Annotated in this window: 414 protein-coding genes, 4 tRNA genes, 3 rRNA genes, 6 pseudogenes and 1 riboswitch (2 of these 428 only partly in view); of the genes and pseudogenes, 197 read left to right on the top strand and 230 right to left on the bottom strand. The window is 63.0% G+C overall.

Annotated features, from left to right (window positions below):
• The 5 genes in view from BLR26_RS21020 to BLR26_RS21000 are tightly spaced (at most 18 nt apart) and all read left to right on the top strand, a layout consistent with a single transcriptional unit that may run on beyond the window.
• Positions 1 to 1139, top strand: partial view of an AMP-binding protein gene (locus BLR26_RS21020; protein WP_093385175.1) — the 3' portion only. The gene continues 514 nt to the left of window position 1, outside the view; only the last 1139 of its 1653 coding nucleotides appear in the window; its start codon lies beyond the left edge, outside the window; the stop codon is at positions 1137 to 1139.
• Between the two features lie 12 nt (positions 1140 to 1151).
• The gene (locus tag BLR26_RS21015; RefSeq protein ID WP_093385170.1) at positions 1152 to 1919 is read left to right on the top strand and encodes an SDR family NAD(P)-dependent oxidoreductase; all 768 of its coding nucleotides are present in this window, start codon (positions 1152 to 1154) and stop codon (positions 1917 to 1919) included.
• Between the two features lie 18 nt (positions 1920 to 1937).
• Complete coding sequence (locus tag BLR26_RS21010; protein WP_093385163.1) at positions 1938 to 3131, top strand: acetyl-CoA C-acyltransferase; 1194 nt, start codon at positions 1938 to 1940, stop codon at positions 3129 to 3131.
• A gap of 8 nt (positions 3132 to 3139) precedes the next feature.
• Complete coding sequence (locus BLR26_RS21005) at positions 3140 to 4267, top strand: acyl-CoA dehydrogenase (protein ID WP_093385159.1); 1128 nt, start codon at positions 3140 to 3142, stop codon at positions 4265 to 4267.
• 14 nt (positions 4268 to 4281) lie between these two features.
• Entirely contained in the window at positions 4282 to 5055 is a 774-nt protein-coding gene (locus BLR26_RS21000) for an enoyl-CoA hydratase (protein WP_010224326.1), read from the top strand.
• Positions 5056 to 5096: 41 nt separating this feature from the next.
• On the opposite strand, the gene BLR26_RS20995 is transcribed toward BLR26_RS21000, so the two are convergent.
• Positions 5097 to 5300, bottom strand: a complete 204-nt coding sequence (locus BLR26_RS20995) for a hypothetical protein (RefSeq protein WP_093385154.1) — start codon at positions 5298 to 5300, stop codon at positions 5097 to 5099.
• 3 nt (positions 5301 to 5303) lie between these two features.
• The gene (locus BLR26_RS20990) at positions 5304 to 9608 is read right to left on the bottom strand and encodes a hypothetical protein (protein ID WP_093385150.1); all 4305 of its coding nucleotides are present in this window, start codon (positions 9606 to 9608) and stop codon (positions 5304 to 5306) included.
• A gap of 201 nt (positions 9609 to 9809) precedes the next feature.
• On the opposite strand from BLR26_RS20990, the gene BLR26_RS20985 reads away from it, so the two are divergent.
• From BLR26_RS20985 to BLR26_RS20955, 7 genes are all read left to right on the top strand, one after another.
• Positions 9810 to 11330 (top strand): acetaldehyde dehydrogenase ExaC, encoded by a 1521-nt coding sequence (locus tag BLR26_RS20985; protein WP_093385145.1) that lies wholly within the window; start codon positions 9810 to 9812, stop codon positions 11328 to 11330.
• A gap of 110 nt (positions 11331 to 11440) precedes the next feature.
• Positions 11441 to 11512, top strand: coding sequence for a pyrroloquinoline quinone precursor peptide PqqA (pqqA, locus tag BLR26_RS20980; RefSeq protein ID WP_009394664.1), 72 nt, complete (start codon positions 11441 to 11443; stop codon positions 11510 to 11512).
• Positions 11513 to 11636: 124 nt separating this feature from the next.
• The gene (gene ercA / locus BLR26_RS20975; protein WP_045202081.1) at positions 11637 to 12800 is read left to right on the top strand and encodes an alcohol dehydrogenase-like regulatory protein ErcA; all 1164 of its coding nucleotides are present in this window, start codon (positions 11637 to 11639) and stop codon (positions 12798 to 12800) included.
• Positions 12784 to 14451 (top strand): PAS domain-containing hybrid sensor histidine kinase/response regulator, encoded by a 1668-nt coding sequence (locus tag BLR26_RS20970; protein WP_093385140.1) that lies wholly within the window; start codon positions 12784 to 12786, stop codon positions 14449 to 14451. The genes ercA and BLR26_RS20970 overlap by 17 nt, the downstream gene beginning before the upstream one ends.
• 283 nt (positions 14452 to 14734) lie before the next feature.
• Positions 14735 to 15139, top strand: coding sequence for a TraR/DksA family transcriptional regulator (locus BLR26_RS20965; protein WP_045202077.1), 405 nt, complete (start codon positions 14735 to 14737; stop codon positions 15137 to 15139).
• A gap of 126 nt (positions 15140 to 15265) precedes the next feature.
• The gene (locus BLR26_RS20960; protein ID WP_371128654.1) at positions 15266 to 16903 is read left to right on the top strand and encodes a methyl-accepting chemotaxis protein; all 1638 of its coding nucleotides are present in this window, start codon (positions 15266 to 15268) and stop codon (positions 16901 to 16903) included.
• Between the two features lie 114 nt (positions 16904 to 17017).
• Positions 17018 to 17233 (top strand): hypothetical protein, encoded by a 216-nt coding sequence (locus BLR26_RS20955; protein ID WP_093385131.1) that lies wholly within the window; start codon positions 17018 to 17020, stop codon positions 17231 to 17233.
• Between the two features lie 12 nt (positions 17234 to 17245).
• On the opposite strand, the gene BLR26_RS20950 is transcribed toward BLR26_RS20955, so the two are convergent.
• The gene (locus BLR26_RS20950) at positions 17246 to 17455 is read right to left on the bottom strand and encodes a hypothetical protein (RefSeq protein ID WP_045202071.1); all 210 of its coding nucleotides are present in this window, start codon (positions 17453 to 17455) and stop codon (positions 17246 to 17248) included.
• Positions 17456 to 17774: 319 nt separating this feature from the next.
• Here BLR26_RS20950 and BLR26_RS20945 point away from each other — a divergent pair, with 319 nt between their 5' ends.
• Entirely contained in the window at positions 17775 to 18245 is a 471-nt protein-coding gene (locus BLR26_RS20945) for a hypothetical protein (protein WP_045202070.1), read from the top strand.
• On the top strand, positions 18242 to 18448 hold the full coding sequence (locus tag BLR26_RS20940) for a hypothetical protein (protein WP_045202068.1): 207 nt from the start codon (positions 18242 to 18244) through the stop codon (positions 18446 to 18448). Before BLR26_RS20945 ends, BLR26_RS20940 begins: the two co-directional genes overlap by 4 nt.
• 2 nt (positions 18449 to 18450) lie before the next feature.
• Here BLR26_RS20940 and BLR26_RS20935 read toward each other — a convergent pair whose 3' ends face one another.
• The 7 genes from BLR26_RS20935 to BLR26_RS20905 form a co-directional block, all read right to left on the bottom strand.
• The gene (locus BLR26_RS20935; protein WP_045202065.1) at positions 18451 to 18816 is read right to left on the bottom strand and encodes a Na+/H+ antiporter subunit G; all 366 of its coding nucleotides are present in this window, start codon (positions 18814 to 18816) and stop codon (positions 18451 to 18453) included.
• Positions 18813 to 19091, bottom strand: coding sequence for a K+/H+ antiporter subunit F (locus BLR26_RS20930; RefSeq protein WP_038996132.1), 279 nt, complete (start codon positions 19089 to 19091; stop codon positions 18813 to 18815). Before BLR26_RS20930 ends, BLR26_RS20935 begins: the two co-directional genes overlap by 4 nt.
• A complete protein-coding gene (locus BLR26_RS20925; RefSeq protein ID WP_045202063.1) occupies positions 19088 to 19576 on the bottom strand; it encodes a Na+/H+ antiporter subunit E in 489 nt (162 codons plus the stop codon). The genes BLR26_RS20930 and BLR26_RS20925 overlap by 4 nt, the downstream gene beginning before the upstream one ends.
• Entirely contained in the window at positions 19573 to 21258 is a 1686-nt protein-coding gene (locus tag BLR26_RS20920) for a monovalent cation/H+ antiporter subunit D (RefSeq protein WP_045202061.1), read from the bottom strand. Before BLR26_RS20920 ends, BLR26_RS20925 begins: the two co-directional genes overlap by 4 nt.
• Positions 21255 to 21599 (bottom strand): Na+/H+ antiporter subunit C, encoded by a 345-nt coding sequence (locus tag BLR26_RS20915; RefSeq protein WP_010224297.1) that lies wholly within the window; start codon positions 21597 to 21599, stop codon positions 21255 to 21257. Before BLR26_RS20915 ends, BLR26_RS20920 begins: the two co-directional genes overlap by 4 nt.
• Positions 21599 to 24514, bottom strand: coding sequence for a monovalent cation/H+ antiporter subunit A (locus BLR26_RS20910; RefSeq protein WP_093385126.1), 2916 nt, complete (start codon positions 24512 to 24514; stop codon positions 21599 to 21601). Before BLR26_RS20910 ends, BLR26_RS20915 begins: the two co-directional genes overlap by 1 nt.
• A gap of 149 nt (positions 24515 to 24663) precedes the next feature.
• Entirely contained in the window at positions 24664 to 25611 is a 948-nt protein-coding gene (locus tag BLR26_RS20905) for a DMT family transporter (RefSeq protein ID WP_093385122.1), read from the bottom strand.
• A gap of 84 nt (positions 25612 to 25695) precedes the next feature.
• Here BLR26_RS20905 and BLR26_RS20900 point away from each other — a divergent pair, with 84 nt between their 5' ends.
• The gene (locus BLR26_RS20900; RefSeq protein ID WP_093385117.1) at positions 25696 to 26259 is read left to right on the top strand and encodes a helix-turn-helix domain-containing protein; all 564 of its coding nucleotides are present in this window, start codon (positions 25696 to 25698) and stop codon (positions 26257 to 26259) included.
• Between the two features lie 21 nt (positions 26260 to 26280).
• Here BLR26_RS20900 and BLR26_RS20895 read toward each other — a convergent pair whose 3' ends face one another.
• Complete coding sequence (locus BLR26_RS20895) at positions 26281 to 26838, bottom strand: cysteine hydrolase family protein (RefSeq protein WP_093385113.1); 558 nt, start codon at positions 26836 to 26838, stop codon at positions 26281 to 26283.
• Between the two features lie 107 nt (positions 26839 to 26945).
• Between BLR26_RS20895 and BLR26_RS20890 the strand changes: the two genes are divergently transcribed.
• Entirely contained in the window at positions 26946 to 27926 is a 981-nt protein-coding gene (locus BLR26_RS20890; protein ID WP_093385108.1) for a GlxA family transcriptional regulator, read from the top strand.
• Between the two features lie 78 nt (positions 27927 to 28004).
• Complete coding sequence (locus tag BLR26_RS20885) at positions 28005 to 29429, top strand: FAD/NAD(P)-binding protein (RefSeq protein WP_093385103.1); 1425 nt, start codon at positions 28005 to 28007, stop codon at positions 29427 to 29429.
• Here the strand turns inward: BLR26_RS20885 and soxR are convergent.
• The gene (soxR, locus tag BLR26_RS20880; RefSeq protein WP_093385099.1) at positions 29426 to 29890 is read right to left on the bottom strand and encodes a redox-sensitive transcriptional activator SoxR; all 465 of its coding nucleotides are present in this window, start codon (positions 29888 to 29890) and stop codon (positions 29426 to 29428) included. The two genes, BLR26_RS20885 and soxR, sit on opposite strands and share 4 nt — an antisense overlap.
• A gap of 88 nt (positions 29891 to 29978) precedes the next feature.
• Here soxR and BLR26_RS20875 point away from each other — a divergent pair, with 88 nt between their 5' ends.
• Positions 29979 to 30356, top strand: coding sequence for an antibiotic biosynthesis monooxygenase (locus BLR26_RS20875; RefSeq protein ID WP_093385094.1), 378 nt, complete (start codon positions 29979 to 29981; stop codon positions 30354 to 30356).
• Here BLR26_RS20875 and BLR26_RS20870 read toward each other — a convergent pair.
• Together BLR26_RS20870 and BLR26_RS20865 are read right to left on the bottom strand one after the other, a co-directional pair.
• Positions 30339 to 31109, bottom strand: coding sequence for an alpha/beta hydrolase family protein (locus BLR26_RS20870; RefSeq protein WP_045202044.1), 771 nt, complete (start codon positions 31107 to 31109; stop codon positions 30339 to 30341). The genes BLR26_RS20875 and BLR26_RS20870 overlap by 18 nt on opposite strands.
• Positions 31096 to 32205, bottom strand: coding sequence for a DUF3182 family protein (locus tag BLR26_RS20865; protein WP_093385089.1), 1110 nt, complete (start codon positions 32203 to 32205; stop codon positions 31096 to 31098). The genes BLR26_RS20870 and BLR26_RS20865 overlap by 14 nt, the downstream gene beginning before the upstream one ends.
• A gap of 219 nt (positions 32206 to 32424) precedes the next feature.
• Here BLR26_RS20865 and BLR26_RS20860 point away from each other — a divergent pair, with 219 nt between their 5' ends.
• Complete coding sequence (locus BLR26_RS20860; protein WP_093385084.1) at positions 32425 to 33585, top strand: cysteine desulfurase family protein; 1161 nt, start codon at positions 32425 to 32427, stop codon at positions 33583 to 33585.
• A gap of 56 nt (positions 33586 to 33641) precedes the next feature.
• Positions 33642 to 35453 (top strand): aminopeptidase P family protein, encoded by a 1812-nt coding sequence (locus BLR26_RS20855; protein WP_093385079.1) that lies wholly within the window; start codon positions 33642 to 33644, stop codon positions 35451 to 35453.
• A gap of 59 nt (positions 35454 to 35512) precedes the next feature.
• On the opposite strand, the gene BLR26_RS20850 is transcribed toward BLR26_RS20855, so the two are convergent.
• Complete coding sequence (locus BLR26_RS20850) at positions 35513 to 35794, bottom strand: hypothetical protein (RefSeq protein WP_045202036.1); 282 nt, start codon at positions 35792 to 35794, stop codon at positions 35513 to 35515.
• A gap of 185 nt (positions 35795 to 35979) precedes the next feature.
• Positions 35980 to 36867 carry a threonine/homoserine exporter RhtA gene (rhtA, locus tag BLR26_RS20845; protein ID WP_045202035.1) on the bottom strand — a complete coding sequence of 296 codons (888 nt, stop codon included), beginning with the start codon at positions 36865 to 36867 and terminating at the stop codon, positions 35980 to 35982.
• Positions 36868 to 37486: 619 nt separating this feature from the next.
• Between rhtA and BLR26_RS20835 the strand changes: the two genes are divergently transcribed.
• The 5 genes from BLR26_RS20835 to rrf all read left to right on the top strand — a co-directional run bounded on the left by BLR26_RS20835 (position 37487) and on the right by rrf (position 42626).
• Positions 37487 to 39023: ribosomal RNA gene (locus BLR26_RS20835) — 16S ribosomal RNA — on the top strand.
• Positions 39024 to 39089: 66 nt separating this feature from the next.
• Positions 39090 to 39166: transfer RNA gene (locus tag BLR26_RS20830), tRNA-Ile, on the top strand.
• Positions 39167 to 39195: 29 nt separating this feature from the next.
• Positions 39196 to 39271 (top strand) — tRNA-Ala (locus tag BLR26_RS20825).
• A 214-nt stretch (positions 39272 to 39485) separates the two neighbouring features.
• Positions 39486 to 42375: ribosomal RNA gene (locus BLR26_RS20820) — 23S ribosomal RNA — on the top strand.
• Between the two features lie 135 nt (positions 42376 to 42510).
• Positions 42511 to 42626: ribosomal RNA gene (rrf, locus tag BLR26_RS20815) — 5S ribosomal RNA — on the top strand.
• The 16S, 23S and 5S rRNA genes sit together here with 2 tRNA genes alongside, the layout of an rRNA operon.
• A 124-nt stretch (positions 42627 to 42750) precedes the next feature.
• Here rrf and queD read toward each other — a convergent pair.
• Both queD and BLR26_RS20805 read right to left on the bottom strand, forming a co-directional pair.
• Positions 42751 to 43107: a 6-carboxytetrahydropterin synthase QueD gene (queD, locus tag BLR26_RS20810; protein ID WP_010226613.1), complete on the bottom strand. Its 357-nt coding sequence runs from the start codon at positions 43105 to 43107 to the stop codon at positions 42751 to 42753.
• Between the two features lie 49 nt (positions 43108 to 43156).
• Positions 43157 to 44239, bottom strand: a complete 1083-nt coding sequence (locus BLR26_RS20805; protein ID WP_093385074.1) for a patatin-like phospholipase domain-containing protein — start codon at positions 44237 to 44239, stop codon at positions 43157 to 43159.
• Between the two features lie 159 nt (positions 44240 to 44398).
• Here BLR26_RS20805 and BLR26_RS20800 point away from each other — a divergent pair, with 159 nt between their 5' ends.
• The 4 genes from BLR26_RS20800 to BLR26_RS20785 are packed head-to-tail and all read left to right on the top strand — an operon-like array spanning position 44399 to position 47005.
• Positions 44399 to 44707 carry a PepSY domain-containing protein gene (locus tag BLR26_RS20800; RefSeq protein WP_093385069.1) on the top strand — a complete coding sequence of 103 codons (309 nt, stop codon included), beginning with the start codon at positions 44399 to 44401 and terminating at the stop codon, positions 44705 to 44707.
• Positions 44707 to 45021, top strand: a complete 315-nt coding sequence (locus BLR26_RS20795) for a PepSY domain-containing protein (RefSeq protein WP_093385064.1) — start codon at positions 44707 to 44709, stop codon at positions 45019 to 45021. Before BLR26_RS20800 ends, BLR26_RS20795 begins: the two co-directional genes overlap by 1 nt.
• A complete protein-coding gene (locus BLR26_RS20790; RefSeq protein WP_045201340.1) occupies positions 45021 to 45689 on the top strand; it encodes a response regulator transcription factor in 669 nt (222 codons plus the stop codon). Before BLR26_RS20795 ends, BLR26_RS20790 begins: the two co-directional genes overlap by 1 nt.
• Entirely contained in the window at positions 45686 to 47005 is a 1320-nt protein-coding gene (locus BLR26_RS20785) for a sensor histidine kinase (RefSeq protein ID WP_093385059.1), read from the top strand. The genes BLR26_RS20790 and BLR26_RS20785 overlap by 4 nt, the downstream gene beginning before the upstream one ends.
• Positions 47006 to 47010: 5 nt before the next feature.
• Here the strand turns inward: BLR26_RS20785 and BLR26_RS20780 are convergent, their stop codons facing one another.
• From BLR26_RS20780 to BLR26_RS27795, 4 genes and pseudogenes are all read right to left on the bottom strand, one after another.
• Entirely contained in the window at positions 47011 to 47862 is an 852-nt protein-coding gene (locus BLR26_RS20780) for an ABC transporter permease (protein ID WP_093385054.1), read from the bottom strand.
• A complete protein-coding gene (locus tag BLR26_RS20775; RefSeq protein WP_093385051.1) occupies positions 47859 to 48845 on the bottom strand; it encodes an ABC transporter substrate-binding protein in 987 nt (328 codons plus the stop codon). The genes BLR26_RS20780 and BLR26_RS20775 overlap by 4 nt, the downstream gene beginning before the upstream one ends.
• Positions 48846 to 48949: 104 nt before the next feature.
• Positions 48950 to 49705 (bottom strand): methyl-accepting chemotaxis protein, encoded by a 756-nt coding sequence (locus tag BLR26_RS27800; RefSeq protein ID WP_371128684.1) that lies wholly within the window; start codon positions 49703 to 49705, stop codon positions 48950 to 48952.
• Positions 49706 to 49807: 102 nt separating this feature from the next.
• Positions 49808 to 50776 (bottom strand): annotated as a pseudogene (locus BLR26_RS27795) (HAMP domain-containing protein); the annotation flags it as partial.
• A 590-nt stretch (positions 50777 to 51366) separates the two neighbouring features.
• Here BLR26_RS27795 and BLR26_RS20765 point away from each other — a divergent pair.
• Positions 51367 to 52686 (top strand): Na+/H+ antiporter family protein, encoded by a 1320-nt coding sequence (locus tag BLR26_RS20765; protein WP_093385043.1) that lies wholly within the window; start codon positions 51367 to 51369, stop codon positions 52684 to 52686.
• Positions 52687 to 52712: 26 nt separating this feature from the next.
• On the opposite strand, the gene BLR26_RS20760 is transcribed toward BLR26_RS20765, so the two are convergent.
• The 3 genes from BLR26_RS20760 to BLR26_RS20750 form a co-directional block, all read right to left on the bottom strand.
• Complete coding sequence (locus BLR26_RS20760; RefSeq protein WP_093385040.1) at positions 52713 to 53717, bottom strand: FecR family protein; 1005 nt, start codon at positions 53715 to 53717, stop codon at positions 52713 to 52715.
• A gap of 190 nt (positions 53718 to 53907) precedes the next feature.
• Positions 53908 to 55677, bottom strand: coding sequence for an acyl-CoA dehydrogenase C-terminal domain-containing protein (locus BLR26_RS20755; protein ID WP_093385036.1), 1770 nt, complete (start codon positions 55675 to 55677; stop codon positions 53908 to 53910).
• Between the two features lie 24 nt (positions 55678 to 55701).
• Complete coding sequence (locus BLR26_RS20750) at positions 55702 to 57324, bottom strand: acyl-CoA synthetase (protein WP_045201348.1); 1623 nt, start codon at positions 57322 to 57324, stop codon at positions 55702 to 55704.
• 193 nt (positions 57325 to 57517) lie between these two features.
• Between BLR26_RS20750 and BLR26_RS20745 the strand changes: the two genes are divergently transcribed.
• Positions 57518 to 59317 carry a PAS domain-containing sensor histidine kinase gene (locus BLR26_RS20745; RefSeq protein WP_283817137.1) on the top strand — a complete coding sequence of 600 codons (1800 nt, stop codon included), beginning with the start codon at positions 57518 to 57520 and terminating at the stop codon, positions 59315 to 59317.
• 1 nt (position 59318) lies between these two features.
• The gene (locus BLR26_RS20740) at positions 59319 to 59933 is read left to right on the top strand and encodes a response regulator transcription factor (RefSeq protein WP_093385032.1); all 615 of its coding nucleotides are present in this window, start codon (positions 59319 to 59321) and stop codon (positions 59931 to 59933) included.
• Positions 59934 to 59987: 54 nt separating this feature from the next.
• Here the strand turns inward: BLR26_RS20740 and BLR26_RS20735 are convergent, their stop codons facing one another.
• The gene (locus BLR26_RS20735) at positions 59988 to 60308 is read right to left on the bottom strand and encodes an ElaB/YgaM/YqjD family protein (protein WP_045201351.1); all 321 of its coding nucleotides are present in this window, start codon (positions 60306 to 60308) and stop codon (positions 59988 to 59990) included.
• 131 nt (positions 60309 to 60439) lie between these two features.
• Here BLR26_RS20735 and BLR26_RS20730 point away from each other — a divergent pair, with 131 nt between their 5' ends.
• Complete coding sequence (locus BLR26_RS20730; protein ID WP_045201352.1) at positions 60440 to 60694, top strand: hypothetical protein; 255 nt, start codon at positions 60440 to 60442, stop codon at positions 60692 to 60694.
• 21 nt (positions 60695 to 60715) lie between these two features.
• Here BLR26_RS20730 and BLR26_RS20725 read toward each other — a convergent pair whose 3' ends face one another.
• The 4 genes from BLR26_RS20725 to BLR26_RS20710 form a co-directional block, all read right to left on the bottom strand.
• Positions 60716 to 61192: an LEA/WHy family protein gene (locus BLR26_RS20725; RefSeq protein ID WP_093385027.1), complete on the bottom strand. Its 477-nt coding sequence runs from the start codon at positions 61190 to 61192 to the stop codon at positions 60716 to 60718.
• A gap of 74 nt (positions 61193 to 61266) precedes the next feature.
• On the bottom strand, positions 61267 to 62481 hold the full coding sequence (locus BLR26_RS20720) for a sensor histidine kinase (protein WP_143013299.1): 1215 nt from the start codon (positions 62479 to 62481) through the stop codon (positions 61267 to 61269).
• On the bottom strand, positions 62465 to 63142 hold the full coding sequence (locus BLR26_RS20715; RefSeq protein WP_256326751.1) for a response regulator transcription factor: 678 nt from the start codon (positions 63140 to 63142) through the stop codon (positions 62465 to 62467). Before BLR26_RS20715 ends, BLR26_RS20720 begins: the two co-directional genes overlap by 17 nt.
• Positions 63139 to 63669, bottom strand: coding sequence for a GlcG/HbpS family heme-binding protein (locus BLR26_RS20710; RefSeq protein WP_093385019.1), 531 nt, complete (start codon positions 63667 to 63669; stop codon positions 63139 to 63141). The genes BLR26_RS20715 and BLR26_RS20710 overlap by 4 nt, the downstream gene beginning before the upstream one ends.
• 106 nt (positions 63670 to 63775) lie before the next feature.
• Between BLR26_RS20710 and BLR26_RS20705 the strand changes: the two genes are divergently transcribed.
• The 7 genes and pseudogenes from BLR26_RS20705 to BLR26_RS20675 all read left to right on the top strand — a co-directional run bounded on the left by BLR26_RS20705 (position 63776) and on the right by BLR26_RS20675 (position 71552).
• Positions 63776 to 64201 (top strand): GtrA family protein, encoded by a 426-nt coding sequence (locus tag BLR26_RS20705; protein WP_176794280.1) that lies wholly within the window; start codon positions 63776 to 63778, stop codon positions 64199 to 64201.
• Complete coding sequence (locus BLR26_RS20700; protein ID WP_093385010.1) at positions 64167 to 65147, top strand: glycosyltransferase family 2 protein; 981 nt, start codon at positions 64167 to 64169, stop codon at positions 65145 to 65147. The genes BLR26_RS20705 and BLR26_RS20700 overlap by 35 nt, the downstream gene beginning before the upstream one ends.
• Positions 65144 to 66577, top strand: a complete 1434-nt coding sequence (locus BLR26_RS20695; RefSeq protein WP_093385006.1) for an ArnT family glycosyltransferase — start codon at positions 65144 to 65146, stop codon at positions 66575 to 66577. The genes BLR26_RS20700 and BLR26_RS20695 overlap by 4 nt, the downstream gene beginning before the upstream one ends.
• Positions 66574 to 67506, top strand: coding sequence for an SdiA-regulated domain-containing protein (locus BLR26_RS20690; protein ID WP_093385003.1), 933 nt, complete (start codon positions 66574 to 66576; stop codon positions 67504 to 67506). Before BLR26_RS20695 ends, BLR26_RS20690 begins: the two co-directional genes overlap by 4 nt.
• 101 nt (positions 67507 to 67607) lie before the next feature.
• Positions 67608 to 68114, top strand: a pseudogene (locus BLR26_RS20685) (RNA polymerase sigma factor); the annotation flags it as partial.
• A gap of 4 nt (positions 68115 to 68118) precedes the next feature.
• A complete protein-coding gene (locus tag BLR26_RS20680) occupies positions 68119 to 68997 on the top strand; it encodes a FecR family protein (RefSeq protein ID WP_230090831.1) in 879 nt (292 codons plus the stop codon).
• A 119-nt stretch (positions 68998 to 69116) separates the two neighbouring features.
• Positions 69117 to 71552: a TonB-dependent receptor gene (locus BLR26_RS20675; RefSeq protein WP_093384999.1), complete on the top strand. Its 2436-nt coding sequence runs from the start codon at positions 69117 to 69119 to the stop codon at positions 71550 to 71552.
• Position 71553: 1 nt separating this feature from the next.
• Here the strand turns inward: BLR26_RS20675 and BLR26_RS20670 are convergent, their stop codons facing one another.
• A complete protein-coding gene (locus BLR26_RS20670; RefSeq protein WP_045201356.1) occupies positions 71554 to 72444 on the bottom strand; it encodes a LysR family transcriptional regulator in 891 nt (296 codons plus the stop codon).
• Between the two features lie 100 nt (positions 72445 to 72544).
• Between BLR26_RS20670 and BLR26_RS20665 the strand changes: the two genes are divergently transcribed.
• The 6 genes from BLR26_RS20665 (at position 72545) to BLR26_RS20640 (ending at position 78121) form a co-directional block, all read left to right on the top strand.
• Positions 72545 to 73624 carry a polyamine ABC transporter substrate-binding protein gene (locus tag BLR26_RS20665; RefSeq protein WP_093384994.1) on the top strand — a complete coding sequence of 360 codons (1080 nt, stop codon included), beginning with the start codon at positions 72545 to 72547 and terminating at the stop codon, positions 73622 to 73624.
• Between the two features lie 21 nt (positions 73625 to 73645).
• Positions 73646 to 74605 (top strand): agmatinase, encoded by a 960-nt coding sequence (speB, locus tag BLR26_RS20660; RefSeq protein WP_045201358.1) that lies wholly within the window; start codon positions 73646 to 73648, stop codon positions 74603 to 74605.
• 152 nt (positions 74606 to 74757) lie between these two features.
• Positions 74758 to 75045, top strand: a complete 288-nt coding sequence (locus tag BLR26_RS20655; protein ID WP_371128683.1) for a hypothetical protein — start codon at positions 74758 to 74760, stop codon at positions 75043 to 75045.
• 30 nt (positions 75046 to 75075) lie between these two features.
• On the top strand, positions 75076 to 76224 hold the full coding sequence (locus BLR26_RS20650) for a PQQ-dependent sugar dehydrogenase (protein WP_093384986.1): 1149 nt from the start codon (positions 75076 to 75078) through the stop codon (positions 76222 to 76224).
• A 183-nt stretch (positions 76225 to 76407) separates the two neighbouring features.
• The gene (gene zapE, locus BLR26_RS20645; RefSeq protein WP_093384982.1) at positions 76408 to 77526 is read left to right on the top strand and encodes a cell division protein ZapE; all 1119 of its coding nucleotides are present in this window, start codon (positions 76408 to 76410) and stop codon (positions 77524 to 77526) included.
• A 10-nt stretch (positions 77527 to 77536) separates the two neighbouring features.
• The gene (locus BLR26_RS20640) at positions 77537 to 78121 is read left to right on the top strand and encodes a DinB family protein (protein WP_093384978.1); all 585 of its coding nucleotides are present in this window, start codon (positions 77537 to 77539) and stop codon (positions 78119 to 78121) included.
• Here the strand turns inward: BLR26_RS20640 and BLR26_RS20635 are convergent.
• The 4 genes from BLR26_RS20635 to BLR26_RS20620 are packed head-to-tail and all read right to left on the bottom strand — an operon-like array spanning position 78118 to position 81574.
• Positions 78118 to 78552 carry a YqaA family protein gene (locus BLR26_RS20635; RefSeq protein WP_093384974.1) on the bottom strand — a complete coding sequence of 145 codons (435 nt, stop codon included), beginning with the start codon at positions 78550 to 78552 and terminating at the stop codon, positions 78118 to 78120. The genes BLR26_RS20640 and BLR26_RS20635 overlap by 4 nt on opposite strands.
• Positions 78553 to 78562: 10 nt before the next feature.
• Positions 78563 to 78991: a DUF411 domain-containing protein gene (locus BLR26_RS20630; RefSeq protein ID WP_045201363.1), complete on the bottom strand. Its 429-nt coding sequence runs from the start codon at positions 78989 to 78991 to the stop codon at positions 78563 to 78565.
• A 14-nt stretch (positions 78992 to 79005) separates the two neighbouring features.
• Positions 79006 to 79872, bottom strand: a complete 867-nt coding sequence (locus BLR26_RS20625) for a copper resistance protein B (protein WP_093384969.1) — start codon at positions 79870 to 79872, stop codon at positions 79006 to 79008.
• Positions 79865 to 81574, bottom strand: coding sequence for a copper resistance system multicopper oxidase (locus BLR26_RS20620; RefSeq protein ID WP_093384965.1), 1710 nt, complete (start codon positions 81572 to 81574; stop codon positions 79865 to 79867). Before BLR26_RS20620 ends, BLR26_RS20625 begins: the two co-directional genes overlap by 8 nt.
• Before the next feature lie 156 nt (positions 81575 to 81730).
• Here BLR26_RS20620 and BLR26_RS20615 point away from each other — a divergent pair, with 156 nt between their 5' ends.
• Positions 81731 to 82906, top strand: a complete 1176-nt coding sequence (locus BLR26_RS20615; protein ID WP_256326750.1) for a sterol desaturase family protein — start codon at positions 81731 to 81733, stop codon at positions 82904 to 82906.
• Between the two features lie 71 nt (positions 82907 to 82977).
• The gene (locus tag BLR26_RS20610; protein WP_045201367.1) at positions 82978 to 83724 is read left to right on the top strand and encodes an SDR family oxidoreductase; all 747 of its coding nucleotides are present in this window, start codon (positions 82978 to 82980) and stop codon (positions 83722 to 83724) included.
• On the opposite strand, the gene BLR26_RS20605 is transcribed toward BLR26_RS20610, so the two are convergent.
• From BLR26_RS20605 to BLR26_RS20585, 5 genes are all read right to left on the bottom strand, one after another.
• Positions 83725 to 85818 carry an ATP-binding protein gene (locus tag BLR26_RS20605; protein ID WP_093384962.1) on the bottom strand — a complete coding sequence of 698 codons (2094 nt, stop codon included), beginning with the start codon at positions 85816 to 85818 and terminating at the stop codon, positions 83725 to 83727.
• Between the two features lie 82 nt (positions 85819 to 85900).
• Positions 85901 to 87841 (bottom strand): PoNe immunity protein domain-containing protein, encoded by a 1941-nt coding sequence (locus BLR26_RS27405; RefSeq protein WP_256326749.1) that lies wholly within the window; start codon positions 87839 to 87841, stop codon positions 85901 to 85903.
• A gap of 66 nt (positions 87842 to 87907) precedes the next feature.
• On the bottom strand, positions 87908 to 89317 hold the full coding sequence (gene mapR, locus BLR26_RS20595; protein ID WP_045201498.1) for a GntR family transcriptional regulator MpaR: 1410 nt from the start codon (positions 89315 to 89317) through the stop codon (positions 87908 to 87910).
• Between the two features lie 41 nt (positions 89318 to 89358).
• Positions 89359 to 90771: a cytochrome c oxidase accessory protein CcoG gene (gene ccoG / locus BLR26_RS20590; protein ID WP_045201369.1), complete on the bottom strand. Its 1413-nt coding sequence runs from the start codon at positions 90769 to 90771 to the stop codon at positions 89359 to 89361.
• Between the two features lie 121 nt (positions 90772 to 90892).
• The gene (locus BLR26_RS20585; protein ID WP_045201370.1) at positions 90893 to 91132 is read right to left on the bottom strand and encodes a DUF3203 family protein; all 240 of its coding nucleotides are present in this window, start codon (positions 91130 to 91132) and stop codon (positions 90893 to 90895) included.
• Positions 91133 to 91274: 142 nt separating this feature from the next.
• Between BLR26_RS20585 and BLR26_RS20580 the strand changes: the two genes are divergently transcribed.
• Positions 91275 to 91799, top strand: coding sequence for an MgtC/SapB family protein (locus tag BLR26_RS20580; RefSeq protein WP_093384956.1), 525 nt, complete (start codon positions 91275 to 91277; stop codon positions 91797 to 91799).
• 537 nt (positions 91800 to 92336) lie between these two features.
• Here BLR26_RS20580 and BLR26_RS20575 read toward each other — a convergent pair.
• The 3 genes from BLR26_RS20575 to BLR26_RS20565 form a co-directional block, all read right to left on the bottom strand.
• Entirely contained in the window at positions 92337 to 93236 is a 900-nt protein-coding gene (locus BLR26_RS20575) for a hydroxymethylglutaryl-CoA lyase (RefSeq protein WP_045201372.1), read from the bottom strand.
• 19 nt (positions 93237 to 93255) lie between these two features.
• The gene (locus BLR26_RS20570) at positions 93256 to 93657 is read right to left on the bottom strand and encodes a MerR family transcriptional regulator (protein ID WP_093384953.1); all 402 of its coding nucleotides are present in this window, start codon (positions 93655 to 93657) and stop codon (positions 93256 to 93258) included.
• A gap of 94 nt (positions 93658 to 93751) precedes the next feature.
• Positions 93752 to 94681 carry a LysR family transcriptional regulator gene (locus tag BLR26_RS20565; protein ID WP_045201373.1) on the bottom strand — a complete coding sequence of 310 codons (930 nt, stop codon included), beginning with the start codon at positions 94679 to 94681 and terminating at the stop codon, positions 93752 to 93754.
• 138 nt (positions 94682 to 94819) lie between these two features.
• Between BLR26_RS20565 and BLR26_RS20560 the strand changes: the two genes are divergently transcribed.
• On the top strand, positions 94820 to 96049 hold the full coding sequence (locus tag BLR26_RS20560; protein ID WP_093384950.1) for an acyl-CoA dehydrogenase: 1230 nt from the start codon (positions 94820 to 94822) through the stop codon (positions 96047 to 96049).
• Here the strand turns inward: BLR26_RS20560 and BLR26_RS20555 are convergent.
• The 3 genes from BLR26_RS20555 to xthA form a co-directional block, all read right to left on the bottom strand.
• The gene (locus BLR26_RS20555) at positions 96043 to 97065 is read right to left on the bottom strand and encodes a TerC family protein (protein WP_093384947.1); all 1023 of its coding nucleotides are present in this window, start codon (positions 97063 to 97065) and stop codon (positions 96043 to 96045) included. The genes BLR26_RS20560 and BLR26_RS20555 overlap by 7 nt on opposite strands.
• A gap of 165 nt (positions 97066 to 97230) precedes the next feature.
• The gene (locus tag BLR26_RS20550; RefSeq protein WP_093384943.1) at positions 97231 to 98547 is read right to left on the bottom strand and encodes a substrate-binding domain-containing protein; all 1317 of its coding nucleotides are present in this window, start codon (positions 98545 to 98547) and stop codon (positions 97231 to 97233) included.
• A gap of 165 nt (positions 98548 to 98712) precedes the next feature.
• A complete protein-coding gene (gene xthA, locus BLR26_RS20545; RefSeq protein ID WP_093384940.1) occupies positions 98713 to 99525 on the bottom strand; it encodes an exodeoxyribonuclease III in 813 nt (270 codons plus the stop codon).
• Positions 99526 to 99687: 162 nt separating this feature from the next.
• Between xthA and BLR26_RS20540 the strand changes: the two genes are divergently transcribed.
• The 3 genes from BLR26_RS20540 (at position 99688) to BLR26_RS20530 (ending at position 105818) form a co-directional block, all read left to right on the top strand.
• Positions 99688 to 100338 (top strand): GNAT family N-acetyltransferase, encoded by a 651-nt coding sequence (locus tag BLR26_RS20540; RefSeq protein WP_093384937.1) that lies wholly within the window; start codon positions 99688 to 99690, stop codon positions 100336 to 100338.
• 66 nt (positions 100339 to 100404) lie between these two features.
• Complete coding sequence (locus tag BLR26_RS20535) at positions 100405 to 102147, top strand: autotransporter assembly complex protein TamA (RefSeq protein ID WP_045201379.1); 1743 nt, start codon at positions 100405 to 100407, stop codon at positions 102145 to 102147.
• Positions 102144 to 105818, top strand: coding sequence for a translocation/assembly module TamB family protein (locus tag BLR26_RS20530; RefSeq protein WP_093384934.1), 3675 nt, complete (start codon positions 102144 to 102146; stop codon positions 105816 to 105818). The genes BLR26_RS20535 and BLR26_RS20530 overlap by 4 nt, the downstream gene beginning before the upstream one ends.
• Positions 105819 to 105830: 12 nt before the next feature.
• On the opposite strand, the gene BLR26_RS20525 is transcribed toward BLR26_RS20530, so the two are convergent.
• The 4 genes from BLR26_RS20525 to BLR26_RS20510 all read right to left on the bottom strand — a co-directional run bounded on the left by BLR26_RS20525 (position 105831) and on the right by BLR26_RS20510 (position 108345).
• On the bottom strand, positions 105831 to 106364 hold the full coding sequence (locus tag BLR26_RS20525; protein ID WP_093387610.1) for a DUF2589 domain-containing protein: 534 nt from the start codon (positions 106362 to 106364) through the stop codon (positions 105831 to 105833).
• Positions 106365 to 106468: 104 nt separating this feature from the next.
• The gene (locus tag BLR26_RS20520; protein WP_045201381.1) at positions 106469 to 107122 is read right to left on the bottom strand and encodes a DUF2589 domain-containing protein; all 654 of its coding nucleotides are present in this window, start codon (positions 107120 to 107122) and stop codon (positions 106469 to 106471) included.
• Between the two features lie 81 nt (positions 107123 to 107203).
• A complete protein-coding gene (locus tag BLR26_RS20515; protein WP_045201382.1) occupies positions 107204 to 107584 on the bottom strand; it encodes a Mor transcription activator family protein in 381 nt (126 codons plus the stop codon).
• Between the two features lie 299 nt (positions 107585 to 107883).
• The gene (locus BLR26_RS20510; protein WP_230090834.1) at positions 107884 to 108345 is read right to left on the bottom strand and encodes a hypothetical protein; all 462 of its coding nucleotides are present in this window, start codon (positions 108343 to 108345) and stop codon (positions 107884 to 107886) included.
• Positions 108346 to 108503: 158 nt separating this feature from the next.
• On the opposite strand from BLR26_RS20510, the gene BLR26_RS20505 reads away from it, so the two are divergent.
• A complete protein-coding gene (locus tag BLR26_RS20505; RefSeq protein WP_093384931.1) occupies positions 108504 to 108692 on the top strand; it encodes a hypothetical protein in 189 nt (62 codons plus the stop codon).
• 37 nt (positions 108693 to 108729) lie between these two features.
• Here the strand turns inward: BLR26_RS20505 and BLR26_RS20500 are convergent, their stop codons facing one another.
• Positions 108730 to 109116, bottom strand: a complete 387-nt coding sequence (locus BLR26_RS20500; RefSeq protein ID WP_045201383.1) for a fe2+ zn2+ uptake regulation protein — start codon at positions 109114 to 109116, stop codon at positions 108730 to 108732.
• Positions 109117 to 109359: 243 nt separating this feature from the next.
• Between BLR26_RS20500 and BLR26_RS20495 the strand changes: the two genes are divergently transcribed.
• Positions 109360 to 111651 (top strand): bifunctional acylase PvdQ, encoded by a 2292-nt coding sequence (locus BLR26_RS20495; RefSeq protein ID WP_093384928.1) that lies wholly within the window; start codon positions 109360 to 109362, stop codon positions 111649 to 111651.
• 1 nt (position 111652) lies between these two features.
• Here the strand turns inward: BLR26_RS20495 and yegQ are convergent, their stop codons facing one another.
• On the bottom strand, positions 111653 to 112972 hold the full coding sequence (gene yegQ, locus BLR26_RS20490; RefSeq protein ID WP_093384925.1) for a prephenate-dependent tRNA uridine(34) hydroxylase TrhP: 1320 nt from the start codon (positions 112970 to 112972) through the stop codon (positions 111653 to 111655).
• A gap of 122 nt (positions 112973 to 113094) precedes the next feature.
• On the opposite strand from yegQ, the gene BLR26_RS20485 reads away from it, so the two are divergent.
• Complete coding sequence (locus BLR26_RS20485; RefSeq protein WP_093384922.1) at positions 113095 to 114159, top strand: AI-2E family transporter; 1065 nt, start codon at positions 113095 to 113097, stop codon at positions 114157 to 114159.
• Here BLR26_RS20485 and BLR26_RS20480 read toward each other — a convergent pair.
• The 24 genes from BLR26_RS20480 to BLR26_RS20365 all read right to left on the bottom strand — a co-directional run bounded on the left by BLR26_RS20480 (position 114156) and on the right by BLR26_RS20365 (position 143118).
• Complete coding sequence (locus tag BLR26_RS20480; protein ID WP_093384919.1) at positions 114156 to 116210, bottom strand: TonB-dependent receptor family protein; 2055 nt, start codon at positions 116208 to 116210, stop codon at positions 114156 to 114158. The two genes, BLR26_RS20485 and BLR26_RS20480, sit on opposite strands and share 4 nt — an antisense overlap.
• 188 nt (positions 116211 to 116398) lie before the next feature.
• Entirely contained in the window at positions 116399 to 117868 is a 1470-nt protein-coding gene (gene nuoN, locus BLR26_RS20475) for an NADH-quinone oxidoreductase subunit NuoN (protein ID WP_045201388.1), read from the bottom strand.
• A gap of 7 nt (positions 117869 to 117875) precedes the next feature.
• On the bottom strand, positions 117876 to 119408 hold the full coding sequence (gene nuoM, locus BLR26_RS20470) for an NADH-quinone oxidoreductase subunit M (RefSeq protein ID WP_045201389.1): 1533 nt from the start codon (positions 119406 to 119408) through the stop codon (positions 117876 to 117878).
• Positions 119409 to 119447: 39 nt separating this feature from the next.
• Positions 119448 to 121301, bottom strand: a complete 1854-nt coding sequence (nuoL, locus tag BLR26_RS20465) for an NADH-quinone oxidoreductase subunit L (RefSeq protein ID WP_038996051.1) — start codon at positions 121299 to 121301, stop codon at positions 119448 to 119450.
• Entirely contained in the window at positions 121298 to 121606 is a 309-nt protein-coding gene (gene nuoK, locus BLR26_RS20460) for an NADH-quinone oxidoreductase subunit NuoK (RefSeq protein WP_028944232.1), read from the bottom strand. Before nuoK ends, nuoL begins: the two co-directional genes overlap by 4 nt.
• A 4-nt stretch (positions 121607 to 121610) precedes the next feature.
• On the bottom strand, positions 121611 to 122111 hold the full coding sequence (nuoJ, locus tag BLR26_RS20455; RefSeq protein ID WP_038996050.1) for an NADH-quinone oxidoreductase subunit J: 501 nt from the start codon (positions 122109 to 122111) through the stop codon (positions 121611 to 121613).
• 9 nt (positions 122112 to 122120) lie between these two features.
• Complete coding sequence (nuoI, locus tag BLR26_RS20450; RefSeq protein ID WP_009400993.1) at positions 122121 to 122669, bottom strand: NADH-quinone oxidoreductase subunit NuoI; 549 nt, start codon at positions 122667 to 122669, stop codon at positions 122121 to 122123.
• 11 nt (positions 122670 to 122680) lie between these two features.
• The gene (nuoH, locus tag BLR26_RS20445; RefSeq protein WP_038996049.1) at positions 122681 to 123688 is read right to left on the bottom strand and encodes an NADH-quinone oxidoreductase subunit NuoH; all 1008 of its coding nucleotides are present in this window, start codon (positions 123686 to 123688) and stop codon (positions 122681 to 122683) included.
• Positions 123685 to 126399 (bottom strand): NADH-quinone oxidoreductase subunit NuoG, encoded by a 2715-nt coding sequence (gene nuoG / locus BLR26_RS20440; protein WP_045201390.1) that lies wholly within the window; start codon positions 126397 to 126399, stop codon positions 123685 to 123687. The genes nuoH and nuoG overlap by 4 nt, the downstream gene beginning before the upstream one ends.
• Before the next feature lie 133 nt (positions 126400 to 126532).
• The gene (gene nuoF / locus BLR26_RS20435) at positions 126533 to 127906 is read right to left on the bottom strand and encodes an NADH-quinone oxidoreductase subunit NuoF (protein ID WP_045201391.1); all 1374 of its coding nucleotides are present in this window, start codon (positions 127904 to 127906) and stop codon (positions 126533 to 126535) included.
• Positions 127903 to 128400 (bottom strand): NADH-quinone oxidoreductase subunit NuoE, encoded by a 498-nt coding sequence (gene nuoE, locus BLR26_RS20430; RefSeq protein WP_012313767.1) that lies wholly within the window; start codon positions 128398 to 128400, stop codon positions 127903 to 127905. The genes nuoF and nuoE overlap by 4 nt, the downstream gene beginning before the upstream one ends.
• Positions 128401 to 128402: 2 nt before the next feature.
• Positions 128403 to 130184 (bottom strand): NADH-quinone oxidoreductase subunit C/D, encoded by a 1782-nt coding sequence (gene nuoC, locus BLR26_RS20425; protein WP_093384915.1) that lies wholly within the window; start codon positions 130182 to 130184, stop codon positions 128403 to 128405.
• Between the two features lie 78 nt (positions 130185 to 130262).
• A complete protein-coding gene (locus BLR26_RS20420) occupies positions 130263 to 130940 on the bottom strand; it encodes an NADH-quinone oxidoreductase subunit B (RefSeq protein ID WP_010220398.1) in 678 nt (225 codons plus the stop codon).
• Positions 130941 to 130950: 10 nt separating this feature from the next.
• Positions 130951 to 131364: an NADH-quinone oxidoreductase subunit A gene (locus tag BLR26_RS20415; RefSeq protein WP_010220397.1), complete on the bottom strand. Its 414-nt coding sequence runs from the start codon at positions 131362 to 131364 to the stop codon at positions 130951 to 130953.
• 358 nt (positions 131365 to 131722) lie between these two features.
• A complete protein-coding gene (locus BLR26_RS20410) occupies positions 131723 to 132385 on the bottom strand; it encodes a lysoplasmalogenase (protein ID WP_045201393.1) in 663 nt (220 codons plus the stop codon).
• A gap of 184 nt (positions 132386 to 132569) precedes the next feature.
• A complete protein-coding gene (aceA, locus tag BLR26_RS20405) occupies positions 132570 to 133895 on the bottom strand; it encodes an isocitrate lyase (protein ID WP_038996041.1) in 1326 nt (441 codons plus the stop codon).
• Between the two features lie 488 nt (positions 133896 to 134383).
• Positions 134384 to 135118, bottom strand: a complete 735-nt coding sequence (locus tag BLR26_RS20400) for a secretin N-terminal domain-containing protein (protein ID WP_256326748.1) — start codon at positions 135116 to 135118, stop codon at positions 134384 to 134386.
• A gap of 154 nt (positions 135119 to 135272) precedes the next feature.
• Positions 135273 to 135707 (bottom strand): GNAT family N-acetyltransferase, encoded by a 435-nt coding sequence (locus BLR26_RS20395; RefSeq protein ID WP_038996039.1) that lies wholly within the window; start codon positions 135705 to 135707, stop codon positions 135273 to 135275.
• Positions 135700 to 136866 carry a ribosomal protein uL16 3-hydroxylase gene (locus BLR26_RS20390; RefSeq protein ID WP_045201394.1) on the bottom strand — a complete coding sequence of 389 codons (1167 nt, stop codon included), beginning with the start codon at positions 136864 to 136866 and terminating at the stop codon, positions 135700 to 135702. Before BLR26_RS20390 ends, BLR26_RS20395 begins: the two co-directional genes overlap by 8 nt.
• Before the next feature lie 82 nt (positions 136867 to 136948).
• Entirely contained in the window at positions 136949 to 138319 is a 1371-nt protein-coding gene (gene purB, locus BLR26_RS20385; RefSeq protein WP_010226761.1) for an adenylosuccinate lyase, read from the bottom strand.
• 179 nt (positions 138320 to 138498) lie between these two features.
• The gene (hflD, locus tag BLR26_RS20380; RefSeq protein WP_038996036.1) at positions 138499 to 139119 is read right to left on the bottom strand and encodes a high frequency lysogenization protein HflD; all 621 of its coding nucleotides are present in this window, start codon (positions 139117 to 139119) and stop codon (positions 138499 to 138501) included.
• Entirely contained in the window at positions 139116 to 140240 is a 1125-nt protein-coding gene (gene mnmA / locus BLR26_RS20375; RefSeq protein ID WP_045201396.1) for a tRNA 2-thiouridine(34) synthase MnmA, read from the bottom strand. Before mnmA ends, hflD begins: the two co-directional genes overlap by 4 nt.
• Before the next feature lie 70 nt (positions 140241 to 140310).
• Positions 140311 to 140745, bottom strand: a complete 435-nt coding sequence (locus BLR26_RS20370; RefSeq protein ID WP_093384907.1) for an NUDIX hydrolase — start codon at positions 140743 to 140745, stop codon at positions 140311 to 140313.
• 147 nt (positions 140746 to 140892) lie between these two features.
• The gene (locus BLR26_RS20365) at positions 140893 to 143118 is read right to left on the bottom strand and encodes an NADP-dependent isocitrate dehydrogenase (protein WP_045201397.1); all 2226 of its coding nucleotides are present in this window, start codon (positions 143116 to 143118) and stop codon (positions 140893 to 140895) included.
• Positions 143119 to 143532: 414 nt separating this feature from the next.
• Here BLR26_RS20365 and icd point away from each other — a divergent pair, with 414 nt between their 5' ends.
• Positions 143533 to 144789, top strand: a complete 1257-nt coding sequence (gene icd, locus BLR26_RS20360; protein WP_045201398.1) for an NADP-dependent isocitrate dehydrogenase — start codon at positions 143533 to 143535, stop codon at positions 144787 to 144789.
• Positions 144790 to 144852: 63 nt separating this feature from the next.
• On the opposite strand, the gene cspD is transcribed toward icd, so the two are convergent.
• Positions 144853 to 145107: a cold shock domain-containing protein CspD gene (gene cspD, locus BLR26_RS20355; RefSeq protein ID WP_093384904.1), complete on the bottom strand. Its 255-nt coding sequence runs from the start codon at positions 145105 to 145107 to the stop codon at positions 144853 to 144855.
• A 225-nt stretch (positions 145108 to 145332) separates the two neighbouring features.
• Here cspD and clpS point away from each other — a divergent pair, with 225 nt between their 5' ends.
• Both clpS and clpA read left to right on the top strand, forming a co-directional pair.
• Positions 145333 to 145695, top strand: a complete 363-nt coding sequence (gene clpS, locus BLR26_RS20350) for an ATP-dependent Clp protease adapter ClpS (RefSeq protein WP_009400967.1) — start codon at positions 145333 to 145335, stop codon at positions 145693 to 145695.
• Between the two features lie 30 nt (positions 145696 to 145725).
• The gene (clpA, locus tag BLR26_RS20345) at positions 145726 to 147996 is read left to right on the top strand and encodes an ATP-dependent Clp protease ATP-binding subunit ClpA (RefSeq protein ID WP_093384901.1); all 2271 of its coding nucleotides are present in this window, start codon (positions 145726 to 145728) and stop codon (positions 147994 to 147996) included.
• Positions 147997 to 148141: 145 nt separating this feature from the next.
• Here clpA and infA read toward each other — a convergent pair whose 3' ends face one another.
• The 3 genes from infA to aat form a co-directional block, all read right to left on the bottom strand.
• Positions 148142 to 148360, bottom strand: a complete 219-nt coding sequence (gene infA / locus BLR26_RS20340; protein WP_002553999.1) for a translation initiation factor IF-1 — start codon at positions 148358 to 148360, stop codon at positions 148142 to 148144.
• A gap of 104 nt (positions 148361 to 148464) precedes the next feature.
• Positions 148465 to 149172 carry an arginyltransferase gene (locus BLR26_RS20335; RefSeq protein WP_045201401.1) on the bottom strand — a complete coding sequence of 236 codons (708 nt, stop codon included), beginning with the start codon at positions 149170 to 149172 and terminating at the stop codon, positions 148465 to 148467.
• A gap of 57 nt (positions 149173 to 149229) precedes the next feature.
• A complete protein-coding gene (aat, locus tag BLR26_RS20330) occupies positions 149230 to 149910 on the bottom strand; it encodes a leucyl/phenylalanyl-tRNA--protein transferase (RefSeq protein ID WP_093384897.1) in 681 nt (226 codons plus the stop codon).
• A 325-nt stretch (positions 149911 to 150235) separates the two neighbouring features.
• On the opposite strand from aat, the gene ftsK reads away from it, so the two are divergent.
• The 6 genes from ftsK to cysG all read left to right on the top strand — a co-directional run bounded on the left by ftsK (position 150236) and on the right by cysG (position 157736).
• Entirely contained in the window at positions 150236 to 152647 is a 2412-nt protein-coding gene (ftsK, locus tag BLR26_RS20325; RefSeq protein WP_045201403.1) for a DNA translocase FtsK, read from the top strand.
• Positions 152648 to 152710: 63 nt separating this feature from the next.
• Positions 152711 to 153334, top strand: coding sequence for an outer membrane lipoprotein periplasmic chaperone LolA (gene lolA / locus BLR26_RS20320; RefSeq protein WP_045201404.1), 624 nt, complete (start codon positions 152711 to 152713; stop codon positions 153332 to 153334).
• An 18-nt stretch (positions 153335 to 153352) separates the two neighbouring features.
• The gene (locus BLR26_RS20315) at positions 153353 to 154678 is read left to right on the top strand and encodes a replication-associated recombination protein A (RefSeq protein ID WP_045201405.1); all 1326 of its coding nucleotides are present in this window, start codon (positions 153353 to 153355) and stop codon (positions 154676 to 154678) included.
• The gene (gene crcB, locus BLR26_RS20310; RefSeq protein ID WP_093384894.1) at positions 154675 to 155049 is read left to right on the top strand and encodes a fluoride efflux transporter CrcB; all 375 of its coding nucleotides are present in this window, start codon (positions 154675 to 154677) and stop codon (positions 155047 to 155049) included. Before BLR26_RS20315 ends, crcB begins: the two co-directional genes overlap by 4 nt.
• Positions 155050 to 155066: 17 nt before the next feature.
• Positions 155067 to 156347, top strand: a complete 1281-nt coding sequence (gene serS / locus BLR26_RS20305) for a serine--tRNA ligase (protein ID WP_045201407.1) — start codon at positions 155067 to 155069, stop codon at positions 156345 to 156347.
• Positions 156348 to 157736: a siroheme synthase CysG gene (gene cysG, locus BLR26_RS20300; protein WP_093384891.1), complete on the top strand. Its 1389-nt coding sequence runs from the start codon at positions 156348 to 156350 to the stop codon at positions 157734 to 157736.
• Between the two features lie 99 nt (positions 157737 to 157835).
• Here the strand turns inward: cysG and BLR26_RS20295 are convergent, their stop codons facing one another.
• From BLR26_RS20295 to BLR26_RS20260, 8 genes are all read right to left on the bottom strand, one after another.
• A complete protein-coding gene (locus BLR26_RS20295) occupies positions 157836 to 158804 on the bottom strand; it encodes a glutathione S-transferase family protein (RefSeq protein WP_093384887.1) in 969 nt (322 codons plus the stop codon).
• Between the two features lie 101 nt (positions 158805 to 158905).
• Positions 158906 to 159880: a glycosyl transferase family protein gene (locus BLR26_RS20290; protein WP_176794334.1), complete on the bottom strand. Its 975-nt coding sequence runs from the start codon at positions 159878 to 159880 to the stop codon at positions 158906 to 158908.
• Positions 159881 to 159894: 14 nt separating this feature from the next.
• Positions 159895 to 160230 (bottom strand): TusE/DsrC/DsvC family sulfur relay protein, encoded by a 336-nt coding sequence (locus tag BLR26_RS20285; protein WP_093384880.1) that lies wholly within the window; start codon positions 160228 to 160230, stop codon positions 159895 to 159897.
• Positions 160227 to 160526 (bottom strand): sulfurtransferase complex subunit TusB, encoded by a 300-nt coding sequence (tusB, locus tag BLR26_RS20280; RefSeq protein ID WP_093384876.1) that lies wholly within the window; start codon positions 160524 to 160526, stop codon positions 160227 to 160229. The genes BLR26_RS20285 and tusB overlap by 4 nt, the downstream gene beginning before the upstream one ends.
• Positions 160526 to 160885, bottom strand: coding sequence for a sulfurtransferase complex subunit TusC (gene tusC / locus BLR26_RS20275; RefSeq protein WP_093384873.1), 360 nt, complete (start codon positions 160883 to 160885; stop codon positions 160526 to 160528). The genes tusB and tusC overlap by 1 nt, the downstream gene beginning before the upstream one ends.
• Position 160886: 1 nt before the next feature.
• Positions 160887 to 161279 (bottom strand): sulfurtransferase complex subunit TusD, encoded by a 393-nt coding sequence (gene tusD, locus BLR26_RS20270; protein WP_045201414.1) that lies wholly within the window; start codon positions 161277 to 161279, stop codon positions 160887 to 160889.
• A 93-nt stretch (positions 161280 to 161372) separates the two neighbouring features.
• The gene (locus BLR26_RS20265) at positions 161373 to 162752 is read right to left on the bottom strand and encodes a nucleobase:cation symporter-2 family protein (protein ID WP_045201415.1); all 1380 of its coding nucleotides are present in this window, start codon (positions 162750 to 162752) and stop codon (positions 161373 to 161375) included.
• A gap of 170 nt (positions 162753 to 162922) precedes the next feature.
• Complete coding sequence (locus BLR26_RS20260) at positions 162923 to 163594, bottom strand: Bax inhibitor-1/YccA family protein (RefSeq protein WP_045201416.1); 672 nt, start codon at positions 163592 to 163594, stop codon at positions 162923 to 162925.
• Positions 163595 to 163715: 121 nt separating this feature from the next.
• Between BLR26_RS20260 and BLR26_RS20255 the strand changes: the two genes are divergently transcribed.
• Positions 163716 to 163803 (top strand) — tRNA-Ser (locus tag BLR26_RS20255).
• Positions 163804 to 164299: 496 nt separating this feature from the next.
• On the opposite strand, the gene BLR26_RS20250 is transcribed toward BLR26_RS20255, so the two are convergent.
• Complete coding sequence (locus tag BLR26_RS20250) at positions 164300 to 164551, bottom strand: hypothetical protein (RefSeq protein WP_093384870.1); 252 nt, start codon at positions 164549 to 164551, stop codon at positions 164300 to 164302.
• A 194-nt stretch (positions 164552 to 164745) separates the two neighbouring features.
• Here BLR26_RS20250 and BLR26_RS20245 point away from each other — a divergent pair, with 194 nt between their 5' ends.
• A complete protein-coding gene (locus BLR26_RS20245) occupies positions 164746 to 165141 on the top strand; it encodes an SMI1/KNR4 family protein (protein WP_093384867.1) in 396 nt (131 codons plus the stop codon).
• 164 nt (positions 165142 to 165305) lie between these two features.
• On the opposite strand, the gene BLR26_RS20240 is transcribed toward BLR26_RS20245, so the two are convergent.
• The 4 genes from BLR26_RS20240 to BLR26_RS20225 form a co-directional block, all read right to left on the bottom strand.
• The gene (locus tag BLR26_RS20240; RefSeq protein WP_093384861.1) at positions 165306 to 165566 is read right to left on the bottom strand and encodes a DUF6429 family protein; all 261 of its coding nucleotides are present in this window, start codon (positions 165564 to 165566) and stop codon (positions 165306 to 165308) included.
• Positions 165567 to 165692: 126 nt separating this feature from the next.
• Positions 165693 to 166169, bottom strand: coding sequence for a GNAT family N-acetyltransferase (locus BLR26_RS20235; RefSeq protein ID WP_093384857.1), 477 nt, complete (start codon positions 166167 to 166169; stop codon positions 165693 to 165695).
• A gap of 58 nt (positions 166170 to 166227) precedes the next feature.
• Positions 166228 to 166482 (bottom strand): Pathogenicity locus, encoded by a 255-nt coding sequence (locus tag BLR26_RS20230; protein WP_093384853.1) that lies wholly within the window; start codon positions 166480 to 166482, stop codon positions 166228 to 166230.
• Between the two features lie 35 nt (positions 166483 to 166517).
• Entirely contained in the window at positions 166518 to 167174 is a 657-nt protein-coding gene (locus tag BLR26_RS20225; RefSeq protein WP_093384849.1) for a histidine phosphatase family protein, read from the bottom strand.
• 120 nt (positions 167175 to 167294) lie between these two features.
• Between BLR26_RS20225 and BLR26_RS20220 the strand changes: the two genes are divergently transcribed.
• On the top strand, positions 167295 to 167477 hold the full coding sequence (locus tag BLR26_RS20220) for a hypothetical protein (RefSeq protein WP_045201655.1): 183 nt from the start codon (positions 167295 to 167297) through the stop codon (positions 167475 to 167477).
• A 35-nt stretch (positions 167478 to 167512) separates the two neighbouring features.
• Entirely contained in the window at positions 167513 to 168193 is a 681-nt protein-coding gene (locus BLR26_RS20215; protein WP_143013298.1) for a hypothetical protein, read from the top strand.
• 95 nt (positions 168194 to 168288) lie between these two features.
• On the opposite strand, the gene BLR26_RS20210 is transcribed toward BLR26_RS20215, so the two are convergent.
• Positions 168289 to 170721: a membrane-bound PQQ-dependent dehydrogenase, glucose/quinate/shikimate family gene (locus BLR26_RS20210; RefSeq protein WP_093384841.1), complete on the bottom strand. Its 2433-nt coding sequence runs from the start codon at positions 170719 to 170721 to the stop codon at positions 168289 to 168291.
• Positions 170722 to 171028: 307 nt separating this feature from the next.
• Here BLR26_RS20210 and BLR26_RS20205 point away from each other — a divergent pair, with 307 nt between their 5' ends.
• The 3 genes from BLR26_RS20205 (at position 171029) to BLR26_RS20195 (ending at position 172960) form a co-directional block, all read left to right on the top strand.
• A complete protein-coding gene (locus BLR26_RS20205; protein WP_143013297.1) occupies positions 171029 to 172027 on the top strand; it encodes a hypothetical protein in 999 nt (332 codons plus the stop codon).
• Between the two features lie 55 nt (positions 172028 to 172082).
• The gene (locus BLR26_RS20200) at positions 172083 to 172547 is read left to right on the top strand and encodes a hypothetical protein (RefSeq protein WP_052676574.1); all 465 of its coding nucleotides are present in this window, start codon (positions 172083 to 172085) and stop codon (positions 172545 to 172547) included.
• An 80-nt stretch (positions 172548 to 172627) separates the two neighbouring features.
• Entirely contained in the window at positions 172628 to 172960 is a 333-nt protein-coding gene (locus BLR26_RS20195) for a hypothetical protein (RefSeq protein WP_045201648.1), read from the top strand.
• Here BLR26_RS20195 and BLR26_RS20190 read toward each other — a convergent pair.
• The 3 genes from BLR26_RS20190 to BLR26_RS20180 form a co-directional block, all read right to left on the bottom strand.
• Positions 172957 to 173292 (bottom strand): hypothetical protein, encoded by a 336-nt coding sequence (locus BLR26_RS20190; RefSeq protein ID WP_143013296.1) that lies wholly within the window; start codon positions 173290 to 173292, stop codon positions 172957 to 172959. The genes BLR26_RS20195 and BLR26_RS20190 overlap by 4 nt on opposite strands.
• Before the next feature lie 139 nt (positions 173293 to 173431).
• A complete protein-coding gene (locus BLR26_RS20185; protein WP_093384833.1) occupies positions 173432 to 174811 on the bottom strand; it encodes a DUF1329 domain-containing protein in 1380 nt (459 codons plus the stop codon).
• Between the two features lie 23 nt (positions 174812 to 174834).
• Positions 174835 to 176412: a DUF1302 domain-containing protein gene (locus BLR26_RS20180; RefSeq protein ID WP_093384830.1), complete on the bottom strand. Its 1578-nt coding sequence runs from the start codon at positions 176410 to 176412 to the stop codon at positions 174835 to 174837.
• Positions 176413 to 176669: 257 nt separating this feature from the next.
• On the opposite strand from BLR26_RS20180, the gene BLR26_RS20175 reads away from it, so the two are divergent.
• Positions 176670 to 178406, top strand: coding sequence for an FAD-dependent oxidoreductase (locus BLR26_RS20175; RefSeq protein ID WP_093384826.1), 1737 nt, complete (start codon positions 176670 to 176672; stop codon positions 178404 to 178406).
• Between the two features lie 11 nt (positions 178407 to 178417).
• Positions 178418 to 179296 carry an SDR family NAD(P)-dependent oxidoreductase gene (locus BLR26_RS20170; protein ID WP_093384823.1) on the top strand — a complete coding sequence of 293 codons (879 nt, stop codon included), beginning with the start codon at positions 178418 to 178420 and terminating at the stop codon, positions 179294 to 179296.
• Between the two features lie 66 nt (positions 179297 to 179362).
• Here the strand turns inward: BLR26_RS20170 and BLR26_RS20165 are convergent, their stop codons facing one another.
• The 6 genes from BLR26_RS20165 to BLR26_RS20140 form a co-directional block, all read right to left on the bottom strand.
• The gene (locus tag BLR26_RS20165; RefSeq protein WP_093384819.1) at positions 179363 to 180934 is read right to left on the bottom strand and encodes a FadD3 family acyl-CoA ligase; all 1572 of its coding nucleotides are present in this window, start codon (positions 180932 to 180934) and stop codon (positions 179363 to 179365) included.
• A 66-nt stretch (positions 180935 to 181000) separates the two neighbouring features.
• The gene (locus tag BLR26_RS20160; RefSeq protein WP_093384815.1) at positions 181001 to 181747 is read right to left on the bottom strand and encodes an SDR family NAD(P)-dependent oxidoreductase; all 747 of its coding nucleotides are present in this window, start codon (positions 181745 to 181747) and stop codon (positions 181001 to 181003) included.
• A gap of 99 nt (positions 181748 to 181846) precedes the next feature.
• Positions 181847 to 182932 carry a ferredoxin--NADP reductase gene (locus BLR26_RS20155; protein ID WP_218124491.1) on the bottom strand — a complete coding sequence of 362 codons (1086 nt, stop codon included), beginning with the start codon at positions 182930 to 182932 and terminating at the stop codon, positions 181847 to 181849.
• 19 nt (positions 182933 to 182951) lie between these two features.
• Positions 182952 to 183707 (bottom strand): glucose 1-dehydrogenase, encoded by a 756-nt coding sequence (locus tag BLR26_RS20150; protein WP_093384811.1) that lies wholly within the window; start codon positions 183705 to 183707, stop codon positions 182952 to 182954.
• Entirely contained in the window at positions 183695 to 185374 is a 1680-nt protein-coding gene (locus BLR26_RS20145) for an FAD-binding protein (protein ID WP_093384807.1), read from the bottom strand. The genes BLR26_RS20150 and BLR26_RS20145 overlap by 13 nt, the downstream gene beginning before the upstream one ends.
• A gap of 9 nt (positions 185375 to 185383) precedes the next feature.
• Positions 185384 to 185899 carry a flavin reductase family protein gene (locus BLR26_RS20140; RefSeq protein ID WP_093384802.1) on the bottom strand — a complete coding sequence of 172 codons (516 nt, stop codon included), beginning with the start codon at positions 185897 to 185899 and terminating at the stop codon, positions 185384 to 185386.
• A 362-nt stretch (positions 185900 to 186261) separates the two neighbouring features.
• Here BLR26_RS20140 and BLR26_RS20135 point away from each other — a divergent pair, with 362 nt between their 5' ends.
• The 17 genes from BLR26_RS20135 (at position 186262) to BLR26_RS20055 (ending at position 203593) form a co-directional block, all read left to right on the top strand.
• The gene (locus BLR26_RS20135; RefSeq protein ID WP_045201624.1) at positions 186262 to 187446 is read left to right on the top strand and encodes an acyl-CoA dehydrogenase family protein; all 1185 of its coding nucleotides are present in this window, start codon (positions 186262 to 186264) and stop codon (positions 187444 to 187446) included.
• 126 nt (positions 187447 to 187572) lie between these two features.
• Positions 187573 to 188694 carry an LLM class flavin-dependent oxidoreductase gene (locus BLR26_RS20130; protein ID WP_093384798.1) on the top strand — a complete coding sequence of 374 codons (1122 nt, stop codon included), beginning with the start codon at positions 187573 to 187575 and terminating at the stop codon, positions 188692 to 188694.
• 141 nt (positions 188695 to 188835) lie between these two features.
• Positions 188836 to 189735 carry a VOC family protein gene (locus BLR26_RS20125; protein ID WP_093384794.1) on the top strand — a complete coding sequence of 300 codons (900 nt, stop codon included), beginning with the start codon at positions 188836 to 188838 and terminating at the stop codon, positions 189733 to 189735.
• A gap of 11 nt (positions 189736 to 189746) precedes the next feature.
• Entirely contained in the window at positions 189747 to 190628 is an 882-nt protein-coding gene (locus BLR26_RS20120) for a CoA transferase subunit A (protein WP_093387603.1), read from the top strand.
• A gap of 11 nt (positions 190629 to 190639) precedes the next feature.
• On the top strand, positions 190640 to 191443 hold the full coding sequence (locus tag BLR26_RS20115) for a CoA-transferase subunit beta (protein WP_093384790.1): 804 nt from the start codon (positions 190640 to 190642) through the stop codon (positions 191441 to 191443).
• 39 nt (positions 191444 to 191482) lie between these two features.
• A complete protein-coding gene (locus tag BLR26_RS20110; RefSeq protein ID WP_045201616.1) occupies positions 191483 to 192355 on the top strand; it encodes an enoyl-CoA hydratase in 873 nt (290 codons plus the stop codon).
• A 2-nt stretch (positions 192356 to 192357) separates the two neighbouring features.
• Positions 192358 to 193425: an NAD(P)H-dependent flavin oxidoreductase gene (locus BLR26_RS20105; protein ID WP_093384785.1), complete on the top strand. Its 1068-nt coding sequence runs from the start codon at positions 192358 to 192360 to the stop codon at positions 193423 to 193425.
• A gap of 11 nt (positions 193426 to 193436) precedes the next feature.
• Positions 193437 to 194192, top strand: a complete 756-nt coding sequence (locus BLR26_RS20100; RefSeq protein WP_093384780.1) for an enoyl-CoA hydratase family protein — start codon at positions 193437 to 193439, stop codon at positions 194190 to 194192.
• 10 nt (positions 194193 to 194202) lie between these two features.
• The gene (locus BLR26_RS20095; protein WP_045201610.1) at positions 194203 to 195369 is read left to right on the top strand and encodes an acyl-CoA dehydrogenase family protein; all 1167 of its coding nucleotides are present in this window, start codon (positions 194203 to 194205) and stop codon (positions 195367 to 195369) included.
• A 10-nt stretch (positions 195370 to 195379) separates the two neighbouring features.
• On the top strand, positions 195380 to 196426 hold the full coding sequence (locus BLR26_RS20090) for an acyl-CoA dehydrogenase family protein (RefSeq protein ID WP_093384776.1): 1047 nt from the start codon (positions 195380 to 195382) through the stop codon (positions 196424 to 196426).
• Between the two features lie 24 nt (positions 196427 to 196450).
• On the top strand, positions 196451 to 197599 hold the full coding sequence (locus BLR26_RS20085; RefSeq protein WP_093384772.1) for an acetyl-CoA C-acetyltransferase: 1149 nt from the start codon (positions 196451 to 196453) through the stop codon (positions 197597 to 197599).
• Between the two features lie 30 nt (positions 197600 to 197629).
• Positions 197630 to 198505, top strand: coding sequence for an SDR family oxidoreductase (locus BLR26_RS20080; protein ID WP_093384768.1), 876 nt, complete (start codon positions 197630 to 197632; stop codon positions 198503 to 198505).
• 244 nt (positions 198506 to 198749) lie between these two features.
• Positions 198750 to 199922, top strand: coding sequence for an acyl-CoA dehydrogenase family protein (locus BLR26_RS20075; protein ID WP_093384764.1), 1173 nt, complete (start codon positions 198750 to 198752; stop codon positions 199920 to 199922).
• Positions 199919 to 201106 carry an acyl-CoA dehydrogenase family protein gene (locus BLR26_RS20070; protein WP_093384760.1) on the top strand — a complete coding sequence of 396 codons (1188 nt, stop codon included), beginning with the start codon at positions 199919 to 199921 and terminating at the stop codon, positions 201104 to 201106. Before BLR26_RS20075 ends, BLR26_RS20070 begins: the two co-directional genes overlap by 4 nt.
• 16 nt (positions 201107 to 201122) lie before the next feature.
• The gene (locus BLR26_RS20065; RefSeq protein WP_093384756.1) at positions 201123 to 201905 is read left to right on the top strand and encodes an SDR family oxidoreductase; all 783 of its coding nucleotides are present in this window, start codon (positions 201123 to 201125) and stop codon (positions 201903 to 201905) included.
• A 2-nt stretch (positions 201906 to 201907) separates the two neighbouring features.
• Entirely contained in the window at positions 201908 to 202366 is a 459-nt protein-coding gene (locus BLR26_RS20060; RefSeq protein ID WP_093384752.1) for a MaoC family dehydratase, read from the top strand.
• Positions 202367 to 202390: 24 nt separating this feature from the next.
• Positions 202391 to 203593, top strand: a complete 1203-nt coding sequence (locus BLR26_RS20055; protein WP_093384747.1) for an acetyl-CoA C-acyltransferase — start codon at positions 202391 to 202393, stop codon at positions 203591 to 203593.
• 142 nt (positions 203594 to 203735) lie between these two features.
• Here BLR26_RS20055 and BLR26_RS20050 read toward each other — a convergent pair whose 3' ends face one another.
• Positions 203736 to 204509, bottom strand: a complete 774-nt coding sequence (locus BLR26_RS20050; protein ID WP_045201592.1) for an SDR family oxidoreductase — start codon at positions 204507 to 204509, stop codon at positions 203736 to 203738.
• A 154-nt stretch (positions 204510 to 204663) separates the two neighbouring features.
• Between BLR26_RS20050 and BLR26_RS20045 the strand changes: the two genes are divergently transcribed.
• The 4 genes from BLR26_RS20045 to dmpG are packed head-to-tail and all read left to right on the top strand — an operon-like array spanning position 204664 to position 208254.
• On the top strand, positions 204664 to 205491 hold the full coding sequence (locus BLR26_RS20045) for an alpha/beta fold hydrolase (RefSeq protein ID WP_093384743.1): 828 nt from the start codon (positions 204664 to 204666) through the stop codon (positions 205489 to 205491).
• Complete coding sequence (locus BLR26_RS20040; RefSeq protein WP_045201588.1) at positions 205488 to 206279, top strand: fumarylacetoacetate hydrolase family protein; 792 nt, start codon at positions 205488 to 205490, stop codon at positions 206277 to 206279. The genes BLR26_RS20045 and BLR26_RS20040 overlap by 4 nt, the downstream gene beginning before the upstream one ends.
• Before the next feature lie 18 nt (positions 206280 to 206297).
• Positions 206298 to 207206: an acetaldehyde dehydrogenase (acetylating) gene (locus tag BLR26_RS20035; protein WP_093384739.1), complete on the top strand. Its 909-nt coding sequence runs from the start codon at positions 206298 to 206300 to the stop codon at positions 207204 to 207206.
• A 13-nt stretch (positions 207207 to 207219) separates the two neighbouring features.
• Entirely contained in the window at positions 207220 to 208254 is a 1035-nt protein-coding gene (dmpG, locus tag BLR26_RS20030) for a 4-hydroxy-2-oxovalerate aldolase (protein WP_093384735.1), read from the top strand.
• Between the two features lie 114 nt (positions 208255 to 208368).
• On the opposite strand, the gene nudE is transcribed toward dmpG, so the two are convergent.
• From nudE to BLR26_RS20015, 3 genes are all read right to left on the bottom strand, one after another.
• Positions 208369 to 208926 carry an ADP compounds hydrolase NudE gene (gene nudE / locus BLR26_RS20025; protein ID WP_093384731.1) on the bottom strand — a complete coding sequence of 186 codons (558 nt, stop codon included), beginning with the start codon at positions 208924 to 208926 and terminating at the stop codon, positions 208369 to 208371.
• A gap of 87 nt (positions 208927 to 209013) precedes the next feature.
• Positions 209014 to 210144 carry a helix-turn-helix transcriptional regulator gene (locus BLR26_RS20020; RefSeq protein ID WP_093384727.1) on the bottom strand — a complete coding sequence of 377 codons (1131 nt, stop codon included), beginning with the start codon at positions 210142 to 210144 and terminating at the stop codon, positions 209014 to 209016.
• A gap of 131 nt (positions 210145 to 210275) precedes the next feature.
• Positions 210276 to 211319 (bottom strand): 3-ketosteroid-9-alpha-monooxygenase, oxygenase component, encoded by a 1044-nt coding sequence (locus BLR26_RS20015; RefSeq protein WP_045201577.1) that lies wholly within the window; start codon positions 211317 to 211319, stop codon positions 210276 to 210278.
• 144 nt (positions 211320 to 211463) lie between these two features.
• Here BLR26_RS20015 and BLR26_RS20010 point away from each other — a divergent pair, with 144 nt between their 5' ends.
• From BLR26_RS20010 to BLR26_RS27355, 3 genes are all read left to right on the top strand, one after another.
• On the top strand, positions 211464 to 212300 hold the full coding sequence (locus BLR26_RS20010) for an SDR family NAD(P)-dependent oxidoreductase (RefSeq protein ID WP_093384723.1): 837 nt from the start codon (positions 211464 to 211466) through the stop codon (positions 212298 to 212300).
• Entirely contained in the window at positions 212287 to 213213 is a 927-nt protein-coding gene (locus BLR26_RS20005) for an alpha/beta hydrolase (RefSeq protein ID WP_093384719.1), read from the top strand. The genes BLR26_RS20010 and BLR26_RS20005 overlap by 14 nt, the downstream gene beginning before the upstream one ends.
• A gap of 97 nt (positions 213214 to 213310) precedes the next feature.
• A complete protein-coding gene (locus BLR26_RS27355) occupies positions 213311 to 213484 on the top strand; it encodes a hypothetical protein (protein WP_176794279.1) in 174 nt (57 codons plus the stop codon).
• Here BLR26_RS27355 and BLR26_RS20000 read toward each other — a convergent pair.
• The 11 genes from BLR26_RS20000 to BLR26_RS19950 all read right to left on the bottom strand — a co-directional run bounded on the left by BLR26_RS20000 (position 213481) and on the right by BLR26_RS19950 (position 225873).
• Positions 213481 to 213810 (bottom strand): hypothetical protein, encoded by a 330-nt coding sequence (locus tag BLR26_RS20000; protein ID WP_093384710.1) that lies wholly within the window; start codon positions 213808 to 213810, stop codon positions 213481 to 213483. The two genes, BLR26_RS27355 and BLR26_RS20000, sit on opposite strands and share 4 nt — an antisense overlap.
• Positions 213811 to 213890: 80 nt before the next feature.
• A complete protein-coding gene (locus tag BLR26_RS19995) occupies positions 213891 to 214463 on the bottom strand; it encodes a hypothetical protein (protein WP_093384705.1) in 573 nt (190 codons plus the stop codon).
• A 115-nt stretch (positions 214464 to 214578) separates the two neighbouring features.
• Positions 214579 to 215418, bottom strand: coding sequence for a glutathione-dependent disulfide-bond oxidoreductase (yghU, locus tag BLR26_RS19990; protein WP_093384701.1), 840 nt, complete (start codon positions 215416 to 215418; stop codon positions 214579 to 214581).
• 102 nt (positions 215419 to 215520) lie between these two features.
• Positions 215521 to 216306 carry a MipA/OmpV family protein gene (locus BLR26_RS19985; protein WP_176794278.1) on the bottom strand — a complete coding sequence of 262 codons (786 nt, stop codon included), beginning with the start codon at positions 216304 to 216306 and terminating at the stop codon, positions 215521 to 215523.
• Between the two features lie 339 nt (positions 216307 to 216645).
• A complete protein-coding gene (locus tag BLR26_RS19980; protein ID WP_093384696.1) occupies positions 216646 to 219774 on the bottom strand; it encodes an efflux RND transporter permease subunit in 3129 nt (1042 codons plus the stop codon).
• Complete coding sequence (locus tag BLR26_RS19975) at positions 219771 to 220919, bottom strand: efflux RND transporter periplasmic adaptor subunit (protein ID WP_176794277.1); 1149 nt, start codon at positions 220917 to 220919, stop codon at positions 219771 to 219773. The genes BLR26_RS19980 and BLR26_RS19975 overlap by 4 nt, the downstream gene beginning before the upstream one ends.
• Positions 220920 to 220997: 78 nt before the next feature.
• Complete coding sequence (locus BLR26_RS19970; protein WP_093384682.1) at positions 220998 to 221597, bottom strand: TetR/AcrR family transcriptional regulator; 600 nt, start codon at positions 221595 to 221597, stop codon at positions 220998 to 221000.
• An 84-nt stretch (positions 221598 to 221681) separates the two neighbouring features.
• The gene (locus BLR26_RS19965) at positions 221682 to 222797 is read right to left on the bottom strand and encodes an agmatine deiminase family protein (RefSeq protein WP_093384678.1); all 1116 of its coding nucleotides are present in this window, start codon (positions 222795 to 222797) and stop codon (positions 221682 to 221684) included.
• Between the two features lie 24 nt (positions 222798 to 222821).
• Complete coding sequence (locus BLR26_RS19960) at positions 222822 to 223913, bottom strand: extracellular solute-binding protein (protein ID WP_093384673.1); 1092 nt, start codon at positions 223911 to 223913, stop codon at positions 222822 to 222824.
• Entirely contained in the window at positions 223910 to 224815 is a 906-nt protein-coding gene (aguB, locus tag BLR26_RS19955; protein ID WP_093384669.1) for an N-carbamoylputrescine amidase, read from the bottom strand. The genes BLR26_RS19960 and aguB overlap by 4 nt, the downstream gene beginning before the upstream one ends.
• Positions 224812 to 225873 carry an agmatine deiminase family protein gene (locus BLR26_RS19950; protein ID WP_093384665.1) on the bottom strand — a complete coding sequence of 354 codons (1062 nt, stop codon included), beginning with the start codon at positions 225871 to 225873 and terminating at the stop codon, positions 224812 to 224814. Before BLR26_RS19950 ends, aguB begins: the two co-directional genes overlap by 4 nt.
• A gap of 125 nt (positions 225874 to 225998) precedes the next feature.
• On the opposite strand from BLR26_RS19950, the gene BLR26_RS19945 reads away from it, so the two are divergent.
• Positions 225999 to 226892 carry a LysR substrate-binding domain-containing protein gene (locus BLR26_RS19945; protein ID WP_093384661.1) on the top strand — a complete coding sequence of 298 codons (894 nt, stop codon included), beginning with the start codon at positions 225999 to 226001 and terminating at the stop codon, positions 226890 to 226892.
• Here the strand turns inward: BLR26_RS19945 and BLR26_RS19940 are convergent.
• The 7 genes from BLR26_RS19940 to BLR26_RS19910 all read right to left on the bottom strand — a co-directional run bounded on the left by BLR26_RS19940 (position 226864) and on the right by BLR26_RS19910 (position 232622).
• Positions 226864 to 227538: a polysaccharide lyase family 7 protein gene (locus tag BLR26_RS19940; RefSeq protein WP_093384657.1), complete on the bottom strand. Its 675-nt coding sequence runs from the start codon at positions 227536 to 227538 to the stop codon at positions 226864 to 226866. The genes BLR26_RS19945 and BLR26_RS19940 overlap by 29 nt on opposite strands.
• Before the next feature lie 159 nt (positions 227539 to 227697).
• On the bottom strand, positions 227698 to 229050 hold the full coding sequence (locus tag BLR26_RS19935) for a glutamine synthetase family protein (protein WP_093384653.1): 1353 nt from the start codon (positions 229048 to 229050) through the stop codon (positions 227698 to 227700).
• A gap of 23 nt (positions 229051 to 229073) precedes the next feature.
• Positions 229074 to 229631, bottom strand: a complete 558-nt coding sequence (locus BLR26_RS19930) for a helix-turn-helix domain-containing protein (RefSeq protein ID WP_093384648.1) — start codon at positions 229629 to 229631, stop codon at positions 229074 to 229076.
• A 12-nt stretch (positions 229632 to 229643) separates the two neighbouring features.
• Positions 229644 to 230933, bottom strand: coding sequence for an NAD(P)/FAD-dependent oxidoreductase (locus BLR26_RS19925; protein ID WP_093384644.1), 1290 nt, complete (start codon positions 230931 to 230933; stop codon positions 229644 to 229646).
• A 99-nt stretch (positions 230934 to 231032) separates the two neighbouring features.
• On the bottom strand, positions 231033 to 231326 hold the full coding sequence (locus tag BLR26_RS19920; RefSeq protein WP_045201548.1) for a helix-turn-helix domain-containing protein: 294 nt from the start codon (positions 231324 to 231326) through the stop codon (positions 231033 to 231035).
• 113 nt (positions 231327 to 231439) lie between these two features.
• Positions 231440 to 232105 (bottom strand): S24 family peptidase, encoded by a 666-nt coding sequence (locus tag BLR26_RS19915; RefSeq protein WP_045201546.1) that lies wholly within the window; start codon positions 232103 to 232105, stop codon positions 231440 to 231442.
• Positions 232106 to 232166: 61 nt separating this feature from the next.
• Entirely contained in the window at positions 232167 to 232622 is a 456-nt protein-coding gene (locus BLR26_RS19910; protein WP_218124490.1) for a multidrug/biocide efflux PACE transporter, read from the bottom strand.
• Between the two features lie 136 nt (positions 232623 to 232758).
• Here BLR26_RS19910 and BLR26_RS19905 point away from each other — a divergent pair, with 136 nt between their 5' ends.
• From BLR26_RS19905 to BLR26_RS19895, 3 genes are all read left to right on the top strand, one after another.
• On the top strand, positions 232759 to 234063 hold the full coding sequence (locus BLR26_RS19905) for an EAL domain-containing response regulator (RefSeq protein ID WP_143013295.1): 1305 nt from the start codon (positions 232759 to 232761) through the stop codon (positions 234061 to 234063).
• 146 nt (positions 234064 to 234209) lie between these two features.
• A complete protein-coding gene (locus BLR26_RS19900) occupies positions 234210 to 234836 on the top strand; it encodes a response regulator transcription factor (protein ID WP_093384634.1) in 627 nt (208 codons plus the stop codon).
• Positions 234836 to 238477 carry a transporter substrate-binding domain-containing protein gene (locus tag BLR26_RS19895; protein WP_093384630.1) on the top strand — a complete coding sequence of 1214 codons (3642 nt, stop codon included), beginning with the start codon at positions 234836 to 234838 and terminating at the stop codon, positions 238475 to 238477. The genes BLR26_RS19900 and BLR26_RS19895 overlap by 1 nt, the downstream gene beginning before the upstream one ends.
• Before the next feature lie 63 nt (positions 238478 to 238540).
• Here the strand turns inward: BLR26_RS19895 and BLR26_RS19890 are convergent, their stop codons facing one another.
• The 4 genes from BLR26_RS19890 to BLR26_RS19875 form a co-directional block, all read right to left on the bottom strand.
• Entirely contained in the window at positions 238541 to 239137 is a 597-nt protein-coding gene (locus BLR26_RS19890) for a DUF1120 domain-containing protein (RefSeq protein ID WP_093384626.1), read from the bottom strand.
• 11 nt (positions 239138 to 239148) lie between these two features.
• A complete protein-coding gene (locus BLR26_RS19885; protein WP_093384622.1) occupies positions 239149 to 241665 on the bottom strand; it encodes a fimbria/pilus outer membrane usher protein in 2517 nt (838 codons plus the stop codon).
• A 63-nt stretch (positions 241666 to 241728) separates the two neighbouring features.
• A complete protein-coding gene (locus BLR26_RS19880; RefSeq protein WP_093384618.1) occupies positions 241729 to 242451 on the bottom strand; it encodes a fimbria/pilus chaperone family protein in 723 nt (240 codons plus the stop codon).
• Positions 242452 to 242618: 167 nt separating this feature from the next.
• Complete coding sequence (locus tag BLR26_RS19875; protein WP_093384615.1) at positions 242619 to 243269, bottom strand: DUF1120 domain-containing protein; 651 nt, start codon at positions 243267 to 243269, stop codon at positions 242619 to 242621.
• Between the two features lie 429 nt (positions 243270 to 243698).
• Between BLR26_RS19875 and BLR26_RS19870 the strand changes: the two genes are divergently transcribed.
• From BLR26_RS19870 to BLR26_RS19830, 10 genes and pseudogenes are all read left to right on the top strand, one after another.
• The gene (locus tag BLR26_RS19870) at positions 243699 to 246437 is read left to right on the top strand and encodes an autotransporter outer membrane beta-barrel domain-containing protein (RefSeq protein WP_176794276.1); all 2739 of its coding nucleotides are present in this window, start codon (positions 243699 to 243701) and stop codon (positions 246435 to 246437) included.
• A gap of 182 nt (positions 246438 to 246619) precedes the next feature.
• Positions 246620 to 247825 carry an EAL domain-containing response regulator gene (locus BLR26_RS19865; RefSeq protein ID WP_093384607.1) on the top strand — a complete coding sequence of 402 codons (1206 nt, stop codon included), beginning with the start codon at positions 246620 to 246622 and terminating at the stop codon, positions 247823 to 247825.
• A complete protein-coding gene (locus BLR26_RS19860) occupies positions 247822 to 248256 on the top strand; it encodes an ANTAR domain-containing protein (protein ID WP_093384603.1) in 435 nt (144 codons plus the stop codon). Before BLR26_RS19865 ends, BLR26_RS19860 begins: the two co-directional genes overlap by 4 nt.
• 146 nt (positions 248257 to 248402) lie before the next feature.
• Positions 248403 to 248819: a DUF4398 domain-containing protein gene (locus tag BLR26_RS19855; RefSeq protein WP_093384600.1), complete on the top strand. Its 417-nt coding sequence runs from the start codon at positions 248403 to 248405 to the stop codon at positions 248817 to 248819.
• Between the two features lie 10 nt (positions 248820 to 248829).
• Positions 248830 to 249597: pseudogene (locus BLR26_RS19850) on the top strand (OmpA family protein).
• 28 nt (positions 249598 to 249625) lie between these two features.
• Positions 249626 to 251104, top strand: coding sequence for a catalase (locus BLR26_RS19845; RefSeq protein WP_093384597.1), 1479 nt, complete (start codon positions 249626 to 249628; stop codon positions 251102 to 251104).
• A gap of 5 nt (positions 251105 to 251109) precedes the next feature.
• Entirely contained in the window at positions 251110 to 251418 is a 309-nt protein-coding gene (locus BLR26_RS27205) for a hypothetical protein (protein ID WP_143013294.1), read from the top strand.
• A 161-nt stretch (positions 251419 to 251579) separates the two neighbouring features.
• The gene (locus BLR26_RS19840) at positions 251580 to 252503 is read left to right on the top strand and encodes a carbon-nitrogen hydrolase family protein (protein WP_045201544.1); all 924 of its coding nucleotides are present in this window, start codon (positions 251580 to 251582) and stop codon (positions 252501 to 252503) included.
• 191 nt (positions 252504 to 252694) lie between these two features.
• Positions 252695 to 254008 (top strand): MFS transporter, encoded by a 1314-nt coding sequence (locus BLR26_RS19835; protein ID WP_045201542.1) that lies wholly within the window; start codon positions 252695 to 252697, stop codon positions 254006 to 254008.
• 31 nt (positions 254009 to 254039) lie between these two features.
• On the top strand, positions 254040 to 255542 hold the full coding sequence (locus tag BLR26_RS19830) for a cysteate racemase (RefSeq protein ID WP_093384594.1): 1503 nt from the start codon (positions 254040 to 254042) through the stop codon (positions 255540 to 255542).
• On the opposite strand, the gene BLR26_RS19825 is transcribed toward BLR26_RS19830, so the two are convergent.
• On the bottom strand, positions 255509 to 256420 hold the full coding sequence (locus tag BLR26_RS19825; protein ID WP_045201538.1) for a LysR family transcriptional regulator: 912 nt from the start codon (positions 256418 to 256420) through the stop codon (positions 255509 to 255511). The two genes, BLR26_RS19830 and BLR26_RS19825, sit on opposite strands and share 34 nt — an antisense overlap.
• A 118-nt stretch (positions 256421 to 256538) precedes the next feature.
• Between BLR26_RS19825 and BLR26_RS19820 the strand changes: the two genes are divergently transcribed.
• On the top strand, positions 256539 to 257753 hold the full coding sequence (locus BLR26_RS19820) for a serine hydrolase (protein ID WP_093384591.1): 1215 nt from the start codon (positions 256539 to 256541) through the stop codon (positions 257751 to 257753).
• Between the two features lie 30 nt (positions 257754 to 257783).
• Positions 257784 to 258317, top strand: coding sequence for an OmpA family protein (locus BLR26_RS19815; RefSeq protein WP_052676571.1), 534 nt, complete (start codon positions 257784 to 257786; stop codon positions 258315 to 258317).
• A gap of 13 nt (positions 258318 to 258330) precedes the next feature.
• Here BLR26_RS19815 and BLR26_RS19810 read toward each other — a convergent pair whose 3' ends face one another.
• On the bottom strand, positions 258331 to 258894 hold the full coding sequence (locus BLR26_RS19810; RefSeq protein WP_093384588.1) for a hypothetical protein: 564 nt from the start codon (positions 258892 to 258894) through the stop codon (positions 258331 to 258333).
• A gap of 214 nt (positions 258895 to 259108) precedes the next feature.
• Here BLR26_RS19810 and BLR26_RS19805 point away from each other — a divergent pair, with 214 nt between their 5' ends.
• From BLR26_RS19805 to BLR26_RS19785, 5 genes are all read left to right on the top strand, one after another.
• Positions 259109 to 259627, top strand: coding sequence for a sigma-70 family RNA polymerase sigma factor (locus BLR26_RS19805; protein ID WP_045201532.1), 519 nt, complete (start codon positions 259109 to 259111; stop codon positions 259625 to 259627).
• A 71-nt stretch (positions 259628 to 259698) separates the two neighbouring features.
• Entirely contained in the window at positions 259699 to 260649 is a 951-nt protein-coding gene (locus BLR26_RS19800) for a FecR family protein (protein WP_093384585.1), read from the top strand.
• Between the two features lie 147 nt (positions 260650 to 260796).
• Positions 260797 to 263223: a TonB-dependent siderophore receptor gene (locus BLR26_RS19795; RefSeq protein WP_093384582.1), complete on the top strand. Its 2427-nt coding sequence runs from the start codon at positions 260797 to 260799 to the stop codon at positions 263221 to 263223.
• A 323-nt stretch (positions 263224 to 263546) separates the two neighbouring features.
• On the top strand, positions 263547 to 263879 hold the full coding sequence (gene imm45 / locus BLR26_RS19790) for an Imm45 family immunity protein (RefSeq protein WP_093384579.1): 333 nt from the start codon (positions 263547 to 263549) through the stop codon (positions 263877 to 263879).
• Between the two features lie 281 nt (positions 263880 to 264160).
• Positions 264161 to 264955, top strand: a complete 795-nt coding sequence (locus tag BLR26_RS19785) for an aminoglycoside phosphotransferase family protein (protein WP_093384575.1) — start codon at positions 264161 to 264163, stop codon at positions 264953 to 264955.
• A gap of 598 nt (positions 264956 to 265553) precedes the next feature.
• Here the strand turns inward: BLR26_RS19785 and BLR26_RS19780 are convergent.
• Complete coding sequence (locus BLR26_RS19780) at positions 265554 to 265931, bottom strand: nuclear transport factor 2 family protein (protein WP_093384565.1); 378 nt, start codon at positions 265929 to 265931, stop codon at positions 265554 to 265556.
• A 188-nt stretch (positions 265932 to 266119) separates the two neighbouring features.
• On the opposite strand from BLR26_RS19780, the gene BLR26_RS19775 reads away from it, so the two are divergent.
• A complete protein-coding gene (locus tag BLR26_RS19775; RefSeq protein ID WP_093384562.1) occupies positions 266120 to 266560 on the top strand; it encodes a hypothetical protein in 441 nt (146 codons plus the stop codon).
• A gap of 33 nt (positions 266561 to 266593) precedes the next feature.
• Entirely contained in the window at positions 266594 to 267727 is a 1134-nt protein-coding gene (locus BLR26_RS19770; RefSeq protein WP_093384559.1) for an aminotransferase class V-fold PLP-dependent enzyme, read from the top strand.
• Between the two features lie 33 nt (positions 267728 to 267760).
• Here BLR26_RS19770 and BLR26_RS19765 read toward each other — a convergent pair whose 3' ends face one another.
• Positions 267761 to 268939 (bottom strand): trans-sulfuration enzyme family protein, encoded by a 1179-nt coding sequence (locus tag BLR26_RS19765; protein WP_093384556.1) that lies wholly within the window; start codon positions 268937 to 268939, stop codon positions 267761 to 267763.
• Positions 268936 to 270318, bottom strand: a complete 1383-nt coding sequence (locus BLR26_RS19760) for a pyridoxal-phosphate dependent enzyme (protein WP_093384553.1) — start codon at positions 270316 to 270318, stop codon at positions 268936 to 268938. The genes BLR26_RS19765 and BLR26_RS19760 overlap by 4 nt, the downstream gene beginning before the upstream one ends.
• A gap of 278 nt (positions 270319 to 270596) precedes the next feature.
• Here BLR26_RS19760 and BLR26_RS19755 point away from each other — a divergent pair, with 278 nt between their 5' ends.
• On the top strand, positions 270597 to 271055 hold the full coding sequence (locus BLR26_RS19755) for a GNAT family N-acetyltransferase (protein ID WP_093384549.1): 459 nt from the start codon (positions 270597 to 270599) through the stop codon (positions 271053 to 271055).
• A gap of 11 nt (positions 271056 to 271066) precedes the next feature.
• Here the strand turns inward: BLR26_RS19755 and BLR26_RS19750 are convergent, their stop codons facing one another.
• The 4 genes from BLR26_RS19750 to BLR26_RS19735 form a co-directional block, all read right to left on the bottom strand.
• Entirely contained in the window at positions 271067 to 273514 is a 2448-nt protein-coding gene (locus tag BLR26_RS19750; RefSeq protein WP_093384545.1) for a TonB-dependent siderophore receptor, read from the bottom strand.
• Positions 273515 to 273624: 110 nt separating this feature from the next.
• A complete protein-coding gene (locus BLR26_RS19745) occupies positions 273625 to 274548 on the bottom strand; it encodes a FecR domain-containing protein (protein WP_093384541.1) in 924 nt (307 codons plus the stop codon).
• On the bottom strand, positions 274545 to 275060 hold the full coding sequence (locus BLR26_RS19740) for a sigma-70 family RNA polymerase sigma factor (protein WP_045201214.1): 516 nt from the start codon (positions 275058 to 275060) through the stop codon (positions 274545 to 274547). The genes BLR26_RS19745 and BLR26_RS19740 overlap by 4 nt, the downstream gene beginning before the upstream one ends.
• Before the next feature lie 85 nt (positions 275061 to 275145).
• Entirely contained in the window at positions 275146 to 275703 is a 558-nt protein-coding gene (locus BLR26_RS19735) for a GNAT family N-acetyltransferase (RefSeq protein ID WP_093384538.1), read from the bottom strand.
• Between the two features lie 156 nt (positions 275704 to 275859).
• On the opposite strand from BLR26_RS19735, the gene BLR26_RS19730 reads away from it, so the two are divergent.
• Positions 275860 to 276747, top strand: a complete 888-nt coding sequence (locus tag BLR26_RS19730) for a helix-turn-helix domain-containing protein (RefSeq protein WP_093384535.1) — start codon at positions 275860 to 275862, stop codon at positions 276745 to 276747.
• Between the two features lie 216 nt (positions 276748 to 276963).
• Here the strand turns inward: BLR26_RS19730 and BLR26_RS19725 are convergent, their stop codons facing one another.
• Together BLR26_RS19725 and BLR26_RS19720 are read right to left on the bottom strand one after the other, a co-directional pair.
• On the bottom strand, positions 276964 to 277836 hold the full coding sequence (locus BLR26_RS19725; RefSeq protein WP_093384530.1) for a universal stress protein: 873 nt from the start codon (positions 277834 to 277836) through the stop codon (positions 276964 to 276966).
• Positions 277837 to 278026: 190 nt separating this feature from the next.
• Positions 278027 to 278368 (bottom strand): DUF6124 family protein, encoded by a 342-nt coding sequence (locus tag BLR26_RS19720; RefSeq protein WP_093384526.1) that lies wholly within the window; start codon positions 278366 to 278368, stop codon positions 278027 to 278029.
• Positions 278369 to 279340: 972 nt separating this feature from the next.
• Here BLR26_RS19720 and BLR26_RS19715 point away from each other — a divergent pair.
• Together BLR26_RS19715 and BLR26_RS19710 are read left to right on the top strand one after the other, a co-directional pair.
• A complete protein-coding gene (locus BLR26_RS19715) occupies positions 279341 to 280432 on the top strand; it encodes a DUF3616 domain-containing protein (protein WP_093384521.1) in 1092 nt (363 codons plus the stop codon).
• A 75-nt stretch (positions 280433 to 280507) separates the two neighbouring features.
• Entirely contained in the window at positions 280508 to 281368 is an 861-nt protein-coding gene (locus BLR26_RS19710; RefSeq protein ID WP_093384517.1) for a LysR family transcriptional regulator, read from the top strand.
• A gap of 11 nt (positions 281369 to 281379) precedes the next feature.
• Here BLR26_RS19710 and BLR26_RS19705 read toward each other — a convergent pair whose 3' ends face one another.
• Both BLR26_RS19705 and BLR26_RS19700 read right to left on the bottom strand, forming a co-directional pair.
• Positions 281380 to 284364, bottom strand: a complete 2985-nt coding sequence (locus BLR26_RS19705; RefSeq protein WP_143013293.1) for a dermonecrotic toxin domain-containing protein — start codon at positions 284362 to 284364, stop codon at positions 281380 to 281382.
• 348 nt (positions 284365 to 284712) lie between these two features.
• Positions 284713 to 285345, bottom strand: a complete 633-nt coding sequence (locus BLR26_RS19700) for an ankyrin repeat domain-containing protein (RefSeq protein WP_371128682.1) — start codon at positions 285343 to 285345, stop codon at positions 284713 to 284715.
• 128 nt (positions 285346 to 285473) lie between these two features.
• On the opposite strand from BLR26_RS19700, the gene BLR26_RS19695 reads away from it, so the two are divergent.
• On the top strand, positions 285474 to 286349 hold the full coding sequence (locus BLR26_RS19695) for a LysR substrate-binding domain-containing protein (RefSeq protein WP_045201224.1): 876 nt from the start codon (positions 285474 to 285476) through the stop codon (positions 286347 to 286349).
• A 16-nt stretch (positions 286350 to 286365) separates the two neighbouring features.
• Here BLR26_RS19695 and BLR26_RS19690 read toward each other — a convergent pair whose 3' ends face one another.
• Positions 286366 to 287544, bottom strand: coding sequence for a GGDEF domain-containing protein (locus tag BLR26_RS19690; protein WP_045201225.1), 1179 nt, complete (start codon positions 287542 to 287544; stop codon positions 286366 to 286368).
• A gap of 162 nt (positions 287545 to 287706) precedes the next feature.
• On the opposite strand from BLR26_RS19690, the gene BLR26_RS19685 reads away from it, so the two are divergent.
• Positions 287707 to 288297, top strand: coding sequence for a phosphorylase family protein (locus BLR26_RS19685; RefSeq protein ID WP_093387594.1), 591 nt, complete (start codon positions 287707 to 287709; stop codon positions 288295 to 288297).
• Positions 288298 to 288448: 151 nt separating this feature from the next.
• The gene (locus tag BLR26_RS19680) at positions 288449 to 289282 is read left to right on the top strand and encodes a 5'-nucleotidase, lipoprotein e(P4) family (RefSeq protein ID WP_093384505.1); all 834 of its coding nucleotides are present in this window, start codon (positions 288449 to 288451) and stop codon (positions 289280 to 289282) included.
• 71 nt (positions 289283 to 289353) lie between these two features.
• Here the strand turns inward: BLR26_RS19680 and BLR26_RS19675 are convergent, their stop codons facing one another.
• From BLR26_RS19675 to BLR26_RS19665, 3 genes are all read right to left on the bottom strand, one after another.
• Positions 289354 to 290190: a bifunctional allantoicase/(S)-ureidoglycine aminohydrolase gene (locus BLR26_RS19675; protein ID WP_045201227.1), complete on the bottom strand. Its 837-nt coding sequence runs from the start codon at positions 290188 to 290190 to the stop codon at positions 289354 to 289356.
• A 96-nt stretch (positions 290191 to 290286) separates the two neighbouring features.
• Complete coding sequence (locus BLR26_RS19670) at positions 290287 to 291486, bottom strand: amidohydrolase family protein (protein ID WP_093384501.1); 1200 nt, start codon at positions 291484 to 291486, stop codon at positions 290287 to 290289.
• A 121-nt stretch (positions 291487 to 291607) separates the two neighbouring features.
• The gene (locus tag BLR26_RS19665) at positions 291608 to 292294 is read right to left on the bottom strand and encodes a GntR family transcriptional regulator (protein ID WP_045201229.1); all 687 of its coding nucleotides are present in this window, start codon (positions 292292 to 292294) and stop codon (positions 291608 to 291610) included.
• Positions 292295 to 292748: 454 nt separating this feature from the next.
• Here BLR26_RS19665 and BLR26_RS19660 point away from each other — a divergent pair, with 454 nt between their 5' ends.
• Entirely contained in the window at positions 292749 to 294266 is a 1518-nt protein-coding gene (locus BLR26_RS19660; RefSeq protein WP_045201230.1) for an NCS1 family nucleobase:cation symporter-1, read from the top strand.
• Between the two features lie 22 nt (positions 294267 to 294288).
• The gene (locus tag BLR26_RS19655) at positions 294289 to 295017 is read left to right on the top strand and encodes an aspartate/glutamate racemase family protein (RefSeq protein ID WP_093384498.1); all 729 of its coding nucleotides are present in this window, start codon (positions 294289 to 294291) and stop codon (positions 295015 to 295017) included.
• Positions 295018 to 295068: 51 nt separating this feature from the next.
• On the opposite strand, the gene BLR26_RS19650 is transcribed toward BLR26_RS19655, so the two are convergent.
• Positions 295069 to 295485 carry a glycine zipper domain-containing protein gene (locus BLR26_RS19650; protein ID WP_093384495.1) on the bottom strand — a complete coding sequence of 139 codons (417 nt, stop codon included), beginning with the start codon at positions 295483 to 295485 and terminating at the stop codon, positions 295069 to 295071.
• Between the two features lie 46 nt (positions 295486 to 295531).
• On the bottom strand, positions 295532 to 295774 hold the full coding sequence (locus tag BLR26_RS19645; protein ID WP_052676555.1) for a hypothetical protein: 243 nt from the start codon (positions 295772 to 295774) through the stop codon (positions 295532 to 295534).
• A 332-nt stretch (positions 295775 to 296106) separates the two neighbouring features.
• Here BLR26_RS19645 and BLR26_RS19640 point away from each other — a divergent pair, with 332 nt between their 5' ends.
• The 3 genes from BLR26_RS19640 to BLR26_RS19635 all read left to right on the top strand — a co-directional run bounded on the left by BLR26_RS19640 (position 296107) and on the right by BLR26_RS19635 (position 297910).
• Complete coding sequence (locus BLR26_RS19640) at positions 296107 to 296352, top strand: DUF6021 family protein (RefSeq protein ID WP_093384492.1); 246 nt, start codon at positions 296107 to 296109, stop codon at positions 296350 to 296352.
• 103 nt (positions 296353 to 296455) lie between these two features.
• Complete coding sequence (locus tag BLR26_RS27200; protein ID WP_143013292.1) at positions 296456 to 296641, top strand: hypothetical protein; 186 nt, start codon at positions 296456 to 296458, stop codon at positions 296639 to 296641.
• Positions 296642 to 296644: 3 nt separating this feature from the next.
• The gene (locus BLR26_RS19635; RefSeq protein WP_093384489.1) at positions 296645 to 297910 is read left to right on the top strand and encodes a DUF4303 domain-containing protein; all 1266 of its coding nucleotides are present in this window, start codon (positions 296645 to 296647) and stop codon (positions 297908 to 297910) included.
• A 164-nt stretch (positions 297911 to 298074) separates the two neighbouring features.
• On the opposite strand, the gene BLR26_RS19630 is transcribed toward BLR26_RS19635, so the two are convergent.
• From BLR26_RS19630 to BLR26_RS19620, 3 genes are read right to left on the bottom strand one after another with little or no spacing between them, the layout of a single operon-like run.
• Entirely contained in the window at positions 298075 to 298500 is a 426-nt protein-coding gene (locus BLR26_RS19630; protein WP_093384486.1) for a hypothetical protein, read from the bottom strand.
• Positions 298497 to 299828 carry a sensor histidine kinase gene (locus BLR26_RS19625; protein WP_093384483.1) on the bottom strand — a complete coding sequence of 444 codons (1332 nt, stop codon included), beginning with the start codon at positions 299826 to 299828 and terminating at the stop codon, positions 298497 to 298499. Before BLR26_RS19625 ends, BLR26_RS19630 begins: the two co-directional genes overlap by 4 nt.
• The gene (locus BLR26_RS19620) at positions 299825 to 300577 is read right to left on the bottom strand and encodes a response regulator (protein WP_093384480.1); all 753 of its coding nucleotides are present in this window, start codon (positions 300575 to 300577) and stop codon (positions 299825 to 299827) included. Before BLR26_RS19620 ends, BLR26_RS19625 begins: the two co-directional genes overlap by 4 nt.
• 120 nt (positions 300578 to 300697) lie before the next feature.
• On the opposite strand from BLR26_RS19620, the gene BLR26_RS19615 reads away from it, so the two are divergent.
• On the top strand, positions 300698 to 301009 hold the full coding sequence (locus BLR26_RS19615) for a hypothetical protein (protein ID WP_093384477.1): 312 nt from the start codon (positions 300698 to 300700) through the stop codon (positions 301007 to 301009).
• Positions 301010 to 301011: 2 nt separating this feature from the next.
• Positions 301012 to 301719, top strand: a complete 708-nt coding sequence (locus tag BLR26_RS19610; protein WP_093384474.1) for a DUF3313 domain-containing protein — start codon at positions 301012 to 301014, stop codon at positions 301717 to 301719.
• On the opposite strand, the gene BLR26_RS19605 is transcribed toward BLR26_RS19610, so the two are convergent.
• Positions 301691 to 303520 carry an SLC13 family permease gene (locus tag BLR26_RS19605; protein WP_093384471.1) on the bottom strand — a complete coding sequence of 610 codons (1830 nt, stop codon included), beginning with the start codon at positions 303518 to 303520 and terminating at the stop codon, positions 301691 to 301693. The two genes, BLR26_RS19610 and BLR26_RS19605, sit on opposite strands and share 29 nt — an antisense overlap.
• 139 nt (positions 303521 to 303659) lie before the next feature.
• Here BLR26_RS19605 and BLR26_RS19600 point away from each other — a divergent pair, with 139 nt between their 5' ends.
• Positions 303660 to 304058 (top strand): hypothetical protein, encoded by a 399-nt coding sequence (locus BLR26_RS19600; RefSeq protein WP_045201241.1) that lies wholly within the window; start codon positions 303660 to 303662, stop codon positions 304056 to 304058.
• A 1-nt stretch (position 304059) separates the two neighbouring features.
• Here BLR26_RS19600 and BLR26_RS19595 read toward each other — a convergent pair whose 3' ends face one another.
• The gene (locus BLR26_RS19595; RefSeq protein WP_093384467.1) at positions 304060 to 304479 is read right to left on the bottom strand and encodes an RDD family protein; all 420 of its coding nucleotides are present in this window, start codon (positions 304477 to 304479) and stop codon (positions 304060 to 304062) included.
• 199 nt (positions 304480 to 304678) lie between these two features.
• Between BLR26_RS19595 and BLR26_RS19590 the strand changes: the two genes are divergently transcribed.
• Genes BLR26_RS19590 through BLR26_RS19580 form a run of 3 tightly spaced genes read left to right on the top strand, consistent with a single transcriptional unit; the run spans position 304679 to position 307109 of the window.
• Positions 304679 to 305869 carry an NAD(P)/FAD-dependent oxidoreductase gene (locus BLR26_RS19590; RefSeq protein ID WP_093384463.1) on the top strand — a complete coding sequence of 397 codons (1191 nt, stop codon included), beginning with the start codon at positions 304679 to 304681 and terminating at the stop codon, positions 305867 to 305869.
• 26 nt (positions 305870 to 305895) lie between these two features.
• Positions 305896 to 306258, top strand: a complete 363-nt coding sequence (locus BLR26_RS19585; protein ID WP_093384460.1) for a DUF1641 domain-containing protein — start codon at positions 305896 to 305898, stop codon at positions 306256 to 306258.
• A gap of 26 nt (positions 306259 to 306284) precedes the next feature.
• A complete protein-coding gene (locus tag BLR26_RS19580; RefSeq protein ID WP_093384456.1) occupies positions 306285 to 307109 on the top strand; it encodes a methyltransferase domain-containing protein in 825 nt (274 codons plus the stop codon).
• Between the two features lie 12 nt (positions 307110 to 307121).
• Here the strand turns inward: BLR26_RS19580 and BLR26_RS19575 are convergent, their stop codons facing one another.
• A complete protein-coding gene (locus BLR26_RS19575; protein WP_176794274.1) occupies positions 307122 to 307277 on the bottom strand; it encodes a YceK/YidQ family lipoprotein in 156 nt (51 codons plus the stop codon).
• A 219-nt stretch (positions 307278 to 307496) separates the two neighbouring features.
• Between BLR26_RS19575 and BLR26_RS19570 the strand changes: the two genes are divergently transcribed.
• A complete protein-coding gene (locus tag BLR26_RS19570) occupies positions 307497 to 307847 on the top strand; it encodes a DUF2322 family protein (RefSeq protein WP_045201247.1) in 351 nt (116 codons plus the stop codon).
• Between the two features lie 6 nt (positions 307848 to 307853).
• On the opposite strand, the gene BLR26_RS19565 is transcribed toward BLR26_RS19570, so the two are convergent.
• From BLR26_RS19565 to BLR26_RS19535, 7 genes are all read right to left on the bottom strand, one after another.
• Positions 307854 to 308543 carry a YoaK family protein gene (locus BLR26_RS19565; protein WP_093384453.1) on the bottom strand — a complete coding sequence of 230 codons (690 nt, stop codon included), beginning with the start codon at positions 308541 to 308543 and terminating at the stop codon, positions 307854 to 307856.
• A 31-nt stretch (positions 308544 to 308574) separates the two neighbouring features.
• Positions 308575 to 309657: a helix-turn-helix domain-containing protein gene (locus BLR26_RS19560; protein WP_093384448.1), complete on the bottom strand. Its 1083-nt coding sequence runs from the start codon at positions 309655 to 309657 to the stop codon at positions 308575 to 308577.
• 397 nt (positions 309658 to 310054) lie between these two features.
• Complete coding sequence (locus tag BLR26_RS19555; protein ID WP_093384445.1) at positions 310055 to 311026, bottom strand: PDR/VanB family oxidoreductase; 972 nt, start codon at positions 311024 to 311026, stop codon at positions 310055 to 310057.
• Positions 311027 to 311083: 57 nt separating this feature from the next.
• On the bottom strand, positions 311084 to 312532 hold the full coding sequence (locus BLR26_RS19550; RefSeq protein WP_093384440.1) for an NAD-dependent succinate-semialdehyde dehydrogenase: 1449 nt from the start codon (positions 312530 to 312532) through the stop codon (positions 311084 to 311086).
• Between the two features lie 51 nt (positions 312533 to 312583).
• Positions 312584 to 313705, bottom strand: coding sequence for an aromatic ring-hydroxylating oxygenase subunit alpha (locus BLR26_RS19545; protein WP_045201252.1), 1122 nt, complete (start codon positions 313703 to 313705; stop codon positions 312584 to 312586).
• Positions 313706 to 313876: 171 nt separating this feature from the next.
• On the bottom strand, positions 313877 to 315475 hold the full coding sequence (locus BLR26_RS19540; protein ID WP_093384437.1) for a BCCT family transporter: 1599 nt from the start codon (positions 315473 to 315475) through the stop codon (positions 313877 to 313879).
• A gap of 196 nt (positions 315476 to 315671) precedes the next feature.
• On the bottom strand, positions 315672 to 316763 hold the full coding sequence (locus BLR26_RS19535) for a tartrate dehydrogenase (RefSeq protein ID WP_093384433.1): 1092 nt from the start codon (positions 316761 to 316763) through the stop codon (positions 315672 to 315674).
• 99 nt (positions 316764 to 316862) lie between these two features.
• Here BLR26_RS19535 and BLR26_RS19530 point away from each other — a divergent pair, with 99 nt between their 5' ends.
• Positions 316863 to 317774 (top strand): LysR substrate-binding domain-containing protein, encoded by a 912-nt coding sequence (locus BLR26_RS19530; RefSeq protein ID WP_045201255.1) that lies wholly within the window; start codon positions 316863 to 316865, stop codon positions 317772 to 317774.
• Positions 317775 to 317834: 60 nt separating this feature from the next.
• Here the strand turns inward: BLR26_RS19530 and BLR26_RS19525 are convergent, their stop codons facing one another.
• From BLR26_RS19525 to lpxO, 4 genes are all read right to left on the bottom strand, one after another.
• Positions 317835 to 319976 carry a TonB-dependent receptor gene (locus BLR26_RS19525; protein ID WP_093384430.1) on the bottom strand — a complete coding sequence of 714 codons (2142 nt, stop codon included), beginning with the start codon at positions 319974 to 319976 and terminating at the stop codon, positions 317835 to 317837.
• A gap of 108 nt (positions 319977 to 320084) precedes the next feature.
• Positions 320085 to 320291: riboswitch (cobalamin riboswitch) on the bottom strand.
• A 76-nt stretch (positions 320292 to 320367) separates the two neighbouring features.
• Complete coding sequence (locus tag BLR26_RS19520) at positions 320368 to 320925, bottom strand: GNAT family N-acetyltransferase (RefSeq protein WP_093384426.1); 558 nt, start codon at positions 320923 to 320925, stop codon at positions 320368 to 320370.
• A 92-nt stretch (positions 320926 to 321017) separates the two neighbouring features.
• Positions 321018 to 321362 (bottom strand): carboxymuconolactone decarboxylase family protein, encoded by a 345-nt coding sequence (locus tag BLR26_RS19515; RefSeq protein ID WP_045201258.1) that lies wholly within the window; start codon positions 321360 to 321362, stop codon positions 321018 to 321020.
• A 166-nt stretch (positions 321363 to 321528) separates the two neighbouring features.
• A complete protein-coding gene (gene lpxO, locus BLR26_RS19510) occupies positions 321529 to 322428 on the bottom strand; it encodes a lipid A hydroxylase LpxO (RefSeq protein WP_045201333.1) in 900 nt (299 codons plus the stop codon).
• A gap of 245 nt (positions 322429 to 322673) precedes the next feature.
• Between lpxO and thpR the strand changes: the two genes are divergently transcribed.
• Positions 322674 to 323213 carry an RNA 2',3'-cyclic phosphodiesterase gene (thpR, locus tag BLR26_RS19505; RefSeq protein ID WP_093384422.1) on the top strand — a complete coding sequence of 180 codons (540 nt, stop codon included), beginning with the start codon at positions 322674 to 322676 and terminating at the stop codon, positions 323211 to 323213.
• 90 nt (positions 323214 to 323303) lie between these two features.
• Here the strand turns inward: thpR and BLR26_RS19500 are convergent, their stop codons facing one another.
• The 3 genes from BLR26_RS19500 to BLR26_RS19490 form a co-directional block, all read right to left on the bottom strand.
• Complete coding sequence (locus BLR26_RS19500) at positions 323304 to 325754, bottom strand: TonB-dependent siderophore receptor (protein ID WP_093384417.1); 2451 nt, start codon at positions 325752 to 325754, stop codon at positions 323304 to 323306.
• Between the two features lie 86 nt (positions 325755 to 325840).
• Positions 325841 to 326824: a FecR domain-containing protein gene (locus tag BLR26_RS19495; protein WP_093384414.1), complete on the bottom strand. Its 984-nt coding sequence runs from the start codon at positions 326822 to 326824 to the stop codon at positions 325841 to 325843.
• Positions 326821 to 327327, bottom strand: coding sequence for a sigma-70 family RNA polymerase sigma factor (locus BLR26_RS19490; protein WP_045201262.1), 507 nt, complete (start codon positions 327325 to 327327; stop codon positions 326821 to 326823). The genes BLR26_RS19495 and BLR26_RS19490 overlap by 4 nt, the downstream gene beginning before the upstream one ends.
• A 164-nt stretch (positions 327328 to 327491) precedes the next feature.
• Here BLR26_RS19490 and BLR26_RS19485 point away from each other — a divergent pair, with 164 nt between their 5' ends.
• Complete coding sequence (locus BLR26_RS19485; protein WP_176794273.1) at positions 327492 to 328385, top strand: GNAT family N-acetyltransferase; 894 nt, start codon at positions 327492 to 327494, stop codon at positions 328383 to 328385.
• Positions 328386 to 328390: 5 nt separating this feature from the next.
• Here BLR26_RS19485 and BLR26_RS19480 read toward each other — a convergent pair whose 3' ends face one another.
• Positions 328391 to 329596 carry an NAD(P)/FAD-dependent oxidoreductase gene (locus BLR26_RS19480; RefSeq protein WP_093384407.1) on the bottom strand — a complete coding sequence of 402 codons (1206 nt, stop codon included), beginning with the start codon at positions 329594 to 329596 and terminating at the stop codon, positions 328391 to 328393.
• 192 nt (positions 329597 to 329788) lie between these two features.
• Between BLR26_RS19480 and BLR26_RS19475 the strand changes: the two genes are divergently transcribed.
• A complete protein-coding gene (locus BLR26_RS19475; protein ID WP_045201334.1) occupies positions 329789 to 330298 on the top strand; it encodes an RrF2 family transcriptional regulator in 510 nt (169 codons plus the stop codon).
• A gap of 6 nt (positions 330299 to 330304) precedes the next feature.
• Here BLR26_RS19475 and BLR26_RS19470 read toward each other — a convergent pair whose 3' ends face one another.
• Entirely contained in the window at positions 330305 to 330904 is a 600-nt protein-coding gene (locus tag BLR26_RS19470) for an NAD(P)H-dependent oxidoreductase (protein ID WP_093384403.1), read from the bottom strand.
• A gap of 89 nt (positions 330905 to 330993) precedes the next feature.
• Between BLR26_RS19470 and BLR26_RS19465 the strand changes: the two genes are divergently transcribed.
• Both BLR26_RS19465 and BLR26_RS19460 read left to right on the top strand, forming a co-directional pair.
• On the top strand, positions 330994 to 331584 hold the full coding sequence (locus tag BLR26_RS19465) for a TetR/AcrR family transcriptional regulator (protein WP_093384399.1): 591 nt from the start codon (positions 330994 to 330996) through the stop codon (positions 331582 to 331584).
• Between the two features lie 25 nt (positions 331585 to 331609).
• Positions 331610 to 332305 carry a DUF1963 domain-containing protein gene (locus BLR26_RS19460; RefSeq protein ID WP_093384395.1) on the top strand — a complete coding sequence of 232 codons (696 nt, stop codon included), beginning with the start codon at positions 331610 to 331612 and terminating at the stop codon, positions 332303 to 332305.
• Between the two features lies 1 nt (position 332306).
• Here the strand turns inward: BLR26_RS19460 and BLR26_RS19455 are convergent, their stop codons facing one another.
• Positions 332307 to 332921, bottom strand: coding sequence for a cell wall hydrolase (locus BLR26_RS19455; protein ID WP_093384391.1), 615 nt, complete (start codon positions 332919 to 332921; stop codon positions 332307 to 332309).
• Positions 332922 to 333055: 134 nt separating this feature from the next.
• On the opposite strand from BLR26_RS19455, the gene BLR26_RS19450 reads away from it, so the two are divergent.
• Positions 333056 to 333907, top strand: coding sequence for a CAP domain-containing protein (locus tag BLR26_RS19450; protein WP_093384386.1), 852 nt, complete (start codon positions 333056 to 333058; stop codon positions 333905 to 333907).
• Positions 333908 to 333913: 6 nt separating this feature from the next.
• Here the strand turns inward: BLR26_RS19450 and BLR26_RS19445 are convergent, their stop codons facing one another.
• The 3 genes from BLR26_RS19445 to argC form a co-directional block, all read right to left on the bottom strand.
• Positions 333914 to 335356 (bottom strand): SulP family inorganic anion transporter, encoded by a 1443-nt coding sequence (locus tag BLR26_RS19445; RefSeq protein WP_093384381.1) that lies wholly within the window; start codon positions 335354 to 335356, stop codon positions 333914 to 333916.
• Positions 335357 to 335414: 58 nt separating this feature from the next.
• Positions 335415 to 338066, bottom strand: a complete 2652-nt coding sequence (locus BLR26_RS19440) for an excinuclease ABC subunit UvrA (RefSeq protein ID WP_045201271.1) — start codon at positions 338064 to 338066, stop codon at positions 335415 to 335417.
• A 179-nt stretch (positions 338067 to 338245) separates the two neighbouring features.
• Complete coding sequence (gene argC, locus BLR26_RS19435; RefSeq protein WP_093384376.1) at positions 338246 to 339178, bottom strand: N-acetyl-gamma-glutamyl-phosphate reductase; 933 nt, start codon at positions 339176 to 339178, stop codon at positions 338246 to 338248.
• 111 nt (positions 339179 to 339289) lie between these two features.
• Here argC and BLR26_RS19430 point away from each other — a divergent pair, with 111 nt between their 5' ends.
• Positions 339290 to 340177: a LysR family transcriptional regulator gene (locus BLR26_RS19430; RefSeq protein WP_093384371.1), complete on the top strand. Its 888-nt coding sequence runs from the start codon at positions 339290 to 339292 to the stop codon at positions 340175 to 340177.
• Here the strand turns inward: BLR26_RS19430 and BLR26_RS19425 are convergent.
• Positions 340174 to 340896 carry a GNAT family N-acetyltransferase gene (locus BLR26_RS19425; protein WP_093384366.1) on the bottom strand — a complete coding sequence of 241 codons (723 nt, stop codon included), beginning with the start codon at positions 340894 to 340896 and terminating at the stop codon, positions 340174 to 340176. The genes BLR26_RS19430 and BLR26_RS19425 overlap by 4 nt on opposite strands.
• 158 nt (positions 340897 to 341054) lie before the next feature.
• On the opposite strand from BLR26_RS19425, the gene BLR26_RS19420 reads away from it, so the two are divergent.
• Genes BLR26_RS19420 through BLR26_RS19410 form a run of 3 tightly spaced genes read left to right on the top strand, consistent with a single transcriptional unit; the run spans position 341055 to position 344452 of the window.
• On the top strand, positions 341055 to 342398 hold the full coding sequence (locus BLR26_RS19420) for an iron-containing redox enzyme family protein (RefSeq protein WP_093384362.1): 1344 nt from the start codon (positions 341055 to 341057) through the stop codon (positions 342396 to 342398).
• Between the two features lie 12 nt (positions 342399 to 342410).
• On the top strand, positions 342411 to 343361 hold the full coding sequence (locus BLR26_RS19415; RefSeq protein ID WP_093384359.1) for a methyltransferase: 951 nt from the start codon (positions 342411 to 342413) through the stop codon (positions 343359 to 343361).
• Positions 343358 to 344452 carry a carboxylate-amine ligase gene (locus BLR26_RS19410; RefSeq protein ID WP_093384356.1) on the top strand — a complete coding sequence of 365 codons (1095 nt, stop codon included), beginning with the start codon at positions 343358 to 343360 and terminating at the stop codon, positions 344450 to 344452. The genes BLR26_RS19415 and BLR26_RS19410 overlap by 4 nt, the downstream gene beginning before the upstream one ends.
• A gap of 38 nt (positions 344453 to 344490) precedes the next feature.
• On the opposite strand, the gene BLR26_RS19405 is transcribed toward BLR26_RS19410, so the two are convergent.
• The gene (locus tag BLR26_RS19405) at positions 344491 to 344700 is read right to left on the bottom strand and encodes a tautomerase family protein (RefSeq protein ID WP_093384351.1); all 210 of its coding nucleotides are present in this window, start codon (positions 344698 to 344700) and stop codon (positions 344491 to 344493) included.
• Positions 344701 to 344719: 19 nt separating this feature from the next.
• Positions 344720 to 345460, bottom strand: coding sequence for an SDR family NAD(P)-dependent oxidoreductase (locus tag BLR26_RS19400; protein ID WP_093384348.1), 741 nt, complete (start codon positions 345458 to 345460; stop codon positions 344720 to 344722).
• A 126-nt stretch (positions 345461 to 345586) separates the two neighbouring features.
• On the opposite strand from BLR26_RS19400, the gene BLR26_RS19395 reads away from it, so the two are divergent.
• Positions 345587 to 346498 carry a LysR family transcriptional regulator gene (locus BLR26_RS19395; RefSeq protein WP_093384343.1) on the top strand — a complete coding sequence of 304 codons (912 nt, stop codon included), beginning with the start codon at positions 345587 to 345589 and terminating at the stop codon, positions 346496 to 346498.
• Between the two features lie 4 nt (positions 346499 to 346502).
• Here BLR26_RS19395 and BLR26_RS19390 read toward each other — a convergent pair whose 3' ends face one another.
• The 3 genes from BLR26_RS19390 to BLR26_RS19380 all read right to left on the bottom strand — a co-directional run bounded on the left by BLR26_RS19390 (position 346503) and on the right by BLR26_RS19380 (position 347511).
• A complete protein-coding gene (locus tag BLR26_RS19390; RefSeq protein ID WP_045201277.1) occupies positions 346503 to 346685 on the bottom strand; it encodes a DUF1289 domain-containing protein in 183 nt (60 codons plus the stop codon).
• Between the two features lie 3 nt (positions 346686 to 346688).
• Positions 346689 to 347000: a hypothetical protein gene (locus tag BLR26_RS19385; protein ID WP_093384338.1), complete on the bottom strand. Its 312-nt coding sequence runs from the start codon at positions 346998 to 347000 to the stop codon at positions 346689 to 346691.
• Positions 347001 to 347175: 175 nt separating this feature from the next.
• A complete protein-coding gene (locus tag BLR26_RS19380) occupies positions 347176 to 347511 on the bottom strand; it encodes a hypothetical protein (RefSeq protein ID WP_038994655.1) in 336 nt (111 codons plus the stop codon).
• A 151-nt stretch (positions 347512 to 347662) separates the two neighbouring features.
• Between BLR26_RS19380 and BLR26_RS19375 the strand changes: the two genes are divergently transcribed.
• Positions 347663 to 348412 (top strand): SDR family oxidoreductase, encoded by a 750-nt coding sequence (locus tag BLR26_RS19375; RefSeq protein WP_093384328.1) that lies wholly within the window; start codon positions 347663 to 347665, stop codon positions 348410 to 348412.
• A gap of 25 nt (positions 348413 to 348437) precedes the next feature.
• Here BLR26_RS19375 and BLR26_RS19370 read toward each other — a convergent pair whose 3' ends face one another.
• Both BLR26_RS19370 and BLR26_RS19365 read right to left on the bottom strand, forming a co-directional pair.
• Positions 348438 to 349673: a DUF1835 domain-containing protein gene (locus tag BLR26_RS19370; RefSeq protein ID WP_093384324.1), complete on the bottom strand. Its 1236-nt coding sequence runs from the start codon at positions 349671 to 349673 to the stop codon at positions 348438 to 348440.
• 153 nt (positions 349674 to 349826) lie between these two features.
• On the bottom strand, positions 349827 to 350723 hold the full coding sequence (locus BLR26_RS19365) for a LysR family transcriptional regulator (RefSeq protein ID WP_045201281.1): 897 nt from the start codon (positions 350721 to 350723) through the stop codon (positions 349827 to 349829).
• Positions 350724 to 350846: 123 nt separating this feature from the next.
• On the opposite strand from BLR26_RS19365, the gene BLR26_RS19360 reads away from it, so the two are divergent.
• From BLR26_RS19360 to gstA, 10 genes are all read left to right on the top strand, one after another.
• Positions 350847 to 352235: an MFS transporter gene (locus BLR26_RS19360; protein ID WP_093387591.1), complete on the top strand. Its 1389-nt coding sequence runs from the start codon at positions 350847 to 350849 to the stop codon at positions 352233 to 352235.
• A gap of 55 nt (positions 352236 to 352290) precedes the next feature.
• Positions 352291 to 352746, top strand: a complete 456-nt coding sequence (locus tag BLR26_RS19355) for a GNAT family N-acetyltransferase (protein WP_093384321.1) — start codon at positions 352291 to 352293, stop codon at positions 352744 to 352746.
• An 87-nt stretch (positions 352747 to 352833) separates the two neighbouring features.
• The gene (locus BLR26_RS19350) at positions 352834 to 353553 is read left to right on the top strand and encodes a GntR family transcriptional regulator (RefSeq protein WP_045201285.1); all 720 of its coding nucleotides are present in this window, start codon (positions 352834 to 352836) and stop codon (positions 353551 to 353553) included.
• Positions 353550 to 354338 carry an SDR family oxidoreductase gene (locus BLR26_RS19345; protein WP_093384317.1) on the top strand — a complete coding sequence of 263 codons (789 nt, stop codon included), beginning with the start codon at positions 353550 to 353552 and terminating at the stop codon, positions 354336 to 354338. Before BLR26_RS19350 ends, BLR26_RS19345 begins: the two co-directional genes overlap by 4 nt.
• A gap of 59 nt (positions 354339 to 354397) precedes the next feature.
• Positions 354398 to 355330: a 3,5-dioxohexanoate:acetyl-CoA acetone transferase gene (locus BLR26_RS19340; protein WP_093384313.1), complete on the top strand. Its 933-nt coding sequence runs from the start codon at positions 354398 to 354400 to the stop codon at positions 355328 to 355330.
• A 72-nt stretch (positions 355331 to 355402) separates the two neighbouring features.
• Positions 355403 to 356749, top strand: a complete 1347-nt coding sequence (locus tag BLR26_RS19335; protein WP_093384303.1) for an MFS transporter — start codon at positions 355403 to 355405, stop codon at positions 356747 to 356749.
• 401 nt (positions 356750 to 357150) lie between these two features.
• On the top strand, positions 357151 to 358020 hold the full coding sequence (locus tag BLR26_RS19330) for an RNA ligase family protein (RefSeq protein ID WP_093384299.1): 870 nt from the start codon (positions 357151 to 357153) through the stop codon (positions 358018 to 358020).
• A 1-nt stretch (position 358021) separates the two neighbouring features.
• Positions 358022 to 359158, top strand: a complete 1137-nt coding sequence (locus tag BLR26_RS19325; protein ID WP_093384295.1) for an AAA family ATPase — start codon at positions 358022 to 358024, stop codon at positions 359156 to 359158.
• A 99-nt stretch (positions 359159 to 359257) separates the two neighbouring features.
• On the top strand, positions 359258 to 360169 hold the full coding sequence (locus BLR26_RS19320; RefSeq protein ID WP_093384292.1) for a LysR family transcriptional regulator: 912 nt from the start codon (positions 359258 to 359260) through the stop codon (positions 360167 to 360169).
• A 97-nt stretch (positions 360170 to 360266) separates the two neighbouring features.
• Complete coding sequence (gstA, locus tag BLR26_RS19315; protein WP_093384287.1) at positions 360267 to 360878, top strand: glutathione transferase GstA; 612 nt, start codon at positions 360267 to 360269, stop codon at positions 360876 to 360878.
• A 4-nt stretch (positions 360879 to 360882) separates the two neighbouring features.
• Here gstA and BLR26_RS19310 read toward each other — a convergent pair whose 3' ends face one another.
• Complete coding sequence (locus BLR26_RS19310) at positions 360883 to 361275, bottom strand: lysozyme inhibitor LprI family protein (protein ID WP_093384283.1); 393 nt, start codon at positions 361273 to 361275, stop codon at positions 360883 to 360885.
• A 31-nt stretch (positions 361276 to 361306) separates the two neighbouring features.
• Positions 361307 to 361732, bottom strand: a complete 426-nt coding sequence (locus tag BLR26_RS19305; protein WP_093384280.1) for a GFA family protein — start codon at positions 361730 to 361732, stop codon at positions 361307 to 361309.
• Positions 361733 to 361789: 57 nt separating this feature from the next.
• Here BLR26_RS19305 and BLR26_RS19300 point away from each other — a divergent pair, with 57 nt between their 5' ends.
• Positions 361790 to 362260, top strand: a complete 471-nt coding sequence (locus BLR26_RS19300) for an NUDIX hydrolase (RefSeq protein ID WP_093384276.1) — start codon at positions 361790 to 361792, stop codon at positions 362258 to 362260.
• Here BLR26_RS19300 and BLR26_RS19295 read toward each other — a convergent pair.
• Positions 362235 to 362564: a hypothetical protein gene (locus BLR26_RS19295; protein ID WP_093384271.1), complete on the bottom strand. Its 330-nt coding sequence runs from the start codon at positions 362562 to 362564 to the stop codon at positions 362235 to 362237. The two genes, BLR26_RS19300 and BLR26_RS19295, sit on opposite strands and share 26 nt — an antisense overlap.
• A gap of 90 nt (positions 362565 to 362654) precedes the next feature.
• The gene (locus BLR26_RS19290; protein WP_045201295.1) at positions 362655 to 363080 is read right to left on the bottom strand and encodes an SUKH-3 domain-containing protein; all 426 of its coding nucleotides are present in this window, start codon (positions 363078 to 363080) and stop codon (positions 362655 to 362657) included.
• A gap of 145 nt (positions 363081 to 363225) precedes the next feature.
• On the opposite strand from BLR26_RS19290, the gene BLR26_RS19285 reads away from it, so the two are divergent.
• Both BLR26_RS19285 and BLR26_RS19280 read left to right on the top strand, forming a co-directional pair.
• Positions 363226 to 363639 carry a RidA family protein gene (locus tag BLR26_RS19285; RefSeq protein WP_093384267.1) on the top strand — a complete coding sequence of 138 codons (414 nt, stop codon included), beginning with the start codon at positions 363226 to 363228 and terminating at the stop codon, positions 363637 to 363639.
• A 120-nt stretch (positions 363640 to 363759) separates the two neighbouring features.
• Complete coding sequence (locus BLR26_RS19280; protein WP_093384263.1) at positions 363760 to 364263, top strand: GNAT family N-acetyltransferase; 504 nt, start codon at positions 363760 to 363762, stop codon at positions 364261 to 364263.
• Between the two features lie 25 nt (positions 364264 to 364288).
• Here BLR26_RS19280 and BLR26_RS19275 read toward each other — a convergent pair whose 3' ends face one another.
• Both BLR26_RS19275 and BLR26_RS19270 read right to left on the bottom strand, forming a co-directional pair.
• On the bottom strand, positions 364289 to 366271 hold the full coding sequence (locus tag BLR26_RS19275; RefSeq protein ID WP_093384259.1) for a GIY-YIG nuclease family protein: 1983 nt from the start codon (positions 366269 to 366271) through the stop codon (positions 364289 to 364291).
• 108 nt (positions 366272 to 366379) lie between these two features.
• Entirely contained in the window at positions 366380 to 366991 is a 612-nt protein-coding gene (locus BLR26_RS19270; RefSeq protein WP_093387588.1) for a M41 family metallopeptidase, read from the bottom strand.
• A 203-nt stretch (positions 366992 to 367194) separates the two neighbouring features.
• Between BLR26_RS19270 and katG the strand changes: the two genes are divergently transcribed.
• Positions 367195 to 369465 (top strand): catalase/peroxidase HPI, encoded by a 2271-nt coding sequence (katG, locus tag BLR26_RS19265; protein ID WP_093384254.1) that lies wholly within the window; start codon positions 367195 to 367197, stop codon positions 369463 to 369465.
• 93 nt (positions 369466 to 369558) lie between these two features.
• Here the strand turns inward: katG and BLR26_RS19260 are convergent, their stop codons facing one another.
• Both BLR26_RS19260 and BLR26_RS19255 read right to left on the bottom strand, forming a co-directional pair.
• The gene (locus BLR26_RS19260; RefSeq protein ID WP_093384250.1) at positions 369559 to 370113 is read right to left on the bottom strand and encodes a UPF0149 family protein; all 555 of its coding nucleotides are present in this window, start codon (positions 370111 to 370113) and stop codon (positions 369559 to 369561) included.
• A gap of 93 nt (positions 370114 to 370206) precedes the next feature.
• The gene (locus tag BLR26_RS19255; RefSeq protein WP_093384245.1) at positions 370207 to 371436 is read right to left on the bottom strand and encodes a DUF1444 domain-containing protein; all 1230 of its coding nucleotides are present in this window, start codon (positions 371434 to 371436) and stop codon (positions 370207 to 370209) included.
• 333 nt (positions 371437 to 371769) lie between these two features.
• Here BLR26_RS19255 and BLR26_RS19250 point away from each other — a divergent pair, with 333 nt between their 5' ends.
• The 4 genes from BLR26_RS19250 to BLR26_RS19235 all read left to right on the top strand — a co-directional run bounded on the left by BLR26_RS19250 (position 371770) and on the right by BLR26_RS19235 (position 376801).
• A complete protein-coding gene (locus tag BLR26_RS19250; protein WP_093384240.1) occupies positions 371770 to 373482 on the top strand; it encodes an amidase in 1713 nt (570 codons plus the stop codon).
• Positions 373483 to 373533: 51 nt separating this feature from the next.
• On the top strand, positions 373534 to 373914 hold the full coding sequence (locus BLR26_RS19245) for a RidA family protein (protein ID WP_045201304.1): 381 nt from the start codon (positions 373534 to 373536) through the stop codon (positions 373912 to 373914).
• A 172-nt stretch (positions 373915 to 374086) separates the two neighbouring features.
• The gene (locus BLR26_RS19240; RefSeq protein ID WP_093384235.1) at positions 374087 to 376084 is read left to right on the top strand and encodes a peptidase U32 family protein; all 1998 of its coding nucleotides are present in this window, start codon (positions 374087 to 374089) and stop codon (positions 376082 to 376084) included.
• A gap of 87 nt (positions 376085 to 376171) precedes the next feature.
• Positions 376172 to 376801: a DUF3885 domain-containing protein gene (locus tag BLR26_RS19235; protein ID WP_093384230.1), complete on the top strand. Its 630-nt coding sequence runs from the start codon at positions 376172 to 376174 to the stop codon at positions 376799 to 376801.
• A 1-nt stretch (position 376802) separates the two neighbouring features.
• Here BLR26_RS19235 and BLR26_RS19230 read toward each other — a convergent pair whose 3' ends face one another.
• The gene (locus tag BLR26_RS19230; protein ID WP_093384225.1) at positions 376803 to 377948 is read right to left on the bottom strand and encodes a hypothetical protein; all 1146 of its coding nucleotides are present in this window, start codon (positions 377946 to 377948) and stop codon (positions 376803 to 376805) included.
• A 66-nt stretch (positions 377949 to 378014) separates the two neighbouring features.
• Positions 378015 to 379040: a DUF1176 domain-containing protein gene (locus BLR26_RS19225; RefSeq protein WP_093384220.1), complete on the bottom strand. Its 1026-nt coding sequence runs from the start codon at positions 379038 to 379040 to the stop codon at positions 378015 to 378017.
• A gap of 141 nt (positions 379041 to 379181) precedes the next feature.
• Between BLR26_RS19225 and BLR26_RS27345 the strand changes: the two genes are divergently transcribed.
• On the top strand, positions 379182 to 379355 hold the full coding sequence (locus tag BLR26_RS27345; RefSeq protein ID WP_176794272.1) for a hypothetical protein: 174 nt from the start codon (positions 379182 to 379184) through the stop codon (positions 379353 to 379355).
• Between the two features lie 73 nt (positions 379356 to 379428).
• Here the strand turns inward: BLR26_RS27345 and BLR26_RS19220 are convergent, their stop codons facing one another.
• Positions 379429 to 379647, bottom strand: a complete 219-nt coding sequence (locus BLR26_RS19220; protein ID WP_093384216.1) for a hypothetical protein — start codon at positions 379645 to 379647, stop codon at positions 379429 to 379431.
• 282 nt (positions 379648 to 379929) lie between these two features.
• Here BLR26_RS19220 and BLR26_RS19215 point away from each other — a divergent pair, with 282 nt between their 5' ends.
• From BLR26_RS19215 to BLR26_RS19200, 4 genes are all read left to right on the top strand, one after another.
• Complete coding sequence (locus BLR26_RS19215; protein WP_176794271.1) at positions 379930 to 381183, top strand: HlyD family secretion protein; 1254 nt, start codon at positions 379930 to 379932, stop codon at positions 381181 to 381183.
• Positions 381184 to 381227: 44 nt separating this feature from the next.
• The gene (locus BLR26_RS19210; protein WP_371128681.1) at positions 381228 to 383363 is read left to right on the top strand and encodes a peptidase domain-containing ABC transporter; all 2136 of its coding nucleotides are present in this window, start codon (positions 381228 to 381230) and stop codon (positions 383361 to 383363) included.
• Positions 383360 to 384724 (top strand): TolC family protein, encoded by a 1365-nt coding sequence (locus BLR26_RS19205; RefSeq protein ID WP_093384208.1) that lies wholly within the window; start codon positions 383360 to 383362, stop codon positions 384722 to 384724. The genes BLR26_RS19210 and BLR26_RS19205 overlap by 4 nt, the downstream gene beginning before the upstream one ends.
• A 61-nt stretch (positions 384725 to 384785) precedes the next feature.
• Positions 384786 to 385265, top strand: coding sequence for a VOC family protein (locus tag BLR26_RS19200; RefSeq protein WP_093384203.1), 480 nt, complete (start codon positions 384786 to 384788; stop codon positions 385263 to 385265).
• Positions 385266 to 385324: 59 nt separating this feature from the next.
• On the opposite strand, the gene BLR26_RS19195 is transcribed toward BLR26_RS19200, so the two are convergent.
• Both BLR26_RS19195 and BLR26_RS19190 read right to left on the bottom strand, forming a co-directional pair.
• Entirely contained in the window at positions 385325 to 387742 is a 2418-nt protein-coding gene (locus BLR26_RS19195; protein ID WP_093384199.1) for a TonB-dependent receptor, read from the bottom strand.
• Positions 387743 to 387854: 112 nt separating this feature from the next.
• Entirely contained in the window at positions 387855 to 388982 is a 1128-nt protein-coding gene (locus BLR26_RS19190; protein ID WP_093384196.1) for an alkene reductase, read from the bottom strand.
• Positions 388983 to 389121: 139 nt separating this feature from the next.
• Here BLR26_RS19190 and BLR26_RS19185 point away from each other — a divergent pair, with 139 nt between their 5' ends.
• Positions 389122 to 390051, top strand: coding sequence for a LysR family transcriptional regulator (locus BLR26_RS19185; protein ID WP_093384192.1), 930 nt, complete (start codon positions 389122 to 389124; stop codon positions 390049 to 390051).
• Between the two features lies 1 nt (position 390052).
• On the opposite strand, the gene BLR26_RS19180 is transcribed toward BLR26_RS19185, so the two are convergent.
• Complete coding sequence (locus tag BLR26_RS19180; protein ID WP_176794270.1) at positions 390053 to 391081, bottom strand: DUF1176 domain-containing protein; 1029 nt, start codon at positions 391079 to 391081, stop codon at positions 390053 to 390055.
• Between the two features lie 94 nt (positions 391082 to 391175).
• Here BLR26_RS19180 and BLR26_RS19175 point away from each other — a divergent pair, with 94 nt between their 5' ends.
• On the top strand, positions 391176 to 391679 hold the full coding sequence (locus tag BLR26_RS19175; protein WP_093384183.1) for a GNAT family N-acetyltransferase: 504 nt from the start codon (positions 391176 to 391178) through the stop codon (positions 391677 to 391679).
• Here BLR26_RS19175 and BLR26_RS19170 read toward each other — a convergent pair.
• The 10 genes from BLR26_RS19170 to BLR26_RS19130 all read right to left on the bottom strand — a co-directional run bounded on the left by BLR26_RS19170 (position 391676) and on the right by BLR26_RS19130 (position 399576).
• A complete protein-coding gene (locus BLR26_RS19170) occupies positions 391676 to 392068 on the bottom strand; it encodes a GFA family protein (RefSeq protein ID WP_093384178.1) in 393 nt (130 codons plus the stop codon). The genes BLR26_RS19175 and BLR26_RS19170 overlap by 4 nt on opposite strands.
• A 37-nt stretch (positions 392069 to 392105) precedes the next feature.
• Positions 392106 to 392507: a hypothetical protein gene (locus BLR26_RS19165; RefSeq protein ID WP_093384173.1), complete on the bottom strand. Its 402-nt coding sequence runs from the start codon at positions 392505 to 392507 to the stop codon at positions 392106 to 392108.
• Positions 392504 to 393007: a hypothetical protein gene (locus BLR26_RS27790; protein ID WP_371128653.1), complete on the bottom strand. Its 504-nt coding sequence runs from the start codon at positions 393005 to 393007 to the stop codon at positions 392504 to 392506. The genes BLR26_RS19165 and BLR26_RS27790 overlap by 4 nt, the downstream gene beginning before the upstream one ends.
• A gap of 7 nt (positions 393008 to 393014) precedes the next feature.
• Entirely contained in the window at positions 393015 to 393512 is a 498-nt protein-coding gene (locus BLR26_RS27785; RefSeq protein WP_371128652.1) for a hypothetical protein, read from the bottom strand.
• 277 nt (positions 393513 to 393789) lie between these two features.
• Entirely contained in the window at positions 393790 to 394854 is a 1065-nt protein-coding gene (locus BLR26_RS19155; protein ID WP_093384169.1) for a lipocalin-like domain-containing protein, read from the bottom strand.
• Positions 394844 to 397297: an ABC transporter permease gene (locus BLR26_RS19150; RefSeq protein ID WP_093384166.1), complete on the bottom strand. Its 2454-nt coding sequence runs from the start codon at positions 397295 to 397297 to the stop codon at positions 394844 to 394846. The genes BLR26_RS19155 and BLR26_RS19150 overlap by 11 nt, the downstream gene beginning before the upstream one ends.
• Positions 397297 to 397962, bottom strand: coding sequence for an ABC transporter ATP-binding protein (locus BLR26_RS19145; protein ID WP_093384163.1), 666 nt, complete (start codon positions 397960 to 397962; stop codon positions 397297 to 397299). Before BLR26_RS19145 ends, BLR26_RS19150 begins: the two co-directional genes overlap by 1 nt.
• A gap of 16 nt (positions 397963 to 397978) precedes the next feature.
• Positions 397979 to 398197: a DUF4287 domain-containing protein gene (locus tag BLR26_RS19140; protein ID WP_093384159.1), complete on the bottom strand. Its 219-nt coding sequence runs from the start codon at positions 398195 to 398197 to the stop codon at positions 397979 to 397981.
• A 36-nt stretch (positions 398198 to 398233) separates the two neighbouring features.
• A complete protein-coding gene (locus BLR26_RS19135; RefSeq protein WP_093384155.1) occupies positions 398234 to 398905 on the bottom strand; it encodes a class I SAM-dependent methyltransferase in 672 nt (223 codons plus the stop codon).
• A 56-nt stretch (positions 398906 to 398961) separates the two neighbouring features.
• Positions 398962 to 399576 (bottom strand): dihydrofolate reductase family protein, encoded by a 615-nt coding sequence (locus tag BLR26_RS19130; RefSeq protein ID WP_093384152.1) that lies wholly within the window; start codon positions 399574 to 399576, stop codon positions 398962 to 398964.
• Between the two features lie 187 nt (positions 399577 to 399763).
• Here BLR26_RS19130 and BLR26_RS19125 point away from each other — a divergent pair.
• A pseudogene (locus tag BLR26_RS19125) lies at positions 399764 to 400123 on the top strand (glyoxalase superfamily protein); the annotation flags it as partial.
• A 21-nt stretch (positions 400124 to 400144) separates the two neighbouring features.
• Here BLR26_RS19125 and BLR26_RS19120 read toward each other — a convergent pair.
• From BLR26_RS19120 to BLR26_RS19110, 3 genes are all read right to left on the bottom strand, one after another.
• On the bottom strand, positions 400145 to 400975 hold the full coding sequence (locus tag BLR26_RS19120; RefSeq protein WP_045201325.1) for an alpha/beta fold hydrolase: 831 nt from the start codon (positions 400973 to 400975) through the stop codon (positions 400145 to 400147).
• Positions 400976 to 401020: 45 nt separating this feature from the next.
• Positions 401021 to 401545 carry a P-loop NTPase family protein gene (locus tag BLR26_RS19115; protein WP_093384146.1) on the bottom strand — a complete coding sequence of 175 codons (525 nt, stop codon included), beginning with the start codon at positions 401543 to 401545 and terminating at the stop codon, positions 401021 to 401023.
• A 99-nt stretch (positions 401546 to 401644) separates the two neighbouring features.
• Positions 401645 to 402265, bottom strand: a complete 621-nt coding sequence (locus tag BLR26_RS19110; RefSeq protein WP_093384143.1) for a hypothetical protein — start codon at positions 402263 to 402265, stop codon at positions 401645 to 401647.
• 227 nt (positions 402266 to 402492) lie between these two features.
• Here BLR26_RS19110 and BLR26_RS19105 point away from each other — a divergent pair, with 227 nt between their 5' ends.
• Both BLR26_RS19105 and BLR26_RS19100 read left to right on the top strand, forming a co-directional pair.
• Complete coding sequence (locus tag BLR26_RS19105; RefSeq protein WP_045201328.1) at positions 402493 to 403416, top strand: hypothetical protein; 924 nt, start codon at positions 402493 to 402495, stop codon at positions 403414 to 403416.
• A 285-nt stretch (positions 403417 to 403701) separates the two neighbouring features.
• Positions 403702 to 404905: pseudogene (locus tag BLR26_RS19100) on the top strand (HPP family protein).
• A 34-nt stretch (positions 404906 to 404939) separates the two neighbouring features.
• Here BLR26_RS19100 and BLR26_RS27780 read toward each other — a convergent pair.
• The 9 genes from BLR26_RS27780 to BLR26_RS19055 form a co-directional block, all read right to left on the bottom strand.
• Complete coding sequence (locus BLR26_RS27780; RefSeq protein WP_371128651.1) at positions 404940 to 405743, bottom strand: DUF6708 domain-containing protein; 804 nt, start codon at positions 405741 to 405743, stop codon at positions 404940 to 404942.
• Positions 405744 to 405844: 101 nt separating this feature from the next.
• Positions 405845 to 406648: a DUF6708 domain-containing protein gene (locus BLR26_RS27775; protein ID WP_371128650.1), complete on the bottom strand. Its 804-nt coding sequence runs from the start codon at positions 406646 to 406648 to the stop codon at positions 405845 to 405847.
• 52 nt (positions 406649 to 406700) lie between these two features.
• Positions 406701 to 409952, bottom strand: a complete 3252-nt coding sequence (locus BLR26_RS19085) for a T6SS effector BTH_I2691 family protein (protein ID WP_093384131.1) — start codon at positions 409950 to 409952, stop codon at positions 406701 to 406703.
• The gene (locus tag BLR26_RS19080) at positions 409949 to 410887 is read right to left on the bottom strand and encodes a hypothetical protein (protein WP_093384128.1); all 939 of its coding nucleotides are present in this window, start codon (positions 410885 to 410887) and stop codon (positions 409949 to 409951) included. The genes BLR26_RS19085 and BLR26_RS19080 overlap by 4 nt, the downstream gene beginning before the upstream one ends.
• Positions 410884 to 412914 (bottom strand): type VI secretion system Vgr family protein, encoded by a 2031-nt coding sequence (locus BLR26_RS19075; protein WP_093384114.1) that lies wholly within the window; start codon positions 412912 to 412914, stop codon positions 410884 to 410886. Before BLR26_RS19075 ends, BLR26_RS19080 begins: the two co-directional genes overlap by 4 nt.
• A 168-nt stretch (positions 412915 to 413082) precedes the next feature.
• The gene (locus BLR26_RS19070; protein WP_045196624.1) at positions 413083 to 413946 is read right to left on the bottom strand and encodes a LysR family transcriptional regulator; all 864 of its coding nucleotides are present in this window, start codon (positions 413944 to 413946) and stop codon (positions 413083 to 413085) included.
• 80 nt (positions 413947 to 414026) lie between these two features.
• Entirely contained in the window at positions 414027 to 414857 is an 831-nt protein-coding gene (locus BLR26_RS19065; protein ID WP_093384109.1) for a nitrilase family protein, read from the bottom strand.
• The gene (locus tag BLR26_RS19060; RefSeq protein ID WP_093384104.1) at positions 414854 to 416287 is read right to left on the bottom strand and encodes a purine-cytosine permease family protein; all 1434 of its coding nucleotides are present in this window, start codon (positions 416285 to 416287) and stop codon (positions 414854 to 414856) included. Before BLR26_RS19060 ends, BLR26_RS19065 begins: the two co-directional genes overlap by 4 nt.
• Before the next feature lie 139 nt (positions 416288 to 416426).
• Positions 416427 to 417914, bottom strand: a complete 1488-nt coding sequence (locus BLR26_RS19055) for an aldehyde dehydrogenase family protein (protein WP_093384100.1) — start codon at positions 417912 to 417914, stop codon at positions 416427 to 416429.
• A 159-nt stretch (positions 417915 to 418073) separates the two neighbouring features.
• Between BLR26_RS19055 and BLR26_RS19050 the strand changes: the two genes are divergently transcribed.
• From BLR26_RS19050 to BLR26_RS19030, 5 genes are all read left to right on the top strand, one after another.
• Positions 418074 to 419018 (top strand): LysR family transcriptional regulator, encoded by a 945-nt coding sequence (locus tag BLR26_RS19050; protein ID WP_045196636.1) that lies wholly within the window; start codon positions 418074 to 418076, stop codon positions 419016 to 419018.
• 84 nt (positions 419019 to 419102) lie between these two features.
• Complete coding sequence (locus BLR26_RS19045; protein WP_093384096.1) at positions 419103 to 420515, top strand: DOPA decarboxylase; 1413 nt, start codon at positions 419103 to 419105, stop codon at positions 420513 to 420515.
• A gap of 218 nt (positions 420516 to 420733) precedes the next feature.
• Positions 420734 to 421903, top strand: a complete 1170-nt coding sequence (locus BLR26_RS19040) for a p-hydroxyphenylacetate 3-hydroxylase oxygenase component (RefSeq protein ID WP_093384089.1) — start codon at positions 420734 to 420736, stop codon at positions 421901 to 421903.
• A 58-nt stretch (positions 421904 to 421961) separates the two neighbouring features.
• Positions 421962 to 422909, top strand: a complete 948-nt coding sequence (locus BLR26_RS19035; protein ID WP_093384084.1) for a p-hydroxyphenylacetate 3-hydroxylase reductase component — start codon at positions 421962 to 421964, stop codon at positions 422907 to 422909.
• Positions 422910 to 423012: 103 nt separating this feature from the next.
• Positions 423013 to 425106: a TonB-dependent siderophore receptor gene (locus BLR26_RS19030; RefSeq protein ID WP_093384077.1), complete on the top strand. Its 2094-nt coding sequence runs from the start codon at positions 423013 to 423015 to the stop codon at positions 425104 to 425106.
• Positions 425107 to 425115: 9 nt separating this feature from the next.
• Here the strand turns inward: BLR26_RS19030 and BLR26_RS19025 are convergent, their stop codons facing one another.
• Together BLR26_RS19025 and BLR26_RS19020 are read right to left on the bottom strand one after the other, a co-directional pair.
• Complete coding sequence (locus tag BLR26_RS19025; RefSeq protein ID WP_093384072.1) at positions 425116 to 425493, bottom strand: GFA family protein; 378 nt, start codon at positions 425491 to 425493, stop codon at positions 425116 to 425118.
• Between the two features lie 13 nt (positions 425494 to 425506).
• On the bottom strand, positions 425507 to 425899 hold the full coding sequence (locus BLR26_RS19020; RefSeq protein WP_093384067.1) for a VOC family protein: 393 nt from the start codon (positions 425897 to 425899) through the stop codon (positions 425507 to 425509).
• Positions 425900 to 425997: 98 nt separating this feature from the next.
• On the opposite strand from BLR26_RS19020, the gene BLR26_RS19015 reads away from it, so the two are divergent.
• Positions 425998 to 426822 carry a class I SAM-dependent methyltransferase gene (locus BLR26_RS19015; RefSeq protein WP_093384062.1) on the top strand — a complete coding sequence of 275 codons (825 nt, stop codon included), beginning with the start codon at positions 425998 to 426000 and terminating at the stop codon, positions 426820 to 426822.
• Positions 426823 to 426866: 44 nt separating this feature from the next.
• On the opposite strand, the gene BLR26_RS19010 is transcribed toward BLR26_RS19015, so the two are convergent.
• A complete protein-coding gene (locus tag BLR26_RS19010) occupies positions 426867 to 428807 on the bottom strand; it encodes a DNA topoisomerase III (RefSeq protein WP_093384057.1) in 1941 nt (646 codons plus the stop codon).
• Between the two features lie 252 nt (positions 428808 to 429059).
• Here BLR26_RS19010 and BLR26_RS19000 point away from each other — a divergent pair, with 252 nt between their 5' ends.
• On the top strand, positions 429060 to 430910 hold the full coding sequence (locus tag BLR26_RS19000; RefSeq protein ID WP_093384052.1) for a polyurethane esterase: 1851 nt from the start codon (positions 429060 to 429062) through the stop codon (positions 430908 to 430910).
• A 69-nt stretch (positions 430911 to 430979) separates the two neighbouring features.
• Here the strand turns inward: BLR26_RS19000 and BLR26_RS18995 are convergent, their stop codons facing one another.
• Both BLR26_RS18995 and alkB read right to left on the bottom strand, forming a co-directional pair.
• Entirely contained in the window at positions 430980 to 432257 is a 1278-nt protein-coding gene (locus BLR26_RS18995) for a bifunctional O-acetylhomoserine aminocarboxypropyltransferase/cysteine synthase (RefSeq protein ID WP_093384047.1), read from the bottom strand.
• A gap of 105 nt (positions 432258 to 432362) precedes the next feature.
• A complete protein-coding gene (gene alkB, locus BLR26_RS18990) occupies positions 432363 to 433019 on the bottom strand; it encodes a DNA oxidative demethylase AlkB (RefSeq protein WP_093384043.1) in 657 nt (218 codons plus the stop codon).
• Positions 433020 to 433328: 309 nt separating this feature from the next.
• Here alkB and BLR26_RS18985 point away from each other — a divergent pair.
• Positions 433329 to 433402: transfer RNA gene (locus BLR26_RS18985), tRNA-Cys, on the top strand.
• Positions 433403 to 433734: 332 nt separating this feature from the next.
• Here the strand turns inward: BLR26_RS18985 and BLR26_RS18975 are convergent.
• The 3 genes from BLR26_RS18975 to BLR26_RS18965 form a co-directional block, all read right to left on the bottom strand.
• Entirely contained in the window at positions 433735 to 434076 is a 342-nt protein-coding gene (locus BLR26_RS18975) for a hypothetical protein (RefSeq protein WP_093384039.1), read from the bottom strand.
• A gap of 50 nt (positions 434077 to 434126) precedes the next feature.
• Positions 434127 to 435272 (bottom strand): serine hydrolase domain-containing protein, encoded by a 1146-nt coding sequence (locus tag BLR26_RS18970; protein WP_093384033.1) that lies wholly within the window; start codon positions 435270 to 435272, stop codon positions 434127 to 434129.
• 73 nt (positions 435273 to 435345) lie between these two features.
• Positions 435346 to 436413, bottom strand: coding sequence for a fatty acid desaturase (locus BLR26_RS18965; protein ID WP_093384029.1), 1068 nt, complete (start codon positions 436411 to 436413; stop codon positions 435346 to 435348).
• A gap of 289 nt (positions 436414 to 436702) precedes the next feature.
• Between BLR26_RS18965 and BLR26_RS18960 the strand changes: the two genes are divergently transcribed.
• On the top strand, positions 436703 to 437266 hold the full coding sequence (locus BLR26_RS18960; RefSeq protein WP_093384026.1) for a recombinase family protein: 564 nt from the start codon (positions 436703 to 436705) through the stop codon (positions 437264 to 437266).
• Positions 437267 to 437316: 50 nt separating this feature from the next.
• Here BLR26_RS18960 and BLR26_RS18955 read toward each other — a convergent pair whose 3' ends face one another.
• The 3 genes from BLR26_RS18955 to BLR26_RS18945 all read right to left on the bottom strand — a co-directional run bounded on the left by BLR26_RS18955 (position 437317) and on the right by BLR26_RS18945 (position 442029).
• Complete coding sequence (locus BLR26_RS18955) at positions 437317 to 440166, bottom strand: HD domain-containing phosphohydrolase (RefSeq protein ID WP_093384022.1); 2850 nt, start codon at positions 440164 to 440166, stop codon at positions 437317 to 437319.
• A 133-nt stretch (positions 440167 to 440299) separates the two neighbouring features.
• Positions 440300 to 441322, bottom strand: coding sequence for a hypothetical protein (locus BLR26_RS18950; RefSeq protein WP_256326744.1), 1023 nt, complete (start codon positions 441320 to 441322; stop codon positions 440300 to 440302).
• Complete coding sequence (locus tag BLR26_RS18945; protein ID WP_093384017.1) at positions 441319 to 442029, bottom strand: fimbrial biogenesis chaperone; 711 nt, start codon at positions 442027 to 442029, stop codon at positions 441319 to 441321. Before BLR26_RS18945 ends, BLR26_RS18950 begins: the two co-directional genes overlap by 4 nt.
• Before the next feature lie 366 nt (positions 442030 to 442395).
• Here BLR26_RS18945 and BLR26_RS18940 point away from each other — a divergent pair, with 366 nt between their 5' ends.
• Positions 442396 to 443031, top strand: coding sequence for a TetR/AcrR family transcriptional regulator (locus tag BLR26_RS18940; protein WP_093384012.1), 636 nt, complete (start codon positions 442396 to 442398; stop codon positions 443029 to 443031).
• On the opposite strand, the gene BLR26_RS18935 is transcribed toward BLR26_RS18940, so the two are convergent.
• Positions 443028 to 444533, bottom strand: coding sequence for an MFS transporter (locus tag BLR26_RS18935; RefSeq protein ID WP_093384008.1), 1506 nt, complete (start codon positions 444531 to 444533; stop codon positions 443028 to 443030). The genes BLR26_RS18940 and BLR26_RS18935 overlap by 4 nt on opposite strands.
• 321 nt (positions 444534 to 444854) lie before the next feature.
• On the opposite strand from BLR26_RS18935, the gene BLR26_RS18930 reads away from it, so the two are divergent.
• The 6 genes and pseudogenes from BLR26_RS18930 to BLR26_RS18905 all read left to right on the top strand — a co-directional run.
• Entirely contained in the window at positions 444855 to 445706 is an 852-nt protein-coding gene (locus BLR26_RS18930; RefSeq protein WP_256326743.1) for a phage tail protein, read from the top strand.
• 106 nt (positions 445707 to 445812) lie between these two features.
• The gene (locus BLR26_RS18925) at positions 445813 to 446241 is read left to right on the top strand and encodes a hypothetical protein (protein ID WP_045196679.1); all 429 of its coding nucleotides are present in this window, start codon (positions 445813 to 445815) and stop codon (positions 446239 to 446241) included.
• A 193-nt stretch (positions 446242 to 446434) separates the two neighbouring features.
• Positions 446435 to 446629 carry a hypothetical protein gene (locus BLR26_RS18920; RefSeq protein ID WP_093387579.1) on the top strand — a complete coding sequence of 65 codons (195 nt, stop codon included), beginning with the start codon at positions 446435 to 446437 and terminating at the stop codon, positions 446627 to 446629.
• A gap of 28 nt (positions 446630 to 446657) precedes the next feature.
• Positions 446658 to 447090 (top strand): annotated as a pseudogene (locus BLR26_RS18915) (GNAT family N-acetyltransferase).
• A 62-nt stretch (positions 447091 to 447152) separates the two neighbouring features.
• Entirely contained in the window at positions 447153 to 447509 is a 357-nt protein-coding gene (locus tag BLR26_RS18910) for an I78 family peptidase inhibitor (protein ID WP_093383999.1), read from the top strand.
• Between the two features lie 182 nt (positions 447510 to 447691).
• Positions 447692 to 449047, top strand: partial view of a sensor domain-containing diguanylate cyclase gene (locus tag BLR26_RS18905; protein ID WP_093383994.1) — the 5' portion only. It continues 231 nt past the right edge of the window; only the first 1356 of its 1587 coding nucleotides appear in the window; the start codon lies at positions 447692 to 447694; the stop codon falls past the right edge of the window.

Here is a 449047-nt window from a genome sequence, read left to right as displayed (position 1 = left end):
TGGCCAGTGATCACTGCGAACCGGTGCTGCTGGGGGCCGAGGCACCGTTCCTGCTGATGTTCACCTCCGGCACCACCGGCCCGGCCAAGCCGCTGGAAGTGCCGCTACGGGCCATCGTCGCCTTCCAGGGCTACATGCGCGATGCCATCGACCTGCGCCCTGAAGACAGCTTCTGGAACCTCGCCGATCCGGGCTGGGCCTACGGGCTTTATTACGCCGTGACCGGTCCGCTTGCCCTGGGCCATGCCACCACGTTTTTCGATGGGCCGTTCAGCGTCGAGAGCACCTGCCGGGTCATCAACAAGTACGCCATCAGCAACCTGGCCGGCTCGCCGACGGCCTACCGCCTGCTGATCGCCGCTGGTAGCGAGTTCAGCGCGCCGATCAAGGGCCGCCTGCGGGTGCTCAGCAGCGCCGGCGAGCCGCTTAACCCGCAGGTGATCCGCTGGTTTGCCGATGAGCTGGGCGTGACCATTCACGACCACTACGGGCAGACCGAACTGGGCATGGTCCTGTGCAACCACCACGGCCTGCAGCACCCGGTGCACCTGGGCTCTGCCGGCTTCGCCGTCCCCGGTCACCGCATCGTCGTGCTCAATGAACAACACAACGAACTGCCGGCCGGGCAGCCGGGCATTCTCGCTGTCGACCGCGAGCAGTCGCCGCTGTGCTGGTTTGCCGGCTACCAGGGTTTGCCGACCAAGGCGTTCGTCGGCAAGTACTACTTGAGCGGCGACACAGTCGAGCTCAACGACGACGGCAGCATCAGCTTTGTCGGCCGCAGCGATGACGTGATCACCACCTCCGGCTACCGGGTCGGCCCGTTCGATGTCGAGAGCGCGCTGATCGAACACCCGGCGGTGATCGAAGCCGCGGTGGTGGGCAAACCGGACCCGGAGCGGACCGAGCTGATCAAGGCATTCGTGGTGCTGGCCAAAGGCCAAGAGCCGAGCGAAGCACTGGCCGAGGCCCTCAAGCAGCACGTGCGTCAGCGCCTGTATGCCCACGCCTACCCACGGGAAATCGAATTTGTCAGCGAGCTGCCCAAGACGCCGAGCGGCAAGCTGCAACGTTTCATCCTGCGCAATCAGGAAATAGCCAAACAACAGGCCGCGCTCGCGTCGACCGCCAGCGCCTGAGGAACCAACATCATGCAGATTGCCAATAACAACTTCATCGTCAGCGGCGCCGCTTCCGGGCTGGGCGCTGCCACCGCGCAGATGCTCATCGAGGCCGGTGCCCAGGTCATGCTGGTCGACCTCAATGCCGAAGCGGTCGCCGCCAAAGCCTGCGAGCTGGGCGCCAGGGCGCACTTCGCGGTGGCCGACATCAGCCAGGAAGCCGCCGCCCAGGCCGCGATCGATGCGGCGGTTGCCGCCTTCGGCAAAATCCACGGGCTGATCAACTGCGCCGGTATCGTCGGCGCCGAGAAGGTCCTGGGCAAGAACGGCCCGCATGGCCTGGAAAGCTTCAGCCGGGTGATCAACGTCAACCTGATCGGCAGCTTCAACCTGCTGCGCCTGGCCGCTGCGGCCATGGCCGAAGGCGAGGCGGGCGCTGACGGTGAACGCGGGGTGATCATCAACACCGCCTCGATTGCCGCCTATGACGGCCAGATCGGCCAGGCCGCCTATGCCGCCTCCAAGGGCGCGATTGCCAGCCTGACCTTGCCGGCGGCCCGTGAGCTGGCGCGCTTCGGCATCCGCGTGATGACCATCGCCCCGGGCATTTTCGAAACCCCGATGATGGCCGGCATGACCCAGGAAGTGCGCGACTCGCTGGCCGCCGGCGTGCCGTTCCCGCCACGCCTGGGGCGCCCGCAGGAGTACGCCGCGCTGGCCCGCCACATCATTGAAAACAGCATGCTCAACGGTGAGGTGATCCGTCTCGACGGCGCCTTGCGCATGGCCGCCAAGTAATTTCAGGAGCACTCAAACATGACCCTCGCCAATGATCCGATCGTAATTGTCAGCGCCGTGCGCACGCCCATGGGCGGCCTGCAGGGCGAGCTGAAAAGCCTTACCGCTCCGCAACTGGGTGCTGCCGCCATTCGCGCCGCCGTCGAGCGCGCAGGTGTTGCCCCCGACAGCGTCGAACAAGTGCTGTTCGGCTGCGTGCTGCCGGCAGGCCTGGGCCAGGCCCCGGCGCGCCAGGCGGCGTTGGGCGCCGGCCTGAACAAGGGCACCACCTGCACCACCCTCAACAAGATGTGCGGCTCGGGCATGCAGGCGGCAATCATGGCCCACGACCTGCTGCTGGCCGGCAGTGCCGAGGTGGTGGTGGCCGGCGGCATGGAGAGCATGTCCAACGCCCCTTACCTGCTGGACAAAGCCCGCAGCGGTTATCGCATGGGCCATGGCAAGATCATCGACCACATGTTCTTCGACGGTCTGGAAGACGCCTACGACAAGGGCCGGCTGATGGGCACCTTTGCCGAGGACTGCGCCGAAAGCAATGGCTTTACCCGCCAGCAGCAGGACGATTTCGCCATCGCCTCGCTGACCCGTGCCCAGCAAGCGATCAAGGACGGCAGCTTCGCCAGCGAGATCGTCCCGGTCGAAGTCACCGAGGGCAAGACTCAGCGCCTGATCAGCGACGACGAGCAGCCGCCCAAGGCCCGTCTGGACAAGATCCCGCAGCTCAAGCCGGCCTTTCGCGAAGGTGGCACGGTGACCGCGGCCAACTCAAGCTCCATCTCCGATGGCGCGGCGGCGCTGGTGCTGATGCGCCGCTCCCAGGCCGAGAAGCAAGGCTTGAAACCGCTGGCGGTGATCCATGGCCACGCGGCGTTCGCCGACACCCCGGCGCTGTTCCCCAGCGCCCCGATCGGCGCCATCGACAAGCTGATCAAACGCACCGGCTGGAACCTGGCAGAGGTCGATCTGTTCGAAATCAACGAAGCCTTTGCCGTGGTCACCCTGGCGGCGATGAAGCACCTGGACCTGCCCCACGACAAGGTCAACGTGCATGGCGGCGCCTGCGCCCTGGGCCACCCGATCGGCGCTTCCGGCGCGCGCATCCTGGTTACCTTGCTCGCAGCCCTGCGTCAGAAAGGCCTGCATCGCGGCATTGCCGCCATCTGCATTGGCGGCGGTGAAGCCACGGCCATGGCCGTCGAGTGTCTGTACTGAGGTGCACCATGCTAATCAATGACGAACAACAGCAAATCAGCGACGCGGTGCGTCAGTTCGCCCAGGAGCGCCTGCGCCCGTTTGCCGAGCAGTGGGACCGCGAGCACCGCTTCCCCAAAGAAGCCATCCAGGAGATGGCCGAACTGGGCCTGTTCGGCATGCTGGTGCCGGAGCAGTGGGGCGGTAGTGATACCGGCTATGTCGCCTACGCCATGGCCCTGGAAGAAATCGCCGCGGGCGACGGCGCCTGCTCGACGATCATGAGTGTGCACAACTCGGTGGGTTGCGTGCCGATTCTCAAGTTCGGCAGCGAGCAGCAGAAGCAGCAGTTCCTCACCCCGCTGGCCAGCGGCGCGATGCTCGGCGCCTTCGCCCTGACCGAGCCGCAAGCCGGCTCCGATGCCAGCAGCCTGAAGACCCGCGCCCGCCGAGATGGCGATCACTACGTGCTCAACGGCTGCAAGCAGTTCATCACCTCCGGGCAGAACGCCGGGGTGGTGATAGTGTTTGCGGTAACCGACCCCGGGGCCGGCAAGCGCGGCATCAGTGCCTTCATCGTGCCCACCGACTCGCCGGGTTACCAGGTGGCACGGGTCGAGGACAAACTCGGCCAGCACGCCTCCGACACCTGCCAGATCGTCTTTGAAAATCTGCGCGTGCCGGTGGCCAACCGCCTCGGCGAGGAGGGCGAAGGCTACAAGATCGCCCTGGCCAACCTTGAAGGCGGGCGTATCGGCATTGCCTCGCAGTCGGTGGGCATGGCCCGCGCCGCCTTCGAGGTAGCACGTGACTATGCGCGCGAGCGCGAAAGCTTCGGCAAGCCATTGATCGAACACCAGGCCGTGGCTTTTCGCCTGGCCGACATGGCCACCCGCGTTGCCGTGGCCCGGCAGATGGTGCTGCATGCCGCGGCGCTGCGCGATGCCGGGCGTCCGGCGCTGGTCGAAGCGTCGATGGCCAAGCTTTTCGCCTCGGAAATGGCCGAAAAGGTCTGTTCGGATGCCTTGCAGACCCTTGGCGGTTATGGCTATCTGAGCGACTTTCCGCTGGAGCGCATCTACCGCGATGTGCGGGTCTGCCAGATCTACGAAGGCACCAGCGATATTCAGCGCATGGTCATTGCGCGCAATCTTTGAAGGGAGCAGCTTGCATGTCATTTGAAACCATTCTGTTGGACATCCACGGCAAGGTCGGCCTGATCACCCTCAACCGACCGCAGGCGCTCAATGCCCTGAACGCGCAGATCGTCGGCGAAATCAACCAGGCCCTGGACCAGCTCGAAGCCGACCCGAACATCGGTTGCGTGGTGCTGACAGGCTCCGCCAAGGCCTTCGCCGCTGGCGCCGACATCAAGGAAATGGCCGACCTGCGCTACCCGCAGATCTACGTCGATGACCTGTTCAGCGACGCAGACCGCATTGCCAACCGGCGCAAGCCGATCATTGCCGCGGTGTCGGGTTTTGCCCTGGGCGGCGGCTGCGAGCTGGCGATGATGTGCGACTTCATCCTCGCCGCCGACAACGCCAAGTTCGGCCAGCCGGAAATCAATCTCGGTGTGCTGCCGGGCATGGGCGGTACCCAGCGCCTGACCCGCGCCGTGGGCAAGGCCAAGGCCATGGAACTGTGCCTGAGTGGGCGTCTGATGGGCGCCGAGGAAGCCGAGCGTGCCGGACTGGTGGCGCGTGTGGTGCCGCAAGCCGAGCTGCTGGAAGAAGCGCTGAAGGTGGCGGCGACCATCGCCAGCAAGTCGATCCCGATGACCATGATGGTCAAGGAAAGCGTTAACCGCGCGTTCGAGGTCAACCTGGCCGAGGGCGTGCGCTTCGAGCGCCGGGTATTCCATGCAGCCTTCGCCACCGAAGACCAGAAGGAAGGCATGGCGGCGTTCATCGCCAAGCGTGAGGCGCAGTTCAAGGATCGCTGAGATTGATCGGGCGCTGTTGCCAGCGCCCGTTTTTTACTGCATCACTCCTTGAAGAACCATTGCCGGGCCGCCGCCAGGCTTATCGGCCCGCGGTGCACCAGCTTGTTGCTTTCGACGAACTGCCCGCGGTCATAGCGCTGACTGGCAAGCTTCAGGTGTGCGGCCTTGAAGTCGTCGATTGCGGTGTTTTCGGCCGCGTAGTGAAAGTGCGCATACCACAAGGGTTTGTTGGCGTGCAGCACCACGTATTAATCCAGGTAATCCTGAGCCCAGTCCCGGGTGCTGGCCAGCGGCTTGCGCCTGACCAGGCGCTTGAGTTTCACCTGGCCCTTGCCCAGCAGGTACTCCAGTTCGCGCATGCTCGGCGCTTGCGCCAGGGCCGCCTCTGTCCTCAGTTGCGCGCCGGTCTGCAACAGTTCATTGGCGACGTCATCCAGCAACTTGATCTGCAAGGCAGCATCGGTGTTGTCGGCGGCCTGATCGGTCTGGTTGCTTTGGGTCAGGGCGCGTTCGATGGCTTGACGCTGAGCGAGCAGTGACCGTTGTCGGCGTTCGGCGATCTCCTCAATCTCGACCGGCAGGTAGGTGCTTTTACCCTGGCGCTTGAGGCGCTGGATGTCTTGCCTGGCGAGTGCCGCAAGGCGCATGCCTTCCCTCAGCAAAGCGCTCAGCTCGGCGTCTGCGACCTGTGGCAGTAGCGCTTGTTCGACAGCCAAGGGCTCCCAGCTACCTGTCTGCGGGTCTTCTCGGTAGGACGCGCGGACGCTGTCATCCTGCGGGTTGTGAATGTCGACGATACCTTCACTGTTGCGCCGCTGTTGCCCCAGCAGCACGCCTTCATCGCGGGTTTCGATCAGCCCCGGCACTTGCCGGTGCAATTGACGCAGGCTGCTGCGCTCAAGCAGTGGCTGCGGGTATTCGGCAAGGTCGGCGCGGGTTTCCTTGAGCATCAGTGCCATGTCGGTTTCGAGCCTGGACACCAGGCTATTGGCGGCTTGCTGCCCGGGCAGCAAACTCTTCAGGTTACCCAGCTGGCGCAGCGCGGTATCGAAGTGGCGCTGGATGTTGTCCAGCACCCGGGCATGAACTTCTATCTCCTCGCGGCTCAGTGCCAGCAAGTTCATGCGTTGCAGCATGCCCTGCTCGATATTGCGCCAACTGTGCTCGAGCCAGTAATCGCTTTCGCTGGAGTCTTCGTCTGTCTCCACCAGCCGCAAGCGATTACTCAGCACTTCGCTGCGCAGGGTGTACCAATACAGCCGCGATGCGGGGCGGATGGCTGGTTCGTCGAGGCTCAGTTCCATCACCTGGATTGTGGGTTGGCGAATGCTGGACAGCTTGTGCAGATGCTCGCGGGTGGCGGTAAGGGTTTGGTGATGGTCGATCAACTTGCCGATCAAGGGATCAACCTGGTCGAGCAGGCTGGTTTGCAATGAATGTTCGTGCGTACCTGCATCAGGCAAGGCGCCTTCGGCGTCTTTCACCGTCTGGACAAAGCGCTGGCGCAACGGTTTGTACAGTTTGCCCAGGGTCGCAATCACGGACAGTTCGCAACGCGCCCGTTCAAACAGGGCTTTTGCCCGCAGGGTTTTGTATTGATTGAGCGGGCGCTTTTCATTGCGCTCGTGCAGTGTCCGCAGGTGTTGTTCAAAGTCCTGTGACAGCGCTTCCATCTTGTCCAGGTAGCCTTGCAGGATGCGCGGGTCAGTGTCGTCGCTGATCTGCCGGGCAAAATTGTGCAGCCGCTGTTGGCTGGCCAGGGCGGCGCTTTGCTGGGTGCGTAATGTCTCATCCAGGTTGTCGATCGACTGCTGCAGGTCGGCAGACGTGAGGCGATTGCGCAGCGGCTGGCCACCGCGCAGGCGCAAACGCAGATCGAGCGTCCAGCGCCGGGCTTCGTCTCTTCTCAGCCATGGTCCGCTAACGATGCGAGGCTGCTTGACGCCGGCATCGTATTGCACGGGGTAGGCGTGAGTACCCTGGGCGAAGTACAGTTGCTCGTTGTGCAGGTAAAGGCCCTGCAGTGCGCCGTTGGCAATGGGGCTACCGAGCATGGAGGGTGCCAGCGGGCTGGCCAGGCGCTCAAGCTGGAGTTTTTGTTGCGTCGTCAGCTGGTGGTCGGGACGTGCCCAACTGAAGTTCAGTTCGGCCTGTGGCGCCGGCAGTACCTGGGTGCTGGGAACTCTGACCGGCTTTGGCCCATCGCCAGGGTGCGCCGGCGTCTCGGGTTTGATGCCCAGGCGGCGGGTGGCGTGCACGAAAAGGACCATGGCGATGTTGACCAGCAAGTCGGCGAACGCTTGGCGATGCTTGCCGGGGCTGGCCTTTTCATCGCTCTCGAGCAGGCGCTTGGCACTGTCGATGACCTGGATCATCCAGGCAACCTTGGCGACGCCACCCTCGAACAAGGGCAGTAAGGTGTTGAACATCAACCATCCCAGTTGCTTCCAGGCGTCCCAGCGCGACTGTGCGCTGCTGGTCGAGTGGCGCCTGGCCCGTTCGACCAGCTCCCGGGCGCTGGCCTGGTAGATCAGCTGGTGTACTGCGCCTTTGGCCAGGGCCATATCCAGACGGGCAGGTGCCGGTGTCTGCAGCCGTTCGAACTCGGCGCCGGGAACAAAGCGGTGGATATGCGGTTCGCGCAGGCCGCCATTGGCATAGATCGGGCGCGTATGTTCGGGCAGGCGCTCGAGCAGGTCATCCTGCAATGGGCCGCTGCTGGCGAAGGCATCGAACAGAGCAATCCGGTCGTGAAACTCCAGCAACGGTTCGCTATGCAATGGCCGATAGAGCACGCAGGGGCCCTGCCTGACGTCACTCGTTTCGATCAGCCAGGCATTGAGCAATGTATCGCCCGTAGCACCGGTTGAGCGCAACAGGGCCATGGGGCGCAGCACCCAAATGCCCGGCTCTGCCAGGCCAAACAGCGCATCCACCGCCTGGCACGCGGCCAGGCTCAGACGCTTGTCACGCAGATGCAGCTCCAGCGCCAGCAGCGGAAGCTGGGTTTTTAGCTGTGTGCAGAACAGCGTTTGCCTGGTTTGAAACTGCGCAGGTTCATCCAGAAGCTGCTGTTGCAAGGTCTGCGGATACATCGCACCCATATCCAGTTCACGTACCAGGGATCGAACATAGTGCTCGTTCATCCACTCCGGCAGTCGGGCACCGTTGACCAGGTGCACGCGCACGGTGCCTGCTGCCAGCACGCCGAGGTTGTCGATGGCCAGCTGTGCAAGGGAAAAGCTGACGACCTTGATGGCGCCATCGGTGATCAGGCTGCCCTGCCCGGGGATGGCGCTGGCGATGACCTGGCGATTGCTGATCAACACGTCCTCGGCGTTAAAGCCTGCGCCGGGGTGATCCTGCGCGATCCTCGCGTCCAGGACCTTGCAGGCGAATGCTTCGGCGGTATCGATATCATCGCGCCAGGTTTTGCCGCCAGCAGTTTTGTGTGATTGGGCCTGATCGATCAACAAGGTGCTGTAGCGAATGGCCAGTTCACTGTCGAGCAGCCAGGTCGGCAACAGGAGCGCGATCTTGTTCTGGCGTTCCAGTTCCTCGGCCGTACACAGGTCCAGCATCGAGGTGGAGCGATCAAGGGTGGCATTGAGTGCTTGCGCTTGCTCATGGGTTCTTGAAGCCAGGGCGATGATTTCGATCAAGCGCAATTGTTGCTTGAGAAATCCGCCTGCCTGAACTTCGAACGCCGAGGTGCTTGTCGGGGTGAATTGCGTGGGTGGCGCTGCGCTAAGCAACGATCGTGGCCAGCTTCTGGCGAGCATGTCGAGCAAGCCCTGGGGGGACTCGAAGGGCGCCAGCGCACCTACCAGGGTAAACAGGACCGTCACTTGAGGCTTTGGTGGGTCGGGGAAATCCTCGATCAGTAAAGCGCTGGACAGGTCGGCATCAATGACCTGGGCCGAGGTCAGGTCGACTGTCAGTTGCTGGACGCTGTAGCCCTGCAGGTTGGCGTAGCTGCTGCGTTGTTGCGCAGTTGGAAACGCGGTAACGACCCCGGCGCTCGCCGCTTGGTCGGCGCTCAGCGTGCCGGCGCTCAGGGCTATCTCGATAGCGTCTTTCATCAGCCTTTGCAGGTAGCCGGCATACCAGCCCCAGGGTGTTTCACCGCGCTCGTCACTCTGGCTCCAGAACTCGACCAGCGCCTGCAGGAAGGCTTCAAGGATCAACGGGCCACACTCGTTGATCAGCAGCTCTAGGGCGTGCAGGTCGACATCGAGCAGTGCGTCGTGGCCTTGTTGAGGATACCGGCTCAGACAATCTTCGTTGCTGTCCAGGTTCAAGGTACTGCCCAGGCAATAGCGCTCGATCAGCACTTGCGGCAACTGGCGGATATGCACCTGCGCGCCGTGCTGGCTGATCAGATAAAGCGTCAGCGGGTTGTGCTGCAGTGACAGCCCCCGCTGGTCCCAATGCTCAAGCAGAAGCTGCCCGGCGACTTCGAGCAGGGCGGGGCGCTTGACGAAACGCTTGGCTACCGCGCAGCTCAAGGTGGCCTGTTCGGCGATGGACTGATGGGGGGACGAGGCGGTCATCTGGCGAGGCTTCCAAAAAAGGGAGGCTCCATATGACCTGCGCACACGCATGAGCAGGCGGTATTCGGGTAGCACCCAGGCGTTACTACCAATTGACGAGACGGTACCTGCCAAGGGCCGATTCGCGCCTGCCGTGCGCCTGCTTACCATCGAGCCAGCTGCCTGTCATGCCGACAGGCCCGCACCGCACATGAGGTCCCGATGATCTACGCAGCCCCTGGCACCGCTGATGCCCTGATCAGCTTCAAGGCCGTTTACGGTAACTACATCGGCGGCGAATTCGTCGCGCCGCTGACCGGCCAGTACTTCAGCAACGGTTCGCCGGTCAATGGCCAGACGATTGCAGAGTTCCCGCGCTCGGGCGCGGCCGACATCGACCTGGCGCTGGACGCCGCCCATGGCGCCGCCGCTGCCTGGGGCCGCACCTCGGTGCAGGAACGTTCGCGCATCCTGTTGAAAATCGCCGATCGCATCGAGCAGCACCTCGAAGTGCTGGCCCTGAGTGAAACCTGGGACAACGGCAAGGCCATCCGCGAAACCCTGAATGCCGACGTGCCACTGGCCGCCGACCACTTCCGTTACTTCGCCGGCTGCATCCGCGCCCAGGAAGGCAGTGCCGCCGAGATCAACGAGCACACCGCGGCCTACCATTTTCATGAGCCGCTCGGGGTCGTCGGGCAGATCATTCCATGGAACTTCCCGCTGCTGATGGCCGCCTGGAAACTCGCCCCGGCCCTGGCCGCCGGCAACTGCGTGGTGCTCAAGCCGGCCGAGCAGACGCCGCTGTCGATTACCGTGTTCGCCGAACTGGTCGGTGACCTGCTGCCGGCAGGCGTGCTCAACATCGTTCATGGCTTGGGCCGCGAAGCCGGTGAAGCCCTGGCCACCAGCAAGCGTATCGCCAAGATTGCTTTCACCGGCTCCACCCCGGTCGGTTCGCACATCATGAAATGCGCCGCCGAGAACATCATTCCGTCGACCGTCGAGCTGGGCGGCAAGTCGCCGAACATCTTCTTCGAAGACATCATGCAGGCCGAGCCGGCCTTCATCGAGAAAGCCGCCGAAGGCCTGGTGCTGGCGTTTTTCAACCAGGGCGAAGTGTGCACCTGCCCATCGCGGGCGTTGATCCAGGAGTCGATCTACGAGCCGTTCATGGCCCAGGTCCTGAAAAAGATCAGCCAGATCAAGCGCGGCAACCCGCTGGACACCGAGACCATGGTCGGCGCCCAGGCATCCGAGCAGCAATACGACAAGATTCTCTCCTACCTGCAGATCGCCCGCGAAGAGGGCGCCCAGGTGCTGACCGGCGGTGACTGTGAGCGCCTGGGTGGCGACCTTGCCAGCGGCTATTACATCCAGCCGACCCTGCTCAAGGGCCACAACCAGATGCGTGTATTCCAGGAAGAAATCTTCGGCCCGGTGGTCGGCGTGACCACCTTCAAGGACGAAGCCGAGGCATTGGCAATTGCCAACGACACCGAGTTCGGCCTGGGCGCCGGGGTCTGGACCCGCGACATCAACCGCGCCTACCGCATGGGCCGGGGCATCAAGGCCGGGCGTGTGTGGACCAACTGCTACCACCTGTACCCGGCCCACGCCGCGTTCGGTGGCTACAAGAAATCCGGGGTCGGCCGCGAGACCCACAAGATGATGCTCGATCACTACCAGCAGACCAAAAACCTGCTGGTCAGTTACGACGTCAACCCGCTGGGGTTCTTCTGAGGGCCCGGATAGGCTGAAAGAAACGCTTCCAAAGTAGCATTCGACCCGCACCGGCAACGGTGTATTAATAGGTGCACCGCAATCCTGTGGTGCCAGAAGAGGATGGACCTATGTGGAAAAAGCCTGCGTTCACTGATCTGCGTATCGGTTTTGAAGTGACCATGTACTTCGCCAATCGCTGATCCCTCTTGCGCCGGTCGCTGCTTGCAGCGGTCGGCGCTCCTGTTTCTGCCCGCCGATGGTCTGATTGCAATCGATGCGGGATGCTTTAGGCTGGCGCTATTACAACAAGAACAGAGGCGTCCCATGAGCCCGAAGCTGAGCCAGTTGCGCAAGTTCGTCTCCCCGGAAATCATCTTCGGCGCCGGTTGCCGGCATCATGTCGCCAACTACGCCAAGACCTTCGGCGCGCGCAAGGTTCTGCTGGTCAGTGACCCCGGCGTGATCGCCGCCGGCTGGGTCGGCGATATCGAAGCCAGCCTGCAGGGCCTGGGCATCGATTACTGCCTGTACACCGAGGTATCCCCCAACCCGCGGGTTGAAGAGGTAATGGCCGGCGCCGAGCGCTACCGCAGCGAACAGTGCGACGTGATCGTCGCCGTCGGTGGCGGCAGCCCGATGGATTGCGCCAAGGGCATCGGCATCGTGGTTGCCCATGGCCGGCACATTCTCGAGTTCGAAGGGGTCGACACCATTCGTGTGCCAAGCCCGCCGCTGATCCTGATCCCGACCACCGCCGGTACCTCCGCCGACGTTTCCCAGTTCGTGATCATCTCCAACCAGCAGGAACGCATGAAGTTTTCCATCGTCAGCAAAGCGGTGGTGCCGGATGTGTCGTTGATCGATCCTGAGACCACCCTGAGCATGGACCCGTTCCTCTCCGCCTGTACCGGCATCGATGCCCTGGTGCATGCCATCGAGGCGTTCGTCTCGACCGGCCACGGGCCGCTGACCGACCCCCATGCGCTGGAGGCCATGCGCCTGATCGACGGCAACCTGGTACAGATGATCGCCAACCCCGACGACATCGCCCTGCGCGAGAAGATCATGCTCGGCAGCATGCAGGCGGGGCTGGCGTTCTCTAACGCGATTCTCGGTGCCGTGCATGCCATGTCCCACAGCCTGGGTGGCTTTCTCGACTTGCCCCATGGGCTGTGCAATGCGGTGCTGGTCGAGCATGTGGTGGCGTTCAACTACAGCGCCGCGCCAGAGCGGTTCAAGGTGATTGCGCAAACTCTGGGCATCGATTGCCGGGGCCTGAGCCACAAGCAGATCAGCCAGCGTCTGGTCGAGCACCTGATCGCCCTCAAGCGCGCCGTGGGCTTTCATGAAACCCTCGGCCTGCATGGCGTTGGCCTCAGTGATATTCCATTCCTGTCCCAGCACGCCATGGATGACCCGTGCATCCTCACCAACCCGCGCAGCTCCAGCCAGCGCGACGTCGAGGTGGTGTATGGCGAGGCCCTCTGAACCGGCGGGCGATGCCCTGGCCGGGCTGCTGGGGCTGAGCAACCACACCGTACGCAAAAGTCATTACCCGGAACTGGCGGTGCGCCTGGAAGAGCTGGAAGCCGAGCGCAATCGCTACAAGTGGCTGTTCGAGCACGCCGTGCACGGTATCTTCCAGGCCAGCCTCGAAGATGGCATGCGCGCCGCCAACCCGGCGCTGGCGCGCATGCTCGGGTATGTCGACGCCCAGGCCCTGGTGCTGTCGCGCAACGACCTGGCCAGCCATCTGTTCGCCGGCGGCCAGGATGAACTGCTGGCCATCGCCCAGGTACTGCAGCGCGAGCAGGCGCTGATCGGCTATGAGACCCAGCTACGCCGGCGAGATGGCAGCCATATCGACGTGCTGATGAACCTGCTGCTGCGGCCCGACGAAGAGGGCGTGGTCGAAGGCTTTGTCGCCGACATCACCGAACGCAAGCAGGCCCAGGCGCGCCTGCAGCAACTTAACGACCAGCTCGAGCAGCGGGTCGCCGAGCGCACCAATGAGCTGATCGAGGCGCGCGACGCCGCGCAGGCGGCCAATCGCAGCAAGGACAAGTACCTGGCGGCGGCCAGCCACGACCTGCTGCAACCGCTCAATGCCGCCCGGCTGCTGATCTCGACCTTGCGCGAGCGATCGCTAGCGAAGAGTGAACAGCAACTGGTCGAGCGTGCCCACCAGGCCCTTGAAGGCGCGGAGGACCTGCTCACCGACCTGCTGGATATCTCGCGGCTGGACCAGGCGGCGATCAAGCCCGACCTCGAGCTGTACCGCCTGGATGAAGTGCTGGCGCCGCTGGCCTCGGAGTTCCAGCCCGTGGCCGAAGCCGCCGGGCTCAGCCTGCGCCTGCGCAGCGCGCGCCTGGCGGTACGCACCGACCTGCGCCTGCTCACACGGATCCTGCGCAACTTCCTCAGCAATGCCTGCCGCTACACCGAGCACGGAAGCATTCTGCTCGGCGCGCGGCGCCGGGGCGAGTACCTGCGTCTGGAAGTCTGGGACAGCGGCCGTGGCATTGCCGCCGATCGATTGCAGTCGATCTTTCTTGAATTCAACCAGCTGGATGTTGGCCGCGCCGCTGATCGCAAAGGCGTCGGGCTGGGGCTGGCGATTGTCGAGCGGATCGCGCGCATTCTTGATTACCCGGTGCAGGTCCGCTCATGGCCGGGACGCGGCTCGGTGTTCAGCATCGATGTGCCATTGTCGAGTGAGCAGCCCAGTGAGTTGCCGCCATCGACGCTGGTGCTGCCCAGTGTTGGCGACCCATTGCCAGGGCGCCGGCTTTTGGTTCTGGACAATGAACTGAGCATCCAGCAAAGCATGGCCGCGCTGCTGCAGCAATGGGGCTGCGAGGTGCTTACCGCCAGCGACTATGCCAGCGCCCTGGTGGTGCTCGACGGCCGGGCGCCGGAGCTGATCCTGGCAGATTTCCATCTGGACCACGGCGTAACCGGTTGCGAGGTGGTGCGCGATTTGCGTCGCCATTTCGCCTGCAGCATCTTTGCCGTGATGATCACCGCTGACCGCAGCGACCAGAGCCGCCGGGCCATGCAGCGCCTGGGCGCACCCTTGCTGAACAAGCCGGTGAAGCCTGGCAAGTTGCGCGCGGTGTTGAGCCAGTTGCTCGGTTGAGGGGATCTTTGTTACAAGGTTTTTGTCGGAGAATGACCGTTTGTCCCCGGGAAAGCGCCTGCGCCGCGGTTTTTTTGTTATAAACCAGCGCCGGGGGAGGGCCTGCAGGGCCTTTTCGGTCATTTGCACCGTCATTTCTGTTGCCCAGTGTGGATCTCGGCCTTAGACTGCCGCCCCCTGTAAATTGAGTGCCGGATGGTGCTTGAAGAATTCCGCTGCTGGCGAGCTGTTCGCCAGGAGCACCCGATTCGCCTTAATGCACGTATTTTTTATAGAGAAATCAATGACAAAGGAAAAGTTGCTGGCCATGCCGGCCGATGACTACATGAACGCTGAGCAACTGGCTTTCTTCACCTCGCTGCTGCAGCAGATGAAGGTCGAAATCCATGAGCGCATCGAGCAAAGCCGTGTAACCATCGAAAGCCTGGACACGCCTGCCGATCCTGCCGATGCCGCCTCGGTCGAAGAAGAGCGCCATTGGTTGGTCAATACCATCGACCGTGACCAGCGCCTGCTGCCGCAGCTGGAAATGGCCCTGGGCCGCATTGCTGACGAGAGCTTCGGCTGGTGCGACGACAGCGGTGAGCCGATCGGCCTCAAGCGCCTGCTGATCAGCCCGACCACCAAGTACTGCATCGAAGCTCAAGAGCGTCACGAGCAGATCGACAAGCACCAGCGCCAGGCCTGACCCGCGCAGGTGTCACCGCAAACCCCCGCAGAGCGATCTTCGGGGGTTTTGCTTTTCTTGCCCTGTATCAAGGGCACCGGTCTTACACCCAAGGAAGCATGGCTAATGGCCTAATAGTGGCGTTTAATGGCCGCACAACAAGACGTGCTGCGATGGAGCCAAAACATGATGCGAGAAGGATCTCTGCCTGGCGCCGTGGTTGAAGGGCAAGCTGCGCCGTTCGCCGTTGCGCCGTGGTCAGATACGGTTTTGCAAAGCCTGGTGCTGGCAGGGTTGCTGGCAGCTATGGCGTTTGCCGGGCTTTCGTTCTATATCGGCCTGCCGCTGGCCTTGCTGGCGCTGTGGCTACCGCGCTTGCGCAAGGCGACGATTGTCGTGCAGCAAACCCGCGAGCCGCTGGCCGAGCTGACCCGCGACCTGGCCCGAACCACCAGCGACAATGCACTGTCGGCGGCCGGAGTGGCGTTCTCGGTGCAACAGTTGGCCGGCAAGCTGCAATCGCAACTGGATGCCGCTGCGCAGATTGTCAGCAGCGCCGAAGTGATGATCGGCACCGAGAAGGCCACCTCGCAGTTGAGCCAACAGGCCCTGGTCGCTGCCCGCAGTGCTCACGAAAGCAGCGCCGCCGGGCGCACGGTGCTGGCCGAGTCGATCCAGCGCATGCATCACCTGAGCGAGCGGGCTACCGCCAGCCGTGAACTGATCGAGGCGCTGCACCAGCGCAGCGAGGACATTGCCCGGGTTACCCTGTTCATCCAGACCATCGCCAGCCAGACCAATCTGCTGGCCCTCAACGCTGCCATCGAAGCCGCCCGGGCGGGTGACCATGGGCGTGGCTTTGCCGTGGTCGCCGACGAGGTCCGCGGCCTGGCCGGGCGCACCGCCAGCGCTACCGAAGAGGTCGGGCAGATGGTCGCCGATATCCAGCAGCGTACGGCGCAGGTGGTCGAGCAGATTCGCGAACTGTCCGATGACCTGCACAGCGGGGTCGACCAGGTCGAACACACCGGCGAGCAACTGGACAGCATTGCCGGGCTGGCTGCCGGGGTCGAGCAGCAGATCGGCGAGATCGCCGAGGGCACCGAGACCAACCGCCTGCAACTGGACAGCCTGTTCGAGGCCGTGGAGCGCATGCGCAGCGACCTGCAGGTCAGCGACCAGCAGACTCAGCGCCTGGCCCAGGCTGCAGTGCAACTGGAAGGGCAGGCTGAAAGCATCAGCGAGCGTCTTGCCGAAGTGGGCCTGGATGACTATCACCAGCGTGTTTACGACCTCGCCCGTCAAGGCGCGCAGCGAATTGGCGAACAGTTCGAGAACGATATTGCCCAAGGGCGCATCAGTATCGAGGACTTGTTCGACCGCCACTACCAGCAAATCCCCGGCACGTCGCCGGCCCGTTTTCGCACCCGCTTTGATCACTATACCGACCAGGTCCTGCCGGCAATCCAGGAGCCGTTGCTCAAGCTGCATGAGGGCCTGGTGTTTGCTATCGCCTGTACCCAGCAGGGCTATGTGCCCACCCACAACACTGCCTTCAATCAGCCGTTGACCGGCGACCCGGCCCTGGATACCGCGCACAATCGCAGCAAGCGCAAGTTCGACGACCGTACCGGCATTCGCTGCGGCAGCCATCAACAGCCGGTGTTGTTGCAAACCTATACCCGCGATACCGGTGAACTGATGCACGACCTGTCGGTACCGATCCTGGTGCAGGGCAGGCATTGGGGAGGCTTGCGTCTGGGCTACCGGCCGCAGCAGGGTTGAGCGGTTTTGTTACCTGCAATGTAAAACAGCTATGCCGGGGATAGCTTTTTCCCTGAGCGCCCAGGTCTTATCATACGCATATCGTTAGGTTGCTAATAAATTCCGGAGGGAATGATGAATAGCCAAGTCGATGTTGCAGTGATGATTGGCAGCGGCGTACCTGCGTCGCTACAGGCGCTGGGCAAGCGGGCGTGCTGGGTGGTGCTGGTCAACGGTGAACGACGAGGCACGGCTTTCGCCAGCCGCAATGAAGCCCAGGAATGCCAGGCGGCCTGGCTGCAGCAGTTGCACGGGGATGACCGGCCCGCCGTTGCGCGTCAGGCCGGTTGAGCCAGGCGCCGGTCAGTTTTCCAGGTGACGGGCCAGGGCACAGGCTTCGGTATGCTCGCGGCGAAAGCCCCTGACGCGTCCGGTGGCCTGTTCGGTGATGTGAAAGAAGCCGATGCCGGCCGGTACTACCACGAAGCGCGGGGTGCTGTTGTGTGAGTGAACAGCATATTCTCTGTAGGAAACGCCTTTAGGCTCTCGACGGAATTCGGTGTTTTCGTGCATATTCGCTTCCCTGTGTTCTGTGGATGATTTCCAGGAGCCCGTCCTGCTAAAGGGCTTGCTCTCATCTATCGCACTTTTGTTGCGGTAGTGCTGTCAGAAAAAGCGTCTCCGTTTAAGGAAATCTGCTGAAAATCTGCAAACTGACTAAAGCTTGCAGTAATGGGTAAACATTCCTGCGGGTTGCTTTGCCAGTCTGCACAGACTTTTCATGCACAAATCCACTAGTCTTTCAGACTTCGAATTGAAGTACCGTTGCCTTGCGGCTGCCTCACAGCCTGCGGGGGGAGCGGCGTGTAATCGGTTTTTGAGGAATTCTTCTTTGGCAGTCAGCAATCTTGATACACATGCCCTGTTCGTTTTGGGCGACCTCAGGGCGAAACTGGTCAAACAGTTTCAATCGCGTTTTGTTTACGTCACCGAACAAAACGCGGAAGGTCTGTACATGGCCGAGATCGATACTGAAACCGCATTGGTGGTGGATGACAAGCAGCGTCTGGAGCTCAAGGTTGGCGATCATTTTCGCGCCGCAGTGTTGCCCAGCCGCGAAGGTGGCAAGCTGGAAATCCGTTTTCGCGAAATCAAACTGACGGTGTATGGCCTGGGTGACTATGCCTTTGTCTCGGTGCCTGAAGGCGAAGGTATTGTCTTCAAGGAAGGCCAGGGCGTGGTGTTGGTATTCGCCGCCCACGAGCAGTTGCAGGAAGGCTTGAGCAAGACCCTCAAGGCCGTGACCCGCAAGGTTGCCAAATGGCAGAAGGGTGAGCTGACCACTTTCAAGGCCAGCGAGTGAGCGCATCCGCCGAGCGCACCAGCCGCGCCGACTTTCATGCCCGGCACCAGGCCCAGGCCCGTGCCCTGGCCGAACAGTGGCTGTCGCAGCGCCCGCAGTTGCAAGGCGCCTGGTTTGCCTGGGTCGCCACTCAGCTCTACCAGTTGAGCCCGCCCGAGTACGCCGCCATGGTCCGCCGCGAGCTGCAGCAGCTCAGCGGCTGAGTTCAGTTGCCGCGGTCGCGGCCACTGCTGACTTCTTCAGGTACATCATGCCCGGCCATGCGCTTGCGAAACAATGCAGCGCGCGCCAGCAGCAGGGTGGTGACCGGCACGGTGATCGACAGCAGGACCGGAATCAGCCAGGCATGCAGCACCGGTGACTCCTTGAGCATCGAGAAGTACAGGATCGAGGCCAGGGCCACGCACCAGGCGCCCAGGGTCGAGGCCAGTGCTGGTGGGTGCATGCGCTGGAAGAAGTCCTTCAGGCGAATCAGGCCGACCGCACCGCTCAGGGCGAACAGGCTGCTGAGTAGCAGTAACACGGCCACCAGCACCTCGACCCACAACGGCAGTTCATTGGCATTGATCATTCGATCACCTCGCCACGCAGAAGGAATTTGGCCAGGGCGAAGGAGCCGACAAAGCCGAACAGCGCGATCAGCAGTGCCCCTTCGAAATAGGTGTCGCTGGCGTAGCGGATACCCAGCACCAGCATCATCAGCATGGCCAGGATATACAGGTAGTCCAGTGCCAGGACCCGGTCCTGCGCCGAAGGGCCGCGAAACAGCCGCCACAGGGTCAGGGCCATGGCCAGGGCGAAGATGAACAGGCTGGCGAGAATGGCATTGGCAAGCAGGCCAGTCATTCGAAGATCTCCATCAGCGGGCGTTCATAGGTGTGCTTGAAGTGCTCGATGAACTGCGCCTCGTCATCCAGATCGAACACATGCAGCAAAAGCACGCTGCGATCCAGTGCCAGCTCCGACCAGATGGTCCCTGGGACCACCGTGGTGATCATCGACAAAGCGGCCAGGCCGTGGGCGTCACGCAGTTCCAGGGGAATGTGCACGAAGCGCGAGCGCGGCGGACGGCGCTTGGCCGACCACACGCCGCGGGCGACCTGCAGGTTGGACACCAGCACATCGACGCCGACCCGCAGGATCAGGCGCACGATGGTGCCCGGGCGGCGAATGCGTACCTGCAGCGGGCGCAGCGGCGCCATCAGTAGCGGCGCAACAACGCCGAGCAGGGCGCCCAGCAGCAGGTTGCCCGGGCTTACCGAGAGGTTCAGCAGCAGCCACAGCAGGCACAGCGACAGCGACAGCAGCGGGGCAGGGAACAGGCGCTTCATGGCTGCACCTCGGTGCTGGCGGCCAGGCTGGTCGGCCCCGGAATCGGTCGGGTGCCGAGCACGGCGCTGACGTATTGCTCGGGGTCCTGCAGGCTGGCGGCGGTGTCCTGGGTGTAGCGCAGCAGCGGCTCGGCGCGCAGGCTGAGCAGCACGCACAAGCCCAGCAGCACCACGATGGGGATGCACTCAAAGCGGCGCAGCAGCGGCGAAGGGCGCTCCTGCGGGGTCCAGAAACGCTGGATGCCAACGCGGGTCATAGCGATCAGCGAAGCCATGCCGGACAGTACCAGCAACGCCACCAACATCCAGCCGGCGACACTCAACGGCTGCTCCGGCGCCACACCCAGCCCTTGCGGGTTGAACAGTGCGCTGATCAGGCTGAGCTTGCCGATAAAGCCCGACAGCGGCGGCATGCCGATGATCAGCAGGGCGCAGGCGATAAAGCTCAAGCCGAGGAAGGCCATGGTCCAGGGGATCACCTGGCCGATCACCGCTTTCTGTTCGTCATCGAGGTTGATGCCTTTGGGTGGGTGCAGCGACTCGACGGGCGAGGGCAGGCCGTCGCCTTCATCATCCAGGGGAATCTCGTTGGCCGAGCGCGAGCGCTCGATCAGCTCAGCCAGCAAAAACAGCGCGCACAGCGCCAGGGTCGAGCTGACCAGGTAGAACAGCGCGGCGGCGGTCAGGGTTGCCTGGCCGAAGCCGATGGCCGCCAGCAAGGTGCCGGCCGAGACCAGGATGCTCAGGCTGGCCATGCGCTCCAGGCGCTGCGCGGCCAGTATCGACACCGCCGCGCAGCCCAGGGTGGCGAGGCCGCCGTAGATCAGCCAGTCGCCACCAAAGAACGCCGAAGCACCGGCCTGTCCGGAAAACAGCAAGGTCCACAGGCGCAGTACGGTATAGAAGCCGACCTTGGTCATGATCGCGAACAGCGCGGCCACCGGTGCGCTGGCCGACGAATATGCCGGCACCAGCCAGAAGTTCAGTGGCCAGATCCCGGCCTTGGCCAGGAACGCCGTGGCCAGAATCGCCGCGCCGGCGTGTAGCAGGCCGCGATCGGCCTCTGGTACCAGCGGGATTTTCAGGGCCAGGTCGGCCATGTTCAGGGTGCCGGTGACGCCGTAGAGCATCGCCGCACCAATCAAAAACAGTGACGAGGCCAGCAGGTTGATGGCGATGTAGTGTAGGCCGGCCTTGACCCGCGCGCGCCCCGAACCATGCAGCATCAGGCCGTAGGAGGCTGCCAGCAACACTTCAAAGAACACGAACAGGTTGAACAGGTCGGCGGTCAGGAAGGCGCCATACAGGCCCATCAGCTGGATCTGGAACAGCGCGTGGAAGCTGGCGCCGGCGCGGTCCCAGCGGGCCATGGCGAACACCAGGGCGCTGACCCCGACGATGCCGGTGAGTACCAGCATCAGGGCCGATAGACGGTCGACCACCAGCACGATGCCGAACGGCGCCGGCCAGTTACCGGGCAAGTAGACGCCAATCGAGCTGGCCTGGCCCTGACCTTGCACCCATAGCAACAGGGTAATGGCGATACCCAGGCCGAGCAGGCTGGAGATCAGGTTGATGCGCGCCTTGAGCGGTCGGCGTTTTTCCCCGAGCAGCAGCATCAGCGCTGCGGTCAGCAACGGCAGCAGGATGGGTGCGGCGATCAGTTGGTTCATCGCACTCATTCGTTAGGCTCCCGGCCATCGACATGGTCGGTCCCGGTCAGACCGCGCGATGCCAGCAGCACCACCAGGAACAGTGCGGTCATGGCGAAGCTGATGACGATCGCGGTGAGCACCAGGGCCTGGGGCAGCGGGTCGGTGTAGTTGAGCAGATCCTGGGGCACGCCGTCCTTGATGATCGGCTCCTTGCCGATGAACAGGCTGCCCATGCTGAAGATGAACAGGTTGACCCCGTACGACAGCAGGCACAGGCCCATGACCACCTGGAAGGTCCGTGGCCGCAGGATCAGCCAGACCCCGGAGGCGGCGAGCACGCCAATGGCGATTGCAATGACTTCTTCCATCAGGCGGCTCCTGCTTGAGTGGGTTTCTGTTGGCTGCCCGGGCGATGACCACGCACCGACTGGTGAGCCAGCGCGGTGAGGATCAGCAGGGTCGAACCGACCACCACGGTGAACACGCCGATATCGAAGAACAGCGCACTGGCCAGGTGGGTGTCACCCAGCAATGGCAAATGCAGGTGCGCGGTGTGGGTGGTCAGGAACGGGTAGCCGAGCAGCATCGCGCCAACCCCGGTGAGGGTCGCGCAGAGCAGCCCGGTGCCCATCCAGCGCAGCGGTCGCAGGCTCATCTGCGCCTCGACCCACTGGGTGCCGGCCACCATGTACTGGAGGATGAACGCCACCGACATTACCAGGCCGGCGACGAAACCGCCGCCTGGCTGGTTGTGGCCGCGCATGAACAGGTACATCGACACCACCAGGGCGATCGGCAGCAGCAGGCGCACCAGCGCCGCCGGCACCATCATGAAACCCAGCGCGGTGTCGGCCGCGTGGCGCGGGTTGACCAGGTCGGTGACCACGTCCGGGGCCAGCAGGCGCTGCTGCGCCGGCAACTGCATGCTCTCCTTGGGCGGGCGGAAGCGTCGCAGCAGGGCGAACACCGCCAGGGCCACGGCCACCAGCACGGTGATCTCGCCGAGGGTATCGAAGCCGCGGAAGTCCACCAGCATGACGTTGACCACGTTGCTGCCGCCACCTTCGGGCAAGGCCCGGCTCAGGTAGAACGAGGAGATGTCGTTGGGGGTCGGGCGGGTCAGCATGGCATAGGACAGCAGCGCCATGCCGCCACCGACGCCGACCGCCAGCAGCAGGTCGCGCAGGCGGCGCAGGCGTGCGCGCTCCTGGGTGCCCGGCAGCGGCGAGACGCCTTCTATCCGCCGTGGCAGCCAGCGCAGGCCGAGCAGGATCAGCACCGTGGTGACCACCTCGACCACCAGTTGGGTCAGGGCCAGGTCCGGGGCCGAGAACCAGACGAAGGTAATGCAGGTCATCAGGCCGCAGACACTGACCATGGTCAGCGCCGCCAGCCGGTGGTACTTGGCCTGCCAGGCAGCGCCCAGGGCGCAGGCAATGGCGATCAGCCAGAGCATGACGAACACACCCGAGCCCGGGATCTTCGGCCGGTCACCCCAGCTCAGGCCGCTGTGCAGCATCGGCAGCAGGCCGGCCAGCAGGGCGATCAGCACCAGCATGAACAGCTGCTTTTGCAGGCGCCGGGTGGTGAACACCCGTTCGAAACGCCGGGCGGTGCGCATGATCAGCACCTGGCCGTGTTCGAACAGGCGCTTGCCGTTGAAGCGCTCGATCAGCGGCGGCGACGGGAAACGCCCGAGCTTGAGCTGGTTGCGCAGCAGCAGGTAAAGGATGATGCCGCCGCTCATGGCGATCAGGCTCATGATCAGCGGCGCGTTCCAGCCGTGCCAGATCGCCAGGCTGTACTCGGGCAGGGTGCCGCCCACCACCGGCAAAGCGGCAGCGGCCAGCAGCGGGCCGACCGATTGCGCCGGGAAGATACCGACCACCAGGCAGGTCATCACCAGCAATTCGACCGGCGCGCGCATCCAGCGCGGCGGCTCGTGGGGCGTGTGCGGCAGGTCGGTGGCCGGCGGGCCGAAGAACACGTCGACGGTAAAGCGCAAGGCATAGGCAACGCTGAAGGTACCGGCGAGGGTGGCGATGACCGGCAAGGCCGCTTCGACCCAGGCGGTGGAGCTGATGAATACGGTTTCGGCGAAGAACATCTCTTTGGACAGGAAGCCGTTCATCAATGGCACCCCGGCCATCGCGGCGCTGGCGACCATGGCCAGGGTCGCGGTGAACGGAATGAGCCGGAACAGACCGCTGAGGCGGCGGATGTCGCGGGTGCCGCTTTCGTGGTCGATGATCCCTGCGGCCATGAACAGCAAGGCCTTGAAGGTGGCATGGTTGAGGATGTGAAACACCGCGGCGACCGCTGCCAGCGGGCTGTTCAGGCCCAGCAGCAGGGTGATCAGGCCCAGGTGGCTGATGGTCGAATAGGCCAGCAGGCCCTTGAGGTCGTTCTGGAACATCGCCGCAAAGGCGCCGAGCACCAGGGTGGCGGCGCCGGCGCCGCTGACGATCCAGAACCATTCCTCGGTGCCGGAGAGCGCCGGCCACAGCCGCGCCAGCAGGAATACCCCGGCCTTGACCATGGTCGCCGAGTGCAGGTAGGCCGAGACCGGGGTGGGCGCCGCCATGGCATGGGGCAGCCAGAAGTGGAAGGGGAATTGCGCGCTTTTGCTCAACGCGCCGAGCAGGATCAGGGGTAACAGGACGGGATACAGGGCATGGTTGCGAATCTGCTCACCGGCAGCGAGGACCTTGTCCAGGTCGTAGCTGCCGACCACATGGCCGAGCAGCAGTACCCCCGCCAGCAGGCATAGGCCACCCGCGCCGGTGACCATCAGGGCCATGTAGGCACCGCGGCGGGCGTCGGCGCGATGGTGCCAGTAGCCGATCAACAGGAACGAGAACAGGCTGGTCAGTTCCCAGAAGAATACAATCTGGATCAGGTTGCCGGAAATCACCAGGCCGAGCATGGCACCCATGAACGCCAGGAAAAAGGCAAAGAAGCGCGGTACCGGGTCTTGCGGCGACATGTAGTAGCGCGCGTACAGCGACACCAGGGTACCGATGCCCAGCACCAGCAAGGAGAACAGCCAGGCGAAGCCGTCCATGCGCAGGACCAGGTTCAGGCCCAGGCTCGGCAGCCACAGGAATTCTTCACGGATCACGCCGCCATGGGCGATCTGCGGGTACATCAAAGCGACCTGGACAGTGCCCACCAGGGCGACCAGTCCGGCCAGCAGCGATTCGCTGTTGCGTGCGTTGTGCGGCAAGACAGCCGCCAGGCAGCTGCCGACGAACGGCAGAAGCAGTAGCACTATCAAGGACATAGATTTCTAATCTGCAGGAGTTTGTAAGGGATCATACGTGGCGACTGGTCGATCACCAACCCGCAAGCTGTCGCAGAATCCTACAAGAGCGCTGTATCAATCCTTTTTTTTATAACAGTTTTTTTCAAAGGATAGCCTGCATTTGTCGATCACAGACCCGGTTCGCGTTCTTCGGCGTGGGCCTCGAGACTCGTCTGCTCTTGGTTACGGCGGCGAAACTTCAGCTCGCTGACCACCACGGCGACGACGATCAGCAAACCCCCAAGCAGGGCCACGCCTGGCAGGCGCTCGCCGGCAATGCGCCCGACGATGCCGGCCCACACCGGTTCACCGGCATAAATCAGCGTGGCACGGGTTGGCGAGACCGATTTTTGTGCCCAGTTCATCGCCACCTGGATCACCGCGCTCATCGCCCCCAGGCCCACGGCGCTGAGCAGCAACAGCCAGGAGAAGTCCGGCAGGCGCTCCTGGGTCGGTACCACCATCATGAACGACAGCGCCGAGGCGGTGGCCAGTTGCACGACGGTTACCCGGCGAACATCCACCTGGCCGGCGTAGCGGCTGATCAGGATGATTTCTGCGGCAATGGCTACGGCGCTGACCAGGGTGGCGATTTCCCCCGGACTGAACTGCAGCGAACCACCACCGGGGCCTGCCAGCAGCATCAGGCCGGCAAACGCCAGGCAGATACCCAGGCTTGGCATCAGACCCGGGCGGCGGCCCAGCACCAGCCATTGCAGCAAGGGCACGAAGGGTACGTACAGGGCGGTGATGAATGCCGACTGGCTGCTGCTGATGGTTTGCAGGCCAACGGTCTGCAGGCCGTAGCCAAGCATGATCGATACACCGATCAACACCCCGGCTTTGAGTTCGGTAGCGGTCAGGCCCGGCAGCGAGCGGGCCGTCACCAGACCGACGAACAAGGCCGCGGCGGCAAAGCGCAAACCGACGAAGAACATCGGCCCGCTGACCGTCATCACGTTATGCACCAGCAAAAAGGTGCCGCCCCAGAGCATAGTGATAAACACCAGCACCAGTTCGGCCTTGCTCAGCCGGAAGGAAACGGAAGGGCGTTCAGCGGAGTTCGTTGGGGTCATGGCCTTGCACACGGAAGAGGGTCGACGCACAATTGCGGCGAAAGTGGGCAGTATACTGCGCAACCCCTATTGATGAGCAATATAGTGCACAAAGATTCCCCCCAACGCGCCTCGGTGCTTCAGCATGTCAGCCAGAACATTCGTCGCCTGCGCCATGCTGCCCAGTTGAGCCAGAGTGCCCTGGCGCAAAAGTCCGGGGTCAGCCGGCGCATGCTGGTGGCCATAGAGGCCGGCGAAAAGAATGTCAGTCTGACTACTCTGGATCTGATCGCCGAAGCCCTGCAAGTTGCCTTCAGTGACTTGATCAAGGCGCCGGATAACCGCGACCCGAGCCGCATCAACGAACTGGCCTGGGCCGGTGTGCATCCCGGCAGCAAGGCCGTGCTGCTGGCAAGCTCCGCCGCCACCCGGGAGGTCGAACTCTGGGAGTGGCGCCTGGAACCCGGTGAGGTCTACCCCTGCGAGCCCGATGCCGATGGCTGGAGCGAGCAGTTGTTTGTGTTCGAAGGATGCCTGACCCTGGAGGTCGAAGGGCAGCAACAGCGGCTCAATGCTGGCGAGTTCTTCACCTTTGCCAGCAATCGCCGCTATGCCTATCGCAATGACGGCGAGGTGGCGACCCGCTTCGTGCGCAATGTGGTGATCTGAGCCCGCGGCGGGTCACGGCACTCAGCGCTTGGTGTCGGTCAGGTAGTGCTCGGTGGAAATCACCTGGGCGTAGGCGAAGGCCAGCGATGCCATAAAGGCTGCATGCACCTGCGCCGCCGGCACGGTGATACCGTTGAACTCCAGGGCGCGGGTCGCGCAGGCATCGTGAACCACGGTGACGCCATAGCCGTAATCGGCCGCCGCGCGGCAGACGGCATCGATGCACATGTGGCTCATGCTGCCGATCACCGTGAGTTCGCTGACGTTCTGCTCGTCCAGCAACTGCTTGAGCCCGGTACCCAGGAACGAATTGACCTTGTGCTTGAGCAGCACCGGCTCGCCTGCGCGGCTGGCGGCCTTGGGGTGAATCTGCGCACCTTGCGAGCCCGGGGTGAAGAACGGCGCGTCTTCGGACTCGAACTCGTGGCGTACATGCACCACCAGGTCGCCGCGGGCGCGGGCGGCCTCAAGGATGCTGGCGGCGTTGTCGGCTGCCGCATCGGCACCATCCAGGGTCCATTTGCCGCCGGGGAAGTAATCGTTCTGGATATCGATGACGATCAGTGCCTGCTTGCTCATGTCAAAAGCCTCGTGTTGGGGAGTGGTTGTGGCGTGGTGATAGTTATAGGCTTGGACGATGCGCTTGCGGATTGGCGCGAACGACAAATTGGCGGGAAAAACTGACAATGGCAGCGGCGCAGGACACTCTGGAAATTGGCGTGCTGGTTTATCCCGGCGCGCAACTGGCCGCCGTGCATGGCCTGACCGATCTGTTTGCCGTGGCCAACCGCCTGCGCCTGGAGTTGGGGGCGCTGGAGCGGCCTGCACTGCGCGTCAGCCATTGGAGCGAGGGGCCTGATCAGCAACTGCAGGTAACCTTCGACACGCACCCAGGCAGCCTGCACCCGCTGCGGGCCATGATCATCCCGCCGAGCCTGACCCAGGCGCCCTCGCCCGAACTGCTCGATCGCTACTGTGCCAGCCTGCGTCAATGGCATGCGGACGGCGCGTTGCTGGTGTCGGTTTGCGTCGGGGTGTTCTTCATCGCCGCCAGCGGCCTGCTTGACGGGCGCCCGGCGACCACCCACTGGAATTTCGCGCAATCACTGGCCGAGCGCTTTGCGCAGGTGCAGGTCGAAGCCAACCTGCCGCTGCTCGATGACGGCGACATCATCACCTCGGCCGGGTTGATGGCCTGGACCGATCTGGGCCTGAAACTGGTCGAGCGTTTCCTGGGCGAAACCCTGGCGGCGGAGACTGCGCGGTTCCTGGCGGTCGAACGGGTCAGCGGCGGGCAGCACCCCGGCAGCGTCTTCAGCCCTCGGCTGGACCACGGCGATGAGGCGGTGCTCAAGGTCCAGCACTGGTTGCAGGGCAGTGGCGCGCGTGAGGTGTCGCTGGCGGCCATGGCCGCGTGTGCCGGCCTTGAGCAGCGCACTTTCCTGCGCCGCTTTCGCAGCGCCACGGGCCTTAAACCCACCGAGTACTGCCAGCAGGTCAGGGTCGGGCGGGCTTGCCGCATGCTTGAGTTCACCAACCGCTCAATCGACCAGATCGCCTGGGGTGTCGGCTATCAGGACCCGGGCGCGTTTCGCAAAGTGTTCTTCAAGGTCACCGGCCTTGCCCCCAGCGACTACCGGCGCCGACTCACCGCTGTGGTGGCTTGATCCTACTTTGGTACAGGCCGGGCTGCGCACCTGGCGTTTTGTTGCCTATTATCCGTTGCAAACAAGACGGAGAACGCCATGAGCGCCCCTGAACACCCCAACAACCCTGCGGCTGATGTGCTGATCATCGGCGGTGGCTTGAGCGCAGCGCTGCTCGCGGCGCAGTTGCTGCGCCAAGCCGGCCAGCGCCGTGTACTGGTCGTCGAGCCACGCGATGAACTGGGGCGCGGCGAAGCCTACAGCGCCACGCACCTGGGGCACACCCTCAACGGCAATGCCGCGCGCATGAGTGTCGACCCGGACAACGCCGATGACCTGAGCCAGTGGCTGGGCCAGCACATTGCTGCCGGAGGCTGGCCAGAGTCGGCCGCGCAAGGGGTACCGGTGACAGAGCTGTTTGCGCCTCGCGGGCTGTTTGGCGTGTATGTCCGTCAGCGCCTGGCCGAGGCGCAGGCGGTGGGTGCGCAGCAGGGCTCGTGGCTTGAGCATGTTCAGGCCGAGGCGCTGGACCTGGCGGTGGATGAACTGGGGCTCAGCGTAAGCCTGGCCGACGGTCGGACCTTACGCGCCAGCCGGGCCGTCCTGGCCACCGGCATGTTTGCCGCCGCGCGTACTCCCCAACGCGGCGACAATGCTTTCAACAGCGCCTGTGTGGACCCCTGGGATATCCAGGCCATGCGGTCGATCAACCCGGACGGCCGGGTGGTCATTATCGGTTCCGGGTTGACCATGGTCGACGCCGTGGTGTCGCTGCAGGCAGCCGGCCATCGCGGCCCGATCGAGGTGTTTTCGCGCCACGGCCTGCTACCTCATGTACGTCGTCAACCGCCGGCATGGGAAGATTTTCTCGCTGCGGACCTGTCACTGCGCAGTCCATTGCAACTGCTGCGGGCCTTGCGCAATCAGTGCCGCTTGGCCCAGCAGCAGGGCATCGACTGGCAGGCGCCCCTGGACACCGTGCGCGTGCATATCGGCAGGCTCTGGAGCCAGGCCAGCGAGCGTCACAAGCGCCAGTTCGTGCGCCATGTGCGGCCCTGGTGGGAGAGCCATCATCATCGATCGCCACCGCCGGGAGCGGCATTGCTGGCGCAGTTGATCGAAGCAGGGCGATTGCGGATTCATGCGGCGTCGTTGCAAGGGGTCGAAACCGGCGCCGACCGCCTGCCGGTGGTCAAGCTGCGCTTTCGCGGGCAAACGCAGGTCGAGCGGATCAGCGCCGACGCCCTGATCAATTCCACCGGTATTGAGTACGACTGGCGCCGGGTAGCCCGGCCCTTGCCGCAGAATTTGCTGCAACGCCGGCTGATCCAGCCGGGGCCGCTGGCCCTGGGCATCGCCGCAAACGCCCAGGGCGCGGTGCAGGATGGCGAGGGCCGCTACAGTTCGCAGCTGTTTGCCATGGGCCCGCCGCTGCGCGGGTTGTGGTGGGAGAGCACATCGGTGACCGACGTGGCCTTGCAGGCCAAGGCGCTGGCGCAGCTTCTGGCCGGCACGGGCCGTTAGTCGTCGTGTTCGGCGCCAGGCTCCAGCAGTTGCGGCCCGGGGCCCTGTTCGCCGAGCTGGTCGTCACAGTTGCGCAGCGGGCAGCTTTGCAGCGACATGCAGCCGCAGCCGATGCAGCCGTCGAGCTGGTCGCGCAGCACCATCAGCTTGTCGATGCGCCGGGTCAGGTCCTGGCGCCATTGCTCCGATAGCCGTTGCCAGTCCTTCACGCTCGGTGCACGGCCCACCGGCAGCGTTTGCAACGCGGCATGAATGGTGGCCAAGGGAATACCCAGGCGTTGCGCCATCTTGATCACCGCCACCCGACGCAGGGTTTCGCGCGGGTAGCGGCGCTGGTTGCCGGCGCTGCGGGTGCTGTAGATCAGGCCTTTGCTTTCGTAGAAATGCAGGGCGGTCACGGCCACGCCGCTGCGCGCCGACAGTTGGCCGACGCTGAGGGCGCTCTGGGCGGTATCGGGCATGACAGGATTTCTCTTGACCTCTAGTTAACTCGAGGTTTTACCCTGCCTGCCATCGCACCGCAAGTGCAAAGGCAGAGGGAGTAGCTTCATGCTGGTTTCAGACAATAGCCTGTGTTTTACCCAGATGATCGAGTTCGAGGTGGCGCCGGATCGTCAACACGCGCTGGCCCAGGCGCTGGTGCTGCGCAGCGAGTACCTTGCCGTGCAGCACAACGGCCTGGTCGCTGCCAGTATCCAGGCCAGCGATGATGGCAGCCGGGTATTGCAATACCTGCAGTGGCGGTCGCGTACTGCCTGGGAGGCTGCTGTCAGCAGTTTCGAGCAGGAGCCGTTCCTGCAACTGATTCGCCAGCACCAGGCCAGAAGCGTGAACTTCAATGCCTTCCAGACCCTCAGCAGCCTGGCGCGTACAGCCGAGCACGGGCTGCACTGCCAACTGCCTATGGACTCAGGAGTACCAGGGTGAATGATGCGGGTAGCGGTCAAGTCGCGCGCCAATGACCATTTCGCTGATCCAGGCACTGAGAATAGAGCTGTAGGCCTTCTGGCTGCGGTCGCTGGACAGCGCGTGGTCCGCGCCGTCGACGATCCGGTGGGTCAGCGAATGGGCACTGACGAAGGCTGAGCGGTAACTCATCAAGGTGCTGTGTGGCACGAAGTCGTCCTGTTCCGACTCCACCAGCAGCACATCGCCGGCAAACTCGGCGCAGGCGCCCAGTGCACGGTTGTCTGCCGGCGCGAGCGGGCGCTGACGGTAGTCGCTCAGACGCTGGCGGTCGAGGGCTTGTTTGGGCAGCTTCCATTCCTCATCCCAGTACAGCGCCGGCACCCGTAATGCCAGCCATTTGACCGGGCGCAAGGCTGTAAGCAAGGTCGCCAGGTAGCCGCCGTAGCTGCTGCCGATCAGGGCGATGGCGCTGCTGTCGACTGCCGGATGACTGACCAGCCGATCGTAGGCGCCAACCAGGTCAGCGAGGTTCTGCTCGCGGGTAACGCTCAGGCGCTGGCTTTCGGTCTTCTCGTGGCCACGCAGGTCGAAAGTCATGCACACGCAGCCAAGGCCGGTGATCTGCTTGGCCCTGGCCAGGTCGCGTTGCTGGCTGCCACCCCAGCCGTGCACAAAGAGGATGGCGGGCACCTTGGCACTGGGGCTGACGATGGTTCCGGCGATGCTCTCGCCATCGACCGGAATCTCGATCGCTTCGCTATGGATGGTCATAGTCGCGGATCCGTGCGTATTTGCAGACTCGTCCGAGTTCACTGTCGTCCCCCTGATAGAAAATCGTCGCATCGGCGGGCAGCTCAGGCGCGTCGAAGGCTTCATGGGTGGAGGCGCGCACGCGCATCAGCGCCGGGTCAGCGGCAAACGCCTGCAGCGCCAGTACCTCGGCACTGCTGGCACCACCGATGCGCCAGGATTGTTCGAGCACGCCGCTGCGCAGCTTGCCCTGGCTGTTAAGGCCGCGTGCCACGTCATAGTTGCGCCGTGAGGCAATAAACCCAGGGAAGCTCTGCAGCGCGGCCTGTTCGTAGGTCCTGGCCTGGGTAATGGCCAGGCGCAGGTGATCTTCCAGTTGCAGTTGCAGCAGGTCGTCGTAGTCACCGCGCACCAGCACCAGGTCCGACCCGCCGTAGATCTCCTCGCCCTGATGGTCGCGGGTCAACTGTTGGGTGCCGTAGTAGCTGCAGAGGATGCCGGCGACCAGGGCCTGGCCGACGCTGAAGGTCTGCACCTGGCTGAGGTTCTCCTCCAGGGTCAGGCCCCAGAGGGCTATTTCCTGTTCATCCATGGCGCCCAGTGCCTGTTCCAGGCCTTTCATGTCGTCGATCACGGATTGCCCGCGGCCTGCGGTGGCGCGTACCGGCTTGAGGCGCAGGGGCCCCTCGCGCAACAGCAATTGTGCGGCGCGCAGGGCATCGTCGAGGCTAAAGACGCTGTAGCCACGAAGCAGCGCATCCTGGGCCAGACGGGCGAAATCATTGCTCCAGCCCAGCGGAAAACGCGCATCGGCCGCAATCGGGTGGGAAATCGCCTTGGTGGCCATAAACGGCTGGCTGACCAGGCCGCCAAACAGATCGGTCGGTGCGCCAATGCCCATTGCCCGATAGCGTTCGGCACCGATCAGGGTTTCAGTGGGCAGGTAGTAGAAGTTCTGTTTTGCCGTCGGCGGCTGGGCAGGGCTGACCACCTCGGTGTGGAACAACTGCGCGAGCCGTTCGGCGAGCTTGAGGTGCACACTGTGTTCGTGTTCGGGTGTACTTTGACGGGTATCCAGCAGCACCACGCCTTGCTTGCGGTCTGTCGATCGGAGCATGGGCAGATCCTCCGTTGCCGGGCTGTACTGAATGTGAAGTCCATGAGTGGTAGAAGTTCAGGGTGAGTGACTGAAGGATGGTTTTTAGGTTATATAAATATGAAAATTGATAATTTATAGTTCTATTGGTGGCTGGTGCACTATGGCGTTGCACTTTCCCTACACGGATTTAGGCAACGTCTGCTTTGCATGGCGACGACAACCAGAGAGCCTGCTGTCATGAACGATCTTCCGCTGTATTTCGACTACGCCGCCACGACACCGGTCGACGAGCGAGTCATCCAGGCCATGGTCAGCTGTCTGGGCGCCTCGGGCAATTTTGGCAATCCGGCCTCCAGCTCCCATTGCTACGGGCAGAACGCGCGCACGGCCGTGGAGAATGCCCGTGCCCAGGTTGCCGGGCTGGTGGGTGCGCAGGCCGGGCAGATCGTCTGGACCTCGGGGGCGACCGAATCGAACAACCTGGCGCTCAAGGGCCTCGCCCAGGGGCGCCAGGGTGGTCACATCATTACCAGCCAGATCGAACACAAGGCGGTGCTCGATACCGTTCGCCAGCTTGAGCAAAACGGATTCGAGCTGACCTTGCTCGCGCCCGACGCCCAGGGCCTGATCACAACCGAAGCGCTGCGCGCAGCCCTGCGCGAAGATACCTTCCTGGTTTCACTGATGCTGGTGAATAACGAGCTGGGGACCGTCAACGATATCCCGGCGCTGGCCGAGGTTGTACGCCAGCATGGCGCCTTGCTGCATGTGGACGCGGCGCAAGGGGCGGGCAAGCTGTCGATCGACCTGGCCCGCTGGCCGGTCGACTTGATGTCCTTTTCCGCGCACAAGGTCTATGGGCCCAAAGGCATTGGCGCCTTGTATGTAGGAGAGCACGCCAGGCCCTTGCTGCAAGCGCAGATCCACGGCGGCGGGCACGAAGGCGGGCTGCGCTCCGGGACGCTGGCAACGCACCAGATCGTCGGCATGGGCGAGGCGTTTGCCGTGGCCCAGGCGCTGCTTGAAGACGAAACCCGGCGCATCGCTCATCTGCAGCAGCGCTTGCTCGATCAGTTGCTGAGCGTGCCCGGAGTGAAGCTCAACGGCAGTGCCGGGCAACGCATCGCGCATACCCTGAGTCTTACCTTCGGCGGTGACGTTCCCGATTTTTCGACGTTGGCCCAGACCTTGGCATTTTCTTCGACCTCAGCCTGCAATTCGGCGAGCAATGCAGCGTCCCACGTGCTTCTTGCGCTGGGGCTCGAGCCGCAAGCCGCGCGCCAGACCCTTCGCCTGAGCCTGGGCCGCTACACCCGGGCAGAAGACATCGACCAGGCAATCCGCGCGATCAAGGCCTCGTTACAATCACAACCCTTCTGGGCGGTTGCCCAGGGCTGAAGCCTGTTCCATTATCAGCGCCTATAACAATGGATGCCGTGGTAGCAGGAGTCAGCATGAACACTCAGTCTTCAACGCAGGAAGCGGTGAATACGCGCCTGGAACGTATTCGTGAAGTGATGCAGCGCGAAGGCGTCGATGCCCTGTTGGTGCCTTCGGCCGACCCGCACCTTTCCGAATACCTGCCCGGTTATTGGCAGGCCAGGCAATGGTTGTCCGGGTTCCATGGCTCGGTCGGCACCTTGATCGTCAGCGCCGACTTCGCCGGCCTGTGGGCGGACAGCCGCTATTGGGAACAGGCAGAAAAGGAACTGGCGGGCACTACCATCGAACTGGTGAAGTTGCTGCCAGGCAAGCCCGGTCCGCTGGACTGGCTGGCCGAGCAGGCCCCTGAAGGCGGCGTGGTTGCGGTCGACGGCGCGGTCATGGCCCTGGCATCTGCACGCCAGCTGGGCGAGCGGCTCAAGGCGCGCAACGTGCGTTTGTTAAGTGATAGGGATCTGCTCGGGCAAATCTGGGCTGACCGCCCGGCGCTGCCGGAAAACCCGGTGTACCAGCACCTGCCGCCCGAAGCCACGGTCAGTCGTGCCGAAAAGCTGGCCAACCTGCGTCAGGCCATGGGCGAGCGTGGCGCCGACTGGCACTTCATCGCCACTCTGGACGACATCGCCTGGCTGTTCAACCTGCGCGGAAGTGACGTTTCCTACAATCCGGTGTTCGTCTCCTTTGCCCTGATCAGCCAAGGTCAGGCCACCCTGTTCGTCGCCCTGAACAAGGTCGACGAACATTTGCGTCATGTGCTGGAAGTCGACGGCATCAGTTTGCGCGACTATGCCGAGGTTGCCTCGGCACTGGCCGCGATTCCCGCTGGCGCCAGCCTGCTGATCGACCCGGCGCGAGTTACCAGTGGCCTGTTGGCCAATGCCGCCAATGGCGTTCGCCTGGTAGAAGGGTTGAACCCGACCACGCTGGCCAAGTCGCAGAAAAGCGCAGCCGACCTTGCACATATCCGCAAGGCCATGGAGCAAGATGGCGCGGCGCTGTGCGAATTCTTCGCCTGGTTCGAGGCGGCCCAGGGGCGCGGCGAGCCGATCACCGAGCTAAGCGTGGATGAACAGCTCAGTGCTTCGCGTGCACGTCGCCCGGGGTTCGTCTCGCTGAGCTTCTCGACCATCGCCGCCTTCAATGCCAATGGCGCCATGCCGCATTACCGGGCAACCGACGAATCCCACGCGCGCATTGAAGGCGATGGTCTGTTGCTGATCGATTCCGGCGGACAGTACCTGGGCGGGACTACCGACATCACCCGGATGGTGCCGATAGGCAACCCCTCTGTTGAACAAAAACAGGACTGCACCCGGGTACTCAAAGGTGTCATTGCATTGTCCCGCGCGCGTTTCCCTCGCGGCATCCTGTCGCCACTGCTCGATGCCATAGCCCGTGCGCCCATCTGGGCGGAGCAGGTCGACTACGGTCATGGCACAGGGCATGGTGTCGGCTACTTCATGAATGTGCATGAAGGGCCGCAGGTGATTGCCTATCAGGCCGCCGCCGCGCCACAGACCGCCATGCAGGCGGGAATGATCACCTCGATCGAGCCCGGTACCTATCGTCCCGGCGAGTGGGGCGTGCGTATCGAGAACCTGGTGTTCAACCGTGAGGCGGGCAAAAGCGTGTTTGGCGACTTTCTCGAGTTTGAAACCCTGACGCTGTGTCCGATCGATACCCGCTGCCTGCTGACGGAGCGATTGAGTAGTGAGGAGCGTGACTGGCTCAATGGCTATCACGCAGAGGTACGCAAGCGCCTTTCGCCATTGTTGGAGGGGCCTGCGTTGCGTTGGTTGCAGGTTCGTACGGAATCGATCTGATATCTAGACGGCAGTGACAGCAAGGGCAGCCTGTGGGCTGCCCTTGTTTTTTGATCAGCTTACTTGCAGATGACGATCATGCTGCGGCTGGTGTAGCCAGCAGGGTTGAGGCCAAAAGGATAGTCACCGGGCTCGGCATCGCCGTCACCTGAACGGGCAATGACTTTATAGCCTTTGCTGCCGCAGGAGGCTTCGGCCTTGGCGTAGCATTTGTCCCAAGATGAAGACAGGCCAGAGCAGTTGATGTGCAGGCCTTTCTTGCCTCGTTTGACTTCGGTGCTCGCCGTCGCCGCACACCCCGCGATGGCCAAAATGGCTAGGATGAGCAAAATTCGTTTCATTCCTGTCCTTAATGCGTACCGGGTCTACCGCCCGTGTCTAATTTCCCGTGCTTCGTCCCTGATGCCTCTTCGCGTCCCTGTCTTGTCAATTAGATATCTTTAAGGTTGACGTTATATGACAGCTTAAAGATGGTGGAAGTCCGGCACAATGACCAGCGTCTATTTAAATGCAAATATTTCTCAAATCAGTCAGCGGCAACCAGCGCCGGGCGTTCCTTGCGCAGTGACAGGGTGGCGCCAACTGAGGCGGTAATGATTGCGGCAATAGCCAGCCATTGCGCTACGGTCAGCACTTCGCCCAGGAACAGCAAGCCTGATAGTGCGCCGAACGCGGGTTCGATACTCATCAAGGTGCCGAAGGTCCGGGCGGGCATGCGTGTCAGGGCGACCATTTCCAGGCTGTAGGGCAGGGCCGTGGAGAGTATCGCAACGCCCAGGGCGATAGGCAGCAGTGATGGGGTGAGCAGCGCGCTACCGGCATGGGCTATGCCGATGGGGGCGACGAACAGCGCGGCAATCATCACGCCCAGGGCGGCGGTCTGGATGCCGTTCTCGGCACCGGCCTTTTGCCCATATAGAATGTACAGCGCCCAGCACACGCCGGCGCCCAGTGCGTAGCCTGCGCCAACCAGGTCGATGCCGGCGCTGGTCTGGCCGATCGGAATCAACAGCAGCAAACCAATTACCGCCAGGCCGATCCAGAGAAAATCCACGACCCGTCGCGACGCGTACAGGGCGACGGCTAGCGGGCCGGTAAACTCCAAGGCGACGGCAATGCCCAGTGGCACGGTGCGCAGCGACATATAGAAGAGGAAATTCATCCCGCCCAGGGCCATACCGTAGATGATCACGGTGCGCAGGGTGCTGGCACTGAGCCTGGCGCGCCAGGGGCGCAGCAGCAACAACATGATGATGCTGGCAAAGATCAGGCGCAGGGTGGTGGTGCCTTGTGCGCCCACTACCGGGAACATGCTCTTGGCCAGCGAGGCCCCGGACTGGATCGAGGCCATGGCGATCAGCAGCAAGCCAATAGGGAAGAGAGTGGCGGCCAGGCTGCGGGGTTGGCTATTCATTGCGGGAAGGCATTCCTTATATAGGTACTAGCGCGGGCAGACTATGATGCGCAAAGGCCCAAAAATGAGCAATATACTGCTCATTATTCTTTTGTTCGGGGTTTTCTGAATTAACCCTTGACGTCCGATTTAATCTCTCTATAATTCGCCCCACTTCCGGCGCAGTCGGAACTGAAAACTCCTTGAGTTTCAAAGAGTTAGCGGTTCCAGGGTCATCCGGAGGGGCTTCGATCGAAAGATCGGCAGCGGTGAAAAAGGCAGTTGACAGCGGTTTGAAACGCTGTAGAATTCGCCTCCCGCTGACGAGAGATCGCAGCGAGTCAAGTGGTTGAAGTTGAAAGGCTTTTTAATCGAAAGCAACTGAAAAACTTCAAAATAAACGCTTGACAGGCTCTGAGGAAAGCGTAGAATGCGCGCCTCGGTTGAGACGAAAAGCTCTTAACCAACCGCTCTTTAACAACTGAATCAAGCAATTCGTGTGGGTGCTTGTGAGTTCAGACTGATAGTCAAAAAGATTATCAGCATCACAAGTGGCTACACGAAAATCGAAAGATTTGAAAGTAAGTCATTTGAGATTGCTGAGCCAAGTTTAGGGTTTTCTCAAAACCCAAGCAGTATTGAACTGAAGAGTTTGATCATGGCTCAGATTGAACGCTGGCGGCAGGCCTAACACATGCAAGTCGAGCGGATGAGAAGAGCTTGCTCTTCGATTCAGCGGCGGACGGGTGAGTAATACCTAGGAATCTGCCTGGTAGTGGGGGACAACGTTTCGAAAGGAACGCTAATACCGCATACGTCCTACGGGAGAAAGCAGGGGACCTTCGGGCCTTGCGCTATCAGATGAGCCTAGGTCGGATTAGCTAGTTGGTGAGGTAATGGCTCACCAAGGCGACGATCCGTAACTGGTCTGAGAGGATGATCAGTCACACTGGAACTGAGACACGGTCCAGACTCCTACGGGAGGCAGCAGTGGGGAATATTGGACAATGGGCGAAAGCCTGATCCAGCCATGCCGCGTGTGTGAAGAAGGTCTTCGGATTGTAAAGCACTTTAAGTTGGGAGGAAGGGTACTTACCTAATACGTGAGTATTTTGACGTTACCGACAGAATAAGCACCGGCTAACTCTGTGCCAGCAGCCGCGGTAATACAGAGGGTGCAAGCGTTAATCGGAATTACTGGGCGTAAAGCGCGCGTAGGTGGTTTGTTAAGTTGGATGTGAAATCCCCGGGCTCAACCTGGGAACTGCATCCAAAACTGGCAAGCTAGAGTAGGGCAGAGGGTGGTGGAATTTCCTGTGTAGCGGTGAAATGCGTAGATATAGGAAGGAACACCAGTGGCGAAGGCGACCACCTGGGCTCATACTGACACTGAGGTGCGAAAGCGTGGGGAGCAAACAGGATTAGATACCCTGGTAGTCCACGCCGTAAACGATGTCAACTAGCCGTTGGAATCCTTGAGATTTTAGTGGCGCAGCTAACGCATTAAGTTGACCGCCTGGGGAGTACGGCCGCAAGGTTAAAACTCAAATGAATTGACGGGGGCCCGCACAAGCGGTGGAGCATGTGGTTTAATTCGAAGCAACGCGAAGAACCTTACCAGGCCTTGACATGCAGAGAACTTTCCAGAGATGGATTGGTGCCTTCGGGAACTCTGACACAGGTGCTGCATGGCTGTCGTCAGCTCGTGTCGTGAGATGTTGGGTTAAGTCCCGTAACGAGCGCAACCCTTGTCCTTAGTTACCAGCACGTTATGGTGGGCACTCTAAGGAGACTGCCGGTGACAAACCGGAGGAAGGTGGGGATGACGTCAAGTCATCATGGCCCTTACGGCCTGGGCTACACACGTGCTACAATGGTCGGTACAGAGGGTTGCCAAGCCGCGAGGTGGAGCTAATCTCACAAAACCGATCGTAGTCCGGATCGCAGTCTGCAACTCGACTGCGTGAAGTCGGAATCGCTAGTAATCGCGAATCAGAATGTCGCGGTGAATACGTTCCCGGGCCTTGTACACACCGCCCGTCACACCATGGGAGTGGGTTGCACCAGAAGTAGCTAGTCTAACCTTCGGGAGGACGGTTACCACGGTGTGATTCATGACTGGGGTGAAGTCGTAACAAGGTAGCCGTAGGGGAACCTGCGGCTGGATCACCTCCTTAATCGACAGACATCAGCTGTCTTATGAGCTCCCACACGAATTGCTTGATTCATTGAAGAAGACGATTGGGTCTGTAGCTCAGTTGGTTAGAGCGCACCCCTGATAAGGGTGAGGTCGGCAGTTCGAATCTGCCCAGACCCACCAATTACATGTGGTGCAGCCTGTAGCAATACGGGGCCATAGCTCAGCTGGGAGAGCGCCTGCCTTGCACGCAGGAGGTCAGCGGTTCGATCCCGCTTGGCTCCACCACCTTACGTCAAAGCTTAGAAATGAATATTCGTATCGAATATTGATTTCTGAACTTTTTCAGAATCGTTCTTTAAAAATTTGGGTATGTGATAGAAAGATAGACTGGACAGCACTTTCACTGGTGTGTGTTCAGGCTAAGGTAAAATTTGTGAGTAATTACAAGTTTTCGGCGAATGTTGTCTTCACAGTATAACCAGATTGCTTGGGGTTATATGGTCAAGTGAAGAAGCGCATACGGTGGATGCCTTGGCAGTCAGAGGCGATGAAAGACGTGGTAGCCTGCGATAAGCTTCGGGGAGTCGGCAAACAGACTTTGATCCGGAGATCTCTGAATGGGGGAACCCACTCAGCATAAGCTGAGTATCTTGTACTGAATACATAGGTGCAAGAGGCGAACCAGGGGAACTGAAACATCTAAGTACCCTGAGGAAAAGAAATCAACCGAGATTCCCTTAGTAGTGGCGAGCGAACGGGGACTAGCCCTTAAGTGGCTTTGAGATTAGCGGAACGCTCTGGAAAGTGCGGCCATAGTGGGTGATAGCCCTGTACGCGAAAATCTCTTAGTCATGAAATCGAGTAGGACGGAGCACGAGAAACTTTGTCTGAATATGGGGGGACCATCCTCCAAGGCTAAATACTACTGACTGACCGATAGTGAACCAGTACCGTGAGGGAAAGGCGAAAAGAACCCCGGAGAGGGGAGTGAAATAGATCCTGAAACCGTATGCGTACAAGCAGTGGGAGCCTACTTGTTAGGTGACTGCGTACCTTTTGTATAATGGGTCAGCGACTTATATTCAGTGGCGAGCTTAACCGAATAGGGGAGGCGTAGCGAAAGCGAGTCTTAATAGGGCGTTTAGTCGCTGGGTATAGACCCGAAACCGGGCGATCTATCCATGGGCAGGTTGAAGGTTAGGTAACACTGACTGGAGGACCGAACCGACTACCGTTGAAAAGTTAGCGGATGACCTGTGGATCGGAGTGAAAGGCTAATCAAGCTCGGAGATAGCTGGTTCTCCTCGAAAGCTATTTAGGTAGCGCCTCATGTATCACTGTAGGGGGTAGAGCACTGTTTCGGCTAGGGGGTCATCCCGACTTACCAAACCGATGCAAACTCCGAATACCTACAAGTGCCGAGCATGGGAGACACACGGCGGGTGCTAACGTCCGTCGTGAAAAGGGAAACAACCCAGACCGTCAGCTAAGGTCCCAAAGTTATGGTTAAGTGGGAAACGATGTGGGAAGGCTTAGACAGCTAGGAGGTTGGCTTAGAAGCAGCCACCCTTTAAAGAAAGCGTAATAGCTCACTAGTCGAGTCGGCCTGCGCGGAAGATGTAACGGGGCTCAAACCATACACCGAAGCTACGGGTATCACTTAGGTGATGCGGTAGAGGAGCGTTCTGTAAGCCTGTGAAGGTGAGTTGAGAAGCTTGCTGGAGGTATCAGAAGTGCGAATGCTGACATGAGTAACGACAATGGGAGTGAAAAACTCCCACGCCGAAAGACCAAGGTTTCCTGCGCAACGTTAATCGACGCAGGGTTAGTCGGTCCCTAAGGCGAGGCTGAAAAGCGTAGTCGATGGAAAACAGGTTAATATTCCTGTACTTCTGGTTATTGCGATGGAGGGACGGAGAAGGCTAGGCCAGCTTGGCGTTGGTTGTCCAAGTTTAAGGTGGTAGGCTGAGATCTTAGGTAAATCCGGGATCTTAAGGCCGAGAGCTGATGACGAGTTGCCATTAGGCGACGAAGTGGTTGATGCCATGCTTCCAAGAAAAGCTTCTAAGCTTCAGATAACCAGGAACCGTACCCCAAACCGACACAGGTGGTTGGGTAGAGAATACCAAGGCGCTTGAGAGAACTCGGGTGAAGGAACTAGGCAAAATGGCACCGTAACTTCGGGAGAAGGTGCGCCGGTGAGGGTGAAGGACTTGCTCCGTAAGCCCATGCCGGTCGAAGATACCAGGCCGCTGCGACTGTTTATTAAAAACACAGCACTCTGCAAACACGAAAGTGGACGTATAGGGTGTGACGCCTGCCCGGTGCCGGAAGGTTAATTGATGGGGTTAGCTAACGCGAAGCTCTTGATCGAAGCCCCGGTAAACGGCGGCCGTAACTATAACGGTCCTAAGGTAGCGAAATTCCTTGTCGGGTAAGTTCCGACCTGCACGAATGGCGTAACGATGGCGGCGCTGTCTCCACCCGAGACTCAGTGAAATTGAAATCGCTGTGAAGATGCAGTGTATCCGCGGCTAGACGGAAAGACCCCGTGAACCTTTACTATAGCTTTGCACTGGACTTTGAATTTGCTTGTGTAGGATAGGTGGGAGGCTTTGAAGCGTGGACGCCAGTTCGCGTGGAGCCATCCTTGAAATACCACCCTGGCAACTTTGAGGTTCTAACTCAGGTCCGTTATCCGGATCGAGGACAGTGTATGGTGGGTAGTTTGACTGGGGCGGTCTCCTCCTAAAGAGTAACGGAGGAGTACGAAGGTGCGCTCAGACCGGTCGGAAATCGGTCGTAGAGTATAAAGGCAAAAGCGCGCTTGACTGCGAGACAGACACGTCGAGCAGGTACGAAAGTAGGTCTTAGTGATCCGGTGGTTCTGTATGGAAGGGCCATCGCTCAACGGATAAAAGGTACTCCGGGGATAACAGGCTGATACCGCCCAAGAGTTCATATCGACGGCGGTGTTTGGCACCTCGATGTCGGCTCATCACATCCTGGGGCTGAAGCCGGTCCCAAGGGTATGGCTGTTCGCCATTTAAAGTGGTACGCGAGCTGGGTTTAGAACGTCGTGAGACAGTTCGGTCCCTATCTGCCGTGGACGTTTGAGATTTGAGAGGGGCTGCTCCTAGTACGAGAGGACCGGAGTGGACGAACCTCTGGTGTTCCGGTTGTCACGCCAGTGGCATTGCCGGGTAGCTATGTTCGGAAGAGATAACCGCTGAAAGCATCTAAGCGGGAAACTTGCCTCAAGATGAGATCTCACTGGAGCCTTGAGCTCCCTGAAGGGCCGTCGAAGACTACGACGTTGATAGGTTGGGTGTGTAAGCGCTGTGAGGCGTTGAGCTAACCAATACTAATTGCCCGTGAGGCTTGACCATATAACACCCAAGCAATTTGAGCGAAAGCCAGATTGCGGTGTTGTGAAGACTGCACAGCCGAAGATTTGTAACTCACAAACATCACATACCCGATTCGCTGGAGTGTCTGAACAAGACCTTCTGGCAACAGAATTTCTTGACGACCATAGAGCATTGGAACCACCTGATCCCATCCCGAACTCAGCAGTGAAACGATGCATCGCCGATGGTAGTGTGGGGTTTCCCCATGTGAGAGTAGGTCATCGTCAAGATTAAATTCCGAAACCCCTATCTGCATATGCAGGTAGGGGTTTTGTCTTTTCAGCGCCCAGCTGGATAAAATGCCAGCCAAAAAAAACCACCCCGCAGGGTGGTTTGTTCGCTTCCTTCGCCGACTCAGTCGCCGTAGTACTCGCAACCACTGGTGCAGGTCTCGTGAATGCGTACCTTGGACAGCTCTGGCAGCAGCGGCTTGACCTGGTCCCAGATCCACTTGGCGATCACTTCGCTGGTCGGATTCTCCAGGCCTGGAATGTCGTTCAGGTAGTTATGGTCCAGTTGTTCGTACAGCGGCTTGAAGATCGCCTTGATCTCGGAGAAGTCGCGGATCCAGCCGGTATGTGGATCGAGCGGGCCGGTCAGGTGCAGGGCAACCTTGAACGAATGGCCATGCAGGCGACCGCACTTGTGCCCTTCAGGCACGTGGGGCAGGCGGTGGGCCGATTCGAACGTAAACTCTTTGAAAATTTCCACGATATCTTGACTCTGTAAACCAATGCTGGCTGCCAGTTTACCAGCATGGTCACTTCAGTGGTTGCAGATGCGTGTGCAGCTTGCCGGTTTCTATCAGTTCGAGCAGCTCGTCGCCCAGGCGCTGGCTTTCAGCCATTGCCTTGTGCCAATAACGCTGACGGCTGCCCGCATCGCCCATGAAGCGCTTGAAATCGCTACGATCCGGCAGCTTGCCGTAGGGCAGGCTGGCCAGGTACTGCGGCGAAGGCGCAAGCAGCAGCACATTGCGCAAGCGCTGGGTACCCCCACGGCGCCACGGCAGGGCCTTGTCGAACCAGCCGGGGATGACCTTGTCGGTGAAGTGCGGATAGAGCACCAGGTCATCGCCGGCAAAAGGCAGGTCAAGGTGATAGTCCAGCAAGCCACCATCTCGATAGGTGCCCTGACCGACACCCGGAATATCGCGTACGCCTTGCATGACCATCGGGATCGACCCCGAGGCCAGCAGGCCATGGCGCAAATTGGCAACATCCAGTGGCAGGCAGCGCGAGGGGAAGTCCGTCAGTGGCTGCAATGGCGGAGCGCTGCGGGCGTCGTGCAAGATGATTCGCTCGAAGTGCCGCGACAGGCGTGCACGGCCAATCAGGTTGTCAGCGATGACCGATGACAGGCCCATGCCCAGGCGCCCGCGGTGATCGTCAGCAAGCAGGCCATGGCTTTTGACCACCATGATGTTCAGGCGGTAGCCCGGGCTTGCGAGTATCTGTGCGTCGCGGTTTTCGAGCAGTTCATCGAGCATGCGCTCGCAGCTGCGGCTGACTTCGGCCTGGGTCACGCCCTTGGCAAAGTCCTGTTCGGTGTACAGCTGGCCCAGGCGCTGCAGGGCCTGGGCGGGGTTGGGCAAGCAGGCGCTGGCAAAGCGCCAGGAGCCGATGGATGCGCCGATCAACGCCCGCTCACGAGGTGCGCTGGGCAACCAATGGCCGAACAACGCCAGGTCCAGGCCTTGTATGCCGAGGGCCTTGGGCCCCCCAGCTGCACCCGGCAGCACACCCACATCGGCAGCCTGTAATCCACGCTCGCGGATGCGCTGCAAGGCGCGATTGCCGGCCTTGAGCGTCAGCGCCGGGTACTTGATATGGATTGCACTCATACGGGCCTCGCTGTCTTGAGCCGGTAATTATAAAGAACAGCGCTCCGGAAGTGGAGCAGGGCTGCGCTATCATGTCGCCAGTTGTTTTCAGCTTCAATTAAGTTCGGTTGGGTACTCTAGGCCCCGTAGAAACATTTTTGATCTCAACGGAGAGACACCATGAAAACTTTGACTGCCCTGTTCGCCACTGCTGCCCTTGCCCTGAGCGCCAACGTTGCAATGGCTAAAGATGTACAGCCTGACGAGGTCGTAAAACTGGTCAACGCCAAGACCATCAAGTCTCTGGACGAACTCAAGGCCGCCGCAGTGGCCAAGCACCCAGGCGCAACCGTCACCGATTCCGAGCTGGAAGACGAGTACGGCCGCTACATCTACAAGGTCGAACTGCGTGACGCTCAGAATGTCGAGTGGGATGTCGACATGGATGCCAAGACCGGTGAAATCCTCAAGGATGCCCGGGATAACTAATGACCGTTCGATCGCGAACAGCACAGACACTTCTCATCGCGCTGTTGGCCCTCTGCTCGCTGGCTTCGGCCCGCGACCTCGATCAGGATGAAGCCCTGCAATTGCGTCAGCAGGGCGTGATCCTGCCGCTTGAGCAACTGCTGCAGTCCGCCCTGGGGCGTTACCCCGGGGCGAAACTGCTGGAAGCGGAGCTGGAAGAGAAACACGACAGGTATGAGTACGAGGTCGAATTGCTGACCCCTGAAGGCGTGGTACGCGAGATCAAGCTCGACGCTACCAATGGAGCGCTGCTCAAAGACGAGGAAGATGACTGATGCGCCTGTTACTGGTCGAGGACAACGTGCCGCTGGCGGATGAACTGACCCAGAGCCTGCAACGCCAGGGCTATGCGCTCGACTGGCTGGCCGACGGCAGGGATGCGGTCTACCAGGGCAGCAGCGAACCCTATGACCTGATTATTCTCGACCTCGGCTTGCCTGGCTTGCCGGGGCTTGAGGTGCTGGCCCAGTGGCGGGCATCGGGGCTGGTGACACCGGTGCTGATCCTCACCGCGCGCGGCTCGTGGGCCGAGCGTATCGAGGGGCTCAAGGCCGGTGCCGATGATTACCTGAGCAAGCCGTTTCATCCAGAAGAGCTGCAGCTGCGCATCCAGTCGCTGCTACGCCGTGCCCGCGGCCTGGCCAACCAGCCGACCCTTGAAGCCGCCGGCCTGCAGCTGGACGAAGGCCGCCAGTGCGTCACCCGCGCCGGCGTCGACATCCAGCTCACCGCTGCCGAGTTTCGCCTGTTGCGCTACTTCATGTTGCACCCGCAACAGATCCTGTCGAAAAGCCACCTCGCCGAACACCTCTACGACGGTGAGACCGAGCGCGATTCCAACGTTCTCGAAGTGCACGTCAATCACCTGCGCCGCAAGCTCGGCCGTAGCGTGATCGAAACCCGCCGTGGCCAGGGTTATCGCTATGCCGGGAGCTGCGAGTGAAGTCGATTCAGGCACGCCTGAGCCTTGGCCTGATTGCGGTATTGGTGCTGGTCGGGCTGGCCCTGGCGCAGATCAGCCTGTGGCTGTTCGAGGCTGGCCTGCAGCGCTACCTGGAGACCGGTCTGCGCAAGGAGAGCGAAAACCTGCTGGTGGCCCTGGTACGCGGCCAGACCGGCCTTGAACTGGATGAACGGCGGATTTCCTCGGCCTATAAGCGGCCGTTTTCCGGCTATTACTTTCGCATCGATTTTGACGGCGGCAACTGGCGCTCGCGTTCGTTGTGGGACATGGACATGCCGGCGCCGCAAACCCCGGGGCTGCACGCCGGCCTGGAGCTGGGGCCGGAAGGCCAGCAACTGCTGGTGCTGCGGGCCGATTACCGGCGCCTGGGCCAGGCGATTTCCATCAGCGTCGCCCAGGACTATACCCCGGTGCGCGATGGCTTCAGGCGCATGCAGCAGATCGGCCTGGGGCTGGGCCTGGTCGCACTGTTATTGATCCTGGTACTGCAACGCATCACCGTGACCCGCTCATTGCGGCCGCTGGAGCGCGCCCGCGAACAGATCGCCCAACTGCAGCAAGGCCAGCGTTCGCAGCTCGATACTCAGGTGCCTACCGAGCTTGAGCCCCTGGTCGCACAGATCAACCACTTGCTGGCCCACACCGAAGACAGCCTGCGTCGTTCACGCAATGCCTTGGGCAACCTCGGGCATGCGCTGAAGACACCGTTGGCGGTGCTGCTCAGCCTGGCCTCCAGCGAACGCCTCAAAGACCTGCCGCAAGTCCGTGCCCAGTTGCGCGACCAGCTCGAGCAGATCCAGCAGCGCCTGAGCCGTGAGCTCAATCGCGCGCGGCTGGCTGGCGATGCGTTGCCGGGCGCGCAGTTTGATTGCGATGCCGAGCTGCCCGGGCTGCTGTCGACCCTGGGCATGATCCATGGCGAAGGCCTGGAGTTGAGCAAGCAGGTGCCGCCCGGTTTGCTCCTGCCCTGGGACCGCGAAGACCTGCTCGAACTGCTGGGTAACCTGCTGGACAATGCCTGCAAATGGGCCGACAGCGAGGTGCAGTTGAGCATCGAAGAACAGCCGCAACGCTATTGCCTGTGGATCGATGATGACGGCCCCGGTATTCCGCAGGCGGCTCGTGAACAAGTGCTTGAGCGCGGTACCCGGCTTGACGAGCAGGTCGATGGCCACGGCCTGGGCCTGGGCATCGTGCGCGATATCGTCGAAGCCTGGGGCGGGCAGATGCGTCTGCTTGAGAGCCCGCTGGGTGGCTTGCGGGTCAGCATCGAGCTGCCGCGCAGGGTCAGATAGCATCGCTAGCCCCGCCGCGGTTGCCCATACGCCTGACTGATCCGGTCGATCACCATCGCCAGCGCCACAATCGCCAACCCGGCCTCCACACCCTTGCCGACATTGAGCGTCTGAATTCCTGCCAGCACATCCTCGCCCAAGCCGCGCGCACCAATCATCGAAGCGACCACCACCATCGACAGCGCCATCATCACCGACTGGTTGAGCCCGGCCATGATGCTCGGCAGCGCCAGCGGCAGTTGCACCCGCCGCAGCCGCTGCCAGCGACTGGCGCCCAGGCCGTGGGCCGCCTGGGTCAGGCTCGGGTCGATCTGGCTCAGGCCCAGTTCGGTCAGGCGGATCAACGGCGGCAGGGCGTAGATCAAGGTGGCGAAGATCGCCGGTACCTTGCCCAGGCCGAACAGCATCAGCACCGGGATCAGGTAGACGAAGCTGGGCAGCGTTTGCATGACATCGAGCACCGGCATCAGCAGCTTGCGCGCCAACGGTCGGCTGGCCAGGAGGATGCCGAGCGGGACGCCGATCAATACGCACAGGCCGGTGCTCACCAGCACCAGTGCGCAGGTCTGCAGGAGCTTGTCCCACAGGCCGACCACGCCGATCAGAAACAACAGGCCGCTGAGCACCAGGGCGCGGGTGATGCTGCGGCTGGCGTGCCAGGTCATCAGCGCGACAATCACCAGCAACAGCCACCAGGGCGCCAGGCGCAGCAGGTTCTCGAGGCCAACCAGCACCTGCAGCAAGCCATCGGAAACGTTGCGCAGCTGGTCGCCGTAAGCCAGCACCAACCAATCGACAAAACGGTTAACGGCATCGGCAAAGGAGTAGTGCAGCGCTTCGGGAAAACCTCCACTCACAGGCCTGCCTCGACCTTGCTCGCCACTTCGGCGGGTAGCCAGGCTTTCCAGATACCAGGGTAATCGCGCATGAACCTGAGCGCGGCATCCTTGGGTGACTCGCGCTTTTCGCTCATCTGCGCCAGGGTCTTGTTCAGGGTATCGATGGGCAGGTCGACCTTGGCGAAGAACTCGACCAGTTCGGGATAGTCCTTTTTGAATGGCGCCGAAACACCAATCGACAATTTCGCCGGCAGTGAGCGCGTGCCTTGTGGGTTGGGGTTGCTGGCATCGGTCAGGGTCTTCCAGGCCTGGGCATCGAAAGCGGGTTCTTCCAGGCGCACCAGTTCGTAGCGGCCCATCAGCGGGGTAGGGCTCCAGTAGTAGAACAACACAGGCTTGCCGCGGCGGATCGCCGAGGTGATTTCAGCATCGAGCGCCGCGCCCGAGCCACTGCGAAAGTTCACGTAGTCCTGGTCCAGCCCGTAGGCCTTGAGCTTCTGGCTGTTGACGGTCTCGGAGGTCCAGCCGCTGGGGCTGTTGAGGAAGCGGCCCTTGTCGGGGGACTCAGGGTCCTTGAACACGGCCTTGTACTGTTTGAGGTCGGCCACCGAGCGCAGCTTTGGCGCCAGATCCTTGATCACGTAGGCCGGCACATACCAGCCCTCATCGGCGTTCTTCACCGTATCGCCGATGCTGAACACCTGGCCGGCCTGCTCGGCCTTGATCCAGGCCGGGCTGCGGCCGGCCCATTCCTCACCGATGACCTGGATGTCGTTGCGCGCCAGCGCCACTTCCATGCTCACGGTGCTGCCGGGCAGGGTATCGGTGGGGTAGCCGTAGCCTTTTTCGACAATCAGCCGCAGGATTTCGGTGGTGAGGCTGCCGCTTTCCCAGGTGATGTCGCCAAAGCGAATGGGCGTGGATTTATCGGCGGCGTCGCTTGAGGTGACCAGGCCCAGCGCCAGGAAGGCGCTGGCCAGCAAGGTGGTGATCGGCTTCATTGTGCCTCGCTCGCAGGGTAGGGAGTCCGGCAAGTGTAGTAGACCGATCGCGGGGCAAGCCCGCTCCTACAGATGAATAGGAGCAGGCTTGCCCCGTGAAGTTTTCACACCCGGAACTGATCCATCAGCCCCTGCTGCTGGTTGGCCAGGCTGTTGAGCGACTGGCTGACCCGCGCCGATTCGTTGGCCTGTTCCGACAGCGATTCGGTGACATCACGAATGGTCGCCACGTTGCTGTTGATTTCTTCGGCCACCGCGCTCTGTTCTTCGGCGGCGCTGGCGATCTGCAGGTTCATGTCGCTGATCACCGTGACCGCATTGCCGATCTGCTGCAGGGCGGTGACTGCCTGGCCGACCTGTTCGACGCTGCCCTGGGCCTGGCGATGGCTGCTGTCCATGGCGCCGACCACGTCGCGGGTACCGGCTTGCAGCTGTTCGATGACCTGGCGGGTTTCTTCTACCGACTCCTGGGTCCGGCGCGCCAGGTTGCGCACCTCGTCGGCAACCACGGCAAAACCACGGCCGGCTTCACCGGCACGCGCGGCCTCGATGGCGGCGTTGAGGGCCAGCAGGTTGGTCTGCTCGGCAATCGAGCGGATTACTTCCAGCACCGAACCGATCTTCTCGCTGTTCTCGGCCAGGCCCTCGACCTGGCTCATGGCGGTGCTCATGTCGGCAGCCAGGGTGTCGATGCTGCTGGTGGTACGGTCGATCACCGCCAGGCCCTGGCGGGTCGCCTGGTCGGCGTCGCGGGCGGCCTGGGCGGCTTGCGCAGCGCTGCGGGCGACGTCCTGGGCGGTGGCGCTCATCTCATGGGAAGCGGTGGCCACCTGGTCGACCTGGCGATACTGCTGCTCCATGCCGGCGCTGGTCTGGGTGGCGATGGCCGAAGACTGGTCGGCGGTATCGCGGGCGGCCTGGACCGAGCGCTTGACCTCGGCAATGGTCGGTTGCAGCTTGTCGAGAAAACGGTTGAACCAGCCGGCCAGTTCGCCCAGTTCGTCGCGCTTGTCGTAGGTCAGGCGCCGGGTCAGGTCGCCTTCGCCGCTGGCGATGTCCTTGAGCATCGCCGCCACGCCAAGGATCGGCCGGGTCACGGTGCGCGCCATCAACCAGATCAGCAACAAGCCGACGATGGCCGCCAGCAGGCCCAGGCCCAATTCCATCAGGGTGCCGCTGGTGTTGCGCTGGTCGAGCTCTTGCTTGAGGGCTTCGGCCGGGCCGGTCAGGGCGCTTTCCGGCACGTCGAGCAGCACGCCCCAGGGCTTGCCGCCAGGTATTGGCGCAAACGAGGCCAGCACTTTCAGGCGCTGATTGTGGTGGATGCTGTGCAGCGGCGTGCTGTCGCCGAGCAGGCGGATCAGTTCGGCGCCTTTTTCGCTATCGACCTGGTCAAAGCGCTGGGCCAGCTTGCTGGCGTCCGGGCTGTAGCCGGCCAGCAGGCCCACGGGGCTGAGGATGCCGACCTGGGTCTGGCCCTGGTAGAGGTTGCGGCTGGCCTGTTGGCTCATGGCCTGCAGGCTGTTGAGATTGATGTCGATGGACAGGGTGGCGATGACTTTGTCGGCCGCCTTCAGCGGGAACACGATGCTGGTCATCAGCACCTGCTGGCCGTTGATCTCATAGAAGTAGGGCTCGATCACACAGACCTTGCCGGTGGTGCGCGGGCATACCGACCAGGTGTTGGCCGGCTCGCCGCTGGGGCCGATGCTGGTGTCATTCATGTCGCGTTCGGGCAGCGCCATCGAGGTCAGCTGGCCCGGGGTCGGTTGCGACCAGTACAGGGCGAAGCGGCCTTTCTCGTTGCTGCCCAGGTCTTTCTGGTCGACGAACAACGCGTCCTTGTTGTCCAGCGCGTTGGGCTCGAACACCAGCGACAGGCCGAGCAGCTCGGGGTTGGCCTGCAGGGCCGCGCGCACCTGGCGGGTCATGTCTTCGCGCAGGTCGAAGGCATCGAGGAAGCGTTTTTCGGCCTGCTCGCGCAAAAACAGCACCTGGCGCGAGAAGCCGGCGCCGTACTGGTAGGCGTCCATGAACTGGCGACGGATGTTCAGTGCCTGGACTTCACCCTGGGATTCAATGCGCCCCTGGGCCGCTTCGGTGAGCATCTGCATGCTGCTGGCCTTGACCAGTTGCGTGCTGTGCTCCATGCGATACAGCGAGAGTCCCACCAGCAGGGTGACGATGCCGGCCAGGCACAGGCCGGCCAGCAGGGTGATCTTCCACTGAATGGAAAGTTGTCTGAACGACATGGCGAAGTCCTTTGATCCTGAAAGATTGAGGCTGCCGACTATGTCGGCCGCGATGCCGTTTTCTTTATTCAAACGTTCAATTGAAATGCGTCGTTTTCGTCTATTCAAGCGACACGTTGTCGCAGGTCGCCAAGGCCTTTTTTTGACAAGTGCGGGGGGCTGCTTCAAAGTGTGCGCCCTCCCATAAAAATACCTGTCGTTCGGCCACTGCTCGCGGGCAGTCTGTCGCCGGATCGGTCGCTTTTTGTCTGGTTTCTAGAGGTTACAGAATGAATGCAGTAATTGCCGCGGTCGGCATCATGCTGATATTGAGCCTGTCCCGTGTGCATGTGGTGATTGCCCTGATCATCGGCGCCCTGGCCGGTGGCCTGGTGGGTGGCCTGGGCATCGAAGGCACGCTCAAGGCGTTCAATGGCGGGCTGGGTGGCGGTGCTACGGTGGCGTTGTCGTACGCCTTGCTCGGCGCCTTCGCCGTGGCCATCGCCAAGTCGGGCATGGCCCACGCCCTGGCCGACCGCGCCCTGGCCATGGTCGATCGCCAAGGCCATGGCGAAGGCGGCAAGGTCAAGTGGTTACTGATCGGCCTGCTGCTGGTGGTGGCGATTTCCTCGCAGAACATCCTGCCCATCCACATTGCCTTCATTCCGTTGCTGGTGCCGCCCCTGCTGTACGTGCTGACCAAGCTGCAGATCGACCGGCGCCTGGTGGCCTGTGTGATGACCTTCGGCCTGATCACCCCGTACATGTTCCTGCCAGTGGGTTTCGGCAATATCTTTCTCAATGAAATCCTTCTGGCCAACGTCAGCCGCAGCGGTGTGGATGTCAGCGGCGTCAACGTTACCCATGCCATGGCCATCCCGGCTGCGGGCATGCTCTTCGGCTTGCTGGTGGCGGTGTTCATCAGCTACCGCAAAAAGCGTGTGTACAACCTGGAGAAAATCGAACAGGTCGAGCAGGTGGCGGTCAGCTACAACCCGCTGACCCTGCTGGTGGCGGGCTTTGCCATTGCGGCGGCGTTCATCATCCAGCTGTGGCTGGACTCGATGATTATCGGTGCCATGGCCGGCTTTCTGATCTTCTCGGTGTCGGGCATCGTGCGCTGGAAAGACACCGACGACCTGTTTACCGAAGGCATGAAGATGATGGCCATGATCGGCTTCATCATGATCGCCGCTTCGGGCTTTGCCGAGGTGATGAAGGCCACCGGTGAGGTCAAGACCCTGGTCGAGACCTCGGCGTCCTGGATCAACCACAGCAAGGGCGTCGGCGCACTGCTGATGCTGCTGGTGGGCCTGCTGGTGACCATGGGCATCGGCTCGTCGTTCTCCACCGTGCCGATCCTGGCAGCGATCTTCGTGCCGCTGTGCGTACAGCTGGGCTTTGATCCTGTGGCCACGGTGTGCATCGTCGGTACCGCCGGTGCTCTGGGCGATGCCGGATCACCTGCCTCGGACTCGACCCTGGGGCCGACCTCGGGCCTGAACGTCGACGGCCAGCATCATCATATCTGGGACACGGTTGTACCGACTTTCATCCACTACAACCTGCCGTTGCTGGCATTCGGTTGGCTGGCGGCGATGATGCTCTAGGGCAGGGCGAGGGCTGAGCGCAAGGCTCAGCCTTTGGCGGGCGGCGGCGAGATGCGGTTGAGCACCATGTTGCCGTTCTTGTTCTGGGTCAGGTACACCGGCAGCACCTTGGGCAGGGTGCTGACCAGGCGCTTGATCTCGCTGGTGTTGTAGATGCCGCTGATGCGGATGCTGCCGGTACCGGTATCGGCCAGCAGCAGCGGTTTTTCCAGGTAGCGGTTGATCATCGGCAGGGCCTGGGCCAGGCTCTGGTTGTCGAGGATCAGCTTGCCCGTACGCCAGGCCAGGCTGTTGTCCTGGTTGGCGGTCTGGTCCAGACGTGGCTCATAGTCGCCGGCCTTGTAGCTGGCCTGCATGCCCGGGCCAAGACGATAGCTGCTGTCGCTGGCGTTGCCGTCACTGCTGACCAGCACCGAGCCTTCGACCAGGGTGACTTTGACCTGGTCATCGTACTTCCACACGTTGAACTGGGTGCCGGTGACCCGCGTCCAGCCATTGGCCGCGTGCACCACGAACGGGTGCTGGCTGTCGTGACGGACCTTGAAGAACGCCTCGCCCCTGACCAGGGTTACCCGGCGCTCATCCTTGTAGTTGGTGAAGCGCAGTTCGGTATTGAGGTTGAGTTCGACTTCACTGCCATCACTGAGCACTACGCGATTGACCCGCTCGCCGGTCTCCAGGGACTGGTATCTATTGGGCAGCCAGCCTTGTTCCCAACCGATCCAGGCGCCGGCTGGCAGGGCGACCAGGGCGATGGCTGCGGCGCTGGCCAACCGTTGCCATTGGCTGCGCTGCGGTCGAGGCAGCGCTACGACGTTGTCCGGGAAACTGCGTGGCAAGTGATCGGCGGTTTGCCAGATCTCGACCATCGCCTGATATTCCTGCAGGTGCAGCGGGTGGGCTTTCAGCCATTGCTCGAACGCGCGTCGCTCGGCGGCGGTACAGTCTTCAGCTTGCAGGCGCAGGCACCACTGTGCGGCGGCATCGGTGATGGCATCGTGTTCGGCGTCGCTGAGACTGGTGTGGTTCATTGAAACTCCCGGTTTTGTCCATTCTACCTTGCAGGGTAGGCGGGCGAGAACCGAGATAATGGCGAATGACTATCAGTTGTAAGATTTTTTACCGTCAAAACCCCGTAAAACCGCGGATCTGACAATGATTACCTACAAAATCACAGACGAAAGGTAGGCCTGCGCCACTGAGCAGCGGCGCAGGTTGTTTTCAGAACTGCGCGGCATCCAGCTCGAACAATGAAGCACTGCCGGCGCGAATGCTCGCGTGCAGCGACAGGGTGCGTGGCAGCAGGCGTTCGAAAAAGAACCCGGCGCTGGCCAACTTGGCACCGTAGAAGGCAGGGTCCTGAACCAGCGCATCGCGGGCGACCGCAGCCATGCGTGACCACATGTAGGCGTAGGCAACGTAGCCGAACAGCTGCAGGTACTCCACAGAGGCCGCGCCGATGGCATTCGGGTCGTGGCGCGCTTGCTCGCACAGCCACTGGCTGATGTTTTCAAGCCGGGCCAGGGCCTCGAGCAATGGTTGACGAAACGGCGGTTCGCTTTCGCTGAACTGGCGAATCTGCGCGGCAAAGGCCGCCAGCGCCTGGCCGCCATCGGCCACCACCTTGCGCCCGAGCAGGTCCAGGGCCTGGATACCGTTGGTGCCTTCGTAGATCTGCGCGATGCGCACATCCCGCACCAGTTGCTCCTGGCCCCATTCGCGAATGTAGCCGTGGCCGCCGAACACCTGCTGGCCGAGCACGCAGCTTTCCAGGCCGTTGTCGGTGAAAAAGGCCTTGGCCACCGGCGTAAGCAAGGCCACCTGGCGTTGCGCCGCGTTGCGTTCATCGGCGTCTTCGGCGTACTTGGCGATATCCAGTTGCTGGCCGACATAGGTGGCGAAGGCGCGCCCGCCTTCGGTGAGGGCGCGCATGGTCAGCAACATGCGCCGCACATCCGGGTGGACGATGATCGGGTCGGCAATCTGCTGCTTGTTCTGGGCGCCGCTGGCCGCGCGGCTTTGCAGGCGCTCACGGGCGTAGCGGGCGGCATTCTGGTACGAGGCCTCGGCGCAGCCAATGCCCTGGATGCCAATCGACAGGCGCTCGTAATTCATCATCGTGAACATCGCCGCCAGGCCGCGATTGGGTTCACCGATCAGGTAGCCGCTGGCGCCGTCGAAGTTCATCACGCAGGTGGCCGAGGCCTTGATGCCCATTTTGTGCTCGAGCGAACCGCAGCTCACCGCGTTGCTGGCGCCCAGGCTGCCGTCGGCATTGACCAGGCGCTTGGGCACCAGGAACAGCGAGATGCCCTTGGGCCCGGCCGGCGCATTCGGCAGCTTGGCCAGCACCAGGTGGATGATGTTCTCGGTCAGGTCCTGGTCGCCGCCGGTGATGAAAATTTTGGTGCCGCTGACCTTGTAGCTGCCATCGGCCTGGGGCTCGGCCTTGCTGCGAATGATCCCCAGGTCAGTGCCGGCATGGGGTTCGGTCAGGCACATGGTGCCGGCCCATTGGCCGCTGTACAGCGCCGGCAGGTAACTGGCCTTGAGTGCTTCGCTGGCGTGGGCGTCGATCGCCAGGCAGCAGCCGGCGCTCAGGGCCGAGTACAGGCTGAAGCTGCAGTTGGCGGCATAGAGCATTTCTTCGAACTGCACCGCGAGCATCTTCGGCATGCCCAGGCCGCCAAACTCAGGATTACCGGCCAGGCCCACCCAGCCACCGTCGCGGTAGGTTTGCCAGGCCTGGCGAAAGCCGTCCGGGGTGCGCACGCCACCGGCCTCGAAGGCCACGCCCTGTTCATCGCCGCTGCGGTTGAGCGGGGCAATCAGCTGGCTGGTGATTTTTGCCGCCTCTTCGAGGATGGCATCGGCGGTGTCGGCATCGACCCGCTCGGCCAGGGTCGGCAGGCGCGCCCACAGCGCCGGGCCATGGAACACTTCATGAAGGACAAAGCGCATGTCGCGCAGGGGAGCATTGAATTCAGGCATGGCAGTTCTCGCTGTCAAAGGGGGTCAGAGCGCCTTGGCCCAGTCGCGCAACAGGTACTTCTGGATCTTGCCGGTGGAGGTCTTCGGCAACTCGCTGAATACCACGGTCTTCGGTAGCTTGAAGCCGGCCAGGTGCTCGCGGCAAAAGGCGATGATCTCGGCTTCGCGGGTGGCCTCGCAGCCGGCCTTGAGGGTGATGTAGGCGCAAGGGGTTTCACCCCACTTTTCATCCGGGCGGGCGACCACGGCGGCTTCGAGGACTGCCGGGTGTTTGTACAGGGTGTCTTCGACTTCAATGGTAGAGATGTTCTCGCCACCGGAAATGATGATGTCCTTGAGCCGGTCCTTGATCTCGACGTAACCGTCGGCATGCCAAACGGCCAGGTCGCCGGTGTGGAACCAGCCACCCCGGAAGGCCTCGCTGGTGGCTTCGGGGTTTTTCAGGTAGCCCTTCATTACCGTGTTGCCGCGCATGAAGATCTCGCCCAGGGTGTTGCCGTCGCGTTGCACCGGCTCCAGGGTTTGCGGGTCGGCGACCATCAGGCCTTCGAGGGTCGGGTAACGCACGCCCTGGCGCGATTTGATCCGCGCCCGTTCAGCCAGCGGTTGCTCATCCCACTCGGCGTGCCAGGCGCAGACGGTCACCGGGCCATAGACTTCGGTCAGGCCATAGACGTGGGTGACTTTGATGCCCATTTCTTCCACCGCACCAATGACCTTGGCCGGTGGCGCCGCACCGGCAACCATGGCATTGACCGGGTGATCGATCGCTGCCTTGGCCGACTCGGGCATGTTGATCAGCGCATTGAGCACGATCGGCGCGCCGCACAGGTGGCTGACCTGGTGCTCGCGGATCAGGGTAAGAATCTTCTGCGGGTCGACCCGGCGCAGGAACACATGAGTGCCGGCCAGGGCGGTGACGGTCCAGGGGTAGCACCAGCCGTTGCAGTGGAACATCGGCAACGTCCACAGGTACACCGGATGGTTGCCCATGGCCCAGGTCATCTGGTTGCCCAGGGCATTGAGGTAGGCGCCGCGGTGGTGGTAGACCACGCCCTTGGGATTGCCGGTGGTACCGGAGGTGTAGTTCAGCGAGATCGCCTGCCATTCGTCCTCGGGCCAGTGCCAGGCGAACTCGGGGTCGCCTTCAGCCAGAAACGCCTCGTAGTCGAGGTCGCTGACCGCCTGGCCTTCGCCGTATTCCGGGTCATCGACATCGATCACCAGCGGCGGGTATTTCATCAGCGCCAGGGCCGCTTCGATGACCTTGTGAAATTCGCGGTCAGTGATCAGCACCTTGGCTTCGCCGTGCTCGAGCATGAAGGCAATCGCTTCGGCATCCAGGCGCACGTTGAGGGCGTTGAGCACGGCGCCGATCATCGGCACGCCAAAGTGCGCTTCAAGCATGGCCGGAATGTTCGGCAGCATCACCGCCACCGTATCGCCCTGGCCGATACCGCGCCCGGCCAGGGCGCTGGCCAGGCGGCGCGAACGTTCATAGGTCTGTTGCCAGTTACGGCGGATCGCGCCATGAATCACTGCCGGGTACTGGCCATAGACGGCGGCGGTACGCTCGATGAAACTCAAGGGGCTCAAGGCAACATGATTGACAGGGGCGGGCGCCAGGCCCTGGGAGAAAATCGACATGAGGTCGTCCTGTGCAGGAGGCAGCCGCCCATTGGCGAACTGAAACCCCCGATGGCTGATTGTTAGCTCTGTTCAGGTGTCGTGAAGGGCAGGCCCTTCCGCTGTCGCAAGTTTTACGCGAATGGCTATGGTAGCTGGAAGATAGACTATAGCAATATGGTATAAATACTATAAAAGCCCAGAGGCACCGTTTTTGGATACTTCGTTTTCCCTGCTGCTGGCCAAGGACCCGCAACCGAGCCTGTTGCTGGATGCCGAGGCTCGTCTGCTGACCAGCAATCCAGCCTTGCAGGCCTTGATGGGCCCCGAGCGTGACGTCGAGCGCTGGCTACCGAGCAACTACCGGGCCCTGGTACGCGCTTGCCTGGAGCAGGGGCGGGCGATCAGCGAGGTCGAGGCGCAGGTGGCCGGGCAGATTCTGCTCTGGACCTTCATCCCCGATGACGCCGGCCAGCAAGTGCTGGCGCGTTGCCGCGACGCCACCCCGGAGCGCCAGGGCGAGCGCGACGCCAGCCAGGCCCGGCGCCTGTACCGGTTGATCACCGAGAACACCACCGACCTGATTTCCCGGCACACGCCCGATGGCCGCTTTATCGATGCTTCGCCTGCCGCCTTGCGCCTGCTCGGTTACTGGCCAGAGGAGCTGCGCGGGGTGCCGGTGCAGTCGCTGTTTCACCCGCAGGATCGCCGGCAAGCGCTGTTGCAGGCGTCCCAGGCGCTGGAGCAGGACGGCTACCAGACCATGACCTGGCGGGTGCGCCACCGTGATGGCCGTTACCTTTGGTTCGAGATCGCCAGCCGCGCCATCCGCGAAACCTACACTGGCGCGGTGGTGGAAATTGTCAGCGTCTCGCGCGACATCAGCGTGCGCATCGAGGCCCAGGAAAACCGCCGGCGCCTGGCCGAGGTGGTCGAAGCCAACACTGACCTGGTGCTGTTCAGCGACCGCGACGGCCGCCTCAGCTACCTCAACCGTTCGGCGCGCCGGGCCCTGGGGCTGCAGGAGGTCGAGCCGCTGCCCGGCTTGCAGGCCTTGCTCGACCCAGCGCTGCAGCAACGCCTGCACAGCGAAGGCTGGCAGCGCGCCGAGCAGCAGGGCGTGTGGCAGGCCGAGGCGCGGCTGGTGCCGCATCAGGGCGGCGCGGCGTTCCCGGTATCGCTGGTGCTGCTGGCCCATCGCGCTGCCGGTGGCGAGCGCTACTACTCGCTGGTGGCCCGCGACATGACCGAGCGGGAACTGCGCGAAAACCAGCAGCGCCGCCATCAGGACGAACTGGCCCACAGCGCCCGGCTGATCACCCTCGGTGAACTGGCCTCGGGGATCGCCCATGAAATCAACCAGCCGCTGGCGGCGGTGGTCAATTACGCCAGCGCCAGCCTGCGCTACCTGCAAGCTGTTGAGCGCGACCCACAGGCGGCGCAACGGGTCGCCCAGGGCTTGCAGCGCATCAACGAACAGGCGACCCATGCCGCCGAGGTGATCAAGCGCTTGCGCGCCTTCCTGCGCAAGGAACCGCGGCGCTTGCAGGCCCTGGCGATTGCCGATGTCGTGGCCGAAGCGGTGCGCCTGTGCGACTGGGAAGCCAGCCGCGACCAGGTGAGCATCGAGCAGCGCGTGGTCGCCGGGCTGCCCGCGGTGTACGCCGACCGGGTGCTGCTCGAACAGGTACTGCTCAACCTGTTGCGCAACGCCATCGATGCCAATCGCGAACAGCACAACGGCCGGGCCTCGGGTATCCTGCTCAGCGCCAAGCTTGAGGCCGGTTGGCTGGCGATCCGCGTCAGCGACCAGGGCCCGGGGGTGGCGGCCGAGCGCCTGGACGGTATCTTCACGCCGTTCAACACCAGCAAGGCGGACGGCCTGGGGCTGGGCTTGAGCATGAGCCGCAGTATCATCGAAGGTTTTGGTGGCACCTTGCAGGCCCAGCCTGGTGAGGCGGGCGGATTGATCTTGTGCTGCCGGCTGGCGCCGGTGGCCAACAGTGGGGAGTGATATGCAGGAACCGCGGGTGTATGTGGTCGACGATGACCAGGGCATGCTCGATTCGACCCTGTGGTTGCTCGAGTCGGTGGGCTTGCAGGCGCTGCCGTTCACCAGTGGCCAGGCCTTTCTTGACGCTTGCGACAGCCATCGGCCGGCGTGCGTGCTGCTGGATGTGCGCATGCCGGGCATGGGCGGTTTGAGCGTGCAGGAAGCGCTGCGCGCCCGCGGCATCGATTTGCCGGTAATCTTCGTCAGCGGCCATGCCGATGTGCCGATCGTGGTGCGCGCCTTCAAGGCCGGGGCCTGCGATTTCATCGAGAAACCCTACAACGACCAACTACTGCTCGACAGCGTTCAGGCCGCCCTTGGCCAGGCGCGTCATGCCGGGCCGCTGGAAGCGGTGCAGGCGCGCATCGACAGCCTCACGCCCCGTGAGCGCGATGTGTTCCTGCCGTTGGTGCGGGGTTTTACCAATCGGGAAATTGCCGAGCAGTTGCAGGTCAGCGTGAAGACCGTCGACCTCTATCGCTCGCGGGTCATGAAGCGCATGCAGGCCGAGCATTTGCCGGCGCTGGTGGGCATGGCGATTGCCTGTGGGCTGGTGCAGCCGTTGAGTTTGCGTTGAGTTCATCGCAGGTCCTGCCTGCTCTTACAGGAGCGAGCAGGACCTGCGATGCGTTTATGGCCTGCGCCCCAGCAGCAAACCGACCACCAGGCCAAAGCCTGCCGAAATCGCCACCGTCTGCCACGGATGGCCGCCGATGTAGTCCTGGGTGGCCTCGACCACCGGCTGCGCCTTGCTGCGCACGCCAGTGACCGCGTCGCGGGCCTGTTTCAGTTTCAGTCCGACCTGGGCGCGCAGGGTTTCGGCTTCTTCGCCAACCAGCGCGGCGCTTTCGCTGAGCAGTTTTTCCGACTCCTCGATCAACGCCTGCAGCTCACTGAACGCCTGGTCCTTGATTTGCTCGGCATCGCTTTGCACGGTGGTTTTCCTGGCCATGGGTGCTTCCTCGTCAGTTGATGGGCATTGAACAGTGGATGCCGGCGGGCGCTGAAAGTTGCAGCGGTTTGCCGGGCATCGGCGGCTACAGTGTAAGATAGCGCCTATTTTCTAGCGGCAGGACACCCCTCATGAGTTTCAATCTGGCCAACAAGAGCTTCGCCGAACGGGCGCAGATCGAGGACGAGAAAGCACGCCTGTTCGAGCTCTGGCAGACCAACCTGGGCAAGGCCAAGGCCGATGCGGCGCGAATCATCGCCGAAAAGCCGCGGCGCAAGGGCAAGTGGGCCGAATGGGTGCGGGCAGAGCTGGACGGCATGTCGCCGCCCGAGTACGCCAACATGGTCCGCAGTGAAGTCAACAAGCTGATGGCCGCAGCCAAGTAAGCCCCCGGGCCCATCACGCCATCACCAGGTGGCTTTGGCTGGCTGTGGCAGGTTGAGCCGGCCGCTGTCACTGAAGCGCCGGGTCCCGAAGGCGCCACCGGCCAGTTTGCCGCGCACCGTGTACGGCAGGCCATCGAGGCTGCGCACCTGGCTCAGGCCCACGGCCTGGCGCAGCACCGAGAACGCGGTGATGCTCACCGGCACTACCAGTACCTGCTCGCTGAAACGCCCGATGCTGCCACTGCGATCGCTGACACCGGCCGCCAGCGGCTGGCCATTGACCTCAAGGTTGAGGGCGATGCCGTTGTAGTCGATTGCGGTTTCGTTGGGGTTCTGCACACGGATCTTCACCGCCATGCGCAGTTCCAGGTCCTGGCCGGGCAGGGGCTCGATGCCGATCACGCTGATGTTCACCGGGTCGCGGGGCTGCAACAGGGCGCAGGCGTTCAGGGTGAAGGTCAGCATTAAAGCTATACACAGGCGCAAGGTATGGCTCATTCGGGCAGTCCTTGAGGTGAACAGTTCGAGCCCATCATAGACAGGCTTTGGCCGGTCAGGGCACTCGCTGCTGATCAGGCGCGGTGAAAGTCCACCCTAGCAATAAAGCGATCGTCTTCGCGCCGGGTGCTCAGGCGCCAGCCGCAATAGGCGCAAAGGCGTTGCACAATATCCAGGCCATAGCCGAAACCCGACAACGCAGTGTGTTCGTCACCCAGGCCGTTGACCAACTGCAGGTGACTGGCCTCGGCTTCGATGTACAGGTAGCGCGCGCCATGCTGCAGGGCATTGCCAATCAGGTTGTTGACCAGCACTTGCAAGACACTGGGGGGCGCTTCGATGCACAGGCGCGGGTCGACGTGCATGACGACGGCTTGGTGCTTGCTGGCGATCAACCCGGCGTGTTTGTGCTCGCACGCTTCCAGCAACGCTCGCAAGGCCACGGCCTGCGCTGGCATGCGTTCATCTTCGCGGCCCAGATAGAGGAACAGCTGCACCATGGTTTCCATCTCGCCGCTGGCCTGCTCAAGGCGGGCCAGGTTGCGCGCGCGTTTTTCTTCGCTGCAGCCGGTCAGGCGCAAGACCGCCAGGCTGTTGCGCATCACTGCCAGTGGCGTGCGCAGTTCGTGACTGGTGTGGCGGGTAAAGGCGCGTTCACGCTCAAGCGCACAGTGCAGGCGTTCAACCAACTGCGACAGCGCGCGGCTGAGGGTGCCGACTTCATCGTGGCGTTCATGTCCGGGCAGTTGAGTGTCCGGCTGCCAACCCCGACTTACGGCATCGGCCAATTGCGTGACCGGTGCGGCGAGGTGGCGGGCACCGATGACCGCCAACAGCGCGCCGGCAATGATCACCAGCCCAGCCACTCCCCAAAGGATACTGAACAACATGTTGGCATGTCGATCCAGGGAGCTGAGCTGCGACTCGTCCAGTTCGATGTAGAGGTTCTGTCCGGCCGTTGGCAGGTAGATGACCTGTACGTGGGTACGTTCATCGTCCAGTTCATGGCGCCCCAACGGCAGTTCGCGATAGGCATCCGGCAGGCTTTTGTCGTTGCCCCAGTAACTGTGCAGGTAGCTGGTGGCGGGCAACTGGGCTTGGTCCGGGGCGCTTGCATGGTTTTGCTGAAAGCGCGCCACCTCACGATCCAGGTAACTGTTGACGATATGGTCTTCTGTGACTGTGATCGAAGTCCAGACCAGCAGGCTGTAAAGCACGGCGACGATCACCGTAAAGGGCAGCAGGGTATAGAGCGCGCGGGCGAAGAACGATCTAGTCGGGAATAGCAAGGCGATAACCTTTTCCGTGAACGGTTTTGACCAGCTCACGCTCGAATGGCCGGTCCAGGGCCTGGCGCAGGCGATAGATATGGCTGCGTAGCGGGTCACTCTCGGGCAACTCGTCAGGCCACAGGGCATTTTCCAGTTTCTTGCGACTGACGGCGTCAGGCGCTGCTTCGGCCAGCAGTGAAAGCAGGCGGATCGGCACTTCCTGTAGCTCGATGGCGATACCTTGGCGGTAAACCATCTGACGCTTGAGGTCGATCAGCAGCTCGCCGCACTGTAGCTGTTCGGCGTGGGAAGGCAGTTTGCCGCGACGCAGCAGCGCATGCAGGCGGCACACCAGCTCCTGGGGCTCGAACGGCTTGATCAGGTAGTCATCGGCGCCGGCCTCATAGCCGTCGAGCTTGTCGGCCAGGGCATCGCGTGCAGTAAGAAACAGGATTGGCGTCTGGTCCTGGCGCTTGCGCAATGCCTTGCAGGCGCGCAGACCATCGAGCCCGGGCATGGTCACGTCCATGACAATGGCGTCATAGCGCTGCTGCAGGGTGCGCTCCAGGCAGGTTTGGCCATTGAAGGCAAAATCGATGTCAAAGCCGACTTCGCTCAGGTAGTCGGCCAACGAACCGGCCAGGGTGCGGTCGTCTTCGACCAGAAGTATCTCAATCATTGTCCGGTTTCCGTGTTGACCGTCCATTGCGCCCCAATTGCCTTGATGCCGGCTTCGGCACAAAGGCTGTCGAAGTCCTGGCCCAGGGCATTCTGCCCCGGCGCCCCGGCTATGCCAACTGCGCCGATCACCTGGTTATCGAGCAACACTGGCACGCCGCCACTCAAGGTGGTCAGACCGATGGCGTGGAAGGCCAGGCTCAGGCTCTGTTCGTGGTCGTTGGCGTTAGCGATGGTGGACGTTGACGCTCGCCGCGAGGCGGCGGTGCGCGCCTTGCGTTCGCTGGTCTGACGGGAGTGGGCAAAGGCGTCGTCGGACACCAGCAACACCAGCGGCTGGGCCTGGCGGTCGACCACGCTGACAGCCACGGCAAAGCCTTGATGAGCACAGGCTTGCCGGGCGCTGATAGCCAGATTCAGGGCGTCCTCGAAACCCAGGGTCGCTGGCGTGTGGCTCATTGGGCGGGCCTGGCAGGCGCTGATCAACGAAAACATGCCAAGGCACAGGACAGTGCTGGATCGCTTCATCGCATTCTCCTCTGAAAGCGGAGCACGCAACCTAGCGAAGCGGGCGTGACACAGATGTGATCTGCGGTGACATGGAGTTCACCTTCGCCTCCCTAGCATGGCGGCCATGAACACTTGCATTCGCTACCAATCAGCCTTGCTTCGCAGCCTGACTCGCTACTTGGGCGTCGGCACTGTAGCGACCCTGGCTCACCAACTGCTGTTCCTCCTCGGCCTGAGCCTTGATCAGCCTTGGTGGGGCAGTGTCTGCGGCGCTTGCCTGGGCGCGTTGTTGAGTTTTTGGCTCAACCGCCGGTACTGCTTTACCCATCGCGACGGTAAAGCCCTGCAACCGCTGCGCTTTGTCTGCGTTGCCTTGCTGCACAACGGCCTCAATGCCCTGGCGATGTGGCTGATGCTCGATTGCCTAGCAACCCACCCACTGCTTGCCCAGGCGCTGACCACGGCCAGTCTGGCCGTACTTGGGTTTTTCATTCACCGTCATTGGACTTACCACCATGCTGACCTTGCCCCAGCCACCTTTGGGCGTTGAACCGCACCTGAGCATCATTGTTCCCTGTTATCAGGAAGAACAGGTTTTGCAGGCTTTTCATCAACGCATTGACGTTCTGATCAAGCGCCTGCCGGTGTCTTGCGAATTGCTGTACATCAACGATGGCAGCAGTGACGGCTCCCTCGTACTGTTGCGTACGTTTGAGCAACAGCCTGGTGTGCGCTGTCTGCACCTGAGCCGCAACTTCGGCAAGGAGGCCGCCTTGCGCGCGGGCCTCGACCATGCCCGCGGCCAGGCTGTGGTGTTCATCGACGCCGACCTGCAGGATCCGCCGGAGCTGATCGCGCTGATGGTCGAGCACTGGCTGCAGGGTTATGACGTAGTCAACATGCAGCGTTCGCGGCGTGACGGTGATTCGTGGGTGAAGAAGTTCACGGCGGGGATGTATTACCGGATCATGCGCCATCTGGTCGGGCGCGGCCAGCTACCGGCTGAAGTCAGCGATTTTCGTCTGATCGGCCCGGCGCCACTGGCCGCCTTGCGGGCGATGAACGAGCGTGTAGGGCTGTTCAAGGGCCTGGTCGGCTGGGTCGGATTTCGTACCATCGAACTGCCGTATGAGCGTGTGGCCCGAGCCGCCGGCACTAGCAAGTGGGACTATCCTGCGTTGTTGAACCTGGCGCTCGAAGGGGCGTTGGCGTTTTCGCGCAAGCCGCTGCGCTGGTACAGCGTCGCCAGCCTGGTGATTTTGCTGGTGTGCCTGGGCTGGATGCTGGCTGCACTGATCGCTGGCAGTTTCTCCCCGGTGCATCTGCTATTGGGGGTGGGCGGCTTTCTCTGTCTTGGTGTGGCCATGGTGGGCGAGTACCTCGGTGCGACCTTGTTCGAGGTCAAGCGGCGTCCGCACTACCTGCTGCAGGGCGATACTCAGGCAACGGCAAAACCGCCGGTGTCACGTCCCTTCGAGCACCGGAGGCAGGCATGAACGGGTCGCTGCGGGTCTCGGTACTGTGGACGGTGCTGGGCTTGATTCTCTCGTTGCGCCTGGCCGGTCTGGGCGTGTATCCATTGATGGATACGTCCGAAGCACGTTATGGCGAGATGGCGCGCAAGATGCTTGAGCTCAATGACTGGATCACGCCGATGTTCGACTACGGCGTACCCTTCTGGGGCAAGCCGCCGCTGTCGTTCTGGACCCAGGCATTGAGCATGCACTGGCTGGGCATCAATGAGTTTGCCTTGCGTTTGCCGGCCTGGTTGATGCACCTGGTCAGTTGCCTGCTGATCATCCATCTGGGCCGTCGCGAGCGCAGCCTGGCGGTGGGGCTGCTGGCGGCGATCATCTATTCCAGTTGTACCCTCGGGCTGATTGTCAGTGGCGTGGTGCTGACCGATCCAGCGTTGAGCCTGGGGCTGCTGTTGGCGTATCTGGGGTTCTGGTACGGCATCGTTCATGCCGAGCGTAGTGCCGCACGACTTGGCTTTATCGGGCTGGGGTTAGGCTTACTGGCCAAGGGGCCGCTGGTGCTGGTGCTATTCGCTTTGCCGGCGCTGGCCTGGGTCGCCTACCAGCAGCAGTGGCGGCAACTGTGGCGACTGCCGTGGTTCAGCGGTTTGCTGTTGATGTCGCTCGTGGCCATACCCTGGTATGTCCTGGCGGAGCTGAAAAGCCCGGGCTTTCTCGATTATTTTCTGCTGGGGGAGCACTGGAAGCGCTACGTCATCAGCGAGTGGAGCGGTGACCTGTACGGTAATGCCCACGCCAAACCGATGGGAACCATCTGGTTGTATCTGCTGGGTGCCTTGTTTCCCTGGAGCCTGCTGTTACCGCTGCTGTTTTGGCGGCGCAGCGCGGGCGAGGGCAGGGCGTTGCAAGGATTTCTGTGGTGTTGGGCATTGGCTACGCCTGTGTTTTTCAGCCTGGCCGGCAACATTCTCTGGACCTATGTATTACCAGCCCTGCCGGCCTGGGCCTTGCTGCTGGCTGAGGGCCTGACTCGCTGGCGCTTGTCGCGCCGAGCATTCGTCGGCGGCTTTGCCTTGATTTTGCCGGTGCTTGCCCTGCTGCTGCTGCTTGAGGGCAGCCTGGAACAGCGTCCACAGAACCAGCGTGATCTGGTGCTGACCTGGCAGCGTGCAAATGTCGGCCAGCCGGGCCCGCTGTTCTACCTGGGGCGCCGCTCGTATTCAGCTGAGTTCTATAGCGCCGGCAAGGCCCGCCGGATCGATGCGCTGGGCCAACTGCCGACCGGCAGGGTGTTTTACCTGGCCCGACGCTTGCGCGATCTGGATTCAGCGCTGCCCGCTGCGCTGGACTGCACCGAACTGGCCCAGGCCAACGCCAGCCTGCTGCTGCGCTGCCAACCTTTGCCTGAGTCGCTTTCATTCCTCGCTACCGGAAATCCCCATTCATGAGCCGTTTCACCGCTGTATTAGCATTTCACTGGCTGACATTTCGACGTTACCCATTGATCTGGGTGGCGAGCCTGATCGCTTTGGTCATGACGGTACTGGCGTTGTTCGAAGCTGATGACGCCCTGGGCCAGTTGTGGCAAGAACGTATTACCCCGGTTCAGGTTCGCCAGCGCAGTATCTGGCTGCCGGATTATCGGTTTGCCCAGCGGTTGCAGTTGCCCGGTATCGAAGCCAATGCCTCGGATATCGTCTACGTCGCTGAGCGGCGCAGCTATTTCGTAGTGGTCAACAGCCCGGCGCAACTCTACGAGTACACCGAGGACTTCGCGCTCAAAGCGCGCCATGAACTGCACGAGTTTGAAGATCCAGAGGCGCTGGCCTATGACGGCAAGGGGCATCTGTTGATCGGTGAAGAGCGGCGCCAGAGCGTAGTGACGGTCCCGATCGCGCAGTTGGACAGGCCGATTGTGCGCAGTGAACTGGCCACCCTGAGTATTGCCGATCGGGCCGACAACAACCGTGGCCTGGAAGGCATGGCGTTCGACCCGAGCAGCCAGGTGCTGTTCGCTTCACGCGAGCAACGCCCGGTGCGTCTGTTCGAGGTGGCTGGCGTGGTGCAGCCGGAAGCTTCAGTCAGCTACCAGGCTGCGGTTTCGGCGCTTGGCGTGCAGCGCCTGCGCATGGACGATATATCGGCCATGCACTATGACCTGCACACTCGGCACCTGCTGGTGCTCAGTGATCAATCGCGCTTGCTGGCTGAAGTCGATAGCGGCTATGCGCCGATAAGCTTCATGGACCTGGAAGGTGGCTTCAATGGCCTCGACCATAGTGTGCCGCAAGCCGAAGGGGTGACACTGGGGCCGCAGCGGCAGTTGCTGATCGTTAGCGAGCCGAATCTGCTCTATCGCTATCAGTTGGCGGACTAGCCAGGTGGAGCGGAGTTTGACGTTGAAAGTCCAGCAGGTTTTGAAAGATACTGTTTCTCATTAACGTCCGATAATTCCTCTTACTGGCACTCACATTTTCCATGTTGACGTCTCCCGTGTCCGGGCTGCTTGCAAGCTTCCAGGAACATTACGATGACCTGCTGCAGTTCCTGACCCGGCGCATGAGCGACCGCCAGCGGGCCGCCGACGTCGCCCAGGAAACCTACCTGAAACTGGTGAAGATCGAGCAGCAGGACCTGCCGGTGCTGCATGCACGCAGCTTCATCTTTCGCGTGGCCGGCAACCTGGCCATCGATACCTTGCGCCGCGAACAACGCATGAGCAGTAGCCTCGACGACAGCGAAGCGGCGCGTCAGGTGCCATGCCCGGCGCCGGCACCGGAAGCTGCGTTGCTCGCCAGTGAGCGCCTGGAGCTGCTCGATGAAGCCTTGCTGCAACTGTCGGCCAACGCCCGTCAGGCCTTGCTGCTCAACCGCGTCGAAGGCCTGACCCAGGCGCAGATTGCACAACGGCTGGGCGTTTCCGAGAGCATGGTGGCAAAATACATCGGCCAGGCCCTGCGCCATTGTCGCGACTGGCTCAAACACAACCATGACTGACGCCTACGCCATGCCTGCGCCGCAACCGATCAGCGATTTGTCCGATGATGCCCTCGACTGGCAGGTGCTGCTGCATTCGGGCAACGCCAGCGCCGCTGACCGCCAACGCTACCAGCGCTGGTGCGCGCTGAGCCCGGCGCATGCCGAGGCCGCGGGCGAAGCCGAGGCATTGTGGGCTGACCTGGGGCAGACCCGGGCGGCGGCAGAAGTAGCCGCGCCGGCGCCACGTTGGCGGCGCTGGGGCTCGGCCGTGGCCGCCTCGCTGGTGTTGGCGCTGGTCGGCTATGGCGGTGTGCAGCAGGCGCCGGCCCTGCTTGCCGACTACCACACCGGGGTGGGCCAGCAGCAGCGCATCACCCTTGCCGATGGCTCGCAGGTCACCCTCAACAGTGGCAGTGCGCTGTCGGTGGAATTCAGCAGTGGTGAGCGCCGCGTGCTGCTCAAGGCCGGCGAGGCCTTGTTCGAGCCTGCTGCCGACCCGCGGCCGTTCGTGGTCGATGCCGGCGCCGAGCCGGTGCAGGGCAGCGCTGCGGTGTTCAGTGTGCGCCGTGATGGCGTGCGCAATCGCGTGGTGGTAGCCCAGGGCCAGGCGCAGGTAGGCGGGCAGGTGCTGGAAACCTCACCCGACGCCCGCGCGCAAACCGCCTGGCAGCGCGGCAAGCTGATCTTCAACGGCAAGCCGCTGCGCGAAGTGCTGGCCGAACTTGAGCGTTATCAGCACGGGCGCATCGTGCTGTCGGATCAGCAACTGGCGGCGCTGCAGGTCAGCGGGGTGTTTGACCTGAACGACCCTGAAGGCTTGTTGCGCACCCTTGAACAGCGCTATGCGCTGAAGGTTACCTACTTGCCGTGGCTGGCTGTGGTGTACTGACCCGCAGTACTGAAAAAATATTTTCGAATTCCCACTGCAAGTTCTTCTTCGCCCAATCGTCGTAGTGAGACTGATCAGCAATCCATTCTCATTTACAACCATTTGCCTGGAAGAAAACAGTGAAGGGTCCGCTCAAGCCAATCGCCCGTTCCACCGGTTATTTCAAACACGTCCTGCTGGCCTCGACCGCCGTCGCCGCGTTGCTCGGCACCCTGCAGGTGCACGCCGCCGACCCGGTAAAAGCCGCCAGCACCCAGCAGGAGCGTGAAGTATCCCTGGACTTGCCTGCGCAGAACCTCGACCAGGCACTGACCGCCTTCGCCGACCAGGCCGGCCTGCACCTGTTGTTCACCAGCCAGGATGTGGCGGGCCGGCAAAGCCCGGCGCTCCAGGGCCGCTACAGCATTGCCCAGGCCTTGCAGAGCCTGCTGGCCGGCAGCGGCATGAGCTGGCAGTTCAGCGCGCAGAATACGGTGATCCTGCGCAAGAGCGCGGCGGCGCAAAGCGTCAGCCTCAAGCCCATCGAAGTCAGCGTCGCCTCGCGTACCAGCACTTCGATCAGCGAAATCCCCGGTACTGTCTGGGTGGTCGACCAGCAGCAACTGCGTGAGCAGATCGACAGCGGCGTCAGCCTCAAGGAAGCTATCGGCAAGCTGGTCCCGGGTCTGGACCTGGCGCCGGAAGGGCGTACCAACTACGGGCAGAACATGCGCGGGCGCAATGTCCTGGTGATGATCGACGGCGTCAGCCAGAACAGCTCGCGGGGTTTGTCGCGCCAGTTTGACAGCATCTCGCCGTTCAACGTCGAGCGCGTCGAAGTGCTCTCCGGGGCCAGTGCCATCTACGGCGGCGGCGCCACCGGCGGCATCATCAATATCGTCACCAAGAAGGGCGAAGCAGGCCCGGCGCGCTTTGAAACCCAGCTGGGTGCCAGCAGCGGCTTCAACAACAGCGACGACCTGTCGACCCGCATCGCCCAGTCGATCAGCGGCGGCAACGAGCGCATCAATGCGCGCCTGGGTGTGTCTGCCGAGCAGAACGAAGCCTTCTACGACGGCGCCGGCGAGCAGATCTTCATCGACAACACCCAGACCGACCTGCAGTACAACCGCACCATCGACGTGCTTGGCAGCCTGGGCCTGAAGTTCAACGACGAGCAGAGCCTCGACCTGCTGGCCCAGTACTACGACTCGGGCAACCACGGCAGCACCGGTATCTACTTTCCCAACCTGAACTACAACGGCCCGTCGGATCTGGAAGACGCCGAACTGCGCGGCGGCTACTCCACCGATCTTGAGCCGCGCACCAAGCGCCTGTTGCTCAACGCCAACTACCACCACAGCGATGTGCTCGGCCAGGACTTCTACCTGCAGGCCTCGTACCGCAAGGAAGACGACAACTTCTACCCGTTCCCGTACTACAACACCGGCAAACCGGCGGGCTCCAAAGGCGTGTACTTTGCCGCCTCGCAGCAGAACTTCGAAGTCAGCAGCCTTAAGGCGCTGTTCGCCAAGCAGTGGGACAGCCTCAAGCTGACCTACGGTGTGGACCTGGACCGCGAGCGTTTCAACGCCGACCAGACCACCTTCAATGCCCTGACGTCGTCCGAAAGCGGTGGCCTGGACCTGGATGAAGCCAGCAAGGCAGCACGCTACCCCAGCTACCGGGTCGACGGCATCTCGGCCTACGCCCAGCTGGACTGGAAGGCCACCGATAACCTGACCTTTTCCGGTGGCGCCCGGCGCCAGCAGATGGACGTCGATGTCGGCGACTTCAAGAACGTGCCCGGCGGCAACAACGACTACCAGGTCAACCTGTTCAACTTCGGCGCCATCTACGACTTCAAGAACGGTCACCAGGTCTGGAGCAACTACGGCGAAGGCTTCGACCTGCCGGACCCGGCCAAGTACTACGGCAAGCCGGGCCTGAGCGTCGAGGACAACCCGCTGGCCGGGATCAAGAGCCGTCAGGTGGAGCTGGGCTGGCGCTACGCCGACCTCGACTGGGACGCCCAGGCGGCGGTGTACTACATCTGGTCGGACAAGATCATCACCACCGACATGGCCACTTTGACCATCAATGTCGAAGAGCAGAAAAGCCGCGATTTCGGTTTTGAAGGCGCGTTGACCCGTCACTTCGAAAGCGGCTGGGAAGCCGGTAGCACTCTGCACCTGGTGCGCTCGCAAGAGCAAGACAAGGACGGCGAATGGATCAAGCGCGATGCCCGCTATGCGTCGCTGTCCAAGTCCACCGCTTTCGTCGGCTGGAAGGGCGATGGCCGCAGCGCCCGTTTGCAGGCCAACCACGCCTTCACCCTCAAGGACGATGCCGATCACACGATCAGCGGCTACACCACCTTCGACCTGCTGGGTAGCCAGGACACCGGTTTCGGCACCTTCAGCGCTGGTATCCAGAACCTGCTCGACAAGCAGTACAGCACCGTCTGGGGCCAGCGCGCGACGCTGTTCTACTCGCCGACCTATGGCCCGGCCTATCTCTATGACTACCAGGGCCGTGGCCGCACCTACACCCTGACCTGGTCGCTGGCCTACTGAGTCAGGCGAAGGCGGCCAGCAGGTCGGCTGCGAAGGCCTGCTCGGCATCACTGGCCACCTGGGCGCGGTGGCGCACCAGCACGAACGGCACGGCAAAATCCAGCGCCGGGTCCAGAGCCTGCAACAGGCCGCGCGCGACCCAGGGCTCGGCGTAGTGGCAGGGCAGATAACCGATGTGTCGGCCGGAGAGGATGAAGGCCAGCGCGCCTTCGACCTGCTCGGAACGGGCCGCGCCGCTGGTGCCGTCAAAGGGTTCCTGGCGGCTCTGGAAGCGGTAGGGGTGTTCGACCTGGTCGGCCTGTTGCAAGGCCGCCAGGCTGACCTCGGTTTGCCCGGCCAGCGGATGATGGCTGGCGCAGTACAGGCGCTGGTTTTCTTCGAACAACGGCGTGTAATCGAACGCTGCCTGCTTGCCGGAAAAATAGCCGATGGCCAGGTCCAGACGCTGCTGCAACAGCTGGCGCTCAAGGTCGGCTGGCATGGCGCTGACCAACTCCAGGCGCACCGCCTCGTCACGCTGGCGAAAACGCTCGATGGCCCGCGCCAGGCGCAAGGTCACGGTACTTTCCTGGGCCTCGGAAATGCCGATGCGCACCTCGCCGAGCAAGCGTCCGGCGACGCCGTTGGCCTGATGCCGAAACGCCTCGATCTGCACCAGCAGTTCGCGGGTGGCCTTGAGCAGCACTTCACCCTTTGCGGTCAGGCCAAAGCCGCCCTTGCCGCGGCGGCACAGGCGATAGCCCAGGCGGGTTTCCAGGCGCGCCATCTGCTGGCTGATGCTCGGCTGGCTCAAACCCAGCACGCCCTGGGCGGCGCTGAAGCCGCCGGCCTCGACTACAGTGACGAACAGCCGCAGCAGGTGCAGGTCGAGGTCGTGCAGTTGTCCCAGCATCAAACATTGCTCCTGATGAATGTCAGGTTAACTGACTTGCCATTTTAGTAATGTAACCCGGCAGGCATGCTGGCGGCATCCACTGACAAAGGTGCCCGACATGCGTACATCCCTGTGGTTGTTGTCCCTGGCCCTGGCCTTGCCGGTGCAGGCCGAGGAAAAAGTCCTCAACCTGTACAGCTGGGCCGACTACGTCGCGCCCGAGACCTTGCAGCGCTTCGAGCAAGAAACCGGCTACAAGGTGCGCTACGACACCTTCGACACCACCGAAGTGCTGGAAACCAAGTTGCTCACCGGTGGCAGTGGTTATGACGTGGTGGTGCCGTCCGCCAGCCTGTTGGCCCGCGCCCTGACCGCAGGTGCCTTGCAGCCGCTGCACGCCCAGGCCATGCCCGGCTACGCCAACCTCGATCCGGACCTGCTGGCCAAGCTGGCCGAGGTCGACCCTGGCAACCAGTACGCCGTGCCCTACACCTGGGGCACCCTCGGCCTGGGCATGAACCTTGAGGCGGTGCGCCAACGCCTGGGTGATGTGCCGCTGGACAGCCTCGACCTGTTGTTCAAGCCCGAGTACGCCAGCAAGCTCAAGGATTGCGGGATTGCCATGTCCGACTCGCCCCAGGAGGTGATCGGCGTCGCCCTGCATTACCTTGGCAAGGATCCCTACAGCCGTGACAAGGACGACCTGGCGGCCGCCCAGGCGCTGCTCAAGCAACTGCAGCCGTCGATCAGCTACGTCGCCAACGGCCGGCAGATCAACGACCTGGCCAACGGCAGTGTGTGCCTGGCGCTGACCTACAACGGTGATGCAGCCATGGCCGCCGACCAGGCGCACAAGGCCGGCAAGCCGTACCAGGTGATCTACCGCATCCCCCGCGAAGGCACGCTGATCTGGCAGGACAACCTGGTCATGCCCAAGGACGCGCCGCACCCAGAAGCGGCCCGCGCCTTCATCGCCTTCATGTTGCGCCCGGACTCGGTGGCGCCACTGACCAACACGCTGTTCTTCGCCAATGCCAACCAGGCCGCCACGCCTCTGGTGGATGAAGCGGTGCGCGGCGACCCGGACATCTACCCCTCGGCCGAAATACGCGCGCGGCTGTTTGCCGACCGCAGCATGAGCCTCGCCGACATGCGCCAGCGCACCCGCCTGTGGACCACCTTCCGTAGCCGCCAATAACAACAAACCAGGAGCCCGACCATGGACCTCGCCCCCGACAACGACCAGGCCATTACCCGCGACAGCCTCTACGGCACCATCGCCGAAAACACCTTTGCCGGTATCACCAGCTTCTCGCGCCGGCGCTACAGCCGCGATTTGCGCGGCGTCGATGTGGTGGTCAGCGGCGTGCCGTTCGACACCGCCACCAGTAACCGCCCGGGTGCGCGCTTCGGCCCGCGGGCGATTCGTGCCGCCTCGGTGCAGCAGGCCTGGGCCCGGCACTGGCCGTGGGAGTTCGACCCCTTCGAGCACCTGGCGGTAATCGACTACGGCGACTGCAACTTCGATTACGGCAGCCCGCACACCGTGCCCGAGAGCATCCAGGCCCATGCCGAGCAGATTCTCGAAGCCGGCTGCGCCATGCTCACCCTGGGCGGCGACCACTTCATCAGCTACCCGCTGCTCAAGGCCCATGCACGCAAACACGGTCCGCTGGCGCTGATTCATTTTGATGCCCACAGCGACACCTGGCCGGACGAGGAGGGCCAGCGTGTCGATCACGGCACCATGTTCTGGCACGCGGCCCGCGAAGGCCTGGTAGACCCGGCGCGCTCGGTGCAGATCGGCCTGCGCACCACCAATGACGATACCCAGGGCTTTGCCGTGCTCGATGCCCGCCAGGTGCATCAACGTGGTACCCAGGCAATCATCGAAGCGATTCGCCAGCGGGTTGGCGAGCAACCGGTGTACCTGACTTTCGACATCGACTGCCTGGACCCGGCCTACGCGCCCGGCACCGGCACCCCGGTGTGTGGCGGCCTGACCACGGTGCAGGCGCTGGAAATCCTCGGTGGGCTGCGCGGCATCAACCTGGTGGGCATGGACCTGGTGGAAGTCGCGCCGGCCTATGACCATGCCGATATCACCGCCCTGGCTGGGGCCACCCTGGCCATGGAGATGCTCTGCCTGTACGCCGCGAAGCATAAGGTCGATGGCTGATCCGGTAACAAAATGAATCACCTGCGGGGCAAATCGAGGTTTCCCGGCGAACCTGTCGCGCCTTAGGCTATCCAACGCTTGGGCGCGCTGGTTTTCGGCGCCGTGTGTTGCCGGAGGTGAATACCGTGAACCGATCACTGACGGGCCTGGCCATGGCCCTGCTCCTGAGCTCGCCGCTGCAGGCGGCGCCTGTTGCCGCGCCGTTGCAGCTGGCGGCCAGCAACAATAACCCCTACAACAGCCCGATCATGCGCGCCAACCCCAACAGCCGCCAGGGCAGCGTGCCGGCCACGCCGCCGGTGCGCGGCCCGTCGACCCAGCCCAACCCGCGCCCGCCGACCCTCGAGAACCGTGGTATCGGCAATGGCGAAAACATCCGCCGCGAACAGACCACCCCGCGCCTGGAACCCAGCCGGCCGCCGCGCGCGCCCGCACCCTGAATAACAGGCCCTCCCTGGAAGGAATCGCTGATGTCCCCACGCACCTGGCTACCCACCCTGATGACCGCGGCGCTGCTGCCGCTGCTGGCCCATGCCGCGCCCGAGCGCGACTTCAAGAGCGAGGAGGGCAGCGTCAAGGTCAGCACCCTCGCCGAAGGCCTGCGCAATCCCTGGGCCCTGGCGTTCTTGCCAGACGGCCAGGGCATCCTGGTGACCGAGCGCGCCGGCAACCTGCGCATTGTCAGCCCCGAAGGCAAGGTCGGGCCGCCGCTGGGCGGCGTCCCCGAAGTCTGGGCCAAGGGCCAGGGCGGTTTACTCGACGTGGTGTTGTCACCGACCTTCAAGCAGGACCGGATGGTCTACCTGTCGTATGCCGAAGGTGGTGGGGAGGGCGGCACGGCCGGTACCGCGGTGGGCCGCGGGCGCTTGTCGGCCGACAGCGCCAAGCTTGAAGACTTCAATGTGATCTTCCGCCAGCAGCCCAAGCTCTCCAGCGGCAACCATTTTGGCTCGCGCCTGGTGTTCGACCGCGACGGCTACCTGTTCATCGCCCTGGGCGAGAACAACCAGCGCCCGACCGCCCAGGACCTCGACAAGCTGCAGGGCAAGGTGGTGCGCATCCTCCCGGATGGCACGGTGCCCAAGGACAACCCGTTCGTCGGCCAGGCCAACGTGCGCCCGGAAATCTGGTCGTTTGGCCACCGCAACCAACAGGGCGCGGCGCTCAACCCCTGGACCGGCGAGTTGTGGACCAACGAGCATGGGCCCCGTGGTGGCGATGAGATCAATATCCCCAAACCCGGCAAGAACTATGGGTGGCCGATCGCTACCCACGGCATCAACTATTCGCTGATGCCGATCCCGGAGGCCAAGGGCGAGCACGTCGAGGGCATGCTCGACCCGCACCATGTCTGGGAGAAGTCCCCGGCCATCAGCGGCATGGCGTTCTACGACAACCCGCGCTTCAAACCCTGGGATCACAGCCTGTTCATCGGCGCCCTGGCGGCGCAGGAACTGATTCGCCTGGAGCTCAAGGGCGACAAGGTGGTGCATGAAGAGCGCCTGCTCGGCGAGCTCAAGGCGCGGATTCGCGACGTGCGGGTAGGGCCGGATGGGTATCTGTACGTGCTTACCGATGAGACGGATGGGGCGCTGCTCAAAGTCGGGCTGGATCTGTAGAGACCTTGTGGGAGCGGGCCTTGCCCCGCGATCGAGCGCGCAGCGGTGGAATCTCAGACAACATCCGATGTGCTGACTGTACTGGCCTCATCGCGGGGCAAGCTCGCTCCTACCAATGGCGGTACCACTTGCCCCGCGATGCCCCCCGCCGCAGAATGCCCCCTTTTGCGACGGACGCCGCGCATGTCCTGCTTTACCGATCAGTCCCCGCTGACCCGCTACCAGCAGGCCATTGCCAGCCAGGGGTTTGTCAGCGATCCGGCCCAGTTGCAGGCCGCCACCGCCCTGCAAACCTGCTTCGAGGCCCTGCAACGCGGCGAAACCCCGCAGGGCGTGTACCTCTGGGGGCCGGTTGGGCGCGGCAAGACCTGGCTCATGGACCAGTTCCACGCCTGCCTGCAGGTTCCGGCCCGGCGCCAGCATTTTCATCACTTCATGCGCTGGGTGCATCAGCGCCTGTTCCAGCTCAATGGCACCGCCGAGCCCTTGCAGGCCCTGGCCTTGTCCCTGGCCGAAGAAATCCGCGTGCTGTGCTTTGACGAGTTGTTCGTCAACGACATCGGCGATGCGATCATTCTCGGCGGGTTGTTCCAGGTGCTGTTCGAGGCCGGGGTGGTGATCGTGGCCACCTCCAACCAGCCGCCCGGGCAGCTCTACAGCGACGGTTTCAACCGCGAGCGCTTCCTGCCGGCGATTGCCGCCATCGAGCAGCATATGCAGGTGGTGGCGGTGGCGGGTGAGCAAGACCATCGCCTGCATCCGGGCGCGCGGATACAGCGTTACTGGATTACCGAGAAAGGCCAGCCCGCAGCCCTGGCGCAGGTCTTCGAGCAACTGCGCGGTGAGCAAGCGGCGACTGAACAACCCTTGCTGATCGGCTCACGCCAGCTCAGCGTGGTGCAACGCTGTGAGACGGTGCTCTGGTGCCGCTACGCCGACCTCTGTGAGCAACCCTTCGCCGCCATGGATTTCATGGCCCTGTGCGACCGCTTCCAGGCCATCCTGCTCGGCGAGGTGCCGGCGCTCGGCGCCCGCCAGCGCCCGGCGAAGATCGCCCGCGGCACCGAGGACGGCGCCCGGCGGGTGGTCGCCGGCGACCGCGAGCTACCGCAACTGTCGGTGCATGACGACAGCGTGCGGCGCTTCATCGCCCTGGTCGATGAATGCTACGACCGGCGGATCGCCCTGTACCTGGAAGCCGAGGTCGCCCTGGAAGCGCTCTACACTGAAGGGTATCTGGAGTTCCCGTTCCGGCGTACGCTCAGCCGCTTGCGGGAGATGCAACTGCAACGCTTCTGCTGAGGAATCGATCATGGCCGAGCCTCTTTCGCACCACCTGCTGACCATGGCCTACCAGAACGGCTGGGCCAACCACCGGGTGTACAAGGCCTGCAGGCAACTGAGCCAGGATGAGTTCGTCGCCCCGCGGGCGAGCTTTTTCCCGTCGATCAAGGCGACCCTCAACCACATCCTCACCGTCGACTGGTTCTACCTGCAGGCCCTTGAGTGTGAGCAGCGCGGCGAAGCGCCAGACCCGGACAGCGAGCGTTTTTTCCAGCCCGAGGAGCCTTTTGCCACCTGCCTGGAACTGCACGCCGAACAGTTGCAGGCCGATCACCGCCTGATCGCTTACTGCAGCCAGTTACGTGACGACCAGTTGCAGCGCTATGTGAACATCGTGCGCCCCGACTGGGTGCAGCGCGAACAACGCCTGCGCCTGCTCTCGCACCTGTTCGAGCACCAGATCCACCACCGTGGCCAGGTGCACGCGATGCTCAGCGACACCTCGGTGCGCCCGCCGCAACTGGATGAATTCTTTTGTGAGGATGAAGCGCACCTGCGCGCCCAGGACTTTGCCGAACTGGGCTGGACCGAGGCGCAGATCTGGGGGCGCTAGTGCTGCATCCAGCCCAGCGTCAGCAGCGCCAGCACCAGGTAACGCCCGGCTTTGGCGAGGGTGACCAGCACTAAAAAGCGCCAGAACGGCTCGCGCATGATCCCGGCAATCAGCGTCAGCGGGTCGCCGATCACCGGCATCCAGCTCAGCAGCAGCGACCACTGGCCATAGCGCTGGTAGCGTTGCTGGGCCTTTGCCAGTTGCTCGGGCTTGAACGGGAACCAGCGCTTGTCGCGCAGGTTCTCGATGCCGCGGCCCAGCAGCCAGTTGACGATCGAACCGAGCACGTTGCCGGCGGTGGCGATCAGCAACAGGCTGACCAGCGCCTCAGGTTCGCGCAGCAGCAGGCCGACCAGCACCGCTTCCGATTGCAGCGGCAGCAAGGTGGCTGCGCCGAAGGCGCTGAGAAACAGCGCCCAATAGCTGAGCATCAAGGCCTGATCAGTAGTTGGCGACCACTTCGTCCTTGCCCTCAAGGGTCAGGCCGATGACCTGGTAGGCGTCCTTGTGGTCGCCCATTTCCATGCCCGGCGAGCCCATGGGCATGCCCGGTACGGCCAGGCCCTTGAGGTCGGGACGCTTGCTCAGCAGCTTGATCTGCTCGGCCGGCACATGGCCTTCGACGAACTTGCCGTCGATCACCCCGGTATGGCACGAGGCCAGGCGCGGCTCGACGCCGAGGCGCTGCTTGAGCGCGCTCATGTTCGGCTCGACATGGTCGTTGACCGTGTAGCCGTTGTCGTGCAGGTGCTTGATCCAGTCCTTGCAGCAGCCGCAGTTGGGGTCACGGTAGACATCGATGGTCGGCCCGGCCTGGGCCAGGGTGCTCAGGGCCAGCAGGCCGAAGGCGACGATTTTCTTGCTCAGCATGTACTTCTCCACTTCTAGAAACGCAGGCGAACTCCGGCGACCAGGCGGGTCTGGCCGATATCGCCGTGCTCATCACGGATTTGCTCGGCGTTGTTGCCGTAGGCCCGGTTGACGCTGATGCCCAGGTACGGGGCAAAGCCACGGGTGATTTCGTAGCGCAGGCGCAGGCCAATCTCGCTGTCGGCAAGGCCACTGCCCTGGTCCCGGGTGGCGTCGTTGCGGCCATAGAAATTGGCCTCCAGCGACGGTTCGAGGATCCAGCGATTGCTCAGCAGGATAGCGTAACTGCTCTCCAGGCGCAGCGCGGTTTGCTGACGTTCGCCGGCATACAGGGTGGCTTGCAGCTCCAGCCCGTACAGCGGCGTGCCCTGGATGCCGAAGGCGGCCCAGGTCTGGCCAGTGGCCGGCTTGAAGTCCTGGCGCAGGCCACCGACCAGCTCCCACCAGGGGCTGATGGCATGGCCCCAGAGCGCCTGCAGTTCGGCCTTATGGGTCACGCCCTGTTCGCGTTCGCCTTCGCTGCGCAGCCACAGGCGGTCGACATCGCCGCCGATCCAGGCGTTGGCGTCCCACTTCAGGGCGCTGCTGTTGTCGAAGTTCTGGTATTCCAGTTGCTCGACGATCACCGCCCAGTTCATCTGCCGGTCATGGACCTGATGACCGGGCAGCGGCGGGAAGGCCGCCTGGCGCTCGGCGTCGGTGATCGGACGCAGTGGCGTGCGTGGAGTGCCCGGCGCCATGCTGTGGTTCATGCCTTGATGGTTCATGGCACCGTGGCCCGTGGCGGCGTGATCCATCGCCTCGGCACGGGTCTCTTCACTGGCCAGCAGGGCGAGCAGGGCGAAGCCACCGAACAGCGGCCGAAAAATGGGCTTATTCATCGACGCGTACCTCGCGGAACATGCCCATCTCCATGTGGTAGAGCAGGTGGCAATGATAGGCCCAGCGGCCCAGGGCGTCGGCGCTGACCCGGTAGCTACGGCGGCTGCCCGGCGGGATGTCGAGGGTGTGCTTACGCACCTGGAAGCGCCCGTGTTCGTCTTCCAGGTCACTCCACAGGCCATGCAGGTGGATCGGGTGGGCCATCATCGTGTCGTTGACCAGGGTGATGCGCAGGCGCTCGCCGTAGGTCAGGCGCAGCGGCTCGGCGTCGGAGAACTTGATGCCGTTGAACGACCAGGCGAAGCGCTCCATGTGTCCGGTCAGGTGCAGTTCGATTTCCCGGGACGGCTCGCGGCCATCGGGGTCGGCGAAGGTGCTTTTCAGGTCGGCGTAGGTCAGCACCCGGCGGCCGTTGTTGCGCAGGCCAATCCCTGGGTCGGCGAGGTTGGGCCTGGGGTTCATGGTCTGCATGTCCACCAGCGGGTTGCCGCTTTCGCTGGCTGGGTGTTGCTGCATGCCGGTCATTTTCGAATGGTCCATGCCGGCCATCTGGCTGTGGTCCATGGCGCCCATCCCGGCCATGGCGCCGTGGCCCATATCGGCCATGGTCAGGATGGGACGTGGGTCCGGCTCTGGCACCTCGGCGCTCAGCCCGTTGCTGCGCGCCAGGGTACCGCGGGCGTAGCCGCTGCGGTCCATGCTCTGCGCGTACAGGGTATAGGCGGGCAGGTCGCCGACCCGCACCAGCACGTCATAGGTTTCGGCCACGGCGATGCGCAGTTCATCGACCTCGACTGGCTCCACCGGCTGGCCATCGGCGGCGATCACCGTCAGCTTAAGGCCCGGAATGCGAAAGTCGAAATAGCTCATCGCCGAGCCGTTGATCAGGCGCAGGCGCACAGTGTCGCCGGGCTGGAACAGGCAGGTGAAGTTGCCATTCGGCGGCTGGCCGTTGAGCAGGTAGGTGTAGGTAGCGGCGCTGATGTCGGCAAGGTCGGTGGGGCTCATGCGCATGGCCGCCCAGGCCTTGCGTTCGGCGACGGTTTGCTGCCAGCCATCTCTGGCGACATCGTCGATGAAGTCGCCAACGGTGCGCTTGTGGTAGTTGAAGGCGTCGGACTGCTTTTTCAGGGTCGCCATCAGCGCCTCGGGGGCCTGGTCACTCCAGTCGCTGAGCAGCAGCACGTAGTCGCGCTGGTAGCGATGGGCTTCGGGCTGCCTGGGTTCGATGACGATCGCGCCGTAGACCCCGGCCTGTTCCTGCAGGCCGCAATGGCTGTGGTACCAGTAGGTGCCGCTCTGCTCCAGAGTGAATCGGTAAAGGTATTCGCCACCGGGCTCGATGCCGGCAAAGCTCAGGCCCGGCACACCATCCATGTTGGCCGGGAGGATGATCCCGTGCCAGTGCAGCGAGGTCGGCTCGTTCAGGCGGTTGCGCACCCGCAGGGTCACGCTGTCGCCCTCCCGCCAGCGCAGGGTCGGGCCGGGCAGGCTGTTGTTGATGGTCAGCGCCGTACGCGGGCGGCCGGTAACGTTGACCGGGGTCTGACCGATGAACAGCTCGAAGTGCTCGCCGCTCAGCTCATTGGCAAACACAGGGGGCGCAGCAAATGCCGGCAAGCGCCAGAGGCCGAGGCCGGCCAGGGCGCTGCCGGCGGCGAAGCCCTTGACGAAGGTGCGGCGGGTCGGGTGTCGAAGCATGGCTGCCATTCCAGGGGCGGGGATGGCACGACCTTAGCCAGTGCTGACTGTCAGCAAACTGAGCAGCGCATTACAGATTTGTCAGCTGGCCAGGCAGGTACGCGTTCACTTGTGGCCGCAGGTCGGTATACTCCGCGCCGCACGGAGCCCACCACTATGAAGGATCAGCGATTCATGCAGGCAATCAAGGCCTATTTCAAACGCCACGGCCACGACCCGTTCAAGCTCGGCCAGGGGCGTATCAGCGGCTACCTCTCGGCCGCCCTGGGGCTGCTCAGCCTGCTGGCGGTGTTGTGCTTCCTGTTTCCGCAGTGGCTGACCTTTGCCGAGTTTCGCAAGGTCTACAGCGTGCACTTTGCCCGTACCGCGCTGCTGATCGGATTGATCCTGGCCTTCGCCCTGGGCACCCTGAACATTCTCCTCAACAAGCGCAAGCGCCTGGGCTTTACCGGCATCAGTGCGGCAGGCCTGGCGATGTTTCTCGGCGGCACCAACATCCAGACCGAAACCATCGGCCAGACCCCGTACTCGCTGGGCCTGGACTGGTTTGTACTCGCTCTGCTGGTATCGGCGGTGATCTTCATCCCGCTGGAAAAACTCTACGCCAAGGACCCGCAGCAAAACATCCTGCGCCCGCACTGGCGCACCGACCTCAGCTACTTCTTCGTCAGCCATATGCTGGTGCAGTTCATCCTCATCTTTGTCACCGCCTCGTCCAGCTGGCTGGCCGGCTGGGTGCTGTCCGATACCTTGCAGGCCAAGGTGCAAAGCCTGCCGATCGTGGTGCAGTTCTTGCTCGCGGTGTTCGTCGCCGACCTCGGCCAGTACTGGCTGCACCGCTTGTATCACGTGGTGCCGTGGATGTGGCGCTTTCATGCCGTGCATCATTCGAGCACGCACATGGACTGGCTGGCCGGTTCGCGCATTCATTTCTGCGAGATCCTTCTGACCCGCACCGGGGTGTTGGCGCCGCTGATCCTGCTGGGCTTTTCGCCCCAGGCGATGAACGCTTACGTGATCCTGGTCGGTGTGCAGGCGGTGCTGGCCCATGCCAACGTGCGTATCGACGGCGGCTGGCTCAACTACCTGCTGGTGCTGCCGCGCTATCACCACTGGCACCACGCCCGGCACAAGGATTACATCTACAAGAACTACGCGATCCATACGCCGCTGGTGGACATGCTGTTCGGCACCTTCAAGCTGCCGCCCAAGGAATGGCCGGCGCGATACGGCGTGTTCGGCAAGGACCTGCCTGAAGGTATCGTGCGCCAGCACCTGTACCCGCTGCGCAAGGCCGAACCCAAGGCACCGGTACCGCCACCGGCTGCCTGAAGCGGCTTTGTGCCCGGCCCCTGACTGCGTTAGCCTTGAGGGGTCAACGCCATTGGGGGCAAGGAGTATCCATGGACAAGGTTATCGTGATCACCGGCGCCAGCCGCGGCATTGGCGCTGCCACCGCACGCCTGGCCGCGCGCGCCGGTTACCGTATCTGCATCAATTACCTGCGTGACGACGAAGCCGCCCAGCGGGTGCTGGCCGAGGTGCGTGAACTGGGTGCCGAGGCCATTGCGGTGAAGGCCGACGTCAGTGTCGAGGACGAGATCGTCCAGCTGTTCCAGCGCGTCGATGCCGAGCTGGGCCCGGTCACTGCATTGGTCAACAACGCTGGCACCATCGGCCATCAGAGCCGGGTCGAAGAAGTGTCGGAGTTTCGCCTGCTCAAGCTGATGAAGACCAACGTGGTCGGGCCGATGCTGTGCGCCAAGCACGCGCTGCAGCGTATGTCGACCCGCCATGGCGGGCAGGGCGGCAGCATCGTCAACGTCTCGTCGGTGGCCGCGCGCCTGGGCTCGCCTAACGAATACGTCGACTATGCCGCCTCCAAGGGCGCGCTGGATACCTTCACCGTCGGCCTGGCCAAGGAAGTGGCCGGCGAAGGGGTACGGGTCAATGCCGTGCGCCCGGGTTACATCTTTACCGACTTCCACGCCCTCAGCGGCGACCCGCAGCGGGTCAGCAAGCTTGCGCCGGGCATCCCCATGGGCCGCGGCGGGCAGGCCGAGGAAGTCGCCGAGGCGATCCTCTGGCTGCTGTCAGACCAGGCCTCGTATTCCACCGGCAGCTTTCTGGACCTGGGCGGCGGGCGCTGATCAGCCGATCATTTCCTCGATACGCTGGGCCAGGGTGTCGAGGCTGAACGGCTTGGTCAGCACCTGGGTAGTGGGCTCGAACACGCCGCTGCCGAGCACCGCCTGCTCGGCGTAGCCGGTGATGAACAACACTTTCAATCCGGGCCGCAATTGGCGGGCGGCGGCCACCAGTTGCTGGCCGTTCATGCCGCCGGGCATGCCGACATCGCTGATCAACAAGTCGACGCCGGCGCCATTTTGCAATGCCGCCAGGGCGCTGTGGCCGTCGGCGAATTCTATCCTGGCGCAACCCAGTTCCTCGAGCACTTCGCCGACCAGCATGCGAATGGTTGCTTCGTCATCGACCAGCATCACCGTCATGTCGCGCAGTTCACGTTGAGGGCGGGCCGTTGGTTTCACTTCGCTAAGCGGCAGGCTGGCGCTGTCCAGGCGCGGCAGGTACAGGTGCACGCTGGTGCCCTGGCCAGGTTCCGAATACACCCGCACCTGGCCACCGGACTGACGGACGAAACCATAAACCATCGACAGCCCCAGACCCGTGCCGTGACCCACCGGCTTGGTGGTGAAGAACGGGTCGAAGGCGCGCGCCAGTACCTGGGGCGGCATGCCGCTGCCGTTATCGCTGACGCTTAAGGCCAGGTAGTCACCGGGCTTGAGGTCCAGGTGCGCGGCGACTTGCTCATCGGCTGGCAGATGACGGGTTTCGATGCTGATCCTGCCCCCGCCCGGCATGGCGTCGCGGGCGTTGATGCACAGGTTGAGCAGGGCGTTTTCCAGTTGCGAAGCGTCGATGTTGGCTCGGCAGGATGCGCTGCTGGTAAACACCTCGATGTCGATGTGCGGGCCGACGCTGCGGCGGATCAGCTCAAGCATGCCGCCGACCAGGCGATTGACGTCGATGGTGCGCGGTTCCAGGGTCTGGCGCCGGGAAAAGGCCAGCAGCCGGTGAACCAGGGATGCGGCGCGGTTGCACACATCCTGAGCGGTGCGCAGGTAGGGGGCGATCTGTTCATGGCGCCCGCGCCCGAGCAGGTTGCGCGACAGTTCGAGCGAGCCGCTGATGCCGGTCAGCAGGTTGTTGAAGTCATGGGCGATGCCGCCGGTGAGCTGGCCGACCGCTTCCATTTTCTGCGCCTGGCGCAGGGCTTCTTCAGTCTTGCGCAGGCGTTTTTGCTCGCCGATCCGCTCGCTGATGTCGTAGGCGAACAGGTAAGCGCCGATCAGTTGCCCGTTGCTGTCATGCAGCGGGCTGAACCGCAGTTCGTAGTGGCGATGCTGCTCGCCCTCGCCAAGCTCGGCAACCTCGACGAATGCCTCACCCTTGAGTGCCCGATTCCATAGTTGCAGGCCCTGGGCGCAGTCTTCGGCACGGCTGGCCATGAGCGTCGGCAGGCTGTCGCCGACGCTGGGTACTTGCTCGAAAATTCGCTGGAATTCGTCACGCGCGGCGCGGTTGATAGCCAGCCAGCGCATGTCCAGATCGACCACCTGGATTTGCGCCAGGGTCGCCTCGACCACATCGGTGAGAATCTTGCGCTCTGCCAGCGCCTGGGCCACCCGCTGTTCAAGCTCCTGGTTGAGGCGCTTGAGCCCGGATTCGGCACGTTTGCGCGCGGTGACATCCTGGAAAAGTACGGCGACCTGCTTGCGGCTGGCCGGCTCCAGGCGAAAGGCGCAGATGTCCAGGTGGCGGCCGGTGGCTACCAGCTCCTGCTCGAAGCGGATCGGATTGCCGCTGTGCAGCACCGGTCCATAGCGGGCAATCCATCCATCGGCCTCATCGGGCACCATCTCTCGCAGCTTCTGCCCGACCACATTGTCGATACCGGCATGCTTGGCGTAGGCAGCGTTGGCTTCGACATGAACGTAGTCGCTGAGCGGGCCGTGGGGGCCGTCGAAGAATTCGATGATGCAAAAGCCTTCGTCCATGGCCTCGAACAGAAAGCGATAACGCTGCTGGGTATCGGCCAGGGCCTGCTGGTCAGGTGCAGGCCGGGCGCGGCTGCGCTCGGCGAGCTGGGCTGTGAGCAGATTGTTCTGCTGCTGCAACTGCTCAAGTTGCTGGCGCAGGGACTGCAGTTCGCTCGACGGCATGCGCGTGTTCCGGCCTGGGGATAGTGGCAAATGTAGCGTCCCGCGCAGCACTCAACAACTGCGCGGCCCCAGGTCAAGCGCTTCAGTGGCCGTGATAGCGCGCGCTGGCCCATTCCCACCAGAGGGCGTTGAGTTCGCAGTAGGGGGCAATGCGCCCGGTGGTTTCGGCGTACAGGTCGTCGCGGTCGAGTTTCGCCGGGATGAAGCCCAGGCTGCGCAGGTCGCGGTCGATCAGCGCCGCGCTGCTGGCCAGGGCCTTGATCGGCTGGCGCGGGTAGGGGCGCGGGTCTTCACCGTAATACACCTTGGCCGGGCCGAAAGGTACGCCCTCCAGGCGAGTATGGCCGAGGTTGTTCAAAAAGCCTTCGGCAATGCTGCCGTCGGCGAAGATCACCTTGTAGGCCGCGCCGGGTACACCGCCGAGCTTGCCGTCGTCCAGGCTCAGCTCCAGCCAGTTGCTGGTGGCTGCCGGGTTGATTTGCTCGCGGCTGAGTTTCCCGCCATCACTGGCCGCTGGATGGGTACTGAACGTTCCGTGCTCGCGCAGGTTATCGACACGCCGCGACTGCGGTTTACTGGTTTGTGCCGGCACGCGAGCACTGCTGCCCGAGGCTTGCGCCGAGCTGTTGCGCTGCACGGCAAGCCAGGGCATCAGGCGCTCGTCGATGCGTTCGATCAGGTCGTCAAGGTGTTCACCAGCCTGTTCCAGGTCGCTCAGCACCAGGGCCTGGCGCTGCGCGTCGAGGGCCAGGAAGGTCGCACTGGCGCTGACTGCAGCGATGATTTGCGCAAGCTCGCTGCGAAGCAGCTCGGCGTCCAGGCTCTCTTCGAGCAGGGCATCCGGGCTGGTCTTCAGTTTGCAGTTGAGCAGTACGTGGCGCAGCAGGTCATAAAGCTGCTCGGCATGCTTTTGCGGGTCGCGATTGACCAGGCGCAATACCCGTTTGAGCCCGTGGCCAGGGCCTGGGACCCAGCCGAGCAGGGCCAGGGCGAGGTCGAAGAAGGCCTCGTCTTCCTCCTGCTGGTTGGCCGCCAGGTTCAGGGCCAGGATCGCTTCGACGGTGTCGTAGGCACTCAGGGCCTGGGCCAGGTGCGGGATGCTGCCGGCATCGATGGCGTCGGACAAGGTGACGCCGGCGGCCTTGATGTCGTAGGCGAAGTCTTCGTCGCTGTCGTCTTCGTCGTCTTCGTCGATCAGCTCTTCTTCGTCCTCCTCCTGTTCGTCTTCAGCGTCGCCCAGGCACTCCCAGCGGATGCCCTGGTAGGCGGGCAGGCTGCGCGCGTGCGCGAGCAGCTCATGGGGGAAGATCACGTGAAGCAGTTCGCGGGTATCGATGCCGTAGAGCAGGGCCACTGCCGCGGCCTCGAATGACCAGTAGCCGACGTAACCGCTGATATCGTCGCCATGGGTGTCGTACCAGCTGGCGTGCTCAAAGTGCTCGTACCACTGCTCGCAGTAGCCCTGCAGGCGGCTGGCCGCTTGCTCGGGGCTGGTGGCATAGATGGTTTGCACCAACGGCGTGGCGTAGTCCTGGTACCACGCATCGACGTCGTAGCGGTCGGGCAGGACCCGGCTCAGCAGGTCTTCATAGAGGGTGTCTTCTTCGGCATAGCCGCCGTTGTCCATCAGCGTGACGAAGCGTTCGAGCAGGTCCTGGCGACCGAGCAGAATGCACAGGCTGATGACCTGCATGCATTCGTGGTGTTCTTCACTATCGCCCAGATTCAGCGGAGCGACGTTGGCTTGCTCGGTGTACACGGCCATCTTGCGTTGCAGTTGCTCGTACTCGGCGACCAGCGCTTCGAGCAAGGCGGGCAGGGCGTCGATGTCAACGCCGGCGGTATAGCTGATCAGCAGTTTGTCCAGCGCCAGGCCCTTGAGGCTCTTGCCGCTGAACACTGCCTCTTGCTCGTCGGAGTCGGCTTGCAGGCGATTGTCGCGCAGGAATGCACGGCTCTCTTCGTCGTGTTCGAGGAAGCGCTCGTAACGCTGCGGCGTAAGAAAGTGCTGTCGCTTGTGCATGCCATCCATCCCTGGGAAATTCGAGCGCGCAGGGTGCCGCAAGCGCGCTCGAAGTACAACCGCCGATCAGAACGAGCGGACGATCTTGCCCAGGGTTTCCATGGCCTTTTCCGACTGCTCGGTCCAGGGGCTGCCGTAGTTGAGGCGGATGCAGTTGCGAAAGCGCCGGGTCGGCGAAAAGATCGGCCCGGGGGCGATGCTGATGCCTTGCGCCAACGCCATCTGGAACAGCTTGAGCGAGTCCATCTGTTCAGGCAGCTCCAGCCACAGGAAGTAGCCACCGGCCGGATGGCTGACCCGGGTTTGCGCCGGAAAATACCGGGCAATGGCCGCGAGCATCGCCGCCTGTTGCTCTTCCAGGGCATAGCGCAGCCTGCGCAGGTGCCGGTCGTAGCCGCCGTGCTGCAGGTAGTCGGCAATCGCCGCCTGGGCCGGCATCGAGGCGCACAGCGAGGTCATCAGTTTCAGCCGTTCGATCTTCTGCGCGTAACGCCCGGCCGCCACCCAGCCGATGCGGTAGCCGGGGGCCAGGCTCTTGGCGAACGAGCCGCAGTGCATCACCAGGCCGTCGGTGTCGAAGGCCTTGGCCGGTTTCGGCGCTTGCTGGGCGTAATACAGCTCGGCATAGACGTCGTCCTCGATCAGCGGCACTTGATGTTCGCGCAAGAGCTCCACAAGCTGCTGCTTCTTCTCTTCCGGCATGCTCGCGCCCACCGGGTTCTGGAAGTTGGTCATGCACCACACGGCCTTGACCGGGTGCTTGGCCAGGGTTTGCGCCAGCACCCCGAGGTCGATGCCTTCGCGCGGGTGCACGGGGATTTCCACCGCCTTGAGCTTGAGCCGCTCGAGGATCTGCAGGCAGGCATAGAACGCCGGCGCCTCGATGGCCACCAGGTCGCCGGGCTCGGTCACCGCCTGCAGGCACAGGTTCAGGGCCTCCAGCGCGCCGTTGGTGATCAGCAGCTCCTCCATGGGCAGCATCAGGCCGCCGACCATGTAGCGCAGGGCAATTTGCCGGCGTAGCTGCGGGTTGCCCGGCGACAGGTCGGTGACCACCATGCGCGGGTCCATCTCGCGGCTGGCGCTGGCCATGGAGCGGGCCAGGCGCGGCAGCGGGAACAGATGAGGGCTGGGAAAAGCCGAGCCGAAGGCCACGGTTTGCGGGTCCTTGATCGAGTCGAGGATCGAGAACACCAGCTCGCTGACATCCACCTCGGTGGACTCGCTGGCTTGCTCGATGATCTGCGGCTCGCTGAACTGGCGCGGCGCGTGGGCGTTGACGAAGTACCCCGAGCGCGGCCGGGCGCGGATCAGCCCGCGGCGCTCCAGCAGGTAGTAGGCCTGGAATACCGTGGACGGGCTGACGCCGTGGGTCTGGCTGGCATAACGCACCGACGGCACGCGCTGGCCGGGGCCGAGGACCCCGGAGCGGATCAGTTCGGCAATGTCGTCGGCGAATTTCTCGTAGCGTTTCATCATGGCTCGAAAGGTTTCGGATGCTCGGGCAGTGTATGGGATCAGCGGTTCAAAGGCGCAACAAAACGGCTGTGGGCGACGCTGCGCACACCGGGTTCGTCCGTATCGATCAGTTCGAAGCTGATGTCCTGGGAGCTGCTTTGCGGGCGATCGGCCAACATCGCCACCGACACCGGCAAGTCGCTCATTTCCCCGGCCGCCAGGCTGAATTCGGTCCTGCCGTGCAGTTCGAAGCCTTCGGCATCGAGCAGGCGCAGGCGGTAGTGCTGGGATTGCTGGGTCTTGTTGATGACCTTGAGGGTGTAGATGTTCTCGATCTGCCCGGCGTTGTTCTCACGGAACAGGCCACGGTCCTTGATCACGTCCATCGACACCATCGGCCGCTGCTGCAGGGCGATCACCAGGGCGCCGATCATCACCACCAGGGCGGTGACGTAGCCGAGCAGGCGCGGACGCAGCCAGTTGGTAGTGCCGCCTTGCAGGGTGTGTTCGGACTTGTAGCCGACCAGGCCGCGGGCGTAGCCCATTTTGTCCATGATCGAGTCACAGGCGTCGATACAGGCGGCGCAACCGATGCACTCCATCTGCAGGCCGTCGCGGATGTCGATGCCGGTCGGGCACACCTGCACGCACATATGGCAGTCGATGCAGTCGCCCAGGCCCTTGGCCTTGTGGTCGACTTCCTTCTTGCGCGGGCCGCGGGATTCACCACGGGCCGGGTCGTAGGCGACGGTCAGGGTGTCCTTGTCGAACATTACGCTCTGGAACCGGGCGTACGGGCACATGTGCATGCACACCGCTTCACGCAGCCAGCCGGCGTTGATGTAGGTGGCGCCGGTGAAGAACAGAATCCAGAACAGACTGACACCGCCCAGTTGCAGGGTGAACAGTTCTTCGGCCAGCGGCCGGATCGGCGTGAAGTAGCCGACGAAGGTCAGCCCGGTCAGCAGGCTGATGGCCAGCCACAGGGTGTGCTTGGCCGAACGCCGGGCCAGTTTGTTCAGGCTCCAGGGCGCGGCATCGAGCTTGATGCGCTGGTTGCGCTCACCTTCGGTGACCTTCTCGCACCACATGAAAATCCAGGTCCAGGAACTTTGCGGGCAGGTGTAACCGCACCAGACCCGGCCGGCGAGCACGGTGATGGCAAACAGGCCGAAGGCGCAGATGATCAACAACGCCGAGAGCAGGATGAAGTCCTGCGGCCAGAAGGTGGCGCCGAAGATATGGAACTTGCTGTCGGCCAGGTCCCAAAGCACGGCCTGACGACCGCCCCAGTTCAGCCAGACGGTGCCAAAGAACAGCAAAAACAGAAAACCCGCGCCAGCCAGGCGCAGGTTACGAAACAAGCCGGTGAAACTACGGGTGTGGATCTGTCGGTCACTGCTGGCAGGCTTCTTCTTGAAGGTGGAAGGCTCAGCAATTTCAACGATCTGGACGGGGATTCTATCGCTCATGGTTCGTCGCTCATCAGGCCTCGATCAGGCCAGAGCACTATGGCGCCCCATCTGTTTGCATAACAGGCTCAGGTATCTGGATAAAAACCGTATCAGATTTGCCTTGGAAACTCCGCAGGCCTCAGATTATCGAGCCTTGCTCGGTCTCCTTGAGGTGCCTGCGACCATCCACCGCACCCGCTACAGTGAGGGCATCGGCTTCCTGTTCGGTGATTGGCACGCGCTTGCCTTCGAGCTCGGCAACCGACATGCGCAAGGCCTCGTCGGTGACGATTCGCACCTGCGTGGCCTCGCCCTGGATGTGCATGTCATCGCTGATCAGGGTGCAGCGCTGGTTAGTGGTGTCGATTTCAATAGGCATGGCTTTGTCCTCTTTACTCGGGTCCTATATTTGGGACCGCACGGGTGCAGGGGATGCTGGCAGCAACCGATCAGCGGTCGGCGGCGCACTTGCCGCCAGTGGCGTTGTCCATCGATTAATCCCTACTGCATGGACACAGCCCATGGACGCCTGGTGGCATCAAGTCTGGATCACCCTGGTGGCGGAATTTGCCGACATCACCGATGCCAAGCAGCTTACCCAGGTGACCGTGCGCCTGGTCATGGCGGCGCTGCTGGGCGCCATTCTCGGTTTTGAGCGCGAACTCAAGGGCAAGGCCGCCGGGGTGCGCACCCATATGCTGGTGGCCCTCGGCGCGGCGCTGTTCGTGCTGGTGCCGCGCATGGCCGGGGCCGACGATGCAGCGCTGAGCCGGGTGGTGCAGGGCATCGTCGCCGGTATCGGCTTTTTGGGTGCTGGCACCATTCTCAAGGGCCACGACCAGGATGCCGGGCACGTCAAGGGCCTGACCACGGCTGCGGGCTTGTGGATGACCGCGGCGATCGGTGTGGCGGCGGGCATGGGCCGGGAGGCCACGGCGGTGGTCAGCACGGTGCTGGCGTTGCTGGTATTGGGGGTGATGCCGCTGGTGGTCAATCGCTTCGAGAAGGACGACGAGGACGAAGCCGAGGAGGGCAGGAAGCACTGAGGGGAGCCTAGGCTCCCCTCAAAGATTGTTGCGTGCTCTTTTTTTGTTATTGGAGGGCGGCCTGTTGTTGTTTTTGGCGACCGTTGCCTCTGTATCTTTGGCGATCCCCATCCGGGATCAAGAGCAAACGTATTTTTTTGAGCGCTGATCTACCTTCATCATTGCTGATCCAACCGTGACCTGCGCTACCTTGGGGTAGTTTTATTGTTCTGTGTCCGGTTGCGGGGCAAGCCCCTGGAAAGCACATCCTCTCCAAAAAAATCTGTTAGCTGCGCCTCTGTCGTGTTGTTCTTGTTATGTCAGAGTCGTTTCGTCTTATTTTTATTGGGTGTGTCGCACTTTTTATTGTTCTTGTACCTGAGATATAGCAGGTGCCGTGCCAACTTTTTAAAACCCAATAAAATCAATGGCTTGAAGATTTTGCGGAAAAATATCCTCGGGAAATTCTGTCGATTTGTTTCCGTGTTACCCGGAATTTCCCTGAAAAGTGCGGGGGCGGTAACACCCGCACGCAGATCAGCCTGTTACCGCTTGTGATTACTGTGCCTGACGGGCGCGAGCCACCCGCGAGCCGCTGGCGCGGCCCAGCACTTCACTGATACGCAAGCCCGCGGCAATCAAGCGCTGCAGGTCGATACCGGTGTCGATACCGAGGCCCTGGAGCATGTACAGCACGTCTTCGCTGGCAACGTTACCGCTGGCGCCTTTGGCATAGGGGCAGCCGCCGAGGCCCGCAACAGAGCTGTCGAACACACTGATGCCTTCAAGCAGGCTGGCATAGACGTTGGCCAGGGCCTGGCCGTAGGTGTCATGAAAGTGTCCGGCCAGCTGGGCGCGTGGCACCTGGGCGCCGACCACTTCGAACAGGCGCCGGGTTGCCCCGGGGGTGCCGGTGCCGATGGTGTCGCCCAGCGACACTTCATAGCAGCCCATGTCGAACAGCTCGCGGGCCACCGGGGCCACCTGCTCGGCGCTGACCTTGCCTTCATAGGGGCAACCCAGCACGCACGAGACATAACCGCGCACCCGCACCCCGTGCTGACGCGCCGCTTCGATGATCGGCACGAAGCGCTGCAGGCTGTCGCTGATCGAGCAGTTGATGTTGCGCTGGGAGAACGCCTCGGAGGCGGCGGCAAAGACGGCCACTTCCTTGACCCCGGCCGCCAGGGCATCTTCGAAACCGCGCAGGTTCGGCGCCAGCGCGGCGTAGGTCACCCCGTTGCGCTGCTGGATATTGGCAAACACCTCGGCGGAGCCGGCCATCTGTGGTACCCACTTGGGGGAAACGAAGCTGCCCACTTCTATATAAGAAAGGCCTGCCGCACTCAGGTCATCGACCAGGCGAACCTTGTCGGCCACGCTGATGGGCTGGGCTTCGTTTTGCAGGCCGTCGCGCGGGCCGACTTCCACCAGGCGGACTTTTTCAGGCAATGACATGGGCAGGGTTCCTCAGGGCTCAATGGCTGTTTTTCTGGTTGTTCAAGGTCGCGGCCAGGGCTTGCTCGCAGCGCTCTTCGGCAGTGTCCAGCTCCAGTTGCATCTGCTGGATGTCGAGCAGTTGCTGTTCAAGCTGGGCGCGGCGTTCGGAGATCTTCGCCAGCATGCTGTGCAGTTGCTTGAGGTTGCCGCTGGACGGGTCATACAGCTCGATCAGTTCACGGCACTCGGCCAGGGAAAAACCAATGCGCTTGCCGCGCAGGATCAGCTTCAGGCTGACCTTGTCGCGAGCCGAATAGACCCGCTCCAGGCCGCGACGCTCCGGGCTGAGCAGGCCCTGTTCTTCATAGAAGCGAATGGCCCGGGTGGTGATGTCCAGCTCGCGGGACAGGTCGGAGATGCTGTAGGTCTGGCTGCTCATTGCTTGGCTCGGGAAAAGGGCATGGAGCTAAGCTAATTGCAGGTTGACGTATACGTCAAGCAAGGATTGGTGGGGCTTGCCCCGCCATAGCTCCCTACACCTCAGCCATGGCCGCCCGCTCATCCTGCGCCACCACACCCTGACACAGCTCGATGATCTGTTCGCGCATCCAGCGGTTGGCCGGGTCCTGGTCGGTGCTTTCGTGCCAGTACAGGTGGGTTTCCAGCGGCGGCACGTCCACCGGCAGGTTGACATGGTTGAGCTGGTGGCGGCGGGCGAAGCGCTCCGGCACGGTCATGACCATGTCGGTCTGCTGCAGTACTTGCGAGGCCATCAGGTAATGCTGGGAGCGCAGGGCGATCTTGCGCTGCACGCCCATCTTGCCCAGGGCCAGGTCGACATAGCCCAGGCCATTGCGGCGGCTGGAGATATGGATGTGGGTCATGCCCAGGTAGTCGTCGAGGCTGAGCTTGTCCTTGAACAGCGGGTGGCCCTGGCGCATGGCGCACACATAGCGGTCTTGCATCAGCTTGACGTGGCGCACTTGCGGGTCGGTGTTGAGCGGCGCATCGACGGCAAAGTCCAGGCGCCCGGCGGCCAGTTCCTTGGTGGTTTCCCGGCGCTTGCACAAGAAGCTTTCGATCACCACCGCCGGCGCCAGGCGTCGCAGGCGCTGGAACAGCAGCGGCAGGATCACCGCCTCGGTGAGGTCGGTCATGCTGATACGAAAGGTCTTGCTGGCCTGCAGCGGGTTGAAGATGCGGCTCTCTTGCACCGACACGCGCAGCAGCGACAGGGCATTGCGCACCGGGCCGATGATGTTCTGCGCCATAGGCGTGGGCACCATGCCCTGGGCGGTGCGCACGAACAGCGGGTCGTTGAAGGTTTCGCGCAGGCGCGCCAGGGCGTTGGACACTGCCGGCTGGGTAATGCCGACGATCTGCCCGGCCCGGGTCAGGTTGGCTTCGGTGTAGATGGCATCGAAGACGATGAACAGATTCAGGTCGACCTTGCTCAGGTTCATGGGCGCTGCTCTTGTTGGTGTTATCCGTGGATCATATATCGGTTATGAATGTTAATACACGCCGAGAATAGACTAGGTGGATTTTACCGGCTGATCTAGGATCGATAACAGATCCCTTTTTCACTGAAGGTACTGCCCATGGATTTCGCCTATTCACCCAAGGTCCAGGCGCTGCGTGAACGTGTCACGGCGTTCATGGATGCCTATGTCTATCCCGCCGAAGCGGTGTTCGAGCGCCAGGTTGCCGAAGGCGATCGCTGGCAGCCGACCGCGATCATGGAAGAGCTAAAGGCCAAGGCCAAGGCCGAGGGTTTGTGGAACCTGTTTCTGCCGGAGTCGGAGCTGGGCGCGGGCCTGACCAACCTCGAATATGCCCCCCTGGCCGAGATCATGGGCCGCTCGTTGCTCGGCCCCGAGCCGTTCAACTGCTCGGCGCCGGACACCGGCAACATGGAAGTGCTGGTGCGCTACGCCAACGAAGAGCAGAAGCGCCAGTGGCTCGAACCGCTGCTGCGCGGCGACATCCGCTCGGCATTCGCCATGACCGAGCCGGACGTGGCCTCGTCCGACGCCACCAACATGGCCGCCCGCGCCGTGCGTGACGGTGACGAGTGGGTGATCAACGGCCGCAAGTGGTGGACCTCCGGCGCCTGCGACCCGCGCTGCAAGATCATGATCTTCATGGGCCTGAGCAACCCGGAAGGCCCGCGGCACCAGCAGCACTCGATGATCCTCGTGCCTACCGATACCCCCGGGGTAAAGATCGTCCGGCCGCTGCCGGTGTTCGGCTACGACGACGCGCCCCATGGCCACGCCGAAGTGCTGTTCGAGAACGTGCGCGTGCCTTACGAGAACGTGCTGCTCGGCGAGGGCCGCGGTTTCGAGATCGCCCAGGGGCGCCTGGGCCCGGGGCGCATCCACCACTGCATGCGTTCGATCGGCATGGCCGAGCGGGCCCTTGAGCTGATGTGCAAGCGCTCGGTGGAACGTACCGCCTTCGGCCGGCCTCTGGCGCGCCTGGGGGGCAACGTCGACAAGATTGCCGATTCGCGGATGGAAATCGACATGGCCCGGCTGCTGACCCTCAAGGCTGCCTACATGATGGACACCGTCGGTAACAAGGTCGCCCGCAGCGAAATCGCCCAGATCAAGGTGGTGGCGCCGAACGTGGCGCTGAAGGTTATCGACCGGGCGATCCAGATCCACGGCGGCGCCGGTGTCTCGGGCGACTTCCCGCTGGCCTACATGTACGCCATGCAGCGCACCCTGCGCCTGGCCGACGGCCCGGACGAAGTGCACCGTGCGGCGATCGGCAAGTACGAGATCGGCAAGTACGTGCCCAAGGAAATGCTCCGTAGCAGTCATTGATGCTTGCCGTGCAAGTCCGCCTCCTTGTCGGCGGCGGGCTTGCCCTGTGCACGGGTCGAGAACAGCGAAACCAGCACGCCACCGCTGAGCAGGGCAATGGTCACCGCCAGTGACAGCATCGGCGGCACGGCGCCAATCAGGCCGTGGTAGAAGATCTTGCCGCCAATGAACACCAGCACCAGCGCCAGCGCGTACTTGAGGTAGATGAAGCGGTGCATCAGCGCCGCCAGGGCAAAGTACAGCGCCCTTAACCCGAGAATCGCGAAGATGTTCGAGGTGTAGACAATGAACGGGTCCTGGGTGATGGCAAAGATCGCCGGCACGCTGTCGACGGCGAACACCAGGTCGGCCAGCTCGATCAGCACCAGGGCCAGGAACAACGGCGTGGCATAGCGCAGTGCCTTGCTCTGCCCGGGCGGGGTGATGTGCACGAAAAAGCGCGGGCCGTGGATCTCGTCGGTTACCCGCATATGACGCCGGACGAACTTCAGCACCGGGTTGTTGGCCAGGTCCGGGTGGGAATCTTCGCTGGAGAACAGCATCTTTACCCCGGTGAACAGCAGGAAGGCGCCGAACACGTAGAGGATCCACTCGAACTCCTGCACCAGCGCACTGCCCAGGCCGATCATGATCGCCCGCAGCACCACCACGCCGAGAATCCCCCAGAACAGCACCCGGTGCTGATAGCGGCGAGGGATGGCGAAGAAGCTGAAGATCATCGCCATGACGAACACGTTGTCCATCGACAACGACTGCTCGATGAGAAAGCCGGTGTAGAACTCCAGGGCCTTCTGCGCGCCCAGCTCGAACCACACCCACACGCCGAACAGCACCCCGACGCTGAAATAGCCGCCATACAGCAGCAGGCTCTCGCGCATTTCGATTTCGTGCAGCTTGCGGTGCAGCACGCCCAGGTCCAGTACCAGCAGGGTCAGGACGATGCCGAGAAAGGCCAGCCAGCACCACAGGCTGGTGCCAAGGAAGTCGTTGTCGAGAAATACCTGTAGAGCTGCCATGAGCCCCTCCTTAATGTCGACGTTGCTGAGCAACAGTGACTCCGACATGGCGGCTTGGCAGCCGTCAGAGGGGCCCGGCGTCACTAGGGACAAGCCTAGACCCGGAGAACCAGGGCGCCCAATCGAGGCTGTAACAATTGATTGCCCCGCCTGGCAGGCAGTGGCTCAGTAGACCCAAACCTCGACCCGCCGATTGCGGATCCGCCCTTGTTCGGCGGTGTTCGCCGCCACTGGCAGTTCGTCACCCAGGCCGATTATTTCGCGCAACTCGACACCACTACGAGCCAGTTCCCGGCGCACTGCCATGGCCCGCAGCCGCGAGAGCAGGGCGGCGCGCTGCGGGTCATCCTTGGCATCACCAAAGCCCACCAGCACCACCCTGTTACTCAGCTTGTGCTGCGCCTGCAGGTACTGGACTACCCGCTGCACATCGCGCAGGGCCTTGTTGTCGAGGCTGGCGTTACCCTCTTGGAAGCGGAAGTTGACCGACAGGCGCCGGGCATCATTGGCAAGGCCCAGGTAGCGGCGCGGCATGTCGGTACGGGGCTGAACCTTGATGCTCTGCACCTGCTGGCCGACGAAGCCGCTGCCGGTGACGATGGCCTGGCCCTGGGGGCTTTGGGCGAACTCGACCAAGGCGCGGGCCAGGGGGTTGGCCTGGCCGGGGGGCAAGTAAAAGAACAACCGGCGCGACAGCGGATAGTCTTCGCTGGCCACCAGCGCCGCTGTCGGCAGCATGGCCCGGGACTCACCGTCGGCAATCGCCACGACCTTGGCGCCGTGCACCGTGGCCAGGCTGCTGAAGCCGATGGCCTGGCGATCGCCGAGCACCTGGCTGGCCAGTTGCTCCGCCGATTCGAAACGTTTGGTGTGGTCGGCCAGGGCTTGCCGTGCCGGGTCGAGGACCAGCGCTTTGAAGGTCTCGAAGGTGCCGGAGCGGTCATCGCGGGCGTACAGGTTGATCGGGCCGCTGCCGATGCCCAGTTGCTCCCAGCGGTCGATCTGCCCGCAGAAGATCTGCGCCAGCTGGGTGGTGGTCAATTGCGGCAGCGGGTTGTCGGGGTGGACGATCACCGCGACGCCGTCCAGGGCAATGATCTGCTCGGCGGCGGCACTATTAAGGTCGCCCAGCGCTTGCAGCTCGTTCAGTTCGGCTGGCTTGATCGGACGTGAGGAAGCCGCCAGCTCCGCTTGGCCGGATTTGAGTGCAGTGAAGCCAGTACTGGAACCGTGGGCGGCGATGTCGATGCGCAAGGCCTGGCCGTTGCTGTCCAGGGCACGGACCTGAAGCTCGTTGGCGGCGTCGCTGCTGACGATGCTGATGGCGCTGGCGCCTTGCTGCGCGAGCAAACCTGAGACCAGCGCCGGTGCCAGCGCGGCGCCGATGGTGTTGGAACCCTGAATACGCAATTGCGCCTGCGGGTCAGCGGCGCCAATCAGCGGGAGCAGGCAAAGCACAAGCAGGGAGAGGTGGCGCAACATGCCGTCTGGCACTCATGGGCAAAGGGTGTGCCGGGAGATTAAGACAGCCATGTGACCGGGGGATGACAGGCTGTGGCAGGAGCGGGCTTGCCCCGCGATAGCATGCTGTCTGCCAGATCGCATCGCGGGGCAAGCCCGCTCCTACAAAGCCTGTGGGAGCGTTTATCAGTTCAATTCAAGCCAGATCGGCGCATGGTCCGAAGGCTTTTCCATGCCGCGCAGGTCATAGTCGACGCCGGCGTCCTTGATCCGCGGCAGCAGCGCCTGGGAGGCCATGATCAGGTCGATGCGCAGGCCGCGCTTGGGCTCGTCTTCAAAGCCGCGGCTGCGGTAGTCGAACCAGCTGAAACGGTCGGCGACTTCCGGGTGCAGGTGGCGGAAGCTGTCGACCAGGCCCCAGTTTTTCAGGCGCGCCATCCACTCGCGCTCTTCCGGCAGGAAGCTGCATTTACCGGTCTTCAGCCAGCGCTTGGCGTTGTCGGCGCCGATGCCGATGTCGCAGTCTTCTGGCGAAATGTTTACATCACCCATCACCAGCAACGGCTGGTCGTTCTGGAACTGGGTTTCCAGCAGTGCCTGCAGATCGCTGTAGAAACGCTGCTTGGCCGGGAACTTGGTCGGGTGGTCGCGGCTTTCGCCCTGGGGGAAGTAGCCGTTCATGATGGTGATCGGCGTGCCATCGGCATCGGCAAAGGTGCCCCAGATGAAGCGCCGTTGGGCGTCTTCTTCATCGCTGCTGAAGCCCTTGTGCAGGCTCAGTGGCGCCTGGCGCGAGAGCAGGGCGACGCCGTAGTGGCCCTTCTGGCCATGAAAATGCACGTGATAACCCAGGGCCTGGACGTCGGCGAGCGGGAACTGCTCGTCGCTGACTTTGGTTTCCTGCAGGCCGATGACGTCGGGCTGGTGCTTTTCGATCAACGCCGCCAACTGGTGGGGCCGGGCGCGCAGGCCATTGATGTTGAACGAGACGATCTTCATGGGCAGCACAATCCTGGTAAAACCCAGGATGCTAGCCGACATCGGCGGCGCCGGCCAGCGTGGCGAGCCACTCGATAGGTTGCTAACCTGTGCCACGAGGTGAACGTTGGCACCGCGAACACCTCAAAGGCAATGAATGCCCATTTCCGGAGGTTCGCCAGCATGCCCGAATCGACTGCCGCACCGGCTGAAGTCCGTCTGCTCGATGGCGGCTACAGCCGCGAGGCGCGCTCCCTGCTGTATCACGCCTATCGCCACGAACCGACCTTTGCCTTTCTGTTCGAGGCCCGGCGTCCGGGGTTCGACCAGCGCATACGCGCCACGGTGCGCGAGCTGGTCAACCAGCATTTTCTCCAGGACCTGCCCGCCATCGGCCTGCTGGTCGAAGACCGGCTGGTCGGCATCGCCCTGATCGCCCCGCCGCAGCGACGCCTGGGCATCACCGAAAGCTGGGCCTGGCGCATGCGCATGGTGCTCAGCACCGGCTTTCGCTGCACCCGCCGCTATTTGGACTACCAGGCCGCACTGATGGCCTGTCTGCCCAGTGATGCGGTGCATGTGTTGCCACTGTTGGGGATCCATCCGCAGTTTCAGGGCAAGCACTACGGCGAACAATTGTTACAGGCTGTGCACGATTGGTGTGCCGTGGATGAGCATTCCGAGGGGGTGGTGCTGGACACCGGCAACGAGCACTACCTGGCGTTCTATCATCGACAGGGCTATCAGGAAATTGGCGAGATCGCTGTAGGACCGGTCCACGAACACGTGTTCTTTCACCCCAATCCGCAGTCGTCGCAACAGGCTTCGGCCTGAATTGCGTAACGGCGAGGAAAACCTCGGGCTCCATGCTGCCGCCAAGCTCTGGTAGCATCCGCGCCTATGACGTATTCAGGACGATTCACCTGCGGTTTGATTCTATGGGTTGCCAGCATCGGCGCGTATGCGCAAAGCGAGCTGGTGGTCCGGGTCAAACCTGCCAATAACGAACTCAAGGCCAATGTCGAAGGCTATATCGGCAGCCTTGGTAAACGCGATGAAGAGGCGCTGCTGCGCTTCAGCCGCGGCGCAGTTGAGCAGGCGCGCAAGGCCTCCCAGGCCCTGGGCTATTACCAGGCGCAGATCGATAGCGAGGTCAAGCCAGCGGCCAAGGCCGACAAGGGCCCGCAACTGGTATTGAGCATCGATCCCGGCGAGCCGGTGCACTTGCGTGATGTGACCATCCGTATCGACGGCCCGGCCAGCGAGCTCAAAGCCTTTCGCATTCCCGACAGCAAGGCGCTGCGCTCAGGCGCGGTGCTCAACCATGGCCATTACGAAGACGCCAAGCGCCTGATTCAGAACCAGGCCTCGCGCTATGGCTTTTTCAGCGGCCATTTCGTTCGCCAGCGCCTGGCGGTCGATCCCCAGGCGGGTGTCGCCGACATCGAGCTGATCTACGCCAGCGGCCCGCGCTACCGCCTGGGCAAGGTCAGCTTCGCCGGCGATACACCGCTCGATGAAGACCTGCTGCAACGCATGGTGCCGTTCAAGGCCGACACCCCCTACGATTCCGAGCTGATCGCCGAGCTCAACAACGCCCTGCAATCGAGCGGCTACTTCGAAGGCGTACGGGTCGATGCCGCGCCCACTGCCGCGGTCGAGCAGAGCATCCCGGTGGCTGTCCAACTCGACACCCGCAAGCCACGGACCATGGGCCTGGGCCTGGGTTTTTCGACCGACGTCGGGCCGCGCGGCAAGGCCAATTGGACCCGCCACTGGGTCAACCCGCAAGGCCATAGTTATGGCTGGGAGACCGAGCTGTCGGCGCCGCGGCAGAACGTCGGCCTGTGGTACGACATTCCGCTCGACCCGCCGCTGACCGACAAACTGCGTTTTGCCGGCGGCTACCAGAATGAAGAAATCGCCGGCACCGACACCGTGAGCAAGCTGCTCACGGTCGGCCCGGAATGGCACAGCAAACTGCCCAGCGGCTGGCAGCGGGTCATTTCGCTCAAGTACCAGCGCGAAGAGTACAAGCTCGGTGACGACTCGGGCCTGAGCAACCTGTTGATGCCCGGCATCAGCTATTCCTACCTGCGCAGTGACAACCGTATCGACCCGCATAACGGGTACCGCTTGCAGTTCGATGTACAGGCAGCCAAGGAGGGGCTGGTGTCCGACACCAACCTGCTGCACGCCAATGTGTTGCTCAAGGGCCTGACCACCCTCGGCCAGAACCATCGCTTCCTCGGCCGTGTGCAGTTCGGCGGTAGCGCCACCAACAGCTACAAGAATTCCGTTCCGCCGTCGCTGCGCTTCTTCGCCGGTGGTGACCAGAGCGTGCGGGGCTACGATTATCAGACCCTGTCGCCAAAGAACTCCGATGGCGATCGCATCGGCGGCCGTTACCTGGTGGCCGCCAGCGCCGAGTACCAGTATTCGGTTGCCGAGAAATGGCGGGTGGCGACCTTCGTCGACCAGGGCAACTCATTCAACAATCTGGAGCTTCCCAGCCTCAAGACCGGTGTCGGTATCGGTGTGCGCTGGGTGTCTCCGGTCGGGCCGCTGCGTCTGGATCTGGCCCGCGCGCTGGACGACGACGGCGGTTTGCGTTTGCACTTCTCCATGGGGCCGGAACTGTGAGTCGGGTTATCAAATTCATCGTTCTTGGCCTGCTGGCCTTGCTGCTGTTGCTGGTGCTGGGTGTCGGCCTGGTGCTCGGTACTCAGGCCGGCAGCCGCTGGGCACTGGGGCTGGTGCCGGGGCTGCAACTGGATAACTTTCAGGGCCGCCTGGCCGGGCAGTGGCAGGCCGAGCGCTTGCTGTGGGAACAAGGCGGCGATCGCGTCGAGCTGGTCGCGCCGGCATTGGCCTGGTCGCCGGCCTGCCTGCTGCGTATGACCCTGTGCATCGAGCAGCTGCAAGCCGATCAGGTCAACCTGGCCTTCGCCCCTGGCGAGCCGAAGCCCGACAGCGGGCCGTTGCAACTGCCGCAACTCAAGCTGCCGCTGGCCATTGAGCTTGGCAGTGTGCGCATCGGCCAGCTACGCCTGGATGGCAACGAACAGCTCAGCCAGTTGCAACTGGCCGCGCACTGGACCACCGGCGGGCTGCAGATCGACAGCCTGCAACTGCAACGCGATGATCTCAAGCTGAACCTGCAGGGCCTGCTCAAGCCCGAAGCCGATTGGCCGCTGCAGGCCCAGGGGCAGCTGCAGTTGCCCAGTGTCGACGGGCAACCCTGGCAACTGGCGTTGCAGGTCGACGGCGACCTGCAGAAAACCCTCAAGCTCACGGCTGACAGCAGCGGTTATCTGCAAGCGCGCCTGAGCGGCGAGCTGCAGGCACTGGCGCAGAATCTGCCAGCGCAACTGCAGATCAGCAGCGAGGCGTTCAAACCTTCGGCCGCGCTGCCCGACACCTTGCAACTGAACCAGTTGCAACTGAGCGCCAAGGGCAACCTGCAAAACGGCTATCAACTGCTCGGTTCAGCCAGCCTGCCTGCCGAACAGGGCCCGGTGGCGCTCAAGCTGCAAGGCCGGGTTGATGCCAAGGGTGCAGAAGTCAGCGCCCTGGACCTCAGTGCTAGCGCCGAGCAGGCGCTCAAGCTCAAGGCCAAGGCCGACTGGCAGCAAGGCCTGAGCGCAGACGCCAGCATCGACTGGCTGGATTTTCCCTGGCTGCGCCTCTATCCAATGGACCCGGCACCGGAAGTTTCCCTGCGCCGCTTCACCGGCCAGGTGCAATACCGCGATGGCAACTACCAGGGCGAATTCAACGGCGACCTGGACGGCCCGGCAGGCACCTTCAGCCTCAGTAGCCCGTTCAAGGGCGACCTCAAGCAAGTCAGCCTGGCGCAGCTTCAGCTGAGCGCGGGCCAAGGCAAGGCCACCGGCAGTGTCGGCGTGCAGTTTGCCGATGGCGTGGCCTGGGATGCCGCGCTGGAGCTGTCGGCGTTGAACCCTGCGTACTGGCTGGCCGAGTTGCCCGGCACCCTGGCTGGCCCCTTGCGCAGCAAGGGCGAGATGAAAAACGGCGAGTTGCGTCTGGATGCCGAGCTTGACCTCAAGGGTCGACTGCGTGGCCAGCCCGCTGTGCTCAAAGCGCTGGCGCAAGGGGCAGGGCAGCAATGGACCCTGGGCACCCTGGACATCCGCCTGGGCGACAACCACATCAATGGCAGTGGCAGCCTGCAACAGCGTCTGGCCGGTCAGATCGATATCAACCTGCCACGCCTGGGCCAGCTCTGGCCGCAGCTGCAAGGCCAGGTCAAGGGCCGCCTGGAGGTTGCCGGTACCTTGCAGGCCCCCCAAGGCAGCTTCGTTCTGCAGGGCCAGCAACTGGCCCAGGCTGACAATCGCGTGCAGCGCCTGAGCCTGGATGCACGCCTGGACAACGCCCAACGTGCACTCATCGACCTTGAGGCCGGCAGTATTCGCCTGGGCGATACCAGCCTGGGGATGCTCACGGCCAAGGGCAGCGGTGATGTTCGTCAGCAAAAGCTGCAACTGGCCCTGGACGGGCCGCAGCTCAAGCTTGACCTGGGCCTGGATGGGCAACTGGACAAGGGCAACTGGCGCGGGCGCCTGGCAAGCGGCGAAATCCAGGCCGGTGGCCAGGACTGGCGCCTGCAGGCGCCGGCAAAACTGCAGCGCCTGGCCAGCGGCCAGGTGGAGTTCGGCGCCCATTGCTGGCGTTCCGGCCAGGCCAGCCTGTGCGGCGAAGACCAGCGCCTGGCGCCCGAGCCTCGCCTGCGCTATCACCTCAAGCAGTTCCCGCTGCAGAGCCTGGCGCAGTGGCTGCCCAAGGATTTTGCCTGGCAGGGCCTGCTCAATGCCGACATCAACCTCGATGTGCCGACCAGCGGGCCCAAGGGCACCATCCTCATCGATGCCAGCGGCGGCACCTTGCGCGTGCGTGAAAAGGACCAATGGCTGGACTTCCCCTACCAGACCCTGCGCCTGCAAAGCACCCTGGGCCCGAGGCGCATCGATACCCGCCTGGACTTTCACGGTGACAAGCTCGGCGAGCTGGCGGTCAATACCCGGCTTGACCCGTTGGCAAAGAACAAACCGTTGAGCGGTGACTTCCGCCTCAGCGGCCTGGACCTGGCCATCGGCCGTCCGTTTGCGCCGATGGTCGAGCGTTTGAATGGCCAGCTCAATGGCAGCGGGCGCCTGTCTGGCACTTTGCTGGCGCCTCAGGTCAATGGCAGCCTGAACCTTGTACATGGCGAAATCAGCGGTGCCGAGCTGCCGATCAGCCTTCAGGACCTGCAACTGCAAGCGTTGATCGCCGGCGAACAGGTCCAGCTCAACGGCAGCTGGAAAAGCGGCGAAAGCGGCCAGGGCAGCCTGAACGGGCAGATCGGCTGGGGCCAGGCCCTGGCTGTAAACCTGGCGCTGCAGGGCCAGCGCCTGCCGGTCAACGTCGAACCCTATGCGGCCCTCGAAGTGGCCCCGGACCTGAAAATCAGCCTGATTGACGACAAGCTTGCGGTGACTGGCAAGGTGCTGGTGCCCAAGGGCAAGATCACCGTGCGTGAACTGCCGCCGTCGACGGTCAAGGTCTCCGATGACACGGTGATCCTCGGTCACCAGACCGAGGAGGGCAAAGCACCGATGGCCATGGCCATGGATATCGACGTGCAGGTGGGCCAGGACAAGCTCTCGTTCAGCGGCTTTGGCCTTACCGCCAACCTGCTCGGGCACGTGCATATCGGCGACAACCTCGATACTCGCGGCGAACTGAGCCTGGCCGATGGTCGCTACCGTGCCTATGGCCAGCGCCTGACCATCCGCCGTGCGCGCTTGCTGTTTGCCGGCCCTATCGATCAGCCGTACCTGGACATCGAGGCAATTCGCAAGACCGATGACGTGATTGCCGGCATCCGCTTGAGCGGCAGCGCCGAGCAGCCCACCACCCAGGTGTTCTCGGAGCCGGCCATGAGCCAGGAGCAGGCCTTGTCCTACCTGGTGCTCGGCCGGCCGCTGGGCACCACTGGCGAAGATAACAACATGCTCGCCGAAGCGGCGCTCGGCCTGGGCCTGGCGGGCAGTGCCGGGATCACCGGCAGCCTGGCCTCGAGCCTGGGCATCGATGACTTCCAGCTCGACACCCAGGGCAGCGGCAACAACACGGCGGTGGTCGCCAGCGGTAACCTGACCGAGCGCTTGAGCCTGCGTTACGGGGTGGGTGTGTTCGAGCCGGCCAACACCATCGCCTTGCGCTACAAGCTCAGCAAGAAGGTTTACCTGGAGGCGGCCAGTGGCCTGGCCAGTTCCCTGGATATCTTTTACAAACGTGATTTCTAGAGGTGCCAATGATCAGCGCACGGTCGCCGCTGCGATGAACTCGTTGCTGTCGATCGTGGGTTGGGCCGGCGTGGACACCCGCTGCGGAGTGATCAGGCTGGTGTACTCCTCGATCAGCCGGTTCAACGCTTCCGGTGGCTCACAGGCCTGGAACTGCATGCGGATCTGTACTTCATCGGGGTCGCGTGCGGCATCGCCGTTGCGTTTGCCCTGGCTGCCGACCGTCACATAGAAGCGTTCGCGCTGCAGGTTTTCACTGGCATCGGTGGTCTCGGTGTTTTGAATCCGTACCGACAGGTCGACCTGCATGCGCTCCAGTGCCAGCCCGCGCGGCGACACCAGCGCGATCAGCGGGATCTGCATAGTGTGCTGGTCATCCATTGCCACTTCGACCATCTTGGCTTTCATCGGCGCGCCAAGCGTCTCGGCGTCGTAGTCGAAAAACTGGTCGAACAGCTTGATGTACTGCTGGGCAATCAGGTGGTTGGTGGCCGCAGCGGCTTCCTGCAGGCCGCGGGTAATATCACAGAGGTCGCTGGCGGTAATGGGGGCGTTCACTGCCGAGGTTTGGTCCAATCGTTCCCACTCCTTGTGCTCGTCAGCAGGCCTCTCGAGCATGAGAGGCCTGGGTTTTTATTTATGCTGCACGATCAGATGGCTGTTTCTTTGCGGCTTTCCTGTTCGTCAGGCATCGGCAGTGCCGAAACCGGCATCGCATCGAGGTTTTGCGCGGTGGCATCGGCCATGACCACAGGCTTGGTCGCCGCGTCGGTGAGAAAGTCGATGACCCGCATCAGCGCCTCGGGTGGGTCCTGGCGGCGTACCTTGGTGTTGAAGGCGTAACGTGCACGGGTATCGGTTTTGCGAGTTTGAGTGGATTTGTGGCTGACCTGGCCTTTGACATTGAGCCTGAATTTGCCCCAGCCCAGCGACGCGCCGAAACTTGCCTCTTTGCCGCTCTCTTCGGTGCTTTCGGCTTGCTGGCTGATGGTCAGTTCGAATTCGATGTTGCCTTCTTCGATGACGATGTTGGGGTGAGTGACCGCTGCCAGCAGCGGGATCTGCATCTTCTTCGAGACAGTTCCCTTGTACACCCCTTGTTCATCGGTGATGGTTTCGTCGTAGTCGAATTGAATGGCGACGGCTTTGCCATTCTGGATGCACACGCCCATAAGAAAGTCGGCGTACGACTTGCTTGCCGAAATCTGTGCCTGGATCATCGCCTGCAGAGGTCCCGAGATCATCCGGTCCAGTGGCAAGGCGTTCATTACCGAGCCGATCAGGCCATTGTCGATTGTTGCCATCAGAGATTTCCTTGTCTTGATTGCACATCATTGTGCGGGGTTGCCTTGAATGCCGGAGTTATCGGCTCAAGTCGATGACGCTTAGCGCGGGCAGGGTTCCTGGCGACGGATATTGCCGATCTGGCGCAGGCTCAAGCCGTACTTGTTGGCGAGCATGCTGCGTGACAGACCGTCGGCGCTTTCCTGCTGGATTTGCTGGTTGCGCAGCTGGCGCAGAAAATGGTCAACCTTGGGGATCTCCAGGGCCATGCCGGCGAAGCGCTTGATCAGCGCATCCAGCGCCGGCGCCGGGAGAATTTCCGCCAGTGCGGTGCGTTCGCGGTGCTTGGGAATGTACTTGGGGCGCCCGCCAAAGGCGCAGGTCAGGTTGTAGGCATTCTCGATGCCCAGGCATTCGATCAGCATCTGCAGCGAGTGGGGCAGTTGTTCGATATCGATACGGTTCAGGTCGCTCAGTTCCATGGTGACTTCCTTGTAGGCGATAGTTCGGCACCTTGATGATCCGTGCCAGGCAGCTAGGGCCATTGCAGGCAGCGTCAATGCGACAAATCGCATCTGTCTGTCGTGGCTTGAGCTGGATTCTCGGCTACTGGACGGAAGGCGGGCTAGGCAGCAAGTGGGGCGGCAAGGGAGGGCTTTATGTACGCTTTCTGTAGGACGAACCATGCCGATGGGTGGGAAATGAATTGCGACGTAAGCGCAACGCCTTGATTACCGGGTGCCATGGCGATGGTGACCTTCCTAGGTTGAGCCACCCATGCTTACTCGCAAGGGCGTGCCAGCAACAGGCTGACCTGGCCCAGGTAGGGGGTTGGATGGCTGACGCCCTGTTCGGGGAAACTGCGCCAGTCGACCCACACGCACAGGGCGGTCAACGCCTGCGTGCCAGCCTTGCCGATGACCCTGGGGTGAAAGTCGCGGCGATAGCGCACCTGCGTCTGCTTCAACGGTCGTGCCTGATCGGCGCTGGCCAGGGTGCTGGCTACCAGTGCCGGAATTTGTGCCTGGGGCACATCGAAATGCTCGGTGTGCGGGTTGCTGTGCAGATGCCCGGCCTGTCGGCTGCGTTGCCAGAGTTGTTGCCACTGGCTACTGCCGGCGCTGTGCGCCAATTGTGCAGCCAGTTCCAGCAGCAAAGCCTGAGGTTGGGATTCGGTGGGCAGGGCATGGGCATTGAGGGGGCCGAGCAGCGCCAGGCTGAGCAGCAGGGTTCGCATCGACATGGTGATCCTTGCGTTGGTCTGGGCAGTCGTCCGGGAAGCCATGTTGGCAATGCTGCGGGGCGGGCAGAAGCGGGAAATAGTCCGCTGCCTGCGGGTGACGTTGTATCATGCGCTCGGCCCGCTTCGGGGCTTTTCGCCGATGTCGCAAGGAACTACCCATGACTCAAGGTCAACGCCTGAAATACTCCATCCTGATCTCCCTGCTGGTGCTGGGGATCATGCTCGGACTGTCCTACCTGCAAAAGCAGGGCACCATCAGCGAGCAAGTGTTCCAGTACATCGCCATTGCCGTGGCGGTGGTTGTGGTGGTGGTCAACGGCATCATGCGCCGCAAGGTCAAGCCCTGAGGCGGTAAGCGCGGCCGGCTGCGCGCCGGCCGGTCGCTCAACGGCAGGTGGCTTGCTCCAGTACCGCGCGGGCCTGGGGGTTGAGGCTGTAGCACTTGTCGTTGCCCAGACTGATCACGCCTTCGGCGCACAAACGCTTGAGCACTTCGCGAACGCTGAGGAACGACAGCGGAATATCCAGCTGTTCGAGCTGGCTGTGGACCCCGCGCACGCCGATACTGCGGCCATCGCGATCGGCCATGTGCAGGGCATCGATGACCTTCAGGCGGATCAGGCTGGTACGCAGGCCAAAGGCCTTGAGCAGCTCGCGGATGTGTTCATTGCCAGGGCGCTCGTGCTCGCCGGCTTCGGTTCTTGCAGTCACCGGTTGGCTCTTTGTGCGTCCAGGGCCAGCGGTTAGCGCTGGCTGTGGCTGGTTGTACATGTGAATGCTCCATTTCTTGGCCTGTCCAGGTAAGCAAAAGTGTTTGCCTACACCTATAAGACGAATGAGCGCGGCAAAACTGCAGTACCTGATGAAAAAAATCTTCAGCCTCACCCTCTAAAGACGTATTGAGCGGCGCAAACCGGTAAATTTATTTGGCGTATTTCGTTCAGTCAGGACGACCTTTCCCCTGATTGAGCTGGAGTGCGCGTGATCAAGCCCTTTCCCTTAGCGACCCTTTGTATGACCGGGCTGCTTGCCGGCCTGAGCCTGTCCGTCCAGGCGCGCGTGGCGCCGGGTGATGCCAGCGCTGAAATCCGCCGCAGCAGTTACGGCGTGCCGCACATCCTGGCCAGGGACGAGCAGGGTTTGGGGTACGGTATCGGCTATGCCTATGCACAAGACAACCTGTGCCTGCTGGCTAACGAGGTGGTCACCGTCAATGGCGAGCGTTCGCGTTACTTCGGGCCAGAACAGCGCACCGTCGAGCAGCGCGAAAACCTGCCAAGCGACCTGTTTTTCAATTGGCTGAATACGCCAACGGCGGTGTTCGGCTTCTGGCAGGCACAACCGCCGGCCATGCGTGCACGGCTCGAAGGCTATGCCAAGGGCTACAACCGCGCGCTGGCCGAGTTCAAGGCCCAGGGGCAGGGCGTGCAGTGCCTGCAGGCCGAATGGCTACGGCCGATCACCACCCTCGACCTGGTCAAGCTGACTCGCCGCTTGCTGGTCGAAGGCGGTGTCGGCCAGTTCGCCGAAGCACTGGCCGGGGCCACACCGCCGAATGTCGTCGCCCAGTTGCGCCCCGACCTGCGCATCGCCCAGTTGCGCCAGGAGCAGTTTGCTGTCGAGCGCGGCAGCAATGCCGTGGCCATCGGTGCCGAGCGCTCATTCAACGGTCGCGGCATGCTCCTGGGCAACCCGCACTTTCCCTGGGCCGGCGGCATGCGCTTTTATCAGATGCAGCTGACCCTGCCGGGCAAACTGGATGCCATGGGCGCGGCCCTGCCGGGCTTGCCGCTGATCAACATCGGCTTCAACCAGCACCTGGCCTGGACCCACACGGTCGACACCTCCAAGCACTTCACCCTGTACCGGCTGGAGCTCGACCCCAAGGACCCGACCCGCTACCTGCTCGACGGCAAGTCGCAGGCCTTGACCCAGCAGCGCCTGAACGTGACGGTCAAGGGCGCGGACGGCCAGCTCAAGCCGGTGACCCGTGAGGTCTACAGCTCGGTATTCGGCCCGATCGTGCAATGGCCGGGGCGCCTGGACTGGAACAAGCAGTACGCCTTCAGCCTGCGTGATGCCAACCTCGAAAACACCCGGGTGCTGGCGCAGTGGGATGCGATGAACCGCGCCGACAGCCTGAAAAGCCTGCAAGCTTCGGTGCAGCGCCTGCAGGGCATTCCCTGGGTCAATACCCTGGCGGTGGACGCCAAGGGTCAGGCGCTGTACTTGAATCAGTCGGTGGTGCCGTACGTCGACGCCGCCCTGCTGGCCACCTGCAGCGACCCTGCCGCGGGCCAGGAGATGGTCGTGCTCGACGGTTCGCGCAGTGCCTGCAACTGGAAGGTCGACCCGCGGGCCGCCCAGGCAGGCATCTTCCCCGCGCAACTGCTACCGAGCCTGAGCCGCAAGGACTTCGTCCAGCATTCCAACGACTCGGCCTGGATGGTCAACCCGGCCACACCGTTGCAGGGCTATTCGCCGCTGGTCAGCCGCGAAGACCAACCCTTGGGCCCGCGCAGCCGCTTTGCCCTGCAGCGCCTGGCGAGCCTGAGCGAGAAGGGCAAGATCAGCCCGGCGGACCTGCAGCAGATGGTCATGGACAACCAGGTGTATGTCGCCGAGCTGGTCATGCCCGACCTGCTCAACTGGTGCGCCGCGCAAGCGGCAGATGCCAAGCTCGGCGCGCTGTGTACCAGCCTAAAGGCCTGGGACCTGCGCGCCAACCTCGACAGTGGCCTTGGCCTGGTGCATTTCCAGAACATCTTGCAGGCCTTGCAGGGGCGCAAGGACATCTGGCGTGTTGATTTCGACGCCGCCGATCCGCAACACACGCCGCGCGGGCTGGCCGTTGATCGCGCCGAGGTGGCCAGCGCCTTGCGTGAGGCAGCGCTGGCTTCAGTTGCGCAGGTAAGCAAGGCCGGTTTCGCCGAGGACGCGCGCTGGGGGCAGATCCAGCAGGCTGCCGACGGCACACCGATCCACGGTGGGCCGGCAAGCCTTGGCGTGTACAACGCAATCCAGAGCGTACCGGTCGCCGCCGACAAGCGCCTGGTAGTCAGCGGTACCAGCTACCTGCAGCTGGTGACCTTCGATGACCAGGGCCCGCATGCGCTGGGGATGCTGGCGTTCTCCGAGTCCAGCGAAGCGGGTTCGGCCCATGCCAGTGACCAGACCCGCGCGTTCTCGGCCAAGCAGTGGCAGGTGATTCCGTTCACCGAGGCGCAGATCAAGGCCGATCCGCAGTACCGCTTGCAAGTGATTCGCGAGGTTGAAAGCGCGACGGTGGCCACGTCCGCGCCTTGATTCAGTCAACCAGATCCCTGAGCAGCAAACCGAAGGCCAGGTCTACCTGCTCGGGGATCGGTAAATACACTGTGTGTCCATCCCCCGGTGCTACCTCGATTTCGTCACCCTGGCGATTGCGCAACTGATGCAAGTCGAAGTGGTAGTTGCCCTTGGGTGTCATCAGTTCCAGGTGATCACCCACAGCAAAACGGTTCTTCACCCGCACTTCAGCCAGGCCATTGACCCGCTCGCCGCTCAGTTCGCCGACAAACTGCTGGCGTTCGGACACCGAGTTGCCGCGCTGGTAGTTCTGATATTCGTCATGCACGTGCCGGCGCAGGAAACCTTCGGTATAGCCGCGCTGGGCCAGTGACTCGAGGTTGAGCATCAGGTTGCGATCGAACTCACGCCCGGCTGCCGCGTCATCGATGGCCTGGCGATACACCTGGGCAGTGCGCGCGCAGTAGAAGTGCGACTTGGTCCGGCCCTCGATCTTCAGCGAATGCACGCCCATGCGCGTCAGCCGCTCGACATGTTGCACCGCGCGCAGGTCCTTGGCGTTCATGATGTAGGTGCCGTGCTCGTCTTCGAACGCCGGCATGTCTTCGCCCGGGCGGTTGCTTTCCTGCAGCACGAACACCTGCTCGGTCGGCGCGCCGAGGCCCAGGGTCGGCTGCACTTCGCGAACGATTTCACCGGTGACATTCTCGCTGGCCGCGGTGGCTGTGTATTGCCAGCGGCAGGCGTTGGTGCAACTGCCCTGGTTGGCATCGCGGCGGTTCAGATAACCCGACAGCAGGCAGCGACCGGAGTAGGCCATGCACAGCGCGCCGTGGACGAACACTTCCAGTTCCATCTGCGGCACCTGCTGGCGAATCTCCTCGATCTCTTCCAGCGACAGCTCGCGCGACAGGATTACCCGGGTCAGACCCTGGCTGCGCCAGAACTCGACGCTGGCCCAGTTCACCGTGTTGGCCTGCACCGAGAGGTGAATCGGCATCTGCGGGAAGTGCTGGCGCACCAGCATGATCAGCCCCGGGTCGGACATGATCAGTGCATCCGGGGCCATTTCGATCACTGGCGCCAGGTCCTTGAGGAAGGTCTTGAGCTTGGCGTTGTGCGGGGCAATGTTGACCACCACGTAGAAGCGCTTGCCCTGGGACTGGGCTTCCTTGATGCCCAAGGCAAGGTTGGCGTGGTCGAATTCGTTGTTGCGCACGCGCAGGCTGTAGCGCGGCTGCCCGGCATACACGGCATCGGCGCCGTAGGCGAAGGCGTAACGCATGTTCTTCAGCGAGCCGGCGGGGGCGAGCAGTTCGGGTTTGGTGAGAAGGGTCATGATCGGGTCGCGGCAAAAGGCGCGGATGCTACGCCGGCTGCAGCTAGTGTTTATTGATCTGCATCAACGGCACTTTTGGCAATGCCCGGCGCACTAATGAATAGAACGCACAAGGAGCGCACATGAACGAAACCGTCATGCAACACAAGGCGTTACTGGCACTGCTGGTGCTGGTGACCATCGCTTTCATCTGGATTCTCCTGCCGTTCTATGGCGCGGTGTTCTGGGCGGTGATCCTCGGTATCGTCTTCGCTCCGCTGCAACGCCGCCTGCTAGCGCGCCTGGGCTGGCGACGCAACCTGGCTGCCGGGCTGACCCTGTTCATCTGCCTGGTCATCGCAATTTTGCCAGTGATCATCATCAGTACCCTGCTGGTGCAGGAGGGCGCGGCGCTGTACAAGAACATCGAAAGCGGCGAGCTGGACCTGGCCGGCTACATCGAGCGCTTCAAGAACATCCTCCCGGCCTTTGTGCAGAATTTCCTCGAGCGCATGGGCATGGGCGACCTGGCCGGCCTGCGCGATAAAATCACCAAGGGCGCCATGCAAGGCAGCCAGTTCTTCGCCACCCAGGCTTTCAGCTTCGGCCAGGGTACTTTCGATTTTCTGGTGAGCTTCGGCATCATGCTTTACCTGCTGTATTTCTTCCTGCGTGACGGCGCCGAGCTGGTGCGCAAGATCCGCACCGCGGTGCCGCTGGCCGAACAGCAAAAGCGCCGTCTGCAACTGAAGTTCAACCGCGTGGTACGCGCCACGGTCAAGGGCAACCTGCTGGTAGCGGTGACCCAGGGCGCCCTGGGCGGGATCATCTTCTGGATTCTCGACATCCCCAGCGCCTTGGTCTGGGGCGTGCTGATGGCTTTTCTGTCACTGTTGCCGGCAGTGGGTGCAGGGATCGTCTGGGCGCCGGTGGCGGTGTACTTCGTCGCCACCGGCGCCTTCTGGCAAGGCGCGGTGCTGGCCGCCTTCGGCGTGTTCGTCATCGGCCTGGTGGACAACGTGCTGCGCCCGATCCTGGTGGGCAAGGACACCAAGATGCCCGATTACCTGATCCTGGTCTCGACGCTTGGTGGCCTGGCGGTATTCGGCCTCAACGGTTTTGTCATCGGCCCGCTGATCGCCGCGCTGTTCATGTCCAGCTGGGCGATCTTCGTCTCGACCAAACCGCAGGTGCAACTGCCCAGTTAACGGAAGCTGTAGGACACCCCGGTATAGACCCCGAAGCCTTCGCCCGGTGTCGAGCGGGCAATGTCGGTACCGTTGTCGTTGTAGCCGGGGGTGACGGTGGCGGCATAGCGTTTGTTGGTCAGGTTGCGCAGGTCGAGCCAGGCTTGCCAGTCCTGTTTCGGCGAGTTGTAGCCCAGGGTGGCGCCGAGAATGGCATAGGCGTCGGTCGGGTAGCTGTTGGCGTAGTCGACCTGGACCTTGGAGGCCATCTGCGTGTTGATCCCTGCAAACAGGCCGCTGGGCAGGTTGAAGCGCAGTTCGGCCTGGTAGTAGTGCATGGGGATGCCCGGCAGGCGGTTGTCGCCGAAGCTGTCGTCGTCGCGGTAGTGGAAGTCGCTGAAGGTGTAGGCCTGGCGCAGGCTCAGCTTGCCGACCCCGGCGCGCTGCCACAGCAGGCTGTCGAGGCCGGCCTCGATGCCCTGGTGCACGGTCGGGCTGGCGTTGAACTCCTTGGCGGGCTGGCCTGGCACGATCTCCACCGCCAGCAGCTCATGGCGTACGTCCGAGTAATACCAGGCCAGGTCCCAGCGGCCGATGGCCGACTCGCCGCGGGCCCCCAGCTCCAGGGTAGTGGCGGTCTGGTTGTGCATTTCAATCGGTTGCGTGTTGCTGGTCGAGCTCCAGATCAGCGACCACGGGTGCGGCGGCTCCACCGAACGGCTGAGGTTGCCATAGACCTGCAACTGCGGGCTGATGTCGTAGCGCAGGCCCAGGCGCGGGGCGTAGTCCCAGTCGCTCTGGCTGACCTTGCCGCCATTGTCGGGGTAGGTCACCGCGCTCTCGCGGCGGGTGTAGATCGCCGCCAGGCCACTGGTCAGCCACAGGTCGGGGATCAGTTCCAGTTCGTTGCCGACATGCAGGACAGTGTCCGAGCCCTGGTAGGTGAAGTCCCGGGTTTTCGCCCCGAATACGCCATTGACCCGCGAGTATTGCGAAGCGCCGCTGTTGGGCAAGTGCTTGGTGGTGCGCCAGCCGACGGTGGTTTTACTTTCGTGGCCGAACAGCGTGAGGCGGCGCTGATAATTCAGGGTGCCGCTGACGTCGGTGTAGGCGACCTTCAGGCGCATCGGACCTTCGCGCAGGTCCATCGGATAATCGTGATAGACCAGGCCTGCTTCGAGCTGCGAATCGTCATCGAGATAGAAGGTGGTCTTGTTGCCCAGCCAGGTGCTGCCCGGCTGCGGACGGCTGTCGTCGCGGCTCAGGTAGGCCGGGTTGGCCCTGCGCGGATCATGCTTGATCTGCTCCTGGGTCAAGCGCCCGGCCAGGTCATTCTCGGTCTCTCGATAACGCAGGTAGAAGCGGGTCTCCAGGTTCGGATTGAAGCGGTAGCCGACATTGGCGGCGATGCCCTTGCTGCTGCCGCTGCTGTGCCGCTGGTAGCCGTCGTATTCCGAGTCGGTCAGCGCCACGTAGTAGTCCAGGTCGCCCAGGACCTGGCCGGAGCTGATCTGGCGTTTGGCATAGCCGCGACTGCCGAGCTCGTAGCGCAGTTGCAGCGGTGCGGCGTCGCGGCCGGTGTGGGTGATGTAGTCGTTAGCGCCGCCCAGCGCCAACGCGCCGCGGTCGAAGCCGTTGGCACCGCGCAGCACTTCGGCGCGGCTCAGCCACAGTGGTTCGAACAGTTCATAGGGCGTGCCACCCGGGCCGGTCAGCGGCAGGCCGTCGAACATCGTGTACACACCCGAGCCGTGAGCGCCGGGGGCGCGGTTGATACCCGAACCCCGGATCGACAGCTTGATGCCGTCGTTGCCAGCCGACTGGGCGAACACCCCGGGCTGGTAGGCGAGCACATCCTGGTTGCTGGCGACCCGGCCTTGCTCCACCCGTTGCATGTCGATCAGGTTGCTGGCGCCAGGCACCTGCTGCAGGCGTTCGCGAGCATCTTGCAACTCGCTCTGCTCCTGTTCCTGGATCAGCACCTGGCCGAGTTCGATGCTATCGCTGGCCTGCACCGACGCGGCACAGGAGATCAGCAAGGCGAGGGAGGAGCGGGGTAGGGTGGGGTGCATCGATGGGGTTCCAGGACTGAGAGCGGGTATCTGACGTCGCAACTATCAGACGAAGCACAGTCACCGATAGGCAGTCGCATCATCGCGGGGCAGCCCATCCAGTGGCAGCGGGCTTGCCCCGCGATGAGGGTTTCGGCCTGAAAACAAAACACCCCGCCGAAGCGGGGTGTTTATCAGTGCCTGATCGATCAACCGATCAGTTGCAGGCCTGCATGCTGGACCATGTCCAGCAACGGCTGCGGGTACACGCCCAGGACGAAGGCGAGGATGGCGATGGCCAGCAGCATCACGCCGCCGGTGCGCTGTTCCCAGTTCAGCGGGGCGTCGTGACGACGCAGGTTTGGCTCGATCAGGTACAGGGTGACCATCACGCGCAGGTAGTAGAACACGCCGATGGCACTACCGATCACCAGGGCACCGACCAGCCACCACAGCTGCGACTCGACGCCGGTAGCGATGATGTAGAACTTGCCGATGAAGCCTGCGGTCAGCGGGATACCGGCCAGCGACAGCATCATCACGGTCAGCACCGCGGTCAGGTACGGACGGCGCCAGAACAGGCCGCGGTACTCGTACAGGGCGTCGGCGTCACGACCGTTGTATGGCGAGGACATCAGGGTGATGACGCCGAAGGCACCGAGGCTGGTGATCACGTAGGTGACCAGGTACACGCCGATGGCTTCGACCGCCAGGCCCTTGCTCGCCACCAGGGCGATCAGCAGGTAACCGAAGTGGGCGATCGAGGAGTAGCCGAGCAGGCGCTTGAGGTTGCTCTGGGTCAGCGCCAGCAGGTTACCGATCAGGATCGAGGCCACGGCGATCACCGACAGCACGGTGGTCAATACGCCGCTGCTGGCCGCAGGGGAGATCATGAACAGGCGTACGACGACGGCGAACACCGCGACCTTGCTGGCGGTGGCCAGGAAGGCGGCGACCGGTGCCGGAGCACCTTCGTAGACGTCCGGGGTCCACAGGTGGAACGGCACCAGCGACAGTTTGAACGCCAGGCCGACCAGCATCATGCCCAGGCCCAGCTGGGCGATCATGCTTGGCATGCTGGTGGCCGCCAGGGCCTTGCCAATGCCGTCGAAGCTCAGGCTGCCAGCGTCGGCATACAACAGCGCCATGCCGAACAGCAAGAAGGCGGAACCAGCAGCCGAGAGCACCATGTACTTGATGCCGGCTTCCAGCGAACGCTTGTTGAAGAAGGCATAGGCGACCAGGCCATAGACCGGTACCGAGAGCAGCTCAAGGCCGATGAACAGGCCAGCCAGGTGCTGCGCGCTGACCAGTACCAGACCGCCCAGGGCGGACATCAGGATCAGCAGGTACAGCTCTTCGCGGTTGCCCGGGTAGCCTTTGCCGCCATCACCCAGGTAGGCGTGGGCGAGGGTGACGCAAGCCAGGGTGGCAACCAGGATCAGCGCCATGTACAGGCAGGCGAAGTTGTCGATGGTCAGCAGCGGGGTGACTGCCAGGGGCGCAACCTTCAGCGCCGGGATGATCGACAGCAGGGCCAGGTTCAGGCCCACGGTCGACAGCAGGAAGGTTTGCGAGTGGTTGCGCCGCCAGGCGATCGCCAGCATCACCACGACCGTGGTGATGGTGGTGATCAGCAGCGGCGCAAGCGCGATAAAGTGTTGAATCGTCAGGTCCATAGCGCTCTTACCGGGCCGAAGCGAGTTGAGTGAAAGCGGAACCCAGCCACTGCTGTACACCACTCATGGTGGCGGCAGAAGTGTCCAGGAACGGCTGTGGGTAGACGCCCAGCAGGATCAGCAGGCCAGCCAGGCCCAGCACCATGATCAGTTCGCGGGTGTCCATGCCAGCCAGGACTTCATCGGATTTGGCCGGGCCGAAGTAGGCGCGGTGAATCATGATCAGCGAGTACACCGAACCGAACACCAGGCCGGAAGTAGCGATCACGGTGACCCACGGCGAAGCGACGAAGCTGCCGATCAGGATCAGGAATTCGCCAACGAAGTTACCGGTGCCTGGCAGGCCCAGGGAGGCGGCGGCGAAGAACAGGCTGATGGCCGGCAGGTAGGCGATGCGGTGCCACAGGCCGCCCATCTGACGCATGTCACGGGTATGCAGGCGCTCGTACAGCTGGCCGCTGAGAATAAACAGTGCCGCTGCCGACAGGCCGTGAGCCAGCATCTGGATCACCGCGCCTTGCAGGGCCTGCTGGCTGCCGGAGTAGATCCCGATCAGCACGAAGCCCATGTGCGAAACGCTGGAGAAGGCGATCAGACGCTTGATGTCGGTCTGGGCGAAGGCCAGGAAAGCACCGTAGAAAATCCCGATCAGACCCAGGGTCATGGCAATCGGCGCAAACTCGGCCGAAGCGTTCGGGAACAGCGGCAGGGCGAAACGCAGCAGGCCGTAGGCCGCAGTCTTCAGCAAGATACCGGCGAGGTCGACGGAACCTGCGGTCGGTGCCTGGGCGTGAGCGTCAGGCAGCCAGGAGTGGAACGGCACAACCGGCAGCTTGACCGCGAAGGCGATGAAGAAGCCGAGCATCAGCAGGTACTCGGTGCCCGCCGGCAGGTCGGCCTTGAGCAACTGGGTGTAGTCGAAGGTGATCACACCGGTGTTGCTGTAGTTGACCAGTACCAGACCAAGGATCGCCACCAGCATGATCAGGCCGCTGGCCTGGGTGAAGATGAAGAACTTGGTGGCGGCGTAGATCCGGGTCTTCTTGCCATCCGAGGAGCTGTGACCCCAGAGCGCGATGAGGAAATACATCGGCACCAGCATCATTTCCCAGAAGAAGAAGAACAGGAACAGGTCCAGGGCCAGGAACACACCGACCACGCCGCCCAGGATCCACATCAGGTTGAGGTGGAAGAAGCCGACGTGGCGAGTGATCTCTTTCCACGAGCACAGTACCGAGAGCACACCGAGCAGGCCGGTGAGCAGGATCATCAGCAGCGACAGGCCATCGAGGGCCAGGTGCAGGCTGATGCCGAAGCGTTCGATCCACAGCACTTTGAATTCGAACGCCCACTCGGGCGCGGCGCCCGGTGCAGGGGCCAGGGTGTAGTCCCCGTTGGCCCACAGCCAGAGGCCGATACCAAGCAGCAGGGACATGGTCAGCAGCGCAATCCAGCGCGGCAGGGTGGCGCCGAAGCGCTCACCCAGCCAGCACAGCAGGCCGCCGATGAAGGGGATCAGGATCAGCCAAGGCAAAATCATGACGGGCTCAATTCCTTTCGCAAAGTCGCAAGGTTCATATCAGACCGCAGCCATAACAACGGCACCGAGCACAAGCACGGCACCTACGGCGATCGAAGCGGTGTACCAGCGCAGCTGACCGGTTTCGGTTTTGCTCATGGCGGCATGACCGCCCTTCGCCATACGCGGAATCAGGCCAATGCTGCGGTCAACCGGATCCTTGCGCAGGATGTGGCTGATCAGCAGGTAAGGTTTGACGAACAGCTTGTCGTAGATCCAGTCGAAGCCCCAGGCGGCGAACCACCAGGCCGACAGCACGCGACCGATGCCGCTGTTGGCAATCGCGGTAACCAGGCGACGCTTGCCCAGGAACAGCATCGCCGCCAGCAGGATACCGGCGATGGCGATGGCGCCCGAGGCGATTTCCAGGCTGTGCTTGGCTTCGCCGCCGGCATGGCCGACGCTCTGCGGCAGCACGCCCGCCAACGGTGGATGAATCCAGGCACCGACGAAGGTCGACAGCACGATCAGCACGCCCAGCGGCAGCCAGTGGGAAATCCCGTGGCCGGCGTGAGCTTCGGTCTTGGCTTCGCCGTGGAAGGCGATGAAGATCAGGCGGAAGGTGTACAGCGAGGTCATGAAGGCACCGACCAGGCCGGCGTACAGCAGACCGTTGTTGCCGCTGGCGAAGGCTTCCCAGAGGATCTCGTCTTTCGAGTAGAAGCCGGCGGTCAGCAGCGGCAGGGCAGCCAGGGCGGCACCACCGACGATGAAGCTGGCGTAGGCCAGTGGCAGTTTCTTCCACAGGCCGCCCATCTTGAAGATGTTCTGCTCGTGGTGGCAGGCAACGATCACCGCACCGGAAGCAAGGAACAGCAGGGCCTTGAAGAAGGCGTGGGTCATCAGGTGGAAGATCGCGCCTTCCCAGGCACCAACGCCCAGGGCCAGGAACATGTAGCCGATCTGGCTCATGGTCGAGTAGGCGAGGATGCGCTTGATGTCGGTCTGCACCAGGGCGGCAAAGCCGGCCAGCACCAGGGTCACGCCGCCGACCACACCGACCAGGTGCAGCACGTCAGGGGCCAGGGCGAACAGGCCGTGGGTACGGGCAATCAGGTAAACGCCCGCGGTCACCATGGTTGCCGCGTGGATCAGTGCCGAAACCGGGGTAGGGCCGGCCATCGCGTCGGCAAGCCAGGTCTGCAGCGGCAGCTGGGCCGATTTACCGACCGCGCCACCGAGCAGCATCAGGGTTGCCAGGACCATCCAGAAATCACCCGCCTGGAATTTCTGCGGGGCCAGCACCAGCAGTTCCTGAACGTTCAGGGTGCCCAGTTGCTGGAACAGGATGAACAGGCCGATGGCCATGAACACGTCGCCGATTCGGGTGACGATGAAGGCTTTGAGTGCGGCGTTACCGTTGTTGCGGTTGCTGTAGTAGAAACCGATCAACAGGTACGAACACAGGCCCACGCCTTCCCAACCGAAGTAGATGAACAGCAGGTTGTCGCCCAGGATCAGGAACAGCATGCTGGCAATGAACAGGTTGGTGTAGGCGAAGAAGCGCGAGTAACCGGCTTCACCGCGCATGTACCAGGAGGCGAACAGGTGGATCAGGAAGCCGACGCCGACCACCACGCCAAGCATGGTCACCGACAGGCCGTCCAGGTACAGGGTGAAGTTCGGCGCAAAGCCGTCCACCGACATCCACTGCCACAGCAGCTGGCTGTACGCGCCGCCTGCAGGCGGGGCGACATTGAACTGCCAGATCACGTAGGCGGCGACGATGGCCGAGAGGCCCACCGAACCGACGCCAACCAGCGCCGACAGGTTCTCGGACCAGCGGCCGCGCGAGAACGACAGCAGCAGGAAGCCGATCAGGGGGAATACGAACGTCAGAAAGAGAAGGTTCATCCGCGCATCTCACTGGCAGCATCGATATCGAGAGTGTGGAAGCGGCGATACAGCTGCAACAGGATCGCCAGGCCGATACTGGCCTCGGCCGCTGCCAGGCTGATCACCAGGATGAACATGATCTGTCCATCCGGTTGCGCCCAGCGGCTGCCGGCGACGATGAAAGCCAGTGCCGAGGCGTTCATCATGATTTCCAGGCTCATCAACACGAAAAGAATATTGCGGCGCACCATCAGGCCGACAAGGCCGAGGCAGAACAGGATGCCGGCGACGGCCAGGCCATGTTCGAGAGGAATTGCTGGCATGTGATTACTCCTTCGCCTCGTTGCGGCCGAGGTGGAAAGCCGTCACCGCTGCGGCGAGCAGCAGCATCGAGGCCAGTTCCACCACCAGCAGGTAAGGGCCGAACAGGCTGATGCCGACGGCCTTGGCGTCAACCGTGGTGTGGCCGATGCCGGCGCCGCTTTCGCTGGCGAACAGCACGTACAGCAGTTCGACCAGCAGCAGTGCGCCAAGCACCACCGGGCCGAGCCAGATGCCCGGCTTGAGCCAGCCGCGTTCCTGGGCGACCGAAGCCGGCCCGAGGTTGAGCATCATCACCACGAAGACGAACAGCACCATGATGGCGCCAGCGTAGGCGATCACTTCCAGGACACCGGCGAACGGAGCGCCGAGGGCGAAGAAGGTCATCGCCACGGAGATCAGCGAAATGATCAGGTAGAGCAGGGCGTGCACGGGGTTGGTGTTGGTGATCACCCGAAGGGTGGACACCACAGCGACACCGGATGCGAAATAGAAAGCGAATTCCATCTTTCTTCCTTAAGGGAGCAAGCTCTTCACGTTGATCGGCTCGGCTTCGTTCTGCGCGGCGCCTTTCGGCTTGCCGGCAACAGCCATACCTGCAACACGGTAGAAGTTGTAGTCAGGGTTCTTGCCGGGGCCGGAGATCAGCAGATCTTCTTTCTCGTACACCAGGTCCTGACGTTTGAACTCGGCCATCTCGAAATCCGGGGTGAGCTGGATCGCGGTGGTCGGGCAGGCTTCCTCGCAGAGGCCGCAGAAAATGCAACGGGAGAAGTTGATGCGGAAGAACTCCGGGTACCAACGACCGTCTTCTGTTTCGGCTTTCTGCAGCGAGATGCAACCGACCGGGCAAGCCACGGCACACAGGTTGCACGCTACACAGCGCTCTTCGCCATCCGGGTCGCGGGTCAGGACGATGCGGCCACGGTAGCGTGGCGGCAGGTAGACCGGCTCTTCGGGGTACTGCAGGGTGTCACGTTTGCGAAAACCGTGAGAGAACACCATCACCAGGCTGCGCAGCTGGGTGCCAGTGCCCTTAACGATGTCGCCAATATATTTGAACATGGGTCAAATCCTCACTGGGCCGCAACAGCTGGCGTGTTGAGCAACACGAGCGCAGCGGTCACCAGCAAATTGATCAGGGTCAGCGGCAGGCAGAACTTCCAGCTGAAGTCCATCACCTGGTCATAGCGCGGGCGCGGAATAGAGGCGCGCAGCAGGATGAACAGCATGATGAAGAACGCGGTCTTCAGGGCGAACCAGACGAACGACAGTTGCGGCAGGATGCCGAACGGTCCGTGCCAGCCACCGAAGAACAGGGTTACCAGCAGCGCCGAGATCAGGATGATGCCGATGTACTCACCGACGAAGAACATGCCCCATTTCATGCCGGCATATTCAATGTGGTAACCGTCGGCCAGTTCCTGTTCCGCTTCCGGCTGGTCGAACGGGTGACGGTGAGTCACGGCGACGCCAGCGATGAAGAAGGTGCAGAAGCCGAAGAACTGCGGAATGATGAACCACAGGTTCTGGGCCTGGTAGTCAACGATATCGCGCATGTTGAACGAGCCGACCTGGGCAACGATGCCCATCAGCGCCAGGCCCATGAACACTTCGTATGACACGGTCTGGGCCGAGGCCCGCAGGCTGCCGAGCAGGGCGTACTTGTTGTTCGACGACCAGCCGGCGAACAGTACCGCGTATACCGAAAGGCCGGCCATGGCGAAGAAGAACAGCAGGCCGATGTTCAGGTCCGCAACACCCCAGGTCGGGGTGATCGGGATGATCGCGAAGGCGATCAGCAAGGCGCTCATGGCCACCACCGGCGCCAGGGTGAAGATCACCTTGTCGACGAAGGGCGGGTTCCAGTCTTCCTTGAAGAACATCTTGAGCATGTCGGCAGCGATCTGGAACATGCCGAACGGGCCGACGCGGTTCGGACCGTAGCGGTCCTGCCACCAGCCCAGCAGGCGCCGCTCGACGAAGCTGAGCAGCGCACCGCAGACCACCACGGCCAGCAAGACCACGATGGCCTTGATGACGGTGATGATCACATCGATCACTTCAGGGGTGAACCAGGTCATTGTGCTGCCTCCTGCAGGCCTTCGACGGATGCACCGAAGATGGCTGGCGGAATGCCGGCCAGGCCTTTCGGCAGGGCAACCAGGCCTGCGCCCAGTTCTTCATTGATGCGCAGCGGCAGACGCAGGGTAACGCCGGCGACGTTGAGGCTGAGCAGGGCGCCGTCGTTGACACCCAGGCGGTCGGCTTCGGACTTGGCCAGGGCCACGTAGGCTTCTGGGATGCGCTCTTGCACCGGGGCTGCGCGCGAGGAGTTCTCTTCGCTGCCGAACAGGTGGTAGAACGGCACCGCTTGCCAGGTGCCACGGGCCGGAGCGAAAGCTGCCGGAACGCTGGCGAACCAGTTGAGCTTGTCGCCCTGGGTTTCGATCAGGCGGGTGCCCGGGTCGCCTGCGCGCAGGTGACCACCGACCTCGTCCTGAAACTTGTTCCAGGCTTGTGGCGAGTTCCAGCCCGGCGACCAGGCGAACGGCACTTGCGAGCGCGGTTCGGCCGAACCCGAGTAACCTTCCATGGAGAAGGCGAACGCGGTGTCCTTGTCTTGCGGGGTACGCGGCTCGTGCACGCTGATGTTGGCGCGCATGGCGGTACGGCCGGAGTAGCGCAGCGGCTCACGCGCAAGCTTCATGCCCTTGATGCGGAACGACGCGGACGGTGCGGCGTTGACGATGCCGGACAGTTGCGGCGCGACCGCGGCGCAGGCGCTGGTGACGTGGTCCAGCTGGGTCCAGTCGACCGGCTTGTTGAGCAGGGTGGCACGCAGGGCGTGCATCCAGCGCCAGCCTTCGTGAACCAGGATGCTGCTGTCCAGGTAGGTTGGGTCGAACACCTGGAAGAAGCGCTGGGCGCGGCCTTCCAGGCTGACCAGGGTGCCGTCGCCTTCGGCGAAGGTCGCCGCCGGCAGCACCAGGTGGGCGCGGTCGGTGGTGGCGGTCTTCTGGTGATCGGCAACGATGACCACCTTGGCGGCGGCCAGGGCAGCGTCGACCTTGGCCGCGGCAACGCGGCTGTACAGGTCGTTTTCGAGCACGACAATGGCGTCGGCCTTGCCTTCGATCACCGCATCCAGCGCGGCATCGATCGACTCGCCACCGAGCATGGCCAGGCCCAGGCTGTTGGCCTCGGGCACCACCAGGCTCAGCGAACCGTTCTTCTCGCGCAGCTTCAGGGCCTTGGCGATGTTGGCCGCGGCTTCGATCAGGGCGTTGGAGGCCAGCGAGGTACCGGCAACCACCAGCGGACGGTTGGCGGCCACCAGGGCGTCGGCGATGCGCTTGGCCAGGGCCAGGGCTTCGGCGTCCAGGCCGTCAACGGCTGGCGCGCTCGGGTCGATGGCGTGAGCCACGGCGAAACCGATGCGGGCGAGGTCGTCCGGCGCGGCGTGTACGCACTCTTCGGCGACGTCATCGAGCTTGGTTTCGGCCAGGCTTGCGATAAACAGCGGGTACATGGCGTGCTGGCCGATGTTCTTCACCGCGGCATCGAGCCACGGCTGAACGCGCATGGCATCGGCCATGGCTTCGGCCTTGCCCTTGACCGACTGGCGCAGGGCCAGGGCCACGCGGGCAGCGGTCTGGGTCAGGTCTTCGCCGAGGACGAACACCGCGTCATGGTCTTCCATGTCGCGCAGGGTCGGCACTGGCAGCGGGCTGTCGTTGAGCACTTGCAGGGCCAGGCGTACGCGGGCCAGCTCAGCGGCTTCCATACCCGAGTAGAAGTGCTCGGCGCCGACCAGCTCACGCAGGCCGTAGTTGCTTTCAAGGCTGGCACGCGGCGAACCGATACCGACGATATTGCGCCCGCGCAGCATGTCCGCGGCCTTGTCCAGGGCGGCATCCAGGCTCAGCTTGGTGCCGTCGGCCAGCAGTGGCTGACGTGGACGGTCTTCACGGTTGACGTAGCCATAGCCGAAACGGCCACGGTCGCAGAGGAAGTACTGGTTGACCGAACCGTTGAAGCGGTTTTCGATCCGGCGCAGTTCGCCGTAGCGCTCACCCGGGCTGATGTTGCAACCGCTGGAGCAGCCATGGCAGATGCTCGGGGCGAACTGCATGTCCCATTTGCGGTTGTAGCGCTCGGAGTGGGTCTTGTCGGTGAACACACCGGTCGGGCAGACCTCGGTGAGGTTGCCGGAGAACTCGCTCTCGAGGGTGCCATCTTCAACGCGACCGAAGTAGACGTTGTCGTGGGCACCGAATACGCCCAGGTCGGTACCGCCGGCGTAGTCCTTGTAGTAACGCACGCAACGGTAGCAGGCGATGCAGCGGTTCATCTCGTGGGCGATGAACGGGCCGAGCTCCTGGTTCTGGTGGGTACGCTTGGTGAAACGGTAGCGGCGCTCGTTGTGGCCGGTCATTACCGTCATGTCTTGCAGGTGGCAGTGACCGCCTTCCTCACAGACCGGGCAGTCGTGCGGGTGGTTGGTCATCAGCCATTCGACGACGCTGGCACGGAATACCTTGGCTTCTTCGTCTTCGATGGAAATCCAGCTGCCATCGGTGGCAGGGGTCATGCAGGACATGACGATGCGACCACGGGTGTCGTTCTCGTCGGTGTACTGCTTGACCGCGCACTGGCGGCAGGCACCGACGCTACCGAGCGCCGGGTGCCAGCAGAAATAGGGGATGTCGAGGCCGAGCGACAGACACGCCTGTAACAGGTTGTCTGCGCCGTTGACTTCGAGCTCTTTGCCGTCTACGTGGATAGTGGCCATGGTTCAAAGTTCTTCGTTGGCCCGCGTCTGCGGGCGTGGCTAATGGAAATCTGTGTGCCTGCAGCCCGCGACAGGTGTCCCCGGGCGAGCTGGGCAGGCAGCGGGCGGCACGGACCGCCCGCGTTGTTATTCGTTATGCGCCGACGACGATCGGCTTCGCCAGGTCCGGGCGCAGGCCGGCAGCGGCAGCAGCCGGTGCCTGGGCGGCAATGCCAGCCTCGAACTCAGGGCGGAAGTACTTGATCGCGCTACCCAGCGGCTCAACGGCGCCCGGTGCGTGGGCACAGAAGGTCTTGCCTGGGCCGAGGAAACCGACCAGACCCAGCAGGGTCTCGATGTCGCCCTGCTGGCCCTGGCCTTTCTCGAGGGCGCGCAGGAGCTTGACGCTCCACGGCAGGCCGTCGCGGCACGGGGTGCAGAAGCCACAGGATTCACGGGCGAAGAACTCTTCCATGTTGCGCAGCAGCGAGACCATGTTGACGCTGTCGTCCACGGCCATGGCCAGGCCGGTACCCATGCGGGTGCCGACCTTGGCGATGCCACCGGCGTACATTTGCGCGTCCAGGTGCTCGGGCAGCAGGAAACCGGTACCGGCGCCGCCTGGCTGCCAGCACTTGAGCTTGAAGCCATCGCGCATGCCGCCGGCGTAGTCTTCGAACAGCTCGCGGGCCGGGACGCCGAACGGCAGCTCCCACAGGCCCGGGTTCTTGACCTTGCCGGAGAAGCCCATCAGCTTGGTGCCGTGGTCTTCGCTGCCTTCGCGGGCCAGCGACTTGTACCAGTCGATGCCGTTGCCGACGATGGCCGGCACGTTGCACAGGGTCTCGACGTTGTTCACGCAGGTCGGCTTGCCCCACACGCCAACGGCGGCAGGGAAGGGCGGCTTGGAGCGCGGGTTGGCGCGGCGGCCTTCGAGGGAGTTGATCAGAGCGGTTTCTTCACCGCAGATGTAGCGCCCGGCACCGGTGTGGACGAACAGCTCGAAGTCGAAGCCGCTGCCGAGGATGTTCTTGCCCAACAGGCCGGCAGCCTTGGCTTCCTCGACCGCACGGGTGAGGTTGCGCGCTGCGGTGGTGTATTCGCCACGCAGGAAGATGTAGCCGCGGTAGGCCTTCAGCGCGCGGGCGCTGATCAGCATGCCTTCGATCAGCAGATGGGGCTGTTGCTCCATCAGCATGCGGTCTTTCCAGGTGTTTGGCTCCATTTCGTCCGCGTTGCACAGCAGGTAGCGGATGTTCATGGATTCGTCTTTGGGCATCAGGCCCCATTTGACGCCGGTGGGGAAGCCCGCACCGCCACGGCCCTTGAGGCCGGAATCTTTTACGGTCTGGACGATATCGTCCTGGGACATTTGCGCCAGGGCCTTGCGGGCGGCGGCGTAGCCGTCCTTGGCCTGGTACTCGTCGAGCCACAGCGGCTCGCCGTCGTCACGCAGGCGCCAGGTCAGCGGATGGGTTTCAGCCGAACGCGCAATGCGGTTGGCCGGGCCGAAGGAAGTGATGGTCATACGTAACCCTCCAGCAGTTTGGAGACGCCAGCAGGCTGCACGTCGCCAAAGGTGTCGTCGTCGATCATCAGCGCCGGGGCCTTGTCGCAGTTACCCAGGCAGCATACCGGCAGCAGGGTGAAGCGCCCGTCTGCGGTGGTCTGGCCGAGGCCAATGCCCAGCTCGCTCTGGATCTGGCTGACCACCGACTCGTGACCGCCGATGTAGCAGACCATGCTGTCGCAGACGCGGATGATGTGCCGGCCAACCGGTTGACGGAAGATCTGGCTATAGAAAGTGGCCACGCCTTCGACGTCGCTGGCAGGAATGCCGAGCACTTCGCCGATGGCGTAGATGGCGCCGTCCGGCACCCAGCCGCGTTCCTTCTGGACGATCTTCAGGGCTTCGATGGACGCCGCGCGCGGGTCCTCGTAGTGATGCATCTCGTGCTCGATGGCCGAGCGCTCGGTTTCGCTCAGGGCGAAACGGTCGGTTTGGATAAGCGTGCTGTTCATGCTTAGCGGTCCACGTCAGCCATAACGAAGTCGATACTGCCCAGGTACGCAATGAGGTCCGCGACCATGCTGCCGCGGATCACCGAAGGGATCTGCTGCAGGTGCGGGTAGCTCGGGGTACGGATCCGGGTGCGGTAGCTCATGGTGCCGCCGTCGCTCGTCAGGTAGTAACTGTTGATGCCCTTGGTCGCCTCGATCATCTGGAAGGACTCGTTGGCCGGCATCACCGGGCCCCACGAAACCTGCAGGAAGTGAGTGATCAGGGTTTCGATGTGCTGCAGGGTGCGCTCTTTCGGCGGCGGCGTGGTCAGCGGGTGATCCGCCTTGTACGGGCCTTCCGGCATGTTGCGCAGGCACTGGTCGATGATGCGGATACTCTGGCGCATCTCCTCGACACGGACCATGCAGCGATCGTAGGCATCGCCGTTGTGGGCCAGCGGCACTTCGAACTCGAAGTTCTCATAGCCGGAGTAAGGGCGGGCCTTGCGCAGGTCGAAGTCCAGACCGGTGGAGCGCAGGCCGGCACCGGTGACGCCCCATTCCAGGGCCTCTTTGGTGTTGTACTGGGCAACGCCGATGGTCCGGCCCTTGAGGATGCTGTTCTGCAGGGCGGCCTTGGTGTATTCGTCGAGGCGCTTGGGCAGCCAGTCGACGAAGTCTTTCACCAGTTTTTCCCAGCCGCGCGGCAGGTCGTGGGCAACGCCGCCGATGCGGTACCAGGCCGGGTGCAGACGGAAGCCGGTGATGGCTTCGATCACGGTGTAAGCGCGCTGACGGTCGGTGAAGGTGAAGAACACCGGGGTCATGGCGCCGACGTCCTGGATGTAGGTACCCAGGAACAGCAGGTGGCTGGTGATGCGGAAGAACTCGGCGAGCATGATGCGGATCACGTCGACCTTCTGCGGCACCTGGATACCGGCCAGCTTCTCTACCGCCAGCACGTACGGCAGGTTGTTCATCACCCCGCCGAGGTAGTCGATACGGTCGGTGTAGGGGATGAAGCTGTGCCAGGACTGGCGCTCGGCCATCTTCTCGGCGCCACGGTGGTGGTAGCCGATGTCCGGGACGCAGTCGACGATCTCTTCGCCGTCCAGCTGCAGGACGATACGGAAGGCACCGTGGGCCGAAGGGTGGTTCGGGCCGAGGTTGAGGAACATGTAGTCCTCGTTGGCGCCGGAACGCTTCATGCCCCAGGCCTCAGGGTTGAAGCGCGCGGCTTCTTCCTCAAGCTGCTGCTTGGCCAGGGTCAGGCTGTACGGATCGAACTCGGTGGCGCGGGCAGGGTAGTCCTTGCGCAGCGGGTGACCTTCCCAGGTGGGCGGCATCATGATCCGGGTCAGGTGCGGGTGGCCGGCAAAGTCGATGCCGAACATGTCCCAGACTTCACGCTCGTACCAGTTGGCGTTGGGCCAGATACCGGTGACGGTGGGCAGGTTGAGGTCGCCTTCGCGCAAGGCCACCTTGATCATCACGTCGCTGTTCCGCTCCACCGACAGCAGGTGGTAGAACACACTGAAGTCGGCGCCCGGCAGGCCGCGGCGCTGGGTGCGCAGGCGCTCGTCGACGCCGTGCAGGTCGTAGAGCATGCTGTACGGCTTGGCGACGTGGCGCAGGAAACTCAGCACGTCCTTGAGTTTTTCGCGGGTAACCCAAAGCACCGGCATGCCGGTGCGGGTTTCCTGGGCGACGAACGCTTCGGGGCCGAATTTGTTGTTCAGTTCGACGACCACATCCTGGTCGTCAGCCTTGTAAGGCGGGATATAAATAGCGGTGTCCGCTGTCATGGTCTCGGTCGCTTTCGGTCAACGTAGAGAATGAAGCCAGGCTGCCTGTCGCGCATGCGCAGGCAACAGGTCGCTGGATCAGACTTCGTCGGGGCTGCGCAGGTTGGTGACCTGGATGCGCTGTTCACGGCGTTGCTCTTTCTGCGACGGCATCTCGGCACGGTAAATGCCTTGATCACCGACAACCCAGGAAAGAGGACGACGCTCCTGGCCAATCGACTCCTGCAACAGCATCAGGCCTTGCAGGAAGGCTTCAGGGCGAGGCGGGCAGCCAGGCACGTAGACATCCACGGGGAGGAACTTGTCGACCCCCTGAACGACCGAGTAAATGTCGTACATGCCACCGGAGTTGGCGCACGAACCCATGGAGATGACCCACTTGGGTTCGAGCATCTGCTCGTACAGGCGCTGGATGATCGGCGCCATCTTGATGAAGCAGGTGCCGGCGATGACCATGAAGTCGGCCTGACGCGGCGATGCCCGGATGACTTCGGCGCCGAAGCGGGCGATGTCGTGGGGTGCCGTGAAGGCCGTGGTCATTTCCACGTAGCAGCAGGAGAGGCCGAAGTTGTACGGCCACAGGGAGTTCTTACGCCCCCAGTTGACCGCGCCACTGAGCACATCTTCAAGTTTGCCCATGAAGATGTTCTTGTGGACCTGGTCCTCTAGCAGCGAATCGGAGACGGTTTCCCGCTCTCCGATTGGATATTGCTCGTTGGGAGCATCCGGGTCGATTCTGGTGAGATTGTATTGCATTGCCAAAGCCTCATTGTTTCAGCTTCGCTTGCCGCTTGCGACGACCTTCGGGAGCCCAATCAAGTGCCCCGACGCGCCATAGGTAGACAAGACCTGCCAACAGAATTGCTATGAAAACGAGTGCTTCGACGAATCCGGTCCAGCCGCTTTCGCGGACGGACACAGACCATGCAAAGAGAAAGAGGGCTTCGATATCGAAGATCACGAACAGCATCGCGACCAGATAGAATTTGGCTGACAGGCGCAAGCGGGCGCCGCCAGTGGGCAGCATGCCGGACTCGAAGGGTTCGTTCTTGCTGCGGCCCCAGGCCTTGCTGCCGAGCAGGGCGGACAGACCGAGCATGAAGGCACACAGGCCTACGACACCCAAAAGGAAAATGGCAAAGCCCCAGTTGTGGGCGATGAGTCCTGTCGAATCGGGCATGCTGAAAATCCTTATACAGAGACCAGTCTCTGCGGCTTGAAAAGAAGTAGAGCAGTGACGATATGTCGCAGCGGAATCTATCGCGCTGATTTTATGGGTAAACCCGGTGCAAGTAAAATTTCTGCAGCAAATTTATTCGTAAGATTAAGAACAAAAATCTTTCGTAACAGGCTGCAGGCCACGCAGGCCGGGCATTGCCCCGGGTTCTGTTAATTATGTTTCTTGTAAAACGTAATGAACCAGCAACTTCGTAATGATAATTAATATCATTTGAAGCGGTGCGATTAGTCCTACTGTTCGAGTCAACTACAAAGTTGTGCAACATGGTCGTCACCCGCAAGTTTCCACACCCTGTGTTTTAACCTGTTTTTTCTTGCCCCGCCGCGCTCTGGATCAAGGCTTTTGCCGGTTGCCTGGTGTAGGCCGAGGCGGCAATCGCCCATTGCCCCAGCCAGTAGGCAATGATGATCAGGTACTGGGCGGCGCCGAACGGGCTGACGAAGCGGTCGATGCCGATCAGGCTGTCGGAAAACACGAAAGACACCGCGCCCAGCGCTGCCAGGCCGCCACAGGCCAGGGCGCGCCAGAGCATGGCGCTGATGGCCAGGGCGTACACGGTGACCGGTATCAGCAGTTCACCCAGGCCGGAGCTGATCAGCAGCCCCAGCAGTAACGCGCCGACAATCGCCGAACCGAGCAGGGCCGCGGGCGCCAGCTGGCGGTTCTCACCCAGGTAGCCGCGCAGGTAGGCCAGGTGCGCGCAGAGAAAGGCCGCCAGGCCAAACACGAACAGGTCGCCCGGTACGGCCAGGAGGATGTCGCCGAGCAAGGAAAAGCCCAGGCCAATGATGATCCAGCGCCGGTAGGGGGTTGGCTCTGCGGTGCTAAGCCAGTAGATCAGCGCCAGCACCGGGATCGGCTTGACCGCCAGCCCCAGCAGTGCATTGGCGCTGGCCAGTGCATATATATAGAAGGCTGCGCCCAGCAGGGCCAGGCAGAGCAGGGTGACAGGGCGGGACATGGCCGATCCTTGGTGTTGTTGTGCACCTAGCATAGCCTGTAGGAGCGGGCTTGACCCGCGATAGCGGTCAATCAGCAACATCGCTATCGCGGGGCAAGCCCGCTCCCACAAAAAACAAAACCCGGGGCCCCATCACAGGCCCCGGGTCTTGCGTGTTACCCGAATGTCAGCAACCGATCAGCGATCAGTGGAACTGCTCTTCTTCAGTCGAACCGGTCAGTGCGGTTACCGAAGACTTGCCACCCTGGATCACGGTGGTCATGTCGTCGAAGTAGCCGGTGCCGACTTCCTGCTGGTGGGCGACGAAGGTGTAGCCTTTCGAGGCGTCAGCGAATTCCTGCTCTTGCAGCTTGACGTAGGCGGTCATGTCGTTGCGGGCGTAGTCGTGCGCCAGGTTGAACATGCCGTGCCACATGTTGTGGATACCGGCCAGGGTGATGAACTGGTGCTTGTAGCCCATGGCCGACAGTTCGCGCTGGAACTTGGCGATGGTGGCGTCGTCCAGGTTCTTCTTCCAGTTGAAGGAAGGCGAGCAGTTGTACGACAGGATCTGGTCCGGGTATTCCTTCTTGATCGCTTCGGCGAAGCGGCGGGCTTCGTCCAGGTCCGGCTTGGCGGTTTCACACCAGATCAGGTCGGCGTATGGCGCGTAGGCCAGGCCGCGGGCGATGGCTTGATCGAGGCCGGCACGAACCTTGTAGAAGCCTTCCTGGGTACGCTCGCCAACCACGAACGGCTGGTCGTACGGGTCGCAGTCGCTGGTCAAGAGGTCAGCGGCGTTGGCGTCGGTACGGGCCAGGATGATGGTCGGTACGCCGGCAACGTCGGCCGCCAGACGGGCAGCGCTCAGCTTCTGTACGGCTTCCTGGGTAGGAACCAGTACCTTGCCGCCCATGTGGCCGCATTTTTTCACCGAGGCCAGCTGGTCTTCGAAGTGCACGCCGGCGGCGCCTGCTTCGATCATGTTCTTCATCAGCTCGTAGGCGTTCAGTACGCCACCGAAACCGGCTTCGGCGTCAGCCACGATCGGCGCGAAGTAGTCGATGTAGCCTTCGTCGCCCGGGTTCTTGCCGGCTTTCCACTGGATCTGGTCAGCGCGACGGAACGAGTTGTTGATGCGCTTGACCACGGTTGGCACCGAGTCCACCGGGTACAGCGACTGGTCCGGGTACATGGATTCGGCCGAGTTGTTGTCGGCAGCCACTTGCCAGCCGGACAGGTAGATGGCCTGGATACCGGCTTTGACCTGTTGTACAGCCTGGCCGCCGGTCAGGGCGCCCATGCAGTTGACGAAATCTTTTTCTGGACGGAAGGACGGGTGTGCGCCCTGGGTGACCAGCTTCCACAGCTTCTCGGCACCCAGACGGGCCAGGGTGTGCTCAGGCTGGATCGAGCCACGCAGACGAACGACATCAGCGGCGGTGTAGGTACGGGTCACGCCTTTCCAGCGCGGGTTCTCGGCCCAGTCTTTTTCGAGGGCTGCAATTTGCTGTTCGCGTGTCAGTGCCATGGAAATAAACCTCGTCGCATCGGTCTTGGGTAAAAATTCTCGCTCTCTACTGCGCAGATCAGAAGCCTGGCAAAGGTCAGTATGGGCGAAATATGCGACGGTCGAACGATGGGGCTCGAAGGGGGAAGTGAGCAGGTGGGCGAGGTTTTCGCTGCAGGGTGGCTCGTGGTTGCCGAACTGCAGTGAACAGTGCTGCCGGGTACCTTTTGATGCGCTTCCGTCCCTCGGGACAACTTCGTTCCAGTCGCAATCTCGTCAAACTGCCTTGTGGGCGGTACAGACACGAGTCGGCTCAGGTGGGTAGGTTAGAGCGCGGCTCGAAAGCCCTTGCCAGGGCCTCTGATTAGCGGGAGCGGGGCCATCATGCCTCGGCGGTTCGGGGTCGTCAAATGTTTTGTAGTGGTTTTTTATCACCACTACATCTTTCGTCTAATGCGACTCCTCAGTCAGTTTCGAGGCCTTTGGTCGAGGCCTTGATTTGTCTGGGTTCAGTCCAAAGCGTCGACTTTTACCCGCAATGTCATGTTTTCACCGCGCTGGGTGCTGTAACTGAGCGTTGAAGCACTGCGTTCGGACTGACTCTGCTGGTTGACCCCGGCCAAGGTGATCCACTCACCGAGCTTGCCGCTGACTTTTGTGTCGGTACTTTGCACCTTCACTACATCAGGACGTTCCTGGCTCATCCGGTCATTGTTGGTACTGATGTTCAGGTGCACGGTGTCGCCAGTAACGCTGGCGGTGACGTAGAAGCCCTGGGTGACGTTGCGGTATTCGGTGTCGCTCTGCACCCGGCCGTAGCCATCGGTACTGGTGCTGGTGATCGGGATGCTCTGGCCGACCTGGATCAGCGCCGGGCTGCCTTCGCTGGCTTGCACCTGTTGCAGGCCGCCTTCGCGGTTGGCGGTGCCGTAGCGGATGACCCGGGCATTGCCGCGGTTGTCCTGGAAGTTGCTGTCGTTGTTGTCGACGCTGATCAGAAGCCTGCGCGGCGCGGTGTCCAGTTGCTGCAGCAGGGTGCGCAGGTCGTCGATGCGTTCGGGTTCGGCGTTGACGATCAGTTTGTTTTCAAAGGCGCTGACGCTGCCGTCCTTGCCGATGAAGGCTTGCGCGGTGGGGAGGATTTCAGCGCTGGTGCGGTGACTCAGCGGCAGGACTTCGGTGGCGGCCAGCGCACTCAGGCTGAACGACAGAAGCAGGGAGGCGAGAAGGGGGCGTAGCGGCATGTCCATGATCTCCGCGGGTGGAGTGGACATGATGGCAAATTTGTAGGGGTTTTGCTGGCTTCATCGCGGGGCAAGTCGAGGCGTCGCACCGCAGCTCCCACCAGGCCTGGTGGGAGCTGCGGTGCGACGCCTCGACTTGCCCCGCGATGGATTATCAGGCCAGCTCGCGCGACTCGCGCACCATGTCCACGTGCGGAATGCCCGCCTCGAGGAACTCTTCGCTGACCACCTTGAAGCCAAGGCGCTCGTAGAACGGCGTGGCATGCACCTGGGCGCTGAGCATCTGCTGTTTGAGGTCGCGGTTCTGTGCTTCGACGATGACCGCCTGCATCAGCGCGTCACCAACCTTCAGCCCGCGCCAGTCCTTGAGCACCGAAACCCGGCCGATCTGGCCGTCAGGCAGCAGGCGCGCGGTGCCGATGGCGTAGTCACCTTCCATGGCGAGGAAATGCACGGCGGTGTTGTCGTCGGCATCCCACTCCAGCTCCGGCGGCACGTTCTGTTCGGCGATGAACACGGCTTCACGAATACGGCGGATGTCAGCGTTGTCTTTTTGCCAGTCGGCGAGACGGACGCGAATCTTATTCATTGGCGAACCCCAGGCTTCCTTGTTTGACCAGTTCGCAGATCAAGGTAATGCCTTGATCGTTTTCAAGCCACTGCTCAAGGTTTTCAATGTGCAACGCGTCGGCGGCGCAGATCAGCTTCAGCAGCTCGCGCAGCTCGCCCGGCAGCAGGCGGCTCTGGCCGCTGGCGAACAGCAGCAGGTTGTCATCGACTTCCGACCAGGCCAGGCGCGCGCTCGGGTTGCGGATCAGGATCGCGCCTTCGGCCAGGCTCTCGATCAGGTCGGCTTCGTCCAGCGGCTCGCCGCTGACCAGCTCCGGATAACGCGGCTCGGTCATGAACTGGCCGAACCAGGTCAGCAGCAGGCGCTCGTCCCCCATGTGTTCGGTGAGCAGCTTCTTCAGGCGGTCGAGGGCATCGTGCTGGATCTGGTGCGGGTCGCTGACCGGCTCGGCATCGGCGTCGGTGTAGCGCTCTTCGTCAGGCAGGAACTGGCTGAGGAAGTCGGTGAAGTGGGTCAGCACTTCAGCGGCGCCCGGGGCGCGGAAGCCTACCGAGTAAGTCAGGCAGTCATCTTCGGCAATGCCGTAGTGGGCCAGGCGCGGCGGCAGGTAGAGCATGTCGCCGGGCTCCAGGGACCACTCCTCGCTCTGTTCGAATTCAGCCAGGATGCGCAGGTCGGCGTGCTCCAGCAGCGGGCTGTCGCTGTCGCACATCTGGCCGATCTTCCAGTTGCGCTTGCCCTGGCCTTGCAGCAGGAACACGTCGTAGTTGTCGAAGTGCGGGCCGACGCTGCCGCCGGGCGCGGCGTAGCTGATCATCACATCGTCGATGCGCCAGCTTGGCAGGAAGCGAAAGTGCTCGAGCAGCTCGCCGACTTCCGGCACGAACTGATCGACCGCTTGCACCAGCAGGGTCCAGTCGCGCTCGGGCAGGGTGCTGAAGGCGTCTTCTTCGAACGGGCCGCGGCGCAGCTCCCAAGGGCGCTCGCCATGTTCGATGACCAGGCGCGATTCGACTTCTTCTTCCAGGGCCAGGCCGGCCAGTTCGTCGGCATCGATCGGGCTTTCGAAGTCCGGGAAGGCCTGGCGCACCAGCAGGGGTTTCTTCTGCCAGTAGTCGCGCATGAATTCGCGGGCAGTGAGGCCGCCCAGAAGCTGCAGAGGAGTATCAGGATTCATGTGTAACCTATTGAAAAAAAGTAATTTTCTTTCGGTAATAAAAACGCCCGGCTGAGCCGGGCGTTTACGCGCAGGGCGCAGATCAGACGCGTTTGGCTTGAGCCGCGGCATTACCGATGTAGGAGGCTGGCGTCAGCTTCTTCAGCTCGCTGCGAGCCTCTGCAGGCATGTCCAGGCCATCGATGAAGGTCAGCAGCGCTTCGGGGCTGATGCCTTTGCCACGGGTCAGCTCCTTAAGCTTCTCGTAGGGGTTCTCGATGTTGTAGCGGCGCATGACGGTCTGGATCGGCTCGGCGAGCACTTCCCAGCAGGCGTCGAGGTCTTCGGCGATACGCGCTTGGTTGATTTCCAGCTTGCTGATGCCTTTGAGGCTGGCCTCGTAGGCGATCACGCTGTGGGCGAAACCGACGCCCAGGTTGCGCAGCACGGTGGAGTCGGTCAGGTCACGCTGCCAGCGCGACACCGGCAGCTTGCTGGCCAGGTGCTGGAACAGGGCGTTGGCGATACCCAGGTTGCCTTCGGAGTTTTCGAAGTCGATCGGGTTGACCTTGTGCGGCATGGTCGAGGAGCCGATTTCGCCAGCGATGGTGCGCTGCTTGAAGTAGCCCAGGGAGATGTAACCCCAGACGTCGCGGTCGAAGTCGATCAGGATGGTGTTGAAGCGGGCGATCGCGTCGAACAGCTCGGCGATGTAGTCGTGCGGCTCGATCTGCGTGGTGTAGGGGTTGAACACCAGGCCCAGCTCGTCTTCGATGAAAGCGCGGGCGTTGGCTTCCCAGTCGATTTGCGGGTAGGCCGACAGGTGGGCGTTGTAGTTGCCCACGGCGCCGTTGATCTTGCCCAGCAACGGCACGGCGGCAACCTGAGCGATCTGGCGCTCCAGACGGTAGACGACGTTGGCCAGCTCTTTACCCAGGGTGGTCGGCGAAGCCGGTTGGCCGTGGGTGCGCGACAGCATCGGCACGTCGGCGAAGCGGTGGGCCAGCTCGCGGATGGCCTGGGCGATCTGGCGCATCAGCGGCAGCAGCACGCTGTCGCGGCCTTCGCGCAGCATCAGGGCGTGGGACAGGTTGTTGATGTCCTCGCTGGTGCAGGCGAAGTGGATGAATTCACTGACCTTGGCCAGCTCCGGCAGCTTGGCAGCCTGCTCCTTGAGCAGGTACTCGATGGCCTTGACGTCGTGGTTGGTGGTGCGCTCGATCTCTTTGACGCGCTCGGCGTGCTCGAGGGCGAACTCATCGGCCAGGCCGTTGAGCAGGGCGTTGGCTTCGGCGGAAAAAGCCGGAACCTCGGCGATTTGCGGGTGGGCGGCCAGGCGCTGGAGCCAGCGAACCTCGACCAGGGCGCGGAAACGGATCAGGCCGTATTCGCTGAAAATAGGGCGCAGGGCCTGGGTTTTGCCGGCGTAGCGGCCGTCAACAGGGGAAACCGCAGTGAGCGAGGAAAGCTGCATGGGGTGTTCTCGGACAGTCAGGCTTTGAAAAGGGCGCATATCATACATGAAAAACGCGCCCGGGTCGGGTGGCTGACAAATGGTCTGCCGGTAATTCTTTGGCTTTTTCGCGGGTCAAGCCCGCTCCCACAGGTTGAAGGAAGCCTCTGTGGGAGCGGGCTTGACCCGCGATGGCTTTATCAGCCACGCAACATCGGATACAGCTCTTTGAGCAGTTTGCGCCGGCTGATCACCAGCTGCCAGCGATGCCCGCCGAGCTGCCGCCACAGGCGCGCGGCGCGGATGCCGGCAAGCAGCAGGGCGCGAATCTTCGAGGCGTTGCTGGGCTGCTGCAGGTGGCGCATGTCGCCGTGCACCTGGATGCGCTGGCGCAGGGTGCTCAGGGTGTCCTGGTACAGGGCGCCGCTGGAAGCGATGACATTTTCATGCACCAGGCCGAAATGCTCGGCCTGGGACTGGATTTGCGGCAGGCGGTTGCCAATCGCGTCAAGCATGTCGCCGCGCTTGGCCAGCTGGCGCTCAAGGCCCAGCATCGACAGGGCATAGCGCAGCGGCTCGCGCTGCAGGCTGCCGGGGTCGCGCTCCAGGGCGCTGGCCAGGGCACGGTAGCCGTCGCGCAGGTTCAGGTCGTCACCGCCGAACACCTCCAGGGTGTCCTTGGGGTCGCGTACCAGCAGGCTGCCGAGCATGCAGCCGAGGTTGGCCTCGCTGGCCTGGCCGGTGCGGGCGATACGGTCGACCAGCACTGCAGCCTGGAACACGCCGCCCAGGGCGATCAACTGCTCTTGCATGGCATTCATGCGCGCGCGCTCCACGGCTCGGCGGTTTCGATCACGCCGCCGCCGAGGCAGATTTCGCCGTCATAGAACACCACCGACTGGCCTGGGGTCACGGCCCGCTGCGGCTCGTCGAACACCGCGCGGTAGCCGCCCGGGGTTTGCTCCAGGGTGCAGTGCTGGTCGCTCTGGCGGTAGCGCACCTTGGCGGTCAGGCGCCGTGGGCTGGAAAGGTCAATCGGGTTGACCCAGAAAATTTCTGAAGCGAGCAGGGCGCGGGAGAACAGCCAGGGGTGTTCGTTGCCCTGGCCGACCACCAGCACGTTGCGGGTCAGGTCTTTTTCCAGCACGTACCACGGCTCGTCGCCGGCGTCTTTCAGGCCGCCGATGCCCAGGCCCTGGCGCTGGCCAATGGTGTGGTACATCAGGCCATGGTGACGACCGATGACTTCGCCGTCGGTGGTCTGGATCTCGCCCGGCTGCGCGGGCAGGTACTGCTTGAGGAAGTCGCTGAAGCGCCGCTCGCCGATAAAGCAGATGCCGGTGGAGTCTTTCTTCTTGGCCGTGGCCAGGCCGTGTTTCTCGGCGATGGCACGCACTTCGGGTTTTTCCAGCTCGCCGACCGGGAACAGCGTGCGGGCGATTTCCTTGCCGCCGACGGCGTGCAGGAAGTAGCTCTGGTCCTTGTTCGGGTCCAGGCCCTTGAGCAGTTCGGTACGGCCATCGGTGTCGCGGCGGCGCACGTAGTGACCGGTGGCGATCAGGTCGGCACCGAGCATCAGCGCGTAGTCGAGGAAGGCCTTGAACTTGATTTCGCGGTTGCAGAGGATGTCCGGGTTTGGCGTGCGTCCGGCCTTGTATTCGGCCAGGAAGTGCTCGAAGACGTTATCCCAGTATTCGGCGGCGAAGTTGGCGGTATGCAGCTTGATGCCGATGCGGTCGCACACGGCCTGGGCATCGGCCAGGTCTTCGCGGGCGGTGCAGTATTCGGTGCCGTCGTCCTCTTCCCAGTTCTTCATGAACAGGCCTTCCACCTGGTAGCCCTGCTCCATCAGCAGGAGGGCGGAGACGGAAGAGTCCACGCCGCCGGACATGCCGACGATAACGCGTGTCTTTTCGGGTTCGTAAAGTGCTGGACTGGTCATAGGTACCGGCTGTGTATCTGGAAAAAGACAACGATTCTATCAGGCTGCGGCCTTCAAGGCATCGTTGCTGTCAGTCGCGAATCAACGCCAGGCTGTGCAGCGGGCCGGCCAGGTAATCGTCGATGCAACGGGGCACCAGTTCGCTGCGCCAGCGCTCGGGGTCGGCCAGCAGCTCCTCGCGGCTCAGCCACACGGCGCGCACGATGTCGCTGTCCAGGGCCCGCTCGGGGTGGTGCTTGAGCGCCCGGGCGGCGAAGCAGATGCGCTGGTAGGTCACGCCGTTGCTGGGGGCGGTGTACAGGTAGATGCCGACCACGCCGGTCAGCTCGACCTCCCAGGCGGTTTCTTCGAGGGTTTCGCGGCGGGCGGCGTCGAGCAGACTCTCGTTGGCCTCCAGGTGGCCAGCGGGTTGGTTGAAGACGTGCTTGCCGGCCTTGAATTCCTCGGCCATGAGGAAGCGGCCCTGGTCTTCGATAATGGTGGCGACGGTGATGTGGGGGCGCACGGTCGATTCTCTCCCTAAGTTGTAAGTTTCAAGCTGCAAGCTACAAGTAAAAGCCGTGCGCGCAAGGCTCTTTCTTGTAGCTTGTAGCTTGATACTTAAAGCTAAAAAACCCCGGTGCGTGGCCGGGGTTTTTTCATTCCTTCAAGCTTACAGCGCGGCAATCGCGCTGTTGAAGGTCTGGCTCGGGCGCATCACCTTGCTGGTCAGCTCGGCATCCGGGTAGTAGTAACCACCGATGTCAGCCGGCTTGCCCTGGACGGCGTTGAGCTCGGCGACGATGGTCGCTTCGTTCTCGGCCAGGGCTTTTGCCAGTGGGGCGAAGCGCGCTTGCAGGGCGGCGTCGTCGCTCTGGGCGGCCAGGGCCTGGGCCCAGTACAGGGTCAGGTAGAAGTGGCTGCCGCGGTTGTCGATACCACCAACCTTGCGCGCCGGGGACTTGTTGGTGTCCAGGAACTGGCCGGTGGCCTGGTCCAGGGTCGCCGCCAGTACCTTGGCTTTCGGGTTGGCGTAGGCGTTGCCCAGGTGCTCCAGGGAGGCGGCCAGGGCCAGGAACTCACCCAGCGAATCCCAGCGCAGGAAGTTTTCTTCAACCAGTTGCTGTACGTGCTTGGGAGCCGAACCGCCGGCGCCGGTTTCGAACAGGCCGCCGTTGTTCATCAGCGGTACGATCGACAGCATCTTGGCGCTGGTGCCCAGCTCCATGATCGGGAACAGGTCGGTCAGGTAGTCGCGCAGCACGTTGCCGGTGACCGAGATAGTGTCCTGGCCAGCACGGATGCGCTGCAGGGAAACCTTCATCGCCTCGACAGGCGACAGGACGCGGATGTCCAGGCCTGCGGTGTCGTGGTCTTTCAGGTACTGCTGGACCTTCTCGATCAGCACGCCGTCGTGGGCACGCTGCGGGTCAAGCCAGAACAGCGCCGGGGTGTTGCTGGCGCGGGCACGGTTGACGGCCAGCTTGACCCAGTCCTGGATCGGTGCGTCTTTGGTCTGGCACATGCGGAAGATGTCGCCGGCTTCGACGTCCTGGGACAGCAGCAGGTTGCCCTTGCCGTCAACCACGCGGATCACGCCGTCGGCCTTGGCCTGGAAGGTCTTGTCGTGGGAGCCGTACTCTTCGGCTTTCTGCGCCATCAGGCCAACGTTCGGCACGCTGCCCATGGTGGTCGGATCGAATGCGCCGTGTTGCTTGCAGTCTTCGATAACGGCCTGGTAGATGGTGGCGTAGCAACGGTCCGGAATCACCGCCTTGGTGTCTTGCAGCTGGCCTTCGGTGTTCCACATCTTGCCCGAGTCACGGATCATCGCCGGCATCGAGGCGTCGACGATAACGTCGCTCGGCACGTGCAGGTTGGTGATGCCCTTGTCGGAGTTGACCATGGCCAGGGCCGGGCGAACGTCGTAGACGGCTTTGACGTCAGCTTCGATCTGCGCCTGCTGCTCGGCTGGCAGGGCCTTGATACGGGCGTACAGGTCGCCGATACCGTTGTTCAGGTTGAAGCCGATCTGCGCCAGTACGTCGGCGTGCTTGTTCAGCGCGTCCTGGTAGTACTCGGCAACGATCTGGCCGAACATGATCGGGTCGGAGACCTTCATCATGGTCGCTTTCAGGTGGACCGACAGCAGGACGCCCTTGGCTTTGGCGTCTTCGATCTCGGCGGCGATGAATTTACGCAGCGCCTTGGTGCTCATGACCGCGCAGTCGACGATTTCGCCGGCCTTGACCGCGGTTTTTTCTTTCAGAACGGTGGTGTTGCCATTCTTGTCCAGCAGTTCGATGCGCAGGCTGTCATCGGCTTCGATCAGCGCGGCTTTCTCGCTGCCGTAGAAGTCGCCCTGGCTCATGTGCGCCACGTGGGACTTGGAGTCGGCTGCCCAGGCGCCCATCTTGTGTGGGTGCTTGCGTGCGTAGTTCTTGACCGACAGCGGTGCGCGGCGGTCGGAGTTGCCTTCACGCAGGACCGGGTTGACGGCACTGCCCTTGATGCGGTCGTAGCGAGCCTTGGCTTCTTTCTCGGCATCGCTGGCGGCGGCTTCAGGGTAATCAGGAATGTTGAAGCCCTTGGCTTGCAGTTCCTTGATCGCGGCCTTCAGTTGCGGAACCGAGGCGCTGATGTTCGGCAGCTTGATGATGTTGGCTTCTGGCGTGGTTGCCAGTTGGCCCAGTTCTGCCAGGTGGTCGGCCACTTGCTTGTCGGCGCCGAGCTGTTCAGGGAAGGCAGAAAGGATGCGGCCGGCCAGAGAGATGTCCCGGGTTTCTACGGCGATGTCGGCAGAAGCGGTGAAGGCTTCGATGACGGGGAGCAGTGAATAGGTGGCGAGGGCGGGGGCTTCGTCGGTGAAGGTGTAGATGATCTTGGATCGGGTGGGCATATTCGGGTTAACTCTCTGTTTTGCTGAGCGTGCGCAGAATCTCGAGGTGCGCAGGGTAGGCGCTTCGCTCAGACACATCCATGAGCAGAAGGTCGAAGATTCTGGGCGGTGATGGTGGATTGCATCAGTCGAGTGTCAAACGGCTGAACTGCGGTAACAGCCCAGTCTTGTCGGGGCCGCGGGTCTCGTTTCAGACGGTTCGCCCCCAGTGACCCTTTGGTCACCGGGCGAGTATACCAAAGCCTTGGTCGTATTGATCAAGATCAACCCGTCGCAGGGGCTTTTTTAGACCAAAGATGTAGGCGTTGCTGCCCCATCGCAGGGCATTTGCGCACGAGGTTCCCGTTGCCGTTCAACTGGGGTACGCTCAGGGGATCCAGATGACGAACCACACCAAAAAAAACGGAGTGCAGCATGGGATACCAGAAAATCAAGGTTCCGGCAGTCGGCGACAAAATCACCGTCAATGCGGACCATTCTCTCAATGTTCCTGATAATCCGATCATCCCGTTCATCGAAGGCGACGGCATTGGCGTAGATGTAAGCCCCGTCATGATCAAAGTGGTTGATGCTGCTGTAGAGAAAGCCTATGGGGGCAAGCGCAAGATTTCCTGGATGGAAGTCTACGCCGGTGAAAAAGCCACCCAGGTATACGACCAGGACACCTGGCTGCCCCAGGAAACCCTCGATGCGGTCAAGGACTACGTTGTCTCCATCAAGGGTCCGCTGACCACCCCGGTCGGTGGCGGTATCCGCTCCCTCAACGTGGCCCTGCGCCAGCAACTGGACCTGTATGTCTGCCTGCGCCCGGTGGTGTGGTTCCAGGGCGTGCCCAGCCCGGTGAAAAAGCCGGGCGACGTCGACATGGTGATCTTTCGCGAGAACTCCGAAGACATCTATGCCGGTATCGAATGGAAGGCCGGTTCGCCCGAGGCGACCAAGGTCATCAAGTTCCTCAAAGAAGAAATGGGCGTCACCAAGATCCGTTTCGACCAGGATTGCGGCATCGGCATCAAGCCGGTCTCTAAAGAAGGCACCCAGCGCCTGGTGCGCAAGGCCCTGCAGTATGTGGTGGACAACGACCGCAAGTCGCTGACCATCGTGCACAAGGGCAACATCATGAAGTTCACCGAAGGTGCCTTCAAGGACTGGGGCTACGAAGTGGCCAAGAACGAATTCGGCGCCGAGCTGCTCGATGGCGGCCCGTGGATGAAGTTCAAAAACCCGAAAACCGGTCGTGAAGTCATCGTCAAGGACGCCATCGCCGACGCCATGCTCCAGCAGATCCTGCTGCGCCCGGCCGAATACGACGTGATCGCCACCCTCAACCTCAACGGTGACTACCTGTCCGACGCCCTGGCGGCGGAAGTCGGCGGCATCGGTATCGCTCCGGGTGCCAACCTGTCCGACACCGTGGCAATGTTCGAGGCTACCCACGGCACTGCGCCGAAATACGCCGGCAAGGACCAGGTCAACCCTGGTTCGGTGATTCTCTCGGCCGAGATGATGCTGCGCCACCTGGGCTGGACCGAGGCGGCCGACCTGATCATCAAGGGTACCAACGGCGCCATCGCCGCCAAGACCGTGACCTACGACTTCGAGCGCCTGATGGACGGCGCAACCCTGGTCAGCAGCTCCGGTTTCGGTGAGGCCTTGATCAAGCACATGTAAGCGGCACAAGAAAACCGGCCAGTCCTTGCGGGCTGGCCGGTTTTCTTTTGTCTGATCGCCGGCTCAGGCTTCAGTCGTTTGCGGGCTGGGGGTGGGGGAGGCAGTGGTTGGTGCGGTCGCACTCTCGATTTTGACCGCATGCAAGCCTTTGGGGCCCTGGGTGATCTCGAAGCTGACGGATTGTCCGGCTTTCAGGGTTTTATAACCTTCCATCTGGATAGCCGAGTAATGTGCAAACAGATCCTCTGTTTTCCCGTCTTCATTGATGAAGCCATAGCCCTTGGCGTTGTTGAACCACTTGACTTTACCGCTTGCCATCCTCATATCCCTCTGCAAAGGACTCCATCACTGGAGTATCATCCACTCCATCCGCATATGAACCTGCGAAAATTCTGGTTGACTGCGCGGATCTTTATCGACCACGGTGGGTTCTTATTGGTTGTAACACCGTTTTGCCGATAGTCAAGGTGAGGTGACGGCTGTCCCGCGTCGCCTGTGCGGTCAACCCATAAACCAACCTGTCGAAATGATGAAATTCTTTCCATGCATGCACATAGCCAGATTCGACTAACATTCAATCAGGATCGCCCGCAATCGCATGAGGACGATGGTTCTGGCCTGGCGGTACAGGAGGCCAAACCGGCCCTGCAGGCGCCACCCATGTACAAGGTGGTTTTGTTTAACGATGACTACACACCGATGGATTTCGTCGTCGAAGTGCTCGAGGTGTTTTTTAACCTGAATCGCGAGCTGGCGACCAAGGTCATGCTGGCCGTCCACACAGAAGGACGGGCAGTGTGCGGATTGTTTACCCGTGACATCGCCGAGACCAAGGCCATGCAGGTCAACCAATACGCAAGGGAAAGCCAGCATCCGCTACTCTGTGAAATCGAGAAGGACGGTTAATCGCCGGCCACTTGGGTATGAGGTGAAGCTATGTTAAACCGCGAGCTCGAAGTCACCCTCAATCTGGCCTTCAAGGAGGCACGCTCGAAACGTCATGAGTTCATGACCGTCGAGCACCTGCTGCTGGCACTATTGGATAATGAGGCCGCCGCGACCGTTCTGCGCGCCTGCGGCGCAAACCTCGACAAACTCAAACACGACCTGCAGGAGTTCATTGACTCCACCACGCCGTTGATCCCCGTGCACGACGAGGACCGCGAGACCCAGCCAACCCTGGGCTTCCAGCGTGTATTGCAGCGCGCAGTCTTCCATGTCCAGAGCTCGGGCAAGCGTGAAGTCACCGGTGCCAACGTGCTGGTGGCAATTTTCAGCGAACAGGAAAGCCAGGCCGTGTTCCTGCTTAAACAGCAGAGCGTGGCCCGTATCGACGTGGTCAACTACATCGCCCACGGCATCTCCAAGGTGCCGGGCCATGGTGAACACTCCGAGGGCGAACAGGAAATGCAGGACGAGGACGGCGGCGAAACTTCATCGTCGGGCAATCCCCTGGATGCCTATGCCAGCAACCTCAACGAACAGGCTCGCCAAGGGCGCATCGACCCGCTGGTCGGCCGTGAGCTCGAAGTCGAGCGCGTCGCGCAGATCCTCGCCCGTCGGCGCAAGAACAACCCGCTGCTGGTTGGCGAGGCCGGTGTCGGTAAAACCGCCATCGCCGAAGGCCTGGCCAAGCGCATCGTCGACGGCCAGGTGCCGGACCTGCTGGCACAAAGCGTGGTCTACTCGCTGGACCTGGGCGCGTTGCTGGCCGGGACCAAGTATCGTGGCGACTTCGAGAAGCGCTTCAAGGCGCTGCTCAATGAGCTGCGCAAACGCCCGCAGGCGATCCTGTTCATCGACGAGATCCACACCATCATCGGTGCCGGTGCGGCCTCCGGTGGGGTAATGGACGCCTCCAACCTGCTCAAGCCGCTGCTTTCTTCGGGTGATATCCGTTGCATCGGCTCGACCACCTTCCAGGAATTTCGCGGCATCTTCGAAAAAGACCGGGCCCTGGCGCGGCGCTTCCAGAAGGTTGATGTGAGCGAGCCATCGGTGGAAGACACCGTGGGCATCCTGCGTGGGCTCAAGGGGCGGTTCGAGAGCCACCACAACATCGAGTACAGCGATGAGGCCCTGCGCGCCGCTGCCGAGCTTGCAGCGCGCTACATCAACGACCGGCACATGCCCGACAAGGCCATCGATGTGATCGACGAGGCTGGCGCCTACCAGCGCCTGCAGCCGGTGGAGATGCGCGTCAAGCGTATCGACGTGCCGCAAGTCGAAGACATCGTCGCCAAGATTGCGCGGATTCCGCCAAAGCACGTCACCAGTTCCGACAAGGAGCTGCTGCGTAACCTGGAGCGCGACCTCAAGCTGACCGTGTTTGGCCAGGATGCGGCGATCGATTCGCTGGCCACCGCCATCAAGCTGTCACGCGCCGGTCTCAAGGCGCCAGACAAGCCGGTCGGTTCGTTCCTGTTTGCCGGCCCTACCGGTGTCGGTAAAACCGAAGCGGCGCGCCAGTTGGCCAAGGCCCTGGGTGTCGAGCTGGTACGCTTTGACATGTCCGAGTACATGGAGCGTCATACCGTCTCGCGTCTGATCGGTGCGCCTCCGGGCTACGTCGGTTTCGACCAGGGCGGCCTGCTCACCGAAGCCATCACCAAGCAGCCGCACTGCGTGCTGCTGCTCGATGAGATCGAGAAGGCCCACCCGGAAGTCTTCAACCTGCTGCTGCAGGTGATGGACCACGGTACCCTGACCGACAACAACGGGCGCAAGGCGGACTTCCGTAACGTCATCGTCATCATGACCACCAACGCCGGTGCTGAAACCGCTGCGCGAGCTTCGATCGGCTTCACTCATCAAGATCACTCATCCGACGCCATGGAAGTGATCAAGAAGAGCTTCACGCCGGAGTTCCGCAATCGCCTGGACACCATCATCCAGTTTGGCCGCCTCAGCCATGAGACGATCAAGAGCGTGGTGGACAAGTTCCTCATCGAGCTGCAGGCGCAACTGGAAGACAAGCGCGTGTTGCTCGAGGTGAGCGATGCGGCGCGCGGCTGGCTGGCGGCCGGTGGCTACGATGTGCAGATGGGCGCGCGGCCAATGGCGCGGCTGATCCAGGACAAGATCAAACGGCCGCTGGCCGAAGAGATCCTGTTTGGCGAACTGGCCGAGCATGGCGGTGTGGTGCACATCGACATCCGCGATGGCGAACTGGTGTTCGACTTCGAGACCACGGCTGAGATGGCGTAGCGGCCGATTGCGGGGCAAGTCGGGTCGCCGCACCGCCGCTCCCACATGTAGGGGCGGCGGTGCGGCGACCCGACTTGACCCGCGATGCTTTTCAAAGGCCAACAAAAACGCCCGGCATTTAGCCGGGCGTTTTTGTTGGTGTCGCTTAGCGGGCGCGGTAGGTGATGCGCCCCTTGCTCAGGTCGTAAGGCGTCAGTTCGACGCGGACCTTGTCACCGGTCAGAATACGAATGTAGTTCTTGCGCATCTTTCCGGAGATGTGCGCGGTAACGACGTGCCCATTTTCCAACTCCACACGGAACATGGTGTTGGGCAGGGTGTCGACGACAGTGCCTTCCATTTCGAAGCTGTCTTCTTTCGACATGCAGTAAAGCCCTCGGTGTCCAGTTAATGGCCCGGTGCACAGCTGCGCCAGGCAAAAAAAGTGGCGTGCATTGTGCCCGAAAAATGGCCTTCAAGCCAATGATTTCAGTTCAACGTCACCCAACGTTGATTGATCAGCAGCTCGATGGGGCGGTACTGGGTCTTGTAGTTCATCTTTTTGCAGTTCTTGATCCAGTAACCGAGGTAGACCGCGTCCAGGCCCAGGCGCAGGGCTTCGGTGATCTGCCAGAGGATGGCAAAGCGCCCCAGGCTGCGCCGCTCTTCGTCCGGCTCGTAGAAGGTGTACACCGCCGACAGGCCGTTGGGCAGCAGGTCGGTGACCGCCACGGCCAGCAGGCGGCCGTCCAGGCGAAACTCGTAAAAGCGTGAAAACGGCAGATCGCGGACCAGGAAGGTGGAAAACTGGTCGCGGCTTGGCGGGTACATGTCGCCATCGGCGTGGCGCTGCTCGATGTAGCGCCGGTACAGCTCGAAGTATTCCTCCTTGAACGCCGGACGGGCGGGCGTCACGGTGATGTCGGCGTTGCGCTTGAGGATGCGTTTTTGCTGGCGGTTGGGCAAAAAGCGCGCAGCCGGGATCCGCGCCGGCACGCAGGCGTTGCAGTTCTGGCAGTGCGGGCGATACAGGTGGTCGCCGCTGCGCCGGAAGCCCATTTCCGACAGGTCTGCGTAGACGTTGACATCCATCGGCTGGCTCGGGTCGAGGAACAGCGTGGTGGCTTGCTCGTCTGGCAGGTAGCTGCAGGAATGGGGTTGAGTGGCATAAAACTTCAACCGCGCCAGCTCTGTCATGATCAACCCCTCGGGAGGTGCTTTTGTTTTAAGTGTAAGCCAGCTGGAAAAACTCGCCTAGCAAACCCAGCTGGCGCTGTTGGGCTGGTCGAGATAGCGCTGCAGGTAGTCGGCAAACGTGGCCCGGGCGATGGCGCGGGCGCCGAGGCTGTGCAGGTGGTCGGTAGGCATCTGACAGTCAATCAGGACGAATCCTGCCTGTTGCAGGTGCTCGACCAGCGCCACGAAGCCGACTTTGGAGGCGTTGTCGGCGCGGCTGAACATCGATTCGCCGAAAAACAGCCGGCCCATGGCCAGGCCGTACAGGCCGCCCACCAGCTCGCCATCGCGGCGCACCTCGACCGAATGGGCAAAGCCCTGCCGGTGCAACTGCAGGTAGGCCGCCTGCATGCTGTCGGTGATCCAGGTGCCGTCGGCGTAGGCGCGCGGTGCGGCGCAGGCGTCGATTACCGCGGCAAAGTCCTGGTCGAAGCTGACCTGGTAGTGGCCCTGGCGGATGAACTTGCGCAGCGAGCGCGACACGTGCAATTCGTCGGGGAACAGCACGGTACGCGGGTCGGGCGACCACCAGAGGATCGGCTGGCCGTCCTGGTACCAGGGGAAGCAACCATGGCGATAGGCCTGCACCAGGCGCTCGGCGCTGAGGTCGCCGCCGGCGGCGAGCAGGCCGTTAGGGTCGCGCAGGGCTTTGTCCAGCGGCGGGAAGGTCAGGGTGTCGCGGCTCAGCCAGGTCAGCATCGTGGTCCAATGATGGAGGAGGGGAGGGCGCCTAGCATGGCCTGAAAAAGCCTCCCGGGACAAGCCTGCTCCTGCAGCGGTGATGCCGTCTGGCAACTTGCTTGGACGTTTGTTGTCACACTTGCACAAAAACACCGCATAAGCCTTTGTCACAAAAGAAAATGCGTGCTCAAATTGCTGTATAGGAAATTGGCCCCCGTTTACGCGTGTTCTGGCGTGCCGCCATGGCGGTAGGCGGGCAGTAATGTTAAAAGTAGTGGTTTGTTGACTGTTCTGTTGGGTCAATCACTGTTGGACGCGCAATGAGCGCAGGAATAGACGCGTTTTGAAGAAATCCACCGCAACACCCAGTCCCTTGCCCGTGCCGCTCTGGCGCCAGCAGCTGCACTATCGGCTCAAGGAAGGTGCGCTGATCGCCGTGGGCGCGCTGTGCCTGTACCTGTGGATGGCCTTGCTGACCTACGACCAGGCCGACCCGGGCTTCAGCCACACCAGCAACGTCGAGCAGGTGCAGAACGCCGCCGGCCGTGCCGGTGCCTACTTCGCCGACATCCTGTTCATGGTCCTGGGCTATTTCGCCTACATCTTCCCCTTGCTGCTGGCGATCAAGACCTGGCAGATCTTCCGCGAACGCCACCAGCCATGGCAGTGGAGCGGCTGGCTGTTCTCCTGGCGCCTGATCGGCCTGGTGTTCCTGGTGCTTTCGGGTGCGGCGCTGGCGCATATCCATTTCCATTCCGCCGCCAGCCTGCCGGCATCGGCCGGTGGCGCGCTGGGCGAAAGCCTTGGCGACCTGGCCAAGAACGCCCTGAACGTGCAGGGCAGCACGCTGATGTTCATCGCCTTGTTCCTGTTCGGCCTGACCGTGTTCACCGACCTGTCGTGGTTCAAGGTCATGGACATCACCGGCAAGATCACCCTCGACCTGTTCGAGCTGTTCCAGGGCGCCGCCAACCGCTGGTGGGAGGCGCGCAACGAGCGCAAGCGCCTGGTGGCGCAGCTGCGTGAGGTCGACGACCAGGTTCATGATGTGGTCGCCCCGGTAGCCCCTGACCGCCGCGAGCAGGCCAAGGCCAAGGAGCGCATCATCGAGCGCGACCAGGCCCTGAGCAAGCATGTTGCCGAGCGCGTGCAGCAACCGGCGCCGGTGATCATGCCGGCCCCGGCCAAGGCGCCGGAGCCGAGCAAGCGCGTGCAGAAAGAAAAACAGGCGCCGCTGTTCGTCGACAGCGCCATCGAAGGCACCTTGCCGCCGATCTCGATCCTCGATCCTGCCGAGAAGAAGCAGGTCAACTACTCGCCAGAGTCCCTGGCCGGGGTTGGCCACCTGCTGGAAATCAAGCTCAAGGAATTCGGCGTCGAAGTCTCGGTAGACTCGATCCACCCAGGCCCGGTGATTACCCGGTACGAAATCCAGCCGGCCGCTGGCGTCAAGGTCAGCCGCATCGCCAACCTGGCCAAGGACCTGGCCCGTTCCCTGGCCGTGACCAGTGTGCGCGTGGTTGAAGTGATCCCTGGCAAGACCACCGTCGGTATCGAGATTCCCAACGAAGACCGGCAGATCGTACGCTTCTCCGAAGTGCTGTCGTCGCCGCAATACGACGAAGCCAAGTCGCCGGTGACCATGGCCCTGGGCCACGACATCGGCGGCAAGCCGGTGATCACCGACCTTGCGAAGATGCCGCACCTGCTGGTGGCCGGTACCACCGGTTCCGGTAAGTCGGTGGGCGTCAACGCCATGATCCTGTCGATCCTGTTCAAGTCGGGCCCGGAAGACGCCAAACTGATCATGATCGACCCGAAAATGCTCGAGCTGTCGATCTACGAAGGCATTCCGCACCTGCTCTGCCCGGTGGTCACCGACATGAAGGACGCCGCCAACGCCCTGCGCTGGAGCGTCGCCGAGATGGAACGGCGCTACAAGCTGATGGCGGCCATGGGCGTGCGTAACCTGGCCGGCTTCAACCGCAAGGTCAAGGATGCCGAAGAGGCCGGCGAGCCGATCTACGACCCGATGTTCAAGCGCGAAAGCATGGACGACGTGCCGCCGCTGCTGAAAACCCTGCCGACCATCGTTGTAGTGGTCGACGAGTTTGCCGACATGATGATGATCGTCGGCAAGAAGGTTGAAGAGCTGATCGCGCGTATCGCCCAGAAGGCCCGTGCCGCCGGTATCCACCTGATTCTCGCCACCCAGCGGCCATCGGTGGACGTGATTACCGGCCTGATCAAGGCCAACATCCCGACGCGGATGGCCTTCCAGGTATCGAGCAAGATCGACTCGCGGACCATCATCGACCAGGGCGGCGCCGAGCAGTTGCTGGGCCACGGTGACATGCTCTACATGCCGCCGGGCACCAGCCTGCCGATTCGCGTGCATGGCGCTTTCGTCTCCGATGACGAGGTGCATCGCGTGGTCGAGGCCTGGAAGCTGCGAGGCGCCCCGGACTACAACGACGACATCCTCAGCGGCGTCGAAGAGGCCGGCAGCGGCTTCGACGGCGGCAGTGGCGGTGGTGACGGCGACGATGCCGAAACCGACGCGCTGTACGATGAAGCCGTGCAGTTCGTGCTGGAAAGCCGCCGGGCCTCCATCTCCGCCGTACAGCGCAAGCTGAAGATCGGCTACAACCGCGCCGCGCGGATGATCGAGGCGATGGAGATGGCCGGTGTGGTCACCGCCATGAACACCAACGGTTCGCGCGAAGTGATTGCCCCCGGGCCGTCCCGCGACTGATGATCCAACCTGCTGGCGGCCAGTGACGGCCGTCGGCCCCTTCATACTGCAACGAGGATTTCCATGCGCCTGATTCGCATGCTGTTGGTTTCCGCTATGGCCCTGTCCAGCGCTTCGGCAATTGCCGCCGAGGCCGATGCGGCGCGCCTGACCCAGTTGCTGGACAAGTCCAAAACCATTAGCGCCAATTTCTCCCAGCTGACCCTCGATGGCACCGGCACCCAGTTGCAGGAAACCACCGGGCAGATGGCCGTGCAGCGCCCGGGCCTGTTCTACTGGCACACCGACGCGCCACAGGAGCAGGTGGTAGTCTCGGACGGCAAGAACGTCACATTGTGGGACCCTGACCTGGAACAGGCTACCATCAAGAAACTTGACCAGCGTTTGACCGAAACCCCGGCACTGCTGCTGTCCGGTGACGTCTCGAAGATCAGTCAGAGCTTCGACATCACCTCCAAGGAGCAGGGCGAGGTCATGGATTTCGTACTCAAGCCGAAAACCAAGGACACCCTGTTCGACTCGCTGCGCCTGTCGTTCCGTCGTGGCCTGGTCAATGACATGCAACTGATCGACAGCGTCGGCCAGCGCACCAACATCCTGTTCACCGGGGTGAAGGCCAACGAGCAGATCCCGGCCAGCAAGTTCAAGTTCGACGTGCCCAAGGGCGCTGATGTGATCAAAGAGTAAGAGGTCAAGCCGCCGTTCATGGACCTGTTTCGTAGCGACCCCGTAGCCCAGCCCCTGGCCGCGCGCCTGCGCCCGGCCAACCTGGACGAGTACGTTGGCCAGGAGCACCTGCTGGCCCGCGGCAAGCCGCTGCGCGAGGCACTGGAAGCGGGCGCGCTGCACTCGATGATCTTCTGGGGCCCGCCCGGGGTCGGCAAGACCACCCTGGCGCGGCTGCTGGCGCAGTTCTGCGACGCCCACTTCGAGACCGTTTCGGCGGTGTTGGCCGGGGTCAAGGAAATCCGCCACGCGGTGGACATCGCCAAGCAGCAGGCGGGGCAGTACGGGCGCCGGACGATTCTGTTCGTCGATGAAGTGCACCGCTTCAACAAGTCCCAGCAAGATGCCTTTCTGCCCTATGTGGAAGACGGCACGCTGATCTTCATCGGCGCCACCACCGAGAACCCCTCGTTCGAGCTCAACAACGCGCTGCTGTCGCGGGCGCGGGTGTATGTGCTCAAAAGCCTCGATGAAGCGGCGCTGCGCAAGCTGGTCAACCGCGCCCTGACTGAAGAGCGCGGCCTGGGCAAGCGCCAGTTGCGGGTCGGCGACGAAGCCTTCCAGATGCTCATGGCCGCCGCCGATGGCGATGGCCGGCGCATGCTCAACTTTCTTGAAAACGCCTCGGACCTGGCCGAAGACGGCGGCGAAATCGGCGTCGAGCTGCTGCAGAGCCTGCTCGGCGACAGCCGCCGGCGTTTCGACAAGGGCGGCGAAGCCTTCTATGACCAGATCTCGGCGCTGCACAAATCAGTGCGCGGCTCCAACCCCGACGGCGCCCTGTACTGGTTCGCGCGCATGCTCGATGGCGGCTGCGACCCGCTGTACATCGCCCGCCGCGTGGTGCGCATGGCCAGCGAAGACATTGGCAACGCCGACCCCCGCGCCCTGAGCCTGTGCCTGGCGGCCTGGGACGTGCAGGAGCGCCTGGGCAGCCCCGAAGGCGAGCTGGCGGTGGCCCAGGCCATTACCTACCTTGCCTGCGCACCGAAGAGCAACGCAGTGTACATGGGCTTCAAGACCGCCCTGCGCGAAGCCGGCGAGCACGGCTCGCTGGAAGTGCCGCTGCACCTGCGCAACGCGCCCACAAAACTGATGAAGCAACTGGGCTATGGCGATGAATACCGTTACGCCCACGACGAGCCGGATGCCTACGCTGCCGGTGAGGACTACTTCCCCGACAACCTCGCGCCGCGCCACTATTACCAACCGGTGCCGCGCGGCCTGGAACTGAAGATCGGCGAGAAGCTCAGGCACCTGGCCGAGCTCGACCGCAACAGCCCGCGGCAGCGGAGAAAACCATGATTGCGCTGATCGCCGCGGTCAGCGCCGGCGGCATCGCCGGTACCTTGCTGCGCTTTGCCACGGCCAATTGGGTCAACGCGCACTGGCCACGCCACTTCTATCTCGGTACGCTGGCGGTCAATCTGCTCGGCTGCCTGCTGATCGGCTTGCTCTACGGGCTGTTTGTGCATCGCCCGCTGGTGCCGGTCGAGCTGCGCGCGGGCCTGATCGTCGGCTTTCTCGGCGGTCTGACAACCTTTTCATCCTTTTCACTGGACACCGTGCGCCTGCTCGAAAGCGGGCAGGCGCCGCTGGCCTTCGGGTATGCCGGAGCCAGCGTATTGGGCGGGCTGCTCGCTACCTGGGCCGGCCTGTCTTTGACCAAATTCTGAACCAACGAGAGAACGATATGCTCGATTCCAAACTGTTACGCGGCCAACTTCAGGAAGTGGCGGACCGCCTGGCCTCCCGTGGCTTCAGCCTGGATGTCGCGCGCATCGAGGCCCTGGAAGAACGCCGCAAGGTGGTGCAGACCCGTACCGAACAACTGCAAGCCGAGCGTAACGCCCGTTCCAAATCCATCGGCCAGGCCAAGGCCAAGGGCGAAGACATCGCCCCGCTGATGGCGGACGTCGAGCGCATGGCGGGTGAACTTGCCAGCGGCAAGGTCGAGCTGGACGGCATCCAGGCCGAACTGGATGGCATCCTGCTGGGTATTCCCAACCTGCCGGATGACAGCGTGCCGGTCGGCGCCGATGAAGACCACAACGTCGAAGTGCGTCGTTGGGGCACCCCGCGCGCCTTCGACTTCGAGATCAAGGACCACGTGGCGCTCGGCGAGCTGACCGGCGGCCTGGACTTCGAAACCGCGGCCAAGCTGTCGGGCGCCCGTTTTGCCCTGCTGCGCGGCCCGATCGCGCGCCTGCACCGCGCCCTGGCGCAGTTCATGATCAACCTGCACACCAGCGAGCACGGCTACGAAGAAGCCTACACCCCGTACCTGGTCCAGGCCCCGGCGCTGCAAGGCACCGGCCAGTTGCCCAAGTTCGAGGAAGACCTGTTCAAGATCAGCCGCGACGGCGAAGCCGACTTCTACCTGATCCCGACTGCCGAAGTGTCGCTGACCAACATCGTGGCCGGCGAGATCCTCGACGCCAAGCAACTGCCGATCAAGTTCGTCGCCCACACCCCGTGCTTCCGTAGCGAAGCCGGTGCTTCGGGCCGCGACACCCGCGGTATGATCCGCCAGCACCAGTTCGACAAGGTCGAAATGGTACAGATCGTCGAGCCGGGCAAATCCATGGAAGCCCTCGAAGGCCTGACCGCCAACGCCGAACGCGTGCTGCAGGCCCTGGAGCTGCCATACCGGGTTCTGGCGCTGTGCACTGGCGACATGGGCTTCAGCGCGGTGAAAACCTACGACCTGGAAGTCTGGGTGCCAAGCCAGGACAAGTACCGCGAAATCTCCTCGTGCTCCAACTGTGGCGATTTCCAGGCCCGGCGCATGCAGGCGCGCTGGCGCAACCCGGAAACCGGCAAGCCGGAACTGGTGCACACCCTCAACGGTTCGGGCCTGGCAGTTGGCCGGACCCTGGTGGCGGTGCTCGAGAACTACCAGCAGGCCGACGGTTCGATCCGCGTGCCAGAAGTGCTCAAGCCGTACATGGGTGGCCTGGAGGTCATCGGTTAAATGGAATTCCTGCCGCTGTTCCACAAACTGCGCGGCAGCCGTGTGCTGATCGTCGGCGCAGGCGAGATTGCCCTGCGCAAATCGCGTCTGCTGGCCGACGCCGGGGCTGTACTGCGGGTCGTGGCGCCCGAGATCGAAGCGCAACTGGCCGAGCTTGCCCGGCACAGCGGTGGTGAAATCCTCAGCCGTGGTTACCAGCCTGGCGACCTCGACGGTTGCCAGCTGATCATTGCCGCCACCGACGACCAGGCGCTCAACGCCCAGGTCTCGGCCGATGCCCAGCAGCGCTGCGTACCAGTCAACGTGGTCGATGCACCGGCGCTGTGTTCGGTGATCTTCCCGGCTATTGTCGACCGTTCGCCATTGGTGGTGGCGGTGTCCAGCGGCGGCGATGCGCCGGTGCTGGCGCGGCTGATCCGGGCCAAGCTGGAAACCTGGATTCCCGCCGCCTATGGCGAGCTGGCCGGCCTTGGCGCGCGCTTTCGGCACAAGGTCAAGGCGCTGTACCCGGACGTCAATCAGCGTCGCGGTTTCTGGGAAGATGTCTTCCAGGGCCCGATCGCCGAGCGGCAACTGGCCGGGCAGGGCGCTGAAGCCGAGCGCCTGCTGCAAGCCAAGATCGACGGTGCCACTTACCAGGCGCCGGGCGAGGTGTACCTGGTCGGCGCTGGCCCCGGTGACCCGGACCTGCTGACCTTCCGCGCCTTGCGCCTGATGCAGCAAGCCGACGTGGTGCTCTACGATCGCCTGGTCGCCCCGGCGATCATCGAGCTGTGCCGCCGTGATGCCGAGCGTATCTACGTCGGCAAGCGCCGCGCCGACCACGCCGTGCCGCAAGCGCAGATCAACCAGCAACTGGTCGACCTGGCGCGTCAGGGCAAGCGGGTGCTGCGTCTGAAGGGCGGCGATCCGTTCATCTTCGGCCGTGGCGGCGAAGAGATCGAGGAGCTGGCGGCCCAGGGTATTCCGTTCCAGGTGGTGCCGGGGATTACCGCGGCCAGCGGTTGCTCGGCCTATGCCGGCATCCCGCTGACCCACCGCGACTATGCCCAGTCGGTGCGTTTCGTCACCGGTCACCTCAAGGACGGTACCAGCGACCTGCCCTGGCACGACCTGGTGGCACCGGCGCAGACCCTGGTGTTCTACATGGGCCTGGTGGGCCTGCCGACCATCTGTGCCGAGTTGATTCGTCACGGGCGTGCGGCCGATACCCCGGCGGCCCTGGTGCAGCAGGGCACCACGCCGAACCAGCGGGTGTTCACCGGCACCCTGGCCGACTTGCCCAAGCTTGTGGCCGAGCATGAAGTGCATGCACCGACCCTGGTGATCGTCGGCGAAGTCGTACAGCTGCGCGAGAAACTGGCCTGGTTCGAAGGCGCCCAGCCGTAGCCGCATCGCGGGTCAAGTCGGATCGCCGCACCGCCGCTCCTACAGGTTTTGTGGGAGCGGCGGTGCGACGCCTCGACTTGCCCCGCGATGAATCCACCCTTATTCCCCGGCCTTGCGCCAAATCCCTCGCCCCACCAGCCGCTCCCGGTCATGCCCCAGCTCAAAATCCTGCAACGGCCCCTTGGGCACAATCCCGTTCGGATTGATGGTCTTGTGGCTCATGTAGTAATGCTTCTGGATATGCTCGAAATTCACCGTCTCGGCGATCCCCGGCCACTGGTACAGCTCCCGTAGCCAGTTCGACAGGTTCGGGTAATCGGCAATGCGCCGCAGGTTGCACTTGAAGTGTCCGTGGTACACCGCGTCAAAGCGAATCAGCGTGGTGAACAGCCGCCAGTCGGCCTCGGTCAGGTATTCCCCGGCCAGATAGCGCTGGGTGCCCAGCAGCCGCTCCAGATGATCCAGCTCGGCAAACACCTCGTCAAAGGCCTGCTCGTAGGCCGCCTGCGACGTGGCAAAGCCTGCCCGGTACACGCCATTGTTGACCGCCGGGTAAATCCGCTCGTTGAGTGCGTCGATCTGCTCGCGCAAGGGTTCGGGATACAGGTCCAGGCGATTGCCGGTCAGTTCGTCGAAGGCCGAGTTGAAGATGCGAATGATCTCTGCCGATTCGTTGTTGACGATGCGCTGCTCGTGTTTGTCCCACAGCACCGGCACCGTGACCCGGCCGCTGTAGTGTGGGTCGTCGCGGGTGTAGCGCTGGTGCAGGAAGTCCAGGTGCTCAAGCTTGTCACCGGTCGAGCCCTTGTTCTGGTCGAAAGTCCAGCCATGCTCGGCCATCAGCCAACTGACCACCGACACATCGATCAGGCTCTCAAGGCCCTTGAGCTTGCGAAAGATCAGGGTGCGGTGGGCCCAGGGGCAAGCCAGCGACACGTACAGGTGATAACGGCCGGCTTCGGCGCCGGGCAGGGCGTTCCGCCGCTGCGCGCTTTCGCGCTGGAAGGCGCCGTCTTTGCTGCTTTCATACCACTGGTCGTGCCAGCGTCCGTCGATCAACAGGCCCATGCTGAGCTCCTTGGCGATTCGTTCTGATATAGAACCCAGTGTACGGAGCTGGGTTCGAACGAATAGCGCAAAGTCCGGGCCTGTTTGATCGGCTCAGTCGATCAGTTGCGTTGGTCCCAATAGCGTTGGGCCTGGGCGAAGGCTTCCTCGCGGCAATGACCCAGGCCGCGCAAGGCCAGGGCCATGGTTGCGACCACGGCCAGTTCGCCGTAGCTGTTCTGCTCATCACCGCGCCACACGGCCAGCAACTGCTCGGGCTCCAGGCTCGCCGGTTTGACATGACGCTGGGCGGCCAGGGCCGGCCATTCTTCATCCCAGTCGATGCCATTGGCGGTGCCATACAGGTGGCTGCTGGTGTCCGGGTTGATCTCGATCTCACCGCCATCGCCCTTGACCACGATTGCCGTATCGCCGAGCAGGCGGCTGGCTTCGCGGTGAACCGCCTGGTAGCCGGGGTGGAAGATGCTCTGCAGGCCGCAGCGGGCGTTCAACGGGTTGAGCACCCGGGCCAGGGAGTGAATCGGCGAACGCAGGCCCAGGGTGTTGCGCAGGTCGATCATCCGTTGCAGGCGCGGGGCCCAGTCTTGCAGCGGGATGAACGCCAGCATGTGGCTTTCCAGCGCTTCAGACACTGCATTCCAGTCCCGGCACAGCGGAATCTGCAGCAGCGCCAGCACTTGCTCGGTGTACAGCCGCCCGGCGGTGTGCGCGCCGCCGCCGTGCAGGAGGATGCGCACGCCATTGGCCGCCAGGCACTTGGCAGCCAGCAGGTACCAGGGCAGGTGGCGTTTTTTGCCGGCGTAACTTGGCCAGTCGAGATCAACCTCAATCGGCGGTGCCTGCAAACGCTGGCGCAGGGCCTCGGTGAAGCCGGCCAGTTCCTCAGGGCTTTCTTCCTTGTGGCGCAGCAGCATCAGGAAGGCGCCGAGCTGGGTTTCCTCGACCTTGCCATCGAGCAGCATGCCCATGGCTTCGCGGGCTTCCTCGCGGCTCAGGCCACGGGCGCCGCGCTTGCCCTTGCCAAGAATGCGCACGAACTGGGCAAACGGGTGCTCGGCCGGGGTTTCGGTGATCAACGGGCTGTGTTCGGTCATATGCAATTGGTCGGCTTCGGCAGGCCCGCAAGTTTCGCGGCGAGTTTGGCGGGGGTGCCCTTGAACAGGCGGTTCAGGTGCAGGCTGTTGCCTTTGTCCGCGCCCAGCTTGAGCGCGGTGTACTTGATCAGCGGGCGGGTGGCCGGCGACAGCTCGAACTCCCGGTAGAAGTCGCGCAACAGGTTCAGCACCTCCCAGTGTTCGGCGGTCAGCTCAAGCTCTTCATGGGCGGCGAGGGCGCTAGCGACCTCCTCGGACCAATCACCCAGCTCGAGCAGGTAGCCGTCTTTATCCAGGGCGATGCTGCGCTCGCCGACAGTCAGGGTACTCATAGCCAGCTGTTGACCTTGTCATAGTGCAGCGACAGCTCGACGAAGGCCGGGTAGTCGATGGCCTTGCCCAGCTCACTGAGGACGATGGCGCGGGCCTGCAGGTCTTCGTCCAGGGCGAACAGGCGCCCGTCCAGGTGGCTGGCCTGCAGGCTGCGCAGCGGTTCGCTGCCGGGCTGCAGGGCATACACCGCATCACCGCACAGCAACAGGCCGTCGGCGCTGCCGAGCAGGCGCAGGCAGCTGCTCAGGCGGTTATCGCCAAATGGCGAGTGGGAAATCACGTGCAAGGTGCTCATCAGAGGGTCACCACCTGGTCGAAACGGTCGATCAACGCCGCAAGCGCGGCGTCATCCAGCACCTGCACTGGCAGGCTCAGGGCGTCGGCAGCAAGGCCGCGCTCTTGCAGGCAGCTAGCGGCGGCAAACAGTTCCTCGACGCCAAACATCGGCAGGGCCTGCAGGTTGGCCGCCAGGTTCTTCTGCTGCAGCTGGGCCGGTTGCTGGCCGGAGGCGAGCTGGAACACGCCATCATCGAGAAACAGCATGCCCAGCGGCAAATCGAAGGCACCGCCGGCCAGGGCGATATCCAGCGCCTCGCGGGCGGACGGCCCGGCCCAGGGTGCCTGGCGGCTGATAATCAGCAAGGACTTGGCCATTTCAATCGCCTCCAAAGCACATCAGCCGATCGGCGCCTTGCGCCGCTTCATGCAACTGGCCAAGCCCCGACAACTCCCACGGCGCCGGTAGGTTGACCGCCGGGCGCTGGTAGCGCTGGGCTTCCTCGGCGTTGAGCACGCCACGGCGCAGGGCGGCGGCGATACACACCACGGCATCGAGCTGCTGCGCGCTGACGAACGCGCGCCATTCGGCGGCAAGGTCCAGTTCATCCTGGGGCGCCACGACATTGCCCGAGGCGCTGTGCACACCGTCCTGATAGAAAAACAACCGGACAATCTCATGCCCGCCAGCAACCGCCGCCTGGGCAAAACGCAGGGCGCGGCGCGAGGAGGGCGCATGGGCCGGAGAAAAAACCGCAATGGCGAACTTCATGGAAGGCTCTTTCAGCAAATCTGCGGGAATGATAAAGCAAAAAGCCCGCTCCTGTTGGAGCGGGCTTGACCCACGATGGGGGCAACCTCAATCTCAGGCCTTGTCTTTATGCTCCGGCAAGAACCAGTTCAGCACCAGGGCACAAATCCCCCCGGTGGCTACCCCCGACTCCAGCACATTACGCAGCGCCGACGGCATGTGCGCGAGGAACTCCGGCACCTGTGCCACGCCCAGGCCCAGCGCCAGCGACACGGCAATGATCAGCAACGCGCGACGATCCAGGCTGATGCTGGCAAGGATATTGATCCCCGAAGCCGCCACCGCGCCGAACATCACCATCGCCGCCCCCCCGAGCACCGGCTCCGGCACCGCCTGGATCACCCCGGCCACGCTCGGGAACAGGCCAAGAATCACCAGCATCGCCGCAATCCACACACCAATATGACGGCTGGCAATGCCGGTCAGCTGAATCACGCCATTATTCTGGGCAAAGATCGAGCTCGGGAAGGTATTGAACACCCCGGCCAGCAGCGAGTTGGCGCCGTTGACCAGCACCCCGCCCTTGATCCGCTGCATCCACAGCGGGCCTTCCACTGGCTGGCGCGAAACCTTGCTGGTCGCGGTCACATCACCAATGGCTTCCAGCGATGTAACCAGGTAAATCACCAGCATCGGAATAAACAGCGCCCAAGAGAAGCCCAGACCGAAATGCAGCGGTACCGGCACCTGGAACAGCGCGGCTTCGTGCATGCCGGTGAAATTCAGGCGGCCCAGGTAGCCGGCCAGGGCATAGCCCACGGCCAGGGCGATAACGATGGCGCAGCTGCGCATCCACACCACCGGAATACGGTTGAGAATGACGATGATCGCCAGCACCACGCCCGACAGCAGCAGGTTCTCGCCATTGGCAAAGGTACCGTTGCTCATCGCCGCAAAGCCGCCACCCATGCTGATCAGGCCGACCTTGATCAGGGTCAGGCCGATCATCAGCACGACGATCCCGGTCACCAGCGGAGTGATCAGGCGTTTGACGAACGGCAGAATGCGCGAAATGCCCATCTCCACGAACGAACCGGCGATCACCACACCAAAAATCGCCGCCATCACACCTTCAACCGGCGTGCCTTGCTTGACCATCAACGCGCCACCGGCGATCAACGGCCCGACAAAGTTGAAACTGGTGCCCTGCACAATCAACAGCCCGGCGCCGAACGGCCCGAAGCGGCGGCACTGCACGAAGGTAGCGATCCCCGAGATCACCAGCGACATCGACACAATTAGGTTGGTATCACGGGCCGAAACCCCCAGCGCCTGGCAGATCAGCAGGCCGGGGGTGACGATCGGCACAATGATCGCCAGCAGATGCTGCAATGCCGCCAGCATCGCAATCAACGGCCGCGGCCGGTCTTCAAGGCCGAGGACCAGTTCATTGGCCTGCGCGGGTGCGCCGGGTCCTTGCTCGATTGAACTCATGGGAGTGCTGCCCCGGAAGAAAAAAGGAGCGCATTCTACGGGGCCGCACTCGTTTACGGTAGTGCGGGAGCTGGCTTTGCCAGCGATGCAAGGCAAAGCCTTGGCAAACCCCGGCCACAAAAAAGCCCGCCGAAGCGGGCTTTCTCTTAAAACATCACACCAACAACCAATCAGTCATCGCGACCCATCAGGCCGAACAGCTGCAGCAGGCTGACGAACAGGTTGTAGATCGATACATACAGGCTGATGGTCGCCATGATGTAGTTACGCTCGCCACCGTGGATGATCGCGCTGGTCTGGAACAGGATGCATACCGACGAGAACAGCACGAAACCGGCGCTGATCGCCAGTTGCAGGCCGCTGATCTGGAAGAAGAAGCTGGCAACCACGGCACCCAGCAGCACGAAGAAGCCTGCAGTGATGAAGCCGCTGAGGAAGCTCATGTCCTTGCGGGAGATCAGCACATAGGCCGACAGACCACCGAACACCAGGGCGGTCATGGCAAATGCCGAGCTGACCACCTCGGCGCCACCGGCCATGCCCAGGTAACGGTTGAGGATAGGGCCGAGCAAAAAGCCCATGAAACCGGTGAGGGCGAAGGTAGAGACCAGGCCCCAGACCGAATCACGCAGCTTGTTGGTGAGGAAGAACAGGCCATAGAAGCCGATCAGCACCACGAAAATGTTCGGGTAGCCGACGCGCATCTGCTGCGCCACATAGGCCATGACGCCACTGAAGGCGAGGGTGATAGCCAGCAACCCGTATGTGTTACGCAGGACGCGGCTGACCTCCTGCTGCTCGACCTGCTGGCCGTGATTGACGGCGTAATCCTGTTCGCGCATGGCGACACTCCTGTGGGTTTGAAACGTTCAGATGCAAAGATCATAACAGAGCCGCGCAAAGCAGCCACATAGAGAGTTTGACAGCTTGTTTCATTTCGGTATTATGGCGCCCGCAATACGAGGAAGCGTGGCCGAGTGGTTTAAGGCAACGGTCTTGAAAACCGTCGATGGGCAACTATCCTAGAGTTCGAATCTCTACGCTTCCGCCATCTTCAAAGCCCTGATTAGTCAGGGCTTTTTGCGTTTCCGAGGGTCGAAAAATAGGGCCTCGGGAACACGCTTGGGAATATCGCTTCCAATTCGGCTTGGAATCGCTTCGAAGACGTTCACTATTTTGCCTTCTGTGTGCGCGCCCCCTTCTCCGAAATCATGTCCGTTTCGTTTAGACCAACCTAGCCGGGGTGGCGCGCTTCGTTGAAGTGGGTAATATGCTTCGCTTCCTTCTAGGCGGGAGAGCGGTCATGCGCCAAAGGCTGCAGCAGCTTCGAGAGTGGCTCACACCGCGTAGGCGGCTATGGATGGGCATAGCTCTGATTACAGTCACTATCGCTGTGCCAATTGTCAGTCCAGGAACCACCGTCAGTTGGCTTATCGGACCTGCGAGCGTTTTCTTCGTGGGTGCCTTTATGCCCGCTACGAACGGAAAATGATAAGGCGCTGGCGGGCATCCGGCAGATGGTTTTGGCGGTACCTTGGAATGTGAGTTTACCGGAATGGCAACTGCCTCGAGTCTGTCACCAGAACGGGCTGAATAAAGCCTTCGATGTCACCAGCCAGCCACGATTGTTCTGTTCTTGATAAGTAAAACTTAACGGCTGCGCCCGATTCGTCGGTCGACGCTACTGCGATCAATGTCTGCTGTGGATACTGTGTGCGCCACTGCTGAAACACTGCGTTGATCAACAGCAAGGCCTGTGCAAGATTATCGCCTGTGAGGTAGTTGAATTGACCCAGCATTCAACGCTTGTCTCGTCCGGGCGGAGCGATCGCTGAACAGTTCCAAGTCTTTTCTTGAAAGCGGCGTGAATCGCCTAACGCTACCACTGAAGGCAACTGGCCGATCATCGCTAGAAGGGAACGATTTGCCTCGCAGCATCACCCCAGACTCGCTAGGATGGGCTGAATTCGTATTTTTGCCAGGCGATGAGTGGATGTTCCAGGATTTAAAAAACAATTCCCCGCACGGGAGCATGCTAAGCAAACTCCAGCCTGTTGCCTCATCAATGCTTGCACACCTGAACGAATGCTATCCGTCTCTTCCCGAGGATTACAGCGCCTTCCTGAAGGAATTCGGAAGCGGAGCAGTAGGTGCGGATCAGCCGCTGTTCATTCTGTATGACGGTCTGCTGGCGCCGAATGAAATTTACGATGCTGACAGTGCCACCGCGCTGGAGGGAATTCTGTTGTTCGGTGATGACATGCAGGGCTACTGCGCAGGCTTCGATACCGACAACGCCTGGCAGGTAGTCGAGATTGATCCGCTCGATGGGCAGGCTCATGTAGTTGCCGCCAGTTTTCAGGAGTACCTGCGCGATCTGTTGAATTAGCGGCGAGGCTCTATTCCCTCCGCAGTTACCGTAGTTGTATTCAAGCGCTCGCATTTGCGAGAAGCCGACAGCGAACTGTAGTGGAGGGCGAAGCCTTTTGCTCGATCGCAGAGCACCAGGCGTTGTGCCAGGGGGCGTGTCGACTCATCCACGCGTGCATCCACTCAGATATCAGCGTTGGTTGCATGCACTGCTTGAGCTTTCACCCCAAATAACCGGTCAGCTATCTGCCGACCTCGCTCCAGCCCCTCCGCCGTCAACCAGATCGATTTACTCTTGTTTATCGGATCATTAATGAAGCCCTGCTCATGCAGTCGATTCATGATCTCGAAATCGAACCCTTTCCAGGCATTGCCATCGTCGGAACTAAAGGCTACCAACAGGGCAAGCACGGCATCTTCAATCAGTTTGTCGTCGTATTCCATGATCGTTGCTCCGCTCGTATTTGAGTATCGCGCATGAAATCCAGTAGCAATTGGCAGCCCTGCGCGGCGGTACGCAGAGCCAATAACAATGTACCATCAGAATCTCCGCCGTTTCTGCCACCAGCCTCAATCACCAGCAGATGCCCGAAGCCGATAGCTAACAAAGCGCACGCCATCCAAACAAACTTCCCCATCCGGCTGAAACCCTAACCAAAGCATCCCCTTGACCCGCGTTCTGCTAGGCGCAAGCAAAACGGTAACCGATTCCAGCCCAATCTCCTCAAAGGCTCGCCGAAGGATTTCAGCAAAAATCGCTCTGCCATGGCCCCAGTAATCTGGATGTAAAACCAGCGCCAGGTCCGCATCACCCTCGGTTAACTGCAGACCACCCCAGCCGGCAAACTTCTGATTCACCAAGAAAGCCCACGGGCCATAGCCATTAACCTGCCACTGCGACTCTTTCTCGGCGACCCACGCTGCGCATTTGGCTTCGTCAAAGTCGGGGCGGCCCAATGGCATGTGGCGCAAGACCCGCGAGTTGTTGTTGAGCTCGATGATGTCGGCGCTGCTGATTTCACTGAGTCGCTTGAATTGCAGGTCCATGCTTTGCCTTTTCCGCAATGTTTGATGCGCGGGTTTGCACTCGCGCAGGCCAACCAATCTAGCCGGCTGGCTTGAAACCAGCAGCCCCTTTCGCAAGCTCAACCGCAGCAGTAATCGCTGCTCGCGCTTGCGGGCTGTTCTTCCAGCAGGTCGAGCCCAGTGCCGCCGAGGCCTGAGCCAGTATGTCACTGACATCCGCATTGCCCAGTTCTGCCAGCGATTCAATCCCCATCTGTTCGAGCCGGGTAATGACAGTTGGGCCGACGCCCTTGAGGGCGAGCAATGCAGCGCGTTCGTTCGGTAAGAAGGGCATTTGCGAAATCCTTTTCTGGGTAGCTTGGGGAATGTTCAGGTATAGAAACACCGCAGCTTGGTTTGGGTCGATGCACAGACCTGTGCCTGAAACTTCGCATCGTCCGAATTCCAGCACAACGCGTAGCCACAACAATTGGGCACGTGGTTGGCAATCTCATATGCCCGCCATTGCGTCATTGCCTGGCCATCAATTGTCTCCGGCGTGTACTCAAGTAACCAGGCAACAGCATTGATGAACTGCCCATGGGAGAACACTGCAATATCCTGGGCAGGATGCGCGGCAAGTTGTTCCAGGAATGCCTTCGCCCGAGCCACGAAGTCCAAAAACGACTCCGCTCCGGCGCCATCCCTGAATGCCGGGTCTGATCTGGCCCAGTACGCTTCAACCCAGTTGCGACGTTGGGCCACTGTCGTGTCGGCACAGCGCGCAGGTTCTAGGTAGGTGAACTCTTGCACAGCCCAGGTTTCGAACGGCACGGCAGGGAAGGCGGTGGCCGTCGCCCTGGCGGTTGCCTGGGCTCGGAAGAATGGCGAGGCAACAATTAATTGCGGCGCCTGGGTGAACGAATGGGCCACCCGCTGCGCTTGTTCGATTCCCTTTTGAGTAAGGGCAATGCTCGCATGATCGCGACTGGCTTGGCCTGCGTTGGCAGCGCTTTCGCCGTGGCGAATCAGCTTGATGTGCTTCATTGACGACCTGTCTTTTCAACGTGAGTGTTGATTGTCCTGTTGCGCAGCATAACGGCAATCTGGTTTAAGATGGTGCATCATGGCTGACTGCCATGCAGCCATAAAACAAGGAGGTTTGACATGAGCAACCCAAGCAAAAAGCCTTTCATCCTGGCCGGCGCGCCACTGATTGCCATGGGCTCGGGCTTCATTGCCGTGGGGTTATCCGGGCAACCTGCATTTGCTTACACCGGTCTGGGCTTGTTAATACCCGGCATCGTACTGGTTGCGATCGAATTCTATTCGAGACGTCGACGGGCTTGAGTGAGCCGCGACAGCATTCGAAGATAAGGATATCCGTGCAAAACCCACAACCGACCGACCCCGCTGAATGCCCTGCAGCAAACCCGCCCGATACATTGATGAACTGGTCGATCAAGGCGCGCCTGATTGCGCCCAGGGACCTGCGCAATGGCATCCTGGCGATGACCATCGCAGTGCTCGGGGCGGCCGGTATGTTCAGTTGGCTGGGCGCCGACAAGTGGGTCTACGGGCTATGCGCGGTGATGTACGTCCTGATGCTGCTGTTATTAACGGTCAGAACCCACCTTTCATTCCAGCTCACCCGCGACGGCATAACCATCAGCAAGTACGTGCGCTCCGATCGCGCCGCCAGGATCACCATCGTCGTGGTTGTGGTAATCGAGGCGCTGCTGATGCTCTGGCTGGCGGTCGCAACCGGCACCTGGTGGCTGTTGCTGACGCCGCTGTTTATCGCTTATATCCTGTTCACTCGCGAGATGGTGCCGCCTTCGCCCGAAGCCTGTGCGAAACATGAACATGGCCCCGGGTGGGAGCAATATCGCTACCTGACCATCGACCGCAAGCGCCGGATCCTGGTCCCGCATATCAGTAACCTGTCCATCGGCTTCGAACTGCGCCTGCCCGACATAGCGATGTTCGAACAGTGCCTGGCGCTGTTGCGTGAGCTGTTACCTGCCGAGGTTGAGTATCTGGAGCGGGATTGGGAGTTTGCGTGATCTGCAGCGGGGCGGTTCAAACAGCCGCTCAAATGAACCCCTCAAAAAAACAATCCCCGAATACCGGGGATTATTTTTACGTGGCGCTAAGCAACTTATTGCTTCCCCGTTCCCTCCGGCAACGCATAAGCAATGATGTAGTCGCCCACATCCGGCGAATGGCTCATGCCGCCCGCCGAGATCACCACATATTGCCGGCCGGTGGCCGGCGACTGGTAGATCAACGGCGCCGCTACAGCCCCGACCGGCAGGCGGGCTTTCCACACTTCTTTACCGGTGGCCGAGTCGAGCGCGCGCAGGTAGTAATCCTGGGTGCCGGCAAAGAACACCAGGCCGGACGCCGTTGAGGTCGGGCCGCCAAGGGTCGGCATGCCCAGCGGGATCGGCAGGTGGGTTTTGATTCCCAGTGGTCCGGTGTCCTGGACAGTGCCCAGCGGCACTTGCCAGACCAGTTTCTGGGTATTCAGGTCGATGGCGCTCATGCTGCCAAACGGCGGGCTGTTGCACGGTACGCCCAGGGGGGATTGCAGAATATCGATTTTCACCCCGCCATAGATGCCGGCAACTTGCGGGCGAATGGTGCCCATGAAGCCAGGCACTTCATCGGTCGAGACTTTGAACTTCTTGGTGTTTTCCTTGGTGACCAGGGCCATGCGCAGTGGCACGCGCATGTCGTTGACGAACATCATGCCGGTGTTTTCGTCGATGGAAATACCACCCCAGTTCATGCCGCCCAACAGGCCCGGCCATTCGATGTAGGGTTTTTCGGTTGGCGGGGTAAAGGGGCCGACGTAGACGGAGTCCTTGAACATGATGCGGCAGTACAGCTGGTCGAAGGTGCTCACGCCCCACATGGACTTTTCAGTCAGTGGCTCTGCACCAATCACCGGCATGCCCACCGAGTGCGGTTGGGTGGGCGCCAGGTGTTCGCCTTCTGCAGCCGGTGCAGTCGGCACCGGGCGCTCCTGCACTTCGGTAACCGGCTGGCCGGTGCGGCGGTCCAGTACGAAGATGTTGCCGGTTTTACTGGTCTGGATCAGCACCGGGGTTTTTTCGCCCTGGGCATTCTTGATGTCGTACAGCACCGGCTGCGATGGCAGGTCATAGTCCCACACGTCGTGGTGAACGGTCTGGTAAACCCATTTCGCTTTGCCGGTCGAGGCATCGACGGCAACCACGGCCGAGCCATACTTTTCCTTGGCTTGGTTGCGGTCGCCACCCCAATAGTCGGGCGGGCCGTTGCCGGTTGGCAGGTAGACCAGGTTCAGGTCCTTGTCGAAAGTCGGGACGGTCCAGACGTTGGGGGTTTCCAGCGTGAAGGCGTGATCGGCGGCGGTGGTATCCGCATCCTCAGGCGCGCCGATATCCCAGGCCCACACCAGCGCACCGGTGAGTACGTCAAAGGCCCGCACCGCGCCGGAAGGTTCTTTGCCGACGATGTCGCGGACCCAGCCACCGACCACAGTGAGGTGGCCCATGACCACCGGCAGGGAGGTCGGGTGATAGCGCTTGCTGTTCTCGGTCGGGCCCATGCCTTTTTTCAGGTCGACGAAGCCGTTGTCGCCAAAGTTCGGGCACAGGCTGCCGGTGTGCGCATCGAGGGCAAACAAGCGCGCATCGACAGACGACACCAGAATGCGCTGACGGCATTGTTGCTGATCGTTGTAGGAGGCTTTGACCTCAGTGCTCAGGCTGTCGTCCTTGTCGATGTCGTAATAGCCCACGCCGCGGCAGGTGACGTGCTCTGCACTGCTGGCGTGCGGGTCGAATTTCCAGATCGGCTTGCCGCTGTCGCCGTCGAGGGCGGTGATCAGGTTTTCCGGGGTGCACGAATACAGCACGTTGCCGATCTGCAGCGGGGTGTTTTCGTCGACACCGGCGCCATTGCCGGTGGTCCTGCGGCCGGTGCGGTAGATCCACGCCACTTGCAGGTCCTTGACGTTGTCTGCGGTGATCTGGCTGAACGGCGCAAAGCGCGTGCCGGATGCACTGCGGCCAAAGAACTCCCAGTTTTCGGGTGCGGAGGCGGGCGCTTTGGGCGCGGGCGCACCGGTGCTGGCGACCGGGTTGGAGATCGCGCCGTGCGGATAGAACGCAGCAACGAAGGTTGCGATCAGCGCCGCAAACACGACAAAACCGCTGCCGTTGGCCAGGCGCCTAGTGTTCGCAGAGGTACCTGGGAACGCAGCACCGACCCACAGGCTCAGGGTCAGGATAATCGCCGGAACCACCAGGCGCGGCAGCAGTTGCCAGTAACTAAACTGGCCCACTTCGTAAAATGCCCAGGCACAGGTTGCAAGGGCGATAACCACGGAAAGGGTAATGCCACTGCGTTTGCGCCAGAAAAACAGTGCCGCCAGCAGTAAGTAGGCAAGGCCGGCGATCAAGTAATAAGTTGATCCTCCCAGTATCACCAGTTTGAGGCCGCCATATAGCAACGCCAGCGATATCACTAGAACCAGCAGGGAAAACAGCACGCTCGCGGTCGTGGCAAACTTCCGGGTTTGCGTTCGAGGGGCATCCGTCATTGTTTATACGTTCCGTTAGTCATAGGCATTGCACGCACGCAGTGCGCAAGGCTCAGGGGGAATTAAGTTGGCAGCATCAACGCCTGATAGGCAGCGCTGGTCAGCTGGGAAGCGGGGCAGGGGCTTGGCCTGGAAACTGATTTCAGTTTAGGCCGAGGGTGTTTGCGGATAAACGCCCGGGGCTGAGAAGCTTTATTGGTGAAACAGTAACAATGGCGTTTGCCGCACAAGCAATAAGCGCTAATGGCGGTTATCATCCGCGCCCGCAGGTGTACTGCGGATGTCTTGGTCAAGGAGCAGGCTTGTAATGAGTCGAAGTGCGGCAGGGAAGCTGATGATGGGTGCGGGTATCGGGTTGTGTGCACTGCTCGCTGTGGCCTTGTTCAAGGAGCCCAGGGTGGTGCTGGCACAGTTGCAGTTCCAGGGCGGTGCCCATCCTCGCGGTGACGCCGGGCAAGTGCACGAGGTTTACCGCCAGGCCGTCGAGCAGCTGTTGGCCACCCAGCACATCGATACGCAACGGCTGCAGATCGAACTCGATCCCCAGCACAGTGACACCCTTGTGCTGCGCGGCCCTGAGCCTGCCCTGAGCGCCGCGCAACGCCAGGCCCTGGCCGGCCAGTTCGATACCATCCTGCAGGCGCGCAAGTCGGTGGTCTCCAGCGTGCAATTGCGGCTGGACTACAGTCAGGCCAAGCGCCTGAATGCAGCAGGGAGGGAAATCGGCCCGGCGCCTGCCAACGTCGTCGCGATGGGGCGCAAGGTCATACCGCTGTGGTTCGACTTGCCCTACGAAACGAGCCTCGATACCCGCATCAGCGACAGCGAGCGGCGCCATGCCTTTGCCGGTAGCCGCACGGTCAAGGCCGAGGTGAGCTGCCAGCTCGACAGTTTCGTGCAGAGCGCCTTGCCGTTCGTCATTACCGGCTTCAAGGCCGATAGCGCGCAACTGGAAGGCGGCATGGACATTCTCACCCACGACAAGATGACCCTGCGCGTGCCTGCCAGCCTGTACTTTGACGACCGTGACTTGCGCGAGCGCCTCGAGGCGGGAGGGCTGAAGGTCAGCATGGGAAGCCAGATGTCCTACGGCAAGTTTCGCTCGACCTGGCTGACCATTGAGTTCGGATCACTCGGCGAGCATCCCTACCAGCCCTTTGATATGGCCGACGCCGGGCGCCAGGGCCTGCGCGAGATGTGTGGCGACTACGCGTATCAGGCCGGGCGGCCGTTTTCGTTCTACTACGGGGTAGGGCTGGACCGACTGCAAAAGGTCAGTTTTGCACCGCAGGTCGATGCTCGATGATCTAACCTCCTGTATCACGCAGAGCCACAAATGAATGGCGCACGGGAGCAATCGTATGGGCAGTGGATCACAGGCCACCGAGCAAAAATTTCCGTTTCCCAAAGAAGTCGTGCTCGAAGCGCTAGGCGAAGTCCTGCCGAATCTGGGGCTGCAAGCCACGCACGTCGACATGTTCATCGGCAGAATCGATGTGTCGGCGGGCATGTCGGCGTTTTCCTGGGGCGAACGGGTGACCATCGTAGTTGATGATCTGGAGCCGGGCGTTTGCGTTGTAAGAATCGAGTCGTCCTTGAAGGTCGGGGCGAACCTTCCTGGCAATCATCGGCACCATAAAAATTTCTCCAGGATCATTTATGCGCTGAGTGATTACCTTCAGCTCGGGGAGAAAGGAGAGAGAAAATCGAACCGGGCAGTTCTGGATCAACAACTAAGTCGTCGCAGCGAAGCTGCGTCCAGGGTGACGTCGATAGTGTGGGTGTGCCTGATAGCGGGAGTGGTTTCATTTTTCTGGTTTAGTTGAGTGCACTGAGTAAACCAGACTGCCGTGATAGAATTCGCCGCGCTTTACCCACCGTGTCATTGAAAGGACTCAGCAACGCCATGTACTTCCCGATTGAATTCTACAACGCCCTCACTTCGCAGTTCTGGACGCCGCTGCTGGCCGCCGTGCTCACCTGGATTCTGCTCTGGTTCCGCAGCCAGTCCTACGACGGCACCGGCGCCTGGACCCTGGGCTTGATCGTGGTGCTGTGCGCGGTGGCGTTCTTTCCCAATGGCTACCACGCGCTGTTCAACACCGGCCCGACCTTCTACAGCCATGACCGTATTTATGCGCCTGACTACTCGGCAAAGTTCAGCGCCGATGTGCTGCTGACCCTCGCCGGTATGTTGGTGGGCATGCTTGCGCGCAAAATCGTTATCAGCCTGCGCTAATCGCGAAACTTCACCACCTGGTTGCACTTGGGGCACTCGATCAGCTTCTGGGTGAAGACCTCGTGGGGCAGGAAGCCGCGGTGCATCAACAGCCCTTCACCCGGCTTGTACAGGTGGTGCATGGAGGTGTTGCATTCCGGGCAGCGCACGAACAGCGCGGTGAAGAAGAACAGGCAGAGGCTGACGATGGCAAACACTGCGTAGGTCTCGAAGTATCGCGTCGCATCACGGTCGAACAGCACCCAGATCATGTAGAGGCCGCCAGTCCAGATGCTGAGGTTGAGCTCCACCTGCATGGCGATGGCGAGAAAACGGTTCTTGAGGGGTTTCACCAGGATCATCCTTTGATCGTTCAAAGGCGGGGCCGCGCGCGGGGGTGCGCGGGCAGTACGGCGGCCATTGTACTTCGCCAGCAGCGAAAACGCCTGCTCCCGAGCGCAGCGCTCGGGAGCAGGGCGGCGTGCCTGGGGCTCAGCGGGTACCGAGCTTGCGTAGGTTGCCGGGGGTGAACTCGTCGGCGGCAAAGTTGCTGGCGTTGAGCTTGGCCGGCTTTTGCTCGTCGAGCAGGCGATCGACCAGGTAGGAGCCGGCGATCAGGTCGTGATAGATCCCCAGGCGCGCGTGGAAGCGCTGGATCTCATAGGCATACACCGAGGTCTGCATGTTGGTGCGCCACAGCTGGCCACGGGCGTCGAAGTTGTCGGCCAGGGTAGCCGCCCAGCTGTCTTCATCGATGTAGATCAGGCGCTTGGCATAGATGTGCCGGGCGGATGGCTTGAGGGTTGCCTGCAGCACCCACACCCGGTGTTTTTCATAGCGCATCAGCTCCGGGTTGATATGGCCGCTGGTAGAGAGGATCTGCGCGGTGTTCACCTCGGGGCTGTCGATCTTGTAGTTGTTGTAGGGGATGTAGATTTCCTTCTTGCCGACGATGCTCCAGTCGTAGCGGTCGGTGGCACCGTTGAACAGGCGGTCTTCATCGTAGACGCGAAAGCCGCCGGCACCGGTGGGCGAATCGTAGCCCACGGTCGGCGCCCGGCGTACCCGGCGCTGGCCCGGGGTGTATTGCCAGGCCTGGCGCGGCTGGGCGGCGGCGTTGATGAATTCGTGGCCGACGATGATCTCGCCTTTCTTGCGCACCGGCTCAAGGGTGGTGAGCAAAAAGTCGGTGAACACGCCGTTGACGCTTTGCGCGCTCTGCTTGGGGTCGGACCACAGCGAGTAGATCTTGTAGTTGACCTTCTCCAGGGCCTTGTTGTTGTCGGCATACACCACCACCTGCTGGTAGTTGGCCTCTTCGGTGACCGCCCGTGCCTGCATGTTGTGGTTGAGGATCAGCTCGTTGCCGTTCTTCGGGATCGGGAACGGCGAGGCGCCGAAGGCGTTGAGGGCATCGTTGCCGTCGGCGCTGAGGGTGGCGTTCAGTGCGTTGCGCTTGAGCGCATCTTCGCTGGCCTGGTCGACCCTGAAGTCCCGATGGCTGGGGTAGACCGGGATCTTGAACGAGTTGGGGTAGCGCTTGAACAGCGCCTTCTGGCCGTCGGTGAGGTTGGCGGCGTATTGCTCGACGTTCTGCGCGGTGATGGTGAACAGCGGTTTTTCGTCGGCGTATGGGTCGGGGTAGGGCGTGCCTGGGCCGGCGAATTTCAGATGCGGCGGCAGCCCGCGCCATTTGCCGGTCCAGGCCGGAATACTGCCATCGGCGTTGCCGGCGCGCTCGGCGCCGACCGGGGTCAGGTCCTGGCCCAGGCGCGCGGCATCGTTATTGCTGACATTGGCGTGGGCCAGGCTTGCGCCGAGCAGGGCGGCCGCCAGGGTGGTGCGCAACCAGGGATGCGTGAGAGTAGACATGCGGTGCTCCTCCATCAGGGGCTTCAGAAGCGGTACTTGAAGTTGAGGGCGACGTTGTCGCGGTCGGCCAGGGGCGAGTTGTTGGCGTTACCCAGGTAGGCGTTGTAGAGCGCTTCGACGGTGAAGTTGCCGAGGTAGCGCCAGGTGGTGCCGATGCTTGCGCGCTCATCGCCTTGCCCGGCATTGATCGAGCCGGTCAGGGCGCTGTCGTGCTGGGCGGCGCTGCTGTAGGTGACCGGTACCGACATGTCCCAGCCGCTGAACACGTCGTTGTAGTCGAAGGTCGCCTGTACCGTGTAGCCCCAGGCGTCGCGGTCCAGCACCAGGCTGTCGGTGCCCGGCAGGGTCAGGCCGGGGGCCAGGGTCAGCGGGGTCGAGGCGTCGTTGTCGAGCACGGTGTTGTAGACCAGCTCGCCGACCAGGGTGGTGTTGTCGGCAAAGGCGGTCGGGCCGACCACGTGGATCATCGACACCTGGGCCTGCAGGGTCTGCGCCCGCACCGGGCTTGAGAAACCGTTGTCGACCATCACCGGTGCGCCGTCGCGGTAGCTGACCTCACCGGCGATGCTGGTGTCGCCGAGCACGGTACCGAAGCTTGCGCCGTACTGGTCGATGTTGTCGAAGTAGCGCACGCGGTAGTGGCCCAGGTCGGTCTGGAAGTCCAGCGACGGGTTCTTGTCGTGGTAGCGCGAGTAGTAGAGGCCGAACTCGGTGTTGTTCAGCGACTCGGCGGTGTAGCGCAGGGCCGCGCCGTACTGGCCGCTGTCACTGGGCTCGTCGTCCTTGAGGCGGGTAACGAAGCCTGAGGCGTCGCTGAAACCGCCGCGGTCGATCAGGTCGGTGCTGGAAAAATAGCTGCCGACCCCGAACAGGTCGGTCTTCTCCCACTTGTACTGGTAGTAGGCTTGCAGCTCCAGGGCCTCGGTCAGGCTGAACTGGCCGAACACCTGGCCCACCGGCAGCAGCACTTCCTTGACCTCGACCCCGGGGGTGGTGGCCTTGGTCGCATCGACCGGGCTCTGGGCCGCAGAGATGCCCGGGTAGAACAGGCTTTCACCCCAGCTCACCACCTGATCGCCGACCCGCAGGTTGAGGTTGTGGCCGCTAACGTCCCAGCTGCCGTAGGCATAGGCGTCGAGCAGGCGCAGGTCGTCGCGGTGCTGGTCGATGGTGTCCTGGGAGAAGCGGTCGGCGCGCCGGCAGTTGCCGCTGGCCAGGCAGTTGGAGGCACCGCTGTTGTTGTCGTTGCCCTGGTCGTAGACGTTGTCGTAGAAGCCGGCAGCGCGCACGAACAGGCCGTAGTTGTCCTGCCACTTGAGGTTGGCCTCGGTGAGAAAGCCAACGCGGTTGTTGATCAGGCTGCCGCGGTCAAAGGCGTTGTCGCCATCGTTGCCGTCGGCGTTGGCCACCAGCTTGTGGTCGCGGCCCTCGGTACGCCAGGCCAGGCTGTAGGTGAGGGTGGTGTCCCAGTCGATGCTCAGGTCATCGCTGGCCTGAAAGGTCAGGGCGCTGGCCGGGGTGCCCAGGCCGCCGGCCAGCATCAGCATCCCCAGGCGCACGCAGGTATTGAGTGAAGGTGGGGCGATTGTTGTTTTTATCATGTCGTCCTCATGCCGCGGTCAGACCTGCCCGACCGCTGTATTCAAGGTGGGAGGTGAAGCTGGAGGCGACTATGGAATCCCCTTGGCGGCGCAACATCGTCCAAGCGGACTAAGCGATGCCGCCACGTGCGCCGGACGCTGGCGCTAGTCCCATCGGACGATGTTGGCCCGTGCCGGGCATCGAACAATCAATGACCAATGCCCCCGGCCGACCGCCGGCGCGGCCTGTTGTCCATTGCCCTTTACAAGGTGAGCACATGAACGAAGCCGGGATCGACTGGGACCACTGTTGCGACGTGCTGGTGATCGGTTCGGGGGCCGGCGGCATGACCGCCGCCCTGCGCGCCCATGACCTGGGGCTCAAGGCCCTGGTGATCGAAAAAAGTAGCGAATACGGCGGTACCTCGGCGGTGTCCGGCGGTGGTGTGTGGATCCCCAACAACCCGCGCATCAGGGCCCTGGGCGGGCACGACTCGGCCGAGGAAGCTATCGCTTACCTCGAGGCCGTCACCCAGGGCGAGATCGACGACGGGCGCATCGAAACCTACGTCGAGCAGGGCCGGCGCATGCTCGAATACCTCGAACAACACTCGCGGGTGCGCTTCGAGGCGCAGCCGCACTATGCCGACTACTACCCCGAAGTACCGGGCGGCAAGCCTGGCTACCGCTCCATGGACCCCTTGCCGTTCGACGCGGCGCAACTGGGCGACGAGTTCCTGAAGATGCGCGCGCCGTCACCGGGCACGCTGATGATGGGTCGCATGGCCATGACCATGAAAGAAGCCCAGGTGCTGCTGTGTCGCGGCAAGGGCTGGCTGCGCCTGACCTTGCGGGTGATGTGGCGCTACTGGCGCGACCGCACGGGCCGCAAGCTGTCGAAACGTGATCGCTTCCTGACCCTGGGCAACGCCCTGGTCGGCGCCTTGCGCTGCTCGTTGCTCGACCGTGAGGTGCCGCTGTGGCTCGACTGCGCGCTGGAGCAACTGCTGATCGTCGACGGGCGCATCGGCGGCGCCCAGGTGCGCCGCGACGGCAAGCTGCTGCGGATCAAGGCGCGTCACGGGGTGGTCATCGCCGCCGGCGGCTTCGAGCGTAACCAGGCGATGCGCGACCAGTATCACCCGCAGCCCTCGCAAGCGCGCTGGAGCGCAACGCCGCCGCACAACACCGGCGACGGCATTCGCGCCGGCCAGGCCGTCGGCGCGCGCACCGCGCTGATGGAGCACAGCTGGTGGGCGCCGACCACCCATGTGCAGGGCGAAGAGAAGCAGCGCGCGCTGTTTGTCGAACGCACCTTGCCCGGCTGCGTGCTGGTCAATGCCGCGGGCCAGCGCTTCGTCAACGAAGCGGCGCCGTACACCGACATCGTCTACGCCATGTACGCCAACAACCGCGAAGGCGCCAGCAGCGTGCCGTGCTGGATGGTCTTCGACGCCAGCTTCCGGCGTAAATACCCCTGTGGCGCGCTGTTGCCGGGCTATGCCCAGCGCGACTGGCAGTTACCCCGGCACCTGCGCGACTACTTCCACAAGGCCAACAGTCTTGAAGCCCTGGCGACCAGCATCGGGGTCGATGCCGCAGGCCTGGCGCGTACCGTGCAGCGCTTCAATGCCATGGCCAGCCTGGGTCGCGACGAAGATTTTGCCAAGGGCGAGTCGTTGTTCGACCGCTATTACGGCGACCCCGGTGTACAGCCCAACCCGTGCCTGGCGCCGTTGCTGCAGGCACCGTTCTATGCGGTGCGGGTCGATGCCGGCGATATCGGCACCAAGGGCGGCTTGCTCACCGATGTGCATGCGCGGGTGCTGCACGAGGACGGCCAGCCGATCCTCGGCCTGTATGCCATTGGCAACAGCGCCGCATCGATGATGGGCCGTACCTATCCGGGGGCGGGGTCGACCCTCGGCCCGGCCATGACCTTCGGCTACCTGGCCGCCAACCATATCGGCGCGTTAGCCAGTAATCACCAGGCCCAGGCGGCGCTGGTTTCTTGAGGATGCACCCCATGAGTACACAACACAGGCAGGTTGCCGTGGTCACCGGCGCCAGCCGCGGTGTCGGCCAGGGTATCGCCCTGGCCCTCGGCGCGGCCGGCATGACCGTTTACGTTACCGGCCGGGCCCGCGGGCAGGGCGGTTCACATTTGTACGGGCATGCCCTGGACGGCGACCTGCAGGCCACCGCCGAGGCCATCAGCGCGGTGGGCGGGCAAGGTATCGCGGTGACCTGCGATCACGCCGACGATGCCCAGGTGCAGGCGCTGTTCGCCCGGGTCGAGCGCGAATGCGGGCACCTGGATCTGCTGGTCAACAACGCGGCGTTCATCCATGACCAGTTGATCGAGCCGGGGCCGTTCTGGAGCAAACCGCTGGCGCTGGCGGGTATCCTCGACGTCGGCCTGCGTTCAGCCTATGTCGCCAGCTACCATGGCGCGCCGCTGTTGCTGCGCAGCCGCCAGGGGCTGGTGTGTTTCACCTCATCGTTTGGCGCTGGCTGCTACATGCATGGGCCGGCTTATGGCGCGCAGAAGGCCGGCTGCGACAAGCTGGCCGCCGACATGGCCATCGATTTCGAAGATCAGGGCGTCGCCGCCGTGTCGCTATGGTTAGGCCCGCAACTGACCGAGCGCACGCGGATTGCCGGCGAGCAGCATGGCGAGCAGTACAAGGCGTTTCTTGCCGATGCCGAGACCCCGCAGTTCAATGGGCGGGTGATTCATGCGCTGCTCAATGACCCGCAGTTGATGCGCTATTCCGGGCAAACCCTGATCACTGCCGAGATAGCCGCTGGGTATGGCATCAGCGAAGCGGGCGGGCGCCAGCCGCCTTCCCATCGCGGCTTGCTCGGCGACCCGCGCCAGCAACATCCGGCGCGGGTGATCTGAGCGGCGGATTACAACCCCTTCGGGCTCAATCGCCGGCCTTGCCGGCGATGGGCTGCACAGCAGCCCTCACACCCAGCCGCGCAATACCTGCTTGGCCACCTTGCCCGTGGCATTGAGCGGCAAGACCTCGACTACCTGCACCCGCCGCGGCACTTTGTAGTTGGCCATCTGCTCGCGGCACCAGGTATTGAACTGCGCCACGTCAATCACCTGTCCAGGCACCGCCAGCAAGAAGGCCATGGCCACTTCCCCCAGGCGTTCATCGGCAATCCCAATCACGGCGGCCTGGGCCACCCCGGGGTACTGCAGCAAGGTCTGTTCGATCTCCGCCGGGTAAACGTTGAAGCCACCGGTGATGAACATGTCCTTGAGCCGGTCGGTGATGCGCAGGTAACCCTGTTCATCCAGCACGCCAATGTCGCCGGTGTGCAGCCAGCCGTCGGCATCCACCGCTTCGAGGCTTGCCTGCGGGTCGTTGAGGTAGCCGTGCATCAGGTTGTAGCCGCGGATCAACACCTCGCCAGGTACGTTGGCCGGCACCCTGGCGCCGCTGCTGTTGACGCAGCGGATCTGAACCCCTGGCATGGCCCGGCCGCTGGTGCTGGCGACCCGCTCGGCGCTGTCGCCGGGGCGGCAGATGCTGGCAAAGCCGCAGGCTTCGGTCAGGCCGTAGGCGGTGACGATGGTGGCAAAGCCCAGCTCCTCGCGCATGCGCCCGATCATCTCCACCGGGATCGCGGCGGCGCCAGTGACGGCGACGCGCAAGGAGCTCAGGTCGTAGTTCTGGCGTTGCGGGTGGGCCAGCAGCGACTGATACAGGGTCGGCGGCCCGGGCAGGATGTTGATGCGCTGGCGCTGCACGCAGTCGAGCAGCGCCTGCACCTCGAACACCTGCTGCGGGATGATGGTACAGCCGCGCATCAGCGCTGCCAGCCAGCCGGCCTTGTAGCCAAAGGAATGGAAGAACGGGTTGACGATCAGGTAGCGATCGCCCCGGCGCAGGCCGACGATCTCGCTCCAGTCGCGCACCACCTGCAGATTCTGGCCGTGGGCGGTCATCACGCCCTTGGGCTTGCCGGAGGTGCCGGAGGTAAACAACAGGTCGGACAGGGTCTGCGGCCCGACCTGCTGCTCGCGGGCCTGCAACAGCGCCTGCGGCACTTGCTCGGCGAGGGCCATGAACGCCTCCCAGGCCAGGCCGCCGTGGCGCGGCTCTGCCGGGCGCAGGCTGATCACCTGGCGCAGGGCCGGCAGGGTTTGGTCGGCGAGCATGGCCGGGTAGTCGTTATCCAGAAAGCGGCTGATGCAAAACAGCACGCAGGTGCCGCTCTCGCGCAGGATGTGCCCGGCCTCGCTGCCTTTCATCCGTGTGTTCAACGGCACCAGGGTGGCGCCGATGCTCTGCAGGGCGCCGGCGGCAACGATCCATTCCCACAGGTTGGGCGCCCACACTGCCACCCGGTCGGCCACTTGCACGTCCAGGGCGAGCAGGGCGCGGGCGGCCTGCTGGCGCAACAGCTCGAGCTGGCGGTAGCTGATGCGCTGCCCGCCGTCTTCGATGGCCGGGCTGTCGCCGTAGTCCCGGGCGGCGCGGGCGAACAGTTGGGCGATGGTCTGAGCGTTTTCGACAGGCAGCATGATGCCTCCTCAGGCTGAGGATGAATGAGCAGGGAAAGCGCCGGGCAGGCTGCCCGGCACCGCGGGTCAGGCGCTAGGCGGGGCGAAGCGGCGGCCAGCGGAGAAACCGCCGTCCACGGCAATCATCTGGCCGCTGACGAACGACGCTTCGTCAGAGGCAAGAAACAGCGCGACGTTGGCCACTTCGTCCGGCTGCCCGGAACGGTTGAGCATGTGCTGCGAAGCGAAGAAGGCGTGGAATGCCTGCTGTTCGCGGACCATGCTGGTCATCGGCGTTTCGATCAGGCCCGGGCACAGGCCGTTGACGCGGATGTTGGCGTAGCCGTAGTCGATGGCCATCGAGCGGGTCAGCTGGTTGATGCCGCCCTTGGAGACGTTGTAGGCAACGTTGCCGTCGCAGCCCTGCAGGCCGAAGATCGAACCGATGTTGATGATCGAGCCGCTGCGCTGGGCCTCCATCTGCGCCAGCACGTGCTTGCTGGTGAGCATGCTGCCGGTGAGGTTGATGTCCAGCACCCGCTGCCAGTTGGCGGTGCTGGTCTGGGTCACGCTGCCCTGGTCGGCGACGCCGGCGGCATTGACCAGCACATCAATACGCCCGAAGCGGCTGATGACTTCGCTCATCACCTGCTGCACGCGGGTTTCATCGCGCACATCCAGGCTCATGAACAGGCCGGGGAAGTCCGCCGGCGCCTCGCCAATGTCCAGGCCGACGACCTCGGCGCCCTCGGCAATGAAGCGACGCACGCACGCCAGGCCGATACCCGATGCGCCGCCGGTAACCACGGCGACCTTGTTGTGCAAACGAGCCATAACTGAACCTCTGTCTTATTGTTGTGGGGCTGCTGGCGCCGAGTCTAACCGCAGTCGGGGCCGCAGTGATCGTCCGATGAGACTAGCGGGCACCGGCCCTCAGCCGGGGAAGCGCAAGCGCACCCGCGCGCCCAGTGGCCGGCTCTGGCAGGCCAGGGTCCAGCCTTCCTCCAGCTCGCGGGCGCTGAGCACATCGTTGCGCGAAAGATGCGTTTCACCCTCGAGCACCGTACACATGCAGGCCCCGCAAAAGCCTTCTTCGCACGAAGAGGGCACGTCCAGGCCCGCCGCCCGGCAGCTTTGCAGCAGGGTATCGCCGGGCTGGCAACGGATTTCGTGTTGCTCGCCGTCGAGCTCGACCAGCAGCAGCTCACAGGCCGAGTCGCTGCTGACGGCGCGGGCAACGGCCTCTTGCGCGGCGAGTTGATCCGGGTCGGGCGGCGAGACGAAGCGCTCGACATGGATGCACTCGGCAGCTTCGCCCAGGGCCAGCAGGCTGCGCTCGACGGTGTCCATGAACGGCCCCGGGCCACAGATGAAGTAGTCGCCGCCGCGCATTTCGCCGACCAGTTGCTGGACCTGGGCGTCGCGCAAAAAGCCCTGCAGTGAATCGAGCAGGTGGATCACCTGCAGGCGCTGCGGGTGATCCTGGCTCAACTGGCGCAGCTCGTCGCGAAAGATCACCGAGGCTTCGTCGCGGTTGGCATACACCAGCCTGACGGATCGAGCGCCGCTGTGCAGCACCGACTTGAGGATCGACATCACCGGGGTGATACCCGAGCCACCGGCAAACAGCACCAGTGGCCGTGAAGGGTCATTGGCCAGGCGTTCATCCAGGCAGAAGTGTCCGGCCGGTGGCAGCACTTCGAGCCAGTCACCGACCTGCACCTGCTGGTTCATCCAGTTCGACACCCGCCCGTCGACAACCCGCTTGATGGTCACCTTGGGCCGGGCATCGCACAGCGGCGAGCTGGCCATGGAGTAGCAGCGGGTCAGCAGTTTGCCGGCACAGGGCACGCGAAAGCTCAGGAACTGCCCCGGCTTGTAGCGAAAGCGCTCGTGCAGCTGCGCCGGCACCTCCAGGACCAGCGAGCGCGCATCGGCGGTTTCGTCGATCACCGCGCAAACCTGCAGCCGATAGCTGCCGCTGGCCGACACCAGCGAGTCCTGCCCAAGCGCTTGCATGCCCATGTTCATCGTCGCCTCAAATGCCGCTGATCAATTGCGCGTTGTCCACCCGCAGTTCGGCGCCGTTGACGAAGTTCGATTCGTCGCTGGCCAGAAACAGCACCACGTTGGCGATATCGCGCGGCGCGCACATGCGGTTCATCGGGTCCTGGTCGAGCAGCGCCTGGTCGATCGGCTGGCCACCGGCCAGGGCCTGGGTCATCGGCGTGTTGACGCCGTCCGGGTGCACGCTGTTGCAGCGGATGCGATACCCCTGCTGCTTGCAGTGCAGGGCGATGGAGCGGGTCATTGCCGCCACCGCGCCCTTGGAGGCCGAATAGGCGCAGAACATCGGCATGGCGCCCAGGGCGGCCACCGAGGACATGTTGACGATCGAGCCGCCGCCACTGTCCTTCATGGCTTCAATGGCATATTTGCAGCCGAGAAAGTAACCGTCGCCGTTGATCGTCTGGACCTTCTGCCAGGTTTCCAGCGAGGTGTCCTCGATGGTGCCGGCCACCAGGATGGCGGCGTTGTTGACCAGCACATCGAGGCGCCCGAAGTGCTCCAGGGTGGTCTTGACCACCTGCTGCCAGTCGCTTTCACTGGCGATGTCGTGGCGGATGAACAGCGCCTTGCTGCCAATCTGCGCGGCGACTTCGCGACCGGCCTGTTCATTGAGGTCGGTAAGCACCACCCGGGCGCCCTGGCTGGCCAGCAGCAGGGCGTCCTCGCGGCCGATACCGCTGGCGGCGCCGGTGACGATGCAGACTTTGCCTTCTACACGTTGCATGGTTGTTCTCCTGATGGTGCGGGGTTGCGGGCGGCGTGCGCGGCGATATGCGCCGCAGCGCGCCGCCCGGAGTAAATGCAGTCGGCCAGGGACAGGCCGGAGACATATAGGTTGGAGGCCACGCCCACGGCATTGCGCCCGGCGCTGTACAGCCCGGCGATCGGCGCGCCGTGCAGGTCGAGCACCGCGCCGCTGCGCTCGTCGACGCGCAGGCCGCCCAGGGTCAGGGCCGGGCAGGGGAACAGGCGGCTGTCATAGGACAGGTCGAGGGCATACCAGGGGCCGCTGTCCAGCGGGCAGAGCATCGCCGCCGACTTGTCCAGCGGGTCGGCGATTTCGCCTCGGGCCGCGCTGCTGTACTGCGCCACGCTCTGGCGCAGGTTGCCGGCGGGCAAGGCGCAGCGTTCGGCCAGCTGTTCCAGGCTGTGGCCGCGTTTGGCGTTGAACAGCAGGTTGAGCAGCACCGGCAAACGCTGGAAGTTCCACACCTTGCCCGGGCCGACCTGCTTGAGCGCCTGGCACACCAGGGCGCGGTTGAGAATCAGGATGGCCTTGCCGCTCTGTTCTTCAACCATGGCGTGGCCGAGGGTGGCGCCGTACACCTCTTCGTTGCAGTAGCGCAGGCCCAGGCCGTTGACGATCATGCCGCGGGCCCAGGCCAGCGGCGGGTTGATAAAGCGCCAGGCGCTGATCTTGTCCATCCGCGCCAGGCTGGCGCCTGCGCTCTGGCCCAGGAGCAAGCCGCTGCCATCGCAGGCGCTGCTACCCAGCGGCAGGCCGGCCAGGTACTGCGGCGCGTGCCGGGCCACCAGCTTGCGGTTGAAAATAAAACCGCCACAGCTGAGCAGCAGGCCTTTTTCGGCGCGAATCAGGGTGCGCACGGCATGGCGCTGCTCGATCTGTCGCAGGCGCTTGCGCAGCACCTCGGCCAGCGCCGGGGCGTACATCTGCAGGACGCTGACCCAGCGCGCCAGGCGTGCATGGCGGCGGGCGGCGCGGCTATCGGCAGGCAGTTGCCAGGCAACCACACCGAGCACCCGGTCGTGGTTGTCGACCACCAGCTGGCGCACTTCACACTGGCTGCGCAGGCGCACGCCGAGCTTCAGGGCGCTGGCGCGCAGCGGCGCAAACAGGCTGGCACCGGACATGCCCGGGCCTTTGGCGCGGTGCCCGCGAGGGGCGGGTGTGGCTTGCGCGGCGTAGGCCGGCACTGCTTCGTTGCCCGAGTAGTAGAGGTAGTAACGGTCGCTGGGGTAGGAGGTTTTCTGTGGCGGCACGCTGGCTTCGAAGGCCACGCCGTGGCGCTCCAGCCAGGCCAGTTGCTCGACACTGCGCTCGCAGAAGTCGCGCAGGGTGTCGGCCGATACCGCCTCGCCGACTTCCTGGCGCAAATAGTTGAACATCGCCTCGCTGTTGTCCGGGTAGCCGGCGCGCTGCTGGTAGGGCGTGCCGCCACCGGCATAGACCACGCCACCGCTGAGCGCCGTGGCGCCGCCACCGGCGAAGCGGTCCAGGGCCAGCACACTGAGGCCGCTGCTGGCGGCCTCGATGGCGGCGCAGACCCCGGCGCCGCCAAAGCCGACCACCAGCAGCTCGGCCGCGGCGTGCCAGTGCAGCTCTCCCGCATGCTCCACCCGCAGCGGCGCCAATGCGCTCAGGCTGTTCATGGCCCGGCCTCAGCCCGCTGCCGCGATCATGCGCGCGGGCGCTGCGGTGGTGGTGTAGCTGCCATCCAGATAGACCAGCGGGGTGATGCTGGCGCTGGTGCGGATGCGCAGGATGCGGCCAATGAAAATGGTGTGGGTGCCATAGGTCATGCGCCCGTCCTGGCGGCAAAGAATCGATGACTGTGCATCGGCCAGAAACGGAATGCCTTCTTCGCTGGTCTGCCAGTCGCCGCGCTCGAAGCGTGCCTCGCCCTTGATCGCGCCGCTGCACAGGTGCGCCAGGTCTTGTTGCTCGACGCCGAGGATGTTCACGCAGAAGTCGGCGCCGTCCGCCAGGGCGGCATGCGGTGAGGCGCTGGTGTTGACGCAGATCAGCAGCGACGGCGGCTCGGTGCTCAGCGAGTCGACCGCAGTGGCGGCCATGGCGAAGCGCTGGGTGCCGTTGCTGGTACTGATGATGGTCACGGACTTGGCCAGGCGGCGCATGGCCTGGAGCATGTCGGCTTTGAGAGTGTTGTTGTTCATCGCACGGCCTCTGGTTGGCTTGGAGTGCGATGAATTCTTGCAATCGGTGCAAGGCCCAACATCGTCCGAGGGGACTAGGGTTTGTACGGAAAGTGCCTGCGCGACGATCATGCTGCGTTGAAAACAGGCTCGGAATGCTCATTTACAACTCGTAAATTCCGCTTCCTCGCCTGTTTTCGCCTTGCCTGATCGCCGCTCGGCGACTTTTCGTACAAACCCAAGTCGAGCCACGTCGGCGCGGCATGGTCCGTTTGAGGGATGTTGGCCGTCGGGCGCCTTGCTTGAATGCCGGGGCAGAGGCCGGTTGCGCCTCTGCTGCACGCGCGCCCCGGCGGACGGGGTGATCAGAGGAGAACAACAACATGCTCAATCACGACCTGATACGCCAGCGTCTGGCCCAGCGCGCCCGCGAGCTGGTGCCGATCCTGCGTGAACGTGCCGCCCATGCCGCGCAACGTGGCCAGCTACCGGAAGAAACCCTGCGCGATTTCCACGACGCCGGGTTTTTCCGCATCCTTCAGCCGGCGCGCTGGCAAGGCTACGAGCTGCAGCCACGGGACTTTTTCGAGGTGCAGATGACCCTCGCCGAAGGCTGCATGTCCTCGGCCTGGGTGCTGGGGGTGGTGGCCATTCACAACTGGCAACTGGCGCTGTTCGACGACCGCGCCGCCGAGGATGTCTGGGGCCAGGATTCCAGCGTGCTGATTTCGTCGTCCTATATGCCGGTGGGCAAGGTCGAGCGGGTCGAGGGTGGCTTCAAGCTCAGCGGCCGCTGGGGCTTTTCGTCGGGCAGCAAGCATTGCCAGTGGGCCTTCCTTGGCGCCCTGGTGCCGCCGCAAGAGGCGGGCGGGGCGCCGGACTACCGGACCTTCCTGGTGCCGCGCAGCGACTACCAGATCATCGACAACTGGAATGTCATGGGCCTGGAGGCGACCGGCTCCCACGACATCCAGGTGAGCGATGCCTTCGTCCCGGAGTACCGCACCCACCGCGCTGCTGACGGTTTCATGCAGTACAGCCCGGGCAACGCGGTCAACAGCGCGCCGCTGTTCCGCCTGCCGTTCGGGCAGATCTTCGTGCGCGCGGTGTCGTCGTCGGCCATTGGCGCCCTGCAGGGCGCGATCGATCTGTTCGTCGAGCACAACCGCAGCCGGGTCGGGGTCAATGACGGGCGCAAGATGCTCCAGGACCCGGCGGCGCAAACCGCCCTGGCCAATGCCATGGTCTGCGTCGACGAGTGCCGCACGGTGCTGCTGCGCAACTTCGATTTCATGCTCAAGGCCGCCGAGGCCGGCGACGCCCTGGCCATGCAGACGCGGGTGAAGATGCGCTACGACTCGGCGCTGGTCGCCGACAAGTGCGCCAAGGCGGTGGCCGAGCTGATGTTCAACAGCGGCGCCTCGACGATCTTTCGCAGCCACGCCATCAACCGCGCCTTTCGCGACATTCATACCGGCCGCGCCCACGTTGCCAACAACCCGGCCAAGTACGCCTGGAACCTGGGCGGCGTGAGCATGGGCCAGGACAGCAGCGACTTCTTCCTCTGAAGCGCCAGATCACAGAAACCGGCTAGTCCGTTTGCGGGATTCGAGCGGCGCGGCGATCCCCGAGCATGGTGGCAAGGCGCGGGTCCCTGGCGCCGACCGAGCCGTTAACAAGAACAAGGATCAAGCATGAAATTCTCATTGATTTACGAAGCACAGACGGTGGACTCCAGCCGCGAAGGCGACCGCAAGATCTTCGATGACACCGTCGAGCAGGCAGTACTGGCCGACCAGCTCGGTTTCGACACCTTCTGGTGCGTGGAACACACCGCCCTGAGCAACTACTCGCACATGTCGGCGCCAGAAACCATGCTCGCCTTTGTCGCCGGCAAGACCGAGCGCATCGGCATCGGCCATGGCGTGGTGTGCCTGCCGCCGGCGATGAACCACCCGGTCAAGGTCGCCGAGCGCATCGCTACCCTCGACCTGCTGTCCAAGGGCCGGGTGCATTTCGGCGTGGGCAAGGGCGGTACCCAGCAGGAGGCCGGTACCTTCGGCTACGACCTGGCGACCCTGCAGCCGCAGATCGATGAAGCCATGTACCTGATCCCGAAAATCTTCGTCCAGGACGAGATCGAGCACCATGGCGACTTCGTGCAGATCCCCAAGCGGCCGATCCACCCCAAGCCGTACCAGGACCCGCACCCGCCGATGTACCTGGCCTGCACCAACACCGAATCGCTGAAGAACGCCGGCGGGCGTGGCATGGGCGCGCTGGTGCTGGGTTTCGGCGGCCCGGAGGAAATCGCCAAGAAGGTCGAGGTGTACCACCAGGCCTGGGACAACCGTGACGCCAAGCAGCAGGTCGGCTTTCGCCCCAACCGCCACATCGCCGCGCTGTGCCCGGCCATCGTCCTCGACGACAACGAACTGGCGCGGCGTATCGGCATCCGTGGCCAGCGCTACTTCATGGAGTCGCTGGGCTACTGGTACGGCGGCGGCGAGCGGCCAGACCCGGAAAAATGGAAAGACGACACCTACGTCGACGGCAACGGCCAGGCAGTGATCAAGTCGCGCTTTGCCTCCGAGGAAGTCAGCGTCGACTTCTCCGACCCGACCATGGCGATGATGAACCCCAACCATGCCTACGGCACGGTCGAGGACTGCATCGGTTACGTGCAACGCCTGATTGATGCCGGCGCCGACGAGATCCTGTTCATCTGCCAGATGGGCACGGTGCCGCAATGGGCGCAGCTGGAAACCCTGCGCAACATCGGCGAGAAGGTGATTCCGCATTTTCGCAAGCAGTGAGGTGAAAGCATCGCGGGTCAAGCCTGCTCCCACAGACCCGCGAAATTCACCCGATAGCGCTAGTCCCAACAGACGATGCCCGGCCTTGTGCAGCGGGCTTGAATAGCGCTCAACACGTCGATCAACGCGAGGACAACAAGCATGGATATCCGCGGCCTGGGTTACGTCACCCTGCTGTCCACCGACCTGGCGCAATGGCGTCATTACGCAACCCAGGTGCTGGGCATGATGGTGGCCGGCGAGGGCGCTGACAGCGCCCGGCTGTACCTGAAAATGGACGATCGCCCGTACCGCCTCCTGGTGTTGCACAGCGACCAGGACAGCTTCGGCGCCTGTGGCTGGGAGCTGGCCGGCGAGGCCGCCTTCGAGCAGGCAATCGCCGAGCTGCAGCAGGCCGATATCGCCGTCGAGCGCGGCAATGCCGCCCAGGCCGAGCTGCGCAAGGTCCAGGCGGTGGCGCAGTTCTGCGACCCGGACGGCAACCGCCACGAACTGTTCTGGGGCCCGCGCCAGGATTTCGCCCGCTTTGTCTCGCCGGTGGCAGTCAAGGGCTTTGTCACCCATGAGCTGGGCATGGGCCACGTGGTGCTGCCGGCGCCAACCTTTGAGCGCTGCCGCGATTTTTATCAGCGGGTCATGGGCTTTGGCCTCTCGGACCTGATGAAAGTGCGCTTCACCCCTGACCCGGGCGAGCCGGAAAAGCGCATTCATTTTCTGCACTGCAACAATGGCCGTCACCACTCCCTGGCGATCTTCGAATGCCCGGTGCCCCATGGCTGTGTGCACATGATGGTCGAGGTCGACGGCCTCGACGAGGTCGGCCGCGCCCTGGACCGCATGCACGCCCACGGCGTCAAGCTCTCGGCCACCCTTGGCCAGCACACCAACGACCAGATGGTCTCGTTCTACATGAAAACCCCTTCAGGCTTTGACCTGGAGTACGGCTGTGACGGCCTGGTGGTCGACTGGAACCAGCACACCCCCTTCGAAAGCACGGTGGTCAGCCACTGGGGCCACGACTTCAGTGTCGGCCGCCCATGAGGACAACGATGATGGACAAACAAATGACCACGGCGCAGATGGTCGGCCAGCTGCGCGACGGCATGACCCTCGGCATCGGTGGCTGGGGCCCGCGGCGCAAGCCCATGGCGCTGATCCGCGAGATTCTGCGTTCCGACCTCAAGGACCTGACCGTGGTCGCCTACGGCGGTGCCGATGTCGGCATGCTTTGCGCCGCGGGCAAGGTGAAGAAGCTGGTATTCGCCTTCGTCTCGCTCGATTTCATTCCACTCGAGCCGTACTTTCGCAAGGCCCGCCAGGACGCCGCCATCGAGGTCATGGAGATCGACGAAGGCATGCTCCTGCTTGGCCTGCGCGCGGCGGCCATGGGCGTGCCGTTCATTCCCACGGCGGTCGGCCTGGGCACCGATGTGCTGCGCCACAACCCGCAAATCAAACTGGTGGCCTCGCCCTATGCCGACGGCAAGGACTGGGTGGCGATGCCGGCGCTTGACCTCGACGCCGCGCTGATCCACGTCGACCGTGCCGATGCCCGCGGGGTCTGCCAGATCAGCGGCCCCGACCACTACATGGACGATCTGTTCGTGCGCGCCGCCCGCCACAGCTACGTGACCTGCGATCAGCTGGTCGACAGCGACTACTTCCACAGTGCGCCGGAGCGCGCGCACCAGGTGTTCTGGGAGCGCAACCTGACCACCGCCGTGGCCCATGTGCCGGGCGGTGCGCACCCCTCGTCATGCGCGCCGCTGTACGGTTTCGATGTGCCGCATTTGAAGGCCTACACCGCCTCGGCCCAGGCCGAGGAGGGCTGGCAGGCCTATGTCGAGCAATTTGTCGCCTGCTCCCACGAGCAGTACCTGGAACAGGTCGGTGGCCTGGGCGCCATCCGCCAGCTTCCCCTGCCGGTTTTCTAAGCGAGTTTTCTATGACCACGCCAGCTACGACGTACAGCCTCGCCGAACTGATGATCTGCGCCGCCTCCGAGGCCTGGCGCGACGACGGTGAAGTCCTGGCCACCGGCATCGGGGTGATCCCGCGCCTGGCCGCCTCCCTGAGCATGCTGACCAGCAACCCGCAGTTGCTGATGACCGATTCCGAAGCCTACATGGTCGCGGAACCTGTGCCTCTCGGCGCACGCAACGGCTATCAACCCAAGCGCGACAGCTGGATGGGTTTTGCACGGATTTTCGACAACGTCTGGGGCGGCAAGCGCCATGCCCTGGTCGGCCCGATCCAGATCGACCGCTTCGGCCAGGCCAACCTCTCGTGCATCGGCGACTATGCCCGGCCCAAGGCGCAGATGCTCGGGGTGCGCGGCCTGCCGGGCAACTCGATCAGCCATGCCAACTCGTTCTTCGTGCCCAGCCACAATCGCCGGGTGTTCGTCGAAGGCGAGGTCGATATGGTCTCCTCGATCGGCTACAACCCCGCGCGCCTGGCCCGAGGCTGGGCGCTGGATGAGGTGGATATCCGCCTGATCGTCACTGACCTGTGCGTCCTCGATTTCCACGGCCCGCAGCACCAGGTACGGATCCGCTCGCTGCACCCGGGGGTGAGTGTCGATGAGGTGCAGGACAACACCGGCTTCGCCTTGCAGGTGGACGCCGATTGCCCGGTTACTGCCGCGCCCAGCGAGGCGCAGTTGCAGCTGATCAGGCGCCTCGACCCGCACAACCTGCGGGCCAGCCAGTTGAAAGACAACCCCGCCGGCCAGCGCAACCTGCGTTGAGCCAGGCCCGGGCAGTACGCCTTGCCGGAGTAGCAATCGATGAGCGAACAGAACAATAACAACCAGGCCGAGGTGGTGCTGTACGAGGTCCGTGGCGCGGTGGCCATGGTCACCATGAACCGCCCGCAGTACCACAATGCGCAGAACTCGCGCATGACCTACGCGCTGGACGCGGCGTTTCGCCGGGCCTGCGCCGACGACGCGGTCAAGGTCATCGTGCTGTGCGGGGCCGGCCGGCATTTTTCCGCCGGTCACGATATCGGCACCCCGGAGCGCGACGTCAACCAGAGCTTCGAGCGCGTCAGCCTGTGGTACGACCACGTCGACAAACCGGGCGGCGAGTTTCTCTATGCCCGCGAGCAAGAGGTGTACCTGGGCATGTGCCGGCGCTGGCGCGAGATGCCCAAGCCGACCATCGCCATGGTCCAGGGCGCGTGCATTGCCGGCGGCCTGATGCTGGCCTGGGTCTGTGACCTGATCGTCGCCAGCGAGGATGCCTACTTCACTGATCCGGTGGTGCGCATGGGCATCCCCGGGGTCGAATACTTTGCCCACGTGCATGAGCTCAACCCGCGGATCGCCAAGGAATTCCTGTTCATGGGCACGCCGATGCCGGCGCCGCGGGCCTACCAGATGGGCATGGTCAACCGCGTGGTGGCGCGCGAGGCCCTGGAGCCGGAAACCCTGGCCATCGCCGAGCGCATCGCGCAAATGCCGCGCCTGGGCCTGCAGCTGAGCAAGCAGGCGGTGAACAACGCCGAGGATTTGATGGGCAAGCGCGCGACCATGGACATGGTCTTCGGCCTGCATCACTTCGCTCACGCCCACAACGAGCTGGTGTCCGGCGACCGCCTGGGCGGTTATGACGCCCGCGCCATGGCCAGTGCCCAGCGCAAGCCGGAGGGGGTGTAAGCATGACGGTCTGCTTGCAAACGCCGCTCACCGAACTGTTGGGCTGTCGCTACCCGATCATCCAGACCGCCATGGGCTGGGTCGCCGAACCGCGCCTGGTGGCGGCCACCGGTAACGCCGGCGGCTTCGGTTTTCTTGCCGGCGCGACCATCGAGCCGGCACGCATGGAAGCGGCGATCGTCGAGACCCGGCGCCTTAGCGACCAGCCGTTCGGGGTCAATTTTCACATGTACCAGGCCAATGCCGCCGACATCGTCGAGCTGGTGCTTCGGCACAAGGTCAAGGCGGTCAGCTACAGCCGTTCGCCGGGCAAGCAGATGATCGCCCGGCTGAAAGATGCCGGCGTGGTCTGCATCCCCACCGTTGGCGCCCTCAAGCATGCGCAGAAGGCGGTGGAAATGGGCGCCGACGCGGTGACCATCCAGGGCGGCGAGGGCGGCGGGCATACCGGCGCGGTGCCGACTTCGCTGCTGCTCGGCCAGGTGGTCGAGGCGCTCAAGGTGCCGGTGGTCGCCGCTGGCGGCTTCAAGGATGGTCAGGGCCTGGTCGCCGCCCTGGCCTATGGCGCCGCCGGCATCGCCATGGGCACACGCTTTTTGATGAGCGCCGAAAGCCCGGTGCCGAGTGCGACCCTGGCCCGCTACCTGGCGGTCAAGGACCCGGCGGCGGTGATCGTCAGCCGCGCCATCGACGGCATGCCGCAACGGATGATCCGCAACGAACTGCTCGATGCGCTGGAAGCCAGCGGCGGCCTCAAGCGCTGGTTACTGGCGCTCAAAAGTGGCCTGGCCTACCGCCGCCACAGCGGCACCAGCCTGGCGCAGTTGCTCGCCAGCGCGCTGAAGATGCGCGGCAGCGGCGAGCTGAGCGCGGCGCAGGCACTGATGGCCGCCAACGCGCCGATGGTGATCCAGAAGGCCATGGTCGACGGCCTGCCCGCCGAGGGTGTACTGCCGGCCGGGCAAGTGGCAGCGAACATTCACAGCCTGCCCAGCTGCGCCGAACTGATCGCGCAGATCGTCGGTGACGCCGAAGCGCGCCTGGGCGAACTGAGCCGCCGTATTTCATGAAGGGGAAGGGCATGAGCACATTTAGCGTCAGTATTGACAACGGCATTGCCGAGCTGGTCTTCGACCGGCCACCGGTGAATGCTTTCGACTGCAAGGGCTGGGCGGCAATCGCCAGCGCCATTGAAGCGCTGGGCAGCGATGCACAGGTGCGGGTGATCGTCATCCGCGCCGAAGGCCGTGGTTTTTGCGCCGGGGTCGATATCAAGGAACTGGCCGCCGACGGCAACCTGATCGTCGCGGTCAACAAGGGCAACTACGACAGCTTCAAGGCCATCCACCGCAACCCGAAACCGGTGATCGTTGCCGTGCACGGCTTTGTCCTTGGTGGCGGCATCGGTATCTGCGGCGCCGCCGACATCGTCGTCGCCGCCGACTGCGCACGCTTTGGCGTGCCCGAGGTGGACCGTGGCGCCATGGGTGGCGGTGCCCACCTGCAGCGCCTGTTCCCGGTGCAGAAGGTCCGTCACATGTACTTCACCGGCGAGATGATCGACGCCGCCGAAGCCTACCGCCTGGGCGCCGTCGAGCGGGTGGTCAAGCGTGAGGCGTTGCGCGACACCGCGCTACAGATCGCCCGCAGCATTGCCGCCAAGAGCCCGGCGATGATCGCCCTGGCCAAGGAGGCGCTCAACGGCATCGAGGACGGCAATCTCGAAGACAAATACCGCTGGGAGCAGGGCTTCACCCTCGAAGCCTACCGCACCCAGGATTCCCAGGAAGCGCGTGACTCGTTCGTCGAGAAGCGCGATGCCCACTTCAACGGCTGAAGGTACTGCGATGGACCTGACTTACACACCGGCGCAACAGGCCTTGCGTGCCGAGGCCCGGGCCTGGCTCGCGGCCAACGTACCGGCGCAAGCGTTGCAATCGTTCGACACCGAGCTCGGTTTTGCCCAGCACCGGGCCTGGGAGGCCCGCCTCAATGAAGGCCGCTGGGGCATGGTCACCTGGCCGACCGAACTCGGCGGGCGCGGTTGCGACCTGATCGAATGGCTGATTTTCGAAGAAGAGTACTACCGCGCCGGGGCGCCGGCACGGGTCAACCAGAACGGCATCTTTCTGCTCGGCCCGACCCTGATGGAATACGGCAGCGAAGCGCAGAAAGCGCGCTTTCTGCCGCGCATGGCCACCGGCCAGGACATCTGGGCCCAGGGCTGGTCGGAGCCGGGCGCAGGTTCCGACATGGCGGCGATCCGCTCCCGCGCCGAGCGGGTTGGCGACCACTATGTGATCAACGGCCAGAAAACCTGGTCGACCCGCGCGGTCTGGGCCGACTGGCTGTTCGGCATCTTTCGCACCGACCCCGATTCCCAGCGCCACCACGGCCTGACCTTCATCCTGTTGCCGCTCGACAGCCCCGGCATCAGCGTACGGCCAATTGCACAGCTCAATGGCTTGCCGGGCTTTGCCGAGATCTTCTTCGACGACGTCAAGGTGCCGGTAGAGAACGCCCTGGGCGGCGAGGGCATGGGCTGGCACGTGGCGATGTCCACCGCAGGTTTCGAGCGCGGATTGATGCTGCGCTCGCCGGCGCGCTTCCAGGAAACCGCCCGGCGCCTGGTGCAGTTGTACCTGGACAACCGTGAAGCTGCCGACCGCGACCCGGCGATTGCCGAGGCGGTGATGCGCGCCTGGCTGGACGCCGAGGCCTACACCCTGGCGACCTACATGAGCGCCTCGAAACTGGGCAAGGGCGGCAAGATCGGCCCGGAATCCTCGACCAACAAGATCTTCTGGTCGGAGCTCGACCAGCGCATGCACGAAACCGCCCTGAGCATCCTTGGCCTGCGCGCCGAACTGCTGCCCGAGGCACCAGCCGCCGGCGATGTCGGCCAGTGGCTGGATGGCTTCCTGTTTGCCCAGGCCGGGCCGATCTATGCCGGCACCAACGAGATCCAGCGCAACATCATCGCCGAGCGCATGCTCGGCATGCCCCGCGCCTGAGGAGCAGACCATGGACTTTAGTTTCAGCAGCGATCAATTGCTGTTCCAGGACAACGTGCGCAGTTTTTTGCTCAACGAAGTGCCCCCGGAACGCCTGCGTGAACTGTGCCAAAGCGACAGCGGGCGCTGTGATGCGCTGTGGGGGCAACTGGTAGACCTGGGCCTGAGCGCCATCACCGTGCCGCAAACCTGCGGTGGCATGGGCATGAACGCGCTGGATTTCATCCTCCTGGCCCAGGAGTGCGGTTACGCCGGGCTGCCCGAACCGCTGGTCGAGACCATGCTGGTGGGCGTGCCGCTGCTCGCGGGTGTCGACGCGCCGCGCCGCCAGCATTGGCTGGCGCAGGTTGCCGAGGGCCAGGCGCGCCTGGCGGTGGCCGAGCCGGGCAACCCGCTGGTCAGCGATGCGCATGTGGCCGGGCTGCTGTTGCTGGCCCATGGCGACGAGGTGCATGCCGTGGAGCGCAGCGCAGTCAGCCTGACCCGCAATGTGTCGGTCGACCCCAGCCGCCAGTTGTTCCAGGTGCAGTGGACGCCGAGTGCGTCTACTTGTGTTGCCAGCGCTGAGCAAGGGCGGCAGCTGTGGGCTGATGCCTTCAACCGCGGCGCCCTGGGCAATGCTGCGCAACTGCTGGGGCTGGCCAAGCGCATGGTCGACCTGGCGGTGGACTACAGCTTCGAGCGCAAGCAGTTCGGCAAGCCGGTGGGCTCGTTCCAGGCGGTCAAGCACCTGATGGCCAACGTCGCGGTGCACATCGAATTCGCCAAGGGCCCGCTGTACCGCGCCGCCCATGCCGTCGCCCACAACCTGCCGGGCCAGGCCGTGCAAGTGTCGCACGCCAAGCTTGCCTGCGCCGAAGCAGCGGCGCTGGCGGCGAAGAACGCCATTCAGGTGCATGGCGCCATGGGTTACACCTGGGAGGTCGACCTGCAGCTGTTCATGAAGCGTGCCTGGGCCCTGGACAAATGCTGGGGCGACCGCGGCCTGCACAAGGCGCGGGTGCGTACCGCGCTGTTCGAAAGCGGCCTGGCGATTGGCGCCGGCAGCACCTTCTGATCCTGTTTCCTGTTGAGGTAGAGCATGCCTGAAGCCTATATCGTCGACGCCCTGCGCACCCCCACCGGGCGGCGCAAGGGCGGCCTGAGCCAGATCCACGCCGCCGACCTGGGCGCCCATGTGCTGCGCGCGCTGGTCGAGCGCAACGGCATTCCCGAAGACGACTACGACGACGTGATCTTCGGCTGCGTCGACACCATCGGCCCGCTGGCCGGCGACATCGCCCGTACCAGCTGGCTGGCGGCGGGCCTTTCGCAAGTGGTGCCCGGCACCACCATCGACCGCCAGTGCGGCTCGTCCCAGCAGGCCGTGCACTTTGCCGCGCAGGCGGTGATGAGCGGCACCCAGGACGTGGTGATCGCCGGTGGCGTGCAAACCATGACCCAGATCCCGATTTCCTCGGCCATGACCGTCGCCGAACCCCTGGGCTTTAGCGACCCGTTCAGCGGCTCGACAGGCTGGGTGCGGCGCTACGGCGCGCAGCCACCGACCCAGTTTCGCGCGGCGCAGATGATTGCCGAACACTGGCGGCTGAGCCGCGCCGAGCTGGAAGCCTATGCGCTGGAGTCCCATCGGCGGGCCCTGCATGCCATCGAACAGGGGTACTTCGAGCGCGAGATCGTGCCGCTGGCAGGGGTCGAGCACGACGAAACCCCGCGCCACACCAGCCTGGCGAAAATGGCCGAGCTGGAATACCTGTTTGGCTGCGAGCGGGTCACGGCGGCGGTGTCGAGCCAGACCTGCGACGCCGCCAGTGCGCTGCTGATCGTCTCGGAGGCGGCCTTGAAGCGCTACGGCCTGACGCCGCGGGCGCGCATCCATCACCTCAGCGTGCGCGGCGACGACCCGGTATGGATGCTCACCGCACCGATCCCGGCCACTGCCCATGCGCTCAAGCGTGCCGGCATGACCCTGGCTGACATCGACCGGGTGGAAATCAACGAAGCCTTTGCTTCGGTGGCCATGGCCTGGCTCAAGGAGACCGGCTACCCCCATGCGCAGACCAACGTCAACGGCGGCGCCATCGCCCTTGGCCACCCGCTGGGCGCCACCGGCACGCGGCTGATGTGCAGCCTGCTCCATGAGCTGGAGCGCAGTGGCGGGCGCTATGGCCTGCAGACCATATGCGAAGGCGGCGGCCAGGCCAACGTAACCATTATCGAGCGCCTCTAGGCGCCAGCAACCACACAGGGGAGAGCGACAATGCACAGCTGCGAGAACCGCGTAGTGATCATCACCGGCGCCGGCGGCGGGCTCGGCCGCGCCTATGCCCAGGCCTTTGCCAGCGAAGGCGCGAAAGTGCTGGTCAACGACATCAACCGCGATGCGGCCCAGGCCGTGGTCGAACAGATCCAGGCGGCAGGCGGCGTGGCCGTGGCCAACAGCGACGACATCACCCGCTATGACGACGCCAGGCTGATCGTGCGCCAGGCCATCGAGACTTTTGGCGGCCTGGACGTGCTGGTCAACAACGCCGGCATCTGCCGCGACCGCATGTTCGCCAGCCTCACCGAGGCCGACTGGGATGCGGTGATGGCCGTGCACCTCAAGGGCCACTTCTGCCTGGCCAGCCATGCCGTGCGCTATTGGCGCGAGCAGGCCAAGGGCGGCGCCAGGCTCACTGCGCGGATCATCAACACCAGCTCCGGCGCCGGTTTGCAGGGCTCGATTGGCCAGGCCAACTATGCCGCGGCCAAGGGCGGGATCGCCTCGCTGACCCTGGTGCAGGCGGCGGAGCTTGGTCGCTACGGCATTACCGCCAACGCCCTGGCCCCGGCGGCGCGTACCGGCATGACCGAAGCGGTGTTTGCCGAGGTGATGAAGCGCCCGGAGCAGGGCTTTGACTACTTTGCTCCGGAGAACGTCGCGCCGCTGGTGGTGTGGTTGGGGTCGGCGGCGTCCCAGGCGGTGACCGGGCAGATGTTCGAAGTCGAGGGCGGCAAGTTGTCGATTGCCGACGGCTGGCGGCGCGGGCCCCAGGTGGACAACCAGGGCCGCTGGGCGCTGGCTGAGGTGGGTGCGGCAGTGCAGCAACTGCTGGCCGAGGCGCTGCCGGCGCAGAAAGTCTATGGCAGTTGATTGAGGTTGTGCGCCGCTTAGGCGGGCCGCGCCATCCGTGAGGGTGGCGCGGCTTTTTTGCGTTACCCGTCTTGAAGGCACTGCCAATCCTGTGGGAGCGGCGGTGCGGCGACCCGACTTGACCCGCGATCGGCCGCACCCCAGGCGCATCGGCCATCCGGACTAGGCGAGGCAAACGATTCTGCCGCCCGCGCATCTGGCCACACTCGCCGGTACTTCCGCCAGACGAGTAAAAGGCGCCGCGATGGAATTTGCATTCAGCGACGAACAGGAAATGATCCGTACTTCGGCCGAGGGCTTTCTCGCCGATGTCTCCCATTGCGCCGCCGTGCGCGCAGCCATGGTCAGCGACAAAGGCTATGACCCGGCACTCTGGCAGCGCCTGTGCACCGAGATGTACTGGCCGGCGATCCACATCCCCGAAGCCTACGGCGGCCTGGGCCTGGGCTTTGTCGAGCTGAACATCCTGCTCGAACAGATGGGCCGGCGGCTGTTCTGTTCGCCGTTTTTCGCCACCGCCTGCCTGGCCACACCCGCTTTGCTGCTGGCCGGCAACCAGGCGCAGAAAAACACCTGGCTTGCGCCCATCGCCGAGGGCCGTCTTACCGCCACCCTGGCCTTCACCCGCGGCAGCGGCTGGGCCGCGGAGGATATCCAGGCCAGCGCCAGCGCCGAAGGCCAGGGTTTTGTCGTCGATGGCCTGTTCGGCCAGGTGATCGATGGCGACAGCGCCGGGCTGTTGATCGTCGCCGCGCGCACGCCCGGCAGCAGCGGTGAATCTGGCATCAGCCTGTTCGCCGTCGAGGCCGACCGTGACGGTATCGAGCGCCAGTGGCTGCCGACCATGGACCAGACCCGACGCCTGGCGCGCCTTGAGTTCAACCGCGTGTACCTGGGCCCCGAGGCGCTGCTGGGCGAGGTCGGCAACGCCTGGCCGACCTTGCACAAGGTGCTGCAACTGGCCTGCATCGGGCTTGCCGCCGAGCAGGTCGGCGGCGCCCAGCAGGTGCTCGACCTGAGCGTCGCCTACATGCAGGAGCGCCAGCAGTTCGGCCGCCCGATCGCCAGCTTCCAGGCGCTCAAGCACCGCGCCGCCGACATGATGCTGCAGGTCGAATGCGCGCGCTCGGCCAGCTACTACGCCGCCTGTGTCGCCCAGGAAGTGCTCGACCCCGACGGCGACCCGCAGGTGGCCGCCGAGCTGCCGCTGGCCGCCGCCCTGGCCAAGGCGCAGTGCTCGCACAGCTATTTTCACTGTGCGGCGGAGTCGATCCAGCTGCATGGCGGCGTCGGCTTTACCTGGGAATACGACCCGCACCTGTATTTCAAGCGTGCCCGCGCCAGCGAGAGCTACCTCGGCGCGCCGGCCTGGCATCTGCAGCAGATCGCCACGCTGATCATCGGAGAGCAGCCATGAAGCTCAGTTTCAGTGAACAGGACGAGCAGTTTCGCCAGGAGGTCGCCGGCTGGCTGGCCGCCAACCTCTGCGGCGAGTTCGAGCCCCTGCGTTTTCGCGGCGGCCCGGGTGATGAGCACATGTTCCCGCAGCAGCGCAAAGCCTGGGAGCGCAAGCTGGCCGAGGGCCGCTGGACTTGCGTCGGCTGGGCGCCGGAGCATGGTGGCCGGGGCCTGTCGATCAGCCAGCAGGTGATCTTCCACGAAGAATACGCCCGTGCTGGCGGCCCCGGGCGCATGGGCCATATCGGCGAAGGCCTGGCCGGGCCGACCATCGCCGCCTTCGGCAACGACGAGCAAAAGCGCCGCCTGCTGCCCGCTATCGTCAGCGGCACGCAGTTCTGGTGCCAGGGCTACTCGGAACCGGGCGCAGGCTCTGACCTTGCCAACGTCAAGACCCGCGCCAGCCTTGAGGGCGGCAGCTGGGTGATCAACGGCCAGAAGGTCTGGACTTCGCTGGCCCATGAGTCGGACTGGTGCTTTGTGATCGCCCGTACCGAGCCTGGCAGCGTCGGCCATCGCGGCCTGTCGTTCCTGCTGGTGCCGATGGCCCAGGCCGGCATCAGCGTGCGGCCGATCGAGCAGATGACCGGCACTTCGGAATTCAACGAAGTGTTCTTCGACAACGCCCGCACCGACGCCGCCAACCTCATCGGGTCGCCTGGCGACGGCTGGAAGATCGCCATGGCCTTGCTCGGTTTTGAGCGCGGGGTTTCGACCCTCGGCCAGCAGATGCAGTTTGCCAACGAACTGAACGAGATCATCGCCATCGCCAAGGCCAACGGCGCAGCCCGCGACCCGCTGCTGCGCCAGCGCCTGGCCGAAGCCTGGTGCGGCTTGCGGATCATGCGCTTCAACTCGCTGCGCATGCTCTCCGGCGCCCAGGACGGCGCGCTGCGCAAGGAGGCGACCATCTACAAGCTGTTCTGGTCCAGCTGGCACGCCAACCTCGGCAAGCTGGCCATGGACGTGCTCGGCCCCGACGCCGAACTGCTCGAGGCCGCGCCCTATCAGCTGACCCGACTGCAATCGCTGTACCTGTTCAGCCGCGCCGACACCCTGTACGGCGGCAGCAACGAGATCCAGCGCAACATCATCGCCGAGCGCGCCCTGGGCATGCCCAAAGAACCGCGCCTGCGTCCCTGACCCAAGGAGTTAGTCGATGTCCACCCCCAACTATGTAGCGGGCCATGGCCTGTTGCGCGGCAAGTCCGTGCTGATCACTGCGGCGGCAGGTTCCGGGATCGGTTTTTCCGCCGCCTTGCGCGCCGCCGAAGAGGGCTGCCGGGCCCTGATGATCAGTGATATCCACCAAGGCCGGCTGTTTGAAGCCGTGGCAAAGATTCGCGAGGCCACCGGGCTTGCCGAGGTCTTCGGCGTGCTCTGCAACGTCACCGACGAAGCCCAGGTGCAGCACCTGGTGAGCTGCGCCGAGCGCGACCTGCACGGCGTCGACGTGCTGATCAACAACGCCGGCCTCGGTGGCTCGCGGGCGCTGGTGGAAATGCCCGACGAAGAATGGCAGCGGGTCCTCGACGTTACCCTCACCGGCACCATGCGTATGACTCGTGCCATGCTGCCGAAGATGATGGCCCGGCGCGCCGGGGTGATCGTCAACAACGCCTCGGTGCTTGGCTGGCGGGCCCAGAAGGAGCAGTCGCACTACGCCGCAGCCAAGGCCGGGGTCATGGCCCTGACCCGTTGTGCGGCGGTCGAGGCGGCCAGTCACGGCATCCGCATCAATGCGGTCAGCCCGAGCATTGCCCTGCATGATTTTCTCGCCCGCTCGGCGCCCCAGGCAGTGCTCGAGCAACTGGCGGCCAACGAAGCCTTCGGCCGCGCCGCCGAAGTCTGGGAGGTGGCCAACGTGATGATGTTCCTGGCCAGCGACTACAGCTCGTACATGACCGGCGAAGTGCTGTCGGTTTCCAGCCAGAGGGCCTGAGCATGACGCGCCTATTCGACACCCCGCACGCGCTGCAAGACGCCGTCGGTGAAGTCCTGGGGGTCAGCGACTGGCTGCTCATTGACCAGGCGCGCATCGACCTGTTCGCCGAGGCCAGTGGCGATCACCAGTGGATTCATGTCGACCCGCAACGCGCCGCCAGCGGCCCGTTTGGGGCCTGCATCGCCCACGGTTACCTGAGCCTGGCGCTGGTCAACCTGTTCCTGCCGCAGATCGTCGAGGTGCGCGGCATCGCCATGGGCGTCAACTACGGCTGCGAGCGCGTGCGGTTTCCCAGCGTGGTGCCGGTGGGTTCGCGGGTGCGCGGCCACGCCCAGCTGATCAGCGCCGAGCAGGTCAAAGGCGGTGTGCAGGCGCTGATCCGCGTCAGCGTCGAGATCGAGGGCCAGCAGCGCCCGGGTTGTGTGGTCGACACCATCAGCCGTTATTACCCCGCCTGAGTCCAGGCATCGGAGCATGTGAACATGAATGAAGCCGTTATTGTTTCAACCGCGCGCACGCCGATCGGCAAGGCCTTTCGCGGTGCCTTCAACGACACCGAAGCGCCGGCCCTCGGCGGCCATGTGGTGCGCGAGGCCGTGCGGCGCGCGGGGATCGAGGCCGGGCAGGTCGACGATGTGATCATCGGCGCCGCCGCCCAGCAGGGCACCCAGGCCTACAACCTCGGGCGCTTGTGTGCGATTGCCGGCGGCCTGCCGCCGTCGGTAGCCGGAATGGCCGTGGAGCGCCAATGCGCCTCGGGGCTGATGAGCATTGCCCTGGCGGCCAAGGGCATTATCTGCAACGAAATCGACATCGCCGTCGCCGGCGGCCTGGAGTCGATCTCGCTGGTGCAGAACAAGCACAAGAACCTCTACCGCAACCAGTCCGGCGCCGTGCTTGAGCGCGACCCGCAGGCCTATATCCCGATGATCGAAACCGGCGAGATCGTCGCCCAGCGCTATGGCGTGACGCGCCACGAGCAGGATGCCTATGCCCTGCAAAGCCAGTTGCGCACTGCCCAGGCACAAGCCGCGGGCCTGTTCGACCTGGAGCTGACGCCGCTGAGCACGCGCAAGGCGATCATCGACAAGGCCAGCGGCGAGACCCGTTACGAGACCGTGACCTTGCTGCACGACGAATGCAATCGCGCCGACACCAGCCTGGCCAGCCTCGCTGCACTGGAGCCGGTATGGCAGGGCGGGCAGTGGACCGAGGCCGGGCGCTTCATTACCGCCGGTAACGCCTCGCAGCTGTCTGACGGCGCTTCGGCCTCGGTATTGATGAGTGCCAAGCTCGCCGAGCAGCGCGGCCTGGCGCCGCTGGGCATCTATCGCGGCCTGGCAGTGGCCGGTTGCAATGCCGACGAGATGGGCATCGGCCCGGTCTACGCGATTCCCAAACTGCTCAAGCGCCACGGCCTGAAAGTCGAGGACATCGGCCTGTGGGAACTCAACGAAGCCTTCGCCAGCCAGGTCCTGTACTGCCGCGATACCTTAGGCATCGACAACCAGCGCCTGAACGTCAATGGCGGGGCGATTGCCATCGGTCACCCGTTCGGCATGTCGGGGGCGCGCATGGTTGGCCACGCCTTGATCGAGGGCAAGCGACGCGGCGTACGTTACGTGGTGGTGAGCATGTGTATTGGCGGCGGCATGGGTGCCGCTGCATTGTTCGAGGTGGCTTGAGAATGAACCGTTTTGATGAACACGGCCGGATCCAGACCATGCAAGCCTACTGGAGCGAGGTCAACCTCAGCGTGCGCGAGCCGCAATAGCGCGCAAGCAAGGCTCACACCCGCCAGGGTGTGGCCTTGCGCAGGGGGAGCGCTTACGGCGATTTTGCCGCGTCGAGGAACGCCGGGCGCTCGCCACCGCCATGCACGGCAATGTCGGCGCCACTGACATAACGGGCCAGCGATGAGGCCAGGTACAGGCAACTGTCGCCAATGTCTTCGGGGCTGGCCAGGCGTTGCAGGGGGATGGTCGCGGCCACCTCGGCCAGGTCGCTTTCATCGCCATAGTGCAGGGCCGCCTGCTCGGTGAGGATCAGCCCGGCGGTGACAGCGTTGACCCGAACCTTGGGTGCCCACTCCACCGCCAGCGAGCGGCTCAGGTTGAGCAAGCCGGCCTTGGCCGCGCCGTAGGCGGCGGTGCCGGGGGAAGGGCGGGTGGCGCTGACGCTGCAGATGTTGATGATGCTGCCGCCCTCGGCCTGGGCCTGCATGATGCGGTTGGCCAGCTGGCTGAGGTTCAGCGGCGCCAGCAGGTTGAGGCGGATGATCGATTCGCTGAAGCGCGGCGAGGCGCTGGCGGCTTCGGCATAGGGCGCGCCGCCGGCGTTGTTGACCAGTACATCGAGGCGCCCGAAGCGCTCGACTATAGCCGTCATCATCTGCTGGGCCTGCTCGATGTCACGCACATCGCAGGCCAGGAACAGCGCCTCGCGCCCGCCGCTGGCCGGCAGTGTCGCAGGCGCCTGGCGCCCGCAGATCACCACCTCGGCGCCGCATTCAAGAAAGCGCCGGCTGATGCCGCGGCCCACACCCTTGCCACCACCGGTCACCAGTACCACCTTGCCGCGAAAATCCATAGGGTCGTGCATGCCTGCCTCGTGTTCGCCACTGTAATGAGCTCGATGCTAGGCAGCGCACGGGCAGGGGCCAACGTCCGAAGGGACTAGTAGTCCTGACGGACGATGTTGGCGCCCTGGCCGCTCTGAATAATCCCGGTACAACAACAAGCCGGGAGGACACCTCATGGGCGCATCCGCGCAAGGGCACGTGGTAACGCTGGCCGATGGTCTGCAGCTGCATTACCAGGACGTTGGCACGGGCGAGGCGGTGGTGTTCATCCACGGCAGCGGCCCGGGTGCCAGCGGGCACAGCAACTTCAAACAGAACTACCCGGCATTCGCCGCGGCCGGCTACCGGGTGATCGTCCCCGACCTGCCCGGCTACGGCGCTTCGAGCAAGCCGCAAACGGTCTACAGCCTGGACTTTTTCGTCAGCGCCCTCAGCGGCCTGCTCGATGCCCTGGATATCCAGCGCTGCGTGCTGGTCGGCAATTCCCTGGGTGGCGCCATTGCCATCAAGCTGGCGCTGGACCAGCCTGGGCGGGTCAGCCGCCTGGTGCTGATGGCCCCTGGCGGGCTGATGGACAAGGAGCAGTACTACCTGCAAATGGAAGGCATCCAGAAGATGGGCGCGGCCTTTGCCAACGGCGATCTCAACGATGCCGCCGGCATGCGCCGCCTGCTCAGCCTGCAGTTGTTCGACCCGGCGCTGATCAGCGATGAAACCGTGGCCGAACGCGTGGCAGTGGTGGGCCAGCAACCGGCCTGCGTGCTGACCAGCATGCAGGTGCCGAACCTGACCTCACGCTTGCCTGAACTGCAGTGCCCGATTCTTGGTTTTTGGGGGATCAACGACAAGTTCTGCCCGGCCTCCGGCGCGCAGACCCTGCTTGCAGCCTGCAGGCGGATCCGCTTTGTGCTGCTCAGCGAATGCGGACACTGGGTGATGGTCGAGCACCGCGAGCTGTTCAACCGTGAATGCCTGGCGTTCCTTGGGGAGGCACGGGCATGAGCGAGCAATTGCGTCGCCAGTATGGCGAAGAGCTGTACCAGGCCCTGTGCAGCGCCAGCACCCTGGCCCCCTTGAGCGAGCGCTGGGAGACCATCAGCATCGAGGATGCCTACCATATTTCGCTCTACAGCATCGAGCGGCGGGTGGCGGCGGGTGACCGCATCGTCGGCAAAAAGATCGGCGTCACCTCGGCGGCGGTGCAGCGCATGCTTAATGTGCACCAGCCGGATTTCGGTTTTATCACCGAGCAGATGGCCTTTGCCGATGGCGCGCAGATTTCCCTCGGCGCCAACCGCCTGATCCAGCCGCGCGCCGAAGGCGAGATCGCCTTCAAGCTCAAGCATGACCTGGTCGGCCCCGGCGTCACCGAGGCCGATGTGCTGGCCGCCACCGAGTACGTGATGCCGTGTTTCGAGATTGTCGATTCGCGCATCCAGGACTGGCGCATCCGCATCCAGGACACCGTCGCCGACAACGCTTCCTGCGGGGTGTTCGTGCTCGGCGACAGCCAGGTCGATCCGCGCCGGCTCGACCTGCCGAACCTGCGCATGCAGGTGTTCAAGAACGGCGAGCTGATCAGCCAAGGCCTTGGCTCGGCGGTGCAAGGCAACCCGCTGACCGCGGTGGCCTGGCTGGCCAACACCCTGGGCGCCTTCGGCATCCCGTTCAAGGCCGGGGAAATCATCCTTTCCGGCTCGCTGGTGCCGCTGGAGCCTGCACGGGCCGGCGACCAGTTTGCCCTGACCATCGACGGCCTGGGCAGCGCCCGGGTGTCGTTCTGTGCGTGACGTGCGAGGTTCAAGCGAATGAGCAAAAAACTGAAAGCGGCGATTATCGGGCCGGGCAACATCGGCACCGACTTGCTGATGAAAATGTGCCGCTCCGAGTGGATCGAGCCGGTGTGGATGGTCGGCGTCGACCCGCAGTCCGAAGGCCTCAAGCGCGCTCGTGAGCTGGGGGTGAAGACCACCGCCGACGGCCTGGACGGATTATTGCCACATGTCCTCGACGACGATATCCGCATCGCCTTCGATGCCACCTCGGCCTATGTGCATGCGCATAACAGCCGCAAGCTCAACGAGTTGGGGGTGATCATGGTCGACCTCACGCCGGCGGCCATCGGCCCGTTCTGCGTGCCGCCGGTCAACCTCAAGCAGCACGCGGCGAGCCTGGCGATGAACGTCAACATGGTCACCTGCGGCGGCCAGGCGACCATCCCCATGGTCGCGGCGGTGTCGCGCATCCAGTCGGTGGCCTATGGCGAAATCGTCGCCACGGTGTCGTCCGGCTCGGTGGGCCCGGGCACCCGGCAGAACATCGACGAATTCACCCGCACCACTGCCGGTGCCGTCGAGCAGGTCGGCGGTGCCCGGCGCGGCAAGGCGATCATCGTCATCAACCCTGCCGAACCGCCGCTAATGATGCGCGACACCATCCACTGCCTGACCGACGAAGAGCCCGACCGCGAGGCCATTCGCGCCTCGGTGTTGAGCATGGTCAAGGAGGTGCAGCGCTACGTGCCCGGCTACACCCTGATCAACGGGCCGATTTTCGATGGCCGCAAGGTGTCGATCTTCATCGAGGTCGAAGGCCTCGGCGACTTCCTGCCCAAGTCTGCCGGCAACCTCGACATCATGACCGCTGCCGGTTTGCGCACCGCCGAGATGTTTGCCGAAGAAGCCCACAAGGGCACCCTGCAACTGCCCGTCCGTTGAGTGGAGAACTGCCATGAATCTGCAAGGTAAAAGCGTCCGTCTGCACGACATGAGCCTGCGCGACGGGATGCACGCCAAGCGTCACCAGATCAGCCTGGAACAGATGATCGCGGTGGCCAGCGGCCTGGATGGCGCCGGCGTGCCGCTGATTGAAATCACCCATGGCGATGGCCTGGGTGGCGCGTCGCTGAACTACGGCTTTGCCGCCCACAGCGATGAGGAATACTTCGCCGCGGTAATTCCCACCCTCAAGCAGGCCAAGGTATCGGCCTTGCTGCTGCCGGGGATCGGCACCCTCGATCACCTGAAAATGGCCCATGAGCATGGTGTCTCGACCATCCGCGTGGCGACCCACTGCACCGAGGCGGATGTATCCGGCCAGCACATCGGTATGGCGGCGAAGATGGGCCTGGATACCGTCGGTTTTCTGATGATGGCGCACAGGGTCAGCGCGCAAAAGCTGCTGGAACAGGCGCGGCTGATGGAAAGCTACGGCGCCAACTGCATCTACTGCACCGATTCGGCGGGCTACATGCTGCCGACTGAAGTCAGCGATAAGATTGGCGTTTTGCGGGCAGGTTTAAGCGCCGGCACCGAAGTCGGTTTTCATGGCCATCACAACCTGGGCATGGCGATTGCCAACTCGCTGGCGGCCATCGAGGCTGGCGCCGTGCGCATCGATGGCTCGGTGGCCGGGTTGGGGGCGGGGGCGGGCAACACGCCGCTGGAAGTGTTCGTCGCCGTGCTGGAGCGCATGGGCGTGAACAGTGGTGTTGACCTGTACCGGATCATGGACGTCGCCGAGGACCTGGTGGTGCCGATGATGGACCAACCGATCCGCCTTGACCGCGATGCCCTGACCCTGGGCTATGCCGGGGTGTACAGCTCGTTCCTGCTGTTTGCCAAGCGTGCCGAGCTCAAGTACGGCATTGCTGCCCGCGACCTGCTGGTGGAGCTGGGGCGGCGCGGCACGGTGGGCGGTCAGGAAGACATGATCGAAGACCTGGCCCTGACAATGTCGCGGGCGCGAGGGGTGATGCCGACCTGAAATGCAGTCCTCATCGCGGGTCCTGCGCACTCCTGTGGGAGCGGGCTCGACCCGCGATCGAGCGCGCAGCGGTCGTAATTCAGATAACGCCTTGTTGCGCAGGCTGCACCGGCCTCATCGCGGGTCAAGCCCGCTCCCACAGGCTCCCATGGCCATGAACAACGCGGCAATGGCCCGGGCCTCATGCAACTCGCCACTGGCTACCCGTGCCGGGATCTGCGCCAGCGGCACCTTGATGCATTCCAGCGGCTCCGGCTCGTCACCTTGCAGAGCACAGGGGCTCAGGTCCTGGGCCAGCACCACCCGATAACGATGACACAAATGCCCGGGCGCCAAGGTCAGTTCGCCCAGCTCGGTCAGCCGCGCCGCCCTCAGGCCGACTTCTTCGCACAGCTCGCGCTGGGCCGCCTGCAGGTAGCTTTCATGCGCCTCGGCACCGCCCTTGGGCAGGCCGAGGATGGTGCCCTCTACGCCCACCGCGTACTCGCGCACCAGCAGCACGTGCTCGGGGTCGGGCATCGCCACCAGCATCACCGAGCGGTAGCCGGTGCCGCGCAAGCGTTCGTAGATGCGCCGCTGGCCGTTGCTGAACTGCAGGTGCAGGGCTTCGATCTGGAAATGACTGCTTTGGGCCAGCAGTTCGGTCTTGAGGATGGTCGGACAGTTGCGCATGTGCAGGCCCCTGGCGGCGGGTGGATACCTGCACTGTGCGCTGTGCCCGGCAACCCGCCATCGTCCAAGCGGACGAGGGCGGGTGCTTCAGCCGAGGGTCGCCACGCTGCGCAAGATCAAGCGCACGAGCATGGTCTGGCGGGTCACGCCGGTCTTGGAAAAGGTCGAACGCAGGTGCGCCCGCGAAGTGTTGCGGCTGATGCCCAGTTCCTCCGAGGCTTCGTCCAGGGTCAGGCCGTTGGCCAGCAGCATCGCCAGCTGGGTTTCGGCCGGGGTGAAATCGAACAGCGCCCGGACGATCTCCTGCGGCGCCGAGGATTGCTGCTCGGGGTCGCTGATGAAGATCACCACGGTCGGGCATTGCTTGCCTTCGCTCCAGGTCGACAGCGGCACCGAGCGCACGATGATGCCAAGGTCGGCGCGCCCGGACGGGCGTTGTACGCGCATGGCCTCGACCACCGAGGGGTTGCTGCTTTTTTGCGACAGCAGTGATTGCTTGACCAGCCGGCGGAACTCCTGGGTGTCGCGTGCGGTGCCGACCTGCAAGCCGTCGTTGACCAGCTTGATGCCGTCCTTTTCCTGGATCAGCCGCTCGGCAACCTGGTTGGTCTGCAGCACCTTGCCGGTTTCGTCGAGGATGATGGTGCCCACCGCCAGTTGGTCGACGGCGCCGGCGTAGAGGTTGCGTTCGGTCTCGATGCGGTTGAGCTGCATGTGCAGTTTGATCGAGCGTTCCAGGTGCGGGATGAAGCGCGCCAGCAGGGCTTTTTCCTGGTCGCCGAAGGCCTGCTCATCGCGCCCGCGGCTGATGCGGATGCGGCATTGGGCGCCGTCGCCGGTATTGATGTCGGCCCCGAGGATATGGAACACGTCCACCGGCTCGAGAAAGTTCTTGTAGAACTCCGATTGCAACAGCTCGTCGTTGGAGACGTAGCTGGCGAGGGTCACCACTTCGCGGTTGGGCAGGTCGACGAACGGGTCGAGGGCGAAGAAGTGCTTGTTGTACGAGGCGGTGGTTTCGCTCGAACTGCCGGTGGTGTTGACCATCAGGCCGTCAACGTGGGCGCTGGGCGGGCGCAGAATGAAGGTGACGTATTTGCTCTGTAGCTGCAGGTTGAGCTGGTTGAGGAAGGTGACCCAGGGAATGTTCTCCATCGGCCCTTGATAGAGGTGACCGAGCAAGTCGCTGAATGACTCGAGGGTGAGGCACGGCTGCATAGGGAACTACCATTTTTTATTATTAGCGTTGGCGATGGCAGAGAATAGTCGGCGTTAACGCGTGCACGCAACGCTCCGTACACGCATCCGGACAGGCGTAGCGCACGCCTGTCCAAAGCGCTCGGCAAGGCTCAGGCGCGCTCGCCGTCAAGCACCACGAAACGCTTGCTGTCGGCGGTTTCGGCAGGCAGCAGGTCGACGTCGGTATAGAACTGCTCATACCAGCGCCGCAGCTGGTACACCGGGCCGTCGCCGTCGCACAGCAGCGGATTGTCGACCCGGGTCTTGCTGTGCCAGATCGCCACGTCTTCGTAGAAAGCCGCCTGGGCCTGCTGCACGTAGGCCTTGGCCATGGCCTGGTTCTGCTCCTCGCTCAGGCCGGGGATCTTTTTCACCAGCACGCCGTAGCGCAGGGTGAAGCTGTTGAGGTCGATCGGCACATGGCAGTTGAGCAGGATCGAATGGATCGGCTGGCCGTTCATCGCCCCGGTCATTTCGGTGATCTGGTAGGCCGGGCCGAAGTAGGTGGCCACCGTGCTCAGCTCGCTGTCGCCAGACAGCCGTTCGCTGCGCGCACGCATGACCTGGGTGGCCAGGTGGCCTGCGAAGACGTTGCTGAACTCGGCCACCGGCGCGCCATGCACGGTGCCGAAGTGGGCCATGTCGGCGACGTTGTCGATCAGCTCGCGGCAGTTGGTGTCGATCTGCAGTTCGGCCACTTCCCAGGCGGCCCACTGGTCACTGAAGCAGGCGTCGATGCGCGGGATCACCTGCTCGGCAATCGGCGGGTTGCCTTGCGGGTCGTTCCAGACGAACAGCAGCTGGTTTTCTTCCATGATCGGCCAGCGCTTGACCTTGGCCCGTGGTGGAATGCGCTTGGCGTAGGGAATGTCGTCGCACACGCCATCGGCGCCCCAGCGCCAGCTGTGGAACGGGCAGCGGATCGAGTTGCCTTCGATGCAGCCGGTGCTCAGGTCGGCGCCCATGTGCGGGCAAAAGCCGTCGAGAATGTTCAGCTGGCCGTCTTCACCCTGGAACGCCACCAGGCGGGTGCCAAACACGTCCAGGCGGTGGGCCTTGCCGTCGCGGTAGTGCGCGGCCAGGCCCAGGCAGTGCCAACCACGGGCGTAACGGTCTTCCAGCAGCTTGGCTTCAATGCGGTGCAGGGTGCTCATCTTATTGTTCTCCGGGGTATCACGGGGTGTGCTGTGCGAGTGATTCTGCCGCCCCTGTACCAGCAGGCATCGTCTGAACGGACGATGGCCGGCCGTGGGCTGACGGCTCTACTGGCGCAATCAAGCCAGCAGCAGGAGAACGCAATGAGCAACGAGCAGGGGCGGGTGGCGGTGATTACCGGCGCCGCCAGCGGGATCGGCCGGGGCCTGGCCGAGCATGCGGCAGGGCTGGGCATGCAGCTGGTACTGGCCGATGTCGATGGCCCGGGTTTGCAGGCGCTGAGCGCGCAACTGCAAGGCCAGGGCGTGCAGGCCATTGCCCAGCTGACCGACGTCAGCGATGTGGCCCAGGTCGAGCGCCTGCGTGATGTCGCCCTAGCGCATTTTCAGCGGGTCGACCTGCTGTTCAACAATGCCGGGGTGATGCAGACCGGCTACAGCTGGCAGATCAGCCACGAGCAGTGGCAGCGCATGCTCGCCATCAACCTGCAAGGGGTGATCAATGGCATCCGCAGCTTTGTGCCGCTGATGCTCGAGCAGGGCCACCCGGCCCAGGTGATCAACACCGCGTCGCTCGCCGGCTTGCTCAGCAGTCCGTTGATGGCGCCCTACAACGTCACCAAGCAAGCGGTGGTGGCGTTATCCGAAACCCTCAAATACGAGCTGGACATGCTCGGCGCGCAGGTCTCGGTGGCGGTGCTCTGCCCGGGGCCGGTGGCCAGTGACATCATGGCCTCCAACCAGGCCCGCGAGCAGGCCGACGCCACTTTCAGCGCCGTGCTCGACGAGCACATTCGCCAGGGCATGACGCCCCGCGAGCTGGCCGCCCAGGTATTCGCCGCGCTGGCCGAGCGGCGCTTCTGGATCTTCCCGCACAAAGACTTCAAGCCCGCCCTGGAGCTGCGCTTGCGCAGCATCCTTGAAGAAACCAACCCGCAGTTCCAGATGATCGCCGAAGGAGACGCCCATGCCGCTCGATAAACAGATCGCCGCCGTGCTCGAACAGTTCAGCGTCCAGGGGGAGCCCGACTACCACCGGCTCGATGCCGTGCAGTATCGGCAATATGCCGACCACCTGTTGCCGCCGATCCCTGGCGCGCAGATGGCCGAAGTGCGTGAGCTGCGCGTGGCGGGCGCCGCTGGCGAGCTGGATGCCCGCCTGTACCGGCCGCTGGTGCAAGACAACCTGGCGCTGCTGGTGTTCTTCCACGGCGGCGGCTTTGTCATCGGCACCCTCGATACCCATGACCATCTGTGCCGGGCACTGGCCAGCGCCACTGGCGCGGTGGTGGTGTCGGTGGCCTACCGGCTGGCACCGGAGGCGCGCTTTCCGGCGGCGCCGCTCGATTGCTATGCCGCCACCTGCTGGCTGGTCGAACATGCCGCCAGCCTGGGCGTCGACGGCAGCCGCCTGGCCGTGGCCGGCGACAGCGCCGGGGCCAACCTGGCGATCGCCGTCAGCCGCCTGGCCGCAGAGCGCCAGGGCCCGCAGATTCGCTACCAGTGCCTGTTCTACCCGGTCACCGATGGCCGCTGCGACACCCCGTCGTACCAGGTGTATGGCGAAGGGTATCTGTTGTCGCGGGCGATGATGGCCTGGTTCTGGCGCAGCTACCTGCAACAGCCCGAGCAGGTCGAGGAGCCACTGGCCTCGCCGCTGCTCGCCGAGTCACTGGAGGGTTTACCCGCCACCACCCTGATCACCGCCGAGTACGACCCATTGCGCGACGAAGGCGAAGCCTTTGCCCAACGTTTGCAACAAGCAGGTGTGGCCACCCGCCTGGAGCGTTGCCAGGGCATGGTGCATGGCTTTATCAGCATGAGCGCGTTTGTCGAGGGCGCTGCCTTGGCCCTGGCCGGGGCCGCGGCCGACCTGCGCCGGGCGCTGGGCTGAATGGCGGCGGCCTAGTCCGTTTGGACGAAGCAGGTTGTCGCAGCAGTTTCTAGTCTTGAGCGCACAACGTCTTTTCCTCACCTGTGGTGGAATGGCCATGAAAACAACAAGAACAATTTGCCTTGCCTTGACCGTCTGCGCCTTTGGCGCTGTCTACAGCGCCTTGCTGACCCGCCCGCTGCCGGCGCCGGTGACCATGGCCTATTACTGCCAGCCCAGCTTCCAGCCGTGTTACATCCCGGTGCCGAGCGTCGCCAGGCTGATGCCTTAGGCCTTGTTGCCCAGGGCCAGCAGCGCCCGCTCGCGGCTCAGTGGCTGGAGGACCCCGGGCGAGCCGCTGATGTGCACGTACAGGTAGTGCTGGCCTTGGTCATCGCGCAGTATCCGGTGCACCTGGGTCGTCTCCGGGTGATACTGGCGCTGGGTGCGGTCGAGCAGCACTTCGTGGTGGTCGATGTGCAGGCGGCGCAGCGCCGCTTCGAATTCGCTGTCGACGGCCTCGCGCAGCTTGCGCATGCGGCGTATCGACAGATAGCCAAGGCCGAAGGTCAGCGCAAAGAAGAACAGCGCCTGTAACAGTGATTTGTAGTGCTCCATCCTGGATTTGATTAGCCCTTGATTCTTGTAGTGGACGGCGCTTGTTTGAGGTCTGAGCGCCGCCTGTGGGCGTTAAAGGCTCATGTCGAAGGCATGGATTCGGTAGGGCAGCTCCATGTCCGGGTATCGCCGTCTTTCTCACCCAGTGCCAAGATTTCCAGGCAGCCCGGGTAAGCTGGTTGCTTATCGGCAGGCCCTTCAATGTAGGTGATGGCCTTGGGTGGGTTTTGCAGTTGCTGCTGGCATTGCTGGACCTCGCTGGCAAATCTTTCAAGGGCAGCGGAAGGGGGCTGAGTCGTGATCATGCCTGCTACGGTTTGCCAGTATTCCGAGGCTGCGTAGCCGCTTGCTCGGCAGTGAGAAAGCGGAGAAACAATTGAACCAACTCCGTCGCCTTCGACTTTAAGTGCTTGCATCTTCTGGTGTTGCGCAGGCAGGGCAGGGCCAACCGGAAGCGCTTCCATGGCCTTGATCTCAGCGACATAAGCCTGAACTTTGGTCAGGTAAGCGGCGGCGCTTTCGCGCTGCTGGTTGTACTGGCTTATTTCGTTGGCGTTGGTGCCGGTGACCTTATACTCAGGTTCGTTGTTGCAGCCCGCCAGGAGAGCAGAGGCGCCAAGGGTGATGATTGCGGTGCGTGTGGTGAACTTCATGTTCTTCAGTTATCTCGCTTCAGGGTCGTTTGCTTGACCTGACAGTGGAGCACAATGGCTATCCCTGCCAGTGTTTGTCGCACAGTACTCGCGTTTGACGTCGAATACTGTTGCCTCAGTCCAGGTCCTGCGCCGAATGCCGCTCGGGCACCTGGCTGGCTTCATCGCCCCAGGTGCGGTTGACCCGCAAGCCGCGGACGACCGCCGGGCGCTCGGCAATGGCTTGCGCCCAGCGTTGCACGTGGGTGTAGTCCTGCACGCTGAGGAACTCGCCCGCCGAATACAGCCTGCCCAGCGCCAGTTGGCCGTACCAGGACCAGACGGCGATATCGGCGATGGTGTAGCTGTCGCCGGCCAGGTATTGGCTTTGCGCCAGGCGCTGGTCGAGCACATCCAGTTGGCGCTTGGTTTCCATGCTGAAGCGGTTGATCGGGTATTCGAATTTTTCTGGCGCGTAGGCATAGAAGTGGCCGAAGCCGCCGCCCAGGTAGGGCGCTGCGCCCATCTGCCAGAACAGCCAGTTGAGGGTTTCGGTTCGACCCGCTGGGTCGCGGGGCAGGAACTCGGCGAATTTTTCTGCAAGGTAGAGCAGGATCGAACCCGACTCGAACACCCGCACCGGCGGTTGCACGCTGCGGTCGAGCAGGGCGGGGATCTTCGAGTTGGGGTTGATCTCGACGAAGCCGCTGGAGAACTGCTCGCCTTCGCTGATGCGAATCAGCCAGGCGTCGTACTCGGCGCCGGCATGCCCGAGGGCCAGCAGCTCTTCGAGGAGGATGGTGACCTTGACGCCATTGGGCGTGGCCAGGGAGTACAGTTGCAGCGGCTGCTTGCCCAGCGGCAGGGCCTTGTCGTGGGTCGGGCCGGCCACCGGGCGGTTGATGTTGGCGAACTCGCCGCCCGACGGCGCGTCGTGCTGCCAGACCCGAGGCGGGACGTAGGGTGCCTTGCTCATGCGATGAACCTCCTGGTGTGCTCGAGGGGCTCATGTTCGGGCCTGGCGCGCGCTCTTGTCAAACCGCGCGGCCACTGCTGCCCGGGCGCAAAAGCCAGCGTTCTAGAAGCTGTACTCAAGCACGCTGGCGATCGAGGTTTGTACCCGCCGCTCGACAATCGGGCTGTCGCTCACATGCCCGGAGAGGTTCTGTACATCCAGCAGGGTATGCAGGCGGGTGTTGTCGCTCAGCGGCAGGCTCCAGGTCAGGTTGACGCCCTGGCTGACCAGGCCGCCGTGGGTCTTGTGCGCGGCAAAGCGGCTGTTGGCCGCTTGTTGCGCGCTGACGCCATACCAGGTACGGACGTAGTCGGCGTCACCAAACAGCGCATTGACGTTGCCGCTCAGGCTGCCGAAATCGCCTTCGTACAAGGTGGTGCCGACGCTCAGTTCGAGGGTCTGGTAGGCGGAGCCGGTGTCTTTGTTGCTGTCTTTTTTCAGCGCATGCTCGAACGTTGCACCGAAGGTGACCGGCCCCCAGGTGTAGGAACCTTCCATGCCCAGCAGCGCGCGGGATTTGATCGAACCCATGCCACGCAGGCGGTCGGAACCGCGGTAGCCTTTCTTGCGGTCCTTGCGCTCGGCGCTGGTGCCGATGTAGGTGCTGAAACTGGCGTCGTCCCAATCGTGTTTCCAGCCCAGGCCTTTGTCCCGCAGGAACAAACCATAAGGGCTTTCGATCTCGAAGCCGAGCACCGGTGCCGTAGAGCGCTCACTGCTGCCACTGTAGCGGGGGGCATTGGCGGCGCCGCCTTGCAAGGTGAACTGCCACTCTTGCGCCAATAAGTTCGCTGAGGCGCTCACCAGGCAGAGACCAGTCAACGCAGTGTAGATCCTTGTCGTCTTCATGGGGGTTACAGTGTTCCCGTAAATTTAAGTCTGATCAGGGTACGGGGCTTTGTTGTTAGTATCCGTGAGCAGGATGTAAAACTCTGTTAGTGGCATATTTATTCAATGGCTTTGCAGTTTTTGTAGAACATCCGGCGAAGCCCGAAGAGCAACTTGGAGAACAGCAGTACCCAACGGCTCAATAGCCGATGACAGGCAATAACGTTTGCCCTGGCTGTTACGGGTTTCATCAAAATTAAATAGCGGCTAGATATGCTTATTGGCGCCGCAGGGGACAAATACCGCTATTAACCCGAGGGTGTGCGAATAAAGGAGAAATGCCCGCGCGGCGAAGAGCGCTTAAACTGTCTGATCATTATTTGCCTCTGCCAGTTGCTGTTGTGCCGCCGCCCGGTCTTGCGCAGTCACGTAAGTGAGTTTTGCCAGGCGCGGGGCCAGCCAGTTGTTCAGGTCGTCCATATAGCTGAACACCACCGGTACGAAGACCAGGCTGAGCAAGGTTGAAGTCACCAGCCCGCCGATCACGGCAATTGCCATGGGCGCGCGAAAACCTGCATCGGCGCCGCTGCTGAGGACTGCCGGGAGCATACCGGCGACCATGGCAAGGGTGGTCATGACAATTGGCCTGGCGCGTTCGGCGCCCGACTGCATCAGTGCCAGGTGCCGAGGCATGCCGGCGCGGCGCTTTTCGATGATGAACTCGACCAGCAGAATCGAATTCTTGGTGACGATGCCCATCAGCATCAGCAAACCGATAACCACCGGCAGGTCGATGGCGGCGCCATACAACAGCAGGCCGCCGATGGCCCCGCCGACCGCCAGGGGCAGCGAGACGAGGATGGTCAGCGGCTGCAGGAAGTCACGAAACAGCAGGACCAGTACGGCAAACACCATGAGGATGCCGAAGGTCATGGCCGTGGCGAACTTCTCGAACATTTCATTCATGTACTCGGCGTCGCCATACTCCACCTCGCGCACGCCAAGGGGCAGGTGCTGCAAGGCGGGGGTGGCCTGGATCACTTCCAGCGCCGAGCCGAGGCTTATGCCGGCGAGGTCGGCGTCCACCGAGATGCGCCGCAGCCGGTCGAAGCGTTCGATCCTTGTCGGGCCACTGCCGTAGTCGATGTCGGCGACACTGTGCAGCGCCAGCGTGCCGCCGTTGTCGCTGGCCACCCGCAGGTTGCGCAGGGTGTCGAGGTCGCCTTGCTGTCCCTCGGCCAGTTGCACGCGAATCGGTACTTGCCGGTCGTGGAAGTTGAAGCGCGCTGAATTGGCATTGATATCGCCCAAAGTGGCAATTCGCGCCACGCTGCCGATGGCCTGGGCACTGACGCCAGAGCGGGCGGCCTCATCCAGGCGCGGGCGGATCAACAGCTCCGGACGCGGCAAGGGTTCGTTGACCTGGACATTGGCCAGCCCCTTGATCATGCGCATATCGCTTTGCAGCGCGTAAGCGGCCTGGGACAGTTGCCGGGCGTCGGCACCGACGAGAATCACCGAGATGTCTCGCGCCGCGCTGTCGCTGCGAAAGGCAAAGCGCACATCGGCGAACTCACCGAGGACCGGTCGTAGTGCGTGCTCGAATACCTTCTGACTCATCTCGCGTTGCTCGGGTGGCACCAGGCGCACCAGCAACTGGCCGCTGGCGACATCGGTGGCGCCGGAGGCATCTTCGCCGCCGGCGGTGCTGAAGACGAACATCACCTGCGGCTGCTGGCGCAGTTTCGCGGCCATCTGTTGCAGGGTCCGGTCGGTCTGCGCCAGGGGCGTGCCGGGTGGCAGGGAGACATCGATGCGGCTCAGGCTGGTATCGCTGACCGGCATGAAGCCCGAAGGCAGCAGCGGTACCAGGGCAAAGGAAGCCAGCAGGAAAACCGCCGCGATCACCAGGCTTTTGCGCCGATGCGCCAGTGCCCACTCAAGCAGGCGCAGATAGCGCGCGAGCAAGCCAGAGGGCGCTTGCGTTGCCTGCAACTGATGCTCAGTCGATTTGGGCTTGAGTAAGTAGGCGGCCATCAGCGGCGTCAGCAGCCGTGCCACCAGCAGTGAGCTCAACACCGCTGCCGACACGGTGATGCCAAAGGGGGTGAAATACTGGCCGACAAAGCCGCCGATAAAGCTCACCGGCAGGAACACCGCAACGATGGTCGCGGTAATTGCCACCACGGCGAAGCCGATAGCATCTGAGGCGTCAATGGCGGCCTGGTAGGGGCGCTTGCCCTGGTCCAGGTGCCGCTCGATGTTCTCGATTTCGACAATCGCATCGTCGACCAGGATGCCGATAACCAGGGTCAGGGCCAGCAAGGTGATGCTGTTGAGGCTATAGCCGAACCAGGCCATGGCGGCGAAAGTCGGCAGGATCGACAAGGGCAGGGCGATGGCCGCCACCAGGGTCGCACGCCAGTTGCGCAGGAACAGCAGTACCACCAGCACCGTCAGCAGCGCGCCTTCGATCAGGGTCATGATCGCGGCGTTGTAGCTGGCCAGCGTGTAGTCGACCATCGAGGCGACCTGCTGGACTTCGATGTCCGGGTGATGTTGCTGCAGGCGCTGGAGCGCAGCCTCAACCCCTGCGGCCACCCGGGTATCGCTGGAGCCCTTGGCACGAAACACGGCAAAACCGACCACCTGCTCGCCATTCAGGCGCGCCAGCGAGCGCATTTCACCGGCGCCATCGACCACGCTTGCCAGCTCGTTCAACCGCGCCCAGCGTCCGTCCGGCAGGGCGATTGGCGTGTCGCCCAGGGCTTGCACGGTCAGGGCGCTGCCCAGTGTGCGTATGGATTGCTCGCTGTCGGCGAGAATCGCCCGCCCGCCGGGCACGTTGCTGTTGCTGTGCAGCAGCTGGGTGTTGACCTGGTCGGCCGAGATACCCAGCGCCTCAAGGCGCTCGGGCTTGAGTTCGACCTTGACCTCACGCTCCAGGCCGCCCAGGCGCTGCACTTTTTGCACCCCGGGCACGCCAAGCAGTTCCCGGCCGAGTACATCATCGACAAACCAGGACAGGTCCACGGCATTGCGCGCACTGGATTTGACGGCGTAGTTGAGGATCGCCCCGCCCTCGACATCAATGCGCGTGACCAGCGGCTCTTCGATAGTCTGCGGCAAGTCCGCGCGAATTTGCCCGATGGCATCGCGGATGTCGTTGGCGGCGCGGTCGGGGTCGACACCGAGCTGGAACTCCACGGTGGTGACCGAGATGGCATCGGCGATCGTCGAGGTAATGTGACGGATACCGGCCAGGCCGGACACCGCGCGCTCGACCCGCTGGGTGACCGCATGTTCGAGTTCGCTCGGCGCGGCACCGACCTGGACCACGGCGACGGTGATCACCGGAAAGTCGACCCGTGGGTTGGCGTTGATCGGCAGGTCGGCAAAGGAGATCCAGCCGGCCACGGCCAGCACCAGGAACAATACCAGGGTCGGGATGGGCCGCCGAATGGCCCAGGACGACACCGCCAGGTTCATTGCTCCAGCTCCTGTGCCAGGCTGACCACGTCGCCGTTGCGCACGAAGGCCGAGGCGCTTGCCACCACCCGCTCACCGGCGCCAAGGCCGCTGCTGACCTGCACCCGCAGGCTGTTGCGCTGGCCAAGGACCACGCTACGCACGCTCGCCTGGCCGTGGGCATCAAGGACCATGACGGTGGCGCCGCCATCCTCGGCAAGGGTCACCGCCCGTAGCGGAATGACCACCGCCGCGGCGGTAGTGCCGGTTTCGATCCTGCTACTGGCGAAACTGCCAGCGCGCGCATCGGCCGTTGCCGCGAGGCTGATGCGCACGCGCCCCAGGCGGGTGCCGGCATCCACCTTGGGCGCCAGCAAACGCACCGTGCCGGCTACGCTCTGGTCCATGCCCGCGACCTGCACCTGGACCGCAGTACCGACCCGAATTGCTTGCAACGCACTTTGCGCCAGTTCGCCATCGAGCTCGAGTTGGCCGTCACGGATCAGTTTGAACAGCGGCTCGCTACCGGCCATGGCGCCCAGCCGGGCGTGACGTTCGGAGATGATGCCGTTGACCGGGGCGAGGATGATGGCCTTGTCGCGGCGAGTGCGGGCGTCAGTCAGTTGGGCGATGGCCTGTTGGTGCTCGGCCCGGGCGGCAGCTAACGCGGCGGCGCTGGCGTGGGCCTGGGCGCGCTGTTGGTCGAGTTGCTGGGCGCTGACCGCACCGATACTGCCCAGCTCATTGATTCGCGCAAGGCTGGCCTGTGCCTCGATGTCGAGCGCTTGCTGCTGCTTGATCAGGGCTGCGTTGCGATTGAGGGTGGCCTCGGCCTGGCGTACCTGGGCGTCGAGGGTGTCGGTTTCCAGTTGCGCCAACAGTTGCCCGGCCACCACCGTGTCACCTTCCTCGACCAATACCCTGGCGATGCGCGTGTCTTGCAGTGCGGTCCCGATGGACACCTCGTCGCGGGCTACCAGGCTACCGGTGACAAGGAGGGTCTGGCTCACAGTGCCGGGTTCGGCCAGCACGCTGCTGACCTTGAGCAGGGGCACGGGCGCAGGGGTGATGTCCGCTTGTTCGCTGGCAGGCATCACCAGCACCCAGCCTGCCACCAGCAGTAACAGCAGGCCGGTGATCCACAGACGGGGTTTGTCTCGCAGCACAGATACCATCGCGATCAATCTCGAGTAGGCACAGCAAAGGGGAGGCACAGCGAGCGCAACAGGCTGATATCGGGCGGCCTATGGCTGAATCTGCAGGAACCTGCGGATGATCTTGCGCAGCACCGGTTTATGGGCTTTGGCCTTGAAGCCGGGCTCGAGCACGACGCGGCCGATGCCGCCTTCGGTCAGGGCGATCAGCCAGGTCGCGGCCATCGAGGTATCCAGCGTCGGGTCGATCTGCCCGGCTTCGATGCCACGCTGGAGCAAGGCCTGCAGATCGGCCTTGACCTTGGCGTCATTGACCGCAAGCAGGGCACCGACTTCAGGGTTGCGCAAGGCTTCAGCGGCGACTTCGAGGCTGATTCGGGCGTAGCTGGGGTCGCTGCACAACTCCATCATGGCGATGGCGATGTTCTCGATTGCAGCGAGGCTGTCCTTGGCCTTGGCGTAGTGGGCGATCAGCTCGGCCATGCCATGCTGGTCGTCCTGGGCAATGGCCTCGATGATCGCGTTCTTGCTGGGGAAGTAGTGGAACAGGTTGCCCGGGCTCATGCCCGCAGCGGCGCAGATTTGCGCGGTCGAGGTGGAGTGAAAGCCATTGCGCGCGAAGCATTCGATAGCCGCATCGAGGATCTGCTTGCGTTTGGCGGCGACTTTGTCCGGGTCTACGGTTCTCATGTCTGGCTCATTAATAGACTGACTGATCGATCTATTATTGGCCTGCCGCTGCACGCCGTCAAGCGAGCAGGGCGACTGGCGGGATTACTGCCGGGTGTCGGGCATGTTCTTGCTGATGCAATGTATGCCGCCGCCGCCCGCAGCAATCGGGTCGATGTTGACCTGCTCGATGGTCCGCCCCGGGTACAACTTGGCCAGCAACTGCTTGCAGTACTGGTCAGCTTTCGGGTCGCCAAACTGCGGGGCAATCACCGCGCCATTGATCGGCAGGTAGTTGATGTAGCCGGCGGCAAACTCCGGGTTGTCGCGGGTAAAGCGGTTGCTGCGCAATTTGCCCGGTGGCGGCAGCAGGTGCACGGTCAAGCGGCGGCCGTCGGCGTCGGTGGCCTGCTTGAGGATTTCCAGGTGCTTGCGGGTGACCCGGTAATCGTAGGAGTCCGGGTCGTTGTCGAGGTTGGCGATCACCACCCCCGGCTCGACGAAGCGCGCGTAGAAGTCAACGTGGGCATCGGTGATGTCCTGGCCCTTGATGCCCGGCAGCCAGATGATCTTGCGCAGGCCAAGGTTGGCTTTAAGCTCGGCCTCGACATCGCTGCGGCTCCAGTCGGGGTTGCGGTTGGCATTGACCCAGCAGCTTTCGGTGATGATCGCCGTGCCGTGGCCGTCCACTTCGATGCCGCCGCCTTCGCCAGTCAGCTCGCTTTGCAGGTAGGGCACGTTCAGGGTTTCGCTCAGCGTTGCCGCCACGCGGCTGTCGTTGCGGTGGCGTTGCTTGTTGCCCCAGCCGTTGAAGTTGAAGTCCATCAGCGCGCTGTTGCCGTCGTCGTCGATGACGAAGCAGCCGCCGTAATCGCGGATCCAGATGTCGTCCAGCGCCATGGGCAGGAACTCGATGTTGTCGCTGCCACATTGCTCGCGTGCATCGGCCAGGTCTTCGGGGCGGCAGAGTACGCTGACCGGCTGGTAGCGGGCGATGGTCCGGGCCAGTTGTGCGATGCAGCTGTTGACCGCGTCCGCCTGGTCTTCCCAGACATTTTCGGCGGCGGCAAACGCCAGGAAGATCCGCCGCTGGGCCTGGTCTTCTTCGGGCATGAACCAGCGCTGGTCAGCGGCCATGGCCAGGCGCAACGGGCCCAGGCCCAGGCCGGCAATGCCGGCGGCGACTGACAGATGCTTGAGAAAGGTACGACGGGGTGTCATCGGTGTGGCTCTCGTAGTGACGGCTCAATGGGCCGAGGAAGTCTTGAGGGTGGTCCAGGTACGCATGCGCGCGCGCATGTCTTTCTGGGTAATGTCCTTGCCCGGGATCAGCCGCGCGTAGGTTTCGTCGCTGACGTAAATGTCCGGGTTGTCACGCATCTGCGGCTCGACCAGCGGCCGTGCCTTGGCGCTGGAGGTGGGGTAGCCGGTGAACGAACTGATGGCGGCCATCTGCTGCGGCTGCATGACGAAGTTGATAAAAGCGTAGGCGTATTCCGGGTGGGCGGCATCGGCGGGAATGGCCATGCTGTCCATCCAGATGGTCGTGCCTTCCACCGGGATGTGGTAGCGGAACTCGACCTTTTTACCGGCGGCATCGGCGGTGCGCTGGGCCTGGATCATGTCGCCGCTGTAACCGAGGGAAATGCAGGTGTCACCATTGACCAGCTGGGTCACCGGCTGCGACTGGAACTTGCGGATGTACGGTTTGATTGCCCCGAGCATCTGCCGGGCGGCGAGCAAATCATCGGCCTTGCCGCTGCGTGGGTCCTTGCCCAGGTAGTGCAGCACCACCGCCAGCACTTCGTCGGGCGAGTCGATCATCGAGATGCCGCAGTCGGCCAGCAGCGCGGCGTTTTCTGGCTTGAACAGCAGGTCGAGGCTGTTGACCGGGGCATTGGCGATGCGCTGCTCGATGGCCGCGCGGTTGTAGGTCAGGCCGATGCTGCCCCAGGTGTAGGGCACGGTGCTCTCGCGCGAGTTGGGGTAGCGCTGGTGCAGGCGCTGCAGGCCGGGCTCGATGTCTGCCAGGTGTTCGAGTTTGGCCGGGTCGAGCTTTTGCAGGGCGCCGGCGCGGGCCAGGCGTTCGGCCACGGTGTCGCCGGGGAAAATCAGGTCGTAGCCGCTGTTGCCCGAGAGCAGCTTGGCCTCGAGGGTTTCGCTGCTGTCCATGACGTCATAAATGACCTTGATGCCGGTCTGGGCGGTGAAATCCTTGAGGGTGTCTTCGGCAAAGTAATCGGCCCAGTTGTACAGGCGCAGCACTTTGTCTTCGGCGTTGGCCAGGCTGCAGCCCAGGGCCAGGGAAAGGGCGATCAGGGTTCTCAGGCTGTTCATGCGCCATGCCTCCAGGTGCTGTGTGGGTGACGGCCGTCCAGGCTCAACAGGGTGGCGTACATTTCCGGGCGGCGGTCGCGGTAGATGCCCCAGGTCAGGCGCTCTTCGCGCATGTGCGCCAGGTCCAGCTCGGCCAGCAGCATGCAAGGGCTGTCGCGATCGGCTTCGGCCAGCAGGCGGCCCTTGTGGTCGGTGATGAACGACGATCCATAAAAACGCATGTGCAGCTCGGCATCGCTGCGCGCCACTTCAACGCCGGTGCGGTTGGCGGTGATCACCGGGAGGATGTTGGCGGCGGCGTGGCCGCGCTGGGTCAGTTGCCAATGGTCGCGCGAATCCAGCGCCGCAGCGCCGGGCTCGGAGCCGATGGCGGTGGGGAACAAGAGGATTTCTGCACCTTGCAAGGCCAGGCAGCGGGCGGTCTCGGGGAACCACTGGTCCCAGCAGATGCCCACGCCCAGGCGCCCGACGGCGGTGTCCCAGACCTTGAAACCGGTATCGCCGGGGCTGAAGTATTCCTTTTCCTGGTAGCCGATGGCGTTGGGGATGTGGGTCTTGCGGTAGACGCCGAGCAAGCGCCCGTCGGCATCGGCGACGGTCAGCGAATTGAAGTAGGCATTGCCGGCCTGCTCGAACCAGCTCAGCGGCAATACCACGTTCAGTTCCGCCGCCAGGGCGGCAAAGCGCTGCAACAGCGGGCTGTTTTCATAAGGTTGCGCCAGGGCCAGGTGCTCGTGGCATTGCTCGATGCAGAGGTAGGGCGTGGCGAACAGCTCGGGCAGCAGGATCAGCCTGGCCCCGGCCGCCGCCGCCTCGCGCACCAGCCGCTCGGCGTTATCGAGGTTGTCTTCAAGGTTCCAGCTGCAGGCCAACTGCAGGCTGGCGACGCTCAGCGCGCTCATGGCTTGGCTCCTTTCAGGGGCCAGGCCGGTTGCTGTTGGGTGATGCAATGCACGCCGCCACCGCCATGGGCCAGCTGGTTGATTTGCACCGGTACCACGCTGCGGCCGGGGAAGGCCTGCTGCAGGGTGGCGGCGGCCTGCTGGTCGGCGTCGATACCGTAGGCGGGCATGATCACCGCGTCGTTGCACAGGTAGAAGTTGGTGTAGGAGGCGCAGAACACTTCGGCATCGGTGTCGACCGCAGCGGAAGCTTCGTACAGGTCGATCAGCTCGAAACTGCGGCCACGGGCGTCGGTCGCCAGTTCCAGGGCGCGGCGGTTCTCCTTCGCCACCTGGGCGTAGACCGAGGTTTGATCTTCGGTGGCATCGACCAGCAGCACGCCCGGCCGGGCGAACGCGCAGACGCCGTCGACGTGGCCATCGGTCATGTCGCCAGTGACGTAGTCCGGGTCGCCCGGCAGCCAGATGACCTTGTTCACCCCCAGCAGGCGGACGAAGATTTCTTCCATGTCTTGCTTGCCCAGGCCCGGGTTGCGGTTGGGGTTGAGCAGGACCGATTCGGTGGTGATCAGCGTGCCGTCGCCATCGACATGAATCGCGCCGCCTTCGTTGGCCAGAAAACTGCCGAAGCATGGCAGGCCCAGGCCATTGAGCACGCGCCGGGCCAGGCCTTCATCGAGGTCGTGGGCCGACTTGCCGCCCCAGGCATTGAAGCGCCAGCTGACCCCGGCCAGGCCTTGCTGCGGGTGGCAGATGAAGCTTGGGCCGGAGTCGCGGCACCAGCTGTCGTTGACGGCGATTTCGATCAGCTCGATGTTGGCCCCGCACAACGCGCGGGCCTGGCTGACGGCGCTGGGGTCGACGACCATTTTCACCGGCTCGAAGCGGGCGATGGCGTTGGCGACCCGGGCGAAATCCACCTGCACAGCCGCCAGGGTGACGCCCCAGGTCGACTCCCACAGGGCCTGGTTGTGCGGCCAGACCATCCAGGTGGCAGCGTGGCGAGCCCATTCGGCGGGCATGAACCAGCCGTTGTTGTTGGCGCTGTCGTTGTGCATTGCAATACCCTTCAGTTAAGTAATTGTTTTCAGCAAGGTTGCCGGGGTGTCCATGCTATAACTGGGGTCTGCACCTGAACAAACGATGGATTTTGCCGATATATGATTAGCTGGGCTTATCAGTCATGCTGAAACACTGGCCACCTCTGAACACGCTGCGCGGTTTTGAAGCGGCGGCGCGCCTGGGCAGTTTTCACAAGGCTGCCGAAGAGCTGCACCTGACCCAATCGGCGATCAGCCAGCAGATCCGCAGCCTGGAAAACTACCTGGAGCAACCGCTGTTCTTTCGCGAAGGGCGCAGCGTGTCGCTCACCGATGCCGGCCACGACCTGCTCAGCACCACCCAGGTGATGCTGCAGCAACTGACCGTTGGCATCCGTCGCCTGGAGCAGTACCGCAAGCCCAACCAACTGGTGGTCAACACCACGCCGGCGTTTGCCCGGCACTGGCTGGTGCCGCACCTGGGCGACTTTCATCGGCGGCACCCGGAGGTGGACCTGTGGCTCTTCACCAGCGATGAAATCCCCGACATGACCACCCAGACCATCGACATTGCCGTGCGCGACGACATCAGCGCCCAGGCCGATTGCAGCTTTCACGTGTTGTTGCAGGATCGGCTGTACCCGGCCTGTCACCCGCGCCTGCTGGAGCTCGACGTGGCGCAGCGGACCACCCTGCACGGCGAGCGGGAAATGGACTGGAGCTACTGGCACACCCAGGGTGGCGAGGCTGTGGGGCAGAAGCTGCAGGGCCTGAATTTTTCCGACCCCGGGCAGTTGCTTGACGCTGCCAGCCAGGGCTTGGGCATTGCCCTGGTGAGTGGCTTGCTGGCCGGGCAGGCGCGTGCGCAAGGCAACCTGGTGGCGCTGACCGAGCAGACCGTGCGCGGGCCCAAGTGGGCGTGGCTGGTGCACCGTAACAGTGAAGGGGAGGCCTTGACTGTGAGCTTTTGCCAGTGGCTTGAGCAGTGCCTGGCAGAGGGCTCAGGGCTTAATGGTGACCCAGCGCCAGCGCGCTGATGATGCAGACCGAGCCGTCGCTGGCCGGCGTGTTGTCGCTGTAATCAACCTGGTTGTAGACGCCGCCGTGGAAGTTGAAGGTGCGGCTGTTCCAGCTGGCATCCATCTGCAATGGTCCGCTGCTGGCGGTGCTGCCCTTGCAGGTGGCAGCGAGGGTCACCACGCCCTTGGCGGTGACATCGAGAATGATCTCGAACGCGGTGCCCAGCGGCACATTGGCCAGCAGGGTGACGCTGGCCGGGGCGCTCTGGTTGTAGCTTCGGCGAAAGCCGTAAGTGAGCTTGCCCTTGTTCCAGAACACCTTGACCACCGGGCTGTCGTCGTCTTTGACGTGCAGTTGCGAGATCACCACCTTCTGCGCCGCGTTGACCTTGCTCAGGGTCATGCTCTGGTGGTTGTGGTGTTTGCTGGCGCTGGCGAGCGACCAGTAGGTCGGTTCTTTCCATTCGCAGCGGGTGCGGTGGGTGCTTTTGCTTGAGGCGCCCTTGGTTGGGGCGGTGAAGCGGACCGAGCCGTCGTCGAGCCTGGCGATGATTTTCGGCAGTTGCGCCAGGGCCGGGGCGCCGGTCAGTTCCAGGGCGGTGGGGTCGCTGGTGGACTTGGGTACCGGGGTGGTGATTGTTAGGCGGTCAATGTTGACGCTCATGGGTTTCTCCTTCGGTTTTCGGTGTGGGCCCTCTCTGAAATGGATGTGGGCTTGAGCTAATAATTAGCTGCAAGCTAAAATTTCGTCAATAGCTAAACTGCGCTCGGCTTCGAGCCCTATCGCGGATCAAGTCGAGACCCGCGATGAGGCCGGCGCAGTCTAGAGAAACCAGCGATACTCCCGCGCACTTACTTCATGCATGAACGCCAGGTGGTCCTGCCTCTTGTTCTCGCAATAGACCATGACGAACTCACTGCCCAACCGTTCATTGACCACCGGGTGATGACGCATGGCCGCCACCGCCGCGAGCATGTCCTTGGGAAAGTCGATGCCGCTGCTGCGGTCTTCGTTGAGCGGCGCAATCGGCTCTTTGCCGGCCTCCAAACCGTGTTCCATGCCACTTAAAATCGCTGCCAGCACCAGGTATGGGTTGGCGTCGGCGCCGGCCAGACGGTGTTCGATGCGCAGGTTGCGTGGGTCCGATTCGGGGATGCGGATGCACGCGTCGCGGTCTTCAAAGCCCCAGCTGGCGCGGCTCGCGGCGTTGACCATGGCGCCGTAGCGGCGCATCGCGTTGTGGTTGGCGGCAAAGATCGGCATGCACTGCGGCAGCAACTCCAGGCAGCCAGCCACGGCATGGCGCAGCGGGCGCTGGTTGTCGGCAGCCAGCAGGTTGTTGCCCTGCTGGTCGTAGAGGCTGACATGCACGTGCATGCCGCTGCCCGGCGCTTCGAGGTAGGGCTTGCTCATGAAGCTGGCGCGCATGCCGTGCTTGAGCGCCACGCCACGGGTGCTGCGGGCGAACAGGGCGGCCCAGTCGGCGGCGCGCAGGCCGTCGTCGCAGTGGCCGAAGTTGATCTCGAACTGCCCAGGGCCCAGTTCTGCGGTAATGACGTTGGCGTCCACGCCTTGCTCGTTGGCGGCCTCGACCATGTCCCGCAGCACGTCGGAGTAGCGCGACAGGCGCTCGATGTGCATGTTCGGCTGGTCATCGGCATCGCCGCTGAACGGGTCGCGGGGGAACTGCGGCAGGCCGTCTTTGAGCGCGCGGTCGAACAGGTAGAACTCAAGCTCAAAGGCCACCACCGGGCGAATGCCGCGCCGTTCCAGGCGTTGCAGCACCCGCGCCAGCACTTCTCGGGGCTCGAACTCAATGGGCGCGGCGGTGCCGTCAGAGCTGATCAGCATCTGCCCCAGCGGCTGGTTCTCCCAGCGCACCGGCTTGAGGGTGCCGGGGATCAGCCGCCGTGGCGCGTCCGGGTCGCCGTCGTTGAAGCAGTAGTCGCCGATCGGGTGCAGGCCGCCCTGAACACCGAGCAGCACGCAGTTCTGCGGCAGTTTCAGGGCGCTGCCGGCGGCGACTTTTTCGAGCATGTCGATCGGGTAGCGCTTGCCATAAAAGTGCCCGGGGATGTCCAGGCTGATCAGGTCGACATAACGCACCTGAGGATGCTCGGCGCGAAATGCGCGTACTTCACTAAGCAGATCAGGGCAGTCTTTTATTGTTGTCATCACGTGCGATCCTGCGCTTGGTTTCAACGGAATACCCAGAGCACCCGGGTACTGTGTTCGGTCAGGTTGGCGTAGCGGAACTGGCTGTGCGGCGGCAACTGGAAGCTGTCGTTGGCCTGCAGGGTGACCGGCTCTGGGGCGTCATCGAGCCACAGGCTCAACTCGCCTTCGAGGACAAACCCGCCTTGCTCGGAGCTGTCGTCCAGGTGCCCGTCACCGCTGCTGGCGCCGGGCGCCAGGTGGCTTTCGAGCATCGAGAAACCGCCGTTGAGCTTGGGCGAGACCAGCACGTCGGTGACCCCGGCGGCGTAATACAGGGTGCGCCGTTCGCCGGGGCGGGTGACCCAGTCGACTTGCCGCGGCTTGCTCAGGTTGTAGAAGTAGGTGGTCGGCACGCACAGGGTTTCGCTGATGGCGGTGAGGTCGGCCACGGTCGGGCGCGACAGGCCGCGCTCGACCTGGGACAGAAAGCCCACCGAGCGGTCGATGCGTTCGGCCAGTTCGCCGAGGGTCAGGTTGCGGTGCTTGCGCAGGTCGCGAATAAGGATCGCCAGGCTTTCGATTTCTTCCTGCATGTCCATAAAGGGGCTCTCTCAAATAGTGTCGCGCAGGCGGTACCAGGCTTTGCCGGCAGCTTCCAGCGGCGCGGCGAGCAGGTCGCCACCGGGGAAGCGGCCGTTGTCGATGGCCTGGTACAACGCCAGCAAATCGTGGTTGCCAAGGATCGCATCGGACACCGCGCGGGCGCCGGCCAGGGTCGGCAGCACGCCATGCCCGGAGAAGCCCTGCAGCCAGTAGCGCTGGCCCTGACGGCCGATGTCCGGGGTGCGGCGCAGGCTGCAATCGATATGCCCGCCCCAGGCGTAGTCGATCGCCACGCCCTGTAGCTGCGGGAAGGCCCGTTCCAGCACCGGGCGGGTGGCGGCGGCAACGTCCTTGGGGATACCGCCCAGGTAGGTACAGCCGCCGCCGAACAGCAGGCGCTGGTCCGGGGTCAGGCGGAAGTAGTCGGGGACGAACTGGTTGTCGATCACGCAGCTGTTGCGCGGCAGCAGCGAACGGGCCAGGGCCGGGTCCAGGGGCGCGGTGGCCACCTGATAGGAGCCCACCGGCAGCAGGCGCTGCGACAGTGGTCGGTCAAGCTGGTCGATGTAGGCGTTGCAGGCCAGCACCAGCACGTCGCTGCGGATTTCGCCTTTTTCAGTGCGGGCGACAAAGCCTGCCGGGGTATCGCGGTAGCTGAGCACCCGGCTTTGCTCGAAGATCCGCCCGCCGGCCGCTTCGATGGCGCTGGCCAGGCCCTGGGCCAGTTTCAGCGGGTTGAGGTGGGCGCCTTCGGCATCGTACAGCGCGGCCTGGTAGCGCGGGCTGCCGATCCATTCGGGCAATTCGTCGCGCTCGATCACCCGCAACTGGTCATAGCCCCATTTAGTTTCGGCTTCGTGCCTGGCCTCGTGGAGCATGGCCACCCGTCGCGGTAGCACCGCCGCCCACAGGCTGCCACGCTGGTAATCGACGGTAAAACCGTGGCGCTCGGGCAATTCACGCAGCTCGCTGGCGGCCCAGCGCATGCTGTCCCACAGGCGCCGTGCGCGTTCCTGGCCAAGGGCCTTTTCCAGCGGCGGCATGTCGCACGACCACCCCAGCAACGCCTGCCCGCCGTTGCGCCCGGACGCCGCCCAGGCCACCCGGCTGGCTTCCACCAGGGTCACCCGCTTGCCGGCGAGCGCCAGGCGCAGGGCGGTGTGCAGGCCGCTGAAGCCGGCGCCAATGATCAGCACCTCGGTGTCCAGGCGTTCCTGCAGGGTAGGGCGCAGAGGGATGGCGGCGGGGTAGGTCTGGGCGTAATAGCTGGCGACATGCTGGGCAGATTGCTTGAACACGACCGACCTCATGAATTTTTATTGGTATTTTTTCATGAAAAACTACCAGATAAATTTCACGAGGCCAAGCGAGGCTCAGCGTTCAATGGCGCGCAGGCTCTAGACCGCAGGTTTGTGATGGTGCCGGTGGCTTGCGATCTCGTCAGCCAGGCGCGGGCTGTAGCTGCGCGTGGGGATGCCGGTGAGGCGTTCAAACATCAGCGCGAACTTGACGTCCAGCGCCCGCTTGCCGGTCATGTAGGCATTCAGGGTGGTGACGCTGACGCCCATCTCGGCGGCCATGCGCCGCTGCGACACCCGCTCTGCCTGGGGTTGCCCGGCTTTGAGTGCAGCAAATGCCCTGCGCATTGCCAGCAGCTCTTCTTCTTCCCACACCCACAGATTACCGCTCATGATTCGATCTCAGTCACACGGATTCGGTCGAGCAATCCGTTGCTGGAATCGCTACATCCTACTGCTGTTGTCTAGTGTCCATTAACCGACCAGAGCGGTCGGTTGTTTTGCCATCATACTCTTCGTGCGTTCCAAACTAGTAGCACCCGGCCATGAATGTGCAGTTTTTCCAGCGCCGCGCCTTCGATCAATACCGGCGGGTACAGCGGATTGTCGGCAATCATCCGCAAGGCGCCATCGGTCAGGCGTTGCAGGCGTTTGACGAACAAGTCGCCGTCGAGGCTGAACACGTAGATGGCATCGCTGCGCACCTCGTGAATGCCACGGTCGACCAGCAGCGGGTCGCCGTCGTTGAAGGTGCCGGCCATGCTGTCGCCATCGCCGCTGATGATTGCCAGGTTGTGCGCGGCAGAAAAACTGATGCCCTGGCCACGCAGCCAGTCCAGGTGCACGGTCAGGTCGCGGATTACTTCGACATGGGCCGGTGGCGTGTTGCCGTTGCCCATCGAACCGCGGATGTCGAAGTGGGCGATGCTGACGAACTCGCCGCTGGCCGGTACACCAGCCTCGCCCTGTAGCACATCCATCCAGCCGGCAGGCAGGCGCTCGGCCTGCTCGATGCGCCGGGCCACTTCATCGCCGAGGTTTTTTTCTGTGCGCAGCGACAGGATCTGGCTCAGGTGCGCCGGGCTCATGCCCCAGCGCTCGGCACAGCTGGCCTTGCGTTGGGTGCCGAGCAACTGCAGCAGGTTGTGCTTGCGAATCGCGTAGATATCCATGGGGTGCAGAATGCCACTATTTAGCTCGATGCTAAAGAGGGGCCCGGCGTTACTCACGCGATTATTGCACCCGCACCACGCTTGCCGGTGCGCTCAGCAGGCGCTGGCGCAGCAGGTCGTAGGCCCAGTTGTAGGCCATGGTGTAGGGCAGCATGAAGGCGAAGAAACCGATCTCCAGCAAGAACGCCTGCACCAGCGACACGTCGAGCATCAGCGCTGCGATCGGCACGCCGATCAGCACAAAGCCAGTTTCAAAGCCGCCGGCGTGCAGGGCACGGACCTTGACCGTACGCGCGACCCGGCTGACCGGCCAGAAGCGGTCGAAGGCCGCGTTGTAGAGCATGTTCCAGATCATCGCCACGGTCGACAGCATCACCGCCAGCGCGCCCATTTCCAGCATCGAGCGGTTCAGCAGCCAGGCGCCGACCGGTGCGCAGATCAGCACGGCGATCAGTTCGAAGCCGACGGCGTGGACGATGCGTTCAGCAAAGGATTTGTGGGTGGCTTGCAGTTTCATGACTTCACCTGAAGGTGTGTTTCGGTGAAGCTATTGTCATCGCTTTTTTGCTTATTTGAAAAATAGGTTCCATCGTAAAAAGCGATGGAGTGCAGGTGCGTAAACCCAGCGTAGCCAATCCTGACCCCTCGGTTGCTTGAGAAATTTCCTACAAATACCTGAGAACTTCCTTGCTCAGTATTCGGCTGTCCGCCTACAAAATGCTGTCTCCTGGCTCCATGGTAGTGGCAGACGAACGATGACCTCACTGCGTATTCTGGTTTTAGAGAAACATTCCGTTCAGCGCAGCGCGGTTGTTTCTGCGCTACAGCAACTGGGTGTCGGCGATATCGTCCAGGCCAGCAGTGGCGAGCAGGCACTGGCCTTGATGCACAGGCAGGGCGCAGTGGACGTAGCCCTGTGCGATCTTGCCCACAAAGGGATGGACTGCCTCGATTTCCTCAACTGCGCAAGCCAGCTCGCGTTGGTCCGGGCGGTGATTCTCTATTGTGATTTTCAACCGCAGTTGCGCCGGGCAATCGAGCAGATGACTAGGTTTTCCGGGCTTGAACTGCTGGGCACACTGAGTACGCCGATCCAGGCCAAAGCGCTGCAACAGATTCTGCAAGGCTACAAGCGCCAGCAACCGGCCACGAGCGTTGCGCCGCTGCCCAGCAGCACCTTGCCCAACGAAGAAGACATCCGTCGCGGGCTGGCCCTGGGCGAGTTCCGGGCCTTCTTTCAGCCCAAGTTCCACCTGGTCACTGGCCAGGTGGCCGGGGCAGAAGTGTTGGCACGTTGGCAACACCCTGCGAAGGGATCACTGCTACCCCGGGATTTCCTCGCGGCGGTACTGGCTTACGACCTGATCGACGAAATGTGCAAACAGTTGCTGGAGCAGGGCCTAAGCCTGATGAGCATGTTGCAGCGGGAGGGGCGGCCGTTGGAAATGTCCTTCAACCTGCATGCTTCACAACTGGTCGACGCGAGCCTTATCGACCATATCCGCCAAGCGTTGCGCCGCCACGGGGTGGCGGCTGTAGACCTGACTTTCGAACTGGCGGAGAGCGGCTTGCTCGAGATGCCGCCCAGGACCCAGGAGAATCTGTTGCGTTTGCGGGTCATGGGCTGCGGCCTGTCAATTGATGATTTTGCGGTCAGTTACTCGTCGTTGAAGTTGCTCTGTCAGTTGCCGTTCACCGAGATCAAACTGGACGGTGAGTTCGTCTGCAGTCTTCAGGCGCCGCGCAGTAAAGCGGTGATTGCCAGCACCGTGGCGTTGGCCCGCGCATTGAACATGGCACTGGTCATTGAAGGGGTAAGTAGTCAGCAAGAATGTCGCGCACTGATCGAGATGGGCTGTGAACTAGGGCAAGGTTTTTACTATGCCCAGCCAATGTCTTCACATGAACTGCTGGCGTGGCTGCCCGCGCCATTCACTGCTGCACAGGACGACCTCTAGCCTGCGCCAACAGCACTGAATTAAAGGCGTGCGCAACGCACTTATGCTAAAAGCTGTAGACCGACACACTGTGTTTATCGCCTCAGCTCGCGATCTTCTTCTGCCGCATTTTCGTTAGTTTAATTTCCAGTATTCCAGAGGGACCTATGTTGAAAGCCGTGATTGTTGACGATCACCCGTTCATTCGTTCGACCGTAAGAATGATTCTGAAGCAGGAACAGTACGAAGTGGTGGCAGAGGCCGATAATGGCGCATCGGCAGTGCAGTTGGTGCGTGAGCATCAGCCGGACCTGGTCATGCTGGATATCGCCATGCCCGGTGTTGATGGCCTGGACGCCCTGAACAGAATCTCGGCGTTTAAGTTGCCGGTTAAAGTGCTGGTCCTGACCTCGTTGTCGCCGACGTTTTTTTCCATGCGCTGCATGCGCGCCGGGGCCGCTGGCTATGTGTCGAAGGCCGATGACCTGGATGAACTGGTGAACGCCATTAATGCCATCAAGTCGGGCTATACCTTCTTCCCTGACCTGACCCTGAACTCGGTGCGCCGTGAAGACGTCGATGCCTCGGAGCAGGCGTTGATCCAGAGCCTCTCCGACCGCGAGCTGTCGATCCTGCAGCAGTTGGCCAAAGGCTTGAGCAACAAGCAGATCGGTGAAGACATGCTGCTCAGCAACAAGACCATCAGCACCTATAAAGCCCGAGTGATCGAGAAGCTTAACCTCAGTTCCCTGGTGCACCTGTCGGAGCTGGCCAAACGTAACAACCTGATCTGATGAAGTACTCATTGCGCGTGTGCCTGGCGCTGTTGACGGGCCTGTTGATGGTAGTTGAAGGGGTGACGGCCTTTGCCGGCGACGAGCCAGCAGAAGACACCCTGCAGCTGTTCGGGCGCTCCCGGCTGGGCGAGCACCAGGTCGGCCTCAGTGAGTCGGACTGGAGCTGGTTGCGCAAAAAAGGCACGCTCTACCTCGGGGTTTCAGCGCCGGATTACCCGCCATTCGACGTGACGGGCAACGGGCGCGAGTACGAAGGGCTGACCGCCGACTACATGGACCTGCTGGCGCAACTGCTGCATGTCCAGGTGCAGGTGCGGCGCTTCAAATCCCGGGCGCAAGTAATCGGCGCGTTGAAAGCGGGGGAAATCGACCTGCTGGCCACCGCCAACGGCTTTGAAGCGGCGGACCCCGAGTTGCTGATGACGGCCGCTTATGCGCAGGATCAACCCATCATCGTCACCCGCAGTGAGGGTGACTCCGGGTTTGCGGGGGACATGGCCGGGAAAAAGATTTCCATGCTGTACCACTACCTGCCGCCGCAGGAGGTCAAACGTGCCTATCCCGATGCGCAACTGCAGCTTTATCCTTCGACGCTAAGTGCCATTGGCGCAGTGGCCTTTGGCAAGGCCGACGCTTACCTGGGCGATGCGATCAGCGCCAACTACCTGATCAGCATGAACTACCTCAACAACGTCCAGCTCACGGATTTTTCCCGGCTTGAAGGCAGCCGCTTTGCCTTTGCCCTGGCTGCTGGCAACACCCGCCTGCTGGACATCATCAATACGGCGATCGCGGCGATTCCGATCGGCGAGCGCATGGCGATCCTGCGCCGCTGGGGCTCATCGCAGATGAACATTGCGGGGCAAAATCGCCTGAACCTGACGCCCAAGGAACAACGCTGGCTGGAAAAACACCCGCGGGTGACCGTGGCGGCGATGGAAAACTTCTTGCCGCTGTCGTTCTTCGACAAGCACGGCGCACTGCGCGGTGTCAGTGCCGACGTGCTGGCCAAGGTCAGCCTGCGTACCGGTCTGAAATTCGACGTGGTGCGTGGCACCTCGATGGCCCGGCAGATCGACAACCTGCATACCGGCAAGGTCGACCTGCTGGCGGCCCTGACCCCAAGTTTCGAGCGTGAAGGGCAGATGCGCTTCACCCGGCCGTACCTGTCGACACCCTATGTGATGATCAACCGCGGCGATCCCGGGAGCCCGGCGACCCTGGATGAGATGGAAGGCAAACGCCTGGCGATCATTCGTGGCGTGTTCCTCACCGACTACATCATCAGCAATTTCCCGGGTATTCAGATCGTCTATGCCGACAACGCCGCGCAGGTCATGTCGATGGTCGCCAAGGGCGAAGTCGATGCCGGCGCCAACTCGTTACTGAGCGCCCGCTACATGATCTCGCGCCAGTACCGCGACCGTTTGCAGGTCAGTAGCACCGTGGGCATCGAACCCGCCAGGTTTGCCTTCGTCACTAATCGCGGCGACCTCGAGCTGTACGCCATTCTGGAAAAGGCGCTGCTAAGCATTTCGCCGGAAGAAATGGCCGAGATCACCAGCCGCTGGCGCAGTGAAGTAATGATCGACGACAACTTCTGGCTGCGCAATCGCAGTGCGATCATCCAGGGCTTCTTTATTGCCGGTGTGCTGTTACTGATGGCGATCCTCTGGATCGCCTACCTGCGCCGCCTGATTCACCGGCGCGAAGTGGCCGAGCGGGCACTGAGCAACCAGCTGGAGTTCATGCGGGTACTGATCGACGGAACGCCGCACCCGATTTACGTGCGTGACCTTGAGGGGCGCCTGGTGACCTGCAACGTCAGCTATCTTGAAGTGCTGGGCCTGGGTAAAGAGCAAGTGCAGGGCAAGCGCATTACTGAGGAGTTGTTCGTCGACTGCGCCGAGGCCGCTGCCTACCATGCCGAGTACCTGCAAGTGTTGCGAGACGATGTGGCCAAGGCACAGGATCGCGTGCTGGTGCTGCCGGATGGGCGGCGACTGACGATCTATCACTGGATGCTGCCCTACAAGGACAGTGACGGGGCCATTACCGGCATGATCGGCGGCTGGATCGACATCAGTGAGCGCGAGCAACTGCTGGGAATGGTCCAGGAAGCCAACCGGGCCAAGACCACCTTCCTGGCCACCATGAGCCATGAAATCCGTACGCCGTTGAATGCGGTGATCGGCATGCTGGAGCTGGCCTTGAAAAAATCCGACCAGGGTGTGCTCGATCGCTTTGCCATCGAGGTCGCGTCGGGGGCCGCCCACGGTTTGCTCGACTTGATCGGCGACATCCTCGACATTGCCAGGATCGAGTCCGGCAAGCTCTCGCTGAGCCCCGGTCGGGCCAATCTCACCGAGCTGACCCAGTCGGTGGCGCGTATCTTCGAAGGCCTGGCGCAGCAGAAGCACCTGAAGCTGGAACTGGCGCTCGATGCCCGTGCCGATTGTGACGTGTCGATCGACCCGCTGCGGTTCAAGCAGATCATTTCCAACCTGGTCAGCAACGCCATCAAATTCACCGCCGAAGGCGAGGTGCGTCTGCTGCTTGAGGTGCTGGACAACAGCCCCGGCGAGCCGCTGTCGATACGCGTGCGCGTGGAAGACAGCGGCCAGGGTATTTCTGCCGAGGACCAGCAGAACCTGTTCAACCCTTTCACCCAGGCCAGTAACAACAACCAGTCCGCGCGCAGCGGCTCGGGCCTGGGGCTGGTCATCAGCCGCACCCTGTGCGAGATGATGGGCGGCCAGTTGCACCTGCACAGTGTGCTGGGGCAGGGCACACAGATCGACGTATTGCTGCAGGTGCCTATCCTCGAACCCCTGCCCCCTGAAGAGCCTGTCGCAGATGACGAGGCGCCACAGCGGCAACTGAAGATCCTGGTGGTCGACGACTACCCGGCCAATCGCCTGTTGCTGTCCAAACAGCTGGGCTACCTGGGCCACGAGATGGTCGCGGTGCAAGACGGTGCCCACGGCCTGCGGGCCTGGCGCCAGCAGCGCTTCGATGTGGTTATCACCGACTGCAACATGCCGATCATGAACGGCTATGCCCTGGCCCGGGCAATCCGCGCCGAGGAAGCCGAACGCGGGCTGGCGCATTGCCTGATCATCGGCTTTACCGCCAACGCGCAACCGGATGAAAAGCTCCGTTGCCTGGAGGCGGGCATGGATGACTGCCTGTTCAAGCCGATCAGCCTGGAGCTGCTCAAGCAGCGTCTGGACCGCTTCGAGTCGATCGCCCCGCAGGAGCCAGGCGATCAGCCGACTGCGCTAGAGGCCGACGACATCGACTTTAGCGCCCTGGAAAAACTCGTACGGGGCGATCAGGCAACCCTGCGTGAGCTGCTCAATGATCTGGCGATGAGTAACCAGCAAGACATGGCGCGTCTGGCCGAGGGCTGCTTCGCGCAGGATTGCCAGGAGCTGCTGGACCTGGCCCACAAGGTCAAAGGCGGCGCGCGCATCGTCAAGGCTCGACGCCTGATCCAGGCCTGCGAGCAACTGGAGGCTGCCTGTGCAGCGAAAGGTGATGAACAGGTGAGACGGGCGGGGGCGGTGCTGCGGGAAGAGATGATGGAGCTGGCGCAAGCGTTGGAAAACTATACCGAGTCATTTGCAACGCGATGAGCACTGCGCCCCAAGTGTCTGCCTGAAGTCTTTCATCGGGTCGGCACTTGGGGCTCTTTGTGTTCAGAAGGTTTGCAGTTCGAACTGGCCGTTACCGGCCCACACCTCATCATTGCGAACGCTGGCTGCCGCTGAGTCTATGCGGGTTTGCACTTCGATCAACATACTCAGCCGCTCGCCTGCCAGGGCCTGCACTCCATCGTAGGGTGCAAGGCTTTCTCCCGGGCGTATCATCTGCCCGTTCGCGTTTGCAGTCACGCTTTGGGCGGGACGCATACGAACAGGCTTGCCATCGAGCTGAGCACTCAACACTTTCAAAGTGAAGGCACCTGTACGAGCGAAGCGATAGCTATCGCTGCCGGCAGGTTCGCCCCTGAACTGCAGTGCCATAGTGGTTTTGCTGTCACAGACGGCGGACAGACTGAGGGTACTTTTACCCAACAGCGCATCGCGAACCGCAACCCCGCCTGGGAATAGTTGCGTGCGATTGACCTGGCCATAGTCAATGAGTGGCTGGCTGAGCTGGATCACGCAATCGGTGTCAGCGCCTGCCATGGCGTAAGAGCCAAAGCCCAGCGCGGTTAAAAAACTCAACGCAGCGGGAAGCTTGCGCAGTACTAAGTGTGCCCGGGCGTCGGGCGTTCTCAAGAAATTGATCATATCCATTACCGTTAAAGTGGCTTGCAAAGGGCGTCGACGGTTTCGAAAAAGGCAGATGCCTCTGCTTTGTCCGCGAGCGTGTAGTTCAATGAGCAGCTTTTGCCGTTGGCCAGGTAGACGGTCAGCGGCATTCCGGGCTCTATGTTCGACAGAAAGATCTGGCCATTGCCCGCGACGGTGGAGAGGTATTGTTTGTTGCCGTCCAGTACCATCAAGCCTTTATCCAGCGGCTGGCCGTTGATGTCTTTGGCGGTCATCAGTACCCGGCGGCTGGAGACAACGCCGAAATCCACCCGTTTTACCGAGCCGCGAGCGACTTGGACTTCTTTGAAAGCGTTCACGATGTCGACATTGCGCGGCAAGCTGCTGGAGGCAATTTCCAGGCGGTTGTTGCTGTAGGCCTGCAGGCTCGGCGCGACTGCTTTACCCGAGTAGTCTGTCCACACCGGGCCTTGCGGCGTGGCGATCTTCACGCCGGAGATATCCCCTACCGAAAGGATGCTGAAGGTATCGTCCACGGCATAAGGCGTGAAGGTAACGCCGTCCTGATGCGCTACCACCCCGCCGCTGAGGCTGGCGTTGTAAGTCGTCGTGTCTTTGCCGTTGCGCGAATAGCCCAGCGTTGCTTGTGCGTAACGAGGAAGAATGTTGGTCATCACAGAGATATCGGTTTCCCGGTCCGAGAGGTCTCGCTCGGCTTGCAAGCGATAACCGAAACTGTCGTTCACTTGTTCGTTGTAGGTGGCGCCGGTGCGGGTGCTGTTGCTGTCGGCGTTCACATAGGTGCGCACGGTCCGCGTTCCAATCGGCACACTCACCGACAGGTATACGGCGTCGCCAGTGTCATAAGGACCTCTGTCGCCCATGCTCTTTTGCACGTTCAAAGACACATTGGCGCGCTTGAAGTTTTTCGACCAGGCGCCAAGCAGGCGCTGGGTAGTCGTGCCGTCGAACACGGTTGAATAAGAATGCGAGAGGCGAAATCCGCCCAGGGTTTTATGGGTCCAGCCCATGCCGGCGGTGTATTGGTTGCGGTACCGTCCGTTGAGCCAGGAGTTGTCGTCGATATAGGTTGTATCCACCAGGTCACGGTAGCCTTCGGTGTTTTGCGTAGCGCTGAAGTTCAGCGACAGTCTGTCGTTGACCAGCGTGTTGAGCGACGCACTCAACTGGGTGCCACGGGCATTTTCTTCAGAGGCCGCCGAGATCAACTGCCGTAGACCCAGGGTGGTGGCGGGGGTCAAGGCATGGTCCGCTGCCCAGCCAGCGGCCTGATAGGCCGTAGCCCCCATCAAACCAGCCGTGAGGTTGGTCTTGCCATTCAGTTGCCAGGTACCGGTCCCTGTTACCAGCGTCGGCTTTTTGCTGTCGACCTCGCCATAGGGGCGATATTGGCCCGCCGCAAAGGAAAACCCGGGGGTAGATCCCAACATGCCGCCGCCAAGGCTTGCCGCAGGAATCGAAAACGCCTGCCTGGAGCCGTCGGCCTCAATCACGGTCACGTCGAGGTCGCTGTTACTGCTGAGCAATTGCAGATTGCTCAGGCTGAAGGGCCCGGCAGGCACAACAGAGGTATGGATCAGCGCATTATTCTGGCGTACTTCTACCCGTGCCGTGGAGTAGGCGATGCCTTCCACCGTTGCACCACTGCCCTGGGACGCTGGGTGCAGTCCAGTTTCCGGAACAATCTGGATACCGGTAATCGAGTCACCCGAAAAAATGGAGTTGCTGATGTTGATCTGGCCACCCTGAACAATCGAGCTGATCTCAGAAAACGTTTTTTGCCCATAAGCATAAAGGTGCTCGGCGCGGCTGCTGTTATTTTGCGAGGTGTAGGTCTGCCTGCTGCGCAATATCCAGTCGCCAACATTCAAACCGGCGACGGTATCCACCGAGCGAAACTCACTGGAGCCGCTGGAGAACTCACTATTGACGCCAATCACATTATAGTTGAGCAAGGCCGCGGTGCCGCCACTGTCGTATTGATCAACCGCCTGTTCTGGTGATTTCAAGGCATCGGTAGGAACAATAAGGTGAACTTCTTCTTTGCCGGGCTGCAATTGCACCAGCGTGTTGGGGAATGCCTTGATAAAGTCGTAGGTTGGCGTATCCGCTGAAGCGTTCTTGCGATGAAAAGCGGCGGCGGGAAGTTTAAGCTGGGCTTTGTCGAGCAGGTCTTTATCGAAAATCAATTGGCCTTGTGAATCAAATGCAGCGTGCGCCTGGCCTTTGCGTTCACCGTTGACAAACAGCGTCACTACTTGCTGGCCTTCGCGAAAGCGCGGCGCATCGGCAAAGTAGGCTGCCAGGCTTGGATCAATACCTCGACCTTTGAGCATATCCAGATCAAAGGTCACAGTGGCGGGCGTGTTCGCCTGCGCCGCCACGGCATAGTCGGCGCCTGCGGGTTCGGCGCGAACGGGGGTCATGGCAACGACACTTATCAGGATTGAAAGGGTACGAACAGAATAAACTCCATATGCATGGAAGTCGCGAATTGAAGCCGTGGTCATAGTCTGAATATCCATGCATATCGTCAGCGGCAAAGCGGGTAACGATGCGTGCTAAGTCGAGAGGTGCAGTTCGGCGGCTTAGTTAGAAAGCGGCGCTTCGTAACTTTCTACCGAAAACCCATACACGGTCGCTGGCTGGATCTTGATTGCCGTCGCGCCACTTTTTACTTCCGAGGGCAGGGCGACCGTAATCTTTTCATTGGGCAGTACATAAAGTTTTGGCAGGCTGGCGACGGCGTTCGAGGGTAATACATTGACTGACTGACCGAGCCTTACTACATAAGGGCTGGGGTTCTCGACGGTGAGGTTTTTGCCGTGAACGGACCACTTCAGATGGGTCCATGGCTCAGGCTCTTTTTCCAACCCTTTGGGGTTGATGATCACCGGCAGGTTCTGTCGCACATTCATGCCGATCCTGGCGCCTGCCGAGTTTTCTTTGGGTGGGATTCCTTCAAAGGTAACCCTGCGCAAGCGCTGGACCTTGAGCGGTGTTGGCGAGTTCAGCAGAAAGCGCACCGCCTGGGTTTCTCCTGGTTCCACGCGCGCCACGGGAGGGGTTAGGACTATAAGATTTTCCTGGTCATCCTCGAGGTTTTCGATGGAGCTATAAAGCAGTGCAGGCGAGGCGTCGGAGTTTTTGATGTTAATCGTCTTTTCGCCTACGCCCTCATCCAGGATAACGACTGTCGTTTCCGGAATCATGCCGGCTGCGTAGGTAGCAGGGGCGGCTATAAGGGTAAAGGCATAGGAAATGAATGTCGCAGTAATGAGTCTGCGATGTGGATGGGTTTTCCAAGGCATGAAGAAGTTCCGTACTTAAAATGAAAGTTGGTTTTCTCGCTTTATGTCAAGGTGGATGCGTTTTGAAAGGAGAAAGGTTGTTTCATCGCTATTGATTGAAGATGGCGACGCAGTTGAACCGGCCCCAGCAACAGGGGCCGGCTAAGTTGAGCTATGAAGCTCGCCTGTTATGGATAAACCACTTCAACGGTGGTCAAGCCATCCAGGATGATGTCGTTTGCCATGGGCAGTGTGTTGGCCGGGGCCAACGATGTGGTTACGGTAATGTCCGCGGTAATCGTTCTGTGAGGAGCAGGGTTACCGGTGGCGCCGTTGGTGAACCCGATGAGTTGGTTCCCAGCGTTGCTGAAACGGCCATTCCAAATGTTCCAAGTAGTGCCGCCGTCCAAACTATGGGTGCGGGCAGTGGTGCCCATGTCTGCAACACCGCCCGTAAGCTGGACGGCATAAGTGCCGATGTTGGCCCCATTTGGGGCGGCGCCCAGACCGTAGAGCGACACAGCAGTAGCTCCAGGAGGCACCACACCAGTGGCGACTGTTGCTGCACGTTCATCCGCTGCCTTCAGATAAAAGGTTGTGGGTGCGTCGCAGGTGATGTTGATAGTGGTTAATTTGTTGGGAAGGTCCGTCTGAGCAGTAGCGTTCAGAGTGCCCGCTGGAATGTTGCCATAGTCAATAATCGAGCCGCCGGCAAAGTTTGGTACGCACGCCGCCGGCGTGATCGTGCCAATGACTTTCAACTCGGCCTTTGCCGCGTGGGCGTTGAGTGACGACAGCATTGCAGCGGACAGCAAACCTACACTGATTATCTTTTTCATTTACTAAACCCTAATACGATTTAAATTGCTTTCACGCTGGCGCGAGTTGCAAACGTAATGTTTCGAACACTCAGGCCAAATGGTCTGCTTGCCAGCCAGAGGCGAGGAAGCAGGCACTAATTTAGGCGGAGGGGCCGGGACGCGGACCAAGGAAGATCGCAAGTGTCTGTAGGAAATTTCCTATGAATCGATTGGATGTTTAGACAGGAGTGTTTGTAATTTTCGCTACTCGTGGGAAATTCCCTACATGGCGGTGGGAAGTGCCTTATACGGCCGTTCTTTCATTTATTGCAGAGTTGCGGGGCTTGCGCTCGAATAATTATGGAAGGGCTCCCCATGTTGTATGCACCTGGTTTTGTACTTTCTTTGTCCGCCAGCCTGGTTTTGTTTGCGCTTGGCGAAAGTACGGCGTTAGCAGCCCAGCCTGAGTTGACTGCTGACCTGGTTTTTGACGGTGAGGTGGTCAACAGCACAGGGGACAACCGCCCCGGTATCAGCCTTGGCGGAAATAACCTTGAGGTACTGATCAATGACAGTGCTGTCACCACCGATGGGCAATTCAGCCATGGCGTGGCGGTGACGGGAACAGGCACAGATTTGCGTGTCAGAGGTTCCAGCCTCACCACCCAGGGCAACAACGCCTTCGCCTTGAACCTGCAACGCGGTGCGCAGGTTCAAGTCGACAGGTCAACGCTTGCCACCACCGGCCAGTTTTCTTCGGCGGTCAATCTGCTCGATGACAGCGTGATCACTGTGCGCGAAAGTGTGCTGCAGACGGCCGGCGACGGTGCACATGGTCTCTATCTGCTGGGGGCAAACAGCCGTCAGCGCGCGCTCGCCACGCTTGAGAACACGCAAGTCCATACCCACGGCGACAATGCCATCGGCGTCAATGTCAATCGCAACGCCACGGCGACCCTGGATAACAGCAGGATTCTCACCAGCGGCGCGAATGCCTATGGCGTCTGGGTGCCGGATGCCGACAGCCAGTTGTTGGCGAGCAATCTGAGTATCCAGACCCAGGGCGACAACGCCATTGGCGTCTTCACCCAGCGAGGCGGCAAAGCCAGCCTCGATGGTGGGCAGATACAGACTTCGGGTAGCCTGGCCTATGCGCTGTATGCCGGTAACGCGTCGACAATCGATGGGCAAGGCCTGTTGTTGAAGGTCGGCGCGAACAGTGTTGGCGCGTTTGCCGCTGATCGTTCGCAAATCCACCTGGACAGCGTCGAACTCAGTAGCGAGCAGACGACCATTGGCCTGGCGGCTTATTCCGGTTCGCTTATCGAAGCGAGCAACTCGACGGTGAGCCTGACCGGCGATGCTGCCAGAGCTGTGCAAGCCAGCAATGGCGGCACCTTGCGCCTGGATAACGTCGCGGTCAGCGCCGACGGGGTCAACAGTATGGGTGTGCAGTCGTTGGCCACTGCCGGGGTGAGCAACAACTTTGAGATCAACAACTCCAGTCTGGACGTTGCCAACGGCCGCGCCATCAGCGTTCAGGGCGGCAGTGCGCAGATTGACCTGAGCGGCTCGACCCTGAGCGCCGATACCCTGCTGTCGGTGGAGCAACGAACCCTAGCCGACGGCCGCCTGGTCGACAGTGAAGACGTGCTGATCAAGGCCCGCCAGTCGACCCTGAGCGGCACAGTCCAGGCCAACGCACACAACGCGCAGTTACTTCTGGCCGAGGGCACCCGCCTGACCGGCACGGTCCATGGTTTGAATGTGCTGACACTCGAGCAAAGCGCCTGGAACATGACCGGCAGCTCGCAGGTGGGGCAGTTGAATCTTGATCAGGGGCAGGTCCGTTTCAGTAATCCTGCGGCCAGCGTATTGACGATTGACGGCGACCTCAGCGGTAACGGTACCTTCGTGATGAACAGCGACCTGGCCAATGAGCGCGGTGACCTGATCAAGGTTGGTGGCGTGATCGAGGGCGAGCATACCCTGGTGATCGAGGACTCCGGCCATGAGCCCGCCGCCGCCAACGGCAAGCTGATGGTGGTGGATGGCAACGGTGGTGCGGGGCGCTTCAGCCTGTATGGCGGGCATGTGGATGCCGGCGCCTTCCGTTACACCCTTGAGCAGCGGGCAGACGACTGGTACCTGGCCAACACTGCCGGGGTGCCGCCTGTTGATCCGGTAGACCCAGTGGATCCGGTAGACCCGGTCGATCCAGTCGATCCGCTTGACCCCGTTGATCCGGTCAATCCGGTCGACCCTGTGGTTCCAGTAAACCCGGGCCCCGAGCACCTGTCGGCAGGCGCCAATGCGGCCATCGCTTCCCAGGCTGGCGCGGCAACTTTGTGGAGCGCGCAGATGAACACACTGGTCAAGCGCCTGGGTGAGCTGCGCCTGGGCAAGGACGAAGGTGGTGTGTGGACCCGCGCCATCGGCAGTCGCTACAACATTGCCGAGCATTCCAGTCGGGCCTTCAGCCAGAACAACAGCGGGGTCGAGATCGGTGCCGACAAGGCCATCGGGCTGGCCAGCGGCACACTCTATGTCGGTGGCATGCTCGGTACGGCCAGGTCGGACCTGAACTTCGGTGAAGGCGCATCCGGGCAGATCGACAGCCGGATGCTGGGCGCCTACGCGACCTACCTGAACGACAATGGCCTGTATGTCGACAGCGTCATCAAGTACAGCCATTTCGACAATGACCTCAAGCTGCCGACCAACCTGGGCACTGCCGTGAAGGGCTCTTATGACAGCCACGGCTATGGTGTCGACGTCGAGGTGGGCAAGCACATCCTGCTCAAGGATGGCTGGTTCGTCGAACCCCAGGTCGAACTCAGCGCCACCCGCACCACCGGCGCCCACTATACCGCCAGCAATGGCTTGCAGGTGGACTCGGCCGCCATGGACTCGCTGCAAAGCCGTGTTGGTACGTTGTTCGGCCGCAGCCTGGCGCTGGGCAATGGCATGCAGGCGCAGCCCTACGTCAAAGCCTCCTACATCGCTGAGCATGCTGGTGACAGCCATGTCACGGTCAATGGTTACAGGCTCGAGTCGCAGCTGCCGGGCGATCGCGTCGAGCTGGGGGTTGGCGGGATCTTGCAGGTCAGCGACCGGAGCAAGGTGTCGCTCGACACCGAGTTTGCCAAAGGCAATGACATTGAACAGCCATGGGCCGTGACGCTCGGCTATCGCTATCTGTGGTAATGATTGCTCCCTCCTTTGCCCAGCCGCTGCTGGGCTTTTTTTTGCCTGGCAGTTCTGGCCGGCGCGTAGATCGAAAAATTTCTGCCTGAGAAATTTCCTACAGGAACTAAGGCCGTTACATCGGTTGTTTGTCCAGTTGATGACAGAAGATGAGGTCCAGCACTTCTCGTGGGTAGGGTCCAATGCTTACTTCTCCTTTGCGTGTCATCGTCCTTGAAGATCATTCGTTTCAGCGCGCTATTGCTGTCAGCATGCTGCAGCAGATGGGCTGTACCGAGGTGTTCGAGGCGGCCGACGGGGCAGAGGCGCTGGCAGTACTGAAGGATGTCGGCCCGGTCGATGTCGCCCTGTGCGATTTGCAGATGGAGGGCATGGATGGCCTGGCCTTCATGCAGGCCGTTGGTGATTCAGGGCTGGTGGGTTCGGTGATTATCAGCAGTTCGCTGTCTGCGGATCTGCGCCGTACGGTTCGCCAGATCATTTCCTTGTTGAACCTGGAACTGCTCGGCGATATCGGCAAGCCGCTGCACTATGAAACCCTGGAGTGCATGCTAAAAAAGCATTGCGCTGTGCCGCGTACTGGAATGCTGCCCGAGCAGCCCGAGTTCGTGCCTAGTGAAGCCCAGGTGCGCCAGGCCCTCGCGTCCCACGAGCTGTGTGCGTTCTTTCAGCCAAAGTTCAACCTGCAAACCGGGCAAGCCACCGGGGTTGAAGTCCTGGCCCGCTGGCGCCATGGGGCCGGCAAAATGTTGTCGCCTGCGTGCTTCCTGCCCGTTCTGGAACGCCACGGCTTGCTCGATGAGCTTCTGCGCCAGCAGTTGCACCAGGGCCTGGCACTGCAACAACACCTGCGTGCCTGTGGGCATCAGCTCAATTTCGCCTTCAATCTACAAGCCGCTCAGTTGTCCAACGGCACCCTCGCGGCGCAGATCCGCAGCTTGCTGCGTGAGTACGCGGCGCGGGGTTCGGAGCTGACCTTCGAACTGACCGAAAGTGGCCTGCTACAAGCGCCGGAAGCCAGCCTTGAGTGCCTGTTTCGCTTGCGCATGATGGGTTGCCAGTTGTCGATCGACGATTTTGGCACCGGCTTTTCCTCGCTCCAGCGTTTGCTCCAGTTGCCCTTCAACGAAATCAAACTGGACGCCGAGTTCGTTCGCGCACTCATGCATGAGCCGCGTTGCCATGCGGTGGTCAACAGCACCCTGGCGCTCGGTGGCGCACTGGGGATGTCGGTGGTTGTCGAGGGCATCGAGACCGATGAACAGCGCCAGCGTTTGCTCGACATGGGCTGCACCCAAGGGCAGGGCTACTGGTACGCCAGGCCCATGAGTGGCGAAGAGCTGGTGCGCTGGCTCGGGCGAGCCGAGCAACGGAGCCAGCGCGCATGACTAACAAGGCTCTGCGAATCCTGATTGCCGATGAGCGTCACGCGCAGCTGTTGCGTGTTGAAAAGCAGCTGAACGCCCTCGGTTACTACCGAATCGCGCCGGTTCGCACCTTTGACGAACTGGCATCGCTGACCAGCAGCCCCCAGGCGCCCTTTGACCTGCTCATCGTCAACAAGGCCCTGGCTGTGCCGCAGGGCGTCGAGTTGAGTGAGTTCTGCCGGTCACGGCCGCAGATTCTGCACACGCTGTTCTACGGTGACCTGGACCAATCGCCTGAGCGTGCCAACGCGTGCCCGGCGCAGGCCGTGCGGGCCTTTCTGCTCAAGCCGCCGGACACCTGCGCCCTGGGTGCACTGATGAGCGTTATCGATCCATCGCCCTTGGCCCGCCAGAAATCACCGGCGAGGTTGCAGGCGAACTTTCGAGCTTAACCCACCCAGCACACGAGGTACCCGATGAACCGTCAGTAAGCAGATGTGCATTGCCAGTGGGCAATGCGCGTGTGGATTTCTATTGCCTCTCACCTGTGTGAAGAAGGCGTCGAGCACTACTTGGACAAGCACAACTGGAGAACCCAATGAGTATTAAACAGACAACCCGGCGAGTCGTATTTTGGTCCTCGCTGCTCAGCGCAGCGGTATTTCTCAGCGCCTGCAGCAGCATGCCCGTACCCAGTGAGCAGGTCTCCCTGGCCAGAAATGCCCTGAACCGGGCGGTATCGGCGGGCGCCACCCAGTACGCCCCGGTGCAGATGAAAACTGCACAGGACAAGAGCGCCCTGATGGACCAGGCGCTGGGTGAGAAAAACTTCGTCCAGGCCAAGGAGCTTGCCGAGCAGATCCAGGCCGACTCGGCCCTGGCCGAGCGCATGGCCCGTACCGCGAAGTTGCAGAACGAACTGAAAGCGGCGCAGAACGGTATTCAAGTCCTCAAGCAGGAAATGCTGCAGGCACCTGATGCTGGTTTGAAGCCTGCCACCCCTATTGCCAACTGAGGATAATTTCATGCGTATCTTGTTTCCTGCTGCTTGTGTCGTCGCCCTGGCATTGACCGGTTGTGCGGCAACCCCCGAAAACCCGCAACTGCTCGAGGCGCGCAAGCTCTACTCGGATCTTCAAAGCAAACCTGAAGCGAGTACGCTCGCTGCCCTGGAGACCCAGGATGCCTCCGTCGCGCTGAGCAAGGCCAACCAGCTGTCCATTGAGGATCGCCGTGCCCCGGGCATCGACCAGTACGCTTACCTGGCCAAGCAGAAAATCGCCCTGGCCGAGCAGACGATTCTCGGACGCAAGGCTGAAGCCGGTCTGAGCACCATCGATGTGCAGCGCACCCAGGTGCAGCTGGATGTGCGTACCCAGCAGCTCAAAGCCTTGCAGGCGATGAAAGCCAAGCAGACCCCCCGCGGTGACGTGGTTACTTTCGGTGATGTGCTGTTCGATACCGGCAAGGCCGACCTCAAGCCGGGCACTTAGCGCGATGTACAGCGACTGGCCGATTTCCTGATCAACAACCCCGAGCGCAAAGTGCGCATTGAAGGCTTCACCGACAACGTCGGCGGCGATGCCTTCAACCAGCGTCTGTCCGAGCGTCGCGCTGAAAGCGTGGCCTTTGCCCTGGAGCGCCTGGGTGTCGACATGAGCCGCATGGTTACCCAGGGCTACGGCAAGGAATACCCGGTGGCGGATCAAACCTCGGCGCAATCGCGCCAGCTCAACCGTCGTGTCGAGGTGATCATTTCCAATGGTGCATCGGCGGTCGAAGGCCGCAGCTAACGCCAGGACTGACGAAGGGAAACCACGCATGAGCCCCAACAAAGTGCTGACCACCGCCAGCGGCGCGCCCGTAGCCGACAATCAGAACTCGCGTTCTGCCGGCCCGCGTGGCCCGCTGCTGCTCGATGATTTTCAGCTGATCGAGAAGCTCGCCCACTTCAATCGCGAGAACATCCCGGAGCGCCGGGTACACGCCAAAGGTTCCGGTGCCTACGGCAGCTTTACCGTGACCCGCGACATCAGCGATTTCACCCGCGCCAGGTTGTTCGAGTCGGTGGGCAAGCAGACCCCTGTGTTCCTGCGTTTCTCGACTGTCGGCGGCGAACGCGGTTCGGCGGATACCGAACGTGATCCGCGTGGTTTTGCCGTGAAGTTCTATACCGAGGAAGGTAACTGGGACATCGTCGGCAACAACACGCCGGTATTCTTCATTCGTGATCCGCTGAAGTTTCCCGACTTCATCCACTCCCAGAAGCGCCTGGCGCAAAGCAATCTGAAGAGCGCCCAGGCGATGTGGGACTTCTGGTCGTACACCCCCGAAGCGCTGCACCAGATCACCATCCTGTTCTCTGATCGCGGGATTCCGGATGGCTACCGGCATATGCACGGATTTGGCAGCCACACCTACAGCCTGATCAACGCCAAGGGCGAGCGGCACTGGGTGAAATGGCATTTCAAGACCCAGCAAGGCATCCGCAACCTGACGCCGGAGGCGGCTGCCCGCCTGGCCGGTACCGACCCGGACTACGCCCAGCGTGACCTGTTCAACGCGATCGAGCGCGGTAATTTCCCGCGCTGGAACGTGTTTATCCAGGTCATGAGCGAAGCCCAGGCCGCGGGTCATGAGCAGAACCCGTTCGACGTCACTCAGACCTGGTCGCAGAAGGCATTCCCGCTGATCAAGGTTGGTGAACTGGAGTTGAACCGCAACCCGCTGAACTACTTTGCCGAAGTCGAACAGGCAGCGTTTGCACCGAGCAACCTGGTGCCGGGCGTTGGCCTGTCGCCCGACCGCATGCTGCAGGGACGCGTATTTGCTTACGCCGACGCCCAGCGTTATCGGGTCGGCACCAATTACCAGCAGTTGCCGGTCAACGCCCCACGCAGCCCGGTCAACCACCACCAGCGTGATGGCGCCATGGCCTTTGGCAGCAATGGTGGAGCGGCGCCGAACTACGAGCCGAACAGCAATGCCGAGGCGCCGAAACAGTCCCGTCAGCATGGCGAACCGGCCCTGGCCCTCGAGGGCGCTGCCGATCGCTATGACCAGCGCACCGACACTGACTACTACAGCCATGCCGGCGCTCTGTTTCGCTTGATGAGTGATCAGCAGCGAACCCTGTTGCTCAACAACATTGCCGGTTCAATGGCCGGGGTCGGCGTGGAAGTTGTCCGTCATCAGCTACAACACTTCTTCAAGGCCGACCCGGCGTATGGCGAAGGGATCGCACAGGCGTTGGGTATACCCCTGAACCAAGCGGCTGATCATTCAAAGCAAACGAGATAAAAACAATGCACCTATTGAACACTGCAGCGGCGTTGCTGGTTGCCGTTTCTACAACCTATACATCGCTGGCCTGTGCTGCATCTGCAGACGCAGAGGGTTACTACGCTGTGGTTCGCTTGATAAGTGCCGAACAGAAGGAACGCAATGTGGACGATAGCGTGCGCTCTGGTGTTAGCGCATTGGTGTCCGGCGATGACAGTACGCATGCGCAGGTCCAGGGCTATCGCTACCTCGACAGGGGCAGGCAGGACGAGAAAATGAAGGCCAGCCTGGTATCCCGTCGGATCCTGCAGGGCGCGTGCTGGACCTTTTAACGCACTGGAAAGTCGCGTTATGTGCCACTGGCGGGCCTGGGCCCGCCAGTGTGGCAGCGATATCAAAATTACTCATATCAGATTTAAGTTTTGGCGGATTGCTCGATATCAAGCGCCGGAGGAGCATGCACACACCATCCATCACCCAAGAATAACGACCCATGACCCTCTCTACTGTGGCAGCACTGCAACTGGGTTCGCACCCCGACGGCAAACAACCAACCCTGGAGGCGATTCTTGCCTACGAGGCTGAAATAAAGGCCGCTGGCGCCCAGCTGGTGGTCATGCCCGAAGCCCTGTTGGGCGGCTACCCGAAAGGCGAAATCTTCGGCACCTACATGGGCTATCGCCTGCCGGAAGGCCGCGAGGCCTTTGAGCGCTATTTTGCCAATGCCATCGATGTGCCGGGCGCCGAAACCGCCGAACTCGCAGCCCTGGCGCAACGTACCGGCGCGCACCTGGTGGTCGGTGTCATCGAGCGCAGTGGCAGCTCGTTGTTCTGTTCGGCGCTGTTCTTCTCGCCGGAGCAGGGCCTGGTGGCCAACCACCGCAAACTCATGCCGACCGGCAGCGAACGGCTGATCTGGGGCCAGGGCGACGGCTCGACCCTGCCGGTGATCGATACCCCGGTGGGCAAGATCGGCGCGGCAATCTGCTGGGAAAACCACATGCCGCTGCTGCGCACGGCGATGTACGCCAAAGGCATCGAGGTGTGGTGCGCGCCGACGGTGGACGAGCGCGACAACTGGCAAATCTCCATGCGCCATATCGCCCACGAAGGGCGCTGTTTTCTGGTCAGCGCCTGCCAGTACCAGCCGTCGCCACGCGACCTGGGCACCAGCCTGCCGCACTGGGATGACGACCGTCCGCTGATGCAGGGCAACAGCGTGATCATCGGCCCCATGGGCGAGGTGATTGCCGGGCCATTGAAGCACGGCCCCGGTTTGCTGGTGGCGCAGATCGATTCGGCCGAGCTGGTCAAGGCGCGGTACGACTTTGATGTGGTCGGCCACTATTCGCGCCCGGATGTCTTCACCTTGCTGGTTGATGAACGGGCGAAAAGCTCGGTGAAGTTCCAGCAATAACCCGAAGTGGGCAGGGCGCGCGTGCGCCGGTTGCCCTGATGTTGCTGCACACCTGGCTTCGTCCTGAGGCCAGGTGCCTGTCGAATCCGACACGCTCTGCGGTTGATCGTTGCTGGTTGATTGTTGCTTTGAAGTTTCTGCGCTTTGCGTTGCCCTGCACCAATAACAAAAATACTAGAGGCTTGTCAGAAATGAATACTGGTTCGCACCTGCTGTACCGCAAGATCGCCTGGAAGATATTGCCGCTGCTGTTTGTCAGTTACATCGTTTCCTACCTGGACCGGGTCAATATCGGTTTCGCCGCGTTGCGCATGCAGCAGGACCTGAACTTCAGCGATGCGGTCTACGGGCTCGGCGCCGGGGTGTTTTTCCTCGGTTATGTGCTGTTTGAAGTGCCCAGCAACCTGCTGCTGACCCGCATCGGTGCGCGCAAGACCATCATGCGCATCATGATTTCCTGGGGGCTGGTGTCCTCGTGCATGATGTTCGTGCAGACGCCTTTGCAGTTCTACCTGGCGCGGTTTTTCCTCGGGGTGTTCGAAGCCGGGTTCTTCCCGGGCATCATCCTTTACCTGACCTACTGGTTCCCGGTGCGCATGCGCGGCAGCGTGATCGCCGTGTTCATGTCGGCCATTGCCATCGCCGGCATTCTCGGCGGGCCGCTGTCAGGCTGGATCATTCGCGCCATGGAAGGCGTGCATGATTTGCACGGCTGGCAGTGGATGTTCCTGCTCGAAGGGGCGCCGGCGGTCATCCTCGGTATTCTGGCCGGCTTCCTGCTGATCGACCGGCCCGAGCAGGCAACGTGGTTGAGCCGCGAAGAGCGCCAGCGCATCGCCGCAGAGGTTGGCACGCCCACCGGCAGCACAAGCCACGCACTCGGTGCGGTGGTACGCGACCCGCGTATCTATGCCCTGGCGCTGGTGTATTTCTCGGTAATGGCCGGGCTCTACATTCTCGGTTTCTGGCTGCCGGGGATGATCAAAAGCTACGGCGTCGACGACCCTTTCCATATTGGCCTGCTGACGGCGGTGCCCTACATCGCCAGCGCCGTGGGCATGATCGTCATCGGCAGGCATTCCGATGCCGTCGGCGAGCGCCGCTGGCACCTGGCAAGCTGCATGCTAGTGGCCGCCTGCGCGTTGATCGCCTGCACCCTGGTGCCGGGCAACCTGGTGCTGGGCCTGGTGACCCTGAGCGTGGCGGCGGTCGGGCTGTATGCCTCGATGCCGTTGTTCTGGACCATCCCCACCCGTTACCTGGGCAGTGAATCAGCTGCCGGCGGCATTGCCCTGATCAACTCCCTGGCGCTGTTTGGCGGCTTCACCAGCCCAACGGTGCTGGGGCTGGTCAAGGCCAGCACCGGCAGCCTGGATATCGGCCTGTATCTGTTCGCCGGCTTGCTGGTGGTCGGCGCTGGCGCGCTGATCCTGGCGCTGCCGGCCCGGCTTATCAAAGAGAGCCCAACGTTGGCGGTGCAGGGTGAAGTCTGCGAATCACTGTGAACCCGACGCAAGCCACCAACAGGTCAAGGCAATGAAGACAAAAGTGCAATCGGATGAAGCTGTCGCGGTACGCAAAATCGGCGTGATCGGCGGCTTGGGGGCGCTGGCCGGGGCAGACCTGTTCTACAAGCTGACCCGCTCGCGCCAGGTGCTGGCCGAGCAGTTCAACTGCCACCTGCTGCTGGAGCAGCAGGCTTTCAGCGACGCCGCGTTGCCCCTATACGCCGGGGCCAGCGTCGCCTCGCGCAAGTTCTATGTCTATGAACTGTGCAAGGCGTTCGAGGCCCGCGGTATCGAGACGGTGATGCTGCCGTGCTTCGCCAGCCATACCTTCCTTGGCGAGATCCAGGAGCAACTGAGCCTGCGTATTCTCGACATGATGGCGGCGCTCAAGCAGCACATTGCCGGCCGGTATGCGCCGGGGACGGTGCTCGGCGTGCTGGCCTCGGATGTGGTTCGCGGGTCCGGGCTGTTCGAGCGCTACCTGGGCGGCGACTACCGCCTCAGCTACCCGCCGGCGGCCGAGCAGGCAGCCTTGATGGCGGCGGTGTACGGCGAGGCTGGCATCAAGCACGGCGGGCTCGACGGCGCGCCGCTCGAGGCCGTACAGCGCCTGGCTGGCGCGCTGCAGGCGCAGGGTGCGGCCGTCATCGTACCGGGCATGACCGAACTGGCCCTGGTCTGCGCGGCCTTGCAGCGTAGCGGCATTGCCATGCTCGACAGCAATGCGATCTATGCCGACTTCGCCGCCAGCGAGCACTACCGGCGCGCCGAGGCGCCGTTCAAGCTCGGCGTCGTCGGCGGCGTGGGGCCGGCGGCAACGGTGGACTTCATGGATAAGGTCGTGACCAACACGCCTGCCGGCAAGGATCAGGACCACATCAAAATGGTGGTCGAGCACAACCCGCAGATTCCCGACCGCACCGCGAACCTGCTCAGGGCTGAAACCGATCCGACCATTGCCCTCTACGCCACCTGCCAGCGCCTGGCGGACGCCGGTGCCGATGCCATCGCCATCCCGTGCAACACCGCTCATGCGTTCGTAGCGCGTATCCAGCCGCACCTTGAGGTGCCGATCGTCAACATGCTCGACGAGACCATCGCCTGCATCGTCGAGCAGCATGGCGCGAGCACGCCAGTGGGGCTGCTGGCCACCTCGGGCACGTTGCAAAGCGCTGTCTATCATGAGGCCGCGCGGGCGGCCGGCTTGCAGCTGATCACCCCGGGGCACGAATACCAGACGCTGGTGATGGAGGCCATTTACGGCGCGCGCGGGATCAAGGCCGGGTTTACCGAGGGCATCTGCAAGGAGCAGTTGCTGGTGGTCGCCGAGCACCTGTGCGAGCTGGGTGCCGGGGTGTTGATTCTGGGCTGCACCGAGCTGCCCTTGGTGCTCAGCCCGGTGCCGGCCTTGGCCCTGGGTCGGCACCGGGTGGCGGTGGTCGACCCGACCACGGTACTGGCCCGCGCGTGCGTGCAACTGGCGCTCGATGCCCGGCCTCAGGACAGGCAGAAGGTGTTGTCCACCAGTTGAATGATCAGCGACTTGACCGTTTGCAGCGTGCTGTCGTGCTTGCTGCCCACCCGCGTGCCGATTTCCAGGTCGTAGGAGGGCAGCGGCACCGGGCAGGGAAAGGTCTGCAGGGTGCTGACCCGTTCCATGGCCCGGGCGGCGTGGGTGGGCACCGTGGTGATCAGCTTCGAGCCCACCAGCAGAAACGGCACTGCGGCAAAGTGCGAGGTCGAGGCGCGGATGCTGCGCTTGTAGCCGGCCGCATTCAGCCCCTCGTCGACGATGCCGACGAAACCGCCCGACGACACCAGCAGGTGCGGCCGCTGGGCGTAGTCCTCGGCGCTGCTGGGGATGCTGTTGTCAGCGTCGGCGATGCACAGGTAGTTGCCGCGGCCCAGGCGGTGGCGGGCAATCAGCGGCGACGACAGCCCGCCGGCAGACACGGCGATATCGATCTGATGATGCATGAGCATGTCCTGCACCAGGCCGCTGTGGGTCTGGCGGAACAGAATGCGCAGGCCGTGCAGTTGTTCATCGATCAGCGCCACCAGGCTTTGCCCCAGGGCGATTTCGCTGTCGTCGGAGAGGCCGATGGTGATGGTCCGGCCCTTGATGTCTTTACCCGCGACCGACAACGCAAAGGCTTGCCGGCAGCGATTGAGGGCCTCGCCAATCAGCGGCGCCAGCTCGTTGGCGCGCAGGGTCGGGCGCAGGCCACGGCCGGTGCGTTCGAACAACGGGTCGGCGTAAATTTCCCGCAGCCGCGCAAGGGCCGCACTGACCGCAGGCTGGGTCACCCCCAGGCGCAGCGCAGCGCGGCTGGCACCGCCTTCTTCGATCAGGGCGACAAACACTCGCAGTAAGTTCAAGTCGACAGAGTCGATATCAATGCTATGCATATCAGATATCTTGATAGTTGATTGATTTATAGTATAGGCGTACGCACAATCCGCGGACAAATACTTCATCAGCGTATTTGCAGTGGCTGATGAGTTGGGCAGTCGAGTTTGGGAGCGTATGAAAGGTTCAGCAGTAGTTAAGGGGTTGTTGTGTGTATTACTTGCACCGTGGTTAGTGGCCAGTGGGTCTTTTACGGTAAGTGCTGCAGACCTTGTCGCGGCACCGGGCGTCGCCGCCGAATCGTGGATGTTGATGGACTATGAAAGTGGCGAAGTCCTGGCCCAGGGCAATGCCGATGCGCGCATCGACCCTGCCAGCCTGGTGAAGATCATGAGCAGTTATGTGATCGGCGAGGCTCTGCAGTCCGGCGCACTCAGCGCCAGTGACCGGGTGACCATCGAGCACGATGCCTGGGCCGCAGGCAATCCGCACTTGCAGGGTTCTTCGTTGATGTTTCTCAAGCCCGGCGACCGGGTCTCGGTACAAGACCTCAATGCCGGGGTTGTGGTGCAGTCTGGCAATGACGCCTGCATTGCCCTGGCCACTTACATCGCCGGCAGCGAAAACGCCTTTATCGACCTGATGAATGAACAGGCCGGCAAACTTGGCCTGACCAATACCCAGTTCAAGACCGTCCATGGCCTGGCCGCCGAAGGGCAATACAGCAGTGCCCGCGACATGGCGATACTCAGCCGTGCGCTGATTGCCGAGTTGCCGGCGGAGTACGCCTTGTACAAACAAAAGGCCTTCGCCTTCAACAACGTTCAGCAATACAACCGCAACCGCCTGTTGTGGAGTACCAGCCTGGATGTCGACGGTTTAAAGACCGGCAACTCCAGCGCAGGCGGCTACAGCCTGGTCACCTCGGCGCAACGTGACGGGCGCCGCCTGATTGCCGTGGTGATGGGTGCCAAGTCCGATCGGCTGCGCTTTCAGGAGTCGGAAAAACTGCTCAAGTGGGGCTTTCGCGCATTCGAGACGGTGACGCCGATCCAGGCCGACGAGGTGTTCATGAGCAAGCGGGTGTGGTTTGGCCAGACCCGCAACGTCAAGCTCAATGCCGGCGCGCAAGCGACCATCAGCGTGCCCTACGGGCACTCGGCCGAGGTGCAGGCCAGCGCCATCGTCGACACCGCCGAACTTCACGCGCCGTTGCAGGCGGGGCAGGTGGTGGGGGTGGTCAACTTCCAGGTGGGCTCAAAACACGTCGCCAGCAAGCCGCTGGTGGTGATGGAAAGCGTGGAAGAGGGCGGCTGGTTCAGCCGGGCCTGGGACTACCTGTTGCTCAAGGTGTACCAATGGCTGGGCGTGTGCCTGTTGTGCGCGGGCTAGTTGCGATCCTGTAGACGAGAAGAGGGGCCTATGAACCGTTATCTGCGCTGCTTCCTGCCCGTGCTGTTGGTATTGACGGCGACAGGCTGCAGCAACCCTGCAAGCACCAGCGAACACTCGCTGTTCGTCTCGGCGGCCGAGGCCGATGCCAACAACCAGCGCGCCCTGCAAGCGCTGTCGGATGAGCCCGATGTGGCCGGCGGCCTGGTGGTGTATTTCGACACCGACAGCTCGGCGATCGAGCCGCCTTATCAGGCCAGGCTTGCCTATGTGGCCAACTACCTGGTGAGCCATCCCGAGGCCGAAGTCTTTGTCGAGGGCCATACCGATGACATCGGCTCGCCCGAGCAGAACTTCGTCCTGGCCCAGGCGCGTGCCGCGATGATTGCCTATTACCTGGTCAAGTACGGCGCCTTGTATGAACAGGTGAATGTTCACGCCTATGGCGAGCATTCACCGGTGCGCGAGGGCAGTGGCAAGGACGACTTGAAGCTCAACCGCCGGGGCGTGGTGGAGTGGGTCAGCCATGGGCACAGTTTGGGCTATGAGTTTGAGCAACAGTGAGCAGGGTTTGAGTTCAAAGCGCCTTCTTGTTTCTCACGCTCCAGGCCTCGAGGAAACCGTTGGTTGGAAAAACGACGGGGTGTTTATCCATCCTGACCTTCACCGGGACATCCTTGGCGAAGGCGTTGTAGATATAGTGCTGCGCGGCATCGGAGACCGGCAGGAAGATCGACACCTTGGTGCCTGGTTTTTCCTCGCGGCACTCATGCAGCACCTTGATCGGCTGATCGTTGACTTCAATAAAGCCCTCATTGGTCTGCAGCTTCCCGCAGTCGACAAACTGCGTGAAGATCATTTTTGCGCCCTGTTCCGTGGCATTGATGACGGCGTTGTAAACGACAACGCCGTCCTTGAAACCCTCCGAGTTGCTCAGCGCAATCGCACTGTACGGCGCGTCCTTGCTGAACTCGTTGAACAAGGCGTAGCGGTACTTATCGGTGCCGATGGTTTTCGCCAGCTTGCGGCCTTCATCGGTTTGCATGTCAATGACGAAGTGCCCAGCGACAGCCTGGGAGGAAACTGCCGCCAGCAGCAGAATGCCAGGCAGGCAGAGGATTTTTTTTGCGCGTGAGATCATGGAGCAGTTCCTTGCTTCGACTGACAGCCATGATATCAAATTGACGCCATTGCCTTAAGGTTGGGTTTGACTGTCGGCTTTAATCACCGACGTGTCTGTGCGGAACTCCGCTGCAAAACGGGGCCGCTGCTCTTAATCCATTTAATAATGCTTCTCAGTTAATGTAGTATTCGCCGCTCTCCGGCGGGGCCGGTTCACCGAAATAGGGCTGAGCATGTCACGCATTGGCACCTCTGATCTGCTAACCAACTTCCATGAGCACTACGCAGAACTGTTGGCGTTCCTGGCTCGGCGGTTGGGTAACGTTGAGCAAGCTGCCGATGTGGCCCAGGATACCTATCTGCGTTTGGTTAACCTGCCGGCGGGCGAACCGATACAGGAGCCTCGCGCGTTTCTGTTCCGCATAGCTGGCAACCTGGCCATTGATCGTATGCGTCGGGAGGGGCGACTCAATGCTTTGCATGCCGATGAATCACAGGCCCTGGAGGTATGCGATCCACGCCCTTCACCAGAGACTGCTCTGATCACAGATGAGGCTTTGGCACAGCTCGATATCGCCATGGACAAGTTGCCAACCAACGCAAGGTTGGCGCTACTGCTCAACCGTCTCGAGGGGCTGACCCATGCGCAGATCGCCATAAGACTCGGCGTTTCCGAAAGCACCGTGGGAAAGTACATTGTTCAAGCTGTACGTCATTGTCGCGACTCGCTGAGCCGGACGCAGTGGAGATGAACCGCTTGCCTTATACGAACGTGCCCCCCCAGACTCTGACGCCTCTTCACACTTCCAAGCTTGAAGAACCCATGACCGACAGTGTTGATCCTTCCGATCTGGAAGACCAGGCCATCGAGATGCTGGTGCATCTGCACTCAGGTCGGGCTACTACAGCCGATCACCTGGCCTATGACAACTGGTGCCAGCGCTCTGCGTTCCATGCTCACGCCGCAAGCAGGGCCGAGGCATTGTGGGGCGCGTTCCCCCTCACACAAAAAGCCCGACAATTCGTTGCTCCGCCCCCCGAGAAACGTCGTAAACCTGTACGCGCCTTATGGGCAGCCGGCATGGCTGCTTGTGTTGCAATAGTGGTGTTCAGTGCAGCGCTGCAACGCCCCTGGTCAGCGCTCTATGCCGATCATGTGACAGACCCTGGCGAGCGACGGGAATTGCGCCTTGAAGACGGCAGTCGGCTGTGGATGAATGGTGACACCGTGCTGTCGGTGAATTACAGCCATAACCAACGTGGCATCACGCTGTATCAAGGGGAAGCACTCTTCGAAGTTGCCAAGGATTCATCACGGCCTTTCATCGTTCACGCCGCTCAAGGTGATGTACAGGCGATCGGCACACGTTTCGATGTGGATCAGCGCGGCGACAAAGTCACCGTCCAGGTGAGCGAAGGGATAGTCCAGCTCAGTTCGGGCGGGGAGACCCTGCGTCTGCCCGCAGGGCAATCCACGGCCTATCGCCAGGGTCTGGCGCCGCAGATGGCGGTGGAAGTCGATGTGCAGGATGTCGCCACCTGGCAGCGAGGCAAATTGATTTTCAATGCGCGGCCGCTGGGTGAGGTGCTCGCCGAACTCGACCGGTACATCCCAGGCGTCCTCTACCTGACGGATGAAACGCTGGCGGCACGGCGTATCAGCGGCACATTCGAAGTGGATGATCCACACGCTGCGCTCAATGCGCTTGAGCAGACGCAGCCACTTCGCATCACTCGGTTGCCGTTACTCACGCTGGTGCGGCCCAAGCGCTGATACAGGGCCAGCATCCCTTCCCGGAGAGCACCTTGCAAAAAAATGAAAATTCTTTGGCAAGGTCCTTCACGTCGTTTCGTCGTAGATACGAAGCGCGAATCATTCACATTAAAGTCGCGCAGCCAACTCTAGGGAAAGGTTGCTTTCATGTTTCATGTCTCCTTACGTACTCGTGCGCATTCGTTGCGCCAGGCAATGGCACTGGCTGCCTTGCTCGGACTGCTGGCACCGGTCGATGCTCATGCCAGGGGCTCCGAAGCCTTCGCTTTCACTCAGCTCTTCAATATCGCTGCCCAGCCATTGGACAGCGCACTAACCCGATTCGCCGATCAAGCCGGCCTGCGCATCATTTTCAATTCCGACGAGGTAAGTGGAATGAACAGCGCTGGGTTGAGCGGGCCCTACAAGGTCAATGAGGCGCTCGATCATCTGCTCAGCGGCAGTGGTTTCGGTTATGAGTTCGTCAATGACAAGACGCTGACCTTGCGCAAGCTATCGACTGGTTCGGCAGTGCTGGAGCTGGGCGCTACCGATGTGAATGCACTCAGGCTGGCTTCGACAACTGAGGGGACCGGAGCCTACACCACTGGCCTTACCAACACGGCGACAAGGTTGGGGCTTTCGCCGCGTGAAACGCCTCAGTCCATCAGTGTGGTCACTCGGCAACAGATGGATGACCAGAACATGCAGTCGTTGGAAGACGTTGCAAGGGCAGCGACAGGCATCAGCACGGTTAAAGGGTTCGGCACAGAGCGTGCGCTTTACTACTCGCGAGGGTTCCAGGTCGACGACTTGCAGTTCGATGGCCTGCCGAGCAGCGTCACGGAAAGTTTCTCGATGGACGTCATGTCAGTGAACAACATGGCCATGTATGACCGGGTGGAAATTGTCCGAGGTGCGACAGGCCTGATGCAAGGGGCAGGTAACCCGTCTGCGGCGATAAATATGGTGCGCAAGCGACCGACGCGTGAATACCAACTCAAGGCGGAGCTCGGTGCTGGCTCGTGGGACAACTACCGCACGCAACTCGATGTTGGCGGCCCCCTGAACGCAGAGGGCACCCTGCGTGGCCGTACGGTCCTGATGTACAACAGTCGAAATAGCTACCAGGACTACGCTGACAAGGACAATCAGCTGTTCTACACCATTGGCGAAGCCGACTTGAGTGACTCGACCACGATCGCGGTGGGGGCATCTTTCCAGCAGGATAACAACGGCGGCTACGACTGGGGTGGTTTGCCCACCCACCTGGATGGCAGTTCTTACAACTTCTCGCGTTCGAAGTCGTTCGCCGGTAAGTGGGCCCACCTGGACAAGATCAACCGCAACGTTTTTGCCGATATCAAGCACAGCTTCAATGAGGACTGGAACCTCACCGTCGCCACCAATCTGATCTGGTCCAATGCAGATTTTCTCGCTCAGGTTGGGTATCACAGCAAAGACTCCGATTCGACGATGCAGTACTGGCCGAACAGCGCTCGTTACGATGACGAACAGATCAATCTCGACGCGGCGCTCAACGGCGCATTCACCCTGCTGGGGGGCAAGCATGAGGTGGTGATAGGGACCAACATGAGGCGCGACAGGCTGCAGTACGTGACAGGCTCATCAAGCGTGAACCCTATCGTCGACATTCTGGACTTCGACACCTCGCAGTTCCCTGAACCGCACATAGTCGGCAGCCTGACGCCCAGCCGCCATGTGCGTAAGGACAAGGGCATATATGCCGCCACCCGCCTCAATCCGCTCGATGATCTGCACGTCATTCTCGGCAGCCGTTTGAGCTGGGTCGACTACGACACCCAAGGCCCCTGGGAGACGGACCGCTTCAAGGAAAATCGCAAGGTCATCCCTTACGGCGGCATCGTCTACGACGTCAATGACAACACCTCGGTGTACGCCAGCTATACCGAGATCTATAAGATGCAGGGCAACTACAGCGTCGACAACACATTGCTGGAACCGACGACGGGCAGTAACTACGAAGTCGGCGTGAAAAACGAGCTGTTCGATGGCAGGTTGAATACCGCCCTGGCGCTCTTCCAGGTAGATCAGTCAGGCCTTGCGCAGGTCGTTCCCGATGCTGGACGTGTCTGCGGGCCAACGCGTGATTCGCGGTGCTACACCGAGGGTGCGAAAGTGCGAAACCGCGGGTTCGAGGCAGAGGTTTCAGGCGAGTTGATGCCCGGCTGGAATGCCTTGATGGGCTACACCTACAGTCATCCAAAATACGTCGCTGGTACCAAAAAGGGTGACGCTTATGGCACAGAAAATTCGCCACAGCGACTGTTCAAGGCCGCCACCACCTATCAGCTGCCGGGAAAGTTGGATCAATGGCGAGTGGGGACCAGCGTCTACCATCAGAGCAAGCTGTACCTGAACGATATTTCGCAGAGTGCCTACAACCTTGTCGACCTGAACGCCAACTTGCGAATCGACCAGAACCTGAGCGTTCAATTGAACCTCAACAATGTTTTCGACGAGAAGTACTACACCGCGATTTTTAGTCAAGACACCGGAAACTATTACGGCGAACCCCGCAACTTTGCCATCACCCTACGCTACGAGAACTAGGTGCGAGCCGGACGTTTCAGAGGGCTTTGTGTGTATCACACCGGCTGCCACTTCAACGGCCTGGTCTTGCGATGAAGGCCGCCTTGCCGCCCACGATCGTGAGCACCGGTCAATAAACCGATTTTCAAGCGGCTGTAGCAGCCGCTTGGAAGAAAGTCACGCTCAGTCGCAACGGATCGTTGTGCTTCGTCAGGGGCGGCTTTTTGCCGATTACTGCCCGTTGCCACCGTCCGCTTTGGGCCGCCCAGCAGGAATTTGAGCCACCAGTTGTCGTACACTGCCCAACGCCTAGGGCTACCTGAACATAAGGAACAGTGAATTTCATGACAACGCTTCTTGAATGCTCAAATGAGGTTTTCAGTCGCGGAACCATATTCAGAGCCAGGGGCTCATACCCGTATGAAGAGGTTGTGGATTTCATGGTTTTCGAAACACTGGACGAGGATCGTCGCTTTGGGCTGATGGTTACCACTGGGTACAAAGCCGGCCTACCGCTGGTTTGGCTGCCTGGGGAAAGCAATGGAGGATGCCTGGGCCTCAGTAGGGATTGGGTTTTGGCCAACTGGGGCAAGTGGATCTATCCGGACTGTGAAATCTCGCAGGTCCTTGTTATTGATGGCTATAAACCTGGCTCGCACGCGGAGTTGTTTGAGTAACCCTCCGAGCCGCCGAGCGGTTGGTGGCGCACCAGTCATGCTTGACTGCAACCGAAGTACGTACAGAGGTGTCAGGGCAACTGCTGCACCAGGTCGTGGGCGACACCAGTGCCAGGCCTGCTGCTGAGCGCTGTGGGTCGGCAGCTGCCGGTCGCAGAGTGACCGCTATCGACCCAAAGCGGCCGGTCGGAGAAGGCAGCAACCCGCCAAAACCGGACATTTAGTCTCACGTCTCAATCATTCATAATGCTGCTCCGGAAAGTGCGAAAGTTAATGAATTCATGTTTGATCAATACTTGAAACGATGGGAACTGACCATCGACGGTGATGCTTTCGCCTCGCTGAATGGACATCTACTGCCCGTTCGCCACCACGGCCTACCAGCCATGCTCAAAATTTCGCAAGAGCTGGAAGAGCGGGCAGGCAATCTGCTCATGGCTTGGTGGGATGGTGAAGGAGCAGCTCCAGTGCTGGCACATGACGGTGAGGCCTTACTCATGGAGCGTGCGAACGGCTCGGTCTCCCTGGCGCACATGGTGAGCTGCGGCCAGGACGACGAGGCTACTCGTATTATCTGTGCGGTGGTCCGCCGCCTCCACATACCAAGTACAAAACCGCTGCCTGCTTTGGTCCCCCTGGTTAACCGGTTCGAAGCCTTATGGAGCGCAGCGGCAACGCACAGAGGAGTCTTTGAACACTGTGCAGAAACCGCCCGCCAACTTTTAGGTGCACCTCGCGAAGTCACGGTACTGCATGGCGACATCCATCACGGAAATGTCTTGGACTTTGGCGCCAAGGGATGGCTCGCTATCGATCCTAAGGGACTGTACGGTGAGCGCGGCTTCGATTACGCGAATATTTTCTGCAATCCGGATAGCAAAAGCGCTTTGGCTCCAGGGTGTTTCGAGCGCCGTATAGGGGTCGTGGCACACGCCTCCGAAATTGATCGCCACAGGTTGTTGCAGTGGGTGCTCGCATGGGCGGGGTTGTCAGCAGCCTGGATGCTCGAGGACGACATTGAGCCGGATGCCCCCCTTGAGGTGGCGAAGCTTGCAGCGTTGGCGCTCGGTTTGTGAGTTGGCCAGTGGCTAAGGTCCATGTGATGGATTGGACGCACTAAGCACAAACCGCACTAAAACACTGGCTTGTAGACTCAGCTCAATTTCCTCGTACCATTTCTGTACCACCACACCCTTCGCAAGTGACGTTCCGCAATGTAGAAAGTCCGTCTACATTCGGGGCAGCTAACGGCCCAAAGCGGTCAGTTGTCAGCTCCGATAACTGCCTCAAGTAGCTGGCCTTCGAAGTATTCCGTGTCATCGCGGGGCTCTGTATCCAACCGCCGCCTGGCCTCAGCCAACATTTGAGGAACTGCGATTCGCTGATTCAGAAAAGTAGCGACCATGAGATCTGAAAGCTCTTTAAAGGGCGTGTCCCAGGCATCTCGACAGCGTTGTAGTAACGTTGTCGGCGCCTCTCCTTTCCAAGGGCCAATGATGCTGGTTAGTGTCGTCGGTTGGGCCATTGGCATCTGTTCGTGCTGGTTGGGAAAAGGGATCTTACCGACAGTTCATACGCAGTGCGAAGGGCAGCTTCGGGTCGTTAGCTGCCGTTCCCGGATGACCCCTTTCGACCCATAGCGGCCACTCACCCAAGCATGGCACCAATAGCTGATCAAATTTCTGCTGCCCTTGTCGTACCCTGGTGGAAGGCCATCTGCCAATCGACTCCCAGCCGGCGCCAGATGGAGCTTCTCAAAGAATCACGGGTGCCGCTCGGGCTATCGACAGTGCACCGATAGGTGGCCAGCACCACCTTTTCGGAGAGGATACGAATCTGAAAATCGGTGATCTGACGCTGGACAAAATCCTGCACCAGCAAAGCGTCGATGGTTTGTGACCGGTTCCAGGCGATACCCTCCGCGCCAAACTCGACGAAGTCCTGAGCCAGCAGGCGGGTCAGCATGTCGCGATCAAGGCGTGTCTTGCGTTCAAGCAGGCTCGCCTCCAGTGCGTGAATAACAGGCTCCAGACATGCCTTCGAAATTTTCATGTAATTGACCTCCGTCTGCGATTCACCATGCCTGCGCGCCACGGCGTGGCGGTAGCGACAGCCTGACTTCGACCGTCGCTATACATAGCCAAACCCCGCAGCGGACCAGGTCAATGGAGCGCATCATCTGGTATCGGTTAGAATCCGCAGCTTATTTCAACAATGCTTGCTACACATAAGGAAGTTCCATGACAAGGATGGCTGCTGTTTTCACTTTACTGAGTTGCATGGCGTCGGCCTCGGCATTGGCGGCGTCTGATTGTCCGTTTCCGCAGGGGATGCAGGCATCCATCGGTGCGTCGAAGGAAGTCATTGCGGCCCGGCAAGCGGGCGTCGCCAAGGATGATTTACTCACCAGGATTTCTCCCGCGGCCGACGGGCAGATGTCCAAGATGCTAAAGAGTATCGTCGACGAGGTTTACGATTATCCGGCACTGCTGCCCGAGGTGTATGCCGCCTTCCGGTTCGAGCACTGCTTTGTTTCGCAGCAGCACGCTGAACAAGTGGCGGCCATGAAGTTTGCCGATGCCTATCCGCTGCTGAAGAAATGCGAACAGATCGACCCGCAAGGGGCTCGACCGCCTTGTGCAATGCGGGTAGTGCATACGTTGACCGGCATTCCCGAGTAATACCACTGATATCTCTGCCAAAGGAGTCACTCCATGTCAAAGCTATATCCCAGTATTGATCCTGAGGGGCTGGTCGAGTACTCGGTGGTCTACACCGACCGCTCGCTCAACCACATGTCGCAGTCATTTCAAGGCGTGATGAACAACATCTCCACGACCCTTAAACAGGTCTACAACGCCCAGGCTGTTGCGGTGGTCCCGGGCAGCGGCACGTTCGGCATGGAAGCGGTTGCGCGACAGTTTGCCAGCGCCCAGCAATGCCTGGTGATACGCAACGGCTGGTTCAGTTTTCGCTGGAGCCAGATCCTTGAGATGGGCAACATCCCGGCGGCCACCACGGTGCTCAAAGCCCGGCCGCTCGACGCGGGCCGCCAGGCGGCCTACGCGCCACCCCCTCTGGACGAAGTGCTGGCAGCCATTGCGACGCACAAGCCACAGGTTGTCTTCGCCCCTCATGTTGAAACCTCCTCAGGGATTATCCTGCCCGATGATTACCTGCGAGCCGTTGGTGATGCCGTGCATGCGGTGGGTGGCCTGTTCGTGCTGGACTGCATCGCCTCAGGCACGATTTGGGTGGATATGCACAAATGCGCAGTCGACCTGCTGATCAGCGCACCGCAAAAAGGCTGGAGCGCTTCCCCTTGCTGCGCCCTGGTGATGTTCAGCGCTTTGGCCCTCGAGCGCATCGAGCAGACGCAAAGTAGCAGCTTTGCCTGCGACCTGAAAAAGTGGCTGCAGATCATGCAGGCTTACGAGCAGGGCGGACATGCCTACCATGCGACCATGCCCAGCGATTCTCTTGCGCGATTCAACGAGGTGATGAAAGAGATGCAAGCCTACGGGTTCGACAAGCTGCGCGGCGAGCAACAGGCTCTGGGCGATCGGGTGCGCGCAATGTTGACCGGCAAAGGCATCAAAAGCGTGGCCGCCGCCGGCTTTCAGGCCCCTGGCGTGGTGGTGAGCTACACCGATGATGGCGATATCAAGAACGGCAAGAAATTTGCCGTCCAGGGCCTGCAGATCGCCGCCGGCGTGCCGCTGCAATGCGACGAGCCGGCCGACTTCCAGACCTTCCGCATCGGTCTGTTCGGGCTCGAAAAGCTGCACAATATCGAGCGCACGGTCAGCACCCTCGAGCAGGCACTGGACGAGGTAATGGTGAACTAAGCCCGCTCACCCAGCCACCAGCACCCCGACCGCTCAAACCTGCGCCAGCGCCTGGGCCAGGTCAGCGCGCAGGTCGTCGACATCCTCGACCCCCACCGACAAGCGCACCAGGGCATCGCCGATGCCCAGGTGCGCGCGGTTCTCTGCCGGAATGCTGGCGTGGGTCATGATCGCCGGGTGTTCGATCAGGCTTTCGACCCCGCCCAGGCTCTCGGCCAGGGCGAAGATCTGCACCGCTTCAAGAAAGCGCTTGGCGCCGGCCAGGTCGCTGTTCAGGTCAAGGGAGATCATCCCGCCAAAGCCACGCATCTGCTGGCGCGCCAGCGCGTGCTGCGGGTGCGAGGCCAGGCCCGGGTAGTAAACCCGCGCCACCTGCGGCTGACGCTCAAGCCATTGCGCAAGCTCCAGGGCATTGCTGCAGTGGCGCTCCATGCGCAGCGCCAGGGTTTTCACCCCGCGCAGGGTGAGGAAGGCGTCGAACGGCCCGGCAATGGCGCCCACCGAGTTCTGCAAAAAGCCCAGGCGCTCGGCCAGCTGCGGGTTGTTGCCGACCACGGCGATGCCGCCGATCACGTCGGAGTGGCCGTTGAGGTACTTGGTGGTCGAGTGCAGGACGATATCGAAGCCCAGCTCCAGCGGGCGCTGCACCCACGGGCTGGCGAAGGTGTTGTCGGCCACGCAGATGATGCCGCGCTGACGGCAGATGCGCGCGACCGCGGCAAGGTCGGTCAGGCGCAGCAAGGGGTTGCTCGGGGTCTCGACCCAGACCATGCGCGTGTCGGCCTCAAGCGCCGCTTCGAATGCCGAAAGGTCGGCCAGGTCGACGAAGCTGAAGCGGTGCCCGGCGCTGCGCCGGCGCACCCGTTCGAACAGGCGGAAGGTACCGCCGTACAGGTCATTGCCCGAGACCACGTGGGCGCCGGCATCGAGCAGCTCGAGCACGTTGGCGATCGCCGCCAGCCCGGAGGCGAAGGCGAACGCCTGGGTGCCGCCCTCAAGGTCCGCCACGCAGCGCTCCAGGGCCCAGCGCGTGGGGTTGTGCGAGCGGCCGTAGTCCAGGCCCTTGTGCACCCCGGGGCTTTGCTGCAAGTAGGTGGAGTTGGCGTAGATCGGCGGCATCAATGCCCCGGTGGACGGGTCTGGGGCCTGCCCGGCATGGATCACGCGGGTGGCGAAGGCGCGTGGCGCGCCGCTTTCATCGTGCTGGCTCATGGTAAGGACCTGCGTAGGTGATTGAGCAAATCGACACGGGTAATCACGCCGTAAAAGCCGGCAGCGTCTTCAATGATCGCCACCAGCCCACGGTCGAGCTCGGCCTGCAGCTGCGCCAGGCTGGCGCTGGGGGCCAGGGTTTCCAGCTTGAGCTTGGCGGTCATCGCGCTGGCCACGCTCAAGTGAAAGTGCGAAGCGTCCTGGTGCACGCCGAGCAGGATGTCGGACTCATCGATCACCCCGACCAGCTTCTGGCCGTTGACCAGCACCGGCAGTTGCGAGACATCGGCCAGGCGCATGCGCTGGAAGGCGGTGAGCAGGGTGTCGTCGGGGCCGACGCTGATCACCCGGCCATCCTCGAAACGCCGCGCGATCAGGTCGCGCAAGTCGCCATAGTGTTTGCGCGCCAGCAGGCCCTGGTCGGTCATCCACTGGTCGTTGTAGACCTTGGACAGGTAGCGGGTGCCGGTGTCGCAAACAAAACTGACCACCCGCTTCGGTTCGGTTTGCTCGCGGCAGTAGCGCAGCGCCGCCGCCAGCAAGGTGCCGGTCGACGAGCCGCCGAGAATGCCTTCGGCGCGCAGCAGTTGGCGGGCGTGATCGAAGCTTTCTTCATCGCTGATGGAGTAGGCCTGGCGCACGCTGGAAAGGTCGGCAATCGACGGGATGAAGTCCTCGCCGATGCCCTCGACCGCCCAGGAGCCGGGAGTGCCGAGGGTGGCGCTGCGGCTGTATTCAGCGACCACCGAACCGACCGGGTCGGCCAGTATCATCGCCAGGCTCGGCTGCAGGCGGCGAAAGAAGCGGGTCAGCCCGGTCAGGGTGCCGGCCGAGCCAACACCGACGACGATGGCATCGACATCATGCTGGGTTTGCGCCCAGATCTCCGGCGCGGTGCTGCACTCATGGGCCAGCGGGTTGGCCGGGTTGTTGAACTGGTCGGCGAAGAACGCATCGGGAATTTCCTGCGCCAGCCGCGCGGCGACATCCTGGTAATAGTCGGGATGGCCCTTGCCGACGTCGGAGCGGGTGATGTGCACCTCGGCGCCCATGGCCTTGAGGTGCAGGACCTTCTCGGTAGACATCTTGTCGGGCACCACCAACACCACCCGGTAGCCCTTGGCGCGGCCGACCAGGGCCAGGCCCAGGCCGGTGTTGCCGGCGGTGGCCTCGACGATGGTGCCGCCGGGGCGCAGGCGGCCATCGCGCTCGGCGGCGTCGATCATCGCCAGGCCGATGCGGTCTTTGATCGAGCCGCCGGGGTTCTGTGATTCGAGCTTGAGAAACAGCGTGCACAGGCCGGTATCGAAGCGGCTGACACGCACCAGCGGCGTATTGCCGATCAGTTCGAGCACGGCCGGGCGGGAGTCGTTCGCCATGGGGTCACCTCGCAGCGCAGGTAAAGCCTCGCATGGAACATAGGCCCGGATGGCAACCGCCGCAACCGTGTGCAGCCAGCCGGTACATCAGCCGGTGCCCGGATGGCGAGCGCTTAGCGCTCGATCGCGGGTCTAGCCCGCTCCCACAGGCTCAAAGCAGGCTTGGCAGCACTTCTTGGTGGCAAGTGGTCTGCTTGGCAAGGAAAAACTGGATGGTTTAACCAAGCCATTGTCGCGCTATAAATCGCTGCAGTTTCTACCGTCACTAAGGATTGACCATGACCGCAGCACATCCCGTTGTATCGATTCGCCCCGTCACGCAACACGACTTCAAGCAATGGTGCGCGCACTGGGCCCAGTATCAGGCGTTCTACAAGGTCGACATCGGCATGCCGAGCACCCAGACCACCTGGGCGCGCTTCTTCGACAGCCGCGAACCCGTGCATTGCGCGGTGGCCGCTGACGGCGAACAGGTCCACGGCTTCGTTCATTTCGTCTTCCATCGCTCGACCTGGGGCCGCAATGACTTCTGCTACCTCGAAGACCTGTACGTCTGCCCCGGCGTGCGCGGCCAGCTGCTCGGCAAGCAGCTGATCGAGTACGTGCAAGGGCAAGCGCGGGAGCACCACTGCGACCGGCTGTACTGGCACACCCAGGAGTCCAATCACACCGCCCAACGGCTCTATGACTGGATTGCCGAAAAGCCTGGGGTTATCGAGTACCGAATGGCGTTGTAAGCACCTCGATTTCAGAAGCTGTACTTGGTAGAGAGCATCACATTGCGCGGTTCGCCGTAGTAGCCGCTGAAGAAGGTGGTGTCCAGGGCGCTGATGTACTTCTTGTCGAACAGGTTGTTGACGTTGAGGGTGGCGCTAAGCTGCTCGCTCAGTTGGTAGCGGGCCATCAGGTTGACCACGGTGAACTGCTGTTGCCTGGCCTTAACCGTGCCCATCGCGGTGCTCGGGGTCACGGTGATGTGGGTGCCACTCTGCCAGTTGGCGCCGCCACCGACGGTCAGGCGGTTGAAGTCGCCGGGCAGGCGGTAGGTGCTCCACAGCTTGAGCATGTTGGCCGGCGCTTCGCTATTGATGCGCTGGTCGTCGGCGTCTTCGGTGATGCTGTGGTTGTAGCTGGCGGCAAGGTTCCAGTCCGGCAGCAGCTCGCCGTTGGCTTCGATCTCGAAGCCGCGGGTGGTGGCGCCGCTGACGGCCTTGTAGGCCGCCGAGGTGGTGCCGGGGATGACCTGGCCGGGGTCGATCACCGCCAGGTTGTCCTGCTTGATTTCATACGCCGCGATGCTGGTGTTCAGGCGGCCGCCGAAGAACTCGCTCTTCAGGCCGATTTCATAGTTGTCGCCTTCGCGCGGCTCGAGGGTCGCCCCGCTGGCGTCGCGCACGCTTTGTGGCTTGTAGATGCTGGTGTAGCTGGCATACACCGAGTGAATGTCGTTGAGGTCGTAGACCACACCGGCGTAGGGCGTGACCACGCCGCTCTCGCGGTACTGGGTGTTGCGGTTGCTGTTGGGGGTCAGCACGTATTCCATGTCGTAGTTGTACTTGTAGTCGCTGGCGCGGGCGCCAAGGATGATCGACAGCGCGTCGGTCGGGCGCAGGCGCGTGGCGATGTAGCTGCCGTTCTGGTAGATGCTGGTGTCGCCGTCATACAGCTTGCCGTTGCTGGTGTTCGGCTGTTTGGTGTAGTTGTCCCAGTCGTAGAAATTGACCGAGGTGCCTTCGATGGCGGTGCCGCGCAGGGGCGAGTGGCGGTTTTCGTAGCGGGAGAAGTTGTAGCCGACGATCAGCTCATGCTGGCGGCCGAACAACTGGAAAGGCCCCTGGGCCTGAACATCGACGCCGGTTTGCTTCTGCCAGGTACTGCCGGCGCCACCGTACAGGCGCACCCCGGCGCCGGTGTTGATGTCGGGGAAGCCCCAACTGGCGGTGGCCAGCTTGTAGTCATCGCGGTTGATGTACATCTGGTTGACGGCCACCTTCAGGCTCCAGTCGTAACCCAGCTTGTGTTCGAGGCTGGCGAAGGTGTTGAGGACATCCTGGGGGTTGCTGCTCCAGCGCGCGGCGCTGTTGGTCGAGCGCGAAAAATCGGTTTGCTGGCCGTTGCTGTAGAACAGCGGGAAGGCCACCGAGGACGAACCTTGCGGGTTGTTTTTCTGGTAGTCGGCGCCGACCGTGAGCAGGGTGCTGTCGCTCAGGTCCGCTTCGAGAATCCCGTAGAAAATCTGCTTTTCCTGGGAGTAGTGGTCGACGTAGCTGTTGTTCTGCTGATAGGCCGCGACCATGCGCCCGCGCAGGTTGCCGGTCGGGGTCAGCGGGCCGGACAGGTCGAGCTCGGTGCGGTACTTGTCCCACGAGCCCAGGCCTGCCGTGAAGTGGCCCTTGAAGTCGGCGGTGGGGCGCTTGCGCACCATGTTGATGGTCGCCGATGGGTCGCCGGCACCGGTCATCAGGCCGGTGGCGCCACGCAGCACTTCGACGCGGTCGTAGATCGCCATGTCGGCAAGGCTTTGCGCCGAGACCTGGCTGACAATGTCGAGTGTGGTGGGAATGCCGTCGAACTGGTAATTGTCGACGCTGTAGCCACGCGCGTAGATGTTGAAGCGTTCGCTGCCCAGGCTCTGCACCGACAGGCCTGGGGTTTGCTTGAGTACTTCGGTGAGATCGTTGAGGCCCTGATCGTCCATGCGTTGACGGGTGACCACGCTGATCGATTGCGGTGTTTCACGTAGCGACAGCGGCAGTTTGGTGGCGGTACTGGTGATGCCGGTGGTGTACGAGCCGCTGCCTTCAGTGGTGGCGCCCAGGCCGGCGGCGTTGATGCTGGTGGCGCCGAGTTCCACGGCGGCGCTGCTGTCAGCCTTGGCCAGCACGTAGCGCTTGTCGCCGGCCTGCACCACGCGCAAGCCACTGCCTTGCAGCAGCCTGGCAAAGCCCTGGTCCAGTTCAAAATCGCCCTGCAAACCCGGCGATGACAGCCCGGCCGTGTCTTCGGAGCTGAAGGTGATCATCACACCGTTGGCTGCGGCGAACTGGCTCAGCGCCAGCGACAGGCTGCCGGCGGGGATGTCGTAGGCCTGCGCTTTGGCCCAGGCCGGCGTCAGCGCCAGCAGCGAGCCGGACAAGCCCAGGGCAAGCGCCGCGCGGTGGATGCTGCGGCCGAGAAAAGACGGTTGGAAGGACATGCAAAGGTTCCTGTTCGGGTTGGCAGGGGCTGCGTCTGATGCGCACGTGCAGGAAGAGCCGAAACAGGAATGAAAATCTGTTACCCAAACGTTGAAAATATTTTTCACCCTCAGGCAGTGCGGCTTTCCACCCGCACCCAGTAGCGCGTTACCCGGCGCAGTTGCACTGGCAGGGAGGCCTCAAGGTTGGCCAGCACCGCCTCGCTGTCATCCAGCAAAAAGGTGCCGGAAAGGCGCAAATCGGCCACATCGGCGGCGCAGCCCAGGTAGCCATGGCGATAGCGCGAGAGCTCGGCGAGCAGGTCCTGCAGCCGCCAGTCGATCGCTACCAGCAGGCCGCGGGTCCAGGCCGAGGCCTGTGCCGGCGCGCGCTGCACGGGGCCAACACGGTCGGCGGCGAAGCTCAATGTGTGCCCGGCATCAACGCGCACGGCTTGCGCGGTTGCCAGGCGTGGACGCACCTCGACGGCGTGCGCCTCGACGCTCACCCGGGTGACGCCATCACCTTGGCGCACGGTAAAGCGCGTGCCCAGGGCGAGGATGAGGCCTTGGTCACTCTGCACGCTCAGGGGGCGGGCGTCCTTGGCGGTTTCGACGAGGATTTCGCCCTGGCGCAGGATGATCAACCGTTGCTGCTGATCGAAGCGCACATCGACCCGGGTATCGGTGTCGAGCACCAGCCGGCTGCCATCGGCGAGGCTCAGGCTCCGCCGTTGCCCCACCCGCGTGGCGTAGTCCGCGCGCCAGGGCGAAGCCTGGTAACCCTGCCAGCCGAGCACACCGGCACCGAGCAACAGGGCGAAGGTTTTCAGCGTCGCCCGTCGCCCTTGGCGGGCCCGTTCGAGGGTGCTGGAGGCGAGGGCGCTCGGCGCCTGGGTCAGGCGTTGCTGCAGCTGTTCGATACGCTTCCAGGCCGCGGCGTGTTGCGGGTCGGCGGCCAGCCAGGCCTGCCATTGGCTGCGGGTCGCTTCGCTGACGGTGCTCTCGTGCAGGCGCACATACCAGTCCACCGCCTGGGCGAGAATGCTGTTCATGCTTCATCCAGCAGCAGGCAGTGCATCAGCGCACTGGCCAGATGTTTGCGTACCGTCGTCACCGAGACCCCGAGCCGTTCGGCGGTTTTCTCGTAGGTGAGCCCGTCCAGTTGCACGGCAAGGAAGATCTGCCGGGTGCGCGCACCGAGCCCGTCGAGCATGCGGTCGATGGCCATCAGGCTGTCGAAGATCAAGGCCCGCGCCTCGGCCGATGGCGCGTGCACCTCGGGGCGCAGCGCCAGGGCTTCAAGGTAGGCTTGTTCGAGGCTGCGGCGCCGGTAGAGGTCAATCACCAGGCCACGGGCAATGGTCGCCAGGTAGCGCCGAGGCTCGAGCAAGGTGCCGGATGTGCGCGCCAGCAGGACGCGCACGAAGGTGTCCTGGGCCAGGTCCGCCGCATCGGCCGAGTTGTTCAGACGCTTGCGCAACCAGCCACGCAGCCAGCCGTTGTAATCCTGGTAAAGCGTCTGCAGGTGCTCATGGCGCTCTGTATCACAGCCTGGTGTGGACATCCCGCTCTCTCAACGACAACCAATGCGAATAGGAATTTGTCGCGATTGTAAGAGAGACAGCGGCCGCAGGGAAGCGCCGCGGTTTTCAGCGGCCTGCCGGTTGGTACTGTTGCAACCACTGCGGGTAAGTGATGCAGCTGATGTGTTCGGTCCGATAGTCCTGCAGGAACGGGTTGTATTTGTTCTCTTCGGTGTGGTGATGGCGAAAGCCGCATTTCGATTGGGCAGCAAACGACTGGCTGTTGTTGGCAAAGTAGCCGCACCACAACGCCTTGAGCTTGAGGGTTTCGAAGCCGTGGCGCATCACTTCGCGCACCGCCTCCGGAACCAGGCCCTGGCCCCAGTACGGCACCCCGATCCAGTAGGCGATTTCGCCTTCCTGTTCACTGATGTCGAAGTTGCTGTTGGCGCCGATGAGAATGCCGACGCAACCCACCGCCCGCTGGTTGTCCTTGAGTTGCAGCGCATACACCTCGGGGTGATTGAACACGCTGCGAATGATCTCGGCGCTGTGCTCGACACTGGTGTGCGGGGGCCAGCCGGCGATGGGGCCGACGCGCTCGTCGCTGGCGTATTCGTACAAGTCGGCGGCATCGTCGGCGTGCCAGGGGCGCAGCAGCAGCCGTGGTGTTTCCAGTCTCATGTGCTGTTCTCGGGTTGGCTTGATTCAGGTGAGACACGGTAGTGGCAAGCGGCTGATCGGCAAACAGCAGTACCTTGGCATTTTCGGTACTTTTCGCAATTAACAGGTTTGGTGATGATAGGCTCAGCAGTCTTGAATGGGGTCGCCTTGAACGCTATGCAGCACATTCCCAAACTTTATGCGCCTGACGACTTGCTCCGCCTGGGTGACACCACGTTGGCCGAAGGGGTAGGGGTACCGCTTGCTTTCGGGCATGCCTACATGGTGCTGCTGGTGTGCCTGTCGGGACGTGCCTGCTTCACTCTCAACTTCAAGGAGCATGCAGTTCGCCGTGGCGATGTGCTGGTGCTGGCCGAGGATACTATTGCCTTGCTCACGCGTCGTTCACGCGGCTTCAAGGTGTTTTACTGCCTGATGCCCAAAGCCTTTGCGTCGGAAGTTGCCTACCCGTTGCCCAACCCCTTGTTCGTGTTTCTGCATGACCATCCCCACTGCATACCGGCCAGGGCAGAGCGGCCGCTGCTGGACGGCTGGCTGATGCACATGCGCGATATTGCCCGCAGCTGTCCCGGCTACCGGCACATCATGCTGCGCAACCAGCTGCAGACCTTCTTTTTGAAGATTGCCGAACAACTGCCCAGCCTGGAAAAAGGCCGCAGGGAATTCAGCCGCAAGGAGATGCTCAGTTGGCGCTTCTGGGAACTGATCGGCAAAAACTGCCTGCGCCACCGTGACGTGAAGTTCTATGCCGACGCGCTCAGCATCACGCCGTTCTACCTGTCACAACTCACCAGGGCTTTTTTCAACGACAGCCCCAAAGGCCTGATCGACCGGCAAGTGACCCTGGAGATCAAGGCGCTGCTTTCGTACAGCGACCTTGCGATCGGGCAGATCGCAGACAAGCTCAACTTTGCTGACGCGTCCTACCTGTGCCGCTACTTCAAGCGCCAAACCGGAGTGTCGCTGACGGGTTATCGAAGGCATGAGCAGCAAGAGGGTGGCGAGGGTTGTGGGAGCGACGGTGCGACGCCTCGACTTGACTGAATTGCGACCGCTGCGCGCCCGATCGCTGGCAAGGCCAGCTCCCACCGGTCCGGTGAATGTAAATCCACTGTGGGAGCGGGCTTGACCCGCGATGAGGCCGGTGCAGTCAGCACATCAGTTGTGGCTGAATTGCGACCGCTGCGCGCCCGATCGCCGGCAAGTCCGGCTCCCACCGGTCCGGTGTACGCAGGTCCACTGTGGATGCCGGCCTGCAACCTACAACGACACCAACACATCACACTGCGATTCATTCAGCACATGCTTGGTAACGCTGCCAATCAACAGCTCTTCCAGCGCGCTGTCGCCCTGCTTGCCGATCACGATCAGATCGCAGTCCAGCTCCTGCTCTTTCTCGACAATCCGCCAGGCCGGGTCGCCGTGCACCACGACCTGCCGGGCATCGCCGACCCCTGCAGTTTCGCTCAAGGCCGCCAGTTGCTCCACGGCATCTTTCTTGATGACGTTGCGGTAGTGGGTGAGGGTGTCCTGGTCGATGTGGGCAAAGCGCATGCTGCCTTCAAAGGGCGCTTCATACACATGCAACAGAATGATCTCGGCCTGCGGTGCCAGCTTATTCGCAAGTTCGATGGCGCGCAGCGACGAGGGTGAAAAATCCACCGGCACCAGCACGCTGCGGTAAGCGTCGCGCGGCGCCTGCTTGACCACCAGCATCGGGCAGAGCATGCGGTTGAGCATGCGCTGCACGGTCGAGCCCAGCAGGCGCCGGGCCAGGCTCTGGCCCTTGGCCCCACACACCAGCAAGTTGCTGCGTTTGTCCTGCACCACCCGGGTAATTTCAGTCACCACCGAGCCGGGCGCCACCTGCACGCCCGCGCTGATCTCATAGCGCTCGAACAGCATCGTGGCCAGGGCGTGAACATTTTCGCCGGCGGTTTCCAGCACCCGGTTCAGTAAATCTTCATCGGGCACCAGCACCTGCTTCAAACGCTCGTAGGGTGCAGGGTTGGCCACATACAGCAGGTCCAGCGCCGCAGGCTGCGCCTTGCACAGCAGTGCAGCGCGCTCTGCCGCGTTGCGGGCGGAAGAAGACAGGTCGGTGGCGACCAGAACGTGGTTCAGCGGGCTCATGGGGGGGCTCCTTATGCAATGCCGCGCACAGGGATCGATGGCCGAGGCCGGTGTCGATCCATTCCTTGCTTGCAGCCATCGTCTCGCGAACCAGGCCCGGCGGCTTGATTTGGGTCAAAGGAGTAGGGAAGGTAACGCTATAGCTCGGGATAAGCGGGCCGCATCGGCGGCCCAGAACAAGCGCAGGCGATCACTCCACCGCCGCTTGCCCTGCTTGCAGCGAACGGCGTAACAACGCAGCGGTTGCCGAGCGCGCTTCAACCTCATCCAGCAATGAGTCGACCAGCGCGATGCTCATCTCCAGCGACTGCTCAGTGGCCCAAAGCAACCCGCGTACCTCGGCATCGACCCGTTCACAGGCGTGGACGTTGGTCTGGTAGGCGCTTTTGAGCAGGGTGGAGGTGTGGATCAGCGCGTCTTCGGACGAGACGCCGGCACGCACAGCGAACAGCGGATCGTGGCTGCCATTGCAGGAGCCGAAGGTGGTGCTGGTTTTGGTGCTGAGGGGTGGATCGGGGACGGGTTTGGTCATGGTGGTGCTCCTTCGTAGAAAGGATCCGCCACCGCCTGCCGCCAAGCAGGGAAGGGTGACGGACTACGCAAGGTTGGCGGACCGGTACGAAGGAACCCGGCACTTCCGAAGAAGTCCATGCGCAGCCCGCCATAAAGCATCATCGCGGGCATAAAAAAAGCGCCTGCGAGGGTGATTGTGGGGCGCTTTGCGCCTTCGTTCCGGACCGCCAAGCCCGAGTCGCTGAATTTGCAGCTACTGGGGGAGGGTAACGGGGTTGGGGTGGGGATTCAAGCTGGGATTCTGAATGAGGGCATTTGGCCCTTTACAATTTCTACAGTTCGCCACCGGCCGCTTTTGGGGCGTTAGCGACTACGTGGTCCTTGCCCGCTCCCTGTTGACAGCTGCAAAAGACTGGGCTAATTACAAAGCAGAATTTAACAACCCAAGCGACAAAGGAAGTCGACAATGAGTATCAAACCTGGCCCTAAAAGAAAAAACGAAGATGGCACTCCGGACAAAAGGCAGAGAGTCACGCCTGAGAAGCAAAAGGATCATCCAGGCCTGAAACCCCATAAGCATAAAAAGGGGGAGTAGGATCCAAAAGCAGCTCTCGAGAGCTGCTTTTTACATGTATACGAATAGGTCTGTTCGTCACCACAACGATGATCAATCGCGCAGGGTAGTGAACGAAAGAGAGATGTCATAAGGGCTGCGTTTTATTCAAATGCTCCGGTGCAAAGCGAGCAAAGGTCATCGTTGTAGTGATGTAGGGGCGGCCCACTGGATTGCCCCGGTTTTCCTAGAGAGCGTAGCCGTCCTAATTCAAGGATCACAACCAACAGCTGCTTCTGGCCGATTACATCCATTTTGAAGCTCTTTGGCCACTCAAACCGAAAAGGGGGGCAGAGTCAGCCCCCTGCCGTCTACCTTGATTCCTACCCAACAGCCACTAGCCTTCACACACCTTCGCATCAACCCAGGCAATCCCCCATGAACAAGCCAGCCAACACCCTGATGCTGCGCTTTAATCCAGCATCTGCCTCATTGCGCGATGGCCTTTCAGTTGCCCTGCAGATCGGCAACACGCTGTGGCTGGCCAACGACGAAACCACCAGCCTCGAACGCCTGACCATCCAGCCCGCAGTACCCGGTGGGGCGGTGACGTGCGATGAGCACCACTCCTTCCCGCTGATGAAGTATCTGCGCCTGCCCATACCCGATGCAGATGCCGAGATCGATATCGAGGGCCTGGCCTATGCCGCTGACGCGGGTTATCTCTGGGTCGTCGGCTCCCATAGCCTCAAGCGCAAGAAGGCGGACGCCGACAAATCTGCGCAGAAGAACATCAAGCGCCTGTCGACGGTAGAGGCGGATGGCAATCGCTTTCTGTTGGCGCGTCTCCCGGTGGTGCAGCAGAACGACAGTTATGTGCTTGCCGACAAGCTGGATGGCGATGGGCGTACGGCGGCGCAGTTACATGGCAATGCGCTCGGCAACGACCTCACGGCGGAAATTGCCAGGGACGATCAGCTACGCGACTTTTTGCGCATCCCGGGCAAAGACAACGGTTTCGATATCGAGGGCCTGGCCGTCATCGGCTCGCGCCTGCTGTTGGGGCTGCGGGGGCCGGTGCTGCGCGGCTGGAGCGTGCTGCTGGAGATCGAGCCTGAAGCCGATGGCGACTCCACCGACACCCTGGTGCTGAAGAAGATCGGCCCGGACGGGCGCCGCTATCGCAAGCACTTCTTCGCGCTCAACGGCCTGGGGGTGCGCGACCTGTGCAGCAGCGGCGACGAGCTGCTGATTCTGGCAGGGCCGTCCATGGACCTGGATGGCCCGGTCACGGTGTTTCGTTGGCTCGGCGGCTTTGCGGCCGATGAAGAGCAGGTGGTGTTTGCCGATCAATTGCAGAGGGTGCTGGAGGTGCCGTTCGGCAACGGCGACGATCATGCAGAGGGTATGTGTTTGTTCCAGTCGGCTGAGAAGCAGAGCGAGCTTTTGCTGATCGTCTACGACGCCGCAGCGCAGCGTCGTAAACATGGCGACCGCAGTGTGGAAGGCGACCTGTTTACCCTAAGTTAACGGCGGCTGGGCGGCATTGAGATCGCTTTTGTCGCTACACTACGGCTACCAGCATCGAAAAAACCGATACCCCTCATGCGCTACTCCCCAGAAGCCCTGCATGCCTTCGTCGAAGCCGCCGCCCTCGGCTCGTTCTCCGCCGCCGCGCATAAGCTGCGCAAAAGCCAATCCACCGTCAGCGCCGCCATCGCCAACCTCGAAGCCGACCTGGGCGTTACCCTGTTCGACCGCCAGGCCCGGCAACCGCTGCTCACCGAAGCCGGGCGCAAGGTGCTCGGCCATGTGCAGGAGATCCTCGCCGCCAGCGAGCGCCTCGACCAGTTGAGCATTCGCCTGGCGGACAAGGTCGAGCCGCGGCTGACAATCGTGTTTTCCGACATGCATCAGCTCAACCCGGACAACCGGGTGATGCAGCTGTTCGAGCAGCGCTATCAGGACATCGAGCTGGAATGCATGATCGCCGAGGCGGGCGACGTGCTGAACCTGCTGCAGAGTGGCCGCGCACATCTGGGCATGCTCGCGGCGCAACCCGGCTACCCGGCGGATGTGGCCGCGACGCGGCTGGCGGCGCAGGCGCAGATGGGCATTTTCGTCGCCAGCAGCCACCCCTTGGCGCAGCTTGCGCAGCCGACCCAGGCGCACCTGGCCGGGCATCGGCAGTTGTATTTGAATACCTACACCGACAGTGTCAACAAACCCCAGGGGCGGGTGTGGTCGGCGCCGGATTATCTGATGCTGCTGGAGATGACCGAGGAGGGCTTTGGCTGGGCCGAGTTGCCCCACGGCCTGGTCCGTCAGTACGGCCATGGCCAGCTCACCGAGCTCAAGCTGCGTGGCTGGCCGCGGCCGATTGCAGTGGATGTGGCCTGGTCGAAGCTGACCCCGCCGGGGCCGGCGGGGTTGTGGTTGCTCGATCGTCTGTTGGAAAGCAGCTAAGCACTGCAAAGTCAGTCTTTGAAAAAAAGTTTGCGCGCCAGTAGCGGGCTGATGCGATCACGGTAGATGGCGGTTACCGGCATTCCTCGGCTTGCCTGAACCTTTTGCCCACTCAAACCCATGAAGCGCTGCTCGGGCTTTTTGAGGTGAGCGGCCTGGTAGTTGGACTCGGCGCTGCTGGCAGAGCTGTAGTGGAAGTGCGCATAGGCCAGGGGTTTGCCTCGGCGATCCTGTACCGAGAACTCCTGAAGAAAGTCCGTGCCCTTGCCGCCCGATACATCGGTGCGCTCACCCAGGCGGGTGATGACAATCTCGTTTTGCTCCTGCAGAAAGTCTATCCCGGTGGCAGTAGGGGGTAAGGTTTTCAGGCGTTCGATACGCAGGCGTCGCCCCGCACGCTGCAAGCGTCCAGCACTTGAGCGCAGCTGGCTGATGGTTTGCAAGGTGCTTTGATCAGGTGAGTTGGCAATCTGCTTTTCCAGGGCGGTGGCGCAGACTCGTCGGGCTTGGGCTTTGCTTTCCAGCTGTTCTTCGACTTCTATCGGCAGCCCGCGAAAGTGCTCGCCTGCCGCGATCTCGTGCGCTTCCTGCGCGAGCAGCAGGCGGGCTTGGCGTAACTGGGTATGCAGTCGTTTAAGCGCCGCATTGGAAACCGGCGCGCCGCCGCGCAGGTGCAAACGCGGGTCGAGTTGCCAAGTGCCTGCGCTGCCACGGGCGATGTGTGGGCCAGGTGCAGAGGTGTGTGGATCAATGATTCTCCAGGCCTCATCCGCGCCTTGTTCGATGCGAAACCACCCTTGGGGCAGGCGCACGCAGCGTTGCCCCTGATGAATGAACAAGCCTTGTTCATTTTGATCGCTCAACGCGCCATCCAGAGGGTCGATCGGTGCAATGGCCAGAGCACGCAACCGTTCGAGGTTTTGCCGGGAAAGGGCAGGGGAACTCCATCCGCTGAAATCCAGCAAGGTGGCGGTGGGTTGTTGGGGCAAGTTCAGGAGCGAGCGGCGTTTGCGGATGGCATTGCCCAGTTCTCTTGCCGGCTGGGCTTGCCTGGAACCAACCTTGCCTGTGCGCACGCTCTCATGAATGAGCATAAGCGATAGCTGTATCAGCACTTGCACCAGTGCGCTCTTTTGCGCTTGGGAGTCTTGGTTCTGCGCCGCTGTATGCAGTGCATAGACACTGGCATAGAACTGGGCAATCCAGGCGATATCAGCGAGCGGTCCCTCAAGCATAGGCAGCAATACCGACAGCAGCATACCGAGGGTCTGTTCTGCACTTAACCAGTGCTGCTCGGCATTGGAGGTTGTGGCCTGGCGGGCCTGTTCGATGAGCGACCGCGCGTTGGCCTGGTAGACAAGACCCAGTGCATGGCTGGTGATGGGGGCCTGGGCCAACAGGATCGACTCATGCCTCAAGCCAAGCTCGCCGCCAAGGTAGTTGCTGTCCAGCGCAGGGCTCCAGTTGTCACCCCGGCGCAGCGCGGTACGGACCTGCCCTTCGGGCAGGGCGCCGAGCACAGCATCGTGCAATGGCCCAGGTTGTTTCAGGCGCGATAGCAACGCCGCGCGCGAACTGAACTCCATCAGTTGCGGGGTGCATTGGGGGGCGTACAACACCAATAGGCTGGGTGCCGAGCCTGCCGGTTCAATAATGAACAGACCTTGCGCTGGCACGGCCGGGCTTGCGTTGTGGCTCAGTTGCAAGGCCAGGTGAGCGAACTGGATGCTGTCGCTGAGCGGGTCGTTGCCTGGGGCGAAGGCGGCGTGCACGCAGCGACGTGCAGGTTCGCTGAGTGCGCCTTTGCCTTCTGGCCTGGGAGTGATCAGCAGAATCGGCAGCAGGATGCGCAAGCGTTCAACAAACAGTGCTTGTTGCAGGGCAGCCTGCGGCGCGTCGTCCAGCAATGTGCGCTGCAGCAGTGCCGGGTAGGTCTCGCCCACATCAACACGGCTGATCAACTGGCGAAAGTAGGCAGTGGTTGCCCAGGTCGGCAACGCTTTACCCGAGTGCAGGCTGATCTGCGAGCGCTCCAGCGGCAGCGCTTGGGTGTTAAGGGCCGCTACCTCAATCAGCGAGCGCGGCGTTTGCGGATGAGAAGAGCTGCCCGGCGTCAGGTGCAAAGGGTCAAAGAACGGTGGCGTATAGTCGATGACCTGCACGATGAAATCAGCTGCGGGCGGTAGTCCCTGCCCTGGGTGGTCGCGCTTCATCTGCGCATCGAGTACTTTCGCGGTGTAACGCTCCAGGCTGGGCAGGGCGATGGCCTGGCTTGACTGCTCAAGCGCTGCCAGCGCGGCGAGTTGCCGGGCGATCAGTTGCCGGTCGGCAGTACTGGCCTGGTGCATCCAGGCCGGCAGTGGATCGCTCGAATGAGCCGAGGCCGATAGTGACGGTGGACGAAGCCGGCAGAACAGTTCGTTGAGGTTGATCAGCTGGTCGACGTGCTGAGCCAGTGCGGTCGAGGTTTTGAAGTCGCCAGGCACAATGGTCGATAACCCCTGCAGTTGTTGCTCCAGCAACCCCGTGGCGAACGCCTCGAAAACATTCTGCTCAGGACGAAATCCCGGGCTGGGACCGCTGAGTTGATCGCTCAAATGAGCTTCAAGCGCATCGGCACTGGGATAAACAACTAGCCCGCTGTTGAGGGTATACAGCATCGCATTGGCTGAGCGGTCGGTGTGCCTGATGGCGATGCCTTGCTGCGCACCGTCGCTCAGACTTGGCTTGAAGAACACAATGCTGGCCGGCAGTTGCAGCCATTGCGGTTGGCCGTCAGGCAGTTTGCTTGCCTCTGCCTGCATGTCGCCCGCCACAAACAGTGAAGTTCGCTGCAGCAAGTTCAGTGCGTGCTCATCCTGAGCGTTCCAGAAGTCGAGCAGTTGTGACTCAAAGATCCTTGGCAATCGCGGGCCACCGATATCAAGGATTTCGCTGAGGTCCGCTTGGCTGATCAAGGTCGCCCCCGACTCTGTGCCATTGGAGATTTGAGTCACCACGCTATCCACTGGAAGCTCAATAGCCATATTGAGCAGGTAGCGCTGGATTATCAGATCCGCAAGCGGGGTAGAACGCCCGCAGGGCTGTGCGAGATAGAACGGCGCCGGGTCCACCGCTGTCCTCGTGGCGTCGGGGATGAGTGCGTGGACCAGGCTGTTGGCAACGTCCGACAGTGTCGGACGCTGTTGTAGCCGTTGGCTGATGTGCAGCAGGTCCCAGCTTGCGGGGGGGCTTGTAGACGTTGTCGGGGGAGGCGCTGATTGGCTCATGGTGAAACTCCTCGCTCTGGAGTTTCGCAGCCTAATCAGGGGTAGGAGCAGGGCTGGGGTAACTATCTATCGCGCTCAGCTTTTCGCACCCGCCTGTTCCAGCAGCGCCTGCATCTCTTTGTAACCCCGCTGCCGCGCATGGTGCAGCGGCGTCACCCCCTTGCCATCAGCCAGGTTGACATCCGCCCCGGCCTTGATCAGCTCACGCACGATCTCGACATGCCGCTGGCCGCCGTCGCCGAGGATGATGGCTTCGAGCAGGGCGGTCCAGTGCAGTTTGTTGACCTGGTCAACCGCGACACCTGCGGCAATCAGCAGGCGTACTGTTTCGACGTGGCCGCGTTCGGCTGCCGGTATCAGCGCGGTGCCGCCGTAGCGGTTGGTGCTTTTCAGGTCGGCGCCGTGGGCCAGGGTCAGTTTGAGAATGTCGTTGTGGCCACGGGCGCCGGCATACAGGTAGGGGCTGTCTTCTATGGAGTCCTTGGCGTTGACGTCGGCGCCGGCGTCGATCAGCACCTTGGCGGCGTCGATCTGGTTGTTGTGGGTGGCCAGCAGCAGCGGCGTGCGGCCCATTTTGTCGCGGGCTTCCAGCACAGCGCCCTGGTCGAGCAGGCTGCGTACCTGGGCGGCCTGGCCGTTTTCGGCGGCGCTGCGCAGTTGGTTTTCGAGGGTGCCGCCGTCGGCACTGGCAGTCAGCGATGTGAGCATGGCGAACACCATTGCAAGGTGGGTGGACAGGCGCTCAAGGAGCATGGCAGTACCTCCTGGTGGGCGATTGCTCGCGGGGTCGAGCCATGTTAAAAGTCGGGCTCCTTATTTAGAAGTTAAATAAAAGCATGTCTGTCAGTGAAAAATCGAATAGGCCGCTGTTTGATCTTGACCTGTTGCGCGCGGTGGTGATGGTCAGCGACTGCGGCAGCTTCACCACGGCGGCGGCGCGCCTGCATTCAACCCAGTCGACGGTCAGCCAGAAAGTCAGGCGGCTGGAGGAGATGGTCGGGCACAAGCTGCTCGAGCGCGGCAACCGCGACGTGCTGGCCACCGACGCCGGGCAGACGCTGCTCGGTTACGCCCGGCAGATGCTTGCCTACAACGACGAGATGCTTGAGGCGATGTCGGGCGCCACGGTGGCGGTGACCGTGCGCCTGGGCGTGCCGGAAGACTTTGCCGCCGGGCGCACCACCCATCTGCTCTCGACCTTCAACCGCAAACATCCGCAGGTCAAGCTGGAGGTCACCAGCGGCCTGTGCCGCGACCTTAGCGCCAGCTACGACAACGGCGAGCTCGACCTGATTTTGCTCAAGCAGCGGCGCAACAGCCGTGAGGCGGTGGCCTGCTGGCCCGAGAAGCTGCAATGGATCGACAGCGCCAAGAACCCGGCCTTCGACCAGGACCCGGTGCCGCTGGTGACCTTTCCGCCGCGCGGCCTGTACCGCGACGACATGATCGGCGCCATCGAGCGCATGGGCCGCCGTTGGCGCATCAGTTTCACCAGCTCCAGCCTCAGCGGCCTGCAGGCGGCGGTGGCCAACGGCATGGGCATCAGCCTGCTGCCGCTGCGGGCGGTTACCGCCGAGCATTTAAAGCTGACTTCGGAACACGGCTTGCCGTCGATCGATGCCATGGAAGTGGCGATCATTCATCGGCCGACCGCCGATGCCATGGTCAAGGAACTGGCCGCGGAACTGGCGCGCACCCTGGCCAGCGAGTAGGGCGGTTTCGCCAGGCTCACAGCGTATCGGCAGGCTGCGCGGCAGGGCGGTACAGCTGGACGCGGTTGCGGCCCTGGCGCTTGGCCGCGTACAGGGCGTTGTCGGCCATCGACAGCAGGCGCGACAGGTCGTGCTCGCCCGGGCGGCTGGCGCCGACGATGCCGATGCTGACGCTGAGCAGCCCGGGCTCAAGCAGCGGCAATTCATAAAAGCTGCTGCAGATGCGCCGGGCCACGCGCAGCGCCGAGTGCTCGTCAGTGTTGGCCAGCAGGCAGGCGAACTCTTCGCCGCCGATACGGGCGAAGACATCTTCCTCGCGCACGCTCAGGCGGGTCACCTGGCTGAAGGCGATCAACGCCTGGTCGCCGGTCTGGTGGCCGTAGACATCATTGAGGCGCTTGAAATGATCGAGGTCGCACAGCAGCAGGCTCACCGGCTCGCCACGCCGGGCGCAGTCGGCCAGCAGTTCGGCACCGCGCGACATGAAGGCGCGGCGGTTGCCGATATCGGTCAGCGGGTCGGTGTAGGCGGCGGCCTTGAACTTGAGCTCGGTGCGTTCGCGGACCATGGCCAGGGTCACGTAGGCGATGCCGATGGCGTAGAGCATCGACTCGAACAGCATGAACGAGAAAAACCCGGTGCCGTGGCCGTCGCTGGCGATCGCCTGTTCCAGCGATACGCCATGGTCGGCGAAGCTGCGCACGCAGTAGAAGCCGCTGTGGCCCAGCAGCAGGAGCAGGGTTGGCAGGTAGGCGACTTCCAGGCGCTTGCGGTCGCGCCACAGCTCAAGCACCGCCAGGCAGCCGTAGCAGGCAGTGAGCATGGAATAGACCGTCACACGCAGGCCCAGGTCATCGGTAAAGCCTGGCGTCAGCGACCAGGTAAACCAGAACAGGGCGCCAGCGAAAATCCCCGGCAGGTGCGCCGGGCGTCCGCTGAACGCGCGCATGCTGGCCCAGTTCAACGCGGCGCTGAGCAGCAGCACCATGTTGCCCAGCACCAGGGCGATAAAGTCCGGGGCGTTACCGCGCAGGCTGATCAACGCCGTGCCGCCAGCGGCGAGCAACAGCATGCTGCCCAAATAGCCCAGGGTTCGCTCGCGCACGCCGCGGCTCCAGGCGTGCAGGGTCAGCAGGCCCATCAGGGCAAAGATGAAAATGGCCACCAGCAACAGGGTCGGGATGCTCAGCAGCAAGGGTATCGCTCTCCGCTCATGGCCGTGTGGCCAACCGGCCAGCGCCGGTTTTCAGCGGCATGCTAGCCGAGCCGGTGTTGCATTGTCAGCATCCGGCTGCCTTGAACTGCGGCTTGGGCTATGCTGATGGCCGATCTGCAGCCCATTCGGAATCTTCGCTCCATGATGCTGACCCAGCAATTTCCCGATATTTCCCTGGCCGACACCCTGTTCGTCTTCGCCCTCGAGGCGGAGGCCGGCGAGCTGTTTACCGAGATGAACACGCTGTTCACCGGCATCGGCAAGGTCAACGCCGCCATTGCCCTGACCAAGGCCATCCGGCAACGCAAGCCCAAACTGATCGTCAACCTCGGTTCGGCCGGCAGCGCCGGCCATGGCAAGGGCGCGCTGGTGTGCTGCACGGGCTTCGTGCAGCGCGACATGGACGTCACGCCGCTGGGTTTTGCCCGCTACGAGACGCCGCTCTCCGACATCCCGGTGCTGCTTGAGCATGGCCAGCGCGTTGCGGGCTTGCCGCTGGGCATTTGCGGCAGCGGTGACAGCTTTGAAATCAGTCACGGCGCTGCCCCGTACGACATCGTCGACATGGAGGCCTACGTGCTGGCGCTGATCGCCCGCAACGAAGACATTCCCTTCCTGTGCCTTAAGTACATTTCCGATGACGCTGGCAGCGACGCCGCAGACGACTGGTCGGTGCAGGTGCACCTGGCCGCCGAAGCCTTCAAGCGGGTGCTGTTCAGCCCCCAGGGTTGAGCCTGTGGTGGCGGCCTGAAACCGGCCAAGATGCGCGGGTGCGCCACATTGTTGCGCCTGCGCGTCGCGGCGATTGTGGCGCCTGGCTGCGTGCGGTATGAGTAGCCGACTCCCGCCGCCCAAGAGCGGGAGATCACAAGGAACGCCCCGAATGCCTCAGCTCAAGAACGCGATCTCTCTGGCCTTGCTGTTGCTGGCCACCCCTCTGGTTCACGCGCAAGCCACCACCCCCGAAACCACCGTACGCTCCAACCTGCTGGTCGATGCAGTGGCCTGGCGGCAGACCGCGGCCGAGTTCCGCGCCCTGTACTACCAGGGTTTCAACGTCGCCAAGGCGCGCCTGGACCAGGCCCTGGCCCAGCAGAAGCCGGGCGACAAGAAGCCTGCGATCATCAGCGATATCGACGACACCATCCTCAGCAGCAACACCTACTGGGGCTTTCTGATCGGCCAGGACAAGGAGTTCTTCGATGACGCGGTGTGGGACCGCTGGGTCGCCGCCAATGGCCCGACCCTGACCCCGGGGGCGCTGGAGTTTCTTGAGTATGCAAAATCCCGTGGGGTAGAGGTTTTCTACGTCTCCAGCCGCGACCAGGGCGACAAGACCTACGAGTACGCGCTCAACAACCTGCGCGCGCTCAAGGTGCCGTACGCCGACGAAGCCCACGTGACCATCCTGCGTGAAAGCTCGAACAAGGAGCCGGCCCAGCACAAGATCGCCGAGCAGTACAACGTGCTGCTGATGCTCGGTGACAACCTCAACGACTTCGAGCGCAGCTTCTACGTCGACAAGGTCGAGCAGCGTGCGCAGCTGGTGGACGCCAGCCGCAGCAAGTTTGGCGGCCAGTACATCATCTTCCCCAACCCCACTGACGGCCATTGGCTCAAGGCTATTTTCGGCGAGTCAGAACCGGCCGACACCCCGGCCAACCGGGCCAAATTCCGCGAGGCGGCGCAGCAGGGCGCGTGGAAGCCGGCCAACTGATTGACCCGGCCCTGAAACAAAAAATCCCGCAGGCCGAGAGGCCTGCGGGATTTTCAATGCAACCGTGAAACTTAGCGCTGCGGGTTGAGCACCAGGTTCATGTGACGGTTTACATCCTTGTACAGCAGGTAGCGGAACGGGCCCGGGCCGCCGGAGTAGCAAGCCTGCGGGCAGAAGGCGCGCAGCCACATGAAGTCACCGGCCTCGACCTCGACCCAGTCCTGGTTCAGGCGGTAAACGGCTTTACCTTCGAGCACGTACAGGCCGTGCTCCATGACGTGGGTCTCGGCGAACGGAATCACGCCGCCTGGCTGGAAGGTGACGATGTTGACGTGCATGTCGTGACGCATGTCGGCCATGTCGACGAAGCGGGTGGTGACCCAGGCGCCGTCGGTACCCGGCATCGGGATCGGCGCGATGTCTTTTTCGTTGGTGACGAACGCTTCCGGCAGGGCCAGGCCTTCAACCACCTGGTAGTGCTTGCGGATCCAGTGGAAGGTGACGTTCTTGCCACTGTTGTTGCGCAGGCTCCACTCGGCGGCCGGTGGAATGAAGGCGTAGCCGCCTTCCTTGAGGGTGTACGGCTTGCCCTGCAGGGTGATGTCGATTTCGCCTTCGACCACGAACAATACCGCTTCGGCGTTCTTGTCCAGCTCAGGACGCTCGCTGCCGCCTTCTGGCGCCACTTCGACGATGTACTGCGAGAAGGTCTCGGAGAAGCCGGTCAGCGGGCGGGCGATGACCCACATGCGCATCTTGTCCCAGAACGGCAGGTGGCTGGTGACGATGTCACGCATCACGCCTTTGGGGATGACCGCGTAGGCCTCGGTGAACATGGCACGGTCGGTCAGCAGTTCGGTCTGCGCCGGATGGCCGCCGTGGGGAGCGTAGTAATTGGACTTCGACATGGAACACCTTCTGTCGTTGTTGTTCTGGGGTTTTGTGTTGCATCGCCCGTGGGCGATTGTCTTTCTCTGCGGCGCAAGCCGGCAGAAACATGTTTGTTAGCGGGCGCGGACCTCGAACTGCAGGGCCGGCGCTGCCGGCACCAACTGGCCGCGGCGCACCAGGCGGCGCTCGGACGGTGCCGCGGCGACTGCGGCGGCGCCGTTGTCAGCCTTGAGCACGATAAAGGTCGCTTCATTGCCGACCTTCAGACCGTAGTCGCTTTTGCCCAGCACTGCCGCACCGGCCGTGGTGGCCATGGCCAGTGCCACGTTCAAATCTTCATCACTGTAGAAGCCCGAGCGGTAGCCGATCAGCATGGCGCGCTGGAGCATGTCGGCGTTGCCGTAGGGCCACCAGGCATCGCGAATATTGTCGTTGCCGGCGAACACGTTCACCCCGGCGGCGCGCAGGCGCAAGATCGGCGGGAAGCCATGATCGCCCGGAGCGTTGGTCATGATCGCTACCCCGGCCTCGGCGAGGGTGGTGGCGGTACGCGCCACTACCTCGTCGTCGACCTGGCCCAGGGCATAGGCGTGGCTGACCGCAACGCGGCCATTGAGGCCGGCGGCGCGGGTGCGGGCGGCGATCGTTTGCAGTTGTTCGATGCCTTGCAGGCCGGGCTCGTGCAGGTGGATGTCGATCTTCACCGCATGGCGCTCGGCAATGCCGAAGACTACATCGAGCTGACCGTCGGCGTCGCCGTCGAGGGTGGTCGGGTCGATGCCGCCGATCACGTCGGCGCCTTCACGAATTGCCGCTTCCAGCACCTGCGCAGTGCCAGGGCAGGACATCACCCCGGCTTGCGGGAAGGCCACCAGCTCGATATCGACGATGCCGCGCCATTTCTCCCGCGCCTCCAGCACCGCCTGCAGGTTGCGCAGGCCGGTGGTGGCATCGACGTCGACATGGCTGCGCATGGCCACGGTACCGAACGCTACTGCCTGGCGGATCAGCGCCTCGGCACGTTCGAGCATCGGTGGGGCAGCGGCCAGTTCGCGTTTTTCGATGGCCAGGCGTTCACGCAGGCTGCCCACCGCTTGATGCGGGTGCCAGCGATCGCCGACAAAACTCTTGTCCAGGTGAATGTGGCCGTCGATCAGGCCGGGCAGCACCAGGTGGCCGGCCAGGTCGACGACCTCGGCACCTGCGCTGGGCGCACGTTCGCTGCCCAGGCTGACAATGCGCCCGTCGGCAACCGCAAGGTTGAGCGGGCTGCCATCGGCAGCAACAGCGTTGACGAATACTCGATCGATCATTTTCCAGCCCTTTGCCTGCTACTGATTCACACCCTATAGAAAGACCGCACCTATCCACAAATTAAATATTGGAATCGGTTGCAGTGGCTTTCTGAATGCGAATCCCGGGCCTGAGGCGGGCTCAGCCCAGCAGGTGCTTGAGCGGGTGATAGTCGGCCTTGAGCGTTTGCGTGGCTTTGAGAATCGCCTCTTCGATGCCGCGCAGGTGGGTGCACACCAGCTCGATGGCGGCGGCTTGGTCACCGGCTTCGATAAAGCCCAGCAGGCGCAGGTGCTCGTTGCCGCGACAGGCTTCGTGGCGCTCGTCATCCAGGGTCGAGGCGTACAGCGAGCCGCGCTCGATCAGCTTGCGGAACCAGTCGAGCAATACCGGGTTGTCGAGCACCTCGGCCAGGCGCAGGTGGAATTCGCCCAGCAGGTGGACGTAGCGGCCATGGTCGCCGGCGTCGGCGGCGGCTTCTTCGGCGGCCACATGCTGGTGCAGCGGGGCGAGGATGGCGGGATCGGCGCGGCGGCACAGCTCGGTGACGATACCGATTTCGATCAGCCGGCGGGTTTCGAACACCGAGCGGATGTCATCGTCGCTGGGCAGCGAGACCCAGGCGCCCTTGTTCAGCTCGGTGGACACCAGACCGTCGGCTTCCAGTTGCTTGAGGGCGGCGCGCACCGAGGTGCGGCTGACCTTGAACAGCTCGGCCAACGACGACTCGCCCAGCTTCATGCCGGGGCGCAGGGTGCGTTTTCTGATGGCCTCGTGAACCCCTTGGTAGACGCGCTCTACCGTCGATGCGGGGTGTTTTTCCGTCATTACCAGCTCCGATATGCCTTGACCTTATAAGCATGCCGTAAATGAGGGCTGCTGTGCACCACTGATGACCCGCGACAGTTCCTGAATACACAAGTGTGTACTTGAGTAGCAAATTTATGGATACAAAAGCTAGCCGTAGCGTTACTGGTTTTCTCACCGTAACGCTGTAGGCGATTGACCACTTGATCAGGTTTATTCGCTTTTCAAGTGTTCAGGTGAAAAATTAATTCTATAAAAATCAATAGCTTAAATGTGTTTATAGGATGCACGTTCAACCACTTCGCCACCCATCTGGCACACATATTGTTCGTCGAAAATCGTTAGACAAATATTGTATGCAATTTTTGTATGCATCGGCGCAGGGCAGCGCCAACACTGCGGTCCCACTCTTCAAATCCAACAATAATTCGCTGCAACGCCCTGACTCAGGGGCTGCAGAAGGAGCCCGGGGAACATGCAACTGGATACTTCCAACCCGCTGCAAACCGCCTACCTGCCGCCGCAGGCCGCGCCGCTCGAGCCGGGGGCGCTGAGCCCCAGGCTGCACAATGCCGACCTCGCGCCAACCAAGGCCGAAGGCCGGCGCTGGGGCGGCTACAGCATCTTTGCCTTGTGGACCAACGATGTGCACAACATCGCCAACTATTCCTTCGCCATGGGCCTGTTTGCCCTCGGGTTGTCCGGCTGGCAGATGCTCGCGGCGCTGAGCATCGGCGCCGTGCTGGTGTACTTCTTCATGAACCTTTCTGGCTACATGGGGCAGAAAACCGGGGTGCCGTTCCCGGTGATCAGCCGCATGAGTTTCGGCATTTATGGCGCGCAGTTGCCGGCGATCATCCGCGCGGTGATCGCCATCGCCTGGTTCGGCATCCAGACCTACCTGGCCTCGGTGGTGCTGCGGGTGCTGCTGGTGGCGGTGTCGCCGGACCTCGCACGCTTCGATCAGGACGCGATCCTCGGCCTGTCGAGCCTTGGCTGGGCGAGTTTTATCGCCATCTGGCTAGTGCAACTGGTGATCCTCACCTTCGGCATGGAGATGGTGCGCAAGTACGAATCCTTCGCCGGGCCGGTGATTCTTTCCACCGTGCTGATCCTGGCGGTTTGGATGTACCTGCGGGTCGATGGCAACCTGGCCTGGTCGGTCGGCGAGCCGCTGACCGGCTGGACGATGTGGACCCAGGTGTTTGCCGGTGGCGCGTTGTGGCTGGCGATTTACGGCACGCTGATCCTCAACTTTTGCGACTTCGCCCGTTCCGCGCCGTGCCGCAAGACCATTCGCGTCGGCAACTTCTGGGGCCTGCCGGTGAACATCCTGGTGTTCGCGGTGATCAGCTTTGTGCTGGCCGGGGCGCAGTTCAGCATCGATGGCCGGGTGATTGACAGCCCGACCCAGATCGTCGCGGCGATCCCCGACAAGGTATTCCTGGTGCTCGGTTGCCTGGCGTTCCTGATCGTCACCGTGGCGGTGAACATCATGGCCAACTTCGTCGCCCCGGCCTTCGTGCTCTCGAGCCTGGCGCCAAGCCGCCTGAACTTTCGCCGCGCAGGCTTGATCAGCGCCACCCTGGCGGTGCTGATCCTGCCCTGGAACCTCTACAACAGCCCACTGGTGATCGTCTACTTCCTTTCCGGCCTGGGCGCGCTGCTGGGGCCGCTGTACGGGATCATCATGGTCGACTACTGGCTGATCCGCAAAGCCCAGGTGCACGTGCCCGACCTCTACAGCGAAGCGGCCAGCGGCACCTATCACTACACCCGCGGGGTCAACTACAAGGCAGTTGCCGCCCTGGTGCCCTCGGCCATTGCCGCCGTGGTGCTGTCGCTGGTACCGGCCTTCAGCGCCCTGACGCCGTTCTCCTGGTTCTTCGGCGCCGCCATTGCCGGCGGCGTGTACTACCTGATCTCTGATCGCAACAAACATTACGTGGACTGTTCCGGCGAGCACTTTGCCGTCGACAGCGCCCAGCACTGAGTTCTGCACAAGGAATACCGCAATGAGAATTCTGGTCGTAAACGTCAACACCACGCAGTCGATCACCGACGCCATCGCCCGCCAGGCGCGTAGCGTGGCCTCGCCGGGCACCGAGATCGTCGGCCTGACCCCGCGCTTTGGCGCCGAATCGGTGGAGGGTAATTTTGAAAGTTACCTGGCGGCGGTGGCCGTGATGGAGCGGGTGCTCAGCTACGACCAGCCGTTCGATGCGGTGATCCAGGCCGGTTACGGCGAACATGGCCGCGAAGGCCTGCAGGAGCTGCTCAATGTACCGGTGGTGGACATCACCGAGGCGGCGGCCAGCGTGGCGATGCTGCTCGGCCATCGCTATTCGGTGGTCACCACCCTGGACCGCACCGTGCCGCTGATCGAAGACCGCCTGAAGCTGGCCGGGCTGGACAGCCGCTGCGCCTCGGTGCGCGCCAGTGGCCTGGCGGTGCTGGAGCTTGAAGAAGATCCGCAGCGGGCCATCGAGTCGGTGGTGCGCGAAGCCGAGGAGGCGGTTAATGTCGACAAGGCCGAGGTGATTTGCCTGGGTTGTGGCGGCATGGTCGGGCTGGAGGAGCGGATCCAGGCGCGTACCGGGGTGCCGGTGGTCGATGGGGTGACGGCGGCGGTGGCGCTGGCGGAGTCGCTGGTGCGCCTGAAGCTGAGTACCTCGAAGGTGCGCACCTACGCCAAGCCGCGGCAGAAGCAGATTCTGGGCTGGCCTCGGGCGATGTTGGAGTGAATGGCCTGGTCCACTTATGAAAAAGGCCCGCATTGTGCGGGCCTTTCTTACTCAGCGGTGTTTGTGCTTACGCTTGTGCTTGTGTTTATGCCCGCTGGAATCGTGACGGTTATCGTCGGCGATGTTGTTGCCCAGGGCGCCGCCGGCCGCGCCACCGAGGCCGGCACCGATGGTCGAGCCGGTGCGCCCGCCCACCTGGTTGCCGATCACCGAGCCACCAGCCGAACCCAGGCCGCCGCCGATCGCAGCTTCGGTGCGGTTGCCCTTGCGTGCGCCGACCGCGCTACCGGCGGCGCCACCGACGCCGGCGCCAATGGCTGCGCCGGTGCTGCCGCCGATCTGCTGGCCGACTACGTTACCCAACGCCCCGCCCAGGCCACCACCAATGGCGGCGGTGCCGTCGCCGGCAGCCATGGCGCCCTGGGAGAGCAGGATACCCAGCGTCAATGCAGGTAATGAGATACGCATGTTGTTAGCCTCAGGAAATACGGGGGTTATGGGAACAGCAGGCAGCTCAGTCGTCATCATCGTCGTCACGGTCGCGACGCCGGTCATGGTCGTAGTTGCGGTAGCGGTCGTCATCGCGGTAGCGCTTGTAGTTGCGATGGTCGTGATCGTCGCGGTCGTCCCAGTCGCGGGAGTAGCGATGGTCACGGTCGCCACGGCGGTAATCGTCGCGGTCGTAATCGTGGTAATAGCAGCCGGAGGCGGCCAGTACGCTGGTGATCACGGCGATTTGCGTCAGCTGTTTCAGCACTGAGGGTCCTTGATCCGCAGGGCGGTAGGGAAGGTACAAACTCAGACTGTGTTTTCGGGATTTTGTTTCCCCATGAGCGTTGTAATTTGCCGCAACAAAAAAGGCCCACCGAGGTGGGCCAAACGTTCTGAAGGGAGGAATTGGAGGATAAATCCGCGGTGGTTAAGCCGTCGTTAAGGCGGGGCCGGGTCTATAATTTTTTCGCGTTGCCCGTCTTGCCCTCTATATCCGTGCTGATGCAGCCCACTGATCAGATCCAATCGCACGATTCTCCCGCGCCGGCCTCCCAATAACACGCCTCTGGCTTCTGGAGGCGCGATCAGGAGGACTTCATGAACAAGCACAGCGACAGCGGCGCAAATTCGTCTGAACACGCCAGCAAAGCGGATGACTTGGGCTTCGACCCGGACTCGCCGGACCTCGATGATCCGCAGGTCGACCCAACCGGGCCGGCCAAGGCGCCTAACCAGCCCCGACCCGACCAGGCCGCCCGGGACAACGACTACAGCCCGGACTTCAAGTCCAGGCCCGAAGACAAACCGCGCAAGGACGCCGACATTGATACCGATGGTGGATAGCAACCGCGCAGTTGACAGGCGCGCGCATCTGCGCCAAGTTGGCCGCCTTCAAGCCTGACCTCGGTCGGGCTTTTGTTTTTTCTGGCAGGGATGTCGAACGATCGTGAAGTTTCTCAAGAAAGCCGTGTGGTTTGTCCTGTGTGTTACCTCCGGGATTGTCATGGGTACCGGGCTGTTCCAGTTCGTCGGGCCTGGCGGCAATACCGACCTGGGCGCGATGCTGGTGATGATCGCGTTCTTCATGGGCTATTTTTTGCGCCCGCAACGCCCGCGGCAAGTGGTGCGCTGAGCCATGGACTGGAAAGCCCTGGAGAACAGCCTGGTCGAGTCGGCCCGGGCCACCCTGGAGGCGCTGCTCGCTGAAGGTGTCGGGCCGCTGTATGGCGCCGCCTTCCATGCCAGCTACCGCGAAGAGGAGCGGGTCATCGACCTGCCGTCGTTTGCCGCCAACAGCCTGGCGGCGTTGGAGGAGGATCATCCGCGGCGCAAGCAGGAGGGCTTCTGGGGCGTGCAGTGGAACCCGGCGGACTGGCGCTGGGACTGGATGCTGGACGATTACGCCAACCCCACCCTGAGTGCCCTCGAAGCGCCGATGCAAGCCTACGCCAATCGCGCCGGGCCGGATGCCTGGACGGCGGCCGAGCAGCGGTTCGTGCAGACCGTAGCGCGCGCTGCCAAGGCGCTCAACCGCATTTACGCTAAAGACCCACGGTTGGCCAAGGACTTCATCGTGTTCTTCCATGATGAATGCGGCGGGCCGCAGCTTGCGGCCAAAAGCCTGACGCCGCGCCAGTTTCTGCTGCACTTCCCCGAGCAGGACGCCACTGGCCAGGAGCGTCGCCGGGTAGCCGCGCTGGCAGAGCAAGAGCAGGTGAGTTATTACCTGCGCTGCCTTGTCCGTCCTATGCCGATTGACGCTGAAGAGGCCTGCCGCTGGCTGATTGCCCGGGGTGCCAGTGCCACGGCGGCGCTGCTGCAGATGCTGCACAAGGGCCCGGAGCGCTGGCGGGCGGCGATGCTCCTGGGGCTTGCCGGGGTCGCCGACCCGGCGGCAATCGCGGCGCTGCGCTTGCAAGTGGTCAACGGCACAGAGCCGAGCACGCGCAGGTGGAGCGCCAACGCGCTGGGTTACCTGGGTGATTTCGACTGGTTGCTGGCGCAGGCTGATGACGCAGCGCTGGCGAGCTTGGCGGTGGCGGGTTGCTGCGCCAATCTTCGGGCCTTTCGGGATCAGGGCGCGCAGGCGCCGGTACTTGACTACCGGCCGCTGGAAACCCTGCTGCAGCGTTACCCGCAGTGCGCAGCGGACGCCGAGGAGGTGATCAAGCCGGGCTCCAGCTACTGCACCATCAGCAGCAGCGATATCGACGAAGCGCTGCGCGGCCTGGGGGGCGAGCATGTCGCCATTCGTCGCCATGCCGCCTGTGTGCTCGACAACCGTCGACTGGGCAAGCGCAAGCTGAAAGCGGCCCTGATCGCGCTGCAGGAATGCCTCACTGATGCTGACCCGAAGGTGGCCTACCTGGCTGGCTTGACCTTGGAGTCGCTGCAACGCTGAGACGGGCAACCTGCCTCTGTCTTGGCAGCCACTGGTCCAGCGGACACAGCTCCACTGTGGGGCTTTGCCAGCGTCCTACAGGTCCGGTGTATGCAGATCTATTGTGGGAGCGGTGTATGCAGATCTATTGTGGGAGCAACTGTCTTGATCAGGCTGTTAGCACATCACCTGGCGCCTGCTCGCCTGGCGCCGCAAACACCCAACCATACAAAGGACAGCAACCAGACGTAATACCCATAGGTGTACCCGGTAACGGTGAACTGACCGTCCTCGTCATACAGGCTCACCGGCTGCCACTGCAGCGACAACCCGGCCAGCAAGGCCAGCAGGGCATAGATCAACCGGCGCCTGTCGCTGCGGGTGCGGTAGGCCGCCAGGAACAAGGGGTTCGCCAGCCAGGCGAAGTAGCCGAACAGCATCGCCGGCAAGCCCAGGATGCAAGCAATGAAGCCGGAATTGATGGCGTGGCTGTACTCCTCGCGCAGCCAGTTGTGCTCCTCGCTGTGCACCGCCGGGAGCACCAGGCTCAGCAGGTACAGAGCAAGAGCCAGGTGACGCCATTGCAGCCGGGGCAGGCGCCATTTGTTCATCGCGGCAACTCGATGCGCGCCACCAGGCCACCGCCCTGGCGGTTGCTCAGGAGCAGTTCGCCGCCTTGTTCACGCACTGCCGAGCGCGCCGACGACAGCCCCAGGCCAACCCCACCGGTATCACGGTTGCGCGAGGACTCCAGGCGAAAGAACGGCATGAACACCTGTTCCAGCGAGGCCTCGGCAATGCCCGGGCCGCGGTCGCGGATTTCGATGATGATGGCCTGGGCGCCGCGGCTCAACTGCACTTCGGGCTCGCGGGCGTACTTCAGGGCATTTTCCACCAGGTTGGTCACGGCGCGCTTCAAACCCAGCGGCCGGCCATGGAACACCAGGTTGGCCGGGCCTTCGAAAGCGATGTCGATCTGCTGGTCGCGGTAGTCGTCGATCAGGGTTTGCAGCAGTTCGGCCAGGTCGAACGGGGTGGTTTCTTCCAGCCGGGTTTCGTCGCGGAAAAAACCCAGCGCGGCATTGATCATGCTTTGCATCTCATCAACGTCACGGAACAGCTTGCGCTGTTGCTCGGGGTCGTCGATGAACTCGCCGCGCAGGCGCATGCGCGTCAAGGGCGCGCGCAAGTCGTGGGAGATGGCGGCGAGCATCTGCGTGCGCTCGGCGACGAAGTGCTGGATCTGCGCCTGCATGGTGTTGAAGGCGGTGATCGCCTGGCGCCACTCGTGCGGGCCTTCGAGGCGGATGGGCGGTGCGCGAAAATCACTGCCAAAGCGCCGCGCCGCCCGGGCGAAGCGCTGCAGCGGGCCGGCCAGCTGGCGGGTGCCGACCCAGGCCACCAGCAGCGCGGCAACCAGGGCCAGCACGCCGATGATGGTAAAGCGCATGGCCGAGCTCAGGCCCCAGCTGCGATATGGCGGGGTGAAGGCCAGCCAGCTGCCGTCGCTGATCTGCATGACCAGTTTGTAATGGGCGTCGGCGCTGTCCGCCGGCCAGTCGCTGGGCTGGAATCCCTCAAGCTGGCGTGGGCTGTCGGCCAGCAGGCGCTGCAGCGGCGGGGTTTCTTCGAGGGTAATCCGCGCGCCCGGCCCGGGCAGTTGCAGGTCGGCGCGCTGGCGGCTCCACTGCACCTCGAGCAGCGGGTTGCTGGCGGCCTTGGCCAGGGTCGCGCGCAGTTCCGGTGGCGCCGCTTCGAGGGTGCGGGTGGTGACGGCGATCTGTTCCAGCAGGCCGGTCTGGGTCAACGGCGGGCGTGCCCAGACCCCGGCCATTTGCACGAACAGCACATTGAGCGCCACCGAGGTCAGCATCGCCGCGATGATGGTCAGGGCGATGCGCCGGCTGATGCTGTCGCGGCGCAGGTCGAGGCGGATCACGAGCGGCTGACCTTGGCGCTGAACAGGTAACCGCCATTGCGCACGGTGCGGATCAGCTCCGGGCGCTTGCTGTCGGGCTCGATCTTGCGCCGCAGGCGGCTGACCTGCACGTCGATGCTGCGGTCGAACGCCTCGTGCCCCTGGCCGCGGGCGAGGTCGATCAGTTGCTCGCGGGTGAGGATGCGCTGCGGGTGTTCGAGGAATACCAGCAACAGGTCGAACTCTCCGGCCGACAGCGGCACCATCACCCCGTCGGGGGTGCGCAGTTCACGGCGGGTGACGTCCAGCTGCCAGTGGTCGAAATGAATCAGCGGGCGGCTTTCCTCGGTTGTCGGGCGCAGTTGCTCACCGGCCCGGCGCTGCACCGCGCGCAGGCGGGCGAGCAGTTCGCGGGCGTCGAAGGGCTTGCCCAGGTAGTCGTCGGCGCCCAGCTCCAGGCCGACGATGCGGTCACTGAGCTCGTCCATGGCGGTCAGCATGATGATCGGGATGCCGGTGTTGGCCCGCAGTTTCTGGCACAGGCTCAGGCCGCCTTCGCCGGGCAGCATCAGGTCGAGGATGATGATGTCCGGGCGCTGCTGTTCGATCGCCGCCCACATGGCCTCGCCGTTGCCGGCCAGGTCGACGTCATAGCCGTGGCGGACAAAGAACTTCTTCAGCAGGGCACAAATTTCCAGGTCGTCATCGACGATCAGCAGTCTGCTCACGTTGTGGTCCACGGGCCGTGAAAAGTGCGTATCTAAAACCATTCTGCGCTGCCGGTCATTTATTTCAATCTCGTAACATTCCTGCAAGGCCGACACAAAGCGGACATCAGCCAGCAAAAGCCCTGGGGCAGGCTGTGGCCAGTTCACTCAAGAGAGTTTTCCATGCCGGCCACCCACCCGACCCAAGACTTTGACAGCAACCAGTCGCTGACCCTCGACCTGCGTACCCAGGAGCTCTGGCGCAACGCGCTGCTCAGCTACCAGGACTCGCGCCTGGGTTTGTCCAGCGACGGCAGGCACATGCTCCTCAGCCATTATTTCGAGCGCTACAGCCCGACCAGCAACCAGTGGATGGAGTACAGCTACAAGATCCCCGTGGGCGAACTGGTGCACTGGATCATGAGCCACGGCGAGCTGCACGTGGACCGCTCGACCAGCACGCCGCGCCCGGCCAATGACGGCTTCGGAGGCTGAGCATGCGCAAGCAATTGATCGTACCGCTGTTGAGCGCCTCGCTGCTGCTGGCCGGTTGCAGCCAGAACAAGGTCAGCCCCAAGGAGTACTCAGGCTTTTTGCGCAACTACGACCAGCTGAGCGAACACAAGACCGCTTCCGGCGACGCCGTGCTGCGCTGGGTCAGCCCCAAGCTGCGCATGGAGCGCTACAGCCAGGTGTACATTGCCCCGAGCCAGTTCTACCCGATGCCCAAGACCAGCCCGCAGATCCCGGCGAGCACCCTGCAGGCGGTAACCCGTTACTACGATGCGGCGCTCAAGCGCGAACTGGGCAAGGTCCTCAACCTGGTCGAGCAGCCCGGCCCGCACACCTTGATCGTGCGCCCGGCGATCACCTCGGTGGGCGCCCATACCCAGGCGCTGCATTTTTATGAATACCTGCCGGTGACCCTGGTGGCCGCCGGAGTCAGCAGCGCCGTCGGTATTCGCGATCTGGACAGCGTGATCGCCACCGAAGCAGCGTTCCTCGACGGCGGCAGCCGCGCGGTGGTTGCCGAGGTGGTGCGCAAGGGCACCGGCCTGCCGCTGGAGAACGACGATCAGGTGATGACCGCCGACAACCTCAAGGTGGTCCTTGATGGCTGGGCGCGGGACTGGCGCCAGGCCGCCGAAACCCTCCAGGCGCAGAAGCGCGGCGCCGTCACAGGGCAAACAGCCAAGGCACCATGATCACGCTGACCACCATCACCAGCAGGGTGAACGGCACCCCGACCTTGACGAAATCGCTGAAGCGATACTGGCCGGGGCCGAGCACCAGGGTGTTGACCGGCGACGATACCGGGGTCATGAACGCCGCCGAGGCGGCCAGGGCGACGATCATCGCAAAGGGGTAGGGCGAGGCGCCCAGTTGCTCGGCGGTGGTCACCGCCACCGGCGCCATCAGTACCGCGGTGGCGGTGTTGGAGATGAACAGGCCGATGATCGCGGTGATGGCGAACAGGCTGGCGAGGATCACATAGGGCCCGGCGCTGCCGAGCATCTGCACCAGGCCGTGCACGGCCAGGGCGATGCCGCCGGTTTTCTGCAGGGCCAGGGCGAACGGCAGCATGCCGACGATCAGCACCAGGCTCTGCCAGTGGATGGCGCGGTAGGCGCTGTTCATGTCGATGCAACGCCCGGCGCCCATCAGCAGGCAGCCGATCAGCGCGGCAATCACGTTGGGCACCACGCCGCTGACCATCAGCCCGACCATCACCGCCAGGCTGATCAGCGCATAGGGCGCGCGGTTGCCGGCCGGGGCGACGTTGTCGATTTCCGCTGGCAAGCTCAGTACCAGGAAGTCCCGCGGCTGGGTCTGCAACTGGCGAATGGCTTTCCAGGTTCCGATCATCAGCAGGGTATCGCCGAGCTTGAGTTTTTCTTCCACCAGTTGATCTTCGATGGCGTTCTGGTCGCGGCGCAGGCCGACCACGTTGAGGCCCCAGCGGCTGCGGAAGGTCAGCTCCAGCAGGCTCTTGCCGATCAATTGCGAGCCCGGCGGCACCGCCACTTCGGCCATGCCCACTTCCTGGGACTGGTCGATGAAGTAGGCGGCCTTGAAGTGCAGCGGTTCCAGCTGCATGCTCTGGCACAGGCTGCGCAGGTCGTCCTTGGGCGCGAACAGGTCGAGCAGCAACACGTCGCCTTCGTGCACCGTGGTGCTCGAATCGGGGCTGAGCACGCGGGTGGTGAACTTGTGCTGGCGCTCGATGCCGACCACGCTGGCGCCGTGTTCGGTGCGCAGTTTCAGTTCGCTCAGGCTGTGGCCGATCAAGGGCGAACCGGGGCGCACGCGCAGGCGCCGTTCGCGGCCGGCGAGCTTGTAGTCGATGATCAGGTCGAGCAGGGTGCGGCGGGTTTGCGCGCTGCCGTCCTTGCGCACTTCGCCGCCCAGCCAGTGGCGGGTCAGGAGCATGTAGCCAACCCCCAGCAACAGCACCACCAGGCCGAACGGGGTAAAGCTGAAGAAGCTGAAACCGCTTTCGCCATGGCGCACCAGTTCACTGTGCACCACCACGTTGGGCGGGGTTGCCACCAGGCTGAGCATGCCGCTGATCAAGCCGGCGAAGGCCAGCGGCATCATCAGCCGGCTGGGTGAGACCTGCATGCGCGCGGCAATGCTCAACACCACCGGAATGAAGATCGCCACCACCCCGGTGGAGCTCATCACCGAGCCCAGGCCGGCGACGCAGACCATCAGCAAGACAATCAGCCGCGCTTCGCTGTTGCCGGCGCGGTCGGCCATCCACTCGCCGATGCGGTAGGCGATGCCGGTACGCACCAGGCCTTCGCCGATCACGAACAGGGCGGCGATCAGCACCACGTTGGGGTCGCTGAAACCGGCCAGGGCTTCCTGCACGCTGATGATGCCCAGCAGCGGCAGGGCGACGATCACCAGCAGGGCGACCACGTCCATGCGTGGCCGGTTGGCGATGAACAGGGCCACGGCGCTGAACAGCAGGCCGAGTACCCAGAGCAGATCGTGGTTCATGCAGTCATCCTGATACCTGAAGGCTGCAAGTCTGGCAGAAAATCAGCGCCAGTTCGTTGATGTGCTGCAGCGTGCGGGGCATTGCCGCGGATCGGTGGTAGAGTGGCCGCCGATTTTTGCTCATTCAAGGAAGAACGTTTTGGACCACAACACCAGCAACTGGAAGGGCACCGCCGTGGCCCTCGGTTTCATTGGCTGCATCACGCTGATCGGCTACATCATCAACTACACCTCGACGATCAATGTCTTTCTGATCTGGGATTTCAAGGCCTACTCCTACATCGCCATCTGCTTCAGCCTGGTGGCCCTGGCGTTGCTGGGCACGTTTTTGCTCAATCACCACAACATCGACACCAACGTCTTCGGCGGCCTGCTGGTGTTGGCGATAGCGGGTATCTCGCAGATGATCTTCGGCGTCGAGCCCTCGGTGATCATGTGCCTGGCCGGGCTGTACGTGGCGGGGGTGATAGGGCTGATGAACGGCATGGCCAACAAGCGTGAAGTCGAAGAAGACGAGGACGCCGACGAGGCTTTGTAAGTTAGCCGGTGCCTGCCTGCTGGCGCAGCACCCTGAGGTCGCGGCTGTCGATCACATAGCTGCGCGCCAGCCAGTCGCCGGGCCGCTGGCAATGGCGCGACTCGGCGCACAGCCAGATGACGATCAGGCCAAAGGCGGCCTCGAACGGCCGGGTGATACCGCGCACCAGCGCCTGCAACAGGTTCGGCGGCTGGCCGGCGCGGTTGATCACCATCAGCCCCAGCAGCAGCTTGCCCGGGGTTCGCCCGCGCATCAGGTATTCAAATACCGGGAAGTACAGCAGCTGCATCAGCAGCATGCCGTCTTCGCCACGGCCATAGCCGAGCACGGCCAGCACAAACCAGGCGCCAAGGGCGAGCAGGGTATCGAGCAGCCAGGCGCCGATGCGGCGGATGATCAGGGTGGTGCGGGAGACGTGCATGGTGATTGCGCTGATCCTTGCGAGGTAGGGCGATGGTCGCATTCCTGGCGCTTTAACGCACGGCCTGGATTGGCAGCAACCCCCTGATGCGCTCGCAATTCTTGCACCAATGGATTAACACTTATAGCCAAGGAGTATTTGCTTATTGTCGCCGGTGCTTTAACCATGTGGATTGGATCCACAGCAGGGATGCGACTCAATGGCCAGGCATATTGTCATTGTGGGTGGCGGCGTCGGCGGTACGATGCTGGCCAATCAACTGGTAAGCAAGCTCTACCCGGAAGTGCTCAGCGAGCAGGTGCGCGTGACCCTGCTGTCCAATTCCGCTCATCACTACTACAAGCCCGCGTTCATGTACGTGGCCTTCAACCAGTTCTTCGAAAACGAGCTCAAGCGCCCGCAGCGCTCGTTGCTGCGCCCGGAAATCGACTTCCAGGTGCAGGAAGTCACCCACTTCGATTTCGCCGGGCAAACCCTGCATACCCGCTCAGGCAAGCGCTACGGCTATGACTTTCTGGTGATCGCCACCGGCTGCGTGCCCGCCCCGGAGCGTATCGAGGGCCTGCAGGAGGCCGGTGACCACTTCTACCAGTACGAGCCGGCGCGGCAACTGGCGCGGCGCCTGGCGAGCATCGAGAAGGGGCGGATTTTCATCACCGTGTCGTTTCCGCAAACCCCCAACGTGCCGCACCAATGCGGCATCGCTCCGGTGGAAACCACCCTGATGCTCGACGACTACCTGCGCCAGCGCGGGGTGCGCGACAAGGTCGAGATCATCTACACCTACCCGAGCACCGCGCAGCTGCTGCGCAATTGCCTGTTCTTGCAGCGGCCCACCGGCGAGATCCTGCCGGGCATTTTCGAGCAGAAGAACATCCGCTTCCAGCGCGGCTTCACCCTCAGCAAGGTCGATCCCGCACAGCGCATTGCCTACTCCGAAGAGGGCGACGCGCAGCCGTTCGACATTCTCATGGCCACGCCGCCAATCCGCGCGGTGGATGCCGTGTTGCACAGCGGCGCCTCGCGCGCGCCGAACAACGAAGGCTGGCTGCCGACCAACCACGAAACCCTGCAGGTCTATGGCCTGGACGGCGTGTATGTGATCGGCGACAGCGTCGACCTGCCGATCAGCAAGGCTGGCGGCGCCTGCCATAACCAGGCACCGATAATCGCCAACAACATCGCCGGCGAAATCCGCCTGGGCAGCACCTGCGCGGTGTACGACGGCAAGGTCCAGGCTGCGGCGCAGATGGGCCTGGGGATGGGCATGCCGCTGTGCTACGACTACCTTCACGACGTGCTGCCGACGCCGCCGACCAAGCTTGGCAGCCTGCTGCGCAATGGATTCAACCGCGGCCTGTACTGGGCCGTGGCCCGTGGAATGCTTTGACCCGACAACGGGAGGGGCCGAGTGTCATGGATGCTATCGATTCACCCGCCGTAGTGAGCGCCAACCCGGGCCTGGACGCCCTGGTGCGCAAACTCCAGCCGCTGCTCGACAGTGGCCGCCTGGACAACGTCGTCGACCTGCTGTCACTGAGCGCCGACCTTGTCGACCTGCTCGATGCGGCCATGGTCGAGAAACTCTCGGGGCTGTTCGAGGAGGCCACGGCCCTGAGCTGGAACCTGGGCAATGCCTTGCGCATGGCCTCGGCGCAAACCCGCAACCAACCCACCCCCAGCCTGTATGGCCTGCTGTTGCTGCTACAAGACCCGCACACCCGTCGAGGGCTTGCCCTGGTACTCAGAGTATTGAATGTCATTGGACGACAGGATTGATCGCACGGAGCTAGAGGACCACCGTCATGCTCGAACCGCGTAAACGCACCACCGCACCCGGCGCCAACAGCGCCTGGGACCCCAAAAGCTACCTGCAGTTTGCCCGCCTGCGCGAACGCCCGGTGCTGGAATTGCTCGACCACCTGCACCTGGACTCACCCGAATGCATCTATGACCTGGGCTGCGGCACCGGCATCGCCACGCGCCTGCTCGCCGAGCGCTGGCCACGGGCCGAGCTGTTCGGCGTCGACAGTTCGGTCGAGATGCTCCAGGAGGCGCTGGCACTGCCGATCAGCGTCAACTGGCTGCATGTCGATGTCAGCCAGTGGCAGGCGCAAAAACCGGCCAACCTGCTGTTTGCCGCCGCCGTGCTGCACTTTATCGAAGACCACGAAAGCCTGTTGCCGCGCTTGCTGGGGCAGTTGCAGGTGGGCGGCTGCCTGGCTGCGCACATGCCCAACTGGCGCGATGCGCCCTGGTACCAGTTGATGCTGCGCGCCCTCAGCGAGCCCGGGCCCAGTGGCCGGCCGTTAGGGACCCTGGAACTGCGCAAGTTCATGGCCGCGCGCAATGTGCTGACGCTGGACAGCTACTACCGCTTGCTGGCGCCGCTGACCCGCGAGCTGGACATCTGGGAGACCGAGCACCTGCAGGTGGTCGAGGGCAATTCGCCGATCTTCGACTGGGTCAAGGTTTCGGCCCTGCGCCCGGTGCTCACTGCCCTGGACGAGGTCGAACGCCAGGCCTTTCTCGACAAGTACCTGAAGCTGTTGCACGCGCACTACCCGCAGGAGGACGACGGCCGCACGCTGTTCCCGTTCAAGCGCACCTTTATTGTCGCCACCCTGTGAATTTGCCCGGCATCAGCGCCGGGCGATGTCGTAGGGCAGCAGCACCACGTCCAGGGTCACGTCCACCGGCAGCGAGACGATAAAGGCCGCCGGGCAGACCAGGGTTGGCCAGCAGTACTGCAGGTAGGTCGGGGCGAACAGCATCGCCACATTCGAGCGGCTGCCCATGAAGGCGCCATCGGAGGGGCGCTCAGAGTAGTAGCCCGAGCCCCGACCCATGATCGAGCCGCAGGCAGAGAGGGCGAGGGTGCTGCTGAGCAGCAGGCAGGCGAGGGTTCTGATGGTGCGCTTCCTTGGCAGATGAAACCGCTGCTTTATGCGCGCGGGTTGTCTCTTTGACGCCCGGGCAATGCTACAGTCACGTCTTTTTTCTGACGAGGATGAGTCATGCGGGTAGTAATGGCGATGGTCGCTGCAGCGTTGTTGGCCGGGTGTGCGTCTTCGGCCATGGAGGCGGCGCGCGGCCAGGCGCCGACCAAGGCCTTCACCTCGACCAAGGCGGCGGATGTGGTTGCCCAGTGCATCCAGTTCGGCTGGCAGGACGAGGACGTCTTCGGGGTCGATGCCAGCGGCTACCTCGAGCCTGGCAAGCAAGGCGGCTTCACCGTCTACACCCGTGAGGCGGAGTCCTTTGCCGACATCAAGGCCCAGGGCGCCAGCACTGCGGTCAGTTACTACGCCAAGCACAACGACAACGTCGCCCTGCGGCGCATGGCGGCCCTGGCCACCTGCCTGTAAATCTGCCTAGCGCGGCATGTACCTGAGCTGCCAGCGCCGCGGGATCTTCAGCGAGATCACGCCCAGCGCGGCGGCCAGCAGGGCGCTGAACAGCAGTGCGGCCAGATCGAAGGCCTGCTCCAGCAGCACCCCGAGCACGGCGCCGACGAACATCCCGGTCCACGGAATCAACTGCACCCGCCAGCCTTGCCGGCGCTCGCCCAGCAGCGCCCGGCCCAGGCCCCGGCCAAAGCGCGACAGCGCGCCGGTGACATAGGTGAGGCCGATCGGCAGGCCGTTCACCTCTTCAACCACGGCGTTGATCATGCCCATGGCGGTGACGGCCGAGACCAGTGCCGGCAGTTGCAGGGTGCTGGGCAATAGTGCCGCCAACCCCAGCAGCGCGGCGATGATCAGCAGCAGCGGGCACGGGCGGCGGCCGCTCAGGCGCGCGATCACCACGCCCAGGGCATTGCCGACGACAAAGGCCAGCAGCACCGCGCCAATGCGCAGGATCGGCGCCAGCTCACCTGCACCCAGCGATACCGCCAGGCGCGTGGTGTTGCCGCTCATGAACGAGACGAAATCGCCGGTGGCCATGAAGCCGATGGCGTCGGTCATGCCGGCCAGCACCGACAGCGCGGCGACAAAATACAAGCCAACCCTGCCGCGCAGGCGCGCGACCCGGGCAGAAGTGGAGGTGGAACCTGGCAGCATCCTTGGCGCTCCCGATAAGCGATGAGTGGGCTTAGGGTTTTTCTGTCAGCCGTGCTTCGAGCCCGGCGATATGCGCCTGCAGGCGCTCGTGCTCGCAGCGCTCGGCGCTGATGTCCTCGAACACGCTGATCAGGTGCTCCGGCGCACCGTCCCGGCGGCGCTGCAGCGAGGTGCGCGCGCGCACCCAGAGGTACTCGCCGTTCTTGCGGCGCACGCGTTTTTCCACCTCGTAGCGCTCGCTCTGGCCCGCGAGCATGGCCTGCAGCAACTGCAGGTTGGCGGCCAGGTCATCGGGGTGGGTGATCTGCTGGAAGGTCATGCCGTAAAGTTCTTCGGCACGGTAGCCAAGCAGCTCGCAGAGGCTGTTGTTGACCCGCTGCCAGCTGCCGTCGGGGTCGATGTAGGCGAGGGCGCCCCAGGCCAATTCGAAGATCGCCCGGAAGCGCTCTTCACTGTTGCGCAGTTCCTCTTCGGCGACCTTGCGCTCGGTGTTGTCCATGCTGATGCCGACCATCTTCACCGAACGCCCGGCACTGTCGCGCAGCACCGTGGCCCGGGAAGCAATCCAGCGCACCTCGCCGTCGGGGCGGGTGATGCGAAAATCGCATTCGCAGCCACTGCCGTCGGCCACCGCCTGGGCGTACATGGCCTGCATGTGCTCGACGTCTTCGGCCGGCAGGTGGGCCCAGAAGTCTTCGTTGCGATGCACCGGCCAGCCATAGACCTGCTCGACGTTGGGCGAGTAGGTGACTTCGTCGCTGATCAGGTTCCATTCCCAGGTGACGATGCGCGCACCTTCCTGGGCCAGCTTCATGCGCGTTTCGCTTTCCATGATCTGGGCGGTGTAGCGCCGGCGCAGGTCGGTCATCGGCAGCTCGACCACTTGCGGCTGCTGGATGTTCTGCAGGGCTTCTTCGCCGTAGCGCAGCCAGATCCAGTTGACCTTGAGAAAATCGGCCAGCTTGCGCAGGTTGTCGTAGTCGATTTCGCCGCCACGGGTCCATTTGTGTACCGCCGTGCGCGAGATCCCCAGGGCCGTGCCGACGGCTTGCAACGTCAGCTTGTGATGCTCGAGCAGTTCCTTGAGGCGAAAGGCGAAACTGTTTTCCATCATCGGCAGGGTGTCCTGATCGGGGGCCAAGAGCCTGCCAGTATACCTGTGGGGCAGCTTCAAGCTTCAAGCTTCGAGCTGCAAGAGGCGCCAGGGCGTACCTGTCTTGCAGCTTGAGGCTTGAAACTTGGCGCTTGATGCCTACAGATCCAGCACCCCTGTGGGGCAGCTTCAAGCTTCAAGCTTCAAGCTTCAAGCTTCAAGCTTCAAGCTTCAAGCTTCAAGCTTCGAGCTGCAAGAGGCGCCAGGGCGTACCTGTCTTGCAGCTTGAGGCTTGAAACCTAGCGCTTGATGCCTACAGATCCAGCACCCCTATGGGGCAGCTTCAAGCTTCAAGCTGCAAGAGGAGCCTGAGCGTACCTGTCTTGCAGCTTGAGGCTTGAAGCTTGGAGCTTGATGCCTACAGATCCAACACCAAGCGTGCCGAGCGGGCCCGCGAGACACAGAGCATCATGCTCTGCTGCGCGGCCTTTTCGTCATCGCTCAGGTATTGGTCAAAGTGCTCGGCCTCGCCTTCAAGGATCGCTGTCTCGCAGGTGCCGCACACGCCTTCGCGGCACAGGCATTCGACCTTGGCGGCCTTGGACTTCTCGATGGCCTGGAGGATGGTCATGCCTTCCTCGACCTGCAGCTCGGTGCCGGAACGGGCCAGCACCACGGTGAAGGCGGCGCCGGTGACCGGGGCGGCGGCGAACTGCTCCCAGTGCACGCGCTGCTCGCCGATGCCGGCCTTGGCGGCGGTGGCGATCACCGCATCGATCAGCGGCTTGGGCCCGCACACATACAGGTGGGCATCGTCAGCCAGGCCCGCGCACAGAGCGGCGAGGTCGAGCTTGCGCTCGAGGCTGTCGATGTAGAAACGGGTGTTGCCGGCATGCGGGCCGCTTTCCAGCTGCTGCTGGAAGGCACCGTGCTCCGGGGCGCGGAAGGCGTAGTGCAGCTCGTAATCAGTGGCGCCACCTTCCAGCTCGTGCAACTGGGCCAGGAACGGCGTGATGCCGATGCCGCCGGCAATCAGCACATGGCGCCCGGCGCTGGGGTCGAGGGCGAACAGGTTGTTCGGCGAGGAGATGGTCAGGCGGCTGCCAACCTGCACCTGCTGGTGCATGAACGCCGAACCGCCCTTGGACTGCTCTTCAAGGCGCACGCCGATCTGGTAGCTGCGGGTGTCGCGCGGATCGCTCATCAGCGAATAGGCGTTGCTGAACTGGCTGCCATCGGCGCCCTGCATCTGCACGATGACATGGCTGCCGCCGGTGAAGGCGGGCATCGGCGCGCCGTCTTCGCGGGCCAGGGTGAAGCGCTTGATCAGCGGCGTTGCCTGTTCGACTTCGGTTACCTGCACGCTGAACATTTCATACTTGTTGGCCATGTTTCACCTCGACTGCAACAGCACGCGGCAGGCCCTGCCGCGTGTCGGAACCTGTGCTCAGACCGCCAGGCACAGGTATTTGATTTCCAGATAATCCTCGATGCCGTACTTGGAGCCTTCACGGCCCAGGCCCGATTGCTTGATGCCACCGAACGGCGCGACCTCGTTGGAGATCAGCCCGGTGTTGACCCCGACCATGCCGTACTCCAGCTGCTCGGCGACCTTGAACACCCGGGCGATATCGCGGCTGTAGAAGTAGGCGGCGAGGCCGTACTGGGTGGCGTTGGCCAGGGCAATGACCTGCTCGTCGCTGCTAAAGCGCACCAGCGCCGCCACCGGGCCGAAGATTTCTTCTTCGAGCAGCTCCATGCCCGGGCCAATGTTGGCCAGCACGGTGGGTTCGAAGAAGTTGCCGCCCAGGGCATGGGCCTTGCCGCCTAGCACCAGCTCGGCGCCTTTGCCGAGCGCGTCGTCGATCAGGCTGCGGACCTTGGCCACCGCCTTGTCGCTGATCAGCGGGCCGATCTGGCTGCCGACGGCGCTGCCATGGCCGACTTCCAGGGCCCGTACGCGTTCGACGAAGCGCTGGGCAAACTGCTCATACACGCTGTCGTGCACGTAGAAGCGGTTGACGCACACGCAGGTCTGCCCGGCGTTGCGGTACTTGGCGACGATGGCGCCTTCGACCGCCGCGTCGATGTCGGCATCGGCGAAGACAATGAACGGCGCGTTGCCGCCCAGTTCCAGGCTGACTTTCTTGATGGTCTCGGCGCACTGGCCCATCAGCAGGCGGCCGATAGGCGTGGAGCCGGTAAAGCTCAGCTTGCGCACGCTCGGGTGGCCGGTGAACTGCGCGCCAATCGCCGGGGCATCGCCGGTGACCACGCTGAATACCCCGGCCGGTACCCCGGCGCGCTCGGCAAGCTCGGCCAGGGCCAGGGCGCAGAACGGTGTTTCGTTGGCCGGCTTGACCACCATGGTGCAGCCAGCGGCCAGGGCCGGGGCGACCTTGCGGGTGATCATCGCCGCCGGGAAGTTCCACGGGGTGATGGCGGTGCACACGCCGATGCCTTGCTTGATCACCAGCAGGCGTTTGTCGTTTGACGGGCTGGGGATCACGTCGCCATAAACGCGCTTGCCTTCTTCGGCGAACCATTCGACGAAGGAGGCGGCGTAGCGGATTTCACCCAGGGCTTCGTGCAGCGGCTTGCCCTGTTCGAAGGTCATCAGCCGGGCGAGGTCCTGTTCGTGCTCGAGCAGCAGTTCGAACCAGCGACGCAGCACCTGGGCGCGTTCCTTGGCGGTGCGCCCGCGCCAGTCGGCCAGGGCCGCTTCGGCGGCTTCGATGGCGCGCAGCGCTTCGTTGCCGGCCATCAGCGGCACGCTGCCGAGCAGCTCGCCGGTGGCCGGGTCGGTTACTGGCAGGCTGCGCCGGTCATCGGCGTCGCACCAGCGCCCGGCAATGTAGGCCTGCTGGCGGAACAGCTTGTTGTCATTGAGTTTCACGCAAGGCACTCCGAAGCGCGCCGCAGGCGGTCAGGCCTGCGGCGGGCGGTATCAGTCGTTGAGGTGGGCGACGGCGATCAGGTTGTGGAAGTGAGCAATGCCGTGCTCGCTCATGCCGCTGCGCTCGCGGTCGGCCATGATCCGGCCCTGGCCACGGTAACCGCGCGACTTGAGGCCTTTCTGCACGCTCTCGACCAGGCGCAGGTCTTCGGGGCGGAACACTTCGCGGTACCAGTCGATGAGCTTTTGCTGCTCTTCGCTGATGTCCTTGTTGAGGAAATAGATGTCGTAGTGCTGCAGGGTGGTTTCGGCATCGACCGGGAACTCGTAGATCACGGTCATGAAGTTGGCTCCTGGCGGCACGTTGAACATGGTGCACGGCCAGGCCCAGAATCCTGCGAAGGAGGGGTCCTTGACGCTTTCGTCGAACTTGAACGACTGCTCCGAAGGTTTCGCCAGGCCGTACTGCAGGGTCCAGTTGCCATGCATGCTGTGGCTGTACTGGCCGACGTCGACCGAGTCGGAGAAGCCCGGGTGGGCCGGGGCGCAGTGGTAGCACTCGAGGTAGTTGTCGACGATCGACTTCCAGTTGGCCGGGGTGTCGCTGACAAAGCGCGCGGCCAGGTGCAGGTCGTCGATCACGCCGCAGGCTTCACGCATGCGCGCTTGCAGGCCGGGCAGCTGGTCTTCGACCGAACCCGCTTGCATGTCCATGTTGATGAAGATGAAGCCTGCGTATTCTTCGACGCGCAGCTGCACCAGGGTCGAGTTCTCTTTGTCGAAGTTGACCACGTTGTCGCAGTTGCGCGCGTGGGCCAGGTCGCCGTCGAGCTTGAAGGTCCAGGCGTGGTACGGGCAGGTGATGACGTTCTTGGCCTTGCCGCTGCCGCTGAGCAACTGGTGGCCACGGTGCGGGCAGACGTTGTAGAAGGCGCGCAGGATGCTGTCGCGACCGCGCACGACGATGATGCTTTCGCCGATCACTTCACGGGTGATGTAGGCGTTGTTCTCGGCCACTTCACTGCGGTGGCCGACGCAGATCCAGCTGCGGGCGAAGATGTTTTCTTTCTCGTGCTCGAACACCGCGGCCTGGGTGTAGAAGCTCGCTGGGATGGTGAACGCCTCTTCGGCGTTGGCGCAGAAATCGGCGGGCAGGCGTTTGAAGTCATTCATGATCGGGGTCTCACAAGCACGGTTTTTAGTTATTGGTTAACGCGTATCTATCAGTTAACAAATCAGGCAAAAAAATTTACTGCTGTTGTAGGAGCGGGCTTGCCCCGCGATCTGGCCTGTACGAGGCTCAGATCGCTATCGCGGGGCAAGCCCGCCCCCACAGGTGTGTGATCAGTGCACTGCGGCGGCGCTGCGCGGGGCTTTTTGCGCCGGTTCTTCACCGGCCATGCGCGCCGCTTCTTCCTCGATGCGGTAGGCCGGGACCTGGCCGTAGTCTTCGATCATCCATTTGAAGAAGCCGTAGATCTTCACCAGCAGGATCACCATGAACGGGATGGCGGTGAGCACCACGGCGGTCTTCATGGTCGACAACGAGGCCTTGGCGAACAGCATGGCCAGCGGCACCAGGGTCAGCACCACGCACCAGAACAGGCGGTGGGTCGGCGTCGGGTCGTCGCCTTCGCGCAGGTTGCGGGTGCTGGTGGCGGCCACGGCATAGGCGGCGGCGTCCATGTGCGAGGCGCAGAAGATCGCCATGATGAACAGGTACACGCCCAGGAACACCTGGCCCCACGGCAAGGCCAGCAGCAGATGGGTCACCGCCGATTCGCCGCCTTGTTCGCTGAGCATCTTCGGTACGTCGACGGCGCCGGTGATGAACTGGTGCATGCTGTAGCTTTCCAGCGCACCGAAGAAGAACCAGCAACCGAAGCTGCCACCGAGCAGCAGGGCCATGACCACTTCCTTGATTTGCCGGCCGCGCGATACGCGGGTCACGAACATGGCCACGCCTGGCGCGTAGGACACCCACCAGAGCCAGTAGAACACCGTCCAGTTGCGGGTAAAGGCACCATCGCCGGCCGGGTCGGTGAACAGGCTCATGTGCACGTAGTTCTGGATCATCAGGCCAATCGAGTTGGCGGTGTTGTTGATGGTGAACTGGGTCGGGCCGACCAGCAGCACCACCAGGGCAAACACCAGGGCGCCGATACAGACCATCTTGCTCAGGCGCTGCAGGCCGCCATCGATACCGATGTAGGAGCTGAGCGAGAACATCACCGCCACCGCACCGATCACCAGCAGTTGCACGGTGAAGGTGTCCGGGGTGCCAGCCAGGTCATGCAGGCCACGGGTCAGGGTCGAGGCGGTGAGCGCCAGCGACACGGTCAGTGCGCCCATCATGGTCAGCAAAAAGATCAGGTCGACGCTGCGCCCGACCGGGCCGGTGGCCTTGAAGCCGGTCACCGCTTCAACGATCGAGGCCAGGTTCAGGCCGCTCTTCTTGCGTACATGAAAGTGATAGGCCATGGCCAGCGAGGCCAAGGCATAGATCGACCAGGCGCTGACGCCCCAGTGGAAGAACGAGTAGCTGATGCTGTACTCGAGCGCCTTGGGGGTAGCGGCGGCGATGTTCAGGCCCGGGGTCTGGTAGTAGTAGGCCCATTCCATCACGCCCCAGTACAGGGTCGAGGAACCCATGCCGGCGCAGATGAACATGAACACCCAGGTGGCGGTGGCGTACTCGGGTTTGCCACTGCCCAGGCGGATGTTGCCGTACTTGCTGAAGGCCAGGTACAGCACCGCCAGCGAGCTGCCGAACACCAGCACCTGGACACTGGTGCCGAAGGTCCGGGTCGACAGTTCGAACAACTGGTTGGCCGCGTGCTCGGCTTCGCCCGGGAAGGCTGCAAGGCCGATGACAGTGAGCAGCACGGCAATCAAACTCACGGAAATCAGGAACACATCTATCTTTTTATTTTTGTGCGACATCATCGTCTCCTGGACGTTGGCGTTCTTAGCTATACCCGGCAGGCAATCCGGGGTGTTACGGCAGCACTCCCTGCTTCTATGTTAACTAATGGTTGACGTGAATCTTTTGGTTAACAGATTCTGCAGATAATCCGCTTCACCCGCAAGAGCCAAGGGGCCGTTTTGTCAGACAATTCTGACAATCGGCCCATGGTCCTCAACCTTCGATCAGCGCGCTGATGGCTTCGCCGACTTGCTGGGTCGACTTCTGCCCGCCCATGTCGCGGGTGGTGTCGCCGGCGGCAATGACCTGCTCGATGGCCTTGAGGATGTCGTCGTGGGCGGCGCGGTAGCGCGGGTCGGCGCCGTCGTTGCCAAGGAACTCGAGCATCAGCGCACCCGACCAGATCATCGCGATCGGGTTGGCGATGTTCTTGCCGTAGATGTCCGGGGCCGAACCGTGCACCGGCTCGAACAGCGACGGGAATTTGCGCTCGGGGTTGAGGTTGGCCGATGGCGCGATGCCGATGGTGCCGGCGCAGGCCGGGCCGAGGTCGGAGAGGATGTCGCCGAACAGGTTCGAGGCCACCACCACATCGAAGCGATCCGGCTGCAGCACGAAGCGGGCGCAGAGGATATCAATGTGCTGCTTGTCCCAGGTGATGTCCGGATAATTGGCAGCCATGGCTGCGGTGCGCTCGTCCCAGTAGGGCATGCTCACGGCCATGCCGTTGGACTTGGTCGCCGAGGTCACGTGCTTGCGCTCGCGGGTTTGTGCCACCTCGAAGGCGTACTTGAGGATACGGTCGACACCACGGCGGGTGAACACCGACTCCTGCAGCACGAACTCGTTGTCAGTGCCTTCGAACATGCGCCCGCCCAGGGACGAGTATTCGCCTTCGGTGTTCTCGCGGATCACCACGAAGTCGATATCGCCCGGCTCACGGCCAGCCAGCGGGCAGGGCACGCCAGGGAACAGGCGCACCGGGCGGATGTTCACGTACTGGTCGAAGTCGCGGCGAAACTTCAGCAGCGAGCCCCACAGCGAGATGTGGTCCGGGACTTTGTCGGGCCAGCCCACTGCACCGAAATACAGGGCGTCGAAATCCTTGAGCTGCTCGAACCAGTCGTCCGGCATCATCTTGCCGTGGGCCAGGTAGTAGCCGCAGCTGGCCCATTCGAAGAACTCGAAGCTGATGTCCAGGCCATGCTTGCGCGCGGCGGCCTCGACCACGCGGATGCCTTCGGGGAGTACTTCGTTGCCGATGCCGTCACCGGGGATCGCAGCGATTCTGAAAGTCTTGCTCATGAGGGGCGCACTCGTTGTCTAGGGAACAGGTGCGGCTCATGCTATAAGGGCAGGATTCAGAGATAATCTCGTGATTCATGGATTCTTAGTGCACGCATCGTGAATAATCTTCCCAGCCTCGACGACCTCAATATCTTCCTTCAGGTGGCCAAGCGCGCGAGCTTCGCGGCGGTGGCCGAAGAACTCGGCATGTCGGCCGCGTTCATCAGCAAGCGCATCCGCGTGCTGGAGCAAACCCTTGAAGTGCGCCTGCTGCACCGCACCACCCGGCGGGTGACAGTGAGCGAGGAGGGCGAGCGGGTGTACCAGTGGGCGCAGCAGATTTTCGATGCGGTGCAGCGCATGGGCGACGACATCAGCGCCCAGCACCGCGAGCCGGTGGGCCAGCTGCGGATTGCCAGCAGCCTGGGCCTGGGCCGGCGCTTCGTCGCCCCGGCGCTGTCGGAGCTGGCCGAGCGCTACCCGCGCCTGGATGTACGCCTGGACGTGCATGACCGCCTGGTGGATCTGATCGAAGAGGGCGTCGACCTGGACATCCGCGTCGGCAATGCCATCGCCCCCAACCTGATTGCCAAGCCGCTGGCCCGGAACCGACGGGTGCTCTGTGCCTCGCCGGCCTACCTGGCCCGGCGCGGCACGCCCGGGGTGCTGGCCGAGCTGGCCAGCCATGATTGCCTGGTGATCAAGGAGCGCGACCACCCGTTTGGTGTCTGGCAGCTGCAAGGGCCCAATGGCGAGGAGAGCGTGCGGGTGACCGGCAGCCTGTCGAGCAACCACGGCGAAGTGGCGCACCAGTGGTGCCTGGATGGCCGCGGGATTTTGCTGCGCTCGTGGTGGGATGTGCACGACAGCCTGGCCGACGGGCGCCTGGTGCAGGTGCTGGCGGAGTATCACCAGCCGGCGGACATCTGGGCGGTGTACACCTCGCCCTTGGCCAGCTCGGCCAAGGTGCGGGTGGCGGTGGAGTTTTTCCGCCAGTACTTTGCCGAGCGCTATAGCTTGCCGGATTAGCGGTGCAAGCCCGCTCCCACAGCCTGTGTAGGAGCGGGCTTGCCCCGCGATGGCCTCACCTCAGAACGTGTAATCCAGCGTCGCAAAATACGACCGCGGCTGCCCCATCAACCACTGCTCGCCGCTATGCGCGGTGGCCGCATAACGCCGGTCCAGCAGGTTATTCAACTGCAAGCCCAGGCGCACATCCGGCAGCACCTGCCAGCCCAGGTTGGCATCGACCACGGTAAAGCCCGGCACGCTCTGGGAGTTGGCGGTGTTGGCATAGCGCTCATCGACATAACGCAGGCCCAGGCCGGCATCGACGTCGTCGCCAAAGCCCTTGCTGACCCACAGGTTGGCGGTGCGCCGTGGCACGTTGCTTGGGCGGTTGCCGGCGCGGGAAACGCTCTGGCCGTTCACTACCTGGTCGAAGTCGTCGTATTTGGCGCGTACCACCGAGGCGTTGGCCGAAACATGCCACTGGTTGGCCAGGGCCAGTTCCAGGGTCGCTTCCAGGCCATCGGAGGTCTGCTGGCCGGCCTGTTCTTTCTGGTGGGTGTCGGGGTTGTCGACCAGCAGCTTCTTCTTGACGATGTGATAAGCCGCCAGGGTCCACTCGCCACGGCCGTCCCAGAACAGCTGCTTGAGGCCGAACTCGGTCTGCTTGGCTTCGGTCAGGTCGAACTGCTGCTGGGTCGGGCTCAGGGTCACCAGGTCGCTGACGCCATCCTCGCTGGTGGAGTACTGGCCGTACAGGCTCAGTTGCTCATTCACCGCGAACACCAGGCCGGCGCGCCAGTTACCGCCATTGAGGCTGCGGTCGCTGCGGGTGTCGTTGACCAGGTTGTTGCGGTCAATGTGGTTCTGGTCGCGACGAATGCCGGTGACCAGCGACCAGCGCTCCGACAACTGGGTGCGGTTCTCGGCGAACAGGGCGAAGGTGCGGGTGGTGCTGTCGGTTTGCGCGCGGGTCGGACTGGCGCTGTGGAAGTAGCCCGGCGCCGGCTGCCACGGGTCGACGAAATCGCCGCCGATGTCGTTGTACGGCGAGTTGCTGTCGATGCCGAAACGAATGCGGTTGTACTCGGCGCCGACCACGGTCTTGCTGGCCAGGCCAAACAGCGAGTGGTCGAAGGTGAAGCTCTGGCGATCGCCGAGCTGTTCCTGGTCGTGCTTGATCTCCAGGTAGCTGCCACGCTCAAGCTGGCCAACGCCGCTGTTCCAGCTGTAGTCCTCGGCGTTGCGCCAGTGCCGGCGGCTTTTGAGGTAGTAGAGCTGGTTGCTGGCGCTGATCGAGTCGCTGATGCTCCAGTCGGTGTTAAAGCGCGTCCACTCGTCGTGGTAGTGCTGGGCCGAATCCTTGAGGTTGTAGTTCTTCTTGCTCAGGCTGTCGCGGTAGTGGCCGTCGATCAGCGGCGTGCCGAAGTAGTTCATCGGTTCGGCGTCGCCGCGCTCGTGGGCCAGGGTGAAGCTCAGGTCGTCGCTGGCATCGAAGCGCAGGGCGGCGCTCATGGCCAGGTTCTTCGAGTCGCCACGGTCGATCCAGCCGTTGCTTTGCTGGCGGTTGAGGGTCACCCGGTAGCTCAGCCGCTCGCTCAGCGAACCGCCGCTGTCCAGGCCCAGTTGCTGGCGGTCGTAAGAGCCGTAGCCCAGGCGCAGGTGGTTGCGGATCTCGCCGGCAAAGGGCTTTTTCGGGATCACGTTGATCACCGCACCCGTGGCGCCTTCGCCGTACAGCACCGAGGCCGGGCCGCGGATCACGTCGATGCGCTCGATCATCCACGGGTCGACCGGGAAGCTCTGGGTGCCGGCGCCGGTGTACATCCGCGCGCCGTCGAACAGGGTCATCACCGAACCGTGGCCACTGAAGCCACGGGCCGACAGCGCCGTGTTGCCGTTGCCCGGGGTGGCCACCGAGGTGATGCCCGGCGAGCGCGTCACGGCATCCTGCACGGTGAGGTTGTTGCGCCCGTCGATGGCTTCGCTGCCCAGGCTGCTGGTGCTGGCCGGGGTGTCCATGGCGCTGAGGTTCAGGCGCGAGCCGGCGGGCAGCGGGGTGGCCAAGCTGACGGATTCGTTGTCGCTGCTGCTGGTGATGGCCGTCGAGGGCAGGGCCAGCGCAGAGGGGCTGGGGTCATCGGCGAAAGCTGGCGCAGAGAAGGCGAGGCAGGGGGCCAGGGCATTGGCCGCCAGGGTGTGAAGCTTGGAAGTACGGGACATGTCGTTCCACAGTCAACAGGAAGAATGAATCCCGGAGGGAACAACGCATGGAGGCATGGCGCACGCGCAGGCGGACGCCAACCGGCCTGCGCCCGCCCACCGCGGGGTTGCCAAACAGAAGCTTCAGGCCGGTCTCCGGGCTTGCGAGGGTCATGAAGGCCTTCACCTTCCCATGCCAGGGCACAGTGGTGTTTCGAAGGCTTCGCTCGCTTACCGTTGCGGGGGCAGCGCCGGACTAGTCATTTACATGACGCACCGGCTTCCCGTTTCACCCTGCGCACGGCGGCGCAGGACACCTGAAACTGGCGCGCATCTGAACACCGAAAACCTTTGCAGTCAACGGCTTGGGCAAATGAGCAGATCAGTTCGCCAGCGCATCGCCACTATCGATTCAACGCCCGCGCTTGCGCGACACCACCGCCTCGATGTTCTTGCGCCCGATCAGCATTGGCTGCTTCGGCTCCTCAAGCCACTTGTACATCACCAGGCTGTCCACCAGCCCCAGGCGCGCATGCCGGTAGGCGTTGGGCAAGCGCCCGACGATGGCAAAGCCGAGCTTCTGCCACAAGGCCACCGCCACCTCGTTGCTGGACACCACCGAGTTGAACTGCATGGCCAGGAAACCCAGTTGCCGCGCCAGGCGCTGCGAGTGTTCGCACATCAAGCGCGCCACGCCGCGGCCACGGGCGGCGTCGCAGACTATGTAGCCGCAATTGCTGACATGGTTGCCGGGGCCGGCGGCATTGGCCTTGAGAAAGTAGGAACCGAGCAGCACGCCATCTTCTTCGGCCACCAGGGTCTGCAACGGTGCGTCGAGCCACAGCTGGCGGGCTTGCTCCTGGCTCATGGCCGGGTCGAATGCGTAGGTTTCGCGGGCGCTGACAATGGCCTGGAAGGTCGGCCAGAAGAGCTCGAAGTCAGCGGCGGTCATGGGGCGGATGTGGATCATGGGGTGTCCTGGAAACGGTTCGCCCGCTAGCTTATGCGAAAACGCCAGGAAGTGGGTGAGGCGCGGCGCAGGCCGCGCACTCAGGGTCGGGCTTACTGCCCGGCCTTGCCCACGGCATCCAGCGCCCGCGCCGAGTACACCAGCGCCGCCCCGGCGTTCATGGCCACGGCCACGCCCAGGGCTTCGGCGATTTCCTCGCGGCTCGCGCCGTGCTTGACCGCCTGGGCCGAATGCACGGCGATGCAGCCGTCGCAGCGGGTGGTGACCGCCACGGCCAGCGAGATCAGCTCGCGGGTCTTGGCATCCAGGTGGTTGGTCTTGGCCCCGGCGCCGCTGGCGGTCATGTAGCCGTTGACCGTGTCGGGAGAGAGTTGCTTGAGATCGCCGATGCCGGCCATCAACTGCTTACGGTAGGCATCCCAGTCCATCATGCTCATTGTCTTCACCTTGGTGTGGTTGGCAACTAGAACAGTGAAGCTAGTTTTTTTGCCGGCGGGGCGCCGTTGGTCGATGGTCGGGGAAAGGCAGGACTTTGGCAGGGGTGCCATCGCGGGGCAAGCCCGCTCCTACAAGGAGCTGGCTTGCCAGCGACAGCGGTCTGAATCAGATGTAGATGAACACCAGCACCAAGGCCGCCACCACTGCCCATTTTTCCAGGTAGTAGCGGGTGCGGTTGCGTTTTTTCAGGGCCTTGCCACGTTCGCGGATCTTGTAGATGCGGGTGAACAGGCGGTTGATGCCGCCGGTTTTGTCGCCGGCATCGTTCGGCGCCGCCGCGGCTGCCATCACGTTCTTGCTGAACCAGCGGTTGAACGCCGTGGCCCAGCGGTACTTGAGCGGGCGCTCGACGTCACAGAAGAGGATGATGCGGTTGTGCTCGGTCTGGTTCGAGGCGTAGTGGATGTAGGTCTCGTCGAAAATCACCCCTTCACCATCGCGCCAGGCGTAGTTCTGGCCGTCGACGCAGATGTAGCAGCCGTCGTCATTGGGTGTATCCAGGCCCAGGTGGTAGCGGTACGAGCCGGCATAGGGGTCGCGGTGGCGCACCAGCTTGGAGCCCGGCGGCAGGGTGGCGAACATCGCCGCCTTGACCGTGCCGATGCCCTGCAGCAACTCGGTGGTGCGCGGGCACAGCTTCATTGCCGACGGGTGGCTCTCGCCGTACCACTTCAGGTAGAAGCGCTTCCAGCCGCTTTTGAAGAACGAGTTGAAGCCGACGTCGTCGTAGTTCTGCGAACTCTTGATTTCGCCGACGTGCAGCAGTTGCTGGGCTTCGGCGCGAATTTCCTGCCAGTTGTCCTGCAACGGCTTGAGCTCGGGGAACGACTCGACCGGCAGGTACGGTTTGGCCGGCAGCTTGGAGAACAGGTACAGAAAGACGTTGACCGGGGCCAGGAAGCTTGAGTGATCACCCAGCTGGCGGGTGACTTTGTGCCTGACTTTGCCTCTGAAATGAACGTAGGCAATCGAGAAAACAAACAGTAAAACGAAGAAGATTTTCATGGGCGGATACTTGTCGATGTGGCGATGCGCCATGGCATAAGCCGGCCAGCATAAACAATCGTGATCACGGTTTGTAGTAATTGTTACCGGTTATGTGTCCGACCATAGTGCTAGGCGCAAGTGTTTGCGTGAACGATTCAGCGGGTGGCTAACGCAGATAAGTTCGTGAGAATTCCAGTCCTCGCCGCCATGGCGTAACTGGCGGTAGAGTCTCAACAACCCCAAAACGCACAGGATGACGAGGCATGGACCCAGGCAATGGCGATACCGGTGAGCCGTTCAAGCGGCTGTTTTTTGCCCTCGATTGCGCACCGCAACAGCGCCGGGCGATTGCCCGCTGGCGCAGCGAGCTGGAACTGGAAAGCGCGCGACCGGTGCCGTCGGCGAACTTTCACCTGACGTTGATGTTCGTCGGTGTGGCGGGCACTGCGCAGTTACCGGCGATTCTGGCCGGCGCAGCGGGCGTGAAGGTGGCCGGCGAACCCCTGACAGTGGTGCTCGACCGTTTGCAGGTGTGGCGCCCGGCCAAGGCGCTGGTGCTGGTGCCCAGCCAGACGCCGGCGGCGTTGCGCCAGCTGGCGTATGCCCTGCAGCAGGCGATGCTGGCGCTGGGTTTTACCGAGGACCCACGGGACTACCGCCCGCACCTGACACTGGCCCGCGACTACCGTGGCAGTGAGCCCGAAGCGCTGGTGCCGGCAGAATTTATCCTGCGCGCGCGGCACTTCAGCTTGTTCGAATCGCGCAAGGGGCAGTACTGGCCGCTGGCGCAGTGGCCGTTGTAGCGCTGTTGCCTGATTGATGCCCGCTCCCACAGAGATCACCTCAAACCTGTAGGAGCGGGCTTGACCCGCGACAGGGCCAGCACTGACAACCTAGAACTGCGGCGTGTACTTCACGCTGAAGGTGAAGTTGCGCGGGTCGCCGAAGTTGTTGTTGCCGTTGAGCTGGTTGTAGGCAGCGATGTAGTAGTGCTTGTCGAACAGGTTGTTGGCGTTCAGCGCCAGGCCCACTTCCGGCGTCAGCTGGTACGCCAGACGCGCGTTCCACACGGCGTAGCCGGGCACGTCGTAGGTGTGCTCGTAGCCCAGGGTATGGGTTTGCGCGGTAAAGCCCAGGCCGGCGCTGGCCTTGCTCCAGTCACCCGGCAGCTGGTAGTTACCCCACATGCGCAACATGTGCTTGGGCGTCCAGGTACTGAACACCTTGCCCTTGTTGTCCGGGTCGTCGAGGTAGGTGGTGGTGTTGTAGGTGTAGCCGGCAAACAGCTGCAGGCCGCTGAGCACTTCGCCGCTGACTTCGGCCTCGATACCCTGGCTGCGCACCTTGCCGGCGGCGGTGGAGCAGTACCAGTCATCGCAGGCAAAGCCTGAGGCAACGTCGGTGATCGCGCGGTTTTCCTGGTCGTAGCGGAACACCGCCAGCGAGGTGTTGACGCGGCCATCGAGCAGTTCGCCCTTGATGCCCATTTCATAGTTGCTGCCAATGATCGGCTTGAGCGCCGCGCCGCCGACTGCACGTTCGGTCTGGGGTACGAAGACGTCGGTGTAGCTGGCATACAGCGACCATTCGCGGCTCAGGTCGTAGATGATGCCGGCGTACGGGGTAACCTCGCCGCTTTCGGTCATGGTGCTGGTCGGGTTGACAGAGACGACACCGGTGCCGCCAAAGTAGTCGCTCGAATCATAGCGGTAGTCGAACCAGCTGACCCGCGAACCGAGTACCAGGGTCAACGGCTCTGCCAGCTTGACCCGCCAGGCGCCATACAGGCCTTTCTGGCGAATGTCGTAGGCGCCGGTCAGGCCCCGCCCGGTGCGTTGTGCCAGCAGGCTTTCGGTGCTGATTTCCGGGCGATGATGGTCGATACCGAAGATGCTGTCGCTGGTGGGATTGAAGGCGCGGGCAAAGCGGTCATCGGTGGTCAGTTTCGAGTAGTTGCCGCCCAGGGTCAGTTCCTGCTCGAAGTTGAAGGCGTCGAACTTGCCCACCAGGTTCATGTCGACACCGACCTTGGTGGAGTCGAAATCGGTGATCCAGTCGGCATAGGTGAGGCCGCTGCCGTCAAGGTTGATGCCGTCGCCGGTGCTTTGTACCCGCTGGTGGGTCGACTTGTTGGTCTCGCTCATGCGAATGGCGCCAACGTGGAATTTCCAGTCGTCGTTGAAGCGGTGCTCGAGGTCGGCGTACAGGGTGGTGACGTCGATCTCCAGGTGGTTCCAGCGCGAGCCGGTGAAGGTCGAGCGCGATACATCCAGACCGCTGCCATCGACATAGCGCGGCAGGCCGCGCAGCATTGGCCGCGACTCGGCATTGGACTGGCTGATCGCCAGGCCCAGGGTGGTGGCCTCGTTCAGGTCAAAGTCCAGCGCGCCGTACAGCGAGTGGGTCTTGCTCCATTCGTAGTCGACGAACGAATCGCTCTGGTCCTCGTCGGCAACGAAGCGCCCGCGCACGGTGCCGGCATCGTTCAACGGGCCGCCGGCGTCCAGTTGCAGGCCGTAGTGGTCCCAGCTGCCGGCCTTGCCGGTGACGGTCACGGTGGGCGCAGCCTGGCCGCGCTTGCGCACCAGGTTGACGGCGCCGCCCGGGCTGCCGGTGCCTTGCAGCAGGCCGGAGGAGCCGCGCAGCACTTCCATGCGGTCGAAGAAGATCAGGTCCTGGGTCGCCCAGTTGCCCAGCGAATAGTTGTTGCGCGGGATCGCCACGCCGTCGTATTGCCAGTCGTCGATCTGAAAACCGCGCGAGGTAATGATCAGGCCCGGGCCCACGCCCTGCAGGCCGACCAGGCCGGTGGTCTGGTTGACCGCGTCCTTGAGGTCGACGATGTTCTGGTCGTCCATCTGCTGGCGGGTCATGACCGTGACCGACTGCGGAATTTCCCGCAGGGTATGGCTGCCCTTGCCAATGGTCGTGGCCCGCGCCGCATAGGAGCCGGTGCCCTCGGTGGTGGCTGGGTCCAGACCGCTGCCGATACCGTTGATATTGGTCGCACCCAGCTCCAGGGCGTTGCCGGCGTCGATGCTCGGCAGCACGCTGAAGTTGCCCTGTTCGGTGACCAGCAACTGCAGGCCGCTGCCGGCCAGGGCCTTTTGCATGGCCTGCACGGCGCTCATCCGGCCGACGATCGCCGGTGCCTGCTTGCCTTGTACCAGCGCCGGGTCCAGGGACACGATGCGCCCGCTCTGGCTGGCGATGGCATTGACGGTGCTGGCCAGGGCGGCGGCGGGCAGGTTGAAGCTCAGGGCCTGTTCCTGGGCCTGGGCGGCGCTGGCCAGCGTGGCCAGGGCCACGGCGACAGGAAGGGCGTGGGACCAAGGGTTGAGCACGGAATTCTCCTGATTATGTTGGCGTGTCAGGAGATAGGTGCAATGAGAAATGAAAACCGGACACAAATACGAGTGATTTGCATAAATTATTTTTGCGCCGGGGTTTTCGCCCCAATCAACGTCAGCCACGGGCTGTAGTGATCGACCTTGAGCGGCAGGGTTTCAGCCAGTGCGGCGAAGGCCCGTTGCGGTTCGTCCAGCGGGAACACCCCTTGCACGCGCAGCCCGCGCACCTCGGGTTCGACCCGGACAAAGCCGCGGTAGTAAGGGCGCAGCGCCTCGACCACCGACTCGAGGGAGTCATCCAGCACGTTCAGGCGCCCACTGAGCCAGTCGGCGCGCTGGCGCTCGCCGTTGCCCAGGGCTTCGATGCGTTCGCCACCGAGCAGCGCGGCCTGGCCTTCCTGCACGTCCAGCTCGCTGCCGTTGAAAAGCCGCGCGCGCACTGAGTGCTCAAGCACCACCAGGCGCGTGGCCTGGGCTTGCTGGCTGACCAGAAAGCGTGTGCCCAGGGCGCGCATTTCGCCCTGAGCGCTGCGCACCCGTAACGGCCGTAGCGGGTCGGCGGCGACCTGGATGATCAGCTCGCCACGGCGCAATATCACCAAGCGCTGCTGGCCATCGAACTGCAAGTCGACGGCGCTGCCGGCGTTCAGGCTCAGGCGGCTGCCATCGGCCAGGGTAAAGTCGCGGCGCTCGCCCTTGGCGGTGCGCAAATCGGCCAGCAGCTCTTGGCCGACCTCACTGCGCGCGCCCAGCCACAGGCCGCCGCCGAGCACACCGATACCGACGAAGGCACGCAGCAGCTCGCGCCGCGAGCCGTTGGTTTGCAGCAGCAATTGGCGCGCCTCACCGGCCTGGCCCGGGGCGCGGCGTTCGAAGTTGCGCACGGTCTGGCAGGCGCCACCCAGACGCTCCTGCAAGCGCGCCCAAGCCTGGGCGTGGGCCGGGTCGCTGCCCAGCCACTGGCTGAACTCGCTGTGCACCTGGGCGTCGGTGTTGCCCGAACTCAGGCGCACCATCCAGTCGATAGCGGCTTCGGCGCTGGGCTCGAGGCGGCGCTGGCTCATGGCGCCAGCTCGCTGAGGTAGCACTGGCTCAGGGCCTGCTTCATGTAGCGGCTGACCGTGCGCTCGGAGATGTCGAGCTTGCGCGCGATATCGACGTAGCTCATGCCGTCGAGCTGGCTGTAGAGGAAGGTGGCCTTGACGATCATCGGCAGGCCGTCGAGCACCTGGTCGATGCTCACCAGCGCCTCGATCAGCAGCAGTTGCTCTTCGGGGGAGGGCGCCAGGGGCTCGGGCAGCGCCGACAAGCGTTCCAGGTAGGCCAGCTCCAGCTGGCGCCGACGATGGCGGTCGAAGATCAGCCGGCGGGCGATGGTCGACAGGTAGGCGCGCGGCTGCTGGATGCTGGCCGGGTCGACCTGGGCGGCGAGCATCTGGCAGAAGGTCTCGGCGGCGGTGTCTTCGGCGTCGGCGCGGTTGCGCAGGCGCTTATGAATATGCTGCAGGAGCCACCGGTGATGGTCGCTGAAAAAGAAGCCCAGCTTGCGGGTGGAAGAGGTTGGCACCGGTTGGCGTTCCCGAAGGTGTGAGTGTGAATCGTTCTCAATCTTACCTGTGCGGAGAGGCATGGTGCAATCACCCGCGTCCGGCCCGCTTTACAATTTACCTACAGATTGTTCCTGGCCGCAGTAATAGGGTGGCGACCAGATAAAAACCAAGAGAAATGCGCATGGACCTGTCGATCGCAGGCCAGCAGTTCAGCCTGCTGGAAAACTTCAAGGACGATACCCGGCTGCGCGCCAGCTTCAACGCCTTGACCCACCAGACCTTCGAATTTGATTTCGAACAGTGGTACCAGGACGGCTATTGGGGCGAAGGCTACCAGCCGTGGGCGTTGGCCCATGACGGGCGCATCGTGGCCAACATCTCGGTCAACCTGATGCATTTTGATGTGCTCGGCGAACCCAGGCGTGGCATCCAGTTGGGCACGGTGATGGTCGCATCGGAGTATCGCGGCCAGGGCCTGAGCCGCGTGTTGCTGGAGCGGGTGCTGGACAGATGGCAGGGCCAGTGCGAACTGGTCTACCTGTTTGCCAACGACACGGTGCTGGATTACTACCCGAAATTCGGTTTTGCGCGGGTGCTCGAACATGAATACAGCGCGGCGCTAACCCCAGCGTACAGGCCTTGCAGCTTCCACCGGGTCGACATGGACGACCTGCTCGAGCGCCAGCGCTTCATCAGCGCGGTTGACAGTGCCGTGCCCGTTGCACGCCTGGCGATGCGCAGCAACCCTGACCAGACGATGTTCTATTGCACGTCGTTTTTCAAAGACTGCGTTCACTACTCGCCAGCGCTGCAGGCCTATGTGGTGATGGAAATCGTCGACGGGGTGATGACGCTCTATGAGGTGTTCGCAAGGCGTGCGCTCGACCTGCAGGCACTGATTGCAGAACTGAGCACACCCCAGACCACCCGGGTGGTGCTGGGGTTTGCGCCGCTGGATAGCAGCGGCTTCGAGGCGCAGCCGCTGGTGTCGGATGACAGCCTGTTCGTGCTCGGCCAGGCCGGCCAATTCATCGAAGACGCCCGGCTGATGTTCCCGTTGCTGTCACACGCCTGAGCCGTTCAGGCCACAACCGGAATCAGCGGATCGGCCGCCGCCAGGGCAACCGCCCGATCGGCTGCGGGCGGGTAGATCCACACCGAGTTGATCTGCTGCTTGAGGGCTTTGGCGTCGTCCTTGATCAGCTTCACCTCACGCTCCCAGCCCTCGGTGTACACCGCGCCCCAGGCCCCCAGGTCCAGGCAGGTGACGTACTTGGGCTGGCGGTATGGCGTCGGCTCGACGCCAAGCAGGTCGGCGGCGACGTTGTTGCCCGAGTGGCGGCCCAGGGCGATGGCGTGCTGGCAGGTCATCAAGGCGTGGTTGCCCAGGTCGTCGGTGGCGGCGTAGGCCACGTCACCGGTGGCGAATACATGCTCTTGGCCAATGACCTTGAGGTTGTCATCGACATGCAGGCGGCCATGGCCATCGCGTTGCCCCGGGACTTGTGCGGTGAGGGCGCTGGCGCGCACGCCGACGGTCCAGACCACGGTGGCGGCCTCGATGCGCTGGCCGTCGGCGAGGGTCACGCCGTCGGCATCGACGCCAGCCACCGAGGCATTCAGGCGCCACTCCACCCCCAGCGCCGTGCAGGCTTCGATGATCGCCGGGCTGATGCCTTCGCCCAGGGCGGCGCCGATCTTGTTGCCGCGATCGACGATGATCACCTGCACCTGGGCATCCTCGCCGAGCACCGCGCGCAGGCGGGCGGGCATTTCGGTGGCGGTCTCGATGCCGGTGAAGCCGCCGCCGGCCACTACCACGGTATTGCGCGCCTTTGACGCAGGCCGCTGGGCCAGGGCTTCGATGTGCTGCTCCAGGCGGCTGGCCGATTCGATCTGGTCGACGTCGAAGGCGTACTGCTCAAGCCCGGCCAGCGCTGGGCGGACCACACCGCTGCCGCTGGCCATGACCAGCCGATCGTAGCCCAGCACCTGCGGGCGGCCCTGGCCGTCGCGGTAGCCGACGCGCTTTTCGGCCACATCGATCTGGTCCACCGCGCCCTGGATGAAGTTCACCCCCACCGCGGCAAACAGCTCGGCCAGCGGCGCTTTCAACTGCTGCACAGCGGTTTCGTAGAAGCGCGGGCGGATGCGCAGTTCGGCTTGCGGTGCGAGCACGCTGACAGTGACATCGTTGCGCCCGTGCTGGTCCAGCAGGCGGCTGGCGCTGAGGGCGCTCCACATACCGCCGAAGCCGGCGCCGATGATCAGGATGTGCTGTTTCATGTTCTGCTCCGAGAAAAAAGGGCTGTTGTTTGCCGGACGCAGGGTGTTGTTGCCCGCACCGGATAACTCCGACTGTATTGGTCGTAGTTAAATGACGCAAGCATTTTCTTAACGCCTATGCGTTAAGCCTTGGATTTGCTGGTGCTCAGGATGAACTGCTAGTATTGGCGACAAATAAAGTCGGAGATGGTCATGTCCCTGTATAGCGCCGGCGTCGAGTACGGCTTGCACTGCCTGCTGTTTCTGGTCGACGACCTGGGCGAAAGCCGGGAAGCCAGTGTGCGTGACCTGGCCGAGCTGCAGGGGGTGCCCCATGAATACCTGGCCAAGGTCTTTACCAAGCTCGCCAAGGCCAGGCTGGTGGTGGCCACCGAGGGTGTGCGGGGTGGCTTCCGGCTGGCCCGGCCGGCGGATGAAATCACCGTGCTGGATATCGTCACGGCCATCGACGGGCACAAGGCGATCTTTGATTGTCGCGACGTGCGTGACCGCTGCACGCTGTTCGACGGCGCGCCGCCGGCCTGGGCCATCGATGGCACCTGCGCCATTCACGCGGTGATGCTCACCGCACAAAAACGCATGGAAGAAGCCCTGGCCCAGCAGACTATCCTCGACCTGTCGCGGCGCCTGGGGCGCAAGGCACCGGCGGAGTTTTCCACCCAGGTGGTGAAGTGGATCAACGAGCGCCGCGACAGCAAGTAAGGCGCTTCAGGCGGGTTCGGCGACCTCGGCGAACAATCTGCGGCCGTGCTCGAACATGCGCTGCAGGTGGGCGCCGGGGTCGGCGCTTTCCGATTCCAGCAGCAGGGTCGAGCTCACCACGCGGGCGCCGCAATAATCGAAGATGCCGTGATCGATCTGGGTCTTCATCGCCTGCCCGTAGCCATGCTTGCTGAAGGTTGCCGCATCGGCGCCGCCAACGCCCACCAGGTGCACGTTCAAGCGGCCCAGCATTTTTACCATCGGCGCTTCGGTGCTGAAGTCGAACGCCCAGCCATTGCTGAATACCCGGTCGATCCAGCCTTTGAGCAGCGCCGGCATCGACCACCAATACACCGGAAACACCAGCACCAGCGCATCGCTGCGGTCGATGCGCGCCTGCTCGGCCAGCACATCGGCGCCAGGCGCTGCAGTGCGTTGGTGAACCGCGTGGTCGGCGGCGGCGAACACCGGGTTGAAACCTTCGGCGAACAGGTCGGCGAGCTCGGCGCTATGGCCGTTTTGTGCCAGGCCTTCGACCACCTTGGCGGCCAGGCTGTGGGTGAGTGACTGCGGGTCATGATGAGCGACAACAACAAGCGCGTGCATGGCAAGGGCTCCTGCAGATTGCGGGGAAAGGGTGAAACTTGTAAGCTGGGCGTAAGTTACTTTTGGTAAGTTACTTTTGGTAGGTAAGCATGTCAAGCGATCCGCAACCTCGTCGGCGTCTGTCGCGCGAAGACCGTCAGCAACAACTGCTGGAGGTGGCCTGGCGCCTGGTCCGCGAAGAGGGTACCGAGGCGCTGACTCTGGGCCGACTGGCGGAATTGGCCGGGGTTACAAAGCCGGTGGTGTATGACCATTTTGGTACCCGCTCAGGCTTGCTGGCGGCGTTGTACCAGTGTTACGACGAGCGCCAGACTGCGGTGATGGACGCCGCCCTGGCCGCGTGCGAGCCGACGCTTGAGAGCAGCGCTGCAGTGCTTGCCAATTGCTACGTCGACTGCGTGTTGACCCAGGGCCGGGAGATACCCGGAGTGATTGCTGCGCTGGCCAGCTCGCCAGAGCTTGAACAGATCAAGCGCGAGTACGAGGCAGTGTTCATGGAAAAATGCCGGGCGCTGCTGGCGCCGTTCAGTGCCAGCGGCGCGATTGCCGTGGCCGGATTGCGGGCGATGATCGGCGCGGCGGAGGCGTTGTCGCATGCGGCGGCGAATGCTGAAATTAGCGCCGAGCAGGCGCAGCGCGAATTGTTCGAAACCATCAAGGCGATGGTGCTGCGCAGTTAAATTGCATCGCGACAAGGATGAAAATATGGACATTGAAGCAATCAAACAACGCCTGGCCAAACCCGCCACGCGCTTTTTTGCCGGCGGCTTTCGCCCGACCAACAGCGATGAAGAAAGCTGGCTCGGCCGGGTGTTCCTCTACGGCCCAGACGAAGGCGTACCGACCAACGCCGCTGGCGAGCCCCTGTTGCCCGTGGCCCAGTTCCACCTGCCGAGCCTGCCGTTCAGCAGCCCGCTGCTCAAGGACATCCGCGTTCTCACCCTGTTCGTCGGTTACCCGTTCCCGGATGAATTCGAGCCCATGGGCAACAACTGGCTGATCCGCGAATACCGCGCCGACGACGAGCTGGTGCGCAAGGACCTGCCGGTCGCCAACTCCTTTCTCAAGGCCTTCCCGCTGCGCGCTGAAAAACTCGCCGAGGACTATCCGCTGTGGGACGGCGGCGGTGTGCCGGATGAATTGGTCACCGAGATCGTCAAGCTCGAACAGGCAGGGGACATCGAGTGCTACTACGAGGTCATCACCCACGCCTACGAGCACAAGATTGGCGGCTATCCGTCGTTCTGTCAGTCGGGCGTGGACCCGGGCGACGGCTTTGAGTTCGTCTTCCAGGTCTCATCCGATGCCAAGATCAACCTCAACGTGATCGACAGCGGCAGCCTGATGTTCTTCAAGCACCGCGACAGCGGCGAGTGGACGATCTACTACGACTTCTATTGAGCTAGTGCGACTCGCCGTTGCGCGGCTTGTAGAACAGAAACTCGCTGGTCTCGGCTGTTCGGGCAAAGGTCTTCGACCAGTCGGGGCGCACATGGCGGTCGTGAAAGTACAGGGCGCCACCGGTGCGATCCGGCAGTTGTTTGTTAAGCGCCTTGCGCGCTATTTCCTTGGCCAGGGTGTAGCGCACCTCTTCCTGAACAGCGTCCGAGCGGCCATCGCACCACCAGGAGAACTGGCAGGCGCCGGTCTCCGAGCCCTGCTTGACCACGCCGCAGACCGAATCGGGAAAGCCCGCGTGGCCAACCCGGTTCATCACCACATTGGCCACCGCCTCCATGTCGGCTGATTCGCCGCCCTTGGACTCCCAGTAGATGCTGCGCGCCAGGCAGGTGATGGCATCATCCAGCGCGGCTGCACCAGCCGGGTCGACGGCCTGGACTTCGGTCTTGGTGATGGCTTGGGATTTGGGCGCGGGTGGGGCATCGGGGTTGCTGGCAGCTTTTTGCTCCAGCACCTGGGCTTTTTCTTCGGCCACCTGGGCCTTGGAGTCGGCCGCCAATGTCAGGGCGCTGGAAAACGTCAGTACCAGGCAAGTTGCAATTGTTAGCAGGCGCATGCTCGAACCTTTGATTGGCCTGGGAGTGGAACTTCCCGTTACTGGATCGACCGCAAGGAACTCAAAACATTCCCGCTGTCAGACGACGGGCAACTTCGGGCATCATCTACGCAGTCCGTTCAAGGGAGATTTCCATGCGCGTCACTTCACCTGTTGCATCGCTGGCGTTGTTGTCGCTGGGCCTGGCGTTTAGCGTGACCGCCCAGGCCAGCGACGAGTCGCAGCTGATCGAGTCGATCAACGCCTACCGCAGCCAGGCCCAGCGTTGCGCAGGCCAGGGGTCGATGGAGCTGCCGCCGCTGGCCATCGACCCGCGCCTGATGCTGCCGGCCAACAGCATGGGCGACCTGCGCGAGGCTTTGGCGCAAAACAGCTACCCGATGGTCAACGTCCAGGCCATCAGCCTGTCCGGGCCGCGCGATGCGCAGGCGGCGATGCAGGCGGTGCGCGAAAGCTTCTGCCAGGTGGTACTCGACCCGCAGTTCGTTGATGTCGGCGTCAGCCGCGAGGGCCGCGACTGGCGCATCGTGCTGGCGCGGCCGCTGCTGGCCGGGCGCCTGGGCGACTGGCAGGCCGAAGGGCAGAAGGTCCTGGAGATGATCAACACAGCGCGTAGCCAGGCCCGCCAGTGCGGCGGCCAAGCGTTCAATGCGACCACGGCGCTGGCCTGGAACACTACCCTGGCCGGCGCCGCCGAAAGCCACACGCGGGCCATGGCCAACAACAACTTCTTCGATCACAAGGACCGCGACGGTCGCACTCCGGGGGATCGCGCCGAGCTTGCCGGGTATGCCGGCCAGCAGGTCGGCGAGAACATCGCCGCCGGCCAGGACACCCCGCGCAAGGTGGTCGATGGCTGGCTGGCCAGCCCCGGCCACTGCGCCAACCTGATGAACCCGCAGTTCAGCGAGCTGGGCGCAGCTTATGCGGTCGACCCCAAAAGCGACGCCGGGATCTACTGGACAGCGATGTTCGGCGCGCCGTAAACCGCCCTAGTGCTCAAGCCCGGCGCGCTTGAGCAATTGCTTGCAGCGTTCGGACAGGTGCACCACGCGCAGGTGCTTGCCGTTGTTGCTATAGCGCTCGCGCAGGGTCTTGAGCGCGGCGATCGCCGAGTAGTCGACAACGTTCAGGTGACGGCAGTCGAGGGTCACCTGAGGCGGGTCATTGGCCGGGTCGAACTGGTTGAGGAACGGCGTGGTCGAGGCGAAGAACAGGGTGCCGTGGACCTTGTACAGTTTGCTGCCGTCGCTCTCGTCGTGGCTGTCGGCATACAGCTCACGGGCCTGCTGCCAGGCAAAGTTGAGCGCGGCGATGACGATGCCGCACAGCACCGCAGTGGCAAGGTCGGTAAACACCGTGACCAGGGTCACGGCGATGATCGCCAGCACATCGTTGACCGGCACCTTGTGCAGCACCCGCAACGACGCCCACGAGAAGGTCTGCTGGGCCACCACGAACATCACCCCGACCAGCGCTGCCAGCGGAATGCGCTCGATCAGCGGAGACAGGAACAGCACGAACATCAGGATCATCACCCCGGCAACCACTCCCGACAGCCGCCCTCGGCCGCCGGAGCTCAGGTTGATGGCGGTCTGGCCGATCATCGCGCAACCGCCCATGCCGCCGAACAGCCCGCTGGTCATGTTGGCCACGCCCAGGGCTACGCATTCGCGGTCGGGGTGGCCGCGGGTCTCGGTGATTTCATCGGTGAGGTTCAGGGTCAGCAGGGTTTCCAGCAGGCCGACCAGGGCCATGAGCAGCGCATAAGGGGCGATGACCTGCAGAGTCTCGAGGTTCCACGGCACCTGCGGCCAGCTCCAGGCCGGCAGGCCGCCGGCGATGTGGGCAAGATCGCCGAGGGTGCGGGTCGGCAGGTCGAGCAGGTAGACGCCGGCACCGACGCCGAGAATGGCGATCAACGCCGGCGGCACGCTGCGGGTCAGGCGCGGCAACAGGTAGACAATCGCCATGGTCAGGGCCACTAGCCCCAGCATCAGGTACAGCGGTGCACCGCTGAGCCAGGCGCCATCGGCCTTGAAGTGCTCAAGCTGGGCCAGGGCAATGATGATCGCCAGGCCGTTGACGAAGCCGAGCATCACCGAATACGGCACCATGCGCACCAGTTTGCCCAGGCGCAGCAGGCCGAAGGCGATCATGATCAGCCCGCCGAGCAGCACCGTCGCCAGCAGGTACTGCACGCCGTGGGTGACCACCAGGGCGACGATGACCACGGCCATGGACCCGGCCGCGCCGGAAATCATCCCCGGGCGCCCGCCGAGCAGGGCGGTCAGGGTGCAGATGATGAAGGCGCCATACAGGCCCATCAACGGGTTGAGGTGCGCCACCAAGGCGAAGGCGATGCACTCGGGCACCAGGGCGAAGGCTGTGGTGAGTCCTGCCAGGACATCGGCGCGTAGCGGGGTTGTTCTCATGACTTACCTGAAGAGCGGCCCGGCAGCGGGGTGCTGCCGGGGCAAAAAGCGCAGGATGCTACGTAATTTGCCGATCGCAAGCCAGCGCCCTGGCGAGGAATCCCGCCGTGTGGCTGTCCTTGCACGCCGCCACCTGCGCTGGCGGCCCGCTGACCACCACCTTGCCGCCGGCGCTACCGGCCCCGGGGCCGATATCGATCACCCAGTCGCTCTGGGCCACCACGCGCATGTCGTGCTCGACCACGATCACCGTGTGCCCGGCCTCGACCAGGCGCTGCAGTTGCACCAGCAAACGGTCGATGTCCTGCGGGTGCAGGCCGGTGGTGGGTTCGTCCAGCACGTAGAGGGTGGCGCCGCGGGCCAGGCGTTGCAGCTCGGTGGCTAGCTTGATGCGCTGGGCTTCGCCGCCCGACAGCTCGGTGGCCGGCTGGCCCAGGCGCAAATAACCCAGGCCGATGTCCTGCAGCACCCGCAGGGCGCGGCTGATCGCTGGCTGTTCGGCAAAGCGCTGGCTGGCCTGGTCGACGGTCAGTTGCAGTACCTGGGCGATGTTCAAGTCTTGCCAGGTGATGGCCAGGGTCTGGGGGTTGTAGCGGTCGCCATGGCAGGTCGGGCAGGGCGCATAGACACTGGGCATGAACAATAGCTCGACGCTGACAAAGCCTTCGCCTTCGCAGGTCTCGCAGCGGCCCTTGGCGACGTTGAACGAGAACTGCCCGGCATCGAAACCTTGGGCTTGTGCATCGGGCGTTGCCGCAAACAGCTTGCGCACGTGATCGAACAGGCCGGTGTAGGTCGCCAGGTTCGAGCGCGGCGTGCGGCCGATGGGCTTCTGGTCCACCGGCACCAGGCGGCGGATATGCTCAAGGCCGGCGCTGATCCAGCCGTCGCTGGTTTGTTCGGGTGGGTCTTCCAGGCTCTGTTCTGCGACATCCTCCTGACTGCGGGCCTGGCCCAGGTGCTCGCCGAGCAGGTCGAGCAGCGCCTGGCTGACCAGGCTCGATTTGCCCGAGCCGGAAATCCCGGTGACCGCGCTGAAGCAGCCGAGCGGGAAGGCCACCGCCAGTTGCTCGAGGTTGTTGCGGGTGACGCCTTCAAGTTGCAGCCATGCCTGGGGCGTGCGCGGCGGGCGAACCTGGGGGGGATTTTCGTTGAACAGGTAAGTGCGGGTGCGCGAGGCCTCGACCTTGGCCAGGCCTGCCGGCGGGCCGCTGTACAGCACCTGGCCGCCGTGCTCGCCGGCGTCCGGGCCGACGTCCACCAGCCAGTCGGCGCGGCGCATGGTGTCCAGGTCATGCTCGACCACATACACCGAGTTGCCCGCCTGCTTGAGCCGCTGCAAGGCCGTGAACAGCGCTTCGCTATCAGCCGGATGCAGCCCGGCCGAGGGCTCGTCGAGCACGTAGATCACCCCGAACAGCTGCGAGTTGAGCTGGGTGGCCAGGCGCAGGCGTTGCAGCTCGCCCGACGACAAGGTCGGTGTGCTGCGTTCCAGGTCCAGGTAACCCAGGCCCAGGTCGATCAGGGTGCTGATGCGCTCCAGCAACTCGGCGGCGATGCGCTGCGCAGCCAGGCGTTTTTCCACCGACAGGTTGGGCGTGTGGCGCACATCCGCACCGCCTTCATGGGGGTTGTCGCCGCGGGCGGCGCGTTGCTCGCGGGCCTGTCGGGTTTGCGCGTGGCTGAGCACAGCGCCGGCTTCTTCAGGCTGCTTGAGGTAATCGGTATTGGCGACGGTCTTGAGCAGTTCGGCCAGGTCAAGCAGTGGCAGGCGCGACAGCTCAGTAATGTCCTTGCCGGCAAAGGTCACCGTCAGCGCCTCGGCTTTCAGACGCTTGCCGGCGCAGGCCGGGCAGGGGCTGGCGCGCATGAAGGCGGACACGCGCTTGCGCATCAGCGCACTTTGCGAATGGGTGAAGGTGTGCAGCACGTAGCGCCGGGCACCGCTGAAGGTGCCCTGGTAGCTGGGTTCGAGTTTGCGCTTGAGCGCCTGGCGGGTTTGCGCCGGGGTCAGGCCGGCGTACACCGGCACCGTCGGGGTTTCTTCGGTGAAGAGAATCCAGTCGCGCTGCGCCTGGGGCAGGTCGCGCCAGGGGATGTCGACGTCATAGCCGAGGGTCACGAGGATGTCGCGCAGGTTCTGCCCCTGCCAGGCCATGGGCCAGGACGCCACCGCCCGTTCGCGGATGGTCAACGACGGGTCGGGCACCATCGACGCCTCGCTGACATCGAACACCCGGCCCAGGCCATGGCATTCGGCGCAGGCGCCTTGCGGGGTATTGGCCGAGAAGTCTTCGGCGAACAGCATCGGCTGCTCGGCCGGGTAGCTGCCGGCGCGCGAGTAGAGCATGCGGATCAGGCTCGACAGGGTGGTGACGCTGCCGACCGACGAGCGCGCGCTGGGCGTGCCGCGTTGCTGCTGCAGGGCCACCGCCGGCGGCAGGCCTTCGATGGAATCCACTGCCGGCACCCCGACCTGATCGATCAAGCGCCGCGCATAGGGCGCCACCGATTCGAAATAGCGACGCTGGGCTTCGGCATACAAGGTGGAGAACGCCAGCGACGACTTGCCCGAGCCCGACACCCCGGTGAACACCACCAGCGCATCGCGGGGAATGTCGACGTCGACATTCTTCAGGTTGTGCTCACGGGCGCCGCGCACCCGCACACAACCGGCGGGGTTGGCACTGACTACTGGTTTTGCACACATGACGATATTCTTCCCTGCTGAGCGATCCGCGTAAGTGGCAGACCGCCGAGCATGGCGCCAGTGCCGTCGATTTTCAAACAAATGAGGGGCCGCTTCGCGCTCCATCGCCGGCAAGGCCGGCTGCCACAATAGTCCTGTGTGCACCAGACCTGTGGGAACTGGCCTAGCAGCCCCGTTACTCAGCCCATCGCCGCCAGCATCAGCTCCAGGTTCTGCACCGCCGCCCCCGACGCACCTTTGCCGAGGTTGTCGAACACCGCCGTCAGCAATACCTGGCCGTGCTCTTCATTGGCAAACACCGCCAAGTGCAGGTCGTTGCTGTCGTTGACTGCTTGCGGGTCCAGTTGTACTGCCGAGGCGCCCGACTGCAGCGGCGCCACTTGCACGTAACGGGCGCCGTGGTAATGCTCGGCCAGGCACGCCTGCAACCGCGCGGCGCTCACGCCCGCCGGCAGCAACCGGGTCTGCAGGGCGATGGTCAGGACGATGCCCTGGCGGTAGCTGCCATAGCTGGGCACAAACACCGGCCGCTGCGACAAACCGGCATGCTGCTGGATCTCCGGCACATGCTTGTGGTCCAGGTGCAGGCCATACACCAGCACGCCCTGGGCTGTGTGTGCATCGGGCCCTTCATGACGTTCGACCGCCGCCCGGCCGCCACCGGAATAGCCCGATACCGCGTTCACCGTCAGCGGATAGTCCGCTGGCACCAGGCCTGCGCCAATCAATGGCCGCAACAAGGCAATGGCGCCGGTCGGGTAGCAGCCTGGGTTGCTGACCCGCTTGGCCTGGGCAATGCGCTCGGCCTGCTCTTCATCCAGCTCCGGCAAGCCATACACCCAACCCGGGGTGGTGCGGTGCGCGGAGCTGGCGTCGATCACCCGCACCTGCGGGTTGACGATGGCCGCCACCGCTTCACGGGCGGCGTCATCGGGCAGGCACAGGATCGCCACGTCGGCGCTGTTGATGGCTTCGGCGCGCAGGTGCAGGTTCTTGCGCTCGCCCGCCGGCAGGGTCAGCAGGCGCAGGTCGTTGCGAGCGTTGAGGCTGGCGTGGATCTGCAGGCCGGTGGTGCCTTGGTCGCCGTCGATAAAAACCAGGGGCTGGTGCATGGGGGCTCTCGTACATAGGTGACAAATGTGCAGCCATCTTCACCTGCGGCTGGACGAAAGAAAATTTGAATATCATGATGCTCAACTTCATTTTTTCTGAACGATAAGCCCATGCGCGAGATCAGCCTCGACCGGCTGCGTACCCTGGTGGTGATCGCCGACCTCGGCTCCTTTGCCCTGGCGGCGCGGGCGCTCAACCTGGCGCCGCCGACAGTCAGCCTGCACGTTGCCGACCTTGAGGCGCGCATTGGTGCGCCGCTGCTGTCGCGCAAGCGCGGGCAGATCCGCCCCACGGCCATCGGTGAAACCCTGCTAGAACGCGCCCGGCGCCTGCTGGCCGATGCCGAACAGGCGCTCGATGATGTGCAGCGCCAGGTCCAGGGCCTGGCCGGGCGGGTGCGCCTGGGCGCTTCCACCGGTGCCATCGCCCATTTGCTGCCGCAGGCGCTGGATATCCTCGGCGTGCAGCACCCTGGCATTGATGTGCAGGTGCAGGTGCTCACCTCCAGCGAGTCGCTGGCGCGCCTGCACGACGGCAGCCTCGACATCGGCCTGGTGGCGCTGCCGCAAGCAGCGATCAAGGGCCTGCAGATTCGCCCGTGGCGGCGCGATCCGATCATGGCGTTCATTCCCGCCAGCTGGTCACCGCCGGCGCGGATCAGCCCAGCGTGGCTGGCCAGCCGGGCGCTGATTCTCAACGACAGCAGCACCCAGCTGTCGCGGGTGACCAGCGAATGGTTTGCCAGCGCCGGCCTGCAGCCGCCAGCGCGAATCCAGCTCAACTACAACGACGCGGTAAAAAGCCTGGTGGCGGCGGGCTATGGCGCGACCTTGCTGCCCCATGAATCGGCAGCGCCGGAGCATGACCCGCGGATCTGCATGCGCCCGTTGCGCCCGGGCCTGTGGCGGCACCTGGGCATCGCCTGCCGCCAGGGCGAGGTGGAGCAGGGCACCGCCTTGGTGCTGCAGGTGCTGATGAGCCAGGCGGTGAAAAACTAGACCAGCCGCAGCCCGCGCCCGCCCTCCAGCCACGGCCCTTGACCCAGGCGCTCGAGGGCCAGGGCCCGGGCTTTGCGGCTGAGCTGGTCGAGGTGGCGGTCGCGCTGTTTCTCGGCATCGACCATCGCCCGCTTGCCGTGTTGCTTGAGCAGGTAGCTGTGGATCTGCTGCACCTCCAGGGTGCGGTAGATCGGTGCTACGTCGAGCACCGCCGCTATGCCGGCGCTGGGCTCGGCGTGGGTGTTCATCAACACCTGTGGGCCGCGCGCGCCAGTGACCTGAAAGCCCAGGGCCTCGAACACCGGCACCTTGCTGGCGACGCAGCCGAGCTCGGCCTGCGGGTAGCGCGCGGTCATCTGTGCCAGCATGGCCCGGGCAATCCCCTGGCGGCGGTGGCTGGCGTGTACGGCCAGGTAGGCCACAGAACAGGCCTGCGGGTCATCCTTGAGCGGCAGGTACAGCAAAAAGCCCACCACCTGCTCCGGGTCGTCGAGGTCCAGGGCCACGATCAGTTCGACCGGGATGCCGCGCGAGCCGTCCATTGCCTGCAGGTACAGGTGCACTTCGAAGCCGATGCCGTACTGGTACAGACTGTACAGCGGGTTGCTCGGCGCCAGGGCGACGCTGCTGATGTCGGTCAGGTAGTCGACCACCATCTGCAGGATCTGGCTTTTGATCGGCTCGGCGGGCGGCGCGACGAAGTGGTGGAGGGCGGGCATCGGCAGGGGTGACTCCAGGCAAAAACGGCAATGGCGCGATTCTACCGCGCCGGCCTGCCATCCGTCCCTTTGCCGCGCAGATGATCTGAACTTCAGTTGCGGCGCACCGCTCCCTTGCATAGAGGGCACTTCTCGCCCGACTGCCGAAGGCTGCCGCCATGACCGTGATGACCGCCGCACCCGTGCTTGACCCGCATGTCATCGATAGCCGAGCAGGCCATGCAGCGCGTTATCACGCTCTGTTGCAGGGCGAGCTGAGCGACAGCGCCGCCTGGCTCGGCGAGCAATTGCAACAGGCTGAGGCCTTGCCTGATGAACTGCCGGCCAACCCCGTCGAACTCGGCCAATGGACCGCCGAGCGCGCTGCTGCCGTGGCCGGGCAATACGCCCAGTACCTGGCCGAGCGCAAAGCCGGCGCTGCCCGGCGTTACTTCAGCAACCGCGCCCATGTGCTGTATTTTCTCCAGCACGTCGCCCCGACCAAGGCGGTGGATGGTGCCTGGCTGTTCGGCATGCTCAGGCACTGGGCCGACCCGCGCTACCACGGGCTGATCCGCATCTACCTGGAAGAGCTCGGTGATGGCGACCCGGCCTGCAACCATGTGCTGATCTACCGGCGCCTGCTCAGCGAACTGGGCTGCCATGAGCAGCTGCCGCTGGGCGACGACCGCTACCTGCAAGGTGCGCTGCAACTGGCGCTGGGCTTCAACACCGAGGCGTTCCTGCCCGAAGTGATCGGCTACAACCTGGGCTATGAGCAACTGCCCCTGCATTTGCTGATCAGCGCTTACGAGCTGGACGAACTGGGCATCGACCCGCAGTACTTTCGCCTGCACGTGACCATCGACAACGCCAGCAGCGGCCACGCCTGCAAGGCGGTGCAGGCACTGATGCAACTGTGGCCGGCGCAGGGTGCCAGCGAGTTCTATCGGCGGGTGGCGCGAGGCTATCGGCTCAACGACCTGGGCCCGGGCTCAGCGACGATCATTGCCGAGTTTGACCTCGAAGCCGAGCTGCTGGTCGCCTTCGAGCGCAAGCGCAGTTTTGGCCAGCACATGCATTCCGATTACTGCCGTATCGAAGGACGCACGGTCAACCAGTGGCTGGCCGAGCCCGGCAGCATTGCGGGGTTTCTCGCCGCCCTGCAGGAGAAGGGCTGGATCAAACGCGGCCAGGACCCGGCCGACAGCCGTTTCTGGCAACTGATCGACGGCCCGGCAGCAGCGATGTTCGGCGTCTTCAGCCCCTATGAAAAGCAGCTGCTGCATGACTGGATCGCGCTCAGCTGGCAGCCGCGCCGCCCTCGTCACGGGCCGGCCAAGGCCGAGGTGTCGATGCACGACGAGGCGCTGGTGAGCGCGCTTGAGCGCGAGCTCCATGACCTGCCGCCGCAGGCGCGGATCGCCTACCTGATCAGCGAAATGGCCGGGGCTCGTCACGCCTTGCCCCAGGGCCTGGCGGCGACGCGCAAATACGCGCAGATGACTGGGCTCAATCAGTAACGGAGGCTGACCATGCAATTGACCGAGGCGCAACGCCAGGCCGATCAGGCCTTGCTGCAACTGGGGCGGCGGCTGTTGGCCGATGGCTATCGCTTTACCAGCGTCACGCCCTTGACCCAGTGGCGCAATAACCAGCGTGAGGGTGCAGAACAGTCTCATACCCTGCGCGATATTTTCGGCTGGAACCGGCCCTTTGCGCCCGCGCTGCTGTCAGCGGACGAGCTGGCGCAGCTGCAACGGGCGCAGATCCTCGACGAGCATGAACAGCTGCTGCGCAGCCGGGTACGCTGGTCGAGCCTGCATGATTTGCTCTTCGTTCATTCCGGTTTTCCCACCGACAGCACGGACGCGGTGTTTTTCGGCCCGGACAGCTATCGCTTTGCCCAGTTGATCGAAGCCCACCTGCAGCAGAGTTTCGCCAGCATCAACCACGCCGTGGATATCGGTTGCGGTGCCGGGGTCGGCGCGGTGCTGATCGCCCGTGCCCGCCGGCATGCGCAGGTCAGCGCCGTGGACATCAACCCGCAGGCCCTGCGCCTGACCGCTATCAACGTCGCCCTGGCGGAGCTGGCCAACGTCTCGGTCGAGCACAGCGATGTGCTCCAGGGCATCAGTGGCAGCTTCGACCTGATTGTCGCCAACCCGCCGTACATGCTCGACGCCAGTGAGCGCGCCTACCGGCATGGTGGCGGCGCCCTGGGCGCCGGGCTGTCGCTGCGGATCGTTGAACAAGCCCTGCCACGCCTGGCGCCGGGCGGCACCTTGCTGCTGTACACCGGGGTGGCCATGGTTGATGGTCGCGACCCGTTCCTGACAGCCTTGCAAGCGCCTTTGGCGTCCGCCGACTGGGCCTGGCACTACCATGAACTGGACCCCGACGTGTTCGGCGAACAACTGCTCGAGCCCGGTTACCAGCAGGTCGAACGCATCGGCGCTGTGGCCTTGAGCGTCACCCGCCGATGAACAGCCCCTGCGGCTTTGGCATCGAGGAAGAATACCTGCTGGTCGAGCTGGCCAGCGGGCGCATGCTCGCCGCGCCGTCGGCGGCGCAGATCGACCTGTGCCGCCAGGTGCTTGGCGCACACTTTGCCCAGGAGATGTTCAAGGGCCAGATCGAGGTGGCATCGCCAGTGTTCAGCAGCCTGGCCCAGGCCCGGGAGTTTCTCGCCGGCAGTCGCATGCAACTGGCACAGGTACTGGCCGAGGAAGGCATCGGCCTGTTGAGCGCCGGCAGTCATCCCCTGGGCGGCTGGCGCAAGCAGCAGCCTGCTGACGACGAACACTTTCGCCAGTTGTTCGCCGACTACCAGCAGGTGGCCCGGCGCAGCCTGTTGTGCGGCCTGCATGTGCACGTCGGGGTGCCGCCCGGGCACGACCGCATCCAGCTTATCAACCAGTTGCTACCCTGGTTGCCGCTGCTGTTGCTGCTCAGTACTTCATCGCCGTTCTGGGAAGGCCAGGTGACCGGCTACATGAGCTATCGCCAGGTAGCCTGCGGGGAATGGCCGCACATGGGCCTGCCGGAACGCTTGAGCGACTGGCAGGGATACCAGCGCTACCTGGCCTTGTTGCGACGCACCGGTTCGTTGCGCGAGGGTGATGACGGCTGGTGGGCGATCCGCCCGTCGCGGCTCTTTCCGACGGTGGAGCTGCGCATCGCTGATGCTTGCCCGAACCTTGAAGATGCGCTGTGCATAGCCGGGTTGTTTCGCTGCATGGTCGAGCATTATCTGGCGCAACCACGTACCACCGTGCACCTGAGCCGCGAGGCCCACTGGCTTGCCCGGGAGAACTACTGGCGGGCCATGCGCCATGGCCGCCATGGGCAGTTCATTTGCCTGGAGGATGAAGGGCAGGGTAGCGCCGGGCAGTGGCTGGCGCGGGCGCAAGCGGTGTTTGCCGATGCGCTGCAGGGGGTTGACGGTGATCGCAGCTTTGCCCGGGCGCAGGTGATTGTTGCTCAGGGGAGCAGTGCCGACCGGCAATTGGCGATGGCGCAGCAGGGGATGTTGGCGGTGGTGCAGGGGTTGTTGCAAGAGGTCAAATCGTGTTGACGCCATCGCGGGTCAAGTCGAGGCGTCGCGACAGATGCCTACTTTGTTTTCTCTCGCTGGCGCAGCGTCGTCACCGTCTCGCCACCCACACCCCAGTTGTCGGTGTTCACTTCTTCGATCACGACGAAGGTCGACGACGGTGGCTTGTTCAGCACCCGCTCGAGCATCGCGGTGGTCTGTTCGATCAACTGCTGCTTCTGTTCGCGGGTGACGCCTTCGTCGGTCACGCGAATATGGACATACGGCATGTTCTTTCCCTCTGTGTGTTTACCAGGTTCCCGTCGCCGAACCACCGTCGACGGCCATCACCGTACCGGTGACAAATGTCGAGTCCGTCAGGTATAGCACCGCATCGACCACATCCTTGGGCGAACCGACCTGCCCGGTGGGGGCGAGGGCCTTGAGGGCTTCGCGGGCCTGCGGGTCATCGCCATGCAGCGGGGTATCGATGATCCCCGGGGCCACGGCGTTGACCTGCACCTGTGACGGCGCCAGCTCCAGGGCCAGGGCGCGGACTGCCTGGTTGATGCCGCCCTTGATCAGCACCGGCAGCAGCGCCGGCACCTTGATGTTCGGTTGCAGGGCAATCGAGGCACTGATGTTGATGATATGCCCGGCGCCGTTGCCGGCCATGTGCCGGGCCGCTGCCTGGGCCGGGTAAAAGAAGCCCTTGAGGTTGGTGTCGACGATGGCTTCGACCTCGGCCTGGGTGTAGTCGCTGACCGGCTTGGCGATGAAGATCCCGGCGTTGTTGACCAGAATATCGACCTTGCCGAACGCGTCGATGGCCTGCTCGAACAGTGTGCGCGCCGTGTGCGGCAGGGCGATATCGCCCTCGACCAGCAGCAGCCTGGCCGGGTTGCCGAGCTTGGCGGCAGCCTCTTGCAGGCGGGCGAGGGTGCGGGCGTTGGCGACGACATTGTCGCCGCGCTCAAGGTAAGCCTTGGCGATGGCAAAACCCAGGCCGCTCGAGGCGCCGGTTACGATGACAGTCTTGGCGGTGTGCATGGTCGGTCTCCAGTGGGCCCGGCGGGGTCGCCGGGTAGGTGAGGCAGACTTTAATTTGCAAGCGACTATTGAAAAATGCTGCGCATGGAATTTGAATTGATACTTTGTGTAATCAATTGAGCCGCCATGACCCGCCATTTCGATGACCTTCAACTGGGCAGTATCGAGCTATTTTGCCTGGCTGCCGAAACCAGCAGTTTCACCGGCGCGGCGACCCTGGCCGGGGTCACGCCGGCAGCGGTCAGCCGTTCGGTGGCGCGCCTGGAAGAGCGCCTGGGGGTGCGCCTGTTCGTGCGCACCACCCGGCAGATGCGCCTGACTGAAGGCGGGCGCAATTACCATGAGCAATGCCGTCAGGCCCTGAGCCAGCTGATGGATGCCGAACGTGCGCTTAGCGGCGGCCAGGCCGTGCCGTCGGGGCTGCTGCGCATCAGCGTACCGACACCCTATGCGCACTATCGTTTGCTACCAAGACTGGCCAGGTTTCGCCAGCTGTATCCGCAGGTGCAGATCGACCTTCACGTCAGCAATCGCAACATCGACTTTGCCGACGAAGGCTACGACCTGGCCATTCGTGGCCGCGAGCCTGCCGATTCGCGGCTGATCGCCCGGCGTCTGGAAGACGCCGAGCTGGTGGTCGTGGCAACGCCTGAGTATCTGCGTGCAGCGGGCACACCGCAGACGCCGCACGAGCTGGCCACTCACGAGTGCATTCAGTTCGAACTGCCCAGCAGCGGGCGCAAGGTGCCCTGGTCGTTCATGCTTGAGGGCAAGCGCGTGGAGCTGGAGGTGACTGGCAGCATCACCTGCCTGGAAGACTTCCTGGCCACCGCCACACTGGTCAAAAGCGGTGCGGGGCTGATGCAGGCGTATCGCTTTACCGTGCAGCAGGAACTCGACAGAGGCCAGTTGCAAGAAGTGCTGGCGCCCTATGGCGGCACCTCACGGCCGTTCATTTTGCTCTACCCCCACGCCCGGCATGTGCCGCTGCGGGGGCGGGCTTTTATTGATTTCCTGATTCAGGATGCAGCTGGCTGAAACGCTAGCCCTTGGCTTTTTTCAGGCTTTTCATCCGCTGCTTGGCGCGCTGCACGGCAGCCATTTTTTCCGGGCGTTTCATGCGCTTCCATTTGCGGATGTCGTCCTTGCTGCGGCCGCAGCTCAGGCACAGGTCGCCGCTCAACTGGCACACGGCGATGCAGGGGTTTTCGATGTCCTTGGCCATGTGTCAGCCGCGCTGTTCGATGTCGAACTGCACGTGAGGTGCGAGCGGATGCAATTCGACGTCGGCTTCTTGCAAAGCCAAGGCCGTCAGCTCGATCATCCGCTCACCTTGTCCGCTGGCCAGGGCGTGTTCCTTGGCAGCCCGGGTTTCGAAAACCCAGATCACCTGCAAACTGGAAGGGAAGCGTGTGTAATCGACCAGGTGGGTGAGCCAGGCAAAACCGACGATTTCGGCCTTGGCGGTCTCGCAGGCTTCGGTCAGGGTGGCGACCAGACGGCGGTCAAGCTGCGCCTGTTCGCGTTTGCTCAGTGGCATGGCGGTAAGGGTCTTTGCGGGAGGAGAGGCGATCATACGCTATCTGAGCGCGCCACCCGGAACTGGGCGCAGCGGTGCCGGGTCTTGCGCCAATCCTGTGGGAGCGGGCTTGCCCCGCGATCGAGCGCGAAGCGGTCGTGGTTCAGGCACGCTCCTACACCGGTGGCTGCGGGGCTTACTGAACGTTGTGCAGCTTGACCACATCACCCGAGACACGGGTGGTGTAGCCGGTCAGTACCCAGGCCCAGAACCAGTTTTCCTGGACCTGGGTGTTGATCATCGCGTCGCCGCCCTTGGCCTTGATCGCGGCATTCTGGGCGCGCACGAAGCGGCTGTTCTGACGCACTGGAATGACGCCCAGTACCAGCAGACCGGTGGCGCTGGCTTCGCTGTGGCCGATCACGGTGTACTGGTCGGCGTTGTAGTGCTGGGTTTTCATCGGGGTGCCGGTGCAACCTGCCAGGGCCAGGACGAACAGGCCGCAGGCGACAACTTTGCTCAGGTTTTTCACTGCATAACTCCATGACAATTGGCCCGGGATCCATCTCTCGAGCGGCGCATACTTTACCGGATCAGCCAGGATCACGCTCGTCTGCTGGCGCACGGCCTACCGCTACCCGGCGTAAAATACTGGGTTGCGACCCTCCCGCGGAGCAGCAGCCATGAAAATCGTCGTGATCGGTGGTACCGGCCTGATCGGCACCCAGTTGTGCAACAACCTGCGCGCCAACGGCCACAAGGTGCTCGCCGCCTCGCCCAAGACTGGCGTCGATACCCTCACCGGCGAAGGCCTGGAGCAAGCGCTGCAGGGCACCGATGTAGTGGTCGATGTGGCCAACTCGCCGTCCTTTGACGACGCTGCCGTGCTGGCGTTTTTCCAGAGCTCCGGGCGCAACCTGCTGGCCGCCGAGCAAAAGGCCGAGGTCCGGCACCACATCGCCCTCTCGGTGGTGGGCACCGAGCGCATGCAGGACAGTGGCTACTTTCGCGCCAAGCTGGCCCAGGAAGAGCTGATCAAGGCCTCAGGCAGGCCCTATACCATCCTGCGCGCTACGCAATTTTTCGAGTTCATGGGCGCCGTCGCTTATTCCGGTGCCGACGGCAACCGCGTGCGCCTGACCAACGCCGCGTTGCAGCCGGTGGCCTCATCCGACGTGGCCCTGGCCAACCTTGCCGAGCAGGCGCCGGCCAACCGCACTCTCGAAATCGCCGGCCCTGATCGCCTGCCGCTGGCTGATTTCGTGCGCAGCTACCTGCAGCACAATCAAGATGCCCGCGAGGTGATAGCCGACCCCGAGGCCACCTATTTCGGGGCGCCGATCGACGACCGCTCACTGACCCCGGATGAAGGTGCGATCCTTGGCTTGCTGCACTTTCAGACCTGGTTGAAAACCACCGCCGTGCAACGCTGAGCCGTTGCACAGGGACCTGACTTCTTTACCTGCGCCACACCGGCCACAGGTCGCTGCCCAGCGCCCAATGCCCTTGCCCGGGCAGCAGGGGCACACCACCGACCCAGCGCTCGGGGGCCTGCTGCTCAAGCCAGTTGGCCTGGCCCGCCAGCACCTGCTCGCCCAGCGGGGTGAGGCTCAGGGGCCGGCGCGGCCAGTCCAGCTCGGCCTGCGCTTCGATGAGCAGCGGCGTCGGCGAATCGATCAGCGGGCGCAGCAGGGCATGGAACATCATGTCGCCCAGGTAAGGCAGTGGCTCGCGCTTGCCCATCAGTTCGGCAAACACCCGGCCGAACGGCACCTCGCCGAACTCATTGATGATCTGCAGCGCCAGGCGTTCGCTCAGCGACAGGCCGTCGTCCACGCCCGGCAGCTCCTGCAACTGGCGTAGCAGCGCTGGGGCGAGCAAGGGCAGGGCCAGGTCCTGGCGATGGGCCAACTGCGCCCAGGCCAGTGGCGAGGGGGCGCAATACGCCGCCCAGGCCTCGCGCGCCAGTTGCAGCATGGGCCCATCCACTGCCCGGCGCTGCGGCCACAACCAGGCCAATACGTCCGGGGCCAACTGGCCGATGCCGATAAAGCGCTCGACCCCGGGCATTCTGTCAATCTCGATCAGCTTCAGGCGCTGCGGCGGCTTGGCCAAGCCGGCCAGCACGCGGATCAAAAACAGCTGGTCATAGGCATCCGCCTCGCACCAGAGCACCGCGCTGGGGCAGCCGTCGAGGCGGGCCAGGTCGGCGTATTCGGTGTCCATCTTGCGCTGTACTTCGGCGAGCTCCAGGCCATAGGCCTGGCTGATGTAGTCGCTGCGCAGGGCGCGGTAAGGCGCTGTCGGCACGTCACGCACCGGGCCCATCACCAGCGGGTCGCTGAGCATCTGAAAGGCGCCGGTAAAGCCGGCCAGGCGCAGGCTGTGGCTGATGTCGTTGCCGCAGCGCCAATGCTGGGTGGCGGCTTCGTCATCGGCAATAAATTGCGGGTGGCGGGCGGCAAAGTCGATAGCGTCGATATGCGCCTTGAGCTTGGGCCAGCTGGCAAAGCCCAGATCGCGGGCAATCAGCCACTGGGCATCGGCCAGGCGCGGTGAGGCAGGGCCGAGTAGCGCCAGTTGCTCGGGCGCGGTACCGCTGCGCAGGCGCTGCAGCAGCTCCTTGGCGCGCTTGCGTTGTTGTTCAAGATTGATGCGCCCGTCATGGGACGGCGACGACAGTCGAGCAGGCATACGAACTCCTTGTGCGAGCCTTGTCCGCTGTCAGGCCGGGAGTCGTAGACAAAAATGTGGGGTGTACAGCCTGGGCGCAGCCCTTTGCGCGGACGGGTGGCGTGGTTGACGCCGGCTGCGACTATAGGCCCGGCGCCCGGCAAAAGGCAATCGTCAGCTCCAGGCGCGCGGCCAGCACTCCTGCAGCAGGTCGCTGAACACCTTCAGGCGCGGCGAGTGCTGGCGCGACGGCGGGTAGACCAATGCCAGTTCACGCCAGCGCCCGGAAAACGGCTCCAGCACCGGTACCAGACGCCCGTCGGCCAGGGCCTGGCGGGCGACGAAATCCATCACCTGGACAATGCCGAAACCCTGCAGCGCGGCATCGATCAGCGGGTCGCCGACATCGAACAGCAGCTGCCCGCTGACCTGCACGTCGACCCGCTTGCCGTCCTGGACGAACTGCCAGTCGACGCGGCGCCCGAGGTAGGGGTTATGCACCACCAGGCAGTTGTGCCGGGCCAGGTCTTCGAGGGTCTGCGGCATGCCGTGGCGGGCCAGGTAGGCGGGGGAGGCGACGGTCACCCAGTGCATCGGCGCCAGCGGCCGGGCCACCAGGCGCACATCGCTGAGCGGGCCGATGCGCACCGCGGCGTCGAAGCCTTCTTCGGCGAGGTCGACCAGGCGATCGGTCATGGTCGCATCCACCACCAGTTGGGGATGGCGTTGGGTCAGTTCGCCCAGCAGCGGCAGGATGACGATCCGGCCAAAGGCCGAGGGCAGGCTCAGGCGCAGGGTGCCGCTGGGTTCGCAGCGGCGGTCGAGCAGCAACTGCTCGGCTTCCTCGAAGCCGGCCAGCAAGGGGGCGCAACGCTCGCGCAGTAGCAGGCCGTCGGCGCTCAGGCTGACGCTGCGGGTGTTGCGGTGCAGCAGCTTGACCCCCAGTTGCTCTTCCAGACGGCGGATTGCCCGCGACAAGCCTGACTGGGTCAAGCCGGTGCTGGCGGCCGCGGCGGTAAAACTGCGCAGCTCGGCGACCTTGAGCAGCAGGGCAACGGTGTTCAGATCCATGATTAAAGTCATTACTGAAAGAACTGGCAGCGTATTTATCATGCCTGGCGCATGAAAGACACTGGCGCCTTCTTGCCAAGGATGCCCCGCATGTCGACTCCCACCCCGCGCCACCCTGCATTGATGCTGCTGTTGCTGGCGTGCGCCCAACTGATCATTGCCCTGGACTACACCATTGTTTTCGTCGCCTTGCCGACCATTGGCGAGCACCTGGCCATCGGCCCGCGCCAGTTGCAATGGATCATCAGCGCCTTCGGCGTGGCCTTTGGCGGCTGCCTGCTGCTTGGCGGACGCGCCGCCGACCTGCTCGGCCGCAGGCGCCTGTATCGGCTTGGCCAGGGCTTGTTCGCCATCGCCTCGCTGGCCGGCGGTCTGACCCATCAGGCCGAGATCCTGGTGCTGGCGCGGGCGCTGCAGGGGTTGGCGGGTGCCTTGCTGTTCCCCGCGACCCTGGCGCTGATCAACAGCCAGTACGCCGAAGGTGCGCCGCGCACTCGCGCCCTGGCGATCTGGAGCGCCGCTTCGGCCGCGGGCCTGGCCCTCGGCGCCTTGCTCGGCGGCATCCTCACCCAGTGGTTGGGCTGGCAGGCGGTATTTCTGGTCAATGTGCCGCTGGCGGGGGCTTGCGCCTGGGCCGCCGGCTACTGGATTCCGATCGACCCGCCACGGGCCCAGGGGCGCTCGTTTGATCTGGCCGGTGCCCTGACCATCACCCTCGGCGGCAGCCTGCTGGTGCTGGCGCTGATCGAAGGGCCGAGCTGGGGCTGGCAACGGCCGCTGTTCTGGACCGTGCTGGCGGCCGCACTCATCTGCCTGGCGGTGTTTGTGGTGATCGAAACCCGCAGCCGCGACCCGTTGATGCCGCTGCGCCTGCTGCGCACCCCGGGCCTTCGCGCGGCCATGGGCCTGACCGCAGTGTTCATGGCCAGCTTCAGCGTGCAGTACTACTTCCTGGCCTTGTACTTCCAGCAGGTCTACGGCTACAGCGTGCTTGCCAGCGGCCTGGCGTTTTTGCCGGCGACCCTGGTGTGCACCCTGGGCATCGGCATTGCCGAACGGGCGCTGGCCCGCCTGGGTTTGCGCAGCACCTTGATTATCGGCTTGCTGGCCGGCGGCCTGGGTATCCTCTGGCTCGGCTGGATGTTGCCCGGGGATGGCGCTTTTGCCCGCCTGCTGGCGCCGATTGCCTTGCTCAGCATCGGCCAGGGCATGACCTGGACGGCCATGTGGGTGTGCGCCGGGCAGGGGGTTGCGGCGGCCGAGCAGGGCGTGGCGTCAGGGATGGCGTCTACCGTCCAGCAGATTGGCGGGGCGTTGGGCCTGGCGCTGCTGGTGGGGTTGGCCAACCAGGGGCTCGACGGCTTGAGCGGCGCAGCCTGGCAGCAAGGTTACGCGCTGGGCTTGCAGCGTGCAGTACTGGTCAGCGGCGGGATCGCGCTATTGGGTGTGCTGATCGCCCTGGCGTTGCCTGGCAAGGTTCGCAGCACTTCAACAGAGGCTCAAGGCTGTTAGCCGGCTTTGACACACGGCACACTGGCGTCCCGACCCTGACTCACGGAACGAGCCGATGCCCCTGCACATTCGCCCCGCCACGCCCGCCGACGCCAGCGCCATCAGCGCAGTGATCATCCAGTCCTTGCAGCAGACCAACGCCGCCGATTATTCGGCGGCGCTGATCGCCCAGGTCGAGCAGAGCTTTACTGCAGAGCGAATACTGGCCTTGCTTGAGCAGCGCCAGGTGCTGGTGGCGCTGCTCGACCAGCAGTTGGTTGCCACTGCCAGCTTGCAAGGCAATGTGCTGCGCAGCGTGTTTGTGGCGCCAGGGGGGCAGGGCACCGGCGTGGGTCGCGCGCTGATGCAGGCGCTTGAAAACCTGGCCCGGCAAGCGGGGCAGATGGTGCTGCGGGTGCCGTCATCAATCACTGCAGAGGGGTTTTATGCCCGGCTCGGCTACGCCAAGGTCCGCGAGGTGATGGAGGGGGAGGAGCGGATCATCGTCATGGAGCGCGCTGTGCCGCGTTGAGCACGGGGTTGTCGTCGAATATCATTTGACATATTTGATTTGTGATCACATATTCGTATCACAAGAACGACAACACAGGCTTTTTCCATGACCGACCGTCCCGTCCTGTTGCCGGCCCTGCGCCAGGTGTCCCGCGATACCCTGCAAGACCAGGTCTACCGGCAGATCCGCGAAGCGCTGATGAGCGGGCGTTTTCAGCCCGGGCAGAAGCTGACCATCCGTGGCCTGGCCGAAGCGCTGGGTTCCAGCCCCATGCCGGTGCGTGAAGCACTGCAGCGCCTGAGCGCCGAAAATGCCTTTGAAGTCACTGAAACCTCGCGCCTGCGGGTACGGGTGATGACCACTGAACGCCTGCGCGAAATCCGCGATGCGCGGGTGGCCCTCGAAGGCTTGCTGGCCGAGAAGGCCGTGGCCCATCTGGGCGATGCCGACCTGGCTGAAATCACCGAGCTCTGCGTGCAGATGCAGGCCGCCGCCGACAAGGTCGACGTGCCGGCTTACCTGTGGGGCAACTTTGCCTTTCACCGGCGCATTTATGCCGTGGCCCAGGCTGAACTGACCGTCGCTGCGGTGGAGAACTTCTGGCTGCACATGGGCCCGTGCTTTGCCCTGGTCGCCCCGGACAAAGCCCACCTGCAGCGCTCGATGCAAGCCCACGACCGCATCGTCGCCGCCCTGGCCGACCGCGATGCGGCGGCGGCGCGGGCGGCGGTGACCGACGACATCATGCAGGCCGCCGACTCCCTGGCGCGCCTGCTGGTCAACAACGACCGCGCGCGGTCTGTTTCTGGAGTGAAAAAAGCATGAGCGTTCTCAAGCGTCTGACGCCGTATCCGGGCCTGCGGGTGTTGATTTCCGGCGGCGCCGCCGGTATCGGTGAAGTGCTGGCGGCGGCCTATATCGAAGCCGGGGCCCGGGTGCATGTCTGTGATGTCAGCGAGTCAGCCCTGGCGGCGTTTCGCGACCGCTACCCAGGCAGCGTCGCCACCCGCGCCGACGTCGGCGATGCGGCGCAGATAGAGGCGCTGTTCAAGGTTCAGCGCGAGCAGTTCGGCGGCCTCGATGTGCTGGTCAACAACGCCGGCATCGCCGGGCCTACCGCCGGTATCGACGCCATCAGCGACGACGACTGGCAGCGCACCATCGACATCAACCTGACCGCGCAATACCGCTTCGCCCACCACGCGGTGCCGCTGCTCAAGGACTCGCCCAACGCCCACCTGCTGCACATCGCCTCGGTGGCCGGGCGCCTCGGTTACGCCTGGCGCACGCCGTACGCGGCGACCAAATGGGCCATCGTCGGCCTGATGAAATCCCTGGCTTCGGAGCTTGGCGACAGCGATATCCGCGTCAATGCCTTGCTGCCCGGCATCGTCGAAGGGCCGCGCATGGACGGGGTGATTCGCGCCCGTGCCGCGCAAGTGGGGGTATCCGAGGCGCTGATGCGCGAGGAGTACCTGAAGAAGATTTCCCTCAAGCGCATGGTCACTGCCGAAGACGTCGCCGCCACCGCCTTGTTCCTCTGCTCACCAGCTGCCCGCAACATCACCGGGCAAGCCATCAGCGTCGATGGCAACGTCGAATACCTCTGAGCTGTACCTGCGCTTTTACCGCACTGCTTTCTCGCCAAGAATAAAAACGGAGAACACGCATGTCCAAGAAACGCCCGGTCATCATCACCTGCGCCGTCACCGGTGCCATCCATACGCCGTCGATGTCGCCGCACCTGCCGATCACCCCGCAACAAATCGCCGACGCCGCCATCGGTGCCGCCGAGGCGGGTGCTTCAATCGTTCACCTGCACGCCCGTGATCCGTTCGACGGCAAGCCCAGCCAGGACGTCGAGCTGTTTCGCCAGTTCCTGCCGCAGATCAAGGCGCAGAGCGATGTGGTGATCAACATCACCACCGGCGGCGCGCCGACCATGGGCGTTGAAGAGCGCCTGCAGCCGGTGGCCCAGCTCAAGCCGGAGCTGGCCTCGCTGAACATGGGCTCGATGAATTTCGGCCTGTACGAAATGCTCGAGCGCTTCACCGAGTTCAAGCACGATTGGGAGCGGCCGTACCTGGAAGAGAGCGACGACCGCATCTTTCGCAACACCTTCCGCGACATCACCTACATCCTCAGCGCTTGCGCCGAGAACCGCACGCGCTTCGAAATCGAGTGCTACGACATCGGTCACCTGTACACCGCCGCGCATTTCCTCCAGCGCGGGCTGCTCAAGGCGCCGTTGTTCATCCAGTCGGTGTTCGGCCTGCGCGGCGGCATCGGTGGCCACCCCGAAGACCTGGCGCACATGCGCCGCACCGCCGACCGCCTGTTTGGCGACAACTATGAGTGGTCGATCCTCGGCGCCGGGCGCAACCAGATCCCCCTGGGCACCATGGGCCTGGCCATGGGCAGCAACGTGCGCGTGGGCCTTGAGGACTCGCTGTGGGACGGCCCGGGCAAGCTGGCGGCGTCCAATGCCGAGCAGGTCAAGCGCATCCGCACGGTGATCGAAGCCCTCGGCGGGCGTGTCGCCAGCCCCGACGAGGCGCGGGAAATGCTCAGCCTCAAAGGCCGCTACGCAGTCGATTTCTAGCTTGCCTGCATGCCCCGGCCGAGCCTGGCCGGGGATGTTCCCATCGCTGTCGTCACACTAGAGATTCGTGCCATGACAATTACAAGATCGCCCGAAGAACTGACTGTGCCCCGTGATCCTGCAACCCTCAACCGGTTGCTGTTCGTCAAACTCATGCCGTTGCTGATCGCCGCCTATGTGCTGAGCTTTCTCGACCGCACCAACATCGCCCTGGCCAAGCATCAACTGGATGTTGACTTGGGCATTTCCGCGGCCGCCTACGGATTGGGCGCCGGGTTGTTTTTCCTTACCTATGCGCTGTCGGAAGTGCCCAGCAACCTGATCATGCACAGGGTCGGCGCACGCTTCTGGATTGCCCGGATCATGGTGACCTGGGGCCTGATTTCCGCCGCCATGGCCTTCGTCCAGGGCGAGACTTCGTTCTACGTGCTGCGCCTGTTGCTGGGCATCGCCGAGGCCGGCTTGTTCCCCGGGGTGATGCTCTACCTGACCTACTGGTTCGGCCGCGAACAGCGCGCCCGCGCTACCGGCTACTTCCTGCTCGGGGTGTGTTTTGCCAACATCATCGGTGGGCCGTTGGGCGCGGCGTTGATGCAGATGGACGGCCTGATGGGCTGGCATGGCTGGCAGTGGATGTTCATGCTCGAAGGCTTGCCGGCGGTGTTCTTCGCCTACGTGGTGTGGAAGAAGCTGCCCGACCGGCCGAGCAAGGCGCCGTGGCTGAGTAGCGCTGAAGCCGAGCAGATCGAACGCCAACTGGCCAGCGAGGCCGAGGAGGGCGCCGGCCACAGCGGGCACTCGCTCAAGCAGTGCCTGACGCCGCAGATCCTGTTGGCGATCTTTGTCTATTTCTGCCACCAGATCACCATCTACACGGTGATCTTTTTCCTGCCGGGGATTATCGGCAAGTACGGCGACCTGAGCGTGCTGCAGATCGGCTTTCTCACCTCGTTGCCGTGGCTGGCGGCAGCGGCCGGGGCGATCGTCCTGCCGCGGTTTGCCAGCACGGCGCAGCGGGCGCGACGGATCCTGGTCAGCGGTTTGCTGACCATGGCCCTGGGCCTGGCCATCGCCTCCCAGGCGGGGCCGGTACTCAGCCTCTTGGGCTTTTGCCTGTCGGCGCTGATGTTCTTTGTGGTCCAGTCGATCATCTTCCTGTATCCGGCCTCGCGCCTCAAAGGTGCGGCGCTGGCGGGCGGCCTGGGCTTCGTCAACTCCTGCGGCTTGCTTGGCGGCTTCTTCGGGCCGTCGCTGATGGGCATGATCGAGCAAAGCACCGGCAATGCCGTGAACGGTTTGAAGTTCATCGCTGTAGTGCTGGTGGTGGCGGCCTTGGCGGCGCTGCGCTTGCGCCAGGGGCATGAGCGTAACCGCGCGAAGGGGGGAGCGCTCAACGACGCGCAGCGCCAATCTGCCTGAGGTTTTCACCGATACATTTGTGGGCGCTGGCTTGCCAGCGATGAGGCCAATGCAGTCAGCACATGAAGTGTTGACTGGATTACGACCGCTGCGCGCTCGATCGCGGGCAAGACCCGCTCCCACAGGATGGGCGCAGTACCTGTAGGAGCGGCGGTGCGGCGACCCGACTTGACCCGCGATGAGGCCATCCCAGACAACACAGCGCTTGACAGCCCACCCCCATCTCGTTTCCAATCCGCCCCCTCAGATCCACCACCCCTCATTATTTAGGTGAAGCCAGTGCCCCACGCCAACCAACACGCCTGATGCCGACGACGGACGTTTAAGCCTGTTGGTGCCTGCCTGCGCACGCACTTTCACCTGCCCGCTGTCGTCGGTTTTCGCCCTTTTGGAGAAGACCCATGACACTCGATATCCGCGAGCTCGCGCAGCTCGACCTGTTCAAGTACCCGCGCACCCCACACCTGCAAAGTTCTCGCCTGCAATCGGGCGATAGCGACCATGACCAACTGCCTTACAGCGAACTGAAGGGCCAGTACCTGGTGGTCGAGGAAAAGCTCGACGGCGCCAATGCCGCGATCAGTTTTTCTGCCGCCGGCGAGCTGTTGCTGCAGTCCCGTGGCCATTACCTGGCCGGCGGTAGCCGCGAGCGCCAGTTCAACCAGTTCAAGCAATGGGCGGCCTGCCATGAACACTGGCTGCTCGAGCACCTGGAAGACCGCTACGTGCTGTTCGGCGAGGTGATGAGCAAGCGCCACAGCGTGTTCTACGACCAGCTCCCGCACCTGTTCTTCGAGTTCGATATCTGGGACCGCGAGACGCAGGTGTTCCTCTCCACCGCACGGCGCCAGCAGTTGCTTGCAGGCGGCCCGGTGTTGTCGGTACCGGTGCTGTTCGAAGGCATCGCGCCGCCTCGGCTGAAGGACCTGCTCGCCCTGGTCGGCCATTCCCAGGCCAAGTCGCAACGCTGGAAAGACGCGTTTGCCGAGGTCATCGCCCGTCAACAACTGGACTTTGCCAAGGCCTGGAACCAGGGCGACCGCTCTGACCTGATGGAGGGCCTGTACCTGAAAATCGAAACCGCCGAGCACACCACCGGGCGGATCAAATGGGTGCGCCACGACTTTGTCCAGGCCATCCTCGAAGCCGATGAGCACCACCTGCGCCAGCCCTACATCCCCAACCTGCTGGCCGCCGGTGTCGACCTGTATGCGCCCGAGCCCCAGGTCACCTGGGCCAGCCTGCAGGCCGCCGAACAAGGAGTTGAATGATATGGACATGAACACATTGCGAGCGCTGATGCCCGGCCCCGGCCGCGCGGTCGACTACCCGGCACTGCTCGAGGCGATCCCGTCTCTGCGCGCCTTGGCGGCAACCCCGCAAGACCCGGTCTACCACCAGGAAGGTGACGTCTGGACCCACACCATGATGGTGGTCGATGCCTTGCTCGCCGACCCTGCCTACCAACGCGCCACGCCAGAGCAGCAGTTCGTGCTGTTTTACGCTGCAGTGCTGCACGACATCGCCAAGCCGTCGTGCACGGTGATCGATGAAGTCACCGGCAAGATCGGCCAGCCCGGGCATTCGCGCCGCGGCGCGGTAGATGCGCGCATCCTGTTGTGGCAGGCCGGGGCGCCGTTTGAGCTGCGCGAAAGCATCTGCCGGATCATCAGCGTGCACCAGTTGCCGTTCTTTGCCCTGGCCGGGGACAAGAGCGGGCGTTCGGCCGAGCAGATCCTTCATCGCCTGTCGTGGGAGTTGCCGGTGTGGATGCTCTGCGCCGTGGCCAGCGCCGATATGCAGGGCCGCGGCTTTGCCGGCAAGCAGGGGCTGCTCGATGACATCGAAGTATTTCGCCTGCTGGCCGAAGACGAAGGCTGCCTGGATCGACCCAAGGCCTTTGCCGACGATTACACCCGGCGCTGCTACTTTCGCGGTGCCTCGGTGCTGCCGCAGTACAGCCTGTACCGCGAGGTGCAGGGCTCGCAGGTGATCATGCTGGCGGGGCTGCCGGCCAGCGGCAAGGACACCTGGGTCAACCAGCACGCAGCGGATCTGGCCGTGGTGTCGTTCGACGATGCCCGCCAGGAGCTGGGCCTGAGCCATGGTGACAAAGGCCCGGTGGCGCAGTACGCGATCGACAAGGCCAAGACCTTGCTACGGCGCCGTGAGCCCTTCGTGTGGAACAGCACGCACTTGTCGCAACAGATGCGCAAGAAGACCCTCGACCTGCTCTACAGCTATGACGCCGACGTGCGCCTGGTGTACCTGGAGCAGAGCGAGCGCGAGCTGATGCGCCGCAACGCCCGTCGCGACACCACGCTGCGCAACAAGGACATCGAGCGCATGTACTTTCGCTGGGAAGTGCCGACGCCGGTGGAAGCGGATCGGCTTGAGTATCAGGTGTGAATCAGCGGGCATTAATGCCACTGTTGACGGGCTTTGTGCGCTTGACCAACGGCGCTAAGATCGATGTCGATGTAAGGCCATGCAGGGAACAGCACGATCATGATGAACCTGATGCACTGGAAGCTGCTGGTCGCCGTGGCCGATGCCGGCAATGTCTCGCGCGCTGCCGAGGCCTTCGGCATCACCCAGTCTGGCGCCAGCCAGGCGATCAGCCAGATGGAGGCGGCGCTGGGGGTAAAGGTGTTCGTGCGCGAGCGCACGCACACTTGCGTGACGGCGCTGGGCGAGCAGGTGCTGGTGCGTGCCCGGCGCATGGTCGCCGAGCTGGAGTCGATCCAGCACCTGGTCGACGCCAGCCGCGGTTGCCACCTTGGGCGTGTGCGCCTGGCGACCTTCCCGTCGTTGTTCGCCTCGCTGTTGCCACCGCTGTTGCAGGCTTTCAAGCGCATGCACCCGGGTATCGAGGTGATCTGCCTGGAGGGCACCGACGAGGAGGTCGAAAGCTGGCTGGCTTCGGGGGCTACCGACCTGGGCGTGGTGATGAACCCGCTGCCGAGCCGAGATCCGGTGATGCTTGGGCGTGACCGCTGGGTGGCGGCAATACCGCTCGATCACCCCTTGGCCAGGCGCGGTAGCCTGAGCCCGGTGGAGTTGGCAGAGCTGGTCGATGAGCCGTTCATTGTCGCCACTGGTGGCTGTCATGTGCATGGCCAGAGCCTGGTGCAACAGGCAGGGCTGCACCTGAGCAACGTGCGCCTGACGGTGCGCGACTGGCGCACCGCGTTTGCCTTGGTAGGCGAGGGCATGGGCGTGTCGATCGTGCCGGCCTCAACGTTGCCAAAGGACCCGCGTGCGATGCGCGTGTATGACCTGCATCCGCCGATCTACCGGCGTTTCGGCTTGGTCAGTGCGTCGGCAAACCCGCCGTCGCCTGCGGCCCAGGCGCTGCTCAAGCATGGGCACAAGGCTATGGGCGAAGTTGGGCTTGATGTAGCGGACCACACCGCCTGACATAAGCGCAGCTAATGATCAGGTGGTGAAATTCTAAGTTTACCTGGCGCTGGCGTTTGTTGATCCTGCGCCTCTTGATCCTGTCAGGAGACGCCCGATGAAACTCTATTTCGCCCCCAATGCCTGCTCGCTGGCGCCGCATATCATCCTGCGCGAACTGGGCCTGCCATTCGAGCTGGTACGGGTCAATAACCAGAGCAAACGCTGCGCCGATGGCCGTGATTTTCGCAGCATCAACCCCAAGGGTTACGTGGCCGCGCTGCTGCTTGACAATGGTGAGGTACTGACCGAAGGGCCGGCCATTCTCCAGTACCTGGCCGACCTCAGGCCCGAGGCCGGATTGGCGCCGGCCAACGGCAGCTGGGAGCGCTCGCGGCTGCAGGAGCTGCTCAATTTCATCAGCGCCGAAATCCATGCCGGCAGCGCACCGCTGTTCAATGCCGAGCTGCCGGAGGCGGCCAGGGTGATCTTTGGCGACAAGCTGTTCAAGCGCCTGGGTTATTTGAACGAACTGCTCGGTAGCAATGACTACCTGCAGGGAGCTTTCAGCATCGCCGATGCCTACCTGTTCACTGTGCTGGGCTGGTTGCTGGTGTTTGCCATCGATATAGCGCAATGGCCAGCGCTGGCGGGTTATGTCGAGCGTGTAGCGGCCAGGCCGGCGGTGCAGGCCGCCGTCCACGCAGAGCACGCCAGCGCACCGGTCTGACCCTTCAAGGCATGCCGCTAATCCGCTTCAGGTACTGGACTCTGGCTTGCGTCTGCTTCAACAGGCAATGGGTATGGATGGTGGCGTAGCCGCTGCCGCCAACCGACTCATACGTCTCCAGTTCACAGCTGGCATCACGAAAGGCATTCCAGGTGCGCTGGGCTTTTTTCAGCGCCACGTCCTGGGTCGGGCGCCCGGGTGACGCGCCCTCGTCCTTGAAGCGTGTAACCAGCTCCTGGTAGAGCTGATTCAATTGCCGATCGGATTTTTTCAGCGAGCGCTGCATGCATTCAAGCATCTGCACTTCGGTGTTGGCGCCGGGGCACAGGCTGCTTGCCTGGGCCGGGGTAGCCAACACCATCAGCACGCTGAAACCGGCATAAATCAAGCGATACATGGGGGCGTCCTTGCGTTGAAGTTATTTCAGTCTATTGGTGTTGCGGCCAGGTATCGCCAATCACCAGCCAGCAGGCCTTGGACTGTACATGCACATGTTTTTGCCGGGCAGGCTCGAACGGCGTATCCAGGGTGCCCAGCGCAACGCTGACCCAGTCCGGATACTCGCCACTGGCATTGGCCCAGAACAGGCTCGCGCCGCAGCCTGAACAAAAGCTGCGGCTGACCGTGGGTGATGACTTGAACACCTGCAACATGCCCTGCGGATCGCTGCAGCTCAGGGCCGCAGCCGGCACGCTGGCGTACGTGGCGAAGGCTGCGCCATGGGCTTTGCGGCACTGGCTGCAGTGGCAGTGGCTGACGGCTTTTAGCGGGGTGTTGATGCGGTAGCTGACGGCGCCGCACAGGCAGCTGCCGTGAAAATCGCTGGTTGTCGGCGCAGATTTGTCGTTGTTCATCCCTGGAGCCCGGTAGAATTTCGCCCGCGATCATAAACCAAGGACAGGAACACCACGATGCGTGAACGTAAATCAGCCCGGCTGTTAGTCATCAGCCCCTCCCGCAGCGTGTTGCTGTTTCGCTTCGTCCATCGCAACGGCGCGCTGGCCGGTGACGATTACTGGGCAACGCCCGGAGGCGGTGTGGAGGAGGGCGAAAACTTCGAACAGGCCGCTATTCGCGAGCTGCGCGAAGAAACCGGCATCGAGGTCGACGCGGTGGGCGCGCACTTGAGCGAGCGGCGCTTTACCATGCAGCTACCCAGCGGCGAGTGGGTCACGTCGGTCGAGCAGTACTACCTGATCCAGGCGCAAAACCAGCAGCTGTGCCGCCAGGGCTGGACGGCTTCGGAGGTCGAGGTAATGGCCGATCATCGCTGGTGGTCGGCCGAGGAACTGCGGCAAACCACCGACATAGTGTGGCCCGAGCGGCTGATTGAAACCCTTGAGTCGGCCGGGGTGTTCAGCGCCGCGCCAGCGCATGGCTGACGCATTGCTCGTAGTAGGTCTGCTTGATGGCTGCGGGCTTGAGACGTGACTGGCTGTTGTAGGTCTGTTCGGTGATGCCCATGGCGGTCATGCGCATCCACGGCTTGTTGAACTTACGCACCTGCAGGCGCTTGCGCGCGGCGTACAGGGTCACCCCGGACAGCTTCGACTGCTGCGCGCCGGCGGCAATCTGCGAACCCCAACTGCACATGTAGCGGTCATTGTTGCCCAGGGCCTTGGCTTGGGCACCGAGCGGGAGGGCGAGCAGAAAAAACGCTGCCAGGGTTAATCCATAAGCCCGCATAGCACCTACCTAACTTGCTGAAAAGAAAGCGAGTTTGCCAACGAAGCGGCTAGCAGGGGGCCAGCAATTTGCCTTATTTGCGCCTGAATTTCACAGCAGTTGCGCTTGTGGCTGACGGCCCAGCAGCAGGCTTTCTGCAGCAACGACGAAGGTGCTGCCCAGCAGCCAGAAGGCATCGTGAACCTGGCTCATGAGGTAGCAGGCGCCCTGGCTGTCGACAAACAGCGCGCCATGGCCGTGGTGGACATCGCCGATGCACACCAGGGTGGTGTTGAGCTTGTGTTGCATCCTAACGATGACTTTGTCGTCGTGCAGGGCGGGCTTGGCCCTGAACTCGATGTCGCCGGCAGCGCATTCTTCACCGGCGCCGCAGTGGCCGACGCAAAGGCCGTTGAGGCTCAGCAGCAGCGTGGCCGCCGGATGGTTCGCCGGCACACTGGCCGGTAGCGGGTTGTTGGCCGGCCATCCGGCGGCAATGAACAGTGGGCGTAGGGTGTCAGGTAGGTCGATTGGCATGTCTGCTCTCTGGTCGAATCCGTGCGAGGGGCCAGATTAACACGCCAGTCATCATTGCCCCCTGCGCAGCGCTGGCAACATCAGGCTTGACCTCTACTTAAGTCGAGGTTTGATACTCGCCGCTCCCATCATTCGGAGCAGCACCATGACCGCAGCTTTCCACCTGTCCAACCCCGAAGGCCTCTATGATCCCAGCGCCAATGCCTACTCCCATGTGGCTGAAGTCGCCGCCAATGCCCGGCTGCTGTACATCGCCGGGCAGGGTGGTGAAGACCTTGAAGGCCGCTTGTCGAGTGACTTTGCCGAGCAGGCACGCCAGGCCCTGGGCAATCTGCAGATCGCCTTGGCATCCAGAGGCGCAAGCCTGGCCGATGTGTTCAAGCTGACCCTGCTGATCGTCGACCACGACGAGGCCAGGCTGCGTATCTGGGGTAGCGAGGCCAAGCGGGCCTGGGGCAGCAACATGACCCCGACCTGCACGCTGACCCCGGTGCCGCGCCTGGCGCTCGACGGCATGTTGATCGAAATCGACGCGGTCGCCGCGCTAGCTGCCGGGTGACATGTTTTAGCGATGGCATTGGCCCCGGCTTTTGTAAACAATAGCGCCCGCAAAACGCGCTGTTCGTTCACTTATCGAGATACCAATGCCGTCGATTCTTCCGCTGTATGAGGTCCAGCCATGAGCGACCTCACTGTCGAGCTCCTGCAAACCGGCCCCGAGCAGATCGAGCTGATCCGCAACCTCTACCAGTTTTACGCCTACGAGTCGTCGGACTGGGAACAGGAAGACGTCGAGGTCGATGGCCGCTTCTATGTGCATGACGAGCACCTGCAACGCTACTGGCAAGAGCCGCAGTGGAGCGCCAACCTGATCCTGGTCGACGGCTACATCGCCGGCTTCCTGCTGATCGAACGCAGCGAGCTGCCGGACCTCGACGCCCTGGAGCTGGCCGACCTGTTCATCCTCAAGCGCTACCGGCGCAAGGGCATCGCCAGCGCCCTGGCCAGCCAGGTGCTGGCGAGCGGGCAGAACCAGTGGCTGGTGCGTTACTACGACCAGGACGAAACCGCCCATGCCTTCTGGCGCGCGGTGCTCGACAAGTTGCCGCGGCCGGTACGCTCGATCGAACTGGACGACGAGCCGGAGCTGGTGAACTTCCTCGTGACCCGGGCCTTGCACTGACAGCCAGGTCGCAAGGTGCCAACCCTCAGCACTCAGGGTCGGTCAGCGACAGCCAGTCAGGCCGTCTTCCAGCCTTGACCTGTGAAGCAATCGAAGCGGTGAAACTGTCCTCGTTCTTGTACTTCTGCTGCAGACAGCGCAACGCCCGGTACGCCGCGCTGTGTGAGTCAAAGCGGGTCCAGCCGCTGTCGTGGTAAATCCATACCGGTTTGGCGGCATTGTGCAGTCGATGGCCATTGCCGTCGGCTGCAGCAATGGGCGTGGATATCTTCAGGCTCAGGTCGACGGGGTACAAGGGGGTGCCGTCCAGTCCGAGGACATTGAGCGTGCTATCCAGGGGTGCCTGGGTTTCGAAATAGGCTTTGCGTCTTTTTTGGCACAACGTTGAGGTGACGCCGCGCGCTCGTTTTCTATAGGTGTCGATCTGAGCCAGGGTAGCGAATTTTTTACCCAGGTAGAGGTAGCCGGATGCCGGTACACGACAATCGACAATCTCCATTTCCGGGTAAAGGGACTGTTGCGTCTTTGAGTCGTAGATGTTGAAACCCGTGGGAAATGCCAAAGGGTTGGCCGCCGATTCGGCTTCTTTTTTCCAGGTTGTGAAGTAGCGGTGGATGACCGAGTGGCTCAGACCATAAAACAACGAGGCTGACTGCATGCTGGGGAACAGCCGGTTGCACACTTTGTAGTAATGCTGCAGGGTGCGGCCCCTGAGCAGGAAGGGATCGATTTCCGGGTAAGTGGGCGCACCGCTGGCATCGGGCACGTTCAGCCCATGAGGGAAAACCCCGGCCTTGATGTAACGATTGATCTGGCTGGTGAACGCAAAGTAAGTGATGTTCTCACTGTGGCTGGATTGTCCGAAAGCGCTCATGCGGTTTTCGTAAAGAATGCCGTTCAGCAGAACAGGCTTGGACACCAGGTCGATCAGAAACTCGGCGTTTTTGAGGCGAGCAACGTCCAGCAGTCCCTGTTGGCTTTCCTGGAATAGTTTGTTCCCGGAGGCGTCCAGCAGGTTGTAGCCTTGATAAAAAAGGTTGCTTGATACCATTCTTCGAAACAGGGCGGCCAGGTTGGATTCGGTACCGACGCTTTCCTTTGCGGCAGCCTCGCTGATGGTGTGATAAGCATTGCCTCTCACCCAATAGCGGGGGTAGGCGTAACGGGTGTTCCAGGCTTTCTTGTAGCCCTCCATGCGGTTGGCCTGAGTCTGCTCCTGGATAAGCGCCCGGCTGTTTTCCATATACACCGGCCGGTCTTCGTCCAGATAGTTGAAACCTTCCGGAAAAAAGCCTTGCTTGGCCCAGTTGTGATACCAGGCTTTGAATGTGTTGTAGTCCGTGCAATACCCGGATTCGATATCGACTTCCAGGGCGTTGGCGATTTCCAGTGGGCTATGGGCCTGGAAGGCCACTTTGATCCCCGCGTACTTTTTGCCGTTGAACAGCACCGGTTGCCTGGCCTTTTCCCGCAGAAGCTCCAGTACATGCTCGGGCATCTGCAGGCCACTGACCCCTTCGCCTCCGTCGGTCAAGTTGGTCAGGCAACCGCTATTGTTCGAACTGCGCCCCCAATGTGCGATCAGCTTGATTTCAAGGTCATTGGCGTACTCGCTTGAGTGACAGGGAATGATCTGGATGAGTACCTTATCCCTGCCGACCTTGTTGATGGTGTGGATCTTGCGCATGTTTTTGGACGGTGCGTATTTGGCCGTCGTCGCCGCTTCATAGTAGTGAAAGGCGTAGCGTCGCTTGATGCCTTTACCCACATAAAACGGTTGCGGGGCATTGTGCTCGGTATCGAGCTTGTCCGTGCGCCTGAGGATGTAGACATAGGCGCTGTTTGCATCATCCAGCAGTAATGATGGGAACTTGACTGCGTCCTGGTAGGTGAAGGCCGCAAGCTCACCGATAAGCGGGATGTTGAAGGTTCCTTGTGTCGCTTGAGCCAGGCTTTTGCTGGTGACTGCCGAGCGTTGCGGCAAATTTGCCTGGGTGGCATTACTCATGGGGTTCAAGGTCCTTGCTTGCGGGGTGTACGGCGGATGCAGTGCGCGCTGAGCGGCAAGCTTGCCGGGTTGTCCGGGTAACAGCAAGTTGCCCACCAGGGCTGAAGCTCACACCGACCGTTGTTGCCAGCGCCTGTCCAGGCTTGCCAGCGGATTGCCGAGCCGTTGCGGGGTCTCGCCGGTCAACTGGCACAGCAGCTCGATCAGTGTTTCACCGTCGAGTACGCCTTGCTCGCGCAGCCGTTCGGCGAGCACCCGCAGCACCGGCCAGTAAGCGCGTAGCAGGCTGTGACAGCGACCCAGGGCCATGGGCCCGGCCTGCGCAACCTGGCGCGCCGGCAGCAGGGCGATCAGTTCATGGGCCCGGCGCAGGTCGCCGGCGCCACTGCTGGTGAGAAAGCGATCATCGGCGCTGTGACGGTAGATTGCCTCGGCCACGGGGCCGGCGAAGCAGTTGAGCAGGTCGCGTTCGATCAGCTCGATCATCGATGGCAGGTGTTCGGCGATGCCTGGCGGCTCGAAGGCGGGCAGGGGCACCAGGTAGTCCGCCTCGACCAGGCCCTTGACCGCCTGCAGGTTGCCGCGCAAATCCACCATCGGCCCGATCAGCGCTTCTGCCCGGGTGCGCACGGTTACCCGCCTGATCGCCAGGCCGTTCCACCAGAAGGCCAGGGCATGGCCGGCTTCGTGGTAGGCGGTGCGACGCGGACGGCTGTTCATGGTCATGACCTCAGGTGAGGCGGCTATCGCTACGATCTGCTCCTTCCCTGGGGTTGGTATAAGAGATTATGGCTATCGGCGGGCAATACTGCGTCTATTTGCTGACTGCCGGGGCCGGGACTAGCCTTGATGATGCGCTGGCGGGTGCCGGCCGGACCTGATGTGGAGATAACTAAAACGCTGGATACAAAGGTAGCTCACCCATGTCTACTGAATCGAAATGCCCGTTCAGTCATGCCGCTGGCGGTGGTACGACGAACCGCGACTGGTGGCCGAACCAACTGAACCTGAAGATCCTCCACCAGCACTCGCCGCAGTCCGATCCCCAAGGCGATGGCTTCAACTATGCCGAGGCCTTCAAGAGCCTGGACTTTCAAGCCCTGAAACAAGACCTGCATGCTTTGATGACCGATTCCCAGGACTGGTGGCCAGCGGATTTCGGTCATTACGGGCCGCTGTTCATCCGCATGGCCTGGCACAGCGCCGGCACCTACCGCACTGGTGATGGCCGTGGCGGCGCAGGCTCCGGACAACAACGCTTCGCGCCGCTCAACAGCTGGCCTGACAACGTCAGCCTGGACAAGGCCCGGCGCCTGCTGTGGCCGATCAAGCAGAAGTATGGCCGGAGCATCTCCTGGGCCGACCTGATCGTGCTCACCGGCAACGTTGCCCTGGAATCCATGGGCTTCAAGACTTTTGGTTTTTCTGGCGGCCGCGCGGATGTCTGGGAGCCGGATGAAGACGTCTACTGGGGCTCGGAAAACAAGTGGCTGGGTGGCGATACCCGCTACGGCAAGGGCCCGCAGCCGATGCAGGAGCCTGGTGAGGGCACCCTGGTGGCCGAGCCCGAGCAGCACGGCAACGAAGAAAGCCGCACCGACCAGGGCCGCAACCTGGAACCCCCCCTGGCCGCGGTGCAAATGGGCCTGATCTACGTCAACCCGGAAGGCCCGGAAGGCAACCCCGACCCGGTCGCCGCCGCCAAGGACATCCGCGAAACCTTCGCACGCATGGCCATGAACGATGAAGAAACCGTGGCCCTGATCGCCGGCGGCCATGCCTTCGGTAAAACCCACGGCGCCGGCCCTGCCGATAACGTCGGCCCGGAACCGGAAGCCGCCGGTCTTGAAGAACAGGGCCTGGGCTGGCGCAACAGCTTTGGCACGGGCAAAGGCGCCGACACCATCACCAGCGGCCTGGAAGTGACCTGGACCACCACGCCAACGCGCTGGAGCAACAACTACCTGGAAAACCTCTTCGGCTTCGACTGGGAACTGACCAAGAGCCCGGCCGGGGCCAACCAGTGGACGCCAAAAAACGGCGCTGGTGCGGGGATCATCCCCGATGCCCACGACCCGAACAAACGGCGCAACCCGACCATGCTCACCACCGACCTGTCGCTGCGCTTCGACCCGATCTACGAGCCGATCTCGCGGCGCTTTCTGGCCAATCCCGAGCAATTGAGCGATGCCTTTGCCCGTGCCTGGTACAAGCTGATCCACCGCGACATGGGCCCGCTGTCGCGTTACCTGGGCCCGGAACTGCCCAGCGAAGAGCTGCTCTGGCAAGACCCGATCCCGGCGCTCGACCATGCCCTGGTCGATGACAGCGACGTGACCGCACTGAAGGCCAGGCTGTTGGCTTCGGGGCTGTCGGTGGCCGAACGGGTGTCCACGGCCTGGGCGGCGGCCTCGACCTTCCGCGGCTCCGACAAGCGCGGCGGGGCCAATGGCGGGCGCCTGCGCCTGGCGCCGCAGAAGTTCTGGCAGGCCAACCAGCCTGAGCAGCTGGCCAAGGTGCTGAGCGTGCTGGAAGGCATCCAGAACGACTTCAACAGTGCCCAGGCCGGTGGCAAGAAAATCTCCCTGGCCGACCTGATCGTGCTGGCGGGCAGCGCCGCGGTCGAGCAGGCGGCCAAGAACGCCGGGGTCGATATCCGCGTGGCGTTTGCCCCGGGGCGCATGGATGCCTCGCAGGAGCAGACCGACGTCGAGTCGTTCGGTTTTCTTGAGCCCAATGCCGATGGTTTTCGCAACTACCTGAAGAACAGCTACCGGGTGCCGGCCGAGGCCCTGCTGATCGACAAAGCGCAACTGCTGACCTTGAGCGCGCCGGAAATGACCGTGCTGGTGGGCGGCCTGCGGGTGCTGGGGGCCAATGCCGGGCAAAGCAAGCACGGCGTCTTCACTCAGCAGCCGGGTACACTGAGCAACGACTTTTTCGTCAACCTGCTGGACATGGGCGTGGAGTGGAAGCCGGTGTCGGCGGCCAACGAAACGTTCGAAGGGCGTGACCGCAAGACCGGCGCGGTGAAATGGACCGGCACCCGGGTCGACCTGGTGTTTGGTTCCAACTCGCAACTGCGGGCGCTGGCGGAGTTCTATGCCAGTCGCGACGCCAAGGAGCAATTCATCAAGGACTTCGTCGCGGCCTGGACGAAAGTGATGAACCTGGACCGGTTCGATCTCAAGTAAGCCTCATCGCGGGTCAGTTCCGCTTCCCTGTGGGAGCGGAACTGACCCGCGATCGAGCGCGCAGCGGTGGTAATGCAGGCACCAAAGAGCCAATCAGCGCTGCGCCAGCCAGTAGTCATGCAGCGCCCGCGCCGCCGGGGCAATCGCCACCACCCGCTGACGATGCAAGGCAACGTCCAGGTTCGCCGGCAGCTCGAATTCATCCTGCTCGGCCCAGCCGGTAATCACCTGCAAGGCCTGCATTTGCGCTTCAGGCAGCACCGGCCAGTTGGCAATGGCGATACCGCGCAAATAACCAAAGCACCATTCTTCCGCCAATGGCAACGGCTGGCCCTGGTGTTCGGTCTGCTCAAGGCGCGGGGCAAATGCCTGCGGCGCTTCAACCAGTTGGGTGGCCAGGCTGTTCAGGTGACGGGCACACAGCTCGACGAAGCGCTGGCAGTCAGCAGCGTTTTGCCATTCCGGCATCTGCCCGCCCCAGATCGCCGGGAACCACTCGCTGATGTCCACCTGCACCGGGCTCGACACCAGCGCAGTGAAGTAGCCGTCGAGCTCCGAGGCGTTGAGCACCGAGTGGTCATCGCCGTACTGCTGTAAAGTGGCGTCGAGGAACGCGAAGTCGGCGGCAGCCAGTGGCAGGTCGTGCATGGGTATCTCCTTGGCCGCTCAGGCGCGGGCAAAAGGCGGGGAGGATGAGGCTTTGTGCAGTGTAAATCCAGCCCCGTTGCTTCAAGTTGGGCCTCACCCCATGGGCGTCAGCTGCTGCAACTGCTCGGCGCTGGGAAAACCGAGGGTGCGAAAGCGTGGCGGGTAGAGCTCGCCGTCTTTGCTCAGCAGCCCGCCCAGCAGTGTTTCAACCTCGTGCCAGGCCACCACCTGGGTCTGGGCCGAGCCGTCTGCCTGGGGCTGGACCAGGATCACCCGGTCGGTTTGCGGCAACGAGGTGAATACGCCCTCGGTCCAGGCCGCGATCGAAAAGCTGCTATTGCCGTTTTCGGCGTCGCTGTAAAGCCTGTGGGTGGCGACGAAGATGTCCTCGGGATGGGCTTCGTGGATCTTGTCGAGAAACTCTTTTTGCGTGCTATAGATGCCGTGGCGCAGCAGCCGCTGCAGGTCGCCCAGGCGCGCTTGCAGGTGCGCGTCCTGCACCTGGAAGGGCACGATGCGGCGGTCGTGATAGGTATAGATCTGGCTCGACTGCGCGCGCCCGTGCTCCAGCGCGTGGAAGCTCAGCTCGACCATCTGCCGCAGATTGTCGGCGTCCTTGTCGCCGGTGACCATCAGCACATCGCGGCTGGGCATCATGAACACCGGCTGGCCCTTGAGCGCCAAGCGCTGCAGCACGTCGGGCAGCAGCACGCGGCTGGTGTCATAGCCGTCCTTCCAGGCGCCCTGGTACAAACCGGGGAGGATCGCCTCGAAGGCATCGGGGCTGGCGTCGCGCAGGTTGTCCAGGGCAATCGCCAGCGCCTGCTCCAGGCTGATGCCCCAGTCCTGTGGCGGGCCGGCGGTCTGGGTCGAGGTGGTGTCGGGGTAGTCGATGGCCAGCAAGGTCACGCAGTCTTCGCAGAACGGCTGCCAGGCCATGGGGCAGGGCGAGTCCCAGCCTTGATGACGGACCTGATGCAGGCGGATCTCTTCGAGCATGGCCAGGTTGCGGATCACCGGCCGCAACAGCGGCCTAACCTGCTCCAGGGGCTGCACTGCGCTGCTGTTGCGGCTGTCGATCAGGCCGCGCAGGTAGCTGTTGAGTACCTCGGTTTTGCGGCCCTTGTCGGCGTTCAGGTAGTCACGGTAGGCGTTGTGCAGGTTGAAGTAACTGCCGGCGCCGTAGCGCAGGCGAAAGTCGTCGGCCTGATAGTCCAGTGGCTCGGCATAACCGCCGGCGCGCGCGGCCTTGATGAAGGTACGGGCAAAGCCTTCCTCGGTAGGTGTGCGCTTGAACAGCGTGTCGAAAAGTGCCCTGAACATGTGCGAAATCCTCCGTGAACGCGAAGTGCGCATGATGCTCGTGGTGGTGGGAGGGGTAAAGCTGAATATCTGCGCCTCGCCCAGGCCTGGCGGCCGATTTTGCACCTTCGCACGCGGCTGAATGCACCGCTGCCCGCTGGCTCCCCGTTCCGCTGTGGGCAATTTTGGTGCTAAATAGGCCGCTCAGGTAATTCGTCCAGACCCTGCAGCGTCATGCCGTGCAATGAGAACAACTATGCGAACCCATCTTCAAAGCCGTGAAATCCCCGTGCTCCAGACCCCGTGTGGTGCAAGCCTTAACCCAGTCAGCCATCAACCCTCGGCGGTAGCAGCATGATCGAAGTCACAGAGGTTTCCATTGCCCAGCTGCGCGCTGCGCTCGAGTCCGGCCAGACCACCGCGGTGGAGCTGGTCAAGGCCTACCTGGCGCGCATCGACGCCTACGATGGCGCGGACACTGCCACCAAGCTCAATGCTGTAGTGGTGCGCAACCCCGAAGCGCTGAACGAAGCGCAGGCTTCTGACGAACGCCGCGCCCAGGGCCAGACCCTCGGCCCGCTCGACGGCATCCCGTATACCGCCAAGGACAGCTACCTGGTCAAGGGCCTGACCGCCGCCTCCGGCAGCCCGGCCTTCGCTGACCTTGTGGCCTATCGCGACGCCTTCACCATCGAGCGCCTGCGCGCTGCCGGCGCCATCTGCCTGGGCAAGACCAACATGCCGCCGATGGCCAACGGCGGCATGCAGCGCGGCGTTTATGGCCGCGCCGAAAGCCCGTACAACGCCGACTACCTGACCGCACCGTTTGCCTCCGGCTCGTCCAACGGCGCCGGTACTGCCACGGCGGCCAGCTTCGCCGCCTTCGGCCTGGCCGAAGAAACCTGGTCCAGTGGTCGCGGCCCGGCCTCGAACAACGGCCTGTGCGCCTACACGCCCTCGCGTGGGGTGATCTCGGTGCGTGGCAACTGGCCGCTGACGCCGACCATGGACGTGGTGGTGCCCTTTGCCCGGACCATGGCCGACCTGCTCGAAGTGCTCGACATCGTCGTCGCCCAAGACCCGGACAAACGCGGCGATCTGTGGCGCCTGCAGCCCTGGGTGCCAATCCCCAGCGTCGATTCGGTGCGCCCGGCCTCCTACCACGAGCTTGCAGCCGATGCCGCAGCGCTCAAGGGCAAGCGTTTCGGCGTGCCGCGCATGTACATCAATGCCGACCCTGAAGCCGGCACCAGCGAAGCCCCGGGCATCGGTGGCCCGACCGGCCAGCGGATCAACACCCGGCCATCGGTGATCGCCCTCTGGGAGCAGGCGCGCAAGGCCCTGGAAGCGGCCGGTGGCGAAGTCATCGAAGTCGATTTCCCCCTGGTATCCAACTGCGAAGGCGATCGCCCGGGTGCGCCGACCGTGTTCAATCGCGGCCTGGTGTCCAAGGAGTTCCTTCACCACGAACTGTGGGACCTGACCGCCTGGGCCTTCGATGATTTCCTCCAGGCCAACGGCGACCCCAAGCTCAACCGCCTGGTCGATGTCGACGGGCCGAAGATTTTCCCGCATGATCCGGGTACGCTGCCCAACCGCGAAGGCGACCTGGCCGCGGGCATGGACGAATACGTGCGCATGGCCGAGCGCGGCATCACCCCGTGGGACCAGATCAGCACTGTGCCGGACGGCCTGCGCGGCCTGGAACAGACCCGGCGCATCGACCTCGAAGACTGGATGGATGCGCTCAAACTCGACGTGGTGATCTTTCCGACCGTCGCTGACGTCGGCCCGGCCAATGCCGATGTCGACCCGGCGTCGGCCGACATTGCCTGGAGCAACGGCGTGTGGGTGGCCAACGGCAACCTGGCGATCCGTCACCTGGGCGTGCCGACGGTGACCGTGCCGATGGGCGTGATGGCCGATATCGGCATGCCGGTGGGCTTGACCTTTGCCGGTCGCGCCTACGACGATTCGTCATTGCTGCGCCTGGCGGCTGCCTTCGAGTCGACCGGCTCCCGGCGCCTGGTGCCGCCGCGCACGCCGGCGCTGGCCGGCGGCAAGTAAGCAGAAGGGGCGGGTAACCGCCCTTTTTTATTCCCCAGACACGAGATACCCATGGCTAACCAAGACATCACTTTCATCCCCGACCCGGACGCCGAGTCGATCTCTTCCGACGTCGCCGGTTTCGGCGGCATCCTGGTTTCGACCCAGATCCCCACGCGTGCCGACGGCAGCCTGGAACTGGGCGATATCACCGCCCAGAGCGAATGTACCCTGCAAGCGCTGAAAGTCGCTCTGGAGCGTGCTGGCAGCTCCATGGACCGGGTGTTGCACCTGACCATCTACCTCACCGACATGGCCGAGCGGGCGGCGTTCAACGAGGTCTACCAGCGCTTCTTCGCCAAGCCCTGGCCGGTGCGCGCTGCAGTGGGCGTGGCGTCGCTGGCGGTGGAAGGCATGCGTGTGGAAGTGACTGCGATGGCGGCCAAGGCCTGAGTTGTTGCGGTGGCTGGGCTGGCCTCATCGCAACGCCGAACCTGTGGGAGCGGCGGTGCGACGCCTCGACTTGACCCGCGCTCGGGCGCACCACCGGGCAGGCTACGGGTGCCGTTCAGGCGTTTCGCCGCTACAATGCGCGCCTCGACCGTGACAGCCTGACTAAAAAAACATGTCCCTGCCCAAGCATCACCTGGAATTGCTCAGCCCCGCCCGCGATGTCGCCATCGCCCGCGAGGCCATTCTGCATGGCGCCGACGCTGTGTACCTCGGCGGCCCGAGCTTCGGTGCGCGCCACAATGCCTGCAACGAAGTCAGCGATATCGCCCAGTTGGTGGAGTTCGCCCATCGCTACCACGCGCGGGTGTTCACCACCATCAACACCATCCTCCACGACAACGAACTGGAGCCGGCGCGCAAGCTGATCCACGAACTGTACGATGCCGGCGTCGACGCGCTGATCGTCCAGGACCTGGGGGTGATGGAGCTGGACATCCCGCCGATCGAGCTGCACGCCAGTACCCAGACCGACATCCGCACCCTGGCCCGGGCCAAGTTCCTCGACCAGGCCGGTTTCTCCCAGTTGGTGCTGGCCCGCGAGCTGAACCTGCAGGAAATCCGCGCCATCGCCGACGAGACCGACGCGGCGATCGAGTTCTTCATCCACGGTGCGCTGTGCGTGGCCTTCTCCGGCCAGTGCAACATCTCCCACGCCCAGACCGGGCGCAGCGCCAACCGTGGCGACTGCTCCCAGGCCTGCCGCCTGCCGTACACCCTCAAGGACGAAAAGGGCGGGGTGATCGCCTACGAGAAGCACCTGCTGTCGATGAAGGACAACAACCAGAGCGCCAACATCCGCGCCCTGGTCGAGGCCGGCGTGCGCTCGTTCAAGATCGAAGGGCGCTACAAGGACATGGGCTATGTGAAGAACATCACCGCCTACTACCGCCAGCGCCTGGACGCCGTGCTCGAAGACCGCCCGGACCTGGCCCGCGCCTCCAGCGGCCGTACCGCGCACTTCTTCCTGCCCGACCCGGACAAAACCTTCCACCGCGGCAGCACCGACTACTTCGTCAGCGAGCGCAAGATCGACATCGGCGCCTTCGACTCGCCGACCTTCACCGGCCTGCCGGTGGGTGTGGTCGAGAAAGTCGGCAAGCGCGACCTGCAGGTGGTCACCCACGAGCCGCTGTCCAACGGCGACGGCCTCAACGTGCTGGTCAAGCGCGAAGTGGTGGGCTTTCGCGCCAACATCGCCGAGCCGAAAGGCGAGTTCGATGAAGACGGCGAAAAACGCTACCGCTACCGCGTCGAGCCCAACGAGATGCCCAAGGGCATGCACCAGCTGCGGCCCAACCACCCGCTGAGCCGCAACCTCGACCACAACTGGCAGCAGGCATTGCAAAAGACCTCGGCCGAGCGCCGTATCGGCCTGGCCTGGGTGGCCAAGCTTGACGAACAGCGCCTGGCCCTGACCGCCGCCAGCGAGGAGGGCATCAGTGCCAGCGTCAGCCTGGACGGTCCGTTCGGCCTGGCCAACAAGCCGGAGCAGGCGCTGGAGCAACTGCGCGACCTGCTCGGCCAGCTGGGCACCACCGAGTACCACGCCACCGACGTTCAGCTCGATGCGCCGCAGGCGTACTTTATCCCCAACTCGCAGCTCAAGGCCCTGCGCCGCGAGGTCATCGAAGCGCTGACCGCCGCGCGCATCCAGGCCCACCCGCGCGGTGGCCGCAAGGCCGAGACCAACCCGCCGCCGGTGTACCCGGAGTCGCACCTGTCGTTTTTGGCCAACGTCTACAACCAGAAGGCCCGCGACTTCTATCACCGTCACGGGGTCAAGCTGATCGACGCCGCCTACGAGGCCCACGAAGAGGCGGGCGAAGTGCCGGTGATGATCACCAAGCACTGCCTGCGTTTCTCCTTCAACCTGTGCCCCAAGCAGGCCAAGGGCGTGACCGGCGTGCGCACCAAGGTGGCGCCGATGCAGCTGATTCACGGCGATGAAGTACTGACCCTGAAGTTCGACTGCAAGCCGTGCGAGATGCACGTCATCGGCAAGATGAAAGGCCACATCCTTGGCCTGCCGCAACCGGGCAGCGTGCAGCAGGTGGTCGGGCATATCAGCCCTGAAGACCTGCTCAAGACCATCCCGCGCGCGCCGCATTGAGTGAAACACCGCGGCCAGCACCTTCAGGGTGCTGGCCGCAATGGACTCTGGCCCCAGCTGTGCGGGGCCGACAGCCAGGAAGGTAACGTGAACCTACAACTGCAAATCCAGCATATTTTCAGCGGCATGGCCTTTGCCCGGCCGCTTTTCTATAACTACCCGCAAGGCCTGCGCTTCGAGCTGGCCGAAGGCGGCAGCGACATCGAACGCTTCCTGCTGGCAGTCAGCAAGGCCACCGCGGTGTGCCGCGACCTGTTTGCCGGTGAGCAAGCGATGGTGGTGTGCCTGCGCGTGCACTCCAACGGTAACGGTTTTGCCCACCGCGACGTGTTGCGCGACTTGCGTGCCGCCGGTATTCGCGTCCCCGCCCGGCGCTCACTGTGGAGCCAGCGGCTGGACCCGGACGACTGGTTCGAAGAGCACCAGCCCGAGTACTGGCTGCACCTCGCCTTTGAGGCGCCACTGTCGTTGCTGCAACCGGTGCTCTGGTGCGCATTGGCCGATAATCCGGGGACCATACGCCCGAGCCCTTGCTGCGGTGTCTACTTGTTCAACCTCAACCAGCGGTTGATGGCCTTGCCCTATGACGATCGGGGTATGGATGTGGTGGGCCCCAACCACGACGTGCTCGCGCTGTTGTACCGCCAGCACCAGCCGTGGCTGCTGGACTACGACCGCGAGCGCATGGACGCAAGCTTCGCCACCGTCCTGCATTGACTCACTGCAGCGACTCGATTTTCCAGCGCCAGCTGCCCAGCGGGTTGTCCTCGCGGGTGCGGACGAACACGCCGTAGTCGACCAGGTAGCTGTAGCCTTCGCGCCAACGGTTGCCGCGAGGGCTCTGCCAGGTGCAGGTCAACGGCTTGGCGCTGCCTTGCAGGGCCGGGTGCAGGGCGCTGGCCGCTTGCGCCTTGCCGACCTGGCAATGGGTGGTGCGGGTAATGCTCGCAGTTTGCCCGGCGTGGCTGCTGGTGTAGCTCAGCTGCGCATGGGCGGGCAGGGTTTGCCAGTCGCCGCTGAATGACAGCGCGGTCAAGCTGTCGCTGGCGTCCTGCTCCTGACCGGTCATGATGTCGATGCCGCGTGCGGCCAGATCGAACAGGCCGCGAAAGCTCAGTTGCAGCTGCTGCGCTATCGTCGGGTCCACAGCCTGTAGCAACACTTGGCCGGAGCGGCTGTCGGTGCTGAGGAATACCTGGCGCGGCCTGTTGACGGCATTGTCGCCGTCGTTGAGGTTGGCGTCGTAGCGATAATCCAGCCGGTGCAGGCTCAGGCGTGGTGTCGGCAGGTCGAGGGCGGCGATGGCGGCAAGCACTTCAGGCCTGGCCCTGGGCGGCAAAAACGGCGGCGGCAACGGTGTACGGGCTTTGAGCGGGGCAAGCTTGGCAAGCTCGGCCGGCGCTTGGCAGGCGGCGTCGAACAACTGCTGATAGTACAAAGGGGCCTGCCGGTAGAACGCGCTGAAGGGCTGCCACTGAAGCCTGGTGCGGTCTACGCGATTGTCGTTGTCGAGGAACACCTGGCTTTGCCGGCTGATGAGTTGGCGCTGGCAATAGAACGCCAGGCGCTCGCGGCTGTGCGGGGCCATCACCGCGTGGCCGTATTGCATCGGATAGCGGTGGCGCTGGATGCCGGTCCAGGCGTAGGTAATGTCGCCCTCATGCTGCAGGCTGTTACGGTCGATCAGCAGCCAGTCCTGATCCTCGTCCAGGTTCAGCACGCGCCAGTCGGGGGCCGGACTCTGGTACTCGGGCAACTGACCGGCACCTGGCGGATCGGCTTGAAAGTGGCTGCAAGCGGCCAGGGTGAGCACAGCCAGGCTCGCAGCAAGCGGCTTGAGGGCAAAACGGGCGAGGGCATCCATGCGCATAGGCTCTTGGGGCAAAGCGCGCAGTGTAGCGAATGCCTGCGCCAAGCTGTATGCCTGGCGCTAGCCCCGGGTACGCCAGATCTGCGGCCAATGGGCAGTATCGACGCTGTCGCACCAGCTCATGCGGCTGAATGCCTTGAGCTGCATCACCGCGCCGTCATAGCGCCAGGTTGCATTGGCGCCGCAGTAGCGCCCGCCCGGCTGCAACTGGTTGAGCTCGCCGCGGGCCGGGTCGAACTTGAAAAAGCCATACATCTCGCCGCCCAGCACATCATGCCTGGGGACCTCGATGTGCAGCGAGGTGGGTTGATAGGGCGCGCTGCGCAAGGCGCGGTAATAGCTGTACATGCAGCCCTGGCTCCCACAGCCGTAGCGCAGGCCTACCAGCACATGGGTCGCGTCCAGCGGCGAGACCTCGGCTTCGGCTTGCCAGTTGTCGTACTCGGGTTCGCTCCATTCATGGCGGGTGATGGCAATGACGGCGTCGGCGATGGCCTTCTGCTCGGCATCGCTCACCCCTGGCGCCGGAGTGAAGGGGGCGAGGGTGGGCGTCGGCGGTGCTGGCGGCAGCTGGCTGTCGGGGCGTGTGCCGGGGTTTACAAAGGCGCTGGGGTGATCGATGCGTCCTTGCACCGAGTCGATGAACAGCAAGGAGGCACTCAGGCCCTGCAGCGATACCGGGTGCTGGCCGTTGCTGGTGTCCAGGGTCAGGGTCTGGCCGTTGCGCAGTTGGCGCAACAAGCGCAACGCGACGTCACCTTTGGCGTGATAACGCATCTGCCCCTGCGAGCCTGGCCGAAACCCCGCTGGCAGCGGGCCGCCGTCGAGCAGCAGCCGGGCGCCGAGCTCGACTCCGGCGTCGCTGAACAGGGTCAGGGTGGTAGTCCCCTGGGCCCCGGCTTCGCGCACCAGCTCAAGGCCCACGCCTTGATCGACGCTGCTCGACACCGCGGTACAGCGCAGGGTGTTGTCGCAGCCCACGACCCATTGCTTGAACTGCTTGAGCACCGGCTCCGGTTCCGGCGCGGCCAGGGCCAGGGCCGGCAGGAGCATCAAGCACAGCCAGTTCCATCTTGGGTCAACCATGGTGTTTCAATCCTGCAGGGTAAGCGAACGTCCGTCCTGGCCGGGCATCATCGCAGAAGCCGGGCCAACTTCAAGCCGTTGCCGATCAGAACTCCAAGGCTGCTGTGCTATCCAACGGGTATGACACGGGAGGTAACTGCAATGACCAGCAACGAGCGCGAGGCGCCCGCCAACGAGACGGACAAGCCTGCTGAAGATGAAGACCTTGCCAACCGGCCGATCACTCCGGCCAATCACCGTACTCAGGCTGAGGCCGCTGAAGAACTTAGCCGCAAGATTGCCGAGATTGAACGCAAGGTCGCTGATGGCAATTAACTATCATCTCTATATATAGAACGAAGGGCCATGACGGCCCTTCGCTTACTTCCAACTCATCTATCCACCGAGTTTACTTGCACAGGGTGTAACTGCCCTGGTGCGCACCGCCTCTGTACAAGTCAAAGCGGTAGCCGGCACCCGCGCCGAAGTTATAAGAGCCACCGGTCAGTGTCCAGGAGCCGGCGCTGACGGAAAACCCGCCGCTTACCTGGTCCACTTCCTGATCGTCGAGCACCCGCAGGGCAGAGGGTTGCGCGCTGGTCATGTCGATGTTTTGTGCATGGGTCATGTTATCTATACCTCGTTTGCTACAGTGGGTTCGTCCTAGGTTGATCCCCCCAGGAGAGGGCCTGGGCGCAAGGTGTTGCACTATAAAAGTGTGAGATCGATCACAGTTCCAATAACAGTGGCAGGCTGTTTCGATCCCCGGCCAAGTTAGTAATGCCAGCGCTTTAAGTGCAATAGTACAAGTGTGCTAGTGCCTGTCGATTAACTCGCCGTTATGCTGCAACAGGCTCAGGCGATCAGTCTGTTCATGTTATTAACGTTATCCGCCGGGTCATGGATTGGCATGTTATTCAGGAGCGAAGCCGTGCACGCACGGCGTGACAAGGAGTTGGGCAGCGTACTGCTGGTGTCGCCCGTGCCCCTGCGCTGGGCGGCGCTGGCTGCGCTGCTGTTCAGCCTGGTGTTGATCGTGTTCCTGACCTGCGCCACCTATACCCGCCGCGCCACCGTGAGCGGCGTACTGGTGCCCGAGGGCGGGCTGGTCAAGGTGTTTGCGCCACAGGCAGGGGTGGTGCAAGGCCTGGCTGCGGTCGAAGGTCAGAGCGTTGAGGCCGGGTCGACACTGATGGCCCTGGGCAGTGACCTGTATGCCGAGGCCGGTGGCGCGCACGTGGCTATCAGCCGCTTGATCAAGCGACGTAACGACAGCCTTACTGAGGAGATTGCCAGCACCCGTGCGCTGCACCTGAAGGAGCTTGAGGGCAAGCGCCGGCGCCTGGCGGTGCTGGAAAGCGAGCAGCAGAAAATCCTCACGCAGATGGACATCAGCCGCCAGCGCCTGGGGTTGGCCCAAGGCATTGCCGCGCGTTATGCCGACCTGCAGCGCCAGGACTACGTGTCGCGCGACCAGTTGCAGGAAAAGCAGGACGCCGTGCTCGAAGTGCGCCTGCGCAGCGAAGAACTGAGCCGTTCGTTGCTGTCGCTGCGCAACGATATCGCCACCTTGCGCGCCGAGCTTGCCGAGTTGCCGTTCAACCAGGGCAAGCAACTGGCCGAGCTTGAGCGGCGCTTGTCGCAAAGCCAGGGCAACCTGCTGGAAAGCGAAGTCAAACGCCAGGTGGTGATTACCGCCCCGGCCAGTGGCGAGGTGACGGCGGTGGGCGTGGTCAACGGCACCCGCGCCGATAGTAACCGGCCGCTGTTGAGCATCGTGCCCAGCGATGCCCAGCTGTACGCCGAACTCTATGTGCCCAGCCGTTCGGCCGGTTTTGTGCGCAGCGGCGATGCCGTGCTGTTGCGCTACCAGGCTTATCCCTACCAGCACTTCGGCCTGGCACGCGGCACGGTAGCGTCGGTGTCGCGCAGCGCGCTGCCAGCCGACGAAATCATGAGCGTGGGCGGCGTCTCCGAGCAGCAGCGCGAGCAAGGCCCGATGTACCGGGTCAGGGTCACCCTTGAACAACAAGCCATGCGCGGACGCGGGCTGAACGAGCGCTTGCGTTCGGGCATGCAACTGGACGCCGACATCCTGCAGGAGAACATGCCCCTCTACGAGTGGCTGCTCGAACCCCTGCGCGGCATAGGGAAACGCCTTTGAACATTCGCCAACCGCTGGCTTTCGGCATCGGCCGCAAGCTGCCCATGGTGCTCCAGGCCGAAGCCGCCGAGTGCGGCCAGGCCTGCCTGGCGATGATCGCCGGCTTTCACGGCCAGCGTCATGACCTGTTCTCGCTGCGCCAGAAGCTGTCGCCGTCGATGAAGGGCGCGACCCTCAAGCAACTGATGGCCATGGCCAGCCAGTTAGGCCTGGCCAGCCGGCCATTGCGCCTGGAACTGCAAGCACTCGGGCAACTGCGCTTGCCCTGTGTGCTGCACTGGAATTTCAACCATTTCGTGGTGCTCAAGGAGGTCGGGCCGCGCGGGGTGACCCTGCACGATCCGGGGCGCGGGGTGTGCAAGCTGTCGTTCGAAGAAGTCTCGGCAGCCTTCACCGGCGTGGCCCTGGAGCTGTGGCCACAGAGCGATTTCCAGCAGGGCGCGGCCAATCCGCCGCTGCGCCTGCGCCAGTTGCTGGGCCGGGTACAGGGCTTTGGCGGGGTGCTCAGCCATGTGCTGTTGCTGGCGGCGGCGCTGGAGCTGTGCATGGTGCTCAGCCCGTTTTTTTTGCAAACGGTGATCGACAAGGTGCTGGTCAGCGCCGATCTCGACCTGCTGGCGGTGCTGGCCATCGGTTTCGGTCTGCTGCTGGTGATGCAGCAAACCCTGGCGCTGGGGCGCTCCTGGGCGTTGATGTACCTGGGCACCCTGCTCAGCGCGCAATGGCAGATTAACGTCTTCAGCCATCTTGTGCGTTTGCCGGTGGCGTTTTTCGAGCGCCGCCACCTGGGCGATATCGTCTCGCGTTTTGGCTCGTTGAAGTCGATCCAGCACACCCTGACCACCTCGTTTGTCGAAGCCTTGCTCGATGGCCTGATGACCCTGGTAACCCTGGGCCTGATGTTCGCCTACAGCCCGCCGCTGGCACTGATCGCGCTGCTGGCCATGGTCATCTATGCCCTGGCCCGCTGGGCCTGGTTCGGCCCGCTGCGCCGCGCCAGCGAAGAGGAGCTGGTGCATGCCGCCCGCCAGCAGAGTTACTTTCTGGAAAGCGTGCGCGGGGTGCGCACCATCAAGTTGTTCGGCCATCAGGAGCAACGCGCCAGCGCCTGGGGCAGCCTGCTGGTCGAAGAAATCAACGCCGGCTTGCGTCCGCAAAAGCTCGCGCTGGCTTACCGCGCCTTCAATGGCCTGCTGTTCGGTCTGGTGACCGTGCTGGTGATCTGGCTCGGTGCCAGGCTGGTGCTTGATGGCCAGTTCAGCGCCGGCATGCTGATTGCCTTTAACGCCTACAAGGAGCAGTTCAACAGCCGTGTAGCCGGGCTGATCGACAAGCTGGTCGATGTGCTGATGCTGCGCCTGCATGGCGAGCGCCTGGCCGATATCCTGCTGCAGGTGCCCGAACCCAGAGCGCCTGAGAAACCTGACGACAACGACGTCGTCGACAGCGTGCCGAGCCTGGAAGTGCGCCAGCTCAAGTTTCGCTATTGCGAGCACGAGCCCTATGTGCTCGATGAAGTGTCGGTGCGCATCGAAGCCGGCGATTCGCTGGCGATCGTCGGCCCCTCGGGAGGCGGCAAGAGCACCTTGCTCAATGTCATGCTCGGCATTCTCAGCCCCAGCAGCGGCAGCGTGTTGCTCGACGGTGTGGCCATCGACAGCCATAACCTGGAGCGGTTGCGGCGGATCAGCGCCACGGTGCTTCAGGATGATGTGCTGTTCGCCGGCTCGATTGCCGACAACATCAGTTTTTTCAGCGCCGAGGCCAACCCGCGCTGGGTCGAGCAGTGCGCGCGCATGGCGGCGGTGCATGACGACATCGCGCAAATGCCCATGGCCTACAACACCCTGGTGGGCGACATGGGCACGGTGCTGTCGGGTGGGCAGAAGCAACGCATCCTGCTGGCCCGGGCGCTGTACCGGCGGCCCAAGCTGCTGTTTCTCGACGAAGCCACCAGCCACCTCGACATCGACCGCGAGGCGGCGGTCAACCAGGCGCTGCAGGCGCTGAACATCACCCGCATCATTGTTGCCCATCGCCCCGATACCATTCGCTCGGCGCGCCGGGTGCTGGCGCTGGACAACGGCCGGGTGGTGTATGACGGGCCGCTGATTGAGGCCGATGAGCAAGCGCCAGCCGAGCCAGATGAACGTGCCTGTGGTACGGCGTCTTCGTCATGAACCGTCACCTGACCAGGCTGTGTCTGGCTGCCTTGCTGCTGGCCTGGACGGTGCTACCGGGCATGGCCGCCGAAGCCCTCGATGCCTGCCCAGGCAGGTTAAGCCCTGCACAGCCACTGGTGTTGTCCAGTGCCGTGGCCATCGCCCTGTGCGCCGATCCGCAAGTGCGCGAAGCCTGGCTGTCACAACTGAGCAGCCAGGCCAGCCTGGATGCCGAGTACTCGGCCTACTGGCCGACTGTGCAAGCCCAGGCCAGCAGCGGGCGGGCGAGCCGCAAGACGCGCTTTGACAACTTTCCCGAGGCTGACTCGACCCTCAACACCCGCACCAACAGCTATGGCCTGAACCTCAACTGGGTGCTCTATGATTTTGGCCTGCGCGCGGCGAAAGTCGAGGGCGCCCGCCAGCTGTTGAACGCGGCCAGCAGCAGTCGGGTGGAGAAAATCCAGGCCACGGTGCTCGCCACCAGCAAGGCCTTCTACCAGGTCCAGGCCAACGCCGCCTTGCTCGCGGCCAAGCGCAGCGCCGAGTCCCTGGCGGCCAGCAGCCTCAAGGCGGCCACCGCCAAGTACCAGGCCGGGGCCGGCGAGCAGAGCGACCGTCTGCAGGCCCAGACGACTCACGACCAGGCGCAGCTTGAACGGGTGCTGGCTGAAGGTGACTACGCGACGGCCCAGGGCGCCCTGGCCCGTGCCCTCGGGCTGTCACCCTCGGCGCCGCTGACACTCACCGCCTTGAACGAGCCGGCGGGGCAGGAGGATGAGTTCATGGCCAGTGTCGATGCCTTGATGGAGCAAGCCCGGGCCCGGCACCCGGCCATCGAAAAGGCCCGCGCCGATTGGTTCGCCACCCGCGCCAGGGCGGATGAAGCGCGTGCCGAGGGGCGGCCCAAGGTGTCGCTGTTCAGCAGCTACCAGCAAGAAGACACGCCGATCGACCAGGTGTCGACACGCCAGCAGATCGAGACCTGGAGCGTGGGCGTGCAGATTACCGTGCCGATCTTCGACGGCTTCCTCAGCCGTCGGCGTGCCCGCGCCGCCGATTATGAAGCCGGCGCCCGCGAGCAGGCCCTGGAGCAGGCCGAACGCAGCGTGGCCCTCAACGTCTGGAAAAGCCGCCAGGCCCTGGATGCGCGCACCCGCGCCCTGGCCATCAGCCGCAGCTTCGTCGCCAGCGCCGGGCAATCCCATCAAGTGGCATTGGGGCGCTACAAGGCTGGGGTGGGCAGCATCATCGAACTGCTCAGGGCGCAGAACGAGCTGGCGCTTGCCGAGCAGCGGCGCGTGGAATCGCTGGTCAACTGGTACACCGCCAGGTTGCAACTGGCGGCGGACCTGGGGCAGTTGAATGGTGCGTTGTGAGTGTGTTCGCTGTCTTCCTGACTAGACTCAACCTGCCATTCACCAACCGTGGAGAACCAGGATGAGCCCTAAAAATACCATCTGCCTCTGGTACGACGGCACCGCGCTGGAGGCTGCGACCTTTTATGCCAAGACCTTCCCCGACAGCAAGGTCGGTGCCGTGCACCGGGCGCCGGGCGACTTTCCCTCGGGTAAAGAGGGCGATGTGCTGACCGTCGAGTTTACCGTGCTGGGCATCCCCTGCGTGGGGCTTAACGGCGGGCCGATGTTCACCCACAGCGAGGCGTTTTCGTTTCAGGTGGCGACCGAGGATCAGGCCGAAACCGATCGCCTGTGGGACGCCATTGTCGGCAATGGCGGCCAGGAAAGCGCCTGTGGCTGGTGCAAGGACAAGTGGGGGCTGTCGTGGCAGATTTCGCCGCGGGTGCTGGTCGAGGCAATTACCAGCACTGACCGTGCCGCCGCCAAGCGCGCCTTCGATGCGATGATGGGCATGCGCAAGATTGATATCGCGGCGATTGCGGCGGCGGTCAGGGGTTGAATTGCCGGAGCTGGCTTGCCAGCTCCCGCACAGATCCTGTTGCAGCAACAGCGTTGCCCTCAGAACCCCAGGGTCGCTGACACCAGGTAGGTGCGCGGGGTCGACAACGTCAGCCCGGCCTCGCTGTCATCCGAGGCGCCCGCCGAAGACCAGTAGTGCTCATCCAGCACATTCTCGACACTGGCGCGCAGGGTGATGGCCTTGTCATCGACCTTGAAGGCATAGCGCGCCCCCAGGTCGTAACGCTCCCAGCCGTCGATCTGCTTGCTGTTGGCCTGGTCCAGGTACTGCGAGCTTGAGTGGATGCCCCGGGCCGTCAGGGTCAGGCCGGCGAGGGCAGGCACGTCATACTCGGCGCTCAGGCTGAGGTTGTACTCCGGCGTTGCCGGGGCGCGGTTACCGTCGAAGCTGGCGCCGACGGTGTCGGTCAGTTCGCTGTCGATGTACATCACCCCACCGAGCAGGCGAAAGCCCTTGAGCGGCTCGCCGAACACATTGAGTTCAATGCCCTTGTTCTCACGCTTGCCATTGGGTCCGAACACCCGGGTAGTGGCGTTGGTCTCGTAGGCCGGCTGCTTGATGCGAAAGGCGCTGGCGGTCAGGGCGAAGTTGCCCAGGTCGTACTTGGCGCCGACTTCTACCTGGCGGCTAATGAACGGCGCGAAGATCTGGTCTTCGTTGATCGAGGTCGACGGGGCGATCTTGCCCTGGCTCAGGCCTTCCATGTAGTTGGCATACAGCGACAGCTGGTCGCTGAGCTTGAACAGGATGCCGCCCGAGGGCGAGAGCTTCTCTTCGTCGTAGGCGGTGTCGCCCTTGATGCCATCGCTCCAGTCATCGACCTGGACCCGCTGCCAGCGCGCACCCAGGGTCAGCAACAGGCGCTGGTCAAAAAAGCCCAGGGTGTCGGACAACGCCACGCCGCTGAAGCGGTTCTCGGTGTAGACCTTGGGGTCCGAGCGCAGCCGGGTGCCGGGCGTCGGGGTCGGGCGCGGGTTGTAGAGGTTGCTGGGGCCGGCGGCATAGCGCCCGCCGCCGTTCTCGAAGTCCATGTAGAAGTAGTTGGCCGCCAGGTTGAACTCGTGGCTCACCGGGCCGGTTGCGAACCAGCTGCGCAGGCCGGCGGTGGCGGTGCGCACGTTCTCGTCGCGGGTGAAGTCGCGCGGCTGGACGCTGAAGTCGCCGGCATCGTTGGACACCGGTACGTTGTGGCGGAGGAAGTCGTGGTTGCTCTTGCGCGCGCCGACGGCGCCGTAGGCCATCAGCGAGTCATTGAGGTCGAACTCGGCGTTGACTGTGCCGAAGGTGTCGTTGGTGCGCGCCTTGCTCCAGGCCTGGGCGTAGTTGCGGCGCACGTCGCCGGCGTCCGGCACCTTGGCGTTGGCGCCAACGATGACTCGCTCCTGGGGCGCATCGGTGTTGCGCTCGGTATGGCCGACATCGCTCGACAGGCGCAGGCGCTCGCCGCGAAAGTCCAGGCCGAGCACGGCCATTTCGCGGTCGACGCTCTGCTGGTCCCATTCGGTGTCGCCGGCTTGCTTGACGCCATTCAAGCGCAGGCCGAACTTGCCGTCCTCGCCAAAGCGCCGGCCGATGTCGACCGCACCGCCCACCTGGCTGTCGGACGCGTAGTTGCCGGTGAACTCGGTGATCGGCGTGTCGCTGGCGCGCTTGGGCACCACGTTGATGCCACCGCCGACGCTGCCGCGCGGCGAGATGCCGTTGATCAGCTGGCTGGGGCCCTTGATGATGTCGACGCGGTCGGCCATTTCCATGTCGATGGAGTAAGTCGGCAGGATGCCGTACAGGCCGTTGTAGGCAACATCGCTATTGAACAGGCTGAAGCCGCGAATGGTGAATTGCTCGAAGCGCCCGCCGGCGGGGTTGGTGGCGCGCACCGACGGGTCGCTGGCGATCAGGTCGCCAAGGGTGCGCGCCTGCTGGCCCTTGATCGCCTCGCTGGTATAGGTGGTCATGCTGAACGGCGTTTCCATGAAGTCCCGCGAGCCCAGCAGGCCTTGCGAGCCCCGGCGCGCAACCTGGCCGCCAGCATAGCGCTGGCCATCATCGTCGCCGCCGCTGTGGGCGCCGAGGATGCTGGTCGGGGCGATCTCCACGGCGTCGCCGCTTTGCGGTGTAGGCACCAGGGTGTAGGCGCCCGCTGTCACCGGCTGCAGTTGCAGGCCCGAGCCCTGCAGCAGCCGGGCAAAGCCTTCATCGACGCTGAAGCTGCCGCTCAAGCCGGCACTGCGCCGACCATTGACCAGGCCCGGGTCGACCGACAGGCTGACCCCGGCCTGGGCGGCAAAGCGGGTCAGCGCCGTGCCCAGTTCGCCAGCCGGTACCTGGTAGCTGCGGCTGGCTCCGTCGGCCAGCGCCGCTGGCGGCGCCAACGACGCCAGGCCCAGCACCAGGCACAGGGTAGGGGACGAAAACGAAGACGCCAGGCGCGTTCGGTGGCGTGTCAGTACGGGCATTGTTGCGCTCTCTTTTCGATTCACATGCCCTTGATGACAAGCGAGCGAACAAAAGGGGACAGCGGTATGCGCAAATAATGCCACGCCTGGCCACGGCAGGCCTGCTCGCGCTTCAGGCCGGTGCGTACGGGGCGTAGTCCAGGTAGCCCTTGGCGCCGCCGCCGTAGTAGGTGTCGCGGTCCGGGGTGGTCAACGGCCAGCCGTTTTTCAGCCGGGCGACCAGGTCGGGGTTGGCGATGAACGGCTGGCCAAAACCTGCCAGGTCGATCAGGCCGGCGTCAACCAGGTCCTGGGCACGCTCCAGGGTCATGTCGCCGGCCAGGATCAGCGCAGTCTGGCGCAGTTGCGCCTTGCAATGGGCCAGCAGCTTGCGCAGGGCCTGTTCCTGGGCCACGGCGCCTGCGCTGGCGAGGAAGAAGTGGGTCTGGTCCATCACATGCACATAGGCGATACCGCGCGCGCCCATGCCGGCGCAGAGGGCCGAGTAGGTCTCGTCGATTTGCGCGTAGATCGGCATGTCGAACAGCTGGCCGTAAGGCGAGATACGGATGCCGACCTTGTCGGCGCCGATGCGGTTGACCACAGCATCGACCACTTCAAAGACAAAGCGCAGGCGGTTTTCCAGGGTGTCGGCGGCGTAACGGTCGCTGCGGTCGTTGACCAGCGGGTTGAGGAACTGCTCGATCAGGTAGCCGTTGGCGCCGTGGATTTCGACGCCGTCAAAGCCTGCGGCAATGGCGTTGGCCGCGGCCTGGGCGAAGTCTTCGACGACCCGGCCGACTTCTTCGGTGTTCAGCGGGCGCGGCGTCGAGGTCGGGACAAAACCCGGCTCGCCGCTGTCGGTGTAGCCGAAGGCAATCGCGCCCTGGGCGACCTTGCCGGTGGCGCTGACCGGGGCCAGGCCATCGCGCTGGATCGAGGTGTGCGAGACCCGGCCGACATGCCACAGTTGGGCGAAGATCTTGCCGCCGACGCTGTGCACCGAGTCGGTCACCAGCTTCCAGCCGTGGATCTGCTGCTCGCTGAAGATGCCCGGGTTGAACAGATAGCCCTGGCCTTCGCGGGAGATCGGCGTGCCTTCGGAAACGATCAGGCCGGCGGTGCCGCGCTGGGTGTAATGCAGGGCGATCTGTTCGGTGGCGATGTCTTGCGGGGCGCGTGAACGGGTCATCGGCGCCATGACGAAACGGTTGCTCAGCTGCAGTGGGCCGAGGTCATAGGGGGCAAACAGGTCTTTCATGCGTGGGGCCTCTGGGTGGAATGGCGCCATGCTAGGGGCTTGCGAAAACAGCCACAATCAAGGCTAAAGGCAAAACACTATTGCTGTAACAGCAATATGAGCACCTATACTGGACGGATTTCTCGTTCAGGAGCCGCCCATGCACCTCAAGGCCCACCGCTTCTTCGCCATGGTCGCGGTGACCGGTAGTTTCTCTGCCACCGCCCGGCATTTTCAGGTGCCGGCCTCGTCGGTGTCGCGTTTTATCGCGGCGCTGGAGCGCGAGGTCGGGCAGCAGTTGCTGTACCGCAACACCCGCGCGGTGAAGCTGACCGAAGCCGGTGAGCGCTATTACCTGCAGATTCGCGAAGTGCTGGAGCTGCTGGATGCTGCCGACGAGTCGATCAGCGGCAAGCCCGGCGACATTCGCGGCCTGGTGCGGATCAACGCGCCGGTGGCTTTTGCCCATCTGCATCTCGTGCGCCTGCTCAATGGCTTGCATGAGCAATACCCGGAACTGACCGTGGAGCTGACCGCCACCGATGCCTACATCGACCCGGTGCAGGAGGGCGCCGACATCACCTTTCGCGTCGGCCATCTGCAGGATTCGGGGCTGATCGGCCGGCAGATCTGCACCCAGCGTTATGTCCTGTGTGCCAGCCCCAGCTACCTTGAAAAACATGGCCAGCCGGGCTGCGCGCAGGACCTGCGCCAGCATAGCTGCCTGGTCTACAAAGGCACCGGCGGCGCGCAGCGCTGGTACTTGCGTCCGTCGGGTAGCGACAGCGTCGAGGTGGTCGACGTGCACGGGCCGCTGCGCAGCAACAATGCCCAGGTGCTGGTGGAAGCGGCCCTGGCCGGGCGCGGCATCGTGTTTTTTCCGACCTGGCTGTTCAGCAAGCACAGCTTTACCAGCAAGGCCCTGGTGCAACTGCTGCCCGACTGGCAAGGCGCCGTGGAGGCGACGCCGAGCCAGATCCACTTGCTGTCAGCGCAAAACCGCCTGCGCTCGCAGAAGGTGCGGCGGGTGTGGGACTACTTTCTCGACGCCATCGGCACGCCGCCGTACTGGGATGACCTCGGCGCCTGAGTCAGCCCTTGGCACGCCAGGTCACCGGCCAGTACTCCTCGTTGATGCTGTCGCAGCGCCACATGGTCCGCCGGTCCTTGAGCTGCATGGCCGCACCGTCGTATTGCCAGGTCGAGCTATCACCGCAGTCCTTGCCCATCTCGCGGAAAATCTTCAACTGGCCGCTGACCGGGTTGAAGTTGATCTGCCCATACAGGTCAGGGGAGAATTGAGCCTCGGGCGCCGCCTTGAGTTCCAGCGGTGTCGCCTGGTACGGCGCCGTGCGCGAGACACGATAGAGGCTGTGGTTGCAGCCGTCCTCGGCGCAGCCGTAACGCAGGCGCACCAGGGCGTGGGCCGGGTCCAGGGGGTAGACCTCGGCCTGGGCCTGCCAGTTCTGATGGGGCGCGGCGCTCAGTTCGTCCTTGGTCAGGGCAATCAGGTAGTCGCCGATGGCCTGTTGCTCGGCGTCGCTCAAGGCCGGGGCCAGGGTAAAGCGCGGCAGTTTGGGAATCGCCGGGGCCGGCGGCACGCGGCTGTCCGCCTGGTAGCCCGGGCGCACGAAGGCGCTGGGGTGGCCGATGCGCCCTTGCACCGAATCCATCAGCAACAGGGCGGCGCTCAAGCCCTGCAGCGATACCCGGCGCTCGCCAAAGTTGCTGTTGGAGCTCAGGGTGTCGCTGTTGCGCAGCTCGCGCAGTTTTTCGACGGCGGCATCGCCCTCAAGGTAGTAGTACTCACGGTCGCTCGAGCCGTACTGCCAGGGGGCGGTGGGGCGGCCGTCGAGGTGAAACTCATAGCGCAGGCCGACGTCGTCGTAGCCGATCACACTGACTCGGGTGCTGCCCTTGGCCCCGGCTTCGCGAGCGATGTACAGGCCCATCCCGGGGTTGTCGGTGCTGCCCGATACGGCGGTGCAGCGGCGGGTGTTGTCGCAGGCCAGCCGCCAGTCCTGGAATACCCGGGTCAGTGGCACCGGCTCCGGGGTGGCGGCCTGGGTCAGGGCGGGTAACAGGCCAAGGGCCAGCCAGGTCCATCTTGCTGAAAACATCGTGGTCGATCCTGCGGTGTTGATGAAGGGCGGCATGATCGCATCTTGGTGGTAGTCTGGCAGCTGTTCAGGATCAATCAGCCAAGGAAGCCTTGTGATCGCCGTCCGCCCCGTTTTACCCCATGAATGGCCCACTTACCGCGATCTGCGCCTGCAGGCATTGCAGGATTCGCCAGATGCCTTTGGCAGCACCTTCGCCGCCGAGTCGCAACGCAGCGATGAAAACTGGGCCACGCGGATAGCGGCGGCCCATGCCAGCGGCAATGACCGGGCGTTTTTCGCCGTTAACGGCGACGCCCTGTGCGGGATGGTCTGGTGCAAATTGTCCGCGGCCGAGCCAGGTGTGGCCGATATCTACCAGATGTGGGTCGACCCGGCCGCGCGTGGCCTGGGCGCCGGCAGTGCCTTGCTCAAGGCCGCACTGGACTGGGCTGCCAGCGTGGCCGTGCGCCGGGTGGGCCTGGGCGTGACCCTCGCCGACAGCCCGGCGATGCGCTTGTACCAGGCCCATGGCTTTCAGCCGGTCGGTGCCCCGCAGCCATTGCGCGAGGGGTCCAGCCTGATGTCGCAGGGGATGCAGCGACAGCTGGCTCTCTAGTCCTCGAAGCGCCCCGACGGATCGCGATCTTTTTCGTAGTGGTGGCTGAGCGGGAAGGGTGGCAGCCAGGATTCGCGGCGGGTGGTCCAGCTTTCGTAGGTGGGCGTGAACAGGTTGGGGGCATCCAGCGCGCCGAGGTTGATCTCGACTTCATCGCCTGAGCGGGCGAACACCGACGAGCCGCAACGTGGGCAAAAATAGCGCCCGGCGTAGTCACGGGTTTCGCCTTCGATGCTGACTGCCTCTGCGGGGAAAATCGCCGAAGCGTGAAACAGCGCGCCGTGGTGCTTGCGACAGTCCAGGCAGTGACACAGGCCGACCCGGTAGGGGCGTCCCGAGGCTGCAAATCGCACGTTGGCGCACAGGCAACCGCCGGTGAGTGGGTCCATGGTGGGGCTCCTCATGTGTGTTAGCGGCCCTCGCGGGCTAGGGTTCGCAGATTTTGTACAACCCGAGACTTATGATCATTAACACGAACCCAATAAAGATCAGCCTGCCGGAAACAAGCACGCGTCGCTTGAGCTGCCAGGGAAAGTTTTGCACTTGCGCTGCATCGAGCTGGCCTCGGCGAATATGTTTGTGGGGGGAGGCCAGCAAGCCACTTATCATTCCGACCAGTACCCAACGTGACACCAGGCTTGAAGTCCCCCAAACGCGAATCTGCTGCTCAAGCCAAGTGCTGCTTTGCAGCGCTGAAAGCGATCTTTCGAAATCTCGGCCATTTGCGATGCACGCATTCATCACGATCCCAGTCATCATGATGATCCATGGGCCTAGGATCAGTACCATCTGCACTTCCAGGGGCCAGGAACGAGGGTCAATAATCATGGGCCTGTCCAGTTGTAAAATAGTTCTCCAGCAAGATCGCCCGATGTGTTGCCAATCATGCTTCCCACATAAGTGCCCATGCCTACCAGGACTATGCCGCAAACGGCGCCGCCGTGCGGTCCGATGCCTACGCACACCGAAGCGGCGGCCCGGCCGCCTGCGTATGCTCCAGCCAGCCCGCCTCCAAGCCCGCCAGTGAAGCTGCCGGTCTCGGTAAAGCGGATTTTCCTGCATTCTTCTGTCGCTCCAGCGCGACATGCTGCCTGCACGTTTAACCAGGATGCCGTTCCACCCAGCCCGACTCCGACATAACCACCATATTTGAGATACTTCGCCGTCTTTGCCACCTGTTCCAGATGCGTAGCATAGCCAGGAATCTGTCCAGCTCCACCGGCGCGGCTCCAGTGGTGCACCAGGCTTCGGGTCGAAATTCCCAGGCTCTTGCGCAAGCGCTCGTGGTCTCCAAGATTGAGTTGCTTGTTGAGAAAAATGCTCTTCAACTGCGCATCAAGCTGCTGGAAGAGCGCGCGTCGGGCGTTGAAGAATGCCGGGCTGTTGAACCTGCCACTGCGACTGAAATTCGCGCTGGTGCAACTGTTCGATACTGCGCAGTGTACCGTCGACCTGTCTTAACCCCTTCTCCAACATATCTTTGCCGATGCCCATCGACAGACTTGCTGTGCCCAGCATGCCGGCGATTTCGGGCAGGTTGCGCATCATGAAGTCTGCTTCCTGGGAAGTGAGCGTTGCCAGGCTTTCGCGTACCTGAGTTGCTGAATTCATCAGTTGGGCTTCTTCGCGAGTACAGGCATTGTCGATGCTCGAGTCGCCAATGACGAAGATCTCACCTGCCTTGAAGCCGCTGGCAAAGGTCGGGTTGAGCCGCTGTAGCCGGGCGATCAATTGCGGTCCATGTGCCGTAGTCAGCGAAGCCACTATCTGACCGTCAGTCATGCTGCGCGGCACGATGTAGAAGCCGGGCTGCAGCAATTCTGAGGAAGACATTATCGAGTGAGCTGGGGAAGGTGTTGAGGGTGGCATCCTTGTCATGCGCAGGTTCCTTGGGCAATGAAGGCCGGAACCTAGCACCGCCGCTCGCGATCTAGCGCACCGCTGGACGGAATCGGAAAGATCCTACAGTGAAAGTGGATTCGGATTGGCGGGCGTACGATGAGACCGGTACAGCCAGCACTTCAGGTGCTGGCCGAATTACGACCGCTTCGCGCTCGATCGCGGGTCAAGCCCGCTCCCACAGGATTGGTGCGAGCCCGCACCTGCAGCATCAGTAACCGGTCATCTCCAGATAGCCCTTGCCGCTCACACTGCCATTAAAGCGCACCGGCCCTTCCCAGTACGGAAAACGCGTCGACATCCACGCTTTGGGCTCCAGTGCATCGACCTGGACATCCACCCCGTGCGCCGGCACCTGCACACGCCAGCGGGTTGGCAGCTTGTGGCCGTTGTTCTGCTTGCTCCAGGCCAGTTCCTGCAGCTGGATCTGCGCACCCTGCAGAGCCTGGGCGTTGCCTTCGGCGCTGATCCAGGTGCCTGCGCGGTAGGGCGCGCCCTGGGCTTCGCGCACGCGAAAGAGCATCAGTTTGGCGCCGCTGTCCAGGTGCAGGGAGAACCAGTCCCAGCCCGACTGCCCAGCCGCCAGGGGTTGGCTGCTCCATTCGCGGTCGAGCCAGGCGTTGCCGGTCACCGCCACGCGCTGGCCGTTGCGTTCGACCTCGCCGCTGACCTGGTAGAACGGCTGGCTGTAATAGTACGAGGCCTGGCCCTTGCCGGATTTTTCGCTGTAGCCCCGAGCGCCGTGCAGCACCAGCGGGCCGTTGCTGACCAGCTTGAGGGTGTAGCTGAAACCCTTGCCATTGGCGCTCATTTGCAGGCGCCCGATGTCGTCGCTGCCTTGTAGCGACCAATCGTTGATCCAGGCGCGAAACGGCTGGGGCTCGACGCCCGCCTGACCGATGCCGCCGCGCGCCAGGGTTTCGGCGTATTGATGGCCGCCGGGGCCGGTGAGCGCGGCGTGGCCCATCCACAGGTTGGGGCTGTTCCAGCCGGTGGTTTCGGTGCCTGGGCGCAGGGCCGAGCGGAACAGCGTCCACTGCGCGCCCCAGTCGCGGCCCTGGGCGTCCTTGAGGTTGGCGGTGACGTACCACCATTCGATGCGAAAGCCGGTGTGCGGCCCGTGATCGAGGGGGAACAGCAGCGGATGATCGCGGGTTACCGGGGTGAAGGCCGCAGCGTCCTGGCCCAACCCGGCAAAGCCTTTGGCAGCAGGCGTGGGTTGGTCGCAGCCGCCCAGCAGCAACAGGCCGATCATCAGGCAAAGGTCAGGTTTCATCGGCAAACTGCCTCAACAGTTCGCTGGGCTGGCTCCGCGCCAGTTGCCACAAGGGCCAGGCGCTGGCCAGCAGGCTGGTCAACAGGCCAAGCAGCGCCAGCTGTAGCAGTTGCGCGGCAAACACATGCAGCGGCAGGCGCCAGCCGAAAGCCTGAACATTCACCACCGCCACCAGGCACCAGGCCAGCAACAGCCCGAGAGGGATCGCCAGCAGCACCGTCAGACTGCTCAGCATCAGGGTTTGCCCCAGCGACAACCCTACCAGCTGCGTGCGCCGCACACCCAGGGCCCACAGCGGCGCCAACTGGCCCAGGCGGCTCTGGCTCAAGGTCAGCAAGCTGATGAACAGGGCGATGCCCGCCACCCCCAGGGTCAGGCTATTGAGGGCGGTGGTGGCGGCGAAAGTGCGGCTGAAGATTTCAGTCGACCAGCGTTTCAAGCTGGCTTGCTCGACCACGCGGCTGTCGTCCAGGGCGAAGCGTTGTTGCAATTTGTCTTTGAACGTGGCGATGCGCTCGGGCGCAAGATTGAGGCTGATGGTGCTCAGCGTCGCCTGCGGCAGGTGCCCACGCAGCCAGTCGGCATTGACCAGCAAGTGGCCCTTGGGGTTGCCATAGTCGGCATAGATGCCCACCACAGCCATGGTTTGATTGGCCAACTGCAGGTTGTCGCCCAGCTGCACGCCCAGGCGCCGGGCCAGTTGCTCGCTGAGCATCAGCGCATTGCCGCTGGCCAGTTGCGCCCAGGCCTGCGGGCTTTGCTCCAGCAATGGCCAGCGCGCGGGGTAGGCGGGGTGATCGATGATGCCCTGGACCTGCACCGGCCACTGCTGCACGCGTATTTCGGCACGCCAACTGGGCAGCAACGTGGTGATTGCCGGTTGCTCGGCGAGCCAGTCAGTGAGTTGCAGGGCCTGAGTCGTGTCCTGCGGTGTGAGGTACAAGTCGGCAGAGAGGCGCTGGTCGAGCCAGCCGCTGAAGGTCTTGCGAAAGCCCTCGGTCATGCTGCCGACGCCGACGCTGGCGGCCAATGCCAGCAGCAGCGCCATCAGCGCCAGGCTCAGTGCCGGAAGCTGCTGACGGCTGTCGGCGACAAACCACTCGGCCAGCGGCCCGCGACCCCCGCGTGCCAGCCAGGCCAGCGCGCCGTCGAGCAGGGCGGGCAGCAACAAGGCCGCCGCCAGCAACAGCGCTGCCAGCAGGATCAAGGCACTGGCCAAGCTGTTGCCCCATTGCCAGCAAGCGAGCGCGACCACCAGCAACAGCCCGGCGACCGCTGCCTGACGGCGCAGCCACGGCCCCTGGGCCATGCGCCAGGCCTGCGGCTGGGCCAGGGCCAGCAGCGGCAAACGGGCGGCGCGCAACACGCTGCCGGCTCCGGCCAGCAAGGCACCGAGCACGCTCACGGCGATGCCCGCCAGCCACCACCCGGCTGGCAGGCTCAGTTGCCCGGCCACCTGGGCGCCGTACAGGCCGCGCAAACTGGCGGCGATATCGGGCAGCAACAGCGCGGCCAGCCCATAGCCGCTGGCGGCCCCGGCCAGGCCGCCGAGTACGGCGAAAACTCCCAGTTCCAGGCTCAGGCCGAGCAACAGGGTGTTGAGGCTGATGCCACAGGCACGCAGGTTGCGAATCAGCCCGCGGCGCTGTTCCAGGGCCAGGCCGATGGCGGCGTGGGCGATGAACAGGCCGACGACGAACGCCAGCAGGCCCAGCGCCGTGAGGTTGAGGTGAAAGCTGTCGGTCAGGCGCTGCAGGTCGCCGTCATCGCTGGGCGCTTGCAGGGTCAGGCGCGCGGCGATGTCTGCGGGCAAGGGCCTGGCGTTATCATTCAAAAGCAGTCGCGACAGCTGCCCGGGCGCTTGCAGCAAGGTTTGCGCATGGCCGATATCCACCACGATCACCCCTGGTGCCAGCTGCGGCTGCACAACAAACGGCGGCAGTACCTGGCCGTCGCTGGTGGTTGCTTGCCCGCTGGCATTCAGAGGCAGTTGCCGCAGGGTATCGGGGCCGATCCAGGCTTGCCCGGGCTCGCCAATGAATGCCTGCACATCGAAGCCTTGCAACGGCGTGCCGGCGACGGTCATTGCCGTTGGCAGGCTCAGCGGCTCGATACCGATCAGCCGTACCGTCAGCGCTTGCTCCCCGGCAAAGCGCAAGCGACCTTCGAGCAGCGGCGACACCTGCCAGCCGAGCCTGCGCAGTTGCAGGTACAGTGCTTGCTCGAAACGCTCACCGTTGCCGGCTATCAGCTGCGCCTGGGTGGGCCCGGTCAGCACTGCGCTGGCGCGGGCGTAGTCGGCCCGCGCCTGGCTGTTGAGCGCCTGCACCCCGGTCCATAGCGCAGTGGCCAGCCACAAACCGGTAAAGATGCTGAAGAACTGCAATCGATGGCGCCGCCAGTGGCTCAGCAGCGCCTGCAGGGCAATCAGCAGCGGGCCCATCAGTGCGCCTCGACCTGCACACGCCCGGCGTGCAGCACGCAGCGCTGCTCAAGGCGCGCTGCCAGACGCGGGCTGTGGGTCACCATCAGCAGGCTGCTGGCAGCCTCGGCGACCAGTTGCAGCATCAACGCCAGCACTTCATCACTGCTGCGCTCGTCGAGGCTGCCGGTGGGTTCATCAGCCAGCACCAGCGCCGGGCGAGCGGCCAGCGCCCGACCGATGGCGACCCGCTGCTGCTGGCCGCCGGAGAGTTGCTCGGGGTAGCGCTGCAACAGGCTGGCCAGACCCAGGCGGGCAGCCAGGTAGTCCAGCCATTGGCGGTCAAACCGCGCCGCCAGCCTGGCCTGAAAGGCAAGATTGGCCGCCACATCGAGGCTGCTGATCAGGTTGTATTGCTGGAACACCAGGCCGATGCCTTGCCGGCGCCAGCGCGCCAGGGCTGATTCCGAACGGGCGTCCAGCGCCTGGCCATCGATCAGGATGCGCCCACTATCGGCGCGATCGAGACCGGCGACCAGGTGCAGCAGGGTGCTTTTGCCGCTGCCGGACTCACCCATCAATGCCAGGCTGCTGCCCTGGCCCAGGCGCAAGTCGACGCCCTGCAATACCGGCAGCAGGCCTTGGGCAGTGCTGAACGACTTGTGCAACTGTTCGATGACCAGCATGGGGCGGGTTCTATCCTCAGCTGTTTTTAGCGCTCGCCAAAAAATACGCCACCAGTGCATTGGCATGGCCATGGCCCAAGCCATGCTCGGCCTTGAGCCAGCTGACGATCTCCATGTGCTTCTTGCCGCTGACCGTGCCGATCAGCTCCAGCCAGTGGTTGACGGGCTGGCCGTAAGTCTTCTCGATGGAGGGGAAGTACGACGCTGGCCCTTTTACTTTTGTCTCTTCGCTCATGGTATGTGGTTCCTGATTAGGTGGGTGGGATGCGCTTCAATCTTTAGGCTCGGCTATCAACAACAATGATTGCGGCAGCGGGCTTTGTGGATGCTGCGGCTCCTGCACGGCGACCAGCTTGAAACCCGCCATGTCCAGTGCAGTGAACCAGCTGGACAAAGTGCGCAGGTACCAGGGCATGGGCTGCCACTGGCCGGCAAAGCTGGCAAAGGTTTCTTGCCGCCAACCGTCCTGATAGTTGCCGGCCGCGGCCGCCCACGGGTGCAGGGTCTGGATCACCAGGGCGCCGCCAGCGGCGAGCAGGGCGTTCATGGCGCCGAGCAGGGGGATGATGTCCTGGTGCAACAGGGCGAAGTTGGCGCAGACCAGCGAGTAGTCGCGGCCGATATCAACCTGTGCGTCTGCCAGCGCTTCATAGCTGGCCAGATACACCTGGGCCGTCCCCGCTGCCCGCGCCGCCTCGACCAGGGTCGGATCGCCGTCCACCCCCACCGCGTCGATGCCGCGCTTGGCCAGTGCGCGCAACAGCCAGCCTTCGCCACAGCCCAGGTCGAGCACGCGTTCGGGCTGGCGGCCGAGCACCGCCAGCAGAATCGCCTGGTCGGTGACTTGCTGGCGGCTTTCGATGGCGCCGCTGCGAACGGCTTCAATCCACGCTTGGGCGTTGTCTTGCCAGCTTTGCAACAGCTCGTTTTCGGGGGCAGGCATTGCGCTCTCCATTCAACATTACCAGCGCTGGCAAGGCCAGCATGCACAGCTGCAGTCTAGGCAAATGAGCCGGTGCGCACCTCCCCGTCAAGCACATAACGGGTAATCAGCACTCCACCTGGCGTGCTGCTCGAATCGGCCAAAGTAAAGGACGCTGCTTGCGCCTGGTCATCGAACAGGCGCTTGCCACGGCCGAGGATGATCGGGTGAATCAACAGCCGCAGTTCATCCACCAGGCCCGCCGTCAGCAATTGACGCACCAGCTCGCCGCTGCCCTGGGTCAACAAGGTGGCGCCGTCCTGCTGTTTGAGGGTACGAATAGCCCCGGCTAGCTCACCCACCAGGGCATGGCTGTTGTGCCAGTCGAGGGTCTCGGGGTGGTGGGTGGCGACATGCTTGGGCACACGGTTGAACAGGTCGGCGATGAACTGATCCGCAGAGTCGGTCTGGTGCGGCCAATAGCCGGCAAAAATGTCGTAGGTGCGCCGCCCCAACAGCAGTTCGAACGGCTGCGAGAACAGCGTCTGCATGGCCTCGCCGAAGGCCTGGTCGGCAAACGGCACGACCCAGCCGCCGTAGCCAAAACCGCCGCTGGTGTCTTCTTGCGGCCCGCCCGGGGCCTGGATTACGCCGTCGAGGCTGGTGAAGGCGGCAACGATGAGTTTGCGCATGAGTGGCTCCTGATGGGGCTGCAGGCGGAACTGCCTGACACTAGTCGAACCGGCGCTGGCGAAATCGACAGCGCTTCGATCATCTGTGTACTATCGCCCCCAGGCTAATGCTGCCCGCCGCTCGCGCCCACACGGCCTCGGCTTCAGGAGAAAAACGATGATTTCAACCGAGCAAGCCAAGCAGACGGCAATCCGCTTCGACAAGCCCATTCCCATCCTGCGCAGCTTTGACGAAGCCAAGGCCCGCGAGTTCTACCTGGATTTCCTCGGTTTCAGCGTTGAGTTCGAGCACCGTTTCGAAGCTGACCTGCCGCTGTACCTGGGCATCAGCCGTGACGGCCTGCAACTGCACCTGTCCGAACATCATGGCGATGCCAGCCCGGGGGCGACGATCTTCGTGCCCACGCACAACATCGAGCAACTGCGCGACGAACTGCAGGCCAAGCGTTATGGCTATGGACGCCCGGATATCGTCGAGCAGGGCTGGGGTAAAGTGTTGGAAGTCTACGACCCGTTTGGCAACCGGATACGCTTCTGCCAGAGCTGATAGAACGGCATTGAGCCGCGATCAACTGCGGATAAAGGCCAGCAGGTCGGCATTGATGATGTCGGCATGGGTGGTAGGCATGCCGTGAGGGAACCCCTTGTAGGTTTTCAGCGTGCCGTTGCCGAGCAGTTTCGCCGACAGCGGCCCGGAGTTGTCGTAGGGCACGATCTGGTCATCATCGCCGTGCATCACCAGCACCGGTACCGTGACCTTCTTCAGGTCCTCGGTGAAGTCGGTCTGCGAGAAGGCGACGATTCCGTCGTAGTGGGCCTTGGCGCTGCCCATCATGCCCTGGCGCCACCAGTTGAGGATCACCCCTTGCGACGGCTTAGCGCCCGGACGGTTGTAGCCGTAAAACGGCCCGGAAGGGATGTCGTGGTAGAACTGGGCGCGGTTGGCCGCCAGTTGCGCCTGCAGGTCGTCGAATACTGATTTTGGCAGGCCGCCGGGGTTGCTGGCGGTCTGTACCATCAGCGGCGCAACCGCGGCGAGAAGGGCGGCCTTGGCCACCCGCTCCTGGCCATGGCGGGCGATGTAATGGATGACTTCGCCACCGCCGGTCGAATGCCCGACATGCACGGCCTTTTGAACACCCAGGTGCTTGACCAGCGCCGCCACGTCATCGGCGTAATGGTCCATGTCGTGGCCATCCCAGACCTGGCTGGAGCGCCCATGGCCACGGCGGTCGTGGGCGACGACCCGATAACCCTGGGCCAGAAAGAACAACATCTGCGTATCCCAGTCGTCGCTGCAGAGCGGCCAGCCGTGGTGAAAGAAAATCACCTCGGCGTCACGCGGGCCCCAGTCTTTGTAGAAGATCTCAACGCCATCGTTAGTGGTCACGAATGCCATGTTCGCTGCTCCTCTGAGGTGTGGGCGAACCATGAGCATAGGAGATCAGGCTGGAACGTGATTGAAGCCTTCGACAAACGCCGCAATTTGCCGGCTACCGCACAAATGCACCACCGGTACCTGCGGCCCGATGGCTTCACGTACCCTTTCAATCCCCGGGCGATAACCGCGATCGAAGGTCCAGACGAATTTCAGGAAGGTCAGAAACGCCCGGTCCAGCTTTTCGCTGCAGCCGTCGGCGAGGTCAGGGCGCGGGCGGTTCAGCACGCTGCGCTTGATCACCCGCATCAAGCAGGTCAGGCGCGGCGTATCCAGCCAGATCACCAGGTCAGCCTGCGGCAGGCGCAGGTCGAAGGTGCGCCGCGCATAGTTGCCTTCACACACCCAGGCGTCCTGCGACACTGCCTCGCGCACGCGCGAGCGGAACTGCTCGGCATCCGGCTCGACCCAGCCGGGCTCCCAGAACAACCTGTCCAGGTGCACCACCGCCAGGCCCAGTTGCTTGCCCAGGGCGCGGGCGAGGGTGGACTTGCCGCTGCCGGCGTTGCCCAGAATTACGATCCGTTGCATGAGGGACTGCCTTGTCGGAAAAAAAGCCGGCGATTGTGCAGGTTTTGTCGGGGCAGTGAAAGTGTATCGGTAGGGATTTTGCAGCTATCCGGGCACTCACTAGCCGGGCGCAGAGGGAATCAGATCGTCTTCAATCCACTTGGCAAGCCGGTGCCGGTTGATAGCGCGCGCCATGTGCGCCAGATAGGCCAACTCTGCAGTGCCGAGGGTCAATCCGTGGGACAGGAGTAGCGCCAGACCCTCAAGCGCATCGTGCTCTTGCTCCATGCAAATGACCGTTTGCCGGGCCGGGGTGAGGCCGTTGTTGGCGACCGATGAAAGGCTTGCACCACACTCGATCAAGCGCTTGGCGCGGTCCGCCCGACCGAACTTGAGCAGCGTCGAGAGTACGGTGAAGCCATCGTCGCTCGCTGCATCGACACTGTTGTTGCTGCTGTACCAGGCCAGCACCCATTCGAACACAGGGTCATCACTGTCCAATGACACCCGGTGCAGCAGGTTATTGCCGCCAAGGCTGTTTTTTTGCAGAAAATCAACGCCATTGGCCGCAAGAAATTCCAGCGCCTGAATGTTTTCAGCCACATAGAACAGAACAGGAGTGCCGTTATAGGATTCGCGGTTCTTGATCGGCGCAAGCAGGCGCTGCATTGCCCTGTTGTCGCCATTGGCCAAGGCGTCAGCGGCTTCAAACAAATCGATTATCAACGCTTCATTAGTCATCGCGGGCTCTGGGTCGAAAAATTGCGGACAAGACCGGCCCCTGGCGATTGCCCTGGTGTGCAGAACACCCGCTGGCGCTGGCCTGATCATGCACTTTGCATGATGGGCATGTTCGCAACGTGCTGCAACCTATTGAATTTATAGCCATTGCCCTTTCAACCGGTTTGGCACAGGGCGTGCACCCGTTGTAGTGAACATTCGATGTTCCTCACGGGAGTTCTACAACAATGATTACAACATCAGAAACCCACTCCACCTCCATCGTCGAAGCGCAAAGCCGCTCCGGCGTGTCATGGGCGGCTATATTTGCCGGCGCGGCGGGCGCCGCGGCGTTGTCGTTGATACTGGTTTTGCTCGGTATCGGGCTGGGCTTCTCGGCAGTTTCGCCGTGGGTTGGCGACGGCATGAGCGCCAAGGGCCTGGGTATCTCGACGATTGTCTGGCTGGCGCTGACGCAGATTATCGCCTCCGGCCTGGGGGGTTACCTGGCGGGCCGTCTGCGGGTCAAATGGGCGAGCGTGCATGGCGATGAGGTGTACTTTCGCGATACCGCCCACGGCTTTCTGGCCTGGGCCGTTGCCACGCTGGTCACGGCAACGCTGGTGGTCGGTTCGGTCAGCAGTATCGTCGCTGGCGGCGTGCAGGCGGGGGCTCAGGTCGCCGCCGGTGCTGCAGGTGGCGTTACTGCGGCAGCGACGGCTGCCAGCGGTTCCCAGGGTAGCGACCCCTATGGTTATTTCGTCGATACCCTGTTCCGTGGCGATGGCACGGTGGCGGTCAACGAAGATGCTGCACAAGTAGCGGTGACCCGGATCATGGCGCGCGCGTTGAGCAACGGCGGGCAACTGAGCGGCGAAGACCGCCAGTACCTGGCGCAACTGGTCAGTCAGCGCACCAACCTTGCGCCGGCCCAGGCCGAGCAGCGTGTCGACCAGGTCTTCGCCCAGGCGCGCCAGGCAGTGGACGACGCCAAAAAGGCTGCCCGTGAAGCGGCTGATGCCGCCAGCAAGGCGGCTGCGCTGTCGGCATTGTGGATGTTCATTGCCTTGCTGTGCGGGGCGTTCTTCGCCAGCCTCGCCGCCACTTACGGCGGCCGTCGTCGCGATGCCGTGGTGCTGGTCGATGACTACGTCAGTGCCCAAGTCCGTTGAACCGAGGAGAACTACCATGCGTTCACTACTGTTGTTCATGCTGGGTGTACCGATTCCGGTGATCATCCTGATCGCCCTGTTCATGCATTGATTGCCTGGCGAAGTCGGCGGCCTTGCCGCCGACTCGTGCCATCCCTCAAAAAAACTGCACTCACCCCTCAGTTTTTTGAATTACCACTCGCCAGCCCAACCCCGGCAAAATCCCCGCCCACGCAACACCCAAAATTTCCATCTCCACGGACGGAGCCCATTGGTATTGCCCCCTCGCAATACTCAGCCCAGTCAATTTGGCCGGGCTTTTTTTACTGCCCAGGTGCCCGATCTACCCATGTCTCTGCGCGCTCTGAACAACGGGTTCAACCGGCTGCTGCCGGCCCCTCTGAACATCCCCCCAAAAGAATGGCTACGCGCAGGCGTTGGCGCACTGCTCGGTCTGTTTCTCGCAGGCCTGGCCTGCAGCCTGGCCTTTGGCCCGACAGTGGCGCTGCACCTGCTCGGGCCGCTGGCGGCCTCGGCGGTGCTACTGTTTGCCGTGCACTCCGGGGCGCTGGCGCAGCCCTGGCCGTTTATTGGCAGCTATGCCAGCGCCACCGCGGTGGGCCTGGTGCTGCATCACTGCTTTGGTTCGGCCCTGTGGGTCGCGGCGTTGGCCCTGGGCGTGGCGATTTTGCTCATGTGCCTGCTGCGCTGCCTGCACCCGCCGGGTGGCGGCGTGGCGGTGAGCGTGGTGCTGGCCGACTCGTCGCTGGCGGCGATGGGCGACCAGGTGTTCGAACCGATCATGCTCAATGCCCTGGTGCTGGTGGCCGTGGCGGTGATCTACAACCGCCTGACCGGCGTGCGCTACCCGAAGACCGCCGCAGCGCGCAAAGACCTGCACCACACTGCCGACGTGCTGCCAGGTGAACGGGTCGGCGTCAGTGGTGAAGACCTCGACCAGGCGCTGGAAGAGCTCGGCGAGTTCGTTGACGTCACCCGCGACGAACTCGAACGCATCATCATGGCCACCGAGCAACACGCGCTCAAACGCAGCCTGGGCGGCATTACCGCCGCCTCGGTGATGTCCCGGGACGTGCAACTGGCGACCCCGCAAACCACCTTGCAACAGGCCTGGCAGTTGCTGTCGAGCCACCATCTGCACACCTTGCCGGTACTCGATGACGCCCGGCGCCTGGTGGGGATAGTCAGCCTCACCGACCTGATCGGCCCGGCCATGGCCCAGGGGCGGTGCAGCTGGCGCGCATTGCTCGGGCGCCGGCCCAAGGTGCTGCTGGAGCAGATCATGAGCCGGCCGGTGATTACCGTGCGCAGCGACGAGCCGGCGGTGGCGCTGATTCCGTTGCTCAGCGAGCAGGGGCTGCATTGCTTGCCGGTAATGGACGGCGAAGCGCTGGTGGGGGTGATTACCCAGACCGATCTGATTGCCGGGCTCAAGCGGCAGTTGTTGAGTGAGGTTGGGTTGCTCGGCAAGGACCGCGCGCCCGGATAGTGCGTCGCTTATCAGCGGGGGCCTGCCGTTGGCTTCAAGGCGCTGTCCTCGATTCCAGGTCCATGTCTTCAGGCCATTTCACCTTGGGCGCGAGGCGGCGGGCGAGATTGAAGGTGACCTTTTCGTTGTTCCAGTCCCGGGGTGGGCGAGTGAAGTGGGGTAATGCCTGCGGGCCTTGCTGCATGAATAGTTGGGCCATGGCCCAGTACATTTCGCCCTGCTGGATGCCGTGGGCGAAATGGAAGCGATCGATGACCTTGTTGGTGCCGGGGCTGACCACGGCGAGGGTGACTGTTTCGATGAAGCCGCCAGTGCCCATGGGGCCATACACACTACAGGCCTCAGCGCGCAAATCGTCCCAGTTGTAAGCTTCAACCCGTATCCCCCAGGCGCTGCGGCTGAACGGTCGGCGTCCGTCATGAAAGAAGCGGTAGACGTAGACTTTGCGGCGCAGGCGGTTGAAGCGAATGGGTTGGTCGCGAGGGGCTTCTACGTCCATTCTCCAACAGTAGATGCCTCCCCATACACTTGTGATGAAGGTAATGGTAAAGGCTATGCTGATAATAAATGAGGGCGCACTATCTGTCATTGAGATATAGGCAGACAGAATAGAAATCGCAAGTATGGAACAAAAGAACAGAAAGACCGATAACCAGATACCAATGCCTTGCACTCTCAATTTTGCACATGCCAGTTCAAGGTAGACGTCATCTACGTAGTTGGGAGGGGTTGAAGATGCTGATGGATGTGGTTGTGTGGTCGGGGGAAGGTCTGGGGTCGTTAAATCGTACTTCCAGCCTGGGGCCGGCTTATCGAGTAAAGGAGAGATGAAGGCCATAAATGGATTCCAATAAACAGGAAAATGGGTCTGCTCGCACCTGATTTCTTTTCTCAGTTAACGGCATCGGTTTAGGTTTGGAGACTGGGGAATAGTTAAATTCAAGGTACTGACCTTGACTCAAGGTCCATGTCTTCAGGCCATTTCACCTTGGGCGCGAGGCGCCGGGCGAGATTGAAGGTGACCTTTTCGTTGTTCCAGTTGCGGGGCGGGCGAAGGAAGTGGGGTAATGCCTGCGGACCTTGCTGCATGAATAGTTGGGCGATGGCCCAGTACATCTCGCCTTCATCGCTCTCATGTGCAAAATGAAAACGGGCGATCACTTTGTTGGTGCCCGGCTCAACTACTGCCAGGGAGACAGTTTCAATCAGACCGCCTGTACCCATCGGACCGTACACACTGCTGACTTCAGCGCGAAGGTCTTCCCAGTTGTAAACTTCGGTGCGTACCCCCCAAGCCACGCGGCTGAAAGGGCGAAGTCCGTCTTGATGAAAACGGTAGACATAGACTTTTCTGCGCAGGCGGTTGAAGCGAATGGGTTCGTCCCGAGGGGCCTCGACGTCCATACGCCAGTAATAAACGCCTCCCCAGAAGCTTACTATAGATGCTGTAAGTCCAAAAAAAAACGCTGCCAATGAATGAAAACTCCGCAGGTTTGTAATGATGCTTATTTGAAAGAAAAAGGAGGTTGTCGCCAAAATAAAAAGAGCTATTGCGGCCCACACGCAAAATCCACGAGTCTTAAAAGACGAGCGTGGTAGCTCAAGATATACGTCGTTAACATGATTGGGCGGGTTTGTTAGTGTTTGGGCAGAGGGCGCCCGTGATGGCGGATCGTTGGGAACGGGAAGATCATACTTCCAGTGAGGTGCAGGGTTTTCTAATAAAGGTTTGGCTGAGTTCATTGCATTTCCGTGGTGGTTTTATGGGCGTAGGGGTAGAGTTGCTAGCTTCGCTTCAAGGTCTATCAGATAAGTTCAATTGAGCATACGCTTCAGGGGTATATCGGTCTGGCCAGTAAGTTAATGTCAGGGTAGCCGTTTCTATATTGTGGTCGTCTGTATGTTTTGATAGATCAATGATGCCGCTGATTTCTTTGATCTGTATCGTGTTTTTATTCGTGGACGGTACAGTTGTTATGGATGTGGAGGGTGTGTTGATGTTTTCGGTAGGGACGGTGTTTTTCGAAAAGCCCGGTGCGGTCGTCGGCTCATTCGCTGCTATAGGCAAGGGGCTCAGACTGCCTTCAACTAGAGTTTCACCATTTCTATAATTGCTGGATGATTTCTCTCCTCTACGGCTAATGGTCAATTTCCAATAGTAAGCTGAACGACTCGCATCGTAGTGCGGCAGGCGTAGACGGTATTTCAGTATTTGCTGTACTGATGGAGTACCACCACTTGCAGTGCCGTAGCCGACTCTAGGAGAGCTACCGCTGGAAGTCAGTAGTTGAAAGTTGATCCCTACTTCGATCCCTAAAGTAGCTGCATTTAACTCGGCAATGGCTGTAGGCCCATGCTCGGGTCTGTTCCAGTGGATCGGGGGCTTCTCATCGTGGACGCCGAAAAAGCAACGTTTTGCCCAAAGCTCTAGAAGAGTTGATTCTTGTTTCTCGGCAGTTTTGTAAAATGCATATCCCGCCACGCTTAGCATTATGGCTATGCCAAGTGGTCCTAGTAATACGGAGGCTCCTGATAAAGCGGCAGCCATGCCGATAATTCCTCCTGCGCCTGAAAGTACTGCAGATGCGGCGTACAGCTGCGCAGCAAGAGTGTCACCGCGATTCAATGTCCGGCTAATAGCAAAGCTTGCTTGTGCCGCATCATAGAAGCCTGAAGCCGCACCAATGGTTGCGCCAACTTTAGAGAGTGTCTTGCCTATCTGTGCAATCGGAGAATGTGCTGCTGCGCCATATGCGGGGGCCACGTTCATCTTTTGCACATATTGCGCCCCCCTGCGCAATGCAATCCCCACCACCTCCATCCCGCTCCCCAGCACCCCTAGGCTGCTTCCATACAGCGCCAGCCTGGCTTCCATGGACTTCTCGCCAATCACCCGGTCGACTTCCTCAAGATTCTTTTTCATCGCATCGCCAAGCAGGTAAAGGCCACCCAATGCCAGCAGAAGCTCGCCGCTGCCAGCCGCGCCACGCAAACCCGTGAAGCCCGTACGTACCCAGGTGGCGGTTTGGTGCGCAGGAATTTGCAGACCCTGGAGCAGTTTTCGCGCGTGGGGGTCGAGGGTACCGATGCCCGCGGCGATGCTGCCAAGGGCGGCGTGGGCGCCTTTGCCCAGTTGTTCTGCACCGAGGTTGGCAGTGCGCATCAGCGAGGCCTGTAGTTGCGCAATCTCGCTTGCCTTGGCGTTTACCCAGATGCTAATGGTCACCGTCAGCGCTGCAATCCTGGGGTCCAGTACCGCCATGCTCAGCAGCCCGTTGAGGATGATGGGGCGGACCGCTGTGCGAACCTGGCGGGCTTCGTGGTCCACTTCTCCCAACTTGTCTTTGAGGTTGTTGATGGCGCGGTCGCTGGTATCGGCTGCCTTGCGTTGCAGCTCGCGCAGGTGTTCACACTGCAGGGCGTAGTACTCGCTGAGCTTCATCTGCACCTTGAGCTCGGTCAGGTGAATGCCGTTGTGCAGCAGTTGAATGGCGCTGTTGAGCCGGGACACAGCTCGCTCGACACCTGGCCCGAGCGCAGGCTGCAGGCGTGCGCTGGCGGCATTGAGGGCGCCCAGCAGTTGGGCCATGGCGTCTTGCACAGACGGGCGCAGCAACTGCATCGACTCGTCGCTGGCCAGTATCTTGCTCAGTGCAGCGTAGAGTTTTTCGCTGTCGTTCCAGTCGGTATCGGTGCTGGCCTTGAAGCTCGGCAGCAGCTCGGCCAGCAGTTGCCTGTCACGCCGCAGCAGCGCGCGGTAGACGGGGCTCTGCGGGTTGCGCAGCCAGGTGTCCCAGAGCATCGCCGTAGGCCCCGAGTCGGCGTCAGCACTGTCTGTTACCGGGGCCTCGCTGATCCCGCCACTCAGGCACAGCGCCATGGTCTGGCTGTAGGCCTGGCCCGAGGCAAAATCGGCACCGTCGTAATCGTGCTGTTCGCAGCATAAAAAGGCCGGCGTGCGGCAGGCCCCGGCGTAGGCTCGGCCGGCACCGTCGATGATGCGCTGGAAGCTTGCCAACTGCTGGTCATAGCGCTGCTGGAACTCAGCGCGTTGCTGCTCGTTGTAACGTTCTTCCAATCGTCTGGTGTGCTCGAGGGCGCGCTCGTTGACCAGCCTTTCGCGCACCCGTTGCGGATCGGCAAACACCGGTGGGCCATCGCCGGTGAGCGGGTCGGGGGTGGCTGGCGTTTGCTGTTGCGCCCAGTCGCGATGCATGGCGCGGATCGCCAGCAGCAGTTGCGAGGTCTGCTGTTGATAGGCCCGGTCCGGGGTGTTCATCCACTGTTGACGGTGTCCAATCCAGCCGTTGCGAATCCTGTTGAGTTCCTGCACCAGGCCGATGCTGTCGTCCAGTTCCAGGGCCAGCACGCCGTGTGGCAGATCATGATGGGCGATGGCGTTGCGCAGGTAGCCTCGCAACGCGGTCAGGCGCCCGGCTCGAGTGTAAAAACCATGCACGCTATCAAAGCTTGGACTGGGCTGCTGTCGGTACTCGTAGACTTTGTTGTCCACCTGCAGGTTTTCGGCCGTCATGGCCCAGCCGACGCTGGCCGGATCGTTGCGTGCTGTGCCCAGGTCAAGCGCTAGAAAACGCTCGGGAAAACGCCCGCTCTTGTAGGCGGCGAGGACGCTGGCGGGCCACGGATCGCTGGCAAAGGCCAGCCACGCCATGGTGTATTTTTGCGTGTCGATGTTCAGGAACGCCGCTGGGCAGTCATGCCCGGCCGCGATGCAGCTATCGGCCAACGGTGTCTCGTTGGTGGCCGCAGGCTGGTAGGGGTTGAACTGACGCAGGTAACCGTCGGGCGTGACCTGATAGGCCTGCCAGACCTGGCGGTCGAGCAGCACGTATAGGTAACCTGCCCGCAGGGTGCGCCAACCCATGCGGGTATGGTCGTCAGGCAGGGGGGATTCATGGGCCAGGCGCGGCACCACGGCCTTGCGCAGCGGCAGGATGGGCAGGCCCTGACGCTGGCAGACTGTGCATTGGTCGTTGTTGACCAGGCATTCGGTGGTGGCGATGGCGAGTTGCGAAGTCAGGCTCAAGGGTATGCTCCTGCATGGCTCAGGTCGGTGACAATCCGTTGCCAGCTGTTGTCGTTGCAAGGGGCGAGCAGGGTACTGAGCGATGCTGTTCCTCGAGCCGCCTGGTCGATCAGTGCACGGACGCGGGCGTGCTCATGCAGCCGCAGATCCAGCAACAGGCAGTGCATGGCCAGGGTGATGATGTCGTGATGGCTTTTCAGGCCCAATTGACGGGCCTGGTGAATCTGGTAGTGGGCCTTGGCAGCGGCATGGGGCGGCAGTGTTGTTGCACCGGTCCAGCGCGCCGGCGCGAACGTCAGCGGCAGGCTGAGGGCGCGTCGCCAGGTGGCAAGTAAGGTTGACACCAGCACCACCTCCTGCTGCACCTCGCCAGCGAGTGGACGAGGTACGACACTCGCGTGCGGATAGCTACTGATGACGCTGCTGGTACCGCTGGACATGGGAAACAGCCAGTGTTGAATCGGCCACCAGAATCCCTGTTCCGCCTGCTTTAACGTGCCGGCCAGCAATTCCAGGCGCAACGGTTCATACACCGGAAAGAACTGTGTGCCCTGTACCATGGGCAGATGCCCTAGGGCGATCAGGTGCGCACTGAATGCAGCGGTGGTGACGCTGCTGCTGAGCCAGCCGCAGACGTAGCGTCGGGAGCGCGTGGCGTCCTCGTTTACACGCTGCGCCGAGAGTGACAGCAGACGCTCCGAAGGCCGGGCGCCGGGGCTCGCCAGGGTCACCAGCACCGGGCAGGCGTGCGGCGTGTGCTCAAGGTCCGGACGCCACACGCGGGTGAGGGCGTCGTCGCCCAGTGTCTGGCGCAGCGCCTCGATATGCAGGGGATCGTCCGAGGCACAGTCAGCCAACGGGTCGAGCAGCAGGTACAGCGTTGCTTCGGGCGTGTAGATCTCATCAACGAACTTCTGCACAAGCGCCGGCGTCATCGGTTTTTCTCCACACAGGTTTGCCCTGCCTCGGGCGAGAGCTGCAGGGAAAAGGGCTGTGCGCTGCCCGGCGCAGTCATTTGCACCGGCCCCCGTAGGGTAATGGCCAGGCCATTGAGGTGAATGCCCTGGGCATCGATCGTCAGGCTGCCGCCAGGGCCCTGAATGACCAGGCGCTCGCTGGCTTGCAGCTGGTAGGTTGTGGTGGTGCGCTGCATGCCCTGGCCGGCGCTCAGGTGATGCTGGCCGTGGGTGAGGTGCTCGCTGTGGCCGCCGACTTCGGTGCGATGGTTGGCAGTGGTGGCGTCAAAACGGTCATTGCCGACGCGCTCCCAGCGGTCATTGCCGATGCTGATCTCATGGTTCTGGCCAATGTTCAGCGAGCGGTTCAGGCCTATGTCCTGGGACTGGTTGTGACCGATGGAGAGGGTTTCATCGTTGCCCACCGTCTCACTGCGATCATTGCCAACAAACACCCCATTGTTGTGTTTGATATGAACGTTCTTGTCCTTCTGGGCATGGATGAACACCTCTTCCTGCCCCAGCTCATCCTCAAAGCGCAGCTCGTTGAAGCCCTGGCCCTTGTGGCTGCGGCTTTTGATGGTCATGCGCGTTTTGTGCTTGGGCAGTTGATACGGCGGCAGGTTGGTTTCGCGGTAGGCGCGGCCGGTGGCGATGGGCTGGTCGGGGTCGCCGTCCAGGTAGCTGATGATCAGTTCCTGGCCGACCCGGGGGATGGCCATGGCGCCCCAGGTGGCGCCGGCCCAGCCCTGGGCGACGCGGATCCAGCAGGAGCTGTGGTCGTCCTGGTGGCTGTCGCGGTCCCAGGGGAAGCTGACTTTGACCCGGCCCCATTCGTCGCAGTAGATCTCTTCGCCCGGCGGGCCGACCACGCTGGCGATCTGCGGGCCGTCGATGCGCGGCTTGGGCCGTAGCGGCGCTTTCCAGTCGGCGTCCCAGCGGATGGCGCTGGCGCTGAGCCGGTAGGCGGTGCCGCTGTCGCTGCCGAAGGCCTCTTCGAGCAGGCTGCTGTGCTGCGTGCCGTGGTGCTCGATGGCGATGGTGCGCCAGCGGTCGTTGAAGTCTTCGCGCGGGTGGTCGTTGAGGTCGAAGGCCAGGCCCGGCTGCAGACGCGCGTCATCGCCTTCCATGTGGGCCAGGCGGGCGTCGCTGCGCAACGCGGTCAGGCGGGTTTTGGTGAAGGGCTTGCCGCTGGCGTCGCGCTTGTAGCGGCCGGGGTAGTCGTAGCGTTCGTAGTCGCTGTGCTGGTGGTCGAGGTCGCTGGCGCCGACGGCGTTGTGCTGCAGGTTGTAGTAGGGGTGAGTGAAGGTGTAGTCGCGCTGCACCTGGCGCGCGCTGCGCACCTGTTCGGTGTAGTGAAAGCGCTGCAGGGCCGGCTCGGCGCTGTCGCCGCCGGCCAGCGGCTGGTAGAGCACCGGGCAGTGCTCGTGGGTGCCGATGGTGCCCAGGCCGCCGACGCGGTCGGTGAGCCACAGGGTATGGCCGTCGGCACGGTGCTCGAAGCTGTACAGCAGGCCCTCTTCGGCGGCCAGGCGGGCGATGAAGTCGAGGTCACTTTCGCCGGCCTGGACGCAGTATTCGCGCGGCGGATGGTCGAAGCACAGGTAGGTTTTGACCTCGCTCAGGCGCTGGGCCTCGAGCACCGCGAGGATGATCTCGGGCACGCTCTGGCCCTGGAACATGCGCCAGTTCGAGCGCAGGCCGGCGCGCGCCAGGCTGGGTTCGAGCACGGCGCGGTAGCGGGTGCGGCGAAAGCCGGTGTCGCCCTGGCTGAACAGGCTGACCAGGCCGTGCACGTAGCGCACCGGGGTGTCGCCCCGCCACAGGGTGAACAGCGCGGCCAGGTCGAGCACGCGGTTGAAGTCGACGGCCGGGTCGTGGCTGGCCAGCTCCAGGCTCAGGCGAAAGGGCTGGGACAGGCCTTCCTCGAGGTGGAACTCGACCACCTCGAAGGCGTCGCCCTGCAGGGGCTCGAAGGTGAAGCGCAGGTCGTTTTGGCGGGGCATGGGGGGGCTCTCTTGACTAGACCGGCAGATGACGGGATGCCATGCGGGCAGCCCCGGGAAATCTAGGCAGGTGCTAGCTCACGCCTCAAGGGATGAGCTGCAATCAAGAGAGGTCCTACGGCGTCCTTCGCCTTTGTCTGTCAGATGTGTCGGACAGATACCGCTGATTCAGATCACCGGATCCCAGCGCTGTGACCAGTCGCTCTCACCGGCGACCACTTCGCGCAGTACCCTGAACGCCTGTTGCAGCGCCTCGCTGTCGCGCTCGCGGGCATACACCAGGTAGGTGGGGTAGGTGAACTCGGGCGCTTGCGGCACGCGTTCGAATACGCCGCTGTCCAGGTAGGCCTGCACCACGCGGGTACGGAAGTAGCCGCTGCCGCCGTGTTCAAGGATGTACTGCAGCGCCAGCGGCCCGAGGTTGAAGCTCAGCGCCGGGCGCGCGCATTCGGGCAGGGCGGCGTCGTGACGGCGGCGAAAGGCCTGGCCCCAGTCGATGTACACGTAGGGCTCGGGTTTGTCCTTGCGGCGGATGCGGATGAGCTTTTCTTCCATCAGTTGCTCCACCTGCAGGCCGGGGCCGTAGGTGGGCTGGTAGACCAGCACGGCATCGAGCACGCCCATTTCCACCTTGTGCAGCAACGACTCGCCATCGCTGACTTCGCTGCGAATGGCGTGGCCGGGCATTTCCCGGTGCAGGGCGCTGACCCAGCCAAGCACCATGGGGTTGCCGAGGCTGACTTCGCCGCCGATGTGCAGCACCTGGTGGCAGCCTTCGGGCAACGGCAGGTCGCGGCGCGCGGCCTCCCAGGTTTGCACCAGCTGGTTGGCATACACCACGAAGGCCTCGCCGTCGGCAGTGAGGCTGGCGCCGCTGCGACTGCGAATGAACAGCTGGCAGGCGAGTTGCTGTTCGAGCTTTTGTACCCGGGCGGTGATGGCCGTCTGGGTGACGTGCAGGCGCTCGGCGGCGGACACCAGGCTGCCGGTGCGGACGATTTCCAGAAAGGTGCGGGCGAGCTCGATATCCATGGGGCAGCCTGGTGTTTGCGGTGGCCTATTCTAGTGGCTTTGCACGGGTTTGGGGCGTGGCTGCACAGCCGCCAGAGAAATCAGTCGTACAGCACCGGCTGGCGATCCCGGTGCACATCGTTCAAGGCACTGATGCGCTTGTCCCGCGCCTCGCTCAGGTCGAGGCGGGCATGGATGATTTGCGTGCCGGCCGGCGCTTCATGCAGCGGCCCGGCCAGCGGGTAGCCGTTGGCATCGACAATCACCGAGCCACCGACCCAGTCCACTTCGCGCTCATGGCCGTTGCGGTCACAGGCGGCGATGTACAAGCGGTTGACCGAAGCATTGGCCTGCACCCGTACCACTTCCGCGGGCCGCTCGCCGAGCGGTCGCGGGCCGTCCGGCCAGTTCACCGGCGCGCACAGCAGTTCGGCCCCGGCCAGCGCCGGCAAGCGCACCCACTCGGGAAATTCCAGGTCGTAGCAGATCATCACCGCAATGCGTCCGAAGCGCGTATCGATCACCGGCGGCGGTTGCCCACCGGCGCTGAAGATGCGCTTTTCGTCGTTCCACAAATGCGCCTTGCGGTACACCGCGCGCACGCCGTCGGCATCGACCAGGGCGGCGCTGTTGTACAACTCGTCGCGCTCGGTGCGCTCGCAAAAGCCGCCGACGATGACGATGTCCAGCTCCGCCGCCAGCGCTGCCCACTGGCGCAGGGTTTCGCCGTTGGGGGTTTCGGCCAGGCTCAGGGCTTCGTTGCGGTCGGCGAACACATAGCCGCTTTGCACCAGCTCCGGTAGCACCACCACCTGGGCGCCTTGTCCGGCGGCGCTGCGGACAGCCTGTAGGGCGCGCTCGCGGTTGTATTTAAGTTCGCCGACCTGCGGCGCCAGTTGGCAGCAGGCGACCTGGATCAGGGTTGGACTCATGCGAGGGTTTCCTCAAGCTGGCGCTCGCTGGCCGCTGCCAGGCGTTGTTCGCCAGGCAGGTCGAGCGAGCGGCAGAGCAGGGCGTAGAGACTGCCGGTGACCAGCAGACCAATGACAAAAGCAATGTCGGCACCACCCAGCGCGGCGGCTGCGGGGCCGGTGTAAAAGCTCAAGGCCATGAACGGCACCATCGCCAGCAAACCCAGGCCGTAGGCGATCAGCCCGGGCTTGCCCCAGGCACCGTAGATGCCGTCGGGGTTGAAGATTTCGCTGATCACGTAGTGGCCCTTGCGCACGCAGTAGAAGTCCACCAGGTTGACCGCGGTCCACGGCACCAGGAAGTACAGCATCAGCAGCACGAAGGTGTTGAAGCTGCCCAGGTAGCTCTCGGGGATGGCCAGGGCGACGATAAAGACGATGGTGGCAATCACGCTGATGCCGGCCACGCGGATCTTCAGCGACGGCGTGACCTGCTTGAAGCAGTCGATGGCGCTGATGCTGGTGAGCATGGCGCCGTAGCAGTTGACCGCCATGATGCCCACCAGCGCCGGTACCGAGATCAGCACAGTGAAGGTGCCCAGGCCCGGCAGGAACTGGTTGCCCACTTCGCGCACACTGGCGATGGCGTCAGGCGCTGGCAAGGCCGAGGCGAGAAAGGCGCCCAGGGACATCAGCCACAGGGCCGAGCCGGCCGCGCCCAGGTAGGTCCAGAACACCACTTTCGCCGTCGGCGTGTCGTGGGGCAGGTAGCGCGAGTAGTCGGAGACGTACACCGAATAGCTGATCTGGTAACCGGCGGCCGCCGACAGTTGCACCAGGAATGCGCCCCACGAGAACTGCGGATCCTGCAGGGCGGCGTCGGCCTGCAGGGTCAGCAGGGCGCTGACGGTGAGCACGCCGAACACCAGGATCATCACGTAGGTCAGCCAGCGCTGCACCGTGTGTAGCAAGTCGTGGCCGACCACCGCCAGCAGCACGGCGATGACGATCAGGCCCAGGTACCAGGGCGTGCGTTGGCCGGGCAGCACGGTGTTGATCGCATCGGTGGCGAGGATCACGTTGAAGACGTTGAAACCGATGTAGACGAAGACCACAGCGGCAAACGGCACGATGGTGCCCTTGAGGCCGAATTGGGCGCGCGACTGGATCATCTGCGGCAAGCCCATACGTGGGCCCTGGTTGGCGTGAAAGGCCATGAAGAAGGTGCCAAAGCACACCCCGAGCACGATCGCCAGGATCGAGTACAGCGCCCCCAGGCCCAGGGCCGGGCCGGTGAAACCGGTGACCATGGTGGTGAGCACGAAGTTGCCGGTGAACCAGAACGGCGCCTGGTGCCAGACCTTGCCGTGGCGCTCGCTGCGCGGCACATAGTCGATTGAGCGAACCTCGATGCGCGGGCGTGCAGCCCCCGCCTTGTTGGCGTTGTCCACGGCAGTACCTCGTGTTGTTTTTATGGGGTAACTGGCCGATGGTCCGACAGACGGTGGGTGAGGGGAATCGTTGGTATCAAAAAATTACTTCATGGAATTCAGAAGTAATGGGCTGCGGTGCAGCCCATCGCGGGCAGTGTCAGTAGCGAATCATCACCGACTTCAGCTCGGTGTAATCCTCGATAAACGCCCCGCCAAATTCACGGCCTATGCCTGAAGCCTTTACCCCGCCAAACGGCACGGCCGGGTCGAGCAGGGTATGCATGTTCACCCACACCGTACCGGCCTGCACCTGCGGCACCAGGCGCAAGGCCTTGCTCAGGTCGTTGGTCCACAGGCTGGCACTGAGGCCATAGGGGCTGGCGTTCATCAGCGCGATCAGTTGCTCTTCATCGTCATACGGCAAGAAGGTCGCCACCGGCCCGAAGGTTTCCTCGTTGAGCAGGCTGTCGTCCACCGAATTGGCCAGGATCACCGTCGGCTCGACGTAGCAGCCGGGGCCTTCGAGCAAACGCCCGCCATGGATGATCTGGCTGCCTTCGCTGCGCGCCTTGGCAAACAGTGCGCCGAGCCTGGCCTGGTGCTGCTTGTTGCAGACCGGGCCGAATTCGCTGCTTTCATCCAGCGGTGAGCCGATCTTCAGCTGGGCCAGGCGCTCGCTCAAGGCCCCGGTCACCGCCTCGATCTGCGAGCGATGCAGATAAAAGCGCTCGGCTGCCGCGCAGATCTGCCCGGCGTGCAAAAAGCCCGCTTCGATGATGCCGTCCACCGCCGTGCGCAGCGGTACGTCGCGCAGGAACCCGGCCGCATTCTTGCCGCCCAGCTCCAGGGTGGCGCGGGTCAGGTTGGCGGCCATGGCGCTCTGGCCGACGGCAAGGCCAGTGGGCACGGAGCCGGTGAACGAGACCTTGTCGGTGCCCGGGTGCTCGATCAGCGCCTTGCCGGCCAGGCCGGCGCCGGTCACCACGTTCAGTGCGCCTGCGGGCAGGCCGGCGTCGATGGCAAGTTCGGCAATGCGCAGGATGGTCAGCGGGGTGAATTCGCTGGGTTTGATGATGATGCTGCAACCGGTCACCAGTGCCGAACCGAGCTTCCACAAGGCGATCATGGTCGAGAAATTCCACGGCACGATGCCCACCACCACGCCGACTGGCTCGCGCAGGGTAAAGGCGGTGTAGCGCTCGCCGTTGAACGAGGGCAGCGACGGGGTGAGGGTCTGGCCGCTGAGCTTGGTCGCCCAGCCGGCGTAGTAGCGCAAGAAATGCGCGGCCTGATCGACCTCGAAATTGCGCGAAAGGGTGATCAGCTTGCCCGACTGGCAGGTCTCCAGCTGCGCCAGTTCTTCGCGGTGTTGCTCGATCAGGTCGGCAAGCTTGAGCAGCACGCTGGCACGCACGGCGGGGGCGGTTTGTGACCATTGCGCAAAGCCACGGCGCGAGGAGGCGACGGCATCGTCGATGGTCTGCGCGGTGGCTTCGGCCACGCGGCTGATGACCTGGTCACTGGCCGGGTCGATCACCTCCAGGTAGCGGGCATCGGCCTGTGGCTGCTGGCGACCGTCGATAAAGCTGCTGTGCTCGCGTTGCAAAAAAACGCGCACCTGGGGCAAAAGGCTGATGTTGCTCATGGGACGAACCTCAAGGGAAAGCAAAGCCCCGACCCTAGCGCAGCGCCCCGGCAGTGGCTTGACTGAGCCTGCCGCCGGCCATGCACCGGCCTGCCAGGCGCTTTGTAATCTGCAAGGTTTGGCCTTAGGCTGCGGCATCCGCCTGTGCAGGAGCGCCCCTTGAACCCGATTTTCGCCTCCCTGAGCATCGCCCACCTGCGCGCGTTGCAGAGCATGCTGCAGCTGAAGAACCTCAGCCATGCCGCCGAGCGCCTGGGCAGCAGCCAGTCGGTGCTCAGCCGCCAGCTGGCACATATGCGCGAAGCCTTTGACGACCCGCTGCTGGTGCGCCAGGGCCGCGGCTATGTCTTGAGTGAACGCGGCGAAAGCCTGCTGCTGCCGCTGGGCCAGGTGCTGGCCGAGCTCGAGGCCTTGCGTCAACCGCAGGCCTTCGAGCCCAAGCGCTGCGAGCGGCGTTTTTGCCTGGCGGCCTCGGACTACATCGCCGAACACATGCTGCCGCTGCTGGTCAGCACCCTTGAGCGCGAAGCGCCGGGGGTGTCGATCGAGTACCGCACCTGGCAACCGGGGCAGTATGAACTGCTCGCCAGCGGCGAAGTCGACCTGGCTACCACGCTGTTCGACGATGCTCCGGCCAACCTGCATGGGCGCATGCTCGGTGAAGACCGCGCGGTGTGCCTGATGCACCGCGAGCACCCGTTGGCGGCAAAAACCGAACTGAGCCAGGACGATTACCGCGCCTGGAACCATGTGCGCATTTCCGGCGGTGGCGACAAGGACAGCTTTATCGACCGCCACCTGCGTGAGCAGGGCCTGAGCCGGCGCATCAGCCTGCAGGTGCCGTTCTACTCGGCGGCGGTGCAGGTGGTCGGCAGCAGCCAGGCGCTGGTCACCGTGCCCGAGCACATTGCCCGCCAGCTCAGCCGCCTGCATCCACTGACCTGGCGGCCGTTGGCGTTTGTCGAGCACAGCCAGCGCTACTGGGTGGTCTGGCACCAGCGCCTGCACGGCTCGGCCGAGCACCGCTGGTTGCGCAACCTGGTGTTCGAGCAGTGGCAGCAGTCGCAGTTCGGCGTGCACGGCGGCCATGCGCATTCGCCATAGCAGCTATGCGCGGGGCGGCGTTTTTTGGCGGTCAGCCAGGGCCTAGACTCAGGCCCACTTACCGCCAATAACAGGAGCCGCTGCATGAGCCCGGAAGAATTTCGCAAACATGGCCACCAACTGATCGACCTGATCGCCGACTACCGCCAGGGTGTCGGCGAACTGCCGGTGATGGCCCAGGTCGAGCCCGGTTACCTCAAGGCGGCCTTGCCCGGCTCGGCGCCGGTTCAGGGCGAGCCGTTCGAGAATATTCTCAAGGACGTAGACCAGTTAGTGATGCCCGGCCTGTCGCACTGGCAGCACCCGGACTTTTTCGGCTACTTCCCCTCCAACGGCACCTTGTCGTCGGTGCTTGGCGATTTTCTCAGCACCGGCCTTGGCGTGCTCGGCCTGTCGTGGCAATCGAGCCCGGCCCTGAGCGAGCTGGAGGAAACCACCGTGGACTGGCTGCGGCAGATGGTCGGTTTGTCGGCGCAGTGGAGCGGGGTGATCCAGGACACCGCGTCCACCAGCACCCTGGTCGCCTTGATCAGCGCCCGCGAGCGCAGCAGCGACTACGCCCTGGCCAAGGGCGGCCTGCAGGGGCAGGGCAAGCCGCTGATGATCTACACCAGCGCCCAGGCCCACAGCTCGGTAGACAAGGCCGCGCTGCTGGCCGGCTTTGGCAAGGACAACATCCGCTACATCGACACCGACGACGACTTCGCCATGCGCCCGCAAGCGCTGGCCGCAGCCATCGAACAGGACCTGGCCGACGGCCTGCAACCCTGCGCGGTGGTGGCTACCACCGGCACCACGGCAACCACCGCCCTCGACCCGCTGCAACCGATCGGCCAGATCGCCCGCGAACATGGCTTGTGGCTGCACGTGGACTCGGCCATGGCGGGTTCGGCGATGATCCTGCCGGAATGCCGCTGGATGTGGGACGGTATCGAGCAGGCCGACTCGATTGTGGTCAATGCGCACAAATGGCTCGGTGTGGCTTTCGATTGCTCGCTGTACTTCGTGCGTGATCCGCAGCACCTGATCCGGGTCATGAGCACCAACCCCAGCTACCTGCAGTCGGCGGTCGACAGCAAGGTCAAGAACCTGCGCGACTGGGGTATCCCGCTGGGGCGGCGGTTCCGTGCCCTGAAGCTGTGGTTCATGCTGCGCAGCGAGGGCATCGAGAACCTGCAACAGCGCTTGCGCCGCGACCTGGACAACGCCCAGTGGCTGGCCGAGCAGGTGCGCGGGGCCGAGGGCTGGGAGTTGCTGGCGCCGGTACAGCTGCAGACCTTGTGCATTCGCCATCGAGGTGAGGGCCTGCAGGGTGAGGCGCTGGATGCACATACCCGGCGCTGGGCGGATCAGCTCAATGCCTCGGGGGTAGCCTACGTCACTCCGGCGACCTTGCATGGCCGCTGGATGGTGCGGGTGTCGGTGGGGGCGTTGCCGACCGAGCGTGAGCATGTGGCTGAGCTTTGGCGCAATTTGCAGAACGTCGTGGCGGAGTGAATTTATCGCGGGTCAAGCCCGCTCCCACAGAATTGATGGTGTTCGCTGTGGGAGCGGGCTTGCCCCGCGATGCTTTTAACATCCTATGAAAAGTACAATCTTGCCTATGGAAGTTGCATTTTCCCCCTGAGCCAAGCCTCCCATACTGGCCCCTGCATCCGCCGCCACCTGCCACTTCGCAGGCCCTGGCGGACATCCAATAATAAGCAGGGCCCCTCATGAAAAAGCCAAACCCGCTGCTCGAAGACCTTCGTTCGATTTTGCCTGCCATCGCCGCCAACGCCGCACGTGCCGAGCAGGACCGCAAAGTCCCGGCCGAAAACATCGCCCTGCTGAAAAGCATCGGCCTGCACCGTGCCTTTTTGCCCAAGCCCTACGGCGGCCTGGAAATCTCCCTGCCGCAATTTGCCGACTGCATCGCCTTGCTTGCCGGCGCTTGCGCCAGCACCGCCTGGGCCATGAGCCTGCTGTGCACCCACAGCCATCAGTTGGCGATGTTCCCGGCCAAGCTGCAGGAGGAGATCTGGGGCGACAACCCCGACGCCACCGCCAGCAGCAGTATCGCCCCGTTCGGCAAGGTCGAGGAGGTCGAGGGCGGCTTGCTGTTCAGCGGCGAGATGGGCTGGAGCAGCGGCAGCGACCATGCCGAGTGGGCGATTGTCGGCTGCCGTCGGGCCAATGCCGAAGGCACCCAGGACTACTGCTTTGCCGTGCTGCCGCGCAGCGACTACGAGATTCGCGACGACTGGTTCGCCGCCGGCATGAGGGGTAGCGGCACCAAGACCCTGGTGATCGACAAGGTGTTCGTCCCCGAGCACCGCATCCAGAAAGCCAAGGACATGATGGAAGGCAAGTCGGCAGGCTTTGGCCTGTATCCGGACAGCAAGGTGTTCTACTCGCCGTACCGGCCATATTTCGCCAGCGGCTTCTCGACCGTCAGCCTCGGTATTGCCGAGCGCATGCTCGAAGCCTTCCGCGAAAAGACCAAGAACCGTGTGCGTGCCTATACCGGGGTCAATGTCGGCGCCGCCACACCGGCGCTGATGCGCCTGGCCGAGTCCACCCATCAGGTTGCCGCCGCTCGCGCATTTCTGGAAAAAACCTGGCAGGAACACGCCGAGCACAGCGAACGTCACCAGTACCCGACGCGCGAGACCCTGGCGTTCTGGCGCACCAACCAGGGCTACGCGGTGAAAATGTGCATCCAGGCGGTCGATCGTCTATTCGAAGCCGCTGGCGGCACTGCCTGGTTCGACAGCAACGAAATGCAGCGGCTGTGGCGCGATGCGCACATGACCGGCGCCCATGCCTACACCGACTACGACGTTTGCGCGCAGATTCTCGGCCGCGAGCTGATGGGCCTGGAACCTGATCCAAGCATGGTCTGATAGGCCTCGCCAATAACAACAATGACGGCTGCCGCGCACGGCAGCCGGGGAGTCTTGCATGTCTACCGCAACCGCATCGGCCTTCGACAGCCGCGCCTTTCGCCGTGCCCTGGGCAACTTCGCCACCGGCGTCACCGTGGTCACCGCCGCCGATCCCCAGGGCAACCTGGTCGGCGTCACTGCCAACAGCTTCAACTCGGTATCCCTCGACCCGCCGCTGATTCTCTGGAGCCTGGACAAACGCTCGAGCAGCCTGGCGGTGTTCGAGGCGGCCAGCCATTTTGCCGTGAACATCCTCGCCGCCGACCAGATCGACCTGTCCAACAACTTCGCCAAGCCCAAGGATGACCGTTTTGCCGGTATCAGCTACCAGGCAGGCGAGGGTGGGGCGCCGATCCTCGCCGATTGTTCGGCGTGCTTTCAGTGCGAAACCCAGCAGCTACTCGACGGTGGCGATCACTGGATCATGCTCGGCAAGGTGGTGGACTTCGATGACTGCGGCCGCTCGCCGTTGCTGTATCACCAGGGCGCCTATTCCATGGTGCTGCCACACACGCGCATGACCCGCCGCGAAGAAGGTCAGCCGCCGAGCAGCCACTTCCAGGGGCGCCTGAGCCATAACCTGTACTACTTGATGACCCAGGCCCTGCGCGCCTACCAGGGCAGCTATCAGCCACGGCAATTGTCCAGCGGCCTGCGAACCAGCGAGGCACGGATGCTTATGGTGCTGGAGAACGACGCCGGGCTGAACCTTGCCGACCTGCAGCGCGAAGTGGCGATGCCGGCGCGGGAAATCGACGAGGCAGTGGCCAACCTCAAGCGCAAGGGCCTGGTGTGCGACAGCGAAGCGGCCGGGCATGTGCGCCTGACCATTGCCGGTATCGACCAGACCGAAGGCCTGTGGAGCATCGCCCGCGAGCAGCAGGACAAGGTGTTCGGGCAATTCAGCGAAGAGCAGATCGCGTCCTTCAAGACCGTGTTGCAGGCGGTGATTCGTAGCTGTTGAGGGGTGATCGCGGGGCAAGCCCGCTCCTACAGGGGCTTGCGCTGTGCTGCTTTTATCTTTCTTCTTAAATTGTTATGTTATTACATAATTTTAAGGAGCCCTCATGAACTACCCCGTAGGAAGGTTATCCCTCGGCCTGTCCGCCTCGCTGCTCGCTTTGCCAGCTGCCGCTGCCGATACCGTGTTGCTTGATGCCCTCAACGTCAATGAACGCCACTATGAAGAAAGTGCGAGCGGCCCGGTGCAGGGCTATCGTGCAACTCGTTCGGGCACCGCGACCAAGACCGACACTGACATCCGCGACACCCCGCAAAGTATCGCCGTGGTGCCCAGCCAGGTGCTCGAGGACCTCAACAGCACGCGCATCGACCGCGCCCTGGATTTTGCCGGCGGGGTCAGCCGGCAGAACAACTTCGGCGGCCTGACCTTCCTCAACTACAGCGTGCGTGGCTTCACCACCGGCGAGCTGTACAAGAACGGCTTTGCCGTCAACCGCGGCAGCTACAGCGCCCCCGACACCTCCAACATCGAGCGCATCGAAGTGCTCAAGGGCCCGGCCGCCAGTCTGTACGGGCGCGGCGATCCCGGCGGGTTGGTAAACATCGTCACCAAGCGTCCGCAAGCCGAAGCCTTCACTCGGTTCAAGGCCAGCGCCGGCAGTTGGGACCGTTACCGCAGCAGCCTGGACGTCAACACGCCGCTCAGCGAAGACGGCCGGGTGTTGTCGCGGGTCAATATGGCGGTGGAGGACAACGGCAGCTTTCGCGATTACGTTGGCAGTGAGCGGCGAATCGTCAGCCCGTCGCTGAGCTGGCAGTTGAGCCCCGAGACCCTGCTGTCGATCGACACCGAGTTCTCGCGTACCGAGTCGGTGTTCGACCGCGGCATCCCGGCGGTCAACAACGAACTGGGCTCGGTCAGCCGTTCGACCTTTCTCGGCGAGCCCAACGACGGGCGCATCCGCAATGACAACCAGACCCTCGACCTGACCCTGGAGCACCACCTCAACGACAGTTGGAAGCTGCGCCTGGCCAACCACTACACCCAGGGCCGGCTCAAGGGCAACAGCTCGGAACCGTCGCGAGTGGTCGGCACCAGCATCAGCCGCTTCTACCGCGAGCGCGATTTCGAGTGGAACGACAACATCACCCAGGCCGAACTGCACGGCCAGTTCCAGTTCGCCGGCTGGGAGCACCAGAGCCTGCTGGGCCTTGAGTACGAGAACTACCGCAACAGCCAGAAGTACCCGCAAAGCGCCACTTCGCTCGGCTATGGCCTGGACATCTACAACCCGGTGTATGGCCAGGCGAAACCGGCGCTGATCAACCCTAATGATTTTTTCGAGCGCACCGAGAGCTACGCGCTCAACCTGCAGGACCAGATCGCCTTTACCGAGCGCTTGCGCGCTCTGGTGGGCGTACGCCTGGAGCATATCGAACAAACCGCGCAGAACCGCTCCACGCGCGTCAGCAACACTCAGGAAAAGGACGTCGCCACCCCGCGGGTGGGACTGCTGTACCAGCTCACACCTGAAGTCGGGGTATTCGCCAATGCCTCGACCTCGTTCAAGCCCAACAGTATCGGCACCCAGGGCCAGATCTACAAACCGGAAAAGGGCCTGGGCTATGAAACCGGGCTCAAGCTGGACCTGTTCGACAGCCGCCTGGGGGCGACTGTCGCGCTGTTCCAGATCGACAAGGAAAACGTCATCACCACCGATGCCTTCGGCGACAGCATCGCCGCCGGCAAGGCGCGCAGCCAGGGGCTCGACCTGCAGTTCAGCGGTCAGTTGAGCGAAGCGCTGCGGGTGATCGGCGCCTATGCCTACATCGATGCCGAAGTGACCAAGGGCGATGCCGCCTTGCCCAAGGGCAGCGACTTGCTGGGCATCCCGCAACATAGCGGCAGCCTGATGGCGGTGTATGAGTTTCAGAGCGGACCATTGCTTGGCTCGGACATTGGCGCTGCAGCCAACTACGTCGGCGAGCGTTCCGGCCAGGCCGGCAGCAGCTTTCGTTTACCCAGCTACAGCACGGTCGACCTGCTGGCCCATTACAAAATCAGCGAACAGGCCACGGTGGGCCTGAACCTGAACAACCTGTTCGATCGCAAGTACTACGAGCGCGGCTACAACGCGGCCTGGAACATGCCGGGGGAGCCGCGCAACTTGATGGTCAGCCTGAGCCTGGCGCTTTAAGCCGACCGGTTATTGCACGCACCACCAGCGCGGCAGCTGGTCGTTGAATGAATGCGCGGCGGGTGCCAGGGCCGGGTGCTGGTTGCTGTCGAAGCTCCCCAGCAGCAGGGCCACTGTGGGTTGATCATCGATGGCGCCCAGCGAACTGCCGCAGGTGGGACAGAAGGCGCGGCTGGAATAGTCCGATGAGCGAAAAGTTGCCGGCGCGCCACCGGCGCCGGTCCAGCACACCTGCTCGCGGGCGAACTCGACCCAGGTCGCCGTCAGCGCGCCGGTATGGCGCTGGCACCATTTGCACGAGCAGCAGTGGGGGTTCAGTACCGGTCCTCTGGCTTCAAAGCGGATCGCCCCGCACAGGCAGCCACCGCTGTAGGTTTCAACGTCCATGGCTATCTCCGGGCTAGTTGCCAACCGGCGTGCACAGCTCCACCAGGGTGCCATCGGGGCAGCGCACATACGACAGGGTTTGCCCCCAGGGCTTGGCTTCGGGGGCCTTCAGCGCCACCGCGCCCGCCGCCACGGCGCGGGCATGGGCGCTGGCAACGTCGTCGGTAACCAGGGCAATCTCCATACCCAATGGCTTTGTCGATTCGCTGGCCGCCAGCACGCCGCCGGCAAAGTGACTATTGCCCAGGGCCAATGACGCAAAGGCGAGGGTGGTGGCGCCGGTGTCCAGTTCGCCATAGTCGCCGGACTCATGGAGAAAGCGCCGGCTCAAGCCGAAGGCCTGCTCGAAGAAAGCCAGCGAGGCGGCGACATCGGGGACGTAGACGATGGTGTATCCGAGTTTCATCAATGCATTCTTGATTGAGGAGGGTGTGGGCGGTTTATACAGCACTTGCCCAGGCCTTGGGTACGCCGCTAAGGTTGCGGCTGCAAAGGAGCGCCAAGATGACCGACCCGATCGAACTCAACCGTCGCAACTGGGATGAGCGTGCGCCGCTGCATGCCGCCTCCGGCGACTACGAAGTGGAAACATTCGTCGCCGACCCCGCGCACCTGTCCGAAGTGGTGCGTTTCGACCTGCCGCGCCTGGGCGATATTCGCGGCCAGCGCGCGGTGCACCTGCAATGCCATATCGGTACCGACACCTTGTCGTTGTCGCGCTTGGGCGCCGAGGTCAGCGGGCTGGACTTTTCTGCACAGTCCTTGGCCCAGGCGCGGGCCCTGGCGCAGCGTTGTGCAGCGCGGATCGACTATGTCGAGGCGGATGTCTATGCCGCCGACCAGGTGCTGCCAGCCGCGGCCTTCGACCTGGTATACACCGGTATCGGCGCGTTGATCTGGCTGCCGAGCATCGAGCGCTGGGCGCGTACCGTGGCGGCTTTGCTCAAGCCTGGTGGCCGACTATTTCTGCGCGAGGGTCATCCGATGCTGCTGGCGGTGAACGAGGACCATCAGGACAAGCTGGTCATCGAGTACCCGTACTTCGAGCGCGAGGCGCCGACGGTGTGGGACAGTGGCGAGACCTATGTCGAGACCGACGGGGTGCTGGAGCAGACGGTAACCCACGAATGGAACCATGGCCTGGGCGAGATCATCAGCGCCTTGCTCAAGCATGGGCTGCAGATTACCGCACTGGAAGAACATGACAGCATTCCCTGGGAGGCGCTGCCAGGGCAGATGAGCAAGGACGAAGGCGGCGAGTGGTTGCTGGACAAGGATCGCTGGCGCTTGCCGTTGAGTTATACCTTGCAGGCGGTCAAGCAGGGGTAGGGGTGTTGACCGTGAGGGCCTCTTCGCCGGCAAGGCCAGCAATCTCACTGCGCTTTTGCCTTCGGCTTGCGCGTTCGCTTGCCTGCCGCAGCGCTGCTCTTGCGCTTTTTCTTCCACGGCGTGCCACCGCGCCCGGCCGGGGTCGCCGGGCCGCTGATGGTCAGGCGCAGGCCGGCACAACGCTCCACCTGCTTGCTCATCCACGCTGATTGCTTGGCGACGAACTCTTCAAGGCTCATTTCGCCGCTTTGCACCATGTCCAGCGCCTGCTCCCAGATCGCCGTGGTGCCCGGGTCGGCAATTGCCCGCGGCACCGCATCGATCAGGCTGAAGGCTGCCGGGGTAGCGCTCAGGGCCTTGCCGTTCTTGACCAGGTAACCGCGATCGAGCAGGCCCTGGATGATTCCGGCACGGGTGGCCTCGGTGCCGATGCCGGTGGTGTCCTTGAGCTTTTGCTTGAGGCGCGGGTCGTCCACCAGCTTGGCGACGTTCTTCATGGCCTTGATCAGGTCGCCCTCGGTGAACGGCTTGGGCGGCTGGGTCCAGAGGTCCTTGAGGGTGACCGCGGCCACCGTGCAGTCCTGGCCTTCGCGCAGTAGCGGCAGTACCTGGGCCACCGGCGCCTCACGGCCTTTGGCCGGGGTCAGGGCCTCGGGCAGGGCGCGGCGCCAGCCCGGCTCGACAATCTGCTTGCCCACCGCGCGCAACGCCTGGCCTGCGCAATCGAACTCGGCCTGGGTACGGTCGTATTCGTGGTTGGGCAAAAACTGCGCCAGGTAGCGGGCGCGGATCAGGGTATAGACCGCCTTGTGTTTGCCCGGCAGGCGCGACGGGTCGCTGGCGGCGGCGGTGGGGATGATGCCGTGGTGGGCACTGACCTTGGCATCGTTCCAGGCCCGTGAACGGCGCTGGGCCTGCAGGTGCGGCTGCAGCGGCGCAAGGCTCGCGTCGGCGCGCTGCAAGGCGGCGAGAATGGCCGGCGCCTCGCTGTGCTGGCTTAACGGCAGGTAGCCGCAGTCGCTGCGCGGGTAGGTGATCAGCTTGTGGGTCTCGTACAGGGCCTGGGCGATGTCGAGGGTTTCCTGGGCGCCGAGGCCGAACTTCTTCGAGCACAGCTCCTGCAAGGTACCCAGGTCGAAGGGCAGCGGTGCTGCTTCGCGCACGCGCTCGGTGGCCACTTTGACCACCCGCGCACTGCTGGCCGCGCCGATGGCGGCGGCGGCCTGCCGGGCCAGGACCTGGTTCAGGCAGCGGCCCTGGTCGTCACAGGCATCTTCGGCGGCGCGCCACTGCGCGGCGAATGGCTCGCCGGCGCTTTGCAACTGCACGTCGATGGCCCAGTAGGCCACCGGCACGAAGTCGGCGATGGTGCGGTCGCGGTCGACCACCAGGCGCAAGGTCGGCGTTTGCACCCGACCCACAGGCAGTACGCCCTGATAGCCGGACTGGCGACCGAGCAGGGTGAACAGCCGGCTCATGTTCATGCCGATCAGCCAGTCGGCCCGCGAGCGGCCCAGGGCCGAATGGTAGAGGCTGAAGGTTTCGCTACCGGGCTTGAGCGCCGCCAGGGCCTTGCGGATGGAGGCGTCGTCCAGTGCCGACAGCCACAGGCGGTTGATCGGCCCGCGGTAGCGGCAATGCTCGACCAGCTCGCGGGCGATCATCTCGCCTTCGCGGTCGGCGTCGGTGGCGATCACCAGCTCGCGGGCCTCGCCGAGCAGGCGCTTGACCGCCTTGAACTGGCTGGCGGTCTTGGGCTTGACCAGCATCTTCCACTTTTCGGGCACGATCGGCAGGTCGGCCAGTACCCAGCGCTTGTAACGCGCGTCGTAGCTGTCGGGTGGAGCGGTCTCGAGCAAGTGGCCGATGCACCAGGTGACGGTAACCTCGGTGCCGACCCAGCAGCCGTCGCCACGGCGGTTGGCGCCGAGAACCTTGGCGATGTCTTTGGCCTGGGAAGGCTTTTCGCAGAGAAACAGGCGCATGCCGTTCGATCTATGGTGGGTGAAGGCCATAGGATGCGCAGGATTGAGGGGCGTGGCAAGTTTTATCTGTATGGATATACAGCTTGATGTTGCCGGTGCTGACGAAGAATCCCCCGCGCTTTTGGCCAGCTTGCCATCGATGTTGCCATGGACGGGCCAATTGCCCCTGTGGCAGCGTTTGGGTTTGCCCACGGGTGTGTCAACGGACGATGTCGCCAGGGTTACCTGCCACCTGCACAAGGATGTATAGCCATGCCTGTTTTCGATTACCGCCACCTCGACAGCGCCGCTTCCAAAGCCCTCTACAGCGACGCCATGGCGCTGACTCTGTATGCCTACCACGGCATCGACAACGGCTTTGCCGTTGGCTACCAGCAGCACGGTTTTGGCCTCGGTTTACCGGCCACCTTGATCAAGGCCCTGATCGGCGGCACCGACAGCCAGGGCGCGATCCCTGGCATCCCCTGGAACCCCGACGCCGAAGCCCAGGCCCTGGCTGCGGTCAAGGCCGCCGGCTGGACGCCGATCAGCGCCAGCCAGCTGGGTTACCAGGGCACTACGGATTTTCGTGGCACCTTCCATGGTGAAACCCGCGGCTACACCAGTGCCCAGGTCGAGATACTTGGCAAGTACGACGCCGCCGGCCAGTTAAGCGGCCTGGGCATCGCCTTTCGCGGCACCAGCGGGCCGCGGGAAAACCTGATTGGCGACACCATCAGCGATGCCATCCACGACCTGATGGCGGCCTTTGGCCCGGCTGACTTTGCCAAGAACTACGCCGCCAATGCCTTCGGCCGGCTGTTCGATGATGTCGCCCGGTTCGCCCAGGCCAACGGCCTGAGCGGCAGCGACATCACCGTCAGTGGCCACAGCCTCGGTGGCCTTGGTGTCAACAGCCTGGCCGAGCTTAGCAACGACACCTGGGGCGGCTTCTATCAGGACGCCCGCTACGTTGCCTTTGCCTCACCCACCCAGGCCAGCGACAGCAGCAAGGTGCTGAACATCGGCTACGAGAACGACCCGGTGTTCCGCGCGCTCAATGGCTCGAAAGCCGACTGGGCAACCTTCGGTGTGCATGATGCGGCCAAGCCTTCGAGCACCGACAACATCGTCAACTTCAACGACCACTATGCCTCCGATGCCTGGAACCTGCTGCCGTACTCGATCGGCAACATCGCCACCTGGCTCTCGCACTTGCCGAGCGCCTACGGCGACGGCCTGGGGCGGGTGCTGGACTCGGCATTCTATGAATGGACGGCCAAGGACTCGACCATTGTCGTCAGCAACCTGTCCGACGTTCGCCGTGGCTCGACCTGGGTCGAGGACCTGAACCGCAACGCCGAAGCGCACAAGGGCAGCACCTTTATCATCGGCTCCGACGCCGGCGACCTGATTCATGGCGGGCGCGGCAATGATTACCTGGAAGGGCGCGCCGGCAACGACACTTTCCGTGACGATGGCGGCTACAACCTGATCGACGGCGGCGCCGGCCACGACACCTTGAAGCTCGGCCAGGCGCTGGACAAATTTGATGTCGCCCGTGATGGCAACGGCACCCTGTACCTGCGTGACAGCAGCGGCGGCATCAGCCTGGTCAAGCAGGTCGAAACCCTGGTCAGCAAGGAATCGAGCCTGCTGTTCTTCAGCAAGCAAGTCAGCCACCAGATCGACCCGGCGGGGCTGCTGAGCAGCGGCAAGGTTCACGCCTACGCCGCCAGCCAGAACGGTACGCCAGGCAATGACAGCCTCAAGGCGGGCGCGCAAGGCCAATGGCTGTTTGGCCTGGACGGCAACGACCATCTGCAAGGTGGCCGTGGCAACGACGTGTTGGTCGGTGGCGCCGGCAACGACGTGCTGGTATCGGGCGGTGGCAGCGACACCTTCCTGTTCAGCGGCCACTTCGGCCAGGATCAGGTACAGGGCTTCGACGCCGATGACCGACTGGTATTCATCGGCGTCGAGGGTGGCACGGCGCAACCGGACATTCGCCAGCACCTGAGCCAGGTGGGCAGTGATGCGGTGCTGAGCTTCGGTAGCGATAGCGTGACCCTGGTCGGGGTGTCGGCAGATAGCCTGAGTGCGGCGCAGGTGGTGATCGCTTGAGTCACCGCTGCGCCCGCTAGCCTCAAGCGATCCTGCGCAGTCAGGCCGCGCTGATGTGGTCGGACAGCATCAGCCGCGGCTGGCCTCCAGCGCCTGGCTCAGGTCGGCAATGATGTCATCGCTGTGTTCGATGCCGATCGACAGGCGCACCATGTCCCGCGGCACGCCGGCGCGTTCGAGTTCTTCATCGTTGAGCTGGCGATGGGTGGTGGAGGCCGGGTGGCAGGCCAGGGATTTGGCATCGCCGATATTGACCAGGCGCACCACCAGCTGCAGCGCATCGATAAAGCGCGCACCGGCCTCCTGGCCGCCCTTGATCCCGAACGACAGGATCGAAGCCGGCTTGCCTTCGGTGTAGCGCCGGGCCAGTTCGTTCTCGGGGTGATCGGGCAGACCGGCGTACTTCACCCAGGCGACCTGCTCATGGCCTTGCAGATAGTGGGCGACCTTGAGCGCGTTCTCGGTGTGCCGCTCCATGCGCAGGGCCAGGGTTTCCAGGCCTTGCAGAATGAGGAAAGCGTTGAATGGCGACAGCGCCGCGCCGGTGTTGCGCAGCGGCACCACCCGGCAGCGGCCGATAAAGGCCGCAGGGCCAAAGGCTTCGGTGTAGGTCACGCCGTGGTAGGACGGGTCGGGGGTGTTGAGCAGGGCGAAGCGCTCTTTGTTGTCGGCCCAGGGGAACTTGCCCGAGTCGATTACGATGCCACCGATGCTGGTGCCGTGGCCGCCGATGTACTTGGTCAGCGAGTGGACGACGATATCGGCGCCGTGCTCGAACGGCCGGCAGAGGATCGGCGTGGCCACGGTGTTGTCGACGATCAGCGGTACGCCATGGCGGTGGGCGGCATCGGCCAGGGCCTGGAGGTCGACGATATTGCCGGCCGGGTTGCCGATCGACTCGCAGAACACTGCCTTGGTGCGGCTGTCGATCAGCGCTTCGAGGGCGGCGATGTCGTCGTGGGCGGCAAAACGGGTCTGGATGCCGAAGCGCGGCAGGGTATGGGCCAGCAGGTTGTAGGTGCCGCCGTAGAGCTTGGCCACCGAGACGATGTTGTCACCGGCTTCGGCCACGGTCTGGATCGCGTAGGTGATCGCGGCCATGCCCGAGGCCACGGCCAGCGCACCGACGCCGCCTTCCAGCGCCGCCATGCGCTGTTCAAGCACGTCGTTGGTGGGGTTCATGATCCGGCTATAGATGTTGCCGGCGACTTTCAGGTCAAACAGGTCGGCACCGTGCTGGGTGTCGTCGAAGGCAAAAGAGGTGGTCTGGTAGATCGGTACCGCGACGGCCTTGGTGCTCGGGTCGGGGCTGAAGCCCGCGTGGATGGCCAGGGTTTCCAGCTTCATGCAATCGTTCCTTGAAAGTCGGGGGAAGGGGGCTAGAGCATGGAGCGGCCAGGGAGCGACGGTCAAGGCCTGCAGGCGCGGGCTTGCTACGCAATTTCGAGCTGCCTAGCCTGCCTTGCGCAAGGTCAGGTTGATCCGCCGGCTGCCCAGCACAGGGTGACTGCCCGGTTTGAGCGGCAGCACGCCATGAAAGCGCAGGCGGTCTGCGCCGCCCCAGACCATCACATCGCCATGGCGCAGGCCGATGCGCTGCGTGGCTTCGCTGCGGCTGTGGCCGCCGAACTGGAACACCGCCGGCAAACCCAGCGACACCGAAACAATCGGCTGGCTGTAATCGCGCTCATCGCGGTCCTGGTGCAGGCTCAGGCGGTTGCCCGGCTGGTAGCAGTTGACCAGGCAGGCATCGGGCTGAAAATTGGCAAAGCCTGCGGCTGCAGCGGCCAGCGCTGCCAGCTCGCTCAACGCCGCTGGCAGCGCTGGCCAGGGCTGCTGGCTGAGTGGGTCGACCGGGCTGTAGCGATAACCGCGGCGATCACTGACCCAGCCCAGCGCCCCGCAGTTGGTCAAACCTACCGCCATGTTCAGGCCACCGGGGGTGACCATGTGCCGAAACGGCGCGCAGGCGATGACCTTGCGCAACTCAGGCAGCAGCGCCTCGACCCAGGCCAGGGCAAAGCCGGGAAACACCACGGCCTGCTTGCCGATCCATTGCGGCTCGGCGGGGCTGGCGGGGTTGAACAGGTCCAGTTCGGTTTGCATCATAAGCAGCAATCTGGGCAGCGGATGGTGTGTAGAGCCTGTATAGTAACGCGCTTTGGCGCCTGTGCTGTCACCCTGTTACTTGCGCGCAAAGCCCGCACTGCAGGGCGCCCGAAGCCCCTCGAAGAAAAAAATAAAACTTTTTGAATTCAAGGGGTTGCCAGAGCAGGGGAATGAGTACATAATTGCGTCCATCGAAAACGAGGCACGAAAAAAGCCTAGCGTTTTCAAGGAGATAGCAGTTTTAGCAAGTTGTTTCCTTAAAGAGTTGTACATGTTTGAGATCGCAGTTTCAGGGTCTCGGGCATTTGAGGCCGAGTAGCAAAGTGGTTATGCTCCGGATTGCAAATCCGTCTACGCCGGTTCGATTCCGACCTCGGCCTCCATTATTGAAAGCCCCGCAGATTAACGTCTGCGGGGTTTTTCTTTGCGCGCAGAAAAGGAGTCAGGATGAGAGGTCTAGAGAAATTCGTATCGCTTCAATTCTTGCTTACAGTGGCTTTCATCGCGCTGGGTGGCTACCTACATGGCGCCGGCAAGGTCGGATTTTGGGGCATGTTCACAATCATGATGTTGCCGAACATCGCTTTTGCTGTGCACCGGCGTGTCCAGCGGCGCAAGAGCGCTTGACGGCCCCGGCCTCTGCCAGGAGTGTCATGGCACAAGCGAGCCGATAATGCCGTCTCGCTCCAGCTCTTCTAAAGGGCAATGCAGTGGCTTACGGTGCGTGCCCGAATTTACCCCGCAGTTCATCCTCGATCTTCTGGCAGGCACTGCTGATTATGCTGCGCCCATTGGCAGGACCCGTATAAGACGCTTCGCGTTCGCGGCAGAGGTCAATTGCAGCTTGCGCTTCGGACTGTTCCTTGCTTTGAGGTGAGCTTGCGACAAATGCGCCGAACCCAAGCAAAACAATGCCAAGGACAACAACCGTAATGCCTGTCTTGGCAAAGACGCCTATGGTTTTCTTGCTCAGGTCGGCATGGCAATGCCTGCAGCGTCGCGCTTGCGCCTTGATGGTTTCGGCGCAGAAGGGGCATTGTTTTTCGGATGGCTGCAATCTTGATCTCCTTATCAGGGCGGCCATCCTACCCCCAGGCAGCCCCTGAATCAAAGCGCCGCATAGACCAGCGATGACAGCCGGCTAGGGCGCGGATCGATCATCGTATGACTGCCCGAGGTGGTGGTGACAAAACCAAAGCTCACTTGCCGTTCGGGATCGGCGAAACTTATCGGGCCGCCAAGCCCGATATGGCCAAAAGTCTGCGGGCCCATGGCGTGGGAGGCCGTCGGATCGCGTTGCTGCTCAAGCATGCAGCCCAGTCCGTAACGCATTGGCCGCATCCAGACCCGATCCATGCCATGACTGTGTTCTCGCCTGAACTCATTGAGCAGTTCGCGCCCGATGAAGTTGCCTGCCAATAGTGCGCTGTAGAAACCGGCCAGGCCGTGCGCGGTGCCATGCCCGCACACACCCGGTTGCCGATAGGCCCACCAGCGCGGGTCGCTGGTGCGTTTAGGCACCATGCCGGGGTTGGTGAAGGCGAAGGTCGCGATGTGCGTTGGCTGGTTTTTCAGCACGGCGCGCAAGCCTTGCGAGTAAGGGTCACCGACCCGCCCCCTGGCGCTGTCGAAACGGGCGATACGGTGAAAGTGTTTTTCGTCGACGCCAAGGTGAACGTCCAGGCCATGGGGCTGCAGAATCTCTGCGTGGATAAAGTCGCAGGGGTCTCGTCCGTCCACCCGCCGAATCAACTCGCCGAGAATCCAGCCAAAGGTGGTGGTGCCGTAGCCCAGGTCGGTTCCCGCTTCCCACCAAAGCGGCTCGGCGGCCAGAACCCGGACCATATGCTCCCAGTCATACATCATGGCGTTATGGTCGGGGGCGCGTAGCGCCGGCAGGCCTGCGGTGTGGCTCATCACTTGGCGCAATGTGACCTTTGCCTTGCCATTCTGGGCGAACTCAGGCCAGTAACGGGCAACCGGCGCATCGAGCTCCAGCTTGCCCTGTTCAACCAGCATCAGTACCGCCACCGCGACATAGGGTTTCACCACGCAGAAGGTGTTGGCCAGCGTGTCGCGGGTCCAGGGCCTGGTGCCTTCCTGGTCCGCCACGCCGGCCCACAGGTCGACAACCATCTCTCCGTCAATCTGCACGCAGAGCCCGGCCCCGCGCTCCTGCGGATCATCAAACATGTCCTCGAAGGCCTGCCTGACCGCGTCGAACTGACTCGCACATATCCCTTGCGCTTTCATATTTCACACTCCTTGTAGCTGAACACCATTACCGAGGGCCAAAACATTGATGGCGCAGCGTCGGCCGCCGCCATCAACCCCGCGAGCGAGTTTGAGCGTGGTTCATGGAAAAACGGTTGGCTCGTTTGTAAGTGCCGAAGTCATTGAAGCGCACACCCGCCTCGGCCATGACTTTATGCGCATACGGTGCGGTCATCTGGCGAAGATAAAATGGGTCTCTTACCACGAAATGGTGAATGCTGTGGGTGCTGCCGAAGTTGAAGCAGAACAACTGAAACGGCCACAGCCACCACGGGTTCATTACCTGGGTTTGTTGCAGCGCATTGCGCGGAGCGACATCGCCATAATAGTGCATGTTTGAACTTATAAAGAACAGGCAAAACTGCCGTATCAGGTTCGGCGCGATAAGGATAACCACGACGCTATTAACGACATCCATCAGTGCCAGGGTTGCCGCAGAGCGGTGAACTTCGGCGCCGATGATTGACCCCAGCCACCCATACAGGTGATAGCCGAGAAATACGTACCAGCAGCCCCAGTACAAAAGCCCGAACGGTGTATTGAGGCGAATGATTTTGCCTAACAACCTTACCTTTTGCCGCCATCCCGGTGCGAGGATCGCATTTAAAAATCCAAATATAAATCCATCCATCAGTTTCAACAGCCGCAATACGCCCCACGGGTTGCCACTGGTGGTGATCCATGCTTCGACATCCGAATCCGTGCCGGACTCCTTGTGATGGTGAAAATGCAGGCTGCGCCTTAGCCACGGGCTGGGCATTCCTGGCCGGGCCAGCCAGCACATGAACATCATGGCGTTATGGGCCAGCGGCTGCTTTCTGAAATAAAGGCGATGAATCAGATCATGTTCAATTTCGTGTATGAACGACGTCAACAGCGCGTTGATTAAAATACACGTCCATGCCGGGATAAAACCCTTCAGGTAGAGCCCGCCGGTAACCACCATTCCCACCAGGGAAAATACCATGACACTCGCGCCCAAGGCACTTTGATACTGCAAGATCGGATAACGCTTGCGCAGGTAATTACCATGCTCGGTAATGCGCCGGGTTACATTTTCAATTTTTTCCTGGTCGGTAATTGACTGGTCAGTTTCGACGGTGTTTTCCAAGGCATTCATCCCTGTATCCTCTGTTTACGTCGGGGAATTGCGTGTGCACGGTAAAACAGGCGCATTCGCACTCGCCGCGTGAATGGACGCGGCTCATTCAAGAACTGCGAAATCGACGGTGTGGCAAAAACTTGTTAGGATCATTTCAAGCTTCAAAATGATAAGGTAAGTTTAAGTCTTTGCAACTGTGTATTTTGGGTGGGCTAAGTGTGACAGGCGTTTGTGTAAGGATTTGATGATTTAGTTACAGTTTGTATAAGTTTTGAGTACGGCGTACAGCTAATGCCAAGGAGGCACCATGAGATTGCACCGCATCAAATATCTCCGGCTCTCTCTACAAGACGCCGAGGGCCGCGTAGAGAAAAGAACCAGCCATGATGTATTTGACGCCGTGTTTTGCGATGAACCTACGGACAATGCCGCCAATCGTGCAGGCCTTGAAAAGCTGTTTCGCTACATACAGGGCGGGGATACTGTGGTAGTGGACAGCATGGCATCGCTCAGCTCCAGTACCGAGCAGCTGTGCACGCTGATTCGACAGTTGGTTGAAAAGCAGGTAACGCTGGAGTTTTTGAACGAAAGCCTGGTGTTCCGGCATGACGATCTGGAGGTTGTACGGCCTATTATTTCGGTAATGGAGGCACTTGCAGAGTTTGAACGCGTTGTGGCCAGGGAAAAACAGGCAGCCGGTATTGCCGCTGCCAAAAATCGTGGATCTTACAGTGGGCGCAAGAAGAAACTGTCTGACAATCAGGTTGTAAGTTTAATTGACCGCGCCGGTGCAGGAGAAAGTAAATCCAAATTGGCGCGTGATTTTGATATCAGCCGTCAGACACTTTATCGGTACTTGAAATCGACCTAGCGACTGTCCAGCGCATGGCGGCCTGCGCTGGCGTGCAGCGTTGTTCGCCGCTATATCTGCCGCAGCCAGTGCTCGACATCCACCTTGTCGATCTGCTCGGGCTGCAAGAACCGCTCGGCATACTGGCGATAGACCCCGCTGCTGAGGAACAGCCGCAACAGGTCGCCATCGATGTGCTTGTCGCGGGCCATGAACACCAGGATCTTCACCGACTCGGACAGGGTCTTGGGCGTCTTGTACGGCCGGTCTGCGGCGGTGAGCGCTTCGAAGATGTCGGCGATCGCCATCACCCGCTCGGCAATGCCCAACTGATCTTTGCCCAGCCGACGCGGATAACCACTGCCGTCCATTTTCTCGTGGTGGTTGCCGGCGATGACCGGCACGCGCTTGAGGTGGCGCGGGAACGGCAGGGCGTTGAGCATGACGATGGTCTGCACGATGTGCTCGTTGATCTTGAAGCGCTCCTCGTCGTTCAACGTGCCACGCCGGATCGACAGGTTGTACAGCTCGCCCAGGTTGCTGGCGTTGGCCGGCAGGCGCATGTCGAAGCCCCAATGGTTGCGCGGGTCGTCCTTGAGCACCGGCGGCTTGCGCGCGCCCCAGGGCACCCGGTGCTCGGGACGGTCGGCCAGTAGCGGCTCGTCCACCGGCAGTTGCGCCGGCGGCACATCCTTGAAGCGTTCATCTTCCTCGCGGGAAATGCCCAGGCGGTTGTCGAAATGCCGCCACCAGCGGCGCTGGCCAATTTGCTGCAGTCGCTCGATGTCGGCTTCTTCCATGAACTCGCCACCGGCATTGGCCCTGGCGACGAAGGCGAAGTCTTCCTGTAATTGCGCCTGGCAGTGCGCCAGGGTTGCTTGCAGCCGCTGCGGCGGCTCGCCGTTGGCCAGCCCTTGCCAGTAGGCAAGCTCGGCATCGCGCCAGAGCACCTCGAAGCGCATGCGTACCTCGTGGATTCGGTTGTACAGGGCCTCCAGCTTGGTCGCCTTGTCGACCACATGCTCGGGGCTGGTGATCTTGCCGCAATCGTGAAGCCAGGCGGCGACGCGAAACTCATAGCGCTCGGCCTCGGTCATGCTGAACTCGGCGTAGGGGCCGCTGTCAGCCAGCGCAACCTGGTCGAGCAGCATTTGCGCCAGTTGCGGTACCCGTTCGCAATGGCCGCCGGTGTAAGGACTCTTGGCGTCGATGGCATCGGCCAGCAGCTTGATCATGGCATCCAGCAACTGTTGCTGGGCCTCGACCAACTGGCGGGTTTCGATGGCCACGGCGGCCGCGCCGGACAATTCCTCGACAAAACGCCGGAACGGTTGGCCGACCTCATCGCCCGCCGGCTCATCTTGCAGTTGCAACAGCAAAATGCCGAGCAGCGCCTGGCTGCGGTCCCGGAGCACCACCGCATGGCTGCGTCGGCCCAGCTTCAGGGCGCGTGTCACAGTGCTTGGCAGATCCTCATGCTGGTTTTCGTCGACCGCAAGTTGCGCAGGGTAACCGCTGCCTCGGCAAGCGGCAGCCAGGCGCAGCAGGCCACGCTCGGCGTCGAACAGGTACACCGCGCCAGCGCTTGCCCTGGCGGCGTCCACCAGATGGCTGAGGACGCCGTCGAGCATGCGCTCCAGCTGGGTTTCGCGGCTGAGGGTGAGGGTGATGGCCTGGAAGTTGAGGATGGTTGCGGACATCTGGCTCAGCACCTGACTCAATTCCCGCACCTCGGACACCCGCGATTGCACCCCCACCTCGCGGCTGAAATCAAAACCGGCCAGGCCCCGTACTTGCTCGGCCAGCAGCCGCAGCGAGTGGCCAATGCGCTGGCCAAGCACGCCCCCCAGAAACAGCAGCACGACCATCAGCACCGCCGTCCACAGCACCTGTTCCCAGAGCACCTTGCGCGCGTCGGCAAGCAGTTCGTTGCCAGGTACCGCGATCAGCACCTGCAGGTCTTGCCCGGCCAGGGTCGTCAGCGGTATGCGCATGCCGTACCAGGTCTTGCCTTGTACCTGGAACGGTTGCGGCGCAGGGCCCAGGCTCGGGCTGGCATAAAGGTGCTCGAGGCTGGGCACCCCCAGCTCGGCTACGTGTGACAGGCGCACCGCGTCACCTTCTTGCACAATCACCCGCTGCAGGTCCGGGTACGCCACCACGTTGCCCTGCTGGTCGATAACCACCGTCTCGGTGCCGGCGGTCATGCGCAGGTCGCGGCTCTCGCTGGCCAGGTCATCGACCGAGACATCCATGCCGATCACTGCGGCGCCATCGACGCTGCGCTGGGCCAGGGTGATGCCGACCTCGCGGGTGGTGAAGAACACGTAGGGGCGGGTCAGCACGGTGCTGGATTGCCTAAAGGCCTCGACGAACCAGGGGCGCGGGCGGGGGTCGTAGTGATAGTCCGGCTGGGCTTGTGTTTGCAGCAGGGTCAGTTGCCGGTCGTAGAAGCGCCATTCGCCTTTCAACGCGCCGTCGTCGCCCTTGCTGATGCTCTGCACCAGGAAGCGGCTGCCGGCCGGTGCGTCGAAGTGCTGCATGAGCTGCGGGTCGCGTAGCCGGCGAACGAGGAGAAATTCGCCGCTGGAATAGCCGATGTAGGCGGCGCTGAGCATTTTGTTGGCGTTCAGGCTCTCGATCAGTTGCGGGACCTGCTCCAGGCGCTCGGCCAGAGTGCCTGCGCCAGGGTTGAACGCCAGCAGCCGGATGCTGCTTTGCGCCGGATCGAGCAGGCGCCGCGCCCGTTCGTCGATGGTCTTGCCAAGCTGCAGGGCGGAATCGCCTGCGGCTGCCACCAGCGCCTTTTGGATTGCCCGATTACCCTGCCAGGCGAGCCCTGTGCCCAGCAGCAGCAGGCCCAGCATGATGGCCAGCGCCACCATCCATTGCAGGGAGAAGCTGTGCCTCTGTTCATTCATGGCGGGTGACCTTGCGCTCTTGGCACTTAACGACGGGTAGTCAGGAACTCGAAGCTCAATCGCGAAAAGCTTAGCTGCTAATCCGCACAGGCTGGGATGGGCGCCTGACAATCCCCGTCAGCGGCCTGTTAGCTTACTTATAGAACAGGTCGACGATCACAGAGGCTTCGAACACCCCGGGTTTAGCAGGCTCGCGCCAGATCAGGTCTGCTTTGAAGTCATTTTTGCTCAGCTCACGACCGGTCAGGTCTGCCAATTTGAACCAGGTGTCGAACGGGATTTTCTCGTTGTTATCAACGCGAGCGAGGGAGATACCTACGGAGCTGTTGTTCGCCGGCACCAACAGATTGTTGATGACGGACCCTCCGCCTGGAGTGGAAGCGAATCGGGCGTTTACTGTGTAGGGTGTGTCGCAGGCGCGTGATAGTCCCAGGCTGAAGTTAGCGCTACTAGCGACGTTTCCGACAGTTGCGGTGCCAGAGAGCGCTCTGCGGAAATTGACGGTGCTTGGCGTTATTGTCAGCTCCGGTGAGCAGGGAATAAAGCGAATGTTGTTGATGCCGGTGACGACATAATTGAGGTTGCTGTTGGGTTTGATGTTTTGGCCGCCGGTGCCATCCAGTTGAAACACTCTATAGTCCGGCCGTGAACCCGCTTGCCCGGAAGAGGGGGTGGCGCCGTATTTTTCAATAAAAATGCTGAAGGTAAGGGTGAACTTGGCATTGTCCCATCCTGTGCAATTGACCCAATTGCAGCACGTATGAGAAGAGAAGCCTGTGCTGACCTTTCCGCTGCTTGAGGTTATGGCAGTTTTATTGTATCTGATGCCGGCCCGTATACCGTCGCCGATACTGACGCTGGCGGGATTCATATGAAAGTAGATAGTCTCTGCACCGTAATTGTAGTCATCTGCACATTTAACGTTTATTGAGTATAACGACGATTCCCACATTATCGTGCCGTCCGGAGCGTCTGCGGGAACAGCCAGTGCAGTGCCCAGCGACTCGCTGATGACAGCAGAGTTTGTACCCTCTTCTACACAGGTGAGGGCAAAACTGGTAGCCGGGCTGGCGGATGCGGCCAGCAGCATTATCAAAGCAAACGTTTTCAAGGGCATCATTTTGAGGGTTCGCAAGTAACTGAAGGACGTACTCATTGGATGTTTGCCTCATGCACGTGGCGCAGCCCAATATCATTGATTTCAGTGAAAATTATTTTTGCATCGGCAGGGATGGCGGCGACAGTGCTGCGCAGGAGATGTGTTTCGCCTGGCTTTAATAAGGTGTATTCGTCGAGCGCGGTGCTGCGGTCGCTGCTTTCTATCCGCAAATCCACCAGCGACAGGTGAAAGGCGCAGGTGTTGGTGACTTCGATAGAGTCAACATTCTTTACTTTCCAGCTCAATCCGGCGATACATGAGGAGGATGTGCCTTGCAACCCTGGCGGTCGAAAAAACAGCTTCAACTGTTGGCGGACTGCCATTTGAACGCTGTTTTGCCTGTCGGGCTTAAGGGGGATTTCCATGACGTTTAGCCAGAACAGTGATTCTCTATCTTCCGGTAAGCCTTCGCCCCTGTAGAGTATTCGCAGTACGTCTACTTGCTGCGGATTCAGTTTGATCAGAGGCTGGGCCAAGGCAAAGGGGACATCGCTGCTGTTTTCTTCGGATGAACTGACCCAGGCTTGAAGTGCGACGGTTTGCGACGATACGTTAGTGACGCGGAGGGTGGCTTCGCGGTGTTGGCCTGTATAAATAAGTCGTGTGCCATCGATTTTTATTATGGCCTCAGCGCTGCTACCGACGGCGAGCCACAGCAGGATGACTTTAATGAAAGATAAGGGTGTCGAGGAAGTGAAGGCCATTATTGATCTGGCCTCTCGATGAACGCCCAATGGTAATTGGGGTTTTCGGACTTTAGTGTGGTGAGGTATTGAGCAACTAGCGAGTAGTCGCTAGTTGCAGGTTGCGAAGTAAGCGCGCACCCAGAAAGAACGGATATAATACTTGCAAAGCAGGCGGCACCTAACTTATAATGGCTTGCTTGCTTGCTTCGCGTTAATTCCGAATTATGTAAGTTCATTGCTAATTCGTACTGACCAGAATGGAAAGTTCAAATTACCTACGCCACCTGCGAATCGAAATCAGACGATTCTCATTTTGGCCCTATTGGCCAGCGCCATCAGCATTCGCATAAACTACGGGGTCTTTCTTGTCTGCCGGAACCTCTGATGAATCAGCGACGCCTACGCACAGCGCCCCCTAGCAAAGCGGTCAATGAGCCGAGAACCAAGCCGGCCGAGGTACGTCTGGAGGAATTGATGGCGGCGGCGCAACGTTTGTTTCTGGCCAAAGGCGTGGAAGCTACGACCATCAGTGACATCGTCGAGCAGGCACAGGTGGCCAAGGGCACCTTCTATCATTATTTCCCATCCAAGCAGGACATGCTGGTAGCCCTCGGCGAGCGCTACACCCAGGCCTTTCTCGAGCAACTCGAACAGGCGGTGGAGCAGTGCGCCGCTGATGACTGGACCGGCCGCCTGCGCGCCTGGGTGCATGCCAATATCGCCACTTACCTGAAAACCTTCGCGGTGCACGACATCGTCTACACCAACCATCACCACCATGACCGCAGTAACAAGGCCAGGAACGACATTCTCGACCAGTTGCAGGGCATTCTCGAAGGCGGGCGCGCCGCCGGTGCCTGGGCCTTGCCGCAGCCGCGCATCAGCGCCTTGATGATCTACGCCGCGGTGCATGGGGTCAGCGACGACGCCATCGTCGAGCGTCTCGACGACTGCACGGCGTTCGCCAAATCGGTTGCCGATGCCTGCCTGGCCATGCTCGGCGCTGCCGGCAACGCCTAACCCTGTGCACTTTCGTTGGTCGCCGACGCGCTGGGCACCGGCAATTGCCGCTGCAGCAACACGGCGCATCCCAGGCTGCACAGTCCGGCAGCCAGCATTGCCAGGTTGAAGCCTGCGGCCATCGCCGTGGCGTAGGCCTGGGCGAACAACGGCGTGGCGCTGCTCAATGGGTGCTCGGCAACCGCTTGTTGCGCCAGGGTCGCCGCATCGTCGACGCCTGCAACCGTCAGCAAACGCGTCAGTTCGGCACTGGCGCGCAAGCTCATCAGGCTGCCAAGCAGGGCGATGCCCAGGCTCATGCCCGTCTGGCGCAGGGCGTTCATGGTTGCCGAAGCAATACCGGCGCGGCTGGCGGGAACCGCGTTCATCACTACCAGGCCGGTGGCGGGTACGGCCAGGCCCATGCCCAGGCCGAGGGTCACAAAGCACAGTAACAATGGCCAATAGGGCGTGTTGGCGCTGAGTAGCGCCATGGCGGTCATCGCCATGCCGATCAGCCCGTAACCCCAGGCCAGCAAGTGTTCCAGGGCGAAATGCCGTTGCAACCGACCGAACATCAACGATAAAGCACCGCTGGCGATGAATGTCGGCATCATCCGCAAACCGCTTTCGGTGGCGCTCAGGGCTTGCGCCTGTTGCAGGAACAGTGAAAAGAAAAACAGGCTGCTGTAGCTGGAAAAGCCCAGCACCCATGACGCCAGGTTGCTGACGGCAAAGCGTCGGTCACGAAACAGGTCCAGGGGAACCAACGGCCGCGCTACGCGCTTTTCCACGGCGATCAAGGCCAGCAGCGCGATCAGCGCCAGGCCTATGGCAAGGCTGGGTGCCGGTGCGGCAAAACCCGATTCGCCGGCGCGGATCAGGCCGTAGCTCAACGCGCCCAGGCAGCACACGCTGAGCAACTGGCCCCAGGGGTCGAGTGCGGCCTGTTGCGGGTGGGCTCGCTCGCTGATGCCCCAGGCGCCGAGTAACAGGGCCAGGACGCCCAGCGGCAGGTTGATCAGGAAGATGCTTTGCCAGCCGAAGTGCTGCAGCAGTACACCGCCAAGCAAAGGGCCGAGCACCAGGGTCAGGGCACTGAAGGCCGACCAGCCACCGATGGCGTGGGCGCGGGCCCTGGGCTCGGGGAAGGCCTGGGTGATCAGCGGCATGGCTCCGGGAATCAGCAAGGCGCCAGCGATACCTTGGACCGCTCGCCCGAACAGCAACATCGGCAGCGCCTCGGCCAGGGCACACAGCGCGGAGCCGGCAGTAAACAGTGCAACACCCGTCAGCCAGGCGCGTTTGTGGCCGTAACGGTCTGCCACTGGGCCTGCCGACAGCATGAACGCAGAGAGCGCGACGGCGTAGATGCTGACCACCCATTGCAAGCCGCCAAGATCGGTGGCCAGGGCGTTTTGCAGCGAGGGCAGGGCGAGGTTGACGATGCTGATGTCCAGCGACGCAAGAAAAGTGCCCAGGTAAGCGGCGGCGAGCACGGCGGGGCGCTTGTAGCGATGCATGCTTGAGGTCTCCAGAACCGTCGGGAAGTAAACGGGGAAAGCAGACCATAGTTAATCGACTGACCGTCGGTCAATGGGCTGTTGGAAATATTCCGCCAGCGTAGAGGCGCCAGCCAGGCGTAACGCGAGTGTCATTTTCTCCCTGGGACAACAGTGAGAACCGCGTAAGCGTGCCCAGGCTCGGCACGTATGATGAAAAATTTTCTTGTCAATAATGCTGTATGGATATACAGTATTTTCACGCAGCCGAACGTGCCCCGGGTGGGGCGAACCACGGCCGATGCGTATTCATTTTCCATGTCAGCTAACAAGGAATGTCAGATGACAATTATCTACACCGCTGCAAATTCTCTTCCTTTTGCCGCGTTGCCCACCACCAACGGTGTGGTCCAGTATTTTCGCGCCAGCATGACCAACCCTGCCGATGCCACCTATGCCCCTGACGGGCTGGCGGCAGCACCGATCTACGGCCTGGGCGGGCACCTGTTGCAGGGTGACGAGATCGTTGCTGGCGGCAACGTCACGCTGGTTTCGCACATTGGTCCTTTGCTCAACGGCGGCGCGTTGTGCTGGGTATTGCTCAGCTGTGACGGCGGCGCGCAACAGGTCGCCAACGCAACCCGTAGCCATCACGCGGTAACCCTGGGGCAGATCTCCATCGCTTCGGGGGCTGCGCCGGGTGATGTTAAATATTCTGCGGCTAATGCCGTTCCTGCCGGTTGGCTCAAGGCCGATGGCGCAGCGGTATCGCGTTGCACCTATGCGGCGCTCTTTGCCGCAATCGGCACGACTTACGGCGAAGGCGACGGTACCTCTACCTTCACGCTGCCCGACTTGCGTGGCGAGTTCATCCGTGGCTTTGACGGCGGCAGAGGGGTGGACGCCGGTCGCGTGTTCGGCTCGCGCCAGAAGGGCACCCTGCAGACCTACGACACCACCGAGTACAACAAGGCCAATGGCGTCTGGAGTGCCTGCACCTCACTGAAAACCGGTGCGGCTTCGCAAGTGGCAATGGGTGTCGACCCCTACGAGGTCAACGACTACGCAACCGTCACCATCGGCGGCGCCGATGCGGTCAACAACTTCCCGTTGCCTGGGGTGGGGCTGGACCGTGGCTACTCGGGTGTCACGCGCCCACGCAACATCGCAATGCTCGCACTTATCAAATACTGAATAGATTGCTCGGGTTGAGGCCTTGGCGCTGTTTCACGACGACGTAAAGGTACGCACAAATGTTTGCAGCTCAACCCGCTAGCGCATATTTCCATGGAGAAACATCATGAAGGGAAGTTTTACTCGTTTTGCACTGTTGTTCGGCCTTGCCACAGGCTCTGTTGGCGCGGCACACGCGGATAGCTCGCCTGCTGGCCTCTGGCGAGTGTCGACGTTCACCAGTCCAGGTGGGGCTGCTGCGACGGTCCAGACGGTCTGTCTCAAATCTGATCACACCTGGTACTCCACCAGTCAGCCGAACTGGAATGGCGGCTGGTTCCAGAATGAAAAACAGGTGCGCTGGTACGGCGGTATTCCGATCTCTCACATTGGCAATGTCGCGAGCATGGCAATGGGTAACCTGGACAGTGCTACCACCATGACGGGCAACTACGCCGAATGGACAGCGCCGGGTACCGCCCCTTTTACGTTCGACAGGCATTTCACATATTCGATGGTTTTTCTGCAAGCGGACTGTCCGCCAGCGAAGCAATAATCACCAGCTATTGACCCTATGGCAGTGGCCCAGCCCGAGGAATGGCGGGGCCCAACTGTAGGCGTCGCGTATGCCATTTTGACGACAAACGGTATTACGAAGCATTCTCAAGCCTACTGTTCTCCTGTAATCTCGCCGCCGCTCAGGTGGCGACCCGGTCGCACACCTGTTTACAGTGCACTTGGGGGCGGGGATGGAGACGAACAAAGGGATGGCGGCGATTGTGGAATGGCGAGCCCGCTTCCTGGGGGAAGGCAGGTTGCAGGAAGCTGAATACGACCGGGCGTTGATGGCCGCGCAACAGCTCGAACAGTCCGGCCGGGTCAGCCCGGGGGAGTGGGTGGCGATGGTGCGCCAGGCCAACGCGGCATTGCTGGGCCCACGCTGAGCAGCGCAAACATCAGGCAGGAGGCCCCATGGACACAATGCAGGATACGCCGCTGATTCGCCCGGCTACGTTTGAAGATGTGTGCACAATGCTCGCGTTCGATGCCTACGCCAGCAGCCACCCTGAGCGTCAGTGCTTCCTTGAAGAGTCAGCAGTGTTGGGTGGCGTTGCGCGCGGGCGCGGTGATCGGCTACGTCGTACTTACCTATCACTTCTTCGACCACGGCTTTGTCAGCCTGGTGGTCGTGGCGCCAGGTCATCAACGCCAGGGTGTCGCCTCCCGACTCCTGGCCGCCGCCGAAGCCGCCTGTACTACGGCAAAGCTGTTTGTCTCGACCAATCAATCCAACCTGGCTTCGCGCCAGCTCATTCTCAAGGCCGGCTTCGTGCCCAGCGGTGTCATCGAGAACCTCGACGAGCACGATCCGGAACTGGTGTATTTCAAGCGCATTCGCGCTTGAATTGCGGTCAGGGAACTCGCGCTCGCCTGATCGGTCTGAGCTGACTTTCAAGGCGCTCTTTTATGGACAACAGTGCAGCACGCAGCGTGCTTGACGCACTCCCCACCCTTATCCTCGGGCTCGCCCTGGTGCTGGTCGGCTGGCTGGTGTTTCGCGTCGTTGTAGTCGAGCTCGCCGATACCCTCAACGACGATTCCAGTGCCTATACCAGCGACCTTCAGGAGTGCTCGTCAGAGCCGCTGCAGATCCTCTTTGGTCAGGAAGTGGGCAAGGAGGTACTGCTGGTCGCCAAGGTGCTTTCGGGGGTGAGTTCGGTGCGCGTGTTGTCGACGCCTGGGCGCGACCTGAGCTACGTTCCCGACCGCCTGAACCTTGAGGTCAACGAGCAGCAGCGGATCTACGGGGCATTCTGCGGCTAGTGCCGCAGTGCCGGGTCACCACGGTCATGCAAGCGGCCGATTTCCTCGAATGTTCATTCGCTTTTTTGCACAGCGGCGCTAGGTGCGCGGGCCTGGGTGGTCTATGTTAAACGGCAAGCATTAACAGTCGGTCTGGAGGTGGTTTATCACTGGGGTGGGAGTTTCATGGAGCAGGGACCTGTATGCACCCATCCGATGACCTGAACGGGCAAGAAGCCGCCGAGTCGTTCTCGCCACGTGAAGGGCGTTCAGCGCCGCTGTTCCGTTTGATCCTGAGCTTCATGCTGGTGGTCGTGCTGCTGTTCGTCGCCATCGAGGGCTGGCGGATCTGGCGCGACTACCGGCACGCTTTCGCCAGCGCCCATGATTCGGTCACCAACCTTGCCAGCGCCACCGCCCAGCATGCCGAAGACGCGATCCGCCAGGTCGATGTGGTTACCGCGATGCTCGGTGAGCGGCTTGAAGGTGACGGTTTTACCCGAATGAACATCCCGCGGCTGCACCGGCTGCTCAAGCAGCAAGCCTTGTTGATGCCACAGTTGCACGGGTTGTTCGTGTATGGCGCGGACGGGCGCTGGATCGTCACCGACAAGAGCGATACACCGACCAATGCCAATAACGCCGATCGCGATTATTTCGACTATCACCGCACCCATACCGACCGCGGCGTCTACATCGGCGCGGTGGTCAAAAGCCGCTCGACCGGTGATCTGATCATTCCTATTTCCAGACGCCTGAACAACCCCGACGGCTCGTTCTTCGGCGTGCTGCTGGGGACTGTCAGGGTTGATTACTTCGTCGAGTTCTATGGCGCGTTCAAGATCGATGACCGTGGCGCCTTGGTACTGGCCAAGCGCGACGGCACCATCCTGGTTCGCCGGCCGTTTGTCCAGCGGGTAATCGGCGGCAGCCTGGCCGATAGCGAGATCTTCCAGGACTACCTGCCGCAGGCCCCCGAAGGCGTCGTCGAAACCACGGCCGTAGTCGATGGCACTCAACGCCTATATGCCTACAAGGCCCTGGACGCCTACCCGCTGGTGGTGGAGGCCGGGCTGTCGAGGGCATCGATCATTGACCCTTGGCGAGAGGACCTGATCAAGACCGCCGTCGTGCTGCTGTTGCTGCTGGTTGGGTTGGGCGGCTTTGGCGCGTTGGTTCTGCGCCAATTGCGCGAGCGCATGGTGATGGAGGCCGCGCTGCGCCGTGCGCATCAAACAGTCCGCGACCTGGCCTTGAGCGACAGCCTCACGGGGCTGGGTAATCGACGCCGCCTTGATACGGCCCTGGCAGAAGAAATTCGCCGCGCCAAGCGCCAACGCTACCCGTTGGCGTTGGTAATGATGGACCTGGATTACTTCAAGCGCTTCAACGACAACTATGGCCATCCTGCCGGTGACGATTGCCTGCGTGCGGTGGGCGCGGCAATACAAAGCAGCCTCAAGCGACCGGGTGATCTGGCCGTGCGCTACGGCGGCGAGGAGTTCACCCTGCTGCTGCCCAACACCGATGCTGCCGGGGCCAGCAGGATTGTCGAAGAC

The organism is Pseudomonas sp. UC 17F4 (genome assembly GCF_900101695.1).
Taxonomy (GTDB): domain Bacteria; phylum Pseudomonadota; class Gammaproteobacteria; order Pseudomonadales; family Pseudomonadaceae; genus Aquipseudomonas.
This window is presented reverse-complemented; position numbering and strand designations above follow the sequence as displayed.

Excerpts from the sequence above, each read along its gene's own strand:
- BLR26_RS20805 (WP_093385074.1), bottom strand. The coding sequence starts at position 44,239 with ATGAGTGCAATCCATATCAAGTACCCGGCGCTGACGCTCAAGGCCGGC.
- BLR26_RS20655 (WP_371128683.1), top strand. The coding sequence starts at position 74,758 with ATGGCCCTGCTCCTGAGCTCGCCGCTGCAGGCGGCGCCTGTTGCCGCG.
- tusD (WP_045201414.1), bottom strand. The coding sequence starts at position 161,279 with ATGAAGTTCGCCATTGCGGTTTTTTCTCCGGCCCATGCGCCCTCCTCG.
- BLR26_RS19920 (WP_045201548.1), bottom strand. The coding sequence starts at position 231,326 with ATGAGCGGTAATCTGTGGGTGTGGGAAGAAGAAGAGCTGCTGGCAATG.
- BLR26_RS18965 (WP_093384029.1), bottom strand. The coding sequence starts at position 436,413 with ATGAATGCCTTGGAAAACACCGTCGAAACTGACCAGTCAATTACCGAC.
- dmpG (WP_093384735.1), top strand. The coding sequence starts at position 207,220 with ATGAATCTGCAAGGTAAAAGCGTCCGTCTGCACGACATGAGCCTGCGC.
- BLR26_RS18955 (WP_093384022.1), bottom strand. The coding sequence starts at position 440,166 with ATGAATGAACAGAGGCACAGCTTCTCCCTGCAATGGATGGTGGCGCTG.
- BLR26_RS19170 (WP_093384178.1), bottom strand. The coding sequence starts at position 392,068 with ATGGACCCACTCACCGGCGGTTGCCTGTGCGCCAACGTGCGATTTGCA.
- BLR26_RS20225 (WP_093384849.1), bottom strand. The coding sequence starts at position 167,174 with ATGAAGCACATCAAGCTGATTCGCCACGGCGAAAGCGCTGCCAACGCA.
- BLR26_RS19200 (WP_093384203.1), top strand. The coding sequence starts at position 384,786 with ATGAGCCCTAAAAATACCATCTGCCTCTGGTACGACGGCACCGCGCTG.
- BLR26_RS19440 (WP_045201271.1), bottom strand. The coding sequence starts at position 338,066 with ATGTGTGCAAAACCAGTAGTCAGTGCCAACCCCGCCGGTTGTGTGCGG.
- BLR26_RS20115 (WP_093384790.1), top strand. The coding sequence starts at position 190,640 with ATGACCACGCCAGCTACGACGTACAGCCTCGCCGAACTGATGATCTGC.
- BLR26_RS20920 (WP_045202061.1), bottom strand. The coding sequence starts at position 21,258 with ATGAGTGCGATGAACCAACTGATCGCCGCACCCATCCTGCTGCCGTTG.
- BLR26_RS19365 (WP_045201281.1), bottom strand. The coding sequence starts at position 350,723 with ATGGATCTGAACACCGTTGCCCTGCTGCTCAAGGTCGCCGAGCTGCGC.
- BLR26_RS27205 (WP_143013294.1), top strand. The coding sequence starts at position 251,110 with ATGCACCTATTGAACACTGCAGCGGCGTTGCTGGTTGCCGTTTCTACA.
- BLR26_RS20410 (WP_045201393.1), bottom strand. The coding sequence starts at position 132,385 with ATGTCCCGCCCTGTCACCCTGCTCTGCCTGGCCCTGCTGGGCGCAGCC.
- BLR26_RS19515 (WP_045201258.1), bottom strand. The coding sequence starts at position 321,362 with ATGAGCATGATGGACTGGGATGCCTACCGTAAGCAGTTGATGGCCGGC.
- BLR26_RS20875 (WP_093385094.1), top strand. The coding sequence starts at position 29,979 with ATGCTGGTTTCAGACAATAGCCTGTGTTTTACCCAGATGATCGAGTTC.
- BLR26_RS20620 (WP_093384965.1), bottom strand. The coding sequence starts at position 81,574 with ATGCTTCGACACCCGACCCGCCGCACCTTCGTCAAGGGCTTCGCCGCC.
- BLR26_RS19745 (WP_093384541.1), bottom strand. The coding sequence starts at position 274,548 with ATGAACAGCATTCTCGCCCAGGCGGTGGACTGGTATGTGCGCCTGCAC.
- BLR26_RS19985 (WP_176794278.1), bottom strand. The coding sequence starts at position 216,306 with ATGAAGACGACAAGGATCTACACTGCGTTGACTGGTCTCTGCCTGGTG.
- BLR26_RS20500 (WP_045201383.1), bottom strand. The coding sequence starts at position 109,116 with ATGTACAACCAGCCACAGCCAGCGCTAACCGCTGGCCCTGGACGCACA.
- BLR26_RS19230 (WP_093384225.1), bottom strand. The coding sequence starts at position 377,948 with ATGGATGCCCTCGCCCGTTTTGCCCTCAAGCCGCTTGCTGCGAGCCTG.
- BLR26_RS20735 (WP_045201351.1), bottom strand. The coding sequence starts at position 60,308 with ATGGCCAGGAAAACCACCGTGCAAAGCGATGCCGAGCAAATCAAGGAC.
- BLR26_RS19680 (WP_093384505.1), top strand. The coding sequence starts at position 288,449 with ATGCCTCAGCTCAAGAACGCGATCTCTCTGGCCTTGCTGTTGCTGGCC.
- BLR26_RS20200 (WP_052676574.1), top strand. The coding sequence starts at position 172,083 with ATGGGCAGTGGATCACAGGCCACCGAGCAAAAATTTCCGTTTCCCAAA.
- BLR26_RS20560 (WP_093384950.1), top strand. The coding sequence starts at position 94,820 with ATGGATTTCGCCTATTCACCCAAGGTCCAGGCGCTGCGTGAACGTGTC.
- BLR26_RS19345 (WP_093384317.1), top strand. The coding sequence starts at position 353,550 with ATGAGCGTTCTCAAGCGTCTGACGCCGTATCCGGGCCTGCGGGTGTTG.
- BLR26_RS20860 (WP_093385084.1), top strand. The coding sequence starts at position 32,425 with ATGAACGATCTTCCGCTGTATTTCGACTACGCCGCCACGACACCGGTC.
- BLR26_RS18995 (WP_093384047.1), bottom strand. The coding sequence starts at position 432,257 with ATGAAGCTGGAAACCCTGGCCATCCACGCGGGCTTCAGCCCCGACCCG.
- nuoC (WP_093384915.1), bottom strand. The coding sequence starts at position 130,184 with ATGACAGCGGACACCGCTATTTATATCCCGCCTTACAAGGCTGACGAC.
- BLR26_RS19140 (WP_093384159.1), bottom strand. The coding sequence starts at position 398,197 with ATGAGCGAAGAGACAAAAGTAAAAGGGCCAGCGTCGTACTTCCCCTCC.
- BLR26_RS20395 (WP_038996039.1), bottom strand. The coding sequence starts at position 135,707 with ATGAATAAGATTCGCGTCCGTCTCGCCGACTGGCAAAAAGACAACGCT.
- BLR26_RS20110 (WP_045201616.1), top strand. The coding sequence starts at position 191,483 with ATGAGCGAACAGAACAATAACAACCAGGCCGAGGTGGTGCTGTACGAG.
- BLR26_RS19015 (WP_093384062.1), top strand. The coding sequence starts at position 425,998 with ATGACCGACCCGATCGAACTCAACCGTCGCAACTGGGATGAGCGTGCG.
- BLR26_RS20070 (WP_093384760.1), top strand. The coding sequence starts at position 199,919 with ATGAAGCTCAGTTTCAGTGAACAGGACGAGCAGTTTCGCCAGGAGGTC.
- BLR26_RS20985 (WP_093385145.1), top strand. The coding sequence starts at position 9,810 with ATGATCTACGCAGCCCCTGGCACCGCTGATGCCCTGATCAGCTTCAAG.
- BLR26_RS20960 (WP_371128654.1), top strand. The coding sequence starts at position 15,266 with ATGGCCGCACAACAAGACGTGCTGCGATGGAGCCAAAACATGATGCGA.
- BLR26_RS19915 (WP_045201546.1), bottom strand. The coding sequence starts at position 232,105 with ATGGATATCTACGCGATTCGCAAGCACAACCTGCTGCAGTTGCTCGGC.
- BLR26_RS19875 (WP_093384615.1), bottom strand. The coding sequence starts at position 243,269 with ATGAAAAAGATAATCAGTGTAGGTTTGCTGTCCGCTGCAATGCTGTCG.
- BLR26_RS20265 (WP_045201415.1), bottom strand. The coding sequence starts at position 162,752 with ATGAGTTCAATCGAGCAAGGACCCGGCGCACCCGCGCAGGCCAATGAA.
- BLR26_RS19855 (WP_093384600.1), top strand. The coding sequence starts at position 248,403 with ATGAGTATTAAACAGACAACCCGGCGAGTCGTATTTTGGTCCTCGCTG.
- BLR26_RS18910 (WP_093383999.1), top strand. The coding sequence starts at position 447,153 with ATGGACAACAGTGCAGCACGCAGCGTGCTTGACGCACTCCCCACCCTT.
- BLR26_RS19355 (WP_093384321.1), top strand. The coding sequence starts at position 352,291 with ATGCCCCTGCACATTCGCCCCGCCACGCCCGCCGACGCCAGCGCCATC.
- BLR26_RS20795 (WP_093385064.1), top strand. The coding sequence starts at position 44,707 with ATGACCGTTCGATCGCGAACAGCACAGACACTTCTCATCGCGCTGTTG.
- BLR26_RS19545 (WP_045201252.1), bottom strand. The coding sequence starts at position 313,705 with ATGAATGACTTCAAACGCCTGCCCGCCGATTTCTGCGCCAACGCCGAA.
- BLR26_RS20390 (WP_045201394.1), bottom strand. The coding sequence starts at position 136,866 with ATGAATCCTGATACTCCTCTGCAGCTTCTGGGCGGCCTCACTGCCCGC.
- crcB (WP_093384894.1), top strand. The coding sequence starts at position 154,675 with ATGATTGCGCTGATCGCCGCGGTCAGCGCCGGCGGCATCGCCGGTACC.
- BLR26_RS20205 (WP_143013297.1), top strand. The coding sequence starts at position 171,029 with ATGAGTCGAAGTGCGGCAGGGAAGCTGATGATGGGTGCGGGTATCGGG.
- BLR26_RS19185 (WP_093384192.1), top strand. The coding sequence starts at position 389,122 with ATGCACCTCAAGGCCCACCGCTTCTTCGCCATGGTCGCGGTGACCGGT.
- BLR26_RS19250 (WP_093384240.1), top strand. The coding sequence starts at position 371,770 with ATGATCGAAGTCACAGAGGTTTCCATTGCCCAGCTGCGCGCTGCGCTC.
- BLR26_RS20575 (WP_045201372.1), bottom strand. The coding sequence starts at position 93,236 with ATGTCATTGCCTGAAAAAGTCCGCCTGGTGGAAGTCGGCCCGCGCGAC.
- BLR26_RS19295 (WP_093384271.1), bottom strand. The coding sequence starts at position 362,564 with ATGCGGGCTTATGGATTAACCCTGGCAGCGTTTTTTCTGCTCGCCCTC.
- BLR26_RS20570 (WP_093384953.1), bottom strand. The coding sequence starts at position 93,657 with ATGAGCAGCCAGACCTACAGCATCTCCGACCTGTCCCGCGAGCTGGAC.
- BLR26_RS20080 (WP_093384768.1), top strand. The coding sequence starts at position 197,630 with ATGCACAGCTGCGAGAACCGCGTAGTGATCATCACCGGCGCCGGCGGC.
- BLR26_RS20760 (WP_093385040.1), bottom strand. The coding sequence starts at position 53,717 with ATGAACCACACCAGTCTCAGCGACGCCGAACACGATGCCATCACCGAT.
- lpxO (WP_045201333.1), bottom strand. The coding sequence starts at position 322,428 with ATGAAAATCTTCTTCGTTTTACTGTTTGTTTTCTCGATTGCCTACGTT.
- BLR26_RS20635 (WP_093384974.1), bottom strand. The coding sequence starts at position 78,552 with ATGCTCAGCTATTGGGCGCTGTTTCTCAGCGCCTTCGGCGCAGCCACC.
- BLR26_RS19420 (WP_093384362.1), top strand. The coding sequence starts at position 341,055 with ATGACCGTGATGACCGCCGCACCCGTGCTTGACCCGCATGTCATCGAT.
- BLR26_RS20060 (WP_093384752.1), top strand. The coding sequence starts at position 201,908 with ATGACGCGCCTATTCGACACCCCGCACGCGCTGCAAGACGCCGTCGGT.
- BLR26_RS19225 (WP_093384220.1), bottom strand. The coding sequence starts at position 379,040 with ATGGTTGACCCAAGATGGAACTGGCTGTGCTTGATGCTCCTGCCGGCC.
- BLR26_RS18920 (WP_093387579.1), top strand. The coding sequence starts at position 446,435 with ATGGAGACGAACAAAGGGATGGCGGCGATTGTGGAATGGCGAGCCCGC.
- serS (WP_045201407.1), top strand. The coding sequence starts at position 155,067 with ATGCTCGATTCCAAACTGTTACGCGGCCAACTTCAGGAAGTGGCGGAC.
- gstA (WP_093384287.1), top strand. The coding sequence starts at position 360,267 with ATGAAACTCTATTTCGCCCCCAATGCCTGCTCGCTGGCGCCGCATATC.
- BLR26_RS20550 (WP_093384943.1), bottom strand. The coding sequence starts at position 98,547 with ATGTTGCGCCACCTCTCCCTGCTTGTGCTTTGCCTGCTCCCGCTGATT.
- BLR26_RS19605 (WP_093384471.1), bottom strand. The coding sequence starts at position 303,520 with ATGAACCACGATCTGCTCTGGGTACTCGGCCTGCTGTTCAGCGCCGTG.
- BLR26_RS19520 (WP_093384426.1), bottom strand. The coding sequence starts at position 320,925 with ATGATCCACATCCGCCCCATGACCGCCGCTGACTTCGAGCTCTTCTGG.
- BLR26_RS19045 (WP_093384096.1), top strand. The coding sequence starts at position 419,103 with ATGAGCCCGGAAGAATTTCGCAAACATGGCCACCAACTGATCGACCTG.
- BLR26_RS19165 (WP_093384173.1), bottom strand. The coding sequence starts at position 392,507 with ATGATTATTGACCCTCGTTCCTGGCCCCTGGAAGTGCAGATGGTACTG.
- BLR26_RS19270 (WP_093387588.1), bottom strand. The coding sequence starts at position 366,991 with ATGAACAGCCGTCCGCGTCGCACCGCCTACCACGAAGCCGGCCATGCC.
- BLR26_RS19105 (WP_045201328.1), top strand. The coding sequence starts at position 402,493 with ATGATTACAACATCAGAAACCCACTCCACCTCCATCGTCGAAGCGCAA.
- BLR26_RS19770 (WP_093384559.1), top strand. The coding sequence starts at position 266,594 with ATGTCAAAGCTATATCCCAGTATTGATCCTGAGGGGCTGGTCGAGTAC.
- BLR26_RS19695 (WP_045201224.1), top strand. The coding sequence starts at position 285,474 with ATGTCTGTCAGTGAAAAATCGAATAGGCCGCTGTTTGATCTTGACCTG.
- BLR26_RS20170 (WP_093384823.1), top strand. The coding sequence starts at position 178,418 with ATGAGTACACAACACAGGCAGGTTGCCGTGGTCACCGGCGCCAGCCGC.
- BLR26_RS19615 (WP_093384477.1), top strand. The coding sequence starts at position 300,698 with ATGCCGGCCACCCACCCGACCCAAGACTTTGACAGCAACCAGTCGCTG.
- BLR26_RS19080 (WP_093384128.1), bottom strand. The coding sequence starts at position 410,887 with ATGACGCCGGCGCTTGTGCAGAAGTTCGTTGATGAGATCTACACGCCC.
- BLR26_RS19765 (WP_093384556.1), bottom strand. The coding sequence starts at position 268,939 with ATGAGCCAGCACGATGAAAGCGGCGCGCCACGCGCCTTCGCCACCCGC.
- BLR26_RS20965 (WP_045202077.1), top strand. The coding sequence starts at position 14,735 with ATGACAAAGGAAAAGTTGCTGGCCATGCCGGCCGATGACTACATGAAC.
- BLR26_RS19895 (WP_093384630.1), top strand. The coding sequence starts at position 234,836 with ATGAAGTACTCATTGCGCGTGTGCCTGGCGCTGTTGACGGGCCTGTTG.
- BLR26_RS20185 (WP_093384833.1), bottom strand. The coding sequence starts at position 174,811 with ATGTCTACTCTCACGCATCCCTGGTTGCGCACCACCCTGGCGGCCGCC.
- BLR26_RS19260 (WP_093384250.1), bottom strand. The coding sequence starts at position 370,113 with ATGCACGACCTGCCACTGGCTGCCGCCGACTTCGCGTTCCTCGACGCC.
- BLR26_RS20515 (WP_045201382.1), bottom strand. The coding sequence starts at position 107,584 with ATGGAACTGAGCGACCTGAACCGTATCGATATCGAACAACTGCCCCAC.
- BLR26_RS19035 (WP_093384084.1), top strand. The coding sequence starts at position 421,962 with ATGTCTACCGCAACCGCATCGGCCTTCGACAGCCGCGCCTTTCGCCGT.
- BLR26_RS20010 (WP_093384723.1), top strand. The coding sequence starts at position 211,464 with ATGAGCAACGAGCAGGGGCGGGTGGCGGTGATTACCGGCGCCGCCAGC.
- BLR26_RS20950 (WP_045202071.1), bottom strand. The coding sequence starts at position 17,455 with ATGCACGAAAACACCGAATTCCGTCGAGAGCCTAAAGGCGTTTCCTAC.
- nuoE (WP_012313767.1), bottom strand. The coding sequence starts at position 128,400 with ATGAACAGCACGCTTATCCAAACCGACCGTTTCGCCCTGAGCGAAACC.
- BLR26_RS19730 (WP_093384535.1), top strand. The coding sequence starts at position 275,860 with ATGCAGCACATTCCCAAACTTTATGCGCCTGACGACTTGCTCCGCCTG.
- BLR26_RS19575 (WP_176794274.1), bottom strand. The coding sequence starts at position 307,277 with ATGGGCAGCCGCTCGAATGTGGCGATGCTGTTCGCCCCGACCTACCTG.
- BLR26_RS20480 (WP_093384919.1), bottom strand. The coding sequence starts at position 116,210 with ATGCACCCCACCCTACCCCGCTCCTCCCTCGCCTTGCTGATCTCCTGT.
- BLR26_RS19075 (WP_093384114.1), bottom strand. The coding sequence starts at position 412,914 with ATGCCCCGCCAAAACGACCTGCGCTTCACCTTCGAGCCCCTGCAGGGC.
- BLR26_RS20295 (WP_093384887.1), bottom strand. The coding sequence starts at position 158,804 with ATGGGCCTGTTGATCGACGGACGCTGGCACGACCAGTGGTATGAAAGC.
- BLR26_RS19000 (WP_093384052.1), top strand. The coding sequence starts at position 429,060 with ATGCCTGTTTTCGATTACCGCCACCTCGACAGCGCCGCTTCCAAAGCC.
- infA (WP_002553999.1), bottom strand. The coding sequence starts at position 148,360 with ATGTCGAAAGAAGACAGCTTCGAAATGGAAGGCACTGTCGTCGACACC.
- BLR26_RS20885 (WP_093385103.1), top strand. The coding sequence starts at position 28,005 with ATGAGCGCCCCTGAACACCCCAACAACCCTGCGGCTGATGTGCTGATC.
- BLR26_RS20990 (WP_093385150.1), bottom strand. The coding sequence starts at position 9,608 with ATGACCGCCTCGTCCCCCCATCAGTCCATCGCCGAACAGGCCACCTTG.
- BLR26_RS20800 (WP_093385069.1), top strand. The coding sequence starts at position 44,399 with ATGAAAACTTTGACTGCCCTGTTCGCCACTGCTGCCCTTGCCCTGAGC.
- BLR26_RS19430 (WP_093384371.1), top strand. The coding sequence starts at position 339,290 with ATGCGCGAGATCAGCCTCGACCGGCTGCGTACCCTGGTGGTGATCGCC.
- BLR26_RS19565 (WP_093384453.1), bottom strand. The coding sequence starts at position 308,543 with ATGCTGCCAGGTTCCACCTCCACTTCTGCCCGGGTCGCGCGCCTGCGC.
- BLR26_RS19570 (WP_045201247.1), top strand. The coding sequence starts at position 307,497 with ATGCGGGTAGTAATGGCGATGGTCGCTGCAGCGTTGTTGGCCGGGTGT.
- BLR26_RS19650 (WP_093384495.1), bottom strand. The coding sequence starts at position 295,485 with ATGCGTATCTCATTACCTGCATTGACGCTGGGTATCCTGCTCTCCCAG.
- BLR26_RS19415 (WP_093384359.1), top strand. The coding sequence starts at position 342,411 with ATGCAATTGACCGAGGCGCAACGCCAGGCCGATCAGGCCTTGCTGCAA.
- BLR26_RS20510 (WP_230090834.1), bottom strand. The coding sequence starts at position 108,345 with ATGTCGATGCGAACCCTGCTGCTCAGCCTGGCGCTGCTCGGCCCCCTC.
- BLR26_RS20220 (WP_045201655.1), top strand. The coding sequence starts at position 167,295 with ATGAGCAACCCAAGCAAAAAGCCTTTCATCCTGGCCGGCGCGCCACTG.
- BLR26_RS20075 (WP_093384764.1), top strand. The coding sequence starts at position 198,750 with ATGGAATTTGCATTCAGCGACGAACAGGAAATGATCCGTACTTCGGCC.
- BLR26_RS19055 (WP_093384100.1), bottom strand. The coding sequence starts at position 417,914 with ATGAGCAACATCAGCCTTTTGCCCCAGGTGCGCGTTTTTTTGCAACGC.
- BLR26_RS20095 (WP_045201610.1), top strand. The coding sequence starts at position 194,203 with ATGGACCTGACTTACACACCGGCGCAACAGGCCTTGCGTGCCGAGGCC.
- BLR26_RS19215 (WP_176794271.1), top strand. The coding sequence starts at position 379,930 with ATGTTATTCAGGAGCGAAGCCGTGCACGCACGGCGTGACAAGGAGTTG.
- BLR26_RS19935 (WP_093384653.1), bottom strand. The coding sequence starts at position 229,050 with ATGACAACAATAAAAGACTGCCCTGATCTGCTTAGTGAAGTACGCGCA.
- BLR26_RS19995 (WP_093384705.1), bottom strand. The coding sequence starts at position 214,463 with ATGAAGTTCACCACACGCACCGCAATCATCACCCTTGGCGCCTCTGCT.
- BLR26_RS19815 (WP_052676571.1), top strand. The coding sequence starts at position 257,784 with ATGAACCGTTATCTGCGCTGCTTCCTGCCCGTGCTGTTGGTATTGACG.
- BLR26_RS19145 (WP_093384163.1), bottom strand. The coding sequence starts at position 397,962 with ATGCTGGTCATCGAACAGTTGCACAAGTCGTTCAGCACTGCCCAAGGC.
- BLR26_RS19010 (WP_093384057.1), bottom strand. The coding sequence starts at position 428,807 with ATGCGCCTGTTTCTCTGCGAAAAGCCTTCCCAGGCCAAAGACATCGCC.
- nuoI (WP_009400993.1), bottom strand. The coding sequence starts at position 122,669 with ATGTTCAAATATATTGGCGACATCGTTAAGGGCACTGGCACCCAGCTG.
- cysG (WP_093384891.1), top strand. The coding sequence starts at position 156,348 with ATGGAATTCCTGCCGCTGTTCCACAAACTGCGCGGCAGCCGTGTGCTG.
- BLR26_RS19485 (WP_176794273.1), top strand. The coding sequence starts at position 327,492 with ATGGACCTGTCGATCGCAGGCCAGCAGTTCAGCCTGCTGGAAAACTTC.
- nuoL (WP_038996051.1), bottom strand. The coding sequence starts at position 121,301 with ATGAACCTTCTCTTTCTGACGTTCGTATTCCCCCTGATCGGCTTCCTG.
- BLR26_RS19945 (WP_093384661.1), top strand. The coding sequence starts at position 225,999 with ATGCTGAAACACTGGCCACCTCTGAACACGCTGCGCGGTTTTGAAGCG.
- BLR26_RS19285 (WP_093384267.1), top strand. The coding sequence starts at position 363,226 with ATGACCGCAGCTTTCCACCTGTCCAACCCCGAAGGCCTCTATGATCCC.
- BLR26_RS20585 (WP_045201370.1), bottom strand. The coding sequence starts at position 91,132 with ATGCCTATTGAAATCGACACCACTAACCAGCGCTGCACCCTGATCAGC.
- BLR26_RS20015 (WP_045201577.1), bottom strand. The coding sequence starts at position 211,319 with ATGAGCACCCTGCACCGCATTGAAGCCAAGCTGCTGGAAGACCGTTAC.
- BLR26_RS19300 (WP_093384276.1), top strand. The coding sequence starts at position 361,790 with ATGCGTGAACGTAAATCAGCCCGGCTGTTAGTCATCAGCCCCTCCCGC.
- BLR26_RS20520 (WP_045201381.1), bottom strand. The coding sequence starts at position 107,122 with ATGGCAACAATCGACAATGGCCTGATCGGCTCGGTAATGAACGCCTTG.
- BLR26_RS20005 (WP_093384719.1), top strand. The coding sequence starts at position 212,287 with ATGCCGCTCGATAAACAGATCGCCGCCGTGCTCGAACAGTTCAGCGTC.
- BLR26_RS20680 (WP_230090831.1), top strand. The coding sequence starts at position 68,119 with ATGACTGACGCCTACGCCATGCCTGCGCCGCAACCGATCAGCGATTTG.
- BLR26_RS19590 (WP_093384463.1), top strand. The coding sequence starts at position 304,679 with ATGGCCAGGCATATTGTCATTGTGGGTGGCGGCGTCGGCGGTACGATG.
- BLR26_RS20605 (WP_093384962.1), bottom strand. The coding sequence starts at position 85,818 with ATGCCGTCGAGCGAACTGCAGTCCCTGCGCCAGCAACTTGAGCAGTTG.
- BLR26_RS19735 (WP_093384538.1), bottom strand. The coding sequence starts at position 275,703 with ATGAGACTGGAAACACCACGGCTGCTGCTGCGCCCCTGGCACGCCGAC.
- BLR26_RS27345 (WP_176794272.1), top strand. The coding sequence starts at position 379,182 with ATGACCAGCAACGAGCGCGAGGCGCCCGCCAACGAGACGGACAAGCCT.
- BLR26_RS20740 (WP_093385032.1), top strand. The coding sequence starts at position 59,319 with ATGCAGGAACCGCGGGTGTATGTGGTCGACGATGACCAGGGCATGCTC.
- BLR26_RS20665 (WP_093384994.1), top strand. The coding sequence starts at position 72,545 with ATGCGTACATCCCTGTGGTTGTTGTCCCTGGCCCTGGCCTTGCCGGTG.
- katG (WP_093384254.1), top strand. The coding sequence starts at position 367,195 with ATGTCTACTGAATCGAAATGCCCGTTCAGTCATGCCGCTGGCGGTGGT.
- BLR26_RS19710 (WP_093384517.1), top strand. The coding sequence starts at position 280,508 with ATGCGCTACTCCCCAGAAGCCCTGCATGCCTTCGTCGAAGCCGCCGCC.
- BLR26_RS19655 (WP_093384498.1), top strand. The coding sequence starts at position 294,289 with ATGAGAATTCTGGTCGTAAACGTCAACACCACGCAGTCGATCACCGAC.
- BLR26_RS19880 (WP_093384618.1), bottom strand. The coding sequence starts at position 242,451 with ATGCCTTGGAAAACCCATCCACATCGCAGACTCATTACTGCGACATTC.
- BLR26_RS19685 (WP_093387594.1), top strand. The coding sequence starts at position 287,707 with ATGATGCTGACCCAGCAATTTCCCGATATTTCCCTGGCCGACACCCTG.
- BLR26_RS27780 (WP_371128651.1), bottom strand. The coding sequence starts at position 405,743 with ATGGCCTTCATCTCTCCTTTACTCGATAAGCCGGCCCCAGGCTGGAAG.
- BLR26_RS19195 (WP_093384199.1), bottom strand. The coding sequence starts at position 387,742 with ATGCCCGTACTGACACGCCACCGAACGCGCCTGGCGTCTTCGTTTTCG.
- BLR26_RS20890 (WP_093385108.1), top strand. The coding sequence starts at position 26,946 with ATGGCAGCGGCGCAGGACACTCTGGAAATTGGCGTGCTGGTTTATCCC.
- BLR26_RS20725 (WP_093385027.1), bottom strand. The coding sequence starts at position 61,192 with ATGAGCCATACCTTGCGCCTGTGTATAGCTTTAATGCTGACCTTCACC.
- BLR26_RS20085 (WP_093384772.1), top strand. The coding sequence starts at position 196,451 with ATGCCTGAAGCCTATATCGTCGACGCCCTGCGCACCCCCACCGGGCGG.
- BLR26_RS20165 (WP_093384819.1), bottom strand. The coding sequence starts at position 180,934 with ATGCTGCCTGTCGAAAACGCTCAGACCATCGCCCAACTGTTCGCCCGC.
- BLR26_RS19840 (WP_045201544.1), top strand. The coding sequence starts at position 251,580 with ATGACCCTCTCTACTGTGGCAGCACTGCAACTGGGTTCGCACCCCGAC.
- BLR26_RS20695 (WP_093385006.1), top strand. The coding sequence starts at position 65,144 with ATGAACGGGTCGCTGCGGGTCTCGGTACTGTGGACGGTGCTGGGCTTG.
- BLR26_RS19360 (WP_093387591.1), top strand. The coding sequence starts at position 350,847 with ATGCTGCTGTTGCTGGCGTGCGCCCAACTGATCATTGCCCTGGACTAC.
- BLR26_RS20775 (WP_093385051.1), bottom strand. The coding sequence starts at position 48,845 with ATGAAGCCGATCACCACCTTGCTGGCCAGCGCCTTCCTGGCGCTGGGC.
- BLR26_RS19130 (WP_093384152.1), bottom strand. The coding sequence starts at position 399,576 with ATGCGCAAACTCATCGTTGCCGCCTTCACCAGCCTCGACGGCGTAATC.
- BLR26_RS19120 (WP_045201325.1), bottom strand. The coding sequence starts at position 400,975 with ATGGCATTCGTGACCACTAACGATGGCGTTGAGATCTTCTACAAAGAC.
- thpR (WP_093384422.1), top strand. The coding sequence starts at position 322,674 with ATGGACCCAGGCAATGGCGATACCGGTGAGCCGTTCAAGCGGCTGTTT.
- BLR26_RS19030 (WP_093384077.1), top strand. The coding sequence starts at position 423,013 with ATGAACTACCCCGTAGGAAGGTTATCCCTCGGCCTGTCCGCCTCGCTG.
- BLR26_RS19825 (WP_045201538.1), bottom strand. The coding sequence starts at position 256,420 with ATGCATAGCATTGATATCGACTCTGTCGACTTGAACTTACTGCGAGTG.
- BLR26_RS19555 (WP_093384445.1), bottom strand. The coding sequence starts at position 311,026 with ATGGCCAACAAGTATGAAATGTTCAGCGTGCAGGTAACCGAAGTCGAA.
- yegQ (WP_093384925.1), bottom strand. The coding sequence starts at position 112,972 with ATGACCCTTCTCACCAAACCCGAACTGCTCGCCCCCGCCGGCTCGCTG.
- yghU (WP_093384701.1), bottom strand. The coding sequence starts at position 215,418 with ATGAGCAAGGCACCCTACGTCCCGCCTCGGGTCTGGCAGCACGACGCG.
- BLR26_RS20235 (WP_093384857.1), bottom strand. The coding sequence starts at position 166,169 with ATGGACCTGCAATTCAAGCGACTCAGTGAAATCAGCAGCGCCGACATC.
- BLR26_RS19445 (WP_093384381.1), bottom strand. The coding sequence starts at position 335,356 with ATGAGAACAACCCCGCTACGCGCCGATGTCCTGGCAGGACTCACCACA.
- BLR26_RS21000 (WP_010224326.1), top strand. The coding sequence starts at position 4,282 with ATGTCATTTGAAACCATTCTGTTGGACATCCACGGCAAGGTCGGCCTG.
- BLR26_RS20495 (WP_093384928.1), top strand. The coding sequence starts at position 109,360 with ATGACCGGGCTGCTTGCCGGCCTGAGCCTGTCCGTCCAGGCGCGCGTG.
- BLR26_RS19950 (WP_093384665.1), bottom strand. The coding sequence starts at position 225,873 with ATGCACAACGACAGCGCCAACAACAACGGCTGGTTCATGCCCGCCGAA.
- BLR26_RS20245 (WP_093384867.1), top strand. The coding sequence starts at position 164,746 with ATGTTCCAGGATTTAAAAAACAATTCCCCGCACGGGAGCATGCTAAGC.
- BLR26_RS19965 (WP_093384678.1), bottom strand. The coding sequence starts at position 222,797 with ATGACACCCCGTCGTACCTTTCTCAAGCATCTGTCAGTCGCCGCCGGC.
- aguB (WP_093384669.1), bottom strand. The coding sequence starts at position 224,815 with ATGAGCGCGCTGAGCGTCGCCAGCCTGCAGTTGGCCTGCAGCTGGAAC.
- cspD (WP_093384904.1), bottom strand. The coding sequence starts at position 145,107 with ATGGCAAGCGGTAAAGTCAAGTGGTTCAACAACGCCAAGGGCTATGGC.
- icd (WP_045201398.1), top strand. The coding sequence starts at position 143,533 with ATGGGATACCAGAAAATCAAGGTTCCGGCAGTCGGCGACAAAATCACC.
- BLR26_RS19465 (WP_093384399.1), top strand. The coding sequence starts at position 330,994 with ATGTCAAGCGATCCGCAACCTCGTCGGCGTCTGTCGCGCGAAGACCGT.
- BLR26_RS18925 (WP_045196679.1), top strand. The coding sequence starts at position 445,813 with ATGAAGGGAAGTTTTACTCGTTTTGCACTGTTGTTCGGCCTTGCCACA.
- BLR26_RS19535 (WP_093384433.1), bottom strand. The coding sequence starts at position 316,763 with ATGAGCAAGACTTTCAGAATCGCTGCGATCCCCGGTGACGGCATCGGC.
- BLR26_RS20670 (WP_045201356.1), bottom strand. The coding sequence starts at position 72,444 with ATGCTGGGACAACTGCACGACCTCGACCTGCACCTGCTGCGGCTGTTC.
- BLR26_RS19845 (WP_093384597.1), top strand. The coding sequence starts at position 249,626 with ATGAGCCCCAACAAAGTGCTGACCACCGCCAGCGGCGCGCCCGTAGCC.
- BLR26_RS20155 (WP_218124491.1), bottom strand. The coding sequence starts at position 182,932 with ATGCAAGCGCTTGGGCAGGACTCGCTGGTGTCGGCCAGCGGCAGCTAT.
- nuoF (WP_045201391.1), bottom strand. The coding sequence starts at position 127,906 with ATGACCATCACTTCCTTCGGCCCGGCCAACCGCATTGCGCGTTCGGCT.
- BLR26_RS20100 (WP_093384780.1), top strand. The coding sequence starts at position 193,437 with ATGAGCACATTTAGCGTCAGTATTGACAACGGCATTGCCGAGCTGGTC.
- BLR26_RS18935 (WP_093384008.1), bottom strand. The coding sequence starts at position 444,533 with ATGCATCGCTACAAGCGCCCCGCCGTGCTCGCCGCCGCTTACCTGGGC.
- BLR26_RS20690 (WP_093385003.1), top strand. The coding sequence starts at position 66,574 with ATGAGCCGTTTCACCGCTGTATTAGCATTTCACTGGCTGACATTTCGA.
- tusB (WP_093384876.1), bottom strand. The coding sequence starts at position 160,526 with ATGAGCACCTTGCACGTGATTTCCCACTCGCCATTTGGCGATAACCGC.
- BLR26_RS19810 (WP_093384588.1), bottom strand. The coding sequence starts at position 258,894 with ATGATCTCACGCGCAAAAAAAATCCTCTGCCTGCCTGGCATTCTGCTG.
- BLR26_RS20765 (WP_093385043.1), top strand. The coding sequence starts at position 51,367 with ATGAATGCAGTAATTGCCGCGGTCGGCATCATGCTGATATTGAGCCTG.
- BLR26_RS19460 (WP_093384395.1), top strand. The coding sequence starts at position 331,610 with ATGGACATTGAAGCAATCAAACAACGCCTGGCCAAACCCGCCACGCGC.
- BLR26_RS19495 (WP_093384414.1), bottom strand. The coding sequence starts at position 326,824 with ATGAGCCAGCGCCGCCTCGAGCCCAGCGCCGAAGCCGCTATCGACTGG.
- BLR26_RS19275 (WP_093384259.1), bottom strand. The coding sequence starts at position 366,271 with ATGAGTAATGCCACCCAGGCAAATTTGCCGCAACGCTCGGCAGTCACC.
- BLR26_RS19670 (WP_093384501.1), bottom strand. The coding sequence starts at position 291,486 with ATGATCGATCGAGTATTCGTCAACGCTGTTGCTGCCGATGGCAGCCCG.
- BLR26_RS20555 (WP_093384947.1), bottom strand. The coding sequence starts at position 97,065 with ATGGCAGCTCTACAGGTATTTCTCGACAACGACTTCCTTGGCACCAGC.
- nudE (WP_093384731.1), bottom strand. The coding sequence starts at position 208,926 with ATGCGCAACTGTCCGACCATCCTCAAGACCGAACTGCTGGCCCAAAGC.
- BLR26_RS20540 (WP_093384937.1), top strand. The coding sequence starts at position 99,688 with ATGCCCGAATCGACTGCCGCACCGGCTGAAGTCCGTCTGCTCGATGGC.
- BLR26_RS27355 (WP_176794279.1), top strand. The coding sequence starts at position 213,311 with ATGAAAACAACAAGAACAATTTGCCTTGCCTTGACCGTCTGCGCCTTT.
- BLR26_RS19610 (WP_093384474.1), top strand. The coding sequence starts at position 301,012 with ATGCGCAAGCAATTGATCGTACCGCTGTTGAGCGCCTCGCTGCTGCTG.
- BLR26_RS20180 (WP_093384830.1), bottom strand. The coding sequence starts at position 176,412 with ATGATAAAAACAACAATCGCCCCACCTTCACTCAATACCTGCGTGCGC.
- BLR26_RS19595 (WP_093384467.1), bottom strand. The coding sequence starts at position 304,479 with ATGCACGTCTCCCGCACCACCCTGATCATCCGCCGCATCGGCGCCTGG.
- BLR26_RS19410 (WP_093384356.1), top strand. The coding sequence starts at position 343,358 with ATGAACAGCCCCTGCGGCTTTGGCATCGAGGAAGAATACCTGCTGGTC.
- BLR26_RS20160 (WP_093384815.1), bottom strand. The coding sequence starts at position 181,747 with ATGGCTCGTTTGCACAACAAGGTCGCCGTGGTTACCGGCGGCGCATCG.
- BLR26_RS20615 (WP_256326750.1), top strand. The coding sequence starts at position 81,731 with ATGAAGGATCAGCGATTCATGCAGGCAATCAAGGCCTATTTCAAACGC.
- BLR26_RS20485 (WP_093384922.1), top strand. The coding sequence starts at position 113,095 with ATGAACGAAACCGTCATGCAACACAAGGCGTTACTGGCACTGCTGGTG.
- BLR26_RS20420 (WP_010220398.1), bottom strand. The coding sequence starts at position 130,940 with ATGCAATACAATCTCACCAGAATCGACCCGGATGCTCCCAACGAGCAA.
- BLR26_RS20630 (WP_045201363.1), bottom strand. The coding sequence starts at position 78,991 with ATGCTGAGCAAGAAAATCGTCGCCTTCGGCCTGCTGGCCCTGAGCACC.
- BLR26_RS19325 (WP_093384295.1), top strand. The coding sequence starts at position 358,022 with ATGGACATGAACACATTGCGAGCGCTGATGCCCGGCCCCGGCCGCGCG.
- BLR26_RS19385 (WP_093384338.1), bottom strand. The coding sequence starts at position 347,000 with ATGCCACTGAGCAAACGCGAACAGGCGCAGCTTGACCGCCGTCTGGTC.
- BLR26_RS19070 (WP_045196624.1), bottom strand. The coding sequence starts at position 413,946 with ATGGATATCGAGCTCGCCCGCACCTTTCTGGAAATCGTCCGCACCGGC.
- BLR26_RS19210 (WP_371128681.1), top strand. The coding sequence starts at position 381,228 with ATGGTGCTCCAGGCCGAAGCCGCCGAGTGCGGCCAGGCCTGCCTGGCG.
- BLR26_RS20125 (WP_093384794.1), top strand. The coding sequence starts at position 188,836 with ATGGATATCCGCGGCCTGGGTTACGTCACCCTGCTGTCCACCGACCTG.
- BLR26_RS19150 (WP_093384166.1), bottom strand. The coding sequence starts at position 397,297 with ATGGGCCCGCTGCTGATTGCCCTGCAGGCGCTGCTGAGCCACTGGCGG.
- BLR26_RS19890 (WP_093384626.1), bottom strand. The coding sequence starts at position 239,137 with ATGATCAATTTCTTGAGAACGCCCGACGCCCGGGCACACTTAGTACTG.
- BLR26_RS19540 (WP_093384437.1), bottom strand. The coding sequence starts at position 315,475 with ATGTCGCACAAAAATAAAAAGATAGATGTGTTCCTGATTTCCGTGAGT.
- BLR26_RS19800 (WP_093384585.1), top strand. The coding sequence starts at position 259,699 with ATGACCGACAGTGTTGATCCTTCCGATCTGGAAGACCAGGCCATCGAG.
- BLR26_RS21005 (WP_093385159.1), top strand. The coding sequence starts at position 3,140 with ATGCTAATCAATGACGAACAACAGCAAATCAGCGACGCGGTGCGTCAG.
- argC (WP_093384376.1), bottom strand. The coding sequence starts at position 339,178 with ATGCACCAGCCCCTGGTTTTTATCGACGGCGACCAAGGCACCACCGGC.
- BLR26_RS27785 (WP_371128652.1), bottom strand. The coding sequence starts at position 393,512 with ATGTCTTCCTCAGAATTGCTGCAGCCCGGCTTCTACATCGTGCCGCGC.
- clpS (WP_009400967.1), top strand. The coding sequence starts at position 145,333 with ATGCATGCACATAGCCAGATTCGACTAACATTCAATCAGGATCGCCCG.
- BLR26_RS19835 (WP_045201542.1), top strand. The coding sequence starts at position 252,695 with ATGAATACTGGTTCGCACCTGCTGTACCGCAAGATCGCCTGGAAGATA.
- BLR26_RS20250 (WP_093384870.1), bottom strand. The coding sequence starts at position 164,551 with ATGCTGGGTCAATTCAACTACCTCACAGGCGATAATCTTGCACAGGCC.
- BLR26_RS19320 (WP_093384292.1), top strand. The coding sequence starts at position 359,258 with ATGATGAACCTGATGCACTGGAAGCTGCTGGTCGCCGTGGCCGATGCC.
- BLR26_RS18940 (WP_093384012.1), top strand. The coding sequence starts at position 442,396 with ATGAATCAGCGACGCCTACGCACAGCGCCCCCTAGCAAAGCGGTCAAT.
- BLR26_RS19455 (WP_093384391.1), bottom strand. The coding sequence starts at position 332,921 with ATGCGCCTGCTAACAATTGCAACTTGCCTGGTACTGACGTTTTCCAGC.
- BLR26_RS20640 (WP_093384978.1), top strand. The coding sequence starts at position 77,537 with ATGGCCGAGCCTCTTTCGCACCACCTGCTGACCATGGCCTACCAGAAC.
- BLR26_RS20755 (WP_093385036.1), bottom strand. The coding sequence starts at position 55,677 with ATGCCTGAATTCAATGCTCCCCTGCGCGACATGCGCTTTGTCCTTCAT.
- BLR26_RS19255 (WP_093384245.1), bottom strand. The coding sequence starts at position 371,436 with ATGTTCAGGGCACTTTTCGACACGCTGTTCAAGCGCACACCTACCGAG.
- BLR26_RS20230 (WP_093384853.1), bottom strand. The coding sequence starts at position 166,482 with ATGCCCTTCTTACCGAACGAACGCGCTGCATTGCTCGCCCTCAAGGGC.
- purB (WP_010226761.1), bottom strand. The coding sequence starts at position 138,319 with ATGCAGCTTTCCTCGCTCACTGCGGTTTCCCCTGTTGACGGCCGCTAC.
- BLR26_RS19190 (WP_093384196.1), bottom strand. The coding sequence starts at position 388,982 with ATGAAAGACCTGTTTGCCCCCTATGACCTCGGCCCACTGCAGCTGAGC.
- BLR26_RS20415 (WP_010220397.1), bottom strand. The coding sequence starts at position 131,364 with ATGCCCGATTCGACAGGACTCATCGCCCACAACTGGGGCTTTGCCATT.
- alkB (WP_093384043.1), bottom strand. The coding sequence starts at position 433,019 with ATGATGCAAACCGAACTGGACCTGTTCAACCCCGCCAGCCCCGCCGAG.
- nuoG (WP_045201390.1), bottom strand. The coding sequence starts at position 126,399 with ATGGCCACTATCCACGTAGACGGCAAAGAGCTCGAAGTCAACGGCGCA.
- clpA (WP_093384901.1), top strand. The coding sequence starts at position 145,726 with ATGTTAAACCGCGAGCTCGAAGTCACCCTCAATCTGGCCTTCAAGGAG.
- BLR26_RS20505 (WP_093384931.1), top strand. The coding sequence starts at position 108,504 with ATGACTCAAGGTCAACGCCTGAAATACTCCATCCTGATCTCCCTGCTG.
- BLR26_RS19940 (WP_093384657.1), bottom strand. The coding sequence starts at position 227,538 with ATGAGCGTCAACATTGACCGCCTAACAATCACCACCCCGGTACCCAAG.
- BLR26_RS20610 (WP_045201367.1), top strand. The coding sequence starts at position 82,978 with ATGGACAAGGTTATCGTGATCACCGGCGCCAGCCGCGGCATTGGCGCT.
- BLR26_RS19305 (WP_093384280.1), bottom strand. The coding sequence starts at position 361,732 with ATGAACAACGACAAATCTGCGCCGACAACCAGCGATTTTCACGGCAGC.
- BLR26_RS20065 (WP_093384756.1), top strand. The coding sequence starts at position 201,123 with ATGTCCACCCCCAACTATGTAGCGGGCCATGGCCTGTTGCGCGGCAAG.
- BLR26_RS20790 (WP_045201340.1), top strand. The coding sequence starts at position 45,021 with ATGCGCCTGTTACTGGTCGAGGACAACGTGCCGCTGGCGGATGAACTG.
- BLR26_RS20335 (WP_045201401.1), bottom strand. The coding sequence starts at position 149,172 with ATGACAGAGCTGGCGCGGTTGAAGTTTTATGCCACTCAACCCCATTCC.
- BLR26_RS20535 (WP_045201379.1), top strand. The coding sequence starts at position 100,405 with ATGACGTATTCAGGACGATTCACCTGCGGTTTGATTCTATGGGTTGCC.
- speB (WP_045201358.1), top strand. The coding sequence starts at position 73,646 with ATGGACCTCGCCCCCGACAACGACCAGGCCATTACCCGCGACAGCCTC.
- BLR26_RS19375 (WP_093384328.1), top strand. The coding sequence starts at position 347,663 with ATGAAAATCGTCGTGATCGGTGGTACCGGCCTGATCGGCACCCAGTTG.
- BLR26_RS20930 (WP_038996132.1), bottom strand. The coding sequence starts at position 19,091 with ATGACTGGCCTGCTTGCCAATGCCATTCTCGCCAGCCTGTTCATCTTC.
- BLR26_RS20035 (WP_093384739.1), top strand. The coding sequence starts at position 206,298 with ATGAGCAAAAAACTGAAAGCGGCGATTATCGGGCCGGGCAACATCGGC.
- soxR (WP_093385099.1), bottom strand. The coding sequence starts at position 29,890 with ATGCCCGATACCGCCCAGAGCGCCCTCAGCGTCGGCCAACTGTCGGCG.
- BLR26_RS19475 (WP_045201334.1), top strand. The coding sequence starts at position 329,789 with ATGTCCCTGTATAGCGCCGGCGTCGAGTACGGCTTGCACTGCCTGCTG.
- BLR26_RS19885 (WP_093384622.1), bottom strand. The coding sequence starts at position 241,665 with ATGGATATTCAGACTATGACCACGGCTTCAATTCGCGACTTCCATGCA.
- BLR26_RS19110 (WP_093384143.1), bottom strand. The coding sequence starts at position 402,265 with ATGACTAATGAAGCGTTGATAATCGATTTGTTTGAAGCCGCTGACGCC.
- BLR26_RS19330 (WP_093384299.1), top strand. The coding sequence starts at position 357,151 with ATGACACTCGATATCCGCGAGCTCGCGCAGCTCGACCTGTTCAAGTAC.
- BLR26_RS19785 (WP_093384575.1), top strand. The coding sequence starts at position 264,161 with ATGTTTGATCAATACTTGAAACGATGGGAACTGACCATCGACGGTGAT.
- BLR26_RS19155 (WP_093384169.1), bottom strand. The coding sequence starts at position 394,854 with ATGAAACCTGACCTTTGCCTGATGATCGGCCTGTTGCTGCTGGGCGGC.
- BLR26_RS19040 (WP_093384089.1), top strand. The coding sequence starts at position 420,734 with ATGAAAAAGCCAAACCCGCTGCTCGAAGACCTTCGTTCGATTTTGCCT.
- BLR26_RS19585 (WP_093384460.1), top strand. The coding sequence starts at position 305,896 with ATGGATGCTATCGATTCACCCGCCGTAGTGAGCGCCAACCCGGGCCTG.
- BLR26_RS19065 (WP_093384109.1), bottom strand. The coding sequence starts at position 414,857 with ATGAGTCCAACCCTGATCCAGGTCGCCTGCTGCCAACTGGCGCCGCAG.
- BLR26_RS19805 (WP_045201532.1), top strand. The coding sequence starts at position 259,109 with ATGTCACGCATTGGCACCTCTGATCTGCTAACCAACTTCCATGAGCAC.
- BLR26_RS18970 (WP_093384033.1), bottom strand. The coding sequence starts at position 435,272 with ATGAAAGCGCAAGGGATATGTGCGAGTCAGTTCGACGCGGTCAGGCAG.
- BLR26_RS19390 (WP_045201277.1), bottom strand. The coding sequence starts at position 346,685 with ATGGCCAAGGACATCGAAAACCCCTGCATCGCCGTGTGCCAGTTGAGC.
- BLR26_RS19635 (WP_093384489.1), top strand. The coding sequence starts at position 296,645 with ATGGACTGGAAAGCCCTGGAGAACAGCCTGGTCGAGTCGGCCCGGGCC.
- BLR26_RS19280 (WP_093384263.1), top strand. The coding sequence starts at position 363,760 with ATGAGCGACCTCACTGTCGAGCTCCTGCAAACCGGCCCCGAGCAGATC.
- BLR26_RS19700 (WP_371128682.1), bottom strand. The coding sequence starts at position 285,345 with ATGCTCACATCGCTGACTGCCAGTGCCGACGGCGGCACCCTCGAAAAC.
- BLR26_RS20050 (WP_045201592.1), bottom strand. The coding sequence starts at position 204,509 with ATGCACGACCCTATGGATTTTCGCGGCAAGGTGGTACTGGTGACCGGT.
- BLR26_RS19930 (WP_093384648.1), bottom strand. The coding sequence starts at position 229,631 with ATGGACATGCAGGAAGAAATCGAAAGCCTGGCGATCCTTATTCGCGAC.
- BLR26_RS19750 (WP_093384545.1), bottom strand. The coding sequence starts at position 273,514 with ATGTCCTTCCAACCGTCTTTTCTCGGCCGCAGCATCCACCGCGCGGCG.
- BLR26_RS18930 (WP_256326743.1), top strand. The coding sequence starts at position 444,855 with ATGACAATTATCTACACCGCTGCAAATTCTCTTCCTTTTGCCGCGTTG.
- BLR26_RS19780 (WP_093384565.1), bottom strand. The coding sequence starts at position 265,931 with ATGAAAATTTCGAAGGCATGTCTGGAGCCTGTTATTCACGCACTGGAG.
- BLR26_RS19755 (WP_093384549.1), top strand. The coding sequence starts at position 270,597 with ATGACCGCAGCACATCCCGTTGTATCGATTCGCCCCGTCACGCAACAC.
- BLR26_RS19910 (WP_218124490.1), bottom strand. The coding sequence starts at position 232,622 with ATGAAACTGCAAGCCACCCACAAATCCTTTGCTGAACGCATCGTCCAC.
- BLR26_RS20970 (WP_093385140.1), top strand. The coding sequence starts at position 12,784 with ATGGCGAGGCCCTCTGAACCGGCGGGCGATGCCCTGGCCGGGCTGCTG.
- BLR26_RS20705 (WP_176794280.1), top strand. The coding sequence starts at position 63,776 with ATGAACACTTGCATTCGCTACCAATCAGCCTTGCTTCGCAGCCTGACT.
- BLR26_RS19470 (WP_093384403.1), bottom strand. The coding sequence starts at position 330,904 with ATGCACGCGCTTGTTGTTGTCGCTCATCATGACCCGCAGTCACTCACC.
- BLR26_RS20195 (WP_045201648.1), top strand. The coding sequence starts at position 172,628 with ATGTACTTCCCGATTGAATTCTACAACGCCCTCACTTCGCAGTTCTGG.
- nuoJ (WP_038996050.1), bottom strand. The coding sequence starts at position 122,111 with ATGGAATTCGCTTTCTATTTCGCATCCGGTGTCGCTGTGGTGTCCACC.
- BLR26_RS19525 (WP_093384430.1), bottom strand. The coding sequence starts at position 319,976 with ATGTCCCGTACTTCCAAGCTTCACACCCTGGCGGCCAATGCCCTGGCC.
- BLR26_RS19220 (WP_093384216.1), bottom strand. The coding sequence starts at position 379,647 with ATGACCCATGCACAAAACATCGACATGACCAGCGCGCAACCCTCTGCC.
- BLR26_RS19960 (WP_093384673.1), bottom strand. The coding sequence starts at position 223,913 with ATGAACAGCCTGAGAACCCTGATCGCCCTTTCCCTGGCCCTGGGCTGC.
- BLR26_RS19795 (WP_093384582.1), top strand. The coding sequence starts at position 260,797 with ATGTTTCATGTCTCCTTACGTACTCGTGCGCATTCGTTGCGCCAGGCA.
- BLR26_RS20700 (WP_093385010.1), top strand. The coding sequence starts at position 64,167 with ATGCTGACCTTGCCCCAGCCACCTTTGGGCGTTGAACCGCACCTGAGC.
- rhtA (WP_045202035.1), bottom strand. The coding sequence starts at position 36,867 with ATGAATAGCCAACCCCGCAGCCTGGCCGCCACTCTCTTCCCTATTGGC.
- BLR26_RS19820 (WP_093384591.1), top strand. The coding sequence starts at position 256,539 with ATGAAAGGTTCAGCAGTAGTTAAGGGGTTGTTGTGTGTATTACTTGCA.
- lolA (WP_045201404.1), top strand. The coding sequence starts at position 152,711 with ATGCGCCTGATTCGCATGCTGTTGGTTTCCGCTATGGCCCTGTCCAGC.
- tusC (WP_093384873.1), bottom strand. The coding sequence starts at position 160,885 with ATGGCCAAGTCCTTGCTGATTATCAGCCGCCAGGCACCCTGGGCCGGG.
- BLR26_RS20650 (WP_093384986.1), top strand. The coding sequence starts at position 75,076 with ATGTCCCCACGCACCTGGCTACCCACCCTGATGACCGCGGCGCTGCTG.
- BLR26_RS19425 (WP_093384366.1), bottom strand. The coding sequence starts at position 340,896 with ATGCCCGCCCTCCACCACTTCGTCGCGCCGCCCGCCGAGCCGATCAAA.
- BLR26_RS19675 (WP_045201227.1), bottom strand. The coding sequence starts at position 290,190 with ATGTCGAAGTCCAATTACTACGCTCCCCACGGCGGCCATCCGGCGCAG.
- aceA (WP_038996041.1), bottom strand. The coding sequence starts at position 133,895 with ATGGCACTGACACGCGAACAGCAAATTGCAGCCCTCGAAAAAGACTGG.
- BLR26_RS19350 (WP_045201285.1), top strand. The coding sequence starts at position 352,834 with ATGACCGACCGTCCCGTCCTGTTGCCGGCCCTGCGCCAGGTGTCCCGC.
- BLR26_RS20865 (WP_093385089.1), bottom strand. The coding sequence starts at position 32,205 with ATGCTCCGATCGACAGACCGCAAGCAAGGCGTGGTGCTGCTGGATACC.
- BLR26_RS20905 (WP_093385122.1), bottom strand. The coding sequence starts at position 25,611 with ATGACCCCAACGAACTCCGCTGAACGCCCTTCCGTTTCCTTCCGGCTG.
- BLR26_RS19970 (WP_093384682.1), bottom strand. The coding sequence starts at position 221,597 with ATGAGAACCGTAGACCCGGACAAAGTCGCCGCCAAACGCAAGCAGATC.
- BLR26_RS20715 (WP_256326751.1), bottom strand. The coding sequence starts at position 63,142 with ATGATTGAGATACTTCTGGTCGAAGACGACCGCACCCTGGCCGGTTCG.
- BLR26_RS19980 (WP_093384696.1), bottom strand. The coding sequence starts at position 219,774 with ATGAACCTGGCGGTGTCGTCCTGGGCCATTCGGCGGCCCATCCCGACC.
- mapR (WP_045201498.1), bottom strand. The coding sequence starts at position 89,317 with ATGAAACGCTACGAGAAATTCGCCGACGACATTGCCGAACTGATCCGC.
- BLR26_RS19180 (WP_176794270.1), bottom strand. The coding sequence starts at position 391,081 with ATGTTTTCAGCAAGATGGACCTGGCTGGCCCTTGGCCTGTTACCCGCC.
- BLR26_RS19240 (WP_093384235.1), top strand. The coding sequence starts at position 374,087 with ATGTCCCTGCCCAAGCATCACCTGGAATTGCTCAGCCCCGCCCGCGAT.
- BLR26_RS20130 (WP_093384798.1), top strand. The coding sequence starts at position 187,573 with ATGAAATTCTCATTGATTTACGAAGCACAGACGGTGGACTCCAGCCGC.
- BLR26_RS19395 (WP_093384343.1), top strand. The coding sequence starts at position 345,587 with ATGACCCGCCATTTCGATGACCTTCAACTGGGCAGTATCGAGCTATTT.
- BLR26_RS20285 (WP_093384880.1), bottom strand. The coding sequence starts at position 160,230 with ATGAGTACCCTGACTGTCGGCGAGCGCAGCATCGCCCTGGATAAAGAC.
- BLR26_RS21015 (WP_093385170.1), top strand. The coding sequence starts at position 1,152 with ATGCAGATTGCCAATAACAACTTCATCGTCAGCGGCGCCGCTTCCGGG.
- BLR26_RS20150 (WP_093384811.1), bottom strand. The coding sequence starts at position 183,707 with ATGCAACGTGTAGAAGGCAAAGTCTGCATCGTCACCGGCGCCGCCAGC.
- BLR26_RS20625 (WP_093384969.1), bottom strand. The coding sequence starts at position 79,872 with ATGAATAAGCCCATTTTTCGGCCGCTGTTCGGTGGCTTCGCCCTGCTC.
- BLR26_RS19740 (WP_045201214.1), bottom strand. The coding sequence starts at position 275,060 with ATGTCCACACCAGGCTGTGATACAGAGCGCCATGAGCACCTGCAGACG.
- BLR26_RS19665 (WP_045201229.1), bottom strand. The coding sequence starts at position 292,294 with ATGACGGAAAAACACCCCGCATCGACGGTAGAGCGCGTCTACCAAGGG.
- BLR26_RS20925 (WP_045202063.1), bottom strand. The coding sequence starts at position 19,576 with ATGAAGCGCCTGTTCCCTGCCCCGCTGCTGTCGCTGTCGCTGTGCCTG.
- BLR26_RS20750 (WP_045201348.1), bottom strand. The coding sequence starts at position 57,324 with ATGTCGATTTTCTCCCAGGGCCTGGCGCCCGCCCCTGTCAATCATGTT.
- BLR26_RS20870 (WP_045202044.1), bottom strand. The coding sequence starts at position 31,109 with ATGACCATCCATAGCGAAGCGATCGAGATTCCGGTCGATGGCGAGAGC.
- BLR26_RS20895 (WP_093385113.1), bottom strand. The coding sequence starts at position 26,838 with ATGAGCAAGCAGGCACTGATCGTCATCGATATCCAGAACGATTACTTC.
- BLR26_RS20055 (WP_093384747.1), top strand. The coding sequence starts at position 202,391 with ATGAATGAAGCCGTTATTGTTTCAACCGCGCGCACGCCGATCGGCAAG.
- nuoK (WP_028944232.1), bottom strand. The coding sequence starts at position 121,606 with ATGCCAGCAATTCCTCTCGAACATGGCCTGGCCGTCGCCGGCATCCTG.
- BLR26_RS20580 (WP_093384956.1), top strand. The coding sequence starts at position 91,275 with ATGGACGCCTGGTGGCATCAAGTCTGGATCACCCTGGTGGCGGAATTT.
- BLR26_RS20400 (WP_256326748.1), bottom strand. The coding sequence starts at position 135,118 with ATGCCGCTACGCCCCCTTCTCGCCTCCCTGCTTCTGTCGTTCAGCCTG.
- BLR26_RS19370 (WP_093384324.1), bottom strand. The coding sequence starts at position 349,673 with ATGCCTGCTCGACTGTCGTCGCCGTCCCATGACGGGCGCATCAATCTT.
- BLR26_RS19720 (WP_093384526.1), bottom strand. The coding sequence starts at position 278,368 with ATGACCAAACCCGTCCCCGATCCACCCCTCAGCACCAAAACCAGCACC.
- BLR26_RS19450 (WP_093384386.1), top strand. The coding sequence starts at position 333,056 with ATGCGCGTCACTTCACCTGTTGCATCGCTGGCGTTGTTGTCGCTGGGC.
- nuoH (WP_038996049.1), bottom strand. The coding sequence starts at position 123,688 with ATGACCTGGTTCACCCCTGAAGTGATCGATGTGATCATCACCGTCATC.
- BLR26_RS19715 (WP_093384521.1), top strand. The coding sequence starts at position 279,341 with ATGAACAAGCCAGCCAACACCCTGATGCTGCGCTTTAATCCAGCATCT.
- hflD (WP_038996036.1), bottom strand. The coding sequence starts at position 139,119 with ATGAATGCCATGCAAGAGCAGTTGATCGCCCTGGGCGGCGTGTTCCAG.
- BLR26_RS20045 (WP_093384743.1), top strand. The coding sequence starts at position 204,664 with ATGGGCGCATCCGCGCAAGGGCACGTGGTAACGCTGGCCGATGGTCTG.
- BLR26_RS20915 (WP_010224297.1), bottom strand. The coding sequence starts at position 21,599 with ATGGAAGAAGTCATTGCAATCGCCATTGGCGTGCTCGCCGCCTCCGGG.
- BLR26_RS20935 (WP_045202065.1), bottom strand. The coding sequence starts at position 18,816 with ATGATCAATGCCAATGAACTGCCGTTGTGGGTCGAGGTGCTGGTGGCC.
- ccoG (WP_045201369.1), bottom strand. The coding sequence starts at position 90,771 with ATGAGCGATAGAATCCCCGTCCAGATCGTTGAAATTGCTGAGCCTTCC.
- BLR26_RS27405 (WP_256326749.1), bottom strand. The coding sequence starts at position 87,841 with ATGCACAAGCGACAGCACTTTCTTACGCCGCAGCGTTACGAGCGCTTC.
- BLR26_RS19135 (WP_093384155.1), bottom strand. The coding sequence starts at position 398,905 with ATGCCTGCCCCCGAAAACGAGCTGTTGCAAAGCTGGCAAGACAACGCC.
- BLR26_RS20135 (WP_045201624.1), top strand. The coding sequence starts at position 186,262 with ATGCTCAATCACGACCTGATACGCCAGCGTCTGGCCCAGCGCGCCCGC.
- BLR26_RS19245 (WP_045201304.1), top strand. The coding sequence starts at position 373,534 with ATGGCTAACCAAGACATCACTTTCATCCCCGACCCGGACGCCGAGTCG.
- BLR26_RS20120 (WP_093387603.1), top strand. The coding sequence starts at position 189,747 with ATGGACAAACAAATGACCACGGCGCAGATGGTCGGCCAGCTGCGCGAC.
- BLR26_RS20020 (WP_093384727.1), bottom strand. The coding sequence starts at position 210,144 with ATGCAGCCGTGCCTCACCCTCGAGTCATTCAGCGACTTGCTCGGTCAC.
- BLR26_RS20175 (WP_093384826.1), top strand. The coding sequence starts at position 176,670 with ATGAACGAAGCCGGGATCGACTGGGACCACTGTTGCGACGTGCTGGTG.
- BLR26_RS19775 (WP_093384562.1), top strand. The coding sequence starts at position 266,120 with ATGACAAGGATGGCTGCTGTTTTCACTTTACTGAGTTGCATGGCGTCG.
- BLR26_RS20210 (WP_093384841.1), bottom strand. The coding sequence starts at position 170,721 with ATGACGGATGCCCCTCGAACGCAAACCCGGAAGTTTGCCACGACCGCG.
- BLR26_RS19335 (WP_093384303.1), top strand. The coding sequence starts at position 355,403 with ATGACAATTACAAGATCGCCCGAAGAACTGACTGTGCCCCGTGATCCT.
- BLR26_RS19620 (WP_093384480.1), bottom strand. The coding sequence starts at position 300,577 with ATGGTTTTAGATACGCACTTTTCACGGCCCGTGGACCACAACGTGAGC.
- BLR26_RS19630 (WP_093384486.1), bottom strand. The coding sequence starts at position 298,500 with ATGAACAAATGGCGCCTGCCCCGGCTGCAATGGCGTCACCTGGCTCTT.
- BLR26_RS18960 (WP_093384026.1), top strand. The coding sequence starts at position 436,703 with ATGAGATTGCACCGCATCAAATATCTCCGGCTCTCTCTACAAGACGCC.
- BLR26_RS20710 (WP_093385019.1), bottom strand. The coding sequence starts at position 63,669 with ATGAAGCGATCCAGCACTGTCCTGTGCCTTGGCATGTTTTCGTTGATC.
- xthA (WP_093384940.1), bottom strand. The coding sequence starts at position 99,525 with ATGAAGATCGTCTCGTTCAACATCAATGGCCTGCGCGCCCGGCCCCAC.
- BLR26_RS19830 (WP_093384594.1), top strand. The coding sequence starts at position 254,040 with ATGAAGACAAAAGTGCAATCGGATGAAGCTGTCGCGGTACGCAAAATC.
- BLR26_RS19865 (WP_093384607.1), top strand. The coding sequence starts at position 246,620 with ATGCTTACTTCTCCTTTGCGTGTCATCGTCCTTGAAGATCATTCGTTT.
- BLR26_RS20850 (WP_045202036.1), bottom strand. The coding sequence starts at position 35,794 with ATGAAACGAATTTTGCTCATCCTAGCCATTTTGGCCATCGCGGGGTGT.
- BLR26_RS20315 (WP_045201405.1), top strand. The coding sequence starts at position 153,353 with ATGGACCTGTTTCGTAGCGACCCCGTAGCCCAGCCCCTGGCCGCGCGC.
- mnmA (WP_045201396.1), bottom strand. The coding sequence starts at position 140,240 with ATGACCAGTCCAGCACTTTACGAACCCGAAAAGACACGCGTTATCGTC.
- BLR26_RS19310 (WP_093384283.1), bottom strand. The coding sequence starts at position 361,275 with ATGTATCGCTTGATTTATGCCGGTTTCAGCGTGCTGATGGTGTTGGCT.
- BLR26_RS20090 (WP_093384776.1), top strand. The coding sequence starts at position 195,380 with ATGGACTTTAGTTTCAGCAGCGATCAATTGCTGTTCCAGGACAACGTG.
- BLR26_RS20000 (WP_093384710.1), bottom strand. The coding sequence starts at position 213,810 with ATGGAGCACTACAAATCACTGTTACAGGCGCTGTTCTTCTTTGCGCTG.
- BLR26_RS19025 (WP_093384072.1), bottom strand. The coding sequence starts at position 425,493 with ATGGACGTTGAAACCTACAGCGGTGGCTGCCTGTGCGGGGCGATCCGC.
- BLR26_RS19580 (WP_093384456.1), top strand. The coding sequence starts at position 306,285 with ATGCTCGAACCGCGTAAACGCACCACCGCACCCGGCGCCAACAGCGCC.
- aat (WP_093384897.1), bottom strand. The coding sequence starts at position 149,910 with ATGCTGACCTGGCTGAGCCGCGACACCCTGACCTTCCCGCCGCTGGAC.
- BLR26_RS19725 (WP_093384530.1), bottom strand. The coding sequence starts at position 277,836 with ATGAGCCCGCTGAACCACGTTCTGGTCGCCACCGACCTGTCTTCTTCC.
- nuoN (WP_045201388.1), bottom strand. The coding sequence starts at position 117,868 with ATGGACCTGACGATTCAACACTTTATCGCGCTTGCGCCGCTGCTGATC.
- BLR26_RS19900 (WP_093384634.1), top strand. The coding sequence starts at position 234,210 with ATGTTGAAAGCCGTGATTGTTGACGATCACCCGTTCATTCGTTCGACC.
- BLR26_RS27775 (WP_371128650.1), bottom strand. The coding sequence starts at position 406,648 with ATGAACTCAGCCAAACCTTTATTAGAAAACCCTGCACCTCACTGGAAG.
- BLR26_RS20565 (WP_045201373.1), bottom strand. The coding sequence starts at position 94,681 with ATGAACCTGAGCAAGGTCGACCTGAATCTGTTCATCGTCTTCGATGCC.
- BLR26_RS19205 (WP_093384208.1), top strand. The coding sequence starts at position 383,360 with ATGAACCGTCACCTGACCAGGCTGTGTCTGGCTGCCTTGCTGCTGGCC.
- ercA (WP_045202081.1), top strand. The coding sequence starts at position 11,637 with ATGAGCCCGAAGCTGAGCCAGTTGCGCAAGTTCGTCTCCCCGGAAATC.
- BLR26_RS19290 (WP_045201295.1), bottom strand. The coding sequence starts at position 363,080 with ATGCCAATCGACCTACCTGACACCCTACGCCCACTGTTCATTGCCGCC.
- BLR26_RS19760 (WP_093384553.1), bottom strand. The coding sequence starts at position 270,318 with ATGGCGAACGACTCCCGCCCGGCCGTGCTCGAACTGATCGGCAATACG.
- nuoM (WP_045201389.1), bottom strand. The coding sequence starts at position 119,408 with ATGATTTTGCCTTGGCTGATCCTGATCCCCTTCATCGGCGGCCTGCTG.
- BLR26_RS19400 (WP_093384348.1), bottom strand. The coding sequence starts at position 345,460 with ATGCACACCGCCAAGACTGTCATCGTAACCGGCGCCTCGAGCGGCCTG.
- BLR26_RS19660 (WP_045201230.1), top strand. The coding sequence starts at position 292,749 with ATGCAACTGGATACTTCCAACCCGCTGCAAACCGCCTACCTGCCGCCG.
- BLR26_RS19480 (WP_093384407.1), bottom strand. The coding sequence starts at position 329,596 with ATGAAACAGCACATCCTGATCATCGGCGCCGGCTTCGGCGGTATGTGG.
- zapE (WP_093384982.1), top strand. The coding sequence starts at position 76,408 with ATGTCCTGCTTTACCGATCAGTCCCCGCTGACCCGCTACCAGCAGGCC.
- BLR26_RS20855 (WP_093385079.1), top strand. The coding sequence starts at position 33,642 with ATGAACACTCAGTCTTCAACGCAGGAAGCGGTGAATACGCGCCTGGAA.
- BLR26_RS20260 (WP_045201416.1), bottom strand. The coding sequence starts at position 163,594 with ATGCGCGAACAGGATTACGCCGTCAATCACGGCCAGCAGGTCGAGCAG.
- BLR26_RS20040 (WP_045201588.1), top strand. The coding sequence starts at position 205,488 with ATGAGCGAGCAATTGCGTCGCCAGTATGGCGAAGAGCTGTACCAGGCC.
- BLR26_RS18945 (WP_093384017.1), bottom strand. The coding sequence starts at position 442,029 with ATGGCCTTCACTTCCTCGACACCCTTATCTTTCATTAAAGTCATCCTG.
- BLR26_RS20730 (WP_045201352.1), top strand. The coding sequence starts at position 60,440 with ATGAGTTTCAATCTGGCCAACAAGAGCTTCGCCGAACGGGCGCAGATC.
- BLR26_RS20140 (WP_093384802.1), bottom strand. The coding sequence starts at position 185,899 with ATGAACAACAACACTCTCAAAGCCGACATGCTCCAGGCCATGCGCCGC.
- BLR26_RS20105 (WP_093384785.1), top strand. The coding sequence starts at position 192,358 with ATGACGGTCTGCTTGCAAACGCCGCTCACCGAACTGTTGGGCTGTCGC.
- imm45 (WP_093384579.1), top strand. The coding sequence starts at position 263,547 with ATGACAACGCTTCTTGAATGCTCAAATGAGGTTTTCAGTCGCGGAACC.
- BLR26_RS20145 (WP_093384807.1), bottom strand. The coding sequence starts at position 185,374 with ATGAACAGCCTGAGCGCATTGGCGCCGCTGCGGGTGGAGCATGCGGGA.
- BLR26_RS19115 (WP_093384146.1), bottom strand. The coding sequence starts at position 401,545 with ATGCAACGGATCGTAATTCTGGGCAACGCCGGCAGCGGCAAGTCCACC.
- BLR26_RS18950 (WP_256326744.1), bottom strand. The coding sequence starts at position 441,322 with ATGAGTACGTCCTTCAGTTACTTGCGAACCCTCAAAATGATGCCCTTG.
- BLR26_RS27800 (WP_371128684.1), bottom strand. The coding sequence starts at position 49,705 with ATGGAGCAGCAGTATCGCCAGGTCGACCAGGTGGCCACCGCTTCCCAT.
- BLR26_RS19860 (WP_093384603.1), top strand. The coding sequence starts at position 247,822 with ATGACTAACAAGGCTCTGCGAATCCTGATTGCCGATGAGCGTCACGCG.
- BLR26_RS20910 (WP_093385126.1), bottom strand. The coding sequence starts at position 24,514 with ATGTCCTTGATAGTGCTACTGCTTCTGCCGTTCGTCGGCAGCTGCCTG.
- BLR26_RS19405 (WP_093384351.1), bottom strand. The coding sequence starts at position 344,700 with ATGCCGTATGTCCATATTCGCGTGACCGACGAAGGCGTCACCCGCGAA.
- BLR26_RS19340 (WP_093384313.1), top strand. The coding sequence starts at position 354,398 with ATGTCCAAGAAACGCCCGGTCATCATCACCTGCGCCGTCACCGGTGCC.
- BLR26_RS19020 (WP_093384067.1), bottom strand. The coding sequence starts at position 425,899 with ATGAAACTCGGATACACCATCGTCTACGTCCCCGATGTCGCCGCCTCG.
- BLR26_RS20240 (WP_093384861.1), bottom strand. The coding sequence starts at position 165,566 with ATGGAATACGACGACAAACTGATTGAAGATGCCGTGCTTGCCCTGTTG.
- BLR26_RS19640 (WP_093384492.1), top strand. The coding sequence starts at position 296,107 with ATGAACAAGCACAGCGACAGCGGCGCAAATTCGTCTGAACACGCCAGC.
- BLR26_RS20955 (WP_093385131.1), top strand. The coding sequence starts at position 17,018 with ATGAATAGCCAAGTCGATGTTGCAGTGATGATTGGCAGCGGCGTACCT.
- BLR26_RS20365 (WP_045201397.1), bottom strand. The coding sequence starts at position 143,118 with ATGCCCACCCGATCCAAGATCATCTACACCTTCACCGACGAAGCCCCC.
- BLR26_RS21010 (WP_093385163.1), top strand. The coding sequence starts at position 1,938 with ATGACCCTCGCCAATGATCCGATCGTAATTGTCAGCGCCGTGCGCACG.
- BLR26_RS19560 (WP_093384448.1), bottom strand. The coding sequence starts at position 309,657 with ATGATGGAAAACAGTTTCGCCTTTCGCCTCAAGGAACTGCTCGAGCAT.